This is a genomic window from Mycolicibacterium gadium, from assembly GCF_010728925.1.
GTDB classification, from domain to species: domain Bacteria; phylum Actinomycetota; class Actinomycetes; order Mycobacteriales; family Mycobacteriaceae; genus Mycobacterium; species Mycobacterium gadium.
Genome location: NZ_AP022608.1, coordinates 1,141,108 through 1,590,782, shown reverse-complemented (window position 1 = coordinate 1,590,782; position 449,675 = coordinate 1,141,108). Strand labels below are relative to the sequence as shown.

At 66.1% G+C, this 449,675-nt stretch carries 483 protein-coding genes, 4 tRNA genes and 3 pseudogenes (2 of these 490 only partly in view); 270 read left to right on the top strand and 220 right to left on the bottom strand.

Annotated features, from left to right (window positions below; all coding sequences use genetic code 11):
* The 3 genes in view from G6N36_RS07985 to G6N36_RS07975 are tightly spaced (at most 33 nt apart) and all read left to right on the top strand, a layout consistent with a single transcriptional unit that may run on beyond the window.
* A protein-coding gene (locus tag G6N36_RS07985; RefSeq protein ID WP_163686037.1) for a DHH family phosphoesterase crosses the window boundary here: on the top strand, positions 1-351 show its final stretch. Its footprint begins 654 nt before the window's first position; 351 of the gene's 1,005 nt are visible here — the last part of the coding sequence; the start codon falls outside the window, past its left edge; it ends in the stop codon at positions 349-351.
* Between the two features lie 33 nt (positions 352-384).
* Positions 385-1,749: an MATE family efflux transporter gene (locus G6N36_RS07980; protein WP_163686036.1), complete on the top strand. Its 1,365-nt coding sequence runs from the start codon at positions 385-387 to the stop codon at positions 1,747-1,749.
* A gap of 10 nt (positions 1,750-1,759) precedes the next feature.
* Positions 1,760-2,212, top strand: a complete 453-nt coding sequence (locus G6N36_RS07975; RefSeq protein ID WP_163686035.1) for a hypothetical protein — start codon at positions 1,760-1,762, stop codon at positions 2,210-2,212.
* 1 nt (position 2,213) lies between these two features.
* Here G6N36_RS07975 and G6N36_RS07970 read toward each other — a convergent pair whose 3' ends face one another.
* Both G6N36_RS07970 and G6N36_RS07965 read right to left on the bottom strand, forming a co-directional pair.
* Complete coding sequence (locus G6N36_RS07970) at positions 2,214-2,780, bottom strand: class I SAM-dependent methyltransferase (RefSeq protein ID WP_163686034.1); 567 nt, start codon at positions 2,778-2,780, stop codon at positions 2,214-2,216.
* Positions 2,777-3,544: an enoyl-CoA hydratase gene (locus G6N36_RS07965; protein WP_163686033.1), complete on the bottom strand. Its 768-nt coding sequence runs from the start codon at positions 3,542-3,544 to the stop codon at positions 2,777-2,779. Before G6N36_RS07965 ends, G6N36_RS07970 begins: the two co-directional genes overlap by 4 nt.
* Before the next feature lie 22 nt (positions 3,545-3,566).
* On the opposite strand from G6N36_RS07965, the gene G6N36_RS07960 reads away from it, so the two are divergent.
* Together G6N36_RS07960 and G6N36_RS07955 are read left to right on the top strand one after the other, a co-directional pair.
* Positions 3,567-3,848 (top strand): DUF2277 domain-containing protein, encoded by a 282-nt coding sequence (locus G6N36_RS07960; protein ID WP_163686032.1) that lies wholly within the window; start codon positions 3,567-3,569, stop codon positions 3,846-3,848.
* Positions 3,849-3,859: 11 nt separating this feature from the next.
* Positions 3,860-4,408, top strand: coding sequence for a DUF1802 family protein (locus G6N36_RS07955; RefSeq protein ID WP_163690539.1), 549 nt, complete (start codon positions 3,860-3,862; stop codon positions 4,406-4,408).
* Positions 4,409-4,938: 530 nt separating this feature from the next.
* On the opposite strand, the gene G6N36_RS07950 is transcribed toward G6N36_RS07955, so the two are convergent.
* The gene (locus G6N36_RS07950; protein WP_163686031.1) at positions 4,939-6,612 is read right to left on the bottom strand and encodes a CocE/NonD family hydrolase; all 1,674 of its coding nucleotides are present in this window, start codon (positions 6,610-6,612) and stop codon (positions 4,939-4,941) included.
* Between the two features lie 10 nt (positions 6,613-6,622).
* Entirely contained in the window at positions 6,623-7,237 is a 615-nt protein-coding gene (locus G6N36_RS07945; RefSeq protein ID WP_163686030.1) for a TetR/AcrR family transcriptional regulator, read from the bottom strand.
* A 55-nt stretch (positions 7,238-7,292) separates the two neighbouring features.
* Here G6N36_RS07945 and G6N36_RS07940 point away from each other — a divergent pair, with 55 nt between their 5' ends.
* Positions 7,293-8,426 carry a sulfotransferase family protein gene (locus G6N36_RS07940; RefSeq protein ID WP_163686029.1) on the top strand — a complete coding sequence of 378 codons (1,134 nt, stop codon included), beginning with the start codon at positions 7,293-7,295 and terminating at the stop codon, positions 8,424-8,426.
* The gene (locus G6N36_RS07935; RefSeq protein ID WP_163686028.1) at positions 8,416-9,489 is read left to right on the top strand and encodes a DUF7064 domain-containing protein; all 1,074 of its coding nucleotides are present in this window, start codon (positions 8,416-8,418) and stop codon (positions 9,487-9,489) included. Before G6N36_RS07940 ends, G6N36_RS07935 begins: the two co-directional genes overlap by 11 nt.
* Here G6N36_RS07935 and G6N36_RS07930 read toward each other — a convergent pair.
* Positions 9,479-10,066, bottom strand: a complete 588-nt coding sequence (locus tag G6N36_RS07930) for a DUF3558 domain-containing protein (RefSeq protein ID WP_163686027.1) — start codon at positions 10,064-10,066, stop codon at positions 9,479-9,481. The two genes, G6N36_RS07935 and G6N36_RS07930, sit on opposite strands and share 11 nt — an antisense overlap.
* A 156-nt stretch (positions 10,067-10,222) precedes the next feature.
* On the opposite strand from G6N36_RS07930, the gene G6N36_RS07925 reads away from it, so the two are divergent.
* From G6N36_RS07925 to truB, 3 genes are read left to right on the top strand one after another with little or no spacing between them, the layout of a single operon-like run.
* The gene (locus G6N36_RS07925) at positions 10,223-11,170 is read left to right on the top strand and encodes an ACP phosphodiesterase PptH (protein ID WP_083127555.1); all 948 of its coding nucleotides are present in this window, start codon (positions 10,223-10,225) and stop codon (positions 11,168-11,170) included.
* Positions 11,170-11,850, top strand: coding sequence for a 4'-phosphopantetheinyl transferase PptT (gene pptT, locus G6N36_RS07920; protein ID WP_163686026.1), 681 nt, complete (start codon positions 11,170-11,172; stop codon positions 11,848-11,850). The genes G6N36_RS07925 and pptT overlap by 1 nt, the downstream gene beginning before the upstream one ends.
* Positions 11,847-12,728 (top strand): tRNA pseudouridine(55) synthase TruB, encoded by an 882-nt coding sequence (gene truB, locus G6N36_RS07915; protein WP_163686025.1) that lies wholly within the window; start codon positions 11,847-11,849, stop codon positions 12,726-12,728. Before pptT ends, truB begins: the two co-directional genes overlap by 4 nt.
* A gap of 32 nt (positions 12,729-12,760) precedes the next feature.
* Here truB and mntR read toward each other — a convergent pair whose 3' ends face one another.
* Positions 12,761-13,432 (bottom strand): manganese-binding transcriptional regulator MntR, encoded by a 672-nt coding sequence (gene mntR / locus G6N36_RS07910; protein ID WP_163690538.1) that lies wholly within the window; start codon positions 13,430-13,432, stop codon positions 12,761-12,763.
* 107 nt (positions 13,433-13,539) lie between these two features.
* On the opposite strand from mntR, the gene G6N36_RS07905 reads away from it, so the two are divergent.
* From G6N36_RS07905 to G6N36_RS07875, 7 genes are all read left to right on the top strand, one after another.
* A complete protein-coding gene (locus tag G6N36_RS07905; RefSeq protein WP_083127558.1) occupies positions 13,540-14,523 on the top strand; it encodes a bifunctional riboflavin kinase/FAD synthetase in 984 nt (327 codons plus the stop codon).
* Positions 14,524-14,682: 159 nt separating this feature from the next.
* A complete protein-coding gene (rpsO, locus tag G6N36_RS07900) occupies positions 14,683-14,952 on the top strand; it encodes a 30S ribosomal protein S15 (RefSeq protein WP_083127559.1) in 270 nt (89 codons plus the stop codon).
* A 10-nt stretch (positions 14,953-14,962) separates the two neighbouring features.
* Complete coding sequence (gene lppU, locus G6N36_RS07895; RefSeq protein ID WP_163686024.1) at positions 14,963-15,454, top strand: LppU family putative lipoprotein; 492 nt, start codon at positions 14,963-14,965, stop codon at positions 15,452-15,454.
* Positions 15,455-15,761: 307 nt separating this feature from the next.
* Entirely contained in the window at positions 15,762-18,017 is a 2,256-nt protein-coding gene (locus G6N36_RS07890; RefSeq protein ID WP_163686023.1) for a polyribonucleotide nucleotidyltransferase, read from the top strand.
* Positions 17,980-19,347: a M16 family metallopeptidase gene (locus G6N36_RS07885; protein WP_163686022.1), complete on the top strand. Its 1,368-nt coding sequence runs from the start codon at positions 17,980-17,982 to the stop codon at positions 19,345-19,347. The genes G6N36_RS07890 and G6N36_RS07885 overlap by 38 nt, the downstream gene beginning before the upstream one ends.
* Positions 19,348-19,365: 18 nt before the next feature.
* The gene (gene bla / locus G6N36_RS07880) at positions 19,366-20,283 is read left to right on the top strand and encodes a class A beta-lactamase (RefSeq protein WP_276067094.1); all 918 of its coding nucleotides are present in this window, start codon (positions 19,366-19,368) and stop codon (positions 20,281-20,283) included.
* A 199-nt stretch (positions 20,284-20,482) separates the two neighbouring features.
* Positions 20,483-20,872, top strand: coding sequence for a YchJ family protein (locus G6N36_RS07875; RefSeq protein WP_163686021.1), 390 nt, complete (start codon positions 20,483-20,485; stop codon positions 20,870-20,872).
* Here the strand turns inward: G6N36_RS07875 and ald are convergent, their stop codons facing one another.
* Positions 20,873-21,988 carry an alanine dehydrogenase gene (ald, locus tag G6N36_RS07870; RefSeq protein ID WP_163686020.1) on the bottom strand — a complete coding sequence of 372 codons (1,116 nt, stop codon included), beginning with the start codon at positions 21,986-21,988 and terminating at the stop codon, positions 20,873-20,875.
* A 91-nt stretch (positions 21,989-22,079) separates the two neighbouring features.
* On the opposite strand from ald, the gene G6N36_RS07865 reads away from it, so the two are divergent.
* From G6N36_RS07865 to G6N36_RS07850, 4 genes are all read left to right on the top strand, one after another.
* Positions 22,080-22,595 (top strand): HTH-type transcriptional regulator AldR, encoded by a 516-nt coding sequence (locus G6N36_RS07865; protein ID WP_163686019.1) that lies wholly within the window; start codon positions 22,080-22,082, stop codon positions 22,593-22,595.
* Positions 22,596-22,616: 21 nt separating this feature from the next.
* Positions 22,617-23,351 carry a 4-hydroxy-tetrahydrodipicolinate reductase gene (dapB, locus tag G6N36_RS07860; RefSeq protein WP_163686018.1) on the top strand — a complete coding sequence of 245 codons (735 nt, stop codon included), beginning with the start codon at positions 22,617-22,619 and terminating at the stop codon, positions 23,349-23,351.
* Entirely contained in the window at positions 23,351-23,815 is a 465-nt protein-coding gene (locus G6N36_RS07855) for a tetratricopeptide repeat protein (RefSeq protein ID WP_163686017.1), read from the top strand. Before dapB ends, G6N36_RS07855 begins: the two co-directional genes overlap by 1 nt.
* A 62-nt stretch (positions 23,816-23,877) precedes the next feature.
* On the top strand, positions 23,878-24,279 hold the full coding sequence (locus G6N36_RS07850) for a flavodoxin family protein (protein WP_163690536.1): 402 nt from the start codon (positions 23,878-23,880) through the stop codon (positions 24,277-24,279).
* 56 nt (positions 24,280-24,335) lie between these two features.
* Here the strand turns inward: G6N36_RS07850 and G6N36_RS07845 are convergent, their stop codons facing one another.
* Positions 24,336-24,539 carry a hypothetical protein gene (locus G6N36_RS07845; protein ID WP_163686016.1) on the bottom strand — a complete coding sequence of 68 codons (204 nt, stop codon included), beginning with the start codon at positions 24,537-24,539 and terminating at the stop codon, positions 24,336-24,338.
* A 57-nt stretch (positions 24,540-24,596) separates the two neighbouring features.
* Between G6N36_RS07845 and G6N36_RS29750 the strand changes: the two are divergent.
* The 4 genes and pseudogenes from G6N36_RS29750 to G6N36_RS07825 form a co-directional block, all read left to right on the top strand.
* Positions 24,597-24,701 (top strand): annotated as a pseudogene (locus G6N36_RS29750) (flavodoxin family protein); the annotation flags it as partial.
* A gap of 125 nt (positions 24,702-24,826) precedes the next feature.
* A complete protein-coding gene (locus G6N36_RS07835) occupies positions 24,827-25,600 on the top strand; it encodes an SDR family NAD(P)-dependent oxidoreductase (protein ID WP_163686015.1) in 774 nt (257 codons plus the stop codon).
* Positions 25,601-25,689: 89 nt separating this feature from the next.
* The gene (locus tag G6N36_RS07830) at positions 25,690-26,172 is read left to right on the top strand and encodes a nitroreductase/quinone reductase family protein (RefSeq protein WP_163686014.1); all 483 of its coding nucleotides are present in this window, start codon (positions 25,690-25,692) and stop codon (positions 26,170-26,172) included.
* A gap of 118 nt (positions 26,173-26,290) precedes the next feature.
* A complete protein-coding gene (locus G6N36_RS07825) occupies positions 26,291-26,752 on the top strand; it encodes a hypothetical protein (RefSeq protein ID WP_163686013.1) in 462 nt (153 codons plus the stop codon).
* Between the two features lie 73 nt (positions 26,753-26,825).
* Here the strand turns inward: G6N36_RS07825 and G6N36_RS07820 are convergent.
* The 3 genes and pseudogenes from G6N36_RS07820 to G6N36_RS07810 all read right to left on the bottom strand — a co-directional run bounded on the left by G6N36_RS07820 (position 26,826) and on the right by G6N36_RS07810 (position 29,867).
* Positions 26,826-28,112, bottom strand: a pseudogene (locus tag G6N36_RS07820) (DUF222 domain-containing protein).
* 57 nt (positions 28,113-28,169) lie between these two features.
* Entirely contained in the window at positions 28,170-29,087 is a 918-nt protein-coding gene (locus G6N36_RS07815; RefSeq protein WP_163686012.1) for an HpcH/HpaI aldolase/citrate lyase family protein, read from the bottom strand.
* Positions 29,088-29,129: 42 nt separating this feature from the next.
* Complete coding sequence (locus G6N36_RS07810; protein ID WP_163686011.1) at positions 29,130-29,867, bottom strand: dienelactone hydrolase family protein; 738 nt, start codon at positions 29,865-29,867, stop codon at positions 29,130-29,132.
* 60 nt (positions 29,868-29,927) lie between these two features.
* Here G6N36_RS07810 and G6N36_RS07805 point away from each other — a divergent pair, with 60 nt between their 5' ends.
* Genes G6N36_RS07805 through G6N36_RS07790 form a run of 4 tightly spaced genes read left to right on the top strand, consistent with a single transcriptional unit; the run spans position 29,928 to position 33,219 of the window.
* On the top strand, positions 29,928-30,722 hold the full coding sequence (locus tag G6N36_RS07805) for a thymidylate synthase (RefSeq protein WP_179964911.1): 795 nt from the start codon (positions 29,928-29,930) through the stop codon (positions 30,720-30,722).
* Positions 30,719-31,204 carry a dihydrofolate reductase gene (locus tag G6N36_RS07800; RefSeq protein ID WP_163686009.1) on the top strand — a complete coding sequence of 162 codons (486 nt, stop codon included), beginning with the start codon at positions 30,719-30,721 and terminating at the stop codon, positions 31,202-31,204. Before G6N36_RS07805 ends, G6N36_RS07800 begins: the two co-directional genes overlap by 4 nt.
* Positions 31,201-32,415: a winged helix-turn-helix domain-containing protein gene (locus tag G6N36_RS07795; protein ID WP_163686008.1), complete on the top strand. Its 1,215-nt coding sequence runs from the start codon at positions 31,201-31,203 to the stop codon at positions 32,413-32,415. The genes G6N36_RS07800 and G6N36_RS07795 overlap by 4 nt, the downstream gene beginning before the upstream one ends.
* Positions 32,416-32,469: 54 nt before the next feature.
* Positions 32,470-33,219 carry an alpha/beta hydrolase gene (locus G6N36_RS07790; RefSeq protein ID WP_163686007.1) on the top strand — a complete coding sequence of 250 codons (750 nt, stop codon included), beginning with the start codon at positions 32,470-32,472 and terminating at the stop codon, positions 33,217-33,219.
* Here the strand turns inward: G6N36_RS07790 and G6N36_RS07785 are convergent.
* Both G6N36_RS07785 and G6N36_RS07780 read right to left on the bottom strand, forming a co-directional pair.
* Entirely contained in the window at positions 33,212-33,799 is a 588-nt protein-coding gene (locus G6N36_RS07785) for a nucleoside deaminase (RefSeq protein WP_163686006.1), read from the bottom strand. The two genes, G6N36_RS07790 and G6N36_RS07785, sit on opposite strands and share 8 nt — an antisense overlap.
* Before the next feature lie 35 nt (positions 33,800-33,834).
* Positions 33,835-34,134, bottom strand: coding sequence for a DUF4193 domain-containing protein (locus G6N36_RS07780; RefSeq protein ID WP_163686005.1), 300 nt, complete (start codon positions 34,132-34,134; stop codon positions 33,835-33,837).
* A gap of 130 nt (positions 34,135-34,264) precedes the next feature.
* Between G6N36_RS07780 and thyX the strand changes: the two genes are divergently transcribed.
* The 3 genes from thyX to G6N36_RS07765 are packed head-to-tail and all read left to right on the top strand — an operon-like array spanning position 34,265 to position 37,624.
* Complete coding sequence (thyX, locus tag G6N36_RS07775) at positions 34,265-35,017, top strand: FAD-dependent thymidylate synthase (RefSeq protein WP_163686004.1); 753 nt, start codon at positions 34,265-34,267, stop codon at positions 35,015-35,017.
* A gap of 19 nt (positions 35,018-35,036) precedes the next feature.
* Positions 35,037-35,945: a 4-hydroxy-tetrahydrodipicolinate synthase gene (gene dapA / locus G6N36_RS07770; RefSeq protein WP_179964910.1), complete on the top strand. Its 909-nt coding sequence runs from the start codon at positions 35,037-35,039 to the stop codon at positions 35,943-35,945.
* Positions 35,945-37,624: a ribonuclease J gene (locus G6N36_RS07765; RefSeq protein WP_163686002.1), complete on the top strand. Its 1,680-nt coding sequence runs from the start codon at positions 35,945-35,947 to the stop codon at positions 37,622-37,624. Before dapA ends, G6N36_RS07765 begins: the two co-directional genes overlap by 1 nt.
* Positions 37,625-37,629: 5 nt before the next feature.
* Here the strand turns inward: G6N36_RS07765 and G6N36_RS07760 are convergent, their stop codons facing one another.
* The 4 genes from G6N36_RS07760 to G6N36_RS07745 all read right to left on the bottom strand — a co-directional run bounded on the left by G6N36_RS07760 (position 37,630) and on the right by G6N36_RS07745 (position 40,153).
* On the bottom strand, positions 37,630-38,502 hold the full coding sequence (locus G6N36_RS07760) for an SAM-dependent methyltransferase (protein ID WP_163686001.1): 873 nt from the start codon (positions 38,500-38,502) through the stop codon (positions 37,630-37,632).
* Positions 38,502-39,305, bottom strand: a complete 804-nt coding sequence (locus tag G6N36_RS07755; protein ID WP_163686000.1) for a mycofactocin-coupled SDR family oxidoreductase — start codon at positions 39,303-39,305, stop codon at positions 38,502-38,504. Before G6N36_RS07755 ends, G6N36_RS07760 begins: the two co-directional genes overlap by 1 nt.
* Positions 39,305-39,619: a putative quinol monooxygenase gene (locus G6N36_RS07750; RefSeq protein ID WP_163685999.1), complete on the bottom strand. Its 315-nt coding sequence runs from the start codon at positions 39,617-39,619 to the stop codon at positions 39,305-39,307. The genes G6N36_RS07755 and G6N36_RS07750 overlap by 1 nt, the downstream gene beginning before the upstream one ends.
* Before the next feature lie 84 nt (positions 39,620-39,703).
* On the bottom strand, positions 39,704-40,153 hold the full coding sequence (locus G6N36_RS07745) for a DUF2834 domain-containing protein (protein WP_163685998.1): 450 nt from the start codon (positions 40,151-40,153) through the stop codon (positions 39,704-39,706).
* A gap of 97 nt (positions 40,154-40,250) precedes the next feature.
* Between G6N36_RS07745 and G6N36_RS07740 the strand changes: the two genes are divergently transcribed.
* Together G6N36_RS07740 and G6N36_RS07735 are read left to right on the top strand one after the other, a co-directional pair.
* A complete protein-coding gene (locus tag G6N36_RS07740) occupies positions 40,251-42,728 on the top strand; it encodes an FtsK/SpoIIIE family DNA translocase (RefSeq protein WP_163685997.1) in 2,478 nt (825 codons plus the stop codon).
* Positions 42,729-42,771: 43 nt separating this feature from the next.
* Entirely contained in the window at positions 42,772-43,299 is a 528-nt protein-coding gene (locus tag G6N36_RS07735; protein WP_163685996.1) for a peroxiredoxin-like family protein, read from the top strand.
* Here the strand turns inward: G6N36_RS07735 and G6N36_RS07730 are convergent.
* Positions 43,289-43,798: an amino-acid N-acetyltransferase gene (locus G6N36_RS07730; protein WP_372512219.1), complete on the bottom strand. Its 510-nt coding sequence runs from the start codon at positions 43,796-43,798 to the stop codon at positions 43,289-43,291. The genes G6N36_RS07735 and G6N36_RS07730 overlap by 11 nt on opposite strands.
* A 41-nt stretch (positions 43,799-43,839) precedes the next feature.
* On the opposite strand from G6N36_RS07730, the gene pgsA (G6N36_RS07725) reads away from it, so the two are divergent.
* The 4 genes from pgsA (G6N36_RS07725) (at position 43,840) to pspM (ending at position 46,652) form a co-directional block, all read left to right on the top strand.
* A complete protein-coding gene (pgsA, locus tag G6N36_RS07725) occupies positions 43,840-44,436 on the top strand; it encodes a CDP-diacylglycerol--glycerol-3-phosphate 3-phosphatidyltransferase (RefSeq protein WP_163685995.1) in 597 nt (198 codons plus the stop codon).
* 128 nt (positions 44,437-44,564) lie between these two features.
* Complete coding sequence (gene clgR, locus G6N36_RS07720; protein WP_083127587.1) at positions 44,565-44,897, top strand: transcriptional regulator ClgR; 333 nt, start codon at positions 44,565-44,567, stop codon at positions 44,895-44,897.
* A 105-nt stretch (positions 44,898-45,002) separates the two neighbouring features.
* Complete coding sequence (gene pspA, locus G6N36_RS07715; RefSeq protein WP_163685994.1) at positions 45,003-45,815, top strand: phage shock protein PspA; 813 nt, start codon at positions 45,003-45,005, stop codon at positions 45,813-45,815.
* A gap of 18 nt (positions 45,816-45,833) precedes the next feature.
* Complete coding sequence (gene pspM, locus G6N36_RS07710) at positions 45,834-46,652, top strand: phage shock envelope stress response protein PspM (RefSeq protein WP_163685993.1); 819 nt, start codon at positions 45,834-45,836, stop codon at positions 46,650-46,652.
* Here pspM and G6N36_RS07705 read toward each other — a convergent pair.
* Positions 46,649-47,065, bottom strand: coding sequence for a DUF5313 domain-containing protein (locus tag G6N36_RS07705; protein ID WP_083127590.1), 417 nt, complete (start codon positions 47,063-47,065; stop codon positions 46,649-46,651). The genes pspM and G6N36_RS07705 overlap by 4 nt on opposite strands.
* A 30-nt stretch (positions 47,066-47,095) precedes the next feature.
* Complete coding sequence (locus G6N36_RS07700; protein WP_163685992.1) at positions 47,096-47,536, bottom strand: limonene-1,2-epoxide hydrolase family protein; 441 nt, start codon at positions 47,534-47,536, stop codon at positions 47,096-47,098.
* Between the two features lie 41 nt (positions 47,537-47,577).
* Between G6N36_RS07700 and G6N36_RS07695 the strand changes: the two genes are divergently transcribed.
* Together G6N36_RS07695 and G6N36_RS07690 are read left to right on the top strand one after the other, a co-directional pair.
* Complete coding sequence (locus tag G6N36_RS07695; RefSeq protein WP_163685990.1) at positions 47,578-48,750, top strand: glycosyltransferase; 1,173 nt, start codon at positions 47,578-47,580, stop codon at positions 48,748-48,750.
* 10 nt (positions 48,751-48,760) lie between these two features.
* The gene (locus G6N36_RS07690) at positions 48,761-48,955 is read left to right on the top strand and encodes a DUF3046 domain-containing protein (RefSeq protein ID WP_163685989.1); all 195 of its coding nucleotides are present in this window, start codon (positions 48,761-48,763) and stop codon (positions 48,953-48,955) included.
* 3 nt (positions 48,956-48,958) lie between these two features.
* Here G6N36_RS07690 and G6N36_RS07685 read toward each other — a convergent pair whose 3' ends face one another.
* The 16 genes from G6N36_RS07685 to G6N36_RS07615 form a co-directional block, all read right to left on the bottom strand.
* Entirely contained in the window at positions 48,959-49,654 is a 696-nt protein-coding gene (locus tag G6N36_RS07685) for a DUF6390 family protein (protein WP_163685987.1), read from the bottom strand.
* Positions 49,655-50,695, bottom strand: coding sequence for a hydrogenase expression/formation protein HypE (gene hypE / locus G6N36_RS07680; protein WP_163690534.1), 1,041 nt, complete (start codon positions 50,693-50,695; stop codon positions 49,655-49,657). It lies immediately after the preceding gene.
* Positions 50,696-50,726: 31 nt separating this feature from the next.
* Positions 50,727-51,827 (bottom strand): hydrogenase formation protein HypD, encoded by a 1,101-nt coding sequence (hypD, locus tag G6N36_RS07675; RefSeq protein WP_163685986.1) that lies wholly within the window; start codon positions 51,825-51,827, stop codon positions 50,727-50,729.
* Positions 51,824-52,144, bottom strand: coding sequence for a HypC/HybG/HupF family hydrogenase formation chaperone (locus G6N36_RS07670; RefSeq protein WP_163685984.1), 321 nt, complete (start codon positions 52,142-52,144; stop codon positions 51,824-51,826). Before G6N36_RS07670 ends, hypD begins: the two co-directional genes overlap by 4 nt.
* Before the next feature lie 16 nt (positions 52,145-52,160).
* Positions 52,161-54,449, bottom strand: a complete 2,289-nt coding sequence (gene hypF / locus G6N36_RS07665; RefSeq protein WP_163685982.1) for a carbamoyltransferase HypF — start codon at positions 54,447-54,449, stop codon at positions 52,161-52,163.
* Positions 54,446-54,724, bottom strand: a complete 279-nt coding sequence (locus G6N36_RS07660) for a HypC/HybG/HupF family hydrogenase formation chaperone (protein ID WP_163685981.1) — start codon at positions 54,722-54,724, stop codon at positions 54,446-54,448. The genes hypF and G6N36_RS07660 overlap by 4 nt, the downstream gene beginning before the upstream one ends.
* A 4-nt stretch (positions 54,725-54,728) precedes the next feature.
* On the bottom strand, positions 54,729-55,220 hold the full coding sequence (locus G6N36_RS07655) for a hydrogenase maturation protease (RefSeq protein WP_163685979.1): 492 nt from the start codon (positions 55,218-55,220) through the stop codon (positions 54,729-54,731).
* Between the two features lie 19 nt (positions 55,221-55,239).
* Positions 55,240-55,359, bottom strand: a complete 120-nt coding sequence (locus G6N36_RS30330; RefSeq protein WP_372512220.1) for a DUF6893 family small protein — start codon at positions 55,357-55,359, stop codon at positions 55,240-55,242.
* Positions 55,359-56,750: a hypothetical protein gene (locus tag G6N36_RS07650; protein WP_163685977.1), complete on the bottom strand. Its 1,392-nt coding sequence runs from the start codon at positions 56,748-56,750 to the stop codon at positions 55,359-55,361. The genes G6N36_RS30330 and G6N36_RS07650 overlap by 1 nt, the downstream gene beginning before the upstream one ends.
* Positions 56,747-57,415 carry a DUF6084 family protein gene (locus G6N36_RS07645; protein ID WP_163685976.1) on the bottom strand — a complete coding sequence of 223 codons (669 nt, stop codon included), beginning with the start codon at positions 57,413-57,415 and terminating at the stop codon, positions 56,747-56,749. The genes G6N36_RS07650 and G6N36_RS07645 overlap by 4 nt, the downstream gene beginning before the upstream one ends.
* Positions 57,412-58,068 carry a DUF5947 family protein gene (locus G6N36_RS07640; RefSeq protein ID WP_163685973.1) on the bottom strand — a complete coding sequence of 219 codons (657 nt, stop codon included), beginning with the start codon at positions 58,066-58,068 and terminating at the stop codon, positions 57,412-57,414. The genes G6N36_RS07645 and G6N36_RS07640 overlap by 4 nt, the downstream gene beginning before the upstream one ends.
* A complete protein-coding gene (locus G6N36_RS07635; RefSeq protein ID WP_163685971.1) occupies positions 58,068-59,036 on the bottom strand; it encodes a NifU family protein in 969 nt (322 codons plus the stop codon). Before G6N36_RS07635 ends, G6N36_RS07640 begins: the two co-directional genes overlap by 1 nt.
* Positions 59,037-59,039: 3 nt before the next feature.
* Positions 59,040-60,836, bottom strand: a complete 1,797-nt coding sequence (locus G6N36_RS07630) for a nickel-dependent hydrogenase large subunit (RefSeq protein WP_163685969.1) — start codon at positions 60,834-60,836, stop codon at positions 59,040-59,042.
* A 28-nt stretch (positions 60,837-60,864) separates the two neighbouring features.
* Complete coding sequence (locus G6N36_RS07625) at positions 60,865-61,920, bottom strand: NADH-quinone oxidoreductase subunit B family protein (protein WP_083127605.1); 1,056 nt, start codon at positions 61,918-61,920, stop codon at positions 60,865-60,867.
* 116 nt (positions 61,921-62,036) lie between these two features.
* Positions 62,037-62,804, bottom strand: coding sequence for a hydrogenase nickel incorporation protein HypB (hypB, locus tag G6N36_RS07620; protein ID WP_163685967.1), 768 nt, complete (start codon positions 62,802-62,804; stop codon positions 62,037-62,039).
* 2 nt (positions 62,805-62,806) lie between these two features.
* Entirely contained in the window at positions 62,807-63,136 is a 330-nt protein-coding gene (locus tag G6N36_RS07615) for a hydrogenase maturation nickel metallochaperone HypA/HybF (protein ID WP_083127607.1), read from the bottom strand.
* A gap of 244 nt (positions 63,137-63,380) precedes the next feature.
* On the opposite strand from G6N36_RS07615, the gene recA reads away from it, so the two are divergent.
* The 3 genes from recA to G6N36_RS07600 are packed head-to-tail and all read left to right on the top strand — an operon-like array spanning position 63,381 to position 65,796.
* Positions 63,381-64,442: a recombinase RecA gene (recA, locus tag G6N36_RS07610; protein WP_163690533.1), complete on the top strand. Its 1,062-nt coding sequence runs from the start codon at positions 63,381-63,383 to the stop codon at positions 64,440-64,442.
* Complete coding sequence (gene recX, locus G6N36_RS07605) at positions 64,411-64,932, top strand: recombination regulator RecX (protein WP_163685965.1); 522 nt, start codon at positions 64,411-64,413, stop codon at positions 64,930-64,932. The genes recA and recX overlap by 32 nt, the downstream gene beginning before the upstream one ends.
* A 39-nt stretch (positions 64,933-64,971) precedes the next feature.
* Complete coding sequence (locus G6N36_RS07600; RefSeq protein ID WP_163685963.1) at positions 64,972-65,796, top strand: LLM class F420-dependent oxidoreductase; 825 nt, start codon at positions 64,972-64,974, stop codon at positions 65,794-65,796.
* Here the strand turns inward: G6N36_RS07600 and G6N36_RS07595 are convergent.
* From G6N36_RS07595 to G6N36_RS07580, 4 genes are read right to left on the bottom strand one after another with little or no spacing between them, the layout of a single operon-like run.
* Complete coding sequence (locus G6N36_RS07595; RefSeq protein WP_163685961.1) at positions 65,793-66,695, bottom strand: amino acid ABC transporter permease; 903 nt, start codon at positions 66,693-66,695, stop codon at positions 65,793-65,795. The two genes, G6N36_RS07600 and G6N36_RS07595, sit on opposite strands and share 4 nt — an antisense overlap.
* Positions 66,692-67,366: an amino acid ABC transporter permease gene (locus G6N36_RS07590; RefSeq protein ID WP_163685959.1), complete on the bottom strand. Its 675-nt coding sequence runs from the start codon at positions 67,364-67,366 to the stop codon at positions 66,692-66,694. The genes G6N36_RS07595 and G6N36_RS07590 overlap by 4 nt, the downstream gene beginning before the upstream one ends.
* A gap of 25 nt (positions 67,367-67,391) precedes the next feature.
* Entirely contained in the window at positions 67,392-68,228 is an 837-nt protein-coding gene (locus G6N36_RS07585; protein WP_163685957.1) for a glutamate ABC transporter substrate-binding protein, read from the bottom strand.
* A 17-nt stretch (positions 68,229-68,245) separates the two neighbouring features.
* Positions 68,246-68,974, bottom strand: coding sequence for an amino acid ABC transporter ATP-binding protein (locus G6N36_RS07580; RefSeq protein ID WP_163690532.1), 729 nt, complete (start codon positions 68,972-68,974; stop codon positions 68,246-68,248).
* A 176-nt stretch (positions 68,975-69,150) separates the two neighbouring features.
* Here G6N36_RS07580 and miaB point away from each other — a divergent pair, with 176 nt between their 5' ends.
* Together miaB and G6N36_RS07570 are read left to right on the top strand one after the other, a co-directional pair.
* Positions 69,151-70,707 (top strand): tRNA (N6-isopentenyl adenosine(37)-C2)-methylthiotransferase MiaB, encoded by a 1,557-nt coding sequence (gene miaB, locus G6N36_RS07575; protein WP_163690531.1) that lies wholly within the window; start codon positions 69,151-69,153, stop codon positions 70,705-70,707.
* Entirely contained in the window at positions 70,695-71,282 is a 588-nt protein-coding gene (locus tag G6N36_RS07570; protein ID WP_163685955.1) for an Rv2732c family membrane protein, read from the top strand. The genes miaB and G6N36_RS07570 overlap by 13 nt, the downstream gene beginning before the upstream one ends.
* Before the next feature lie 35 nt (positions 71,283-71,317).
* On the opposite strand, the gene G6N36_RS07565 is transcribed toward G6N36_RS07570, so the two are convergent.
* Entirely contained in the window at positions 71,318-71,944 is a 627-nt protein-coding gene (locus G6N36_RS07565) for a TetR/AcrR family transcriptional regulator (protein ID WP_235690242.1), read from the bottom strand.
* Between the two features lie 73 nt (positions 71,945-72,017).
* Here G6N36_RS07565 and G6N36_RS07560 point away from each other — a divergent pair, with 73 nt between their 5' ends.
* A complete protein-coding gene (locus G6N36_RS07560) occupies positions 72,018-72,782 on the top strand; it encodes a hypothetical protein (protein WP_163685951.1) in 765 nt (254 codons plus the stop codon).
* On the opposite strand, the gene G6N36_RS07555 is transcribed toward G6N36_RS07560, so the two are convergent.
* The gene (locus tag G6N36_RS07555) at positions 72,779-74,101 is read right to left on the bottom strand and encodes a DUF349 domain-containing protein (protein ID WP_163685949.1); all 1,323 of its coding nucleotides are present in this window, start codon (positions 74,099-74,101) and stop codon (positions 72,779-72,781) included. The two genes, G6N36_RS07560 and G6N36_RS07555, sit on opposite strands and share 4 nt — an antisense overlap.
* A 167-nt stretch (positions 74,102-74,268) precedes the next feature.
* Between G6N36_RS07555 and G6N36_RS07550 the strand changes: the two genes are divergently transcribed.
* The 6 genes from G6N36_RS07550 to G6N36_RS07525 all read left to right on the top strand — a co-directional run bounded on the left by G6N36_RS07550 (position 74,269) and on the right by G6N36_RS07525 (position 79,983).
* The gene (locus tag G6N36_RS07550; protein WP_163685948.1) at positions 74,269-75,144 is read left to right on the top strand and encodes a DMT family transporter; all 876 of its coding nucleotides are present in this window, start codon (positions 74,269-74,271) and stop codon (positions 75,142-75,144) included.
* A 9-nt stretch (positions 75,145-75,153) separates the two neighbouring features.
* Positions 75,154-75,837 carry a class III extradiol ring-cleavage dioxygenase family protein gene (locus tag G6N36_RS07545; RefSeq protein WP_163685947.1) on the top strand — a complete coding sequence of 228 codons (684 nt, stop codon included), beginning with the start codon at positions 75,154-75,156 and terminating at the stop codon, positions 75,835-75,837.
* Entirely contained in the window at positions 75,834-76,742 is a 909-nt protein-coding gene (miaA, locus tag G6N36_RS07540; RefSeq protein ID WP_163685945.1) for a tRNA (adenosine(37)-N6)-dimethylallyltransferase MiaA, read from the top strand. The genes G6N36_RS07545 and miaA overlap by 4 nt, the downstream gene beginning before the upstream one ends.
* A gap of 4 nt (positions 76,743-76,746) precedes the next feature.
* Complete coding sequence (gene dapF, locus G6N36_RS07535; RefSeq protein ID WP_163685943.1) at positions 76,747-77,619, top strand: diaminopimelate epimerase; 873 nt, start codon at positions 76,747-76,749, stop codon at positions 77,617-77,619.
* A 45-nt stretch (positions 77,620-77,664) separates the two neighbouring features.
* Positions 77,665-79,080 (top strand): GTPase HflX, encoded by a 1,416-nt coding sequence (gene hflX, locus G6N36_RS07530; protein ID WP_163690529.1) that lies wholly within the window; start codon positions 77,665-77,667, stop codon positions 79,078-79,080.
* Positions 79,081-79,236: 156 nt separating this feature from the next.
* Positions 79,237-79,983 (top strand): alpha/beta fold hydrolase, encoded by a 747-nt coding sequence (locus G6N36_RS07525; RefSeq protein ID WP_328822737.1) that lies wholly within the window; start codon positions 79,237-79,239, stop codon positions 79,981-79,983.
* Positions 79,984-80,035: 52 nt separating this feature from the next.
* Here the strand turns inward: G6N36_RS07525 and mbp1 are convergent, their stop codons facing one another.
* Positions 80,036-80,275, bottom strand: coding sequence for a microaggregate-binding protein 1 (mbp1, locus tag G6N36_RS07520; protein ID WP_163685941.1), 240 nt, complete (start codon positions 80,273-80,275; stop codon positions 80,036-80,038).
* A gap of 418 nt (positions 80,276-80,693) precedes the next feature.
* Between mbp1 and G6N36_RS07515 the strand changes: the two genes are divergently transcribed.
* Positions 80,694-82,736: an LGFP repeat-containing protein gene (locus G6N36_RS07515; protein ID WP_163685939.1), complete on the top strand. Its 2,043-nt coding sequence runs from the start codon at positions 80,694-80,696 to the stop codon at positions 82,734-82,736.
* On the opposite strand, the gene lexA is transcribed toward G6N36_RS07515, so the two are convergent.
* Positions 82,733-83,434, bottom strand: a complete 702-nt coding sequence (gene lexA, locus G6N36_RS07510; protein WP_163685937.1) for a transcriptional repressor LexA — start codon at positions 83,432-83,434, stop codon at positions 82,733-82,735. The two genes, G6N36_RS07515 and lexA, sit on opposite strands and share 4 nt — an antisense overlap.
* 230 nt (positions 83,435-83,664) lie before the next feature.
* Between lexA and G6N36_RS07505 the strand changes: the two genes are divergently transcribed.
* Positions 83,665-84,114 (top strand): LysM peptidoglycan-binding domain-containing protein, encoded by a 450-nt coding sequence (locus G6N36_RS07505; RefSeq protein ID WP_163685936.1) that lies wholly within the window; start codon positions 83,665-83,667, stop codon positions 84,112-84,114.
* Positions 84,115-84,276: 162 nt separating this feature from the next.
* Entirely contained in the window at positions 84,277-84,747 is a 471-nt protein-coding gene (gene nrdR, locus G6N36_RS07500) for a transcriptional regulator NrdR (protein ID WP_083123767.1), read from the top strand.
* A gap of 9 nt (positions 84,748-84,756) precedes the next feature.
* Here nrdR and G6N36_RS07495 read toward each other — a convergent pair whose 3' ends face one another.
* The 4 genes from G6N36_RS07495 to sthA all read right to left on the bottom strand — a co-directional run bounded on the left by G6N36_RS07495 (position 84,757) and on the right by sthA (position 89,030).
* Complete coding sequence (locus G6N36_RS07495; RefSeq protein ID WP_163685934.1) at positions 84,757-85,443, bottom strand: PhzF family protein; 687 nt, start codon at positions 85,441-85,443, stop codon at positions 84,757-84,759.
* 31 nt (positions 85,444-85,474) lie between these two features.
* On the bottom strand, positions 85,475-86,497 hold the full coding sequence (locus G6N36_RS07490) for an alpha/beta fold hydrolase (protein WP_163685932.1): 1,023 nt from the start codon (positions 86,495-86,497) through the stop codon (positions 85,475-85,477).
* A gap of 32 nt (positions 86,498-86,529) precedes the next feature.
* The gene (locus tag G6N36_RS07485; protein WP_163685931.1) at positions 86,530-87,498 is read right to left on the bottom strand and encodes a proteasome assembly chaperone family protein; all 969 of its coding nucleotides are present in this window, start codon (positions 87,496-87,498) and stop codon (positions 86,530-86,532) included.
* Between the two features lie 125 nt (positions 87,499-87,623).
* Positions 87,624-89,030 (bottom strand): Si-specific NAD(P)(+) transhydrogenase, encoded by a 1,407-nt coding sequence (gene sthA, locus G6N36_RS07480; RefSeq protein WP_179964909.1) that lies wholly within the window; start codon positions 89,028-89,030, stop codon positions 87,624-87,626.
* 151 nt (positions 89,031-89,181) lie between these two features.
* Between sthA and G6N36_RS07475 the strand changes: the two genes are divergently transcribed.
* Complete coding sequence (locus tag G6N36_RS07475) at positions 89,182-89,862, top strand: hypothetical protein (protein WP_235689989.1); 681 nt, start codon at positions 89,182-89,184, stop codon at positions 89,860-89,862.
* A gap of 97 nt (positions 89,863-89,959) precedes the next feature.
* The gene (locus tag G6N36_RS07470; protein WP_163685929.1) at positions 89,960-90,997 is read left to right on the top strand and encodes a DUF4192 domain-containing protein; all 1,038 of its coding nucleotides are present in this window, start codon (positions 89,960-89,962) and stop codon (positions 90,995-90,997) included.
* Here the strand turns inward: G6N36_RS07470 and G6N36_RS07465 are convergent.
* The 3 genes from G6N36_RS07465 to G6N36_RS07455 all read right to left on the bottom strand — a co-directional run bounded on the left by G6N36_RS07465 (position 90,994) and on the right by G6N36_RS07455 (position 93,322).
* Positions 90,994-91,689, bottom strand: coding sequence for an iron-dependent transcriptional repressor DtxR (locus tag G6N36_RS07465; protein WP_163685928.1), 696 nt, complete (start codon positions 91,687-91,689; stop codon positions 90,994-90,996). The two genes, G6N36_RS07470 and G6N36_RS07465, sit on opposite strands and share 4 nt — an antisense overlap.
* Positions 91,690-91,813: 124 nt before the next feature.
* A complete protein-coding gene (locus G6N36_RS07460; RefSeq protein ID WP_163685927.1) occupies positions 91,814-92,773 on the bottom strand; it encodes a sigma-70 family RNA polymerase sigma factor in 960 nt (319 codons plus the stop codon).
* A gap of 147 nt (positions 92,774-92,920) precedes the next feature.
* Positions 92,921-93,322 carry a DUF3099 domain-containing protein gene (locus G6N36_RS07455; RefSeq protein ID WP_179964737.1) on the bottom strand — a complete coding sequence of 134 codons (402 nt, stop codon included), beginning with the start codon at positions 93,320-93,322 and terminating at the stop codon, positions 92,921-92,923.
* Positions 93,323-93,388: 66 nt separating this feature from the next.
* Here G6N36_RS07455 and G6N36_RS07450 point away from each other — a divergent pair, with 66 nt between their 5' ends.
* Complete coding sequence (locus tag G6N36_RS07450; protein ID WP_163685926.1) at positions 93,389-93,625, top strand: DUF3039 domain-containing protein; 237 nt, start codon at positions 93,389-93,391, stop codon at positions 93,623-93,625.
* Here the strand turns inward: G6N36_RS07450 and G6N36_RS07445 are convergent.
* Together G6N36_RS07445 and G6N36_RS07440 are read right to left on the bottom strand one after the other, a co-directional pair.
* Positions 93,615-94,622 carry a YihY/virulence factor BrkB family protein gene (locus tag G6N36_RS07445; protein ID WP_235689988.1) on the bottom strand — a complete coding sequence of 336 codons (1,008 nt, stop codon included), beginning with the start codon at positions 94,620-94,622 and terminating at the stop codon, positions 93,615-93,617. The two genes, G6N36_RS07450 and G6N36_RS07445, sit on opposite strands and share 11 nt — an antisense overlap.
* Positions 94,623-94,685: 63 nt before the next feature.
* The gene (locus G6N36_RS07440) at positions 94,686-94,877 is read right to left on the bottom strand and encodes a DUF7455 domain-containing protein (RefSeq protein WP_083123673.1); all 192 of its coding nucleotides are present in this window, start codon (positions 94,875-94,877) and stop codon (positions 94,686-94,688) included.
* A gap of 130 nt (positions 94,878-95,007) precedes the next feature.
* Between G6N36_RS07440 and G6N36_RS07435 the strand changes: the two genes are divergently transcribed.
* Positions 95,008-95,367: a DUF952 domain-containing protein gene (locus G6N36_RS07435; RefSeq protein ID WP_163685925.1), complete on the top strand. Its 360-nt coding sequence runs from the start codon at positions 95,008-95,010 to the stop codon at positions 95,365-95,367.
* Positions 95,368-95,392: 25 nt separating this feature from the next.
* On the opposite strand, the gene G6N36_RS07430 is transcribed toward G6N36_RS07435, so the two are convergent.
* Positions 95,393-95,758 carry a RidA family protein gene (locus tag G6N36_RS07430; RefSeq protein WP_163685924.1) on the bottom strand — a complete coding sequence of 122 codons (366 nt, stop codon included), beginning with the start codon at positions 95,756-95,758 and terminating at the stop codon, positions 95,393-95,395.
* Between the two features lie 80 nt (positions 95,759-95,838).
* Here G6N36_RS07430 and G6N36_RS07425 point away from each other — a divergent pair, with 80 nt between their 5' ends.
* A complete protein-coding gene (locus tag G6N36_RS07425) occupies positions 95,839-96,621 on the top strand; it encodes a hypothetical protein (protein WP_163685922.1) in 783 nt (260 codons plus the stop codon).
* Between the two features lie 6 nt (positions 96,622-96,627).
* Here the strand turns inward: G6N36_RS07425 and G6N36_RS07420 are convergent, their stop codons facing one another.
* Positions 96,628-97,761 (bottom strand): methyltransferase, encoded by a 1,134-nt coding sequence (locus tag G6N36_RS07420; protein ID WP_163690526.1) that lies wholly within the window; start codon positions 97,759-97,761, stop codon positions 96,628-96,630.
* Positions 97,762-97,844: 83 nt separating this feature from the next.
* On the opposite strand from G6N36_RS07420, the gene G6N36_RS07415 reads away from it, so the two are divergent.
* The 3 genes from G6N36_RS07415 (at position 97,845) to G6N36_RS07405 (ending at position 99,588) form a co-directional block, all read left to right on the top strand.
* On the top strand, positions 97,845-98,249 hold the full coding sequence (locus G6N36_RS07415) for a TOBE domain-containing protein (RefSeq protein WP_163685921.1): 405 nt from the start codon (positions 97,845-97,847) through the stop codon (positions 98,247-98,249).
* Positions 98,249-99,007, top strand: a complete 759-nt coding sequence (gene modA / locus G6N36_RS07410) for a molybdate ABC transporter substrate-binding protein (protein ID WP_163685919.1) — start codon at positions 98,249-98,251, stop codon at positions 99,005-99,007. The genes G6N36_RS07415 and modA overlap by 1 nt, the downstream gene beginning before the upstream one ends.
* Before the next feature lie 134 nt (positions 99,008-99,141).
* Positions 99,142-99,588, top strand: coding sequence for a DUF6197 family protein (locus G6N36_RS07405; RefSeq protein WP_163685918.1), 447 nt, complete (start codon positions 99,142-99,144; stop codon positions 99,586-99,588).
* Between the two features lie 210 nt (positions 99,589-99,798).
* Here the strand turns inward: G6N36_RS07405 and G6N36_RS07400 are convergent, their stop codons facing one another.
* The 3 genes from G6N36_RS07400 to G6N36_RS07390 all read right to left on the bottom strand — a co-directional run bounded on the left by G6N36_RS07400 (position 99,799) and on the right by G6N36_RS07390 (position 101,354).
* Positions 99,799-100,440: a cation diffusion facilitator family transporter gene (locus tag G6N36_RS07400; RefSeq protein ID WP_163685916.1), complete on the bottom strand. Its 642-nt coding sequence runs from the start codon at positions 100,438-100,440 to the stop codon at positions 99,799-99,801.
* Positions 100,437-100,811, bottom strand: a complete 375-nt coding sequence (locus G6N36_RS07395) for an ArsR/SmtB family transcription factor (protein ID WP_163685914.1) — start codon at positions 100,809-100,811, stop codon at positions 100,437-100,439. The genes G6N36_RS07400 and G6N36_RS07395 overlap by 4 nt, the downstream gene beginning before the upstream one ends.
* A 75-nt stretch (positions 100,812-100,886) precedes the next feature.
* Positions 100,887-101,354, bottom strand: coding sequence for a hypothetical protein (locus G6N36_RS07390; RefSeq protein WP_163685912.1), 468 nt, complete (start codon positions 101,352-101,354; stop codon positions 100,887-100,889).
* A 204-nt stretch (positions 101,355-101,558) separates the two neighbouring features.
* On the opposite strand from G6N36_RS07390, the gene G6N36_RS07385 reads away from it, so the two are divergent.
* Complete coding sequence (locus G6N36_RS07385; RefSeq protein ID WP_163685910.1) at positions 101,559-101,852, top strand: hypothetical protein; 294 nt, start codon at positions 101,559-101,561, stop codon at positions 101,850-101,852.
* Here G6N36_RS07385 and G6N36_RS07380 read toward each other — a convergent pair.
* The 14 genes from G6N36_RS07380 to ppgK all read right to left on the bottom strand — a co-directional run bounded on the left by G6N36_RS07380 (position 101,849) and on the right by ppgK (position 111,674).
* Positions 101,849-102,148 (bottom strand): hypothetical protein, encoded by a 300-nt coding sequence (locus G6N36_RS07380; RefSeq protein WP_163685909.1) that lies wholly within the window; start codon positions 102,146-102,148, stop codon positions 101,849-101,851. The two genes, G6N36_RS07385 and G6N36_RS07380, sit on opposite strands and share 4 nt — an antisense overlap.
* A gap of 464 nt (positions 102,149-102,612) precedes the next feature.
* Positions 102,613-102,882: an alkylmercury lyase gene (locus G6N36_RS07375; protein WP_163685907.1), complete on the bottom strand. Its 270-nt coding sequence runs from the start codon at positions 102,880-102,882 to the stop codon at positions 102,613-102,615.
* Positions 102,883-102,929: 47 nt separating this feature from the next.
* Positions 102,930-103,115, bottom strand: coding sequence for a hypothetical protein (locus G6N36_RS07370; RefSeq protein ID WP_163685905.1), 186 nt, complete (start codon positions 103,113-103,115; stop codon positions 102,930-102,932).
* Entirely contained in the window at positions 103,112-103,273 is a 162-nt protein-coding gene (locus G6N36_RS07365) for a hypothetical protein (protein WP_163685903.1), read from the bottom strand. The genes G6N36_RS07370 and G6N36_RS07365 overlap by 4 nt, the downstream gene beginning before the upstream one ends.
* 2 nt (positions 103,274-103,275) lie before the next feature.
* Positions 103,276-104,448, bottom strand: a complete 1,173-nt coding sequence (locus G6N36_RS07360; protein WP_163685902.1) for a phage major capsid protein — start codon at positions 104,446-104,448, stop codon at positions 103,276-103,278.
* Positions 104,449-104,739: 291 nt separating this feature from the next.
* Positions 104,740-105,210, bottom strand: coding sequence for a hypothetical protein (locus G6N36_RS07355; protein ID WP_163685900.1), 471 nt, complete (start codon positions 105,208-105,210; stop codon positions 104,740-104,742).
* Entirely contained in the window at positions 105,203-105,484 is a 282-nt protein-coding gene (locus G6N36_RS07350) for a hypothetical protein (RefSeq protein WP_163685898.1), read from the bottom strand. The genes G6N36_RS07355 and G6N36_RS07350 overlap by 8 nt, the downstream gene beginning before the upstream one ends.
* Positions 105,484-106,158 (bottom strand): zinc finger domain-containing protein, encoded by a 675-nt coding sequence (locus tag G6N36_RS07345; protein WP_163685896.1) that lies wholly within the window; start codon positions 106,156-106,158, stop codon positions 105,484-105,486. The genes G6N36_RS07350 and G6N36_RS07345 overlap by 1 nt, the downstream gene beginning before the upstream one ends.
* Positions 106,155-106,559, bottom strand: coding sequence for a hypothetical protein (locus tag G6N36_RS07340; RefSeq protein ID WP_163685895.1), 405 nt, complete (start codon positions 106,557-106,559; stop codon positions 106,155-106,157). The genes G6N36_RS07345 and G6N36_RS07340 overlap by 4 nt, the downstream gene beginning before the upstream one ends.
* Before the next feature lie 316 nt (positions 106,560-106,875).
* Entirely contained in the window at positions 106,876-107,361 is a 486-nt protein-coding gene (locus G6N36_RS07335; RefSeq protein WP_163685893.1) for a hypothetical protein, read from the bottom strand.
* A 106-nt stretch (positions 107,362-107,467) separates the two neighbouring features.
* A complete protein-coding gene (locus G6N36_RS07330; RefSeq protein WP_163685891.1) occupies positions 107,468-107,788 on the bottom strand; it encodes a hypothetical protein in 321 nt (106 codons plus the stop codon).
* Between the two features lie 284 nt (positions 107,789-108,072).
* Positions 108,073-108,987 carry a tyrosine-type recombinase/integrase gene (locus tag G6N36_RS07325; RefSeq protein ID WP_197746604.1) on the bottom strand — a complete coding sequence of 305 codons (915 nt, stop codon included), beginning with the start codon at positions 108,985-108,987 and terminating at the stop codon, positions 108,073-108,075.
* A gap of 131 nt (positions 108,988-109,118) precedes the next feature.
* Entirely contained in the window at positions 109,119-110,729 is a 1,611-nt protein-coding gene (locus G6N36_RS07320; protein WP_264000889.1) for an RNA polymerase sigma factor, read from the bottom strand.
* A gap of 138 nt (positions 110,730-110,867) precedes the next feature.
* Entirely contained in the window at positions 110,868-111,674 is an 807-nt protein-coding gene (gene ppgK, locus G6N36_RS07315; protein ID WP_163685889.1) for a polyphosphate--glucose phosphotransferase, read from the bottom strand.
* Positions 111,675-111,832: 158 nt separating this feature from the next.
* On the opposite strand from ppgK, the gene G6N36_RS07310 reads away from it, so the two are divergent.
* The gene (locus tag G6N36_RS07310) at positions 111,833-112,681 is read left to right on the top strand and encodes an inositol monophosphatase family protein (protein ID WP_308205904.1); all 849 of its coding nucleotides are present in this window, start codon (positions 111,833-111,835) and stop codon (positions 112,679-112,681) included.
* Between the two features lie 39 nt (positions 112,682-112,720).
* Here the strand turns inward: G6N36_RS07310 and cei are convergent, their stop codons facing one another.
* Positions 112,721-113,377: an envelope integrity protein Cei gene (gene cei / locus G6N36_RS07305; protein WP_163685887.1), complete on the bottom strand. Its 657-nt coding sequence runs from the start codon at positions 113,375-113,377 to the stop codon at positions 112,721-112,723.
* A gap of 164 nt (positions 113,378-113,541) precedes the next feature.
* Here cei and G6N36_RS07300 point away from each other — a divergent pair, with 164 nt between their 5' ends.
* The gene (locus G6N36_RS07300; RefSeq protein WP_024445904.1) at positions 113,542-113,844 is read left to right on the top strand and encodes a DUF4193 domain-containing protein; all 303 of its coding nucleotides are present in this window, start codon (positions 113,542-113,544) and stop codon (positions 113,842-113,844) included.
* Positions 113,845-113,849: 5 nt separating this feature from the next.
* Here G6N36_RS07300 and G6N36_RS07295 read toward each other — a convergent pair whose 3' ends face one another.
* A complete protein-coding gene (locus tag G6N36_RS07295; RefSeq protein ID WP_163685886.1) occupies positions 113,850-114,329 on the bottom strand; it encodes a DUF3093 domain-containing protein in 480 nt (159 codons plus the stop codon).
* Positions 114,330-114,354: 25 nt separating this feature from the next.
* Here G6N36_RS07295 and dut point away from each other — a divergent pair, with 25 nt between their 5' ends.
* Positions 114,355-114,819 carry a dUTP diphosphatase gene (gene dut / locus G6N36_RS07290; protein ID WP_163685884.1) on the top strand — a complete coding sequence of 155 codons (465 nt, stop codon included), beginning with the start codon at positions 114,355-114,357 and terminating at the stop codon, positions 114,817-114,819.
* A 1-nt stretch (position 114,820) separates the two neighbouring features.
* Positions 114,821-115,567, top strand: coding sequence for a DUF3710 domain-containing protein (locus G6N36_RS07285; RefSeq protein WP_163685882.1), 747 nt, complete (start codon positions 114,821-114,823; stop codon positions 115,565-115,567).
* A 58-nt stretch (positions 115,568-115,625) separates the two neighbouring features.
* On the opposite strand, the gene G6N36_RS07280 is transcribed toward G6N36_RS07285, so the two are convergent.
* Entirely contained in the window at positions 115,626-116,324 is a 699-nt protein-coding gene (locus G6N36_RS07280; RefSeq protein ID WP_163685881.1) for an alpha/beta hydrolase, read from the bottom strand.
* Between the two features lie 136 nt (positions 116,325-116,460).
* Between G6N36_RS07280 and G6N36_RS07275 the strand changes: the two genes are divergently transcribed.
* The 3 genes from G6N36_RS07275 to G6N36_RS07265 are packed head-to-tail and all read left to right on the top strand — an operon-like array spanning position 116,461 to position 119,034.
* On the top strand, positions 116,461-116,832 hold the full coding sequence (locus G6N36_RS07275) for an OB-fold nucleic acid binding domain-containing protein (RefSeq protein WP_163685880.1): 372 nt from the start codon (positions 116,461-116,463) through the stop codon (positions 116,830-116,832).
* Entirely contained in the window at positions 116,829-117,545 is a 717-nt protein-coding gene (locus tag G6N36_RS07270) for a DUF3159 domain-containing protein (RefSeq protein WP_179964736.1), read from the top strand. The genes G6N36_RS07275 and G6N36_RS07270 overlap by 4 nt, the downstream gene beginning before the upstream one ends.
* Positions 117,535-119,034: an MFS transporter gene (locus tag G6N36_RS07265; RefSeq protein ID WP_163685879.1), complete on the top strand. Its 1,500-nt coding sequence runs from the start codon at positions 117,535-117,537 to the stop codon at positions 119,032-119,034. Before G6N36_RS07270 ends, G6N36_RS07265 begins: the two co-directional genes overlap by 11 nt.
* Here the strand turns inward: G6N36_RS07265 and G6N36_RS07260 are convergent.
* Positions 119,015-119,680, bottom strand: coding sequence for a potassium channel family protein (locus G6N36_RS07260; RefSeq protein WP_083123657.1), 666 nt, complete (start codon positions 119,678-119,680; stop codon positions 119,015-119,017). The two genes, G6N36_RS07265 and G6N36_RS07260, sit on opposite strands and share 20 nt — an antisense overlap.
* Positions 119,677-120,351, bottom strand: a complete 675-nt coding sequence (locus tag G6N36_RS07255; RefSeq protein WP_163685878.1) for a potassium channel family protein — start codon at positions 120,349-120,351, stop codon at positions 119,677-119,679. The genes G6N36_RS07260 and G6N36_RS07255 overlap by 4 nt, the downstream gene beginning before the upstream one ends.
* Positions 120,352-120,418: 67 nt before the next feature.
* Between G6N36_RS07255 and G6N36_RS07250 the strand changes: the two genes are divergently transcribed.
* Complete coding sequence (locus G6N36_RS07250) at positions 120,419-122,425, top strand: APC family permease (RefSeq protein WP_197746603.1); 2,007 nt, start codon at positions 120,419-120,421, stop codon at positions 122,423-122,425.
* Positions 122,422-123,663, top strand: coding sequence for a class I SAM-dependent RNA methyltransferase (locus G6N36_RS07245; protein WP_163685876.1), 1,242 nt, complete (start codon positions 122,422-122,424; stop codon positions 123,661-123,663). The genes G6N36_RS07250 and G6N36_RS07245 overlap by 4 nt, the downstream gene beginning before the upstream one ends.
* A 31-nt stretch (positions 123,664-123,694) precedes the next feature.
* Here the strand turns inward: G6N36_RS07245 and G6N36_RS07240 are convergent, their stop codons facing one another.
* Positions 123,695-124,156 carry an Rv1443c family protein gene (locus G6N36_RS07240; RefSeq protein WP_163685875.1) on the bottom strand — a complete coding sequence of 154 codons (462 nt, stop codon included), beginning with the start codon at positions 124,154-124,156 and terminating at the stop codon, positions 123,695-123,697.
* A 36-nt stretch (positions 124,157-124,192) separates the two neighbouring features.
* Positions 124,193-124,627, bottom strand: a complete 435-nt coding sequence (locus G6N36_RS07235) for a GbsR/MarR family transcriptional regulator (protein ID WP_163690516.1) — start codon at positions 124,625-124,627, stop codon at positions 124,193-124,195.
* Between the two features lie 128 nt (positions 124,628-124,755).
* Between G6N36_RS07235 and G6N36_RS07230 the strand changes: the two genes are divergently transcribed.
* The 3 genes from G6N36_RS07230 to G6N36_RS07220 are packed head-to-tail and all read left to right on the top strand — an operon-like array spanning position 124,756 to position 127,111.
* A complete protein-coding gene (locus G6N36_RS07230) occupies positions 124,756-125,658 on the top strand; it encodes an ABC transporter ATP-binding protein (RefSeq protein ID WP_163685874.1) in 903 nt (300 codons plus the stop codon).
* Positions 125,655-126,368: a fluoroquinolone export ABC transporter permease subunit gene (locus tag G6N36_RS07225; protein WP_163685873.1), complete on the top strand. Its 714-nt coding sequence runs from the start codon at positions 125,655-125,657 to the stop codon at positions 126,366-126,368. Before G6N36_RS07230 ends, G6N36_RS07225 begins: the two co-directional genes overlap by 4 nt.
* Positions 126,368-127,111 (top strand): Rv2686c family ABC transporter permease subunit, encoded by a 744-nt coding sequence (locus G6N36_RS07220; RefSeq protein WP_163685872.1) that lies wholly within the window; start codon positions 126,368-126,370, stop codon positions 127,109-127,111. Before G6N36_RS07225 ends, G6N36_RS07220 begins: the two co-directional genes overlap by 1 nt.
* A 21-nt stretch (positions 127,112-127,132) precedes the next feature.
* Here G6N36_RS07220 and G6N36_RS07215 read toward each other — a convergent pair whose 3' ends face one another.
* Together G6N36_RS07215 and G6N36_RS07210 are read right to left on the bottom strand one after the other, a co-directional pair.
* Positions 127,133-128,761, bottom strand: coding sequence for an efflux permease Rv1217c-related protein (locus G6N36_RS07215; RefSeq protein WP_163690514.1), 1,629 nt, complete (start codon positions 128,759-128,761; stop codon positions 127,133-127,135).
* On the bottom strand, positions 128,761-129,672 hold the full coding sequence (locus tag G6N36_RS07210) for an ABC transporter ATP-binding protein (RefSeq protein WP_179964735.1): 912 nt from the start codon (positions 129,670-129,672) through the stop codon (positions 128,761-128,763). Before G6N36_RS07210 ends, G6N36_RS07215 begins: the two co-directional genes overlap by 1 nt.
* Before the next feature lie 203 nt (positions 129,673-129,875).
* On the opposite strand from G6N36_RS07210, the gene nhaA reads away from it, so the two are divergent.
* Positions 129,876-131,177 (top strand): Na+/H+ antiporter NhaA, encoded by a 1,302-nt coding sequence (gene nhaA, locus G6N36_RS07205; protein ID WP_163685870.1) that lies wholly within the window; start codon positions 129,876-129,878, stop codon positions 131,175-131,177.
* A gap of 9 nt (positions 131,178-131,186) precedes the next feature.
* Positions 131,187-133,103: a 1-deoxy-D-xylulose-5-phosphate synthase gene (gene dxs / locus G6N36_RS07200; protein ID WP_163685869.1), complete on the top strand. Its 1,917-nt coding sequence runs from the start codon at positions 131,187-131,189 to the stop codon at positions 133,101-133,103.
* On the opposite strand, the gene G6N36_RS07195 is transcribed toward dxs, so the two are convergent.
* Entirely contained in the window at positions 133,100-134,770 is a 1,671-nt protein-coding gene (locus G6N36_RS07195) for an alkaline phosphatase D family protein (protein WP_163685868.1), read from the bottom strand. The two genes, dxs and G6N36_RS07195, sit on opposite strands and share 4 nt — an antisense overlap.
* Before the next feature lie 66 nt (positions 134,771-134,836).
* Here G6N36_RS07195 and G6N36_RS07190 point away from each other — a divergent pair, with 66 nt between their 5' ends.
* On the top strand, positions 134,837-135,745 hold the full coding sequence (locus G6N36_RS07190; RefSeq protein WP_163685867.1) for an alpha/beta fold hydrolase: 909 nt from the start codon (positions 134,837-134,839) through the stop codon (positions 135,743-135,745).
* Here G6N36_RS07190 and G6N36_RS07185 read toward each other — a convergent pair.
* Both G6N36_RS07185 and G6N36_RS07180 read right to left on the bottom strand, forming a co-directional pair.
* Positions 135,738-137,033 carry an HRDC domain-containing protein gene (locus G6N36_RS07185; protein WP_163685866.1) on the bottom strand — a complete coding sequence of 432 codons (1,296 nt, stop codon included), beginning with the start codon at positions 137,031-137,033 and terminating at the stop codon, positions 135,738-135,740. The two genes, G6N36_RS07190 and G6N36_RS07185, sit on opposite strands and share 8 nt — an antisense overlap.
* 3 nt (positions 137,034-137,036) lie before the next feature.
* A complete protein-coding gene (locus G6N36_RS07180; RefSeq protein ID WP_083123643.1) occupies positions 137,037-137,618 on the bottom strand; it encodes a DUF3000 domain-containing protein in 582 nt (193 codons plus the stop codon).
* A 190-nt stretch (positions 137,619-137,808) separates the two neighbouring features.
* On the opposite strand from G6N36_RS07180, the gene hemE reads away from it, so the two are divergent.
* The 5 genes from hemE to G6N36_RS07155 all read left to right on the top strand — a co-directional run bounded on the left by hemE (position 137,809) and on the right by G6N36_RS07155 (position 143,035).
* The gene (gene hemE, locus G6N36_RS07175; RefSeq protein ID WP_163690511.1) at positions 137,809-138,858 is read left to right on the top strand and encodes a uroporphyrinogen decarboxylase; all 1,050 of its coding nucleotides are present in this window, start codon (positions 137,809-137,811) and stop codon (positions 138,856-138,858) included.
* Complete coding sequence (locus tag G6N36_RS07170) at positions 138,855-140,231, top strand: protoporphyrinogen oxidase (RefSeq protein WP_163685865.1); 1,377 nt, start codon at positions 138,855-138,857, stop codon at positions 140,229-140,231. Before hemE ends, G6N36_RS07170 begins: the two co-directional genes overlap by 4 nt.
* Before the next feature lie 25 nt (positions 140,232-140,256).
* Positions 140,257-140,952, top strand: a complete 696-nt coding sequence (gene hemQ / locus G6N36_RS07165) for a hydrogen peroxide-dependent heme synthase (protein WP_163685864.1) — start codon at positions 140,257-140,259, stop codon at positions 140,950-140,952.
* Positions 140,953-140,975: 23 nt separating this feature from the next.
* The gene (locus G6N36_RS07160) at positions 140,976-142,631 is read left to right on the top strand and encodes an NAD-dependent malic enzyme (protein WP_163685863.1); all 1,656 of its coding nucleotides are present in this window, start codon (positions 140,976-140,978) and stop codon (positions 142,629-142,631) included.
* A 92-nt stretch (positions 142,632-142,723) separates the two neighbouring features.
* Positions 142,724-143,035 (top strand): hypothetical protein, encoded by a 312-nt coding sequence (locus tag G6N36_RS07155; RefSeq protein WP_179964734.1) that lies wholly within the window; start codon positions 142,724-142,726, stop codon positions 143,033-143,035.
* A gap of 4 nt (positions 143,036-143,039) precedes the next feature.
* On the opposite strand, the gene msrB is transcribed toward G6N36_RS07155, so the two are convergent.
* From msrB to G6N36_RS07135, 4 genes are all read right to left on the bottom strand, one after another.
* Positions 143,040-143,453 (bottom strand): peptide-methionine (R)-S-oxide reductase MsrB, encoded by a 414-nt coding sequence (msrB, locus tag G6N36_RS07150; RefSeq protein ID WP_163685862.1) that lies wholly within the window; start codon positions 143,451-143,453, stop codon positions 143,040-143,042.
* Positions 143,454-143,566: 113 nt separating this feature from the next.
* Positions 143,567-144,838, bottom strand: a complete 1,272-nt coding sequence (gene aftC, locus G6N36_RS07145) for an arabinofuranan 3-O-arabinosyltransferase (protein WP_163685861.1) — start codon at positions 144,836-144,838, stop codon at positions 143,567-143,569.
* Between the two features lie 35 nt (positions 144,839-144,873).
* Positions 144,874-146,439 (bottom strand): alpha/beta hydrolase, encoded by a 1,566-nt coding sequence (locus tag G6N36_RS07140; protein WP_163685860.1) that lies wholly within the window; start codon positions 146,437-146,439, stop codon positions 144,874-144,876.
* A 58-nt stretch (positions 146,440-146,497) separates the two neighbouring features.
* Positions 146,498-147,289 (bottom strand): pyrimidine reductase family protein, encoded by a 792-nt coding sequence (locus G6N36_RS07135; RefSeq protein ID WP_163690507.1) that lies wholly within the window; start codon positions 147,287-147,289, stop codon positions 146,498-146,500.
* A gap of 25 nt (positions 147,290-147,314) precedes the next feature.
* Here G6N36_RS07135 and zapE point away from each other — a divergent pair, with 25 nt between their 5' ends.
* Complete coding sequence (gene zapE, locus G6N36_RS07130; protein WP_163685859.1) at positions 147,315-148,352, top strand: cell division protein ZapE; 1,038 nt, start codon at positions 147,315-147,317, stop codon at positions 148,350-148,352.
* Here zapE and G6N36_RS07125 read toward each other — a convergent pair.
* From G6N36_RS07125 to G6N36_RS07095, 7 genes are read right to left on the bottom strand one after another with little or no spacing between them, the layout of a single operon-like run.
* Positions 148,328-148,807 carry a GNAT family N-acetyltransferase gene (locus G6N36_RS07125; RefSeq protein ID WP_163685858.1) on the bottom strand — a complete coding sequence of 160 codons (480 nt, stop codon included), beginning with the start codon at positions 148,805-148,807 and terminating at the stop codon, positions 148,328-148,330. The genes zapE and G6N36_RS07125 overlap by 25 nt on opposite strands.
* A 15-nt stretch (positions 148,808-148,822) precedes the next feature.
* A complete protein-coding gene (locus tag G6N36_RS07120) occupies positions 148,823-149,338 on the bottom strand; it encodes a hypothetical protein (protein ID WP_163685857.1) in 516 nt (171 codons plus the stop codon).
* Between the two features lie 40 nt (positions 149,339-149,378).
* The gene (locus G6N36_RS07115; protein WP_163685856.1) at positions 149,379-149,801 is read right to left on the bottom strand and encodes a PPOX class F420-dependent oxidoreductase; all 423 of its coding nucleotides are present in this window, start codon (positions 149,799-149,801) and stop codon (positions 149,379-149,381) included.
* A 36-nt stretch (positions 149,802-149,837) separates the two neighbouring features.
* A complete protein-coding gene (locus tag G6N36_RS07110; protein WP_163685855.1) occupies positions 149,838-150,431 on the bottom strand; it encodes a methylated-DNA--[protein]-cysteine S-methyltransferase in 594 nt (197 codons plus the stop codon).
* On the bottom strand, positions 150,428-150,910 hold the full coding sequence (locus tag G6N36_RS07105) for an RNA polymerase sigma factor (RefSeq protein WP_179964733.1): 483 nt from the start codon (positions 150,908-150,910) through the stop codon (positions 150,428-150,430). The genes G6N36_RS07110 and G6N36_RS07105 overlap by 4 nt, the downstream gene beginning before the upstream one ends.
* A gap of 35 nt (positions 150,911-150,945) precedes the next feature.
* Positions 150,946-151,671: a Clp protease N-terminal domain-containing protein gene (locus G6N36_RS07100; protein WP_163685853.1), complete on the bottom strand. Its 726-nt coding sequence runs from the start codon at positions 151,669-151,671 to the stop codon at positions 150,946-150,948.
* Positions 151,672-151,703: 32 nt separating this feature from the next.
* Positions 151,704-152,192, bottom strand: a complete 489-nt coding sequence (locus G6N36_RS07095) for an SRPBCC family protein (protein ID WP_163685852.1) — start codon at positions 152,190-152,192, stop codon at positions 151,704-151,706.
* Between the two features lie 92 nt (positions 152,193-152,284).
* Here G6N36_RS07095 and G6N36_RS07090 point away from each other — a divergent pair, with 92 nt between their 5' ends.
* Positions 152,285-152,641 carry a helix-turn-helix transcriptional regulator gene (locus G6N36_RS07090; RefSeq protein WP_163685851.1) on the top strand — a complete coding sequence of 119 codons (357 nt, stop codon included), beginning with the start codon at positions 152,285-152,287 and terminating at the stop codon, positions 152,639-152,641.
* Between the two features lie 10 nt (positions 152,642-152,651).
* On the opposite strand, the gene G6N36_RS07085 is transcribed toward G6N36_RS07090, so the two are convergent.
* From G6N36_RS07085 to G6N36_RS07055, 7 genes are all read right to left on the bottom strand, one after another.
* Positions 152,652-153,071, bottom strand: coding sequence for a hypothetical protein (locus tag G6N36_RS07085; protein ID WP_163685850.1), 420 nt, complete (start codon positions 153,069-153,071; stop codon positions 152,652-152,654).
* A 546-nt stretch (positions 153,072-153,617) separates the two neighbouring features.
* Positions 153,618-153,797, bottom strand: a complete 180-nt coding sequence (locus G6N36_RS07080; protein ID WP_163685849.1) for a hypothetical protein — start codon at positions 153,795-153,797, stop codon at positions 153,618-153,620.
* Between the two features lie 131 nt (positions 153,798-153,928).
* Complete coding sequence (locus tag G6N36_RS07075) at positions 153,929-154,225, bottom strand: hypothetical protein (RefSeq protein WP_163685848.1); 297 nt, start codon at positions 154,223-154,225, stop codon at positions 153,929-153,931.
* A 130-nt stretch (positions 154,226-154,355) separates the two neighbouring features.
* Positions 154,356-154,430: transfer RNA gene (locus G6N36_RS07070), tRNA-Val, on the bottom strand.
* 13 nt (positions 154,431-154,443) lie between these two features.
* Positions 154,444-154,517: transfer RNA gene (locus tag G6N36_RS07065), tRNA-Cys, on the bottom strand.
* A 28-nt stretch (positions 154,518-154,545) separates the two neighbouring features.
* Positions 154,546-154,618: transfer RNA gene (locus G6N36_RS07060), tRNA-Gly, on the bottom strand.
* Positions 154,619-154,890: 272 nt separating this feature from the next.
* Complete coding sequence (locus G6N36_RS07055) at positions 154,891-155,187, bottom strand: DUF6636 domain-containing protein (RefSeq protein ID WP_235689986.1); 297 nt, start codon at positions 155,185-155,187, stop codon at positions 154,891-154,893.
* On the opposite strand from G6N36_RS07055, the gene G6N36_RS07050 reads away from it, so the two are divergent.
* From G6N36_RS07050 to G6N36_RS07035, 4 genes are all read left to right on the top strand, one after another.
* Positions 155,177-155,434, top strand: a complete 258-nt coding sequence (locus G6N36_RS07050; protein ID WP_163683893.1) for a hypothetical protein — start codon at positions 155,177-155,179, stop codon at positions 155,432-155,434. The genes G6N36_RS07055 and G6N36_RS07050 overlap by 11 nt on opposite strands.
* A gap of 125 nt (positions 155,435-155,559) precedes the next feature.
* Positions 155,560-155,631 (top strand) — tRNA-Val (locus tag G6N36_RS07045).
* A 139-nt stretch (positions 155,632-155,770) separates the two neighbouring features.
* The gene (locus G6N36_RS07040; protein ID WP_163685847.1) at positions 155,771-156,016 is read left to right on the top strand and encodes a hypothetical protein; all 246 of its coding nucleotides are present in this window, start codon (positions 155,771-155,773) and stop codon (positions 156,014-156,016) included.
* Positions 156,017-156,072: 56 nt separating this feature from the next.
* Positions 156,073-156,360 (top strand): hypothetical protein, encoded by a 288-nt coding sequence (locus G6N36_RS07035; RefSeq protein WP_163685846.1) that lies wholly within the window; start codon positions 156,073-156,075, stop codon positions 156,358-156,360.
* 453 nt (positions 156,361-156,813) lie between these two features.
* Here the strand turns inward: G6N36_RS07035 and G6N36_RS07030 are convergent, their stop codons facing one another.
* The 7 genes from G6N36_RS07030 to G6N36_RS07000 all read right to left on the bottom strand — a co-directional run bounded on the left by G6N36_RS07030 (position 156,814) and on the right by G6N36_RS07000 (position 161,987).
* Entirely contained in the window at positions 156,814-157,089 is a 276-nt protein-coding gene (locus G6N36_RS07030; protein WP_163685845.1) for a hypothetical protein, read from the bottom strand.
* A complete protein-coding gene (locus G6N36_RS07025) occupies positions 157,076-157,411 on the bottom strand; it encodes a hypothetical protein (protein WP_163685844.1) in 336 nt (111 codons plus the stop codon). The genes G6N36_RS07030 and G6N36_RS07025 overlap by 14 nt, the downstream gene beginning before the upstream one ends.
* Positions 157,412-157,552: 141 nt before the next feature.
* Positions 157,553-157,855, bottom strand: a complete 303-nt coding sequence (locus tag G6N36_RS07020) for an HNH endonuclease (protein ID WP_163685843.1) — start codon at positions 157,853-157,855, stop codon at positions 157,553-157,555.
* A complete protein-coding gene (locus G6N36_RS07015; protein WP_163685842.1) occupies positions 157,852-158,121 on the bottom strand; it encodes a hypothetical protein in 270 nt (89 codons plus the stop codon). Before G6N36_RS07015 ends, G6N36_RS07020 begins: the two co-directional genes overlap by 4 nt.
* 207 nt (positions 158,122-158,328) lie before the next feature.
* A complete protein-coding gene (locus G6N36_RS30325; protein ID WP_372512221.1) occupies positions 158,329-160,851 on the bottom strand; it encodes a phage tail tape measure protein in 2,523 nt (840 codons plus the stop codon).
* A 103-nt stretch (positions 160,852-160,954) separates the two neighbouring features.
* Entirely contained in the window at positions 160,955-161,146 is a 192-nt protein-coding gene (locus G6N36_RS30320) for an NUMOD4 domain-containing protein (protein WP_163685841.1), read from the bottom strand.
* Positions 161,139-161,987, bottom strand: a complete 849-nt coding sequence (locus tag G6N36_RS07000) for a hypothetical protein (protein WP_163685840.1) — start codon at positions 161,985-161,987, stop codon at positions 161,139-161,141. The genes G6N36_RS30320 and G6N36_RS07000 overlap by 8 nt, the downstream gene beginning before the upstream one ends.
* A gap of 211 nt (positions 161,988-162,198) precedes the next feature.
* Here G6N36_RS07000 and G6N36_RS06995 point away from each other — a divergent pair, with 211 nt between their 5' ends.
* Positions 162,199-162,450 carry a hypothetical protein gene (locus G6N36_RS06995; RefSeq protein ID WP_163685839.1) on the top strand — a complete coding sequence of 84 codons (252 nt, stop codon included), beginning with the start codon at positions 162,199-162,201 and terminating at the stop codon, positions 162,448-162,450.
* A gap of 143 nt (positions 162,451-162,593) precedes the next feature.
* On the opposite strand, the gene G6N36_RS06990 is transcribed toward G6N36_RS06995, so the two are convergent.
* From G6N36_RS06990 to G6N36_RS06960, 7 genes are all read right to left on the bottom strand, one after another.
* Positions 162,594-162,941: a hypothetical protein gene (locus G6N36_RS06990; RefSeq protein WP_163685838.1), complete on the bottom strand. Its 348-nt coding sequence runs from the start codon at positions 162,939-162,941 to the stop codon at positions 162,594-162,596.
* Entirely contained in the window at positions 162,938-163,219 is a 282-nt protein-coding gene (locus G6N36_RS06985; RefSeq protein WP_163685837.1) for a hypothetical protein, read from the bottom strand. The genes G6N36_RS06990 and G6N36_RS06985 overlap by 4 nt, the downstream gene beginning before the upstream one ends.
* Before the next feature lie 282 nt (positions 163,220-163,501).
* The gene (locus tag G6N36_RS06980; RefSeq protein ID WP_163685836.1) at positions 163,502-163,795 is read right to left on the bottom strand and encodes a hypothetical protein; all 294 of its coding nucleotides are present in this window, start codon (positions 163,793-163,795) and stop codon (positions 163,502-163,504) included.
* Positions 163,796-163,998: 203 nt separating this feature from the next.
* A complete protein-coding gene (locus G6N36_RS06975) occupies positions 163,999-165,195 on the bottom strand; it encodes an AAA family ATPase (protein WP_163685835.1) in 1,197 nt (398 codons plus the stop codon).
* Positions 165,196-165,201: 6 nt separating this feature from the next.
* Positions 165,202-165,630 (bottom strand): hypothetical protein, encoded by a 429-nt coding sequence (locus G6N36_RS06970; protein WP_163685834.1) that lies wholly within the window; start codon positions 165,628-165,630, stop codon positions 165,202-165,204.
* Positions 165,631-165,779: 149 nt separating this feature from the next.
* Entirely contained in the window at positions 165,780-165,989 is a 210-nt protein-coding gene (locus G6N36_RS30315) for an excisionase family DNA-binding protein (protein WP_163685833.1), read from the bottom strand.
* A gap of 226 nt (positions 165,990-166,215) precedes the next feature.
* A complete protein-coding gene (locus tag G6N36_RS06960) occupies positions 166,216-167,376 on the bottom strand; it encodes a tyrosine-type recombinase/integrase (RefSeq protein ID WP_163685832.1) in 1,161 nt (386 codons plus the stop codon).
* 249 nt (positions 167,377-167,625) lie between these two features.
* Here G6N36_RS06960 and G6N36_RS06955 point away from each other — a divergent pair, with 249 nt between their 5' ends.
* A complete protein-coding gene (locus G6N36_RS06955) occupies positions 167,626-167,937 on the top strand; it encodes a hypothetical protein (protein ID WP_163685831.1) in 312 nt (103 codons plus the stop codon).
* Here G6N36_RS06955 and G6N36_RS06950 read toward each other — a convergent pair.
* Both G6N36_RS06950 and G6N36_RS06945 read right to left on the bottom strand, forming a co-directional pair.
* Positions 167,934-168,236: a DUF3618 domain-containing protein gene (locus tag G6N36_RS06950; protein WP_163685830.1), complete on the bottom strand. Its 303-nt coding sequence runs from the start codon at positions 168,234-168,236 to the stop codon at positions 167,934-167,936. The two genes, G6N36_RS06955 and G6N36_RS06950, sit on opposite strands and share 4 nt — an antisense overlap.
* A complete protein-coding gene (locus G6N36_RS06945) occupies positions 168,223-168,633 on the bottom strand; it encodes a phage holin family protein (RefSeq protein WP_163685829.1) in 411 nt (136 codons plus the stop codon). The genes G6N36_RS06950 and G6N36_RS06945 overlap by 14 nt, the downstream gene beginning before the upstream one ends.
* Before the next feature lie 359 nt (positions 168,634-168,992).
* Between G6N36_RS06945 and G6N36_RS06940 the strand changes: the two genes are divergently transcribed.
* Entirely contained in the window at positions 168,993-169,475 is a 483-nt protein-coding gene (locus G6N36_RS06940; protein WP_163685828.1) for a hypothetical protein, read from the top strand.
* Positions 169,476-169,734: 259 nt separating this feature from the next.
* Here G6N36_RS06940 and G6N36_RS06935 read toward each other — a convergent pair whose 3' ends face one another.
* The 3 genes from G6N36_RS06935 to G6N36_RS06925 form a co-directional block, all read right to left on the bottom strand.
* The gene (locus tag G6N36_RS06935; RefSeq protein ID WP_163685827.1) at positions 169,735-170,568 is read right to left on the bottom strand and encodes a L,D-transpeptidase; all 834 of its coding nucleotides are present in this window, start codon (positions 170,566-170,568) and stop codon (positions 169,735-169,737) included.
* Positions 170,569-170,814: 246 nt separating this feature from the next.
* Positions 170,815-171,519, bottom strand: a complete 705-nt coding sequence (locus G6N36_RS06930) for a GAF and ANTAR domain-containing protein (protein ID WP_163685826.1) — start codon at positions 171,517-171,519, stop codon at positions 170,815-170,817.
* An 83-nt stretch (positions 171,520-171,602) separates the two neighbouring features.
* Positions 171,603-172,100 carry a DUF1990 domain-containing protein gene (locus tag G6N36_RS06925; RefSeq protein WP_163685825.1) on the bottom strand — a complete coding sequence of 166 codons (498 nt, stop codon included), beginning with the start codon at positions 172,098-172,100 and terminating at the stop codon, positions 171,603-171,605.
* A 75-nt stretch (positions 172,101-172,175) separates the two neighbouring features.
* Here G6N36_RS06925 and G6N36_RS06920 point away from each other — a divergent pair, with 75 nt between their 5' ends.
* The 14 genes from G6N36_RS06920 to G6N36_RS06855 all read left to right on the top strand — a co-directional run bounded on the left by G6N36_RS06920 (position 172,176) and on the right by G6N36_RS06855 (position 184,736).
* Complete coding sequence (locus G6N36_RS06920; protein WP_163685824.1) at positions 172,176-173,024, top strand: aldo/keto reductase; 849 nt, start codon at positions 172,176-172,178, stop codon at positions 173,022-173,024.
* A gap of 47 nt (positions 173,025-173,071) precedes the next feature.
* On the top strand, positions 173,072-173,701 hold the full coding sequence (locus tag G6N36_RS06915) for a PaaI family thioesterase (protein WP_163685823.1): 630 nt from the start codon (positions 173,072-173,074) through the stop codon (positions 173,699-173,701).
* Positions 173,698-174,132: a TIGR02611 family protein gene (locus tag G6N36_RS06910; protein WP_163685822.1), complete on the top strand. Its 435-nt coding sequence runs from the start codon at positions 173,698-173,700 to the stop codon at positions 174,130-174,132. Before G6N36_RS06915 ends, G6N36_RS06910 begins: the two co-directional genes overlap by 4 nt.
* 69 nt (positions 174,133-174,201) lie before the next feature.
* Complete coding sequence (thrS, locus tag G6N36_RS06905; RefSeq protein WP_163685821.1) at positions 174,202-176,256, top strand: threonine--tRNA ligase; 2,055 nt, start codon at positions 174,202-174,204, stop codon at positions 176,254-176,256.
* Positions 176,253-176,831 carry an ATP adenylyltransferase gene (locus G6N36_RS06900; RefSeq protein WP_163685820.1) on the top strand — a complete coding sequence of 193 codons (579 nt, stop codon included), beginning with the start codon at positions 176,253-176,255 and terminating at the stop codon, positions 176,829-176,831. The genes thrS and G6N36_RS06900 overlap by 4 nt, the downstream gene beginning before the upstream one ends.
* Positions 176,831-177,535, top strand: coding sequence for a phosphatidylinositol phosphate synthase (pgsA, locus tag G6N36_RS06895; RefSeq protein WP_163685819.1), 705 nt, complete (start codon positions 176,831-176,833; stop codon positions 177,533-177,535). Before G6N36_RS06900 ends, pgsA (G6N36_RS06895) begins: the two co-directional genes overlap by 1 nt.
* Positions 177,532-178,470, top strand: a complete 939-nt coding sequence (locus G6N36_RS06890) for a phosphatidylinositol mannoside acyltransferase (RefSeq protein WP_179964732.1) — start codon at positions 177,532-177,534, stop codon at positions 178,468-178,470. Before pgsA (G6N36_RS06895) ends, G6N36_RS06890 begins: the two co-directional genes overlap by 4 nt.
* Positions 178,470-179,663, top strand: a complete 1,194-nt coding sequence (locus G6N36_RS06885) for a glycosyltransferase family 4 protein (protein ID WP_163685818.1) — start codon at positions 178,470-178,472, stop codon at positions 179,661-179,663. Before G6N36_RS06890 ends, G6N36_RS06885 begins: the two co-directional genes overlap by 1 nt.
* Positions 179,660-180,691 carry an NUDIX hydrolase gene (locus G6N36_RS06880; protein ID WP_163685817.1) on the top strand — a complete coding sequence of 344 codons (1,032 nt, stop codon included), beginning with the start codon at positions 179,660-179,662 and terminating at the stop codon, positions 180,689-180,691. The genes G6N36_RS06885 and G6N36_RS06880 overlap by 4 nt, the downstream gene beginning before the upstream one ends.
* A 67-nt stretch (positions 180,692-180,758) precedes the next feature.
* Complete coding sequence (gene pdxS / locus G6N36_RS06875) at positions 180,759-181,667, top strand: pyridoxal 5'-phosphate synthase lyase subunit PdxS (RefSeq protein WP_163685816.1); 909 nt, start codon at positions 180,759-180,761, stop codon at positions 181,665-181,667.
* A 44-nt stretch (positions 181,668-181,711) separates the two neighbouring features.
* Positions 181,712-182,548, top strand: coding sequence for an acyl-CoA thioesterase II (gene tesB, locus G6N36_RS06870; RefSeq protein WP_163685815.1), 837 nt, complete (start codon positions 181,712-181,714; stop codon positions 182,546-182,548).
* A complete protein-coding gene (pdxT, locus tag G6N36_RS06865; RefSeq protein ID WP_163685814.1) occupies positions 182,545-183,129 on the top strand; it encodes a pyridoxal 5'-phosphate synthase glutaminase subunit PdxT in 585 nt (194 codons plus the stop codon). The genes tesB and pdxT overlap by 4 nt, the downstream gene beginning before the upstream one ends.
* 87 nt (positions 183,130-183,216) lie before the next feature.
* On the top strand, positions 183,217-183,567 hold the full coding sequence (locus G6N36_RS06860; protein WP_235689985.1) for a hypothetical protein: 351 nt from the start codon (positions 183,217-183,219) through the stop codon (positions 183,565-183,567).
* A gap of 530 nt (positions 183,568-184,097) precedes the next feature.
* Entirely contained in the window at positions 184,098-184,736 is a 639-nt protein-coding gene (locus G6N36_RS06855; RefSeq protein ID WP_163685813.1) for an integrase core domain-containing protein, read from the top strand.
* Here G6N36_RS06855 and G6N36_RS06850 read toward each other — a convergent pair.
* The gene (locus G6N36_RS06850) at positions 184,688-185,899 is read right to left on the bottom strand and encodes an acyl-CoA dehydrogenase family protein (RefSeq protein ID WP_163685812.1); all 1,212 of its coding nucleotides are present in this window, start codon (positions 185,897-185,899) and stop codon (positions 184,688-184,690) included. The genes G6N36_RS06855 and G6N36_RS06850 overlap by 49 nt on opposite strands.
* 51 nt (positions 185,900-185,950) lie before the next feature.
* Positions 185,951-187,669, bottom strand: a complete 1,719-nt coding sequence (locus tag G6N36_RS06845; protein WP_163685811.1) for a CocE/NonD family hydrolase — start codon at positions 187,667-187,669, stop codon at positions 185,951-185,953.
* Positions 187,670-187,732: 63 nt separating this feature from the next.
* Between G6N36_RS06845 and G6N36_RS06840 the strand changes: the two genes are divergently transcribed.
* The 3 genes from G6N36_RS06840 (at position 187,733) to G6N36_RS06830 (ending at position 189,590) form a co-directional block, all read left to right on the top strand.
* On the top strand, positions 187,733-188,323 hold the full coding sequence (locus G6N36_RS06840; RefSeq protein WP_235689984.1) for a TetR/AcrR family transcriptional regulator: 591 nt from the start codon (positions 187,733-187,735) through the stop codon (positions 188,321-188,323).
* Position 188,324: 1 nt separating this feature from the next.
* The gene (locus G6N36_RS06835; RefSeq protein WP_163685810.1) at positions 188,325-188,762 is read left to right on the top strand and encodes a hypothetical protein; all 438 of its coding nucleotides are present in this window, start codon (positions 188,325-188,327) and stop codon (positions 188,760-188,762) included.
* Between the two features lie 69 nt (positions 188,763-188,831).
* Complete coding sequence (locus tag G6N36_RS06830; RefSeq protein WP_163685809.1) at positions 188,832-189,590, top strand: YebC/PmpR family DNA-binding transcriptional regulator; 759 nt, start codon at positions 188,832-188,834, stop codon at positions 189,588-189,590.
* On the opposite strand, the gene G6N36_RS06825 is transcribed toward G6N36_RS06830, so the two are convergent.
* A complete protein-coding gene (locus G6N36_RS06825; RefSeq protein ID WP_163685808.1) occupies positions 189,569-190,414 on the bottom strand; it encodes an alpha/beta fold hydrolase in 846 nt (281 codons plus the stop codon). The genes G6N36_RS06830 and G6N36_RS06825 overlap by 22 nt on opposite strands.
* 65 nt (positions 190,415-190,479) lie before the next feature.
* Here G6N36_RS06825 and G6N36_RS06820 point away from each other — a divergent pair, with 65 nt between their 5' ends.
* Positions 190,480-191,085, top strand: coding sequence for a TetR/AcrR family transcriptional regulator (locus G6N36_RS06820; RefSeq protein ID WP_163685807.1), 606 nt, complete (start codon positions 190,480-190,482; stop codon positions 191,083-191,085).
* On the opposite strand, the gene G6N36_RS06815 is transcribed toward G6N36_RS06820, so the two are convergent.
* Positions 191,059-192,285: a mechanosensitive ion channel family protein gene (locus G6N36_RS06815; protein ID WP_163685806.1), complete on the bottom strand. Its 1,227-nt coding sequence runs from the start codon at positions 192,283-192,285 to the stop codon at positions 191,059-191,061. The two genes, G6N36_RS06820 and G6N36_RS06815, sit on opposite strands and share 27 nt — an antisense overlap.
* A gap of 141 nt (positions 192,286-192,426) precedes the next feature.
* On the opposite strand from G6N36_RS06815, the gene G6N36_RS06810 reads away from it, so the two are divergent.
* The 5 genes from G6N36_RS06810 to G6N36_RS06790 all read left to right on the top strand — a co-directional run bounded on the left by G6N36_RS06810 (position 192,427) and on the right by G6N36_RS06790 (position 195,470).
* Positions 192,427-192,735, top strand: a complete 309-nt coding sequence (locus G6N36_RS06810; RefSeq protein WP_163685805.1) for a hypothetical protein — start codon at positions 192,427-192,429, stop codon at positions 192,733-192,735.
* A 131-nt stretch (positions 192,736-192,866) separates the two neighbouring features.
* Positions 192,867-193,433 carry a crossover junction endodeoxyribonuclease RuvC gene (ruvC, locus tag G6N36_RS06805; RefSeq protein ID WP_163685804.1) on the top strand — a complete coding sequence of 189 codons (567 nt, stop codon included), beginning with the start codon at positions 192,867-192,869 and terminating at the stop codon, positions 193,431-193,433.
* Entirely contained in the window at positions 193,430-194,017 is a 588-nt protein-coding gene (gene ruvA / locus G6N36_RS06800; protein ID WP_163685803.1) for a Holliday junction branch migration protein RuvA, read from the top strand. Before ruvC ends, ruvA begins: the two co-directional genes overlap by 4 nt.
* Positions 194,014-195,072 (top strand): Holliday junction branch migration DNA helicase RuvB, encoded by a 1,059-nt coding sequence (ruvB, locus tag G6N36_RS06795; protein ID WP_163685802.1) that lies wholly within the window; start codon positions 194,014-194,016, stop codon positions 195,070-195,072. Before ruvA ends, ruvB begins: the two co-directional genes overlap by 4 nt.
* Positions 195,073-195,083: 11 nt before the next feature.
* The gene (locus G6N36_RS06790; RefSeq protein WP_163685801.1) at positions 195,084-195,470 is read left to right on the top strand and encodes a DUF1304 domain-containing protein; all 387 of its coding nucleotides are present in this window, start codon (positions 195,084-195,086) and stop codon (positions 195,468-195,470) included.
* 14 nt (positions 195,471-195,484) lie between these two features.
* Here the strand turns inward: G6N36_RS06790 and car are convergent, their stop codons facing one another.
* A complete protein-coding gene (gene car, locus G6N36_RS06785; protein WP_163685800.1) occupies positions 195,485-198,979 on the bottom strand; it encodes a carboxylic acid reductase in 3,495 nt (1,164 codons plus the stop codon).
* Between the two features lie 239 nt (positions 198,980-199,218).
* On the opposite strand from car, the gene G6N36_RS06780 reads away from it, so the two are divergent.
* Positions 199,219-199,854, top strand: coding sequence for a hypothetical protein (locus G6N36_RS06780; RefSeq protein ID WP_163685799.1), 636 nt, complete (start codon positions 199,219-199,221; stop codon positions 199,852-199,854).
* A 224-nt stretch (positions 199,855-200,078) separates the two neighbouring features.
* On the opposite strand, the gene G6N36_RS06775 is transcribed toward G6N36_RS06780, so the two are convergent.
* A complete protein-coding gene (locus tag G6N36_RS06775) occupies positions 200,079-200,543 on the bottom strand; it encodes a MarR family winged helix-turn-helix transcriptional regulator (protein ID WP_163685798.1) in 465 nt (154 codons plus the stop codon).
* A 61-nt stretch (positions 200,544-200,604) separates the two neighbouring features.
* On the opposite strand from G6N36_RS06775, the gene G6N36_RS06770 reads away from it, so the two are divergent.
* Positions 200,605-201,450: an alpha/beta fold hydrolase gene (locus tag G6N36_RS06770; protein ID WP_163685797.1), complete on the top strand. Its 846-nt coding sequence runs from the start codon at positions 200,605-200,607 to the stop codon at positions 201,448-201,450.
* A 33-nt stretch (positions 201,451-201,483) separates the two neighbouring features.
* Here the strand turns inward: G6N36_RS06770 and G6N36_RS06765 are convergent, their stop codons facing one another.
* From G6N36_RS06765 to G6N36_RS06755, 3 genes are all read right to left on the bottom strand, one after another.
* Complete coding sequence (locus tag G6N36_RS06765; protein WP_163685796.1) at positions 201,484-202,917, bottom strand: gamma-aminobutyraldehyde dehydrogenase; 1,434 nt, start codon at positions 202,915-202,917, stop codon at positions 201,484-201,486.
* A gap of 19 nt (positions 202,918-202,936) precedes the next feature.
* Entirely contained in the window at positions 202,937-204,277 is a 1,341-nt protein-coding gene (gabT, locus tag G6N36_RS06760; protein WP_163685795.1) for a 4-aminobutyrate--2-oxoglutarate transaminase, read from the bottom strand.
* Positions 204,278-204,422: 145 nt separating this feature from the next.
* The gene (locus G6N36_RS06755; protein ID WP_163685794.1) at positions 204,423-204,836 is read right to left on the bottom strand and encodes a VOC family protein; all 414 of its coding nucleotides are present in this window, start codon (positions 204,834-204,836) and stop codon (positions 204,423-204,425) included.
* Positions 204,837-204,975: 139 nt separating this feature from the next.
* On the opposite strand from G6N36_RS06755, the gene yajC reads away from it, so the two are divergent.
* The 7 genes from yajC (at position 204,976) to G6N36_RS06720 (ending at position 213,461) form a co-directional block, all read left to right on the top strand.
* Positions 204,976-205,320: a preprotein translocase subunit YajC gene (yajC, locus tag G6N36_RS06750; protein WP_163685793.1), complete on the top strand. Its 345-nt coding sequence runs from the start codon at positions 204,976-204,978 to the stop codon at positions 205,318-205,320.
* Between the two features lie 72 nt (positions 205,321-205,392).
* Complete coding sequence (secD, locus tag G6N36_RS06745; RefSeq protein ID WP_163685792.1) at positions 205,393-207,207, top strand: protein translocase subunit SecD; 1,815 nt, start codon at positions 205,393-205,395, stop codon at positions 207,205-207,207.
* Positions 207,208-207,211: 4 nt separating this feature from the next.
* The gene (gene secF, locus G6N36_RS06740; protein ID WP_163685791.1) at positions 207,212-208,483 is read left to right on the top strand and encodes a protein translocase subunit SecF; all 1,272 of its coding nucleotides are present in this window, start codon (positions 207,212-207,214) and stop codon (positions 208,481-208,483) included.
* Positions 208,484-208,488: 5 nt separating this feature from the next.
* Positions 208,489-210,141: an ABC transporter substrate-binding protein gene (locus G6N36_RS06735; RefSeq protein ID WP_163685790.1), complete on the top strand. Its 1,653-nt coding sequence runs from the start codon at positions 208,489-208,491 to the stop codon at positions 210,139-210,141.
* Complete coding sequence (locus G6N36_RS06730; protein WP_235689983.1) at positions 210,108-210,668, top strand: adenine phosphoribosyltransferase; 561 nt, start codon at positions 210,108-210,110, stop codon at positions 210,666-210,668. Before G6N36_RS06735 ends, G6N36_RS06730 begins: the two co-directional genes overlap by 34 nt.
* A gap of 72 nt (positions 210,669-210,740) precedes the next feature.
* The gene (locus G6N36_RS06725) at positions 210,741-213,116 is read left to right on the top strand and encodes a RelA/SpoT family protein (RefSeq protein ID WP_163685788.1); all 2,376 of its coding nucleotides are present in this window, start codon (positions 210,741-210,743) and stop codon (positions 213,114-213,116) included.
* Between the two features lie 51 nt (positions 213,117-213,167).
* Positions 213,168-213,461, top strand: a complete 294-nt coding sequence (locus tag G6N36_RS06720; RefSeq protein WP_163685787.1) for a DUF4333 domain-containing protein — start codon at positions 213,168-213,170, stop codon at positions 213,459-213,461.
* A 6-nt stretch (positions 213,462-213,467) separates the two neighbouring features.
* Here G6N36_RS06720 and G6N36_RS06715 read toward each other — a convergent pair whose 3' ends face one another.
* Together G6N36_RS06715 and G6N36_RS06710 are read right to left on the bottom strand one after the other, a co-directional pair.
* Entirely contained in the window at positions 213,468-214,499 is a 1,032-nt protein-coding gene (locus tag G6N36_RS06715; RefSeq protein ID WP_163685786.1) for a peptidylprolyl isomerase, read from the bottom strand.
* Positions 214,496-215,374, bottom strand: a complete 879-nt coding sequence (locus G6N36_RS06710; RefSeq protein ID WP_163685785.1) for a peptidylprolyl isomerase — start codon at positions 215,372-215,374, stop codon at positions 214,496-214,498. Before G6N36_RS06710 ends, G6N36_RS06715 begins: the two co-directional genes overlap by 4 nt.
* A gap of 102 nt (positions 215,375-215,476) precedes the next feature.
* Between G6N36_RS06710 and G6N36_RS06705 the strand changes: the two genes are divergently transcribed.
* From G6N36_RS06705 to G6N36_RS06695, 3 genes are all read left to right on the top strand, one after another.
* Positions 215,477-216,151 (top strand): MBL fold metallo-hydrolase, encoded by a 675-nt coding sequence (locus G6N36_RS06705; RefSeq protein WP_163685784.1) that lies wholly within the window; start codon positions 215,477-215,479, stop codon positions 216,149-216,151.
* On the top strand, positions 216,151-217,416 hold the full coding sequence (gene hisS, locus G6N36_RS06700) for a histidine--tRNA ligase (protein ID WP_163685783.1): 1,266 nt from the start codon (positions 216,151-216,153) through the stop codon (positions 217,414-217,416). Before G6N36_RS06705 ends, hisS begins: the two co-directional genes overlap by 1 nt.
* Positions 217,417-217,493: 77 nt before the next feature.
* Positions 217,494-218,483, top strand: coding sequence for an amidohydrolase family protein (locus tag G6N36_RS06695; protein WP_163685782.1), 990 nt, complete (start codon positions 217,494-217,496; stop codon positions 218,481-218,483).
* Positions 218,484-218,486: 3 nt separating this feature from the next.
* Here the strand turns inward: G6N36_RS06695 and G6N36_RS06690 are convergent, their stop codons facing one another.
* The 3 genes from G6N36_RS06690 to G6N36_RS06680 all read right to left on the bottom strand — a co-directional run bounded on the left by G6N36_RS06690 (position 218,487) and on the right by G6N36_RS06680 (position 220,518).
* Positions 218,487-219,578: an MBL fold metallo-hydrolase gene (locus G6N36_RS06690; protein ID WP_163685781.1), complete on the bottom strand. Its 1,092-nt coding sequence runs from the start codon at positions 219,576-219,578 to the stop codon at positions 218,487-218,489.
* 3 nt (positions 219,579-219,581) lie between these two features.
* Positions 219,582-220,109, bottom strand: a complete 528-nt coding sequence (locus G6N36_RS29510) for a hypothetical protein (RefSeq protein ID WP_179964730.1) — start codon at positions 220,107-220,109, stop codon at positions 219,582-219,584.
* A 103-nt stretch (positions 220,110-220,212) separates the two neighbouring features.
* On the bottom strand, positions 220,213-220,518 hold the full coding sequence (locus G6N36_RS06680) for a hypothetical protein (protein WP_235689982.1): 306 nt from the start codon (positions 220,516-220,518) through the stop codon (positions 220,213-220,215).
* A 135-nt stretch (positions 220,519-220,653) separates the two neighbouring features.
* Here G6N36_RS06680 and G6N36_RS06675 point away from each other — a divergent pair, with 135 nt between their 5' ends.
* Positions 220,654-221,121: a lipoprotein LpqH gene (locus tag G6N36_RS06675; RefSeq protein ID WP_163685780.1), complete on the top strand. Its 468-nt coding sequence runs from the start codon at positions 220,654-220,656 to the stop codon at positions 221,119-221,121.
* Between the two features lie 55 nt (positions 221,122-221,176).
* Here the strand turns inward: G6N36_RS06675 and G6N36_RS06670 are convergent, their stop codons facing one another.
* Entirely contained in the window at positions 221,177-221,524 is a 348-nt protein-coding gene (locus G6N36_RS06670) for a copper chaperone PCu(A)C domain-containing protein (RefSeq protein WP_235689981.1), read from the bottom strand.
* A gap of 515 nt (positions 221,525-222,039) precedes the next feature.
* On the opposite strand from G6N36_RS06670, the gene G6N36_RS06665 reads away from it, so the two are divergent.
* From G6N36_RS06665 to G6N36_RS06645, 5 genes and pseudogenes are all read left to right on the top strand, one after another.
* Complete coding sequence (locus tag G6N36_RS06665) at positions 222,040-222,906, top strand: sigma-70 family RNA polymerase sigma factor (RefSeq protein ID WP_163685779.1); 867 nt, start codon at positions 222,040-222,042, stop codon at positions 222,904-222,906.
* Between the two features lies 1 nt (position 222,907).
* Positions 222,908-223,432, top strand: a complete 525-nt coding sequence (locus G6N36_RS06660) for a DUF421 domain-containing protein (RefSeq protein WP_163685778.1) — start codon at positions 222,908-222,910, stop codon at positions 223,430-223,432.
* 46 nt (positions 223,433-223,478) lie between these two features.
* Positions 223,479-224,534, top strand: a complete 1,056-nt coding sequence (locus G6N36_RS06655; RefSeq protein ID WP_163685777.1) for a glucose 1-dehydrogenase — start codon at positions 223,479-223,481, stop codon at positions 224,532-224,534.
* A 2-nt stretch (positions 224,535-224,536) separates the two neighbouring features.
* Positions 224,537-226,339: a glycoside hydrolase family 15 protein gene (locus G6N36_RS06650; RefSeq protein ID WP_163685776.1), complete on the top strand. Its 1,803-nt coding sequence runs from the start codon at positions 224,537-224,539 to the stop codon at positions 226,337-226,339.
* Positions 226,340-226,377: 38 nt separating this feature from the next.
* Positions 226,378-227,286, top strand: a pseudogene (locus tag G6N36_RS06645) (IS5 family transposase).
* A 12-nt stretch (positions 227,287-227,298) separates the two neighbouring features.
* On the opposite strand, the gene G6N36_RS06640 reads toward G6N36_RS06645, so the two are convergent.
* Complete coding sequence (locus G6N36_RS06640; RefSeq protein WP_163685775.1) at positions 227,299-228,699, bottom strand: DUF2254 domain-containing protein; 1,401 nt, start codon at positions 228,697-228,699, stop codon at positions 227,299-227,301.
* A 55-nt stretch (positions 228,700-228,754) separates the two neighbouring features.
* Positions 228,755-229,435 carry a hypothetical protein gene (locus G6N36_RS06635; RefSeq protein ID WP_163685774.1) on the bottom strand — a complete coding sequence of 227 codons (681 nt, stop codon included), beginning with the start codon at positions 229,433-229,435 and terminating at the stop codon, positions 228,755-228,757.
* 124 nt (positions 229,436-229,559) lie between these two features.
* On the opposite strand from G6N36_RS06635, the gene G6N36_RS06630 reads away from it, so the two are divergent.
* Entirely contained in the window at positions 229,560-230,783 is a 1,224-nt protein-coding gene (locus tag G6N36_RS06630; RefSeq protein ID WP_163685773.1) for a cation:proton antiporter domain-containing protein, read from the top strand.
* Here G6N36_RS06630 and G6N36_RS06625 read toward each other — a convergent pair.
* The 6 genes from G6N36_RS06625 to urtA form a co-directional block, all read right to left on the bottom strand.
* Positions 230,759-232,060 carry an APC family permease gene (locus G6N36_RS06625; protein WP_235689980.1) on the bottom strand — a complete coding sequence of 434 codons (1,302 nt, stop codon included), beginning with the start codon at positions 232,058-232,060 and terminating at the stop codon, positions 230,759-230,761. The two genes, G6N36_RS06630 and G6N36_RS06625, sit on opposite strands and share 25 nt — an antisense overlap.
* 296 nt (positions 232,061-232,356) lie before the next feature.
* The gene (gene urtE, locus G6N36_RS06620) at positions 232,357-233,049 is read right to left on the bottom strand and encodes an urea ABC transporter ATP-binding subunit UrtE (protein ID WP_163685772.1); all 693 of its coding nucleotides are present in this window, start codon (positions 233,047-233,049) and stop codon (positions 232,357-232,359) included.
* Positions 233,049-233,882 carry an urea ABC transporter ATP-binding protein UrtD gene (gene urtD, locus G6N36_RS06615; RefSeq protein ID WP_163685771.1) on the bottom strand — a complete coding sequence of 278 codons (834 nt, stop codon included), beginning with the start codon at positions 233,880-233,882 and terminating at the stop codon, positions 233,049-233,051. The genes urtE and urtD overlap by 1 nt, the downstream gene beginning before the upstream one ends.
* Entirely contained in the window at positions 233,879-234,988 is a 1,110-nt protein-coding gene (gene urtC / locus G6N36_RS06610) for an urea ABC transporter permease subunit UrtC (protein WP_163685770.1), read from the bottom strand. Before urtC ends, urtD begins: the two co-directional genes overlap by 4 nt.
* Positions 234,985-235,869, bottom strand: a complete 885-nt coding sequence (gene urtB, locus G6N36_RS06605) for an urea ABC transporter permease subunit UrtB (protein WP_163685769.1) — start codon at positions 235,867-235,869, stop codon at positions 234,985-234,987. Before urtB ends, urtC begins: the two co-directional genes overlap by 4 nt.
* A 35-nt stretch (positions 235,870-235,904) precedes the next feature.
* Positions 235,905-237,170 carry an urea ABC transporter substrate-binding protein gene (gene urtA, locus G6N36_RS06600; RefSeq protein WP_163685768.1) on the bottom strand — a complete coding sequence of 422 codons (1,266 nt, stop codon included), beginning with the start codon at positions 237,168-237,170 and terminating at the stop codon, positions 235,905-235,907.
* A gap of 244 nt (positions 237,171-237,414) precedes the next feature.
* Between urtA and G6N36_RS06595 the strand changes: the two genes are divergently transcribed.
* Positions 237,415-237,831 carry an Rv2576c family protein gene (locus tag G6N36_RS06595; protein ID WP_163685767.1) on the top strand — a complete coding sequence of 139 codons (417 nt, stop codon included), beginning with the start codon at positions 237,415-237,417 and terminating at the stop codon, positions 237,829-237,831.
* 66 nt (positions 237,832-237,897) lie between these two features.
* Positions 237,898-238,914 carry an Rv2578c family radical SAM protein gene (locus G6N36_RS06590; protein WP_163685766.1) on the top strand — a complete coding sequence of 339 codons (1,017 nt, stop codon included), beginning with the start codon at positions 237,898-237,900 and terminating at the stop codon, positions 238,912-238,914.
* 12 nt (positions 238,915-238,926) lie between these two features.
* Here the strand turns inward: G6N36_RS06590 and G6N36_RS06585 are convergent, their stop codons facing one another.
* From G6N36_RS06585 to G6N36_RS06570, 4 genes are all read right to left on the bottom strand, one after another.
* A complete protein-coding gene (locus G6N36_RS06585) occupies positions 238,927-240,183 on the bottom strand; it encodes an acyl-CoA dehydrogenase family protein (RefSeq protein WP_163685765.1) in 1,257 nt (418 codons plus the stop codon).
* Positions 240,180-241,316, bottom strand: coding sequence for an acyl-CoA dehydrogenase family protein (locus G6N36_RS06580; protein ID WP_163685764.1), 1,137 nt, complete (start codon positions 241,314-241,316; stop codon positions 240,180-240,182). Before G6N36_RS06580 ends, G6N36_RS06585 begins: the two co-directional genes overlap by 4 nt.
* Positions 241,317-241,395: 79 nt before the next feature.
* A complete protein-coding gene (locus tag G6N36_RS06575; RefSeq protein ID WP_163685763.1) occupies positions 241,396-242,661 on the bottom strand; it encodes an amidohydrolase family protein in 1,266 nt (421 codons plus the stop codon).
* 78 nt (positions 242,662-242,739) lie between these two features.
* Positions 242,740-243,405 (bottom strand): TetR/AcrR family transcriptional regulator, encoded by a 666-nt coding sequence (locus G6N36_RS06570; RefSeq protein ID WP_163685762.1) that lies wholly within the window; start codon positions 243,403-243,405, stop codon positions 242,740-242,742.
* A 78-nt stretch (positions 243,406-243,483) separates the two neighbouring features.
* Here G6N36_RS06570 and G6N36_RS06565 point away from each other — a divergent pair, with 78 nt between their 5' ends.
* Positions 243,484-244,368, top strand: a complete 885-nt coding sequence (locus tag G6N36_RS06565; protein WP_163685761.1) for an acyl-CoA thioesterase — start codon at positions 243,484-243,486, stop codon at positions 244,366-244,368.
* A gap of 77 nt (positions 244,369-244,445) precedes the next feature.
* On the opposite strand, the gene G6N36_RS06560 is transcribed toward G6N36_RS06565, so the two are convergent.
* From G6N36_RS06560 to ypfJ, 4 genes are read right to left on the bottom strand one after another with little or no spacing between them, the layout of a single operon-like run.
* Entirely contained in the window at positions 244,446-245,279 is an 834-nt protein-coding gene (locus G6N36_RS06560; protein WP_083123533.1) for a mycofactocin-coupled SDR family oxidoreductase, read from the bottom strand.
* Positions 245,263-245,796, bottom strand: coding sequence for a DinB family protein (locus G6N36_RS06555; RefSeq protein WP_179964729.1), 534 nt, complete (start codon positions 245,794-245,796; stop codon positions 245,263-245,265). The genes G6N36_RS06560 and G6N36_RS06555 overlap by 17 nt, the downstream gene beginning before the upstream one ends.
* Positions 245,796-246,281, bottom strand: coding sequence for an MBL fold metallo-hydrolase (locus G6N36_RS06550; protein ID WP_163685759.1), 486 nt, complete (start codon positions 246,279-246,281; stop codon positions 245,796-245,798). The genes G6N36_RS06555 and G6N36_RS06550 overlap by 1 nt, the downstream gene beginning before the upstream one ends.
* 58 nt (positions 246,282-246,339) lie before the next feature.
* Positions 246,340-247,227 (bottom strand): KPN_02809 family neutral zinc metallopeptidase, encoded by an 888-nt coding sequence (gene ypfJ / locus G6N36_RS06545; RefSeq protein ID WP_163685758.1) that lies wholly within the window; start codon positions 247,225-247,227, stop codon positions 246,340-246,342.
* A gap of 75 nt (positions 247,228-247,302) precedes the next feature.
* Between ypfJ and G6N36_RS06540 the strand changes: the two genes are divergently transcribed.
* Positions 247,303-248,817 carry a carboxylesterase/lipase family protein gene (locus G6N36_RS06540; protein ID WP_163685757.1) on the top strand — a complete coding sequence of 505 codons (1,515 nt, stop codon included), beginning with the start codon at positions 247,303-247,305 and terminating at the stop codon, positions 248,815-248,817.
* An 18-nt stretch (positions 248,818-248,835) separates the two neighbouring features.
* Here G6N36_RS06540 and G6N36_RS06535 read toward each other — a convergent pair whose 3' ends face one another.
* On the bottom strand, positions 248,836-249,339 hold the full coding sequence (locus tag G6N36_RS06535; protein ID WP_163685756.1) for an SRPBCC family protein: 504 nt from the start codon (positions 249,337-249,339) through the stop codon (positions 248,836-248,838).
* A 285-nt stretch (positions 249,340-249,624) separates the two neighbouring features.
* Entirely contained in the window at positions 249,625-250,521 is an 897-nt protein-coding gene (locus tag G6N36_RS06530; protein WP_163685755.1) for an oxidoreductase, read from the bottom strand.
* Positions 250,522-250,596: 75 nt separating this feature from the next.
* On the opposite strand from G6N36_RS06530, the gene aspS reads away from it, so the two are divergent.
* Positions 250,597-252,375, top strand: a complete 1,779-nt coding sequence (gene aspS, locus G6N36_RS06525; protein WP_163685754.1) for an aspartate--tRNA ligase — start codon at positions 250,597-250,599, stop codon at positions 252,373-252,375.
* Here aspS and G6N36_RS06520 read toward each other — a convergent pair.
* Complete coding sequence (locus G6N36_RS06520) at positions 252,372-253,163, bottom strand: SDR family NAD(P)-dependent oxidoreductase (protein ID WP_163685753.1); 792 nt, start codon at positions 253,161-253,163, stop codon at positions 252,372-252,374. The two genes, aspS and G6N36_RS06520, sit on opposite strands and share 4 nt — an antisense overlap.
* A gap of 57 nt (positions 253,164-253,220) precedes the next feature.
* On the opposite strand from G6N36_RS06520, the gene G6N36_RS06515 reads away from it, so the two are divergent.
* Positions 253,221-253,643: a nitroreductase family deazaflavin-dependent oxidoreductase gene (locus G6N36_RS06515; RefSeq protein WP_163685752.1), complete on the top strand. Its 423-nt coding sequence runs from the start codon at positions 253,221-253,223 to the stop codon at positions 253,641-253,643.
* A gap of 55 nt (positions 253,644-253,698) precedes the next feature.
* Here the strand turns inward: G6N36_RS06515 and G6N36_RS06510 are convergent, their stop codons facing one another.
* A complete protein-coding gene (locus G6N36_RS06510; protein WP_163685751.1) occupies positions 253,699-254,880 on the bottom strand; it encodes a thiolase family protein in 1,182 nt (393 codons plus the stop codon).
* A gap of 95 nt (positions 254,881-254,975) precedes the next feature.
* On the opposite strand from G6N36_RS06510, the gene G6N36_RS06505 reads away from it, so the two are divergent.
* The 5 genes from G6N36_RS06505 to G6N36_RS06485 all read left to right on the top strand — a co-directional run bounded on the left by G6N36_RS06505 (position 254,976) and on the right by G6N36_RS06485 (position 263,759).
* Positions 254,976-255,446 (top strand): winged helix-turn-helix transcriptional regulator, encoded by a 471-nt coding sequence (locus G6N36_RS06505; protein WP_163685750.1) that lies wholly within the window; start codon positions 254,976-254,978, stop codon positions 255,444-255,446.
* Between the two features lie 358 nt (positions 255,447-255,804).
* Positions 255,805-259,122 (top strand): transglutaminase family protein, encoded by a 3,318-nt coding sequence (locus G6N36_RS06500; RefSeq protein ID WP_163685749.1) that lies wholly within the window; start codon positions 255,805-255,807, stop codon positions 259,120-259,122.
* Complete coding sequence (locus G6N36_RS06495; protein WP_163690490.1) at positions 259,122-261,785, top strand: circularly permuted type 2 ATP-grasp protein; 2,664 nt, start codon at positions 259,122-259,124, stop codon at positions 261,783-261,785. Before G6N36_RS06500 ends, G6N36_RS06495 begins: the two co-directional genes overlap by 1 nt.
* Positions 261,782-262,681, top strand: coding sequence for a transglutaminase family protein (locus G6N36_RS06490; protein ID WP_163685748.1), 900 nt, complete (start codon positions 261,782-261,784; stop codon positions 262,679-262,681). Before G6N36_RS06495 ends, G6N36_RS06490 begins: the two co-directional genes overlap by 4 nt.
* Entirely contained in the window at positions 262,674-263,759 is a 1,086-nt protein-coding gene (locus G6N36_RS06485) for a zinc-binding metallopeptidase family protein (protein WP_163685747.1), read from the top strand. Before G6N36_RS06490 ends, G6N36_RS06485 begins: the two co-directional genes overlap by 8 nt.
* Here G6N36_RS06485 and G6N36_RS06480 read toward each other — a convergent pair.
* Genes G6N36_RS06480 through G6N36_RS06465 form a run of 4 tightly spaced genes read right to left on the bottom strand, consistent with a single transcriptional unit; the run spans position 263,756 to position 266,401 of the window.
* A complete protein-coding gene (locus G6N36_RS06480) occupies positions 263,756-264,532 on the bottom strand; it encodes an SDR family NAD(P)-dependent oxidoreductase (RefSeq protein ID WP_163685746.1) in 777 nt (258 codons plus the stop codon). The two genes, G6N36_RS06485 and G6N36_RS06480, sit on opposite strands and share 4 nt — an antisense overlap.
* Entirely contained in the window at positions 264,529-265,008 is a 480-nt protein-coding gene (locus tag G6N36_RS06475; protein WP_163685745.1) for a nuclear transport factor 2 family protein, read from the bottom strand. The genes G6N36_RS06480 and G6N36_RS06475 overlap by 4 nt, the downstream gene beginning before the upstream one ends.
* A 15-nt stretch (positions 265,009-265,023) precedes the next feature.
* Entirely contained in the window at positions 265,024-265,815 is a 792-nt protein-coding gene (locus G6N36_RS06470) for an SDR family NAD(P)-dependent oxidoreductase (protein WP_163685744.1), read from the bottom strand.
* A gap of 10 nt (positions 265,816-265,825) precedes the next feature.
* Positions 265,826-266,401 (bottom strand): hypothetical protein, encoded by a 576-nt coding sequence (locus G6N36_RS06465; protein WP_163685743.1) that lies wholly within the window; start codon positions 266,399-266,401, stop codon positions 265,826-265,828.
* Positions 266,402-266,424: 23 nt separating this feature from the next.
* Here G6N36_RS06465 and G6N36_RS06460 point away from each other — a divergent pair, with 23 nt between their 5' ends.
* Positions 266,425-267,264, top strand: a complete 840-nt coding sequence (locus G6N36_RS06460; protein WP_163685742.1) for a DUF3097 domain-containing protein — start codon at positions 266,425-266,427, stop codon at positions 267,262-267,264.
* Between the two features lie 36 nt (positions 267,265-267,300).
* A complete protein-coding gene (locus G6N36_RS06455; RefSeq protein ID WP_163685741.1) occupies positions 267,301-268,626 on the top strand; it encodes a replication-associated recombination protein A in 1,326 nt (441 codons plus the stop codon).
* On the opposite strand, the gene G6N36_RS06450 is transcribed toward G6N36_RS06455, so the two are convergent.
* The gene (locus G6N36_RS06450; protein ID WP_163685615.1) at positions 268,623-269,615 is read right to left on the bottom strand and encodes an IS481 family transposase; all 993 of its coding nucleotides are present in this window, start codon (positions 269,613-269,615) and stop codon (positions 268,623-268,625) included. The genes G6N36_RS06455 and G6N36_RS06450 overlap by 4 nt on opposite strands.
* A 301-nt stretch (positions 269,616-269,916) precedes the next feature.
* On the opposite strand from G6N36_RS06450, the gene G6N36_RS06445 reads away from it, so the two are divergent.
* On the top strand, positions 269,917-270,279 hold the full coding sequence (locus G6N36_RS06445; RefSeq protein ID WP_163685740.1) for an ArsR/SmtB family transcription factor: 363 nt from the start codon (positions 269,917-269,919) through the stop codon (positions 270,277-270,279).
* On the top strand, positions 270,276-270,749 hold the full coding sequence (locus G6N36_RS06440) for an SRPBCC family protein (RefSeq protein WP_163685739.1): 474 nt from the start codon (positions 270,276-270,278) through the stop codon (positions 270,747-270,749). The genes G6N36_RS06445 and G6N36_RS06440 overlap by 4 nt, the downstream gene beginning before the upstream one ends.
* 57 nt (positions 270,750-270,806) lie before the next feature.
* Here the strand turns inward: G6N36_RS06440 and G6N36_RS06435 are convergent, their stop codons facing one another.
* Entirely contained in the window at positions 270,807-271,115 is a 309-nt protein-coding gene (locus G6N36_RS06435) for a GlsB/YeaQ/YmgE family stress response membrane protein (RefSeq protein WP_163685738.1), read from the bottom strand.
* A 97-nt stretch (positions 271,116-271,212) separates the two neighbouring features.
* Here G6N36_RS06435 and G6N36_RS06430 point away from each other — a divergent pair, with 97 nt between their 5' ends.
* The 9 genes from G6N36_RS06430 to G6N36_RS06390 all read left to right on the top strand — a co-directional run bounded on the left by G6N36_RS06430 (position 271,213) and on the right by G6N36_RS06390 (position 279,068).
* Positions 271,213-271,614, top strand: a complete 402-nt coding sequence (locus tag G6N36_RS06430) for a secondary thiamine-phosphate synthase enzyme YjbQ (protein WP_163685737.1) — start codon at positions 271,213-271,215, stop codon at positions 271,612-271,614.
* Between the two features lie 138 nt (positions 271,615-271,752).
* A complete protein-coding gene (alaS, locus tag G6N36_RS06425; RefSeq protein ID WP_163685736.1) occupies positions 271,753-274,443 on the top strand; it encodes an alanine--tRNA ligase in 2,691 nt (896 codons plus the stop codon).
* Between the two features lie 4 nt (positions 274,444-274,447).
* On the top strand, positions 274,448-274,987 hold the full coding sequence (gene ruvX, locus G6N36_RS06420) for a Holliday junction resolvase RuvX (protein WP_163685735.1): 540 nt from the start codon (positions 274,448-274,450) through the stop codon (positions 274,985-274,987).
* On the top strand, positions 274,980-276,251 hold the full coding sequence (locus G6N36_RS06415) for an endolytic transglycosylase MltG (RefSeq protein ID WP_163685734.1): 1,272 nt from the start codon (positions 274,980-274,982) through the stop codon (positions 276,249-276,251). Before ruvX ends, G6N36_RS06415 begins: the two co-directional genes overlap by 8 nt.
* Positions 276,252-276,257: 6 nt before the next feature.
* Positions 276,258-277,067: a shikimate dehydrogenase gene (locus G6N36_RS06410; protein ID WP_163685733.1), complete on the top strand. Its 810-nt coding sequence runs from the start codon at positions 276,258-276,260 to the stop codon at positions 277,065-277,067.
* Between the two features lie 15 nt (positions 277,068-277,082).
* Positions 277,083-277,514: a prepilin peptidase gene (locus tag G6N36_RS06405; RefSeq protein WP_163685732.1), complete on the top strand. Its 432-nt coding sequence runs from the start codon at positions 277,083-277,085 to the stop codon at positions 277,512-277,514.
* A 52-nt stretch (positions 277,515-277,566) separates the two neighbouring features.
* On the top strand, positions 277,567-277,947 hold the full coding sequence (locus G6N36_RS06400; RefSeq protein ID WP_235689979.1) for a nuclear transport factor 2 family protein: 381 nt from the start codon (positions 277,567-277,569) through the stop codon (positions 277,945-277,947).
* Complete coding sequence (locus tag G6N36_RS06395) at positions 277,944-278,435, top strand: DUF3237 domain-containing protein (RefSeq protein WP_163685731.1); 492 nt, start codon at positions 277,944-277,946, stop codon at positions 278,433-278,435. The genes G6N36_RS06400 and G6N36_RS06395 overlap by 4 nt, the downstream gene beginning before the upstream one ends.
* 30 nt (positions 278,436-278,465) lie before the next feature.
* On the top strand, positions 278,466-279,068 hold the full coding sequence (locus G6N36_RS06390) for a TetR/AcrR family transcriptional regulator (RefSeq protein WP_163685730.1): 603 nt from the start codon (positions 278,466-278,468) through the stop codon (positions 279,066-279,068).
* On the opposite strand, the gene G6N36_RS06385 is transcribed toward G6N36_RS06390, so the two are convergent.
* Genes G6N36_RS06385 through G6N36_RS06370 form a run of 4 tightly spaced genes read right to left on the bottom strand, consistent with a single transcriptional unit; the run spans position 279,065 to position 281,212 of the window.
* Positions 279,065-279,352, bottom strand: coding sequence for a nitrile hydratase accessory protein (locus G6N36_RS06385; protein ID WP_163685729.1), 288 nt, complete (start codon positions 279,350-279,352; stop codon positions 279,065-279,067). The genes G6N36_RS06390 and G6N36_RS06385 overlap by 4 nt on opposite strands.
* The gene (gene nthA / locus G6N36_RS06380) at positions 279,349-279,969 is read right to left on the bottom strand and encodes a nitrile hydratase subunit alpha (RefSeq protein ID WP_163685728.1); all 621 of its coding nucleotides are present in this window, start codon (positions 279,967-279,969) and stop codon (positions 279,349-279,351) included. Before nthA ends, G6N36_RS06385 begins: the two co-directional genes overlap by 4 nt.
* On the bottom strand, positions 279,966-280,703 hold the full coding sequence (gene nthB / locus G6N36_RS06375) for a nitrile hydratase subunit beta (protein ID WP_163685727.1): 738 nt from the start codon (positions 280,701-280,703) through the stop codon (positions 279,966-279,968). The genes nthA and nthB overlap by 4 nt, the downstream gene beginning before the upstream one ends.
* Entirely contained in the window at positions 280,700-281,212 is a 513-nt protein-coding gene (locus G6N36_RS06370; RefSeq protein ID WP_163685726.1) for a DUF1097 domain-containing protein, read from the bottom strand. The genes nthB and G6N36_RS06370 overlap by 4 nt, the downstream gene beginning before the upstream one ends.
* A gap of 130 nt (positions 281,213-281,342) precedes the next feature.
* Between G6N36_RS06370 and aroC the strand changes: the two genes are divergently transcribed.
* The 4 genes from aroC to aroQ are packed head-to-tail and all read left to right on the top strand — an operon-like array spanning position 281,343 to position 284,743.
* A complete protein-coding gene (aroC, locus tag G6N36_RS06365; RefSeq protein WP_163685725.1) occupies positions 281,343-282,557 on the top strand; it encodes a chorismate synthase in 1,215 nt (404 codons plus the stop codon).
* On the top strand, positions 282,557-283,204 hold the full coding sequence (locus tag G6N36_RS06360; protein ID WP_163685724.1) for a shikimate kinase: 648 nt from the start codon (positions 282,557-282,559) through the stop codon (positions 283,202-283,204). The genes aroC and G6N36_RS06360 overlap by 1 nt, the downstream gene beginning before the upstream one ends.
* Positions 283,197-284,285 carry a 3-dehydroquinate synthase gene (gene aroB / locus G6N36_RS06355; RefSeq protein ID WP_163685723.1) on the top strand — a complete coding sequence of 363 codons (1,089 nt, stop codon included), beginning with the start codon at positions 283,197-283,199 and terminating at the stop codon, positions 284,283-284,285. Before G6N36_RS06360 ends, aroB begins: the two co-directional genes overlap by 8 nt.
* Positions 284,282-284,743, top strand: coding sequence for a type II 3-dehydroquinate dehydratase (aroQ, locus tag G6N36_RS06350; RefSeq protein ID WP_235689978.1), 462 nt, complete (start codon positions 284,282-284,284; stop codon positions 284,741-284,743). Before aroB ends, aroQ begins: the two co-directional genes overlap by 4 nt.
* Here aroQ and G6N36_RS06345 read toward each other — a convergent pair.
* Positions 284,730-286,553: a bifunctional sugar phosphate isomerase/epimerase/4-hydroxyphenylpyruvate dioxygenase family protein gene (locus G6N36_RS06345; RefSeq protein WP_163685722.1), complete on the bottom strand. Its 1,824-nt coding sequence runs from the start codon at positions 286,551-286,553 to the stop codon at positions 284,730-284,732. The two genes, aroQ and G6N36_RS06345, sit on opposite strands and share 14 nt — an antisense overlap.
* A 92-nt stretch (positions 286,554-286,645) precedes the next feature.
* On the opposite strand from G6N36_RS06345, the gene G6N36_RS06340 reads away from it, so the two are divergent.
* From G6N36_RS06340 to G6N36_RS06330, 3 genes are all read left to right on the top strand, one after another.
* Positions 286,646-287,287, top strand: a complete 642-nt coding sequence (locus G6N36_RS06340; RefSeq protein ID WP_163685721.1) for a TetR/AcrR family transcriptional regulator — start codon at positions 286,646-286,648, stop codon at positions 287,285-287,287.
* 98 nt (positions 287,288-287,385) lie between these two features.
* Positions 287,386-288,279, top strand: coding sequence for a shikimate dehydrogenase (locus tag G6N36_RS06335; protein WP_163685720.1), 894 nt, complete (start codon positions 287,386-287,388; stop codon positions 288,277-288,279).
* 9 nt (positions 288,280-288,288) lie between these two features.
* Entirely contained in the window at positions 288,289-289,647 is a 1,359-nt protein-coding gene (locus G6N36_RS06330; protein WP_163685719.1) for an MFS transporter, read from the top strand.
* Positions 289,648-289,675: 28 nt separating this feature from the next.
* On the opposite strand, the gene G6N36_RS06325 is transcribed toward G6N36_RS06330, so the two are convergent.
* Positions 289,676-290,425 (bottom strand): IclR family transcriptional regulator, encoded by a 750-nt coding sequence (locus G6N36_RS06325; protein WP_163690484.1) that lies wholly within the window; start codon positions 290,423-290,425, stop codon positions 289,676-289,678.
* A gap of 71 nt (positions 290,426-290,496) precedes the next feature.
* Between G6N36_RS06325 and pcaH the strand changes: the two genes are divergently transcribed.
* Genes pcaH through G6N36_RS06295 form a run of 6 tightly spaced genes read left to right on the top strand, consistent with a single transcriptional unit; the run spans position 290,497 to position 295,597 of the window.
* On the top strand, positions 290,497-291,285 hold the full coding sequence (gene pcaH / locus G6N36_RS06320) for a protocatechuate 3,4-dioxygenase subunit beta (RefSeq protein WP_163685718.1): 789 nt from the start codon (positions 290,497-290,499) through the stop codon (positions 291,283-291,285).
* Entirely contained in the window at positions 291,285-291,848 is a 564-nt protein-coding gene (pcaG, locus tag G6N36_RS06315) for a protocatechuate 3,4-dioxygenase subunit alpha (protein WP_163685717.1), read from the top strand. Before pcaH ends, pcaG begins: the two co-directional genes overlap by 1 nt.
* Positions 291,845-293,044 carry a lyase family protein gene (locus G6N36_RS06310; protein ID WP_163685716.1) on the top strand — a complete coding sequence of 400 codons (1,200 nt, stop codon included), beginning with the start codon at positions 291,845-291,847 and terminating at the stop codon, positions 293,042-293,044. Before pcaG ends, G6N36_RS06310 begins: the two co-directional genes overlap by 4 nt.
* Positions 293,041-294,222, top strand: a complete 1,182-nt coding sequence (gene pcaDC, locus G6N36_RS06305) for a bifunctional 3-oxoadipate enol-lactonase/4-carboxymuconolactone decarboxylase PcaDC (RefSeq protein WP_163685715.1) — start codon at positions 293,041-293,043, stop codon at positions 294,220-294,222. Before G6N36_RS06310 ends, pcaDC begins: the two co-directional genes overlap by 4 nt.
* Positions 294,219-294,914, top strand: a complete 696-nt coding sequence (locus tag G6N36_RS06300; RefSeq protein ID WP_163685714.1) for a 3-oxoacid CoA-transferase subunit A — start codon at positions 294,219-294,221, stop codon at positions 294,912-294,914. Before pcaDC ends, G6N36_RS06300 begins: the two co-directional genes overlap by 4 nt.
* Positions 294,911-295,597, top strand: a complete 687-nt coding sequence (locus tag G6N36_RS06295; protein ID WP_163685713.1) for a 3-oxoacid CoA-transferase subunit B — start codon at positions 294,911-294,913, stop codon at positions 295,595-295,597. Before G6N36_RS06300 ends, G6N36_RS06295 begins: the two co-directional genes overlap by 4 nt.
* Here the strand turns inward: G6N36_RS06295 and G6N36_RS06290 are convergent.
* Positions 295,594-296,493, bottom strand: a complete 900-nt coding sequence (locus G6N36_RS06290) for a hypothetical protein (RefSeq protein WP_163685712.1) — start codon at positions 296,491-296,493, stop codon at positions 295,594-295,596. The genes G6N36_RS06295 and G6N36_RS06290 overlap by 4 nt on opposite strands.
* 40 nt (positions 296,494-296,533) lie before the next feature.
* Positions 296,534-297,082 (bottom strand): B-4DMT family transporter, encoded by a 549-nt coding sequence (locus G6N36_RS06285; RefSeq protein ID WP_163685711.1) that lies wholly within the window; start codon positions 297,080-297,082, stop codon positions 296,534-296,536.
* A gap of 33 nt (positions 297,083-297,115) precedes the next feature.
* Here G6N36_RS06285 and G6N36_RS06280 point away from each other — a divergent pair, with 33 nt between their 5' ends.
* The 4 genes from G6N36_RS06280 to G6N36_RS06265 are packed head-to-tail and all read left to right on the top strand — an operon-like array spanning position 297,116 to position 299,828.
* Positions 297,116-298,210, top strand: a complete 1,095-nt coding sequence (locus G6N36_RS06280) for a M24 family metallopeptidase (protein WP_163685710.1) — start codon at positions 297,116-297,118, stop codon at positions 298,208-298,210.
* An 18-nt stretch (positions 298,211-298,228) separates the two neighbouring features.
* The gene (efp, locus tag G6N36_RS06275) at positions 298,229-298,792 is read left to right on the top strand and encodes an elongation factor P (protein WP_083123477.1); all 564 of its coding nucleotides are present in this window, start codon (positions 298,229-298,231) and stop codon (positions 298,790-298,792) included.
* The gene (gene nusB / locus G6N36_RS06270) at positions 298,785-299,273 is read left to right on the top strand and encodes a transcription antitermination factor NusB (RefSeq protein ID WP_163685709.1); all 489 of its coding nucleotides are present in this window, start codon (positions 298,785-298,787) and stop codon (positions 299,271-299,273) included. Before efp ends, nusB begins: the two co-directional genes overlap by 8 nt.
* A complete protein-coding gene (locus tag G6N36_RS06265; protein WP_163685708.1) occupies positions 299,274-299,828 on the top strand; it encodes a hypothetical protein in 555 nt (184 codons plus the stop codon). It begins immediately after the preceding gene.
* Between the two features lie 5 nt (positions 299,829-299,833).
* Here the strand turns inward: G6N36_RS06265 and G6N36_RS06260 are convergent, their stop codons facing one another.
* Entirely contained in the window at positions 299,834-301,057 is a 1,224-nt protein-coding gene (locus G6N36_RS06260; protein ID WP_163685707.1) for an FAD-dependent monooxygenase, read from the bottom strand.
* A 15-nt stretch (positions 301,058-301,072) separates the two neighbouring features.
* Positions 301,073-302,278, bottom strand: coding sequence for a serine hydrolase domain-containing protein (locus G6N36_RS06255; RefSeq protein ID WP_163685706.1), 1,206 nt, complete (start codon positions 302,276-302,278; stop codon positions 301,073-301,075).
* 136 nt (positions 302,279-302,414) lie between these two features.
* Here G6N36_RS06255 and pyrR point away from each other — a divergent pair, with 136 nt between their 5' ends.
* From pyrR to pyrF, 7 genes are read left to right on the top strand one after another with little or no spacing between them, the layout of a single operon-like run.
* Complete coding sequence (pyrR, locus tag G6N36_RS06250) at positions 302,415-302,987, top strand: bifunctional pyr operon transcriptional regulator/uracil phosphoribosyltransferase PyrR (protein WP_163685705.1); 573 nt, start codon at positions 302,415-302,417, stop codon at positions 302,985-302,987.
* The gene (locus G6N36_RS06245) at positions 302,984-303,931 is read left to right on the top strand and encodes an aspartate carbamoyltransferase catalytic subunit (RefSeq protein ID WP_083123471.1); all 948 of its coding nucleotides are present in this window, start codon (positions 302,984-302,986) and stop codon (positions 303,929-303,931) included. Before pyrR ends, G6N36_RS06245 begins: the two co-directional genes overlap by 4 nt.
* Positions 303,928-305,220 carry a dihydroorotase gene (locus tag G6N36_RS06240; protein WP_163685704.1) on the top strand — a complete coding sequence of 431 codons (1,293 nt, stop codon included), beginning with the start codon at positions 303,928-303,930 and terminating at the stop codon, positions 305,218-305,220. The genes G6N36_RS06245 and G6N36_RS06240 overlap by 4 nt, the downstream gene beginning before the upstream one ends.
* The gene (locus G6N36_RS06235) at positions 305,217-305,753 is read left to right on the top strand and encodes a PH-like domain-containing protein (protein WP_163685703.1); all 537 of its coding nucleotides are present in this window, start codon (positions 305,217-305,219) and stop codon (positions 305,751-305,753) included. The genes G6N36_RS06240 and G6N36_RS06235 overlap by 4 nt, the downstream gene beginning before the upstream one ends.
* Positions 305,750-306,874: a glutamine-hydrolyzing carbamoyl-phosphate synthase small subunit gene (gene carA, locus G6N36_RS06230; protein WP_163685702.1), complete on the top strand. Its 1,125-nt coding sequence runs from the start codon at positions 305,750-305,752 to the stop codon at positions 306,872-306,874. Before G6N36_RS06235 ends, carA begins: the two co-directional genes overlap by 4 nt.
* On the top strand, positions 306,874-310,212 hold the full coding sequence (carB, locus tag G6N36_RS06225; protein ID WP_163685701.1) for a carbamoyl-phosphate synthase large subunit: 3,339 nt from the start codon (positions 306,874-306,876) through the stop codon (positions 310,210-310,212). The genes carA and carB overlap by 1 nt, the downstream gene beginning before the upstream one ends.
* Positions 310,209-311,027 carry an orotidine-5'-phosphate decarboxylase gene (gene pyrF / locus G6N36_RS06220; RefSeq protein WP_163685700.1) on the top strand — a complete coding sequence of 273 codons (819 nt, stop codon included), beginning with the start codon at positions 310,209-310,211 and terminating at the stop codon, positions 311,025-311,027. The genes carB and pyrF overlap by 4 nt, the downstream gene beginning before the upstream one ends.
* Before the next feature lie 40 nt (positions 311,028-311,067).
* Here pyrF and G6N36_RS06215 read toward each other — a convergent pair whose 3' ends face one another.
* On the bottom strand, positions 311,068-312,132 hold the full coding sequence (locus G6N36_RS06215) for a DUF2330 domain-containing protein (RefSeq protein WP_163685699.1): 1,065 nt from the start codon (positions 312,130-312,132) through the stop codon (positions 311,068-311,070).
* A gap of 549 nt (positions 312,133-312,681) precedes the next feature.
* On the opposite strand from G6N36_RS06215, the gene mihF reads away from it, so the two are divergent.
* The 5 genes from mihF (at position 312,682) to metK (ending at position 316,573) form a co-directional block, all read left to right on the top strand.
* Complete coding sequence (gene mihF, locus G6N36_RS06210; RefSeq protein ID WP_006244838.1) at positions 312,682-312,996, top strand: integration host factor, actinobacterial type; 315 nt, start codon at positions 312,682-312,684, stop codon at positions 312,994-312,996.
* A gap of 15 nt (positions 312,997-313,011) precedes the next feature.
* Positions 313,012-313,608, top strand: coding sequence for a guanylate kinase (gene gmk, locus G6N36_RS06205; RefSeq protein ID WP_163685698.1), 597 nt, complete (start codon positions 313,012-313,014; stop codon positions 313,606-313,608).
* A 19-nt stretch (positions 313,609-313,627) separates the two neighbouring features.
* Positions 313,628-313,942 (top strand): DNA-directed RNA polymerase subunit omega, encoded by a 315-nt coding sequence (gene rpoZ, locus G6N36_RS06200; protein ID WP_163685697.1) that lies wholly within the window; start codon positions 313,628-313,630, stop codon positions 313,940-313,942.
* Positions 313,943-313,982: 40 nt separating this feature from the next.
* Positions 313,983-315,236, top strand: coding sequence for a bifunctional phosphopantothenoylcysteine decarboxylase/phosphopantothenate--cysteine ligase CoaBC (coaBC, locus tag G6N36_RS06195; protein ID WP_163685696.1), 1,254 nt, complete (start codon positions 313,983-313,985; stop codon positions 315,234-315,236).
* Positions 315,237-315,364: 128 nt separating this feature from the next.
* Positions 315,365-316,573, top strand: a complete 1,209-nt coding sequence (gene metK, locus G6N36_RS06190) for a methionine adenosyltransferase (protein WP_083123462.1) — start codon at positions 315,365-315,367, stop codon at positions 316,571-316,573.
* Here the strand turns inward: metK and G6N36_RS06185 are convergent.
* The 3 genes from G6N36_RS06185 to G6N36_RS06175 form a co-directional block, all read right to left on the bottom strand.
* The gene (locus tag G6N36_RS06185) at positions 316,570-316,926 is read right to left on the bottom strand and encodes a cupin domain-containing protein (RefSeq protein WP_163685695.1); all 357 of its coding nucleotides are present in this window, start codon (positions 316,924-316,926) and stop codon (positions 316,570-316,572) included. The two genes, metK and G6N36_RS06185, sit on opposite strands and share 4 nt — an antisense overlap.
* A 100-nt stretch (positions 316,927-317,026) precedes the next feature.
* Positions 317,027-318,508 (bottom strand): flavin-containing monooxygenase, encoded by a 1,482-nt coding sequence (locus tag G6N36_RS06180; RefSeq protein WP_163685694.1) that lies wholly within the window; start codon positions 318,506-318,508, stop codon positions 317,027-317,029.
* A 133-nt stretch (positions 318,509-318,641) separates the two neighbouring features.
* A complete protein-coding gene (locus tag G6N36_RS06175) occupies positions 318,642-319,592 on the bottom strand; it encodes an alpha/beta hydrolase (RefSeq protein ID WP_163685693.1) in 951 nt (316 codons plus the stop codon).
* Here G6N36_RS06175 and G6N36_RS06170 point away from each other — a divergent pair.
* Genes G6N36_RS06170 through ribD form a run of 8 tightly spaced genes read left to right on the top strand, consistent with a single transcriptional unit; the run spans position 319,591 to position 328,752 of the window.
* Positions 319,591-320,325, top strand: coding sequence for a lysoplasmalogenase (locus G6N36_RS06170; RefSeq protein ID WP_235689977.1), 735 nt, complete (start codon positions 319,591-319,593; stop codon positions 320,323-320,325). The genes G6N36_RS06175 and G6N36_RS06170 overlap by 2 nt on opposite strands.
* The gene (locus G6N36_RS06165; RefSeq protein WP_163685691.1) at positions 320,326-322,353 is read left to right on the top strand and encodes a primosomal protein N'; all 2,028 of its coding nucleotides are present in this window, start codon (positions 320,326-320,328) and stop codon (positions 322,351-322,353) included.
* A 37-nt stretch (positions 322,354-322,390) separates the two neighbouring features.
* Complete coding sequence (locus tag G6N36_RS06160; protein WP_372512394.1) at positions 322,391-324,208, top strand: DUF2207 domain-containing protein; 1,818 nt, start codon at positions 322,391-322,393, stop codon at positions 324,206-324,208.
* Positions 324,202-324,738: a LemA family protein gene (locus G6N36_RS06155; RefSeq protein ID WP_163685690.1), complete on the top strand. Its 537-nt coding sequence runs from the start codon at positions 324,202-324,204 to the stop codon at positions 324,736-324,738. Before G6N36_RS06160 ends, G6N36_RS06155 begins: the two co-directional genes overlap by 7 nt.
* A gap of 34 nt (positions 324,739-324,772) precedes the next feature.
* Positions 324,773-325,702 (top strand): methionyl-tRNA formyltransferase, encoded by a 930-nt coding sequence (gene fmt, locus G6N36_RS06150; RefSeq protein ID WP_163685689.1) that lies wholly within the window; start codon positions 324,773-324,775, stop codon positions 325,700-325,702.
* On the top strand, positions 325,699-327,072 hold the full coding sequence (locus tag G6N36_RS06145) for an RsmB/NOP family class I SAM-dependent RNA methyltransferase (protein ID WP_163685688.1): 1,374 nt from the start codon (positions 325,699-325,701) through the stop codon (positions 327,070-327,072). Before fmt ends, G6N36_RS06145 begins: the two co-directional genes overlap by 4 nt.
* A 4-nt stretch (positions 327,073-327,076) precedes the next feature.
* Positions 327,077-327,754: a ribulose-phosphate 3-epimerase gene (gene rpe, locus G6N36_RS06140; protein ID WP_163685687.1), complete on the top strand. Its 678-nt coding sequence runs from the start codon at positions 327,077-327,079 to the stop codon at positions 327,752-327,754.
* Entirely contained in the window at positions 327,751-328,752 is a 1,002-nt protein-coding gene (gene ribD, locus G6N36_RS06135; protein ID WP_163685686.1) for a bifunctional diaminohydroxyphosphoribosylaminopyrimidine deaminase/5-amino-6-(5-phosphoribosylamino)uracil reductase RibD, read from the top strand. The genes rpe and ribD overlap by 4 nt, the downstream gene beginning before the upstream one ends.
* Here the strand turns inward: ribD and G6N36_RS06130 are convergent.
* Genes G6N36_RS06130 through G6N36_RS06120 form a run of 3 tightly spaced genes read right to left on the bottom strand, consistent with a single transcriptional unit; the run spans position 328,749 to position 331,427 of the window.
* Positions 328,749-329,765, bottom strand: a complete 1,017-nt coding sequence (locus G6N36_RS06130; RefSeq protein WP_163685685.1) for an ABC transporter ATP-binding protein — start codon at positions 329,763-329,765, stop codon at positions 328,749-328,751. The genes ribD and G6N36_RS06130 overlap by 4 nt on opposite strands.
* 3 nt (positions 329,766-329,768) lie before the next feature.
* Positions 329,769-330,818 (bottom strand): ABC transporter permease, encoded by a 1,050-nt coding sequence (locus tag G6N36_RS06125; protein ID WP_163685684.1) that lies wholly within the window; start codon positions 330,816-330,818, stop codon positions 329,769-329,771.
* 45 nt (positions 330,819-330,863) lie between these two features.
* The gene (locus G6N36_RS06120) at positions 330,864-331,427 is read right to left on the bottom strand and encodes a type 1 glutamine amidotransferase domain-containing protein (RefSeq protein WP_179964907.1); all 564 of its coding nucleotides are present in this window, start codon (positions 331,425-331,427) and stop codon (positions 330,864-330,866) included.
* 182 nt (positions 331,428-331,609) lie between these two features.
* Here G6N36_RS06120 and G6N36_RS29380 point away from each other — a divergent pair, with 182 nt between their 5' ends.
* Positions 331,610-331,762, top strand: a complete 153-nt coding sequence (locus G6N36_RS29380; protein WP_170311108.1) for a hypothetical protein — start codon at positions 331,610-331,612, stop codon at positions 331,760-331,762.
* A gap of 7 nt (positions 331,763-331,769) precedes the next feature.
* On the opposite strand, the gene G6N36_RS06115 is transcribed toward G6N36_RS29380, so the two are convergent.
* Entirely contained in the window at positions 331,770-333,473 is a 1,704-nt protein-coding gene (locus G6N36_RS06115; RefSeq protein ID WP_163685683.1) for an MFS transporter, read from the bottom strand.
* A complete protein-coding gene (locus G6N36_RS06110; protein WP_163685682.1) occupies positions 333,473-334,165 on the bottom strand; it encodes an LppX_LprAFG lipoprotein in 693 nt (230 codons plus the stop codon). The genes G6N36_RS06115 and G6N36_RS06110 overlap by 1 nt, the downstream gene beginning before the upstream one ends.
* A gap of 110 nt (positions 334,166-334,275) precedes the next feature.
* On the opposite strand from G6N36_RS06110, the gene G6N36_RS06105 reads away from it, so the two are divergent.
* The 4 genes from G6N36_RS06105 to G6N36_RS06090 all read left to right on the top strand — a co-directional run bounded on the left by G6N36_RS06105 (position 334,276) and on the right by G6N36_RS06090 (position 337,244).
* Positions 334,276-334,896, top strand: a complete 621-nt coding sequence (locus tag G6N36_RS06105; RefSeq protein WP_163685681.1) for a riboflavin synthase — start codon at positions 334,276-334,278, stop codon at positions 334,894-334,896.
* A gap of 62 nt (positions 334,897-334,958) precedes the next feature.
* Positions 334,959-336,290: a bifunctional 3,4-dihydroxy-2-butanone-4-phosphate synthase/GTP cyclohydrolase II gene (locus G6N36_RS06100; protein WP_163685680.1), complete on the top strand. Its 1,332-nt coding sequence runs from the start codon at positions 334,959-334,961 to the stop codon at positions 336,288-336,290.
* 22 nt (positions 336,291-336,312) lie between these two features.
* Positions 336,313-336,798: a 6,7-dimethyl-8-ribityllumazine synthase gene (ribH, locus tag G6N36_RS06095; RefSeq protein WP_163685679.1), complete on the top strand. Its 486-nt coding sequence runs from the start codon at positions 336,313-336,315 to the stop codon at positions 336,796-336,798.
* On the top strand, positions 336,795-337,244 hold the full coding sequence (locus G6N36_RS06090) for a PH domain-containing protein (protein ID WP_163685678.1): 450 nt from the start codon (positions 336,795-336,797) through the stop codon (positions 337,242-337,244). Before ribH ends, G6N36_RS06090 begins: the two co-directional genes overlap by 4 nt.
* Here the strand turns inward: G6N36_RS06090 and G6N36_RS06085 are convergent.
* Both G6N36_RS06085 and G6N36_RS06080 read right to left on the bottom strand, forming a co-directional pair.
* Positions 337,231-337,701, bottom strand: a complete 471-nt coding sequence (locus G6N36_RS06085; protein ID WP_163685677.1) for a GNAT family N-acetyltransferase — start codon at positions 337,699-337,701, stop codon at positions 337,231-337,233. The two genes, G6N36_RS06090 and G6N36_RS06085, sit on opposite strands and share 14 nt — an antisense overlap.
* Entirely contained in the window at positions 337,698-339,647 is a 1,950-nt protein-coding gene (locus G6N36_RS06080; protein WP_235689976.1) for a gamma-glutamyltransferase family protein, read from the bottom strand. The genes G6N36_RS06085 and G6N36_RS06080 overlap by 4 nt, the downstream gene beginning before the upstream one ends.
* A 53-nt stretch (positions 339,648-339,700) precedes the next feature.
* Here G6N36_RS06080 and uvrC point away from each other — a divergent pair, with 53 nt between their 5' ends.
* The 5 genes from uvrC to G6N36_RS06055 all read left to right on the top strand — a co-directional run bounded on the left by uvrC (position 339,701) and on the right by G6N36_RS06055 (position 345,405).
* A complete protein-coding gene (gene uvrC, locus G6N36_RS06075; protein WP_163685675.1) occupies positions 339,701-341,713 on the top strand; it encodes an excinuclease ABC subunit UvrC in 2,013 nt (670 codons plus the stop codon).
* Between the two features lie 11 nt (positions 341,714-341,724).
* Positions 341,725-342,636 (top strand): RNase adapter RapZ, encoded by a 912-nt coding sequence (gene rapZ / locus G6N36_RS06070; protein WP_163690478.1) that lies wholly within the window; start codon positions 341,725-341,727, stop codon positions 342,634-342,636.
* Positions 342,633-343,655 (top strand): gluconeogenesis factor YvcK family protein, encoded by a 1,023-nt coding sequence (locus G6N36_RS06065; protein WP_163685674.1) that lies wholly within the window; start codon positions 342,633-342,635, stop codon positions 343,653-343,655. The genes rapZ and G6N36_RS06065 overlap by 4 nt, the downstream gene beginning before the upstream one ends.
* A complete protein-coding gene (whiA, locus tag G6N36_RS06060) occupies positions 343,652-344,629 on the top strand; it encodes a DNA-binding protein WhiA (RefSeq protein ID WP_083123731.1) in 978 nt (325 codons plus the stop codon). The genes G6N36_RS06065 and whiA overlap by 4 nt, the downstream gene beginning before the upstream one ends.
* Before the next feature lie 65 nt (positions 344,630-344,694).
* Positions 344,695-345,405 (top strand): ABC transporter substrate-binding protein, encoded by a 711-nt coding sequence (locus G6N36_RS06055; protein WP_163685673.1) that lies wholly within the window; start codon positions 344,695-344,697, stop codon positions 345,403-345,405.
* A gap of 16 nt (positions 345,406-345,421) precedes the next feature.
* Here G6N36_RS06055 and G6N36_RS06050 read toward each other — a convergent pair whose 3' ends face one another.
* Positions 345,422-345,658 (bottom strand): hypothetical protein, encoded by a 237-nt coding sequence (locus G6N36_RS06050; protein ID WP_163685672.1) that lies wholly within the window; start codon positions 345,656-345,658, stop codon positions 345,422-345,424.
* Between the two features lie 196 nt (positions 345,659-345,854).
* Between G6N36_RS06050 and gap the strand changes: the two genes are divergently transcribed.
* From gap to ppc, 5 genes are read left to right on the top strand one after another with little or no spacing between them, the layout of a single operon-like run.
* Positions 345,855-346,877, top strand: coding sequence for a type I glyceraldehyde-3-phosphate dehydrogenase (gap, locus tag G6N36_RS06045; protein ID WP_163685671.1), 1,023 nt, complete (start codon positions 345,855-345,857; stop codon positions 346,875-346,877).
* Positions 346,878-346,881: 4 nt separating this feature from the next.
* Positions 346,882-348,108: a phosphoglycerate kinase gene (locus G6N36_RS06040; RefSeq protein WP_163685670.1), complete on the top strand. Its 1,227-nt coding sequence runs from the start codon at positions 346,882-346,884 to the stop codon at positions 348,106-348,108.
* 12 nt (positions 348,109-348,120) lie between these two features.
* Positions 348,121-348,906, top strand: coding sequence for a triose-phosphate isomerase (gene tpiA / locus G6N36_RS06035; RefSeq protein ID WP_163685669.1), 786 nt, complete (start codon positions 348,121-348,123; stop codon positions 348,904-348,906).
* A 30-nt stretch (positions 348,907-348,936) separates the two neighbouring features.
* A complete protein-coding gene (gene secG / locus G6N36_RS06030; RefSeq protein WP_083123435.1) occupies positions 348,937-349,170 on the top strand; it encodes a preprotein translocase subunit SecG in 234 nt (77 codons plus the stop codon).
* Between the two features lie 59 nt (positions 349,171-349,229).
* Positions 349,230-352,019 (top strand): phosphoenolpyruvate carboxylase, encoded by a 2,790-nt coding sequence (gene ppc / locus G6N36_RS06025; RefSeq protein ID WP_163685668.1) that lies wholly within the window; start codon positions 349,230-349,232, stop codon positions 352,017-352,019.
* Here the strand turns inward: ppc and G6N36_RS06020 are convergent.
* The 3 genes from G6N36_RS06020 to G6N36_RS06010 all read right to left on the bottom strand — a co-directional run bounded on the left by G6N36_RS06020 (position 352,016) and on the right by G6N36_RS06010 (position 354,059).
* Positions 352,016-352,309 carry a hypothetical protein gene (locus G6N36_RS06020; protein WP_163685667.1) on the bottom strand — a complete coding sequence of 98 codons (294 nt, stop codon included), beginning with the start codon at positions 352,307-352,309 and terminating at the stop codon, positions 352,016-352,018. The two genes, ppc and G6N36_RS06020, sit on opposite strands and share 4 nt — an antisense overlap.
* A gap of 89 nt (positions 352,310-352,398) precedes the next feature.
* Positions 352,399-353,682, bottom strand: coding sequence for a cytochrome P450 family protein (locus G6N36_RS06015; RefSeq protein WP_163685666.1), 1,284 nt, complete (start codon positions 353,680-353,682; stop codon positions 352,399-352,401).
* Entirely contained in the window at positions 353,682-354,059 is a 378-nt protein-coding gene (locus tag G6N36_RS06010; RefSeq protein ID WP_163690475.1) for an ATPase, read from the bottom strand. The genes G6N36_RS06015 and G6N36_RS06010 overlap by 1 nt, the downstream gene beginning before the upstream one ends.
* A gap of 335 nt (positions 354,060-354,394) precedes the next feature.
* Here G6N36_RS06010 and G6N36_RS06005 point away from each other — a divergent pair, with 335 nt between their 5' ends.
* On the top strand, positions 354,395-355,774 hold the full coding sequence (locus G6N36_RS06005; RefSeq protein WP_163685665.1) for a 13E12 repeat family protein: 1,380 nt from the start codon (positions 354,395-354,397) through the stop codon (positions 355,772-355,774).
* 41 nt (positions 355,775-355,815) lie between these two features.
* Here the strand turns inward: G6N36_RS06005 and pgl are convergent, their stop codons facing one another.
* The 5 genes from pgl to tkt are packed head-to-tail and all read right to left on the bottom strand — an operon-like array spanning position 355,816 to position 362,219.
* Positions 355,816-356,553, bottom strand: a complete 738-nt coding sequence (gene pgl / locus G6N36_RS06000; RefSeq protein ID WP_163685664.1) for a 6-phosphogluconolactonase — start codon at positions 356,551-356,553, stop codon at positions 355,816-355,818.
* Positions 356,550-357,461, bottom strand: coding sequence for a glucose-6-phosphate dehydrogenase assembly protein OpcA (gene opcA, locus G6N36_RS05995; RefSeq protein ID WP_163690473.1), 912 nt, complete (start codon positions 357,459-357,461; stop codon positions 356,550-356,552). The genes pgl and opcA overlap by 4 nt, the downstream gene beginning before the upstream one ends.
* Positions 357,461-358,987 (bottom strand): glucose-6-phosphate dehydrogenase, encoded by a 1,527-nt coding sequence (zwf, locus tag G6N36_RS05990; protein WP_163685663.1) that lies wholly within the window; start codon positions 358,985-358,987, stop codon positions 357,461-357,463. The genes opcA and zwf overlap by 1 nt, the downstream gene beginning before the upstream one ends.
* On the bottom strand, positions 358,984-360,102 hold the full coding sequence (gene tal, locus G6N36_RS05985; RefSeq protein WP_163685662.1) for a transaldolase: 1,119 nt from the start codon (positions 360,100-360,102) through the stop codon (positions 358,984-358,986). Before tal ends, zwf begins: the two co-directional genes overlap by 4 nt.
* A gap of 23 nt (positions 360,103-360,125) precedes the next feature.
* Positions 360,126-362,219 (bottom strand): transketolase, encoded by a 2,094-nt coding sequence (gene tkt / locus G6N36_RS05980; RefSeq protein ID WP_163685661.1) that lies wholly within the window; start codon positions 362,217-362,219, stop codon positions 360,126-360,128.
* A 178-nt stretch (positions 362,220-362,397) separates the two neighbouring features.
* On the opposite strand from tkt, the gene G6N36_RS05975 reads away from it, so the two are divergent.
* Positions 362,398-363,330, top strand: a complete 933-nt coding sequence (locus G6N36_RS05975) for a heme o synthase (protein WP_163685660.1) — start codon at positions 362,398-362,400, stop codon at positions 363,328-363,330.
* Positions 363,331-363,340: 10 nt separating this feature from the next.
* Here G6N36_RS05975 and G6N36_RS05970 read toward each other — a convergent pair whose 3' ends face one another.
* Positions 363,341-364,312, bottom strand: coding sequence for a quinone oxidoreductase family protein (locus tag G6N36_RS05970; RefSeq protein WP_163685659.1), 972 nt, complete (start codon positions 364,310-364,312; stop codon positions 363,341-363,343).
* 19 nt (positions 364,313-364,331) lie between these two features.
* Between G6N36_RS05970 and G6N36_RS05965 the strand changes: the two genes are divergently transcribed.
* Positions 364,332-365,270: an ATP-grasp domain-containing protein gene (locus tag G6N36_RS05965; protein ID WP_163685658.1), complete on the top strand. Its 939-nt coding sequence runs from the start codon at positions 364,332-364,334 to the stop codon at positions 365,268-365,270.
* Here G6N36_RS05965 and G6N36_RS05960 read toward each other — a convergent pair.
* A complete protein-coding gene (locus G6N36_RS05960) occupies positions 365,166-366,176 on the bottom strand; it encodes a COX15/CtaA family protein (RefSeq protein WP_163685657.1) in 1,011 nt (336 codons plus the stop codon). The genes G6N36_RS05965 and G6N36_RS05960 overlap by 105 nt on opposite strands.
* A 47-nt stretch (positions 366,177-366,223) precedes the next feature.
* Positions 366,224-366,796: a TetR/AcrR family transcriptional regulator gene (locus G6N36_RS05955; protein ID WP_163685656.1), complete on the bottom strand. Its 573-nt coding sequence runs from the start codon at positions 366,794-366,796 to the stop codon at positions 366,224-366,226.
* Positions 366,797-366,884: 88 nt separating this feature from the next.
* Between G6N36_RS05955 and G6N36_RS05950 the strand changes: the two genes are divergently transcribed.
* Positions 366,885-367,568 carry a hypothetical protein gene (locus G6N36_RS05950; protein WP_163685655.1) on the top strand — a complete coding sequence of 228 codons (684 nt, stop codon included), beginning with the start codon at positions 366,885-366,887 and terminating at the stop codon, positions 367,566-367,568.
* Here the strand turns inward: G6N36_RS05950 and G6N36_RS05945 are convergent.
* Genes G6N36_RS05945 through G6N36_RS05930 form a run of 4 tightly spaced genes read right to left on the bottom strand, consistent with a single transcriptional unit; the run spans position 367,482 to position 371,926 of the window.
* The gene (locus G6N36_RS05945) at positions 367,482-368,255 is read right to left on the bottom strand and encodes an ABC transporter permease (RefSeq protein ID WP_163685654.1); all 774 of its coding nucleotides are present in this window, start codon (positions 368,253-368,255) and stop codon (positions 367,482-367,484) included. The two genes, G6N36_RS05950 and G6N36_RS05945, sit on opposite strands and share 87 nt — an antisense overlap.
* Complete coding sequence (locus tag G6N36_RS05940; protein WP_163690471.1) at positions 368,252-369,157, bottom strand: ABC transporter ATP-binding protein; 906 nt, start codon at positions 369,155-369,157, stop codon at positions 368,252-368,254. The genes G6N36_RS05945 and G6N36_RS05940 overlap by 4 nt, the downstream gene beginning before the upstream one ends.
* A 32-nt stretch (positions 369,158-369,189) precedes the next feature.
* Positions 369,190-370,902: a polyprenol phosphomannose-dependent alpha 1,6 mannosyltransferase MptB gene (mptB, locus tag G6N36_RS05935; RefSeq protein WP_163685653.1), complete on the bottom strand. Its 1,713-nt coding sequence runs from the start codon at positions 370,900-370,902 to the stop codon at positions 369,190-369,192.
* A gap of 16 nt (positions 370,903-370,918) precedes the next feature.
* On the bottom strand, positions 370,919-371,926 hold the full coding sequence (locus G6N36_RS05930) for an NADP-dependent oxidoreductase (RefSeq protein ID WP_163685652.1): 1,008 nt from the start codon (positions 371,924-371,926) through the stop codon (positions 370,919-370,921).
* Between the two features lie 76 nt (positions 371,927-372,002).
* On the opposite strand from G6N36_RS05930, the gene G6N36_RS05925 reads away from it, so the two are divergent.
* From G6N36_RS05925 to G6N36_RS05895, 7 genes are read left to right on the top strand one after another with little or no spacing between them, the layout of a single operon-like run.
* Positions 372,003-372,722 carry a helix-turn-helix transcriptional regulator gene (locus tag G6N36_RS05925; protein ID WP_308205954.1) on the top strand — a complete coding sequence of 240 codons (720 nt, stop codon included), beginning with the start codon at positions 372,003-372,005 and terminating at the stop codon, positions 372,720-372,722.
* Positions 372,719-374,146, top strand: coding sequence for a Fe-S cluster assembly protein SufB (gene sufB, locus G6N36_RS05920; protein ID WP_163685651.1), 1,428 nt, complete (start codon positions 372,719-372,721; stop codon positions 374,144-374,146). Before G6N36_RS05925 ends, sufB begins: the two co-directional genes overlap by 4 nt.
* Entirely contained in the window at positions 374,147-375,325 is a 1,179-nt protein-coding gene (sufD, locus tag G6N36_RS05915) for a Fe-S cluster assembly protein SufD (RefSeq protein ID WP_163685650.1), read from the top strand.
* On the top strand, positions 375,322-376,089 hold the full coding sequence (sufC, locus tag G6N36_RS05910; protein ID WP_163685649.1) for a Fe-S cluster assembly ATPase SufC: 768 nt from the start codon (positions 375,322-375,324) through the stop codon (positions 376,087-376,089). Before sufD ends, sufC begins: the two co-directional genes overlap by 4 nt.
* A gap of 1 nt (position 376,090) precedes the next feature.
* Positions 376,091-377,362, top strand: a complete 1,272-nt coding sequence (locus tag G6N36_RS05905) for a cysteine desulfurase (RefSeq protein ID WP_163685648.1) — start codon at positions 376,091-376,093, stop codon at positions 377,360-377,362.
* Positions 377,359-377,829, top strand: coding sequence for a Fe-S cluster assembly sulfur transfer protein SufU (gene sufU / locus G6N36_RS05900; protein WP_163685647.1), 471 nt, complete (start codon positions 377,359-377,361; stop codon positions 377,827-377,829). Before G6N36_RS05905 ends, sufU begins: the two co-directional genes overlap by 4 nt.
* Positions 377,807-378,154, top strand: coding sequence for a metal-sulfur cluster assembly factor (locus G6N36_RS05895; RefSeq protein ID WP_163685646.1), 348 nt, complete (start codon positions 377,807-377,809; stop codon positions 378,152-378,154). Before sufU ends, G6N36_RS05895 begins: the two co-directional genes overlap by 23 nt.
* Before the next feature lie 6 nt (positions 378,155-378,160).
* Here G6N36_RS05895 and G6N36_RS05890 read toward each other — a convergent pair whose 3' ends face one another.
* Both G6N36_RS05890 and G6N36_RS05885 read right to left on the bottom strand, forming a co-directional pair.
* Positions 378,161-378,862 carry a haloacid dehalogenase type II gene (locus tag G6N36_RS05890; RefSeq protein WP_163690467.1) on the bottom strand — a complete coding sequence of 234 codons (702 nt, stop codon included), beginning with the start codon at positions 378,860-378,862 and terminating at the stop codon, positions 378,161-378,163.
* A gap of 42 nt (positions 378,863-378,904) precedes the next feature.
* Positions 378,905-379,774, bottom strand: coding sequence for an alpha/beta fold hydrolase (locus G6N36_RS05885; RefSeq protein ID WP_163685645.1), 870 nt, complete (start codon positions 379,772-379,774; stop codon positions 378,905-378,907).
* A gap of 86 nt (positions 379,775-379,860) precedes the next feature.
* Here G6N36_RS05885 and G6N36_RS05880 point away from each other — a divergent pair, with 86 nt between their 5' ends.
* The 10 genes from G6N36_RS05880 (at position 379,861) to G6N36_RS29610 (ending at position 388,870) form a co-directional block, all read left to right on the top strand.
* Positions 379,861-380,373 carry a CGNR zinc finger domain-containing protein gene (locus G6N36_RS05880; RefSeq protein ID WP_163685644.1) on the top strand — a complete coding sequence of 171 codons (513 nt, stop codon included), beginning with the start codon at positions 379,861-379,863 and terminating at the stop codon, positions 380,371-380,373.
* Positions 380,370-382,085, top strand: coding sequence for an MOSC and FAD-binding oxidoreductase domain-containing protein (locus G6N36_RS05875; protein WP_163685643.1), 1,716 nt, complete (start codon positions 380,370-380,372; stop codon positions 382,083-382,085). Before G6N36_RS05880 ends, G6N36_RS05875 begins: the two co-directional genes overlap by 4 nt.
* Before the next feature lie 30 nt (positions 382,086-382,115).
* Complete coding sequence (locus tag G6N36_RS05870) at positions 382,116-382,688, top strand: hypothetical protein (RefSeq protein WP_163685642.1); 573 nt, start codon at positions 382,116-382,118, stop codon at positions 382,686-382,688.
* Between the two features lie 52 nt (positions 382,689-382,740).
* Positions 382,741-384,228: an aldehyde dehydrogenase gene (locus G6N36_RS05865; RefSeq protein ID WP_163685641.1), complete on the top strand. Its 1,488-nt coding sequence runs from the start codon at positions 382,741-382,743 to the stop codon at positions 384,226-384,228.
* Between the two features lie 57 nt (positions 384,229-384,285).
* Positions 384,286-384,927 carry a hypothetical protein gene (locus G6N36_RS05860; protein ID WP_163685640.1) on the top strand — a complete coding sequence of 214 codons (642 nt, stop codon included), beginning with the start codon at positions 384,286-384,288 and terminating at the stop codon, positions 384,925-384,927.
* Positions 384,924-385,640 carry a flavodoxin family protein gene (locus G6N36_RS05855; protein ID WP_163685639.1) on the top strand — a complete coding sequence of 239 codons (717 nt, stop codon included), beginning with the start codon at positions 384,924-384,926 and terminating at the stop codon, positions 385,638-385,640. The genes G6N36_RS05860 and G6N36_RS05855 overlap by 4 nt, the downstream gene beginning before the upstream one ends.
* 67 nt (positions 385,641-385,707) lie before the next feature.
* Positions 385,708-386,073, top strand: coding sequence for a thioredoxin (gene trxA / locus G6N36_RS05850; RefSeq protein ID WP_083123399.1), 366 nt, complete (start codon positions 385,708-385,710; stop codon positions 386,071-386,073).
* A 17-nt stretch (positions 386,074-386,090) separates the two neighbouring features.
* The gene (locus G6N36_RS05845; protein WP_163685638.1) at positions 386,091-386,927 is read left to right on the top strand and encodes an enoyl-CoA hydratase; all 837 of its coding nucleotides are present in this window, start codon (positions 386,091-386,093) and stop codon (positions 386,925-386,927) included.
* A 19-nt stretch (positions 386,928-386,946) separates the two neighbouring features.
* The gene (locus G6N36_RS05840) at positions 386,947-388,575 is read left to right on the top strand and encodes an ABC-F family ATP-binding cassette domain-containing protein (RefSeq protein ID WP_163685637.1); all 1,629 of its coding nucleotides are present in this window, start codon (positions 386,947-386,949) and stop codon (positions 388,573-388,575) included.
* A gap of 97 nt (positions 388,576-388,672) precedes the next feature.
* Entirely contained in the window at positions 388,673-388,870 is a 198-nt protein-coding gene (locus tag G6N36_RS29610; RefSeq protein WP_163685636.1) for a helix-turn-helix domain-containing protein, read from the top strand.
* Here the strand turns inward: G6N36_RS29610 and G6N36_RS05830 are convergent.
* Both G6N36_RS05830 and acnA read right to left on the bottom strand, forming a co-directional pair.
* Positions 388,861-389,442: a TetR/AcrR family transcriptional regulator gene (locus tag G6N36_RS05830; protein WP_163685635.1), complete on the bottom strand. Its 582-nt coding sequence runs from the start codon at positions 389,440-389,442 to the stop codon at positions 388,861-388,863. The two genes, G6N36_RS29610 and G6N36_RS05830, sit on opposite strands and share 10 nt — an antisense overlap.
* 2 nt (positions 389,443-389,444) lie before the next feature.
* Positions 389,445-392,249, bottom strand: a complete 2,805-nt coding sequence (acnA, locus tag G6N36_RS05825) for an aconitate hydratase AcnA (protein ID WP_163685634.1) — start codon at positions 392,247-392,249, stop codon at positions 389,445-389,447.
* Between the two features lie 172 nt (positions 392,250-392,421).
* Between acnA and G6N36_RS05820 the strand changes: the two genes are divergently transcribed.
* The 11 genes from G6N36_RS05820 (at position 392,422) to G6N36_RS05770 (ending at position 402,705) form a co-directional block, all read left to right on the top strand.
* Positions 392,422-392,973, top strand: coding sequence for an Rv1476 family membrane protein (locus tag G6N36_RS05820; protein WP_163685633.1), 552 nt, complete (start codon positions 392,422-392,424; stop codon positions 392,971-392,973).
* A 242-nt stretch (positions 392,974-393,215) separates the two neighbouring features.
* Positions 393,216-394,640 carry an NlpC/P60 family peptidoglycan endopeptidase RipA gene (gene ripA, locus G6N36_RS05815; protein ID WP_163685632.1) on the top strand — a complete coding sequence of 475 codons (1,425 nt, stop codon included), beginning with the start codon at positions 393,216-393,218 and terminating at the stop codon, positions 394,638-394,640.
* A gap of 56 nt (positions 394,641-394,696) precedes the next feature.
* Entirely contained in the window at positions 394,697-395,356 is a 660-nt protein-coding gene (ripB, locus tag G6N36_RS05810) for an NlpC/P60 family peptidoglycan endopeptidase RipB (RefSeq protein ID WP_179964905.1), read from the top strand.
* 175 nt (positions 395,357-395,531) lie between these two features.
* Positions 395,532-396,695 carry a chaperone MoxR1 gene (gene moxR1 / locus G6N36_RS05805; RefSeq protein ID WP_163685631.1) on the top strand — a complete coding sequence of 388 codons (1,164 nt, stop codon included), beginning with the start codon at positions 395,532-395,534 and terminating at the stop codon, positions 396,693-396,695.
* Complete coding sequence (locus G6N36_RS05800; protein ID WP_163685630.1) at positions 396,692-397,648, top strand: DUF58 domain-containing protein; 957 nt, start codon at positions 396,692-396,694, stop codon at positions 397,646-397,648. The genes moxR1 and G6N36_RS05800 overlap by 4 nt, the downstream gene beginning before the upstream one ends.
* A gap of 22 nt (positions 397,649-397,670) precedes the next feature.
* A complete protein-coding gene (locus G6N36_RS05795; protein ID WP_163685629.1) occupies positions 397,671-398,678 on the top strand; it encodes a VWA domain-containing protein in 1,008 nt (335 codons plus the stop codon).
* Between the two features lie 15 nt (positions 398,679-398,693).
* A complete protein-coding gene (locus G6N36_RS05790; protein WP_163685628.1) occupies positions 398,694-399,704 on the top strand; it encodes a VWA domain-containing protein in 1,011 nt (336 codons plus the stop codon).
* A gap of 43 nt (positions 399,705-399,747) precedes the next feature.
* Entirely contained in the window at positions 399,748-400,515 is a 768-nt protein-coding gene (gene fabG1, locus G6N36_RS05785; RefSeq protein WP_163685627.1) for a 3-oxoacyl-ACP reductase FabG1, read from the top strand.
* An 18-nt stretch (positions 400,516-400,533) separates the two neighbouring features.
* Entirely contained in the window at positions 400,534-401,340 is an 807-nt protein-coding gene (gene inhA, locus G6N36_RS05780; RefSeq protein WP_163685626.1) for an NADH-dependent enoyl-ACP reductase InhA, read from the top strand.
* A 3-nt stretch (positions 401,341-401,343) separates the two neighbouring features.
* Complete coding sequence (locus tag G6N36_RS05775) at positions 401,344-402,345, top strand: ferrochelatase (RefSeq protein ID WP_163685625.1); 1,002 nt, start codon at positions 401,344-401,346, stop codon at positions 402,343-402,345.
* Between the two features lie 99 nt (positions 402,346-402,444).
* Positions 402,445-402,705: a hypothetical protein gene (locus G6N36_RS05770; protein ID WP_163685624.1), complete on the top strand. Its 261-nt coding sequence runs from the start codon at positions 402,445-402,447 to the stop codon at positions 402,703-402,705.
* Positions 402,706-402,716: 11 nt separating this feature from the next.
* On the opposite strand, the gene G6N36_RS05765 is transcribed toward G6N36_RS05770, so the two are convergent.
* Positions 402,717-403,577, bottom strand: a complete 861-nt coding sequence (locus tag G6N36_RS05765; RefSeq protein ID WP_163685623.1) for an Rv1486c family protein — start codon at positions 403,575-403,577, stop codon at positions 402,717-402,719.
* Positions 403,578-403,636: 59 nt separating this feature from the next.
* On the opposite strand from G6N36_RS05765, the gene G6N36_RS05760 reads away from it, so the two are divergent.
* The gene (locus tag G6N36_RS05760; protein WP_163685622.1) at positions 403,637-404,068 is read left to right on the top strand and encodes an NfeD family protein; all 432 of its coding nucleotides are present in this window, start codon (positions 403,637-403,639) and stop codon (positions 404,066-404,068) included.
* A 32-nt stretch (positions 404,069-404,100) separates the two neighbouring features.
* A complete protein-coding gene (locus tag G6N36_RS05755) occupies positions 404,101-405,318 on the top strand; it encodes an SPFH domain-containing protein (protein WP_163685621.1) in 1,218 nt (405 codons plus the stop codon).
* Here the strand turns inward: G6N36_RS05755 and G6N36_RS05750 are convergent.
* Positions 405,306-406,049 (bottom strand): TVP38/TMEM64 family protein, encoded by a 744-nt coding sequence (locus G6N36_RS05750; protein WP_163685620.1) that lies wholly within the window; start codon positions 406,047-406,049, stop codon positions 405,306-405,308. The two genes, G6N36_RS05755 and G6N36_RS05750, sit on opposite strands and share 13 nt — an antisense overlap.
* 152 nt (positions 406,050-406,201) lie before the next feature.
* Here G6N36_RS05750 and mutA point away from each other — a divergent pair, with 152 nt between their 5' ends.
* The 5 genes from mutA to G6N36_RS05725 all read left to right on the top strand — a co-directional run bounded on the left by mutA (position 406,202) and on the right by G6N36_RS05725 (position 413,786).
* Positions 406,202-408,052 carry a methylmalonyl-CoA mutase small subunit gene (mutA, locus tag G6N36_RS05745; protein WP_163685619.1) on the top strand — a complete coding sequence of 617 codons (1,851 nt, stop codon included), beginning with the start codon at positions 406,202-406,204 and terminating at the stop codon, positions 408,050-408,052.
* Between the two features lie 2 nt (positions 408,053-408,054).
* Positions 408,055-410,349, top strand: coding sequence for a methylmalonyl-CoA mutase (gene scpA / locus G6N36_RS05740; protein ID WP_163685618.1), 2,295 nt, complete (start codon positions 408,055-408,057; stop codon positions 410,347-410,349).
* Positions 410,350-410,359: 10 nt separating this feature from the next.
* Complete coding sequence (gene meaB / locus G6N36_RS05735; RefSeq protein WP_163685617.1) at positions 410,360-411,337, top strand: methylmalonyl Co-A mutase-associated GTPase MeaB; 978 nt, start codon at positions 410,360-410,362, stop codon at positions 411,335-411,337.
* 59 nt (positions 411,338-411,396) lie between these two features.
* Entirely contained in the window at positions 411,397-412,668 is a 1,272-nt protein-coding gene (gene lipL, locus G6N36_RS05730; protein WP_163685616.1) for an esterase/beta-lactamase LipL, read from the top strand.
* A 125-nt stretch (positions 412,669-412,793) separates the two neighbouring features.
* The gene (locus G6N36_RS05725; RefSeq protein ID WP_163685615.1) at positions 412,794-413,786 is read left to right on the top strand and encodes an IS481 family transposase; all 993 of its coding nucleotides are present in this window, start codon (positions 412,794-412,796) and stop codon (positions 413,784-413,786) included.
* A 21-nt stretch (positions 413,787-413,807) separates the two neighbouring features.
* Here the strand turns inward: G6N36_RS05725 and G6N36_RS05720 are convergent, their stop codons facing one another.
* Positions 413,808-414,545, bottom strand: coding sequence for a hypothetical protein (locus tag G6N36_RS05720; protein ID WP_163685614.1), 738 nt, complete (start codon positions 414,543-414,545; stop codon positions 413,808-413,810).
* Positions 414,546-414,586: 41 nt separating this feature from the next.
* Positions 414,587-414,970, bottom strand: coding sequence for an XRE family transcriptional regulator (locus tag G6N36_RS05715; RefSeq protein ID WP_163685613.1), 384 nt, complete (start codon positions 414,968-414,970; stop codon positions 414,587-414,589).
* A 218-nt stretch (positions 414,971-415,188) separates the two neighbouring features.
* Here G6N36_RS05715 and G6N36_RS05710 point away from each other — a divergent pair, with 218 nt between their 5' ends.
* Both G6N36_RS05710 and ileS read left to right on the top strand, forming a co-directional pair.
* Complete coding sequence (locus tag G6N36_RS05710; protein ID WP_308205917.1) at positions 415,189-415,761, top strand: condensation domain-containing protein; 573 nt, start codon at positions 415,189-415,191, stop codon at positions 415,759-415,761.
* A 252-nt stretch (positions 415,762-416,013) separates the two neighbouring features.
* Positions 416,014-419,154: an isoleucine--tRNA ligase gene (gene ileS, locus G6N36_RS05705; RefSeq protein WP_163685611.1), complete on the top strand. Its 3,141-nt coding sequence runs from the start codon at positions 416,014-416,016 to the stop codon at positions 419,152-419,154.
* On the opposite strand, the gene G6N36_RS05700 is transcribed toward ileS, so the two are convergent.
* From G6N36_RS05700 to G6N36_RS05690, 3 genes are read right to left on the bottom strand one after another with little or no spacing between them, the layout of a single operon-like run.
* A complete protein-coding gene (locus G6N36_RS05700) occupies positions 419,147-419,353 on the bottom strand; it encodes an RNA-binding S4 domain-containing protein (RefSeq protein WP_179964904.1) in 207 nt (68 codons plus the stop codon). The genes ileS and G6N36_RS05700 overlap by 8 nt on opposite strands.
* A gap of 5 nt (positions 419,354-419,358) precedes the next feature.
* Positions 419,359-420,402 (bottom strand): TIGR03617 family F420-dependent LLM class oxidoreductase, encoded by a 1,044-nt coding sequence (locus tag G6N36_RS05695; protein WP_163685609.1) that lies wholly within the window; start codon positions 420,400-420,402, stop codon positions 419,359-419,361.
* Complete coding sequence (locus G6N36_RS05690) at positions 420,393-421,148, bottom strand: ferritin-like domain-containing protein (RefSeq protein WP_163685608.1); 756 nt, start codon at positions 421,146-421,148, stop codon at positions 420,393-420,395. The genes G6N36_RS05695 and G6N36_RS05690 overlap by 10 nt, the downstream gene beginning before the upstream one ends.
* A gap of 33 nt (positions 421,149-421,181) precedes the next feature.
* On the opposite strand from G6N36_RS05690, the gene G6N36_RS05685 reads away from it, so the two are divergent.
* Entirely contained in the window at positions 421,182-422,540 is a 1,359-nt protein-coding gene (locus tag G6N36_RS05685; protein WP_163685607.1) for a DNA polymerase IV, read from the top strand.
* A gap of 30 nt (positions 422,541-422,570) precedes the next feature.
* Here G6N36_RS05685 and G6N36_RS05680 read toward each other — a convergent pair whose 3' ends face one another.
* Positions 422,571-423,494 carry an asparaginase gene (locus tag G6N36_RS05680; protein ID WP_163685606.1) on the bottom strand — a complete coding sequence of 308 codons (924 nt, stop codon included), beginning with the start codon at positions 423,492-423,494 and terminating at the stop codon, positions 422,571-422,573.
* A 42-nt stretch (positions 423,495-423,536) separates the two neighbouring features.
* On the opposite strand from G6N36_RS05680, the gene lspA reads away from it, so the two are divergent.
* From lspA to G6N36_RS05650, 6 genes are all read left to right on the top strand, one after another.
* Positions 423,537-424,112, top strand: coding sequence for a signal peptidase II (gene lspA, locus G6N36_RS05675; RefSeq protein WP_163685605.1), 576 nt, complete (start codon positions 423,537-423,539; stop codon positions 424,110-424,112).
* Positions 424,109-425,038 carry an RluA family pseudouridine synthase gene (locus tag G6N36_RS05670; protein WP_163685604.1) on the top strand — a complete coding sequence of 310 codons (930 nt, stop codon included), beginning with the start codon at positions 424,109-424,111 and terminating at the stop codon, positions 425,036-425,038. Before lspA ends, G6N36_RS05670 begins: the two co-directional genes overlap by 4 nt.
* The gene (gene rarD, locus G6N36_RS05665; RefSeq protein WP_163685603.1) at positions 425,035-425,991 is read left to right on the top strand and encodes an EamA family transporter RarD; all 957 of its coding nucleotides are present in this window, start codon (positions 425,035-425,037) and stop codon (positions 425,989-425,991) included. Before G6N36_RS05670 ends, rarD begins: the two co-directional genes overlap by 4 nt.
* Before the next feature lie 9 nt (positions 425,992-426,000).
* On the top strand, positions 426,001-426,183 hold the full coding sequence (locus tag G6N36_RS05660) for a hypothetical protein (protein ID WP_163685602.1): 183 nt from the start codon (positions 426,001-426,003) through the stop codon (positions 426,181-426,183).
* A 73-nt stretch (positions 426,184-426,256) separates the two neighbouring features.
* Positions 426,257-429,799, top strand: coding sequence for a DNA polymerase III subunit alpha (gene dnaE, locus G6N36_RS05655; protein ID WP_163685601.1), 3,543 nt, complete (start codon positions 426,257-426,259; stop codon positions 429,797-429,799).
* Entirely contained in the window at positions 429,799-430,596 is a 798-nt protein-coding gene (locus G6N36_RS05650) for an isocitrate lyase/PEP mutase family protein (RefSeq protein WP_163685600.1), read from the top strand. The genes dnaE and G6N36_RS05650 overlap by 1 nt, the downstream gene beginning before the upstream one ends.
* A gap of 4 nt (positions 430,597-430,600) precedes the next feature.
* On the opposite strand, the gene G6N36_RS05645 is transcribed toward G6N36_RS05650, so the two are convergent.
* Positions 430,601-431,290, bottom strand: a complete 690-nt coding sequence (locus G6N36_RS05645; RefSeq protein WP_163685599.1) for a hypothetical protein — start codon at positions 431,288-431,290, stop codon at positions 430,601-430,603.
* A 29-nt stretch (positions 431,291-431,319) separates the two neighbouring features.
* On the opposite strand from G6N36_RS05645, the gene G6N36_RS05640 reads away from it, so the two are divergent.
* Positions 431,320-431,721 (top strand): SRPBCC family protein, encoded by a 402-nt coding sequence (locus tag G6N36_RS05640; RefSeq protein WP_163685598.1) that lies wholly within the window; start codon positions 431,320-431,322, stop codon positions 431,719-431,721.
* Positions 431,722-431,857: 136 nt separating this feature from the next.
* Entirely contained in the window at positions 431,858-432,094 is a 237-nt protein-coding gene (locus tag G6N36_RS05635; protein WP_163685597.1) for a hypothetical protein, read from the top strand.
* A 52-nt stretch (positions 432,095-432,146) separates the two neighbouring features.
* On the opposite strand, the gene G6N36_RS05630 is transcribed toward G6N36_RS05635, so the two are convergent.
* Complete coding sequence (locus G6N36_RS05630) at positions 432,147-432,341, bottom strand: hypothetical protein (RefSeq protein WP_083123357.1); 195 nt, start codon at positions 432,339-432,341, stop codon at positions 432,147-432,149.
* A 90-nt stretch (positions 432,342-432,431) separates the two neighbouring features.
* Between G6N36_RS05630 and G6N36_RS05625 the strand changes: the two genes are divergently transcribed.
* Together G6N36_RS05625 and ilvA are read left to right on the top strand one after the other, a co-directional pair.
* Complete coding sequence (locus G6N36_RS05625; RefSeq protein ID WP_163685596.1) at positions 432,432-432,869, top strand: nitroreductase family deazaflavin-dependent oxidoreductase; 438 nt, start codon at positions 432,432-432,434, stop codon at positions 432,867-432,869.
* A gap of 45 nt (positions 432,870-432,914) precedes the next feature.
* Positions 432,915-434,207, top strand: coding sequence for a threonine ammonia-lyase IlvA (gene ilvA, locus G6N36_RS05620; protein WP_163685595.1), 1,293 nt, complete (start codon positions 432,915-432,917; stop codon positions 434,205-434,207).
* Here ilvA and treZ read toward each other — a convergent pair.
* Genes treZ through G6N36_RS05600 form a run of 4 tightly spaced genes read right to left on the bottom strand, consistent with a single transcriptional unit; the run spans position 434,204 to position 442,462 of the window.
* Positions 434,204-435,931 carry a malto-oligosyltrehalose trehalohydrolase gene (gene treZ, locus G6N36_RS05615; protein ID WP_163685594.1) on the bottom strand — a complete coding sequence of 576 codons (1,728 nt, stop codon included), beginning with the start codon at positions 435,929-435,931 and terminating at the stop codon, positions 434,204-434,206. The genes ilvA and treZ overlap by 4 nt on opposite strands.
* Positions 435,924-438,131: a malto-oligosyltrehalose synthase gene (treY, locus tag G6N36_RS05610; RefSeq protein WP_163685593.1), complete on the bottom strand. Its 2,208-nt coding sequence runs from the start codon at positions 438,129-438,131 to the stop codon at positions 435,924-435,926. The genes treZ and treY overlap by 8 nt, the downstream gene beginning before the upstream one ends.
* Positions 438,132-438,134: 3 nt before the next feature.
* Positions 438,135-440,285, bottom strand: a complete 2,151-nt coding sequence (gene glgX / locus G6N36_RS05605; protein ID WP_163685592.1) for a glycogen debranching protein GlgX — start codon at positions 440,283-440,285, stop codon at positions 438,135-438,137.
* Complete coding sequence (locus tag G6N36_RS05600) at positions 440,285-442,462, bottom strand: acetyltransferase SucT (RefSeq protein WP_163685591.1); 2,178 nt, start codon at positions 442,460-442,462, stop codon at positions 440,285-440,287. The genes glgX and G6N36_RS05600 overlap by 1 nt, the downstream gene beginning before the upstream one ends.
* 23 nt (positions 442,463-442,485) lie before the next feature.
* Between G6N36_RS05600 and G6N36_RS05595 the strand changes: the two genes are divergently transcribed.
* The 4 genes from G6N36_RS05595 to G6N36_RS05580 are packed head-to-tail and all read left to right on the top strand — an operon-like array spanning position 442,486 to position 446,179.
* Positions 442,486-443,790 (top strand): adenosylmethionine--8-amino-7-oxononanoate transaminase, encoded by a 1,305-nt coding sequence (locus tag G6N36_RS05595; protein ID WP_163685590.1) that lies wholly within the window; start codon positions 442,486-442,488, stop codon positions 443,788-443,790.
* Between the two features lie 60 nt (positions 443,791-443,850).
* Positions 443,851-444,996: an 8-amino-7-oxononanoate synthase gene (locus G6N36_RS05590; RefSeq protein WP_163685589.1), complete on the top strand. Its 1,146-nt coding sequence runs from the start codon at positions 443,851-443,853 to the stop codon at positions 444,994-444,996.
* Complete coding sequence (gene bioD / locus G6N36_RS05585) at positions 444,993-445,658, top strand: dethiobiotin synthase (protein WP_163685588.1); 666 nt, start codon at positions 444,993-444,995, stop codon at positions 445,656-445,658. Before G6N36_RS05590 ends, bioD begins: the two co-directional genes overlap by 4 nt.
* A gap of 2 nt (positions 445,659-445,660) precedes the next feature.
* On the top strand, positions 445,661-446,179 hold the full coding sequence (locus G6N36_RS05580) for a 2'-5' RNA ligase family protein (RefSeq protein WP_163685587.1): 519 nt from the start codon (positions 445,661-445,663) through the stop codon (positions 446,177-446,179).
* Here G6N36_RS05580 and G6N36_RS05575 read toward each other — a convergent pair.
* Both G6N36_RS05575 and G6N36_RS05570 read right to left on the bottom strand, forming a co-directional pair.
* Entirely contained in the window at positions 446,176-446,511 is a 336-nt protein-coding gene (locus G6N36_RS05575) for an MmcQ/YjbR family DNA-binding protein (RefSeq protein WP_163685586.1), read from the bottom strand. The two genes, G6N36_RS05580 and G6N36_RS05575, sit on opposite strands and share 4 nt — an antisense overlap.
* Positions 446,508-447,083: a TetR family transcriptional regulator gene (locus G6N36_RS05570; RefSeq protein WP_163685585.1), complete on the bottom strand. Its 576-nt coding sequence runs from the start codon at positions 447,081-447,083 to the stop codon at positions 446,508-446,510. The genes G6N36_RS05575 and G6N36_RS05570 overlap by 4 nt, the downstream gene beginning before the upstream one ends.
* 70 nt (positions 447,084-447,153) lie before the next feature.
* Between G6N36_RS05570 and bioB the strand changes: the two genes are divergently transcribed.
* Genes bioB through G6N36_RS05555 form a run of 3 tightly spaced genes read left to right on the top strand, consistent with a single transcriptional unit; the run spans position 447,154 to position 448,999 of the window.
* Positions 447,154-448,149: a biotin synthase BioB gene (bioB, locus tag G6N36_RS05565; protein WP_163685584.1), complete on the top strand. Its 996-nt coding sequence runs from the start codon at positions 447,154-447,156 to the stop codon at positions 448,147-448,149.
* Positions 448,150-448,161: 12 nt separating this feature from the next.
* Positions 448,162-448,353, top strand: coding sequence for a biotin synthase auxiliary protein BsaP (bsaP, locus tag G6N36_RS05560; protein ID WP_083123343.1), 192 nt, complete (start codon positions 448,162-448,164; stop codon positions 448,351-448,353).
* A gap of 13 nt (positions 448,354-448,366) precedes the next feature.
* The gene (locus tag G6N36_RS05555) at positions 448,367-448,999 is read left to right on the top strand and encodes a DUF2567 domain-containing protein (RefSeq protein ID WP_163685583.1); all 633 of its coding nucleotides are present in this window, start codon (positions 448,367-448,369) and stop codon (positions 448,997-448,999) included.
* Here the strand turns inward: G6N36_RS05555 and G6N36_RS05550 are convergent.
* A protein-coding gene (locus G6N36_RS05550) for a lipase family protein (protein ID WP_163685582.1) crosses the window boundary here: on the bottom strand, positions 448,965-449,675 show its 3' portion. The gene runs 627 nt beyond the window's last position; the window shows 711 of its 1,338 coding nt (coding positions 628-1,338); its start codon lies beyond the right edge, outside the window; it ends in the stop codon at positions 448,965-448,967. The genes G6N36_RS05555 and G6N36_RS05550 overlap by 35 nt on opposite strands.

The following is a 449,675-nucleotide window of genomic DNA, read 5'->3' as shown; positions in this document are numbered from 1 at the left end:
TGGCTGCCGATGCTGTCGCGCGTGCTGGCGTCGGCGCAACTGCTGCCTGACGCCGCCGACGGTCGCGGCCTGGTGTATACCGTTGTGGGACACCAGGAATGGGAGAAAGCGCGGCCCGAGGAGGTCGAGAGCATCGTCGACATCGTGCGCACGACCCAACAGGCCGAGGTGGCCGCGGTCTTCAAGGAGATCGAGCCCGGGCACTGGTCGGTGTCGATGCGCTCGAAGTCCTACGACCTGGCGACGCTCGCCAGCACGTTCGGCGGCGGTGGGCATCGACAGGCGGCCGGCTATTCGGCGATCGGGTCCGCCGACGACGTCGTACGGGCGCTCCGCGAGGCCCTCCGCTGACTCTGTCTGCGCGCGCCTCCATCAGCCGGCACATTGACTGAACCGGCCGACGGCCCGGCGGTCCCGACTGGGCCCACGCGTCAGCCGGGGACGACCGGCCGCCGCATCGCCGGACTGGCGCTACCGGCTCTCGGGGTGCTGGCCGCAGAGCCGATGTATCTGCTGTTCGACATCGCCATCGTCGGCCGCCTGGGTGCCTTGCCGCTGGCCGGCCTCGCCATCGGCGGGCTGATCCTGGCGACGCTCAGCTCCCAGATGACGTTCCTGTCCTACGGCACCACCGCGCGCTCGGCGCGGTTCTTCGGCGCAGGCGATCGTCGGGCCGCGGTCGGTGAAGGCCTGCAGGCGACCTGGCTGGCACTGGGTCTGGGCATGGTGATCGTCGTCGTGGTCCAGGTCTGCGCCGTGCCGCTCGTATCAGCGCTGGCTGGGGCGTCGGAGGGCGGCGAGATCGCGGACGAGGCCCTGCCGTGGGTCCGCATCGCGATTTTCGGCGTTCCGGCGATCCTCATCTCGGCGGCGGGCAACGGGTGGATGCGCGGCGTGCAGGACACCGTGCGCCCGCTGCGCTATGTCGTAACGGGGTTCGTGTTGTCGGCCGTGCTGTGCCCACTGCTGGTGTACGGCTGGCTGGGGATGCCGAGGCTCGAACTGGAGGGCTCGGCGTTGGCCAACCTCGTCGGCCAGTGGCTCGCTGCGCTCCTCTTTTTGCGCGCCCTGTACGTCGAGCGGGTGTCCCTGCGGATCGATCCGGCGATCCTGCGGGCACAGGTCGTGCTGGGGCGTGACCTGCTGTTGCGCACCCTGGCCTTCCAGGCGTGCTTCGTCTCCGCGGGCGCTGTCGCCGCCAGGTTCGGCGCCGCCGCGGTCGCGGCGCACCAGGTGGTGCTTCAACTGTGGAATTTCCTCGCCCTGGTGCTGGACTCGCTGGCGATCGCCGCACAGTCGCTGGTCGGTGCCGCGTTGGGCGCGGGTCAGCTGGCGCACGCAAGATCGGTTGCGTGGCGGGTCACGATTTTCTCCACCCTCGCCTCCGCGCTGCTGGCAGGTGTGTTCGCCATCGGCGCCTCGGTGATCCCGAGCATTTTCACCGACGACCGTTCGGTGCTCGACGCGATCGGCGTCCCGTGGTGGTTCATGGTCGCTCAATTGCCGGTCGCCGGAATCGTTTTCGCGCTCGACGGGGTGCTGCTGGGCGCCGGTGACGCCAAATTCATGCGCAATGCCACATTGATCAGTGCGCTGGTCGGGTTCCTGCCGTTGATCTGGCTGTCGCTGGGTTACGGCTGGGGTCTGCTCGGTATCTGGGCCGGGCTGTCGACGTTCATGGTGCTGCGGCTCGTGTTCGTCGGCTGGCGGGCGTTCTCCGGACGCTGGCTGGTGCCGGGCACTGGTTAGGCTGACTGCCATGACACGGCTCGCAATCGCCCTTGCCGCCGGCGCCGCGGCAAGTCTGGTTGCGGTGCCGTCGGCGGCCGCGGAGCCGACCGTCGGCACAGCGGTCTACGTGCAGATCCGCCAGTCGTTCGCCCCGGTGGACGGCGACGACCAGTGCGTCGGCACGTCAGCGCTCGGGCCCGTTCGCCGAGGATCGTCGGTGGTCCTCTCCGAGGGCGGCATTGCGACCGACAGCCCCAAAGTGGCCGTCGGTCAGTTCTTCCGCTCTCGACTCTCCGACGGCGTCTGCGAGGCGCTGTACATCACGAGCGCGCCGACGAGGCCGGCCTTCAACGTCCAGTTCTCCGGCCCCGGCGGTGAGTTGAGTCCGACGTTCGGCCCCACCCCGTCCGAGCCCGTCACGTATCAGCCGGGAATCGAGCAGGTCGTCAAGGTCGACATCGACCTTCCCCCCGGTCCGTGAATTATTCCGCGACGCGCGCGATCACCGACCACCCGTACGGATTCGTGCGTACCTCGATACGATCGAAACCCGCTGTCTTTAAACGGGATTGCAGTGTCACCGGGTCGACCGGGTTGTACGTGTCGCCTTCGTGATGGGCCTCGAGCTCGGCGCTGCCCAGGCTGTCGCTGGCGACCAGCGCCGCGCCTGGCCGGAGGACGCGGGCGACTTCGCCGAACAGCCGGTCCTGCAACTCGATGGTCGGCACGTGATGCAGCATCGTGAAACACGCTGCACCGGTGAACCGGTCGTCCTCGTACGTCAGCGCCGTCGCATCGCCGCGCACGATTTCGACACCGGGCACGTCGGCGAAACGATCCGTCAGCATCGCTGCAAGCTGCTCGTCGATCTCCACCGACGTCAGCTTCGGCACCGACTCGCTGAGCACGTCGGTGGTAGCGCCATAGCCGGGACCGACCTCCAAAACGTCGTCTCCCAAGTCGGTTTCGCCTAACGCCCACGGCAGGATGACCTCGCGAATCATCTGACGCCATTCGTCGCTGCCGCAGCGCTCATGGGCCTCGTTCACCGGACCTGCGCCCTTCCCCGTTCGAATACCGCGGCGCGGTTGGCGGCGATGTCGTCTCCGCTGGCCGAGCGCATCCACGCGATCGCCGAGTCGGCCTCGAGCGCCAGGCCCTCGGCGGTACCGGCATCGTCGATGCGGTGATAGGACGCCAGCAGGGCCCGCACCGCCTTCTGGTTGTTGCCGACGATCGACGCCGCCACCCTGCGCGCGGCGGGCATCAGCTCGTCGTGCGGCACGACCTCGGTGACCAGACCGGCGCGCAGAGCCTCGGTGGCCGAGAGGTAGTCACCGGTCATGCTCATCCGGCGCGCCATTCCGACACCGACCTTCTGCGGTAGCCGCACGGACAAACCCCAGGTCGGAAGCAGCCCGACCCGGGCGTGGGTGTCGGCGAACCGGGCGTTCTCCGAAGCGATGAGGATGTCGCAGTACAGCGCGAGCTCCAATCCGCCCGTCACCGCCGCGCCGTTGATCGCGCCGATCACCGGCTTGGTCATCGCGGGCCACTTCGGCGAGATGTCGGGCAGCTCGGTGGTGTCGCCGAGTTCCTTGAGGTCCAGTCCCGCGCAGAACACCGGGTCGGTGCCGGTGAAGATGACGACGTCGACGTCATCGGCGGTCTCCGCATCCCGCAGCGCTTGGAAGAACTCGGTGCGCAGCGTGTAGGACAGGGCATTGCGCGCCTGCGGGCGGTTCAGCGTCAGCGTCCGCACCCGATCCTGGGTGTTGATCAGCAGGATGTCGGTGTTGTTGGGGTCTGTCATGGCTCGAACCTATCGTGGAGTCATGTGCCGAAACATCACCGAGCTACGCGGACTGGAGCCGGCAGCCACCGCGGAGGAAATCGAAGCGGCCTCACGTCAGTACGTCCGCAAAGTCAGCGGAATCACGCGGCCCTCCGGGGCGAACGTCGAAGCCTTCGAGGAGGCCGTCGCCGAGGTCACCGCGATCACCACCCGGCTGTTGGCCGGGCTGGCGCCACGGCGCCAACCGCCCAAGACGATTCCACCGCTGCGGCGTCCCGAGGTGCGGGCGCGCATCGAGGCCCGAGCCGCCGGCACCGGGTGACTGCGCAGACGCTGACCCAGCCCGCACTCAAGGAGTGGAGCGCGGCGGTGCACGGCCTGCTCGACGGCAGGCAGACGGTGCTGCTACGCAAGGGCGGCATCCACGAGAAGCGGTTCGCGCTCAGCGCATCACGCTTCTTGTTCTTTCCCACGGTCGCCCACAGCCATAGCGAGCGGGTAAGGCCCGAACACCACGACCTGCTCGACGCCGCGGCCGCCGACAGCACCGAGGCCGAGGTCGTCCTGCGGGCCGGCGCCAAAGTTGTCGCCGCCATCGAGGTCGGCCGGCCCGAAAGCCTCGACGAAATTGAGGCGCTGCACATCTGGACCGTCGCATCGGTACGGGCCGATCGGCTGGACTTCCGCCCCAAACACCGTCTCACCGTGCTGGTGGTGCAGGCCAGCCCGTTGCGGGAACCCGTGCGTCTACCGCGCACGCCCGAGTACGCCGGCTGTAAGAGCTGGGTGCCGCTGCCCGTCGATCCGGCCTGGGCACCGCCGGTGCACCCGGCGGACGCGCTCGAGGATGTTGCCGAGCAGGTTCGCCGAGCCGTCGGCTGAGTCACTTTGCTGCAAGTTGCGGACACACACCCATTATTTGAATTGGATATGAGGTACGCGACGTGCGCTTGATTGCTCCCTAAATTGAATGTTGTACAGAATAAACATCGACAAATTCGTCGATTGTCTGGCACAACAGGAATGGATGAGGGAGAAGAAAATGGACATCAAGCCGCGAACTTTCGCAACGCTGTTGGGCGCCGGGGCGGTTGCCGCCGCCATCGCGTCGGCGCCGGGCGCCGCTGGCGCAAGCGTGACGAGTACGCATGATTCCGGCGGTAGCACGACAACGCAGCGCCCCGGCCACGTGTCGATTTATTCGACGCCGCCGGTGGTCTCGCCGCCAAAGGTGTGGGGTTCGCACTCGTCGCCACTTTTTGTTTTGGGTGACTGACCGTACACGAGATGGCGGGCGAAATCGCGCATAGCTGTTCGCCTGCCGTCGTAGTTAGTGTATGCGTTTCCTATGAAATACTTGCATTTCGCGCATTCCGCAATCAGCGGTCGACAATTGTGTTTGCTCAGCGGCCTCAAGGCGCGTCTGGGCCTGCGGGCAGCACGAGCCGGGACACCCCACCCTCGCCGAGGTGCACGGTGTGCGTCGACACCATGAGCTCTCGCGCGCTGACCAGGGGATCGTTGGTTCCGAGATTGCGCACGAACCGCGGATGCGAGCCGCCGGCGACCAGCACCCGGATCCGCGAGCCGGCGCGGAACCGGTGGGCGGTCGCATCCAGCTCGATGCGGACGGTGCCGGGATCACCCGAAGCCGTTGCGCTGCGGCGGTATCCGTCGCTCACGTTGCGGGAGACGCCCTTGGCGTCGACTTCGCTGATGCGGACGAACACGTCGTGGTACGGGTTGTCGCAGGAATGCGTCAACTCGACCACCGGCGTCCCCACGACATACAGATCGGCAGGTAGCCGGTCGCCGGTGAAGCAGAGCACGTCGGGCCGCTCGGCGAGTTTCGCGTCCTTGCGGTAGCCACCCTCGGGTGCGAGCAGGCGGCCGCCGATCGTGGGGGTCGGATCCACCGGGTTGTACGTGAAACGGGTCGGGGATGCGGTGTCGGGCGGCACTGCATCGCCGAGGCGGCCGGTGGGTTGGAGGTAGAGCACTCGCTCGGGCATCGCCGGCGGCCACTCCGGCAGGTCGGTCCAGCCCTTGCCGTTCACCTCGATGCGGACCGGACTGCGCGTTGTTCCTTTGCCACCGACGTGTGCGTCGAACCAGTCCAGCGATTCGCGCGTCACCGTCGCCGCCGCTTTGTACATGACTTGTGTGTGCGTCCACGAGCCGATGGTCGCGGCGACGTCCACCCCGCGCCGTTTCAGCGCGTCGTATTGCGTGAGTGTCTGCTCCAGAAACAGGTCCTGCCAGCCGCCGATCAGCAATACCGGAATATCGTTGCGCTGCAGCGCATCCCACGCGCTCCTGTCGGCCCAGAACGGGTCGTCGGCCTCGGGATGGCTGAGCCATTCCTCCCACCACGTTGCGCCCTTGCCCAACAGCGTCCGGCCGGCATCTCCGGCCGGGAGCCCGCTCGTCGCCCGACTCAACGCACGCCGGGCGCGTAACTGCCGGACCGTCGAACGCAGTTTCGGACCCTCCTGCCGGGCGACCAGGTCGCTCCAGCCGAGGAAGTCGTTCAGTGCGAACGAGCCGGTACCCCAACGCGGTCCGCTGGGATCGTGTAGGCCCACCGTGATGACGGCGGCCTTCATCTCCGGCGGCGGGTCGGCGAGCAAGGCCCACTGGGTGAAGCCGAGATAGGAAAGGCCGATGGTGGCGAACGAACCGGTGAACCACGGCTGGAGCCTCAGCCACGCGACGGTGTCCGCGCCGTCGGCCTTCTCGTGGACCATGGGCACGAAGTCTCCACCGGAGCCGAATGTGCCACGCACGCTTTGGAACACCACGTGGTAACCGCGCGCGGCGTACACGCCGGCGTACATCGAGGAGAACGGGAACCCCCGGCCGTAAGGGCAGCGCACCAGCAGCGTGCCCGCCGGATGGGGAGTCGCGGGCTCGTAGTGGTCGGTGAGCAATTCGACACCGTCGCGCATCGGCACTCGAACGGTGTGCACCGAATATTCGGTCGTCTGCGGAGGCAGGCGAAGCAGTCGGGTCAGGGTCCGGTCGCGGAATGTCCCGAATTTGCCTCGGGACGACGTGGAGGTGGCGTTGTCGGAGACCGCGGTCATCTCACGCACGCTACGCGGGTGGCGCATCGTCGTCCTCGATAGCACTGATCACCTTGGCCATGACCCACCCGATCGCGCGCGTCGCATCGGTCCCGTCGATGCCCCATACCCCCACCAGCCGCTCATAGCTCGGCACGTTCCAGAGCACGTCGAGCAGGGCCGCTGCCATCTGCTGCTGGGCGGCCGACCATGCGGGGGCAGACGCCGACACCGCACGTACGAGCGCTTCGCGCCTCCGGGCGTCGACGCCGACGAACGTCGGATCCTGCGGCGTGTCAACGGATCTCCGTACGGAGAATCGTTGCAAGGACGCGAAGACCCTGGCCGTCACGTCGTCGATGTTGGTCAGGTTGACATCCTCGTAGGAGATGCCCGCCTCGCACTCCAGTCGCTGCATGACCGCGTCGTGCAGATGTCGTTCGGTGGGGAAGTGCCGGTAAACGGTCCGCTCGCCGACGCCCGCGCGTTCGGCCACCGCCTTGAACGTCAGATCTCGCCAGTTCCAGGAGTCGAAGGCGTGCACCAATTCGCTGCCGGCCGCGACGATGCGCTCCCGCGTCTGGGCCGCCTTCTGCTGACGCGCCCGGTTGTCGTAGGTGCGCCGCGCCATTGACGACTCGCTCATAATAGTGACAGTGTACTGTCACCAAATCGACTCCGTGCCGAAGGGGAGGTGCACCGTGCCATCGCTCGACGACCTGACCGGCGCTGCGGTGCAACGCACCGGACTCGACGATTTCGGTGACGACTCCTTCCGCGAGGGCCTGGGAATCCTCGTGCGCGCCCTGGGCGACGAATCGCGACTGAACCCCCGCGGCGAAGCGTTCGTCTACGACCGCATCGGACTGCACCTGTGCCAGCGGTTACAGGTCGAGGACTGGTATCGCCGTCATCCCGAGATCGACGACGAGCAGATCGAGGCGCCGTTGTTCGGACTCGGCCTGCCCCGCACCGGGTCGACGGCGCTGTCGTTCCTGCTGGCCCGCGATCCACACATCCGCTACCTACGCAGTTGGGAGTCCACCCGGCCGTGCCCGCCCCCCTCGACGGTGCAGGGTGACGACCCGAGAATTCCGCTTGAGGCACGGCCCGTTGTCGTCGGCAGCAGGCAACACGTGCCCAACGATGTTGCGGGGCCGATGGAATGCCTCGATCTGATGGCGCTCGACTTCAAATCGCAGATGTTCCAGGCGTTCGCGCAGATACCGTCGTACTCCGACTGGCTGCTGGACCGGGCCGACTTCACGTCCACCTACCACTACGAGCGTCGCGTGCTCAAGCTGTTGCAGTGGGGTGAGCCAACACGACCGTGGCGGTTGAAGTCACCGGCCCACGTGATCTCCCTCGGCTTCCTCGACCGGGTGTTCCCGGACGCCCGATTCGTGATGACCCACCGCGACCCGGCCGACGTGATGCTCTCGGTCGCCGATGTGTACGCCGACATCGTCTCCGGATTCAGCGACGACGTCGACCGCCGGTATCTGGGCGAGCTCAACGTCAAACAGTGGTCGACGGGCATCGACCGCGTGCTGAAGTTCCGCGCCGGCGGAGCCGATCATCGTTTCTTCGACATCGACTTTCGGGCCATGCAGGGCGACCCGATCGGCGAGGTGCGCCGACTGTACGCCTGGCTCGGGGCGCCCGTTACCACTGAGTTCGAGGACGGCATGCGCGCGTGGTGGGCCGAGAACGCCCACAACCACGATCCACACCCAAAAGCCGACCCGAAAGCATTCGGTATCGACGCCGACGCGATTCGGCCGCTGTTCGCCACCTACGTCGACGCCTACCTGGGAGGCTCGCATGGCAATTGACCTGACCGGCGGCATCGACGCCGAGCGTGAATACATGTTCGCGCAGCGACCGGACAACCCGGAGATGCGGGATTCGGTGAGTTTCTGGGTCGTCGACGACCGCGGCAGTGTGGGGTTGCCACGCATCGGTGTCGAAGCGGTCGCCGCGAACTGGGAGGCGCACGGCGTCCAGGTGAACGTCGCGTTCGCCGACGGGCGCGTGTACCGACTGCGTGACGAGGGCCCGAGCGTGTCGCCCATCGGCGCGGACGGCAAGCCGTCGGTGCTGGGCGCGGGCCCGCTCGCGTTCGCGTGCGTCAAACCGTTCGACGTGTGGACGATGACGTTCGACGGAAAGGCCGACGCGACGTCGTCGGCCGATCTGATCGCGGGCCGCAAGGACGGGCCGTCAGTCGACCTGCGATTCGAGGTCGAGGCGACCATGGCGGTGCCGCCGTGGGTGCAGGGCGCACTGCAGGCCGATGCGGATGCGCAGTTGAAGACGTCGATCGTCGGCGATCTCATGGGAGGACCCCGCTACGAGCAGCTATTCCGGGCGACGGGCTCGGTGCACGTGGCCGGCGAACAGCACGCGTTCGCGGGGAGCGGCCTCCGGATCCGTCGCCAGGGCGTACGCCGTCTTGAGGGGTTCTGGGGCCACTGCTGGCAGTCGGCGCTCTTTCCGGGAGGACGGGCTTTCGGCTACATCGCCTACCCACAGCGGCCCGACGGTGAGCCCGCGTTCAACGAGGGCTACCTGTACCTCGGTGATTCGGCTGGCGACGGTGAGCTGATCCCGGCGCGCGCCGTGCAGGCGCCGTGGCTGACGCGTCTGGAGCCCAAGGGCGAGGACGTCTCCGTCGTGCTGGAAACCGAGCGCGGCACCGTGCACATCGAGGGCGAGACCGTGGTGTCGACGCATGACATCACCGACCCCAGCGAGGTGCCCGCCGAAATGCTCGAGAAGATGGCGAATTGGACCTTTCCGGCGCTACAGCAGGCCGGGGTGCGCTATCGCTGGGACGGTGAAGAAACCATCGGAATGCTCGAACGCTCGAGTCCGATGGACAAGATCACTCGTTAGAGGGGCCCTGGAAGATGTAGTGCGGCACCAGCTCGTGGGCGCGCTGCAGGTTGGTCTGCATGCAGTCCGGTGGCGGGTTGGAGTAAATCGTCGAGAAGAAGATCGTCTGTTGGATCAAGCCGTAATCGGTGTCGAATCCGATGGCGCAGGTGATCCACCAGCGGTTGTTCCAGTCGGTCGGCTTCATGACCCACCACTGCGCGGCACGGTGGCCGTCGATGTCGAGTTGGATGGCATCCGCCGGAAGGGCCTCCTCGAACGTCTTCCACACGAAGGCCTCGACGGTCATCTGGTAGTTGCCCGCGTCGTACTTGCACCGCATCCCTTCCTCGGGGATCGGCGGCGTGAAGGTCAGACCGAGGGACCCCATCACGTCGAGCGGGAGGTCACGGCACGGGTTGAACGGATCCGGATCGGTGATGTCGATGACCGGATATTTGATGCTGGTTGTGACGTTGGTCATCGGAATGTCCGAGGCGCGCACCTGCATGGGTTCGCCGGGGTGGGACTGGCCGACCGCGATCACCGCTGCGACGAGCGCACACAGCGCTGCGAAAACGCGCAGCTTGGCGATCATTACACCCCCTGCTGTCGTGGCGGCGGGGCCGCCGGCCTCTGGTCGGATCCTGCCCGGGGAGTGTAGCGGCCCGAAGTCAGGGTCCGAAGCGGAAAAGAGAACATGTTCTAGTTGGGTTGCGAGAGCGCTCGTCGCCCGCACGTAGGCTGGAGGGCTGTGACACGCGACGGTAGGCAGCCCACCCTATGGGCGATCAGCGACCTTCACACCGGTCACACGGGCAACAAGCCCATCACCGAGTCGCTGCACCCGTCCACACCCGACGACTGGCTGATCGTGGCCGGAGATGTCGGTGAACGCACCGACGAGATCTATTGGGCCTTGGACTTGCTGCGGAAGCGCTTCGCCAAGGTGATCTGGGTGCCGGGCAATCACGAGTTGTGGACCACCAACCGCGACCCGATGCAGATCTTCGGTAAAGCCCGCTACGACTACCTGGTCGACGTGTGCGACCAGATGGGCGTCATCACCCCCGAGCACCCGTTCCCGGTGTGGACGGAAGAGGGCGGTCCGGCGACGATCGTGCCGATGTTCCTGCTCTACGACTACACGTTCCTTCCCGAGGGGGCAGCGACCAAGGCCGAGGGGCTTGCCATTGCCCGCGAGCGCAACATCGTCGGCACCGACGAGTACCTGTTGTCGGCCGAGCCCTACGCCACCCGCGACGCATGGTGTCGCGACCGGGTCGCCTCGACCCGCAAGCGGCTCGAGGACCTCGACTGGATGACTCCCAACATCCTGGTGAACCATTTCCCGTTGGTCCGCGAACCGTGCGATGCGATGTTCTATCCGGAGTTCGCGCTGTGGTGCGGCACCACGGCGACCGCCGATTGGCACACCCGCTACAACGCGCTGTGCTCGGTTTACGGCCACCTGCACATCCCGCGCACCACGTGGTACGACGGTGTTCGCCACGAGGAAGTGTCGGTCGGCTATCCGCGGGAGTGGCGGCGCCGCAAGCCATATCGCTGGCTGCGGCAGATACTTCCCGACCCGAAGTACGCGCCCGGTTATCTCAACGAATTCGGCGGGCACTTCGAGATCACGCAGGAGATGCGCGAGCACGCCCAGAAGATGCAGCAGCGCATCCAGGCCAGGTACTGATGACGGTCATGGCGACTCTGCTCTCCGGCGTGCTGCCCGAGCACGGCGATGCGCTGGCCGCGGCGGAGATGTACACGGACCCACCGGAACTCGCCCCGCTGCCTGAAGAAGAGCCGCTGATCGCGAAGTCGGTGGCCAAGCGGCGCAACGAGTTCGTCACCGTGCGTTACTGCGCACGGGAAGCGCTTGGCGAGCTCGGTATCGCGCCCGTACCGATTCTCAAGGGGGAGAAGGGCGAACCGTGCTGGCCCAACGGCGTCGTCGGCAGCCTCACGCATTGTGAGGGCTTCCGAGGCGCGGCCGTGGCGCGGCACGACGCGATCCGCTCCGTCGGTATCGACGCCGAGCCGCACGACGTCCTCCCCAAAGGCGTGCTCGACGCCATCAGCCTGCCGGGGGAGCGCGCTGAGTTACAGGCACTGCCATACGGACTGCATTGGGACCGAATCCTGTTCTGTGCCAAGGAAGCCACCTACAAAGCGTGGTTCCCTGTCACGAACCGCTGGCTGGGATTCGAGGACGCACACATCACGTTCGACGTCGACGCCACCGGCACGGCGGGCGGATTCGAATCACGGATCCTCATCGACCCGTCGGCACCGTCGGGGCCACCGTTGCAGACGCTGGCGGGCCGGTGGTCGGTACGTGACGGTCTCGCGCTCACGGCGATCGTGCTATGACCGAAGCTGGTCTTGTCATCGTGGACAAGCCGGCGGGGATGACCAGCCACGACGTGGTGGGCCGCTGCCGGCGGATCTTCGGCACCCGAAAGGTTGGTCACGCGGGCACTCTCGACCCGATGGCCACGGGGGTGCTGGTGGTCGGCATCGAACGGGCCACCAAGATCCTCGGCATGCTGACGGCGACCGACAAGGCGTATGCCGCGACGATCCGGCTGGGTCAGACGACATCGACCGAAGATGCCGAAGGCGAAGTGCTGCAGACGGTTTCGGCCACTGGAGTTGGTGAGGCGCAGATCGAGACAGCGGTGGCTGCGTTGCGCGGTGAGATCGATCAGATTCCGTCGGCAGTGAGCGCCATCAAGGTCGCTGGACAGCGGGCCTACAAGCTGGCCCGCGAGGGACAAACCGTCGAGCTCGCCCCGCGCAGGGTGCGTATCGCGCGGTTCGACGTGCTATCCGTCCGGCACGAGGGCGATCTCGTCGACATGGACGTCGAAGTGGACTGCTCCAGCGGAACCTACATCCGCGCGCTGGCGCGCGATGTCGGTGCCGCGCTCGGCGTCGGTGGACACCTGACCGCTCTGCGCCGGACCAGGGTCGGCACGTTCGAGCTGGATCAGGCCGCCGGTTTGGAGGACCTCGCCGAACGGCCGCGCCTGTCGTACACGCTCGACGAGGCGTGCCTGCTGGCGTTCCCGCGTCGCGACCTGTCGGCTGAGGAAACCGAGGACACCCGCCATGGCCGGCCGTTGAAAGTCGCTGGTGTTGAGGGCGTTTACGCGGCGACCTCGCCCGACGGACAGGTCATCGCGTTGCTGAGAGACGACGCGGTCCGCACCAAGTCGGTGGTCGTGTTGCGACCGGCCACCCTCTAGCGGTCGCGGGCACGCCGACTGATGGCGCCGATCTAGCCGACCACCCAAATAGCTTCTGCCGCAGGGCTTCCCAACTCCACGGTCGTACCCTTTTCGTGTTCACCCGCATCGGCGGACTTGACCGCCACCGAGATCATGCCCGCAAAGTCGCGGCGGGCCAGCACCAGCAGCCGCGAGTCCAGGCTGATGCCGACACTGTCGAAATACCGCAGCATCTCCGGGTCGGAGTCCGAAATCCGGGCGACGGTCCCGGTGTCACCGTCGCGGCAGACCGACAGCTGGCGGGCGTCCGGGGTGGGGACCCGGCCGTCGGAGGCGGGAATCGGATCGCCGTGCGGGTCGCGCGTCGGATAGCCGAGCTTGGCGTCGATGCGCTCGAGCATCCGCTCGGACACCGCGTGTTCGAGCACCTCGGCCTCGTCGTGCACCTCGTCCCAGCTGTATCCGAGTTCGCGGACAAGGAAGGTCTCCATGAGCCGGTGCCTGCGGACCATCGCGAGAGCGGCCGCGCGGCCGGCGTCGGTCAGTGTCACGGCGCCGTACTTCTCGTGATCGACCAGGCCCTGGTCGGCCAGCTTGCGCACCGACTCCGACGCCGTACTGGCGGATACGCCGAGCCGCTCGGCCAACATCTTGGTGCTGACCTTCTCGTGCGACCACTCCTGGGCAGTCCAGATCACCTTCAGGTAATCCTGGGCGACCATCGTCAAGTCGCGCGGATCACCGTTCACGCTTACGAAGTTTAGGCAGTTGTCACCTGATCTGGCGATCTAGCGCGGCCGTGGCGACGCGTGCGCCGTAGGCTTGCGCTGTGCAGCGCTGGCGGGGACAGGACGAGATCCCGACGGACTGGGGCCGATGTGTCGTCACCATCGGCGTGTTCGACGGTGTTCATCGAGGCCATCAGGAGCTGATCAACCACGCGGTGAAGGCGGGCCGGTCCCGCGGCGTGCCGACGGTGTTGATGACCTTCGACCCACATCCCATGGAAGTCGTTTTCCCCGGCAGTCATCCCGCCCAGCTCACGACACTCACCAGGCGCGCCGAGTTGGTCGAGGACATGGGCATCGACGTATTCCTGGTTATGCCGTTCACCTCGGATTTCATGAAGCTCACACCCGAGCGCTATGTCCACGAACTGCTGGTCGAGCGGCTGCACGTCGTCGAGGTCGTGGTCGGGGAGAACTTCACGTTCGGCAAGAAGGCGGCCGGCAACGTCGACCTGCTGCGCAAAGCGGGTGACCGGTTCGGCTTCGCGGTCGAGAGCATGTCCCTGGTATCTGAGGCCGCAGCCACCAACAGCGAGGAAACCGTCACGTTCTCGTCGACCTACATCCGGTCCTGCGTCGACGCAGGTGACATGGTCGCCGCTACCGAGGCTCTGGGACGTCCGCACCGCGTCGAGGGTGTCGTGGTCCGCGGTGACGGACGCGGCAGGGTCCTGGGCTTTCCGACGGCCAATGTGGCGCCGCCGATGTACTCGGCCATTCCCGCCGACGGCGTCTACGCGGCATGGTTCACGGTGCTCGGCCACGGCCCCATCGCGGGCGCCGTCGTCCCGGGTGAGCGCTACCAGGCAGCCGTCTCGGTCGGCACCAACCCCACATTCTCGGGGCGCACCCGCACCGTGGAGGCGTTCGTCCTCGACACGTCCGCCGATCTGTACGGCCAGCACGTGGCGGTCGATTTCGTCGCGCGCATCCGCGGGCAGGAGAAATTCGCCAAGGTCGAGGAGCTGGTCACCGCGATGGGTGCCGACACCGAACGGGCGCGCACCATCCTGGCGGCGCATTAGCCTGCGATTTCGCAGCTCAGCGACGTGCTCGATTTCGCGGCTCGGCCACCGGCGCGGTAGACTCCTGGCCGACCGAGCGTGTGCTGCAGTTCGCGGTGGCTGCGCTTATTTGGGGGCCCAGGCCTCATGTTCGCGGACTGAAATAGATGGAGTTGTTTCGTGGCGCTCACTGTCGAACAGAAAAAGACCATTCTGGGCGAGTACGGCCTGCATGACACCGACACCGGCTCGCCGGAGGCTCAGGTCGCGCTGCTGACCAAGCGCATCGCTGACCTGACCGAGCATCTGAAGATGCACAAGCACGACCACCACTCGCGACGTGGTCTGCTGCTGCTGGTCGGCCGTCGCCGCCGCCTGCTCAAGTACGTCGCGCAGGTCGACGTGGCGCGCTATCGCTCGTTGATCGAGCGCCTTGGGCTGCGTCGCTGACGCGACGCGGGTGCGGAACCTGCCCGCGATCGTCGTAGCGGCGATCGTCGTTTTGGGTGGTTTGACGGGGTGTTCTTCCTCATCCGCGACGGATCTCGCGGTAGGGGACTGCCTGAAGACGGGTGGCACCCCGGAGCGGCCGGAAGTGACCAGGGTCGAGTGCGGAACCTCGGAGTCCAACTTCAAGGTGGCCGCTACGGCCGAAGACAGCGATCATTGCCCGGCGGACGTCGACTCTTACTACTCGATGAAGGGCACGTTCTCCGATACCAGCACCACGATCTGCATGGATATCGACTGGGTGGTCGGCGACTGCATGAGCATCGATCCGAACAACGACAAGGATCCGCTGCGGGTCGACTGCGACGATTCCTCGGTGCCCAACCGGCAACGCGCCACCGAGGTGCTGGAGAACGTCGCCAACGTCGACCAGTGCGCAAGCGGCGTCGGCTATCCCTACGACGAGCGCAACTTCACCGTATGCGTGGAGGATGTGGCCTGAGGGTCCGGCGGATTTCGGGCCGTACCTGCTGCAATGTAGGATGGCTGAGTTCGACAGCCGGTTTCGGCTCGAATGTTCGGGTGCGGTGATCGCAGTTCCGCGAGCGCCGTTCCCGCGTGTCACATCGGATGTGCTGGATCAACGACATGCCCGATCGCACGGTCTTCGGTAGTGGTTGCCGGGTCCGATACCCGACAGCTTCGATCGATGGCCGTGGCCCAGTCGAGGCCGGTGATTCACCCTCTGTGGCAACGCGAAAACAGTTGAACAGTGAAGACTGTGAACCAGAGAGGCCATACGGACACCCATGTCTGTAGTTGAACTTGAAGACGGCGTGTACGAATCCACCGCCGTGATCGACAACGGGAGCTTCGGCTCCCGCACCATCCGTTTCGAGACCGGCCGGCTTGCCAAGCAGGCCGCCGGCTCTGTCGTCGCCTATCTCGACGACGAGACCATGTTGCTGTCGGCCACCACGGCCAGCAAGCAGCCCAAAGACCACTTCGACTTCTTCCCCTTGACCATCGACGTCGAGGAGCGGATGTATGCCGCGGGTCGCATCCCGGGTTCGTTCTTCCGCCGTGAGGGCCGGCCGTCGACGGACGCGATCCTTACCTGCCGCCTCATCGACCGGCCGCTGCGCCCGACCTTCGTTTCGGGTCTGCGCAACGAGATCCAGGTCGTCGTCACCGTGATGAGCCTGGATCCCAAGGATCTGTACGACGTGCTGGCGATCAACGCCGCGTCGGCGTCGACCCAGATCTCCGGTCTGCCGTTCGCCGGCCCGGTCGGTGGCGTGCGCGTCGCGCTGATCGACGGCCAGTGGGTCGCGTTCCCGACCATCGAGCAGCTCGAGGGAGCCGTGTTCGACATGGTGGTCGCCGGCCGTAAAACCGCCGATGACGTCGCGATCATGATGGTCGAGGCCGAGGCGACCGACAAGGTCATCGAGCTCGTCGCCGGTGGCGCGGGTGCCCCGACCGAGGCGGTCGTCGCCGAGGGTCTCGAAGCCGCCAAGCCGTTCATCGCTGCGCTGTGCACCGCGCAGGAGGCGCTCGCCGAGAAGGCCGCCAAGCCGACGGCCGACTACCCGGTGTTCCCCGACTACCAGGACGACGTGTTCGAGAGCGTCTCGGCGGTGGCCACTGACGAGCTGTCGAAGGCGCTGACCATCGCGGGTAAGGAAGAGCGCGACGATCGCACCAACGAGATCAAGGTCGAGGTGCTCGACCGGTTGGCCGACCAGTACGCCGGCCGCGAGAAGGAGATCGGCGCAGCATTCCGATCGCTCACCAAAAAGCTTGTGCGCCAGCGCATCCTGACAGACCACTTCCGCATCGACGGCCGCGGCATCACCGATATCCGGGCTCTGAGCGCCGAGGTGGCCGTCGTGCCGCGGGCGCATGGCAGCGCGCTGTTCGAGCGCGGCGAGACCCAGATCATGGGTGTCACGACGCTGGACATGGTCAAGATGGCTCAGCAGATCGACTCGCTGGGCCCCGAGACCAGCAAGCGGTACATGCATCACTACAACTTCCCGCCGTATTCGACCGGTGAGACCGGTCGCGTCGGTTCGCCCAAGCGTCGCGAGATCGGCCACGGCGCCCTTGCGGAGCGGGCCCTGATGCCCGTGCTGCCCAGCGTCGAGGAGTTCCCGTACGCGATCCGCCAGGTGTCGGAGGCACTGGGCTCCAACGGCTCGACGTCGATGGGTTCGGTATGTGCGTCGACCCTGTCGCTGCTGAACGCCGGTGTGCCGCTGAAGGCCCCGGTCGCCGGTATCGCGATGGGTCTCGTATCCGACGACGTCGCAGTTGACGGCGGCGGGATCGAGCGACGGTTCGTCACCCTCACCGACATCCTCGGCGCCGAGGATGCGTTCGGCGACATGGACTTCAAGTGCGCCGGTACCAAGGAGTTCGTCACCGCGCTGCAGCTGGACACCAAGCTCGACGGCATCCCGTCGCAGGTGCTGGCCGGCGCGCTGGCGCAGGCCAAGGACGCGCGCCTGACGATTCTTGAGGTGATGGCCGAGGCCATCGACGAGCCCGACGAGATGAGCCCGTATGCACCGCGGATCACCACGATCAAGGTGCCGGTCGACAAGATCGGCGAGGTCATCGGGCCCAAGGGCAAGATGATCAACTCGATCACCGAGGAGACCGGTGCGTCGATCTCGATCGAGGACGACGGCACCGTGTTCGTCGGCGCCTCCAACGGCGAAGCGGCACAGGCTGCCATCGACAAGATCAACGCGATCGCCAACCCGCAGCTGCCCAAGATTGGTGAGAGGTTCCTCGGAACGGTGGTGAAGACGACCGATTTCGGTGCGTTCGTATCGCTGCTTCCGGGCCGGGACGGCTTGGTGCACATCTCCAAGCTGGGCCGCGGCAAGCGGATCGCCAAGGTCGAGGACGTGGTGAAGGTCGGCGACAAGCTGCGCGTCGAGATCGCCGACATCGACAACCGTGGAAAGATCTCGCTGGTCCTCGTCGCCGAAGACGAAGCAGCTGAAGCATCCCCTGATGCCGCGCCAGCAGATGCCGCAGCAGCCACGAGCTAGGGCTTTGCGTCGCGGCGCAGACAACAAGGAATCATCTACTCGAGACCTTTCCAAGGTGCGGCGCACCGTATTACCCGGTGGCCTGCGCGTGGTCACCGAGTACGTCCCGTCGGTGCATTCGGCATCGGTGGGGGTGTGGGTCGACGTCGGGTCCCGTGACGAGGGACCCAGCGTGGCCGGTGCGGCGCACTTCCTGGAGCACCTGCTGTTCAAGTCGACGCCGACGCGATCCGCGGTCGATATCGCGCAGGCGGTGGACGCTGTCGGGGGCGAGCTGAACGCGTTCACCGCCCGTGAGCACACGTGCTACTACGCGCATGTGCTCGACACCGACCTCGAATTGGCCGTCGACCTGGTGGCCGACGTGGTGCTGCGGGGGCGTTGTGCCGCAGACGATGTCGAGATCGAGCGTGCCGTCGTGCTCGAGGAGATCGCGATGCGCGACGACGATCCCGAGGACACCCTCGGCGACGTCTTCCTGTCGGCGATGTTCGGCGCGCATCCTGTCGGGCGGCCGGTGATCGGCAGCGCGGAGTCCATCGCGTCCATGACCAGGACGCAACTGCATTCGTTCCACATGCGCCGCTATACGCCGGAGCGGATGGTGATGGCGGTCGCGGGAAATGTGGACCACCACGAGGTCGTGTCGCTGGTGCGTGAACACTTCGGTCCTCGCCTGGTGCGCGGCCACAAGCCGGTGGCCCCGCGCAAGGGCACCGGTCGCGTCACGGGCCGGCCGACGTTGGAGATCGTCAACAAAGACGCCGAGCAGACCCACCTGTCGCTGGGCGTCCGGACACCGGGCAGGCACTGGGAGCATCGGTGGGCATTGTCGGTGCTCAACACCGCTTTGGGTGGTGGCCTGAGTTCACGTCTATTCCAACAGATTCGGGAAACCCGTGGGCTTGCGTACTCGGTCTATTCGACGGTGGACACGTTTGCTGACAGCGGTGCGCTGTCGATCTATGCCGCGTGCCTTCCCGAGCGCTTCGCAGAAGTCGTCCGGGTGACCGTCGATGTGCTCGAGGACGTGGCCCGTGACGGCATCACCGAGACCGAGTACCGGATCGCGAAGGGCTCGATGCGTGGCGGACTGGTGCTCGGACTGGAGGATTCGGGTTCCCGAATGAACAGGATCGGCCGAAGCGAGCTGAACTATGGCGCGCATCGCACGATCGCCGACACCCTATCCAGGATCGAAGCAGTGACGCTAGACGAGGTGAACACCGTCGCGCGCAAACTGCTGACCCGGCAATACGGTGGCGCAGTTCTCGGTCCGCAAACTTCGAAAAGGATGCTGCCACAGCCGCTTCGGGCCATCACACGCTGATCGCCTAGGCTGGGGTCGATGACTCGACTGAGGCGCTCCGGCGCCGACATCCAGCAACTGTCTAGACGAAACGTTCTGCTCGGTGGGTTGACGCTCGCCGCAGTGGCCGCATCCGCGCCACGTAACGCGACGGCACAGCCGCCGTCGTCCATCGAGGCATCCCTGCAGGGTCTAGAGCAACGCCACAACGCCGCTATCGGGCTGTTCGCTTCAAACCTGTTGTCAAACAAGACCGTTGCACACCGCGCACAGGATCAATTTGCCCTGTGTTCGGTGTTCAAAGGGTATGCCTCAGCGCGCGTATTGCAGATGGCTCAGCACGGCGAGCTCTCGCTCGACGACAGGATGTTCGTCGACCCGGCTCAGATCCTGCCGAATTCACCCGTCACCGGACCGCGCGCAGGCAGCGAGATGACGCTCGCCGAGCTGTGCCAGGCCACGCTGCAGCAGAGTGACAACGCCGCGGCGAACCTGCTGCTCAGCAGGATTGGCGGGCCGCCTGCGATCACCGCGTTCGCGCGCAGCATCGGGGACCGACAGACGCGTCTGGACCGCTGGGAGACAGAGCTGAACTCTGCGACGCCGGGGGATCCGCGGGACACCAGCACACCAGAGGCGCTCGGTTGGGGTTATCGCGCGATGCTCGAGGGAGACGTCCTCGCGCCACCTCAACGCCGCCTGCTCGAGGACTGGATGCGTGCCAATCAGACGTCGAGCATGCGGGCGGGTTTGCCGCCGGACTGGACCAGTGCCGACAAGACCGGCAGCGGGGACTACGGCACCACCAACGACGTCGGTATCGCGTACGGGCCAGACGGCCAACGCGTCCTGCTCGCGATCATGACGCGGTCGCAAGCCGATGATCCCCACACGGCGAACATGCGCCCGCTCATCGGGGAGACCACGGCGCTGGTGCTGCCGACGCTGCTCGCCTAGACGCCGCTGACCAGGACACCCGGTCCCCCCCGGGTAGTCCGGGTGTGCCTGGACAGACGACTGCTTGCGGGGTGTGTGGAGCACCTGAAGCTGGACCAACGGTATCGAAGCCGCCCGCGGAAGGAATCGGGTGAAGCCCTACGATGCAGCCCTCAGGGACCCCTATATCGCAGCAAAGTCGGCTTGGCACACTGTGGGCATGGATCCGGCCGCGTTGTGTCCCTGCGGTTCGGAACTGCTGTTCGGACGCTGTTGCCTACCGCTGCACCTGGGCGAACGCCAGGCCGAAACGGCCGAACAATTGATGCGGTCACGCTATAGCGCCTTTACCGTCGACAACCTCGGCTATGTCTGGCAGACGTGGCACCCGAGGACACGCCCCTCGGAGCTGACGCCGGAGCCCGCACTGACGTGGACCGGGCTGGAGATCGTGGACACCGTCGCCGGCCGCGCCGGCGATGATTCGGGCGAGGTCGAATTCCGTGCGCACTACCGACAGAACAGACGAAGCGGGACGCTACATGAGCGGTCCCGCTTCGCCGTTCGGGCCCGTCGGTGGTTTTACCTGGACGGGGAGTTGTTCAGGTGATCAGGCCAGCAGTGCGGCCGGATCGGTGAAGGGCAGATCCAGATCAGTGGCGACCTGCTGGGAGAGCAGCGAGCCCTGGTGCGTCGACAGTCCTTTGGCCAGCGCCGGATCGGCTTCGCATGCGGCCTGCCAACCCTTGTCGGCCAGCTTCAGCACGTAGGGCATCGTGGCGTTGGTCAGCGCGTAGGTCGACGTGCGCGGAACCGCGCCCGGCATGTTGGCCACGCAGTAGAACACGGTGTCGTGGACCGCGAAGGTCGGATCGTCGTGCGTGGTGGGCCGCGAATCTTCGAAGCACCCGCCCTGATCGATCGCGATATCGACGAGCACCGCACCGGACCTCATGTGCGCCACAGTCGAATTCGTCACCAGCTTGGGCGCCTTGGCGCCGGGGACGAGCACCGCGCCGATGACCAGATCGGCCTCCTTGACCGCATCCTCCAGATCGAGTGTGGACGAGTAACGGGTCTCGATGGCGCCGCCGTACTCGGCGTCGATCTTGCGCAGGATGTTGATGTTGAGGTCGAACACGGTGACGTGCGCGCCCATGCCCCAGGCGACGGCGGCGGCGTTGTCGCCGGCCATGCCACCGCCGATGACAACAACCTTTGCCGGCGCGACGCCGGGGACGCCGCCCATCAGCACGCCGCGACCACCTCGGGTTCGCATCAGGTGATATGCGCCGACCTGGGCGGCCAGTCGTCCCGCGACCTCGCTCATCGGGGCCAGCAGCGGCAGGGACCCGTCGGTCAGCTGGACGGTTTCATAGGCGATGGACGTGGTGCCCGAGGCGAGCAGCGCGTCGGTGCACGGCTTGGAGGCGGCGAGGTGCAGGTAGGTGAACAGGGTCTGGCCCTCGCGCAGGCGCGAGTACTCGGCCTCGATCGGCTCTTTGACCTTGAGCAGCAGCTCGGCCTCGGCCCACACCTCGTCGACGCTGGGGATCATCTGCGCGCCAACGCGCTTGAAGTCGGCATCAGAGATCGCCGAGCCCTCGCCCGCGCCGGCCTGAATGAGCACCTCATGGCCCCGCCGCACCAGCTCGGCGACACCGGCCGGGGTGATGGCAACCCGGAATTCGTTGTTCTTGATCTCGGTCGGGATACCGACTCGCATGATCGCTCCTATAGTTGATTTGCTTCCTAAAGTTTGAATAACATTCGATCGAATGGCAATAACGCTGGTGATTCTTCGTTAGAGTGCCGAGATGAGTGAAGAAACATCGATCAGACCGGCGCGTCCACCGCGCTCTCCGAAGGATGTTCAGGCCGTCGACCTCGACGCCGTCGACCGGCGGATGCTGCTCACGCTCCATGGGGATGCGCGCATTTCCAACAGCGCCCTTGCCGACGTCGTCGGCGTCGCCCCGTCGACCTGTCACGCGCGGCTACGCCGGCTGCAGGACCTCGGCGTGATCCGCGGCTTCTACACCGATATCGATCCCGCGGCCATCGGTCTGACCCTGCAGGCGATGATCTCGGTGAGCCTGCAATCCAACGCCCGCGGCAAGATTCACAGTTTCATCGACCAGATCAGACGCAAGCCCCAGGTGATGGACGTCTACTTCCTGGCAGGTGCTGAGGACTTCATCCTGCACGTCGCGGCGCGTGACACCGACGACCTGCGGTCGTTCGTGGTGGAAAACCTCAACGCCGACACCGACGTGGCAGGAACGCAGACGTCGTTGATCTTCGAGCACCTGCGCGGCGCCTCCCCGCTCTGAGCGACCAACTAGGGTTGGCCCATGCGAGTGGCGGTGCTGGGGGCAAAGGGCAAAGTCGGCGCGACGATGGTGCAGGCAGTCGAAGAGGCTGCGGACCTGACGTTCACCGCGGGGGTCGATGCTGGTGATCCGCTGAGTGAACTGGTCGACTCGCGCACGGACGTCGTCATCGACTTCACGCATCCCGACGTCGTGATGGACAACCTGAAATTCGTGATCGACAACGGAATCCACGCGGTTGTCGGTACGACCGGCTTCACCGACGAGCGCATCAGCCAGGTCCAGCAGTGGCTGTCCGGCAAGCCGGATGTCGCGGTGCTCATCGCGCCGAACTTCGCGATCGGCGCGGTGCTGTCGATGCACTTCGCACAGCAGGCCGCCAAGTTCTTCGAGTCCGTCGAAGTCATCGAACTGCACCATCCGCACAAGGCCGACGCGCCGTCGGGCACGGCCGCCCGCACCGCCCGGCTGATCGCCGAGGCGCGCAAAGACCTTCCGCCCAATCCCGACGCGACGAGCACGGGCCTCGAGGGTGCCCGCGGTGCCGACGTCGACGGAATTCCCGTGCACTCGGTTCGGTTGGCGGGCCTCGTTGCGCACCAGGAAGTGCTGTTCGGCACGCAGGGTGAGACGTTGACAATCCGGCACGACAGCATCGACCGCACGTCTTTCGTACCCGGCGTGCTACTCGCGGTGCGCAAGGTCACCGAACGTCCCGGCCTCACCGTGGGTATTGAGCCGCTGCTCGACCTCTGATGAGTGAGAAATCGCGAGCGCTGCGCATCCAGCTGCTGATCGGTTTCATGTGCGTAGCGCTTATCGTCTATTTCTTTCTGCTCGGCCGGATCGCGTTGGCGTTCCTCACCTCTGGTGAACCCGCCGCAATCGGGCTCGGTGCCGCGCTGATGATCATGCCGCTGATCGGCATCTGGGTTCTGGTCAGCACGCTGCGGGCCGGGCTCGCACACCAGCGGCTGGGCCGGATCGTCAAGGACGAGGGCATGGAACTCGACGTGAGCTCACTGCCGCGGATGGCCTCGGGACGGATCGAGCGCGAGGCCGCCGACGCGCTCTTCGCCACCGTGCGCGACGAGTTGGAGCAGGACCCGGACAACTGGCGGCGTTGGTATCGGCTGGCCCGCGCCTACGACTACGCCGGCGATCGCAGCCGCGCGCGCGAAGCAATGAAGAAGGCGGTGGAGATGGAGGAGCAACGTTGAGCAATCCATCGAATAGGACATTGCTGATCGTCCATCACACGCCATCCCCGCACTGCCAGGAGATGTTTGAGGCGGTCGTGGCCGGTGCGACCGCGCCCGAGATCGAGGGCGTCGAAGTCGTGCGGCGACCGGCGCTCACGGTATCTCCGGTCGAGATGCTGGAGGCCGACGGCTACTTGCTGGGCACCCCGGCCAACCTCGGGTACCTCAGCGGTGCCATGAAGCACGCGTTCGACAGCGCGTACTACCAGCTCCTCGACTCGACGCGCGGGCGTCCGTTCGGTGTCTACCTCCATGGCAACGAGGGCACCGAGGGAGCCGAGCGGGGTCTCGCGGCCATCACGACCGGGCTCGGCTGGGTGCAGGCTGCGGAATACGTGGTGGTGATGGGCAAGCCGACGAAGGCCGACGTCGAAGCGTGCTGGAACCTCGGTGCCACGGTCGCCGCTCAGTTGATGGAATGAGCGGCTCATGGTTCATCAGGCTTGTGAGCGGCCGTGATTCGGGCGCATGAACAGGGCTATCCGCCCGAGCCGAACATTCCAGGCCAAGGGTTTTCCGAGCGCGTAGGAAGCTTCTCACGTATGTCTGTGACTGCCCGCCGGTATTGTTCCTCGGCCGATTCACGGTGGCGGGGCCGTGCACGCCACGCGAGCGCGATCACGATAGTGGTCGACATAGAGATCGCCAGCGCGAAGATCCAGAGCACCTCCGTGTCGATCATCTGTCAAATGATGGCACGGCTACGGTCGTCGCGGACGTTTGAGCGCACGTCAACAGCGGCGCGCTCCTCCACGTCAACGAGGGCACCGAGGGTGCCCAAAACGGAGTCACCGCGATCACTACCGGCCTGGGCTGGACGAAGGCCGCCGAATACGTTGTCGTCCCGGTCCTTCAACACCAATCACTCGATTGCCACGGCCAGAGCGCAGGATCACTGGCACTGTTCACGTTGACGCGAGGTTGTCCGCCGGTGGCCAACCCGTTCATGCGGCGGATTCGGAGAAAGTTGTGAACCACGGACCTGGACGTCTCCTCGGCAAGTCGGCGGTGATCACCGGGGCGGCGATGGGCATCGGGCGGGCGACCGCCGAGGTCTTTGGTCGCGAGGGCGCACGTCTGATCATGACTGATATTCAACGCGAACCGCTGCTTGGGCTAGCCGATGAATTGCGGCGTAGCGGTGTCGAAGTCGAGACGGTCGTCGGCGACGTCTCCGTCGAGGAGGACGCGCGTCGGATGATCGCGGCCGCAATCGATCGCTTTGGGCGTCTGGACGTGCTCGTCGCCAACGCCGGCATCATCCCGCTCGGCGACGCGACAGAGGTGACGGCCGCCGCGTGGGACGAAGTCATGGCGATCGATGGGCGCGGCATGTTCCTCACCTGCAAATTCGCGATCGAAGCGATGGCGTCGAACGGTGGAGGTGCCATTGTGTGCCTCTCCTCGATCTCGGGACTGGCCGGCCAGAAACGTCAGGCGGCCTACGGACCGGCCAAGTTCGTCGCTACCGGCCTGACCAAGCACCTGGCGGTCGAGTGGGCTGACCGCGGTATCAGGGTGAACGCCGTTGCGCCGGGGACGATTCGAACCGAGCGGGTCAACCGGCTTCCGGAAGAACCGGGCGGCGCGGAGTACCTCGATGACATCCAGCGCATGCACCCCATGGGCCGACTAGGTGAACCGGCGGAGGTCGCCAACGCCATCGCCTTTCTGGCCTCCGACGAAGCTTCGTTCGTCACCGGCGCGGTGTTGCCCGTCGACGGTGGATTTCTGGCGCAATAGCGGCGGGCTGGGCGAAGACCGCCGAATACGTTGTCGTGTAAGCAAGCCGAGCAAGACCCCTTGGGCCACTACGAACCGGAGGCACAGCCGTGGCGACGACTCGTGGGATATCGCGGTTTTTCAACGCCGTCAGCAACATCCTGCGCAAGCCGTCGATGCGACCCGTCACCCGATTATTCAGCGCCATGCACGCCCTGGCGTATCGCGCTTCCGCCGGCAGGGCCCAGAACGCGAAGTATCCGACCATGCTGTTGACCGTGACCGGGCGGAAGTCTGGTAAGCCACGGACCGTCCCGGTGATCTACATAAAGGACGGCGACAAATTCGTGATCGCCGCGGCCTATTCGGGCAGTGACACCGACCCCGCATGGTGGCTCAACTTGGGGGCCAACCCGCGGGCCGAGGTGCAGGTCATGGACTCAACCATGCAAGTCGAAGCGACTGAGGCGAGTTCGGACGCACGGCCGGAGCTCTGGCGTCGACTGGTTGAGATGTACCCGTATTTCGCAGACTACGAAGAACGGACGACGCGGGAGATACCGGTCATCATCCTGACCCCGGTCGCGTCTTGAAACAGTACGGTGGCCGCCGGGGCGAACTACTATTGCCCCTCGACACGGACCTGCCGCTGGCGAAAGCGCTCGCTGCAACACTTTTCACGAAGGCGCAGGAATCAGAGGAGGACGAGCGATGCCAGGGATAGCCGATCTTGCTTTGGGTGCAGCGCCGATCGCCGGCGGGGCCCTGCTGGGCGCCGCGGCGGGCAGCTTCAAGGGCCCCGATGTCCGCGGCATGATCGCCAAGGACATGGACCTGCTGGAGCGGATTCCCGACGACCAGCCGGAACTCAAAGAGCGCTTGAAGACGAGCATCACCGAGCGCATCAGCGATCTGATCGAAGGAACAGAGCGGTCGCGGGCGATACGCGAAGCCGCTGCGTCCTACAGCGGGAATTGGCGCGACATCGTGGTGTTCATCTGCGCCGTCCTGTTCACGATCGTCTGGTGGAACGTCAGCCACAGCCGTTCGAACTGGCTCGTGATGTTCATCGCGATGATCATCTTGTCTGTGGTCGCGGCCATCTATGCGGGCCGGGGGATTGCGCGCGCCATCGGCAGCTATCTACACAGAAACGACAAGAAGTATCAATAGTCGCAGTGGTCATTGCGTGCTGAACAGCAGCTACTGCATCAATTTCTCGATGCGCCAACCGGTTTGATCCACGTTAGTTGTTGCTCGGTGGTTTGGGTTGGAAGGGTGTGTACCACTTCCATTGGGCGCGTTCGCCGGTGGGTCCGCGGTAGGGCGGGACGTCGGGTGGGGGTCGATTGGGTGGTCGGGCCAGTGATCCCGGGTTCAGTGTGTTCCCGTGGTGGTCGGTGACGGTGAGGTTGTCGGCGGGTCCGGTGATGGTGATGGCGCCGCGGTGATGGGCCCGGTGATGGAAGGGGCAGACGAGCACGAGGTTGTCCAGGTCGGTGGGGCCGCCGTGTTCCCAATGGATGATGTGGTGGGCGTGCAGGCCACGGGTGGCGTGACAGCCCGGGACCGCGCAGGTGCGGTGGCGGTATTCCAGGGCGCGGCGCAGCCGGCGGCTGATGGTGCGGGTGGTGCGCCCGGCGCCCACAGGTTGGCCGTCGCGTTGGAACCACACCTCACAGGTGGCGTCGCAGGTCAGGTATTGGCGATCGGCGTCGGACAGCAATGGACCAAGATGCAGCTGGGCGATCTGGTCTTTGACGTCGAGGTGGGCCACGATCGTCGTGTGGTGGCCGTGTGGGCGGCGTGCGGCCTGGGCGTCGGCTCCGGACTGGATCAGGCTCATGAACGCCTGGCCGTGGGTGGGAAACGGTGGCCGAATGTCGGCGGGCAGGGCCTCGTCGTCGTGGTCGCGTTTTTATTGCGCGATCGCGGCATCCAGGTGCGACTGTAGGGCGGCGTCGAAGGTGGCGGCATCCAGGTGCGACAGGCCCAGTTTCCAATAGGTGTAGTGGTCGTCGCTGTGGGTTTTGGTGAGCGACGGCGGACGTTCGGGTTCAGGTTGGGGTTCGGGTTGGGTGTCGCGCCAGGGGTCGGGTTCTGGTGGTAGGGGTGGTTCTTGTTTGAGCGCGGTGTTGAGCTGGCTGACGGTCGCGGACTCGGCCAAGCTCACGTAGTGCGCATCCGATCCCGCGCCGGCCTTCTCGGCGATGATGCCGACCTGGTCGATCGACAGCCGGCCTTCGCGCAGGCCGGCCAGGCACAGCGGAAACTGTGTGGCCCGGTGCGCGATCGCGGCGATCTTCTCGGCGTTTCTCGTCGAGCTGCCGGTTTTCCACGCCACTAACGCCGAGAGCGAGCGACACCCGGTGATGCCCCACAGCCGGTCGTGATCCATCTCCGCGACGATCTCCACGATGCGCCCGTCGATGGCGTTGCGCTGACCCATCAGCTCACCCAACTCGCCGAGCAACACCTCCAGACGATCTTTAGGACGCACGACCCCCGCATCAGGTGCGGTGATCGAGGACATGACCCCATCACAACAGAACGGTCCGACAACTACAGCCGCCCAGAGACGAGGAAGAGCTCAGTAGTGGTAGGTGTCCGACGGCGCGGGGATATGCGCGGGGTCGTCGACGTCGTCGAAGTCCGATTCGTGAATGCCGTAGGACCGAGCGAGGTCCAGGATCTTGTTGGCCCGCGCGATACGCGGCAGGTCGGAGCCGTTGCGGATCTCGCCGCCGTCACGTTCGAATTCGGCGAAAAACTCCTTGGCCCAACTGATTTCCTCTGCCGACGGTGAAAGTCCCTCGTTCACCGTCGGGCACTGATCGGGTGTCAGGCAGATCTTGCCCGTCATCCCGAACTCGGCGGACACGGCCGTCGCCTCACTGAGCTTGAGCGCACTGGAACCGACCGTCGGCCCGTCGATCGCGCTCGGGAGATGCGCCGCCTTGGCCGCGATCGTGAATCGCGACCGCGCATACGCCAGCGTCGTCGGGTTGTCCCCGAAGCCGGTATCCCGTCGAAAATCCCCGATGCCGAACGCCAGCCGGAATGTGCCCTTCGTGGCGGCGATCTCGGTGATGCGCTCGAGACCGCGCGCCGTCTCCACCAGCGCCACGATCGGCACGTTCGGCAGTCGCTTGGCGGTTTCGGTCACGTGGTCGACGGACTCCACCATCGCGAGCATCACCCCGCCGGGCGACAACTTGCCCAACGCGTCGAGATCGTCGGCCCACCACGGCGTGCCGAACCCGTTGACGCGGACCCAGTCACTGTTGCCCTCGCTGAGCCACCGGATCACGTTCTCCCGGGCGCTGAGCTTGTCCTTCGGGGCGACCGCATCCTCGATGTCGAGGACGACGATGTCGGCGCGCGACGCCGCCGCGGGTGCGAAGCGGTCGTACTGCGCGCCGTTGACCAACAGCCAACTGCGGGCCAGTACCGGATCGATGCGCGATCCGTTGCCGGAATCCGAGTGCTCTGCCGTCGCCTGGGCCATGCGTTAATGGTGGCGTACGCGCACCTACCGGCGCTACGGGGGTCAGCCCAGGTGCGTGCCGAAGAACGACTCCATGGCGTCCCAGTGCCGTTTGGCCGCCGCCTCGTCATACGGCCCGTTGTCCGGTACGGCGAAGCCGTGCCCGGCCGCGTACCACTCGATCGTGTGGTCGACGTCTGCGGCGGTAAGCGCCTTGTCCAGGGTTTCAGCTGCTTCCGGGGTGAAGGACGCGTCGTTCTCCGCACCGCCGACGTAGACGGCCGCTTTGATCTGATCGGCGAGCAGGTGCGGGCTGCCGGGGTCGTCGGCCGCCAGACCGCCGCCGTGGAATGACATCGCCGCGGCGACACGCTCCGGCACACGACCCGCGACCACCAGCGACGTCCGCCCGCCCATGCAGTATCCGGTCGTGCCATACGCCTCGCCGGTGACCTCCGGCCGTGCGGACAGGTAGTCGAAGAAGGCCTCCGCGTCGGCGGCCATGATGTCCGGCGTCACCTTCGAGATCATCGAGAACAGCCGCTTGCGCTCGTTCTCGTCGCTGAACACCGACGCCATCTCGAACGGGGCCCAGCCGCCGTCGCGGTAGTACACATCGGGCACCAGGACGGCGTAGCCGTAGGCGGCCAGCTGGTCGCCCATCTCGCGGAAGGTCTGGCGCGTCCCGCCGGCGTCGGGGTACATGACGATTCCCGGCCACGGTCCGTCGCCCTCGGGAGTGTGCAACGTCACCGGGCAGGTCCCGTCGGCGGTCGTGATGGAGTCGGTGGTTGTCGGCATGCCTTCGGTTCTACTCCTGCCCTCTGGACGTAAGCTGACCGAGTGCCGGTCACTGGGTCTATAAGCACGCCGTATGAGGACCTCCTTCGCCTGGTTTTCGAGCGGGGGACAGCGAAATCGGACCGCACCGGCACCGGCACCCGCAGCCTGTTCGGCCACCAGATGCGCTACGACCTGACGGCGGGCTTCCCGCTGCTCACCACCAAGAAAGTGCACACAAAATCGATCATCTACGAGTTGTTGTGGTTCCTGCGCGGCGACTCGAACGTGCGCTGGCTACAGGAGCACGGCGTCACGATCTGGGACGAATGGGCCTCTCCGACAGGCGATCTGGGGCCCGTATACGGGGTGCAGTGGCGGTCGTGGCCCACCCCGTCTGGTGACCACATCGACCAGATCAGCGCGGCGCTCGAGCTGCTCAAGTCGGATCCGGATTCGCGCCGCAACATCGTGTCGGCCTGGAACGTCGGCGAGATCCCGCAGATGGCCCTGCCTCCATGTCACGCGTTCTTTCAGTTCTACGTGGCCGACCGCCGGCTGAGCTGTCAGCTCTACCAGCGCAGCGCCGACCTGTTCCTCGGCGTTCCCTTCAACATCGCCAGCTACGCGCTGCTCACCCACATGATGGCCGCCCAGGCCGGGCTCGAGGTGGGGGAGTTCATCTGGACCGGCGGTGACTGCCACATTTACGACAATCACGTGGAGCAGGTCACCGAACAGCTGAGCCGCGAGGCGCGGCCTTATCCGGAACTTGTTCTTGCACCGCGTGATTCGATCTTCGACTACACCTACGACGACGTCGTGATCAAGAATTACGATCCGCACCCGGCGATCAAGGCGCCCGTGGCTGTATGACGACGGTGGGGCTGATCTGGGCCCAGTCGACTTCTGGTGTCATCGGTCGCCGGGGAGGTATTCCGTGGCGGCTGCCCGAGGACCAGGCCCGCTTCAAAGAGCTCACGATGGGACGCACCGTCGTGATGGGAAGACTGACCTGGGAGTCGCTGCCCGCGAAGGTGCGGCCGCTGCCGGGCCGCAGAAATGTCGTACTGACCCGGCAAGCTGACTACATGGCCGACGGTGCGCTCGTGGTTCCCCTGCTTCAGGACGCTCTGACCGACGACATGACCTGGGTGATCGGCGGCGAACAGATCTACATGCTGGCGCTCCCGCTCGCGACGCGGTGCGAGGTCACCGAGGTGGAGATCGACCTGCCACGCGACGACGGCGATGCGGTGGCGCCCACGCTGGACGAACAGTGGATAGGCACCGAAGGGGAGTGGCTCACCAGTTCCTCGGGTCTGCGCTATCGGTTCTTCAGCTACGTTCGCCCATGAGCACGCTGACCTCGGCACAGGCGCGCAGGATCGCCGTCGCGGCCCAGGGCTTCGCCGAACCGCGACCGAGCGCGGCGGTGACGCGCGCACACCTGCGTCGGCTGATCTCACGGATCCAAGTGCTGCAACTGGATTCGGTGTCGGTGGCGGTGCGCGCGCACTACGCCCCGGTGTTCAGCAGGCTCGGGCACTACGACCGCGACGTGCTGGATCGTGCGGCGTGGGGCCAGAGCACCCGCTCGCCACGGCTGCTCGTGGAATATTGGGCGCACGAGGCCGCCCTGATGGCGGTGGACGACTGGCCGCTGATGCGCTGGCGCATGCGCGAGTACACGCATGGCCGCTGGGGCAGGGAGATCGTCAAGAAGAACGCTCGACTGGCCGACGACATCGTCGCCGCCATCGCCGAACTCGGACCGTCGACCGCCGGTCAGATCGAAGCCCACCTCGGCGCCGACCAGCGCGGCCGCAAGGGCCCGTGGTGGGACCGCAGCGACACGAAGTGGGTGACGGAGGCGTTGTGGTCGGCTGGCGTGCTGACCACCGCCACCCGCATCGGGTTCGCCCGCCACTACGACCTCACCGAGCGGGTGTTGCCGCCGGAGGTCGTGGCAAGGGAGGTTGATGACGAGGAAGCGCTGCGAGAACTGATGCGGCGGGCCGCCGGAGCGCTCGGCATCGGCACGGAAGCCGACCTCCGGGACTACTTCCGGCTGTCGCCGAAACTATCCAAACCGGCGCTCGCCAAGCTCGTCGCCGACGGGGAACTGGAGCAGGTCGAGGTCGACGGTTGGGCGGCGCCGGCGTACCTGCGTGCGGGTCAGATCGTGCCCCGGCGCGACCGTGGCACGGCGCTGCTGTGCCCGTTCGACCCGTTGATCTTCTTCCGGCCGCGCGTGGAGCGGCTGTGGCAGTTCCATTACCGCATCGAGATTTACACGCCCGCCCCCAAGCGCCAGTTCGGGTACTACGTATGGCCGTTTCTGCTCGACGGCAGGCTTGTCGGCCGCGTCGACCTGAAGGCCGATCGGGCGGAGGGGACGCTCAACGTCGTCGGTGCATTCGCCGAAGAGCGGGAGCAGCCCGCACGCCTGGCGGCGCCGTTGGCCGCGGAATTGCAGACCATGGCGGCGTGGCTGGGGCTGACCGACGTCACGGTGCGCAAGCGGGGGGACCTGGTGACGCCCCTGAAGCAAGCCCTCACCCACTGAACCATTACCTCGCGCGTAATCGATTCGACGCCGAATCCTCGCCAGTATGAAGGCATGTCCAGCCCACCGATTCTGCTCCTACACGGCATGTTCAGCACCCCGAAGCTGTTGGCGGGCTGGGTGAGCCTGCTCGAGTCAGCCGGCTACCGAGTCCACGCGCCCGCGTATCCCGGCCACGATCCGGTCGACATGGCGGTCCTGTCGCGGGTCACGTTGTCCGACTACATCGCTGCCGCTCTCGCGGCCTACGACGAGTTGGACGAAACGCCGATCGTCATCGGGCACAGCATCGGGGGTCTGGTCGCCCAGCATGTGGCAGCGGCCCGCGAGCCCAGGGCGTTGGTGCTGCTGGCGCCGGTGCCTCCGGGTGTGTTGTGGCCTCAGCTGCGCTCGTTGCCTCACCTGTTCCCGATAATGGGAAGCCTCATCAAGGGCCGGCCGGTGAAACCGTCGGAGAAAACATTTCGCGCGGTCCCGCTGTCGGGACTGCCCGCTGCAGAGCAACAGGAAGTCATCGCCGGATTCGTCCCCGATTCTGCGCACGTGTTCCGCTCGATGAGCTTGGGCAGCCGCGACACTCGCGTCGATCCGCGCGCTGTGCACTGCCCGGTGTTGTGCGTCAGCGGCGGGGCCGATCGAAACGTCGCCACGTGGATCTCACGTCGCATCGCGCGCCGGTATTCGGCTCAGCAGCACCACCACCCGGACCTGCCCCACTGGATCGTCGCGAACTCGGCGCTACCTCAGGTCGCGCCGCCGGTGATGGCATGGCTCGAGGCGCGTGTCACCGAATCCGTCAGTTGAACGGAATGTCGTTGTCGACCTTGGAGTCTTGATACTGCTGCGACAGTCCGGCATAGACATCACGGATGCACCGATCCTGCTCGAGCAGTCGGCTGCGCAGCGGTTCGGGTTCGGCCTCGATGAGGTCGCGGATCGAACGGCCGGTCCAGAACGCGTTGGTGTGCCGGTAGTTGCCGTCCTCGACACCGAAGACCTCTTGGAGGATCGTCAGGTCGTGGGGGATGCCGAATGCGTCGCGCGAATCCTGATAGGTGAAGAAGTAGTAGAAATTGTCGAACCCCGCCCATGTGATGGCCGACAGGCACAGGGGGCAGGGTTCATGGGTGGATAAAAACACCAGGTCGCGCGTGGCCGGGCGGTCGGGCAGTTCGTAGAACTGGTTAAGGGTGCTGATCTCGCCGTGCAGCAGCGGGTTGTCGGTCTCGCTGTTCGTGCCGCACAGCACCAGCGACATATCGGATTTACGGAGCAACGCGGCGCCGAACACTTTGTTGCCCGCTGCGACACCGCGCTCGGTCATCGGCAGGATGTCGCGCTCGATCACATCGAGAAGACGCGATGCCACGGTCGGCCCTGCCATGGCGTCACACTAGCGCCGATGGCGGCGCCAGAAGGTCAGACGCAGTCCGCGCACACCAGTCTGTCGCCAGACTGCAGCGCGAGCCTGTTGCGGTGCTGCACCAGGAAGCAACTGGAGCAGGTGAATTCGTTGGCCTGCTTCGGGATCACCCGAACAGTGAGCTCTTCACCCGACAGATCGATGTCGGGCAGGTCGATCGCGTCGACGGCATCACCGTCATCGACATCGAGCACCGCCACGTCGACCTCGTCGCGCCGGCGCGCGGCGATCTCCTCCAGAGACTGGTCGCCTTCGTCCGTGTTCTGCGTGCGGGGCGCGTCGTAATCAGTGGGCATTGGCCACTCTCCCTCCAAGTTCGGTGCTGCGTTAAACGCCGACCGAGGACCGCATAATTCCCCACCGATCCGCACCCCAAACGCGCACGTCAGTCCCAACCGTGACGAGGCGCTCGCGCTAGGGTGAGCCGTGGCCGAGATCGCGCCGTTGCGCGTACAGCTGATCGCCAAGACGGAGTTCGCGGCGCCGCCTGACGTGTCGTGGAGCACAGACGCCGAGGGCGGGCCTGCGCTGGTGGAGTTCGCCGGCCGTGCGTGCTATCAGAGCTGGTCAAAGCCCAATCCGCGGACCGCGACCAATGCCGCCTATCTGCGGCACATCATCGACGTCGGCCACTTCTCGGTGCTTGAACACGCGTCGGTGTCCTTCTACATCACCGGGGTCTCGCGGTCGTGCACCCACGAGCTGATTCGGCACCGCCATTTCTCCTATTCGCAACTGTCGCAGCGCTACGTCCCCGAGCACGACGCGCAGGTCGTCCTGCCACCCGGTATCGAGAACGATCCCGAACTCGAAGGGATCCTCACCGCCGCCGCCGACGCCAGCCGCGCGACGTACACCGAACTGCTGGGCAGGTTGGAGGCTCGGCTCGCGGACGAGCCGAGCGCCGTACTTCGACGTAAGCAGGCCCGACAGGCCGCCAGGGCGGTGCTGCCCAACGCCACCGAGACCCGCATCGTCGTCACCGGCAATTACCGCGCGTGGCGGCATTTCATCGCGATGCGCGCCAGCGAGCACGCCGACATCGAGATTCGCCGCCTGGCCATCGAGTGTCTGCGCCAATTGATCGAGGTCGCACCGCAGGCGTTCTCGGACTTCGAGATCTATGCGCTGGCTGACGGCACCGAGGTGGCAACCAGCCCGCTAGCCACAGAGGCGTGACCCCGAGCGGGTAATCTCACTGTTCGTGAGTACCGGCGGATTCGACGTGACAGCCCAGCTGGGCACCGTGCTGACCGCGATGGCTACCCCGTTCAAGCCCGACGGCACCCTGGACACCGACACCGCGGTCCGGCTGGCGACCCGCTTGATCGACGCGGGCTGCGATGGCCTGGTGCTGTCCGGCACCACCGGTGAGTCGCCGACGACGACGGACGGCGAGAAGCTGACGTTGCTGCGGGCAGTACTCGAGGCGGTCGGGGACCGTGCCCGCATCATCGCCGGCGCCGGAACGTACGACACCGAGCACAGCATCGAGCTCGCCAGAGCCTGCCACGGCGAGGGTGCGCAGGGCCTGCTGGTCGTGACGCCGTACTACTCGCGTCCGCCGCAGGCCGGGCTGGTCGCGCATTTCACCGCGGTCGCCGACGCCACGCCGCTGCCGATAGTGCTGTACGACATTCCGCCGCGGTCGGCCATCCCGATCGAATGGGACACCATCCGGACGCTGGCCACCCACCCCAACATCGTGGCGATCAAGGATGCCAAGGGAGATCTGCACGGCGGCGGTCAGATCATCGCCGAGACAGGGCTGGCCTACTACTCCGGTGACGACGCGCTGAACCTGCCGTGGCTGGCGATGGGCGCCGTCGGGTTCATCAGCGTATGGGGCCACGTCGCCGCGAGTCAGCTGCGGGACATGTTGTCGGCGTTCAACTCCGGCGATGTCGCGACGGCACGCAAGATCAACGTCACGCTCGGACCGCTGGCCGACGCACAGGCACGTCTGGGCGGTGTGACGCTGGCCAAGGAGGGGTTGAGACTGCAAGGTTTCGAGGCCGGCAACCCGCGGCTGCCGCAGATACCGGCGACACCGGACCAGATCGACGAACTAGCCGCAGATATGCGGGCCGCCACGGTGCTGCGCTAGTGAACGAAGAACTCGCACCGCCGGGGCCACTGGCCCCGGGGGGACTGCGGGTCACCGCGCTGGGCGGCATCAGCGAAATCGGCCGCAACATGACGGTTTTCGAGCATCTGGGCCGGCTGCTGATCGTCGACTGCGGTGTCCTGTTCCCGACGCACGACGAGCCCGGGGTCGATCTGATCCTGCCCGATCTTCGCCTGATCCAGGATCGCCTGGACGACGTTGAAGCACTGGTGCTCACCCATGCGCACGAGGACCACATCGGGGCCATCCCGTTCTTGCTCAAGCTGCGCCCCGACATACCGGTGGTCGGCTCGAAGTTCACGCTGGCGCTGGTGAACGAGAAATGCCGCGAGCACCGCATCAAGCCGGTATTCGAGGAGGTGGACGAGGGTCAGAGTTCGAGGCACGGCGTGTTCGAATGCGAGTACTTCGCCGTCAACCACTCCATCCCGGGCTGTCTGGCCATCGCGATCCACACCGGTGCGGGCACCGTGCTGCACACCGGTGACATCAAGCTCGACCAGTCACCACCCGACGGGAAGCCGACCGATCTACCTGGCATGTCACGGCTCGGCGATTCCGGAGTGGACCTGTTCCTGTGCGACTCCACCAACGCCGAGATCCCCGGAGTGGGGCCCTCGGAGAGCGAGATCGGCCCGAACATCCACCGGCTGATGCGTGGGGCACAGGGGCGCGTCATCGTGGCCTGCTTCGCGTCGAATGTCGGTCGCGTGCAACAGATCATCGATGCGGCGGTCGCGTTGGGCCGCAAGGTGTCGTTCGTGGGCCGGTCGATGGTCCGCAACATGGGAATCGCCAAGGAGCTGGGCTACCTCACGCTCGCCAACGATGACGACATCATCGACATCGGCGCCGCCGAGATGATGCCTCCTGAGCGCGTGGTGCTCGTGACCACGGGGACGCAGGGCGAAACGATGGCCGCGCTGTCGCGGATGTCGCGCGGCGAGCACCGCAGCATCACGCTGACGGCCGGGGATCTCATCATCATGTCGTCATCGCAGATACCCGGCAACGAGGAAGCGATCTTCGGCGTCCTGGATGCCCTGGCCAAGATCGGCGCTCGCGTGGTGACGAATGCCCATGTGCGAGTGCATGTCACCGGCCACGCCTACGCCGGGGAACTGCTCTTCCTCTACAACGGCGTGCGGCCGCGCAACGTGATGCCGGTGCACGGAACCTGGCGGATGCTCCGGGCGAACGCGGCGCTGGCGACCCGCACCGGGGTGCCCGAGGAGAACATCGTGCTTGCCGAGAACGGTGTGAGCGTCGATCTGGTGGCGGGCCGGGCATCGGTCTCCGGCGCGGTGTCGACGGGCAAGATGTTCGTCGACGGACTCGTCCTCGGGGACGTCGGCGAGACGGTGATCGGCGAACGGCTCACGCTGTCTTCGGGTTTCATCGGTATCACCGTCGTGCTGCGCAGCGGCACCGGTAAGTTGGCGACGGCTCCGCAACTTCACTCGCGTGGCTTCTCGGAGGACCCCAAGTCGCTGGAACCCGCCACCCGCAAGGTCGAGGAAGCGCTGGAAGCCCTTGCCGCCGAACGGGTGACCGATATCAACCGCATAGCCCAGGCGGTACGCCGGGCGGTCGGCAAGTGGGTCGGTGAGAGCTACCGCCGCCAGCCGATGATCGTGCCGACGGTCATCGAAATCTAGGGGGCTCAGGTCTTCTCGGCGTACGCCGTCCACTCCAGTTGCGACGCCGTGAGCTTGCGGCCAGACGGTTCGACGTAGCGGTGCAGAAAGTGGTCCGGCCCCGCCTGCTCGATCAGCCGCCATCCGTACTGCGCGACGAACGCCGCGACGGCGTCTGTATCCAACCCGAACTTCCACAGCTGCTGCTTCTCACGGAACCGGCGAAACGCCGACCGCGCGCCGTACAGGTTCGTGCCGTCGATGAAGTCCCGTCGCACGTAGGTGAACACCAGCCGGCTCGACGGCGCGGCGCTGCGCAGGTACTCGAACGTGGCGTGCACCGCATCTGCGGTCAGATACTGCGTCACGCCCTCCCACACGAAGAACGCCCGATCGCCCCTGCGGTGGCCCGCCCTGGTCAGTTCGTCGGCCAGATCGTCGCGCTCGAAATCCACTGGCACCAACCGAACCGAGGGAGGCGCCTCACCCAACACTCGGCGGACGGCCGCCTTCTTGCGTTCGATGTTCACCGGCAGGTCGACTTCGTACACCGGCACATCGGACCGCCGGGCGAGGCGATACGGCATGGTGTCCATACCGGCGCCCAGGATTACCACCGCATCGATATCGGGCAGCGCGTCGTCGAGCGTCTCGTCGATGAATCGCTTGCGACACGCCAGATTGGCCCACAACCCCTGGCCTGCTCGTTCCGTGGCGCCGATCATCAGCCGCCGCAGCGGAGCCAGCCGCGTCGCACTCACGAGACCGCGCAGGCCGGCGGGCAGGAACGCGCGAGCCAAGTCGTCGTCGACGAGCCGGCGTTCGGGCGCCTCGTTATGTTCGACAGCGGCCAGCACCATGGGCCCGAAAGCCGTTTGTGCGGCTGGTGGATTTGCCATTAGCGCTTGACGATCGCGCCCGCGTCCACGGGCAGCGTCACACCGGTCACATAGCGCGCGGCATCGGAAACCAGCCACGCCACCGCGTTGGCGATGTCCTCTGGCTCGACCGCGGGCACCGGCAGTGCGTTGCCCCCGGCCCGGACGCCCATGCGCTGAAGCCAGGCCTTGACGAAGTCGTTGTCGATCATCGGCGTGTTCACTCCGGTGGGGTGTACCGAATTCACGCGAATGCTATGTTCGGCAAGGATATTCGCGTACTGACGCATCAGTCCGACGATGCCGTGCTTTGCCGCTGTGTAGCCCATGGCACCAGGGTCCCCGCTGACCATGCCGACAAGGCCCGCGACGGAGCTGATGAGCACGATCGAGCCGCCGTCGCCCTGCTCGATCAGCGTGGGGATCGCGACTTCGGCGGTGTGGTACGTGCCCGTCAGATTGACATCGACGACGTCGCGCCAGCCGGCGTCACCGGTTTCCATCGGCGCGATACCCGCATTGGCGATGACGATGTCGAGGCGGCCGAACTCGTCGAGCCCGGCCTGAAGGGCGGCATTCAGCGCCGCGCGATCGCGAACATCGGCCTGCTGCGCCACGATTCGCGCGCCGGTGTCCTCGACGAGCTTCACCGTCAGCGCGAGATCGTCTGGCGTCGACAGGGGATAGGGCACCGATGCGATCTGGTCGCAGATGTCGACGGCGATGATGCTTGCGCCGTCGGCGGCCAGCCTGACCGCCTCGGCGCGGCCCTGACCTCGGGCGGCACCGGTGATGAACGCGACCTTGCCGTCGAGGGCACGCATTACGGACGCAGTGCACCCTTCGAGGGATCGCCCCCGACGACCGGCTGCAACATCTTGATGTCGGGTGCGCCGTCGAGGAGCTCGCCGACGGTGCCGAACAGTGTTGCGACGGCCGGCGCCTGGCTGTGGGCCGTCAAGGCATCGGCGTCGGCCCACTGCTCCACGAAGACGAAGGTGCCGTCGGCCTCGTGCAGTGCGTAGAGGTCACAGCCGGGTTCGGAATGCACCGCCTCGATGGCCTGCTTGCATGCGTCCCGGACGGTGTCCACCGACTCGGGTTTTGCTTTCATGGTTGCGACGACGACGACGGGCATGGGCGGTGAACTCCTCGGTGAGTGCTGGCCGGAACGGTGATCACCCTACTCAGCGAACCTAACTAAATCGCGCCTACCCGGTGCTCAGCCCACATCGACCCAGATCACGATCGCCGCGGTGGCGATTCCGAGGATTGCCAGTGGAATCGTGTCGCCGCGTCGCAACACGGTGGGGTCGGTCTGCGCGATTCGCAACTCGCGAGCGATCAGAAACAGCGGGAAGGTGACGCTGATCGCCGTGACGGCGCCGGCCAGGACGTAGGCCCAGACGTACCTGACGCGGTGTTTTCGCGCTTCCGCCACCATCAGGATCACCGCGGGGAAGGCGAGCAGAAACAGATCGACCGTCAGTGACCGGGCGGCCGGGGTCACCTTGGTGTCGTTGGCGAACGCCGCTATGAAGTTCGGGGCGTCCCAATAGGCCAGATTCTGGCTCCAGGTCGCGACGAGGGCCACGAGGGAAGTCAGCGCGTATACGGCGCAAAGCACCTTGCTCGCAGTCGGAAGTCCCGCTAGCTGCGTCTTTTCGGTCATCCCGGCACGCTACGACGTATCAGCTCAGGGATTGATACCTTTCTGTGACCCGTGTGGCTGATGGTGATTGTGGGGCCATTGCGACTAGTCTTACAGCATGCCTAGTAAGACCGCCGCGCGTTCCGGCAGCCGCTCTAGCAGGTCAAAGTCCGGCGCGCGGACCGCCCAGAAGCGCAAGCCGACGCCGCGGCGGGGTCCGTCACCGGTGTCGGCGGCCGGCGCCACCGTGGGCCGTGGGGTGCGGGCGGGGTGGCTGATGCTGGCCAAGGGAGCCGGGTCGACGGCGCGGTCCGTCGGCCGGGCCCGCGAGCTCGAGCCGGGTCACCGCCGCGACGGCATCGCGCTGGCCCTGCTCGGCATCGCCGTGGTGATCGCTGCGAGCTCATGGTTCGACGCGGCCCGGCCCGTCGGCGCGTGGATCGACACCTTCCTGCGGGTGCTGATCGGCTCCTCGGTCGCATTGGTGCCGATCGCACTGGCCGCCGCCGCCGTCGTGCTGATGCGCACCGAGCCCAACCCCGACTCCCGGCCGCGCCTGATGCTCGGCACGGCGATGATCGTGCTGCCCGTCCTGGGGCTGTGGCATCTGTGGGCGGGATCGCCTGCCGACCCCGTCGCCCGACAGCACGCCGCCGGCTTCATCGGGTTCGCCATCGGCGGCCCGTTGTCCGACGGGCTGACCGTGTGGATCGCGATGCCGCTGCTGGTGATCGGTGCACTGTTCGGTCTGCTGTTGGTGACCGGCACGACGATTCGCGAAGTGCCCGAAGCGGTTCGGAGCATGTGGTCCACGCGTTCGTTCCGCGGTGAGTACTACGACGATGACGAGTACTACGACGAAGAAACCGTCGTCGCCGGCTCCGACGATTTCTCCGACGGGTACTACGACGACCCCGCCGGCTACGGCGACGACGAGGCGACGGCCTGGCCTTCCGGAGCCGGGGGGCCGGCGACGTTCAACGGCGGCACGCCGATGGAGAACTACCCGATCGAGGACGAGACACCGACCATTCCCGAGCCCGCCGCCAGCGCACGCAAGAAGAAGACGGCCAAGCCCAAGATCGTCGACCGCGTCGTCGAGGGGCCGTACACGCTGCCGTCGCTCGACCTGTTGATCGCGGGCGATCCGCCGAAGCGGCGCAGCGCCGGCAACGACCGGATGATCGAGTCGATCACCGAGGTGCTCGAGCAGTTCAAGGTGAACGCCACGGTGACCGGCTGCACACGCGGGCCGACCGTCACCCGCTACGAGGTCGAGCTTGGCCCCGGCGTCAAGGTCGAGAAGATCACGGCGCTACAACGCAATATCGCCTACGCCGTCGCGACCGAGAGCGTCCGGATGCTCGCGCCGATCCCGGGCAAGTCCGCCGTGGGCATCGAGGTGCCCAACACCGATCGGGAGATGGTCCGGCTGGCAGACGTTTTGACCGACCCGGGTACCCGTAGTGACCACCACCCATTGGTGATCGGCCTCGGTAAGGACATCGAGGGCGAGTACATCTCGGCCAACCTCGCCAAGATGCCGCACCTGCTGGTGGCCGGCTCGACCGGCTCGGGCAAGTCGAGCTTCGTCAACTCGATGCTCGTGTCGCTGCTGGCGCGCGCGACTCCCGAGGAGGTCAGGATGATCCTGATCGACCCGAAGATGGTGGAACTGACGCCCTACGAAGGTATTCCGCATCTGATCACCCCCATCATCACGCAGCCCAAGAAGGCGGCCGCGGCGCTGGCGTGGCTGGTCGAGGAGATGGAGCAGCGCTACCAGGACATGCAGGCGTCGCGCGTGCGGCACATCGACGACTTCAACAAAAAGGTTCGGTCGGGGGAGATCACCGCGCCGCTGGGCAGCCAGCGTGAGTACAAGCCGTACCCCTACATCCTCGCGATCGTCGACGAGCTCGCGGACCTGATGATGACCGCACCACGTGATGTGGAGGACGCCATCGTGCGTATCACGCAGAAGGCCCGCGCCGCGGGCATCCACCTGGTGCTCGCCACGCAGCGGCCGTCGGTGGACGTCGTCACCGGGCTCATCAAGACCAACGTTCCGTCGCGCCTGGCGTTCGCCACGTCGTCGCTGACCGACAGCCGCGTGATCCTCGACCAGCAGGGCGCCGAGAAGCTCATCGGCATGGGTGACGGGCTGTTCCTGCCGATGGGCGCGAACAAGCCAATCCGTCTGCAGGGCGCGTTCATCACCGACGAGGAGATCCACGCCGTCGTCGAAGCCACGAAGTCCCAGGCCGAGCCGGAATACACCGAGGGCGTCACCGCGGCCAAGACCACCAGCGAGCGCACCGACGTCGACCCGGACATCGGCGACGACATGGACGTGTTCCTGCAGGCGGTCGAGCTGGTCGTGTCCAGTCAGTTCGGTTCGACGTCGATGCTCCAGCGCAAGTTGCGGGTGGGCTTCGCCAAGGCGGGCCGGCTGATGGACCTGATGGAGACCCGCAACATCGTCGGCCCCAGCGAGGGATCCAAGGCGCGCGAGGTGTTGGTCAAGCCCGACGAGCTGGCGGGCACGCTCATGTTGATCCGCGGCGGCGACGCGGGTGACGACGACGAGGAGTGAGAGTCGCGGTTAGCATGGAGTCCGGCTAAACGGAAGCGTTGGGATGTTCACCGCGGGCGACAAGGTCAAGGCTCGAACGCTGAGCACTGTCACAGACACTCACGTAAGCGTGCCTGCGCCGGAGCGGCTGGTTCACCTGCAATTCCGACGTTTCGCGGGGTGCCCGATCTGCAACCTTCATCTTCGAGACGTAGCACGTCGGCGCGATGAGATCGAGAACGCCGGGGTCACTGAGCTCGTCGTGTTCCACTCTGCCGCGGACCGGCTTCGGCAATACGTTGCTGATGTCCCGTTCGCGATGGTAGCCGATCCGGAACGCAAGCTGTACAAGGAGTTCGGCGTCGAGTCGTCACTGCGCTCCGTGTTACATCTAGGTGCGGTTAGAGCCGCCGTCCGTGGAATCAGACACTCCACCTCGGTCTTCGGTGCCCTCGCCCCGGGGGAGGATCACCTTGGCAATCCCGCGGATTTCTTGATCGAGCCGGATGGCACCATCCGCGCCTGCAAGTACGGCATCCATGCCGACGACCAATGGTCGGTCGACGAATTGCTGAAACTCGCTACAGAGTGAGCAGCATTCGGGTGTTGCCGAGGATGTTCGGCTTGACGTAGGACAGATCGAGGAACTCGGCCACGCCGGTGTCATACGAGCGGCACATCTCCTCGAAGACCTCAGCCGTGACCGGCGTGCCGTCGATCTCCTGGAAGCCGTGACGGCTGAAGAATGCGACTTCGAAGGTCAGAACGAAGATGCGCTCCAGGTGCAGATCCCTGGCCACGTCCAGCAGCCGGTCGACGATCGCGTGCCCGACCCCTTGACCCCTGACCTTCGGGTGCACCGCGACTGTGCGCACTTCGCCGAGGTCCGACCACAGGACGTGCAGGGCGCCGCACCCGATCAGTTCGCCGTCGAGCTCGGCGACCCAGAACTCCTGGACGGCCTCGTAGAGCGTCACCAGGTTCTTCTCCAGCAGGATCTTGCCGGAGTAGATGTCGACCAGAGCCTTGATCGCAGGCACATCCGAAGTTCTGGCCCGCCGGATGGCGACCGATCCGGGATCTGCGCTCACACGTGGAGAGTATCCGTCACAGCAACCGATATTCTGTTGCGGTGCCGGGCGAACCCACGACCGATCCCGTGGTGCCGCGCGCCCGGGTCGCGAACATCGCCAATGTGCTCACCGGTGTCCGGCTGGCGTTGGTCCCGGTGTTCCTGGTCGTCCTGTTCGTCGCCGACGGCCACGAAACGTTTTGGCGGATAGCCGCATTCATCGTGTTCACCGTCGCGGTGATCACGGATCGGTTCGACGGTGCACTGGCCCGCAGCTATGGAATGGTCACCGAATTCGGCACCCTGATCGACCCGATCGCCGACAAAGCCCTCATCGGTGCGGCGTTGATCGGTCTGTCGATCCTCGGCGAGATGCCGTGGTGGGTGACCGTCGTGATCATGACGCGCGAGATCGGCATCACAGTTCTGCGCTTCGCGGTGCTGCGCCACGGCGTCATTCCGGCCAGCCGGGGCGGGAAGCTGAAAACCCTCGTCCAGGGCGTGGCGATCGGCTTGTTCGTGCTGCCCCTGTCGGGCCCCTGGCTCACCGGGGCCTGGGTGGTGATGGGGGCGGCCGTCATCCTGACGGTGATCACCGGCATCGACTATGTCGTCTCGGCTATTCGCGATTCGCGCGCACGCCCCGCCGCTAACTGATTCAGTCCGTTGTACAGCGGTTTCGCCTCGAACGGCGGCTATTTGCGGTATCCGGGAACCACCCGCATGCCCGCGGCGTTGCCCTAGTACAAAGCCCCAGCGACGGACCTCTCGAAAGGGGAGCACGTATGACGGCATTGCTGCGCGAGGTGATCGGCGACGTGCTGCGCCGCGCCCGCACCGAGCAGGGCCGCACCCTGCGCGAGGTGTCCGACTCCGCCCGGGTCAGCCTTGGTTACCTCTCCGAGGTCGAGCGTGGCCGCAAGGAGGCGTCGAGCGAGTTGCTCAGCGCCATCTGCAGCGCGCTGGACGTGCCGCTGTCGCGGGTGCTGTCCGACGCGGGTGACGAGATGGGTCGCCAAGAACTTGCGGCGTTCGAGCGCGAGTCGATCGGTTCGGCCAACATCGACGCCTCGACGAAGGTCGTCATTCCGCAGGTCGTGTCGATGGCGGTCGCCTGAGCCAGTGTAGGTGCGACAACAGTCATCGACCCGATAGATTGGGCAGCACGGGAAGCCGGCGGCCCAGGGCCGAGACAACGACAGACACGAAGGCGGAATGAACCGATGGCCAATCCGTTCACCAAGGCGTGGAAGTACCTGATGGCGCTCTTCAGCTCCAAGGTCGATGAGTACGCCGATCCGAAGGTGCAGATCCAGCAGGCCATCGAGGAGGCCCAGCGCCAGCACCAGGCGCTGACTCAGCAGGCCGCCCAGGTCATCGGAAACCAGCGTCAGCTGGAGATGCGGCTCAACCGCCAGCTCGCCGATATCGAGAAGCTTCAAGTCAACGTCCGCCAGGCCCTGACGCTGGCCGACCAGGCGACCGCCGCCGGCGATGCCGCCAAAGCCACCGAGTACACCAATGCTGCCGAGGCGTTTGCCGCGCAGCTGGTGACCTCGGAGCAGAGCGTCGAGGACCTCAAGTCCCTGCACGATCAGGCGCTGCAGGCCGCCGGGCAGGCCAAGAAGGCCGTTGAGCAGAACGCGATGATGCTGCAGCAGAAGATCGCCGAGCGCACCAAGCTGCTCAGCCAACTCGAGCAGGCCAAGATGCAGGAACAGGTCAGTGCATCGCTGCGGTCGATGAGCGAGCTCGCCGCGCCGGGTAGCACGCCGAGCCTCGACGAGGTGCGCGACAAGATCGAACGGCGCTACGCCAACGCGATCGGGTCCGCCGAGCTGGCTCAGAACTCCGTGCAGGGCCGGATGATGGAGGTGCAGTCGGCCAGTGTGCAGATGGCCGGACACTCGCGGCTCGAGCAGATCCGTGCGTCCATGCGCGGTGAGCAGTTGCCGGCGGGCGGTAACGCCGCAGCCGCGCCGGCCGCGCCGGCTGTCAACCCCCAAGCGGCACCGGAAAACCCACTGTCGCAGTAACTTCCGTGAGGAACAGGTGTGAATTCGCGAGCCAGTAGACCGGAGGCGTGGCGCTCGTTGGTGCAGCGCGGTGTGGACACCGCCGCGGAGTGGTCCGATGTGGTGGCCGAAAAGCTCAACGCCGCAGCGGATCCGCGCGCCAAATTGTTGCGCAAGCGACGCTGGGCACTGCGGCTCGGCGTGTTCTTCACGGTGTCGTCGCTGTTCTGGATCGGTGTCACCGGACTGCTGTCGGCGTGGGAAACCCCGTTCTGGGCACTGTTCATCCCGGCTCCCATCGCGGTCGGCGCCGCATTCCTGGCGACGCTGTCGTTCCTCCGCTACCGCTGGCTGCGCGGTGAACCGTTGCCGCCGCAGCGTTCCCGTTCCGCTCGACGGCTGCCCGCGTGGGGTTCGGCCGCCCGCCAGCCGATGGCCGCGCTGGCCGCCTCAGAACGCGGTCTGTTCTCGCTTCTCGGGGTGATGGAGCGCGGTCGGCTGTTGCCCGCCGACGAGCTTCGTGAGCTGACGGCCGCGGCCAACCAGACAGCCGCCACGATGACCGCGACCGCGAACGAGGTGGTGTCGATGGAGCGCACGATCAGCTCCGCACCGCAGGCGCGCGCGCATTTGGCGCCGACGATTCAGGCCTTCACCGCTCAACTGCAGCAGGGTAGCCGTCAGTACAACGAAATGGTCACCGCGGCAGCGCAATTGGTGTCAGCGGCCAACACCGGATCGATGTCGAGCTCACCGATGACCCAACAGCGCTACCGCAACGAGTTGTCGAACGCGACCGATCGGCTGCTCGGATGGGCGCAGGCCTTCGACGAACTCGGCCACCTGCGCCGGGCCTAGACGTCGTGCGAGCTCGACGGTCCTGAGCGCGGCCCGTAGCGCTCGATATACGCCTCGTGGACGTGGGCGTTCTTCTGGCGGGAGAGTGCGTCGACGAGGTTCGGGTCCAGACCGTGCTTTCGCAACATGTGTCGTCGCCAGACCTTGTTGAGTGCGTGTGAGAAGAACACGAATGGGATCAGGATCGGCAGCGTCATCGACAGGTGCACGTCCAACGTGGTCGGAATGAACCAGAACGGGATCAGGATGACGAATGCCGGAATGAAGACGCGAATCATCATGCGGACGGTGGCGCCCTTGCCGGCCAGGTCGTTGCGCACCCAGTCGTGCATGGAGGCCGGCAGCGCTCTGCCGTAGCAGTAGCCGATGTATTCGACGAAGTTCGGCCGTGTGCGCGCGGGTTCGGTGCTCATATCGAGCCCGAATGATAGCAATGCGGCAGGCTACATGGTCGCGCGCAAGGACGGGAACACCGTGGCGGCGACTCCCCGGACGGTCCCCTTCAGGAAGTCCAGTGTGTCGAAATAGTCTCGCCACAGGGTAATCCGCCCCGCATGCACCTCGAAGGTTCCGCACACCCAGAACTGAATGCGCAGCGGTCCGAACACCACGGCGTCGGTACGCTCGGTCAGCACCGCGTTGCCTTCGGCGGCGATGCGATGAATCTTCACCTCGAAGCCCATGCGGCCTTCGCCCCGTCTCATCATGCCGACGATGCGTTCGCGGCCCCTGATGGTAGGGAATCCGACGTTCTGCCATTCGATGGTGTCCGCCAGCGAACGGTCGAGGGTGTCGAAGTCCTCGTCCTGAAGTGCGTAGAGGAACGTCTCTACGACACGGACGTTGTCGAGGTCGGGTCGTACTCCAGATGCCTGGTCGGTCATGCCTTCAGACTATGGGGCAGCGCTATGGCATGGTAGGCCCAATGCGCGTCGCGGTCGTTGCCGGACCCGATCCCGGGCACGCCTTTCCGGCCATTGCGCTGTGCCTTCGCTTTCTGGCCAACGGGGATTCACCGAGACTTTTGACCGGCGCACAGCGGCTGGGCGTGGCCAGATCGGCAGGCGTGGACGCGGTTGAACTCCTCGGCCTGGACGCGACCGAAGCCGACGACGACGCCGACGCAGGCGCCAAGATCAACCAACGGGCGGCTCGGATGGCGGTGCTCAACGGACCACAGCTGACCGAGCTGGCACCGGACCTGGTGGTGTCGGATGTCATCACCGTCGCCGGCGCGTTCGCCGCCGACCTTCTTGGCCTGCCCTGGGTCGAACTGAACCCCCAGCCGCTGTATCGACCGTCGAAGGGCCTTCCGCCGATCGGCAGCGGGCTGGCGCCCGGCGTCGGCATCCGCGGCAAGGTCCGCGACACGGTGTTACGGGCGATGTCCGCCCGGTCATGGCGCGAGGGACTGCGGCAGCGGCAGGCGGCGCGGGTTGAAATCGGTTTGCCCGCAGTCGACCCGGGCCCGCGGCGACGGCTGATCGCCACGCTGCCCGCCCTGGAGATGCCGCGCCCCGACTGGCCGTCCGAGGCGGTGATCGTCGGGCCCCTGCACTTCGAACCCACGTCGTCGGAACTGCCGATTCCGCCCGGCTCCGGCCCGCTGGTGGTCGTCGCGCCGTCGACGGCGGCGACCGGTGCCCACGGTCTGGCCGAACTTGCCCTGGACACCCTGATCCCCGGCGAGGCCCTTCCCGAGGGGTCGCGGGTCGTGGTGTCGCGGCTGGGCGGCCCCGCTGCGCCGGTGCCGCCGTGGGCCGCGGTCGGGCTGGGTCGCCAGGACGTACTGCTGTCGAGCGCCGACGTGGTGATCTGCGGTGGCGGGCACGGCATCGTGTCCAAGTCACTGCTCGCGGGTGTACCCCTCGTGGCGGTGCCCGGCGGTGGTGACCAATGGGAGATCGCCAATCGCGTTGTGCGCCAAGGTAGTGGGGTGCTGGTTCGCCCTTTGACCGCCGAGGGATTGTCGGCCGCGGTGCGTGAGGTGCTGTCGTCACCGTCGTATCGTGAGGCCGCGCGAGACGCAGGCGCCACCCTGGCCGACGTCGACGATCCGGTACGGGTGTGCCATGAAGCGGTCGGGCCGACGGCGTAGGTTGGGCGACGTGCGGTTGACGGAATTCAACGAACTCGTCGAGGGACAGTTCGGGTCGGTGCGCGGCGCGTCGTTGCTCGTTGACCACGTCTTGACTGGTCTCGACGGGCGCACGCCCGCGCAGGCCATCGAGGATGGCGTCGACCCGCGTGATGTCTGGCGCGCGCTGTGCGCGGATTTCGACGTCCCGCGCGACCAGTGGTGACCCTCAGGCCCGTCTGGCGGCGTTGACCAGGTCGAGTGTCACCTGTGTCGCTACGGCCAACGCGTCCGCATCAGCGTCGCTCAGCGCCCCGCACACCCAGTCCCAGTGTGCCGATACCAGGTCTCCGGGAGCCGGCGGTGGGCCCAAGGATTCGCCGTTCTTGCTCCAGCGCACCGATTCGACGCGCGGATCTGCCAGCGTCAGCTCACCGGAGTCGAATGACAAGGGGCGACAGACTATCTCGGCTTCCTCGCCCGTTACTGAGTCGACGGTGCCCCAGCGAATCCGGCAATCCTGCATGACCCGCACCGGCGTCGCCGGATCGCGATCAAGGAAACGGATCCACGGGTAGACGACGAACACGTGAAAGCTGTGGTGCGCCAATGCGTGCGCGTGCTCTCCTAGATCGCCCAGCAGTCCGGTGACCTGGCCGGCGAAGGCGCTACGCAGACGTGACAACAACTCGGCGGGGTCGACCTTGTCCAGCAAGGATCCGCCGATCCAATAGCTGCGTACGACGTCGTCATCGAGCGGATCGGCAATCCCCGCGGCATCGGCAATGGCCTGCAGATACGGCCACGCACCGTCGAATTCGCGCGCATATGAGGCCAACTCGGTATGAGCAACATCAGCGGGTCCGCAATAGCCCAGTTCGTTCGGCGGGAAGGCGTAGCAGGCAAAGGTCTCGTGCCCGCTCATTCAGCAGATCCGCGGTAGTTGTTCGCCGATGGGCAGGTCGACGACGCGGGTGCCGCCCAGTGCTGTCTTGGCGGACACCATCCCGGGGTGCTCGGCGACACAGCGACCGATCACCGTGGCATGGCCGCCGAGCGGATGTGTTTGCATGGCGGCGAGCACTCGATCGGCGTCTGCCGGTGGCACGAACGCGACCAGCTTGCCTTCGTTGGCCACGTAGAGCGGGTCGAGACCCAGCAGACCGCATGCATCGCGCACCTCGGCCGGAATCGGGAATGCCCGTTCGTCCAGCGAGATTCCGACCCGGGCCGTCTTGGCGATCTCGTTCAGCGTCGCCGCGACGCCACCCCTGGTCGGATCGCGCAGCACGTGGATGTCGGCGCCCGTGTCGATCATCGCGGCGACCAGCCCGTGCAGTGGGGCGGTGTCGCTCGCGACGGTGGTACCGAACTCCAATCCTTCTCGACAGCTCATCACCGCGACACCGTGTACTCCGATGTCCCCGCTGACGATCACGACGTCGCCCGCCGTGGCGCGCTGCGGCCGGATGTCCGCTCGCTCGTCGATCAGACCGATGCCCGCTGTGTTGATGTAGACGCCGTCCCCGTGGCCGGCATCGACCACTTTGGTATCGCCGGTGACCAACTTGACGCCTGCCGCCATCGCCGCGGTTCCCACCGCCTGGGCGACATGTGCGAGCTCATCCAGGGAAGTGCCCTCTTCGAGAATGAACGCAGTGGAGAGCACCATCGGCCGTGCTCCAGCCATCGCCAGATCGTTGACCGTGCCGTTCACTGCGAGATCACCGATCGTGCCGCCCGGGAAGGCCAGCGGTTTGACGACGAAAGAATCCGTCGAGAATGCCAGCCGCACATTGCCGACCTCCAGCACCGCGGAATCGCCCATTGCCGCATCGGCCGCGGGGCCGAACGCCGGCAGGAACAGGTGCTCGATGAGTTCGGCCGACATCGCCCCACCGCCGCCGTGTCCCATCACGATGTTGGGCGAGTTCCGCAGGGGGGCGGGACAAACCCACGATTCCATGTCGATCTTGGCGCCGGTATCCGCGGGCGTATCAGGCACTCGCCACCTCCAGCCGCCGGTACAGGTAGTAGGCGGCGCACGCCCCCTCCGACGAGACCATCGTGGCCCCAAGGGGATTACGCGGAGTGCACAGCGTGCCGAACGCCTCACACTCGTGCGGCTTGATCAGGCCCTGGAGCACCTCGCCTGACCGGCATACCGGCGATTCCTCAGTGTGAATATCGGTGACGGAGAAACGGTGCTCCGCGTCGTAGTCGCGATACGCAGACGAGAGCCGCCAACCGCTACTGGGGATCGTGCCGATGCCGCGCCATGCCCTGTCGGTCACCTTGAAGACGTCGAGGAGCATGGCTTTGGCCGCGGAATTACCGTCGGATTGAACGGCACGCGGGTAGGCGTTCTCCAGCTCGTGGCGACCCGATTCCAGCTGTAACACTGTGCGCCGAATTCCCTCGAGGATGTCCAGCGGCTCGAACCCTGTGACGACGATCGGAATGTTGTACTTGTCGCACAGCGGCGGATACTCCTCGGTTCCCATCACCGTGCAGACATGACCGGCTGCCAGGAACGCCTGCACTCGGCAGGTCGGCGACTCCATGATCGCCGAGATCGCCGGGGGCACGAGAACGTGGGATACCAGCAGTGAGAAGTTCTCGATGCCAAGCCGCTTGGCTTGATAGACCGTCATCGCGTTGGCCGGCGCTGTGGTCTCGAAGCCGATTCCGAAGAACACCACCTGTTTTGCGGGGTTCTCTTTCGCGATCTTCAGCGCGTCCAGCGGTGAGTAGACCACCCGTACGTCGCCTCCGCGGCTCTTGACCTGGAACAGGTCCTTTTCGCTGCCGGGCACGCGCAGCATGTCGCCGAACGAACAGAAGATCACATCGGGACGTGACGCGATCTCCAGCGCCTTGTCGATGATCTCCAACGGCGTCACGCAGACCGGGCATCCTGGGCCGTGGATCATCTCGATGGTATCCGGCAGCAGTTGGTCGATGCCATGTCGGATGATCGAATGTGTCTGTCCACCACATACTTCCATGATCGACCAACGCTGACTGGTAGCAGCCTTGATCTCGTCGACGAGGCGGCGGGCGAGCTGGGGGTCGCTGAACTCATCCAGGTACTTCATGGCATTACCTCAGTATTTCCGTTGGTCGAGTTGGGGTTGTCGAGGCCGGCCTGCTGGGCGGCCAGTTCGAAACCATCGGTGAACTCCTCCCTGAGCACCCCGAGGTGCTCGAATTCGGCGAGTGTCCGCATCGCTGATTCCTCGTCGAGGCGTTGAAGCGCGAAACCGACATGGACGACGACGTATTGGCCCACTTCCGCGTCGGGGATGTACTCCAGGCAGACGTCCTTCTTGATCCCGCCGAAATCGACAACGGACATCAAAGTGCCATCACGGTCGTCGATGCTGACAATTTTTCCCGGAACCGCCAAGCACATCAGCGGCCTCCCTTCCTCATGAGGAATTCCCCACCAATAGTTGGCCCAGTGCGATCCCGCCGTCGTTCGGTGGCACGAAACGGTGAGTGATCACGTCGAATCCCCTGTCCCGCAGGCCGCGCAGGGCCAGGCGTAGTAGCAATGCGTTTTGGAACACGCCCCCCGACAGTGCGACAGTGGGGTAATCGGTCACCACGGTGGTGGCCAAGCGCACGATCAAATCCGCTACGGCTCGGTGGAAGCGTGCGCCGACCACACCTGCGGTCATTCCGGATCGGACGTCGTCGACGACCGCCTTGATGACAGGTGTCGGATCGATCATCGCAGGTGATTGGGAGAGGTCGATGGAGAAGTCGTAAGTGGCTGTGCCACAGGCCGCGTCGCGGGACATCCCCTCCAGCTCGATGGCCGTCTGCGCCTCGTATGCGACAACCTGCCGCGCGTCGACCAACGACGCAACGGTGTCGAAGAGCCGTCCCATACTGGACGTCGGCGCGCAACCCAGGCCGGTCTCTAGCTGGTGGGCCAGTACGCGCCGCTCATCCGTCGGGCATGCCCGTACGGGCGCGAGGTCCTCGTCCCAGGCCATTCCCGCCGCCCACAGGTGCGCCAGAGCCATCCGGTACGGTCGCAGGACGCTGACGTCCCCCCCGGGCAACGGCACATACCGCAGGTGTGAAAGCCGCCGGTAGCCCTTGTAATCGGCAAGGAGCACCTCGCCGCCCCACACGGCATTGTCGGGCCCGTAGCCGGTTCCATCGAATGCGAATCCGAGTACCGGTCGCGAGCCGTCCAGGCCGTGTTCGGCCATGACCGAGGCGATATGAGCGTGGTGGTGCTGGACCGTCCGGACGGGCCGACCTCGAGAGTTTCGGTGCGCCCATGCGGCGGACCGGTACAGCGGATGGGCATCGGCGACAAGCACTTCCGGTTCGACGCCGGTGAGTGCCTGCAGGTGGCCTCGTGCCGAGTCGAAGGCCGCCAACGTCGACAGGTCGTCCATATCGCCGATGTGCTGGCTGAGCCACGCGTACTTCCCGTCTGCCACTGCCAGTGTGTTCTTCAGGTCGGCGCCGACCGCGAGGGTGGGCGGCAGCGCAACCGGCAGCGCGACGGGCAGCGGTGCGTATCCGCGGGAGCGCCTGATCGGCAATTCGGCTTGGTCGACGACCCGCACGACGGAGTCGTCGCACGGAACCAGGATCTCCCGGTCGTGCATCAGCCATGCATCGGCCAGCTGCGAAAGTCGTTCCAGCGCATCGCCGTCTGCGTAGCAGATCGGCTCTCCACCGAGGTTGCCCGATGTCATCACGAGTGCGACGGGGCCCGGTTCGTCACCAGGTAGGCCGAACAGCAGCGCATGCAAGGGCGTGTAGGCGAGCATGACGCCAAGGTCCGAATTGTGCGGGGCCACGGCGTCGGCGACCGCGGCATCGTCGCGGCGCGGCATCAGCACGATCGGCCGTTGCGCACCGGCCAGCAGCCGCGCCGATCCGTCATCGATCTCGGCGATGGTGCGTGCGGTCGTCATGTCCGCGACCATCAGCGCGAACGGTTTGTCGCCACGCCGCTTTCGAATGCGCAGCTCTTTCACCGCGCGCTCGTTGGCGGCATCGCAGGCGAGGTGATATCCGCCGATGCCCTTGACGGCGACGATACCGCCGTCGCTCAGCAGTCGCCGCGCCTGCCGCAGCGCGGCTTCGGATTCGGCCGACCGACCGTCGCGGGCCCGGTAGTGCAGCGTGGGTCCGCATTTCGGACAGCACACGGGTTGGGCGTGGAATCGCCGATCAGCTGGATCGTGGTATTCGGCGGCACAGTCGGCGCACATCATGAAGGGCGCCATGGTCGTGGACGCGCGGTCGTAGGGTAGCGACGCGATGATGGTGAATCGCGGGCCGCAGTTGGTGCAGTTGACGAATGCGTGCCGGTAACGCCTGTTGGTCGGATCACTCTGCTCGGCGGCGCATTCGGCACACATGGCGACGTCGGGGGAGGCCAGTGTGCGGCCCGTGGCTGATCGGGACGTATCCGCGATGGTGAAGCCGGTTCCGCCGACAACCGGGACATCGGCGGTCTCGATCGATTCGATCACCGCCAGCGGCGGCGGTCGGTCACGTAGGCGGGTGAGGAAGTCGTCGATCTGGTCGGCGCCACCCTCGATCTCTATCACGGCACCGGAACTGTCATTGCGTACGGATCCGGACAGGCCGAACGCGGCCGCGCACGCGTAGACGAACGGCCGGAACCCGACTCCCTGAACGACGCCGTGTACGCAGACACGGAGCCTGCGTCGGCCGGTCATGGGAACGCCCTGTCGATCTGGCCGGGGGTTTCTCCTGGTTCGCCGCCCCTGCCCATCATCTCCAGTCCGGCCATCGCGGCGTCGGCACCTGCTTTGTCGGTTTTCTCGACGACGAATCCCATGTGGATGATCACCCAGTCACCGGCGTCGAATGTCTCCTCGGGCAGCATGCCGATGTTCACTTTGCGGTTCTCGCCCGCGACATTCACCAGGGCCAGCTGATCACCGTAGCCCTCCAGCATCCGGACCACCTGTCCTGGGATCCCGAGACACATCGCTTCAGCCTTCCGCAGGTGCCGGCGAGCGGACGGCAAGGTCGGCCAGGACGTCGTAGACGGCCGCGACCGCCACCGGCACCGCCGCGGCGACCGGGTCCGACAGACCCATGCCCTCCTCGATGTTCTCGACTTCGCAGCCGATGACGATTGTCTTGGGTGCAGTCCCGCCCAGTGCCCTGAGTGTGGCGAACACGGCCGCCGGGTCCATGCTGTGCGCTTCGAGACCGGCGGTGGATGAGAGGGTTTCGTGGTCAGCCTCGAATATGTGGAGTGTCCCGGGTGTTCCGCGATCGGGCAGTGCATCGACGAGGACGAGCGCGTGCCACTCCTCGAGGAGGTCATAGGCGAGGTGCATACCCCTGATTCCATAATCCACCGGGTGCACATCGGCGCCTAGGTCCCGACCGACGACATGACGCATCACCTCGGGGCCGAAGCCGTCGTCTCCGAGGAAGATGTTGCCGATTCCGGCGACCAGGATGCGGGCTGTCATCTGGTTGAGGAACTCCTGACTACATGTTGCGTATCTTCATGTACCGTCGCACGTCCGGGATGGAGCGGAGTCCGATCACCACCCCGCCGACAACGACGACGGCCACGACACCGGTTGCCAACCAACCAATTACATCCATCATGAACTCCTATCTGGACTGACTACTCTTGCGTCGATCGGTTCGACCTCGTCCGGCGTGAAGTACAGGTATCGGCCGTACGAGTCGGGCATCTCGACGTCTGGATCGTCCTCCACGATGACGCCGACGTACTGCTGGCCGTCGACGTCCTCGTGGACGGAAGTGACGCGGGCGCTCTTGCCCGCGAAGAAGATGTCCTGCGCGTCGGCGCGGCGACACGGCCGCAGGCGGACTCTGCTGCCCGCGGACACCCGCACGCCGTTCACCAGGACGGCATCGACGTCGGGGCGGACGGCGGTGTCGGCTACCGGATCCCACCAATCGACGCCCTCTGGGATCTCAGGGATCAGCCCGGCAGACCTCATCTGCTCATCCAGTGCATCGAGTCGCGGCGGGAGCCCGGGTTCTTGCGCGTGCGGATTGCGCAGGATGCCGTGCAATTGCTGCAGGGCCTCCGGCGACATCGAATCGCATCTGTCGATTATCGCCGCAGCCAGTGGGTCGGTGGCGCGTGCTTGCGCCTTCTCCTCATCGGTCATCGTCATCACGCGAAGGGTGAGGATTTCGTCGATCTCGGTCGAGTCGTACAGCGCGCCCTCGCTCTGTTCGGCGATCTCCGGGTGGTCGTAGAGAATGATGGGCGAAATCAGCAGCAGGTCACGCTCCCCGGGCCGTCCGGCGAGCACTGGAAAGCAGCGGTGCTGGACCAGGCGCGAAACCGCGTCCGCCGCGGAGTCCGGCGATTCGAGCAGTGAGATGAACTCTCCGCCAACCACTTCGGCAATGATATGGGTACCGATCATCGATGTGGCGATGGCTTGTTCCTTGTTTCTTGCGGCCGCACCTGCATTGTGCACCGTCACGCTGACCCGGTAGAGGTCGGTTGCCTCGCGCTCGACGGCGACGGTCAGATCGGCCCGGACGGCGGATCTGGTGCGGACCAGTCGACCGCCGTCCACGTTCTCGGCCTCACTGCCCTCGGCGACCTCGATGGCCAGGGTGCGCGGCCGCACGAGGCCGGTCAGATCGAAGGGGCCGAACGACAGTTCGCGCTCCACCGCCTCGTCCCAGGTGACCCAGGTCTGCGAGCCACTGGTCAATTCGTCGACCGGCTCGAAGGTTCCGCCGCCGATATTGCGTTCGGCGCGGCGGTGCTGCAGCTGCAGGAAACGCACGACGAGGGTCAATTCGCTGTCACCGTCGACCAGGAATTGCCCCGACATGCTGTCTTCCTCGCCGATGCCCGCGTCCGACGCACCCGGTGGTCCGACCACGCCGAACTGCCAGCGGGATTGGTTCTTGGACGACGTCGCTCGGTACGGATAGAGCAGGTACCCCTCGTAGAGCACCGCATCGGCGATGGCACGCGCTCGATCCCAGGTGGGTTTCACCGGACCTCCTCGGGCGCAGGGGTCGGCGGGGTCAATTGCGGGGCTTGCGCGAGCAAGGAGGTGACGGCGTCCTCGAAGTCGAGCATCCCACGGGCCGACTTGTAGGCCGCCAGTGCGGATACGGTGTCGTGCCCGAGTCGTACCCACCCCGCGTTGGGATAGTGGATCCGCACGAGGTCGTTCCACACCGCGACCGGCATCTCGTGTTGGGCTTCGCATTCCCAGGACACCTGACGAACCGAGAAGCCACGTTCGCCCGGCACGAACACCGTTCCGCTGAACAGGAACAGCAGGGGAATGGCGCCGTCGCGCAATGCGTGCAGGTATTTCGACGCCGCGACCTCGAAATCGTAGGTGCACTCCAGCGGCAGGGACACCTCGGTGACGCCGGTGAAGCCTTGAACCATCGCGGTGCTGTGTTGCCAGAGGAACGTGCGTTGAGTGTTGACCCACCGCTCGCGCGGCCCGAACAGATCGATCAGGCCAGCGGCTTCTTCGTCGGAGTAGGGCCGGCGAAGCGGTTCGATGCGGATCTGGCATCGCAGGGCAATCGCCTGGATCGGCTCGGTGTCGCCGGCCGTGATGCCGATGCGCGCGGTCAGTCGTGGCGTGACCGAGAACTGTTCGGCGACCACGTCCACGACGGTGAACGTCAAATTGCTCACGCGGACGCCACCTTGCTGCGCGCCTTGACCCGCTCGAAGAACTCGTCGACGAACTCCCGGACCTCGTGGCCACCGTCGAAGCCCCGCCACAACATTCGCAGTCTGCCGACGAACTCATAGCAGGCGTCGATGGGGACCAGGTAGCACTCGGCGGGGGCATTGAGTTCGGGATCCACGTGGTCTCGATCGGGCACCCGAACCAGCAGCGCTTCGACATCGTCGGCTAGCAAGCCCAGTCGGCTGTCGGCGCCGCTGATCTCGCTCCAGGCGTCGAGGTCCAGTTCCGACTCGGTGGCTCCGGCCGGGCCCGGGTAGAAGGCCACGGTCTTGCCCATGTCGGAGTTGTGGAAGAAGAACGCCAAGCCGACGGGAATCTGGAGCGCTTCCCATGCGCGACGGTCCAACGAGAAATCGGAGAAGCTGAGATATCGATCGGGCACCGCGCGGTAGCGGAGTTTGGCGTGTGGGTCGGTGAACAACAGATAGCAGCCGCGGCACGTGCACATCAGCTGGCGCGCTGAGACATTGACGACGTGCTGGTGCTCGTCGGCGATCGGTTCGGCGCACATCTCACATCGTTCACCGGCCGGCTGCGTGGAGGGCTTGTTGGCCCGGATGCGCGTCAGCACGTCGAAAGCGCTCACATCTGCCATCACGGCACCCCGGTGGCCTCGGCGAGCACCGCGACCGACAGGACGCCATCGCGACGGAGCAGGGGAATCGGATCGAGATGCGTTCGAGCGGACGGTTCGGCAGTGTCATCCAGCCCCGCGCCTGCGTGCACCACATCGAAATGTGCGTGACAGCGCGGACAGCGCAGGACCGCCTGTCCAATGGGTGCGCCCATCGGACGGTGCAGCGCAGCGCCGGCCATCGAGTCCTCACACCGACCGCACCGGTCGTGGTACGCGAACAGATCATCGCCGATTCGGCAGGCCAGGATCGGCACGCCGGCGACCAGGAAGCCGCCGACCTCGCCGGGATCGAGATCCGCGATCTCAGGAAGGGGGCGCCAGGCGGCGCCCGCGCCGTCCACGGTGTCCTTCGTGTGGACGCGGCTCATCAACGAATCCACCGAGATCAGGCCAGACGCGCTCTCGGCCGCAGCCACGACTTCGATCGAGGCGATCTCGGGGGCGGCGGCACGCACGGCGTCCTCGACGGCGAACTCGAGGGTGACCGCCGATGACGGGCAGCTCTTGCAGCTGCCCGCGAACTGCAGGCGAACCACCGGCCCGTCTCGGCCGTCGACCACACCGAGCAGCGCGACGTCGCCGCCGTGCGAACCCAGATACGGTCGAACACTGTCCAGAGCATCCTCGATCCTGCGCTCGACGCCGTGCGGGTGCAGTCCGTGCACGAGCATGAGGCTGGCGACGAGGTCGTCGGCGGCGAACCGCTCGACCAGCTCGGGTGCCGACTCGGAAGCCATGGTGACGATCCGCTGGAGCGCTGCCCCGTAGAGGTCCGTCAGCTCGGCGGCGAGCTGCTCGGTCCGCTCCCGCACGATCGTTCCGCTGCCCGTACTGGCGTCCAGCAGGGTCTGAATCCGATCACCTGCTGAACGCCATCGCGTTTCGTCGTCGAGTGCCTCCGGGCTCTGGTGTCCAGTCGAGGCCATATATCACTCCCCAGTAACGGACTGGGTCGGTGAATGCAGCTTCTCGAGCGTCTTGCCCTCACCGAGATACATGTGCACCCCGCACGGCAGACACGGATCGAAGCTGCGCACCGTTCGCATGATGTCGATGCCCTTGAAGTTCTCCCGATCGTTCTCCTCGAAGATCGGCTGCCCTTGAACGGCGTCTTCATACGGTCCAGGGGTGCCGTAGCTGTCGCGTGGGTTGGCGTTCCACGGCGTCGGGGGATAAGGGTGGTAATTCGCGATCTTGCCGTCCCGAATCACCATGTGGTGGCTGAGCACACCACGCACCGCCTCGGTGAAGCCGCAGCCGATGGCCTCGTCCGGCACCGTGAACTTCTCCCACGTCTTCGTTCGGCCCGCCCTGATCTCGATCAGCGCCTGCTCGGCGAAGTGCAACGCGCACGCGGCCGCGTAGGCCTGGAAGTAGGTCCGCGCCCGGTTGCGTTCCAGGGTGTTGCTCCCGTGTTCGGGGATCTTCCACTCCAGCGAAACGGGGCCCTTGAGCGCCGTTTTGGGCAGATTGATCTGCACGCTGCCGCCGGTCGACTTCACGTAACCGATGTCGACGAGCCCGGCCAGCGCGGTACTCCACAACCGGGCCAGCGGACCGCCACCGGTGTCGAGCGCGAGATGATCCTTGCCGTCGAACCAGCGCGGCGACATGACCCAGCTGTACTTGTCGTCCATGTCGCGCTTCTGGGGCCGTGGGTTGGTGTGCTGATTCCACGGGTGCCTGCGATCGACCGGATTGCCCAGCGGATCGTTGCGGACGAACATCTCCTGATCGGTCCAGTCGTCGTAATACGAGCTGCCCAAAAGGATTCGGATGCCGAGATTGATGTCGACCAGCGAGTGGGTGACCAGCTTTCCGTCGACCACGACACCCGGAGTGACGAACATCGCGTTACCCCAGCGCTCCATGTCCTTGTACGCGAAGTTGCAGACCTCCGGATCCTGGAACGAGCCCCAGCATCCGAGCAGCGTGCGACGCAAGCCGACCTTCTCGTAGCCGGGAAGCGCTTCGTAGAAGAAGTCGAACAGATCGTCGTGCATCGGCACGACCTTCTTCATGAACTCGACGTAGCGCATCAGCCGGGTCATGTAGTCGGTCATCAGCTGAATCGTGGCCACGGTGCCCACGCCACCGGGATACAGCGTGGAGGGATGGACGTGCTTGCCCTCCATGAGGCAGAACATCTCTCGCGTCCAGCGGCTGACGACGAGGGCCTCGCGGTAGAACTCGCCCGTGAACGGGTTCAGCGCCCGCATGATGTCGGCGATCGTGCGGTAGCCGTGTGCGTCGGAGTTCGGCGCCAACGTGTTCTCGGCCTTGGCCAACACACCGGGGTTGGTTTCGGAGACCATCTTCTCGCAGTAGTCGACGCCTACCAGGTTCTCTTGGAAGATGTTGTGGTCGAACATGTATTCCGCGGCTTCGCCGAGGTTGACGATCCACTCGCCGAGGTTGGGCGGTTTGACGCCGTACGCCATGTTCTGCGTGTAGCACGAACAGGTGGCGTGGTTGTCGCCGCAGATGCCGCAGATGCGGCTCGTGATGAAGTGCGCGTCGCGGGGATCTTTGCCTTTCATGAATATCGAGTAGCCGCGGAAGATCGAGGACGTGCTGTGACACTCGGCGACCTCGCGATTCTCGAAGTCGATCTTGGTGTAGATGCCGAGGCTGCCGACGATGCGGGTGATCGGATCCCACGACATGTCGACGAGCGTGCTCGGATCCTTCTTGGTGTGCTGAGGGCCGGGAACTGTGGTTGTCATTGAGTTTTGCCTTTCCTGCGTTGCGCACCTACCAGGTGCGCTTCGCTCCTGTGGTCAGTTCCTTGCCCCGGTGCCGCCACTTCGGTTCTTTGTCGACGGTCTTTCCGGTGACGTGGCGCAGATTGCGAATGACCGAGCCGTACAGGCCGGACGCGGTGGTCGAGAGCTTTCCGCCAGGGGGCTCGTCCATGAAGGGCATGAACTTGTCAGGGAAGCCCGGCATCGTGCATCCGATGCATATGCCGCCGACGTTCGGGCAGCCGCCGACACCGTTGATCCAACCGCGCTTGGGCACGTTGCACTTGACGACCGGTCCCCAACAGCCAAGTTTCACAATGCATTTCGGCGAGCCGTATTCGGTCGCGAAATCGCCTTGCTCGTAATAGCCAGCGCGGTCGCACCCCTCGTGCACCGTGTTGCCGAACAGCCACTGGGGTCGCAGCGCGTCGTCGAGCGGGATCATCGGCGCCTGTCCGGTGGCCATGTACAGCAGGTAGGTCAGCGTCTCGGAGAGATTGTCACCCTGAATCGGACAACCCGGCACACACACGATGGGTATGCCCGCCTTGCTCTTCCAGTCCCAGCCGAGGTAGTCCGGCACACCCATCGCGCCGGTCGGGTTGCCAGCCATCGCGTGAATGCCGCCGTACGTCGCGCACGTACCGACGGCCACGATCGCGGTCGCCTTGGGCGCTAGTCGGTCGAGCCACTCACTGGTGGTGATCGGCTGGTCGGTTGCCGGGTCATTGCCGAAGCCGCACCAATACCCCTCCTGATGCAGGTCCTCGTTGGGGATCGACCCCTCGACAACCAGTACGAATGGTTCCAACTCGCCGCGGTCGGCCTTGAAGAACCATTCGAGGAAATCGTCCGCGCCACCCGTCGGTCCGCACTCGAAGTCGATCAACGGCCAGTGCACTGCGATTTGGGGTAAACCGGGAAGTGCTCCGAGCGCGATCTCCTCGATGCTTGGTTGGGTGGCGCCTGTCAATGCCACGGAATCGCCGTCACAACTGAGGCCGGCGTTGATCCACAGCACATGGATCAATGTGTCTTCCGCTTTTTTGGCAGCTTCACTTAGCATGCTTGCGGCTTTCCGGGACCGGGCTGGGGTCCCTGCGGCGCAGGAGTCGCCCTTCGGCCCACTTGCGCGTCGCTATACTTCGGTCTACTCCCGCGAAAGTGTGTTGTCAATCACATCTAAGCGACGGTCATACGCAGTTCATTTGCGCGCGCGTCAATCCACTGGAACCAGGCGTCCATTCCGTCTCCTTTGGTAGCGGAGAGGGGTAAGATCTCGACGTCCGGATTGACTGAACGCGCATGCTGCGCACAAAGATCGAGATCGAATTCGACGTACGGCAGCAGGTCGATCTTGTTTATGAGGACCAGTCCCGCTGCGGCGAACATGTGCGGATACTTCAGCGGTTTATCGGTTCCTTCGGTCACCGAGATGACCACGATCTTGCTGTGCTCACCGAGATCGAAGAGCGCGGGGCAGACCAGGTTTCCGACGTTCTCGATGAACAGCAACGAATCGCTGTCGGGCTCCAGGGTGTGAAGCGCTCGGTCGATCATCTCGGCGTCCAGGTGGCAACCCGCGCCGGTGTTGACCTGTACCGCGCGGGCCCCAGCGGCGGTGATGCGATCGGCGTCCAGCAGCGTCTCCTGATCACCTTCGATCACCGAGACCTGATGCTGCTCGCCCAGCCGGCGGATGGTGCGCTCGAGCAGGGTGGTCTTCCCGGCGCCCGGTGAACTGGTGATGTTGAACGCCAGGATCCTGCGGTCGGCCAGCCACTGCCGGTTGTGTTCGGCCAGCACGTCGTTCTTCGCGAGCACCTTCTGCTCCAGCGTGATGGTCTCGGTGTGCGGGTGATCGTGCTCGTGAGGGTGGTCATGGGGATGGTCGTGTCCCGGGAGCGTGATCGTCGCTCCGTCGTCGCCGCACCCACAGGTTGCACACATGCTCAACTCACTTCCATCGACAGGATCTTCAGGTCTCGGCCGGCGACGACGTCGACATCGGCACTTCCGCAGGGGCACAACAAGATCAAGTCGTTCAGTGCGAAACCGGTGTCGCAGGTGCGGCATCGTGCCTCGCCTGAACGCAGCTCGACCTCGAGGCTGGCGCCTTCGGCGGCGGTGCCCTCCGTGGCGAGTTCGAAGCAGAACATCATCGCGTCGGGGACGACGGCGCACAGCGCACCGACCTCGAGTTTGACGCTGTGCACTCGACGGCCCGCAGCGTGCTCGCACACCGCCTCGACGACGCTCTGGGTGATCGCCATTTCGTGCAAGATTGCCCCGTTTCAGCCGGGATGACCCCACCATAGGCGCGCGCGCGCCGTCCGGCGAGGAGATGCAGAATCCTCGACTCGGCACAACTGATCAGAACTCGGCGTGTCAGCTTGAATCGAACAGGTGTTCGTCTACTGTGGTGGCAGCGCGGGATGCTGGTCACGCCGACTTGTCGGTACGGACCTCTAGCGTCACGGCCAACCGATCGAAAACCGATCACGGACGAGGATGGAGACCAACCCCATGGCGCAGGCCCCTGACCGCGAGAAAGCCCTCGAACTGGCGCTCGCACAGATTGAGAAGAACCACGGTAAAGGCTCGGTGATGCGGCTCGGCGAGGAGGTCCGCCAGCCGATTTCCGTCATCCCCACCGGCTCTATCGCCCTGGATGTGGCGCTCGGCATCGGCGGGCTGCCACGCGGGCGGGTCATCGAGATCTACGGCCCGGAATCCTCGGGTAAGACCACCGTCGCGTTGCACGCGGTCGCCAACGCGCAGGCTGCAGGCGGCATCGCGGCGTTCATCGACGCCGAGCACGCGCTGGATCCCGACTACGCCAAGAAGCTGGGCGTGGACACCGATTCACTGCTGGTCTCTCAGCCGGACACCGGCGAGCAGGCGCTGGAGATCGCCGACATGCTGATCCGCTCCGGCGCGCTGGACATCCTGGTCATCGACTCGGTGGCGGCGCTGGTGCCGCGGGCCGAAATCGAAGGCGAGATGGGGGACAGCCACGTCGGCCTACAGGCCCGGCTGATGAGCCAGGCGCTGCGCAAGATCACCGGCGCCCTGAGCAATTCGGGCACCACCGCGATCTTCATCAACCAGCTCCGAGAAAAGATCGGCGTGATGTTCGGTTCGCCCGAAACGACCACGGGCGGAAAGGCGTTGAAGTTCTACGCTTCGGTCCGGCTGGACGTCAGGCGGATCGAAACCCTCAAGGACGGCACCGACGCGGTCGGCAACCGCACCCGGGTGAAGGTCGTCAAGAACAAGGTGTCGCCGCCGTTCAAGCAGGCCGAGTTCGACATCCTCTACGGCAAGGGCATCTCCAAGGAGGGCTCGCTCATCGACATGGGTGTCGAGCATGGCTTCGTCCGCAAGTCCGGTTCCTGGTTCACCTATGAGGGTGAGCAGCTGGGCCAGGGCAAGGAAAACGCGCGCAACTTCCTGCTGGAGAACCCCGACGTCGCCAACGAGATCGAGAAGAAGATCAAGGAGAAGCTCGGTATCGGTGCCGACGTGACCGCTGACTTGTCCGATGGCTCGATCGATGACGTCCTACCCGCCCCAGTCGACTTCTGAGGCGTCTCGCGAGGAGCAGGCGCGAGCACTGTGTCTGCGCCTGCTCACCGCGAGGGCACGCACACGCGCCGAGCTAGCGGGGCAGCTGACCAAGCGGGGCTACCCCGACGACGTCAGCGCCACGGTGCTGGACCGGCTGACCCGAGTCGGATTGGTCGATGACGTGGACTTCGCCGAGCAGTGGGTCCGCTCGCGACGCGTGAATGCCGGAAAAGGCAAGCGCGCCTTGGCCGCCGAGTTACGCAACAAGGGTGTGGACAACGAGGTGATCACCGCTGCGCTGGCCGACATCGACGCGGGTGCGGAACGTCAGCGCGCCGAGCAGTTGGTCCGTGACAAGCTGCGTCGCGAAAAGTTCGGCGACGATGACGACACCAAGCTCACACGCCGGCTGGTCGGGATGCTGGCCCGCCGTGGTTACCCCCAGACGATGGCGTTCGACGTGGTCAGTGTCGAGTTGGCCGGCGAGCGGGAGCGGCGACGGGTGTAGACGTCGAAGGCGGTGTGCTGCGCCGGGTACGTTGCGCACATGCTGTTATCGGCGAAGATCGCTCCGACGTTCGACTATCCCGTGCTCCAGGAGTTTTGGTCGCGGGCCGACGAGTTGGGCTTCCACTCGGTCGCCAACTACGACCACTTCTACGGGCTGTCGGATCTCTCGGATCCCACGTACGAGGGGTGGACGTCGCTGGCCGCCATGGCCGGCGTGGTGTCGCGGGCCCGCATCGGCTGCATGGTCTCCGGTGTGACCTACCGCAATCCGGCCATGCTGGCGAAGATGGCGGTCACGGTTGACCACATCAGCGGCGGCAGAATGGATTTCGGCCTCGGCGCGGGGTGGCATGAAGAAGAACACCGCGGATACGGGATCGAGTTCCCAAGTGCGGGCGTGCGTGTGGAGATGCTCGACGAGGCACTGACCATCGTCCGACGACTGTGGACCGAGGACTCGGTCACCTTCGAGGGCCGCCACTATCAGCTGACCGACGCGCTGGCCAATCCGAAACCGCTGCAGCAGCCGCACCCGCCGATCGTCGTCGGCGGCGAGAAGCCGAAGATGCTGCGCGTCATCGCCCGTCACGCGAACGAGTGGAACGTTCCAAGCCACGGCGATGTGGATGCCTGGGCCAATACCAGCGCCCTGCTCGATGAGGCGTGCGCGGACGTCGGCCGAGATCCGGCCGAGATCAGGCGCTCGATTCAACTGTTCGTCCTGCCCGCCAAGAGCGGTCACCTAGAGGAGCAACTGGCTCGGCTCCCGGAGCTGGAAAGTCTCGGGTGCGACCATGCGGTGCTGTCGTTCTATCAGCCACCCTCCGCGGCGCAGTTGGAGCGTTGCGCGGAACTGATCTAGCCGGCGCCGGGTTCTGCCACCTTCACCGTCGCGCCGGGCGCGCCCTCCTGCTCGATCGTCTCCGGGTCCAGTGGTGTCGTGCCGCGGCGGGACCGACGCAGTCGTGCCTCCAGCCACACAGCCAGCGACGACAACGCAAAGTTGACAATGATCATCAGGACCGCGACGACGACGAGGGCCGGCAAGAGGTTGGTGAACGCCGCGCCGACGTTCGTGCCCCGCGACACGAGTTCGGGGTACGTGATCGCCACACCCAACGCGGTGTCCTTCAGGACGACGACCAACTGCGAGATGAGCACCGGCAGCATGGACGTAATCGCTTGCGGCAACAGTATGGACCGCATGGTCTGGCCCCACCGCATACCGAGCGACCACGCGGCCTCCGACTGTCCACGGGGCAGCGCGTTCACTCCTGCTCGGACGATCTCGGCGATTACGGCGCCGTTGTACAACGTCAAGCCGGTGACGACTCCGGCCAGGGTCAAGTACTCGGAGAGGAAGACGTCGTACCTCGAATAGAAGAAGTACGCGAAGATCATCATGATCAGAACTGGCACGGCGCGGAAGAACTCGACGAACACCGCGCATGGCGAACTGATCCACTTGTGCGGGGACAGACGTCCGACCCCTAACGCGACGCCGAGGATTCCCGCCAGTACGATCGATAACCCGGCGGCCTTGAGCGTGCCCTCGATGCCTGGGAGCAGGTAGTTCTCCCAGACGTCCGACGTGGTGAACGGCTCCCACATCGCCCACGCCAGTTGGCCTTTGCGCCCGAGCTCGAGACCGACAAGGAGGAGCACGAGAAGGACGACCAGCACGGTGACCCCGGTGGCTATCCAGTTGCGGACCTTGGCGCGCGGGCCCGGCGCGTCGAAGAGGACGGATGATCCACTCATCTGGCCACCGCCAGTCGCTTGCCCATCCACCCGAACAGCAAGCCCAATGGCAGTGTCAGCGCGACGAATCCGGCGGCGAACAGGCTGCCCACCAGCAGGAGCGCCGACGATTTCTCCACCCACTCCGACATCAGCAGCGACGCTTCGGCCACGCCGATCACCGAGGCGATGGTCGTGTTCTTGGTCAGCGCGATGAGCACCGACCCCATGGGGATGATCGTCGCGCGGAAGGCTTGGGGCAGCAGGATGAATCTCAGGTTCTGGCTGAACGTGAGTCCCAGCGACCGGGCGGCCTCGGCCTGTCCCAGCGGAATCGTGTTGACCCCGGAGCGCAGTGTCTCGCAGACGAACGACGCCGTGTAGACGGACAAGCCCAGGACCGCCAGCCGGAAGTTGTTGTCCACCAGGAAGGTCGGCGAGTTTCGATTGGCGAAGTCGATACCGAGCGATGTGTAGAGCCCCAGCGAGGTGAACAGGATGATGAGCGTCAACGGGGTGTTGCGCACGATGTTGACGTAAGAGGTGCCGAGCCAGCGCAACACCGGCACCGGCGACAACCGCATCGCCGCCAGTGCCGTGCCGATGACCAGCGCCCACAGCGCCGAGAACAACGTCAACTGGATGGTGACCCAGAACGCGTTCAAGAACGCGTCGGCTCTGAAGACCTCCATACTCGCTCCGCTGGCAGACCGCCGGTCAGTTGGTGGCGGCGATGGCCGGCGGCGCCGGCGTCTTGACACCGGCTGGGCCGAGGTTCTTTTCGAAGGCCGCCGCCCAGGCTCCGTCGGCCTCCATCTTCTTCAGCGCGTCGTTGATCTTGTTGAGCAGTTCGGTGTCGCCCTTCTTGAGGCCGATGCCGTAGTTCTCCTCGGAGAACGTGCCGCCGACCAGCTTGAACGCGCCGGGGGACTGCGCGGCGTAACCGGCGAGGATGACCTCGTCGGTGGTCACTGCCGCAACCTTGCCCGTCTTGAGCGCCTCGATACACGCCGAGTAGTTCGGATATTCCTGCAGCTGCACCGTGGGGAACTCATCCTTGATCTTCTGCGCCGGGGTCGAGCCCTTCACGGAGCAGAGGATCTTGCCGGCGAGCGAATCCTTGCCGGTGATGTCGGTGTTGTTCGCCTGCACCAGCAGGCTCTGCCCGGTGACGAGGTAGGGACCCGCGAAGTCGACTCGCTTTTTACGCTCGTCGGTGATCGAGTAGGTGGCGACGATGTAGTCGACCTGGTTGTTGTCGATGAGGTTCTCGCGCTGGGCTGAGACCGCTTCCTTCCACTCGATCTGGTCGGGCGTGTAACCCAGCTGCTCGGCGACGAACGTCGCTACGTCGACGTCGAATCCGCTGTAGGTGCCGTCCGGGTTCTTCAGACCAAGACCCGGCTGATCGAACTTGATCCCGATGGCGATCTTCTCCTTGTCGCCCGATGCGGCGCTGCCGCCGGAATCGCCACCGCCGCAGGCGCTCAGAGAGAGGGGGATGGTGACAGCGAGCGCGATCGCCCCCAGGATTCGCTTCGAAATGGCTGGCATTCGTCGTTCCTTTCGAGTCAGTGCTTGAGGATCTTGCCGAGAAAGTCTTTGGCGCGGTCGGACTTCGGGTTGGTGAAGAACTCGATCGGCTCGGCCCCTTCGACGATCGCCCCGTCGGCCATGAACACGACGCGGTTGGCCGCGCCTCGTGCGAAACCCATCTCGTGGGTCACGACGATCATCGTCATCCCTTCTTTGGCCAGGGTGGTCATGACGTTGAGGACTTCGTTGATCATTTCGGGATCCAGCGCGCTGGTCGGCTCGTCGAACAGCATGACCTTCGGGTTCATCGCGAGCGACCGCGCGATCGCGACCCGCTGCTGTTGACCGCCCGACAGCTGCGCCGGGTACTTGTCCGCCTGATTGGCCACTCCGACGCGCTCCAGCAGCGCCATGGCGGCCTCGCGGGCCTTCGCCTTGGACGCCCCGCGCACCTTCATCGGCGCCAACGTGACGTTCTCGAGGATTGTCTTGTGCGCGAACAGGTTGAAGGACTGGAATACCATGCCCACGTCGGAACGCAGCTGCGCCAGCTTCTTGCCCTCGGCGGGCAGCACTTCGCCGTCGATCGCGATGGTTCCGGAGTCGATGGTCTCGAGCCGGTTGATCGTGCGACACAATGTCGACTTTCCAGAGCCCGACGGTCCCAGCACGACGATCACCTGTCCGCGCTCCACCGTGAGGTTGATGTCCTTGAGCACATGGAGGCTGCCGAAGTGCTTGTTGACGGCCGCCATCGAGACCATCGGCACGCTGCTCGGACCCGGATCGACCTCTTTCACCTCCGGCCCGCTGGCTTCCATGGGTGCAGACCTTACCCAGGTAAGGCCGGGCGTGCTCAGAACTCGTCAATCCGCTCAGATCGCCATGCTGACCAGTCCGTACCATGGGGCGCGTGACTTCGACGGTGACGCAACAGGCGATGGCCGACAGTGCCGTTCGCCAGACGGCCGCGCTCACCGCTACGCGTGAAGGCTCGTCGGCGCGCACGTATCAGGTCCGCACCTACGGCTGCCAGATGAACGTCCACGACTCCGAGCGGCTGGCGGGGTTGCTGGAGGCGGCCGGGTATCGCAAGGCGGCCGACGGTTCGGACGCCGACATCGTCGTGTTCAACACCTGTGCTGTGCGAGAGAACGCCGACAACAAGTTGTACGGCAACCTGAGCCACCTCGCGCCGCGCAAGAACGCCGACCCCGATATGCAGATCGCCGTGGGCGGCTGCCTGGCTCAGAAGGACCGCGACGCGGTGCTCAAGCGGGCGCCGTGGGTCGACGTCGTGTTCGGCACCCACAACATCGGATCGCTGCCCGCCTTGCTGGACCGCGCGCGGCACAACAGGGTGGCCCAGGTCGAAATCGTCGAGGCGCTGCAGGAGTTCCCGTCCGCGTTGCCCGCAGCCCGCGAGTCCGCCTATGCCGCATGGGTGTCGGTGTCCGTTGGCTGCAACAACACGTGCACGTTCTGCATCGTCCCCGCGTTGCGCGGCAAGGAGGTCGACCGCAGGCCCGGCGACGTGCTCGCCGAGGTGACCTCACTCGTCGACCAGGGAGTCCTGGAGATCACCCTGCTCGGCCAGAACGTCAACGCCTACGGCGTCTCCTTCGCCGACCCTGATCAGCCGCGCGACAGGGGAGCCTTCGCCAAACTGCTGCGCGCCTGCGGGCGTATCGACGGACTGGAACGGGTGCGGTTCACGTCGCCGCACCCCGCTGAGTTCACCGACGACGTCATCGAGGCGATGGCCGAGACGCCGAATGTCTGCCCCACACTGCACATGCCGCTGCAGTCGGGTTCCGACCGAATACTGAAGGCGATGCGCCGCTCGTATCGCGCCGAGCGCTACCTCGGCATCATCGACCGGGTGCGCGCCGCCATCCCGCACGCCGCGATCACCACCGACCTCATCGTCGGCTTCCCCGGCGAGACCGAGGAGGACTTTCAGGCCACGCTCGACGTCGTCGAGCGGGCACGGTTCGCCAGCGCGTTCACCTTCCAATACTCCAAGCGGCCCGGCACACCGGCGGCCGAACTCGACGAACAGGTACCCAAACATGTTGTGGCCGAGCGGTATCAGCGATTGATCGAACTGCAGGAGCGGATCTCACTCGAGGAGAACACCGCATTGATCGGGAGCACCGTCGAGCTGCTGGTCGCCACGGGAGAGGGACGCAAGGACGCCGCCACCGCGCGAATGTCAGGGCGGGCCCGCGACGGTCGGCTGGTGCACTTCCACCCGGACGGTCTGCCGATTCGGCCCGGAGACGTCGTCACGACGACGATCACCGGCGCGGCGCCGCATCACCTCATCGCCGACTCCGTCATCGCCGCCCATCGGCGCACCAGGGCGGGTGACGCGCACGCCGCCGGTGTGGGCCCCCCGCCTGCGTGGGGAAGTCCGCGCACCGGCGTCGGCCTCGGAATGCCCGGTATCGGAGCCCCGACCGAGCCGCAGATGTCGACCGGGTGCAGCCGGTGAGCAAGCCAGACAACGGCGAGTTCGACAGTTTCAAGGGCGACATCGAGGCGGCCGAGCGCCGGGTGGCGCGTGAAATCGATCCCGGCGCAAGGGCGTTGGTCATCGCCATCGGCGTGTTCGTGCTGCTGCTGTCGTTCGTCCTGCCGCACACCGGCGGCGCCAAGGGACTTGATGTGCTCATCAGCAGCGATGTGGCGGTCCGCGAAGGCATCACCCTGCCGTCGCGGGTGTTCACGTGGCTGGCCTTGGTGTTCGGCGTCGGGTTCTCCATGCTGGCGCTGCTGACGCGCCGATGGGCGCTGGCGTGGATCGCCCTGGCAGGATCGACGGTGGCGTCGCTGGTCGGCCTGTTGGCGGTGTGGTCCCGCCAGACTGCGCCCAGCAGCTATCCCGGTCCCGGTATCGGGCTGATCGTCGCCTGGCTGGCGGTCATCGTGGTGACGTACCACTGGGCGCGCGCGGTGTGGGTGCGCACGGCCGTTCACCTCGCCGCCGAGGAGGAGCGCCGCCGCTATGTCGCCGAACAGCAGCGCAAAGGTCTGCTCGACGGCCTCGACGACGATTCCAAGGACTGACCCGCCGAGCGGCGCATCTCTGGCCTGGACGAGCGTCAGTCGCGTGCCGGCAGGTGGCCGTCCAGCGCGGCGGACACCGCGGGCGAGTATGCGTCGATGAACTCCTCTGTCGACAGGGCGGCGACTGACGCCACCTCCAGCACGTAGCGCGCATAGATCACGCCGACCAATTGCGTGATGAGGACGGCAGAACAGCGTTGTGCCTGGGCGGTGGCCATGCCTTCCTCGGTCAACCGCGCCACGACCGGCGCATCCAGTGCCGCTTCGACGAAACCCCTTGTGAGTGCCGGGCTTTCCCCACCGCCGCCGGCGTGCGCGATGGCCACCAGAGTCGCGCGGTTCTCGGGGTCGTCCCACGTCCGCACCAGAGCGGTCAGCAGCCGACGCGCCAGATCGGTGACCGGACCGGCGATCTGCGCTTCGATGACAGTCACCGGGTTGGCCCGAAGTGCGAACGCCGCACCGAAGAGTTCTTGCTTGGACCCGAAGAAGTAACTGATCAGGGCGGGGTCCACGCCCGCGTCGGCGGCGATCATGCGCATCGTCGCCGCGCGGTAGCCGATCTCGACGAAGCGCGCCCGGGCGGCGTCGAGGATCTGCGCTCTGGTGTCGGCGCCGCCTGCGCGACGCCCGGGGCCGCGACGCACAGGCCCTTTATTCATCACGGTTGAATTATAGCCCTGGCTGATCTAGCCTCAATTCATCAGCGTTGAATAACTGATGAAGGGACTCGAAATGCCTGTTCGCACGGAAACAATGCCGGCCCGGCTGGTGCCACCGACCGATCACGGATACGTGATATTGGCGGCGACCGTGGACAGTCGGCTGCCGTTCTTGCCGAGCAGCCGACGCAAGGCCGCGCTGCTGTCCGCGCTGTCCGAGGACATCGCCCAGGTGGAGCAGGTGCACGGCGTGACGCAGGCGCTCCTCTTCGACGCGCGATTGGTCGCGCCCGGGATGGGCCATGACCTTCTTCGTGCGCGTGCGATCACGCCTGCGCGATTCGACGTGCTGGTGCTCATCGAGACCGTCGACCCTGAAACCGCGGTGACACTTAAAGGTGGTGACTCTTACCGTCGGTTGAAGGACCGGCTGGAATCGGAGGCGGCCAGGATTTATGAACTCGCCGCTTGCAACGTCCGGCGAATCGCCGATGTCGACCATGACCAGTCGTCGGTGTTCCTGTTCAACTTCTTCTACGCCGACGATCCGCGCCGGCTCCTCCGCGTATGGGAGGACACGGCGGGATGGTTCGTCGCCAAGACCGCGTTGCCCGACTCGACCGTCTTCGAGCCGCTACCCGGCGAACGCGACGATTACGGCATCATCAATCACGCGAGCTGGCCGAACTTCCGGACATTTCTTCCGCACCTGATCCTGCGGCCGTCGTTTCGACGTTTCGTACTGGCCACCTTCGAGTCGAACGGTGTTGCAGCACAACCAATTCTGTTTCGGCGGGTGATGCCGCAACAGGCGGTGGTGCGGGCCGCAGTGCGTTAGCGCTTGCCCAGGGCTTCGGCCGCGGCGTCGGCCCACTGTCGCCACTGCTCGGCGTTGGCCCGCGCCTCGGCGGCATCCTTCTCCCGCCCGGCAGCCGCAGCCTTCTCGGCCTGACGCTCGTACTGTTCTGCGCGAGCACGGAATTGATCGGCGCGCGCCTTCGCTTCGGGATCCACACCGCCGGTAGGAGCGTCGCGCACCTTCTTCTCGATCGCGCGCAGTCGGCGTTCCAGGTCGGCGCCCCGCTCGCGCGGCACCTTGCCGATGGCGTCCCACTTGTCGCCGATCGTCCGCAGCGCAGCCCTGGCCGCCTCGAGGTCGCTGGTGTCGATCTTCTCGGCTTCGGCGAGCAGCTTCTCCTTCGCCTCGGCGTTGGCGCGGAACTCGGTGTCGCGCTCGGCGTTGGCGGCGTTACGCGCCGAGAAGAACTTGTCTTGGGCCGCTTTGAGCCGTTGCCACAACGCGTCGTCGACGTCCTTGGCCGCCCGCCCTGCGGCTTTCCACTCGGTCAGCAGGTCGCGGAACGCCGCAGCCGTCGGACCCCAATCCGTGGAGTCGGCCAACGCCTCGGCGCGTTCGCAGAGCGCTTCCTTGGCCTGTCGGGCGCCGGCACGTTCGCGGTCGAGATCGGCGAAATGCGAGCCGCGCCTGCGGTTGAACGCCTCACGCGCCGTGGAATAACGCTTCCACAGCGCGTCGTCGGATTTGCGGTCCAGGCCGGTGATCGTGCGCCACTCATCGAGAATGTCGCGCAAGCGGTCGCCGGCGACCTTCCATTGGGTGGAGTTGGCCGCCAGCTCCTCGGCCTCCGCCGCCAACGCTTCCTTGCGTGCGATCTGGGCGGCACGATGCTCTTCGCGCTTGGCCTTGTCGGCCTGTGCGGTTTCGTCGGCATGTTCGATGATGGCGGCCAGCCTCGCGGCCACGGCGTCGACATCGCCCAGCACGTGGGCGTCGGCCAGCGTCTCGGCCAGCGCGGCCGCTGCCGCCTTGATCTTGCGGGCGTCGCCGGTACCAGACTCGAGCCTGCGCTCCATGAGAGCGACTTCGGTGTGCAGATCGTCGAAGCGCCTGCCGAAATGTGCGAATGCCGCTTCGGTGTCGCCGGCCTGCCACGACCCGATGATGCGTTCACCCGAACCGGTGATCAGCCATACGGTGCCGTCGGGGTCGACCCTGCCGAACCGGTGCGGGTCGCTGGTGGCGGGCACAGCGATCGTCGGTGCCGGCTTGCCGGGGCGCGGAGTGGGGCGCGGCGGCCCCGGCCTCGGGGCGGGTTTGGGGGAGGAGGCCTGGCCTCCCGGCTCGCTGATCGTCATGTTCGTTTCTCGTACCCTCCGCGCGGTGTTCCGCGCACCTGCCGCGCGACGCGGCGCCCAATAGCTGTCTCTTCCGCACGCTATTCAAACAGGTCGCCCCGCCGTTTGCGCACGGCTTTCACGATGCATCTGCCTACGCTCTGAACGACGACGACGAAAGGAGCCCGATGGTCAAGGCGGACTTCGCCGCCCTGCTGGCCCTCGGCGCTGCACTGTTCATCGCGATCGGCGACGTCATGCACCAACGTCAGGCGCACGAGGTGACCGACGAGCAGGTCAGTCACGCGGCACTGTTTCTGCAGTTGTTGCGCGATCGCCGGTGGTGGCTGGGCAGCCTGGTCGCGGCGGTCGGCTTCACGTTGCAGGCCGCGGCGCTGGGCCTCGGTTCCGTGCTGCTGGTGCAGGCGGTGCTGGTGACCTCGCTGCTGTTCGCCCTGCCGATCAACGCGCGGCTGTCACACCGCCGGGTGACGAGGTGGGAGTGGACGTGGGCGGCGCTGCTGGCCGCCTCGGTCGCGGTCATCGTCACCGTCGGCAACCCGACCGCGGGCCATTCCCGCGCCTCGTTCGAAACCTGGGGAGCGGTGGTCGCCGTGCTCGGGCCGGTGCTGGTGCTGTGCGTGATCGCCGGCAGCATGCTCGAGGGTCCGATCAGTGCCGTGCTGTTGGCGGTGGTGTCCGGCGCGTTGTGGGGCGTGTTCGCGGTACTGACAAAGGGCGTGGTTGATCGGCTCGATGACGGGCTTCTCGCGCTGCTCAGCACACCGGAGCTCTATGCGTGGGCCATTGTCGCGGTCGCGGGTACCGCGTGGCAGCAGTTTTCCTTCCGAGCGGGCTCGCTCACCGCGTCGCTGCCGACCATGACCGTCACCGAGCCGGTGGTGGCGTCGGCCCTTGGCGTGGTGATCCTCGGCGAGTCGCTGCGCCCGGGAGATGCGGGCTGGTTCACCCTGATCGCCGCCTTCGCGGTGATGGTCGTCGCGACCGGTGCGCTCGCCCGTGGCGAAGCGGCCGACGCGGGGCAGCGTGCGACGCGGCATTAGCGTGGTCACGTGCTGAGCGCCATCGCGATCGTCCCGTCGGCACCCGTCATGGTGCCCGAACTGGCCTCGGGTGGGGCAGCCGAGCTGGCCGGCTTGCGTGAGGCGCTGTTCACCGCCGCGGCGGCACTGCCCGCGCGGTGGATCGCCGTCGGAGCCGGACGCACCGACGGCGGCGTGACACCCCCGCACACCGGGACGTTCGCCGGCTACGGCGTCGACGTGCGGGTTGCGTTGTCGGCCGACGACTCCGGCGCGCCGACGGAACTGCCGTTGTGCGCGTTGGTGGCCGGCTGGCTGCGCGGGCAGGTCAACCCCGACGCGACCACCGAGGTGCGGATCTACGCCGACGACCATGGTGCCGGCGTGGCGCTGGACCTCGGTCGGCGGCTGCGCGCCGAGATCGACGCGGCCGCCGACCCCGTCGGGGTTCTCGTCGTCGCCGACGGCGCGAACACCCTGACCCAGCCCGCGCCCGGCGGCTACGACCCGGATTCGATCCCCGTACAGGCCGCCCTCGATGAGGCGCTGGCCACTGGCGATGCGACGGCGCTCGCTCGGCTGCCGGCCACGATCGTCGGCCGGGTGGCCTACCAGGTGCTGGCCGGACTCGAGCCCGAGCCGCGGTCGGTCAAGGAGCTATACCGTGGTGCGCCCTATGGTGTCGGATACTTCGTGGGCGTCTGGCGTCCATGACGCGTCCGATCGCGATCGTCGGCCCGACCGGCACAGGAAAGTCCGAGCTTGCGCTGGCGGTGGCCGAACGCCTCGGCGGCGAAATCGTGAATGCCGATGCCATGCAGCTCTACCGCGGCATGGACATCGGGACCGCGAAACTGACGGTCGCCGAGCGGCGCGGCATCCCGCATCATCAGCTCGACGTCCTCGAGGTGACCGAAACGGCGAGCGTGGCCCGCTACCAGCAGGCCGCCGCCGCGGACGTCGAGGCCATCGCCGACCGTGGCGCGGTGCCGGTCGTCGTCGGCGGATCGATGATGTACGTCCAATCACTGCTCGACGAATGGACCTTCCCCGCGACAGACCCGGCCGTGCGTGCCAAGTACGAGCAACGCCTCGCCGAGGTCGGTGTCGGCGCCCTGCACGGGGAGCTGGCAGGGGTGGACGCCGACGCCGCCGCGTCGATCCTGCCCACCGACGGACGCCGTATCGTGCGCGCGCTGGAGGTGGTCGAGTTGACGGGCCAGCCGTTCGCCGCATCCTTCCCGGCGATCGGTGCTCCTCGATGGGACACCGTGATTATCGGAATCGATTGGGAGACAACGCTTCTCGAAGAGCGTCTGGCGCAGCGCACCGACAAGATGTTCCGCGATGGACTGGTGGAGGAGGTCCGCGCACTGCTGGACCGCGGCCTGCGCAACGGTGTGACAGCCTCCAGGGCACTCGGGTACGCCCAGGTGATCGCCGACCTCGATGACGGCAACGACGGGACGGCGGCACGCGAACCGACGTTCGTCGGAACCCGGCGTTATGTGCGCAGGCAGCGGTCGTGGTTTCGTCGCGACCACCGCATCAGTTGGCTCGACGGGGCAGCGGCCGGCACCGTCGAGGAAACGCTGCGCATCTGGCGGGACGTATCCTGAGCAGGTGAAGTTCGCCAAAGGGCACGGCACCCAGAACGACTTTGTGGTGTTGCCCGACCCCGACGGCGAATTGACGCTGCCCCCCGCCGCGGTGGCCGCGCTGTGCGACCGCCGCCAGGGTCTCGGTGCCGACGGCGTCCTGCGGGTCACCAGGGCGGCCGCGGCGCATTCGGCGGGGGTCTTCGACCGGATTCCCGAGGGCGTGGCCCCGGACGACTGGTACATGGACTACCGCAACGCCGACGGGTCGATTGCGCAGATGTGCGGCAACGGGGTCCGGGTATTCGCGCACTACCTGCGCGTTTCTGGGTTGGAGAGCCGCGACGAGTTCGTCGTCGGATCGCTGGCGGGTCCGCGGCCGGTCGTGCTGCACGACTGGGACGCCACGCGCGCGGATGTCACCGTCGAGATGGGCAAGACCAACCAACTGGGTGTCGGCGAGGCGATCGTTGGCGGCAGACCGTTCGCGGGCCTGGCGATCGATGTGGGCAATCCGCATCTGGCGTGCGTCGACCCCGTCATGACGTTCGGCGAACTGGCGGCGTTGGACGTCGCGGCGCCGGTGTCGTTCGACCGCGCGCAATTCCCCGAAGGAGTCAACATCGAGGTGCTGACGGCTCCGGTGGACGGGGCCGTGTCCATGCGGGTGCACGAGCGTGGTGTCGGCGAGACGCGTTCCTGTGGCACCGGAACCGTCGCTGCTGCCGTCGCGGCGCTGGCGTACGGAGGTGCGGGCACCGGCACACTGCGGGTGCACATCCCCGGCGGCGCCGTCACCGTCACGATCACCGACGCGTCCAGCTACCTCCGCGGCCCGTCAGTCCTGGTGGCCGAGGGCGAACTATCCGAGGAATGGTGGCGTGCCGCCCAGCGTTAATTCATGTGCATCGGCAGCACCGGCCGTGCCAGTCTGTATTCGCTTATGACGTATCCCAAATTCCCAGTCAACGAGACACCCAGCGCGGGTGAGCTCGCCCTCGAAGACCGCGCGGCGCTGCGCCGCGTGGTGGGTTTGTCGACCGAACTCTCCGACGTCTCCGAGGTCGAATACCGCCAGCTTCGGCTGGAACGCGTCGTGCTGGTCGGCGTGTGGACCGAGGGCAGCGCCGCGGACGTCGACGCCAGCATGGCCGAGCTCGCCGCGCTCGCCGAGACCGCCGGCTCACAGGTGCTCGAAGGTCTCGTGCAGCGCCGCGACAAGCCGGACCCGTCGACGTACATCGGCTCGGGCAAGGCGCAGGAACTGCGTGAAGTGGTGCTTGCGACCGGGGCCGACACGGTGATCTGTGACGGAGAGCTGAGCCCTGCGCAGCTCAACGCGCTGGAGAAGGCCGTCAAGGTCAAGGTGATCGACCGGACCGCGCTGATCCTTGACATCTTCGCCCAGCACGCCACGAGCCGCGAAGGTAAAGCGCAGGTGGCGTACGCGCAGATGGAGTACATGCTGCCCAGGCTGCGCGGCTGGGGTGAGTCGATGTCCCGGCAGGCCGGGGGCCGGGCCGGCGGAGCCGGTGGCGGTGTGGGTACCCGCGGGCCGGGCGAGACGAAGATCGAGACGGACCGCAGGCGCATCCGCGAGCGAATGTCCAAGCTGCGCCGCGAAATCAAGGACATGAAGAAGATTCGCGACACCCAGCGCAGCCGCCGGCTGGCCAGCGATGTGGCGTCGATCGCGATCGTCGGCTACACCAACGCGGGCAAGTCGAGTCTTCTCAACGCACTGACCGGCGCCGGTGTCCTCGTGGAGAACGCATTGTTCGCCACGCTCGAACCGACAACGCGCCGTGGGGAATTCGCCGACGGCCGGCCCTTCGTCCTGACCGACACGGTGGGGTTCGTCCGGCACCTGCCGACCCAGTTGGTCGAGGCGTTTCGGTCTACTCTGGAGGAGGTCGTCGACGCCGACCTGCTCGTGCATGTCGTCGACGGCTCCGATGTCGGCCCGCTGGCGCAGATCAACGCGGTGCGCCAAGTGGTCAACGAGGTGGTTACCGATCATGACGGCAAACCGGTCCCAGAGCTGGTGGTGGTCAACAAGATCGACGTAGCAGACGACCTCGCGCTGGCGCAGCTTCGGCGGGCCCTGCCGGATGCGGTGTTCGTCTCCGCACACACGGGTGACGGTCTGGGGCGGCTGCAGCAGCGGATGGCCGAACTCATCGCTCCGACGGACACGGCGGTGGATGTGACGATTCCCTATGACCGCGGCGATCTGGTCAACAAGGTGCATGCCGACGGTCGCATTGATGCGACCGAGCACACCGCCGACGGCACGAGGATCAAGGCTCGCGTGCCGATTCCGTTGGCGGCCACGTTGAGCGAATACTCAACGTTCTAGGTTGGGCGCCGATACCATCGGCGGATGACGCGGCTCGACCCCTTCCGCCACCCGCGGGCGCGCGACGAGTTCATCGCCAAATACGACGCCGTCGTCGCCGACTGACCCGTCGATTGCGAAGAGCGCGACCTCACTACCGAATTCGGCGCCACGCATGTGATCGTGAGTGGTCCGGAGTCGGCGCCGCCGCTTGTTCTCCTGCACGGGGCGGCGGCCACCGCGACCATGTGGCGTCCGGTCATCGAGACGCTCAGCGCGACCTATCGGTGCTATTGCGTGGACACGATCATCGAAGGCAACAAGAGTATTGCCAGCAGACGGATCCTCGGCAAAGTCAAACTCGTGGAATGGTTGCGCCGGGTGTTCGCTGCGCTCGATATCAAGCAGGCAAGGGTGGTCGGCCTCTCCTACGGCGGCTGGCTCGCGGCCAATCTCGCGCTGCACGCGTCCGAACTTGTACATCGTCTTGTATTGCTTTGTCCAGCAGCGACATTCGCACCTATTACTCTCAAGTTCTATCAGGGGGTATTCTCGGCGAGCCTCTCGCGATCACCGGAGCGGGCCCGCCACTTCGTGCAGTGGCTGTCGAGTACGCCGAATGTGGAGGCCGACCCCATAGCGGATCTCATCGTGACGGCACTGCTGTCGAACAAGCCGGTCCCCACCGGGTTGACACCACCGACGGTACTTTCCGACGACGCACTTCAGCGGATCGCCGTGCCGACAACGGTTTTGATAGGGGATCGCGAAGTGATCTACCGCGGCGGTCCGCACGCAGCGATTGCCAGGGCGCAACGGTTGATCCCAGACGTCCGGACGGACCTCATCCCCGGTGCCAACCATATTCTGACTCTCGACTGTCCGAAAGAACTTGCGGCCGAATTGCTCACTGCACTGGCCTGATAAAGCCAAAAGATCCCCGAACCCATGAGGATTCGGGGACCTTTTCGTAAAGCTAGTTCTGCTCGGCTTCCTGGCGCTTCTCGGCGGTCTTGGCTGCGCCGCGCGCAGCCTCGGCTTCGGCTTCCTTCTGGGCGGCATTGCGCTGGGCCTCGGCCTTGTCCTGCTGAGCCTGGCCTTCGCGGTACAGGTCGTCACGTCCGGCGACCGCGCCCGCGACCTCCTTGACCTTGCCCTTCACGCCCTCGACGACGCCTTTGATGGCTTCCTCGGGTCCGCTGTTCTTGTCCGACATTCGTTGTCTCCTTGCTGAGGGGTCAGGTGGTCATCAGATCCCCGATTAGGCGGTTCGCTAAACCCATTCCGCGCCATGGTGGCTGACGTCACATCGCTGTCCGGCGTCGGTTGATAGCGGTATAGCTGCCGCGGCAACAGAACTCGCGAGCCGGGAGTCAAAAGCGATGGCTGCGTATGGTCACCGTAGATGTCGGGCGCACATAAACCCCGATTTCATTCCGATATGAGTTTCTTGTATCCGGTCGCCGGGCAATTCGATTCGGCGCTTCGCTGGGCAAGATCCGAAGATTTTGCACATAGCCGAGGTATTTTCTGTCTCAGAGTTTGCGTGTGTTCTTTGGTTATCAACGTCTTCTGACGGACAGTTGACGGGCGCGATACGTTTCATGGAATTTGCGCCGACTGTGGGAGGGTCAATGAGCGGGCAGCAGAGTCGGCGCCGCATGGTGCGTTATCGGCTCGGAATCAGTTTGCTGACATTGTCGATGGCTGTCTTGTTGGCACCGATCACGGCGGCGCAACCGGATGCCGACGCTAACGCAGCGATAACCGCGGCGTGGGAGGCCAGCGGCGGTGACGGCGGCCCACTGGGACCCAAAAACGGCGGCGTCTACCCGGCCGGCCCCGGTTTCGGCCAAAACTTCGCTGGCGGCAAGATCTTCTTCACGCCTGCGACCGGCGCACACTTCGTACAGGGTGCCATCTTGGAGAAGTACGAGTCGCTCGGTGGCCCAGCCGACAGTGATCTGGGGTTCCCCACCATCGATGAGGGGCCCGGGCGAGCGCCGGACAGTCGAAACGTCACGTTCAGCGCGACGGACAAGCCGGTCATCTTCTTCACACCTGCGACCGGCGCACGTGTGGTCCGTGGGCCGATCAACGCCGCGTGGGACAAGCTCGGTGGTTCGTCGGGCACACTCGGCGTACCAGCGGAGGACGAGGTCTACAAGGGCGACGCCGTCTCGCAGAAGTTCACCGGCGGCGAATTGTCGTATGACATTCGCAAGAAGTCCTTCACCACCGTGCCGCCGGAACTTGCAGCTCAGTTGGGCGACCTGCAGTTTCCCGATGATCCGACCGCGGCGATCAATGCCGCCCGGCGCGCCGCCGGAGGACCGCTGGGGCCGCTGGGCGCCGCCGACGGAGCGCCCTTCCCGGTCGGCAAGGACGGACTGAGGCAGAACTTCGCCGGCGGCGCGATCTTCTACACACCTGCCACCGGTGCGAACGTCGTGACCGGACAGGTGCTGGCCAAGTACGAGAGCGTCGGCGGGCCCGAAGGCGATCTCGGCTTCCCGCTCACCAGCGAGGTCGATGGCGGGCTGTCAACTGCCAGCCGCATGTCCAGCTTCGCGGCCGAGGACAAGCCGGTCATCTTCTGGACGCCGGATCACGGTGCGGTGATCGTGCGGGGTGCCATGGCGGCAGCCTGGGACCGGCTCGGCGGGGCCAAAGGCGAGCTGGGCGCGCCGATGGCCGACCAGACGGAGGCCGGCGACGTCGTCACGCAGCGCTTCACCGGTGGCGTCATTTCGTGGGACCGAACGAAGAACACCTTCAGCACCGAACCGGCCAATCTGGCCGCCGAATTGGCCGGACTCGAGGTGCCGGGTCAGCAGTCGGCGCCCGAGACGCCGGGCAGCCCGCAGGCGTCAGATTCGGACGACACCAACAAGTGGTGGAAACCGAACGTGTGGTGGCTGCTGGCGCTCGTGCCGTTGGTGGCAGTGATCGGAGCCGTCGTGCTCGCGATCGCGCTGCGGCGCCGCAACAAGACCGATCCTTTTGCGCCCGACGAATCTCTTGCGATGCAGGACGTCCGGTTCAGTGGCGACGCCGATGCCGCGTACAGCACCGCGGCCGCTCCGGATCGGGTGACCAGCGACGACGAGTACGCCGCGGCGATGTTCGGCGATCGCTACGCAGGCGAGGAATTGGGCTCACTGCCCCGCCGGGGCGAGGATATGACACCGGAGGCCGTGCCCGAGGAGGAAGACCTTTGGGGTGCGCCGTCGTCGGCATCGAGCGTTCAGGAGACCGCGCAGGATGCCGAGGACGCCAAGGATAACGACGAGCCGCCGGCCCCTGAAGGCGAGTCCGACGATGAAGACGACCCGGACGCGGTCGATACGGCCCCGACTCGTATTCAGACCGGCGAAGCGGTGATCGCGGCCGCGGCGGCGGCCGCCGCGGTCAAGCGCGACCCCCTCATCGATACCGGACGCCATGCCCGGATCGAGGTGGACGACGACCTGCCGTCGCAGCGCGTTGCTTTCATGGTGCCGCTCGACGACCCGAACGAGGCACCAGAGGGCTACCCGGTCAAGGCGAATACCAAGACTGGTGTGTATTGGACACCCAGCAGTCCGTTATATGACGACGCCCGCGCCGAAATCTGGTTCGCCAGTGAGGAACTCGCGCGCGTGAACGGTTTCGTCACCGACGATGAGGCGCGCTAGATCTTACGGATCACCGTCACGACCTTGCCAAGCACGGCGGCGTCGTTACCGGGAATCGGATCGAACGCCGGGTTGTGCGGCATCAGCCATACCTGACCGCGCGTGCGCTTGAACGTCTTCACCGTCGCCTCACCGTCGATCATCGCGGCGACGATGTCGCCGTTGTCGGCAACGTTCTGTTGACGCACGACCACCCAGTCGCCGTCACAGATCGCCGCGTCGACCATGGAGTCGCCGACCACCTTCAGCAGGAACAGCGAGCCCTCGCCGACCAATTCGCGCGGTAGCGGGAAAACATCCTCGACGGCCTCTTCGGCCAGGATCGGGCCGCCGGCGGCGATGCGGCCCAACACCGGGACGAACGTCGGCTCCGGTAACGCATCCGACCCTGCGACGTCGGTGGCGACGACCGGGGGGCCGCTGTCCGCCCCGCGCACGTCCACGGCGCGTGGCCGGTTGGGGTCGCGTCGCAGATAGCCCTTGCGCTCCAGAGTGCGCAACTGGTGGGCCACCGACGACGTCGACGTCAGCCCGACCGCGTCGCCGATCTCTCTGATGCTCGGGGGATAGCCGCGACTGGTCACCGAGGCGCGGATCACATCGAGGATGGTGCGTTGACGCTCGGTGAGCCCGGTGTCGAGCCCACCGCGCCCGCCGGTGCCGGCTGCGCCACCCGGGGTATCGCTGCTGGAGTCCATGGCGCGAATCTAGCCCGCGGCCGCCGATTAATCAAACATGTGTTCGAGGCGTGTCGGATCGCCACGTGCTGGTGAGACCTTGACGACCCGGAGACGACTCGGGCATCAGAACTTGTCGGTGGGTGCCGCTATCGTTTGGCAACAGTTCGATCACATGTTCTATTAATCGAACACCTGAGCGAGTATGTTCGAACACACAAGCGAACGACCTTGGACCGGAAGGCAGGAAGATGACGATTCTCGAGACGCGGGAAATCCAGGCAACACCTGTGGTCAGGCCGGGTGTCCGGCCCGCGGGTGCACGGCGGCGGCCGCCGTCACGGCGGCCCGGCGGCGCTCCGGTGCGGTACCGCAGCTCCGGTGTCCTCGTGTCGCGCGCTCCGCGCCGGCGCCGCCCCATCACCCCGGTCACGACGGTCCTGTTGGCAATGGTCGCCGCAGGCATCACAGTGTGGCTCGGCCTGGTGGCACAGTTCGGCGGTGTCGTCGGCGAATCGGCCCCAGTGCCCGACCGGCTCGCGGTGGTTCAGGTGCAGACGGGCGAAACGCTGCAGCAGGTGGCGGGCCGAGTGGCGCCCGATGCGCCGGTGGGAAGCGTTGTCGACCGGATCCGCGAACTCAACCAACTCGACACGGTGGCGATTCATGCCGGCCAGACACTGATCGCACCGATCAGTTGACGGTGCGCTGTGGGCGGTGAAAACATCAGCCCCGCAAGGGTATTCGGTAACACCACGATGGGATATGTGCCAATCAGCACGAACCTGGGCTCGCGAACTCCCGCGCAGGTACGCTCAGAGGCGTTCGGGTTGGTCGTTTGGTGGTGTGGCGAAGGAGCGGTGATGCACTGTCCGTTCTGTCGTCATCCCGATTCCCGAGTGGTCGACTCCCGGGAAACCGACGAAGGCCAGGCGATTCGCCGCCGCAGATCATGCCCGGAATGCGGTCGTCGCTTCACGACGGTCGAGACGGCGGTGCTCGCCGTCGTCAAACGCAGCGGTGTCACGGAGCCGTTCAGCCGGGAGAAGGTCGTCAAAGGCGTGCGCCGCGCCTGCCAGGGCCGGGCGGTCGACGACGACGCGCTGAATCTGCTTGCTCAGCAGGTCGAGGACGCGGTGCGAGCCACCGGTTCGGCTGAGGTCCCCAGCAATGAGGTGGGCCTGGCCATCCTCGGTCCGCTCCGTGACCTCGACGAAGTCGCCTACCTCCGGTTTGCCTCGGTCTACCGCGGATTCACGTCGGCAGAGGATTTCGAGCGCGAGATCAAGGAGCTGCGTGAGCATCGCGAATCTCCACAGCCGGCCCAGAGCTGACCCGCCCCCTCACTCGATCTGTTTCGTACCGTCGTTGACGACGCGCCCTGCGACCCGCACCCAGCCCTCGGGGCTCCACTCGGTGGATATTCTCGACCCCTTACCCTGCACGATCTCCAGGTCCTGGCTGAGGTAGTCGGTGATGCGGACCGCCGCGGCGCCGGTGGCCTCGTCCTCCGGGACGCCGAGATCGGCGGCGAACATCCTTGAGCGGATCACTCCGGCGGCTTTGTCGAGCCAGGTCCACAGATAGTGCTCGGCCGCATCGGTGTAGTCGGACGGATCCGCCGCCATCAGTTCGTCGACGGACGCGAGGTCATAGATCGCGAAGTCCGGAGCCCATTCCGAACGCGCACTCACGGCCGTCAGATCGCCGTCGTAGGTGACCTGCACGATGCCCGCGGGCACCTGCAAGGTGTTGATGGCGAAACCCTGCTCGCGCAGCCACCACGAGGCACCCACGGTCGGATGGCCCGCAAAGGGCAATTCGACGGCCGGGGTGAAGATCCGCGCGTGCGCCGTGCTGGAGCCGCTTTGCGGCAGATCGATGAAAATGGTTTCGCTGTAACCCAATTGGGTGGCGATCCGTTGACGGTCGGTGGGCTCGACGGTGCTGTTGTCGACAACGCCTAGCGGATTTCCGAAGTTGCCGTCGGGGTCGGTGAATACCCGCAGTACCGTTACGTCGATGGCCATGGACCGATGCTACCGAGGTGCGTCGACGTCTTCAGGTGGCGCTGCGCTCGTCGTGGTCCATCGCGTCGAGTACGGCGACCCGGGTGTCGGCCGAGCCTGAGATCGCACCCTCTTCGATGCCGGTGCGCAGCAATCCGCGCAGATAATCCTGGTCGTAGACCGCGGGTTCGGTGGAAAGAATGAACTGCTCGAGAACCTCGACGAACCGGTCTGGGTCGTCGTGGAACGGGAAGTGCCCGGAACCCTCGAAGATCTCCAGCAGTGAGCCCGGCATCGCCGCATGTGCCAGACGGGCATGACTGACCGGTATCACCGAGTCGGCACTTCCCCAAATCAATTGCACCGGAACGGATTGCGTCAAATAACATCGATCGAGCATTGTGACAACTTGGCCGCGCCAGTCCACTACCGCGCGCAGCGTGCGCGCGAAGGCCGACGAGGCCGTCGGCTCCGGCAGATCCGCGAGGATCCGAAGCACGTCGGGAATGTCACGGCCCAGACCTGTCGATCCGAACATCGCTCCGGCCACACGTCCGACGGCGTGCACCGCCGGCAGCACCAGCGGTAGACGCAGAAACGCCAACGCCTCGCTGCCCATCGGCAGTGAGGCGACCCGCAGCGCGATGTTGACGTCTTTGGTCACGCCGCCGGCTCCCACGAGGATCAGCCGCTCGACGAGCTGGGGGAACTGGTAGGCGAACTGCATCGCCACGCCGCCACCCAGGGAGTGGCCGACGACAGTGACCCGGTCGACGTCGAGCACGCTCAGCAGGTCACGCATCCCGTTGGCGTACGCGGCCACCGAGTAGTCGGCGCGGGGCTTATCGGACTTGCCGTGGCCCAGCAGATCTGGCGCGATGACGGTGAATCGCTGGGCCAATTTCGACTGAACCGTGCTCCAGGTGGTGGAGTTGTCGCCGATGCCGTGAATCAGCAGGATCGCTGGTCCAGAGCCCGCCACTCGATACGCGCGCCGGTACCCGTGGATAGTGCGGAACTCCAACTCGGGTGTGAGTTCCCGAACCGGGCGCAGGTTGGTCGGTCGCGCGGCCATTGCGACAACTTAGCTGCCCTTCCGGACGGGCGCTATTTGGCGTCGCCGTCTTTGCCCCTGTCCTGCTGCCGGAGGAACCGCTCGAACTCCGCACCGAGCTCCTCGCCGCTGGGCAGATCCTCGTCGTGGGCAAGCAGCGAGCGGTTCTCCTGGGCCGCGGCGAAAGCGTCGTACTGACGCTCCAACGCGGTCACCACCTGGGCCACCTCGGTGCTGCCCTCGACCTGCTCGTTGATCTTCTGCAGTATTTCGGCGCCCGCGGCGTCCAGCGCCTGTAGCGGGATCTGGAGCCCGCCGGTCTTGGCCACCTCGGCCAGCAGCACCTCCGCGGCGGCGGGGTAGTCGGTCTGGGCGAGGTAATGCGGCACGTGCACGGTGAATCCGACGACCTCGTACCCGTGCTGGGACATCCGGAACTCCAACAAATTCGACACACTGCCCGGCACCTGCACCTCGCCGACCCACGGCTGATGTTCGGCGATCAGTTCCTTGTCGTTGGAGTGTGCCGTCAGCGTGATGGGACGGGTGTGCGGGACGGCCATCGGGATGGCCCCCAGGCCGATCACCCGGCGCACCCCGAGCCGCTCGGCCAGCAGTCGCACGGCCGTCAGAAACCGCTCCCACCGCAGGTCCGGCTCCAGGCCGGCAAGCAGCAGAAACGGCGTGCCGACGCTGTCGTGCATCGCGTAGAGGCTGAGTTCGGGTTCCTCGTAGTGGGTGAAGTGGTCGGTCTTGAAGGTCATCAGGGGGCGCCGCGATCGGTAATCCAGCAGTTCGTCGATCGCGAAGGAGGCCACCAACTCGGTGTCGAGGGTGTTCCTGAGGTGCTGGGCGGCCAGCTTGATGGCGTGGCCGGCGTCGGAAAAGCCCTCGAGCGCATGGATCAACACCGGACCGCGGCCATCCGCCGACGTCAGCTTCGGGGCCGGAAACTCCAGCTCGTACATGCCGGTCTGGTCCGGTTGGTAACGCTGCTCGGGTTGATCTGCCTCGTCCGCCATCTTCGCGCCTCCTCGACGGTGTGAAAAGCGTGATCGCCTTTCCCAACGTGACAACCAGTGTGGCCCACGTTGCGTTACCCAAACGTACGACCCCGGCCTAATGCAGCTCGCCGAAGCGGGAATCGCTAATGGCGAAATTGATTCAGAGCACGCAGTTTGTTCATCACGTCCAGCGCGGCGACCTTGTAGGCCTCGGAGAACGTGGGGTAGTTGAAGACCGCGTCGACGAGGTATTCGATGGTTCCGCCGCAGCCCATCACGGCCTGGCCGATGTGGACCATCTCGGTCGCGCTGGTGCCGAAGATGTGGACACCGAGCAGCTTCAGGTCGTCCGTCGAGACCAGCAGCTTCAGCATTCCGTAGGAATCGCCGGCGATCTGTCCGCGCGCCAATTCCCGATAGCGCGAGACGCCGACTTCATACGGCAGGCACTTCTTGGTCAGTTCTACCTCGGTGGCACCCACATACGACACCTCCGGGATGGAGTAGATGCCGATCGGCTGGAGGTCGGTCATGCCCTTGGCCGGTTCACCGAAGGCGTGATAGGCGGCCAGTCGGCCCTGCTCCATCGAAGTGGCCGCCAATGCTGGAAATCCGATCACGTCCCCGACGGCATAGATGTGGTCGACGCGGGTCTGGAAGTTGCTATCGACGGTGATGCGCCCTCGCGCATCGGTCTGCAGGCCGGCGTTGGCCAGATCGAGGTGTTCGGTCTGGCCCTGCCTGCCCGCGGAATACATCACCGTCTCGGCCGGAATCTGCTTGCCGCTGGCCAGGGTGGTGACTGTGCCAGCGGCGCCGACGTCGACGGCGGTCACCTCCTCTCCGAACCGGAACGTCACCGCGAGGTCGCGCAGGTGGAACTTCAGTGCCTCGATGATCTCGGGGTCGCAGAAGTCGAGCATGTTGTCGCGCTTCTCCACCACGGTGACCTTGGTGCCGAGCGCGGCGAACATGGAGGCGTATTCGATGCCGATCACGCCGGCCCCCACCACGACCATGGTGGTCGGCAGCAACTTCAGGTCGAGGATGCCGTCGGAGTCCAGGACGCGGTCCTCGTCGAACTCGACGCCGGCCGGGCGCGCCGGCTTGGTACCGGTGGCGATCACGACGTGATCCCCGCTGACGGTTGTGCGCTCGCCCCGGGTGGGCTCCTCGACCAGCACGGTGTGCGCGTCGACGAACCGGCCGTGCCCCTGGACGAGATCGATGCGGTTGCGCATCAACTGCGAACGGACGACGTCCTGCTCCTTGCCGATCACGTGAGACGTGCGGGCGAGCAGGTCGGCGGGGGTTATCTTCTCCTTGACCCGGTAGCTGGCTCCGTAGAGCTCGCGCTGGTTCATGCCGGTGAGGTAGAGCACGGCTTCCCGCAGTGTTTTCGACGGGATCGTCCCTGTGGTCACGCACACCCCGCCAAGCATCCGTCCGCGTTCGATGATGGCGACCGTCTTGCCGAGCTTTGCCGCGGCTATCGCGGCCTTCTGGCCACCGGGGCCAGAACCGATGACGACGAGGTCGTATTCGAGCATGGAACCCATGGCAACAAGGTCTACGCCGGTTGCGCGGATCTTGCACGCCGACGGGCGTCGAGACCACGTGAAATTAATCGTCCGTTACCAAACCCGGATCCGTACGCGCGCCTGACTGGTCGGCGGACGCAGCGGTGAGACGATGACCCCGATGGGTGACAGGCTGTCGCGGTGCCTGCGCGGCTGCGCGCTGCTGATGGTCGCGGCGTCGCTGGCTGCATGCAGCCGTGTCGTCGTCGGGGCCTCGGAGCCGGCGTCCGGGGTAGAGGAAAAGGCCCCGGTCCCGGTTGCGCAGCTGCTCATCGAACCCAACCGTTTCCCGCCGCAGTACGCGGCTGCGGAACTCGACGACGGCGGGCTGGACCGCGTGGTGCAGGACATCGACGCTGTTTCGAGGGGCGAGGTCGTCACCCCGCCCACCTGCACGCCGCCGGTCTTGTGGCACAGCGAAACCGTTGGTGTGGAAGGGGTCGACAGCGCGACCGCGAGCAGGCTGATCCTCGTCGTGATGCGGCCGGTACCGCCCTTGAGCAGTCGGCTGGAGCAACTGCGTGCATGCCCGTCGTTCGACGTGGGCGCGGGCGAGCAGGCATCGACAGTGGACGTGACGGTGCTGCCCGCGCCGCCGGTCGACGCCGATGACGCCTACGCCGTCGAGCAGACCGTGACGACTCCGGAATCAGAGCGGACGGTGCTGACCTTCGCGGCCCAAATCGGCGACACGCGGGTGAGCGCCAGCTGGCTACAGGACCCAGCGGTGGACCAGGCCGACACCTCGTCGCTGGACGCGCTGTTCCGGGATGCGGTGGTGAAGCTGCGCCGCGACGGCTAGTGCCCGTTTCATCCCCAATCGCACTTTGATCCACATGGACGCCCTGTGCGACGTTGTGATGGCTGGGAGAGTCGCCGCCGGGAACCACGGTGGGAGCATGACACCGCATTCGCCTGACTTCAGCCTCAACCGCCCCGGCGTACTGATCGCCGCCCTGCCCGCAGTCCTGGGCTTCGTGCCCGAGAAGTCTCTCGTCTTGGTGACTGTCGATCACGGGGAGATGGGATGCGTTATGCGCGTTGATCTTTCCGGTGAGATGACGGAATCCGTGGAGCACATCGCCGAGGTGGCCGCGAGTGCTCGACCAGACGCGGCGATCGCGGTCATCGTCGATGACGACGGCGCGAACTGCCGGATGTGCAACGACGACTACCGCCACCTGGCCGCCGCTCTGTCGGCGACACTCGCCGAGCACGGTATCGAATTGCTGGCGGCTCACATCGTTGACCGCGTCGCCGCAGGCGGACACTGGCACTGTGCCGACGGCTGCGGGAATGCCGGAACCGTCGAAGACCCGTCCGCATCGCCGTTGGCCGTCGCCGCGGTCCTGGATGGACGCAGGCTCTACGCGCGGCGCGCGGAACTTCAGGAGGTCATCGCAGTGGCGGATCCGGCCCGCTGCGCCGCGCTCGAGGCGTCCATCGGTAGCTGTGATGCCGACCGGTCGGACGCCGATGTGCGACGCGATGTCGAAATGGCCATGGCCGCAGCGGTCAAAATCGCCGACGGTCAGCCGCTGTCCGATGACGCAGCCGCACGGCTGGCGTGTGCCCTGACCGACCCGCTGGTGCGTGACACGCTCTACGCGCTGGCGGTCGGTGAGGCGGCCGGACAGGCCGAAGCGCTGTGGGCGCAGTTGTCCCGCACGCTTCCGGAGCCATGGCGGGTGGAAGCGCTTGTGCTGCTGGCATTCTCGGCATATGCCCGCGGCGATGGGCCGCTGGCAGGAGTGTCGCTGGATGCGGCGCTACGGTGCGACGAGACCCATCGGATGGCGGGCATGCTCGACACGGCCCTGCAATCGGGGATGCGACCGGAGCAGATTCGTGACCTGGCCACGACCGGATACCGGTTGGCCGATCGGCTGGGCGTGCGCTTGCCGGCCCGGCGCGCGTTCGGGCGCCGCGCGGGCTAGACCTTCTCGACCTTCACGGCGTGCGCCATGTGGTGGGGCAGCTCGACCTGCTCGTGGCCTGGGATCACGATCATGACGCCACCATGGTCGTTGGCTTCGACCGTGACGCGCGCGTTAGGCACCACGCCGGCGTCCTTGAGCCGTCCGATCAGCTCGACGTCACCCTGCACGTGCTCGGTCAGTTGTCGCACCACGACAGCCACGGGCATGCCGGCGGGCAGCTCGGTGAGCCGCACCAGGTTGATCTGGTCGGCGCCCGACTCGCTCGAGGCCAGTCCGAGCTCGGCAAGGCCGGGAATCGGATTGCCGAACGGGGACGTGGTGGGGTTGTCGAGCACCCGCACCAAGCGACGCTCGACGTCCTCGCTCATCACGTGCTCCCACCGGCAGGCCTCGGCGTGCACTTCCTCCCACGGCAGCCCGATCACGTCGACCAGGAGCCGCTCGGCGAGCCGGTGCTTGCGCATCACCGCGACGGCCAGGCCGCGGCCCTTGTCGGTGAGCTGGAGATGTCGGTCACCCGCGACGTGGAGCAGCCCGTCGCGCTCCATCCTGGAGACGGTCTGGCTCACGGTCGGACCGCTCTGGTCGAGGCGCTCGGCGATACGCGCACGCAGCGGCACCACGCCCTCTTCCTCGAGGTCGTAGATGGTCCGCAGGTACATCTCGGTGGTATCGACCAGATCGTTCATTTCACAACCCTCCGTCAAGGCCGAGTCTACCGGCCGAGGGGCTTGAACTGCGCCGCTACGCACCCCGACACGTGCGACTGAGAATGCCCGCCGGCGGACCGGCGGGCATTCAGCGAAAACGTTCTCAGCTGGCGTAAGACCGCAACCGATCGGCACGTTCGCCGTTGCGGAGCTTGGCCATCACCTCGCGCTCAATCTGACGGACGCGCTCGCGCGACAGACCGAACAGCTTGCCGATCTGGTCCAGGGTGCGCGGCTGGCCGTCGTCCAGGCCGAACCGCAAGCGGATGACCTGTTGCTCACGTTCGTCGAGCGTGGCCAGCACATGGCGGATGTCGGTGTGCAGCAATTCGGAGATCACCGCGTTCTCGGCCGACATCGCCTCGGCGTCCTCGATGAAGTCGCCCAGCGGCGCTTCCTCGTCGCTACCGACCGGCATGTCCAGGCTCACCGGATCGCGGCTGTGCTCGAGCAGGTCGGTGATCTTCTCCACCGGGATGCCCGACTCTTCGGCGAGCTCCTCGTCGGTCGCCTCGCGGCCCAGATTCTGGTGCATCTCGCGCTTGATCCGGGCTAGCTTGTTGACCTGCTCGACGAGGTGGACCGGAAGCCGGATCGTGCGGCTCTGATCGGCCATGCCGCGGGTGATCGCCTGACGGATCCACCACGTCGCATAGGTCGAGAACTTGAACCCCTTGGCGTAGTCGAACTTCTCCATCGCACGGATCAGGCCGAGGTTGCCCTCCTGGATCAGGTCGAGCAGCGGCATCCCGCGACCGGTGTAGCGCTTGGCTAGCGACACCACCAGACGCAGGTTGGCTTCCAGGAGGTGGCGACGGGCGGCTTCGCCGTCCCGGACGACCGCGCCAAGATCACGTTTGCGGCTCTCGCCCAAGCGCTTACGCGTGGCGAGCAAATGCTGCGCGTAAAGGCCTGCCTCAATGCGCTTTGCGAGCTCAACCTCATCGGCGGCATTGAGCAAGGCCGTTTTGCCAATGCCGTTCAAGTAGACGCGTACGAGGTCGGCGGCTGGACTCTGGGCGTCCAGATCGCCCTCGATGCGGGTAAGGGTGGCATTTGCCATCACGGCCTCCTGATCGGGTCGAACTGTCATGAGCTATAACGCCCATCTGCCCGTAGGAGTTCCCAAGGATCGGGTGATTCACACCTTCTGATCTGCGGTTATTCGATCTTGACCTGAGAATGTGCTGAGAAATGCGCTAGAAAATCCTCAGTCCGCGAAATCGCGTTGCGGATCACCTTCACCCGATTGCCGCGTCGAGTGCGCGCGATAATCCAGTGCCGGCCGCTCCGCTGTCGGGAACAACGGAATTCGGCGCGCGGACTCGTAGCGTCGCGGTTCCTCGGCACGACGCGGCGGCCGATCGTTGGCGATCAGTACTGCGATCCACGGCAGGGGAATCGACGCCACCAGGATCGCCAGGGAGATGAGTCCGTTCTCCCAAATGCCGTACGCCACCGCGGCTGCGATGAGTGCGGGAATGCGCCAGAACATCAACGCCAGGTACTTGCGTACCCGCTCGCGGTGCTGGACTTCGTATGAGGGTGCGGCCTGGGTGATCAGGATCGGTCGGCCGTCATCATCGAAACTCAGCTCTGGGCCGTGTTTCATACCTCCACTGTTCCACACTCGTCGTCTCTTGGACGTGTCGGAATTCTTACAGGCAAAATGGTTGGCATGCAGACCCAGACGATCGAGCGCACCGACACCGACGAACGCGTCGACGACGGCACCGACGGCGACGCCCCCAAGTTCTTTCATTACGTCAAGAAGGACAAGATCGCAGAGAGCGCGGTGATGGGCACGCACGTCGTGGCGCTGTGCGGCGAAGTGTTCCCGGTGACCAAAGCCGCCAAGCCGGGGTCGCCCGTCTGCCCCGAGTGCAAGAAGATCTACGACCAGCTCAAGAAGTAGCGGCGTCGGGGGTCGGGTCCGCCGCCGGCGCTTTGTCGTCGTCCCGCGCGGGCGGTACGCCGCGACCGTTGCGCGCCTCGGCCTTCTGCTTGAGCCACAACCGAACCCGTTTGGCATGGGTTGGGGACGCGGGCCATTCCTCCTGAATCGCGGCGTTCAGTTCGGCGCCCAGCATGATCGCGAAGCCGAGGAAGAAGGCGAACAGCAGGAACGCGATCGGCGTCGCGAGCGCGCCGTAGGTGTAGCCGGTGCTGGTGATCCACGTAAGGTATACCCGCAGCCCCAATGTCGCCCCCAGGAAGACGACAGTCGCCAGGATCGACCCCAGGACAAGCCGATGTGTCGGTAGCGGTTCGGGCAGAGACACCCGATAGAGGATGTTCATCGCCACCACCAGCGTGACGAACAGCAAGGGGTAGTAGCCGAAGGCCAGTGCGTTGTCCCAGCTTTGGGGCAGCTGTTCGGCGATCTTGCGCGGCCCTAGTGCGACGAACGGCGCGGCCGCAATCGCCGCCACGAGCATCACCACGTACAGGCCCAGCGCGAAGAACCGTTGCCGCACCGGATGGCGCAGTGGTGTCTGGTCGTGAGCCTCGACGATGGAGTCGACGAACGACGAGATGGCCGACGAGCCCGCCCACAGCGAGATCACGAAGCCGATCGACACCACTTCACCCCTGGCGCCCCTGACGATGTCGCGCACCGTGGGCTCGATGATTTCGTCCACGACACTGGAGGAGAAGAACCGTTCCGCCGTGCCGACCAGCTGCTCCTGGATGGCAGGCAGCGTTTCCGGGCCGAACAGAGGCGCGATGTACGCCAGACTCCCCAGCATTCCCAACAGCAGCGGCGGCAGCGACAGCGCGCACCAGAACGCCGCCTGCGCTGACTCGGAGAAAATCGAGTCGTCCCAACTCTTCGAGAGTGTGCGCCGGACGATATGCCTGATGTGATGGCGTGATGGCGGAAGGGGTAACGGCTGGGACTGGTCTTTCATGTCCAGACCAGCATTCCTGACGACGGCCCGTCTCGCCTAACCAGGCGGGCCGTCGTGTCGGGGTTATGCCTCGAGCGGGCTCGATTCGAGAACGGCGGCAAGCTCCACCAGCTTGGCCTCGTGCTCGTTGGCGTGATGCTGGCAGAACAGCAGTTCGCCGCCCGACGGGAGCTTCGCCCGTACGCGAGCCGCGGCTCCGCAGCGATCGCAGCGGTCAGCCTTGGTCAATTCCGGGCTAATGAGCGTTGCGGTCATGGCACCTCCATCGGTTCTCGCGTATCTCTACTGTCTCAGACGCTTTCGGTTTCGGCCTTGTTCCCTAGGGCTTTACGGGTGTGTCGTGTCTCACCGTTATGCCGAGTTGCCCACGAGTCAGACCCGCGGTATGACACCCTTGCCGGCTGTGCTGGTCCACATTTGCGGCGCCGAGGATTGGCGGTCGGCTCAGGACCGCGGTGAGCTACGGCCCGACTCGCTGGCCTCACACGGTTTCGTGCATCTGTCCACGCCCGAGCAGGTGCACCTGCCGGCCAACCGGCTCTACACCGGCCGCTCAGACCTCGTACTGCTGCGCATCGACCCTGCACGCCTGTCCTCTCCGATCCGCTGGGAACCCGGTGTGCCGAGCGATCCCGATGCGATGGTGTTCCCACATTTGTACGGTCCACTACCTACCGAAGCTGTGATCAGTGTCACGCGTTACGAGCCGGGTGCCGACGGCGTTTTCGCGCCGCTCGAGCAGTAGAGGCCGAGCGCGGCGGCGGAAGGTCCTAGTCAGCCACGTAGGCGTCGACCTCGATCTCCACGAAGTGTTCGGGCGCGATCAGAGCCGACACCTCGACCATGGTCGCCACCGGCATGACGTCGCCGAATACCTCGGCATGGACTGCGCCGACGTCGTGCCAGCGCGAGATGTCCGTCACGTACATCCGTGTGCGCACCACGTCCGCCAAGGAGGCGCCGGCGTCCTGCAAAGCTATTTCTATGCGCCGCAACGCGTCCCGTGCTTGCGCCGCGACACTGTCACCGGCGCCCGTGGTGCCCGCGACGGCGACGAATGGGCCGGTCCGCACCGCCCGCGAGTATCCGACCGTGGCCTCGTACTCGGAGCCGGAGGAGACATTGCGGCGCGTCATCACACACAAAGTAGTCGCCCCGGTGGCTCAGGCAAGGGTTTACAGTCGGGCCATTGACTGACAACCTAAACTGACCCACCGTGGGCATTCTTCTGGGCTTCGCGCCGTGGATCGTCTATTGGGTCCTGGTCGGCAACGTCCCCTTCCATACCGCGGTATTGGTCGCGTTCGCGATTGCCGTGCTGTCGTTCGTGATCGGCCGGGTGAAGGGATCGGCGGGCCGCACGCTCGAGATAGGCGCCATCGCAACGTTTTTAGTGCTGACGGTGCTGACCTTCACGCTGAGCGAGCAATTCATGCAGCAGTGGATGCAGCCGCTGAGCAACGCAGGCATCTTTCTGGTGGCGCTCGGCAGCATCCTCGCGCACAGGCCGTTCGTCCGTGAATTCGCGGAGGTCGGCCAACCGAAAGAGATCATCGAGACCGACGTCTTCAAACGCATCACGGCGGTGCTGACGTGGATCTGGGTGGCCGCGTTCGCGGGGATGACAGTGTCGTCGGCCATCCCGCCGATCGTGTACGGCGAGGCGACCATCCTGGACACCAAGACACCGCTGTCCTTCGTCTGCTACTGGGTCGTCCCGTTCTCGCTGCTGGGCCTCGCGGCGCTGGCGTCACGGCTACTTCCCGAGCGGATGGCTCCGCCCGACGAGGAGATCGTGCGAAACACCACGTTCGTCGCATTCGCCGAGGCGGAGATCGACCAGTTGATTTACCTCGCGACCGAGCACGCCAACCGTGAGGTAGGTGCGGGCAAGGAGGCGTTCGATATCAGGATCGGCAGCAAGGGCGTGCCGCTCGTCGGCGACGAGACGCGGGAGTCGTGGCCCTCGACGTACAAGGTGCGCGAGAAGAAGCGCTGACGGCGATCAGACCGGAGCGGCCTCCACGATCGACATCATCGGCGTCGCGGTGTCGACGACACGGGTGAGCCGAAACCCGCATCGCGCCAACAGATTCGCGAACTCTGCGCGCGTGCGCTCCCGGCCGCCGGGGGAGACGAGCATCTCCATGTCGAGCACGGCCCCCCAGTTCGAGGTCGCACGCTCTGGCAGCACGAGTTCGAGCAGCAGCAGCCGGCCGTTCGACGCGATCGCGGTGCGGACGTTGCGCAGGATCTTCTCGGAGATCTCGTCATCCCAGTCATGGATGATCGACTTCATCACGTAGGCATCGGCCCCGTCGGGAACCAGGTCCATGAATGAACCCCCCTCGACGGCGCAACGATTCGCGACGCCGGCGGCCTCGAGCACCGGCCCCGCGCCGGCCACGACCGACGGGAGATCGAACAGTACGCCGCGGGCGGTCGGGGCCGAGCGCAGAATGGCGCTGAGCAGGTTGCCGTGACCTCCGCCGATATCGGCGATGAGCTTGAAGCCGGAGAAGTCATACGCCGGGATCACAGTTTCGTTGGCCAACCTCGCCATTGCTGACATGGCGTCGTTGAAGATCGCAGCCTGCTCGGGCGCCTCGTTGAGATGCTCGAAATACGACTTGCCGTAGAGCTTTTCAGGTGAGGGTCGACCCGTCTGCACCGAATGCAGCAGCTCGCCCCATTCAGCCCAGTGCTCCGGAGATCCGATGAACAGGACCATCGACCGCAGGGAATTGGGTGCATCGGCGCGCAATGCTTCGCCCATGGCGGCCAACTCGAACCGGCCATCGGAGAGTTGGCGGAACACATCCCGGCCGGCGAGCATGCGCATCAAGCGGAACACCGAGTCCGGGTGCCCGCCCACTTTGGCGGCGACCTCGTCGGCCGACTTGGGGCCGTTCGCGAGCTCGTCGGCGATGCCGAGTTTGGCGGCTACGTAGAGGGCCTGGGACACCCAGGCCCCCTGCGCCGTCTCGAGCAACGCGATGTAGCCGGGCACCATCGCGCGGTTGACCTTCTGCAGCGTGGTGCGGGCGGACTCGATGATGCGGACGACGCGGGCGGGTGGGACTGTTGCGGGCTTCTCAGGCACGGAGCAAAAGACTACCGGTCGATAGTGCCGCTTCATTCTTTGCCGCATGCACGGATTCATTCGCGGATTAGCTCCGTGGATACGGTTACTGGCTCGAAAAGGTTCGGTACGCTTCCGCCGTGCCGGAAATTCGCGTCCGTGAAGCAGCCGAACTCCTGGGGGTCAGCGACGACACCGTGCGCCGCTGGATCGATGACGGCGCCTTGACCGCTCACCTCGATGCGTCGGGTCGCAAAGCGATCGACGGGGCCGCGTTGGCCGCATTCGCCAGGACGAAGGCGAGTGTGGCGCCCAAGGACCCGCTGAGCGTCGCGAGTTCGGCGCGCAACCGCTTCGCCGGACTGGTGACAAAGGTCGTCACGGACACCGTCATGGCTCAGGTCGAGATGCAGTGCGGACCGTTCACCATCGTCTCGTTGATGAGCACGGACGCCGTAAGGGAACTGCAGCTCGAGCCGGGCAGTGTGGCCGTTGCGGTCGTGAAGGCAACCACCGTGGTCGTGGAGACGTCTGGGGGCCAATGATGAAGCAGTCCAAGGTGTTTGCATCGGCGGCGACTTTGGCGTTGGTGTTGTCGGCGTGCGGATCTGGCGACGAGCCGGAGGACAGCCAAACGATCATGGTGTTCGCGGCGGCCTCATTGAAGTCGGCGTTCACCGAGATCGGTGAGCAGTTCAACGCCGACAATCCGGGGACGACGGTGGAGTTCTCGTTCGCGGGCTCCTCGGATCTGGTCACCCAGCTGACACAGGGCGCACAGGCTGACGTCTTCGCGTCCGCCGACACCCAGAACATGGGCAAGGCGACTCAGGCTGGACTGCTGGACGGCGAACCGGTTAACTTCGCATCCAACACGTTGACGATCGCGGTTGCACCGGGAAATCCGAAGCGGATCATGTCATTTCGGGATCTGACGAAGCCCGGACTCGCCGTGGTGGTGTGCGCGCCGCAGGTGCCGTGCGGCTCGGCGGCCCAGCGGGTCGAGGACGCCGCCGGGGTAGATATCACACCAGTGAGCGAGGAAACGTCGGTCAGCGACGTGCTCAACAAGGTGACGACGGGCCAGGCCGATGCCGGTCTGGTGTACGTCACCGACGCGACGGGCGCGGGGGACAAGGTCACTGCCGTGCCGTTTCCAGAATCCGCCGATGCCGTGAACACCTATCCGATCGCCGCGCTCAAGTCCTCCGAACACCGGGAACTGGCCCGCAAGTTCATCGACGCCGTCACGGGTGAGGCCGGTCAGACGACGCTGACTGCTGCCGGCTTCGCCAAACCCTGACCTAGTTGCCTATGTTCCCGAGGTGCCGCCGCCGGCGTGCGGCGGCCGGAAGTAGGGCTACAGGGGGGTAAACCCCCATCAACTTGGAGGTCAGCCTCGTGTTGTCGCGTGGCGGCACTACGTACTTTGAAGGCATGGCTGACATGAATACCGACCGCGAGGTAATCGAGGGCGCCCTGGCGCTCATCGAGGCTGACGGTGGGTGGACCCAGGGCACCTACTGCCGCGACGCCGAGGGTAACCAGGTGCGCCCCTCAGTCGACTCGCCGGGCGACTGGGTGCGGGTGCGCACCCAGCACGTCGGCGCGGGAGGCTACCGGGAACGCACCGAGCCCGTCGCCGCCCCATGCAGCTTCTGCCTAGGAGGGGCGCTACGTACCGCGGCTGGCTACTGGCACAGTGGGCAGCCTTACGCGGCGCAAATGCAGGTCGATCGGCTCGAGTTACTACTGGTGCGGCTCGCCAACTCCGCCAACGCAATGGACTGGCCGAACCTGGACGCCTTCAACGATGACGTGCACACGACCGCGGCCGACGCGGTGCTCATGCTGAAGCGCGCCGCCGCCCACGTCGACGCCTAGGTGCACGAGCGGCCATAAGGCATCCACTGGCTGCGCTGTGCGTGTCCGACAAACCTGCGGTTCGCTAGTGGTACGGAGTTTCAGTCGAGGTAGTCGCGCACTAGCGCCCACTGGGCCGTGTGCTTGGGCTGGGAAAACAGCGGTGACAGGGGAGCGGTGTGCACGCCAATACCTTGGACTAGCAGCAGCGGCCCCTTCGACCCAGCCGCATCAATCGTCGTCATCGCACACCAGCTCGCCAGCCCAGGCCTCGCGGCCCTCATGAATCGCGAAAGCGGCTATGACGAACCCGGCCACCGGATCGAGCCAGGCGGCGCCTGTCAGTTCGAACAGCCCGACGCCCAGAAGCGTCGAAATGCTAAGCAAGACACATATTCTCGTCTGGGCAGCGTCCGCAAGAATTAGGTTGTCCTGCAGCCGGTTGCCCACCCGCTTCTTCGCTGCCGCCAAGATAGGCATGATGATGATCGACGCAACCAGCAGGCCAATGCTGACCAACGACCGCTCGGGCTCCTCGCCGTTGACCAAGCTGCGGATGCCCTCGACGGTCACGTAGGCAGCTAGCAGGAAGAACGTGGAGGCAACCAGCTTGAGCACCAGGCGCTCCTTGCGTTCGTCGGCGTGCCCGTGGCGCAGCCGCGCGGCCAGCCGCATGCCCACCAGCACGGCGGCGATTGACTCGATGCCGGAGTCGATGCCGAAGCCCACAACCGACACCAGTCCGGCAAGTAGTCCGGCAGTGATGGCGACAGCCCCTTCGATGACGTTGTAGCCCACGGTGAACTGCGCAAGCCGCAGGCCCCGGCGGGTAAGCCGTTCCACCTCAGCTGCGGGGAGGGTCTCGGTGCTCATTTGGCGGTGGTTCCTGTTCCGTAGTTGGGGCACAACGCCACGGCGTTGCCAGTGGCAGCGAGCAGGGTTTCGGCCGACGCCAGAAGGTCGAGCAGTTCCGGTCGGGTCAGGGAGTAGAACACCTGCCTGCCCTCTGGGCGGCCCGTGACTAACCCGCAGTTCCGCAAGCACGCGACATGCGCTGAGACCGTCGACTGGGCGAGGCCCAGTTCGGCGTTCATATCCGCAACGCGCGCTTCGCCCTGTGCCAGGCGGCGCACGATGGCTAGCCGGGCCCCGTCAGAGAGGCTGTGGAACAGGGCAACTGCTGCGTCCGTGCCCAGACCGCCGCGCTGTGGTGTGGCGGTATTGCCCTCGCGATTGATCGTCATTGGACGATGATATCTGTTAAGGGCGATGTTAGGAAGAGAGCTTCTCGTCGTTTTCGGTAGCCAGGGTGGCGTGCTTTAGCCCGTGAGATCGTCGGGACTGCCGTTGAGTTCGCGCAATGCGTCGAGCACCGCCGGGTCCTGCTTGGTGTCGCGCCGAGGCTTGCCGGTTGGTCGCGGCCGATCCGCGTGCACCGCCCGGTCCCATGCCTCCTCGGCGCTGACCTCCCGCTGCTCCTCGGCGCGCATGGCCCGCCGCAAGGCGTCGTCCTCGGCGTCGTCCTGCTCAGCGGCAGCAGCAGTGGTGGTGGGCAGCACCCCGGCGGACAGTTGCGCCGCCGCGAACGTGTCCTCATCGAACGCCTCGCACGGGCACTCGGCGTCAACGCACTTGCCGGTGTTCTCGCCGTCGTCGGTGTTCCAGTGGAAGCCCTGCACGTGGCCGCAGGTGCAGGGGTGGCTCGCGGACAGCACGATGTCGAAGACCTTGGAGTCGATCTGCCGCTGTCGCTTGTGGTAGCTCGCCCAGGGGCTGCGTTTCGGCATCTGCCTGGCTCTCGTCGCGTGGGTACCGCCCGTCGTGGGCGCGCGGTCCAACCTGGCGCTACACCGCCACCATCATCGTGCCTCGTGAGCGGGCGAAATCGGCGGTGCCGCGCCGCAACTGCCCAGCGCGCTTTGCGCTAGGAATTGAAGTGCTGCAGCAGCGCGGCTAGACAGAAAACAGCAACCACGAGTTAGGACAACTTGATGAAGCGCACCCAACCAGACCCCACCTGCAAGGACATGGTGGGGCCAGCACCGCGCCAGAGGTGGGCGAAGGCCGACACCCTGGTGGTGGCCGAGTGGCTGGCCGCCCACGACTGGCAGCCCCTCGACACGGCCACGTGCACCCGTCTGGGTCAGCAGCTGGGCCGCACCGTCAAAGCCGTGCACGCCAAGGGGCAGGCACTGCGCACCCTGCACCCCAACTACGACCGGCCGCCGATGAACACCAGCCCACTGGACGCCGAAGTCGTGGACCAGGTTCTGCACCGTCGTTAGCTGACAACCTCTGGCTGCATGCCGCTACCGGCCAGCGCCGTCACGCGACGCAGCGCCTGCGCGCCCAACAGGTCACCATCGCACGCAGCCCGGTACGCGGCAGCGAAGACAGCCGTCGCGGTGGCCGGGTCCACCCCGGCGGCCAGCTGCCGCCGCACCGCCTTCACCACACCGCGCAGAGAAAGGCCCAGGCCGGGCTGCGCCGCCATTGCGCGGTAGCTGTGGCCCGCGAGGTACAGCCGCAGCAGCTGCGCATCACGCGCCGCCCGCGCGGCGTCGTCGTAGAGCCTCGGCACCCCTGCCCTCCCTCGTACACACCCCGAACCGGCCACGCGCCGGGTGTTCACTTACGCGGTGAACGCTTCTCGCCACGACTGACCCGGTTGCCACGACGATTCGCGCAGATCACAGCTGATCTAGGCCCCGCTTGGAACCGGGTGGCGCCGTGCCGCAGCGCCATTCGCGCGTTCACTTTGCGCCGGGGGTAGAAAACCCGATCCGGGAGGCTCGGGCGCTGGGCGGCTGGCGAACTTTCGTGGGGGCTATGCCCGGGGCCGGTGCTGCGGGCCGCTGTCGTGCGGTCGCTGTGGTCACCGCTGCCGCTCGTTCGGGTGCTGCCTGGTGTGGTTGGCCGTGCTGCGCGGCCCGGTTGGCTCGGCACTGTAGGGGCCTACGGTTCGGCCAGTGTGGGCCGCACAGCACGGTGTCGGGGTGGCTGCGATGCGCGCCGTCGGCCTGGACCCTGCACCCACTCCCACGCTTACCCAGTTGGACGTGCGCTGGCGGCCCGTAATGCGTCCCGTACACGTTCGTGGGTCGGCAGGTCCAAGCGGCACGCATCCCCGCTGGGCGGGGCAGAGTCTGGCCGCATCACATCGACGCCGTTGACGAGCACGGTGGGTGACGGGTAGTGCCCCACGCGGTCGATGATGGGCGCTTGGATGCCGAGCGCGCCGAGGCAGTGTTCGATAACCGACCTGGCCTGCTCGGCGTTCGGGCAGCCTGGTGAGGTCAGCAGTTCGACGCGCATGAGTCTCATCGTCCGCCATCGCGAGTCCTACCGCCACGGCAAGCTCATTACTCGACAGCACCGCTGACGATGGCCGGTTGGACCAGCGTCACGCCCCACTGGTGGCGGGTGCGCAGCACGCGGCGCCGCACCATGTCGAGCACCTGGTCCTGGCTCACCCGCATGCGCCGGGCGCAGTCCTCGACGGTTAGCCACTCGCCGGTGCCGTCGTCGTCCCACGGGCTGGCCGTCACTGCTGTGCCCGCAGCCACTTACGCCCGGCAGCCAGGGCGGCCTGCTCCGTCTTGTTGGTGCGCTGCGCCTGGTGCACGGCGCCCCACGGTGCGCGCCACGTCCAGCGCCACCGGCCGGTACCAGTCGGCACCGCCGTCAGGCCGTCATCGGTGGGCATGGCTACGCCGTCAGGTCAACTACCGCGAACGCCGAAGGCCGCAGCACCCCGATGCCGAAGCGGCCCTCACCACGGGCGATGAACTGGTTGTGCGTGAACAGGTCGCCGGACATGTCGAGCAGCACGTTGACCTGCTCGCGCACGTACAGCTGCACCTGCTGCCAGTCGCCCAGCAGCGCCGTGCCTGCCGGGATGCTTGGGCTGATGACGCGCTGGATCTCGGGGCCGCCGAATACGTTGCCGCCGGGTGCGCCGCTGAACGCGTTGGGCAGCAGGTAGCCGCCGTTCGCTCCCCAGCGCGAAAGGTCTACAGCCTCAGCGTCGCTGGGGTGCAGCACCACCGCGTTGGGCGTCTCGCCTGCTGTCTGCATGGTGGTGAGTGCCTTGCGCAGCGTGGTGGGCGCATCGGTGGCGAAGGCGACCGGCACGGTGCCCGCGACGGACAGGACGCCGGCCACGTTCTCCCCCGTGCCGTCACCGCGGATGATCTGGCGCTCCAGCGCGTCCAGCACGCCCTCGGCCATCTCGCTGGCCAGCCACACCTGCAGGCCCTCGACGTCCTGCAGCAGCCTGATGGGTGCTGGCTCGGACAGGTGGGCGATGACGCGGGCACGGTCCTGCACCGCCTCGGTGGTGAGCACGCTGGTGGGCTTGAGTGCGTTGTCGGGCACCGGCGCGGCGTTGTTGATGCGCACTGTCTGCCGGAAGTACTCGAAGGCGTTGCCCTCCAGCTGCTTGCGGTTGACCAGCAGGTCGATGAGCCGGGTGGGCCGGGCGAGCGGCGTGACGTTGGGCTCGACCAGGCGCGGCACGTCGACCGCACCGCTGACGAGCGCGCGGCCCTCACCGCCCATGGCGTGCACCGCCTGGGCGGCGCGCTGCGCCCACGCCTGCGCCTCGGTTGCGCCAGCGCCGCCATCGGCGCCCGATGCCTGGCGCACGCGCTGCGTGTCGGGGTCGAGCTTGCCGCTGCGCTCCAGTTCGGCGCGCTGCTCAGCGATCAGGCCGTCCAGTTCGGCGATGTGGCCGGTGCGCTGCCGGAACTCGGTCGTCTCCTCGACGGTGAGTTCGTCGCGGCCTTCGGCTTCGACCTTGTCGAGGATGGCCTCCCGCTTGGCGGCGGCCTGTTCGCGCAGCTGCTCCAAGCGGGCCAGCTGCTCCTGCAATCCAGCCATGTGGCTGTCTCCTTCGGGTAAGGCGTGCGCGACCGAATCACGTTGCCGCGCAACGTATGTAGACGATGGGTCGCAGGCTGCCTTTACCCGTGCCGAGCCACTCGGGCCTGCTGCCGCCGCCTTTACCCGTGCCGAGCCACTCAGCGGCGAAGTGTCGCAGCCGCCGCTTTACCCGTGCCGAGCCACTCACGGCGAACTGCTGGTGTCGGATCGTACGCCCGCCCGCCGACAAGCGTCCAGCAGCGGCGTTGGCGCGGCGCGTCGCTGTAAGTGCCCAGCGCGCTTCACAATTCACGCATCGGGTGGGCTGCTGATCTCCTTCCAGGTAGGCAGGCCCCGCAGGTCGGGCGGCGCCTTGCCCTCGCGGTCCCGCCGGTTCTCCTCAGCCGCAATGATCTGGAAGCGCGCTTCCTCGTTGGCCCGCACCCACACGCGCCGGTCGAACTCGTCCACCAAAGCCTCGACCAGCTGGCGGCACCAGGCGGCCAGGCCGGGCGTGGGCGAGCAGCACCAGCGGGACTGCCCGAAGTGGTCACGCAACACGACTAGCTCGCCGACCCGCAACGTGTCCAGGCCGGGCGGCTGTAGGTCGGCGCGGTCGTCCAGGCCCATGGGCCGGTCGATGCGCCAGCACCAGCCGTCAGCCCACGCGGCGGCGGTGCGGGCGGTGGGCAGCTGGGCCAGCATGCTGAACTCGGCGGCCAGTTGGTGCAGCGCCTCGGCGGGCAGCTGTTGCAGGCCCGGCACCGGTTCGTCAGTCATGGTTCTCCTTGGTGGGTTGGGCCAGGGTGGTGCTCGCATAACCACCGCCGGGACTGGTAGCGATGATCGTGTGGCCGACGCTGGTGTCGTCGCGGCAGTGCGCGGCGGCGGCGCGGGCTTGGGCCTCGGTGGCGTAGAACGAGATGTCTGACCGGGTGGTGTAGCTGCGTTTGACGCTGCAGATAAGCGCTACGGGGCCGGAAGCAGCTGCCGCATACCCGCATTCGTCGTGCGTGTCCTCCGGTGGTGGCGGCGCAACGTCGTTGGTGGCCATCAGCCGTCCTGATCCTCCTGCGGCACAGCGCGCTTGGCGGCCTCGGCGCGGCGTTGGGCTGCCGCCGCCGTTTCTGGTTCCGGGGCTGCTGAGGCGCGCATGATGTGCGCGACGAGCGCGGCCCAGTCGGTGTTCGGCACCCACTGCTTGCCGGTCAGCCGTACGCTCAGGTGCAGCAGCTGGCAGGCATTGCGCAGGTACCGCGCGTCGATGCGGAAGTCGTCGTCACGGCGACCGTTGTCGCAAGCCCGGTGGACCAGCCGCCACGGCACCGGGGCCGGGCCGCGCCGTACGTCTACGCCGGGGTTGTCCCGCCGCCACGCCAGCAGGGCCTTGCCGCGCATGAAGGCCGCGCGGTGGTTGGCGGTGGCGTAACCGTCTCCCGAAATCTCCTGCCAGCACTGCTGACACAACAGCAGCAGCCCAGCCCCATCGACGGGCCACGGTGCGGGCTGCGGCTTCCTGGGCCTGGCCACCTCGATGCGGGCACGGTGGCGCGCATCGGGGCCATGATGGCGCCGGATGGTGCACGGCTGGCCCGGCTGCGCACCGCACGTCGGGACAGGGCAGGCAACCTGCAGTGCTGCTGCCACTTCCCGTCTGCGGTGACCGCCGGCCAGACCGGTGCTGCCACCCTCGGGCTGCTCCGCTGGGCCGCCAGCGTTGACGCTCACCGCTTGCCCCGCCGGGCTGCCCGCTGCTGGCGCCGCACGAACGCCCGGCCCTCCTGGCGCGCCGCCGCTTCCGTGTCGTGCGAGAACAGGCCGATCACGCTGGCAGCGTGCGGGCTGGTCCACAGGAACCGCCACTTGCCCGTGCCAGGATTTTGCTCTGTGTCCAGGCCCAGCTGGTCGTCACGTGCGGTCATCGGTGATCCCTCTCTGTCGGCGTCGATTTCGGCATCCAGTTCGGCCGTGCGGCGCGCTATGGCGGCGGTCCGCAGCAGTGCGTCACGGCGCTCGGCCATGGCCGGTGTGGTCAGCCGCTCGTTGCGGCGCACCAGGCGGCACTCCGCGCAGCGGGTGGTCTTGTTATCGCGACGCAGCCGCGTGCTGCAGTCCCGGCAGCGCCTCATGGCGTTAGCTCACAGCTGCGTGGCTCAGGCGGCAGGCCGCACCGTGTCTCCGCGCGCGCGGTCTGGCGGTTGCGTGCTCGACTTGCGTTGTGGTCAACCACCCACACGAAGCAACCACCAGGTTTACGGCCAACGTGAACTCCGACGAAGGAGGAGTTTGCGTTGGGTAGGTCTCTTACCTTGGTTTGTTTCCTTTGTTGCACCAACGGTGGTGCAGGGGGGCTGCACCACCGTTGGTGCAGGCCTCCACCCCATGACCCTGCACCCCAAGTGGTGCAGGCCGCCTGCACCACTTCGGTGCAGCCTTCGCAGCCACTCATGGGGCGTCACCCTGAACCGTTTCGGTGCAGGCGCCCTGCACCGTATTGGTGCACCCCTTGCAGTGGGCGGGCAACACAATTGGCGCCGCCCACATGGTCCATTCCTCTTCGCTGAATCGCCGCGCGTCCGCGTGGAAGATGTACTCCTGGCACAGCCGACCGCCGCCGTCGCGGCGGTGCTCGCGGATCACCAGGCGGCGCGCCTTCACCAGGCGCTCCAAGGCGGCGCGGACGCGGCGCCGGTTCTCACCCCAGCCAAGTTGGTGGCTCATCTCTACTGCCGACGTTTCCCAGCCATTGGCGTGCGACAGCAGCAGCACCATGACCGCCAGCCCCTCGGCCTTGATCTCGGGTACGCCGTGTCGGATCAATTCGTCGGGCACCAGGGTGCAGCCGCGAGTCGGCCTGCCACCTAGGCGCCGTATCGGGTTGCGCTGCAGCTGCGAGCCCGTGGACCGCCGGGCGGCAGGTGGTTGTGTCACCCGGCGCCACCGCCTGTGCGCAAGTGCGCTGGTGGCTGCTTTCGCGGCGGGCGCTCACCGACGACCACACTCAGCCAGTGCCTGGCCCAGGTGTCCGCAGCGGCGGTCACCGGGCACCGCCTGCCTTGCGCTGGCGGCGGGCTTTGGCGCTGGCGTAGGCCATGCTGATCATCTGCGCGCGGCGGGCGTTCTCCACCAGCTTGCCGCGCAACTCAGGCGACAGCTCCCGCTTGGGGTCTACCTGGTTTTCGAGCTTGCGCAGCTGCGCGCCGCGCGCCGCTGCGGTGGCCGCCGTCCGGTTGGTGGTGCGAGACCAGCGTGAGTGCGCTGCGATCTGTGCGCGGGCGCGCCGCTGTTCGGCGGGTAGCCCCGTCTTGGCCTCCAGCGGGTCGCCTGGCGGCGTCATTTCTGGTGTGCCGGTTGACACTTGGCCCTCCTAGGGGTTGGCCAAAGACAAAGGGCCAGTCAGGTCTCCCTGCTGGCCCCGTGTCGTTGACGGCCCCTTGTGGGCTGGCGTTGCGCATGACGCGGTCTTGGCGGTTGGCGGTATGTAGTTGTGCTGGCAGGCACAGGCTAGTACACGGTGCGGGCGGCGACTGGTGAGAAGCATTGCGCCACAGGCGATGCCAAGCGCGCTGGGCGTGGTTCAGCTGCGGCTTAGCGCAGCGGCACCAGCTAAAACTGGGGGTAGGTACACCGCGTGTTGAGTGGCTACAGGTCGCCCAGGCCGAGGCTGCGGGCTTCCGCTGCCGCGCGCTCGGCGGCGGTGCTGCGGGTGTACCGGTCGATCATGTCGCGGGTGGTCCACCCCGCCACGGCCATCAGACCGCCCTCGCTGCCACCGGCGGCCAGCCACCGCGATGCGGCGGTGTGGCGTAGCAGATGGGGGTGGAAGCTCACCAGGCCCGCCTTGGCCGCCCGGTCGCGCAGCGCCGCGTGCAACCCGTAGTAGCTGAACCCCTTCTGCCGCTCGCCCAGCCACAAGTCGGCGGTGTCGGCCCGCAGGTGGGCGCGGCGCAGTCGCATGTAGCGGTCGATGGCCCGCGCCGTCTGTGCGCCGAAGGGCACCAGGCGACCCTTGCCGCCCTTGCCGCGCACCACCATCGCCACCCCGCGCACCAAGTCGATGTCGTCGAGGCGCAGCGCCACCGCCTCACCGGCCCGCATGCCCGTCTCGACCATCAGCCGCACCAGCGCCTCGTCGCGCCGGTCGCGCAACTCCTTGCCCGCGCACGCCTTGACGAGGGCGCGCACCTGCTCGTCGTCCAAGCTCTGCGTCACCTTCGTGTCCAGCTTGGGTGCCTTCAACCCCAGCAGCGGGTCGCTGTCGATCTCGCCCTCCTCCTCAAGCCATGCGGAGAAGCGGCGCAGTGAGAGCTGCCGCGCTCGCGCCGTTGCCGGTTCAGCACCCTGCTCCAACAGGTGTGCCACGAAGGCGCGGACCAGCGGCTTGGTCAGCTCGGGCACCTGGCCCTCGGCATCACACCAGGCGAGGAACTGGTTGACGCCAGCCAGGTAGCTCTTGATGGTCTCGCGGCTTTTGCGGTCGCTGCGCAGTGCCAGCTCCCAGCTGGCCACCAGTGGCTGCAAGTCGGGTGGCGGCGGGGGAGTGCGCTTAGCGGCCACAGGGCACCGCCAGGCGGGTGTGGGCAGGTACGGGGCAGCTACTTGGCATGCCCAATACCTTAACTGGCAGCTGTGTGCTAAGCGGCGAACTGCGCGTTTTCGCTGGTAAAGACCCGAAACGGGCGTGTTGCCTAGTCCAGGTAGTCGCGCAGCACCTGAGAGCGGCTGGGGTGGCGCAACTTCGACATCGTCTTGGACTCGATCTGGCGGATGCGCTCACGCGTGACGCCGTAGACCTGACCGATCTCGTCGAGGGTGCGCGGCTGGCCGTCGGTCAGGCCGAACCGCAACCGAACCACACCCGCTTCGCGTTCCGACAGCGTCTCCAGCACCGACTGCAGCTGATCCTGTAGCAGCGTGAAGCTCACCGCGTCGACCGCGACCACGGCCTCGGAGTCCTCGATGAAGTCGCCCAGCTGCGAATCGCCCTCATCACCGATGGTCTGGTCCAGCGAGATCGGCTCACGCGCGTACTGCTGGATCTCCAGCACCTTCTCCGGCGTGATGTCCATTTCCTTGGCCAGCTCTTCGGGAGTGGGCTCGCGGCCCAGGTCCTGAAGCAGCTCTCGCTGGATGCGGCCGAGCTTGTTGATCACCTCGACCATGTGCACCGGGATGCGGATGGTGCGGGCCTGGTCGGCCATCGCGCGGGTGATCGCCTGCCGGATCCACCATGTCGCGTACGTCGAGAATTTGTAGCCCTTGGTGTAGTCGAACTTCTCGACCGCACGGATCAGACCGAGGTTGCCCTCCTGGATGAGGTCCAGGAACGCCATACCGCGACCGGTGTAGCGCTTGGCCAGCGACACGACCAGACGCAGGTTCGCTTTCAGCAGATGGTTTTTCGCGCGGTCGCCGTCACGGCAGATCCACGCCATGTCGCGCCGCTGCGCGGCGGGCAGCTTTTCGCCCTTGTCGGCGAGTTCAGCCATCAGCTGGGTGGCGTACAGGCCGGCCTCGATGCGCTTGGCGAGCTCGACCTCTTCCTCGGCGTTGAGCAGTGCCACCTTGCCGATCTGCTTCAGGTAGGCGCGCACCGAGTCCGCAGATGCCGTCAGCTCGGCGTCCTTGCGGGCCTGCCGCAGAGCCTCGGATTCCTCTTCGTCCCAGACGAAGTCGCCCGACGCCTTGTCCTTTTCGCTCGGCTCGGCGATCTCCTCGTCGTCGGTCGCGGGGGCTGCCACCGCGACCTTGGGTGCAGGCTTGGCGGCCGCGCCTTCCTCGGCCTCAGCCGCGACGGGCTCGTCGTCGTCGACTTCTAGGTCTTCCAGATCGACGTCCTCTACTTCGAGGTCACCGTCGGGCTCCACCTCGACGTCGTCGGTCTCGAGCTCTTCGACCTCGCCGTCGACCTTCGTCGCATCCGCCTCGGGCGACGTGGCCTTCTTGGCCCGGCCGCGGGTCGCCGGCGCGCCGTCGGTCTTGGCTTTGGCGGCCCGCTTGGCGGGCGCGGCCTTGGCCGCAGCCTTGGTGGGCTTGGTCGCGGTGGTCGCCTTGGCGGTGGTCGCCTTGGCGGCGGTCGTGGCCTTGGTCGCCTTCGCGGCCGGAGTCTTGGCGGCCCGCTTGGCTGGTGCCGAACCGTTGGCGGTCTTCGCCGCCGGGGCCTTCTTGGCCGGGGTCTTGGTAGCGGTGCGCTTCACCGGCTGATCGATTGCCGGGCTTGCCTTAGTCGCTGCCACGTCACCCTTTCGTCGTACTTCGTTCCGGTGGGCAGTGCGGATCCCAACGCAGGCTGGGGTCATGCGCCATCGAAAAATGTCGGCTGTCGAGTATCGGCGGTTTGATCTCGCCGCTATCCGGGCTACGGCCGCCGTCGTCCATTGTAACGACAGTGTGTGCCACTGCCGCCTTGAGCGGCAAATTCGATGGTTTCGGCGTGGCTACTTGCCGGTAGCTGTGACGTCGACCGCAGCGGCCATCGCGGCGCCGACGATGCCTGCGGTGTTCTGCAGCGCTGCCGCCACCACCGGCGTGCGATTCTGCAGCAGCGGAATCCATTTGTCGGCTTTCCGGCTGATGCCGCCGCCGGCGATGAACAGGTCCGGCCAGATTGCGTTTTCGATCGCTACCAGGACCTTTGTCACCTCTTGGGTCCAGCGCTCGTAGCTCCAATCCTTCTTTTCCTTGACCGAGGACGCCGCGCGATGCTCGGCCTCCTTGCCCCCGACCTCGAGGTGACCGAACTCCGTATTGGGCAGCAGTACGCCGTTGTGAATCACGGCCGAGCCGATGCCGGTGCCGAAGGTGAGCAGCACGATGACGCCGGTGTTGTCCCGGCCCGCGCCAAACCTCTCTTCGGCCAGCCCGGCCGCGTCGGCATCGTTGAGCACGGTCACCTGCTGGCCGCCGAGTGCCTTGCTGTAGAACTCGCTGGCATTGCTGCCTATCCAGCCCTTGTCCACATTGGCGGCGGTGCGCACGATGCCGTCGGTCACGACACCCGGATAGGTGACCCCGACTTTCTCGGTCCAACCGAACTCGCGGACTACGGCGGCGACGGTCTTGCTGACCGCTTCGGGGGTGGCCGGTTGCGGGGTCTCGAGCTTGAAGCGGTCTCCGATCAGCAGACCGGTGTCGAGGTCGACGATGCCGCCCTTGACGCCGCTTCCGCCGACATCGATGCCGAACCCGCGCCGTTGGCCCGCGCCGGTGGCCGCCGCTTCTGCGGCTGAATCGTTGGCTGTCATCGGCGCTCCTCTGGATCGGCCCGGCACTGCGATGCGCCACACACCTTAGTGGCTTGGTAAAACTCATGGGCGATCCCTTGATAACGCGCCGGCCCAGTCGCGCAACCGGATAGCGAACAGGGTCCCCGCGTGTTGCCGGACTGTGTTGCGATGTGCGGGTGGTCGAAAACGACACCCCGGCGGGCCGGGAATCCTTGACCGATCCCGTTCTGCTGCGCTCGGTAGCCGAGCAACTGGCCACCGAGGCGGCCGCGTTCGTGCGTGCGCGCCGCGCCGAGGTTTTCGGCGATCAGAGCACCGGTTCACCGGTGCAGGCCAAGAGCACGCCGACCGACCCGGTCACTGTTGTCGACACCGAAACCGAGGCGCTGCTGCGCGACAGGCTGGCGGTCCTGCGTCCGGGGGAACCCGTGATGGGTGAGGAGCAGGGCGGAACGAACGACGGACGGTTGACGTGGGTGCTCGACCCGATCGATGGCACCGTGAACTTCGTGTACGGCCTCGAGGCATACGCGGTCTCGGTCGGCGTCCAACGCGGCGGAGCATCGGTGGCCGGGGCGGTCGTGAATGTCGCCACCGGCGCGCTGTACTCCGCTGCCGTGGGTCACGGCGCCGGCCTGCAACACGGGGGAACGACGACGCGGCTTCGGGCCAGCGCCGCCAACGAACTGTCGATGTCGTTGGTGGGCACCGGGTTTTCGTATGCCTCTGAGAAGCGGACAAGGCAGGCCGAAGTCCTCACCGCGGTGCTGCCCGCCGTCCGCGACATCCGTCGTTTCGGGTCGTGCGCGCTCGATCTCTGCATGGTGGCGGCCGGCAGTCTGGATGCCTACTACGAAGACGGCGTGCATGTGTGGGACTGGGCCGCGGCCGCGTTGATCGCCGCAGAGGCGGGGGCGACGCTGCGGCTGCCGGCCAGCGACGGCACACCCGGCCTGATCATCGCGTGCGCACCAGGCATCTCCGACGAGCTTGCGGCTGTGCTGTACCGGGCGGGTGCGGTTTAGCTTTACCCAAACCCGTTGAGCGCCGGGAAGTTACCTGCCCTAGCAGGTGCTGGAGTGAATCTTTTCAAGCAGAGCCGTATCGGCTGTCTGCGTCGCGTCGGGGCGCAGGCTGGCCAGCACGGCGTCGATGTCGTCGCTGTGGCTCAGTTCGGTGAACTCGGTGCCGATCGCCAGGTCGACGGTGTCATCGGTGCGCTCGTCTTCGAACAGTTCGGTGCACGGCGCGACGAGCCAGACGGCGGCCGCGGCCGCCCGGCCCGAGGGCCCGAACCGAATCTGGCCCTGGCATGTCAGTCGGGCGCTCGCATACACGGCGTCGTTGGCCGCCGTCGGCTCGGCGAAGCCCTGATCGCGTAGTGCGCCGGCCACCTCGGCGGCCTGGCCGCCCTGCCCGCTGGCGTTGAGCACCCTGATCTTGGTGTCGGCGAGCTTGGCCGGGGTGACGTCGACCATCTCGCTACGGGTGATCTGCCGGCCGAGCGCCGGCGGCGGGTTGTTCGCGTCGGCCGGCGGCGGCGGGGGATTGCACGCGGCGGTCTCCTCCACCGCGACCGGCTGGTTCAGGGCGATGACCCAGATCGTCAGCGTCACGACGGACAGGGCGACGAGCGCCAGAATGCCCGGCAGGTAATTGCGCCGCCGGAACGGGCGGCCGTGCTTGTCGAATGCCGTACCCTCGGTGATTTGCGCGACCACGAGAGCACTCTAGAGGTCCCGTCGCTGCGACCTTGAGGTGGCATCCTAGTGACTGTGATGTAAATCACAGTGCAACGTGTTTCATTCCGGGCACGAATCGTTTGGTGGATGCGTTCGACGCTGGTACAAAGCACTGCTGCAAGGTTTGATGGAGGGGACAGGAAATGGCTACCGATTACGACGCCCCCCGGCGTACCGAAACCGATGACGTTTCGGAAGATTCGCTGGAGGAGCTCAAGGCGCGGCGTAACGAGGCCCAGTCCGCGGTTGTCGACGTCGACGAATCCGAATCCGCCGAATCATTCGAACTGCCCGGTGCCGACCTGTCCGGCGAGGAGTTGTCGGTTCGCGTCATCCCCAAGCAAGCTGACGAGTTCACCTGCTCGAGCTGTTTCCTGGTCCATCACCGCAGTCGGCTCGCCAGCGAGAAGAACGGCGTGATGATCTGCACCGATTGCGCCGCCTGACGGCTTCACGAACTACGCAGGGCCGCCAGCACTCGGTCGGGATGGCGCGAGCTCACCAGCCAATACGGCGTCGGATCATCCGGGTCGTCGAGAACCAACAGAACCATCGGCCCTATCCACGCCTTGTGCACGACGTAGGCGGCCGGGTCCAGCTGACGGCCCAATGCCGCCGATTTCGCGCTGCGCGGAACTTCGGCAGACCTGGAGATGACGCCGACGGGTAGATGTGCGTCACCGACCCACAGCTCGGTTTCGCCTTCGCCGGCGACCACGCGCAGTTGCGTGCTGCCCAACATCAACAGCGCCACCGCCGCGACCGGCAGCAATACGGCGTAGGGCAGCCAAACGGGAATCGCGGGCACACCCTGGTTGACCTCCAGTCCGATCAGCGCCGCCAATCCCAGGCCGGGCAGCCACCACCACCACGGCACCATCAGCCGTTCGCGATAGCGGACGGTTTGGGACGTGGCGCGCGTGTCGGACACGCGGCCAAGAGTAATCTCTGACGTCGTGTCCACCACTCTCGCGGTCGTGCGCCTGGACCCCGATCTGCCCATGCCGAGTCGCGCCCACGAGGGCGACGCGGGGGTGGATCTGTACAGCGCCATCGACGTCGAACTGGCTCCCGGTCAGCGTGCGCTCGTGCCGACCGGCATCGCCGTCGCCATCCCGCACGGAATGGTCGGACTGATCCATCCGCGCTCGGGTTTGGCTGCCCGCGTTGGACTTTCGATCGTGAACAGCCCCGGCACCGTCGACGCCGGATACCGCGGCGAGATCAAGGTGTCACTGATCAATCTCGACCCTGCCGAACCCATCGTCGTACACCGCGCAGACCGGATCGCACAGCTATTGGTCCAGCGAGTCGAACTGCCCGCCCTGGTCGAGGTGACGTCGTTCGACGAGGCTGGTTTGGCAGACACCTCCCGTGGCGACGGTGGCCACGGTTCCTCCGGCGGACATGCGAGTTTGTGAAATGGCATTCGGTAGGCAGAAAGACAGCAGTGACAGTGGCGATGAGGTCACCTCGGTGACCGAAACCGACGTCGAGCCGGACGGACCGTTCGACATCGACGACTTCGACGACCCGGCGGTCGCAGCGGAAGGACGTCTGGACCTGGGCTCGGTGCTGATTCCGCTGCCCGAGGCCGGACAGGTGCAGGTGGAGCTAACCCCGCAGGGTGTGCCCAGTGCGGTGTGGGTCGTCACGCCCAACGGCCGATTCACCGTCGCCGCCTACGCTGCCCCGAAATCCGCCGGCCTGTGGCGTGAGGTCGCCGGTGAATTGGCGGAATCGCTGCGCAAGGACTCCGCCCAGGTGTCGATCAAGGACGGCCGGTGGGGCCGCGAGGTCGTCGGTGCGGCATCGGGTCCGCAGGGGGCCGGTGTCGTGCGGTTCATCGGCATCGACGGCTATCGCTGGATGATCCGGTGCGTCGTCAACGGGCCGGAGGAGAACGCCGAGGCGCTGGCGAAGCAGGCGCGAGACGCCTTGGCCGACACGGTGGTTCGCCGCGGCGACACCCCGCTGCCGGTGCGCACCCCGCTGCCTGTCGAGTTGCCCGAACCGATGGCGAACCAGCTGCGCGCCGCCGCCGAACGGGCCGCTGCTCAGCAGGCGCAGCAGGCCGGCGGGCAACCGCCCGAGGCGCCGACGCCGGCCGCGCGTCGCAGCGAACAGGGTTCTGCCATGCAGCAGTTGCGGACCATCACCGGCGGCTAGCGAATTCGGCGCGCCAGCCGACCGTGGGGGTGCGTTTGCGCGCCCGATTCGCAGAGAGTCACGCCTCCAGCAGCGCGGACACACAAGCCGCGCCCAGCACCGCGGGGTCGGCGCCCAACTCGTCGAGCGTGACCGTGCGCAACGAAGCGCGCGGAGCCGCCGTCATCCACTCGACGCCCACCTCGACGGGGTGCACTGGATCGTCCGTCGCCGCGGCAATCCCCATGGGGACCGCCAGCTTCTCCAACTCGCTGCACGTCGGCGCGACAAAGGCTGCCGCGGCGTCCATCGCGTCGGGCAGCGCCGGCCACTGGCCGACCCACGAGCGGGTCAGCTCGTCGGCCAGCCACGGCGGGCTGCCCGCGCGCATCTGAGCGGTGGCCGAGGCCAGCCCGTCGCGCCGCAGCACACTCGCGGAATGGCGTGCAGCTATCGCCGCCGGAGCCGTGTCGGGCGCGCCCGTCCAGGCCGGCAGGGCGGCGAGGACCGCCACCGCGCGGCCGGGATGAGCAAGCGCCCACGCAGCGGCGACCGCGGCGCCGATGGACACACCGCCGACGGCGATCGGGGCCGTGCGCGCCGCGTTGTCCAATGCCTCGCGGTAACCGTCGACCAATCGCTGCGGCTGAGGTTTGGGGGTGACCACGACTGCGCCCTCGCCGTGCAGGGCATCCGAGAACGCCCGATAGACGAAGTCGTCGTCGGATCCGGTGCCGGGCAGGAGCACCGTCGTGACGCCGCGGAGAATGACGCTCATCACACGATCGTGCCCTTCGAACTGCCTGATCGGCGCGTCGACCCGCCCTGCGTGGCAGATCGGAACCAAGAGGTCTACCGTGGCGTTGTTCGGGGTATAGATCAACGGTAGATCTGCAGAACGTTCAGGAGAGGCCATGGCTACGGCCGAAGGGTACCTACGCCGACTGACCCGGCGGCTGACTGAAGCCCCGGAACAGCTCGACGTTGAAGAGTTGTCCGACGAAGCGGCCAACACCGGCGCCTCCAAGGCGATCGACTGTCAACGCGGCCAGGAAGTCACGATGATCGGCACCCTGCGCAGCGTCGAATGCAACGGCAAGGGATGCGCGGGCGGGGTCAAAGCCGAGATGTTCGACGGCACCGACACCGTGATGCTGGTCTGGCTCGGCCAGCGCCGGATCCCCGGCATCGAATCGGGTCGCACTCTCAAGGTCCACGGTCGGGTCGGCAAATTGGACAACGGCACCAAGGCGATCTACAACCCGCACTACGAGATCCAAAAGTGAGTGACCCCGGAACCGAACCGGGGAAGCGTTCCAGCAAGGCACACGCCGTCCTCGAGCAAATGGGCGGCGTCAGCGGCCTGATCTACTCCTCGCTGCCGGTCGTGGCATTCGTTCCGGTGTCGCAGTTCTTCGGGCTCACCGCGGCCGTCTACTCGGCCCTGACCATCGCCGCCGTCATCCTGGTGTGGCGGCTGGTGCGGCGCGAGTCGACCCAGCCGGCGATCTCCGGCTTCATCGGCGTTGGGGTCTGCGCCGGAATCGCCTACTTCATGGGTGAGTCCAAAGGCTATTTCCTGCTTGGTATTTGGTCATCGCTGATCTGGGCGTCCGTCTTCGCCCTGTCGGTGCTTATTCGCCGTCCCGTCGTCGGCTACGTGTGGGGCTGGGTCAACGACCACGACCGCGATTGGCGCAGCGTGCGCAAGGCGGTGCGCGCGTTCGACATCGCGACAATGGTGTGGGTGCTCGTCTTCGCGTCCCGCTTCGTCGTGCAGCACCACCTATACGACGCCGATCAGACAGGCTGGCTGGGCGTCGCCCGCATCTCGATGGGCTGGCCGCTGACCGCGGTGGCGGCGCTGGTGACCTATCTGGCCATTCGGGCGGCACAACGCGCGATCCACGCCGAGGCCCCAGACGCCGAAGCGGCCGAAGTCCTTCCGGAAGACATGCAGCGCGAGAATCCGGGCGTGACGCAGCCGGATGCCCACTGAGCCTGACGATCCGAGCCCGCGTCGCACCGACGACACCGATAGATCGCTCGTCGCGGTCGCGGTGCTGGCGTCGTTCGTCGCGTTTCTCGACGGGTCCGTGGTCAACCTGGCGCTGCCCGCCATCGCGCGTGATTTCGCGCGCACCGAATTGGCCGGCCTGGCGCTGCAGCAGTGGGTGGTGGACGGATATCTGCTCACCCTCGGCGCGCTGATCCTCGTCGCGGGAGCCATCTCCGACCAGTACGGCCGCCTGGCGGTGTTGCGAGCGGGACTCATGATTTTCGCGGTCTCCTCGGTGTTGTGTGCGTTGGCGCCCACCGGCTGGGTGCTCGTCGCCGCCCGCTGCCTGCAGGGCATCGGCGCGGCGTTCCTGGTGCCCAGTTCGCTCGCGATGATCAACGCTCGCTTCTCCGGGTCGGCGCAGGCCCGCGCGATCGGAACCTGGACCGCTTGGACCGGAACGGCTTTTGTGGTCGGCCCACTGCTCGGTGGCGTGTTGGTCGACGCGCTGAACTGGCGGTGGATCTTCGGAGTCAACCTCGTGCCGTTGGCAATCACGCTGTATCTCACGACCAGGTTGCCGTCGGGGGAGTTCACCGCATCCAGTCGGTCGACGCGCGTCGACGTCGTCGGAGCGGGGCTGAACGCGGCCGGACTGACGGGCGTGGTGTACGCCCTGATCGAAGGGCAGCGCTTGGGCTTCTCACATACTGCGGTCGTCGTCGCCTTGGCGGTCGGAATCGCCTGCCTGATGGCATTCCCGTTGTGGGAGTGGCGAACACCCGATCCGATGATGCCGCTGCACATCTTCGCTGCCCGCAATTTCGCGGTCGGAAACCTTGCCACGGTGTTCCTGTACGCCGGCGTCTCACTCGGCATGCTCGTCGTCGGGCTGTTCCTCCAGGAGACGGCAGGCCTTTCGGCGACGGAGGCAGGACTGGCCACTCTGCCGGTCCCGGTGCTGTCGTTTCTGCTCGCGCGCCGGTTCGGCACGCTGGCCGGGCTCCACGGTCCGCGACTGTTCATGGCGATCGGGCCGCTGATCGCCGCGATCGGCTATCTGCTGATGTCGCGGGCGGCTGAGCCGTTCGACTTCTGGACGCAGTTGCTGCCCGGGCTGGTGGTGTTCGGCCTTGGGTTGACGATCACCGTGTCGCCGCTCACCGCGGCGATCCTGTCCGCTGTCGACCCTGCGCAGAGCGGCATCGGCTCGGCGATCAACAACGCGGTATCGCGGATCTCGGGTCTGGTCGCGATCGCCTTCACCGGTGTAATCATCGGCGGCGCAGTCGATTTCGCTGGTTTCCGGCAGGGCATGCTGGTGACGGCGGGACTCTTTGCGCTCGCCGCGGTGATCTCGGCGGTGGGTATCCGCAATGATCAGGGCGATCTCGGCCGCGTCTCGCCGGAGTCGACGGCACCGTGTTACGACAGGGCGACCCCGCCGCCTGCCTACCCGCCGCGCTCGGTCAGCGCGCCTCGGGATTGAGCAGGAGTTCCTGCAGTCGATCCTCGACCTCGGTGACCGCGACGAACAGCAGCTCGTCGCCGCCTTCCAGCGGCTCGTCGCCCTCGGGCACGATCACCCGCGGACCACGCAAGATCGTCACCAGAGTCGCGTCGCGCGGCAGCTCGAGACGCTTGACGGGTTTACCGCCCCACGGCGTGTCGTCGGGCAGCGTGATCTCCACCAGGTTCGCCTGACCCTTGCGGAACTCCATCAGCCGCACCAGATCGCCGACGGCGACGGCTTCCTCCACCAGGGAGGCCAACATTCGCGGTGTGGACACCGCCACGTCGACGCCCCAGCTCTCGTCGAACAGCCACTCGTTGCGCGGGTCGTTGACGCGGGCAACCACCCGCGGCACGGCGAACTCGGTCTTGGCCAGCAGGCTGACCACCACGTTGACCTTGTCGTCGCCCGTGGCGGCGATCACGACGTCGAATTCGTGCAGGCTCACCGACTCCAGCACGGTCAGCTCGCAGGCGTCGCCGAGGCGCCACTGTGCGGCGGGAATCGCGTCGACGTCGATGTGGTCGGGGTTGCGTTCGAGCAGGGTGACCTCGTGGCTGTCGACGAGTTCCCTGGCGATCGAACGTCCGACCGCGCCCGCCCCCGCTATGGCGACCCTCATGGCGCCTCGACGTCCTCGCTGGGCGGCAGCGCGGCGATGGCCAGCGCCTCCGCGATGTGTCCGGCGATGGCGGCCATGAACACCTGATCGCCGGCCTGGACGACGGTCTTGGTGTCGGGCAGGTAGCCCTCGCCGAAGCGGATCAGGAACGCGACTCGGCCGCCGGTGGCCGTTTCGAGGTCGGTCAGGCGTCGCCCCACCCATTCCTCGTGCAGCGCCAGCTCGGTCACGCCGACGTTGCCCGACGGATCGCGCCACTTGGTGGTCTCGGTTTCGCGCGTCAGCACGTTGAGCAGCCGATCGGTCGTCCACGGCACGGTGGCGACGGTGGGAATGCCCAGTCGCTCGTACACGGCGGCGCGTTTGGCGTCGTAGATACGGGCGACCACGCGCTCGACGCTGAACGTCTCGCGGGCCACGCGCGCGGAGATGATGTTGGAGTTGTCGCCGGACGACACGGCGGCGAACGCACCGGCGTCCTCGATACCCGCCCGCAACAGCACGTCACGGTCGAATCCCATGCCCAGCACCCGCTCACCCGGAAACTCCGGGGACAGTCGGTGAAACGCGGTGCTGTCCCGATCGATGACCGCGACGTCATGGCCTATGCGGGCCAGACTGTCGGACAGCGAAGCGCCGACGCGGCCGCATCCCATCACCACTACTCGCACCTGTTGGTCCCTTCCGGTCGAACCTGCGCACTCGGAACGCTACAACCATTCCCCTCTGGGCTTACCCTTGGCACTCGTGTCAAAGCTTTCGACCGTCACGCGGCGGCTGGTTCTGGGCCGTCCGTTCCGCAGCGACAAGCTGTCGCACACCCTGCTGCCCAAGCGGATCGCCCTGCCGGTGTTCGCCTCCGACGCCATGTCCTCCGTCGCCTATGCGCCGGAGGAGATCTTTCTGGTGCTCTCGGTCGCGGGCCTGGCGGCCTACTCGATGGCGCCCTGGATCGGACTAGCGGTTGCGGTGGTGATGGTGATCGTGATCGCCAGCTATCGGCAGAACGTGCACGCCTACCCGTCGGGCGGTGGCGACTACGAGGTGGTCACCACAAACCTCGGCCCGACCGCGGGCCTGACGGTCGCGAGCGCGCTGCTGGTCGACTACGTACTGACGGTGGCGGTATCGATGGCCTCGGCAATGTCGAACATCGGGTCGGCCGTGCCGTTCGTCGGTCAGCACAAGGTGTTGTTCGCCGTCATCGCGATCCTGCTGTTGGCGTCGATCAACCTGCGTGGCGTTCGGGAGTCCGGCACCGCGTTCGCGATCCCCACCTATGCCTTCATGTTCGGCATATACGTCATGCTCGGCTGGGGATTCTTTCAGATCTATGTGCTCGGTCGACCACTGCAAGCGGAGTCGGCGGGCTTCGAGATGCATTCTGAGCACGGCGAGATCCTCGGTTTCGCGCTGGTTTTCCTTGTGGCGCGGGCGTTCTCCTCCGGGAGTGCCGCGTTGACCGGCGTGGAGGCGATCAGCAATGGCGTGCCGGCGTTCCGGAAACCGAAGTCGCGTAACGCGGCAACGACGCTGGCGCTGCTGGCCGCGATCGCCATCTCGATGTTCATGGGCATCATCATGCTGGCCAAGGCAACGGGTGCGCAGATCGCAGAGCGCCCCGGTGAACAACTCGTCGGTGCCCCGCCCGACTATGACCAGAAAACCCTCATCACTCAGCTCGCCGACGCGGTCTTCCACAATTTTCCGATCGGGCTCTACTTGATTGCCGGCGTCACGGCGCTGATCCTGGTGCTGGCGGCCAACACCGCATTCAACGGCTTCCCGGTTCTGGGATCGATTCTGGCGCAAGATCGTTTCCTGCCCCGACAGTTGCATACCCGCGGCGACAGGCTGGCGTTCTCCAATGGCATCCTGTTTCTCGCACTCGCCGCCATCGCATTCATCGTCGCGTTCCGGGCCGAGGTCACCGCGCTCATTCAGTTGTATATCGTCGGGGTCTTCGTATCCTTCACCCTCAGCCAGATTGGGATGGTGCGCCACTGGACGCGGCTGTTGCGCACCGAGACCGAGCCCTCCGCCCGTGCCGAGATGAAGCGTTCCCGAATCATCAACTTCATCGGGTTGCTCTGCACGGGAACGGTTCTGATCATCGTCGTGGTGACGAAGTTCCTCGTCGGTGCCTGGATCGCCATTCTTGCGATGGGTGGTTTGTTCGTGATCATGAAAGCCATTCACAAGCACTACAACACCGTGGCGCGCGAACTGGAGGCGCAAGAGGCCGAAGAGGCCGACGGCATGGTGTTGCCGAGTCGCAACCATGCGATCGTGCTGGTATCCAAGCTGCACCTGCCGACCATGCGGGCACTGGCCTATGCCAGGGCCACCCGCCCCGACGTACTCGAGGCGATCACGGTCAGCGTCGACGACGCTGAGACGCGTGCGCTGGTGCACAAATGGGAGGGCAGCGACATCAGCACGCCGTTGAAGGTGATCGCCTCGCCGTACCGAGAGATCACCCGCCCCGTGCTCGACTACGTCAAGCGGGTCAGCAAGGAGTCACCGCGCACCGTCGTGACGGTGTTCATCCCCGAGTACGTGGTCGGCCACTGGTGGGAGCAGGTGTTGCACAACCAGAGCGCGCTACGACTCAAGGGCAGGCTGTTGTTCGAGCCTAACGTGATGGTGACATCGGTTCCGTGGCAATTAAGTTCGTCGGAGCGCCTGAAAACGCTGGCGCCACAGTCCGCTCCCGGCGACGCACGCAGGGGCTTTCTGGATTGAGCGGCGACGAAAGGGTCGGCGGGCCACCCGGCTCGCCGACCGAACTCACCTTGACCGTGGGGCCGCCTGCCAACGGCGGCAGTTGTGTCGCGCGCCATGAAGGGCGGGTGGTGTTTGTGCGCTACGCGTTGCCCGGTGAGACCGTCCGCGTCCGGATCAGGGACGGCGCCTCGGATCGCGGATCATATTGGCACGCCGACGTTGTCGAGGTCATCGATCCGTCTGCCGACCGGGTCGCCTCGATCTGCCCGATCGCCGGGGTGGACGGTGCCGGATGTTGCGATCTGGCTTTTGCCGATCCGGCTGCGGCGCGGCGGCTGAAGGGTGCGGTCGTCGCCAATCAGCTGGTGCGGCTGGGCGGATATGCATGGCGCGACGAGGCCGTCGCGGTGGCCGAGCCGGTGGGTCAGGGCGGGGTCACCGGTTGGCGAACCCGCGTGCGATTGGACACCTCTGCGCGGGGCAAGGCGGGATTTCATCGCTACCACAGCGCCGAGCTGGTCACCGATCTCGATTGTGCGCAGCTGCCGGCGGGCATGCTCGACGGTGTCAACGACTGGGTCTGGCCGCACGGTGCCCATGTCCACGTCGCCGTCGACGACGATGGTGACCGCCACGTCGTGCAGTCGGGTCCGCGTGAGGGCCGCAAGTCCGCCACGCACGCCATCGAAGGCGAGTACGAGGCGGTGCAGCGCGTCGGGGACCGCGTGTGGCGGGTACCGGTGACCGCGTTCTGGCAGGCGCACCGCGACGCCCCGCGGGTCTACACCGAGCTGGTGACCGAATGGGCTCAACTGCGCCCGGGCATGACGGCATGGGATTTGTACGGCGGGGCAGGGATTTTCGCGGCGACGCTGGCGCAGGCCGTCGGCGACACCGGGAGGGTCCTGACCGTCGACACGTCGCGCGGGGCGTCACGCTCGGCGCGCGCGGCGTTGGCCGACCTGGGATGGGTCTCCGTCGTCACCGACTCCGTGAGAAGGGCGTTGACCGGTCAGCGGGGGAGAGCCGACGTCGCGGTGCTGGACCCGCCGAGAACGGGAGCCGGCCGCGAGGTGATCGACCTGCTGGCCGACGCCGAGGTGCCGAGGGTGATTCACATCGGTTGTGAGGCCGCCTCGTTCGCCCGCGACATCGGGCTGTACCGCGGCCACGGATACGCCGTCGAAGATCTGCGGGTGTTCGACTCGTTCCCCTTGACTCACCACGTCGAATGCGTCGCCGTGCTGACACGCTGACGCCGCTGCCATGCTCCGGGCCGCGAGCCGATCAGCTATCGAAATACCGCTGCAGCCGTCGCTGTCGATGTCCGAACAGCGCGCGAATCCCGGCGCCGATTACAGGTGTCAGCACCCGCAGGGGAGTGCGCAGCTCGAAGGTGAGACGATCTCGCACAACGGTTTTCGTGTCCCCATCGGGATGCAGCGTGCGTTCGTGGCGCCAGCTGCGCATGGACAGCATCGTCGACTGCTCGTCGAATCCGCGGCCCGGCCGTAGTTCAGCGATCATCAGGTTGTCGTAGTCGAATGGCAACACGCCGAACAGTCGCATCCAGCAGCGACCGATCGGGGTTCCGATGGGCACGGTCTCCACGGTGTGGTCTTTCGCGCCGCGCGGCATCGACATCGTCATCCACGGCCGCAGTTCGTCATTGATGCCCTCGGGTGTGACCACACGGGCCCACACCCGCTCGACGGGCGCATCGACGATGTTCTGCCGTTCGATGATCACGAGGCTCAAAGCTATCCGACAAATCCTCGCGGGCGCCTACTTTGCACGCCACCGTTCCAGCAGGGCCGGAATCTCGGCGAGCAAGAAGTCGTAGAAGTCACGCATCTCGGCCAGGCGTCGGCCGGCGAGACTGTCCGCCGCCGTCGCCTCGATTCCCGCCTCGGCGGCACTTCTCATCGCCGCGAGTACGGCGTTCTGGTTGGTGTACAGCACGGTCCATGCGTCGTCACGCAGGCGGTAATGTTCGCGGCGGCTGCCCGGCGCCGGTTGTCGCTCGACCAGACCCACCGAGCTCAACATCTTGATCGCGGTGGAGATCGCGCCATTGCTCGCGCGTAGCTGTTCAGCGAGTTCACTCATGGTCAAGCTCGGTTGTTCGGTGAACAGCAGCGTCGCAAGAACCCTCGCCGTCATCCGCTGCAGCCCGTGATTCGTCAACACGAGGGCAAGCTCTTCGGCTGCCCTCTGCAGGTCAGCGGGGCTGGACACGGATCTCCTCTACAGACTTCTGAATTTTCTGAAACTTCAGTATAGTGATGGCGGCGCTCCGGGAAGTCTGGTCGGAAGTTTCATATCCGTGCGTGAAAGGGAGCGACCCGATGCAGACCAGCCCGCCGACCGCCGCATGCAGTGCCACAGCTGAGGTCATTCGCGTCCGCGGACTGACCTTCGCCTATCCGAAGAGCGCCGAGCCGGCGGTCCGCGGGATCGACTTCTCGGTGGGGCGGGGAGAAATCTTCGGATTCCTGGGTCCGAGCGGAGCGGGTAAGTCCACGACACAAAAACTTCTGATCGGGCTGCTCGGCGGCCACGGGGGTGAAGCTGCGGTCTGGGGCAGGGAACCGCGGGCCTGGGGTCCCGACTACTACCAGCGCATCGGCGTGTCCTTCGAGCTGCCGAACCATTATCAGAAGCTCACCGGGCTCGAGAATTTGAAGTTTTTCGCGTCCTTGTACGACGTCGACACGCTGGACCCCTTGGAGCTATTGCATGCCGTCGGGTTGGCAGAACACGCGAAACTCCGAGTCGGCAAGTACTCCAAAGGAATGCAGATGCGTTTGACGTTTGTGCGTTCGCTACTCAACGACCCCGAGTTGTTGTTCCTCGACGAGCCCACATCGGGCCTGGACCCCGTGAACGCACGTAAGGTCAAGGACATGATCCTGGCGCTCAAGGCCAGGGGGCGCACCGTTTTTCTCACCACTCACGACATGTCGACTGCCGACGAGCTGTGCGACAGAGTCGCTTTCATTGTCGATGGGCGCATCGTCGCTCTCGATACGCCCACCGAGCTCAAGGTAGCCCGAAGCCAGCGACAAGTGCGGGTGACCTATCGCGGAGTCGACGGCACGTTCGAGGCAGCCGACTTCGATATGGATCGGCTGGCCGACGATCCCGCCTTCCATGCCCTGCTACGCGGGCGCGAGGTGGAGACCATTCACAGCAAGGAGGCCACGCTCGACGACGTGTTCGTCGAAACCACCGGAAGGCAGCTGACGTGACGCGGTTGCTGAGCACACTGCGACTCGAGGTCACACTTCAGATCAGGCAGAAGTTCCTGCATGCGGCGGTCTTCTCCGGACTCATCTGGCTGACGGTGCTGCTGCCTATGTCATATGACCTGCGGCTGATCGTCGAGCCGTACGTCCTCTTGGGCGACATCGCGATCATCGGTTTTTTCTTCATCGGCGGCTCAGTGTTCTTCGAGAAGCAGGAGCGCACACTCGGAGCCGTCATTTCGACGCCCTTACGATTTTGGGAGTACCTGAGCGCCAAACTCGCTGTGCTATCGCTTGTTTCGGTTCTTGTCGCGTTCGTGGTTGTGACGGTGGCGCACGGACTGTCCTATCGTCCGCTGCCACTGCTGGCCGGCGTGGTGCTCGGCACGCTGCTGAACCTGCTCGTCGGTTTCATCACCTCGCTGCCATTTTCGTCGGTCAGCGATTGGTTCATGTCGGCGACTGTTCCACTCGCAGTGATGACAGGACTGCCGGCGTTGTACTACTCCGGGGTGTGGGAGAACCCGGCGCTCTATGCGATTCCGACTCTCGGACCTCTGCTGCTGCTCGGCCAGGCCTTTGATCAGGTGACGTTGTCGGCGTGGCAGTTCACCTACGCGGTGCTGTATCCCGTCGTCAGCGTGGCGGTGCTGTACGTGGGCGCCAAGGCGCTGTTCGGCCGCTGCGTGATCGCCAAGGCTGGGGGCGAGTGATGACGACGTCCCGCAAAGCTTTGGCAGCCTTCGGCCGCAACGATTTTCGCGGTACCCACCGTGATCCGCTGCTGGTCATGATCGTTTTGGCGCCCGTCATCTGGACGGTCGGAGTCGTCATACTCGTCCCGTTGTTCACCGACATGCTCGCGGCTAGGTACGACTTCGATCTGGTTCCGTACTATCCGCTCGTTCTCACCGCCTTCTTACTGCTGACAAGCATCATCATCGCCGGGGGACTCGGGGCATTCCTCGTTCTCGATGAGGTCGACGCAGGCACGATGAGCGCGCTGCGAGTGACGCCGGTGCCGCTGTCGACGTACTTCACCTACCGTGCCGGCACGGTGATGGTGGTGACGACTGTCTACGTGGTGGCGACGATGTCGCTCAGCGGGATACTCCAACCCGGACTGATCCCAATCCTGATACCGATCGGCCTGCTCGCCGGATTGTCAGCGGTCGTCACACTGTTGGTGATCGTGGCCGTCGCGGGCAACAAGATCCAAGGCATCGCCATGGTTCGCGCCCTCGGCATGCTCATCGCCGGATTGCCGTGTCTGCCGTGGTTCATCGACTCTGCGTGGAACCTGGCATTCGGCGTGCTCCCGCCGTATTGGGCGGCCAAAGCGTTCTGGGTGGCCAGTGCGCATGGAACCTGGTGGCCGTACGTGCTGGCCGGCGTGATCTACAACGTGGCCATCGCGTGGCCACTTTTCCGACGATTCGTCGCCAAGAACACCTGATGACGAGATGCGAATGCCAACTCAGGAGGTCAAATCGCGCCGGCGGTAGCCCGCGATTCCCACTGCCGTAAGCGCTCCTCCGACAACCAGGAACGTGATCGTGGCCAGAACCTCGGGTGAAGCCGACGGCACCGCCGCGATATGCACATACGGCGAGATGTTCAGCACCCACGCCGGAGCCCGCATGCTTTCGGCGATGACGTTGAGCAGAAACCCCCCGACCACAGGCAGCGCACCCACGGCGCCCACCGCCGACGGGAGCCAGCCGACGGCTAGGGCCGCCGCGCCGAGTGCCAGCCACGCAACGGGGGCGGTGTTGAGGGCGCCTGCCAGTGCATCGCCGATCCGCAGTGGGGCGCCGGTGAGCGCAGCCCCACTCCATACGGCCGCTGCTGCGACGAGGTGCAACAACGCCAATCCAACTGCGGTAACTGCTATCTCAGTGCCCAGCAAGCGTTCACGAGAGCACGGCGAGGCAAACGACATGGTCCACAGCCGTGCTGTCTCGTGATTGACGAAGGCCGCAAGCCGCGCCACCGCGAACAACCCCGTCGCGATCGTCATCAGGCTGAACAATGCGGCGACAAAACCCTCCGCCGTGTTCAGGCCCGCGAAACCCGCCGCCGCGGCTAATTCAGCGAACCGCGGATTCGCTTCGAAGAAGTCGAGCATCGAGGCGATCAACGCTCCGACGATCACGAAGTAAGTGCCTATCGCCGCGGCCCACCCGGCCGTGGGACGCAGGGCGCGGCGCGCTGCGAAACCCGTCAACGACCCGAGTAGGCCCACGCGCCCCGAACGTTGCGCCGAGACAGTAACCAGCCCGGCGCCGAGATCGCGGTGACACGCGGCCGCGACTGCGCCCACCATCAGCACGACCGCATAGCCCGCCAGCACCAACAGCGGAGCGATTCGGTTCTCGGCATATGGCGCCGCCCGAGCGATGAGACCCAGCGGGCTGATCCATGCCGACCATGCCAGAGTCGATACTCCATCGGCGAGCATCCGTACCAACAGAGCTGATCCCAGAAGGCCTGCGGCGAGGCCGGCGGCCGAAGACCTGCTCGGCATCATCTGCCCCGACAGAAACCCGAGCCCGGCGAACGTCATCGTCGCACCGAACAATGCGGCGGCGTAGATGATTGCGCCGTGGGCGTCCGTGCCCGCGACGGCCATTCCGACGCCGACTCCGCAGGCGATCGTCAACGCTGCGCCGGCCAGAACCAGTTGGTAGCGCAAGAGGACGTCTGCTCTGCGAATTCGCCCGGACAGCAACAGATCCCAGCGCCCGGTATCCTCCTCGCCCCGCGTAACCCGGACAGCGGTCAGCATGATCCACACGCCGGCCAGCATGAGCACCGGTGTGCCGGTGCGCCACACTGTGAACCCTCCCGGATCATCCAGCGCCAGAGGAGTTCCGAAAAGCACTCGTATGGCTGGGTTTTCCGCCAACGCGCGCAGTGCGCCTTCATTGATCTCGCTCGAAAACGTGGTCTGATATTGGATGGCCACCACGGCGGACATTCCCGCGCAGACACCGCCCACCAGCAGTGTGCCGCGCCGCACCTGTCGGATGGCGAGGCCAATGATCGCTCGGCCGGCCGGCGCGCGGTGAATGCGGGCACGGCGGACGGCAAGGGTCGTGGTCATCACGATGTCTTCCCGTAGTAGTCCAGGAAGATTTCTTCGAGCGTCGGTTCGTGCATCGCGATGGCCGTGATGTCGACCGCGGCAAGCGCGCGGAGTGCCAATGCAGGTGACCCTGACACATTGAACCGCAGACGCTTTCCGTCAAGTCGCTCGAGGTTGCTCACATTGGGCACGCCTGTCAACTGCGGTTCTGCATCGCGATAGGTGACTTCGATGAATGTTCGGCGCAGTCGGCGCAACTCTGCGATCGAGTCGATCTCGACGAGCCGCCCGTTCCGCAGAATGGCCACCCTGTCGCAGAGTGCCTCGACTTCGGCCAATTGATGAGAGCTGAGGAACACCGTCTGGCCCCGCTCGCGGGCCTCGATGACACAACGCCGAAATTCGCGCTCCATCAACGGGTCCAAGCCACTGGTCGGCTCGTCAAGCACCAACAACGGCGCCCGGGTGGCAAAGGCGGCGACGATCGCGACCTTTTGCCGATTGCCGCTGGAGTAGGTCTTGCCCTTCTGATCCAAGTCAAGTGCGAAACGCTGGACGAGCTCCGCCCGGTACTCCGCGTCGATCTCGGGACCGATGTTGGCGCTCAACTCGAGGATCTCAGCGCCGGTCATCGTCGGCCACAGCGCGACATCGGCGGGTACGTACGCCAAGTGCCGATGGGCGATACGGACATCGTCGGCGGGGTGACCGAAGATCGTCACCGTGCCTGCGGTGGGTCGGATCAGGCCGAGCAGCAGGCGGATCGTGGTGGATTTGCCTGCACCGTTCGGGCCGAGAAAGCCGAAGACTTCCCCTGGCAAGACGGCAAGACTCAGGTCGCCGACCGCAACGATTGAACCGAAACGTTTGGTCAGTCCCTCGGTTCGAAGGGCGTCGTCGGATTTGGCGCGCGCAGACGCGGATGACATGGCATACACCGGGCCTTCCAGGGTCGGTCAACTGACAGCCGACCAGACTTCCCGGCGCACCTGGCGAGGACTGTACTCGCGCCTGCACATGGACACCAGATTGGTTGCCGCGCCGGGCATCGGGCCATGGCATAGGGTTGTCCCAAGGTGTGCCGGGAAGTCTGGTCGGCAGTCGGTGAACCGCGACCAGGAGGAGGCACCGGGTGATCAATCGACTGAGCCGGCGTCTGCTGACTCGGGGCAGCTGGCCCGAAACTCAGCGGCTCGCCGAAATCCTTCGCACGGAAACTGTCGGCGGTGTCCTGCTGCTGTTCGCGGCGGGCGCAGCGCTGGTGTGGGCGAACTCGCCGTGGTCGCAGGGCTATGACGCGCTTTCGGAATTCACGTTCGGGCCCGAATCGCTGCACCTGCAGCTGAGTTTGTCCGCCTGGGCGGCCGACGGATTACTGGCGATTTTCTTCTTCGTCGTCGGGTTGGAACTCAAACGCGAGTTCGTTGCCGGAGATCTGCGAGACCCGAGCCGAGCCGCGCTGCCGATCCTCGCCGCCGTCGGCGGCATGGCGGTGCCCGCCGCGATCTTCATCGGCGTCAACCTGGCGGCCGGACACCCGGAGAACGTCGTCGGGTGGGCGGTGCCGACGGCCACCGACATCGCGTTCGCGGTCGCAGTGCTGGCGGTGCTGTCGACCCACCTGCCGAGCGCGCTGCGCACCTTCCTGCTCACCTTGGCGGTGGTCGACGACCTGTTGGCGATCATCGTGATCGCCTTCTTCTACACCGACCACCTCTCGCCGGGGGCGCTGGCGCTGGCGCTGGTGCCGGGCGGATTGTTCGCCCTCGCCGTCCAGCGCGGGATGCGGCACTGGTGGCTGCTGGTCCCGCTCGCGGTGGCGACGTGGGCGCTGGTGCATGCCAGCGGCGTGCACGCCACCGTCGCCGGCGTGGTGCTGGGCTTCACCGTGCCGGTGCTGGGCCGCCATGCGTCCGCCGAGGACTTCGAGCATCGGCTGCGTCCAGTCTCCGCAGGTTTCGCGGTGCCCGTGTTCGCGTTCTTCGCCGCCGGTGTCACGGTCGGTGGCTGGTCCGGCTTCGGGTCGGCGCTGACGCATCCCGTCACGTACGGGGTCATCGCGGGGCTGGTGATCGGCAAGCCGCTGGGCGTGTGGGGCACCGCGTTCCTGCTGGCCAAGTTCACCCGCGCGAACCTCGACGACGACCTCGCCTGGCGCGATGTCCTCGGCGTGTCGCTGTTGGCCGGGATCGGGTTCACAGTTTCGTTATTAATCGGCGAGCTGGCGTTCGGGCACGGCACCCCGGCCGGTGACGACGTCAAGATCGGCGTCCTGGTCGGGTCTGTTGTCGCAGGTGTACTGGCATCCGCGGTGTTGTTGAGCCGCAACGCGGCGTATCGGCGCATTCATGAAATGGAGACCGCCGACCACGATCTTGACGGTGTGCCCGATGTCTACGCGTCTCGGCAGGACCGCACCGAACCCGGTGCGTAGACTGACGGGATGCTTGAACAGATCCGCGGCCCCGCTGATCTGCAGCACTTGACCCAGTCGCAGATGAGTGAGCTGGCGCAGGAAATCCGCGAATTCCTGATTCACAAGGTCGCTGCAACCGGCGGACACCTCGGCCCGAACCTCGGTGTGGTCGAGCTCACGCTTGCGCTGCATCGGGTGTTCGACTCGCCGCACGATCCGATCATCTTCGACACCGGACACCAGTCCTACGTCCACAAGATGCTGACGGGTCGCTGTCATGATTTCGACACACTGCGCAAGAAGGGCGGCCTGTCGGGCTATCCATCGCGCAGCGAGAGCGAGCACGACTGGGTCGAGTCCAGCCACGCCAGCTCGGCGTTGTCGTACGCCGACGGACTGGCCAAGGCCTTCGAGTTGTCCGGGCACCGCAACCGTCACGTGGTTGCCGTCGTCGGGGACGGCGCCCTCACCGGCGGCATGTGCTGGGAGGCGCTGAACAACATCGCCGCGTCCCGGCGCCCGGTCGTAATCATCGTCAACGACAACGGCCGCAGCTACGCGCCCACGATCGGCGGCTTCGCCGAACACCTGGCCGGGCTTCGCCTGCAGCCCGGGTACGAGCGCGTGCTCGAGGAGGGCCGCAAGGCCGTCCAGAAGGTGCCGATCATCGGCGAGATCTGCTACCAGTGCATGCACAGCATCAAGGCCGGGATCAAAGACGCGCTCTCGCCGCAGGTGATGTTCACCGACCTCGGCCTCAAGTATGTCGGCCCGATCGACGGTCATGACGAGCATGCGGTGGAGAGCGCACTGCGCCACGCGCGCGGCTTCAATGCGCCCGTTATCGTGCACGTCGTCACCCGCAAGGGCATGGGGTACGCCCCCGCCGAGAACGACGAAGCCGACCAGATGCACTCCTGCGGCGTCATCGATCCCGAGACGGGGCTGGCCACGTCGGTGCCGGGGCCCGGATGGACGTCGGCGTTCTCCGACGCACTCATCGGCTATGCCGCCCGGCGGCGCGACATCGTGGCCATCACCGCTGCGATGCCCGGCCCGACCGGTCTATCCGATTTCCGGAAACGGTTCCCCGACAGGTTCTTCGACGTCGGCATCGCCGAGCAGCATGCGATGACGTCGGCCGCGGGTCTGGCGATGGGTGGCATGCACCCGGTTGTGGCGATCTACTCGACGTTCCTCAACCGCGCGTTCGACCAGGTCATGATGGACGTCGCGCTGCACAAGCTGCCCGTCACGATGGTTCTTGATCGCTCCGGCGTCACCGGTCCTGACGGTGCCAGCCACAACGGCATCTGGGACCTGTCCATGCTGGGCATCGTCCCGGGCATGCGGGTGGCCGCCCCGCGCGACGGCGCCCGACTGCGTGAGGAACTCGGCGAAGCGCTCAACATCAAGGACGGGCCGACCGCCATTCGGTTCCCGAAAGGCGATGTCGGCGAAGATATTCCGGCGGTCGAACGCCGTGGCGGCATCGATGTGCTCGCGGCCCCGGCCGACGGCCTGTCCGACGACGTGCTGATCGTGGCCGTCGGCCCGTTCGCGGCGATGGCGTTGGCGGTCGCGGAAAGGCTTCGCAACCAGGGCATTGGGGTCACAGTCGTGGACCCGCGGTGGGTCCTTCCGGTGCCTGCCGCCCTCGGTGAGTTCGCGGCCGCGCACAAGCTGGTGGTCACCATCGAGGACAACGGCGTGCAGGGTGGAATCGGATCGGCGGTATCGGCGGCGCTGCGCCGGGCAGAGATCGACGTGCCCTGCCGCGACGCTGGATTGCCTCAGGAGTTCTTCGAACACGCATCGCGCGGTGAGGTGCTCGCCGACGTCGGACTGACCGACCGCAACATCGCGCGCCAGATCACCGGCTGGGTGGCGGCTCAGGGCTCCGCGGTGGCACCCGACCGCGAAGTCAGCGAACGTTTCGACTAGCGCCTCTTCGGGAGCGAGGTGCCCGCTATCAGTGAGACGCGGCCCACTTCTTCCAAAGACGTTGTCCTGCGCGGCTGTTCGAAAAACACCTCAGCGCTGCGACCGTCGATCTCGAGGGTCGCGATCGTATTCCCGAACAAGGGCCCACACACGTTCGTCCACGTCAACGGTGGTGACTCGACGCCGTGGCGGCGCACCCACCATCGCGTGAACGCAGCAGCGGGTCGGGTCCAGCCCAACGCGAACGCGGGTTTGACGAACAGCGGCACGTAGTTGTGCACAGGAGAGCAGACCAGCTGATGTACCGCCGACCCGCTCGGCGACAGGCCATCGAGTCGGGCGCGCGCGGCGTAGCTGTGGTGGACGTCGCCCGACAGCACGCTGATGGTCGCGGGCCGGTCAGGATGGTTGGCGATCCTCGTGATCATCTCCGCCAGCCGCACCAAGGACTTGTAGAACGCCGGCCAATGTTCGAAATCGCCTGCCCTGCGCAAAAACTCGCCGATCTTACCGCGCCTGCCCGGTCGGTCTGCCGCCTCTTCGTTGAGCGTCTCCAGATCACCTATCGCGGGCGGCATCAACCATGGCACCGACGAGGCCAGCATCAGATGGTCCAGTTGCTCGGGATGCTCCTCGGCCTTGGCCTCGACCCACCGGAATTCGTCTTCGCCGATCATCATGCGTTCACCGGATTCCAGAATGCGCCCGTTCCGTGAGTCGATCATGATCAGCCGAGTCCGTCCGAGATCCCATCGGTAGCTGAACCGAATGCCTTTGTGCGCCTCGATCTCGCGGTCGGCCCGGCCGGCAAGCTCGGCGAGATGCGACCATGTGTCGCCTTCTATGGCCAGCAGGCGTTGGTAGTCCTCGTTGCCGGCCAGCTCGTCCGGGCTCAGGTTCCCCAGATGTTGGTACACCCAGTAGGACGCGAGTCCGGCGCGGATCCGGTCCTGCCACCACGGCTCCTTGGCCATACTGACGCGCCAGGACGCCGAGGTGTTCCAATCGTCGCGGATGTCGTGGTCGTCGAAGATCATCGCCGTGGGCACGGTGGACATCAGCCACCTGATCTCCGGGTCGCCCCAGGAATGGCGGTACAGCCGTTCGTACTCCGCGAAGCTGACCACTTCGTCGGGCGGACGATTGCCGTTTCGGTGGAGCCGGGCGCGGCGCTTGTTGACACGGCGCTGCTCGTCGGGCGGGAGTTCGTCGGCGTAGAGCTGATCACCGAGCAGGATCAGGGCGTCCGGCCACTGGTCGATCGGGCGCACGGCCATCCGCGACGCGTACGAATCGAGCGCGTCGTGCTTGATCTTGGACTCGATCTTCTTCACTTCGGTTTTGGGGTAACGACACGACCCGAATATCGCGCGCAATCGGTGCGCCGTATCGGGGCCCCGGGTCCGGATGACGCTGGGTGGAAACTCGGAGAAGGCCGGGTCGGTGAGCGGCCATACCGTCTCCCCATTGAACGTCACCTGGTACTCGGTCACGCTGTCCGGCTTCAGCCCGGTGACCGTGACGAGTGCGAAGTGATGGCCCTGCACCTCGAACGTCGGCGCCGAAGAGCCCAGAACGTCGACGGTGCCCGCGTTTTCGGTCTGTACCCACACCAGGGCGGTCGTGTCCGAGACGTGGCGCAGCGTCGGCCCGAGGAGCAAGCTCACCGAGTCGACATTAGGGCACGCGGGCCGGGTCCTGAAGTCACGACAGGCTCGTGACAGAGTCTGGTCATGGATGCTGAACTCGAACGCTGGAAGGCTGCCGGCCGGTACTTCGACTATCTGGGCTTCGATATCTTCTACCGGGTCGACGGGCCGCCGATCGGCCGGGCACCCGTGCTGCTGGCGATCCACGGCTACCCGTTCAACTCGTCGGATTGGTCGCTGATCTGGCCCGCATTGATCGAGCGGTTCACCGTCGTCGCACCCGACATGATCGGCATGGGCTTCTCGGCCAAACCCGTCGCCTACGGCTATTCGGTGCTTGATCACGCGGACGTGCACGAGGCACTGCTCGACCATTTGAACGTCGAGGTCTGCCACCTGCTCGCGCACGACCTCGGCGACTCTGTCGGCCAAGAGCTGTTGGCCCGCAGCGAGTTCGGTCAGCACGCGTATGGATCGCCGCGCTACCAGTCGATCACCTGGCTCAACGGCGGAATGTTCAACGAGACCTACACACCGCGCACCATGCAGAAGCTGATGTCGGGGACACCGCTCGGCGACCTGATGAGTCCCCTGCAGGGCAACCCGCTGTCGCGACGGATCGTGGAGCCGACGATCAACGAGATGTTCGGCCCCAACACCAAGCCCTCACGCGAGTTGATGGACCGATTCCACGAGATTCTCGAATACAACGACGGCAAGCGGGTGATGCACAAGGTCGGACGGTTCCTGGCCGACCGGTACACCCACCGCAATCGTTGGGTGCGCGCCATGCGGGAGACCGCGGTGCCGATGCGGCTCATCGACGGGCCCATCGACCCCAATTCCGGTTCCCATATGGCTCGGCGGTATGCCGAGGTCATCCCCGACGCGGACGTGGTGATGCTCGCCGACGACATAGGTCACTGGCCGCAGATCGAAGCCCCCGACGCGGTGCTGAAGCACTTCCTGGCCCACGTCGACCGGGTCAGCTAGTCGCCTCGCCGTCAGAGGTGGCGGGGTCGGGGTACAGGGCGTCGGTCAGCACGGGGTCGACGAGGTCGCGCTGCCACTGCCGTGCCCCGGCCTCTCGCAGGAAACCGTCGATCGCCGCCTCCGTCGCTTCGCGTGATGACAACGGCTGCCAATCCCAACACAACCGCCGCACGATCTCCGGGGTGATGATGTTCTCGGTCGGCACCGAAATACGCTGCGACAGTTCGATGATGCCGGACCGTGCCGCCTCCAGTCGGACCGCGGCTTCGGGCTTTCGGCGCGCCCATCGCGAAGCAGGTGGGGGACCGGTGGACGGTTCCTGCGACGTCGGCGGGTCGTCGGTGGTGCGCGCACGCGCGAGCGCCTCCAGCCATACATGAGCCATTCGTCGTTGCCGTGAGCCCCCGAACACCGGTAGGGCGGTGAGCTTTTCGACCGTGTCAGGGTCGGCGGTGGCGGCATTGACGATCGCCGCGTCGGGAAGGATGCGTCCGGGCGCGATGTCACGGCGCTGCGCGATGTGATCGCGCGTCGTCCACAGTTCGCGGACCGCCGCCAGTGCGCGTCCGTCCCGGATTTTGTGGATGCCCGACGTGCGCCGCCAGCGGTCCCGGCGCGTCGGCATGGCCACGACCGTCCGCAGATACTCGAATTCCTCTGCGGCCCAGTCGGATTTGTGCTGCTCCTGGAGAACAGCGGCGACCGCGTGGCGCAGGTCGAGCAGCACTTCGACGTCCAGCGCCGCGTAGTTCAACCACTCGTGCGGCAGCGGCCGCTGCGACCAGTCCGCGGCGCCGTGGCCCTTCGTCAACTGCAGACCGAGGAGCTTCTGCACCATCGTGGCGAGGTTCACCTTGTCGTAGCCGGCGAGGCGGCCCGCGAGTTCGGTGTCGTAGAGCTTCGTCGGCCGCATCCCGATCTCGGCAAGGCAGGGCAGGTCCTGATCCGCCGCGTGCAGCACCCACTCGTCGGTGGTCAGCACCTTCGCGACCGGAGCCAGCGTGGCGACGGGATCACCGCCGTGGTTGACCGGGTCGATCAGCACCGTGCCAGCACCGGCCCGACGAATCTGGATCAGGTAGGCGCGATTCGAGTAGCGGAAGCCTGAGGCGCGTTCGGCGTCGACCGCGAAAGGTCCTTCGCCGGACGCCAACAGCTCGGCGGCCTTTTCGATATCGCGTGCGCTGACCGACAGGTCGGGCACGCCGTCGCGCGGCGCCAGCAGCGGTGTGGCTTCCGGCTCATCCTCCGAGCCCGACTCGGGGCCGGCCTCCTGGGGGTCGGCCATACGTCAGGCGCGCGTGCGGGAGCTCAAGTCGGTGACACCTGACGGCGGCAGGCCGGCGGCGTGCTCGAGCACCTCGCAGAACGCTTCGACATGTGGTCCCAACTCTAGGGTGGTCGCCGTCCACGACGCCCGCAGTTCCAGCTGGTGGGCGCGCGGGGGACCGGAGATGTCGCCGTAGCGCACCGACGTGGTCGCGGTGACGGTGCCACCCAATGCGGTGACGTGCTCGGCCCGCGATTCCAGGGCGTCGACGAGCCAGCTCCACGCGACTTCGGGCAGCAGCGGGTCGACGGCTTCACTGGAGTCCAGGTCCGCCTGGATATAGGCCACGAGACGCATCGTGCCATCCCACGCTTCGGCGCCCTCAGGGTCGTGCAGCAGGATCAGCCGTCCGAACGCGTCGCCCTCGGAGCGTTCGGGAACGATGGCCGTCTCGGGATGGCGGACCTCCGCGCCCAGCGCATAGCTGTACGGCGCCAGCCGCTGAGGCGGGCGAATCGGGCCGAGTTCGATCTCCGCCCGGACGGTGGTGGCATTCATCGCCGCCACCGCTTCGCGAAATTGAGCCGGTTCGGCGGTGGTCACCGTTCGAAGCTAGCCCCATTTGGCCAGGCGTGTGCGCAGGCGCGCCGATTTTGCCCGGTGAGGGGATCTCCCGTGGTCAGGCGTTGTTTGCTGTGCCCACCCACGGCCCCACCTGTCCAGAGAGCGAAGGCGGGGGTCGCCGCAGCGCGAATTGGGGGGTTACGGGGCGCGCATGGCAGCATTGGACACGATGACTACCCGCCGCGACCTGCCCGACTCGCCCTATCTCGCCGCCGCTTCAGGCCGCAAGCCGAGCCGCGTGCCGGTGTGGTTCATGCGGCAGGCCGGACGTTCGCTGCCCGAGTACCGGGCGCTGCGGGCGAAGAACACCATGATGCAGGCCTGCTTCGACGCGGAGCTGATCACCGAGATCACCCTGCAGCCGGTTCGCAGGCACGGCGTGGACGCCGCGATCCTGTTCTCCGACATCGTCGTGCCGCTGCGGGCCGCGGGCATCGAGCTCGACATCGTGCCCGACGTCGGACCGGTGATCGAACACCCGGTGCGCACCATCGGCGATGTCAACGCCATCAAACCGCTTGAGCCGCAGCAGGTTGCACCCGTGGCCGACGCCATCACGCAGCTGACCGCCGAGCTTGGTGATGTCCCGCTCATCGGTTTCGCGGGAGCGCCGTTCACGCTGGCGTCCTATCTCGTGGAGGGCGGCCCGAGCCGCAACCACGAGCGCACCAAGGCGATGATGCTCGGCGAATCCGACACTTGGCACGAGCTGATGACGGCGCTGACCGATGTGACCATCGCCTTCCTGCAGACGCAGGTCAGCGCCGGTGTGGATGCCATCCAGCTGTTCGATTCGTGGGCCGGCACGCTCTCGCTGGCCGATTACCGCACGTACGTGCTGCCGCACAGTTCACGGGTGTTCTCGACACTCGCGGGCGCCGGTGCGCCGATGACCCACTTCGGCGTGGGCACCGCCGAACTGCTCGGTGCGATGGGCGAGGCCGGGGCCACCGTCGTCGGCGTCGACTGGCGCACCTCGCTGGCCGACGCCGCGACACGGGTTCCGCCCAACACGGCACTGCAGGGAAACCTGGATCCGGTCGTGCTGCTGGCGGGCTGGCCGGTCGTCGAACGGGCGGCGCGAGCCGTCGTCGAGGACGCCCGTCGCGCCATCGACGCCGGCGCCGCCGGCCACATCTTCAACCTCGGCCACGGCGTGCTGCCGCCCACCGACCCCGGCGTGATCACGGACCTGGTCTCGTTGGTGCATTCGCTGTGAGCATGTCGTATTGCGTTGTCGGCGGGGGTATTTCAGGCCTTGTCGCCGCCTATCGGCTGCGGGTGGCGGCGGGGCCCGCCGCGTCGATAACGTTGTTCGACCCGGCCGACCGACTCGGCGGTGTGCTGCGGACCGAGCGGATCGGCGGCCAGCTGATGGACGTCGGCGCGGAGGCGTTCGTCGCCCGCCGACCCGAGGTGCCGGCACTGTTGGCCGAGCTGGGCCTGAGCGGAAGACAGATCGGCACCACGGGGGCGCGGCCGCTGATCTACAGCCAGGGACATCTGCATCCGTTGCCGACGGGCACACTGCAGGGCATTCCGGCGCATCCGGGAGCGCTGGCCGGCCTCGTGGACGACGCGACGCTGGCCCGGATTCGCGACGAACGAGCGCGGCCGCTGCGCTGGCGTCCCGGCGCCGACCCCTCGGTCGCCGAGCTGGTCGGGGACCGCTTCGGGGACCAGGTGGTAGCCCGCTCGGTAGATCCCCTACTGGCAGGTGTGTACGCGGGGTCGTCGGCCACCATCGGCGTCCGTTCGGCTCTGCCGGCGCTGACGGCGGCGCTGGACCGCGGAGCGCGCAGTCTGACGGACGCGGTGCGTGACGCGCTGGCGGCCTCGGGTCCCTCGGTGGCGTCGGGCTCGGTGTTCGGGGCGATCGAGGGCGGCTACGCGGTGCTGGTCGACGAGCTGGTCCGGCGCGCGGGTATCCGCTGGCTTCAGGTCACCGTCGAGCGGGTCGACCGATCTTCGCGTGGCTGGGAAATCGTCGACGACGAGGGTGTGCGCCACCACGCCGACGCGGCGGTGTTGGCCGTACCCGCACCGCGGCTCGCCCGCCTTGCCGAAGGCGTTGCCCCGCGCACCGCCGCGGCGGCACGACGCATCGGGGTGGCGTCGAGTGCGCTGGTGGCGTTGGCACTGCCTGGTGGCACGCCGGTGCCGCAACAGTCCGGGGTGTTGGTGGCCGGGGGAGAACGGTTGCGCGCCAAGGCGATTACCCTGTCGACGCAGAAGTGGGGCCGACGCGGCAACGTCGAGCTGGTGCGTTTGTCGTACGGCAGGTTCGGCGACGATCTGGCCCGAAGTGCGGGTGACGAAGACCTGCTGGCGTGGGCGGGGCAGGATCTGGCCACGGTGTTCGGGGTGACGACGGATCCCGAGGACTGTCACGTCCAGCGGTGGATCGACGCGATGCCGCAGTACGGGCCTGGGCACGGCGCACTGGTCGCCGAGCTGCGGGCCGGCCTGCCGCCGACCTTGGCCGTGGCCGGCGCCTACCTGGACGGCATCGGCGTGCCTGCGTGCGTGGCCGCAGCGACCAGGGCGGCTGCGTCGCTGGTCACCGTCGCGAGAGCGACGAATAACGCCTGAGCCCGCGCGTGGCACGATAGGTCTCATGGCCAAGCTCGACTACGACGCGCTCAACTCCACCGTCCGCTACCTGATGTTCTCGGTGTTCTCTGTGGAGCCGGGCGAATTGGGCGACGAGCGCGCCGGCATCGTCGACGAGACGGCGACCTTCCTGAAACAGCAGGAAGACAAGGGTGTCGTGGTACGCGGGATCTATGACATCGCCGGCATGCGGGCCGACGCCGACTTCATGTTCTGGACCCACGCCGAAACCGTCGAGGCGTTGCAGGCCACCTACTCGGATTTTCGCCGCACGACCACGCTGGGTCGAGCGAGCGATCCCGTGTGGAGCAGCGTCGCGTTGCACCGGCCCGCCGAATTCAACAAGAGCCACATTCCGGCATTCCTGGCCGGCGAGGATCCGGGCGCATATGTGTGTGTCTATCCGTTCGTGCGGTCGCTGGAGTGGTACCTGCTGCCCGACGACGAGCGCCGCAAGATGCTGGCCGAGCACGGGATGGCCGCCCGGGAGTACAAGGACGTTCGCGCGAACACGGTGCCCGCTTTCGCGCTGGGGGACTACGAGTGGATCCTGGCCTTCGAGGCGCCCGAGCTGTATCGCATCGTGGACCTGATGCGTGAATTGCGCGCGACCGACGCCCGGCGCCACACTCGCGAAGAGACTCCGTTCTTCACCGGTCCGCGGGTGAGCGTGGAAGAGTTGGTCACCAGACTCCCGTAACCGGCTCCGGCGGAAGGACCCCGTTGTCTGAGGCAAAAACCGGCCAGGACAGGCTTTTTGACGCGCTCACCACGAAGGGCACCGCCTTCACCCACGCCGAGCGCCGCAAGTACGGAATACTCGGCCTACTTCCGACAGCGGAGAAAACGCTCGATGAACAGGTCGAGCACAGCTGGCGCGAATTCAGCACTCGCCGTGAGGGTCTGGACCAGCACATCTATCTGCGGGCCCTGCAGGACCGTAACGAAACGCTGTTCTATCGCTTGTTGCACGACCACATCGCCGAAACCATGCCGATCGTGTACACCCCGACGGTCGGCGAGGCATGCCAGCGGTTCAGCAAGATCTATCGCAAGCCGCGCGGTCTGTTCGTGTCCTATCCGGACCGCGAATATCTGCGCGAGATACTTCGGAACCGGCCGATCGGCCGACGCGATGTCGACGTGATCGTGGTGACCGACGGTCAACGGATCCTTGGACTCGGCGATCAGGGCATCGGCGGTATGGGCATCCCGATCGGCAAGCTGTCGCTGTACACGCTCATCGGCGGCATCGACCCGGCGCGCACCCTGCCGATCGTCCTCGATGTGGGCACCGACAACGTCGAGTTGCTGGAGGACCCGCAGTATCTGGGTTGGCGGCACCGAAGGATCGGCGAGGACGAGTATTTCGATTTCATCGACGAATTCGTGACCGCGGTGCACCAGGAGATGCCCGATGTGCTGCTGCAGTGGGAGGATTTCGCGACCGCGCACGCGCAGCCGATCTTGGAGCGCTACCGCGACAAGCTGCTGACCTTCAACGACGATATTCAGGGCACCGCCGCCGTCGCACTCGGAGCGCTGCATGGTGCGGCGAACATCGCGGGCCGCCCGCTGTCGCAGCAACAGGTCGTGATGCTGGGCGCGGGTTCGGCTGGAATCGGCGTCCTGAACATGGTCAAGCGGGAGATGGTCGCGCAGGGCCTGTCCGAGCAGGAAGCGGCCTCGCGGATCTGGGTCGTCGACGTCGTGGGACTGCTCACCGACGACCGCACCGATCTTTCCGAAGGGCAGCGCGCATTTGCACAGCCGGCCGACAGCGTCGCGGCTTGGGGTTTGTCGGGACCCGCGCAGCTGGCCGACGTCGTGCACCACGTTGATTGCGGTGTGCTGCTGGGACTTTCGACTGCTGCCGGTGCCTTCACCGAAGACATCGTGCGTGAGCTGGCGGCCAAGACCAAGCGGCCGATCATCTTCCCGTTGTCCAACCCCACCAGTCGGGCCGAGGCGCATCCGGCCGAGTTGGATGCGTGGACCGACGGGCGGGCATTGATCGCGACCGGTTCACCGTTTGCACCGTTGGTGCGCGATGGCGTCGAGCGCCCGGTGGCGCAGTGCAACAACGCGTACATCTTCCCCGCGATGGGATTGGCGGTGACGGCCGCGCAGGCGACGAGGGTGACCGACGACATGATGCGGGCGGCGGCCGCGAGCCTCGGTGACGCGTCGCCCGCCCTTGCCGATCCCAGTCAGCCGCTGCTGCCCGCGTGGTCGGAAGTTCCCGACATCGCGGTGCGCATTGCGCTCGCGGTCGGGCGACAGGCCGTCGCGGATGGTGTGGCACCGAAGCGTAGCGACGAGGAACTGGCGGCGCGTATCGACGAGGTGCGCTGGATTCCCGAATACCCGTCGACATAGCCCTCTTGCGGCCGAGACTGCGGGCAGATCGCGAAATTCCTCGAAATCGCGATCTGCCAGCAGTCTCGGCGCACGCCCGTCATCATGGGTCTATGAGCATCAAAGCCCTGGTTGCCGCGACATTGCCGATCGCCGCGCTTGTGTTGGCACCTAGTGCGGTCGCTCAACCGCCGGGCGGGGAACACTGCGCGCCGTCCAACGGGCAGGCCATCGTCATCACCGCCGGTGACATCGACTGCATCACCGCGGCGGACTTTGCCGCTCAGTACGACCTGTACGGCGACAAGTTTCAGACGATCGGGCCGTTCACCTGTTATTCCGGAAATGCGATGACGGCGCCGTTGCTGTTCCAGTGTGTGGCGGACACCGCCGACGCGGCCGAGTTCGGGGTCTACCCCGCGTAGGGCGCTATTCGGCGGGTACCAGCCGCAGTGAGATCGAGTTGATGCAGTAGCGCTGATCGGTCGGCGTGGGGTAACCCTCGCCTTCGAAGACGTGGCCGAGGTGGCTGTGGCAGTTGGCGCAGATGACCTCGACGCGGTGCATGCCCAGGCTGTCGTCGGAGCGCAGGATCACCGCGTCGGAATTCGCCGGATCGAAGAATGACGGCCAGCCGCAGTGGGATTCGAACTTCTCGCTGCTGCGGAACAGTTCCGCACCGCAGGCCCGGCACTGATACACGCCTTCGGTCTTGGTGTCGGTGTATTCACCGACGAAGGGACGCTCGGTGCCGGCCTCGCGGAGGACGTGGAACTCCTCTGGGTTGAGCTTCTTGCGCCACTCGTCGTCTGAGAGCTGAAGCTTGGGGGCCGGTGTCGTCATGCCTCCACGCTAGCGCGTTCGCTTTCGCCGAAATGCAGAGGTTCACTCGTACTTTCGCTGCATTACGTTGGAAGCGATGGCTCCTGGCTGCCCGAGCGCCGAATAGTGCGACGTCATCCGCTCTGCGCGGGAGTCGGCTCTTTCGCCGGATCCTTCATCCAGACCGGGTCGATACCGTCATCCAGCCGGTTCTCGGACTTGGCGTCCAGGTAGCGGAAATACAACACGCAGAACACCACGATCAGCATCAGGCACCAGCCGTAGGTGAACTTCATGTATTCGAGGAAGCGGCCCGTGGTCGGCCAGTGTCCGAGGAGCCACCGGTCTGCGCTCATGAAGCCGTATATCGCCACCCACGCGGGCCAATTGCGCAACACCGAGTTGCGCAGCACGACGGTCATCAGGAAAGGGAACAGCATCATCGAGTAGTAGCCCTGACCCAGCGACAGCACCAGGAACGACGTGATCAGCAGGACGCCGGACGAGGTCAGCATCCAGAACAGCGGATCGCGCGTCCGGTAGTACTTGTAGAGCAGCCAGAGCGACAGCACCGCGAGCACCACGAAGGCCAACCTCAGCAGGATGATCAGCCAGAACGGCAACCCGTAATAGAGACCGTTTCCGGCGATCGAGCTGTTGAAGTAATCGCGCGTGGTGAATATGTACGCGGCGGTGCGGGTGACGAAGCTCATCGGATCTTTGACCAGCGGCCATGCAGCAACATTGAATGCAACCGGCACCAGGAAAGCGGGAATCAACGTCCGCCACTGGCGGTTCAACAGCGGAAGCAACAGTAGCGGTGCCAACAGCGGTTTCACGACCAGAGTCAAGCCGATAGCCGTACCGGCCAGCCACTCGTGATTGCGATTACCGTCGAGCAGCCATCGGAAGAACAGCACCTCGAGCAAAAGTAGGCAGCCGTTGATATTGCCGAAAACCAGTGTGTTGACGACGCTTTCGCTGATGAACATCGCCGCCAGCAGAGCGGGCAGTGCCACCGAGTCGAATTTGAATCCGAACAGGCGAATCAAGAAGTACGCGGCGAGGATGATCGCGATGGTGTTGAACGTGATGAACCAATATCGCGACGCGTCGACGGGGAGATAGCCGAACGGCGCCATGATCAGCGTGCCGCCGGGCGGGTAGAGATAGTGCGGGTCGACGTGGTTGAAGTTCTCGTTGTAGATGTCCCAGCCCATCTTGAAATTCACGACGGCTCGGTACACCGGTCCGTAGTCGTCGGTGATGTAGCCGTTGGTGGCCAGGACATAGCTGCGATGAATGATGAACAGGATGGCCAGCGGCCACAGGATCGACCGCAACACCGTCGCCAGACTCGGCGGGGAGGTGCGGGGCCGGAAGGCGGCCAGGACAAGATCACGCACCAGCGAACCGTACCCGACCCCGTTGGACCGAGGGATCAGGCGGGGCAGAACGTGTCGGTCTCGGGCAGCCTGCCGCTGTCCAGATAGCCGGTCACCGGCGTCAGTGCGCAGGGCGAGTAGACAGCCGCCCCGTGGCCGATGCCCTGCCACATCACCCGCCTGTTGGCCGCGCCGGCGTTGATCACGGTCGCCGCGACGGCGGCCACGCCCTCGTTGCCGACGATCGGATCGTGCTGGCCGCCCAACAGCAGCACGGGAGTCTTGAGATTCGTCGGCTCCTCCGGGGCCGCGCCGCTGGGCCAGTTCAGGCATTGCACCAAATCGAGCGCGCCGACCTGGCCGAACTGCGGGTAGATCTTCTCCCATGCCACTACGAGTTCGCGGACCCGGTCGGGGGTGGGCCGGTTCAGTGAGTCGCTGCAGCTGTTGACGAACTGGCCGTCGGTGCCGCGCACCGCCTCGGCCTCAGTGACCAGGGCGTTCATGGCGCTCCAATCCCCGGAGCGGGCGCCGGCGACCGCAGAGGCGAGCCTGTTGGTAGCGGCCACGCGGTCGCCACGTGGGTACGCCAGCGCGGTGGCGATCGCGTCGGCGACGGTGGCCACCGATCCGTCGTTGGAGTTGTACCCGCGCACCTGGTTCAGCACCGCCGTCACGGCAGCCTTGGGGTCAGCACCCAGCGGGCAGTTGATCGCCACGCATTGCGCGGCCCACGCATCGAGTGCGGATTGTTCGCCCTTCACGCGCTGTTCCATCGCGGCTTCGGCGGCGATGCCGAGCGGAAGTGGGGAATCGAGCACCAGCCGGGCCACCTTGTTGGGGTGGCTGCCCGCGTAGGCCAACGCCACCTGGGCGCCGTTGCCGATGCCGTACAGCGCCAACGTCGGTACGTCCCAGGTGCTTCGGAGTCGCTCGATGTCCTCGGCGGCGTGCGAGTTGTCGTAGGCCGAGTCTCCAGGGGCGATGGTGTCGGTGCAGCTCGTCGTCGCGGCCTGGGTGATCTCGCCGAGATTGGCGACGGGGTCGTCGCCCGGCTGGAACTGGGCCTGATCGAGCATCGCATTGCGTTCGTAAAGATCGCGGCAGTCCAGCGCGCCCGACATTCCGATGCCGCGCCGGTCGACCGCCACGACGGGCCGCGTCTTGAGCACGTTGACACCCGACTGTGTGAGCCAGACCGGCAGTTGCATCGACGTCGGCAGATCCGAACCCGTCGTCATCACCAGCGGTCCGGCGTCGGCGGGGGTTTGGTCGGTGGTCGCGCGGACCACACCGATGCTGATCGTGCCCGTGGCGCCCTTGATCGGGTCGAGTTCGGCGTCATAGGTCGCGCAATCGAACTTCACCCCGGCGATCGGGGGGACCGATGCGTCGGACGAGATCCGCGAGGTGCAGTCACGCCACGACAGATCGTTCTTGGGTGGCTCGATCGGTGGTGGGCCCTCGGGCGCCCTGGTGGTCTCCGGCTGACCCTGCGGTTGTGCACCGGAATCGGTGGCGAAGCGCGGATTGGCCGCCAGACCAGGGGCGCAACCAGCAAGAAAAACCGATACCACGAGCGCAGAGGTGCCCAACACCCGTATCGGACGACGCCGCTGCATGCCGACCACAGTACTGATATCCGTGGTGGATCCTCGTTGCCCAACGGCTCCTGGTGCGTCAGCGTGCCCGAACGTAGCGGGTGTAGAGGTAGCCCTCGTCGTCGGACAGCAGGTGTGCGGGCCGCATGTTGGCGTGCACCTCGCCGGCGCCCGCCGCGATGCGCCTGCCGGAGCCGCCGATCAGGATGGGCGCCAACGTCAGGCAGAGTTCGTCGAGCAGGTCATCCTCGATCAACTGGCTGAGCAGCAGCGGGCCGCCCTCGGTGAGCACGCGGAACAGCTTGCGTTCGGCGAGGAGCTTCAGGACGGTGGCGCCGTCGACGGCATCGGATCGTGGTCCGGACGCGTTGAGCACCTCGGACACCGTACCCAGCCGCCGAAGGGTGTCGTCGACGGAGTCGGCGCACGTCAGGATCAGCGGTGGCACCTCGGTGCGGGTGAAGAACAGGGCGTCGGGGTCGAGAACGCCGGTGCGCGTGACGACAGCGATGGGCGGCACTTCGTTTTGTCCGCGGCGTTGCCGTGCGTTGCGCGCGGCGAGTGGCACCTGGGCGCCGGAGTAGTTCTCGATCCGCACGGTGGCGGCACCGACCAGGATGACGTCCGCGCTGTGGCGCATGAGGGCGAACATACTGCGGTCACCGGCCCCGGCCAGACCGCCGGCCTTGCCGTCGGCGGTGGCGCCCCCGTCGAGGCTGGCGATCATGTTGCCGCGGACCCAGCACGTTTGCAGATCGTCGGGGTACGCGTAGAAGTCGGACAGCCGGCCGTCGGCGCCGTCTATCGCGGGACCGTCGGGTCCTAACGCGGTGAATTGCACGCCGGCGGTGGTATCGGCCATGAACAGCATTGCAACACGTCGATAGGGTGCGTGCATGCAGGGGTCCGTCGATGTCGGTCATTTAATCGACCGGCATCCCAAGGTCACGCCGGATCGGTTGATCGCTCAGCTGACCCCGCCGCCGACGTTCGCCGACGTCAGCTTCGACACCTATCTCCCCGATTCTGCCGAGCCGACGCAGGCCGCGGCGGTGCAGGTCTGCCGACAATTCTGCGCGCAGGCGGTCGAGCGACGGGCCGGCAAGAAGAAGTTGTTCGGCAGACGTGAGGTGCTGCCCGGCGTCGGGATTTATCTCGACGGCGGCTTCGGCGTCGGGAAGACCCACCTGTTGGCGTCGTCGTACTACGAGCTGCCTGAACCCAAGGCATTCGCGACGTTCGGCGAGTTGACGCAGTTGGCGAGCGTTTTCGGCTTCGTCGAATGCATCGAGCTGCTGGCCGGTTACGTCGTCGTGTGCATCGACGAATTCGAACTCGACGATCCGGGAAACACCACGCTGATCTCGCGGCTGCTGTCACAACTCGTCGAGCGCGGGGTGTCGGTGGCGGCCACGTCGAACACGCTGCCCGAGCAGTTGGGGGAGGGACGGTTCGCGGCACAGGACTTCCTGCGCGAGATCAACACCCTCGCAGCGATTTTCACGACGGTGCGGATCGACGGACCCGACTACCGGCACCGCGATCTGCCTGCTGCTCCGGAACCGTTGAGCGACAACGAGGTTGCGACCCGTGCGGCACGCACCCCGGGTGCGACGCTGGACGACTTCGACGCGCTGTGCGCCCATCTGGCCACCATGCACCCGTCGCGGTATCTGACGCTGATCGAAGGTGTGTCCGAGGTGTTCATCACGGGCGTGCATGGGATCGACGACCAGAACGTTGCATTGCGACTGGTTTCGCTGACCGACCGGCTCTACGACGCGGGCATTCCGGTCGTCGCGTCCGGGTCGAAAATGGACGCCGTCTTCAGCGAGGAGATGCTCGCGGGCGGGTTCCGTAAGAAGTATCTACGCGCGACATCACGACTGCTTGCCTTGACGGCAGCGGGTCAGACGGGTCGGACCATCACGTAGTCGTTTTCGACGCTCTCGCCGAGCTGAAACGTGCGGGTTCCAGTGATGGTGAACCCCTGTTTGGCGTAAAAGCGTTGGGCGCGTTCGTTTTGTTGGTTGACACCGAGCCACACCGACTCGGCGCCCAGTTCTTTGGCGGTACTCAACGCGGCCGCCATCAGCGACGCAGAGGCGCCCGCGCCGTGGCTGCCCGGCAGCACGTAGATCTTCGAGAGTTCGATGCCGTCGTCGGCGCGAACCAGCATGGCGTAGCCGACCATTCGCGCCTCCTCACGGACGACGAGCACTGCCCGATCAGGATCGGCGAGGTATCCGCGAAACCGGTCCTCGGACAGGTTCTCGTCAATGAACGCGGCGATGTTGTCGACGCTCACCGATGGAGGGCACGCCAGCGGAAACGTTCGCGCGGCGACGTCGACGAGTTCGGGAAGATCGGCCACGACGGCCGGGGTCACGTCAAAGTGCAATACCTAGGCCACATTCCACTGCGCAAGGTGTTGCCCGGTGACCTTGTCGAGCAGGATGACGTTGGAGATGAGGTCGCGATAGCAGTCCCACCAGACCCCACCGCTGACGGTAGAACCGGCCGGAGCGTTCATCAGCGCGAGTGTCAGCGAGTCTGGTGCGTCGGTGTTGCGCGGCTCGTAGGAGTCTCCCGTCGCGGTGACGCCACGGAACTGATACGTGATCGCTTGGGCGTAGGGCGTAGGCACCTTGACGGGGTTGACGGTGATCTGAGCGCGCCACACCTCATACCGGGGTGCTCGCGGCGGGTAGCCGAATCCGGGCGGGATCGGTGAGGGAGCCAGGCTGTTGACGGTGATGTTGGCAACCAGGCCCTCGAAGTTGATCTGCAGCGTCTCTCCGAGCCGGCCGATGGGCGAGGGCACGGACTCCGCCTCGTCGGGCGCAGCCTGGGCGGGCGCGGCCGCGAGGCCGGCGAGGGTCACCAACATGGCGGCAAGGAGGACGAACCAGCGACGCATGCACGCATGATTTCACAGACTGAAACGTGTTACAGCCGCTTCAGGACACCCACGGCCCCGAGCCGCCGATCTTCTCGATGCGGACCCGCGTGAGCAGTCCGGCCGGCGCGTTGGGCGGCGGGAAGTGCTCGTCGCTGCCCAACATCACCTTGGCCAGCTGCTTGAGCAGTTCCGGAGCGCCGCCTTCGACGATCCGCGCCACTCCGGTGACCGCCAGATAATCCCTGAGTTGCCCGGGCCGCTCGGGGCCCAGGATCGTGACCGCCACGCGCGGATCGCGGCGCACGTTGCGGGTCTTCCGGTATTCGTTGAGGTGGGCCGAGACGAGCTCGTCGCCGTCGGGCGTCGACTCCAGCGCCATCCAGATCGTGGAGACCTGCGGGCTGCCGTCGGGGTTGAGCGTAACCAAGATCGCGTCGGTGCCCGCCCCGATGAGCTGGCGGGCGGCGTCGTTGAGCTTCATGCGATGTCCTACGGCTGAGGGTGCCGGTTCATTCCCTCAGCCGGCTTCGAGTTCGAGCAGTGTCGATTTGGCCAGAGGCCCGCCGACGTACAGACCCGCCGACCCGTCGGAGCGCACGACGCGATGACAGGGGATGACCACCGGGAGCGGGTTATGGGCGCAGGCTGTGCCGACGGCGCGGACCGCGCGCGGACGGCCGATCGCCGCGGCGACGGTCGCATAGCTTTCCCGGCGGCCGTAACCGATGTCGCGCAAGTGCTCGACGACATCGCGCCGGAAGCCGTCGGCCAGCCGGAGATCGACCCGGACGTCGAAAGCGGTGCGGCGCTTGGCGAAATACTCATCGATCTGCCGTGCAACGTCCTCGAGTCGCAATGGAGAGCGCAGAATCCGGGGGCTCACGGCGTCGGCGAGCCGGTTGAGGACCGCGTCGTGGCCCTCGATGTCGTATGCCACGCGAACCAGGCCGACCGACGTCGCGGCCAGCAGGAGCGTGCCGACCGGGGTGTCGATCGTGCGGTAGGCGACGTCGAGCGCCCCGTCGGCTTCTGCCGCCTGTTCTAGCCGGGTGTGCAACCGGGACATCGTGTCTTCATCGGCATGCAGTTCGTCGAAGATATTGGTGCTCATGGTATTTCGTCCTTCGAGTAGATTTTTCGCAGCGTCTTGATGCCGTCGGCGGCAGCGCGCCGGGCGGCGTCGGGGGAGTTGTCGAGTAGTGGGGCGATCTCGGCGAACGGCAGGCCGGCGATGTGGTGGTAGGCGACGGCCTGGCGTTGCTTGGTCGGCAGTTGTCGTAGCGCCGCCCACAGGTCGGGGTCTCGGGTCGCCGGGTCGGCGTGCGGTGTGGGGTGCTCGGGCAGGGTGTCGGTGGGCACCGGCCGTCGGCTGCGGGCGCGTCCCACGTCGAGTGCACGGCGGTGCGCGATGGTCACCAGCCACGCCTCGACGTTCGCGTCGGCGGGGAGCTTCGGGTAGGCCCGCAGCGCCGAAAGGAAGGTTTCCGACCAGGCGTCCTCGGCGTCCAGAGGTCCGACCACGGCACGACACACCCGCAGCACCGTCGCGCCGTGTTCGGCGACTACCTCTTCGAACGGGCGCACCTTCACATTCTGTAGACGTCGCGACCCTGCGCGTTGTGAGATCAGCTTTTGGTGAACGGCTCCAGCGCGGTCGTCAGGTCGTTTTCGAAGCGCGCACGGTCAACGCCCAAGCGGTGCAGTGGGCCGTCATCGTCCTCGGCCTCGAGCAGGGCGAGCACGATGTGCTCGGTGCCAACGTAGTTGTGGCCCAGGCGAAGTGCCTGCCTGAACGTCAATTCGAGCACCTTCTTCGCCGCGCCGTCGAATGGCGTCAGCGCGGGCAACTCGCCGTCGGCGGCCGAGGGCAGCGACACCGCCGTGCTGACCTTGCTGGCATCGACGGCCTGGCCGGCGAGCAGCTTCACCGCGAGTGCGTCGGGATCGACGAACATCGCCAACAGCAGGTGGTCGGGGGTGATCTCGCTGTTGCGCGCTTCGTGGGCCTTGTTCTGGGCTTCGACGATGACGTTGCGTGCGCGCGGGGTGAACCGGCTGAAGCCGTTATTGGGATCGAGCGCGTCGGCGTCGTTGGGAGTCTTGGGGACAAACCGCTTCTGGGCGGCCTGCTTGGTCACACCCATGCACTTGCCGATCTCGGTCCATGACGCCCCCGACCGGCGGGCCTGATCGACGAAGTGGCCGATCAGGTGGTCGGCGATCTCGCCGAGGGACTCGGCGGCCAGTACTGCGTCGGTGAGTTGCTCGAGCGGTTCGTCGTGCACCTTCTTGATGACGTGGATGAGGTCGTCGAGGCGGACGGGGTTGGTGATCTTCGAAGGCTCGGTCATGGCGTCAACGCTAGGTTGACGGCTGGCTTTCGTCAACCTTTGGTTGACGCCTTGGGGTAGCCGCGTCTGACCGTGCGATCGAGGATGCCCAGGGTGCCGCGCAACGCGAGCTCCGAAACAATCGGAAAGATGTTGGCATCGCGCCAATGCTGGTCGATGTTCGACCAGTCGTAGAACGACGTCACCAACGTTCCGCCCTCGACCGGCTCCAAGCGGTAGCCGTAGACATGCCCGATATCCGGCTTGAGTTGACCGAAGATGGTCCACGCGATCAGCCGGTCCTGCTCGAACTCGGTGATGGAGACGGTGACGTCGTACTTGCCGAGCGGATAGTCATTGAGCGCCTCGCGATCCATGTGTACGACGAAGCTGTCGCCGACCGCGCGGGCGGGATCGCCGTCAGCGTCCTGCAGCATCCCGGTGGCGTCGATTGCGACGTGGCCCTGCGGGTCGCACAACACAGCGAAGATGTCGGCGGCGGGGGCGGGGATGGTGCGTGACACCTCGATACGTTCGGTCATCGCTCGATCGTCTCAGGTGTGATCTGTGTCGAGCCCGTTTTAGGGCTAAGTATGCGGGTAATAGTTCGAGCGAAATGTCCACTGAAAGCGAAATGTCCACTGAACCAGTCGACCCGACGACCACCAAGCCCGTACTACTGCGGCAGGCGATGGCATTCATCCACGAGAACGCGCATCGCGATATCACGCTGAGCGACATCGCGGCTTCAGTGAACGTCACACCGCGATCCGTCCAGTACACGTTCCGGCGCTATGTCGGCGCGACGCCGCTGGAGTATCTGCGTGGGCTGAGACTCAATAGGGCGCACCGCGAATTGCAAGCCGCCGACCCGTCGGTCGACACCGTGATGGCCATCGCGGGCCGGTGGGGGTTCGGGCATGCGGGGCGGTTCAGCAGTATGTACAAGCGTAGGTTCGGCAACTCGCCGAGCGAGACGCTGCGCGGTTGACTGCTCTCGTTTACCTCGGGAAAAAGCCCTCGCGGGTGAAGATTCCGGGCTGCCACCCCCGAGCGCCCAGGCACAGCATCGGACGTCCGTCGGGATGTTGCGCTGCCGCTTGGGGTTTGGGGCACGGCGCGCCGGTTTCCTGCACGCCGAACAGCTCATAGGTGGCGACCCAGAAGCCGGTGTAGATGGGCGGCCACTGGTTCTCGATCCAACGGCACTGCAGGACTTCGCCGCCGGGGCCGCGACCGAACGTGAACCGCTCCAGGTTGGTGCACGGCGCGGTGAGGTGCGCGTCGTAGTTCATGCCGGGCACATCAGACGGATAGCGCCCAGGGGTGTCGGGATAGGCCAGGTTGTCGGCGGCAGCCAGCGGAGCAGCGCTGATGGCAGCGCCGGCGATCGCTGCGGCGGCGATGAACTCGCGAATCAATTCCCACCCCTTGGTCGTCTTGATGGGTTGGCATTCAGAGCGTAATCGGTGCCCGAGATGCACGAGTGCTTTCGCCTCGATGACGGACGCGTCAGAGGCCGGTCACCGAGGCATCGAGTGCCGGCCCTGTGAACGATAACGGCGGATCGGCGCCGTCGTCAGAGGTGAGTCCCACAACGCTCCCGACAACATGGCGACAAACAGTCCGAAAAGACCCGCAGTCGCGAACAACGCTTCACTCGCCATGCCTGGTAGGTACCCACACCGCGGCTTGGCGACACCCAGGTGAGGAATCGGTGCCTTTGGGTGCGAAGCCCCCGACCCCAGCGCGGGGGCTTCGCTGGGCCAGCCACCTGCGCCGGGTGTGCGAATTGGATGCAAGGCGGAAGGCCCATTAAATTAGATAGCCCGAACACTGCGAGCCTAATCACCAGGGCAAACCGTATTGCCTAGCTTTACGGGCGGCGACCGGCCAAAATCCCCGTGCGGCGCAACTTTCGTTGCGCACGGAAACGGTGCGGGAATGGCTGGGCGAGTGTGCGGTGCTCAGCGGTTGATTTCATCCTGCGGGGCAGGCGCGAAAAGTTCGCCCCAGGAGTGGACGCTGGCCATCTCAGGTGTCGTACTGGTGGCGGCCGACTCGCTCGAGGTCAGAGCCGACGCGAATGCGCCGAACCCGACGAATGCGACGGCTGCGGTGGCTGCGGCGGCGTGCCTGATGCTCATGACTTGCTCCCGACGAGTTGGCTTACTGACTGCCATCAGCATCGGTCGTCGGCCTTGGATCTTTCTTGGAACATGGGCCGGCCCGCCACTCGGGGGGTAGTAGCGGGCCGGCGTCTGTTGCGCGTGGCTGTCTAACCCAGCCCCGCGGCGAGTCCCAGAAGATCCTGTGCGGGAATGATGTTGCCGATGTCGCCGAGGACCGGGATGTTGCCGAGCTCTCCGAGGCCGGCGATGCTGCCGACGTCGGCGACGTTGTCGAGCAGCGGCAGATAGGACTGCCAGTCCTCGCTGAGCCCTCCGGGAATGAGGGGTGCAATGTCATCCATGTCGGGGTCGGCATACGCCGCACCCGACCCGAATCCGACTGCGGCCAAACCCATTACGCCTGATATGGCGCCTGCGACCGCGATTCTCTTTGTTGCCTTCATAGCGCTGTGCCTCTCGTTGCAGCCCGGTATCGCCTGACACCCGTAGCGGGCTGAGTCTTCACGGTAGACCTTGGAAGTTTCTAAAAGCCCAGCACACGGGCGAAAAAATAGCCGCTGAACAGCGGCTATGTGGTGCGCGATACTGGGATTGAACCAGTGACCTCTTCCGTGTCAGGGAAGCGCTCTCCCGCTGAGCTAATCGCGCCGGGAAACCTCGTTGGAGGTGGAGACGGGAATCGAACCCGTGTGCACGGCTTTGCAGGCCGTTGCCTCACCACTCGGCCACTCCACCGCGGGGGTTGATGCCACTGCACCCTTCGAGCGGATGACGGGATTCGAACCCGCGACCCTCACCTTGGCAAGGTGATGCGCTACCAACTGCGCTACATCCGCACGCCACGAACGGCGTGCCGCCCGTCGCGAAGGACGACAATAGTCGACCCGAGCAAGACACCACAAATCCCTTGCTTCGAAACCGTTTGTGTCACCCCAGATGGTAGGCCTCGCGGGAGAGCGAGAACTCTCCGCCGTACTGAAAATCCCAGCAGGTGATGCCCGACGGGGCGCTCGAGCACTCGATTGAACCCGCAACGATCTTGTCGCCGAACGCCAAAGGGTTACCCGTCGTCATCGCGGTGTCGCCCGCACAACGAACGTGGCCTGCGTCAAAACAGCTGGTAGGCATCGAGCGCAATCGTGAAGCCGTGTCCGGTGTCGGCGTCGCGACACGTGATACCGGAGTCCGCGCTTTCGCACCGCAACGGGCCCGCGGTGATCGCATCGCCGTACGGCAGCACCTCGTCGGCGCCGAAGACGGTGTCACCGGCGCATACGAAGGAAGCTGGTTGGCCGGCGACGATCTCGATCCCGTGTCCGTAGTCGAACTCGCAATCCGCAGGGCGAGGCGGCGGTGACCAGTCCCGGTCGATGATGTCGCAGCGGGCCAGGTCCATGACGATCATGCAGGCGACATTGCCGGTCGGGGAGATGAACCCGGTGAACTCGGAAACCTCTCGGTCCACCGGCTTGGGTTTGGCTGTCGACGTCGGCGGGGCGGACTGGGGTACGGACGCCTGTGCCGCCACCGACGAGGAGCTTGTGGCCTCAGGACTGGAGGAGTTGGTGCACCCGGAAACGACGAGCAAGGCGACCGCACTGGCAACTGCGGATGTCGGAGGTCTGCCAGGTGGGGCCACGGCGCGACGATAGCCCGGCAACGCGGGAGGGGGCGACGAACGGTGAAATGCTGGGACGCCCATTGCGAAAAGGAATTCGGGCCGAAAGCCGCGACCGTGCTAATCTTCGACCTCGTTCGACCTTCGGTCGAGCTCCCCGGTCTCGTAGCTCAGGGGGAGAGCGTCCGCCTCACACGCGGAAGGTCACTGGTTCGATCCCAGTCGGGACCACAAGTATCAGCCCATTTCAGACCATGTTTTCAAGACACTGCGTGCAACGCGTGCCAAATACATGCCAAACGCGTCATTCGCCCGCATTGCCTGCGCACCGCCCCTTGCCGTGTCGGTGCGTGCTTCTACCGTTGCCCTGGTGATCGTCAAGCGCGTGACACGGGTAGCACTGACCCGGACCACCGAGCCCACCCCCGGCGACCACACGTCCCACCCAGGCACCGTGCTCTGGCGCACCGAATGGACCGAACTGCGGAGCGGGAAACCGACCGAACTGCGGCAGTCTCACTACACCGAGACCGCCGCCCGCCGCCACGTAGACGGCCTGCTGCAAATGCGGGCCTCCGGGCTAACTGTCGACGGCATCTACACCGAACACACTTGAGACAACGTCGTGACAAGGCGTGGGCCGGGCCGGGTTCACCTGTTAGCGTCGCGGACGTGGAGATTGACCTCTGGCCCCTCGACCATGTGAGCGGCATTCTCTTCTGTCTGACGAATCGCACCGGAGCCGATGCGCGCGACGTTGAAGTCAAAGCGTTCCGCGCGATGCTCGACCGCAACGGCAAGAGCTACGTTCGATGCGTGCCGTCCGTCGCGAACGGTGAATCCTTTCAGATCAGGCTCAATCGCGTCGGCCTCACGACGCAGCCGGAGTTGGAAATCACATGGCTTGACCGTGATGACGAGCGAGTCGCGTGGCGTCACCGCCTCGACCCCTATATCTGATTCCGGGTCGGCAGTAACTCGTCATCGGCAGTGAGCATCAGATCAGCGTTCAGCCCGTAGTCGGCGAGCCCAGGTCGATCCCGTTACCGTAACAACCACTCTGTTACGCTAACGGAATGAGTATCGCAACCTGCACCGAGTGCGGTGCCGAGTTCTCGTCGGCCCGGTCCACCGCCGCCTACTGCTCGTCAGCCTGCCGCCAGCGGGCCTACCGGAACCGTAACGCCCCGACCGTTACGGCAACAGGCGACGAGTTTGTACGCAGCCTCGAAGCCGTGAAGAAGCGACTCGCCGAGGATGACCGGGACCGGCCTAGCATGACGAAGTATTTGAAAGATATTCAACAGTGTTCCGCAGCCCTTGCGGAACACGGCGAAAACCTAACCGACGAAGAAGTATTGGAAGCGTTAGGTGCAGCGCAGTTTCTCTACGAACTTCTCCGTGGAGAAATAATCATCCGAGAGAGGACCCATGCAGCCGCAACTGGTCATCGCTGCCCAGCAGCAGATCAGCGCCCAGCCCGTAGTCGGCCAGCGCGGGATGGCCTTCGGGCAGTTCCCAGCCGTGCAACCGGTACGGCTCACAACCGACAAGCTGATCTATCGGCTTACTGAGTTCGGCGTAAGCCTCATCACTGAGCCGCCCGCACCGATCACGGAACGCAACCGCCCGCTCCAACAGATACTCACGCAACCCTGCCTCGGCGCTGCGGGCCTTAACCCGTGCCATGCCACCGCGACCAAGCCGCCTGCTGATGCCGCCGAGACTTCGGCTGCCTCGCCATGTCGGGGTCAAGCGCCGCGATCCACTTCTGAACGCTGGCTTCGGTCTGCCTCAGCTCCGCTGACACCTCTGTGATCCTCCGCGTGGACTGCACCGGTTTCGCGACCTCAGCCGCGAAAAGCTCCTTGAGCACTGCCAGCCGGTCGGCGGCCGCCTCGATCAGGCCCAGTGTCAGGGTTTCAGCTTCGGTCCATTCGGTGCCGTCGCGCAGCGACTTGTTCAGCACGCGGACAATGCGCTTACCGGCAGTCACTCGGGATGCTGCCATGAGTGAGCCTCCTTTCGGGTGTGGGTTTTGACGCTGCGATGCTCACTGTCTGCACCGCTATGAGACAAGGGGCATGTCGACCCTGAGGGCGGAGTCGTGTCCCAGGGGCATGTGTCGCAACGGGTTTCAGCGTCCACCGTTTCAGTCTCCGGGGTGTGGTTTCAGGTGTTGGCGGCGTTCTCGGCGACGCTGGTAGTAGGCGGCGTGGGCGGTGCGTCGTTCGTGCTCGCTCTTTGCTGCATGGCATTGGTGGCAGACGGCTTGCAGGTTGTCGTCTGGTGCATCGGCGCGTGAGACACCGGAGACAGCGGCGGGGATGATGTCGTCTATCTCGGTGGCGTCGATGAGGCAGCCGGGCAGCCTGAGTTGGCATTCGTGGTGGTCGCGGTTGAGGATGCGTCTGCGTTTGTGGCGGGGTACGCCTCGTTGTCCCCATGTGCTCATAGTTTCGGAAGGGGTTCTGACTGCTGGCGGCGTGCTTCAATCCAACTGTTGAGGCCCGCCCACGCCGCGATCAGGGTGTCGTAGAACTCGGCTGGCACAAGCACCCAGGGCTGCTGACCGGTGTCGGTGACGGTGATTGGTTCGCCGTATGCGAGCAGTTCGGGCAGCCGCGCGACTAGTTCCTCAACGTCGTACTCAGTGAGGCTGCGTCTTAACTCGGGGTAGAGCTTGGTCACGCGCATTGTCATCGCCTTCTGTCGCTGCATGATTGGCAGGCTGCGCGCTGCTGGTGGACGGGGTCGGTTGTGATGGTCGCTGATGTGGTGACTGCTCGGCCGGTGCAGCCGGTGTAGTTGAGTTCGCACTGACCGCTAGCGGATCGGATGACGCTGCGTTGTTGTGGGGTGGCTAGCTGTATCGCCCACTCATCGGGGTAGGTGTCGAATGAATCGGTCATGTGGTTTGCCTTCCGTTTAGCGCGGTAAATTCCGCAAAGGTTGCCTCATTCGCGGGTACTGGGCGGACTGTGCGGCGTCGAACCCTTCCCGGAACTGTTGCGGGCCGACAGGGTTGACGATGTTGATGCTGTTGTCGATTTGGTTGCCGGGGCCGGGTGCTCCGGCTGGTGCGAACGCGCGGCTGATGACGCCGCCCTGGTCCGATTCCGGCATCGCGGGCATGAACTGTCCGGGCGCGTTGCGCTCGGGCACCACGCCGAGAGCGCCGAAAGGCTGCGGAATGCTGGACAGCAGGCCGCTGAGCCCGCCGCCGCCGCCGTCCATCGCGGCCGCCGCGTTGCCGCCGCCACTGTCGGCGGGACGCAGCCCCATGACACCGCGAAGCAATTTCATCAACCCGAATTCGGCCGGGTTGCTGAACAGGGTGCCGTCGAGGCCGAAGATTTCGAGTAGGCCGCCCATGAAATCAGCGCCCAGTTGTTGTGCGCCGCTTGCCGATTTGGCGGGGGTGACCACCACCGGTGACTCTTGGGTGCCGTGCGGCATGCCGGGCGGGTAGGCGGCAGCGGCCGGGTTTGCGCTGCTTGTGCTGGCCGTGACGGGCAGGTAGTACTGGTTGGGGAATGTGTTCGCGCCGCGACCGCCGCGACCGCCGCGCGCCGCCGCCTCCGACGAACCCCAGTTGAAGTTGGTGCCGCCGGGGAGTGTCGCTTCCATGTGTCCGCCGTCGAATCCGACGCGGAAGTCGCCGGGGCCGCCGGTGCCCTGCACGAATCCGCGTGAGGTTAACCATTCTGCGGCGTTGGCGGTCGACATGGACCGGCCTGCTGTGGGGCGGCCCTGCAACACGTTTATCAGATCTTCGACGGCGCTTGAGCAGTCGCCGAGCCCTTGGGCCAGGTCCGCTGACCCGGTCTGCGAATACTGGCCGGAAGGAACCATCGACAGCAGAGCTTCGTCGCTGAATCCGCTGCCTGTGGTCGGCGATGCCGCCGAGTAGACCGGTGCCGCTGTCGTGGCGGTGGCTGCGCTGCTCGGTGTCACGGCCGGTGTCGGTGTCGGCACCGTGTAGCCAGAGGCCGGATAGGCCGGGACGACAGGCGCTGCGGGGGCCACGGGCGGCAGTCCCCGACGTTCCCGCTGAGCGTTCGGGCCGCCGCCCGCCTGGGGTTGCCCGGGGGCCGGGGTCGGCAGCGTCGAACCGCCGCCGCCGCCGTTCAAGTTGATGTTCGCCACGGCCGGAATGTTGCCGATGCTGATCCCGGCGAGGTTGGCAATCGACCGGATCGGTTCCAGCACCCTGTTGATCGCTGCGGTGAACGTGTTCAGTATGCCAATCGCCGAATTCACTGCGGCCTCAACCGCTCTGGGGATCACGTCGAACGCCGCCGACACCAGATCCACGGCAGCCTTGACACTCAGTGTCGCGGCCTCCCACACGCCGAACGCCGGACCCAACGCCACGGCGGCCGCGCCGATCACCGGCATGATGTCCTCAATATGGCCGAGCAGTCTCGCGATGTCAGGCAGTATCGCCGCGCCGATGGGGGCGAGCTTGAAGAACGCCGACACCAAGGTCGGCAGCAGACCGGCCAACTGGCCTACCGTGTCCAAGCCTTGTTGGAGCCACATCGCTAGTTCGCCGGTCGCCGTTTTTTGGCTCACCCAGGCAGAGAATTGTTGGGCGACAGTGGTTATCGCGCCTGCGATCTGCGGCAGGAACGTCGAACCGACCGACATGAGTTGCGCCATCGCTTGGGTGAACGGGGCCGCCGCCGGGGCCAGTGCTTGGAATGCGGTCACCACGTTCGACATGAAAGTGGTTATCGCTGTCTGCGTTTCGGGTGTCATCAACTGGGCGGCGACACCCTGAAAGGCGGTGTTGAACGCCCCGGCGATGCCCGTCGTCATCTGCTGAATCTGGGGGAGGAATTGGTTGGCCAGGTTGTTCAGGGTCGGCCCGACACCGGCGAACAAGGCGTCCTGCGTGGCGTTCTTGAGTTGGTCGAACGCTGGCAGAATCGCCTGTATCGCCAACGCTGCCTGCTGCGCGTTCGGGGCGAGGGATTGCAGCGCGGCGGCGAACTTCTCCGGATCGCGAATGGACTCCATTGCGTCGGTGAAGCCCATCATCCCCAGCTTGAGCGTGCCGAACGCGGCACCGGCGGCACCGGCTGCCGCCGGAAGCACCAGCAAGGCTTGAGAGGCGGCGGCGGCCACCCCGGCGACCTCCACCAAGGCACCAGCCAAACCGACCATCACGATAGGTCCGCCGACCTTGCCGAGTGCGCTGATCGCGGCCCCAAGCCCGGTAAACGAGTCGGTGACCCCGGAGACTTGCCCAGACATCGCGCTCATCGCCGGACCCACCCTTGAGGCGTCTACGTCGATTTCCACGGTCCGCCGCTTGTTTATGTCGCGGTCGAGGTCGGCGACCTTGCGGCGGGCTTGTGCAGTGTCAGCGTCTACGTCGATTTTGTGGCGGTCGCCGATGCCCCGGTCAATCTCGCGGCCCCACCGCTGACCAGCGCGACGCATATCATCATCGACCGAACGGAGAGCCGAACGTATGCCACTGGCAACTCTCTCAGTCGACGGCAGAATATTGACGTACACGTCGGCAATTGCGGGGATGGCTAACTCACCGCCTTAAGCTCGTACGGAGTTTGAGAATCTGGGCGGGCACTGTGCGTGTCCCTCCGCCCCTGATTCGCGCTGTGCGCTCGACTGACTGAATCCTGCCCATGTCGGACGCCTCGTAGTAGCCCTCCCACCCTGGTATCGGCCGCCACTGTTCCTCTGTGTCGTAGTCGAACGCGATCTGTTCAGGCATCGACAGCCTCGTACGGGTTGGTTCGGGGTATCGGCACCGTGTTACCCCGCTCATCGAACGTGGCGGGCGGGTTCGCGTTCAGTTCGTCCCAAGCGGTTTCGGCGAACTGGCGTAGCCGCTCTTTCGCCTGGGAGATGCTGTTTAGACGGGGTGTCAGCCTCAACCAGGGGCTTGACCGTATGTCGCTTCTCCGCGCTCGGAACGCCGCCCCGGCCTGCATGAGGTCGCTGTCGGTCGTCATCAACGCCTCATCGACCACGCCTCGCATTTCGATCACGTCGGGCTGGTCGATCACCGCCCACGAGATACTGCGCGGACCGAAAAGTGCTGCGAGGGAGGCGATCTCATCAAGGCGTTGCACGGCCGGGCGGATCGAACGGTATGCGGCCAACTCTTCGGCGGTGCCCTGATCCGCCAATTGGCGAGGATCTACGCTCGTGTCGACGGTCGCGAGGGCGTCTGTGAGTTGTGTTGCTGCCTCCGTGAATGATTCGCGCAGACTGTCGAGAATTTCATCCGCTGCACCGGCTACTAGCGCACGGTGGAAGCGGTCGAGGACTGCGGTCTCGACACGGGCACGGATCGAACCTCTGTAGTCGGCGGCGGCGGCATCCCTAGCGGCTGCGGCCAACAGTTCGGTCAGCGTCTCATCGGTGAGTTCACCGGCGGCCGCTGCGGCGACGATTGGTTTCACCGGATCGCGGGGTGCGGGATGCTCGGCGAGCAGCGTCACCGCGTCGAGCAGTTGGGTGAGCACGGGTGGGACGACGCCACCGGCGGCGGCGACTTGCTCACAGAGTTGACGGGCGGCGGGTAGGGACGCGCCAGCATTCATCGCCATGGTTATCGTCCTTCCGGTCGGGTACGTGCCCACAGGTCAGCCGCTTGGTCATCGGTAAGAGCGGCGATGTAGGACTCGACGGCCAGGACCAGCGCCCGCGCCGGAGACTCAGACTCAGGTGCGGGTTTCGCTGTGCCTCGCGGCCGCCACGCCTCCGGGTACGAATCGTCAATTGCCATGATGGTCAACCCTTCTCTCAAACTTGTTTACGGTGCGCAGCTTCGGCGACGACGAGAGCTTTGTCGAACACCCACCGGCCACCGACCCGGCGACCACCAAAGAAGCCCTGCTGGGCTCGCCGCTGCATAGTGCGCGTTCCGATACCGAGCAGGGCTGCCGCCTTGCCGGTGCCGATGGGTTCCGCGATGTCTCCATCACCCGGACAGTTTGCAGAATCGGGCTCCGAACCGGTGTCGCGTTGGCGCGTAGGCGACACGTCGGCGTCTCGTATCGCTCGACGTAAACCTTCAAATCTGCTGTCTACCTTCCCGTTCCGCGCCGCAGCGCGGACACCACTCGACACCAGAAAATACAAGTCTGCGAGTGCTGAACCCGACACGACCAGGACGCCCGGCCACACCTGCACCGGTGGCACTGGCGGACCCGTCATGCGGGGCCGCCCCCGTCCGCAGGTGTTTCGTTGATCAGCCACAAGCCTCCGGTTTCGGGGTCTAGCTCCACGTCCATTCCGAGGTCACGGTCGGCCCAATACGCGAGGGCGTCAGTGACGTTGAGGCTGCCGGTGTGGGCCTGGGCCTCGTTGGATCGGCGGCGGCCAGACTGTTGCCATCCGGCAGGGAGGTCGTGCGGTTTTGCGTCGGGATGGAGCCGCATCCAGTTCTGGACGGCGGTCGGGTGAACGTCTATCAGGATGGCGATCCCGGCGGCCGTGAGCTCCAACGATCCGTTGATGACGCGCGCCAACTCGGTCGCAGCATCGTGCGGTCGCTTCACCGCTTCTGTCCGCGACGGTCGAGAGTGTCGACGCCCGTGGTCTTCCAACGGGCGGCCTGCTTGCGCTGGACGAGTGTCAACCGGCGGCTCTGACTCGCGGCGAGGACCGGACACCAGATCGCGTGTTCGAACTTGACGCGGCCCGGCGGTGGCGGGACCGTCGCGATGGCGGGACAGTCGCGGCACGCGTTGCGCACCACGACGGGGCAGCCGAGGGCTTCTGCGAACGGCTGCGCGGCGTTCAAGCGGTCGATGTCGATCCGATCAGCCGTGGTCATCGGTCGCTCCGTTCGGCTGTGCGGTGCAGCCCGCACGGGTCGCCGGGATGACCGACGCTGATTCGGCACGGCCGCCCTGTCTGTACATGTCGTGCCAGTCGTGGGGGCATTCCGGGTAGTACTCGGTGTGAAGCGACTTGCTGCCCTCCGAGAGGACCGAGCACTTTGTGCAGAGCAGCAGGCCGCCCTCGAATAGGCCGTGGAGGCGGCGTTTACCGATAGTGCGACCGCAGCGGTGGCATGACTGAGGTGGGGCGGGACCATCACCCCAAGGGAAGCGACTCATTCGCGGCCGTCCATGTATCGACGGTGGCGGCGCTGCTCGGCCGGTGTCAGTTGTCGGCCTTGATGGTGCGCCAGGACGGGACACCAGTCCTCGTGTTCAAAGGTGACGCGGCCGGACTGTCCGGCCGGTGCCGGCGGCACCGTAGTGATCGACGGGCACTCATGGCAGACGTTATGCAGGATCACGGCAGTGCCGGTGTCACGGGCCAGCTTCCATCCGGCTTGCAGCTTCGCGTAGTCGATCCGGTCGGGGGTGTCGGTGAGGACAAGCACGTTGGTTTTCTGAGTCATGTTGGTGGTTCCCTTCTCCGCAGGTGTGGCATTTGCCCCGCTTGGGTGTCCTGTCCGCTCGACTGCTGTTGGACTGCTGTAACAGCACGCGTTGCGGACTCCGGGCACTTCGCCCACTCGCCACTCGCCACCCCCTAAGAGAGGGGGGGTGGTGGCGAGTTTGTGGCCTGGGGTGGCGAGAAAGTGGCGAGAGGTGGCGAGATTCATTTCACGACCGCCTTATAGAACGGTCGCTGATCGGTTCCATCGTTGATGAGATCGCCGGATCGCAGCAGGTCACCGACCGCGCGGTAGAAGGTGCCATCTGTCAGATCGGACACCTTCCGTAGCTCGGTTTTCGACGCTCCGGTGGTGGCGAAATGTTGGAGGAAGGTGGCGAGAAGGGTCTGTGCGCGCTCCGTACTCGCCACCCCCCAGGTGGCGAGTTTTACGGCCGAAATCGTGCCGCTCCCGGAGCCGTCAATGAGGTCGAGTTTTAGTTCGTGACGGTCTGCCTCGGGACCGTCTTTGCGCTTCTCCCGGTTGAGGGTGACCACGCCGCCGTCGCGGATCACGGAATAGACGGTGTCGACCCCGGCTTCGTAGGCCGACGATCCGCGAAGCGTCTTGCCATCCTTGCCGGTGTGATGCACACCTCCCACCACACCGCGACGGCCCGGCGTCTTGTCGAGGAGCCAATAGAGCCGGTCAATCACGATCCCGCTGTCCTTGGCGGAGTTTTCATCTCCGCCGACCGTGCAGCGCGCCAGGGTGTCGATGGTGATGAAGCTGTAGCCGCCCCATTCGATCAGCGCACCAAGATTTCTCACCTCGCGAATGTCCATGAGGTTGACCGGACGCGGCAGAAGATCGAAGTCCTCATCGCCGATGCTGGTCTGCCAGCCCCGTTCCCAGGCGTCGACACGCCCCTTGAATCCGAACGCTCCTTCGGCAGCGACGTACAGGACCCGGCGCTTCTCGGTGGTTCTGCCCTGCCACGGTCGGCCTGTGGCGACGCTGGCAGCCCAGTCGAAGGTGATGAACGATTTGAGGGTGCCACGGTGTCCGTAGAGAAGTGCGCAGGTCCCTTGGTCGAGCACATTGCCGATCAACGGTGCGGGGTCTGGCAGTGTTCGAAGCGCGGACCGGGTGAGCAACAGATCGGCTAATGCGGGTGCCTTGTCGGAGGTTTCGGACCTGCCCTGTCCGTTCCGTTCGCCTGTAGGGTGGCCGTCGTCGTCGGGTGGCGGTGGGATCGTCGCGGCCCCCTGTTCATCGTCGGGCGGCTCGTCAAGTGGCGGTAGTGGCACACCGTCGTACGGGTCGACCACTTCGACGCCGTTGCGGTGCTCATCGACGCCGGGCGGCGGCTCCGTCACGGTGCCGAACACCGGGTCATCGAACAAGTTGTTGTCACCCACGACGATTCACCCCCGCAACTCGTCTAGCCGTGCTGCGCAGTCGAGGCACGCGACGGTCACCTTCGACACCAACGGCGCTAATTCGACCTCAGCGGCATCGGTAGCCGCACTCACCAAAGCCCGCCCGGCGCTTTCGATTCGGCGTCGTAGCGACTCAGACAGCACCGCAGCGGCATACTCACGCGCCGCCATCGGCTGAGCACCACTCGTCGCCGCGTCTGCAAGGGCTTTGGCTGCGAAGTGCTTGAGTGTGCCTTCACGGCGTACCGCGTCGAGAACAAGCTGCGGGCCTGCCGGTGTACCGGCACTGACCAATCTGCGCACCGCACCGACCAGAGCCGACAGCGACGGCGTTGCCATGTCGTCGTCGTTGACGAGGTCGAGCACTGCGGCGGCGTCGACAGGTTCAGACCACAGCAGAGAACCGAGAAACATGATGCCGGTCGTCGGATGCGGTCCGACTGGGGGGAACTGTCGCCCTGATCGGTTATCGTGGGGGCATCCGTTGGCGCGGTGTTTTGGAGTGGCCCCGGTTTCCTGTCCGGGGCCTTCTCTATGCGGCGGCCCCCCGCCGTTGCGGCCGGTCACGATGACACCGCGCCGCCGACTGGCTGCTTGAGCGCTTCAAGGTCTGCGCGTCGAATCCGGATGAGACGCGAGCCTTTGATTCTGTAGGCGGGCAGCGTGAGGTCAGCGATACGACGCCGGACGAACTTCTCAGACGTGTTCAGTTCCGCAGCGGCACCGGCGATGTCAACATCTCCGGCGGGCGGCGCTTTAGAGGACGTGGGCACAGCGATTTCTCCCTGGAAACGAAAGATGGAGAACACCAGCGCAACTCACAACCCCTCAGGGGGCTATGGGTGCCGCTCGGTGTTCTCCGCCTGGGAGACTCTGCCGTTCGCTCCTATTCGCGCCGCCTGGACGCCCTATTCGGAGCTAGCTGCTGTGTTCAGTTGTCGGAGGTTGGATCGATCCTGTCCACCCTGGGGGTCAGGGTACCCGTGCCGTCCGCCGGGGTCACTCAACGCGTTGTCTTGGCGTGTCGACGGCTGCGAGCTTGGACAGCGCCGCAGCCACTTCGGCATCACGCCCCTGCGCCACATGCTGATACCGCATCGCCGCGCCCGGTGTGGAATGCCCTGCGCGGCCCATTAACTCAGCCAGTGTCGCGCCAGACAACGCCGCGAGCACGAGGCCGCTGTGCCTCATGTCGTGCCAGCGGAGATCGGGGCGGCCTGCTTCGGCGCGGGCACGGTGGAAATCTACGTAGAGGGCTTTGACCTGTAGGTAGCGGGCGGCGTCGGCTCCGGACGGGAACAGCAGCGCATTGTCGCCGGGTCTGGTGTGCATCACCAGGTGGTCGCGGAACCTGTCGATCAGGTGCGGGGGGATGGCGACGTCGCGAACCCCGGCGGCCGATTTCGGGGTGTCGGCCTGTAGGCGGCCGCCGACGCGCACCACCGCGCGGCGGATGCGGACGATACCGGCGTCGAGGTCGACATCTTTGCGGCGCAATTCAAGGATTTCGCCCTGTCGCATCGCCAGCCAAGACGCGCAAGTCACAGCCAGCGCGAGCCGGTCGGGCATTTTCGCGGTGATCGCTTCAATCTCGGAAACGCTGGCCGGGCGGATGGTGTGTGCGCGTTTCGCGGTGCCCGCGCCGGGGATGCGGCACGGACTGGCGTCGATCAGTTCGTCGTTCATGGCCGTCGCGAGGATCGTCTTCAAGAGGCTGTAGGTGTGTGAGCGCATCGTGGGGTGGTTGACGAGTGTCTTGCCGTACCAGGCGCGCACATCGGCGGGTGTGATCGCCGACAGTGGCCGGTCACCGAACGCGGGTAGCAGTTCACGATCAAGGATGGCGCGGTAGTGGGCGCGGGTGCGGGCCTTGATCGGGCGACCGCCGATCTGCCGGTCGGCGAGCCATTGCGCGGCATAGGCACCGAAAGTGATGCGGTTGGGCTTGGCGACGGCGGCCGCGCTGGCGTTCCACAGCTTGGCGTCAATCTCGCGGCGCCGGTCAGCCAAATACGCTTCGGCGTCGATGCGGGCCGCGAAGGTCGCCGGGGCCGTGACATAGCTGCCGTCCGGGGCCGTGAACCGCACCTGATACCGCTTCGACGGGAGCCGCCGGATGCTGCCGAACGAACGTTTGTCGCGTCCTGCCGCTGCTGTCATGGTTTCCTCCCAGTCGGGACGGGGGTTCGTGCCAAATACGTGCCAAATCAGCATACTCAGCGGGGGTCTGGCGTCCATTCACGTCCATGTCGGGCGTGTTGTGTATCTGCACGTGAAGCTATCTTTTTTGCTGGTCAGGCACCTGAGCGGAACGCCGGTCCTGCCTGGTTCGATCCCAGTCGGGACCACAAGCAATATGCGCATTGCCGTGACGAACCGCCACCGGGCCCGAAACCATACGATCGCCACGTGGGCGAACCGACGATCACCGACGACGGGCGCTACATCGTCATCGGCGGGCGCCGGTGGCGAGCAACCGACCCGCTGATACCGGAAGGGCGGCGGGCCGAGCTGGTGCAGATTCTGATGGCGTGGCGCCGCGAGGTGCGCCGAACCAAGGGAACGACGGAGGAGTCGGTGGCCCGGGCGGGTGTGCAGGCCGCGAAAGTTGCGTTGGGGGAGCGCGGCTCTCCGCCATGGTGGGAGCAGGATGACGAACACCGCCGCGCACGGTGGCAGGCCGAGGTGCCGGCGCCTGAGTTGCCCGACAAGCGCACCTAGTGGCGCCGCCGCCAGACCACGAATCCCACCGCCAGCACGCCGATCAAGGCGACCGCTGCGATCGGCACCGTTCGCTTCGGGTCGTCGGTGACGGTGTGCCGTACCGCGTCGGCCCTCTCGACGACCTGTTCCTTGGTCTCTGATGCTTTGTCTTTGACACGCCCCTTGACGTCAAGCTTGTCGGCCAGGGCCTCGATGGTTTCGCCGAGTTCCTTGCGTGTCTGTTCGGCATCAGCCTCGATGTCCTCGATGCCCGCGTCGGGACCTGGCTCGGGACGATTGGGGTCAGGTGCGGCCATGGCGTGCTTCCTTCACTTCCTCGATGTCGGCTTTCACGGTCTCGACCGTCTTCGGCGCTGCCGGGGTGACCTCGCCCGCCTCGCGTCGAGCCACCAGAGCCGCGACGCCTGCGACGACGAACAGCACTGCTGCGACGATGACCGCTGCGGCCCACACCGGCAAAACCAGCGCCAGCGCGGCCACAGCCGCGGCGATCAGGGTCATGAAGCCCAGAAGGGCGAGTAGACCTGCGAGGCTGAAAAGCCCGGCACCGATACCGGCGTGCTTTGCTGACTCTTGGAATTCCTTTTGCGCCAACCGCAACTCGTCGCGGACCAACCGCGAAGTCTGCGCCGACAACTGACTCAACAACTCGCCAGTCGACGCCTCCGTGGCGGGGTTGGATTCAACTGTCATGGTTTCAGCTCCTTTCTCGCTCGATCCCACAGAGATGCCCGCGCGTGCGGCTTTGAAACGCCTACCTATCGCTTGCTGGCGGCAGGACACATTTCGGGCACAGACTGATCACCACTGCATCTCGATATGTGTGGCGAAACCTCAACGGGCGCAGTAATTCCGGTGCCCAGCGACGCGGAACATCACCGTTTGGAAGTAGTACGTCACCATTTGGATACGGCACGGTGCGGCGTGTCCCGCCGGCGTCCTTCGTACAGATAATTGACGAGGTCGTCCAACGACGGCCCTGGTACGGCACGGGTTGTGCCGCACCACGTGAATGCGGAATGTCAGAGTGCGAATAAAGGAGTCGATGGGCGATGGCGATCTTTGATCGATTCGACCTCAAAGTAATTGCTGTCGGGGGGTTGTGTGGTGTCGCTATTGCATTGAGCCCCGGCATTGCGGCAGCTGGCGGCTACGAATGCCTCGAGACGTCGGCAGGTGAGGCCGGCCCGGTTCCTGCAGCTCCCGCAGCTGCCGCGGCGCCCGCGTGCGCTCCAGTCACCGAGATGGCGGGGGTACCGATGGCCCTCCCCGGGCCTCCACTGGCGCCGCCGATAGTTCCCCCACCGCTGGTTCCGCCGATTGTCCCCCCGCCGCTGGTGCCCCCTTTGGTTCCGCCGTTGGTTCCACCGGTGCCGCTCGCTCCGATCGGAGCGCCGATTGCGGCGGGTGCTCCACTTGCGCCGCTGACCACTATGGGCGGTGCGGCCGGCGGTAAGGGTGAGTCGACCGGCCCGGCGCCGGCCGGAGCGCCGGTGGCCGGTCAGCCAATCGCGCCTGGCCCCACCGGGCACTGACTCTGCTTTCCGCGACGACCCGTCCCCACCGCGTGGGGACGGGTCGTTGTTTTGCATGCTCACCTGAATGCATGGGTGCACCGCTGCTGTGCATGAATCCACGTAAGGCAGCGGTCGTCGATTGTCATGTGACGCTTCAGAATCCATCTCGCGGGTCCAGCGTGATGCGGCCCAGAGCACTACGCGCCGACAAGCCCGCGTGGTCGAGGAGTTACCCCCGGTGTTGGTGCGCCTACAACGATTCGAACGCGCAGACTCGTCAGCCCGATATCGTCCGGGGAACTTCGATGCTGTTCTCCCGCACGATGATCGGATCACCGACGTTGACAGTGTTGAAGTACCACTCGGCGTCCTCGGTACTCAGTCCGATACAGCCGTGGCTGACATTCTCGTAGCCCATTGAATTGACGGCCCACGGCGCTGAATGCACGAAGAGGCCGCGCTGGGTGAAGCGGACGGCATATTCCACGTCGAGCAGATAGCCGTCGGGGGAGTCGACGGGGATGCCGACGCTGCTCGAATCCATTTGCACATCGCGTTCCTTGCTCATGACGGCGAAGGTGCCGACCGGCGTCGGATACTTCTCCCTACCCATCGAGGCGGGGAACACGCCCGGTTCTCCCCAGCGGGGCCGGTGGTGGGGAGATGGAAGTTGAGGTGCGTCGACGCCGTCGATCGTGACGGTGAAGGTGTGGTCCGAGATGTTGGCGACGCCGATGACGGCGGGCCCGGTCCTGAAGGTCGTCGTGGCCAGACCGCCGCGCATCGTCAGCGACACGGTGCTGTGCGCCGGCCAGAATCCATCCGGAACCCACTGCACCACAGTGCTTTCCAGCCATTCATACTTGCCGGTCATGGCAGGCGTCGACTTGATGTCGAGGGTGCGCTCGGCTGCCCGCCGGTCGGCAACCGGCGTCTTGAACGTCACCACGACGGGGTGGGCGATACCCACTACCGCGTCTGTTGCGGGCTGCACCGACGCGATGGCGGGTCGATACGACTGGCTGGCCGCCGAGCTCGACGCGGTCGGCCCCGCAACCACGCTCGCAGTCGTCACGACTGCGGCAAGAAAACACCGAACAACCCCACGCATGGCTTCCGATTCCTGTTGAAATTACAACCTTGTCAATTAGTGATCGTAGGGCTGTCAAGGCAATTCGAAGCTCAGGCCCGCCTTCGCAATTCGGTCACCGGTTCGTCACGCTTGCGCAACGGCGAGCAGACCGAGCAAACTACGAGGGAAATTGATGGGCAAAGTCGCACAACGGGTTTCGATCAACCGCTGCCGATCCGGTCGACTGAGACCTTCCCGCGACGATACCGAGACGGTACTGCGACGTTACTCGGCGGCGGTTTTGTCGGCGACGAGTTCGGTGGCGACCCTGATCAGCGGCACATTGGAATCCTGAGATAACTTGCGCAGCAGCTCGAACGCCCGCACCGCGTCGACGTCGTAACGCTCCATGATCATGCCCTTCGCCTGACCGATGACGTCGCGGCTGGACAACGCCCTCTTGAACTGCTCGTCGCGGCGCGCCGAGTTCCAGGCGACCGACGAGTGCGCGGCGAAGACCAAGCCGATGTTGCGCGATTCGCTGTCGAAGACGTTCGGTGCCTCGCTGTAAACGTTGAGAGCCCCTATCGTCTCGCCGGCGATGAACAACTGGAAAGCCATGATCGACTTGATCGGGGTCTCGGCAAGCGCGTCCTGCCGGTAGAGCGGAAAACGATCGTCGGTCTCGAGGTTGGCGACATGGACGGTCTTCTCCTCCCACGCCGCGGTGAGGCAGGGGCCCTCTTGATGCCGCTGCTGGATCTTGTCTAACAACATCGGATAGATGTGTGTCGCCGCCGGGGTTTCGATGTGCTTCCCGTTGCGCGTGAGGGTGATGCCGGCGTATTGCGCGCCCGGAATCTGCACGGCGGCGTGCTCTGCCAGCTCGGCGACCACGGTGTCTGAGTCCGCATCCGAGCGGCCGTGCAGGCTCTGGACGAGCTCAGCAATACGCAGGTGGGTCGCTTCTACCTGGGTTGGATTGTTCAACGTTCACCGTCCGCAAACTTGATGGGTTTTACCAGATTACGCGTGGTGGACGCGCCGGGTGACAACGATCGCCAGGCCGGCTGTCACAGGGCATGCAAATAGCGCGTCGTGACGGCCGCCTGCACCAGCGACGTGACAGGCGATGCCAGCCGGCTCCACCACGTGGCGTGTCGGGAGAAGGCCGTGACCACGGCGAACACCGTCTCGCCGGCGGGGTCGTAGCGCACGAGGAACAGCTCCTCGCCGGATTCGGGGTGGCCGGGCAGCGTGCCGTATGCGAAACCACGGCCTTCGGGTTCGTCGACGACGTAAACGACCCGGCACGGCGCCCGCACCGGGCCCAGGCCCACGATCACCTCCGATCCCACAGCGGCGACGTCCGTCGTCGCCTGGACCCTGACGCCGGCGCCACGCAACATCCCCCACCGCATCCCGTTGGCTGCGGCGTCGTCGAACCGCCGGCGGCCCCGGCCGATCACCGCCGTCTTCTGCACGTGGTGGTATCCGGCCGGCAGTGGTCCTGCGGTGGCACCGACCTCTGAATAGGTCAACGGCAGGGCGGAAAGATCGCTCAGCTTCATTGCGGCCAGACGCTATCGCTCGGGTGGGCACACGCATGAGCCGGGGATTAACAATCTCGGCGTACCGTGCCAATCATGACCACCTTCACCATTGGCGGCGACCTCACCGTCAATCGTCTGGGATTCGGCGCGATGCGGCTGACGGGCAAGGGCGTGTGGGGTCCGCCCGATGATCGCGACGAATGCATCCGCGTGCTGCGCCGCCTTGTCGAGCTCGGCGTGAACTTCATCGATACCGCCGACTCCTACGGTCCGTACGTGTCCGAGGAGCTGATCAAGGAAGCGCTGCACCCGTACCCGGACGGCCTCGTCGTCGCGACCAAGGCCGGTCTGCTGCGCACCGGACCCGACGAATGGCCTGTACTCGGCTTCCCGGCGTACCTGCGCCAGGAATGCGAGATGAGCCTGCGCCGCCTCGGCGTAGACACCATCGACCTCTTCCAGCTGCACCGCATCGACGACAAGTTCCCCGCCGAGGACCAGGTCGGCGAATTGGTGAAGCTGCAGCAGGAGGGCAAGATCCGTCACATCGGGCTGTCCGAGGTGAATGTCGACCAGCTCGCAGCCGCCCAGAAGGTCGCGACGATCGTGTCGGTACAGAACATGTACAACCTCACGGTCCGATCCGCCGAACCCGTCCTCGAGGCGTGCGAATCCCAGAACATCGGCTTCATTCCGTGGTTCCCGCTCGCTGCCGGGCCGCTGGCCGCTGCCGACGGTCCGCTGCAGCGCATCGCGGCCGATCACGATGCGACGGCGTCGCAACTCGCCCTGGCCTGGCTGCTCAAGCGGTCGCCGGTGATGCTGCCCATCCCCGGCACGTCAAAAGTCGCCCATCTCGAGGAGAACGTTGCGGCCGCGGGTATCGAACTGTCCGGCGAGGAGTTCGAGACGCTCAGCAATGCCGGGTCTGCTTCGGCCTGACCCGGGCAATCCGGCCTGACCGTGAACCAGGCAATACGGTGGTCGGTGTGACGACCGATCATCCCTCGGGTGAGCACCCCGGCGGCGGATTCAATCCGCCGGTCCCCACCACCAAGGGTGGACCCGATTACGGCCGGTTCGTCGATGCCGTCCGCACCCTGCAGGACCACGCCCGCGCCGCCGACGCGCCCGACGACGTGATCACCGAGGCCGCTGCCCTCGTTGAGAAGGTCACCCAACTACTGGCGCCCTATTACGCCGACGAGTGGGCCTCGCCCTCGGGGCGCCGCATGGACCTGCCCAACCGTGGCAACCTGCTCGCGATTCCCCTGGACCTGCACACAACAGATGACGGACGGATCGAGGGCACGGCGAGGTTCCGCCGCTTCCACCTCGGCCGCAACGGCGCCGCCCACGGTGGCGCCGTTGCGCAGCTTTTCGACGGGCTACTGGGATACACCGCGTTCACGCTCAGCGGTAGCCGAGCCCAGCGCACCGCGTTTCTGCACGTCGACTACCGCAAGATCGCGCTCGTCGAGAAGGACTTCGGAGTCGATGCCCGCATCGACGACATCGTGGACCGCAAGATCTTCGTGTCGGGCAGGCTACTCGACGGTGATGACGTACTCGCGGAATCACACGCGCTGTTCGTGAGGCTGAAACCGGGCCAGCCGTGAAACAGGACGAACAGGAACGGCCGAGCCGCGCCAGACGATGGGCGCGCTGGCGCGACAAGCTGCGCGAGCGTCCCCGCGTCGATTTCGTCTACCGCATCGCCGTCGGGGTCGTCGGTCTGGTGGTCTTCGCCGTCGGCATCGTCGCAATCCCGTACCCGGGTCCGGGCTGGGCAATCGTCTTCATCGGGCTCGGCATCCTTGCGACCGAATTCGAATGGGCCGGACGGCTGCTGGCGTATGCCAAGGAGCGCTACGACAAAGTCATGGACTGGTTCCAGGAGCGACATTGGTCTGTCCAGGTCCTCGGCGGCATCATCACAGCACTGTTTGTCTTCGGCACCCTGTGGCTGCTCGGCGCGGCGGACTGGACCGCCGAACTCTTCGGTCGCGATTGGCCCTGGCTGAACAGTCCCATTGGCTTGGGGGATTGAGGACCCGCACCGATAGCATGGTCGCGTTCGACAGTCCACCACGTCACCCTGACCCATTTGGAGAACCTGATGAGCGCCGCCGTCAGCCCCGCCCTAGCAGCCCCTATCCGGGTCGCTGCCGGGACCACCGCGGGCGCGGCGGTGCGAGACGCGGGCCTGCCGGGTCGTGGTGATCCGGCCGCCGTGGTGGTGGTGCGCGACCCGGAGGGGCGGTTACGCGACCTGTCGTGGGCTCCCGACGCCGATGTCGACGTCGTGCCAGTGGCCGCCGACACCGAGGATGGGCGCAGCGTCATCCGCCACTCCGCCGCCCACGTGCTGGCCCAGGCCGTGCAGGAGATCTTCCCCGAGGCCAAGCTCGGCATCGGACCCCCCGTCACCGACGGCTTCTACTACGACTTCGACGTCCCACGCGCCTTCACCCCCGAGGATCTCGAAGCGCTGGAAAAGCGTATGCGCCAGATCGTCAAGGAAGGACAGCTCTTCTCACGCCGGGTCTACGAGTCCAAAGAACAAGCGCGCCAGGAACTTGCGAACGAGCCGTACAAGCTCGAGCTCATCGAGGACAAGTCCGGTGACCCCGACGTCATGGAGGTCGGCGGCGACGAGCTGACCGCGTACGACAATCTCAATCCCCGCACCCGCGAACGGGAGTGGGGCGATCTGTGCCGCGGCCCGCACATTCCGACGACGCGTTACATTCCGGCGTTCAAGCTCACCCGCAGCTCGGCGGCCTACTGGCGGGGAAACCAGAACAACGCGAGCTTGCAACGCATCTACGGCACGGCGTGGGAGTCGCAGGAAGCCCTTGACCGCCACCTGGAGTTCATCGAGGAGGCGCAGCGCCGCGATCACCGCAAGCTCGGTGCGGAGCTGGACCTGTTCAGCTTCCCCGACGAAATCGGTTCGGGGCTGGCGGTTTTCCATCCCAAGGGGGGGATCATTCGCCGCGAGCTCGAGGAATACTCACGCCGCAAGCACATCGAGGCAGGCTACGAGTTCGTCAACACCCCGCATATCACCAAGGAACAGCTCTACATCACCTCGGGACACCTCGAGTGGTACGCCGACGGCATGTATCCCCCCATGCACATGGACGCCGAGTTCGACGAGGACGGCACGCTGCGCAAGCCGGGCCAGGACTACTACCTCAAGCCGATGAACTGCCCGATGCACCACCTGATCTTCCGATCACGCGGACGGTCGTATCGGGAACTTCCGTTGCGGCTCTTCGAATTCGGCTCGGTGTACCGCTACGAGAAGTCCGGTGTGGTGCACGGTCTGACCCGAGTCCGTGGCATGACTCAGGACGACGCGCACATCTACACCACCCGTGAGCAGATGCGCGACGAGCTGGCATCGCTGCTTCGGTTCGTGCTCGACCTGCTCGCGGACTACGGGCTGAATGACTTCTATCTGGAGCTCTCCACGAAGGACCCGGAGAAGTACGTCGGCTCCGACGAGGACTGGGGCGAGGCCACCGAGACGCTGCGTGAGGTCGCTGAAGCCTCAGGCCTGCATCTGGTGCCCGACCCCGGCGGTGCCGCGTTCTACGGACCCAAGATCTCCGTCCAGGTCAAGGACGCGCTGGGCAGAAGCTGGCAGATGTCGACCATCCAGCTCGACTTCAACATGCCCGACCGCTTCGAGCTGGAGTACACCGCGGCGGACGGCACCCGCAAGCGCCCGGTGCTCATTCACCGTGCGTTGTTCGGCTCGATCGAGCGGTTCTTCGGTGTCCTCACCGAGCACTACGCCGGCGCGTTTCCGGCGTGGCTGGCCCCCGTGCAGGTGGTCGGCATCCCCGTCGCCGACGATCACATCCCGTACCTCAATGGCCTTGCGAACCAGTTGAAGATGGCCGGTGTCAGGGCCGAGGTCGACGCCAGCGACGACCGGATGGCCAAGAAGATCGTGAACCACACCAACCAGAAGGTGCCGTTCATGCTCGTGGCCGGTGACCGCGACATCGAAGCCAACGCGGTGAGCTTCCGCTTCGGTGACCGTACGCAGATCAACGGTGTGCCACGCGACGAGGCGGTGGCGGCCATCGCCAAGTGGATCGAAAGCCGGCAAAACGCTACTCCGACAGCCGAACTGGTCAAGGTGGGCGCCCAGCCGTGACACGTGACGAGCGTCAGCACGAAGAGCGGGACGACGAGCACAGAATCGTCGACCACGGCGTCGGCGAGCCGGATCACCTGCAACGGCTATGGACCCCGCACAGAATGAGCTATATCGCCGAGTCCCCGTTTCGGCGCAACAGTTCCGATCCGTCGGAGCCGTTTACCGACATCCCGAAGATGGCCGACGAAGACGGGCTGATGGTGGCACGCGGCGAGCTCGTCTACGTGGTACTGAACCTGTACCCGTACAACCCGGGGCATCTCATGGTCGTCCCGTACCGCCGGGTATCTGAGCTCGAAGATCTCACCGACGCGGAGAGCGCGGAACTGATGGCGTTCACCCAGAAGGCGATTCGTGTCATCAAGAGTGTGTCCAACCCGATGGGCTTCAATGTCGGGCTGAACCTCGGCAAGGTCTCGGGCGGGTCGCTGGCCGAGCATCTGCACATGCACGTCGTGCCGCGTTGGATCGGCGACGCGAACTTCATCACCATCATCGGCGGCGCGAAGGTGGTCCCTCAGCTGCTGAGCGAAACGCGTGAACTGCTGGCGACGGAGTGGGCGAAGCAGTAATGAGCAATCTGTATCTGATGACGCGTGCGGCATACGAGAAGCTCTCTCGGCCCGTTGCCAAGGTCGCGCTGCGCGCGGGGCTCACCCCCGACAGCATCACCATCCTCGGCACCGCGGGGACGGTGTTGGGCGCACTCACCCTGTTCCCGATCGGCCAGCTGTGGTGGGGTGCTTTCACCGTCTGGATCTTCGTGCTCGCCGACATGCTCGACGGTGCCATGGCGCGTCAGCGGGGCGGCGGAACGCGTTTCGGCGCTGTCCTCGACGCCACCTGTGACCGGATTGGCGACGGAGCGATCTTCTGTGGCCTGTTGTGGTGGGCCGCGTTCGGCATGCGGAGCACGTCCCTCGTGGTGGCTACGTTGATCTGTCTCGTCACCTCGCAGGTGATCTCGTACATCAAGGCACGCGCCGAGGCCAGCGGGTTGTCTGCCGAGGGCGGCATGATCGAGCGGCCGGAACGGCTGATCATCGTGCTGCTCGGCGCCGGGCTTTCGGGGCTGTTCGGTATTCCGTGGCTGCTGCATGTGGCGATGTGGGTGCTCGCGGTGCTGAGCCTCGTCACCCTGGGTCAGCGCGTCCACAGCGTGCGTACCTCACCTGGAGCGATGGACCGCCTGACGAAGCCCGCCAGCGCTGACGGTGACGAACCGGAGACGTCGGGGGGACACCAGCCGGCCGGTGGACCTGGGGATGAGTCATGACGGCACCCCTGTGGGAGCTGATGTCGGGCAAATCGCTGAGCGGAAGAGTCGCCGACTGGGGATACGCCGCAGGCTGGCAGGTCGTTCGTGCGATGCCGGAAATAGTGGCGCGCAACGCCTTCGGGGCCGGCGCGTACTACGCCGCACGTGGCGGCGGACCCGAACAACTGCGCAAGAACCTCGCCCGAGTGATCGGTGTACCGCCCGAGCGGGTGCCCGACGGGCTCATGCGCGCGTCACTTGCTTCCTATGCCCGGTATTGGCGCGAGGCATTCCGGCTGCCCACGCTGGAGCTGGCCGCGGTCGCCCGACGGTTGGACGAAGTGAGCCTCGGAACGCACCGGCCTCAAGCGGCGTTGGACGCCGGTCGCGGCGGGATCATGGCGCTGCCGCACAGCGGCAACTGGGATATGGCGGGCGTCTGGCTCGTCCAGAAGCACGGCGCCTTCTCGACGGTCGCCGAGCGGTTGAAGCCCGAATCGTTGTACCGCCGCTTCATCGAGTACCGGGAAAGCCTTGGCTTTGAAGTGTTTCCGGCGTCCGGCGGCGAGCGCCCACCGTTCGAGCTGCTTGCCGATCGGCTACGCGATAACAAGCTCGTCTGCCTGATGTCCGACCGCGACCTCACCCGGTCCGGAGTCGAGGTCGAGTTCTTCGGCGAAGCCACCCGCCTGCCCGCCGGACCGGCCAAGTTGGCGATCACCACCGGCGCCCACCTGATTCCGGCGCACGTCTACTACGACGGTGACGACTGCGTCATCGACCTGCAGGAGCCGCTCGACACCACCTCCAACGACGTCACCGCCGTCACCCAGGCGTTGGCGAATCGGTTCGAGCGCAACATCGCCGCGCATCCGGCCGACTGGCACATGATGCAGCCGCAGTGGCTGGCCGACCTCTCCGACGAGCGGCGCGCCAAACTCGAGGCGACCTGATGCGCATCGGCATGGTCTGCCCCTACTCGTTCGACGTGCCGGGCGGGGTGCAGTCGCATGTGTTGCAGCTGGCCGAGGTGATGCACGACCGCGGCCACGTGGTCAGCGTGCTGGCGCCGACGTCGTCTCGAGCACAGGGCTCGCTGCCCGACTACGTGGTGTCGGGCGGTAAGGCGGTGCCGATCCCGTACAACGGATCGGTGGCGCGGTTGCGTTTCGGCCCGGCGACCCACCGCATGGTCAAGAAGTGGCTCGCGCAGGGCGAATTCGACGTGTTGCATCTGCACGAGCCCAATGCGCCGAGTCTGTCGATGCTGGCACTGAACATCGCCGAGGGTCCTATCGTCGCCACCTTTCACACCTCGACCACGAAGTCGTTGACGCTCAGTGTGTTCGAGCCGTTTCTGCGGCCGATGCACGAGAAGATCGTCGGCCGCATCGCGGTGTCGGACCTGGCGCGACGCTGGCAGATGGAATCACTCGGCAGCGACGCCGTCGAGATACCGAACGGGCTGGACGTCGATTCGTTCGCGTCGGCGCCGGCGATGGACGGCTATCCGCGCGTAGGCAAGTCAGTCCTGTTCCTGGGGCGGTACGACGAGCCCCGCAAGGGCATGGCCGTGCTGCTGCGCGCCCTGCCGCACCTGGTCGAGCGGTTCGGCGACATCGAGATCCTGATCGTCGGCCGCGGCGAAGAGGAGGAGTTGCGTCGCTCGGCAGGCAAACTCGCGAAGCATCTGCGGTTCCTGGGCCAAGTCGACGACGCCGCGAAGGCTTCGGCACTGCGCAGTGCGGATGTGTACTGCGCGCCCAACACGGGGGGAGAGAGCTTCGGCATTGTGCTCGTCGAGGCGATGGCCGCGGGTACTGCCGTGGTGGCCAGCGACCTCGACGCGTTCCGCCGCGTGCTGATGGACGGGACCGCGGGCCGGCTGGTACCGGTCGACGACCCGGCCGGATTGGCGGCTGGACTGATCGAGGTACTGGAGGACGACGAGGTCCGGGCACGCTACGTCGAGACGGCGGCCGAGGTGGTACGCCGCTACGACTGGTCGGTGGTGGCGCGCCAGATCATGCGCGTCTACGAGACGGTCGCCGGGGCGGGAGCGAAGGTTCGCGTGGCAGGTACGGCGAGCACCGCCGCGGGCACCGGGCTCGCGAGTACCAGAGGAAAGGCCAGGGGATTGAGGTGATCACCTGGATCCTCGTGATCGCGCTGGCGCTGCTTCTCGCGGTGCTGCTGTTGGTGGGCGCCTGGGCGTATCAAACCGCCAACCGGCTGGACCGGTTGCACGTCCGCTGCGACCTGTCCTGGCAGGCCCTCGACGGTGCGCTGGCGCGGCGGTCCGTGGTGGCTCGTGCGGTGGCCGTCGACTCCTACGGGGGTGCGCCGGCGGGTAAGCGACTGGCAGCGCTGGCCGATGCGGCCGAGCGTGCCCCGCGGCAGCGGCGTGAGGCTGCCGAGAACGAGCTGTCCTCGGCGTTGGCGATGGTCGAGCCGTCTTCGCTCCCGCACGCGCTGGTCGCCGAGCTGGCCGACGCAGAGGCGCGGGTCCTGCTGGCTCGCCGTTTTCACAACGACGCTGTCCGCGACACCCTCACCCTGCGCGAGCGCCCTGCGGTCAGAGTGCTGCGGCTCGGTGGAACCGCGCCGCTACCAAGCTATTTCGAGATTGCCGAGCGTGCGACGGCATCCGATGAGATGGCGCCCGCGCCCAACCAGCGGGTCTCGGCCCGCGTCGTACTGCTCGATCGCGACGGTGCGGTACTGCTGTTTCGTGGATCCGATCCCGCCGTCGCCGACGCACCGATCTGGTGGTTCACGGTCGGCGGCGCGGTCGAGCCGGGGGAGGCGCTCGCCGACGCCGCCGCGCGGGAGATCGCCGAAGAGACCGGCCTGCGGGTCAGCTCCGCCGATCTGATCGGGCCGGTGTGGCGCCGGGGCGCGGTCTTCGAGTTCAACGGCGTGCTCATCCACAGCGAGGAGAAGTTCTTCGTCTACCGGACCGACCGTTTCGAACCGTCGACAAGCGGTCACAACGACCTCGAGCGGCGCACGATTCATGGTCACCGGTGGTGCGATGAGACAATGATCGCCGAGCTGGTCGCCAAGGGCGAGACCGTATATCCGTTGCAGTTGGGTGAGCTCCTCGGTGAAGCGACGAGCTTGGCCGATCACCCGGTTGAAATGGCGCGGAGGCAGTTGCAATCGATCCGTTGATCTGCGGATTCTTTTGTATTTGCGGCCCTCATTAGACTGGATCAGTAGCGATTCGGAGGAGATAGCAGTGGATACCGCACCTAACGGGTCGGTGACCCAAACCGGAACCGCCCGGGTCAAGCGCGGGATGGCGGAGATGCTCAAGGGTGGCGTCATCATGGACGTGGTCACGCCTGAGCAGGCGCGCATCGCCGAGGGAGCCGGCGCGGTGGCCGTCATGGCGCTCGAGCGCGTGCCCGCTGACATTCGGGCCCAGGGTGGTGTCGCGCGGATGAGCGATCCCGATCTGATCGAGGGGATCATCGACGCGGTGACCATCCCGGTGATGGCCAAGGTGCGTATCGGGCATTTCGTCGAGGCGCAGATCTTGCAGAGCCTGGGGGTGGACTACATCGACGAGTCCGAGGTGCTCACTCCCGCCGATTACACCCACCATGTCGACAAGTGGAAGTTCACCGTGCCGTTCGTGTGCGGCGCGACCAACCTGGGTGAGGCGTTGCGCCGGATTACCGAGGGCGCGGCGATGATCCGCTCCAAGGGTGAGGCCGGCACCGGGGATGTGTCCAACGCCACCACCCACATGCGCGCGATCGGCGGTGCGATCCGTCGCCTCACGTCGCTGTCCGAGGACGAGTTGTTCGTCGCGGCAAAGGAATTGCAGGCGCCCTACGACCTTGTCGTCGAGGTGGCGCGGGCCGGCAAGTTGCCGGTCACGCTGTTCACCGCGGGCGGTATCGCGACCCCGGCCGACGCGGCGATGATGATGCAGCTCGGTGCCGAGGGGGTGTTCGTCGGTTCGGGCATCTTCAAGTCCGGGGATCCGGCTGGTCGGGCCGCCGCGATCGTGAAGGCCACCACGTTCTATGACGACCCCGACGTGCTGGCGAAGGTGTCGCGCGGGCTCGGTGAGGCCATGGTCGGTATCAACGTGGAGGACGTCGCGGCCCCGCACCGGCTCGCCGAACGCGGCTGGTAGAAACCATCCGATGAGCCGTTTCCGCGAACAGCAACGATAACCGTATGTCGATCGAACAGATCCTTGATCTCGAGCAACTCGAGGTCAACATCTATCGCGGCACCATGTGGAGCCCGGAGTCGGGGTTTCTGCAGCGCACGTTCGGTGGCCATGTCGCCGGCCAATCGCTGGTGTCCGCCGTCCGCACGGTCAACCCCGAGTTCCAGGTGCACTCGTTGCACGGCTACTTCCTGCGGCCGGGAGACGCGACGGCGCCGACGGTGTACATCGTCGAGCGGTTGCGTGACGGCGGCTCCTTCGTGACGCGTCGCGTCAACGCGATCCAGCACGGCGAGAACATCTTTTCGATGTCGGCGTCGTTTCAGACCGATCAGAGCGGCATCGAGCATCAGGACGCGGTGCCGTCGGCCGCACCGCCTGACGATTTGCCCGCATTGTCGGATATCAAGGCATTCGACGACGCGGGGTTCAAACAGTTCGCAGAGTGGGACGTGCGAATCGTGCCGCAGGACAAGCTGACCCGTCTACCCGGCAAGGCGTCACAGCAGCAGGTGTGGTTCCGCCACCGCGATCCGCTGCCCGACGACTACGTCCTGCACATCTGCGCGCTGGCCTACATGAGCGACCTCACGCTGCTCGGGTCGGCCCAGGTGCATCACGCCGACGAGCGCGGACATCTGATGGTCGCATCGCTGGATCATGCGATGTGGTTCATGCGTCAGTTCCGCGCTGACGAATGGCTGTTGTACGACCAGTCGTCGCCCTCGGCGTCGGGCGGCCGATCGCTGTGTCAGGGCAAGATCTTCAACCAGGACGGCGAGATGGTGGCGGCGGTGATGCAGGAGGGTCTCACCCGCTACAAGCGCGACTTCACACCGTGAGCACCCCGCATGTCGGCGTGCTGGCGCTTCAAGGCGACACACGCGAACATCTTGCGGCGTTGCGTGCCGCGGGCGCCGAGGCGTCGACCGTCCGCCGGTTGCGTGAACTGGAATCCGTTGACGCGCTTGTGATCCCCGGCGGTGAGTCCACCACGATGAGCCATCTGCTGCGGGAGTTCGAGCTGCTCGAGCCGCTGCGCGCGCGGTTGGCCGACGGTATGCCTGCCTACGGATCGTGCGCGGGCATGATTTTGCTCGCCACTGAGATCCTGGACGCCGGCACCGCCGGGCGCGACGCAACGCCGCTGAAGGCGATCGATATGACGGTGCGACGCAACGCGTTTGGTCGTCAGGTGGATTCGTTCGAGGATGACATCGACTTCACGGGTCTCGACAAGCCCGTGCACGCGGTGTTCATCCGGGCCCCCTGGGTCGAGCGCGTCGGCCCGGACGTCGAGGTGCTGGGGCAGGCCGCCGGTCATATCGTCGCGGTGCGTCAGGGCAAGATGCTCGCGACGTCGTTTCACCCGGAGGTGACCGGCGACCGTCGCATCCACAAACTCTTCGTGGACTTACTCTAGGTAGCGATTTCGGTGCGCAAACGTTCGCTCACCCTCTTTGCCACGCTGGTTGTGAGTCGGTTTGGGCCAGTGTGAAGGGGTTGGGTTGTGTCGATCAGTGCGGGGTTCAGCTCTGCCGAGATTCATGAGTTCGTCATTGAGTATCACTTGTTGCCTCATGGTCAGAAGGGATCCTGGCGTGCTGCTCAGGGGGTATCGGTGCGCCAGTTGAGGCGGTGGGAAGCCACGGTGTTCGCCGGTGATCTCGACCGGGGGCTTATTCCGCGAGAAGGTAGTGGTGTGACGGTTCCCCCGGCGAAACGATCGGCGCTGGCGATGGCGCAGACGGCGAAACAGGAGCGCGACGAGGCCGAAGTGGCTCGACTACAGGCGCGGGTACGCGAGCTCGAACACGCCAACGAGGCCCTGGGAAAGCTATCGGGCTCTTGCATGCGATGAACGCCGAAGAGCCCGATGCAGCCCTGACGATGACCGATCTCGACGATTCCTCGAGCGCGAGAACGGACTCGTCGCCGAGCTGAGCGCCGCGATCAGATCCCAGCGCCAGGCGCTGACGATGATCGGGTTGTCGCGTTCGACGTGGCATTACCGCCGCAAGCCGCGGCCGCGGGTGAGTAACCCGGTGCCGCAGAAAGATCGGGCCTACCCCGCGCGCATCTGCGCGGGTGACCGCGTGGTGATCCAGGACAAGATCATCACCGGCTGGCAGGCGGGCACGTCGGTGGACCATTCGTTTGCCGCCGCTTGGGATGACGGGGTGATGCTGGCCTCACGGCGGTCCTGGTGGCGTATCGCGGCCGCGATCGTCGATCAAAGCGCTCGTCCGATCTGCCCGACCCGCTCGACGAACAAGATTCCGCGGCCGGCACCAGTACTCAAAGCGACCGGCCCGCAACAGATCTGGAGTTGGGACATCACCGACCTGCGCACCCCGTGGCGGGGCGTGGCGTTCAAGGCGTACTCGATAATTGACATCTTCTCGCAAGATCGTGGGCTGGCGCGTCGAGCAACGCGAGAGCGACGATCTCGCCACGCAGATGTTCCAGACCGCGATCACCACCCACGGGTCGCCCGCAGTCGTGCACGCCGATTCTGGGCCGGCGATGCGCTCGACGGATCTCAAAGACCTCCTCGCCGATCTCGGCATCGCTCAGACCCACAACCGGCCACGGGTCAGCAATGACAACCCGTTCTCCGAATCGGAATTCCGCACGATGAAATACCGGCCGAACTATCCCGGTATCTTCGATGATCTCGATGCCGCGCGGGCCTGGGTAAACTCCTATGTCTCCTGGTACAACCAGCACCACCGCCACAGCGGGATCGCACTGTTCACCCCGCCGAGGTCCACGACGGGCAATGGACGCAGCGGTGGCTCCAACGCGACCACGCCCTCCAGGCCTACTACGACACCCACCCCGAACGATTCCGCGCACGCCCGCACACCGAATCACCCAAGGCCACTGTGGGCATCAACCTCCCACCCGAAAACGACCCCGACCGACTCCACGCAGCTTGACAACGCCCGTCAGCGGCTGTATGCGCACCGAATTCGCAATCAGCGGATGGGCAGACCCGTCACCGCGCGACCGATGACCAGCCGCTGAATCTCGCTGGTGCCTTCGAAGATGGTGAAGATCTTGGCGTCGCGATGCATCCGCTCGACCGGATATTCACGCGTATAGCCGTTGCCACCGAGAATCTGGATCGCCTCGTCGGTGACGTAGACGGCGGTTTCGCTCGCTACGAGCTTGGCCATCGACCCCTCGGCGTTGTCAAACGGTTTGCCGTTGCGGGCCATCCAGCCCGCCCGCCACACGAGCAGGCGCGCCGCGTCGATGCGAGCTTTCATGTCGGCCAATTTGAATGCGATGGCCTGGAATTCGCCGATCTTGCGGCCGAATTGCTCGCGCTGCAATGCATAGTCCAGCGCGTACTCATACGCCGCACGGGCCACGCCGACCGCCATCGCACCGACCGTCGGGCGGGTCCGCTCGAAGGTGGCCATTGCGGCCTGGCCTTTCGAACTCTTGCCCTCGCGGACTTTCGCGATCCGTTCCTCGAATTTGTCCCTGCCACCGATGATCAGGCGGCCGGGGATGCGGACGTCGTCCAGCACGACCTCGGCGGTATGCGACGCCCTGATGCCGTGCTTGAGAAATTTCTGGCCCTGCCGGAATCCGGGGGTGTTGGGCGGGATGATGAACGACGCCTGACCGCGGCTGCCCAGCTCGGGATACACAGACGCGACGACGATGTGCACCTCGGCGATGCCGCCGTTGGTCGCCCACGTCTTCGTACCGTTGAGCACCCATTCGTCGGTGGCCTCGTCGTAGCGTGCGCGCGTCAGGATTGCACCGACATCCGAGCCGGCGCCCGGCTCCGACGAACAGAAGGAACCGACCTTGGGGTCGTCGACTGTGCCGAACATCTGTGGCAAGAACTCGGCTATCTGCTCGGGCGTTCCGCCGCCGGCCAGCGATGCGGCCGCCAGGCCAGTGCCGACGATCGACAGCGCGATTCCCGCATCGCCCCAGAACATCTCCTCGAACGCGACGAGCATGCCAAGGCCGGACGGTTCGCCCGCCTGCTCGGCGAAGAACTCCATGGAGTAGACGCCGACCTTCGCGGCCTCCTGGATGATCGGCCACGGTGTCTCTTCGCGCTCATCCCATTCGGCGGCGGCCGGCCGGATCACGTCGGTGGCAAACTCGTGGACCCAGTCGCGAATGTGGACGAGGTCGGGTGACAGTTCGAGGTCGAACGACATACCAGTATCTTACTCCGGAGTAAGATACTGCGGAAGACGTGTGTGTTCGACCTAACACTGAACGGGTAGTAGCAGTCGGGACGACGACCGGACGGTGTTCAGGCTGCTGGTGCCGACACTCGCGTGCCGGAAGTTCATGATCGCGGGTGTCTTCGGATCCTGGTCGTCGCTCGTGAGCGTGAGCCGAATGCGGTCCCCGGGAGCGAATCGGCGGGCGTTGGACACCAACGGAATCCGATACTCGACGTCTTCGCCGATGGGCACGGGCGCGAACGTGCGGCACGGCAGGACGGGCGCGCCGTCCCGGCTGGCGTCCGCGTCGATCTCGCGAAGGCTCGCCCTGAGCCATCCGGCCGTCACCTCGGTGACGGTGCCGTCCGCGGCGACATGCTCGAGTGTCGCGATCCATGCCGTATCAGACGCGGTGGCCGATGCGACGAGGCGCAGCTCCACATCGCCGACAACTTCGATGGGTTCGCTCAGCGGCGCGCTGGTCCACGAAAGCAGCGACGGCGGATCTATGGGGCTGGCCTTCACGCGGTTGAGCCCGGCGCCCAGCGTCAGGTATTCGCGACCTCCCGGGGTGCCCTCGGCGGCGTCGAGCGTGCCGTCGGCGCGCAGCGCGAATTCTCTGAGAATCGTTGCGGCGGGAGGCCACTGGTCGGCGGTGTGCCAGCCGTCGGCGCCCGGCAGCACATAGCGAATTGGGGGACCGTCCATGATGCCGGTGTCCTGGCCCTTGAGCCAGTGGTCGTACCACGCCAGCGCCTCGTGGTGCAGGCTCTCCCATGGCCACGTCAGCCCGAACCGACCTAGCAGTGCCATCCGAACATTCGGGTTGTCCGCCAACGCTTCCCATGCTGCGAACGTCGACGGCAGATGCAGGGGCACGTTCTCCCAATCGCATCCCAGATACACCGGGATGTCGACGTTCTTCAGCAGCGGCAACAGGTTTCGCGCCTCCCACCAGTCGTCGCGCATCGGATGCTTGACGACGGCGTCCAGCCAGAGGTCGTCCCAGGGATGGGTGCTGTGCGGCAGCTTGAGCAGTGCACGCATCATCGTGACCGCGGCCTCGCCGTTCATGGTCGCGAACTTGCGATGCAGGGGCGGCGTGTTGAGGACTTTGCGAGCCAGGGCGATAGCGGGGTTGCGGCGCCAGAAGGCGTCGCTGCGGTCGGACGTCAGTCCCATCATCGATAGGAACGGTGTGATGAACGACGTGCTCACCAGGCCGTGGTGAGCGGCCGCCTCGTACAGGTCCGCGGTAACCGCGACGGGAAAGATCGCCTTCAGATGCGGTGGTTTCTCCACGGCCGCCTCGAGTTGTGTCATCGCGAAGTAGCTGATGCCGATCATCCCGACATTGCCGTCGCACCAAGGCTGTGCGGCGGCCCACTCGACAAGGTCGAACATGTCCCGGCGTTCCTGCGGGTCGAAGAACCCGAAGGTGCCGCCGGAGCCGCCCGTTCCGCGGACATTGGCGATCACGTGGACGTAGCCGCGCGGCACCCAGAAGTCGGTGGCGCCGGCCTCGATGAAGCCGGCGGGCGCGCCGAAGTCCTGCATCTGACGTGGGTAGGGCGACGCCGCGATCAACGCCGGATACTTGCCGTCCGCCGCAGGGCGATGGACGTCGGCAAGAAGGGTGACGCCGTCGCGCATCGGCACGCGGACGTTGTCGTCACTGTGGATCTTGAACTGCGGCAGGCTGAGATTGCGGTAGCCGCGCCCGGTGGTCTGCGGCCCGTTCAGCTGACGTTCGATCATGAGTCTCACGCTACGTTGAAATTAGTCTCAACGCAACGTGAAACTTTTGGTAGGCTGCTGGTCGTGCCAAAGAACACACCGCCCGGACCCCGTGACGAACGGGGAGTGCTGTCCGCGCGCATCCTCGCGGCCGCCCGCGAGGAATTCGCTCACCACGGCTGGGCCGGCACGACGATCAGGGCGGTGGCGAGGGCCGCAGACGTCGACCCCGCGCTCGTCTACCACTACTTCGGTTCCAAAGAGGCGCTGCTCGACACGTCGACCAATCCGCCGCAGCGCTGGCTGGAGAGTGTCGCCCGTACGTGGACCGCGCCGGTGGGCCAGCTGGGCGAGGCGCTTCTGAGGCTGATGCTCGGTGCGTGGGCCGATGAGGAGATCGGCCCGATGCTGCGCGCGATTGTGCTCACCGCCGCCCACGACGAGGCGACGCGCGAAAAGCTGCGCCGAGTCGTCGAGAGTGGCCTGATGGGCGTGTCGCAGCTGGGCATAGACGAGCGGGATCGTCTCAAGCGAAGTGGTCTGATCTCCTCGCAGATCATGGGCTTGGCGATGATGCGGTTCGTTTGGAAGATCGAACCCGTCGCATCGATGAGCGACGACGAACTCGTCTCAACCGTCGCGCCGAACCTGCAGCGCTACATAGAGGGAGCCTGACATGACGATGGTCGAACTCGAGCCGCAGCCCAGGATCGACACGATCGTGCGCCTGCCCGCTGGCGGCGACGCGCGCCGCACCGAGTACGTCGGCACCGCGTGGTTCGACGGCAAGCCGATTATTTCGGGGCTGACGCTGCAGCGATCTCCGAACGCGCCCCGGGGCTTCCGCCGTACCTCGTTCGAGACGGCGTTCTTCGTGCCGGACAGCCTGCCGTACGACCGCGGCCAGCTCGGCGGCGCGGTGCTCAGCGCCTCGGTCACGCTTCGCGCCTCCGGAGGTGACTCGAGCGCCATCGTCGACGCGGCCGCGACTTTCGTCGACGATCCCTCGGGGACGCCGACGTGGATTCAGCTGGCGGTGCAGGCCAACATCGGCTGGCCCGCCGGCATCGGCTATCGCATCGTCGCGCTGACGCCGCTCGACGCGGTTCGGTAGCGGGCAAATGTCCACGTAGACTCGTCGGTCGAAGCTTGAGCACGACTTCAGGAAGTGAGTAGTACACGCATGAGCGGCCATTCCAAGTGGGCGACCACAAAGCACAAGAAGGCCGTCATCGACGCACGCCGCGGCAAGAACTTCGCAAAACTGATCAAGAACGTCGAAGTGGCCGCGCGAGTCGGCGGCGGTGACCCTGCCGGGAACCCGACGCTCTACGACGCGATCCAGAAGGCGAAGAAATCGTCGGTCCCGAACGACAACATCGAGCGCGCCCGCAAGCGCGGCGCCGGCGAAGAAGCCGGTGGCGCCGACTACCAGAACATCACCTACGAGGGCTACGGCCCCAACGGTGTCGCGGTGCTGGTCGAGTGCCTCACCGACAACCGCAACCGCGCCGCGGGCGAGGTGCGCGTCGCGATGACCCGCAACGGCGGCAACATGGCCGATCCCGGTTCGGTGGCGTATCTGTTCTCTCGCAAGGGCGTCGTGACCCTGGAGAAGAACGGGCAGACCGAGGATGACGTGTTGACCGCGGTGCTCGAAGCGGGCGCCGAGGAGATCAACGACCTCGACGACAGCTTCGAGATCATCTGCGAACCAACCGATCTCGTCGCCGTCCGTACCGCGCTACAGGAGGCGGGTATCGACTACGAATCCGCGGAGGCCAGCTTCCAGCCGTCGGTGACGGTACCGGTCGACCTCGACGGCGCACGCAAGGTGCTCAAGCTCGTCGACGCGCTCGAAGACAGCGACGACGTCCAGGACGTCTTCACCAACATGGACATTCCCGACGACGTCGCGGCTCAACTCGACGACGAGGGATAGCCCTCGAGGAACTCGCCGATTGCCCGCGCGGTTTCCTCGGGCTGATCGAGCATGATGAGCACCTTGGCGTCGTCGACGTAACGCAATGTGCCACCGGTCAATTCGGCCAATGCCTCGGCGTGCGCGACGGGCATCACGCGATTGCGGCTCCACAGCACCAGCACGTCGCCCGAGAAGTCGGCGAGCCGGTTGGTCGCGCGCACGAGCGAGGACTTGTCGAACCTGGTCCGTGCGTACTTGAGCAGGTCGCGGCGGATCCGCACGTCGGCGATTCCCGCATTCGTCCACGCCTCGACGATGTGTTGGGGGATGCGTTTGGCGGCCATCATGCCGAAGAGGAAGAAGCGGCGACGCAGCCAGCCGATGCGCAACTGCTGCATCGCCATCTTGACGGTCCCGGTGGTGCGGGTGCCGACCCAGGTGACCTTGCCGGGGAACCCGGGAGGGAAGTTGTCGAAGGCCTCTGACGGGCAGATCACGAGTCGGGCGATGCGTTTGTCGCGACCGACGTCGGTGAGGAACAGCGGACCGCCCCAGTCGGACACCACGAGCGTGACGTCGGTGAGATCCAGTGCGTCGAGGAAATCAGCGACGACGTCGACCATGCCCGGCATCGTCAGGTCGGCATCCTCGCGCATCGGGATGCGGTGCCCGCCGATCGGCAGCACCGGCAGCACGTAGCGGTAGCCGGCCGGCAGGTGCGGTAGGGCGAGGTCCCACTGTGTGTCGTTCATCAGCAGACCGTGCAACAGCACCACCGGCGGGCCGTCCGGGTCGCCTTCCTCGCGGTATTCGATGCTCCCGGCGGAAACGACAAGCTCCATCTTTTTCCCCTGATTAGAACGTTGATTCTAGAACGTATGCTCTAGTGTGTCGGCAGGAGACGTCAATGGCAAGATCCACGCGCGAAGCAATCCTCACCGCCGCCGCAGAGCTGATGCGGCACCGCGGGTACGCGGCGGTGGGCATGAAAGACATCGCCCACGCGTCGGGTGCGCCGATCGGCTCGCTGTACCACCACTTCCGAGGGGGCAAGGTTCAGATCGCGCGTGAAGCTCTGATCAACGCGGGAGCGGCGTACGGGCTACTCATCCCGACGCTCATCGACGAGTACAACGACCTCGGCCAGGCGATCGAGGGCGTCTTTGCACAAGCCGCCGAGGATATGGCCAGCACCGGCTTTGCCAATATGTGCCCGGTCGCGAGCGTGGCGGCCGAGGTCGCCGACACAGTGGCGGAGCTGCGCGAGACCTCGGCGTCCGTGTTCAGCGGCTGGATCGAGGGCGGCGCCGCGTACTTCGCCGCTCGCGGACTCGATGGCGCGAGGGCCCGCGACGTGACGTTGGCGATCATCGGGGCCCTCGAAGGCGCCTTCGTGGTGGCGCGCACGCTGCGCAGTACCGAGCCGTTGCTCGCGGCGGGGCGGACGCTGGCGCCGCACTACCGCGGCGTGACGCTGGCCAGGGCCTCAGCCGCGGCCGTTGGACCGCGCTAGGTCGTCCTCGTACTCGTCGGCGTGATCGTCGAAGGCGCGGGCGCGCGCTTCGGCCTCGGGGCTGCCGGAGAACATGCCCGACGCCACCCGAGGCGTCGTGCCCTCCTCATCGTCGCTGCGCACCCTGGATTCGGCGGGCGCGGCCGGCTCGATGAGCTGGATCGGCCGCACCTGCCTGTGCTGCACCCAATCGACCATGCCCTCGCGCACCGCACATCGCAGGTCGAACAGTGCACCGGCGTTCGGGGCGCTGACCACGATGCGCACGCGGACCATGCCGCCGACGGCATCGGTCACCTGGAGGACACCGCGACGGCCGTCCCACAACTCGCTCTCGGCGAGCAAGCGGTCCAGTTCGGCACGCATGTCGTTGAACGGTACGGAGAAGTCGACGTCGAACTCGACTGTGCCCATGATCTCGGTGTCGCTGCGGGTCCAGTTCTCGAACGGCTCGGTCGTGAAGTAGGTGGACGGCAGCACGAGTCGACGTTCATCCCACAGTCGCACCACGACATAGCTGAGGGTGATCTCCTCGATGCGGCCCCACCATTGGCCGTTCTCGAGCTGGACCACATCGCCGACGCGGATGGCGCCGGAGAACGCGATCTGCATCCCCGCAAAGAGTGCGCCGAGCGAGGTCTGCGCGGCGAGACCCGCGACCACGGACAGCAGGCCGGCCGAGGCGAACACCGTGGCGCCGATGTTGGAGAACGACGGAAAGGTCATCAGGATCGCCGCGCCGCCGAGGATCACGACGACGGCGATGGCGAGTCGACGCAGCACCGTCACCTGGGTGCGGACGCGTCGCCACCGGCGGTCGGCGTCGGAGATCTCCTCGCCGCCGCCGCCGTAACGGGCGATCATGCGCCGTTCTGCGACCCGCACCAGGCCGACGACCAGCCAGGTGAGGCTGACGATCAATAGGATCAGCAGGGTGTGGTCCACCCATCCGCGCCACGAGTCGGCGGGGTCCGATGTGCGTCGCACCGCGATCGCCGCGGCGAGGACCATGAGCGCGGCGCGCGCCGGGAGACGAGTGAGCACCTCGATGTCTCTGAGAAGGGCGCTGCGACGGCTGGCCCGCGTCAGCAGCCAGGTGAGGATCACCCCGACCACGTAGACGGCGGCCACGGCACCTGCCGCCCACGCCAACGTCATGGCGAGATTTGTCGCGGTCTCCAGTTTCTGGTCGTCGGGCATATGTGTGAAATCAGCTCCACGGATTGGGGGACGGTTCTCTCGCGACGCTAGCGACGGTTGCAGGACTAGTCACATCGCCGCGTCGCGACAAACGGCTTCAATCGCGCGGAATGCCCGGTCCGCCACGCAAAATAACTGTTCGTGGCAGTTCTCACAGATCCCAACGGCACCGTCTGGTCGATCAACCGGCGGCTGTGGCCGTTCCCAGGCGACGCGCTTGACCTCTCATTCGGCCTGTTCGAGGTGGTCATCGGCATTGTGTTCGCGCTGCTGTGGCCCTTCTGGCTACTGGCCAAATTCTGCGGTGTGAGGTGGGTGATCACCGTCGAACGCAACGGCCATCAGGTGGGCCGAGAGCTCGTACGCGGATGGAACGGATCCAAGCGCCGCGTCAACGAGATCGCACGCGAGGTCGCTTCCGGCGGACGTTCAGGGCACATGGTGATCTAGCCGTGAGAAACGCGTCGATTCGCCGCCGCACCGGGCGGTCCGCCCGGTGATGGGGCGTGTCGAGCCCCTGAGGTGTCCGCTGCCGGAGTTAAGCTCCTTCGAACAGGTGTTCACAGGCAAGGAGCTGCCACGTGCGGGTGATGGGTGTCGACCCTGGGTTGACGCGGTGCGGGCTGTCCGTCATCGAGGGCGGCACCGGTCGTCGGGTCATCGCGCTGGACGTCGACGTGGTCCGCACTCCGTCCGACGAGCCGCTGCATCGTCGGTTGCTCACCATCAGCGACACCGTCGAGTACTGGATGGACACCCACCGGCCCGACGTCATCGCGATCGAGCGAGTATTCGCCAACCAGAACGCGAACACGGCGATGGGCACGGCGCAGGCCGGCGGTGTCATCGCGCTTGCCGCCGCCAGGCGTGACATCGACGTGCATTTCCACACACCCAGCGAGGTGAAAGCCGCCGTCACCGGAAACGGTCGGGCCGACAAAGCGCAGGTCACCACGATGGTCACCAAAATCCTTGCCCTGCAGGCGAAACCGACGCCCGCCGATGCGGCCGACGCGCTGGCATTGGCGATCTGTCATTGCTGGCGGGCTCCGATGATCGCGCGGATGGCCGCGGCCGAGGCCATGGCGGCCGAGCAGAAACGCAAGTACCAGGCCACGATCAAGGCGAAGGCAAAGGCGGCACGATGATTGCATCCGTTCGCGGGGAGGTCCTCGACATCGCTCTCGACCATGTTGTCATCGAGGCCGCGGGCGTCGGCTACAAAGTGATGGCGACGCCGACCACGCTGGCGACGCTGCACCGCGGCGACGAGGCCCGGCTCATCACCGCGATGATCGTGCGCGAGGATTCGATGACGCTGTACGGCTTTTCGGACGCCGACGCCCGCAACCTGTTTCTGACGCTGCTCGCGGTGTCCGGTATCGGGCCCAGCATCGCGTTGGGCGCGCTGGCGATGTACGACGGGCCCACGCTGCGGCGCGCCATCGCCGACGGCGACATCACGGCGCTCACTCGCATCCCGAAGGTCGGCAAGAAGACCGCTGAGTTGATGGCGCTGAGCCTGCGCGACAAGATGGGCGCCGTCACGCCGTCGGGGGCCGTTGCGATGAACGGCCACACCGTGCGCGGACCTGTCGTGGAAGCGCTTGTCGGCCTTGGCTTTGCGCTCAAGCAGGCCGAGGAGGCCACCGACAAGGTGCTCGCCAATGAACCCGAGGCCACCCAGACGACGGCATTGCGCTCGGCCCTGTCGATGTTGGGTAAGAAATGAATCGGTTCGAGGACGAGGAATCGGACGACCGCGAGGTCACTCCGGCGCTGACAGTCGGCGAGGGGGATATCGACGCCAGCCTTCGGCCGCGTTCGCTCGGGGAGTTCATTGGTCAGCCCCGGGTCCGCGAGCAACTGCAGCTGGTTCTCGAGGGTGCCAAGAACCGCGGTGGCACACCGGATCACATCCTGCTGTCGGGCCCGCCGGGGCTGGGCAAGACTTCGCTGGCGATGATCATCGCCGCCGAGCTCGGCACCTCGCTGCGGGTCACCTCCGGACCGGCGCTGGAACGGGCGGGCGACCTGGCGGCCATGCTGTCGAACCTCGTCGAGCACGACGTGCTGTTCATCGACGAGATCCACCGCATCGCCAGGCCCGCCGAAGAAATGCTGTACCTCGCGATGGAAGACTTCCGCGTCGACGTCGTGGTCGGGAAGGGACCGGGCGCGACGTCCATTCCGCTCGAGGTAGCCCCGTTCACGCTCGTCGGCGCCACCACCCGCTCGGGTGCCCTGACGGGCCCCCTGCGTGACAGGTTCGGCTTCACCGCGCACATGGACTTCTACGAGCCAGCGGAACTCGAGCGGGTGCTGACGCGGTCGGCCGGCATCCTCGGTATCGAGCTGCAGGGCGACGCAGCCACCGAGGTCGCGCGGCGCTCGCGCGGCACACCGCGTATTGCCAACCGATTGTTGCGACGGGTTCGCGACTTCGCCGAGGTCCGGGCCGACGGTGTCATCACCCGTGACATCGCGAAGTCCGCCCTGGCGGTCTACGACGTCGACGAGCTGGGGTTGGACCGCCTCGACCGCGCCGTATTGTCCGCGCTGACACGCAGTTTCGGTGGTGGCCCCGTCGGAGTGTCGACACTGGCGGTCGCGGTGGGGGAGGAGGCCACTACGGTCGAGGAGGTGTGCGAGCCGTTCTTGGTGCGTGCCGGCATGATCGCCCGTACGCCGCGCGGCCGCGTCGCCACCGCTCAGGCCTGGACTCATCTCGGAATGACACCCCCGGCCGGAGCGACCGGTTTCGGGCAGCCGGGCCTGTTCGAATAGGAGACAGTGACATGGGATTCGCGGGACTCTTCTTCGCCGGTCTGGCCGCCTTGTTGCACGTCTACATCTGGGTGATGGAGTCACTGACGTGGACCTCGGCCAGGACCAGGGCCACCTTCGGCACCACCGAGGAGGAGGCGTTGGCCACCAAGGAACTGGCGTTCAACCAGGGTTTCTACAACCTGTTCTTGGCGATCGTCACGCTAGCGGGCATCGTCATCGGCGGACTCGGTCACAACTACGTCGGGCTTGCGCTCATCTTTGCAGGCACCGGTTCCATGCTTGCCGCTGCGCTGGTGCTGCTGGTGTCCTCGCCCGACAAAGCTCGCGCTGCCATCACGCAAGGCATCCTGCCGTTGATCGCGATCGTGCTCTTGAGCATCGGGCTGACGCTTTGAGCCCGCCGTACTACCTACAGCAGACCCAACAGCTGCAGGTCGGTGACGTACTTGACGATGATCTCGGCCGTGACGTGCGGAATGTCCTTGTCCGGGCCGATTTTCGCGTCCTGCACCGCGGCGCGGAATCGGTCGGTCGTCGCGAAGGAACCGAGAAGCGGCTTGGCGGGCTGCGCGTAGCTGTGGAGCAACGGCAACAGCGAAGCCTGACGCCGGCGGTCGGGTAGACCCCGCATGCCCATCTCGAACCGCTGCAGCCATTCTCCGTAGTCCGCGACGCGGTCGATCGGATAGCCGGCATCGACCAGCCAGTCCACGAACTCGTCGAGACCGAGGCCGTCGTCGTGCGGGTTCATCACGTGGAAGGTCTCGAACCCGTAGCTGTGGTGTGCCCCTAGCGTGGAGATCGCATCGGCGATGAAATCGACTGGTAGACCATCGTAGTGGGCTCGCTGGCGATGGCCCGCGGCGTCCAGCTCGTAGAACGAACCCGGTGCGATCCCGGTGGCCACCAGGCTGAGCATCAGCCGGGTGAACATATCGGGCACGTTGAGCTGGCCGGCGTACTTCGGCTCCGCGAGGATCATGTCGCACCGGAACACCTCGACCGGCAGACCGCTCAGATCGTGAGCTTCGCGCAGCAGCACCTCACCCGCCCACTTGCTGTTTCCGTAACCGTTGGCGTAGCTGTCGTTGACCACGCGCGTCGCGCTGATCTGGCGCACGTCGGCGTCCTCGACGAATGCCGACGGCTCGATCTGATCGCCGACACCGACGGTCGACAGGTAGACGAACGGCTTCAACTTCGAGGTCAGCGCCAGCCGGATCAGCTCCGCGGTGCCGACGACGTTGGGACCGAACAACTGGTCGTAGGGCAGGACGTGGTTGACCAGTGCGGCCGGATCCACGATCAGGTCGACGGTGTCGGCCAGCCGCTGCCAGGTCGTTTCGTCGAGCCCTAGACCGGGTTCGCCTTTGTCGCCCGCGAGCACCTCCAAATGCCCTGCAGCCAAACGCCGGTAGTGATCGAGCAGGGCGGGATCGCCGCTGTCGAAGGTTTCGTCCAGGCGCTGCCGCGCCGTGGCGTCGTCCTTGGCGCGCACCAGGCTGATCACCTTGCCGCCGACGAGGCTCATCCGTTCCAGCCAGTCCAGGGCGAGATAGCGGCCGAGGAAACCGGTCGCGCCCGTCAGCAACACGGTGCGCACCTCCTGGCTCGGGTAGGGCAGTGCAGGTGCGTTCGCCAGCGTGTGGGCATCGAGGAACTTGCCCAGCGTCAGATCGCGGGCATGGATCTCCGTGGCTGCGCGACCGTGGACGGACGCGAACGTCGGGCGGGTGCTACCGGAGCGTTCTGTTTCGATGTATTCGGCCAGCGCCCCAAGGTCGTTGGCGGGGCTGACGATCACGCCCACCGGAACCTCGACAAAGAAGATGTCATGTAGCAGGTTCGCAAACGTCAATGCCGACAACGAATCCCCGCCCAGATCGGTGAAGTGCGCATCGGGTGACAAGTCCGCCGCCGCGCTACCCAACAGCGCGGCGGCCGCCCGGGTGACCGTCTCGATCACCGGGCGAGTCGCGCCACCCTGCCGCAGCTCGCGCAGCTCGGCCGCCTGACCCTGAGCAAGATCCTCGTACAGTCCCTCCAGCTGGGGGCCGTAAATCTCCTTCAGCTTGGGTCGTGCCAGCTTGCGGATGCCGGTCAGCAGACCATTCTCGAGCGTGAACGCCGTTGTCTCCAAGATGAAGTCGCGCGGCACCTCGAACGACTGGAGATCCTCCGCCTTGGCGACATCAGCCAGCGACTCGCCGATCAGTGCGCGCAGTTCGGACGTGTCGTGCTGGGACAACGCCTCGGGCGTGGGCACGATCACGGCCAACAAGTAGGACCGGGCGCTGTTGCCGTAGATGTAGATCTGCCGCACCAGCGGGCTGGTTTCGAAGACCGCTTCCAGCTTGGAGGCGGTGACGAACTCGCCTTGAGACAGCTTGAGCACGAAGTTGCGCCGATCGACGTACTGCAATCGATCAGGCCCGAGTTCGGCCACGACGTCGCCGGTCCGGTAGAAGCCCTCCTCGTCGAACACCTCGGCGGTGACTTCGGGACGCCTGTAGTACCCGGGAAACATGTTGACGGTCTTGATCAGCAGTTCGCCTCGGGGATAAGGACGATCGGTACTGAAATAGCCGAGGTCCGGCACATCCACCAGCTTGTAATCGATGACCGGCGGACGCTGCACTTTGCCGTCGAGGAAGACCCCGCCGGCCTCGGTCGAGCCGTAGCCGTCAAGCAGTTCGAGGTCCAGGAACGACTCGACCCACATCTTCAGATCCGACGACGTGGGAGCCGATCCGGTAACCGCGGTGAGATAACGATTGCCGATCATCTGCGTCCGCACTTCGTCGATGAACTCCGCGTCCGATTTCGTGTCGGTGGCCTCGGCGGCACGACGATCGACCCGGCTGTGCACCTCGGCGGACAACATGTCCCAGACGCGAGGCACGAAAGACAGGTGCGTGGGCCGCACCAGGGCGAGGTCTTCGAGGAAGGTCGACAGGTCGCTCTTGGCCGCGAAGTAGCCTGTGCCGCCGTGGGATAGCGCACCGAAGAGACCCGATCGACCCATGACATGGCTCATCGGCATGAAGCTCAGCACGATCGACGGTTCGACGCTGTCGGCCCAACCCCAGCTCGCCGGACGCCACAATTTTCCGGTCATCTCACGGGTGTAGATGGCGCCCTTGGGCGCACCGGTGCTGCCGGACGTGTAGATCAGAAGCGCCATATCGTCGGTGTCACGATGGGCCTCAGGCCTGGCGGGCAACGTTTTTCCGCGCTCCAACGCATCCTGCAAGGTCTCCACCGCGACGGTGCTCTCGGCTTCGGCGAGCCGTGCGCGCACGGCGTCGTACGCCTCGCGGTGGTCGGTGATCGCTGGGTCGTAGTCGAAGACAACGAGGGTGGACGGCGCATGGCCGGACAGGACGAGTTCGGCTGCGTCGTCGACGTAGTCGATGCTCGACGCGATGACGGCAGGCTCGGTCTCGGTGACGATGGGTCGCAGTGCCGTCAGCGGGGCACTTGTCTGAAGCGGCACCGCGACGGCGCCCAACGGAATGGTCGCGACGTCGATGACCGTGTAGTCGATGCTGCCGAATCCTAGGATCGCCACGCGGTCACCGGGGTGCACATCGGTCAGCGCCCTGGTCAACGAGCCGATGCGGTCGTCCAGTTCGCGATACGTGATGGTGTTGTAGTGGGGCAGAAGCGTGGCGGAGGTGCGACCTCGACGGTCTTCGACGTAGTCGACGGCGCGCTCCCCGAGGGCGGGACGGTCGGCGTAGGCCGTAAGCACGGTGCGCACGACGGCATCCAGCGACAGCCCGGGATCTTCGATCGCCCGGCTGACGGCCGGATCGGGTTTGGCCGCGGCGAACTGGGGGTCGGTCGCGGTGAGGTCTGCGATGCGTCGCGCGAGGCGCTCTTCACGAGTATCAGTGGACATCGAGGAACCCTTCGATAACACAGATGATTGGGTCGGGCGCTGCGTCGAGCCCACTGATAGAAATATCGTTAGCAAAGCTAAAGCTATTCCGTCAGGCTGCTGGCAGTTGGCTGTGAGGCCGACGGTCAGCAGGTAGAACGACCGCCGGCGCGTCGTGGCTTTCGTCACAGCTCGTCGGGCTGTTTCGGGGCCACGACACTGCGGGTTACGCGGCCCACCGTTCGGGTATCCCGACCCACATGACTGACACGCGAGTTCGGACCCGCGGCGGACGCCTCCATATGCGGCGCAGTCGCGGCGCAATGAGCGGATTACTCCTGATCCTGCTGGGCGCTTTCGGTGCGCTCATCCCATTCGTCGGCCCGTACTTCGACTTCGCCTTCAGTCCGGACGCGGCGTGGGCGTGGACGGATGCCCGCGGATGGCTACAGGTATTGCCCGGCGCGGTCGCCGTCGTCGGCGGTCTGCTGCTGCTGGTGTCCCGTAACCGCGCGACGGCGATGCTCGGCGCCTGGCTTGGCGCAATCGCAGGCGTATGGTTTGTCGTCGGTCGGGCGGCGGCGAGACTCTTGGCCATCGGGGACGCCGGAGCGCCCGTGGCGGCGACGGAGACCAAGTCCGTGGCGCTGGAGTTGGCGTACTTCTACGGGCTTGGCGCGTTGATCGTTTTCGTCGGCGCGGCGGCGGTGGGCCGCATCTCCGTTCGCAGCGTGCGTGACGTCGAGTACGTCGACACCCCGGCCGCTGCGGACGTGCAGCCGCAGCCCGCGTACTCGGACACCGACGAGGTCACCGAGATTCAGCCGACGGGGACCGACACCGGTCGGCACCGCAGCTGGCGTGACACGTTCGGCAAGCGCACCGCCGTCCGCTAGTCCAGCGCGAAATAGGTTTCACATTTTGTGGGCCCTATTTTTCCGCGTCGCGAGGGACCTGAGCCGAATATGCCTTGTGCCAAGCTCTGAGCGAAATTGTCGCTCAACTACTACAGCTAAGTTCGAAGTCGCCGACATTGTCGCTCTGAGCTTGGCATCACACATGTCCCTTACCCAGCCGGTCTCGGCCTGCGCTGGGCGGCAGGCTGCGGGCCCACCGACGCCTAGCTCCGCGAGTCCTTCGGGTCGAGGTCGTCGAGCAGGCGCTGCATCGTGGTCGTCATCTGCGCGAAGTTCTTCTCGCCGACGACCTTTGACCAACGTTTCTCGATGTCGGCGACGCGACCACCCGCGTCGGCCATCAGCGACTGCCCCCGCTTGGTCAGGTCGATGAGCTTCGCGCGACCGTCGGCGGGGTCGGGCCGCCGGATCAGATAGCCCAGATCGACGAGGTCGTTCACGATTTCTGAGGTGGCCGCGAGGCTGAGTTGCGCGCGGTCGGCCAGTTCGGTGAGACGAATGCCGCCCATTCGGATATTGCCGAAGATCTGAAAATGCGTCTCGCGCACGTCGCCGTATCCGGCTTCCGCGCGTGGCGCGGCGAGGTCATTACGAAACTCTCGCAACAACCTGACCAGCAGCTGCCCGATCGCCAGACGATCGGGCGCCGGATCTCTTGACGCGGCCATGTTTGATGAGGATACTACGGATACCGAAGTTTCGGTTTCCGAAGTAAAAGAGGGCACGGCGATGAACACCTTCAGTCCGAATCTCGTCAGCACCGACCTCGGCCGGCTGCACGTCCGACGCAGCGGGACGGGCCCGCCGGTGGTGTTGTGGCACAGCCTTTTCGTCGACTCGCGATCCTGGGGTTCATTGGCGGATGACTTGGCCCGGGACCACACGGTGTACAGCATTGACGGGCCGTCACACGGGAAAAGCGAGGCCGTGCGGCGCGATTTCACGTTCGCCGAACTCGTCGTCGCCGCCGAACAGGCCCTCGACCGCCTCGGACTGACCGAACCCGTCGACTGGGTGGGCAATGCGTGGGGAGGTCACGTCGGAATTCGGCTAGCCACCGGATCGCGGCTGCGGACGTTGACCACCATCGGCACACCGGTGCAGGGGTTCAATTTGCGGGAGAAGTTCACGATGGCATGGCCACTCGTCGAGATCTACCGGTTCACCGGGCCGAGCGGATTCATCATGACGCAGCTGTTCGACTCTTTGCTCGGGAGGGAATCGATCGCTGCTCAGCCGGAACTGGCCGAGACGATCATGGCATCATTCCGCGACGCTGACCGCAAGGCCATGTTCCACGCGATGCGGTCGATGATGCTGAAGCGCACCGGCATCGAGGATCTACTGCCGAGCATCAAGGTGCCGACGCTGGTGATGTCCGTGCGCGACGACGTCACCGGATGGCGTCCTGACGAGGCGCGACGAACCTGTGCCGTCATACCGAACTGCCGTGTCGAGGAGGTTGCGGGCACCGGCCACATGTCGCCACTGCTGATCGATCGCGAACTGGTCCTGCGATCGATCACGGAATTTCTCGACCGCGAAATGGAATTCCAGCAGCGAAAGTGCGACTAGCGACCTGCTGGAATGCCATTTCGCAAAGTCCGCTTAGCCGGTGAAGGCCATCACGTGCTTGATGCGCGTGTAGTCCTCGAAGCCGTACATCGACAGGTCCTTGCCGTGGCCCGACGACTTGTACCCGCCGTGCGGCATCTCGGCGACCAGCGGGATATGCGTGTTGATCCATACGCAACCGAAGTCCAGTGCCGCGGAAACCCGCAGTGCTCGGGACACGTCCTTGGTCCACACCGATGACGCCAGGCCGTATTCGGTTCCGTTGGCCCACGCGATCGCCTCGTCCTCATCGGAGAACGACTGCACCGTGATCACCGGGCCGAAGATCTCCTGCTGAACCAGCCGGTCGTCCTGGCGAAGGCCGCCGATGACCGTTGGCGCCACGTAGAAACCCTTGTCGCCCTGACGTTCTCCACCTGCAGCCACATTCGCGTGCGACGGCACATCGGTGAAGAACGACAGCACCCGCTCCATCTGGTTGACGTTGTTGACCGGCGGCACCCACGCGTCCTCGTCGTCGGAGGCCTTGCCGAACGTCGTCGTGGCGCCGCGCGCCTGCTCGGCGAGCGCATCGGTCAGGTCCGACGCCACCTTCGACGTCGCCAGCACACGGGTTGCCGCCGTGCAGTCCTGACCCGCGTTGAAGTATCCGGCCGTCGCGATTCCCTCTGCGGCGCTGGCGATGTCGCTGTCATCGAACACGATCACCGGCGCCTTGCCGCCCAGCTCCAGGTGCGTGCGCTTCAGGTGCCCACCCGCACTCACGGCGACCGCGCGCCCCGCAGCCACCGAGCCCGTGATCGACACCATCTCCGGCGTCGGATGCGCGACCACCGCAGCGCCGGTATTCCGGTCGCCGCACACGACGTTCAGCACACCCGGCGGGAAGTGCTTGGCCGCTATCTCGGCGAGCATGACGGTTGTGACGGGCGTGGTGTCGCTGGGCTTGATGACGACTGTGTTGCCCGCGGCGATGGCCGGACAGAACTTCCAGATCGCCATCATCATGGGGTAGTTCCACGGTGATACCTGGCCGATCACACCGACCGGCTCGCGACGAATCCACGATGTGTGATTCTCCATATACTCACCGGCGGACTTGCCCTCCAACATCCTTGCCGCACCGGCGAAGAAGCGAATCTGGTCGACCATCGGCGGAATCTCTTCGGCCGTGGTGACATGGTTCGGCTTCCCCGTGTTGCGGCCCTCGGCCTCGACGAGCGCCTGGGCGTTGCGCTCCACGTCGTCGGCAAAATCGAGCAGTGCCTTCTGACGGTTGGACGGGGTCGTGCGCTTCCAGTCCTTGAATGCCTTCGACGCCGCGGCATACGCGTTGTCGATGTCGGCCTCATTGGAAATGGGTGCGGTGGCGTACTCCTCGCCGGTGCTCGGATCGACGAGCGGCATCGTGGCGCCGCTGACGGAGTCGACGGGTTCGCCGCCAATGAAATTCTGGACCTTGGTCACAGCGTGAACTTCCTTTCTTTTAAAGGTCTTTGAGGACAAGTGCCAGAACATCGAGACCTTCGACGAGAAGGTCGTCGCTGATGGTCAGCGGTGGCAAAAACCGCAGCACGTTGCCAAATGTGCCGCAGGACAACACGATCACGCCCGCGGCGTGGCAGCCGCCGCACAGCGCTTTGGTCAGGTCGGCATCGGGCTCGGTGGTGCCGGACTTCACCAGCTCCATCGCGATCATGGCGCCGCGGCCGCGTACGTCGCCGATCCGGTCATCCTCGGCCTGCAGCCGTCCGAGTCGATCCTTCATCAGAGCTTCGATCTGCTGCGCCCGCTCGACGAGCCCGTCGGCCTGGATCGTCTCGATGGTCGCCAGCGCCGCCGCGCACGCGACCGGATTGCCGCCGTAGGTACCGCCGAGCCCGCTGACATGTGGCGCGTCCATGATCTCGGCGCGCCCGGTCACCGCGGACAGCGGCATGCCGTCGGCGATGCCCTTGGCGGTGACGATCAAATCGGGTTCGATGCCCTCGTGTTCGCACGCGAACATCGCCCCGGTGCGGGCGAACCCGGTCTGTACCTCGTCGGCGATGAACACGACGTTGTTCTTGCGGCACCAGTCCAGCAGCGCGGGCAAAAAGCCGTCGGCGGGCACGATGAAGCCGCCCTCACCCTGGATGGGTTCGATGATGACCGCGGCCAGGTTGTCGGCACCGACCTGCTTGTCCATCACTGCGATGGCACGCTTGGCCGCCAGCTCACCGTCGGTGGCCATCTCCTTGCCGAATTCTGCGTCGCGGAACGGATACGACAGCGGTGCTCGGTAGATCTCCGGTGCGAACGGGCCGAAGCCGTGCTTGTAGGGCATCGACTTCGCGGTCAACGCCATGGTCAGGTTGGTCCGGCCGTGATACGCGTGGTCGAACGACACCACCGCCGATTTCCGGGTGTACGTTCGCGCGACCTTGATCGCGTTCTCCACCGCTTCGGAGCCCGAGTTGAACAGTGCCGACCTTTTGTCGTCGCTGCCGGGCGTGAGCCGGTTGAGCTGCTCGGCGACCGCGACGTAGCCCTCGTAGGGCGTGATCATGAAACATGTGTGGGTGAATCTAGCGGCCTGATCCTGCACCGCCGCCACGACGGCCGGCGACGAGTTTCCGATGGTGGTCACTGCGATGCCCGACCCCAGATCGATGAGTCGATTGCCGTCGACATCCTCGACGATGCCGCCGAATGCACGCGACGCGTACACCGGCATGGTGTTGCCCACCGCCCGGGACACCGCGGCGGTCTTCCTGTCGATCAGCGCTTGTGAAAGCGGGCCGGGTATCTCGGTGGCGAGATATCGGCTCTGCTCGACGGTGCTCAAATCCGCCTCCTGACGTAGGTTCGGCGCACGACGCGCCGCGGTTCGAGCCTAGTCGGGAGCGCACCGATCCGATTGAAAACTCTGCGAGGTTACAGCGGAATCGTCGGTCATCACAGATTGAGGCAACGGATTTCGTCGCCATCGCTCAATCCCGGTCGTGATGGCACACCGCTTCGAGCATCAGCCCCCAGGGGTCGAGCCAGAACGTCGCGAAATAGGGCGGGGGATATTGCGGAAATACCTGCGGCCGCTGCAGGACCTCGCCGCCGAATCGTGGGATCAACGTCGCGGCGACGAGTTCGTGAATCTCGCGCACGAGGGATCGGGAACGCACGATGAACGCCAGATGCTGAAGGCCGGTCCGGTGCCTGGAGTACTGCGAGGCCTCGGCCGACGGATAGAAGAACAGGTATGTCCCCGGCTTGCCGCCCGCGGGACGATAGGCGAACTCGTCGGACGCCGTGAGGAACTCGTCGAATCCCAGCAGCGGCATGAGCGTGTCGTAGTAGGTCTTGGACACACTCAGATCGGGAACATTGATGCCGAGGTGCCCGAGCACTACAGGACGCTAACACTGCGCCGGGGCGACGGGGGCCTCGGTCATCTGCGCCCGCAATGGCACACTGGTCACTGACGAAGCGCCTGACCTGCCGGTCTGCGCTGTGACACCGAGACCGAGACGAAAGACAGTTGCTGCCATGGATCTGGTCATCTTCCTGCCGCTCATCATCATCATGGGCGCGTTCATGTTCTTCGCGTCGCGCCGACAGAAGAAGGCGATGCAGGCCACCATCGATCTGCACGAATCGCTGCAGATCGGGGATCGCATCCACACCACGTCGGGTCTGGAAGGCACGATCACTGGCATCGGCGACGACACCATCGACCTGGAGATCGCGCCCGGCGTGGTCACCACGTGGATGAAGCTCGCCGTGCGCGACAAGATCGGACCGGACACCGACGACGACGAGGATTTCGAAGACGTCGACGACGAGGCATCGACGGCGACCGAAATCACCGAAAGCCCGAACACCAAGGACTGAGGGCTGACTACTCAGGCTGAGCACGTACCCTTTGCGGTGCTGACGAACTGATCTCGAGGAGACCCTAGAAACGTGGCATCGCCTTCTACGCCGGTGCACCCTGCCCGCTACCTTGCGCTGTATCTGGTACTGCTGGTCGGCGCATACCTGCTGGTTTTCCTGACGGGGGACAAGCAGGCCGAGCCGAAGCTCGGCATCGATCTGCAGGGCGGAACCCGGGTAACGCTCACCGCTCGCACGCCGGACGGCTCTCGTCCCACCCGTGACGCACTCAACCAGGCACAGACGATCATCAACGATCGCGTCAACGGTCTCGGTGTGTCGGGATCCGAAGTCATCATCGACGGCGACAACCTCGTCATCACGGTTCCGGGTAACGAGAGCAGCGAGGCCCGCAACCTCGGCCAGACGGCCCGGCTGTACATCCGACCGGTGATTCACGCGATGCCTTCCGCCGCAGCACAGCCACAACAGCCGCCCACCGAGGAACCACAGGGAGCCCCTCCGGGTGCACCCGGCGCACCAGGAGCCATCCCCGGACTACCAGGCGCCCCAGCAGCGCCAGGAGAACCCGGCGCCCAGGTGCTTCCGCCGGGCGCGGCCGAGCAGCCGGTAGCACCGCCCGCGCAGTCGCCCGCGCCGCAACCGCGTCCGTACCCGGTGGAGCCGCCGGCCCAGCCTGCACCCGAGCCGCCGGCGCCGCCGCAACCGACGCCGCCGCCGGGGCAGGAGCCGGCACCCGGGACGCAGGCACCCGGCCCACCACCTGGTGACGTTCCGCTTTCGCAGCGCATCGCCGACGAGAAGGAACTTCGCCAGAGCACCGATCAGCAGATCCAGATCCTGGCGCTGCAGTTCCAGGCGACCCGCTGCGGCGAGGACGATGTGTTGGCCGGTAACGACGACCCGAACCTGCCGCTGGTCACGTGCTCGCAAGACGGCAACGAGGTCTACCTGCTCGACAAGTCGATCATCAGCGGTGAGCAGATCGAGAACGCGAGTTCGGGCTTCGATCAGCAGCAAGGCATCTACCTCGTCGACCTCCAGTTCAAGGGCGACGCCACCAAGACCTGGGCGGATTTCACCGCGGCCAACGTCGGCACTCAGACCGCGTTCGTGCTGGACTCCCAGGTGGTCAGCGCCCCCGAGATTCGCGAGCCGATTCCCGGCGGACGTACCCAGATCAGCGGTCAGTTCACCGAGCAGACGGCGCGTGAGCTCGCCAACGTGCTGAAGTACGGTTCGCTGCCGCTGTCGTTCGAGTCGTCGGAGGCTGAAACCGTGTCGGCGACCTTGGGTTTGACGTCGCTGCGGGCCGGCTTGATCGCGGGTGCGGTCGGTCTGGCCGCGGTGCTCCTCTATTCGCTTCTCTACTACCGAATTCTGGGCGTGCTGATCGCGCTGTCGCTCGTCGCGTCGGGCGCGATGGTCTACGCGCTCCTCGTGCTCCTGGGCAGATACATCGGCTACACGCTTGACCTCGCTGGTATTGCCGGTTTGATCATCGGTATCGGTATGACCGCAGACTCCTTCGTCGTGTTCTTCGAACGCATCAAGGATGAGATTCGCGACGGTCGATCGTTCCGCTCGGCGGTGCCCCGTGGTTGGAACAGAGCGCGTAAGACGATTCTGTCCGGCAACGCGGTCACGTTCCTGGCCGCCGCCGTCCTGTATGTCCTGGCGGTCGGCCAGGTGAAGGGCTTCGCGTTTACCTTGGGCCTGACGACGATCCTCGACGTGGTGGTGGTGTTCCTCGTGACGTGGCCGATGGTCTACATCGCGTCGAAGTCGCCGACCATGGCGAAGCCCAAGCTGAACGGTCTCGGCGCGGTGCAGCAGATCGCCCGCGAGCGACGCGCGGCCGCACACGTGACGGGACGAGGGTAGCGACATGGCCGCCAGGCATAAGGACAACAAAGACGTGGACGACGTGTTGACCGAAGCCGTCGAGGCGCCCGAACTCGAGAGCGAGACGCCGCGGCACGGGTTCTTCACCCGGCTCTACACCGGCACCGGCGCGTTCGAGGTCGTCGGCAAGCGCAAGCTGTGGTTCACGATCAGCGGCTTGATCGTTGCTGTGTGCATCGCCAGCATGCTGATTCGCGGCTTCACGTTCGGCATCGACTTCGAGGGCGGCACCAAGGTGTCCATGCCTGCGCAGACCGCCAGCGGCACCGTCACCACCCAGCAGGTCGAGGACGTGTTCAGCCGGGCGCTGGGCAAAGACAGCGACAACGTTGTCATCGTCGGCAGCGGCGATTCGGCCACCGTGCAGATTCGCTCGGAAACCCTCGACAACGTTGAGATCGAAGCGCTGCGCACGGCGATGTTCGACGCGTTCCAGCCCCGCGGACCCGACGGCCAGCCCGACAAGAACGCCATCAGCGACTCCGCGGTGTCGGAGACCTGGGGCGGTCAGATCACCGAGAAGGCGCTCATCGCCCTCGTCGTGTTCCTCGCGCTGGCCGCCGTCTACATCACCGTGCGATACGAGCGCTACATGGCCATCGCCGCGTTGGCGACGCTGGTGTTCGACCTGGTCGTCACCGCCGGTGTCTATTCCATCGTCGGCTTCGAGGTCACGCCCGCGACGGTCATCGGGTTGCTGACCATCCTCGGTTTCTCCCTTTACGACACCGTGATCGTGTTCGACAAGGTCGAGGAGAACACCCACGGATTCGAGCACACCACCCGCCGGACGTTCGCGGAGCACGCCAACCTGGCGGTCAACCAGACCTTCATGCGGTCGATCAACACCAGCGTGATCTCGGTGCTGCCGATCCTGGCGCTGATGGTGATCGCGGTCTGGCTGCTGGGCGTCGGCACGCTGATGGACCTGGCGCTCGTCCAGCTGGTCGGTGTGATCGTCGGGACGTATTCGTCGATCTATTTCGCCACGCCGCTGCTCGTGACGCTGCGGGAGCGCACCACGCTGGTGCGCAACCACACCCGCCGGGTGCTGAACCGCCGCAAGGGAAGTGCCGCGAAACTTTCGGACTCCGGCGAGGACGACGGTGCGACGCCGGTGAAGGCGGCCGTCCCATCGCAGGCGACGAGCACGACTCCGCCACCGGACAAGCCGGCGCCCGGCGCGCGGCCGGTTCGGCCGACGGGCAGCCGGGCCGGACGACCGTCGGGTAAGCGCGACGCCCGGCGGCGGTAGCCCAGATGATCACATGGAGCCGGCGCGTGGCTGCTCTGGTGGCCGCATTGGCGGTCGGTGCGGCGGGCCTGTCGGCGTGTTCGCGTGGCCCGGCCGCCAGCGTCGACTTCGCGGTGGACGGCATGCTGACGACCTACAACACCAACACGGTGGCCGGTGCTGCCTCCGGTGGTCCGCAGGCCTTCGCGCGGGTTCTGACGGGTTTCAACTACCACGGTCCTGAGGGCCAGATCGTCGGTGATCACGACTTCGGCAAGATCTCGGTCGTCGGCCGCGCGCCGTTGATCCTCGACTACGAGATCAACGCCGCCGCGGTGTATTCCGACGGCAAGCCGATCACGTGTGACGACATGGTGCTCGCGTGGGCGTCACAGTCGGGACGGTTTCCCGGGTTCGACGCCGCCAGTCGTGCCGGGTACACCGACATCGCGTCCGTCGACTGCGCTCCGGGTCAGAAGAAGGCGCGGGTGTCCTTCGCACAGGACCGGGCGTTCGTCGACTACGGCCAGCTGTTCGCCGCCACATCGATGATGCCGTCGCACGTGCTTGCCGATGAGCTCGGGCTGCCCGACGGCGGCGTCACCACCGCGATCGCGAACAACGACGCGCCGGCCATCGACCGAATTGCCAAGGCGTGGAACACCACCTGGAACCTGACGCCGGATATCGACATCAAGAAGTTCCCGTCCTCGGGGCCGTACAAGCTCGACTCGGTGACCGACGAAGGTGCTGTCGCCCTCGTGGCCAACGACAAGTGGTGGGGCGCCGCGCCGGTCACTTCCAGGATCACCGTGTGGCCGCGTGGCGCTGACATCCAGGACCGCATCAACCAGGGCGCCTACGATGTCGTCGACGTGGCGGAGGGTTCGTCGGGCACGCTGAACCTGCCCGGCGATTACGTCCGGACCGACGCCCCGTCCGCAGGCATCGAACAGCTCATCTTCGCCTCTCAGGGCCCGATGTCGCAGCCACCGGAGCGGCGCGCGCTGGCGCACTGCACTCCGCGCGACATCATCGCCCGCAATGCCGAAGTTCCCGTTGCCAACGCGCGGCTGAACCCTGTCACCGAGGATGCGTACAGCGCCGCCGAAAGCGCCGCCGAGGGCGGCCGGTTCACCGTCGCCAATCCCGAGGCGGCGCGGGCCGCTGTCAATGGCAGGCCCTTGACCGTCCGCATCGGATACCAGAGCCCCAACGCCCGGCTCGCCGCAACGGTCGGCACGATCGCCAAGGCGTGCGCGCCCGCAGGCATCACGGTGCAGGATGTCGCCACCAACGAAACGGGCCCGCTCACCTTGCGCAACAACGAGATCGACGTCCTGCTCGCCAGCACGGGCGGCGCGGCGGGCAGCGGATCCTCGGGGTCCAACGCCATGGACGCCTACGATCTGCATTCGGCCAACGGCAACAATCTGTCCCGCTACTCCAACGAGCGCGTCGACGGCATCATCGCGGCACTCGCGGTGACGTCGGACCCCAAGGAACAGTCCCGGCTGCTCGGGGAAGGCGGATCGATCTTGTGGACTGACATGCCGACCATTCCGCTCTATCGTCAGCAGCGGACCGTACTCACGTCGAAAGACATGTACGCGGTAAGTAGCAGTCCGACTCGATGGGGCGCGGGATGGAACATGGATCGTTGGGCTCTGGGCGGGTGACCGATCGGGACATCTCGATGCTCGTCGCGTCGCTGATGCGCGAAGTGCCCGATTTTCCCGAGCCGGGTATCCAGTTCAAGGATCTGACTCCACTGCTGGCCGACGCGCACGGCCTGGCCAAGGTCACCGACGCTCTTGCGGAGACCGCGGAGGGTGCTGACCTGGTGGCGGGTATCGACGCGCGCGGCTTCTTGCTGGGCGCCGCGGTCGCGTTGCGGCTCGGGATCGGGGTCCTGGCGGTGCGCAAGGGCGGCAAGCTGCCGCCGCCGGTGCACAGCGAGACCTACCAGCTCGAGTACGGCTCGGCCACGCTGGAGTTGCCTGCCGACGGCATCGAACTCGACGGGCGCAGGGTCGTGATCATCGACGACGTTCTCGCCACCGGCGGGACCATGGCTGCGACGGAAAAGCTGCTACGGCGCTGCGGGGCGATGGTCCCGGCCGCCGCCGTTGTGCTCGAACTTTCGGCGTTGAGCGGCCGCGAGGTGCTCGAACCGCTGCCTGTGACGTCGCTGCTGATGATCTGAGACGTATTCTCGAAGTCTGAGCGTTTCGAAAACGCGCGATGAACGCGCGTGTCGAGCAGGCGGGAGGTGACCATGGCTTCGAACGGGGAAGCTCCCGGCCCGGGCCAGGCCGTGCAGTCGCCCCCGAATGCGCAGATGACCGAGACGCAGCCGCTGGAGATTCCCAAGGCGGATTCCGCGAAGGCGGCAACGAGTGCCTCGCGCCGGGTGCGGGCTCGGCTGGCGCGGCGGATGACGGCACAGCGCAGCACCCTGAACCCGGTGCTGGAACCGCTGGTCGCGGTCCACAAGCAGTTCTATCCCAAGGCCGACCTGACACTGCTGCAACGCGCGTACGAGGTGGCCGACGAACGGCACGCCGACCAGTTGCGCCGCTCCGGTGACCCTTACATCACCCATCCGCTGGCCGTCGCGAACATTCTGGCCGAGCTCGAAATGGACACCACGACGCTGATCGCGGCGCTGCTGCACGACACCGTCGAGGACACCGGCTACACCCTCGACCAGCTCATCGAGGAGTTCGGCACCGAGGTGGGCCACCTCGTCGACGGCGTGACCAAACTGGACAAGGTTGCACTGGGGACCGCGGCCGAGGGCGAGACCATCCGCAAGATGATCCTCGCGATGGCCCGTGATCCGCGGGTGCTGGTGATCAAGGTCGCCGACCGGCTGCACAACATGCGCACGATGCGCTTCCTACCGCCGGAGAAGCAGGCGGCCAAGTCCCGCGAGACGCTGGAAGTGATTGCGCCGCTGGCACATCGACTCGGTATGGCGAGCGTCAAGTGGGAGCTCGAGGATCTGTCGTTCGCGATCCTTCATCCGAAGAAGTACGAGGAGATCGTGCGACTGGTCGCCGACCGGGCGCCGTCGCGCGACATCTATCTGGCGAAGGTGCGGGCCGAGATCAACGCGACGCTCACCGCGTCGAAGATCAACGCGGTGGTGGAGGGCCGCCCGAAACACTATTGGTCGATCTACCAGAAGATGATCGTCAAGGGCCGCGACTTCGACGACATCCACGACCTGGTGGGTGTGCGGATCCTCTGCGACGATGTGCGTGACTGCTATGCCGCTGTGGGCGTGGTTCATTCGCTGTGGCAGCCGATCGCCGGCCGGTTCAAGGACTACATCGCCCAGCCACGGTTCGGTGTGTATCAGTCGCTGCACACCACCGTCGTCGGACCCGAGGGCAAGCCGCTGGAAGTGCAGATCCGCACCGTCGACATGCACAAGACCGCGGAGTACGGCATTGCGGCGCACTGGCGATACAAAGAAGCCAAGGGCCGCAACGGACTTCCGGCGACTTACGCCGCCGCAGAGATCGACGACATGGCCTGGATGCGTCAGCTGCTCGACTGGCAGCGGGAGGCCGCCGACCCCGGCGAGTTCCTCGAGTCGTTGCGCTACGACCTGGCTGTCCAGGAGATCTTCGTGTTCACCCCGAAGGGCGATCTGATCACGCTGCCGACTGGCTCCACTCCGGTGGACTTCGCCTACGCCGTGCACACCGAGGTCGGTCACCGCTGTATCGGATCGCGCGTCAACGGTCGCCTGGTCGCACTGGAGCGCAAGCTCGAAAACGGGGACCAGGTCGAGGTTTTCACATCCAAGGCGCCCAACGCCGGCCCGTCTCGCGACTGGCAGACGTTCGTGGTCTCGCCGCGGGCGAAGGCGAAGATCCGCCAGTGGTTCGCCAAGGAGCGGCGTGAAGAAGCGCTCGAAACCGGCAAAGACGCCATCGCCCGCGAGGTCCGCCGCGCCGGAATTCCGTTGCAGCGTTTGATGAATGCGGAACAGGTCGCGGCCCTGGCGCGTGAGTTGCGCTATGTGGATGTGTCGGCGCTGTATACCGCGGTGGGCGAAGGTCATGTATCGGCGCGGCACGTCGTGCAACGGCTCGTTGCGCAACTGGGTGGTGACGAGGACGCCGCAGACGAGATCGCCGAGCGCTCGACGCCGGCCACCATGCCGGTGCGCCAGCGCCACACCGACGACGTCGGCGTGGCCGTGCCCGGCGCCCCCGGGGTGCTGACCAAGCTCGCCAAATGCTGCACACCCGTGCCCGGTGACATCATCATGGGGTTCGTCACCCGCGGCGGCGGAGTCAGCGTGCACCGCACCGACTGCACCAACGCGTCGTCGCTGCAGGACCAGTCGGAGCGCATCATCGACGTGCAGTGGGCGCCGTCGCCGTCGTCGGTGTTCCTGGTCGCGATCCAGGTGGAAGCGCTGGACCGGCACCGGTTGCTGTCGGATGTGACCCGGGTGCTGGCCGACGAGAAGGTCAACATCCTGTCCGCATCGGTGACCACCTCCGATGATCGCGTGGCAATCAGCCGATTCACCTTCGAGATGGGCGATCCCAAGCACCTCGGTCATCTGCTCAACGTGGTCCGCAACGTGGAGGGCGTGTACGACGTCTACCGCGTGACGTCCGCGGCGTGACGGTTTTCGGCAAAGATTCGATCAAGCGTCGATTTCTGTCATAATTCGGCGATGCGCACCGCATTTGTGGCGACGATGGTCGCCCTCGCCGTGGTGATCGCCGGCTGCGGCTCGACCATCAAGCCCGACGGCGCCGCGCAATCCGTTGTTGATTTAGTAAAGAAGCAAACAGGTTTCGAGCCCAAGGACGTGAAGTGTCCCGAAGGTGTCGAAGCCAAAGTCGGCGGCACGTTCGAGTGCAAGTTCACCGGGCCCGAGGCCACGGAGTACACCGCGGATATGCGGATCACCAAGGTTGAGGGCGACGACGTCGAGTTCTATATCGAGACCCATCCGAGTTCCTGACGCATCTCAGTCGAGTCGCGCGATCTCGATGGTCACGTCCTGGTTGGGCTTGCCGTCGTCGCTCCCGTCTGACGTGCCCGCCGCGGCGATCTTGTCCAGCGCGGCCAGCCCGATCTTGTCGATGGTGCCGAAGACGGTGTAGATCGGCGGCAGCATCGAGTCGCGGTAGATGAGGTAAAACTGGCTGCCGTTGGTGCCGAGCCCCGAGTTGGCCATCGCGAGTGTGCCGCGCGGGTACAACACGGGTTGCTGCATCGTCGGGTCGGTCAGCCGGAATTGGTTGGTCGGGTATTCGTTCGGGAATCGGTAGCCGGGGCCGCCCTGTCCTGTTCCGCTCGGATCGCCGCATTGCAGCACGCCGAGCGTCGGGGTCGTGGTCAGCCGGTGGCACGGGGTGTCGTCGAAGTAGCCCTGCTGAGCGAGGCTGGCGAAGTTGTTGACGGTGCAGGGGGATTTGGCGTTGTCCAACTGCAAGCCGATGCCACCGCGGTTCGTGGTGATGCTGGCACTGACCAGTGGGGGCTGGGTCGGGACCCGTCCGGTGCGCGGCGGCTTGGCCGGATTGCTCGCCGGCTCAGTTGTGGCGGGGTATTGGCAGTTGGATCCGAGGGTGGCGGGCGGCTTGAACTCCGGCAGTGGCGGCGCGTCGATCGGCATCGTCGGAGTTGCCGTGTAGTTCGTCGTCATGCCGTCCATGTCCTCGAGGCTGCGACCCACCGCGATGATGACGATCACCGCCCACACCAGCACGAGGACCATGAATGCGGTGAACACGTAGCTGATGATCAGGCCCGCCACGGCCAGTCCGCGGCCTTCTTCACCGCTTTTCTTGATCTGCGACAGCGAGATGTGTCCGAACGCGATCCCGAGCGGCGCGAAAACGAACGCGCACACCAGCGATGCGACGGCCAGCGTGTTCGTCGGTTGGGGTCGCGGATATCCGGCGTACACCGGGGGATAGCCGCCATACGGGGACGGCGGGTGAGCCCCGTAGGGCGGTGGATATCCGCCGTACGGAGGCGGCGGGGTGTTGGTCACGGATCCAGTTGCAGCTTGGTGATCTTGACCTCGGACTTCGGCGCACCGTCGGGAGCGCCGTCGGCCGTGCCCGCCGCGGCGATCTTGTCCAGCGTCGCGAGCCCCGTTTCGTCGATGGTGCCGAACACCGTGTAGCCGGGCGGCAGCTGCGAGTCCTTGTACACCAGGAAGAACTGGCTGCCGTTCGTGCCTGGGCCGGCATTGGCCATGGCGAGCGTGCCGCGCGGGTACAGCACCGGCTCCGCCAGCTTGGGATCGTCCGGCTGGTATTGGTTCGTCGGATACTCGTTGGGGAACTGATAGCCGGGACCGCCGGTGCCCTGCCCGGTGGGATCGCCGCATTGCAGCACCGACAGCGAGTCAGAGGTGGTCAGCCGATGGCATGTGGTGTCGTTGAAGAAGCCCTGGTTCGCCAGGCTGGCGAAGCTGTTGACGGTGCACGGGGACTTGCCGTTGTCGAGCATCAGGCCGATATTTCCCTGGTTGGTCTCCATGCTCGCGCTGACCTGGGCGGGGTCGGTGGGCACCTTGCCCGTCCGCGGTGGCTTGACATCCTTGCTGGCCTTCTCCCCAGAGGCCGGGTACTGGCAGTCGTCGCCGAGGCCTGCGGGCGCCGCGAACGCCGGCAGCGTGCCCGGGCCGGTCGGTTCTGCACTCGACGTGGTCGACGTACCGGTGGCCGCGGTGGTGTCGCTGTCCGAATCGTCCCTGGTGAGGATCACGGCAGCGGCGACCCCGCCTGCGACGACGAGCACGCCCACGACCGATCCGACGATCGTGAAGATGCGACGCTGGCGATCCTTGGCCGCCCGGCGTTCCAATTGCCGCTCGAGTTTGCGCTTCGCTGTCGCCCGCCGCTGTTCGTTGGTCGGCACCGCCCGTGTCCTCCTCGTATCGATCGGTCGGCAACGAGTGTGCCAGGCGTTGCTGAGTGTGGCGTTGCGACCCACGTCATCAGGGATGGAAAACTGGAGGCCGTGTTGGTCACCGGATTCCCGGCGGGCATGTTGGCGTGCAACTGCTACGTGCTGGCCCAGCGGCCCGGCGCCGACGCGATCATCGTCGATCCGGGCCAACGGGCGATGGTGCCGTTACGGCGGATTCTGGACGAAAATCACCTGACACCTGCGGCGGTGCTGCTCACCCACGGTCACATCGACCACATCTGGTCGGCCCAGAAGGTCGCCGACATGTACGGCTGCCCGGCCTATATCCACCCGGATGACCGGTTCATGCTCACCGATCCGATCAAGGATTTCGGGCCGAAGCTGGCCCAACTGGCATTCGGGGCGCTGTTCTCAGAACCCAAGCAAGTCGTTGAGCTGGACAAGGACGGCGACAAGCTGGAACTCGGCGGCATCACCGTGGCGGTGGATCACACGCCGGGTCATACGCGCGGCTCGGTGGTGTTCCGGGTTGACCCGGACATCGGGGCGGGCACTGGGTCGATAGTCTTCACCGGCGATACGCTGTTCCGGCAATCGGTCGGGCGCACGGACCTGCCCGGTGGCAGCGGGCGCGATCTGCTTGGCTCAATCGTGACAAAACTGTTGGTGCTCGATGACGACACCGTGGTACTACCTGGACACGGCGAGAAGACCACGATCGGATTCGAGCGCCGTGGCAACCCTTTCCTCGAAGGCTTGAACTAGTGAGTGATTTTCAGGCGCCCAAGGGCGTCCCGGATTACCTGCCGCCGGACTCGGCACAGTTCGTCGGTGTTCGCGACGGTCTGCTGGACGCGGCCCGCCGCGCGGGATACGGCGATGTCGAACTGCCGATCTTCGAGGACACCGCGCTGTTCGCACGCGGCGTGGGGGAGTCCACCGACGTGGTGTCGAAGGAGATGTACACCTTCGCCGATCGCGGCGACCGCTCGGTGACGCTGCGGCCGGAAGGCACCGCCGGGGTGATGCGCGCGGTGATCGAACACGGGTTGGACCGGGGCCCGCTGCCGGTCAAACTCTGCTACGCGGGCCCGTTCTTCCGATACGAGCGGCCGCAGGCCGGCCGGTACCGCCAGCTGCAGCAGGTCGGGGTCGAGGCGATCGGCGTCGACGACCCGGCATTGGACGCCGAAGTGATCGCGATCGCCGACGCCGGCTTCCGGTCCCTTGGGCTCGACGGGTTCCGGTTGGAGATCACCTCGCTCGGCGACGACACGTGCCGTCCGCAGTACCGGGAACTGTTGCAGGACTTCCTGTTCAAGCTCGACCTCGATGAGGAGACTCGTCGGCGCGCGGAGATCAACCCGCTGCGGGTACTCGACGACAAGCGCCCGAAGGTGCGGGAGATGACCGCGGACGCCCCCGTCATGCTGGATCACCTATCCGATGTCGCGAAGCAGCACTTCGACACCGTCCTGGTACATCTCGATGCGCTGGGCGTGCCGTATGTCGTCAATCCGCGCATGGTCCGGGGGCTGGATTACTACACCAAGACCACCTTCGAGTTCGTGCACGACGGGCTCGGCGCGCAGTCGGGGATCGGTGGCGGCGGACGGTATGACGGTCTGATGCAACAGCTCGGTGGGAAAGATCTGTCCGGCATCGGTTTTGGTCTGGGTGTCGATCGGACGATGCTGGCGCTGAAGGCCGAGGGCAAGACCGTCGGCGGTACGGCCCGCGTCGACGTGTTCGCGGTGCCACTCGGCGAGCAGGCCAAGGTGACGTTGGCAGTGCTCGCGGCGCGGTTGCGCGCCGCGGGTGTACGTGTCGACCTCGCCTATGGTGACCGTGGAATCAAAGGTGCGATGCGCGCGGCGGACCGCTCCGGAGCGTCGATAGCTCTGGTCGCCGGTGACCGCGACGTCGAGGCGGGCACCGTGGGTGTGAAGAACCTCGCGACCGGCGAGCAGGTCGATGTCGTCGTCGATGAATTGCAGACCGAGATACTCTCGCGGCTGCTTCGCCTCTGACCCGAGCGGGCGTGTTTGGACACCGCCACGCCGCGATTCCATGTACAGGAGCGGTCTCACGCGGAAGAGTAGGGCACATGTCGCTGATCGCGCTTGAGGAGCATTTCGCCTGGGATCCGGCCAGTGCCGACAACGTGGTGGGCACGTGGCTGCGCACCAACAACCCCGTTGCCTACGACAGGTTGTACGACCGGGGCCCGCTTCGAATCGAGCAGATGGACGCCGCGGGGATCGATTTCCAGATCCTGTCGCTGTTCGATCCTGGAGTGCAGGACGAGACGGATATCGCGCGAGCCGTCGATCTCGCGCGCCGGGCCAACGACGACCTGGCCGAGTCGGTGCGCGCCAACCCCAGCCGCTTTGGCGGTTTCGCGACGTTGGCGACGCAGGATCCCGAGGCTGCTGCGGTCGAATTCGAGCGCGCGGTAACCGAATTGGGAATGGTAGGCGCGCTGATCAATGGGCACTGCCAGGGTCGCTACCTTGACGACCCAGCGTACGAGGTGCTGTTCGAGCGCGCCCAATCGCTGGGGGCGCCGGTCTACCTGCATCCGACGACGCCACACCCCGCGGTGATGGACGCGTGGTTCGCGCCGTACGTCGACGACGGTCTGCACCTCGCGTCGTGGGGTTTCGCCGCCGAGACGGGCACTCATGTGTTGCGGCTGATTTATTCGGGCTTGTTCGACAAGTACCCACAACTGCAGATGATCATCGGGCACCTCGGCGAGATGCTTCCGTTTGCCGCCTACCGGATCGATCGCTACTACGGGCTGGGCGGCACTGGCGATGGCCACCACTTGCAGCATCTGCCCTCGGAGTATCTGCGCAACAACTTTCACGTCACGACAAGCGGCAACTTCTGCCCGCCCGCGTTCGCATGCACGCTCGAGGTGATCGGGGCGGACCGGGTGATGTTCTCCGTCGACTACCCGATGGACGACAACCAGGCCGGTGCCGAATTCCTGGCGTCGTACCCGATGGACGAAGCGACGCGGCGGAAGGTCAGCTCCGAGAATGCGGTGAAGCTCTTCGGCTCGCGGCTTCCCTCGATACTGACCTCCTGACGGTCAGAGGGCGAAGACCTGGCCGTCGCGGGCGACGGTGAGTTCACCAGAGAAATTCTTTCCGATCGCCTCGCTCCATTCGGAGTCGGGCAGGTCGGTGGGCTCGTAGTGGCTCAGGATGACGTGTCCGGCGTTGGCCGCCGCAGCCACCTCACCGACCTGCACGGCCGAGGTATGCGAACTCTTGAGGTAGTTCGGCGGGAACCTGTTGCTGTAGTAAGCGTCGTCGAGGCTGAACTGTGCCTCGTGCACCAGGATGTCGGTGTCCTTTGCCAGCGTGATGAGGTTGTCGGATTTGGTGGTGTCGCCGGAAAACGTGACGGACACGCCGGTCTTCTTGAGATCGAAGCGCAAGCCGAACGCAGGGAAGACGTCGTAGTGGGACACCAGCGTCGCGGTTACCGTCACGTTGTCGTCCGACATCACCGGGAACGGGGTGGTCTTCGGTGATCTGTTCTGGTAGTTGGCTTCTGGTGGCACCGCGATCTCTGCGACGGTGAACAGCTTCTGGAGATCGTCGGTTCCCATGTCGCGGATGAAGATGTTGTTCGTGTAGGCGAACGCTTGCTGCAGCGACTTCGTCATCTCGGCCAGGCCCGGGGTCGGATGTGCCGGATCGATCGTCGCCGGATCGGCATTGCCGACCTGGCTGGGTGGCAGCCCACCAGCAGGGCCCGGCCCGTATACCGTCACCGGCTTCTTGCCTTTGGAGGCCGTGTAGCCGCCGGAGAACAAGAAGCTGCCGTAGTCGACCGTGTGATCGGTGTGTAGGTGCGTAATGAAGATGCTGCGTAGCTGGTCGAACTTCAGTCCGGCGTCGGTGAACGCGTTCAACGAGCCTAGGCCGCAGTCGATCTGGTAGACGTCGTCACCGATTTTCAGCGCGGACGAGATTCCGGTCCGGTTGGGCACCGGGGGCGGTCCGGCTTGGACGCCGAGGGTGATGAGCGCGTTTTCGGGCAGCGCGGCCGGGGTCGCCGACGGGGACGGCGATGGTGACGTAGGCGGGGCCGAGCGGCACCCCGCCCCCCCGAACGCCGCTCCGCCGAACGCCGTTGCGATCAGTGCCAGCGCGGAGCGCCTCGAGATGTGCATGGATCAGCCGCCGCGGACGACCGTGCTGAGGACTTCATCGACGTTGCCGAGGCCACCGTCGAAAGGGTTGCCGCGCTTGAGAACTTTAACCCCACCGGGTGTCAGCGCGACGAGTTTGGGCGAGCTGGAACCGATTTGCATCCTGCGCGCGAACTGCACCTGGTCCAGCGGGACGATGGCGCCGCCGCCGTAGCTGAACAGGCCGAGCTTGCGGTCGATCACCGCGACCGAGCGGCAACTGTGCAGCGGCTGGCTGCGTCGCCGGCGAATCTTGAGGACCACGCGGTACAGCACCGCCGCCAACGCGACTCCGACCGCTACGAAGATCGCGCCGAGCGACGTCGAGGGGACCGCGGTGATGAGTGCGACCAGGCCGAACCCACCGACGACGAGCGTCAGTATGCCGAGGACGAAGGCCAGTATCGCGAGCGCGCCCGTGCAGCGGTCGAAGATGTTGACGCGACGGCCGTCGTCAGTGACGACGAGACCGCCCGTGTCGATGAGAACCTTGGTCTCGGCGGGTGCATTCATCCTGCACAGCATGCCCAGTAATTGCCCGCGAGCGGCCGCGTTTGTACAGAAATCACCGGCGTGTTGCGTACAAACGCGCTCGCTCGCGCTTAGTGACGGGCGGTCAACGCGGTGACTTCTCTCGACGGGACAGCGCGCCGACGACGACTACGACGCCAATCGCGAGGACGCCGACGATCACCAAGGGGATGCTGCCGAGTCTTCGGTCCTCTAGTTCCATGTCACATAGCCGGGTGTAGTTCGTGTCGCCAAGTCCGCCAGGGCCTGGAACATTTGCGGGGCGCCCGTCGTCATGGGACCGCGCTTCTGACAGGTCAGGATCGATCACGCTGCCACAGCCGACGACCGCCAGCTCAGGGGACACCGAAGCAGGGACTACCAGACCGCCGATCCCCACCAGCAGAGCCACGAAACCAGCGAACGCAATTATCAGTCGCATCATCATTGGACATCGGTACCCGGCCGAAAAATGCTCATACCTGGTGCGGCGCAGACGCTATGGATTTGCGCAGTATGACGCGGTGGGCCTCGGGTACTCCTCGATATGGGTAATGAAGGACTGTCCAGGGCGCTGCGACACCGCATGGACCTCACGGTGGCCGTCGCCACGGTGACCACGACACTCGCCGCCGTGGGATGCACGAGTGGCTACGAAGCGCTCGGCACCCATACCGCACGTGTCTTGATCAACGGCAGAGAAATCGCAGATCAGCGGCCGATCAGGTGCGAGCAGGCGCAGTGGGTGTGGTTCATCGAAAGCCTGGAGCAGACGCCGGGGTTTACCGCGCAGGTGCGCACCGGCGACACCATTCAGGCCCGGCTGGTGCGGATCGACACCCTCGGCGGATTCACCGGTAGTGCCTGGGATGCCTCTGTCACCGCTCCCGCAGTCGACGTCGATGCCGACGTCATGGATGGCACCTTCATCATCACTGGAACGGCCACGGGGTTTTATCACGACGATCCCGGTCAAACCGCCACCGCCACCTTCGAGATTCGAACCGACTGCTGACTGATCGAAGGATTCGCACGATTCCGCCGATGACATTGTGACGCCAAGAGATTCGTCACGGCCCTTGAACGGGGCACGCCTCTACCGGCACCGGCAACGTCAGGTCGCCTGCACGCTCGAATTGGAATGTGACATTGGCCGTCGTAGCGGGACGCAGATCCGCATCCAATCGATCCAACCGCACGGCCGGCCCGCTTGCGTCGTGCGTGTTCGGCTGGCCAAAGCTGACTGTTGATTTGGGCGCGATTGGCACGCTCTCGATCAGGCGCGCCTGATCCGCCGCAGTCGTCGACAAGCCGAGAAGTCGCTCGGTTTCCACCGTGCGGTTGTTCGTCACCGTGAAACGAAGCTGGCCACCGGCACCCAGTTGAATCACGCACCGGCCAGGGACATAGGCCGGCACGATGTAGGCGTTCTCGACGGTGGTGCTCTGTGAGTGTGACCCGGCGCCGCGGTTGGATGAGCCCAGCACCGGATCCTCACCGCACCCGACGGCGCACATGGCTACGGCCGCCGTGCCCGCTAGAGCCGAGGCCCTGTCTCGAAACTGCACTGAAATGATCTTCTCCTTTCGGCGCGAATCGCTGATCACATCCCTCGCCGGCGACCGCTGGCGCGGATACGAGGCAGCCTCGCGTCGAAGGCATGGTTTCCCCGTGGGGCGCGGTTGATACCTCGTTGTGCGGGAATGTGTCATGCCAGCACCGGTACCACTACTTCGGCAACCTAAGAGGCGCCTGAAGGCAGCATTCAGATCGCATGAGCTTTCGGCACCTTCGCCGGTCTATCTCCGCGTCGTGATTGCGATTAGGCAACGATCAAGCCCCAGGCCGGTTTCTCGTTTTCTTCGGGGTAGGCGCTCTACAGGTAGTACGTGGGAGGACATCAGTCGCTTCTGCGCCGTCGAAGGAGGCCGACATGACCGTCGCACAGCGCGCTGAAACGAAAGCCACGGCCGCGCGCGGCCGGGACACGAACATCGAGGAACGGTTGCTGCTGATGGCCGACTGCGCCAACCGGGATGAGCGCCGACGCCGGCGGCAACAGATCATCACCGAGTGTTTGCCGATCGCCGACCACATTGCCTACCGATTTGTCGGACGTGGCGAGCCGGCTGAGGATTTAAAGCAGGCCGCCCGACTCGGATTGGTCAAGAGTGTTGACCGATTCGTGCCGGGCAAGGGCCGATTCATGGCGTTCGCGGTGCCGACGATCCGGGGAGAGGTGCGACGGCACTTCCGCGACAGCACCTGGTCGATGCGAGTCCCCCGCAAGGTTCAGGAGACGCAGCTCAGGATGCGGCGCACCGTGGAAGTGCTGTCTCAGCAGTTGAGTAGACCGCCGACGAATCAAGAAGTGGCAGGAGAACTCGGCGTCGACGTTGACGACGTATCGACATCCGAGTCCGCGCACTGGGCCTACCGGCCATTGTCGCTCGATGCTCCCCGCGGCGAACTTCAGGGAGCACACGCAACCAGTATCGGCGAATCGGTAGGAATGCATGATCCAGGCTTCGAGGCCGTCGAGGACCTCATCGTCTTGCGAGAAGTCATCGCTGAATTGGATCCCCGGCGACGAGCGATTCTTGGCATGCGTTTCTTCGACTGCCTGACGCAACGGGAAATCGCCCTACGCCTCAACGTCTCGCAGGTGCAGGTATCTCGACTCTTGAACGGCGCGTTGGCCCGGCTCCGTCAACGGATGCGTGTCGACGTCCCGACGCCGGCGCGTGAGTGTTCTGAACTGTCGGCCGGAATCAACGATTCGACGAAAGTAGTTGACTGACATGTGGTTTGATGCGGTCGGCGATATCGCCAGGGTGGTGCTGATCGGATCTGCGGCATACATCAGCCTGATCGTGATTCTGCGCATATCGGGGAAGCGCACGCTGGCCAAGCTCAACGCATTCGACTTGGTGGTCACTGTCGCGGTGGGCTCCACTCTGGCCACGATTCTGCTCAATTCCGACGTGTCATTCGCCGAGGGCGTGACGGCACTCGCGTTGCTGGCCGTGTTGCAATTCCTCGCGGCGACCATTTCGTCGAGGTTCACCGTCGGGCGAGCGGTGGTCACCGCGACACCCACTCTCCTTGTCTCGCAGGGGCGCTACCTGGACGACGCATTGAGGGGCCAGCGCGTCAGTGTCGACCAGATTCGCCAAGCCATCCGGTCCACGGGGCGGGGTGATGTCGGCCAGGTCGCCGCAGTGGTACTCGAGTCCGATGGGTCGCTCAGCGTCATCGCAAAAGACAAGGTCGGCGACTGGTCAGCGTTGGCGGGGCTGGGGAATGTTCCCGCGTCAGACCGTTGAAGGTGCCGACGCCGAATACGTTTCTAGGAAAGGAGAATTCCGAGTGATGCAGGCATTGACAGTCAAACCTGGTACCGCCGAATCGCTATGCTTGGCGGAGGTTCCCGACCCCGTCCCGAGTTCCGACGAGTTACTGGTCGACGGCGTGTCGCTCGGGGTATGCGGCACCGATAGAGAGATAGCGAGCGGACATTACGGTTGGCCGCCTCCTGGCCGGGATCGACTGGTGCTCGGGCACGAATCGCTGGGCCGTGTCGCACAGGCCGTTCCGGGCAGCGGCTTCGAGGTTGGCGACCTGGTCGCCGGCGTCGTGCGGCGCCCGGATCCGGTGCCGTGTGGTGCTTGCGCACGCGGTGAATTCGACATGTGCCGCAATGGCCGCTACGCGGAGCGAGGTATCAAGGACCTAGACGGCTACGGCAGCGAACAATGGTGTGTGGAAACAGGTTACGCAACCAAGGTCAATTCTGAGTTGAAACGCGTCGGCATGCTGATGGAGCCCACCACCGTAGTGGCCAAGGCGTGGGAACAGGTCTACCGAGTCGGCGAGCGGAGCTGGTTCGACCCGCGGCGGGTTCTGGTAACCGGGGCCGGGCCCATCGGTCTGCTCGCCGCCCTACTTGGCGTGCAGCGACGACTGGACGTCCACGTGCTGGACCGTGTGACGGATGGCCCGAAGCCAGGATTGGTCGAGTCGCTCGGCGCGACCTATCACCACGAACCCATTGAGGACGTGGCGACCCGGCTGTGCCCTGATGTGATCATCGAAGCCACCGGCGCCAGCCAGGTCGTCATCTCAGCGATGTCGACCACCGCCCACTACGGCATCGTGTGCCTGACGGGTGTGTCGCCTGCCGGTCGCACCGTGCACATCGACGCCGGCGCTCTCAACCGTGACATCGTGCTGGAGAACGATGCCGTGGTGGGCTCGGTGAACGCCAACCTCCGTCACTATCGACAGGCAGCGGACGCGTTGGCCGCGGCAGACATCGATTGGCTGGAGGGGTTGATCACCAGGCGGGTTCCGCTGAGCCGGGCGATAGACGCATTCGAGCCGCGCGACGGTGACGTCAAAGTCGTCATCGACATCGGGAGCGCCTGACGGTGGCGAAGATCGAGGATTACGCCCTGCTCGGTGATCTACAGACCGCCGCGCTCGTCGGCCGCGACGGGGCCATCGACTGGCTGTGCCTGCCGAACTTCGACTCGCCCGCCTGCTTCGCCGCGCTCCTCGGAGGGGAGGCGGCCGGACAGTGGCGACTGGGACCCGCCGCAGGTGCCGTGGCGACCCGGCGCCGTTACCGCCGGGACACCCTGATTTTGGAAACCGAGTGGGATACCTCTGACGGCACTGTCCGGCTGATCGACTTCATGCCGCCGCGTGGCGGGCAGGCCGATGTGGTGCGGATTGTCGAGGGGGTGAGCGGCCGGGTGCCGATGCGCATGGCCCTACGACTGCGCTTCGACTACGGCCACATCGTGCCCTGGGTGCGTCGTGACGGCGAGTACCTGGCGGCAGTAGCCGGGCCCGACGCTGTGTGGTTACACACGCGGGCACCGATTCACGGTGAGGATCTCGCGACCATCGCTGAGTTCGAAGTCTCTGCCGGGCAACGAGTTCCATTCGTACTGACCCACGCGCCGTCGCATCTGCCCCGCCCCGAGCCTGCGCAGCCCGAGCGCGCTTTGGCTGCTACTGAACGGTTCTGGGACGACTGGATCGGACGATGCCGCTACGAAGGCCGCTGGGCGGCCGAGGTTCGAAGGTCGCTGGTGTTACTCAAGGCGCTGACCTACGCGCCCACCGGCGGAATCGTGGCGGCTGCGACAACGTCCTTGCCCGAACACATCGGCGGTTCTCGCAACTGGGACTACCGCTACTGTTGGCTGCGCGACGCCACCTTCACCCTTCAGGCGCTACTGGGCACCGGCTACATCGCCGAGGCCACCGCATGGCGGGAATGGCTGGTGCGCGCGGTGGCCGGCGACCCGGCCGAACTGAAGATCATGTACGGCCTGGACGGAAGTCGCAGACTGCCCGAGCAAGAGTTGTCGTGGCTATCCGGCTACGAGAATTCCCAACCGGTGCGCATCGGCAACGCCGCAGCCGAACAGTTTCAGCTCGATGTGTGGGGCGAGGTGCTCGACGGCCTGCATCTGGGCAGAGAAGCGGGCCTGGAAGTCGATCACACCGCGTGGGATCTGCAGCGCGCGCTCCTCGACTACCTGGAGGGGCACTGGCGCGATCCCGACAACAGCCTGTGGGAAGTCCGCGGCCCGCGTCGGCATTTTGTGCACTCCAAGGTGATGGCGTGGGCTGGGGTGGATCGAGCGATCCACTCCGTGGTCAACCATGGGCTGCACGGTCCAGCGCAGCAATGGCGGGTACTGCGGGACGAAATCCACGCGGATGTCTGCGCGAACGGGTTTGACGCGCAACGCAATACCTTCACCCAGTACTACGGATCCCAATCGCTGGACGCGGCGCTGCTGTTGATACCACGGGTGGGTTTCCTGCCGTGGAAGGACCCACGCGTCATCGGCACCGTCGAGGCGGTGCAGCGCGAGTTGGATCACCACGGCCTGCTGCTTCGCTACCAGACCGAACACGGTGTCGACGGGTTACCGGGGGGCGAAGGGGCGTTCCTGGCGTGTACGTTCTGGCTCGCTGACGCTCTGCACGGCATCGGCCGTACGGGCGAAGCGGTGTCCCTCTTCGTGCGCTTACTTGCGCTGCGCAACGATGTCGGAATGCTCAGCGAGGAGTACGACCAGGTGTCAGGCAGACACCTGGGTAACACCCCGCAGGCCTTCAGCCTGGTGGGACTCATCAACACGGCGCGGGAGCTATCAGGTGTCCGAACAGAGACCTCCGCAGCGGCTTCCGCTCAGCACCTCCGGGATTAGGGCGTGTCTCCTTAATGTGAGGCCGGTGGTCGGTCAGTGTGTTTGGTGTGACTCGTGATGCGGTGTTGACCGATGCGCAGTGGAATGTCGTTGAGCCGTTGTTGCCGTGCTCGGATGGTGTGCGGGGGCGGCCGTTTCGGGATCATCGTCAGGTGATCGAAGGGATCATCTACCGGTATCGCTGTGGGGTCCCATGGCGTGATCTACCTGCGGATTTTGGGCCTTGGCAGACGGTGTGGAAGCGTCATCGCCGGTTCGCGGCCGACGGCACGTGGGACGTGGTGTTGACCGCGCTGTTGAGCCTGGCCGATGCCGCCGAGGTCATTGATTGGTCGGCGGTGGCGGTTGATTCGACGTCGTGTCGGGTCCATCAGCACGGCGCGACCCTGGCGCGCGACACAGGGGGCACCATCGAATTACACGAATTTGTGTGATGAACCCGCCGATCACGCTCTGGGGCGGTCGCGCGGCGGGTTGACGACGAAGATCCATCAGCTCTGCGACGGGCAGGGATTGCCGCTGGTGGTGCTCATCGGTCCTGGCCACGCACACGATTCACCGATGTTCGACCCGCTGATGGGCGAGCTGCGTGTGCCCCGTGTGGGCCCGGCCGGCCGCGTACTCGACCGGCTGCGGTGCTGGGTGATAAGGCCTACTCGTCGCGTGCACACCGGGCACGGCTGCGCGCGCGGGGTATCTGCGCGGTCATCCCCGAACCGTCCACCCAGATCGATCACCGCCGACGCCGCGGCAGCCGAGGCGGGCGCCCAGTCGGCCTCGACATCCAAAAATACAAGCGCCGCAACGTGATCGAACGATCCTTCAACATCGTCAAGAACTGGCGTGGGCTGGCCACCCGCTACGACAAACTCGCTCTGACCTACCGCGCCGCAGTCGTCCTCGCCGCGATATGTGCATGGCTACGACATTTAGGAGACACGCCCTAGTCGACGGCCTCCTCAGGTTGGCGCCCAGCGCTGCTCGAGTGCCGCGCGGACTTGCTGGGCGCATCGTTCGAGCCGGCTGCGGTCGACCGCGTCGAAACCTTGCTCTGCAGCTGTACTTTCGAGTCTCACGAGTCGATGAGCGATCGCCTCCCGGTGCGAGGGCAAGACGACAACCCAGGCAAGTTCGCGCAGCAGGGCCAGCAGTCTCTCCAGCACTGCGGAATCGCTTGCACCGTAGTGCTGCGGCTGACTGCAGACCACATCGAGCAGTTCGGGCAGGTCCGGCCGCGCCACCACCACCCGCTGGGTACCGCGGCCATCTCGCAGAGTTTGGCGCCCCAAGCGGTATCCGGCGAGTTCACACAGGGCCGCGCTGCACGAATTGAGTCCGTGCACCGCGGTGGTGGGGTCGTTGATGCCTGGGCTCAGCGCGCGCACCACCACATCCGTCAGCTGCCGGAGCCCGTAGCCGATGTCTTGGGTTGCGGTGCGCTCGATGCCGGTTCGCAGGGCGCCGGTGACATGCGCGCGCACCGATTCCAGCCGCTCTTCGTCAAGGGACCTGGCCTGCTGGTCGGTGGACCAGCAAAACGCCACCGGCATGCCCGCCACGACATCGGATCCCACCGGACGGTCGATCCATATCACGACCTCGGCATCGACTGCCGCGGCGAGCAGGCATTTCTCGTCGACCTCGACGAGAAATCCCGACGATTGAGCCGTGACTATCGACGCATGGACGGGCGGAGCCGGTGCGACGTCACCGTCGGGGGTGTCTTCGAGTCGATCGAGCAGTCGCGCAGCGGTGTCCTTGATGTCGTCACAGACGTGATCGAGCATCGACTCGATCCGAATTTGCCGCACCAGATGCCCAAGAAAAAGGACCAGGGCCAGAACGCTGGCCATCGCCATCAGGTAGGCGGCTGTAACCGCGATCTGCGGGACGAACTCCGCGCCCGCGTCGTTGTCGTTGCGGACGGTGCGCAGAACCGTTAGTGCATAAACGAATGTGGCGAGGAACAGGGCGAGGGTGCGTTGCACGAACCGATCCGCCGCGAATGTTCTCAGCAGCCTCGGCGTGTACTGGCTGCTGGCGAGTTGCAGCGTGATCAGGGTCAGCGAGAACGTCAACGACGTCACGGTGATCAGCGACGTCGCGACGGCGCCGAGGACCTCCCTAGCGGCGTCGGCCCCACCCCCGAACAAGTAGGCCGACAACGTCGGGGGAATGTGCGCGTCGAGGGCGGCGTCGAGTTCGGGAAGGACGACGCCGGCAGCGACGGCGGTCACCACGCCGATCGCAGGCACCGGCCACAGCCGGGTGCGCAGCGCGTCGAGGACCACTGTGCGCCGCTGGCTGATCGATTCGAGAATTCTCGACGTGTCGCGATTACCCCCGCCGGTCAACGCCATGGACGATCCACGCCCCGGTGACAGAATGCTCGGCCTCGAGGTGCCGCGTTGACCATCAGCGGGCCGACGTAGCGTGCCGGCGACGGAACAAGTCGCCCATGCGGCGGCGTCGCGGTGTCTTGTCGTCATGATCGTTGTCGGCAGAAGTCTCTGACTTCTCTACTGATTCAACAGATTTGGACGGTGCTGGGACTGGGTCTCGATCGGCATCGTCTTCGGCCAAAGTCACCGGCGCGTCCGCGCGTCTGATGTCACGCAGACTCCGCACCGACAACCGGCCGATGCACACCGCGGCGAGAAAGATGATCAATGCGCCCAACCCGCTGAAGTACGTCAACTCCAGCCACGCCGCCTTGGTCTCGGTCGTGGCGACTGGTGTGCCCACTGCACCGAGGTTCAACGGCGCGGCAACGGCGCGTCCCGCCACAAACCAGGCGCCGGCGAGGCCGCTCATCCATGCCCCCAGCATCGCTGTGGCACGGTTATCGGAAAGCGTGAGCAGCAGGCCACCGAGGACCGTCACCACTCCGGGAAGCACCTGGAGCCAGCCCCGCGCGGCTGTCCATGCCCACTCCTGGTCCGGCGTGAAGGCGAAGTTGAAGTAGGGCCCCACAAAGGGGATCAACGCACCCCACAGACCCAGAACGATCAAGAGCACGCCGGTGGCAGCGCCTCGACTGCGCGGCATGTGCATCTTCCCGCCGCGGCTTCGAATGCGAATGTTTACATCACTCATCAGGTCTCCTTGCGTGCCGGCCATCGAGCTACCACGTACCCAGGACGCGGGTCGGCATACGTATTGATTCGAATCCCGATGCGGACCCATGCATGCCGTGGCCGAGCAGGGGAACTCACAACGCGTGGAACGGGATATCGTGTTGGCGGTCGTCGGCCTACTCGGGGTCGTGGTGGCGACGATGTCGGCGAAGATGCGCAGCTTGCCGGTGTCAGAACCGCTGTTGGGTCTGAGTGCTGGAATTTTGTTGGGACCCCAGGTCATCGCCGCGTTGTCAATTCCCAGCCTGGCCGTGGAGCACGAATTAGTCCATGAAGCGAGCAGAATCCTGCTGGCGATCTCGGTGATGGCGGTGGCGTTGCGCTATCCGTTTGTCGCTGTCCGACGCCACGGCCGAGCGATGTTGATCCTGTTGCTGATCGTCCTGCCGGTGATGGCCTTGGTGTCGGGCGCTCTGGGGTGGGCCATCCTCGGACTCCCCATCGCTGCTGCGGCATTGTTCGGAACAGCGATCAGCCCGACCGATCCCGTGCTGGCTTCCAGCGTGGTGACCGGGGAAGCCGCCGAGCGAGATTTGCCCGCCCGCGACCGTCAGCTGTTGTCCCTCGAATCGGGCTCCAACGACGGCCTGGCGTTACCCCTAGTGCTTGTTGCGCTCGCGGTGGCCGGTCCGCACAGCGTGGGCGAAGCATTGGGCGAATCGGCGTGGCAAGTGGGCGGTGCTGTCGCTCTCGGCGCCGGAGCGGGATGGTTGGGCGGTCACGCGCTTCGGCTGGGTTCGCGGTACGGTGCGACCGAGGGTGCGCCGGTGCTCTTCTTCACCGTCGTGCTGGCTCTGGGCATCCTCGGATCGGCCGGAATATTGAGCGTAGACGGAATTCTGGCCGTCTTCGTCGGCGGTCTTGTCTTCAACATCGTCGGTACCGGCAGCGAGCGTGTGTCTGAGGTACCCATCGACGAGGCGATCAACCGGTTCGCAGTGCTGCCCTTGTTCGTATTGTTCGGCGCCGTATTACCGTGGCAGCAGTGGCACGAACTCGGCTGGCAGGGCGTGGTATTGGTGCTTGGAGTGCTGGCGCTGCGCCGCATTCCCATCCTGCTGCTCATGAAGCGACCGCTGCGGCTGGGCACCGCCGACGCGGTGTACCTGGGTTGGTTTGGACCGGTGGGAGTCTCGGCGTTGTTCTACCTGACGTTCGAGGCGCAGCGGCTGGGAGTAGATGAGACGGTGGTCGCCGCCGGGTCACTGGTGTTGGCAGTCAGCACGGTTGCCTTCGGTGTCACGGGCGTGATCGGTCGGACGCTCTACCGGCGGGCGGACGGTCAATCGTCGGCGGTCGCGCGGTGACGGACGGCCCACCACTGGGCCACGAAGATCACGACGGCCACCACGCTGGTGATGCCCAGGGTGAGAAGGTCGCTGCGGAACTTCAAGACCACGAACGGGACGAGCACCAGCAGATCGAGCACAATCGCCACCGAGGGCACCCAGACCTTGAGCTCGACCTCGTCTCTCAGGTGGCGGACGATTCCCCAATGGATGGCGATGTCCATCGACAGATACAGAATTGCTCCCATGGAGGCGATCTGGCTCAGATCGAAGGCGGTGGCGGTCGCAATGGCGAGCGCCGCCGTGATGAGCAGCGACTGACGATTCATCGTGCTCGGCAGACCGGGTACCTGGCCCATCTGCCGAAGCATGTCGTAGAGCCGGGAAACGGCGAACAAGCTGGCGACCAAACCGGACAGAGTGGCTATCACGGCGATCGCCACGGTCAGCCAGACGCCCCACGTCCCGAAGAGCGGCGTGGCGGCTTCTGCGAGTGCGTAGTCACGGGCACGGATGATCTCGGGAACCGAGAGGCTGCCGGCCACCGCCACGGCTAGCAACAGGTAGATCACGGTGCACAACGCGATGGCGATCACGATCGACCGAGCGATGTTTCGCCGGGCATCGCGGACATCGTCGCCCTGATTGGTGATTGTGGTGAATCCCTTGTAGGCGAGGATGCACAACGCGGTGCTGGCCAAGAGTCCGAGCCAGCCGTGGTCGGGCGGCGTCTGGTCGCCGCCGCTGAACAGCCGAGAGAATGCGGAAACCCCGGTCGCGGCGATCCCGGCGACGGCGAGCACGGCGATGCCGACGAGCTTGACCGCAGCGGTCGCCGTCGCCGAGGTCTCCACCAATGTGTTGCCGACCAGATTCACGACGGTGGCGCCCATGATCGCCGCTACGGCAAGGACGGCGACCCACGTCGCCGAGCCCTGCAGCCCGAAAGGCCGCAGAATATACGTGCCGAACGTCCGTGCGAGCAGACTCTCCGCGAGAACCATAGACACGTACATGAACAACGAGAACGTCCCGGCGATCACCCCGGGCCCGTAAGCGGCCTTTAGCAGCATCGCGATTCCACCGGATGAGGGATTAGTACTCGAGTAGCGAATGTATGAGTACGAGCTGAATGCCACTACCAACGCTGCAGCGAGAAAGGCCCACGGCACCCAGGAGCCGGCGAGTTCCGCTACCTGCCCGACCAGCGCGAAGATCCCGGCACCGATCATCACACCGGTGCCTAGGGCGACCGAACCGGTCAGCGAGAGCTTCTTGGTTCCGCCGCCGGTCAATTCGTGGGCCTGTTCAGCGGCTGACGGTATGAGACGCGGTCAGTTGCGGCATGCGGGGGCCCCATGACGATCGATGGCAGTCGACGATCGCTCTTGTTTCGCTCTTCCGCGCGTGTCACGGATTGACTGATCGGCAGTACCTCCTCCTCGATCGAGGTGGCGTCTCCATTGCCGCGTTACCCGGGGTCCGGACAGCACAAACCCCGTCGCCCGGCAGCGGCCGAGCGCTGACCCGCGACGATCGAGCAGAAGCACCGTGGCGTGCAGGTTGCGAGCACGCTGCCCAACACAAGCGGTCAGATAGCCATCGCGGCGCGCACGTCGGCCTCCGACGCCGAACCCCCGGTACCGCTGGACGTGACGCGCCCCGCCTCCAGCACGTAGTAGCGCTGTGCGGATTCCAATGCGAAGCCGATGTGCTGTTCGACCAGCAGCACCCCGAGACCGCCGCGCTGCGTCAGCGCGGTGATCGCCGCTTCGATCTCGGCCACAACCGAAGGCTGGATGCCCTCGGTCGGCTCGTCGAGGATCAGGCACTTGGGGGTGGTGATCAGTGCGCGCGCGATCGCCAGCTGTTGGCGCTGACCGCCGGACAGCAGACCGGCCCGTCGCGTGAGCAGTTCCTTCAACGCGGGAAACAAATCGAGCTGCTCGTCGATCAGCTGCTTACCGTTCTTACGGCCGTCGGCGACGACCTGGAGATTCTCGGCCGTCGTCAGCTGGCCGAAGGACTGCTGACCCTGCGGTACATACGCCAAGCCCCGCTTGACGCGGGCGCTCGGTCGGAGCCTGGTGAGGTCTTCACCGTCGAACAGCACCTTGCCGGAATTGCACTTCAGCAGGCCAACCGCCGCGCGCAGCAGCGTCGTCTTGCCCGCGCCGTTGTGCCCCATCACGGCGGCGACCCCGTCGGTCGGCACCTCGATGTCGACGCCGTGGATGACCTCGGAGCGGCCGTAGCCGGCGTGCACCTCGACCAGTTGCAGCATCAGGAGTTCTCCTCGACGAGTTCGATGCCGTCGGCGCCTGCCGCGGCGGTCCCCAGATAGACCTCCTGCACCTTCGGGTTGGCCTGAACCTCGGCCACCGAACCCTCGGCGATCACCTGGCCGCGTGCGAGCACGGTCACCGATGTGGCGAATGCCCGCATGAAGTCCATATCGTGTTCGACCACGACGACGGTGCGCTCGGCACCGATGCGGCGCAACAGGTTCCCGGTTTCTTCCCGCTCTTCGGCACTCATGCCGGCCACCGGTTCGTCGAGCAGCAGCACGTCGGCGTTTTGAACCAGCAGCATGCCGATCTCCAGCCACTGCTTCTGTCCGTGGGCGAGCACTCCGGCGGGCTTGTCGGCCAGGTCGGTCAACCCGATGGTGTGCATCGCCTGTTCGATCGCCGGGAGCACACCCTTGCGGCGCCGCAACAAGGTCCACGCGGATCGGGTCGCACCGGCGGCGATGTCGAGGTTCTGCAGGACGGTCAGCTGCTCGAACACGCTGGCGGTCTGGAAGGTTCGGCCCACCCCGCTCCGCGCGATCTGATGCACCTTCTTGCCGAGCAACTCCACCCCGGACTTGTTCACCGAACCGGTCGCCGACACCAGCCCGGTGATCGCGTCGATCACCGTCGTCTTACCCGCGCCGTTGGGTCCGATGAGGAACCGGAGGTCACCCTGAAACAGCGTCAGGTCGACATTGCTGACCGCTTTGAAGCCGTCGAAATCGACTGTCAGTCCTCGTACTTCGAGGTACTGGGTGCCCATACCGACGTTGCCGCCCTCGATGGGCTCCTTGTCTGCCGTGCTCGCGTCGACCTCGGTCATGAGCTGGCACCCACCTTCGCGGTGTCGGGGTCGGAGTCAGTGGACTTCTCCGGAGGTGGTTCGGCCTTGGCTTTGCGGCGCTTCAGGAACACACCCAACCCGGCCAGGCCCGCGGGGAAGAAGCCGACGACGACGATGAACAACAGGCCTTGGGCGTACGTCCACTCCGACGGAAAGCGTTCGGAGAACAGGGTTTGGGCCCAGGCCACGCCGATCGCACCCAGTACCGGACCCAGCAGCGTCGTGCGCCCGCCGATCGCGACACCGATCAGGAATGCGATCGACGGCAGGATACCGACCTGTGAGGGTGCGATGAATCCGACGATCGGCGCGAACAGTGCGCCTGCGATGCTGGCGAACAGCGCGGCGACGGTATAGGCGACAACCTTGATGTTGGCGGGGTCGTAGCCCAGGAAGCGCACCCGCTCCTCGCCGTCGCGCACAGCCACGAGCAACTCGCCGTAGCGGCTCTGCATGAGCTGCCGGACCACGGCGACCACCAGCAGCAACACCCCCGCGGCGATGAAGTACAGCATCCGGCGGTTGGCCGGGTCGTTCAGCGTGAACCCGAAGAATGTGCGAAACCGGTTGAGCCCGTTGCTGCCACCGGTGCTGGTCTGACCTACGAGGAGGATCGCCAGCGCGGCGGCCAGCGCCTGCGACAGGATCGCGAAGTACGCACCTTTGACACGCCGCTTGAAGACGCCGAAACCCAAGGCCGCGGCGATCGCCGTCGGCACGAGCACTATGGCCAGCAGGGTAAAGGCGGGGGAGGCGAACGGTTGCCAGTAGCCGGGCAGTTCGCGCACGCCCGCGATCTGCATGAAGTCGGGCACGTCGTCGCCGCGAATCTGCGCGTCGGCGATCTTGAGGTGCATGCCCATCATGTAGCCGCCGAGGCCGAAGAAGACGCCTTGGCCGAGCACCAGCATTCCGCCCCGGCCCCAGGCCAGCCCGATGCCGACCGCGACGATCGCGAAGCACAAGAACTTGCCGAGCAGCGACAGCCGGAAGTCGGACAGCACCACCGGCGCCACCCCGAACAGCACGACCGCCGCGATACCGAAACCAGCCCAGGTCTGCCAACGGCCGAGAACGGTTCTCACACCAAACTCCTTGTGCGAACGGTGAACAGACCCTGCGGGCGGGCCTGCAGGAAGATCACGATGATCACGAACACGATCACCTTGGCCAGCGACGCGGTGGTGTTGTACTCGATGAACGAGTTCAAAAAGCCCAGTGAGAACGCCGCGATCACGGTGCCCTTGATCTGACCCAGCCCGCCGACCACGACGACCAGGAACGCGTCAATCAGATAGCTTTGCCCGATCGTCGGACTGGTCGACCCGATCATCGTCAACGCGACACCGGCGACGGCCGCGAGGCCCGAACCGATGAAGAACGTGGTGATGTCGGTCTTGCGCGAGGAGATGCCGCTGGTTTCGGCGAGGTCGCGGTTCTGCACGACGGCCCGGATGCGTCTGCCCATCGGGCTGACCTTGAGGGCGGCCGCCAGTGCGGCCACACACGCGATCGCCAGTACCAGGATGAAGATCCGGGTCTTGGGCACCACCGCACCGAAGATCTCCACACCGCCGGACAGCCACGCCGGAGCGATGACGTTGACCGCAGGCGCGCCGAAGATGTCGCGGGCGACCTGCTGCAGTATCAGGCCGACGCCGAACGTCACCAGCAGCGTGTCCAGCGGCCGGTGGTACATCCGCTGGATCAAGGTGACTTCCAGCAGGGCACCCATTGCCCCGCCGACGACGAAGCCGACGACCAGCGAGATGAACAGGGACGCACCGGCACTGGAGATGATCTGCTGTACCACGTAGGCGGTGTAGCAGCCGGCCATGATGAACTCGCCATGCGCCATGTTGATGACGCCCATCTGACCGAACGTCAGCGACAGTCCGAGCGCAGCCAGCAACAGGATCGAACCGAGGCTCAATCCCGTTGCCAGCTGCCCGATTAGAACATCCACTTACACATACTTCCGTCGCTCCGCTCGCCCGGTACTCAGCCGGAGAGGCCGGCGGCCCACGGGTACGACTTGAGGTAAGGGTCCGGCTCGATCGGGCCGGGCGACTCCCAGATCGTGTAGATCAGCCCGTCGGGGCGGATCTCGCCGATACGCGCCGTCTTGGTGATGTGATTGTTCTCGCCGTCGATGGTGACCAGACCCTCCGGTGCGTCGAAGGTGACGCCACCGGCATTCTCCTGGATGGCGCTGACCTCGAAGGACTTTGCCTTCTCGACGGTGTTCTTCCACAGGTAGACGGAGACGTAGGCCGCCTCCATCGGATCCGACGTCGGCTTGCTGGCGCCGTACTTCTTCTTGTAGGCCTCGACGAAGGCCTTGTTCACCGGGGTGTCGATCGTCTGGTAGTAGTTCCACGCCGTCAGCTGTCCGGTGATGTTCTGCACACCGATGCCGCCGACCTCTTCCTCGGCGATCGACACCGAAACCACCGGCATGTCCTGCGGTGTGAGCCCCACGTTCTTGTACTCACGGAAGAACGCCACGTTCGAGTCGCCGTTCAGCGTGTTGAACACCGCGTCGGCGTCGGCGGTGCGGACCTTGTTGACGATGGTCGAGAAGTTCGTCGAGCCCAGAGGCGTGTAGTCCTCGCCCTTGATCTCGATACCGTTGGCCCCGGCGTAGGCCTTGATGATCCGGTTCGCCGTCTGGGGGAAGACGTAGTCACTGCCGACCAGATAGAGCGACTTGACGCCCTTCTCCTTGAGGTAGTCCAGGGCGGGCACGATCTGCTGGTTGGTGGTGGCGCCGGTGTAGAAGATGTTCTTCGAGGACTCCAGACCCTCGTACTGCACTGGGTAGTAGAGCAGCGAGTTCGCGCTCTCGAAGACCGGCAGCATCGCCTTGCGACTCGACGACGTCCAGCCACCGAACACTGCGGCCACGCAGTCGCTGCTGATCAACTTCTCGGCCTTCTCGGCGAACACCGTCGGCTCTGAGGCGCCGTCCTCACCCACGACCTGAATTTGCTTACCCATCACGCCGCCGGCGGCGTTGATCTCCTCGACCGCCAACGCAATCGCGTCGCGAACTGTCACCTCGGAGATCGCCATCGTTCCCGACAGCGAGTTCAGCGAGCCCACCTTGATGGTCGAGCCCGAGGTGTCCACACACGATTCGGCGTTTGCCGAGTCCGACTCGGTCGCCTTGCTTCCACAGCCCGCCAACAGCAGGCCCGCCACAGCGACGACGCTTCCCGTCGCAATCGCAGACCTTCTCAATGAAGACCGTTGTGGTAGTCGCATTGACAGCCTTTCCCTATATCAGCAGCGCACATCGGGGGATGGGCGTCGGCTGGAGTGCAGAATTTTCTGGCACCACTGGGGTGTCGAATCGGGACGTTAGAGCGGCTGTGTTTCTGCGAAATGTCTGTGTGTGACGAACAAATTAACCTGTAGGGGACTGCTGTTTATTTGCCGTTGGCGGTCCGCCGCGTAGCTGATCTGACGTGTCTGTAACAGTCGGGTACGGTGCGGCGATGTGACGAGCATGCGAAAAGCGACATCGATGGTCGGGGCGGCGCTCGTGCTTGCAGCAGGCTCACTTGCGGTCAGTCAGGCAACCGCAGCCGGGCAGGATCCCGCTCCGGCGGGACCAAACGTCAAATACGTTGTCACCGCGGACGCCCCGCTGAGCTTCGACATCAACTACGTGACCAGTTCGCCCGCGGACCTGAAGGCCTTCAACGCCGACGCGTCTGCCTACTCGACCAGAGGTAGCTTCGTCGCGCCCTGGGAAACCACCGCGACGCTCGCCGACCCGCAATGGGCCTACATCAGCGTGGCGCGTGCCGGCCATGCCATGGAGGCCCCGCCGAACGCGCACTGCGAGATCTGGGTCGACGGGCAACTCGCCGTCCAGAACACAGGTCCCACGACGGCCTTCTGCCAACTGAGTCGCTGGTAGTCATCGGCGCCGCATCACGCGCGTAATTACCTTGACATCCGATCGAACATAAGTTCGAATACGTGGGTGCGGTGGGATAGCCAGGGTGTCAGCGTCGACGACGGTGCACTGCCTGGCCTGCAGCGGATCGGCTTTGTCCGCAGCGTCCGCACGCCACAGTTCGAAGGCATCACGTTCCACGAAGTGCTGTGCAAGTCGGCGCTGAACAAGGTGCCGAACGCGGCCATAGTTCCTTTCAACTACACGGTCAACGGCTATCGCGGTTGCTCGCACGCCTGCCGCTACTGCTTCGCCCGGCCCACGCACGAGTATCTCGAATTCGACCCCGGCACTGATTTCGACTCGCAGGTCGTCGTGAAGACGAATGTCGCCGATGTGCTGCGGCGTGAGCTGTCGCGCCGTTCGTGGCAACGGGAGACGGTCGCGCTCGGCACCAACACCGATCCGTATCAGCGTGCCGAGGGTCGCTATGCACTGATGCCGGGAATCATCGGCGCGCTCACCGATTCCGGAACGCCGTTCTCGATCCTGACCAAGGGGACCCTGTTGCGGCGAGACCTGCCGTTGATCGCGGAGGCGGCGCGACGTGTCGACGTCAGCGTGGCGGTCTCATTGGCCGTCGGCGATCCCGACCTACACAAGGATGTCGAACCGGGGACGCCGACACCGCAGGCGCGTCTCGGGCTCATCTCCGCGGTCCGCGAAGCGGGTCTGGACTGCCATGTCATGGTGGCGCCGGTGCTGCCACACCTGACCGACTCCGCGGCGCATCTGGACGGATTGTTGGGTCAGATCGCTGAAGCGGGCGCGACGGGGGTGACGGCGTTCGGGCTACACCTCCGCGGCTCGACGCGCGGGTGGTTCATGGCGTGGCTGGCGCGGTCGCATCCCGAGCTGGTGTCAAAGTATCGCGAGTTGTACAGACGCGGAGCGTATCTGCCGTCGGACTATCGGAAGATGCTGCACGACAGGGTGACTCCGCTGATCGCCAAGCACGGCCTGGCGCCCGATCGTCGGTCGTTTCGGGCGGTGTCGGCTCCGGCCACCGACTGCGCCGAGGTCCTGCAGCCGACGCTGTTCTAGTCTCGGCGGACGCTATCCCTTGTTGCGCTTGACCTGATTGAACGGCACGCCCCGATCGGCGGCATGTTCACGCGGAAATCCAAGCACGCGTTCGCCGATGATATTGCGGGCGATCTCGGTGGTACCGCCGCCGAGCGCCGCCGCCTGCCGCGACAGGTAACGCTCTCCGTAGCGGATCAGGTCGTCACCGATATCCACGACGCCCGAACTGCCGGTCAGCGACAGCACGGTGTCGAACTCCAGGTGGTGTACCTCGGCGTGGGTCACCCGGATGATCGAACCCGCGGCCGGCGGCAGCGAGCCATCGAGAACACCGTGGTACACGTGATCGATCAGCTGTTCGCGTACCGCGCGGTGCACCAGCGCGCGACCCGCAACCTCCTGTGCCCGCTCACTGTCGGCCTGCCCGGTCGCTTCCAGCAGCGCGACGTAATCGATCGGCACATCCGACTTGCCTTCGGCACCAATGCCACTCGCGAACTCAGAGCCGCCTCCGACCGCCCGGCGCTCGTGGTACAGCTGCCGGGACGCCACGTGCCAGCCGCCATTGACCTCTCCGACTACGGCATCGTCACCGAGTTCGAGGTTGTCGAAGAACTCCTCACAGAACTCGACCGACCCGTTCACCTGCTTGATGCGCCGCAGTGTGATCCCGGGGCTGTTGATGGGCACCAGGAACATCGTCAGGCCTTCGTGCTTGGGCACATCCCAGTCGGTGCGCGCGAGCATCAGCCCGTAGTCCGCGGCGAACGCACTGGTGCTCCAGGTCTTGGCGCCGTTGATCACCCAATTGTCGCCTTTACGGTCGGCGCGGGTGATGACGCCGGCCAGATCGGACCCGCCGCTAGGCTCCGACAGCAGCTGCACGAGGACCTCTTCGCCCCGCAGCGCGGCCGAGATGTGTTGCTGCTTTTGCTCTTCTGATCCAGTGTCCAGGATGGTCGCGGCGCATATCGTGAACGTCGGGGTGTTCAGGATGACCGGAAGCTCGTAACAGCGCGACTCGTTGTTGAACGCCTTCTGGTAGGCGATCGGCAATCCGAGGCCGCCGTATTCGCGGGGGAAGCAGATGCCGGCGAACCCGCCCTCGTACAGCTTCTTCTGCAACTCCCGGGCGCGGTGCCAGGGTTTTTCTTCACCCCGGTCGTGCTCGGGCGGGTTGGCCGGATCGATCGCCGGCATGTTCTCCGCCAACCAGGTGCGGGCACGCGTGGCGAACTCGTCGACAGACTCGGTCGTTTCGGTCGTTGCCGATGCGGTGTCGGTCATGAGGCATTTTCCAGATTCTTGGTGAGCGCATACACGCGCAGATTGTGCTCTTCGGGCGTACCGAACAACGAGCGGTACAGCGTCGCCCGCCGCAGGAAGATGTGCAGGTCGTGCTCCCAGGTGACACCGATGCCGCCGTGCAGCTGAATGCAGTCCTGCAGCATGCCCGGAGCATGTTCGCCCACATAGGATTTCGCGACGCTGACGGCCATCTCGGCGCCCGGGGACCGCGCGGCCACCTCGGCCACTGCGGCGTTCGTCGTCGCCCGGCACGACTCGAACCAGATCTTCAGGTCGGCGTACCTGTGTTTCAGCGCCTGATACGAGCCGATCGGCCTACCGAACGAATGTCGGTCGAATCCCCATTGGATGGTGAAGTCCAGCACCGTCTCCAGGATGCCGACGATCTCGGCGCACTGAAGGATCGCCGCGATCTGGCTCTGCCGCTCGATCAGTGCCGGCGTCTGCTCGGCAGAGCCGACGACTGCGGTGGCCTCCACCTCGACATCGTCGAATTGCACTCGGGCATAGGTCTTCACCATGTCGAGCGACCGTTGCGCTTCCACGGTGACACCCGCAGCGTCGGTGGGGACCAAAAACTGTCGCACCGCGTCGTCGCAGCGGGCCACCACCAGCAGCGCCGCACTGTCGCCGGCCGCTTCGACGCGGTCCTTCACACCGTGGATGCGATATCCGGTGTCGGTGCGCGTCGCGGTCACCGCAGCATCGAGCGGCGACCACTGTTTGCCCGGCTCGTAGGCCGCCCACGAGGCGACGATCTCGCCTGAGATCAGCGATTCGATCGTCTGCTCGTGGTTCTCGGGGGCGTCGGCCAAACCGGCCAGGACGATGCTGACGGGATGCAGCGGACCCGGTGCCACGCTGCGGCCGGACAATTCCGCGACCAGGGCGAGGTCGGCGACGCCGTCCCCGGACACGTTGCCGCCGCCGAGTTCCTCGGGCACCAGCAGGCTGGTCCAGCCGAGTTCGGCGGCGCGCTGCCACCAGTCCATCTCGAACGACTTTCCGGCGGCGTGCAGTTCACGCAACCGACCCAACGACGCGCCCTTCTCGAGGAACGACTGGGTGGTCGAGGCGAACAGCAGCCGTTCTGGGTTTGCGGCGTCGGTCACGGCGCGAACTCACTTTCGCTGACGCGTGAACGTGCGTGCCGGAGCACCGACACGCACGTCACGATGGATGCCGTTGGAATCAGGCGAATTCCAATGCGGGCACACCCGGTTTGTGGACGATCTCGTTCGGGACCTTGAACAGATCGATCATGTTGCCACCCATGACCTTTCGCTGCCCTTCGGCGTCGAGGCCCTGGAGATCGTCGACCAGGTGCGTCGGCTGCGACAGGCCCTCGGGGTGCGGCCAGTCGGAACCGAAGATCACGCGGTCGATGCCCAGCAGGTCGGCCATCTGGGCGAAGTCGTCCTCCCAGAACGGTGCGACGTACACGCAACGGTGGAACGCCTCGATCGGATCCTCCAGGAAGCCCTGCGGCATCTTCGAGTAGACGTTCTTGAACTGCTTGAAGAGGTAGGGGACCCAGTCCGCGCCGTTCTCGATCGACAGGATGCGCAGATCCGGGTTACGGGTCAGCGCTCCGTGACACACGAGAGCCGCCATGGTGTCCTCGATGGGACGCTTGCCCATCGCGACCATCCGGAATGCGGTGGGCGCGAACGGCTTGAACTCGTCACCGGGTTCCCAGTCGTTGAGGTACTCGGAGTACCCGCTGTCCGAGGCGTGCATCGACACGGGGATACCGGCCTTGACGCAGGCGTCCCAGAACGGGTCGAACTCCTCGACGCCCAGGGATCGCGTGCCGCGATAGCCGGGCACCGGGGCGGGGCGCACCAAGACGGTCTTCGCGCCGCGCTCCAGGCACCAATTGAGTTCCTCGATCGCGCGATCCACGTTGCCCAGGTTGATCACCGGCGTGGAGAAGATGCGGTCCTCGTAGTTGAACTGCCAGGTCTCGTACATCCACTGGTTCAGCGCATGGACGATGTCGAGAATCAGGTCCGGGTCGTCCTTCAGTCGCTCCTCGACCAGGCTGGCCAGCGTCGGAAACATCAGGGAGTAGTCCAGGCCGAGGCTGTCCATTACCTCGAGGCGAGCCTCGGGATTGCGGAACGCCGGAATGGACTTCATCGGCTTGCCCATGACCTCGCGGAAGCTCTTGCCGCCACTGCCGTGCCGGAAGTACTCCTCCTGGGCGCCCGGGCGAGCGACCACCTCGAAGGTCGGGTTCGGGATGTAGTCGCTGACGACATTGCGGACCATGATCTTCGTTCGTCCGCGCACGTCGATGTAGTCGATGACGCCCTTGCGGTGGTCCGGCAGGAACTGGGTCAGGGCCTCTTTGGGCTCGTAGAAGTGGTTGTCGGCGTCGAACACCGGATAGGGGAGTTCGCGGGTCACAGTTGCGCCTCCTTCAGACTGACTAGGCTGTGGTGGTAATGACATTACCACGTCTGGACCAGCGTAAACACCACCCCTGATCGAGGAGTTATTGGGTCGGGCCGGCACCGCTACCGGTGCAGGTCAGGCGGGGTCGCGGTGTCCGGCGAGGCTGCTGACGCAGAAGTCGTAGATGTGATCGGCGCCGACCGGAACGCCGGTGAGTTCTGCGCCGAGCACCCGCAGCCGCATCGCCCCCAGGGCCGACTGCATGATCAGGGCCGCTGTCGCGTCGACGTCGATGTCGGCACGGAAGGCGCCCTCGTCGATGCCGCTGCGGATGATGTCCTTGATCAGCTCGTGCACCGGAGAGAGCACGCGGGCATACTCGCTCGGCAGCGCCTCGGCCAAGCGATCGTTGTAGAACGTCAGGCCGCGGTTGACTTTGTCCTGAGTGGTCGTTTCCGCGGGCGTGCAGATGCGATCGATGAGTATCCGTAAGGCGTCAGCGGCGGGCAGTCCGGCGGTGTCCTCGCGCCACTTTCGGGTCGACTCCGACATGATCTTGTCGACCAGGGCCAGCAACAACTCGTCTTTGGTGGAGAAGTGCTGGTAGAAGGATCGCAGGGAGGTTTTGGACCGTTCGACGACCTCCAGCACCGTGAAGTCCGTGCGGCCGGTCTCGCCGAGAATTGCCAACGCCGACTTCATGAATCGCTTCGGGCGCGACTCCGGGTCCAGGTCCACGACGTCGTCCGTCGCCGCCGCGCGGGCGCCTCCGCTCGGCGGCCGACTGCCACGCTTCGCCATGACACCTCCCCGGTTGTGCGCGCGAATGTCGGTAACGACGTTACCGCTTTTACCGGAGCTCGGTTAGTGTTCCCTCCCATGACCACAGACTCGGCGCAGACGCCCTGGACCGTTGAGAGCCTGCTCGAATTGTTCGACGTGCGGCCGGACGGAGAGAACAGATTCATCGCCGAAACGGGCCCAACAGGCCAGGACGACCGCCAGGTGGTCGAGGGTACGCAGGTCCTTGCGCAGGCTATTGTCGCTGTGGCCAAACGTTTTCCGGAGAAGTCCGTGCGATCGGTGTCGGCGGTGTTCGCCCGCGCGGTACTGGTCGGCGCGGGTCCGGTAGAACTGGAGCTGGACGTGGTCAACGAAGGCCGGTCGACGGCGACCGCGATCGTCGCGGCCAAGCAGAACGGCAAGCGGTGCATCACGGCGACCGTGCTGACCGACGTACCCACCCCCGATGTCATCCGCCACCACCTGCCGCGGCCCGACGTCACGGGTCCTGAAGACGCGAACGTGTCGGAGATGCCGATGACCGGACGCCAACTACGTCTGGTCGACGTCGTCGACGTGAACAGCCCCGACGAGGTCGGACCACCTGAGCTGTACGCCTGGCTGCACTACGACCCGATCCCCACCCGCGACGACCTCGCCAAGGCGCTGATCGCGTATTTCACCGGACACCTTGGCATTTCGACGACGATGCGCGCACATGAAGGCATCGGTACCGCGCAGGCGCATCTGACCGTGTCGACGGCTCCGATGACGATCACGGTCAGCTTCCACGAGCCGTTTACGTGGGACGGCTGGCTGCTCTACACGCACGAGAGCACCCAGGTGGGCGCGGGCATGTCCTATGTACGCGGGGCCGTCCACACCGAAAGTGGTGAGCTCATCGCATCGTTCGGCCAGGATGCCTTGATCCGCCCGCTGCGCACGACCGACGCGAGCATCAAGGAGCAGTCGCGGCTCTAGTTTCTGTTGCGTTTGTTGTCGCCGCGACCCGAGATTTGCGACAACAAACGCAACAAAAAAGTGGCGGTGCTTGGGCTCTAAACCTTGAGATAGCCCTTGTCCGCGGGGATCTGGGCGGCGGTCACGAGCGACGACGCGTCGCTGGCCAACCACAGCACGATGTCGGACACCAGGTCGGGTGCGGCGAGGGAATCCGTCGGCAGTGCGCCGGGCGAGAAGCTGTGGATGAAGTTCTGGTGATCGGCGAACATCTGCCACATCGAGGCGTCGTTTCCCATCGGTGTGTCGGTGCCGTAAGGATGGACGGAGTTCACGCGAATTCCGAACTCGCCCAACTCCACCGCGAGTGAGTTGGTCAGCGCGACTACACCGAACTTGCTCGCGCAGTAGTGACCGCAACCCGGAACGGCCTTGATGCCGGCCGCCGAGCTGATGTTGATGATCGACCCGCCGTTACCGGCCTCGATCATCGCAGGAACCACCGCCTTGATGGTGTTCCACACCCCCGTCAGGTTGGTGTCCACGACCTCCTGAAACTGTTGTGCCGAAATCTCCCACAAGCGGCCCCAATTCAGCACACCGGCGTTCGCGACGACGATGTCGAGTCGGCCGAACTGCTCGATCGTGTCGGCGACCACACGCTGCTGGCCTTCGAGGTCGCGCACGTCAACCTCTTCCGCGCGGATCTTGCGCCCCTCGCCCTCGACCAGGCTCACCGTCTCGGCGAGGTCCTCGGGTGACGCCGGGGGATAGCCGTTGTGCTCGGCGACCGGCCCGCAGGCATCGATCGCGACGATGTCGGCGCCCGCCCGGGCCAGTCGAATGCAGTGTGAACGTCCTTGTCCGCGCGCCGCTCCCGTGACGTAGGCGACCTTGCCCGCCAGCGGTGTGTCTTCAGCCATGCCCGACATCGTGCGCGTGATGGACGATGTCGTGCAAGTGGTAGATCGCAATTGATGCAACCGTGAACTCACTGCCGTTGCTACGCAGCCCCCGCCGCGACCACGCGTCGGCCGGTACGCCCGTGTAGGTGTCGGCGACGATGTTGGCGGCGTCGAACAACTCGGTGGCGACCGTGGCCGGGTCCTGCGCGCGGTAGTTGTCGGCCAGCGCCGTCTCGTCTTGATCCCAATTGGGGAACAACGGTTCTTCTTCGGTGAGCATCAGCCGGACTCGGTGATCGAAGATGCGGTGCACGTCGCGGATATGGCAGCCGTACTCCAGCGTCGACCACACGGTCGGTGCCGGCCGCTCCCTGACGCCGGGCTGGGCAAGTCGCGGCACCCAGTGGGCGGCGTCGGCGCGGATGCGGTCGGCGACCTCGGTGTGGTGCACGGCGTCCGGGGCAAAGCCGCAGTCGGGGCAGGATTGCGACAGCACCCAGGTCCAGTCCTTGGTGTCGGGCTCGATGGGATCGTGCTCAGGCATCACCCGGTCAGTGTGGCAGCGGTGTCGCGGATGCGGGTATGGGCGGTGTGGCCGGGAATGGCCAAGATCTCCGCGCCGCCCCCGAAGTCCAGCACATCCCCTTCGTGCAGTTCGAGCAGGCCGGATACCGGTGGTGCCGCCTCGGGCAGGCCGGCTGAAACACGTTGGTGAAGGGGCATTTCCCAGTCCTCGAACACCGGCGGTGGCATGGCGGTACCGCTCCGGATCTCGGTGGCGTCGCCGGCGCCGGCGAAAACGGTTGCACCCGTGGCGTCTTGCAGCTCGGCCGCCGAACCGCAATGGTCGACATGGCCATGGGTCAGCACGATCCGGTCGATCTGCGGCACTGCTGCCAGGATCTCGTCACTCGAACCGGGAGCACCGGTGTCGATGAGCGTGGCCGAATCGCCGTCGTGCCACACGTAGACCTGCCATCCGCGCACGACGAGCGTGGTGAGTTCGGGTGTGACGGTGACGGTGTCCATATGATCGACGCTAGATCGCCGGGCGCGGCGATCGCGCCGGATCAGCTACCGGCGAAATCTAGCCCAGATCGCTGGCGGAATACGTGTCACAGCTGTTGATGTCGCCGGTCCGATATCCCTCTGTGAACCACTTCTGGCGTTGTTCGGAGGATCCGTGGGTCCACGCCTCGGGGTTGACGCGTCCGGTGGCGGCCTGCTGGATGCGATCGTCACCGACCGATGCCGCGGCCGACAGCGCGTCGGCAATGTCTTTGTCGCTCAATGGCTCCAGGAACGGCACGCCGGTGCTTTCCTGCTTCGTGATGGTCGCGTAGTGCGCCCAGATGCCGGCATAGCAGTCGGCCTGTAATTCGGTGCGCACACCGCCGCCGGTGGCGCCCTCCGGATCCTGTTGGGCACGGACGAGCGAGCCCTCGAGGTTCTGGACATGATGGCCGTACTCATGGGCCACCACATACTCCTGAGCCAGCGGGCCGCCGCTGGAACCGAACCGGTCGCGCAGCACGTCGAAGAAGCCGACATCGAAGTACGCCGTTCGATCGCCCGGGCAGTAGAAGGGGCCGACGTCGCTGGTCGCAGGTCCGCAGGCGGTCTGGACCTGGTTGGTGAAGATTTCCATCCGCGGCCGCTCGTAGCCGGGGAGTAACTGCTGCCACACGGCGTCCACCGAGTTGCCCGTCGCGACCACGCGGCACTGGACGATGTTGTTCGCGTCCTCGCCGGTCTTGCATTGGCTGAGATCGAAGCCGGGTGTCTCGACGCCTCCGCTGTCGTACTGCTGCGGCGGCACGACGGAACTGGGATCGACTCCGAGGAACAGCGCGACGACGAGGATGAGGAGGCCGCCGACTCCGCCGCCGACGGCGATGCCTCGGCCGGGACCACGACCGCCGCCACTGGTGGACGTCGTGCTCGTGTCGATCTGCATGCCCTCGTTGAACGTCATTGCCCTACCTCATTCGCGTCCATGTCCACGCTGCCGCACGGGTTTGCGTTCACCTTTGCACACTACGATTCGGGCGTGGCAGTCGTTCTCGGACATTCGGGGCCTTCGCCGGTCGCGCACACCGACCTCGGGGACATTCGCGGAACGACCGAAGGTGGCGTCGGTGTCTGGCGCGGCGTGCCGTACGCCGAGCAACCGGTGGGGGAACGACGATTCCTGGCTCCCGGGCCGCTGCAGCCGTGGACTGGGCTGCTCGACGCACTCGAACACGGACCGTTGCCGCCGCAGAGCAAGTCGTTCGTCGGCGGTGGCCGCGACGACCCGAAGGTGCGCGACGAGGCCTGCCTGACGCTGACGGTGTGGTCGCCGGACACCAGCGCGTCGCTTCCGGTGATGGTGTGGATTCCCGGCGGCGCATTCGTCTACGGCGCCGGGCAGTTTCAGCTCTACAACGGGTCCAGGCTGGCCGCCAACGGCAATGTGGTGGTTGTCAACATCACCTACCGCATCGGAGTCTTCGGCGGGTTCGAGCTCAGCGACCTCGGAAACGAATTCGATGACAATCTCGCATTGCGTGACCAGATGGCGGCGCTGCGCTGGATCCGCGATCACATCGCCGCATTCGGCGGTGACCCCGATCGGGTGACCGTCTTCGGCGAGTCGGCAGGCGCGACGTCAGTGCTGGCACTGCTGGCAAGCCCCGCGTCCAAGGGTCTGTTCAGCCGTGCGATCGCCCAGAGTCCGGCGCTGCCCTTGATTGGCGAACGCGAGAGCCGGGCCCGACAGGCGCACGAATTCGTCAAGCGGCTGGGCGTCGAAGTCGCCGAGGTCAAGATGCTGCCGCAGCGCCGGCTGCGCCGGGCCGCGGGCATGCTTCAGCTGAAGAGCGCGGCGAGCACGCCGAACCTCGCGTACGGATTGACCTACGGAGTGGACCTGCTGCCGAGGCATCCGGTGGACGCCGCCCGCGATGGCGCACTCGAACGAATGCCGCTGATCATCGGCACCAACAGCCATGAGGCGTCGATGTTCGCGTGGACGAAACCACCGATGCTGCCGACGACGACGGCCTCGATCGACGCCTACCTCGACCGCGTCGCACCGGACGCCAAGGATGCGGTGCTGGCCGCCTATCCGGACTATCCGAGGCGACGGGCCCTGATCGCGTTCGGCTCCGACGTGATGTTCGGTGGACCGGCATGGGCGTTCGCCGACGCCTACAGCGCCGTCGCGCCCACGCACATGTACCGGTTCGACCACGTCGGCTGGAGTCTGCGGGTGCTGGGGCTCGGCGCCACCCACGGCAGCGAGATCGTGCACGTCCAGCACAGCTACGCGTCGTTCATCGGGCGCAAGCTGCATCCGCTGGGGCGGCGGCTGCAGCCGCCGGTCGGCAGGCGGATGCAGCGGGCCTGGCTGGACTTCGCGACTAAGGGATGGGATAGCGGTGAGATCGAGTGGTCGAACGGGCACGACTGGCCGGTCTACGACGCCGAGCGCCGCGTCACCCGCATCATCATGACCGCGCGCGACACCATCACCGAGGACCCCGACGCCGAGCGCCGAAAGGCGTGGGCCGAGCTCTACTGATGGCGCCGGGCCGGTGCCTCATTTCGAGTTCGACCCGAAACGCTTGTCGGAGTACTCGCGCAGGTTGTAGAGGAACTTCTGGAACGTGTGGGCCATAAACGGTTTACCCAGCGTCATGCCGATGCGACCCGATAGACCCTTGGGCTTCATCGCCATCACCCACGTCAGGTGGCAGCCTTCGGCCGTCGGCACCACGCGGTAGTCCTCGGCGAACGCCGAGATGGAACTACTCGATGCTTCGTTGAACCGAAAAGCCATGTGGGTGAACGGTTCCCACGCCAGGAACTCCTCGTAACCGACGATGCCGCCGCGCATGTGTACCGTGCGCGTCGTACCGACACCACGCGGTTGGGGGCTGGTCCAGGTGACTTTGGTGATCGCCGTCGCCCAGCGGGGCCACGACTCCGCGTCGGCGAGCACCTCGAACAGCTGCTCGGGCGTGATCTTCAGGTCCACGGTGCTGACGAACCGAAACGGCGCGCTGTCGATGAAATCCAGCTCAACCAGCTCACATGGGTGCATGGCCATACACGATAACTGACAGTGTCTAGCCGGGTTCCAGATCGAAACGCCGAACCGTCGCTCGGTGTACTTGCCCAACTTGGCCAGGAGCGTCGATGTCGGCCGGCACCCTCGCGAAAAGCCAAGTGCGCCTCCGGATACCACGCGATGATCTCATCGATCACACGCCCTCCGCTGCGCGTCCCGATGGCGCGGGTGGAGCCGACTCGCAAAGGCCCGGAACCTGTCCACGACATGCCGGTGACGTAGGACCACTGCGGCCAGGGCGCGGACACCGAACTGAGATTAGCCAGGCCCGTCGCTGGCCGCCGCCAGAAGCGGCACTAGCACGTCACTGATCGGGGCGGCGAGCCCGTATTGAGCGGCCTTGCGCCTGACCACACCGTTGCGGATGTCCCATTCCAGCGGGCGGTGCGCCTCTCGATCGGTCAGCATCGACGTGGTGATGTCGGCGGGAACCTGGCTGAACAGGTTCATGGTCTCGTCGATCACCTCGTCGCCCAGGGTCGCGCCGTCCGCGCGCGCCACCGCAAGGCATTCCGCCAAATAGCGCCGCGCGAGGGAGGCCACATCGTCGCGGCGGAACATGCCCATGCGCCGACCGGTCAGAACCATCAACCCGACCACGGCGTTCACCAGCAGCTTGCGCCATGCCGCGCTGACGAAGTCGGGGTCGAGCTCGACGGATACGCCGGCGTCGCCGAACAACCTCGCTAGCCTTTCGGCGGCCCTCGTGTCGGGGCCGGCGGGCAGCACCAGCCGAACCCCGGTACGCAGCCGTATCCAGCCCCCCGGATCCGGTTCGGCCGATATCCAAATGGCCGCGGGCACCACTGTCGACGATGGGCAGAACCGGCCGACGCGCTCCACCTGCTCGACGCCGTTCTGCAGAGCGCACACGATCGTGTCGCCGTCGCACAGCCTGGCCAGCCAGGCACCGGCCTGCTCGTTCTGGGTGTCCTTGACGGCCAGCAGCACGATGTCGGCGGCCTCGGTGATCTCCGCCGGATCGGCCAGCACCGGACCCGGCACCACGATCGGGTCCTTGTCGTCGGGCCTGACCTCGATCGACTCCCGGGCGGTACGCCCGCACAAGGTGATCGGGTGACCTGCGGCGTGCAGCAGGGCGGCGACCGTCGACCCGATCGCGCCCGGTCCGACAAGTGCAATGCTGTCACCCATGAACGCCAAGCTACCGCCCGATATGGCCCCACTACACTGTGGCAGTCGTCCATCAGGCCATTCACAGGAGAGTTCGTGCTGCGCAGTCATGCCGCCGGTTCGTTGCGGTCCACCGACGCCGGACAGCGGGTGACGCTGGCCGGCTGGGTTGCGCGCCGTCGCGACCACGGCGGTGTCATCTTCATCGACCTTCGCGATTCGTCGGGCGTGTCGCAGGTCGTGTTTCGTGAAGCGGACGTGCTCGCCAATGCGCACCGGCTGCGCGCGGAGTACTGCATCGCCGTCGAGGGCATCGTCGAAATCCGCCCAGAAGGCAACGCGAACCCCGAAATCCCCACGGGTGACATCGAAATCAACGCGACGTCGCTGAGGGTACTGAGCGAGAGCGCACCGCTGCCGTTCCAGCTCGACGAGCAGGCCGGCGAGGAAGCTCGGCTCAAGTATCGCTACCTCGACCTGCGCCGCGAAGGCCCGGGAAATGCGATTCGCCTGCGGTCCAAGGTGAATGCGGCGGCCCGCGATGTGTTAGCCCGCCACGACTTCGTCGAGATCGAGACGCCGACGCTGACGCGTTCCACGCCCGAGGGGGCGCGCGATTTCCTGGTGCCCGCTCGGCTGCAGCCGGGGAGCTTCTACGCCCTACCGCAGAGCCCGCAGCTGTTCAAGCAGCTGCTCATGGTGGCGGGTATGGAGCGCTACTACCAAATCGCGCGCTGCTACCGCGACGAGGACTTCCGCGCCGACCGCCAGCCCGAGTTCACCCAGCTCGACATGGAAATGAGCTTCGTCGACGCCGATGACGTCATCGCGGTGTCCGAGGAGGTTCTCAAGGCACTGTGGGCATTGATCGGTTATGACCTGGCGACGCCGCTCCCGCGGATCAACTACGCGGACGCGATGCGCCGGTTCGGGTCGGACAAACCCGACCTTCGGTTCGCCGTCGAGCTCGTCGAGTGCACGGAGTACTTCTCCGACACCACTTTTCGCGTGTTCCAGGCGCCGTACGTCGGTGCTGTCGTGATGCCCGGGGGCGCCTCGCAACCGCGGCGCACGCTCGACGGCTGGCAGGAGTTCGCCAAGCAACGCGGGCACAAGGGGCTGGCCTACGTTCTCGTCGCCGACGACGGCACCCTCGGCGGGCCGGTCGCCAAGAACCTCACCGATGCCGAACGTGACGGGCTCGCCGCGCATGTCGGGGCGCAGCCCGGCGACTGCATTTTCTTCTCCGCAGGTTCGACGAAGGCGGCGCGTGCGCTGCTCGGGGCGACCCGTATCGAGATCGCCAAGCGTCTCGACATGATCGACCCCGACGCCTGGGCGTTCACCTGGGTGGTGGACTGGCCGCTGTTCGAGGCGGCCGACGAGGCCACTGCCGCAGGCGATGTCGCGGTCGGGTCGGGTGCGTGGACGGCAGTGCACCACGCCTTCACGGCACCGAAGCCGGAATCGGAGGCCACCTTCGACACCGATCCGGGCACCGCGCTGGCCAACGCCTACGACATCGTGTGCAACGGGAACGAGATTGGCGGCGGGTCGATCCGTATCCACCGTCGCGACGTCCAGGAGCGGGTGTTCGCAATGATGGGCATCGACCACGACGAAGCCCAGGAGAAGTTCGGATTCCTTTTGGACGCCTTTACTTTCGGCGCTCCGCCGCACGGTGGCATCGCGTTCGGGTGGGACCGCATCACGGCACTGCTCGGGGGATTCGATTCGATCCGCGAGGTGATCGCGTTCCCCAAGTCCGGCGGTGGTGTCGATCCGTTGACTGATGCGCCCGCGCCGATCACCGCGCAGCAGCGCAAGGAATCGGGCCTTGACTTCAAGCCGGACGCCAAACCCAAGACCGACTAGGGCCAGTCGCATCCCGTCAGCTCGGCAGACAACTCCCATAGCCGCCGGGCCGTCACGGAATCGAGCGCCTTGGGCCGCGGTTTGGTGACCTTCGGCGGACCGAACTGATTGAACCGCGGCGCCAGATAGGTGCCGCTGGGCAGGTCGGTCGACACCGCTTGCAGGCTGGCCCGCGCACCTTGGGCCGGTGTGTGCAGCAGCTTACGCATGCCGCGGTGCTCGCCCAGGCCCATCGATCTGGTGATGTCGGTGTCGGTCGCACCCGGATCGGACGCGTATGCGCGGATTCCCCGCGCGGCGAGTTCGCGCACGAAGAGCAGGTTGGCCAGCTTGGATTGGCCGTAGGCGGCCCATTTCGAGTACTTGCGGGTGTGCCAGTTGAGGTCGTCCAGGTCCAGACGGGTGAACAGGTAGGTGGCGCTCGCGACCGACACCACGCGGTCTTTGATGCGGTTGCCGAGCAGACACGTCAGCGCGAAGTGCCCGAGGTGGTTCGTGCCCATGTGCGCCTCGAAACCGTCGGCGGTCCGGGTCAACGGCATGCCCATGACGCCGGCGTTGTTCACCAGTACGTCGACCGTTTCCACCGAATCCGCGAAGGCCCGCACACTGGTGAGGTCGGCAAGATCGAGGGAACCCACCTCGACGTCACCGGGCATGTCGGCGGCGACGCGACGGGCCTTGTCGATGGAGCGGCACGCGATCATGACGCGGTGGCCCGCAGCGGCGAGGGCGGACGCCGTCGCCGCGCCCACACCGCTGTTGCCGCCCGTGACGATCACCCGCATGGTTGAGAATTATGCGGACCCGGAATAGATGCGGCCAGCGGCGGGCTGTCTTGGGGCATGACAGAGATACCTGATATCAAGGCGTTCAATGCCGATATCGCCGCCGAGTTCCGCGCCAACGGCGGCAAGGTAGGTGGGCCGTTCGAGGGGGCTGACCTACTGCTTCTGACCACCACCGGCGCGAAGTCCGGCGAACCGCGGCTGTCGCCGCTCGCGTATTTCACCGTCGACGGGAAGATGATCGTCGTCGGCTCGTATGCGGGGGCCGATCTTGATCCGGCCTGGGTGCACAACCTGCGAAAGCACGCGCGGGCGCACATCGAAGTGGGAACAACCGCCTACGACGTGAACGCCCGCGAGCTGCTCTCCGCGGAGCGCGATGACCTCTACCCGAGACTTGTCGAACAGTCGCCGGTGTTCGGCGAGTACCAGCAGAAGACCAGCCGGGTCATCCCGCTGTTCGAGCTCGAACCGGTGTGATTTCGGTGCGCAAACAGTCGCTGAGCGAACGTGCGGGCACCGAAATCGCCGTCACCTAGAGTCGCTCGATGATCGTGGCGTTGGCCATGCCGCCGCCCTCACACATCGTCTGCAACGCGTAGCGCCCGCCGCGCTGCTCCAACGCATTGACCAGCGTGGTCATGATGCGCGCACCGGATGCGCCCAACGGGTGACCGATCGCGATGGCACCGCCGTTGACGTTCGTCTTCGACAGGTCGGCTCCGACGTCGTGTGCCCACGCGAGCACGACCGGCGCGAACGCCTCGTTGACCTCGAACAGGTCGATATCAGACAGCGTCAGTCCGGCCCGTTGCAACACCTTCTCGGTCGCGGGGATGACACCGGTCAACATGTAGAGCGGATCGGATCCCACCACGGTCGAGGTGTGGATTCGCGCCAGCGGACGCAGCCCCAACCGCTTGGCGGTCTCACTCGTGGTGATCAGCACCGCCGCGCTGCCGTCGGACAACGGCGACGAGTTGCCCGGCGTGATCTCCCACTTGATCTGAGGGAACCGCGCTTCGTAGGCCGGAGTGTAGAACGCAGGCTTCAGACCCGCCAGCGTCTCCACCGTGGTGCCGGGGCGAACGATCTCGTCAGTGGTGAGACCCGCGATCGGGATCAGCTCGTTGTCGAAGCGACCCTCTTTCGTTGCCTGCGCGGCCTTTTCGTGACTGCCCGCGGAGAACTCGTCGAGTTGCTGACGCGAGAAGCCCCACTTCGCCGCGATCAGTTCGGCGCTGATGCCCTGCGGCACCAACCCTTCCGGGTAGCGCTGCGCCATGGCGCCGAACGGGTCGCTGCCCGGCAGCACGCTCGAACCCATCGGTACCCGCGACATCGATTCCACGCCCGCAGCGACGACGATGTCGTACGCCCCCGCGATCACACCCTGCGCCGCGAACGCGATCGCCTGCTGGCTGCTGCCGCACTGGCGGTCCACGGTGGTGCCCGGCACGGTCTCGGGGAAGCCCGCGGCCAGCAGCGCGTTGCGTCCGATGTTGACGGCCTGATCGCCGACCTGTGAGACGGCGCCGGTGATGACGTCGTCGACCAGTGCCGGGTCGATGCTCGCGCGGTTCACCAGCGCGGTGAGGCTGTGCGCCAGCAGATCGACGGGCAGTACGTCATGCAGTGCGCCGCTGGCTTTGCCCTTTCCGATCGGGGTGCGTACCGCCTCGACGATGACCGCATCCCGGCCCGCAAATTTCGCCATTTCCAGCCTCCTGAACTCGTCACTGAGTAATGCTTCCTATACCCAGCTATAGCACCTGGGTATACTCAGAACAACTCAGAGGGAGGGTGAATTCCATGACAGTGCTGCAGGGCAAGCTGGCCGACCGCAACGCCTGGTCGGCGGTGGGCGAATGCCCGGTCGAGAAGACGATGGCGCTGCTGGGCACCAAGACCGCGATGCTGATCATGCGCGAGGCGTACTACGGCACGACCCGGTTCGACGACTTCTGGCGCCGCGTCGGCGTGACCAAGGCCGCCGCCGCCGCACGGCTGTCGGAACTCGTCGACGCCGGCCTACTCGAGCGCCGGCCGTACCAGGAGCCAGGGCAGCGCAGCCGCGATGAATACGTGCCGACCGAAGCAGGCATCGACTTCATGCCTGTGGTGTGGGCGATGTTCGAATGGGGGCGGCGCCACCTGCCCAACCGAGCCCCGCTGCGCCTGGCCCACGCCGACTGTGGCGCTGAAGCCACGGTCGAGATCCGTTGCGAAAAAGGGCATCTCGTGTCACCCGACGAGCTGGTCGTCAAGGCCGTAAGAAGCTAACGCTCCCGCGCGGGGATATGCGTTCACCAATGTCGTGGGTGCCTGGGGCAGCCACGCCTCGGTGACCGGTTCGGTGAGTTCGGGCACGCCGATCGCCGCCAACCGCAGACTTCACGCCCCCGTCCGGAACCTGCGCCCCGCCGACGATTCGGCCGACGTCCTTCCAGGTGGCCACGCCGGTGATTGTGCGCGGTTAGGGTTCACCGGTGCTGCATTTGCGGGTGATAGCGCCCGAGGAGATGCGCGACGATATCATCGGCGTGCTCCGCCGCGAGGTCGGCGCGTTCAGCCATTCCGCGCGTGGCCCAGACCTGAGCGCCACACTGCGCACCCTCTTACCTTGTGATGGGATCTTGCGATGGGCATCAAGGTGGCGCTGGAGCATCGCACCAGCTACACGTTCGACCGACTCGTGCAGGTGCATCCCCACGTCGTCCGGCTTCGCCCGGCCCCGCACTCGCGCACGCCGATCGAGGCCTACTCGCTGACCGTCGAGCCCGCCGACCATTTCGTCAACTGGCAGCAGGACGCATTCGGCAATTTCCTTGCCCGGCTGGTTTTTCCCTCCCGCGCTCGCAGCCTCACGATCACCGTCGGCCTGATCGCCGACCTGAAGGTGATCAACCCGTTCGACTTCTTCATCGAGGAATACGCCGAAAAGGTCGGGTTCACCTATCCCAAGGCTCTCGCCGAGGACCTCAAGCCCTACCTGCGACCGGTCGACGAGGGCGATGAGGGCACTGGGCCCGGCGACCTCGTCCAGGCGTGGGTGAAGAACTTCTCCGTCGCGCCGGATACCCGCACCATCGACTACCTTGTCGCGCTCAACCGCGCGGTCAACGTCGACGTCGGTTACAGCGTTCGGATGGAACCCGGCGTGCAGACGCCAGACCACACGCTGCGCACCGGCATCGGTTCGTGTCGCGACTCGGCCTGGTTGCTCGTGTCGATCCTGCGTCAGCTCGGCCTGGCCGCCCGGTTCGTCTCCGGTTACCTCGTCCAGCTCACCTCCGACGTCGAGGCCCTCGACGGCCCGTCCGGACCGGCCGCCGACTTCACCGATCTTCACGCCTGGGCCGAGGTGTACATCCCCGGTGCAGGCTGGATCGGGCTGGACCCGACCTCGGGGCTGTTCGCGGGCGAGGGCCACATCCCGCTGTCCGCGACACCGCATCCGGACTCGGCCGCGCCGATCACAGGAGCCGTCGAACCGTGTGAGTCGACGCTGGACTTCACCAACGCCGTGACGCGCGTGCACGAGGACCCGCGGGTCACGCTCCCTTACACCGATGCGGCCTGGGGGGCGATTTGCGAGCTCGGCGGCCGCGTCGACGAGCGCCTGGCCGTCGGCGACGTCCGTCTGACGATGGGCGGCGAGCCGACGTTCGTCTCGATCGACAACCAGGTCGACCCCGAATGGACGACCGAAGCTGACGGGCCGCACAAACGCCGACTGGCCTCCGACCTCGCCGCGCGGCTGAAGAGAGTGTGGGCGCCACAGGGCCTGGTCCACCGAAACCAGGGCAAGTGGTATCCGGGAGAACCGTTGCCGCGCTGGCAGATCGGGCTGTTCTGGCGCACCGACGGCGAGCCGTTGTGGCGCGATGAGGCGTTGCTCGCCGATCCGTGGCCGTCGACGCCGGAGACGATCGACGTGGCGCCCGACGCCGGACTACGCGTGCTCGGTGCTCTCGCCGCCGGACTGGGGTTGCCTGACTCCCAGATTCGGCCGGCGTACGAGGATCCCTTGAGCCGACTGGGCGCCGCGGTGCGCTTGCCGGCCGGCGAACCCGTCGATCCGACAGACGATCTGGAGGCCGACACCGCCGAGGCGCGGGCGGCGCTGGTCGCCCGGCTGGAGGAGTCGGTCACCGAACCGGCGGCCTACGTGCTGCCGCTGCACCGCGCCGACGACGGGTCCGGCTGGGCCAGTGCGGACTGGCGATTGCGGCGCGGGCGCATCGTCCTGCTCGACGGCGACTCACCCGCCGGGCTTCGGCTGCCGCTGAAGTCGATCAGCTGGCGTCCGCCTCAGCCAACCTATGCCGCAGATCCGCTGGCGCGCCACGGGGCGTTGTCCGTCGAATCCCGCTCGGACGACGCGGAAGTCGTGGATATCGACGCTACGCCGACGACTGCCGTCGTCGCCGAGATCCGCGAGGGACTGCTCTACATCTATCTCCCGCCGACCGACGAAGCGGACCACTTCGTCGACCTCATTCGCCGGGTGGAGGCCGCGGCGGCCAAGGCCGGCTGTCCGATCGTCCTCGAGGGCTACGGGCCGCCGCCGGACCCGCGGATCACCTCGATGACCGTGACCCCCGACCCTGGGGTCATCGAGGTCAATGTGGCACCCACCGCCAGTTTCGCCGAGCAGCGCGAACAGCTGCAAACGCTGTACAGCGAGGCCCGGCTGGCCCGGCTGTCGACCGAGTCATTCGAGGTCGACGGCAGCCACGGCGGCACCGGCGGGGGCAACCACATCACGCTGGGTGGCATCACCCCCGCGGACTCACCGCTGTTGCGCCGGCCCGACCTGCTGGTTTCGATGCTGACGTACTGGCAGCGGCATCCGTCGCTGTCCTACCTGTTCGCGGGACGGTTCATCGGCACGACGTCGCAGGCCCCCCGCGTGGACGAAGGGCGCGCGGAGTCGCTGTACGAACTCGAGATCGCGTTCGCCGAGATCGCGCGCCTCTCCGCCGGTAAGGGCGGACCAAGGCCGTGGATCATCGACCGGGCGTTGCGGCACCTGCTGAGCGACATCACCGGCAATACCCACCGCGCCGAGTTCTGCATCGACAAGTTGTACAGCCCCGACGGTCCACGCGGGCGACTCGGCCTGCTGGAGCTGCGTGGGTTCGAGATGCCGCCGCACTACCAGATGGCGATGGTGCAGTCCCTGCTGGTGCGGTCGCTGGTCGCATGGTTCTGGGACGAGCCGCTGCGAGCGCCGCTCATCCGACACGGCGCCAACCTGCACGGCCGATACCTGTTGCCGCACTTCCTGATTCACGACATCGCCGACGTGGCGGCAGACCTGCGCGCGCATGGCATCAACTTCGACACCAGCTGGCTCGACCCGTTTACGGAGTTCCGGTTCCCGCGTATCGGCACGGCCGTGTTCGACGGTGTGGAGATCGAGCTGCGCGGGGCCATCGAACCGTGGAATGTGCTGGGGGAGGAGTCGGCCGGAGGTGGCACGGCGCGCTACGTCGACTCATCGATCGAGCGCATCCAGATCCGGCTCATCGGCGCGGACCGCCAACGCTACATCGTCACCGCGAACGGCTACCCGGTACCGCTGCTCGCCACCGACAACCCCGATGTCCAGGTGGGTGGGTTGAGGTTCCGCGCGTGGCAGCCGCCGAGCGCGCTGCATCCGACGATCACTGTGGACGGGCCGTTGCGGTTCGAACTCGTGGACACCGCGACCGGCATGTCACGCGGCGGCTGCACCTATCACGTGTCGCATCCCGGCGGCCGGGCTTATGACCGTCCGCCGGTCAACGCCGTGGAAGCCGAGTCGCGACGCGGCCGACGGTTCGAGACCACCGGCTTCACCCCCGGCAAGGTCGACATGGCCGACATCCGGGAGAAGCAGGCGCGCCAATCCACCGATCTGGGCGCGCCGGGAATCTTGGATCTGCGCCGGGTGCGTACCGTTCTGCAGTGATGGCCCTACCCGCAACGACTCCCCACGACATCGACAACCTGCTGTCGCGTTATCGCGGTGCGAGAGCGCAGCAGGCGCTGTTCGACGTACGCGGGGGTGCGGTCGGCGGGTACGACGAATTCGTCGATCCCGCAGGCAATATCCGGCCGGCCTGGCAGGAAGTCGCCGAATGCGTCGGCGAGCGCGGCCGTATCGGCCTCGACCAGCTTCGGTCGACGGTGCGCGGCCTGGTCGACAACGACGGCATCACCTACGTCCAGGTCGACCGCAACGGTGACGCCGTCACCAACGGAAACGGGGCGGCCGACCCCGGGCCCTGGCAGCTCGACGCGTTGCCGTTGGTGATCTCGGCATCCGACTGGGACATCCTGGAAGCCGGTGTGCTGCAGCGTTCGCGGTTGCTCGACGCGATCCTGACCGATCTCTACGGCGCACGCGAGTCGGTGACCAGTGGCGTGCTGCCCCCGCAGTTACTCTTCGCTCACCCCGGCTACATCCGCGCAGCACGGGGGATCGAGGTGCCGGGCCGCCACCAGCTCTTCATGCACGGCTGCGATATCAGCCGCGGGCACGATGGCGACTTCCTGGTCAACGCGGACTGGACGCAGGCGCCGTCGGGTGCGGGATACGCGCTGGCCGACCGTCGGGTGGTGGCTCACGCATTTCCCGATCTGTACGAGCGCATCGGGCCGCGTCCCGCCTCGCCGTGGGCGCAAGCGCTGCGCCTCGCACTGATCGACGTTGCGCCCGAGTCCGCCGAAGAACCTGTTGTCGTGGTGCTCAGTCCCGGAATCCACTCCGAGACAGCCTTTGATCAGGCCTATCTGGCGAGCGTGCTCGGCTTCCCCTTGGTGGAGAGCGCCGATCTGGTGGTGCGTGACGGCAAGCTGTGGATGCGATCGATGGGCACGCTGAAGCGCGTCGACGTGGTGCTGCGCCGCGTCGACGCCGATTACGCGGATCCGCTTGACCTACGGCCGGATTCGCGCCTGGGCGTCGTCGGCCTGGTCGAGGTGTTGCGTCGCGGCGCGGTCAGCGTTGTCAACTCGCTTGGCAGCGGCATCCTGGAAAGTCCTGGACTGCTTCGCTTTCTACCTGAACTCGCCGAACGCCTGCTGGGGGAGACGCCGCTGTTACGGACGGCGGAGATGTACTGGGGCGGCATCAACACCGAGCGCTCACATTTGTTGAGTAACCTGGCGTCGCTGCTGATCCGTCCGGTCACCGGGGGCGAAGCGATTGTCGGGCCGGCCCTGTCGTCCGCGCAGCGGAGGGAACTCGGCGTGCGCATCGAAACCGCGCCGTGGCAATGGGTGGGCCAGCAGCTGCCGCAGTTTTCCTCGGCTCCCACCGACTACTACACCGGTGGACTGTCGGCCGCCAACGTGGGCATGCGGTTGTTCACGGTCTCGCAGCGAAGTGGATACGCGCCGATGGTCGGCGGACTCGGCTATCTCGTCGCACCCGGACACGCGGCGTATCAACTGAATACCATTGCAGCCAAGGATATCTGGGTCCGCACGCCGACGCGGGTGACCGCCGAGCGGACCCCGACCGCACCGCCGGTGGAGCTGCCCGCGATCATGCCCAGTCCCACTCGGTCGGTCAGCTCGCCGCGTGTGCTGTCCGATTTGTTCTGGATGGGCCGCTACGCCGAGCGCGCGGAGAACATGGCGCGGCTGCTCACCGTGACCCGCGAGCGATATCACGAATTCCGTTACCGCCGGGAGCTGGCCGGCAGCGAGTGCGTCCCGGTGCTGCTCACCGCGCTCGGCTCGATCACCGGAACCAGCATCGGTGACGGTGATTACGCCGAGATAGTGGCAACGGCACCGACGACGTTGTGGTCGCTGACAGCCGATCGGCATCGTCCCGGCTCCCTCGCGCAGTCGGTCGAACGCCTTGGTCTCGCCGCGCGTGCGGTCCGCGACCAGATGTCCAACGACACCTGGATGGTGTTGGCGGCCGTCGAGCGCGCGCTGCTGCACGCCCCGGCTCAGCCTTTCGGACGGCCCGCCGACGAGCCACCGGAGTCCAAGGCCGAGGGCGAAGCGTTCTTGTCCTCGACTACCAGTCTCACGTTGTCGGGCATGCTGGCGCTGTCGGGCGTCGCCGCCGAGTCCATGGTGCACGACGTGGGCTGGACCATGATGGACATCGGCAAACGGATCGAACGTGGGCTGGGTCTCACGGCACTGCTGCGGGCCACGCTCATCACTGTCCGCAACCCGGGTGCTGAGCAGACCATCACCGAATCCACGCTGGTGGCATGTGAGTCGTCGGTCATCTATCGGAGACGCAACCCCGGAATGGTTAGTGTTGCCGCCGTGGCCGACCTGGTCTTGATGGACGCCGAGAATCCACGCTCGCTGGTCTTCCAGCTCGAGCGGCTGCGTATCGCGCTGAAGGCGTTGCCCGGGTCGTCGGGCTCATCGCGCCCTGAGCGGCTGGTCGAGGACATCACTGCCCGGTTGCGCCGCATCGAGCCTGCCGACCTCGACGAGGTGACGCCCGAGGGTCGCCGCGCAGACCTTGCGTCGTTGCTCAACGACACCCACGCCGATCTGCGCGACCTGTCGAGCACAATCACCGCGACCCACTTGTCGCTGCCTGGCGAAATGCAGCCGCTGTGGGGACCCGATGAGCGCAGGGTGGTGCCGTGACAGGCCGGTGCTATCAGGTCTCGCACCGCACGGTGTACCGCTACTCGGATGTCGTGACCAGTAGCTATAGTCGCGGGTTCCTGACCCCGCGCGACTCCGCGCGGCAGCGGTGCCTTTCGCACGCGCTGGAGATCGAGCCGGCGGCAGCGGACAGCTCCACCAGCCGCGACGCCTACGGCAACATCAGTTCGTACTTCCACGTCACCGAACGGCACGAGACCCTGTCGATCACGAGCCGCTCTGTGGTCGAGGTGGACCCGCCGCCTGCCGACCTCTACAACGGCGGGTCGGCGCGCGCGCCGTGGGAGATCTCCAGGCCCGTCGGAACGGACGGCGCACTGGCCACGGAGTTCACCCTCGACCTGCGTTCGGCCGAGATAACCGAAGAGCTACGTGACTATGCCGCACCGAGTTTCGAGCCGGAGCGGCCGCTCATCGAGGTGCTGCGCGACCTGAATTCGCGAATCTACGCCGATTTCACCTACCGTTCCGGCTCGACGACGGTGTCGACTCGGGTGAGCGAGGTTTTGACTGCCCGGGAAGGGGTATGTCAGGACTTCGCGCGGCTTGCCATCGCCTGCCTGCGTGCCAACGGGTTGGCAGCCAGCTACGTGTCCGGTTATCTGGCCACCGACCCACCTCCGGGAAAGGAACGCATGGTGGGAATCGACGCCACGCACGCATGGGCGTCTGTATGGACGCCGCAAAACCAGTGGCTCGGTTTCGATCCCACCAACGCCCAGATGGTCGACGAGCGCTACATCACCGTCGGCTTCGGTCGCGACTATGCCGACGTTCCGCCGCTGCGCGGCATCATCTACACCGACTCCGAACGCAGCAAGATCGACGTCGCGGTCGACGTCGCGCCCTACGACGGCGGTGTGCTTCATGCGTGACTTCACCTGTCCCAATTGCGGCCAGCGGCTGGCATTCGAGAACTCGGTGTGCCTGTCCTGCCGCAGCAGGATCGGCTTCTCACTGGACGACATGGCGCTGCTGGTCATCGCGCCAGGCTCCGAGTCCGAGCATGCCGGCGCTGTGGACTCCAGCGAGTACCGGCTGTGCGCGAATATGCATCTCGCAGAATGCAACTGGCTGGTGGAGAAGGGGCCGATCGCCAAGCTGTGCGCATCGTGCGCGCTGACCCGCACGCGGCCCAACGATGCCGACGCGGTCGCGCTGGCCGCGTTCGCGACGGCAGAACGGGCCAAGCGGCGGATGATCGCCGAGCTGTACGAACTCAAGTTGCCGATCGTGGGCCGCGACGCCGATCCGGAGTACGGGCTCGCGTTCGACCTGCTGTCCAGTCAATTCGAGAAGGTCTTCACCGGTCATGCCAACGGGGTCATCACGCTGGACCTCGCCGAGGGTGACGACGTGCACCGCGAGCAGCTGCGCATCTCGATGGACGAGCCGTACCGCACTCTGCTGGGACACTTCCGCCACGAGATCGGGCACTACTACTTCTACCGTCTGATCGGGACGTCGTCGGACTACCTGCAGCGGTTCAACGAGCTGTTCGGCGATCCCGACCTGGACTATCAGGAGGCGCTGGATCGCCACTACAGCGAAGGTGCGCCGACCGGTTGGCAGCAGGACTACGTCTCGTCCTACGCCACGATGCATCCGGCCGAGGATTGGGCAGAGACCTTCGCTCATTACCTGCACATCCGCGACACCCTGGACACCGCCGCCGCCTTCGGGTTCGCACCCGCCGGTGCCACCTTCGAACGACGCACGTTGGGGCCCAGCGGTTTCGACACGATCATCGACCTTTGGCTGCCGCTGTCGTGGGCACTGAATATGGTGAACCGCTCGATGGGCAAGGACGATCTCTATCCCTTCGTACTCCGGGGCCCGGTGCTCGAGAAGATGCGGTTCATCCACACGAAGATCGACGAGATCACCTCGAATCCGGTGAAACTCGCCGAGATCGGCGCTCCGGCGGAGGGTCAGCAGACGCAGTCGGGCTAGTCGCCGAGATCAGGGGCCCACGGTGTGCCGTTGATGTGACCGCCGCCATCTACGAACAGCGTATTGCCCGTCAGGTAACGCGCGCCCTCGCCCGCCAGAAACACCGCGACAGGTGCGATGTCGTCATAGGGGTCCCCCATGCGGCCCATCGGGTTCGCCGCATCGGCCACCGCCTCCAGTTCGGGGTACTCGCCGATCGCGCGAAAGAAGGCCTGGCTCTTGGCCGCCGGGCAGGTCGCGTTGACGGTGACGCCCGTGGGTGCCCACTCGCGCGCCGCGGTACGAGTGAGGGCACGCAGCGCCTCTTTGGCAGCGTTGTACTCCAGCGAGCCCACATGGGCGTTGACGCCGTTGAGACTGCACATGTTGATGACCCGGCCCCAGCCGCGCTCCTTCATGTACGGAAACGCGGCGCGCATTGCCCAGAAGGGACCGTAGTAGCCCACGGCGATGCCCTGCGACAGTTGTTCGTCGGTCTTCTTCTCGACCCGGCCGATCCCACCGCCGCCCCAGGCGTTGTTCACCACGATGTCGATGGACCCGTACGTCGACAACGCGGCTTTCACCGCGTTCTCGACCTGATCGCGATCGGACACATCGGTGGACACGAACGTTCCGCCGGTTGATTGGGCGACGGCTTCGCCTGCTGCCGAGTCGATCTCGGCGACGACCACTTTGGCACCCTCATCAGCGAAGCGTCGGACGATACCCTCGCCGATGCCCGCACCCGCGCCGGTCACCAGCGCGACCTTGCCGTCAAGTTGCCCGCTCATGCGCCCGCGATCCCCGAGGCCAGCAGATCGCGCGCCTCCGATTTACCGTCCAGCGTCCGCGTCGTGCGTTCGACGATCTGCCAGCGGTCATCGATGAGCTGCAGCCGGAAGTGGTTGACTCCCGCGCGTGCGACGACGAACCCCTCGCCACGGTGCACCAGCAGGACCGACTCGCACACCGCCACCGCGAAGTTGCCGTCAACGGTCACCACCGCCGGGCCGAGGAAATGACTGCAGCCCCGGTGGATCAGCCCCTGATGGGCGTCGGAGCGCACCATGGCCGCCACATCCTCGCGGCTGCGCATCGACCAGCCCTCGACGTCGTAGCTCCCGTCGGTGGCCCACAGCGCTGCCGCGGCGTCGGCTTCACCAGCGTCGACCAGCGGACCGTAGGAGGCGATCACCCGCTCGATCGCGCGCTCTTCCTCGATGCGTTCGAGCCGTCGTTCCAGTTCGACAATTCGCTCGTCGTTCAACGAAATTCCTTTCAATTAACCGGATCCCATGAGCTTCTCCATGAACTTGTGGGTGCCGAGCACCACTTTCACCCGGTCGGGATCGTTTCGACGAGCGACGTCATCGCCGTTGCCGCCGGCGATGTGAATCGGGCCGTGGGGGAGTTGCTCGAGTCCCTCACGCGCGACGTCGGCCGGGTCGGCAACACGCATGCCGGGCACGTCGAAGTTCAGTCCGACGCGCTCCATCGCCGGGGTGCGGGTGACACCGAGCACCAGCTCCAGCACGTCAACGTGATGGTCGCGCAGTTCCAGCCAGAGACTCTCGGCGAAGATGCGTCCGAAGGCCTTCACGCCGCCGTACACCGTGTGCCGCATCGAGCCGAGGTAGCCGGCCATGGAGCCGACCATCAGGATGCCGCCACGCCGGCGTTCCCGCATCGGCCTGCCGAAGTGCTGCACCAGGGCCAGCATGGTGCCGATGTTCAGGTCGATCACCCGGCCGAACTCGGTGAGCTCACTGTCCAGGAAGTGCTCGCTGCAGGTGTTCGCACCCGCGGTGTAGATGAGCAGACCGACCTCGATGTCGGACGTGACATCCGCGATCCGAGTCACCGCATCGGCCGATACCAAATCCACAGCGAGTGTTCGTACTTCGACGCCCAGGGCACGACACGTTTCCGCGGTCTCGGCCAGGGGATCGGGCTTTCGGGCGATCAGCACGAGGTTGATTCCCGCGGTGGCCAACTGCCGCGCGAATTCCGCGCCGACGCCCTCGGAGCCGCCGGCCACGACGGCCCACGGCCCATACTTCGATAGCTCCGTCACGGGTTCATCTTTACCCGGACCGTCGCAGGAAGGCTCTGCCGCGTCCCGATAGGCGGTACCCCACGTCGAGGCTGATCGTCAGGCCCAGCCCCTTGAGTTGGCGGACCCGGCGTTTGAACCGCGGGACGTCCAGTCCGACGCGGTCAGCCAGATCCGGTGCGCGGACGGCCTCGTTGTCGGCGATCAACTGCAGGTACTTCCTCGTCCACGGCTCGGTCGCTGCGTCCCAGCGGTCCAGGCGCGCCGTGATCGCGGCGACTTCGTCGGCGGAGAGGCGATCATTCGCGGCAAGCGCGGGCCGCTCGTCGGGCGCCAGGAAGGAGACCGCGATCGCATAGGTGTGCCGGGCCGCCCTGCGGTCCAGGTCTTTCTGGGCGGTCGCGGCATCCGGATAACCGGCCGCCCGGGCCTGCGCAGCGGTCACCCGGTGGCGTGCGGGGAATTCGGCGACGTCGTCGATGCGAATCGTGCCCGCCATGGTGCGTTGCGTACCACCTGGCTTGACCCTCGGCGCGTCCCAGCGGCGGAGCACAAGTGTGATGCTGCCGTTAGCGATTCCCTCGGCCGTGTCGCGGTTCAGCAGCACGGTGCTGACCCTACGATCACGCGGTGGCTGATCGCTATGGCTCTGATGTGCTTGCATCCAATCCGCACCGGAAACGACCCCGTTCGGCTGAGCTGCCGATCGAGATCGGCATGGTCGTCGAGGACGCTCAAACCGGCTTCGTCGGCGCGGTGATGCGCGTCGAATACGGCCGGATGGAACTCGAGGATCGCAACGGCCGAAAGAGACCGTTTCCGGTCGGTCCCGGTTATCTCGTCGACGGCCGGCCCGTCATCCTCACCCCGCCGAGGCGCGCCGCACCGCAGGCGTCGCGGACCGCGTCGGGGTCGGTGGCCGTGGCCGGCGCGCGCGCGAAGGTCGCGTTGACGAGCCGCATCTACGTCGAGGGTCGCCATGACGCGGAGCTCGTCGAGCAGGTGTGGGGTGACGACCTTCGCGTCGAGGGGGTCGTCGTCGAATACCTGGGAGGCGTCGACGATCTCGCCGCGATCGTCGAAGAGTTCCGGCCGGCACCCGGCCGGCGGCTGGGTGTGCTCGTCGACCACCTTGTCGCCGGCTCGAAGGAAGCGCGGATCGCGGAAGCGGTCCGCCGCGGACCCGGCGGCGCGCACACCCTCGTGGTCGGCCACCCCTTCATCGACATCTGGCAGGCGGTCAAACCGAGCCGCATCGGGGTCCAGGCGTGGCCCGTCATCCCCAAGGGGATGGACTGGAAGAAGGGCGTGTGCGACAAGCTGGGCTGGCCGTGCGCCCAACAGGCCGACATCGCGAGGGCGTGGCAGCGGATCCGGGGCGGTGTGCGCGACTGGAATGACCTCGAGCCCGCGCTCATCGGCCGCGTCGAGGAGCTGATCGACTTCGTGACACACCCAGCGGAGTCGTGAACGCGTCGCGTCATCGCCTCGTGGTAAGCAGAGAGCGTGGCCGACGGTCTGTTTGACGTGCCCGGCGAAGAGCGATCGTCGGGGGTGGCACCCGTTGGCGCCTCCACGCCGTTGGCGGTGCGCATGCGGCCCGCGACGCTCGAGGAGGTCGTCGGGCAGGACCATCTGCTGCAGCCGGGCTCGCCGCTGCGCCGGATGGTCGAGGGTTCGGGAGCGGCGTCGGTCATTCTCTACGGTCCGCCGGGCACCGGTAAGACGACACTCGCATCGCTGATCTCGGGGGCGACCGGCCGCCGTTTCGAGGCGCTTTCGGCGTTGTCGGCCGGAGTGAAAGAGGTCCGCGCCGTCATCGATACCGCGCGGCGGGCGGCCGCGCACGGTGAGCAGACCGTGCTGTTCATCGATGAGGTGCACCGGTTCTCCAAGACGCAACAGGACGCGCTGCTGTCCGCTGTCGAGAACCGCGTGGTGCTGCTGGTCGCGGCCACCACCGAGAACCCGTCGTTCTCCGTCGTCGCACCGCTGCTTTCGCGGTCGCTGATCCTGCAACTGCAGCCGCTCGGCGCCGACGCGGTGCGCGAACTCGTGCGGCGCGCGATCGACGACGACCGTGGCCTCGGCGGCAAAGTCACGGTCGCCGACGATGCCGTCGAGTTGCTGGTGCAGCTCTCCGCAGGCGATGCCCGTCGCGCACTCACGGCCCTCGAGGTCGCGGCCGAGGCGGGAGACGTGACGGTCGAGGTCATCGAGCAATCGCTGGACAAGGCCGCCGTGCGCTACGACCGCGACGGCGATCAGCATTACGACGTCATCAGCGCGTTCATCAAATCGGTCCGCGGCTCCGACGTCGACGCGGCCCTGCACTACCTGTCCCGGATGCTCGTCGCGGGGGAGGACCCACGGTTCATCGCCAGACGACTCATGATTCTCGCCAGCGAGGACATCGGCATGGCCGATCCGACGGCCCTGCAAACGGCCGTCGCCGCAGCTCAGACCGTGCAACTGATCGGTATGCCGGAGGGGCAGCTCACGCTGGCCCACGCGACCGTTCACCTGGCGACCGCACCGAAGTCGAACGCCGTCACCACCGCCCTGGGCTCCGCGATGGCTGACATCAGGTCCGGCAAGGCCGGTCAGGTGCCGACCCATCTGCGCGACGGCCATTACTCCGGCGCCGAGAAGCTGGGCAACGCGATCGGCTACAAGTACGCGCACGACGATCCCGATGGTGTTGTGCCGCAACAGTATCCACCGGACGAGCTGGTCGGGGTCGACTATTACCGGCCGACCACCCACGGTGCCGAACGTGAGATCGCGACGCGTCTGGACAAGCTGCGCGCAATCATCCGCAAGAAGCGCTAGCTGTACTGCCCAGGCAGGTTGGTCAACCGGGTGATGGGTGGGACCTTGCCGATTGCCGAGTGTTGCCGGTGGTGATTGTAGGTATGTAGCCAGGCCGATAGGGCTGAGCGGCGGGTGCGTTCGTTGGGGTAGTGCCGGGCGAAGGCCCATTCGGCGGCCATGGTGCGGTGGAAGCGCTCTATTTTGCCGTTGGTCTGGGGACGGTAGGCGCGGGTGCGTTTGTGCGCGATGTGCAGGTCCGCGCAGGCGTCGCGCCATGCGTAGGACTTGTAGCAGGCTCCGTTGTCCGACAGCACCTGCTCGACATGGACGCCGCGGGTACCAAACCATCCCACCGCCCGGCGCAGCACCCCGATCGCGGTCTGAGCGGTTTCGTCGTCGTGGATCTCGGCGTAGGCGACCCGGGAATGATCATCGATCACCGTGTGCACGTAGGCATGCCCGAGGATCGGTTGGTAGCGGTGATTGCGCCGGACCTCAGAAGTCCCATGGCGATTGCGTTTGCCGCGTGCTCGACCGACGAACCGCCAACCCCCGCCGTCGGGGATGTTGCCCAGTTTCTTGACATCGACATGCAGCATCGCGCCGGGGTGGCCGTGCTCGTAGCGGCGGATCGGCTCGCCGGTACGGATATCGATGTGAGACAACCGGTTCAGCCGACACCGCACCAGCACCGCGTGCACGGTCGAAGCCGGCATCGACAGCCGCGAAGCGATCGCCATGGGTGAGAGACGATGCCGCCACCGCAACTCCACAATGCGGCGCACCACCGGCGCCGGTGTCCGATTGGGGCAGTGATGCGGCCGGCTGGATCGATCAGTCATCCCGGCAGCACCCATCGCCGCATAGCGCGATGCCCACCGCTGCGCGGTACGCCATGACACGTGGAAGTGCTCAGCGGCCCGCACGATGGGCCAGCCCTCCTCGACGACACGACGGGCCAGCATTAGACGCCCGCGAGGAGTCAAAACAGCATTAGCGTGGACCACGAAGGCCTCCTGATCGTTGCGGTGAAGTGGTAGCAGCTCCACTCCACGACGGGAGGCCTTCACCTATCAACGACCGCTACAGCGTGTCGTCACAATTCCTCAACCAACCTGCCTGGGCAGTACAGCTAGCCCGTCGATCTGTCGCCCGCGACTGACCACGCCGAAATCCGAGTTTTGTAGGCGATTACTCGCACTTCCTCTACCAAAGTCGGATTTCGGCGTGCTCGAGCCCCTTGACAGCGGCTGCGCACCGTTCTACGTTGGTATTCAACTAATACATTGATCAAATGCAAGGTTGATAATGGAGAGTGGTGGCGATGCGGATGCGCAGCTCGATCGCGCCTTCCTGGCGCTGGCAGACCCGATTCGACGTGCGATCGTCGCGCGACTGTCCAGGGGGCCGGCCACGGTCAACGAGCTGGCCGCACCGTTCGACATCACCAAACAGGCGGTGTCCAAGCACATTCAGGTGCTCGAGCATGCGGGTCTCGTCACGCGGACCCGCGACGCACAGCGACGGCCGGTTCACCTAGACGCCGCCGCGCTGGAGCGCCTGACCGCATGGATCGACCGATATCGGCTTGACGCCGAACGCAGTTACCGCCGGCTGGACGCCCTGCTGGCCGGCATGACCGACACCCAGGAGAAAGGACGCACCAAATGACGAACGCATTGGACCTCAACGCCCCGGTCGACACTCTGGCCATGGAGTTCACGCGCGAGTTCGACGCTCCGGTCGAAGCGCTGTTCCGGGCGCATGCCGAGCCCGAGCTGATGAAGCAGTGGCTCGGCCCGCATGGTCTGGAGATGGAGATCAGCGAGTGGGACTTCAAAAGCCATGGCGGGTACCGCTATACGCACTCAAACGACGAAGGGACGTTCGGCTTCAACGGCACGTTCCACACCGTGCGGGTCAACGAGTTCATCCTGCAGACCTTCGAATTCGAGGGTGCGCCGGACATGGTGAACATCGAGTACATGTGGTTCGAGGACCTCGGCAACGGCCGTTCCCGGCTGCGGGGCCGATCGATCTGCCCCAACACCGAGGCGCGAGACGCACTGCTTTCTTCCGGCATGGAAGGCGGAATGACCGAGGGCTACGAGAAGCTCGACGCCCTACTCAAGAGCCTTTGAGAAGGAGCGATCCCGGCTGCAGGGGTCCAGCCGGGATCGCTATTCGGGTGGTACGCGTCAGCGCATCAAGCCCGAGCGCCGACGGCCTGTCAGGCCGGTGCGACCGCGTCCCATGAGCGCCGACACCAGCGCGACTCCGATCACGGCCACGACGACCTGAACGAGCAGCTCCCCCCAGTCGACGCCGGGCGTTGCGGTTGAAATGCCAATCGCCTGGGCAAGCCAAGTACCGATCAACGCGGCGACGATGCCGACCAGGATCGTGACAAGCATCCCAATGGGCTGCTTACCCGGTAGCAGCAGCCTGGCCAATACGCCAATCACGATGCCGATGAGTATTGCGGTGATGATGCCGGTGACTGTCATTTTTCCTCCAAAGGCGAGTGGTGCTACGGAAATACCCCTGCCCCCGGCGTAATAAACGCTCGCGTCAATCCGACCGATTGCTCGTAGGCTCGACGACGTGGACACGGATGTACTCGATATCGACACCGCCAGGCGCCGCATCGTCGACCTCACCGATGAGGTGCGCGCGTTCTGCAGTGCGCACCAAGACGGCCTGTGCAATGTCTTCGTCCCGCACGCGACGGCCGGTGTCGCGATCATCGAGACCGGTGCCGGGTCCGATGACGACCTGCTGGACACGCTGGAACGCCTGCTGCCTCGCGATGACCGCTATCGCCACGCCCACGGCGCCCCGGGGCACGGCGCCGACCATGTGCTGCCCGCGTTGGTCTCGCCATCGGTGACGGTGCCCGTGCAGGGCGGAAAGCTGCTGCTCGGCACGTGGCAGAGCGTCGTGCTGGTGGATCTGAACAGCGACAATCCGCAGCGCAAGGTTCGGTTGAGCTTTATCGGCGCCTAGCCGGCACCTGACGCGGTGCCGGTTCGTTGGCCTTTCAGGCGCCACAACTGCGACCGGTACTGTGGTGCGGTCGAATAGTCGCAGGTAATTGCGGAAGCCACCCATACGTCCACCCATAGAACAAGGAACAGAAAGAACGTGCAGACACACGAGATCAGGAAGCGCTTCCTTGATCACTTCGTGAAGGCGGGTCATACCGAGGTCCCCAGCGCCTCGGTGATCCTCGACGACCCCAACCTGCTGTTCGTCAACGCCGGCATGGTGCAGTTCGTGCCCTACTTCCTCGGGCAGCGCACACCGCCATGGGATCGCGCGGTGAGCGTCCAGAAGTGCATCCGCACCCCGGACATCGACGAGGTCGGCATCACCACCCGTCACAACACCTTCTTCCAGATGGCGGGCAATTTCAGCTTCGGCGATTACTTCAAAAAGGGCGCCATCGAGTTCGCATGGAGCCTGCTGACGAACCCCGTCGAACAGGGCGGGTACGGCATGGACCCCGAAAGAATCTGGGCGACCGTGTATCTCGATGACGACGAAGCGATCCGGCTGTGGCAGGAAGTCGCCGGCCTGCCCCTGGAGCGCATCCAGCGCCGCGGCATGGCCGACAACTACTGGTCGATGGGCATCCCCGGACCGTGCGGGCCCTCATCGGAGATCTACTACGACCGCGGGCCGGAGTACGGCATCGAGGGTGGACCCGAGGCCAACGAGGACCGCTACATCGAGATCTGGAATCTCGTGTTCATGCAGAACGAACGCGGCGAGGGCACATCGAAGGAGAACTTCGAGATCCTCGGCCCGCTGCCGCGCAAGAACATCGACACCGGCATGGGCGTCGAAAGGGTCGCGTGCCTGCTGCAGGATGTCGACAACGTCTACGAGACCGATCTGCTGCGTCCGGTGATCGACCTGGTCGCCGCCGTCGCCCCGCGGGGGTACGGCCTGGGTAACCACGGAGACGACGTCCGCTACCGCATCATCGCCGACCACAGCCGTACCGCCGCGATCATCATCGGCGACGGTGTCAGCCCCGGAAACGAGGGCCGCGGCTACGTCCTGCGCAGGTTGCTGCGCCGGATCATCCGCGCGGCGAAGCTGCTGGGTGTGGAGCAACCGATCGTCGCCGAGTTGATGACCACGGTTCGCGACGCGATGGGCCCGTCGTATCCGGAACTGGTTACCGACTTCGAGCGCATCCAGCGCATCGCCGTCGCGGAGGAGACCGCGTTCAACCGGACGCTCGCGTCAGGGTCCCGGCTGTTCGACGAGGCGGCCGCGACGACCAAGCGTTCGGGCAAGTCAACGATCTCCGGATCCGATGCATTCACCCTGCACGACACGTACGGCTTCCCGCTCGAACTGACGCTGGAGATGGCCGCTGAAGCCGACCTGAGCGTCGACGAAGAGGGCTTCCGCGGTTTGATGGCCGAGCAGCGCCGGCGCGCCAAGGCCGACGCGGCGGCACGCAAGCAGGCGCACTCGGACCTGTCGGCGTACCGCGAACTCGTCGACACGGCTCCCACCGAGTTCACCGGTTTCGACGAGTTGACCACCGAAGCAAGGATTCTCGGCATATTCGTCGACGGCAAGCGGGTACCCGTCATCGGACACGGAGCGCACGACGCCGACCGCGTTGAACTCGTTCTCGATCGCAGCCCCTTCTACGCGGAGTCCGGCGGGCAGATCGCCGACGAGGGCACGATCACCGGCGCGGGTGCGTCCGCGGCGGCGAAAGCTGCGGTGACCGATGTCCAGAAGATCGCCAAAACCCTTTGGGCACACCGCGTCAACGTCGAGTCCGGCGAGTTCGTGGAGGGCGACACTGTGGTGGCCGCCGTTGACCCGAGGTGGCGCCATGGCGCGACCCAGGGGCATTCCGGGACCCACATGGTGCACGCAGCCCTCCGGCAGGTATTGGGGCCCAACGCCGTTCAGGCGGGATCGCTGAACCGCCCAGGCTACCTGCGGTTCGACTTCAACTGGCAGGGTGCGCTGTCCGAGGACCAGCGGACCCAGATCGAAGAAGTCACCAACGAGGCGGTTGAAGCCAACTTCGAGGTGCACAGTTTCACCACCGATCTCGAGAAGGCCAAGTCGATGGGTGCGATGGCGCTGTTCGGCGAGGCCTATCCCGACGAGGTCCGGGTCGTCGAGATCGGCGGCCCCTTCTCGCTCGAACTCTGCGGCGGCACCCACGTCAACAGTTCGGCACAGATCGGGCCCGTCACGATCCTCGGCGAATCCTCGGTCGGCTCCGGCGTGCGCCGCGTCGAGGCCTACGTCGGCTTGGACTCGTTCCGCCATCTGGCCAAGGAACGCGCCCTGATGGCGGGGCTGGCGTCATCCCTGAAGGTGCCGTCGGACGAGGTTCCGGCCCGGGTGGCCAACCTCGTCGAACGGCTACGGGCCGCCGAGAAGGAACTCGACCGGATGCGGCTGGCGAGCGCGCGCGCCGCAGCCGCGAATGCCGCCGCAGGTGCCGAACAGGTCGGTAAGGTCCACCTCGTGGCGCAGCGGATGGCCGGCGGAATGTCGGCGGCGGATCTGCGGACGCTCGTCGGCGACATCAAGGGCAAACTGGGTGCTGACCCCGCGGTCGTCGCGCTGATCGCCGAAGGCGACGGTGATTCCGTTCCCTACGTGGTGGCGGTCAATCCGGCGGCGCAGGACCTGGGACTGAGCGCCAATGATCTCGTGAAGCAGTTGGGCGCGCCGGTGAACGGTCGCGGGGGTGGCAAGGCCGATCTGGCACAGGGCTCCGGAAAAGGTGCGGCGGGGATCGACGCGGCGTTGGCCGCGTTGCGCGCCGAACTGGGCCGGAGCTGACCGCGTGGCGAGCGCCGACGACCGTCAACCCGACCGGCCGGGACCCACGCTGCAGCCGCCCGACCCAGGACCCGGCCGACGGCTGGGCATCGACGCCGGCAGCGTCCGTATCGGGGTGGCGGTCAGTGATCCGGACGGGATTCTCGCGACACCGGTCGAGACGGTGCCACGGGATAGGCGCAAGGGCAGCGACAAGCATGTGCGACGGCTGGCGACGTTGGTCGACGACTTCGACGCCGTCGAAGCGGTGGTCGGATTGCCGCGCACCCTCGCCGACCGGTCCGGTTCGGCCGCCCAGGACGCGATCGGCCTCGCAGATCAACTGGCGGCACGCATCGCACCGGTGCCGGTGCGACTGGCCGACGAGCGGCTGACCACCGTCGCGGCGCAGCGGTCATTGCGGGACGCCGGGGTCCGGGCCAAGGGGCAGCGAAAGATGATCGACCAGGCCGCCGCGGTCGGCATTTTGCAGAATTGGCTGGATCAGCGGCGCGCGGCGTTGGCGGCACACGGTGACATCAGGGACGAGGTCGGAGATGTCTGACGATTGGGGCCGCGAACGCGTCGAGCCCGGCTGGCACCGGGAACGGGTGGAGCCGATGGCGGTTGGCCCGCCACGGCGCAGAATGACCCGCGCGGACCGGTTGCGGGAAGCACGCGGGCGGCGCAAGCGGCGCCTGGCCGGTGCATTGGCGCTCGGCATCCTCATCGTCGTCGTCATCGGTGTGGTGTTCCTGGGCTCCAAGCTATGGCACAACGTGTTCGGCACCGGTAGCGATTTCACCGGCGACGGTGTCACCGATGTGGTGATCCAGGTGCACGACGGGGATTCCACGACTGCGATCGGTAACACCCTTCAGGACCAGAAAGTGGTGGCCAACTCCGCCACCTTCGTCGAGGCGGCCCAGGGGAATGCCGCGATCTCGTCGATCCAGCCCGGTTTCTACAAGGTGCGTACCGAGATCCCGGCCGCCAACGCCGTTGAGCGGCTTGCGGATCCGGCGAACAGGGTGGGCAAGCTGGTGATCCCGGAAGGGCGTCAGCTCGACGACGTCCGGGACGTCAAGACCAACGCCGTCACCGACGGCATCCTCAGCCTGATCTCCAAGGCGACGTGTGTCGACCTCGACGGTCAACGCAACTGTGTCGCCGTGGACGCGCTCGAGGAGATGGCGGGCACGGCGGAACCGTCGGCGCTTTCGGTGCCGGAATGGGCCGTCGGCCCGGTGAACGCGATGGGCACCGACCACCGCCGGCTGGAAGGATTGATCGCGCCGGGCTCGTGGAACATCGATCCGTCCGCGCAGCCCCAGGAGATCTTGTCGACGTTGATCAGCGCGAGCGCGGCGCAGTACGAGGCCGGCGGGATCCTCGACACCGCGAAAACGATGAACATGTCGCCGTATCAGATCCTCACCGTCGGCTCGCTGGTGCAACGCGAGGCCACCCCGGAGGACTTCGCGAAGGTCGCCCGGGTCATCTACAACCGGCTGGCCGAGAATCGCACGCTGGAGTTCGACTCCACGGTGAACTACCCGCTCGACAGGATCGAGGTGGCCACCACCGACGGCGACCGCGGCCAGCTGACGCCGTGGAACACCTACGTGCGGCCGGGACTTCCGGCGACGCCCATCTGTTCGCCCGGCCAGCCGGCGCTCGCGGCGGCGGAGAACCCGGAGCCGGGGGACTGGTTGTACTTCGTGACCATCGACATGCAGGGCACCACCCTGTTCACCCGGGACTACCAGCAGCACCTGGCGAACATCGAACTCGCGATGCGCAATGGTGTCCTTGACTCCAATCGGTGACCGCACATGAGGTCGGCTGGCAGCGGTCCTCGTAAGGCCGCGGTGCTCGGGTCACCCATTGCGCATTCCCGGTCGCCGCAGCTGCATCTCGCCGCGTATCGCGCGTTGGGTCTGCACGATTGGACATACGAGCGGATCGAATGCACCGCCGAGCAATTACCCTCCCTGGTGGGCGGTTTCGGCACCGAGTGGGTGGGAGTGTCGGTGACGATGCCGGGCAAGTTCGCCGCCCTCCGATTCGCCGACGAACGCACGGCACGCGCCGACTTGGTCGGCTCGGCCAACACCCTGGTGCGGACACCTACCGGCTGGCGCGCCGACAACACCGATATCGACGGTGTCACCGGCGCATTGGGTGAGGCTTCGGGCAGGGCGATGGTTTTGGGGGCCGGCGGCACGGCGCCGGCGGTGATTGTCGGCCTGGCCGCACTGGGTGTGCAACACATCACGGTGGTGGCGCGCAATGAGCAACGGGCAGCCCCGTTCATCGAACTGGCAACGAAATCAGGTGTCGGGGCGCAATGGTGCGCGATCGACGGCGCGGACCTGGCGGCACATGTGGCCGGCGTGGATGTCATGGTCAACACCGTGCCCGCGGACGCGGTGGCGCCGTATGTGCCCACCCTGGCGCCTGCGCCCGTGCTGCTCGACGCGATCTATGATCCGTGGCCCACACCGCTGGCCACTGCAGTCGAAGCTGCGGGCGGCCGCGTGATCAGCGGTCTGCAGATGCTGCTGAATCAGGCGTTCGCCCAGGTCGAGCAGTTCACCGGTCGGCCTGCGCCAAAAGATGCGATGAGGGCCGCCCTGAACTGACGCTAGCCTCGATGAATGGGGGCGGGGACGGTTGGCGTCTGCGTGCTGACCTGGTTTGCCTGGCTCAGTTGGTTCGACATTCGCGAGCGACGTCTGCCCAATTGGCTGACGGTACCCGGCGCCCTCGCGATCCTGATATGGGCTACGGCAACAGGGCGTGGCGCACCGGCGCTCGCCGGCGCAGTATCGCTTTTCGCGATCTACCTCGCCATTCATCTGGTCGCCCCGGCGGCCATAGGCGCCGGCGACGTCAAGCTAGCGATCGGGATCGGGGCGCTGACGGGTGCATTCGGTGTCGATGTGTGGTCGCTAGCCGCGGTCACGGCGCCGCTGCTGACAGCTGGTATAGCGGTCGTCGTCCGGATCGTGAGCGCGGAAAGGACTGTGCCGCATGGCCCCTCGATGTGTGCGGCCGCCGCGGCGGCCACCGCTCTCGTCCTGCTGTGACCCAAAGCTCTTGCATACTCAGGGTAGGTTAATGCATACTTCGAGTATGCAAATGATGAAGCTCGATCTCGAGGCGATCTCGCAGAGATACTTCGCCGCGTGGGCGGCCCACGATCCGGATGCGATCGTGGCCCTGCACACGGCCGACACCCAATTCTGGATGCACATGGGTGGTGGCCCCGTCGTCGGTCGCGACGCGGTGCGCCGCACGTTCGCCGAAATCTTCGCGCAATTCCCCGATCTCACGTGGGAGACCTACCGGGTGCTGTTCGGCGCGGACCATTGGATCCTCGACTGGGCACTGATATCCGGCGACGTCCGATTCGACTGCCTCGACGTCGTGAACGTGTCGCCGGAGGGGCTCGTCGTGCGCAAGGACACCTTCGTCGACGGTGCGCAGCTGCACGCCGCCCTCGAAGTGGTGGCCCCGTGACCGCCGCGACGCCGGTCGATCAGTTGCCGTTGATCGAGGCACTACCGGTTGAGCATCTTTTCGACATGCACGTTGATCTTCAACCAGCACAACCGATTACGACACATATCGGCACCAGGATGACGTTCATCACGACTGGTGGCGTCATCGACGGGCCGAAATTGCGGGGGGAGATCTTGCCAGGCGGGGGAGACTGGCTGATCGTCGGGAGCGACGGGGTCGGACGCGTCGACGTCCGCGCCACGCTCAAGACGCATGATGGCGTGCTGATCCACTACGAGGCGCGCGGAGTCATCAACGTGCCCGCGGATGGACTCGATCGGCTCGCCGCAGGTGACGTGTTGGGGTTCGACGAGACGTATGTGCGAACCACGCCGACGTTCGAGACCGCCGACGAGCGCTATGGGTGGCTGTCGGGACTGGTGACCGTGGGATACAACGTCCTATCTCCCAACCACATCGACTACCGCATCTATCGGGTGCTGTGACCCGTCTTGATGTTCGACTATGGTCGGCCCGTGGCGAGAGGGCCGGCGAGACGCACGCAGGCGCAGCGCACCGAGGCGACAACCGCCGCGCTCGTCGACGCCGCCCGCGAACTGTTCGCCCGCGACGGCTACGACGCGATATCCCTTGACGCGGTCGCGGCCCGCGCGGGTGTGACGAAAGGTGCCGTGTATCACCACTTTGCGGGCAAGCGCCAGTTGTTCGAAGCCGTGTTCAGCCGCGAAATCGAACACGTGACGGCTCCGCTCTTGGCGGCGTACTCACGCAAGAAGGATCCGTGGGACGCGTTCAGGGCGGCGAGCGCCGCGTTCCTCGAGGAGTGTCTTGACCCCGCGGTACAGCGCATCGTCCTGCTGGATGCGCCCGCGGCGATCGGCTGGGACGGCATCCGACGGCTGGAGGCCCCGCTGCTGGACTTGATGGAGCTCGCGATATCGCGTGCCGTCGATGCCGGCCGCATCGAACGGCGACCGCCGGGCCCACTCGCCCACTTCCTCTTCGGTGCCACGTGTGAGGTCGCGATGATCGTGGCGCGAGCCGAGGATCAAAAGACCGCGCAGCGTCAGGCCGTCGCCGAAATCGGTCGCGTCCTGGACAGCCTCGCTATCACCTAGTGGTCGTCTCCGTTCGCGATCATCGGATTGGTCAACAGGTGGTGGTCGTCGACCACCTTGGTCAGTGCGGTGACCCAGTGGTCGTAGTACTCCCAGTCGCCGCGTTCACTTTCCGGTGTGTTCTCCCACCGGCCGATCGTTTCGATCAGGCTCTGCTGGAAATCACTCCAATCGTAATGACCGAACTCCGAGAGCGCCAACGCCAGCCCGAAGGCGCGCCGCTGCCACTCGTGCTCGAACTGCGGGGCCGCCTGGTCGGTCGTGCACGTCTCGTGCAGCGTCATGACACCGGGCCCGCCAGCGCCACGCCCATCATGGATTCCGTGGTCACGAGGTCCATCAACATCTCATCGGTGAAATCTTCGGTGCCCGAGGGGCGTTGGGGAATGACAAACCACCGTGAGTGCCCGCTGCTGTCCCACACCTTGATCTCGGTGTCGGCGGGCAGGTCGACGCCGATCTCGCCGAGCACTTTGCGCGGCTCGCGTGCGGCCCGGGACCGGAACACCGGATCCTTGTACCAGTACGGCGGCAGCCCGAGCACCGGCCAGGGGAAGCACGAGCAGAGTGTGCAGATGATGAGGTTGTGGATTCCGGGAGTGTTCGCGACGGCCTGCAAGTGCTCACCCTCGGCGCCCGCCATGCCCTCGGGCAGGTCCAGTTCGGCGATCGCGGAGGGGGTGTCGACGACGACGCGGGCGGCGAAGTCGGGATCCGTCCAGGCCTTCACCACGATCTTGCGCCCGTTGAGCGGCGTCATCTCCGACTCGAAGTAGGAAAGCACTTTGTCGACGGTCTGCCCGGTGATCACGCCCTTCTCGATCAGAAGGGATTCCAGCGCAGCGACTTTGGCGGCGCTGGCGGCCTCGCGGTCTGGGGGGTAAGCGAACTGGTCGCTCATTGGACTCCTTCCAGGTATGCCTCGAACAGCTCCGCGTAGATGGTCAGCGCTCCGGGTTCGGCGCGTTCGCCGAAGAGTTCGTCGGGGCTGAACGCGACGATGTAGATGGGCATCGGATCACCGATGCCGTCCCCGGTGTGGACGAAATAGCCGTAGTCGCCTTCGAATATCCGCTCGATCGTGCCCTCGCGTTTCCGTAGATAGCCAGGTAAGCGGGTGTGGGCGGCGGCGGGCACATTGGTGATCCGGACGCGGTCACCGACGGCGAACTTGGGATGGGCGACGTCACGGCGCGGGCTATCGCCCTTGCGCAGATAGTCGACCACCTGATCGTCGATCGCGGCTTCCGGCTCCGGCGCGGACGGCGCCTGTTCGGCCGCCAATTCGGCTTGCCGCGAGGACAACTCGTCCTCAGTGACGTAGCCCTGGTCGATGAAGAACTGGGTGATACCGCCCAGCCACTTCTCGTAATAGCGGAACTTGAAATAATCGAACGGGTTCATCGCTTCCCCGCCGGTACGTAGGCTCGCCCACGTCCACTCGTCTTTGAACGAAGTCGGCACGTCGTCGATCGGATACTGCGGCAAAGCTGCCCCGAGATGATTGGACAACCCCATCATCGCGACGTGAATACCGAAGATCCGTTGCTCCCAGTCCTCGACGAACACGCGCTTCTCGAGATTCAGCGGTTCGGGGAGTCCTTCGAGACCGCCGAGATAGTGCTGGAGTTTCATTGCGCCGGGCTGCCTTCCTTCGCGGGTGCACGGGTGAGGACATTCGCGACGTATTCGGACAGCAGCCCGAACGATGCACCGAGTAGGCACGCCATGGCCGCGACCAGCCCCGGATGCGAGATGGATGTCACGGTGATCGTGTTGCCGGTTCCCGCGACCGTCGACACGGTGCTCGCGAACCCGACGACGACCGCCGGCGTCGTCGACAACAGGGGCACCCATGACGCTTGGACCATCACCGCGCTGCCGACGCCGACGGCAAGCGCGGTCATCCAGAGGCCGCCGCCCATCAGGTGGGCGGCGTACAGGCTGGCCGACGCGATCAGCACCCCGACGAGGTTGCTCGACAGCGATCGCACCCATCCGGTGACTCCGCCGCCGACGAAGAAGAACGACGCCCACGTCAGGAAAACCACCCAAATCGGGACGGTGATGACCTCGGCGGTCAGGGCCACCGCCAGCCCGCCGAGCACCCCGATGCTCAGCGTCAACGCGGATCTTGAATCCATGAAAAGTAGATTCGCGCGGCGCTGTTTCCCTGCCGTGACACCCGCGTTGCGATTTCGGTGCGGATACGCCCGCTCAGCGACCGTATCCGCACCGAAATCGCTAGTAGCGAGCTATGGGAAGATGGGACGCGTGTTGCGATGGACTACAGCTGGTGAATCCCACGGCCGCGCTCTGGTGGCCGTCGTCGAAGGCATGATCGCCGGCATCCACGTGACCTCCGACGACATCGCGGGCCAGCTGGCCAGGCGGCGGCTGGGCTACGGCCGCGGCGCTCGGATGAAGTTCGAAAAAGACCAGGTCACAATGCTCGCCGGGGTGCGGCACGGCGTCACGCTCGGCGGTCCGATCGCGGTCGAGATCGGCAACACCGAATGGCCCAAGTGGGAAACCGTGATGGCGGCCGATCCGGTCGACGAGTCCTTGCTTCAGCAGGACAGCGCCCGCAACGCCCCGCTGACCCGGCCGCGGCCCGGCCACGCCGACTACGCGGGCATGCTCAAGTACGGCTTCGACGACGCCCGGCCTGTCCTGGAGCGGGCCAGTGCGCGCGAGACGGCCGCCCGGGTGGCCGCCGGCACGATCGCGAGGGCACTGCTGCGCGAGACGGTCGGCGTCGAGGTGCTGTCGCACGTCATCTCGATCGGCGCCTCCAAGCCGTATGACGGGCCACCGCCGCAGTTCTCGGACCTGGCGGCCGTCGACGAGAGCCCCGTGCGTGCGTTCGACCAAGCGGCTGCGGAGTCGATGATCGCCGAGATCGAGGCGGCCAAGAAGGACGGTGACACACTCGGGGGAATCGTCGAGGTGGTCGTCCACGGGCTGCCCGTCGGCCTGGGCTCCTTCACCAGCGGTGACAACCGCCTCGACAGCCAGCTGGCCGGCGCGGTCATGGGCATCCAGGCAATCAAGGGTGTGGAGATCGGCGACGGCTTCGAGACCGCGCGTCGCCGCGGCAGTGTCGCCCACGACGAGATGTACCCCGGCGCTGACGGGGTGATGCGCTCGACCAATCGGGCCGGCGGCCTCGAAGGCGGGATGACGAACGGGCAGCCGCTGCGGGTGCGAGCCGCGATGAAGCCGATCTCGACCGTGCCGCGCGCGCTGGCCACCGTCGACATGGCCACCGGTGACGAGGCCGTCGCCATCCACCAGCGTTCCGACGTGTGCGCGGTGCCCGCGGCCGGTGTCGTCGTCGAGACGATGGTGGCGCTGGTGTTGGCACGGGCGACGCTGGAGAAGTTCGGTGGCGACTCGCTGTCGGAGACGCGCACCAACGTCGAGAGCTACCTGCGCGCCGTCGCCGAGCGGGAGCCTGCCTCGCAGCCGGTTCAGGCGTCGGGCTGATGGCTCCTAGAGCGGTGCTGGTCGGGCTGCCGGGGTCGGGCAAGTCGACAATCGGCCGTCGGCTGGCCAAGGCGCTCGGTCTCGCGCTGCTGGACACCGACGTCGCCATCGAGGAGACCACCGGCCGCACCATCGCCGACATCTTCGCCACCGACGGCGAGGCCGAGTTCCGTCGCATCGAAGAGGACGTGATTCGGTCGGCACTGCAAACCCACGACGGCGTGCTGTCCCTTGGGGGCGGCGCGGTCACCACCGCCGGGGTGCGCGACGCGCTGGCCGGTCATACGGTCATCTATCTGGAGATCAACGCCGCGGAGGGAGTGCGCCGCACCAACGGCCCCACGGTGCGGCCGCTGTTGGCCGGTGGAGACCGTGGTGAGAAGTTCAAAGCGCTTATGCAGCAGCGCGTCCCGCTCTATCGACGGGTCGCCACCATGCGGGTCAACACCAACCGTCGCAACCCGGGCGCGGTCGTGCGCTACATCGTGGAGCGGCTGGAGAATTCCGAGACGTCGCGCCAGCACCGGCGTCGGCGTCGTCCACCATGGCGTCGCAGTCCCACGACGCTGACACCGGCCCCGACAACCGAGGCGCCCCCGTCGCCCGCGGAACTGGCGGCCAAGAGAGCTGCGGGTCCCCATGAGTGAACCGGTAACCGTCGACGTGCACGTCGATCCGCCGTATCCCGTGATCATCGGGACCGGGCTGCTCGGCGAGCTGGAGCGCACCCTGGCTGGACGGCACAAGGTGGCCATCATGCACCAGCCGACACTCGCGCAGACCGCGGAGGTCATCCGAAAAACTCTGGCGGACAATGGAATCGACGCACATCGGATCGAGATTCCCGACGCTGAGAAGGGCAAGGACCTGCCGGTTCTCGGGTTCATCTGGGAAGTGCTGGGTCGCATCGGCGTCGGCCGCAAGGACGCAATCGTCAGCCTCGGTGGGGGAGCGGCCACCGACGTCGCCGGCTTCGCCGCCGCGACGTGGTTACGCGGCATCGACATCGTGCACGTGCCCACAACCCTGCTCGGCATGGTCGACGCCGCGGTCGGCGGCAAGACCGGTATCAACACCGATGCCGGCAAGAACCTCGTCGGTGCCTTCCATCAGCCCGCCGCGGTGATCGTCGACATCGCGACGCTGGAAACGTTGCCGCGCAACGAACTCGTCGCTGGAATGGCCGAGATCGTCAAAGCGGGTTTCATTGCGGACCCGGTCATTCTCGATCTGATCGAGGCCGATCCCGAGGCCGCGGTCGATCCGAGCGGCACCGTGCTGCCCGAGCTGATCCGGCGTGCGGTTGCCGTCAAGGCCGAGGTCGTCGCGGCCGACGAGAAGGAATCGCAGCTGCGCGAGATCCTCAACTACGGTCATACGCTCGCCCACGCCATCGAGCGACGCGAGCGTTACGAATGGCGCCATGGCGCAGCGGTATCGGTGGGTCTCGTGTTCGCCGCCGAGCTGGGCCGGCTGGCCGGCCGCCTGGACGACGACACCGCCGACCGGCACAAGACCGTCCTGACGGCGCTGGGTCTACCCGTCGAATATGACCCCGATGCGCTGCCTCAGCTGCTGGAATACATGGCAGGTGACAAAAAGACCCGCGCCGGTGTGTTGCGTTTCGTCGTGCTCGACGGACTTGGCAAGCCGGGTCGCCTCGAGGGGCCGGATCCGTCGCTCCTCGCGGCCGCGTACTCGGTGATCGGAAAGGGGGAGCAGCAGTGAGCGAAACACAGGCGACGCCGCCGCCGGCGAAGACCGTGCTTGTGCTCAACGGGCCCAATCTGGGTCGACTCGGCAAGCGCGAGCCAGAGAAGTACGGCAGCACGACCCACGATGAGTTGGTCGCGCTGATTCAAGGCGAAGCCGAGAATCTCGGTATGAATGCGGTTGTCCGGCAGAGCGACTCCGAGTCAGAGCTGCTCAGTTTGATCCACGCGGCGGCCGATGCCGGGGATCCGGTCATCCTCAATGCTGGCGCATTGACGCACACCTCGATCGCTCTACGCGACGCCTGCGCCGAGTTGCGGGGGCCCTTGATCGAAGTACACATCACCAACGTGCATACCCGCGAAGAGTTCCGGCACCACTCCTACATCAGCGCTGTGGCGACCGGTGTGATCGTCGGATTGGGTGTTCAGGGTTACGTGATGGCGCTTCGGTATATCGCTACCGCGAGCTGAAGCGTCCTGCCCGCTGGGCGGCGAGCCGGACGGGGGCATTGTCGCTGCCGTAACCGTCGTAGTTGCCGCGTCGCTCGACGAACTCGAAGAAGACCGAGCCGACCGTGCGCGTATAGAAGTGGATGAACTCGCCGTCGGGGCTTCGATCGTAAAGCAGGTCGAGTTCACGCAGCGCTGCGACCGCGTCGGCTGCCACGCCGAAACGGCCCGCGACATAGTCGTAGTAGTTGTCGGGAACCGACAGGAACGGCAACCCGCGCGCACGGGCGCGGCGTGCCACCGCGAAGACGTCCGAGCATGCGAAGGCGATGTGCTGAGGCATGCCGGAAGCGTCCAGCACTTGCGGGGCGACGTTGAGGGGCAATCGAACCGCGCCGTCCACGGTGCGCATGACTTGGCTGCGCACCAGCCCGGTGGGTGCGGCCACCTCGGTCGGCACCTCGGCGGTAAGCCCGAAGATGCTCGTCAAGAAGAGCACCGCCTCGTCGGCGGTCTGCCAGGGTTGTGAGAAGTTCACGTGGTCGATGGCGCGCACCGTCGTGTCGGTGTCGGGGGGCATGCCGCTCTCGAACTCGTCGACCCACGCCGGTGGCAGCCCGGTCGGCGGCGCGGTGACCCAGAAGATCTCGGACCCGTCCGGCGCGATGGCGCCGCCCATCGGTTGTTCGGCGGCATAGGTGCGGCGATAGGCCGGCGCGGCCATCAGGTCCTCGGCCCGCCGCGTGGTCGCATCGGCATCGGGCACCTGGAGGCCGATTGCGGCGACCTGCGGTTCCAGATCCCGCGCCTGCTGCTCGTTGAGGATGACGCGCGCCTCGCCTGCGACCCAGAGGGACACCGGTTTGGTCCGGTGGCGGCCACGTGGGGTGAAGCCGAGTTGCTCGAGGAGCACTTCGATCTCGGTGGTGTCCTCGGCTTTCACCTCGACGAAGTCAAAGCCATTGGGCGGCTTGGCATCTGTGACTGAACGCAATCGCGTGTGGTCCGCCGCAGTCAACTTCGTGGCCAGCTTGTCCTGCAGCCATACCAGCGAGCGGAGTGCGTGCACCGCGGTCCGGTCCGGGTCGGTCTGGCGGAACGTGTCGTTGAAGACCTCCAACGAGAGCGGTCCGTCGTATCCGGCCGCCAGCACACGCGATACGAAGGTCGTGAGGTCGAAGTCGCCCTCGCCGGGAAAAAGCCTGTGGTGCCGGCTCCAGGACAGCACGTCCATGGACAAAGCTGGAGCGTCGGCAAGCTGCAGATAGAAGATCTTGTGGCCGGGGATGGTCTCGATCGCCGAGGTGTCGTGACCGCGGGACAGGACGTGGAAGCTGTCGAGGCACAGTCCGACCGCCGGGTGATCGGCCAGTTCGACGACCCGCCAGGCACGTCGGTAGTCGTCGATGAAACGCCCCCATGCCAGCGCCTCGAACGCGACCTTGATGTCCAATGTCTGCGCCAGGTCACCCAATCGGCGAAGTTGGCCCGCGGAGCACTCGTCGGAGTCGACGGTGGCGGTGGCGACATTGCTGCACACCAGGACCGTCTGGATGCCCAACCGTCGCGCCGTGACGAAGGTGGCTTCGGCGCGACGGAGATTCTCGGCGAACGTCGTCTCGTCGACGCCCTCGATGTCGCGCAGCGGCTGGTAGAGATCGAGCGACAGGCCCAGGCGCCGGGCCAGACTCCGGATCTCTTCGGGACTGTGATCGCTGGCGATGAGGTCGGGTTCGAAGATCTCCACACCGTCGAATCCGGCCTCCGCGCAGGCATGCAATTTCTCGGTGAGCGAGCCGCTGATCGAGACCGTGGCGATGGACGTCTTCATCGTGCCTCCATTCGACCCTAATGTACCAATTAGTTAATAACCATGGAAGAGGTTCCGGTGAATCGCGCGCGAGTACAAGTAAGCTGCCGAAGGTGACCGCCGAGTCCCGCCCGGAGCTGCAGCGCGATGCCGAGCGCACGCGTGCGGAGTTGCTCGCGGTCGCGACGGAGGTGTTCGCCGAGTCCGGCTACTCGGGGGCCCGCGTGGACGACATCGCCGAGCGCACCCGCACGACCAAGCGGATGATCTACTACTACTTCGGCGGCAAAGAACAGCTCTATATGGCGGTGCTGGAGAATGCCTACCGCGGCATTCGTGAAGCCGAGCAACGTCTGCAGGTCGACCACGTGGATCCCGTCGTGGCGATGCGCAGGCTGGCTGAGCTGACGTTCGATCATCACCTCGATCACCAGGCGTTTATCCGGTTGGTGTCGATCGAGAACATTCATCGCGGCCAGTTCATCAGTCGCCTCGATTCGCTGCGCTCGCTCGCGCAGCCGGCCACCTCCCTGCTTGACCAGATCCTGGCCAGGGGCCACGCACAGGGCGTCTTCCGCGAAGACGTGGACGCCCTCGACGTCCATCTGGTCATCAGCGCGTATTGCGTCTTTCAAGTCGCCAACCGCTACACGTTCGGGTTCCTCTTCGACGTCGACTTCACCGAGGTCGCGCAGCGTGCGCATCTGCGACGCATGATCGGCGACGTCGTCGTCGGCTGGCTGACCGCTCGCTGATCCGCGCGCTGCCTCACATCTGACCCTTGACGAGACGCGCACCACGGTGCTCTACTGAGCGTACGTACTAGTTAGTACATTAATCAGGACGGTGCATTGTGAGTTCCAGCCCATATCTCGTCGGCCTCGTCGGCCAGGGCGTCGGCCCGTCGCTGACACCGGCGCTGCACATGGCCGAGGCACGCGCGAACGGCCTCGACTATGTGTACCGAACCATCGACCTGACGACCGCCGGGATCGCGCCCGAACGCATCGGCGAGGTGCTGGAATGGACACGCGCGCTCGGCTACAACGCGCTCAACATCACCCATCCCTGTAAGCGGTTGGTGATCGAACACCTCGACGCACTCGACGACGGCGCCGCCGCGCTTGGAGCGGTCAACACCGTGGTGATCGAGTCTCACCGCACGGTCGGCTACAACACCGACGCTCCTGGCTTCGGCACCGGGTTCGGTGAGGGTTTGCCCGGCGCCGCCACGGACAGCGTCACCCTCGTCGGCGCGGGCGGGGCAGGTGCCGCGGTTGGACACGCGCTTCTCGATATCGGTACTGAGCATCTGGTCGTGGTCGATCTCGACGTCGAGCGAGCCACCGCCCTGGCCCGCGAGTTGGCGGGCAGGCACCCCGGTGCACGCGTGGAGGCTTCGGAGTTCGACAAGCTGTCGGTGCTGCTGCCGGTGAGCGACGGTGTCGTGCACTGCACGCCGACGGGCATGGCCGACCATCCGGGCCTCCCGTTCGATGGGGGGCTGCTGCACCCCGGGCTGTGGGTCGCCGACATCGTCTATCGGCCGCTGAACACCGCGCTGCTCACGGCCGCGCGTGAGGTCGGTTGCCGAACACTCGATGGTGGCCACATGGCCGTGCACCAGGCCACTACCGCATTCGAGCTGATCACCGGAATCACCCCGGACGTCGCTCGCATGTCGCGACATCTCCGAAGCCTTGCCGACGAATTCCCGACGGTCAGCGCCACTTCGGAAGGAAACTAGGAGGAACCCATGAGCGTCATCGACAGCAACGCACCCGATGGGGTGCCCGCAGGTGCGCCTGAACGCACGCCGAAAAAGGCCGCGCTGGCCAGTTTCATGGGCAGCGCCGTCGAGTACTACGACTTCTTCGTCTTCGGTTTCGTTGCGGCGCTGGTCTTTCCGAAGATCTTCTTTCCCGAGGGCAACGAGACGGTTGCCCTGGCCCAGTCTTTCGCCACCCTCGGGGTCGCCTACATCGCGCGGCCGGTGGGGGCGTTCGTGATCGGGCACTTCGGCGACCGCATCGGACGCCGGAACGTGTTGATGTTCACGCTGCTCCTCATGGGCGCGTCGACCTTCGCGATCGGCTGTCTGCCCACGTACGCGTCGGTCGGAGTGCTCGCACCCATACTCCTGGTGACGTGCCGCCTGCTCCAAGGCTTCTCGGCCGCGGGCGAACAGGCCGGTGCCAGTTCGCTGACGCTCGAGCACTCGCCCGATAACCAGCGGGCGTTCTTCACCTCGTGGACTCTCACGGGCACGCAGGGCGGCCTGATTCTGGCCTCACTTGTGGTGATCCCCGTCGTGGCGCTGCCCGACGATGACCTGCTCTCGTGGGGTTGGCGCGTCCCGTTCTGGCTCAGCGCCGTCGTGGTCGTGGTCGCCTACTTCATCCGTCGCCGTCTGCACGAGACGCCGGAATTCACCGAAGCCAAAACTGCCGGCACCATCGCCCGGATGCCGCTGAAGCCGCTGCTGCGGGATCACTGGCGCGATGTTCTGCGAGTGATCTTCTGCGCCTTCATCGCCGCCGTCTCGACGGTGTTCGCCAACCTCGCCATCGCCTACGGCAAGAAGATGGGCCTGAACGCGGACGAGACGCTGTGGCTGGTCGTGGTCGCGAACGTCGTGGCGCTGGGCACCCAACCGCTGTTCGGAAAGCTTGCCGACCGGATCGGACGGAAGCCGGTGTTCATCTACGGTGCGCTGTCCTCCGCGGCGCTGATGCCCCTTTATCTGCTCTCGATGACCGGTGGCAACGACGTACTGATGTTCGCGTTGGCGATCGCCACCTTCTCGTTCGGCTATGCCGCGGCCAACGCGGTCTGGCCGGCCTTCTATGGCGAGATGTTCTCGACGAAGGTCCGTTTCTCCGGACTGGCGATCGGCACTCAATTAGGTTTCCTGGTGGCGGGTTTCGCACCGGCGATCGTCACCGCACTCGGTGGGGTGAGCGAAGGCGGCTGGGTGGCGACGAGCATCTTCACCGCGGTGGTCTGCCTCATCGCCAGTGCTGCCGCGCTGACGGCGCGGGAGACCAAGGATGTGCCGACCGCCCTGCTCGGCAACAAGGTTCCCGATTCGGCGCGGCAACTCGTCGATCACTGAGGGGATAGCTGACGTGGTGCCCTGCCGGTCACAGCAAGCGGCCGATGCCGCGCGCGGCGACCTGCAGGGCACCGAGCAGTCTTTGCCGATCACGCTTGAGGTTCGGCACGACGACGCCGATCGCCGCCGCCACGGTGCCGTCCGACGCCCGGACCACGGGAACGGCCAGCGAACACGCACCGAGCGACATTTCTTCGCTCGTCGTCGCCACGCCGTCTCGGCGGACGCGCTCGAGCTGCCCCGCGAGGACGGGCTGGGCGACGATCGTAAATGGTGTGACGCGGGTAAGGCTGGCAAACACTTGATCCTGGATCTCCTTCGGCGCATGCGCGAGCAGGACCTTGCCGACCCCGGTGCAGTGCATGGGCAGCTTGCTCCCGGCGCTGCTGACGATCGGCACGGACGCGCGGCCCATCATCCGCTCGAGGTAGAGCACCTCCGTGCCTTCGCGGATCGCCAGGTGCACCGTGGCCATGGTCGCCGCGTAGACGTCGTGCAGAAAAGGCTCGGCAACCTGGCGCAACCTGCCTTCCACGGGCGCCAGCAGACCTGCACTCCACAACATCCTGCCGACCTCGAAGCGGCCGTCGGTCCGGCGCTCGAGCGCACCGCCGGCCACCAGTTCGGCGGCGAGCCGATGCGCGGTCGGCGCCGGCAGGCCCGCACGCTGAGCAAGCTCGGAGAGGGCCAGGCTGCGGTGTTCCTCGTCAAAAGCCGCGATGATCGACAGCAAACGTGCAGCGACGGTCACTCCGGGTGTCGAGGTGTTGCCTGCCATTTCCTTGATCCTTCCGCTGAGCGAAATTCTAGTCTTCACGACCTCCATGAGAGAGGGATAGTGTGCGCACCATGACAGCTACGCCCACCGTCAACTCGGACAGTGCCTCGGCGAGTCAGGCCGAGGTGAGCAGCGAGATCGCCGCGATCGAGTCGGCCTATCAGCGGTCGGGCGTCGAGGAGACGCAGCCGCGACTCGACTACGCGCCGTACCGGAGCAGCGTCCTGCGCCACCCGACCAAGGACCTGCAGCACGTCGATCCCGAAGGCGTCGAGTTGTGGACACCATGCTTCGGTGCGCGTGACGTCCATCCGATCGAATCCGATTTGACGATCCAGCACACCGGCGCGCCCATCGGCGAACGAATCGTGGTGACAGGACGGATCGTCGACGGTGACGGGCGGGCAGTGCGCGGCCAGCTGGTGGAGATCTGGCAGGCCAACGCGGGCGGGCGCTATATCCACAAGCGCGACCAGCATCCTTCGCCGATCGACCCGAACTTCACCGGCGTAGGCCGTTGCCTCACCGACGACGACGGCAACTACCGATTCACCACCATCAAACCCGGACCGTATCCGTGGAAGAACCACCACAACGCGTGGCGGCCTGCCCACATCCACTTCTCCTTGTTCGGAACCGAATTCACGCAGCGCATGATCACCCAGATGTACTTCCCCGGTGATCCGCTGTTCGCCCTCGACCCCATCTATCAGTCCATCACCGACCAGAAGGCGCGCGATCGGTTGGTCGCCACCTACGACCACGACGTGACCACCCATGAGTGGGCCACCGGCTACCGGTGGGACATCGTGCTGACCGGGTCAAGCCAAACTCCCGTCGACGAGGGAGCCGATCGCTGATGTCGACACTGCTGACCGCGACACCGGGACAGACCGTCGGCCCGTTCTACGGCTATGCACTGCCGTTCGAACGCTGCAACGAGCTCGTGCCGCCCGGCTCGCCCGGCGCCATCCAGTTCCACGGCCTGATAACCGACGGGGCCGGCAACCCGGTTCCCGATGCGCTGCTGGAGATCTGGCAGGCCGACGCCGACGGCGAGATTCCCTCCGCCACCGGCTCACTGCGCCGCGACGGCTGGACGTTCACCGGCTGGGGCCGCGCCGCCACCGACGATGCGGGCCACTACAGCTTCTCCACCGTGCTGCCCGGTGCGTCGGCTCCGGGCTCGGCTCCCTTTATTCTCGTCACCGTGTTCGCCCGCGGACTGCTGAATCGCCTGTTCACCCGCGCATACCTGCCCGGTGATCAGCTCGCGAAAGATCCACTGCTGAATTCGCTTCCCGCGCATCGCCGTCAGACCCTCATCGCGACTCGCGACGAGACGGGACTGAAATTCGACATCAAGCTCCAAGGCGATGACGGCGAGACCGTCTTCCTCAGTTATCCGGGGCATCGGCCGTGACGGACCTGTTCTGGCCCGGCGACCACCGCGCCGGAAATCTGATGAGCGATCGCGCCTTCCTGGACGCGATGGTCGCGGTCGAACAAGCGTGGTTGGATGCGCTCATCGATGCCGAAATCGCGCCGCAGTCTGCGCGGACCGATCTCCATCGGTACGTCACCGAAGGCGACCTCGAGCCAATCGCGTGCGACGCCGATGTCGACGGCAACCCGGTCGGCGCATTGGTGGCGCTGTTGCGTGCCCGTGCGGCCCAGCCAACCGCGCAGTGGCTACATCGCGGTTTGACGAGCCAGGACGTCGTCGACACCGCGCTGATGGTTTGCCTTCGAGATGTGCTCGCCCGCATCCACGAGGAACTTGCTGATCAGCTGCGAACGCTGTCGCACCTCGCCGAGAAGCACCGTGCCACACCGATGCTCGCGAGGACGCTCACACAGGCCGCGCTGCCGAGCACCGCGGGCGTCAAGATAGCTCGGTGGTTGTGCGCGGTGCTGGAAGCGGCCGAGCCGCTGGCCGAGTTGCGGGTGCCGGTTCAGGCGGGGGGAGCCGCGGGAACCCTCGCTGCCGCCGTCGAGCTGAGCGGATCGGCGGACGATGCGATCCGACTGAGTGACTCGCTGGCACGTGCGCTGGGGCTGGCTCCGGCGCCGCCGTGGCACACCTCGCGATCTGCAATCACCCGGATCGGCGACGGGCTGGTCGGCTGTTGCGACGCGTGGGGATACATCGCCAGTGACGTCGCGACCGGCAGCCGGCCCGAGATTGGTGAGCTGGCCGAGGCGAGCGGGGGCAAGTCGTCGACCATGCCCCACAAGAACAATCCGGTGCGCTCGGTGCTGATCCGCCGTACCGCGATGACGACAGGGTCGCTGGCCGCGACGCTGCACACCGCATCGGCCATGTCCGTCGACGAACGTTCCGACGGCGCATGGCATGCCGAATGGGCGACCCTGCGGACGTTGGCGCGGCGTACCGTCGTCGCCGCCGCCCACACGAGCGAACTCCTCACCGGATTGCAGATCGACGTCGACCGCGCGACTGCGAATCTGGCCGTCGCCGACGGCGTGCTAGCCGAGCAGCAGACGATGGCGGACTTGACCGGACGTGCTCCGGCAGCGGGATACCTCGGCGCGGCCGAACAGCTCGTCGACTCCGCGCTGCAACGGGCCAGTCACTACCTCAAGGACGTGCCATGAGTACCCCGCGCATCGTCGCCACCGAGTTCGGCGGGCCGGACGCCGCGCCGCTGCTTCTTCTCGGGCCATCACTGGGCACCTCTGCCACCACCTTGTGGAGCCGGGCCGCAGCCGAATTGACTGACACATGGCGCGTCGTCGGCTGGGACCTTCCTGGGCATGGCCGCGGCGAAACCTCGGACGCCTTCACGCTTGCCGAACTCGCCGCCGGCGTCCTTGCGCTTGCCGACCAGTTCACCCGCGAATCATTCCATTACGCAGGTGATTCGGTCGGAGGCTGCGTCGGGCTGCAACTGATGTTGGATGCCCCGCACCGGGTTGCATCGGCCACCCTGTTGTGTACGGGCGCGGTGATCGGCACCCCGGACGCGTGGACCGAACGCGCCGAAACCGTCCGCGCGTCCGGAACCGAAACGCTGATCGCCGCCGCGACGCAGCGGTGGTTCCCCAGCGGCTTCGCGGAGCGCGATTCCGTCACCAGCTCGGCTTTGCTCGATGCGCTTCGTAGCGCGGACTCCGGCTCCTACGCGCAGGTGTGTGAGGCATTGGGTGGATTCGACGTCACCGACCGGCTGCAGGAGATCAGCACACCGGTCCTTGCCGTCGCGGGCAGTCACGACATTGCCACGCCGCCGGATCACCTGCAGCGCATAGCCTCCGGAGTCAAGGACGGGCGCCTGGTCGTATTGGAAAACGTGGGACATCTCGCGCCCGCCGAGGCGCCGGACCGAGTCGCGCAGCTGATCACCGAACACGCACGTGCGGCGAGCGCGCCGATACCGGCCACCACCGACGAGGTGCACGCCGGTGGGCTTGCGGTTCGGCGTGAGGTCCTCGGGGACGCGCACGTCGACCGGGCCATCGCGGCAACCACCGAATTCACCGCCGACTTTCAGCGGTTCATCACCGAGTACGCCTGGGGCGCAATCTGGACGCGGCCGGGTCTGGACCGCCGCAGCCGGTCGCTGATCACACTCACAGCGTTGGTGGCGCGCGGACACCACGAGGAACTCAAGATTCATCTGCTTGCCGCCCGGCGCAACGGGCTGTCCAACGACGAGATCAAGGAACTGCTGATGCAGACCGCGATTTACTGCGGTGTGCCGGATGCCAACACCGCCTTCCGTATTGCGGCCGACGTACTACCGGGCTTCGACAGTGAGGGGGAGAGGTCATGAGCCGCACCGAGATCTGTGAGGCCGCGCAGCACGCCGTCGCCGGCATCAATGACGGATCAAAAGTTCTCGTCGGCGGCTTCGGCATGGCGGGTATGCCGACCGCACTGATCGACGCACTGATCGACCAGGGCGCGACCGATCTCACCATCGTCAGCAACAACGCGGGCAATGGCGACACCGGCCTGGCCGCGCTGCTCGCCGCCGGTCGCGTCACCAAGGTCATCTGCTCGTTTCCCCGGCAGACGGATTCGTATGTCTTCGACGAGCTGTACCGGGCCGGCAAGGTGGCGCTCGAGGTGGTTCCGCAGGGAAACCTGGCAGAGCGGATCAGGGCGGCGGGCGCGGGGATCGGTGCGTTCTTCTGCCCGACCGGTGTCGGCACCCCCCTTGCTGAAGGGAAGGAGACCCGAACCATCGACGGTCGAGACTATGTGCTGGAGTACCCGATTCGGGGCGACGTCGCGCTCATCGGCGCCCATATCGGCGATCGGGCGGGGAATTTGTTGTACCGCAAGACTGCTCGCAATTTCGGTCCGGTGATGGCCACCGCGGCATCGCTCACCATCGCCGAGGTGGAACGGGTGGTCGACGCGGGATCCATCGATCCTGAAATCGTCGTCACACCCGGGATCTTCGTAGACCGCATCCTCGACCTTTCGGCCGACCGACGTACGAGGGAGGCGGCGTCGTGACCCTCCACGTCCCAAGTGGCACCACCACCGTCGAGCATCTGGATCGCGGCCCGCTCGACCGCCGCGAACTGGCGGCGGTCATCGCCCGTGATATTCCGCCCGGTTCATACGTCAACCTCGGGATCGGACAACCGACGACGGTCGCCGAGTACTTGACCCCGGAGGCAGGTGTGGTGTTGCACACCGAGAACGGCATGCTCGGCATGGGCGGGGAAGCGATCGGTGACGAGATCGACGCGGATCTGACGAACGCGGGCAAGGTACCCGTCACCGAAACCCCTGGCGCATCGTACTTTCACCACGCGGACTCGTTTGCGATGATGCGCGGCGGCCATCTCGACGTATGCGTCCTCGGTGCATTCCAGGTCAGCCAGCACGGTGATCTGGCGAACTGGCACACCGGTGCGGCCGACGCCATTCCGGCGGTCGGGGGCGCCATGGATTTGGCCATCGGTGCGAAAAGCGTGTTCGTCATGATGGATCTGTTCGCCAAGGACGGCGACGCGAAGCTGGTGCCGCAGTGCACGTATCCGCTCACCGGCACCAGATGTGTGAGCCGCGTCTACACCGATCACGCGGTCTTCGCGATCGACTCCGGCGATGACGGCGGCATACGCGTGCTGGAGACATTCGGATCCACCGTCGAAGCGCTGGCCGACCGAATGTCGTTGCCGCTCAACTAAGATCGCGGCGCTGCTTTACCCCGAGCTCGACGGATGGAGGCGCGCTCGTCGGTGCTGGCCACTGAGTAGCAGATCGCTGTCGACACGATCGTCGGCACTACCAACGTAAGTACCAACACGAACGTGACCAGACCGGCGTTCGGTTCTGTCAACCAGCCCTTGGGGAGTCTGGCGAGGGTGACCGCCAGCCAGGACGCCCCGATCGCCAGGACCACCGTGGTGATGGTGGCGATCTTGAGCGAACGAAGCGCCAGCCGGGTCGGCGCGGCACTGTCGGCCAACGACCTGCGCAAAGTCTTGGTCCGCACGTACACGAGCGCGAAATTCGCGAGGATCACGAGCGCGGCTGCGGTGACGATAAGGCCTGTCACAAAGATCTCGGGCCTGCGGCCGTACATGAAATGCAAGTAATCGACGGCGGTTTCGGACAGGATCAGCGTCGTCGTCATGGTCGCGGCGAACGTCAGCCAGCCACCCAGGTCAGCGAGAAAGCAGTACGCGCCGACATCGTCGGGGTCATGCTCGGACACCCTGTTGACGGCGTGGCTGGCAAGCATCCAACCCAAGCCACCGAAAAACGCTGTCGCGCCCGCCGCCAGCATCCCCGTCGACACCGCACCCTGCGTCCACGCGATCGCGCAGATGCCACGCGCATCGCCCTCGGCAGGCGTCTGGTTACCGGAGATCAAGCTGAACAGGAAACTGGACAGCATCAGAACCAGCACCGCGGAGGAGAACAGTGCGAGCGTGTGAATGCTCTCGCGGCTCTTCTTGTCCATCAGCAGAGCGATCGCGGTGATCAGGAAGCCGCCGAGCACGCCGGCGAACTGGGAGTGCGAGGCGGCAGCCGACAGCACGCTCCACTGATCGGACGTGCAGAATTCGTCCGGATTCATGATCGACTTGAGGAGCTCAGGTCGTCAGAGGACGCCGGGACTACTTGTCGCGACGGGTCTCGACCGTCTCGTACTCCTCGGTGCGCTCGCCCTCGGGCTGGTTGACGGCGGCGAACACGTCGGTGTCAGCGCGCTCGTCGTCCCCGGAACGGTGCCGGGTGACCGGGGGTGCGTTGCGGTCGACGAGCCAGCGGCCGAACGTCACGCCAAGGAGGGCCATCAGGAACACCAGCAATGCGGTGAACGCCGCGAAGGTGGTGAGCTCGTTGATCAGCCCCTCGACGTAGAGGGACTTGTAGAAGAGGTGGATGAACCATGCGACGGCGCCGCTGACGATGCCCGCGAACAGGCCGGCCAGCAGCCACGTCATGGACAGGTCGCCGCGGCGGTCCGGATCGGGATTGGAGCGGGCGTCAGCGCGGCCGTCGGCCAGGCCCCACACGAACACGGCGACGGCGAAGAGAACCACCAGAATGAGACTGATCAGCCCGGCCCTGGTCTCCCACGCGTTGATCATCGCTCCCTGTAGCAATCGAACGATCACCATCAGGGCCGCGAACACCAGTCCGCGCAGCAACCACTTACTCATGAGGCCACACCTTAGCGAGTAGGTTCAACAACCGTGACTATTTCACAGCGCCGGGACCGGCTGCGTCAGCGACTGGTCGCCGAAGATCTGGACGCCATGCTGGTATCGGACCTGGTCAACGTCCGATATCTGTCCGGCTTCACCGGGTCCAACGCGGCACTGCTGATACGCGCGGAGGACCCGACACCGGTGCTGGCCACCGACGGGCGCTACCGCACCCAGGCCGCGCAGCAGGCGCCCGACGCCGAACTCGTCATCGAACGGGCGTGCGGGCCGCATCTGGTTGCGCGCGCGTCGGCCGACGGAATGTCCCGCGTCGGCTTCGAAAGTCATGTGGTGACCGTCGATATGTTCAGTGTGCTCGCCAAGGCGGCGGGAGACAGGACCGAACTGGTCCGGGCTTCGGGAACGGTGGAGGCGTTGCGCGAGGTCAAGGACGCCGGCGAGGTCGCCTTGTTGCGGTTGGCGTGTGAGGCCGCCGATGCGGCGCTGCACGATCTCATCGAGCGGGGTGGGTTGCGGCCGGGCCGTACCGAAAAAGAGGTGGGCCGCGAACTCGAGGCGCTGATGCTGGATCACGGCGCCGACGGCAGGTCGTTCGAAACCATCGTGGCCGCCGGTCCCAACTCCGCGATTCCGCACCATCGGCCGACCGACTCGGTGCTGGCCGCGGGGGACTTGGTCAAGATCGACTTCGGGGCGCTGGTGTGCGGCTACCACTCCGATATGACGCGGACGTTCGTGTTGTCGCAGGCCGCCCAGTGGCAGCTCGACCTCTACGAACTGGTGGCGGCCGCGCAGCGGGCCGGCCGCGAGGCGCTGGCGCCGGGGGTCGCGCTCTCCGACGTCGACGCGGCGTCGCGACAGATTATCGCCGACGCAGGATATGGCGAGAACTTCGGTCACGGATTGGGGCACGGGGTCGGTTTGCAGATTCACGAAGCGCCGGGAATCAGCGCGTCATCCGCCGGTACACTGCTTGCTGGCTCCGCGGTGACCGTGGAACCCGGTGTCTATCTGCCAGACCGCGGCGGTGTCCGAATCGAGGACACGCTTGTCGTCGGCAGTGATTCACACCCGAACCCTGACTTACTCACCCGGTTCCCCAAGGAACTGGCGATCCTCTGAACAGGAGAACAATCCACCGTGGCATCGACCGCCGACTTCAAGAACGGGCTCGTCCTTCAGATTGACGGCCAACTGTGGCAGATCATCGAATTCCAGCACGTCAAGCCGGGCAAGGGCCCCGCGTTCGTGCGTACCAAGCTCAAGAACGTGCTGTCGGGCAAAGTCGTCGACAAGACCTACAACGCCGGTGTGAAGGTCGAGACCGCCACCGTCGACCGCCGCGACGCCACCTATCTGTACCGCGATGGCTCGGACTTCGTGTTCATGGACTCCCAGGACTACGAGCAGCACCCGCTGCCGGAGTCGCTCGTCGGCGATGCCGCCAAGTTCCTGCTGGAGAGCCTTCCGGTGCAGATCGCCTTCCACGACGGCGCGCCGCTGTATCTCGAACTGCCGGTCACCGTCGAACTCGAGGTCACCCACACCGAGCCGGGCCTGCAGGGCGACCGGTCCAGCGCAGGCACCAAACCCGCCACCGTCGAAACCGGTGCGGAGATCCAGGTGCCGTTGTTCATCAACACCGGCGACAAGCTGAAGGTGGATTCGCGTGACGGCAGCTACCTGGGAAGGGTGAATGCCTGAGCGCCGCGGAGACCGTGGCCGCCATCAGGCCAGAAAGCGCGCCGTCGACCTGCTCTTCGAAGCCGAGGCACGCGGGATCACGCCCGCGGAGGTAGCCGAGTCGCGTAGTGCCCTGTCTCAGACGCAATCCGACGTTTCACCGTTGAATCCGTACACGGCGACGGTGGCGCGTGGGGTGACCGATCACGCCGCGCACATCGACGATCTGATCGCCGCGCATCTGCAGGGCTGGACGCTGGACCGGCTGCCTGCCGTCGACCGGGCGATCCTGCGGGTGGCGGTGTGGGAACTGCTGCACGCCGACGACGTTCCCGAACCGGTTGCCGTCGACGAAGCCGTCGAACTGGCCAAGCAGTTGTCCACCGACGACTCACCGGGTTTCGTCAACGGTGTGCTGGGTCAGGTGATGTTGGTGACACCTCAGATCCGGGCGGCCGCAGAAGCTGTTCGGGGGACGGGCGATTCGGGCGTAGGGACATAAATGGGAGCACCGCAGGACTGGGCGCCGTACTCGAGTATGGACGAGGCGGCCAAGGTATACCTGCGTGATCCCGAACTGGCGCTGGACCAATTGCGTTCCGTCATCGACCTTCCCGCGATCAAGTCGTTCATCATGTCGCGCGGATTCAACGACGGGTCGTGGGGTGACACCGACGAAAACCCCCTGTGGCAGGAGGTGGTGCTCACCGACGGGCACCGGCTGATCATCTGGCGTGCGGACGACGAGTCGTCGATCGTCGACGATCGCGAGCGCCGGGTGCTCAACGCGTCCGTGCGCACGATCCTGCTGTCGACCATCACCGACCATGTGCTCACCACCGAGTACGAGGCGCTTGACGACGGCACCCGCAGACTCTCGGAGGTCCGACTGCGGATGTACACACAATTGGTCACTCGGTCGCGGCAGAAGTCGGTGACCGAGACCGACATCTACTGCGAGTCGTTCCGCTATTACAAGTCGGTCGACAACGGCGGTCTGGCCCAGATGCAGCGTCTGCTCCAGTTCGGCCGTGTGCTCTCGCGCTGTATCGAGTAGTACCTCTACTCGTCGGGCGATGCGGTGGCGTAGTCCGGAAGGTCGATGGAATCGGCGATCCGGAACCACAGCCTGGCGGCGATGGGGCGAAATGGCCAGCGCTGCATCCACTTCATCGCCGTCGCGTTGTCCGCGATCTCTTTCTCCGTCATAGGTGCGAACCGGTCGATGTTGTTGGGTAGGTCCTGGCAGGTGTCGACGTAGGGCCGCATCACCGACCCGTAGCGCTTCAGCGCGGACTGAAGGTGTTCGGCATCAAGCGAATCCGCCGGTCCAAGTTCGCCGGCGAGAACGTAGGCGCCGACCAGCGCCAGGCTGGTGCCCATGCCGCTGAGCGGTGAGGCGCAGTAACCTGCGTCGCCGACCAGTGTGACCCGCCCCGAAGACCACGATGGCATGTGGACCTGCGCGAGCGAGTCGAAGTAGAAGTCGTCGGCTTCCTGCGCTGCGGCCAGCAGCGCATCGCATTCCCAGCCCGCGCCGGCGAACCGCTCGACCAGGATATGTCGCTGTTCGTCGAGGTTGTGCCGGTCGTAGACGATCGGCTTCGACTGAAAGGCCAACCCCGCCTTCGCGATCGACGGATCGTGTGAAGGCCGCATCGAGGCGTTCAGACCGCCCGGCGCTTGGTACATCAGATACCAACTGTCCAGGCCGGCGCGGTCCGGAGCCGAGAACCAAGCGTTGTAGCCGCCGATCGGCTTGACGAACTGTTCCTCGGGTCCGAACACCAGGCGCCGCACCGCGGAATGCGGTCCGTCGGCACCGACTACGAGGTCCACCCTCGATGTGCTGCCGTCTGACAACGTCACGTCGACCCCGGTCGAATCCTGCGCGAGATCGGAGATCCGGGTGTTGAAGCGGTACTCCGCCGTGTCCTTCGTGGCTTGGTACAGCACATCCACCAGATCGCCGCGCAGGATCTCCAGCTTGGAGACCGGGCCGTTGCCGTCGAATGCCGTCACGGGCATCTCCGCGCGTCGGCTGCCATCGGACTTCACCCATGCGATGCCGCGCTGGAACAGCGAGCGCCGCTCCATCTCGTCCATCAGCCCCATCCGTTCGACGACGTCACCACCGGCGCCCCGGAGGTCCACCGTCTGCCCGCCGGGCCGGATCCCGGGCCCGGTCTCCACGACGACGCCCCGATATCCGTTGCGGGTCAGCCAGAATGCCAGTGCGGGCCCCGCGATTCCGGCGCCGCTGATCACCACCGTGGGCTGGGTCATGCCATTACCGTAGCGTCAGAGATCGAGCGCTTGATACGTCCGACGGACGAACTTGGGCTGTGCGCTTTGCAGCTTCGCCAACGAGGTGTTGCCCGCGACGGCCGCTGCCATGTCGGCGTTGATTTCCGGGAGATTCTGGATCAAGTAGATGAGCACCAGATCGGCGCTCGGGTCGGCTTGCCACCACGTGCCGTACGCGCCGGGCCAACTGAACGTGCCGAGGCCGCCGGGGCCGAAGAGTTGCCGTGATTTGGCGGGGTCGGTCACGACCGAGAGGTTGAGCCCGAAGCCGCGGCCGACCCAAAACGGCGACCCCAGAAACGGTTGCCGCTTCTGTTCGTCGGTCAACCGGTCGGTGCGCATCAATTCGACCGATTTCTCCGACAGCACCCGAACACCGTCCAATGTGCCGCCGCCGAGCAGCATCCGGGCAAACCGAAGGTAGTCGTCGGCGGTGGACCACAGGCCGGCACCGCCGGTGCAGAACGGCGGATCGACGATCGGCGCCGGCCCCATCACGTCGTGCTGAAGCGCCATGTCTGCGTCGAGCTTGTACATCGTCGCGGCGCGTGGGCGTCCCGCGGTGCCCACCGAGAAGCCGGTGTCGACCATCCCGAGCGGTTGAAAGATGCGCTCCGACACGACGTCAGAGAGTGGCTTGCCCTCGATCCGCGACAGCGCAATACCCAGGACGTCGGTGGCGTGACTGTAGGTGAGGCGATCGCCGGGCTGGTGCACCAGGGGCAGCGTCGCCAGCTCGGCCAGCCAGCGGTCCTGATCCTGGCGGAAGGACATCCGCCCGTATGCCTTGCTCAGCGGGCCGAGCACGGAGAACGTGTAGGCGAGCCCGCTGCGGTGGGTCATCAGATCGTCGATTGTGATCTGCCGACGGGCGGGAGTGGTCTTGTCGAGCGGGCCGCGCGGATCGACGAGCACCTGCATATCGGCCAGCTCGGGCAGCCAGGTCGAGACCGGGTCGGACAACGACAGCTTGCCCTCTTCGGCCAGGCTCATCGCGGCGGCGACGGTCACGGGTTTGGTCATCGACGCGATACGGAAGATCGTGTCCCGTTCCATCGGCTGGCCCGCGTCGACGTCGCGGTAGCCGAGCTCGTTGACTTGCAGCACTTCGCCCGCGCGGCACACCAGCGTCACGGCCCCGGCGAGCAATCCGGCGTCGATGGCCTCTTGAATAGATGTCTGGTTACCGTCGAGCTTCATCGACGTCAGCGTACTGAAGCCCCGTTGACCGATGGTGTCGTGTGCGGCGGGCCGAAATGCAGATGCTAAGCTCCCCGCAGTTTCGACATCCTTTAAAGAGCCGTCCCGAGAGGCGGAGAAGGAGGTCAGGGTTACCTTGGGCGCGCCTGGCACCGACCGGGAACTGATGTCTTCAGCGGACGTCAGCCGGACCATCTCCCGCATGGCCCATCAAATCATCGAGAAGACCGCGCTCGACGGTAAAGATGCTCCCCACGTCATCCTGCTCGGCATCCCCACCCGCGGCGTCACCTTGGCCGCGCGGCTTGTCGAGAAAATCAAGGAATTCGCCGACGTCGACGTTCCGCGCGGGGCGCTGGACATCACGCTCTACCGCGACGATCTCGACAGCAAGCCGCCCCGGCCGCTGGAGGACACCTCGATTCCCGAGGGCGGCATCGACGGCACGCTCGTGATCCTGGTCGACGACGTCCTCTACACCGGCCGCTCGGTGCGCGCGGCGTTGGATGCACTGCGCGACATCGGCCGTCCCCGCGCCGTCCAGCTCGCCGTTCTCGTCGACCGCGGGCACCGGGAGCTGCCGCTTCGGGCCGACTACGTCGGCAAGAACGTGCCGACCTCGAGGGCCGAGAACGTCAAGGTGCGGTTGACCGAAGACGATGACGTCGAGGGCATCTGGATCGCACCGCAGGGAGGGCCCCCAAGATGAAGCACCTGCTCTCAACCGGCGACCTGTCGCGGGCTGAAGCGCTCGCGATTCTCGACAACGCCGACCGGTTCAGCCAGGCCCTGCTCGGCCGCGAGGTCAAGAAACTGCCGACGCTTCGCGGCCGCACCATCATCACGATGTTCTACGAGAACTCCACCCGCACGCGGGTGTCATTCGAGGTCGCAGGCAAATGGATGAGTGCCGACGTCATCAATGTGAGCGCGTCGGGATCCTCTGTCTCCAAAGGTGAGTCGCTTCGCGACACCGCCCTGACCCTGCGTGCCGCCGGTGCCGATGCCCTGATCATCCGCCACCCCGCCTCTGGGGCGGCCCAGCAGCTTGCCGAGTGGACACTCACCGAGCAGGGTGGCCCGTCGGTGATCAACGCCGGCGACGGCACTCACGAACACCCGACGCAGGCACTGCTCGACGCGCTCACCATCCGGCAACGGCTCGGCGACATCGAAGGCAAGCGGGTCGTCATCGTCGGCGACGTGCTGCACAGCCGGGTCGCGCGGTCCAACGTGCTGCTGCTCGACACGCTCGGCGCGGAAGTGGTGCTCGTCGCCCCGCCCACGCTGCTGCCGGTCGGGGTCGCAGATTGGCCGGTCACCGTGTCGCACGACCTCGACGCCGAATTGCCCGTCGCAGATGCGGTGCTGATGCTGCGTGTGCAGGCCGAGCGGATGACCGGCGGCTTCTTCCCATCCGCGCGCGAATACTCGGTGCTGTACGGCCTCTCTGAGAAGCGCCAGGCACTGCTTCCGGGTAACGCGGTAGTCCTGCATCCCGGTCCGATGGTGCGCGGGATGGAGATCGCGTTCTCCGTCGCCGATTCTCCGCAATCAGCTGTCCTGCAGCAGGTTTCCAACGGTGTGCATATCCGAATGGCGGTGTTGTTCCACCTCCTGGTGGGCGCTGAGGTGGAAGCGATGAGCGTATGAGCGTCCTGATCCGCAGGGTGCGGCTCTACGGCGAGGGTGACCGGATCGACGTGCTCGTCTCCGACGGCCAGATCGCCGACATCGGTGCCGGGCTTGACGTTCCCGACGATGCCGATGTCGCCGACGCCACCGGTCAGATTCTGCTTCCCGGATTCGTCGACCTGCACACACATCTGCGCGAGCCCGGCCGGGAGTACACTGAGGACATCGAAACCGGCTCGGCCGCAGCGGCTTTGGGTGGCTATACCGCGGTTTTCGCGATGGCCAACACCAACCCGGTCGCAGACAGCCCGGTCGTCACCGATCACGTGTGGCACCGCGGCCAGCAGGTCGGGCTCGTCGACGTGCATCCCGTCGGTGCGGTGACGATGGGTCTGGCCGGTGCCCAGCTCACCGAGATGGGCATGATGGCCAACGGCGCTGGGCAGGTGCGGATGTTTTCCGATGACGGCGTCTGCGTTCACGATCCGCTGATCATGCGCCGCGCACTGGAATATGCGACGGGCCTGGGCGTGCTCATCGCCCAGCATGCCGAGGAGCCCCGCCTCACCGTCGGTGCCGTGGCACACGAGGGGCCCAACGCGGCGCTGCTGGGGTTGGCGGGTTGGCCGCGCGCGGCCGAAGAGTCCATTGTCGCGCGCGACGCGTTATTGGCCCGCGACGCCGGCGCACGCGTGCACATCTGCCACGCCTCCACCGCGGGCACTGTCGAGATCGTCAGATGGGCCAAGGAACAAGGCATTTCAATCACCGCCGAGGTGACCCCGCACCATCTTCTGCTCGACGATGGCCGGCTGGCCTCCTACGACGGCCGAAACCGGGTGAATCCACCGCTTCGTGAGGCGACCGACGCCGAGGCGCTGCGCCAGGCGCTTGCCGACGGGGTGATCGACTGCGTCGCCACCGACCACGCGCCGCATGCCGAGCACGAGAAAATGTGCGAGTTCGCCCACGCGCGCCCGGGCATGCTCGGCCTGCAGACCGCGCTGTCGGTGGTCGTCGAGACCATGGTGCGTCCCGGCCTGCTCACCTGGCGCGACGTAGCCCGGGTGATGAGCGAGAACCCCGCCCGCATCGTCGGATTGCCGGATCAGGGCCGGCCGCTGGAGATAGGCGAGCCCGCCAACCTGACCGTCGTCGATCCCGACGCGACGTGGACGGTTGAGGGGTCAGAGCTGGCGAGTCGCTCCGACAACACGCCGTACGAATCGATGGAGTTGCCTGCGACGGTGACGTTGACACTGTTGCGGGGCAAGGTCACCGCGCGCGACGGAAAGAGCCCGGCATGAACACCGGAACCCTCGTCGGGTCGCTGATCATGGCCGCGGTGCTGGCCGTGCTGATCGCGATCATCATCCAGGCGATGCTGCGTGGCTGGCGTCGCCGCGCTGAGCGGCAGGCCGAACTGATCGGCACGCTGCCGCCGCTGCCCGACACGGTGGGGTCGGCGATTGTTTCTGCCACCAAAGGCCTGTACGTCGGCAGCACGCTCGTCCCACACTGGAACGACCGCGTCGCCGTCGGAGATCTCGCATTCCGCCACAAGGCGGTGCTGACCCGCTACCCCGAAGGGATCATGTTGCAGCGCAGCGGCGCAGGACCGATCTGGATACCCGAAGAGTCGATCACCGCGATCCGCACTGAACGGGGAGTCGCCGGTAGGGTCATCCCTGGGGGCAGGAGCGGAGCGACCCGGGGGAAGGCACTGACCCACGAGGGCATTCTGGCGATCCGGTGGCGGTTGCCATCGGGCACCGAGATCGACACCGGGTTCCGCGCCGACAACCGTGCGGCGTACGAGCCGTGGCTGGAGACCGCATGAGCACCAACAGGGCGGTGCTGGTGCTCGAGGACGGACGCATCTTCACCGGCACCGCGTTCGGAGCCATCGGCCAGACGCTTGGTGAGGCGGTGTTCTCCACCGGCATGTCCGGATACCAGGAAACGTTGACCGACCCGAGCTATCACGGGCAGATCGTGGTGGCCACGGCCCCGCAGATCGGCAACACCGGGTGGAACCAGGAGGACGCGGAGAGCCGCGGCGACAAGATCTGGGTGGCCGGCTACGCCGTACGCGATCCGTCCCCACGGGCGTCGAACTGGCGCGCGACAGGCACTCTCGACGACGAGCTCGTCCGTCAGGGCATCGTCGGGGTTGCGGGAATCGACACCCGCGCCGTGGTACGGCACCTGCGCAGCCTCGGCTCGATGAAGGCCGGAGTGTTCTCGGGCGACGCGCTTTCGCACGCCGACGAACTACTCGCCCGTGTCCGCGATCAGCAGTCGATGCTGGGCGCCAACCTGGCCGGCGAGGTCAGCACCGACGCCACCTATGTCGTGGAACCCGAAGGACTTCCACGCTTCACCGTCGCGGCGATCGACCTCGGCATCAAGACCAACACACCGCGCAACTTTGCCGCCCGCGGCATCCGCAGCCACGTGATGCCGTCAACGGTCACGTACGACCAGATCGCCGACCTCAATCCCGATGGCGTTTTTCTGTCCAACGGGCCCGGCGACCCCGCCACCGCAGACCACATCGTCGGTGTGACACGGGAAGTCCTCGGCGCGGGGATACCGCTTTTCGGAATCTGCTTCGGCAATCAGATCCTCGGCCGCGCGCTCGGACGCTCGACGTACAAGATGGTCTTCGGTCACCGCGGCATCAACGTGCCCGTCATGGACCACGCCACCGGCCGGGTCGCGGTGACCGCGCAGAACCACGGGTTCGCACTCGAGGGGGAGGCCGGCGAGACGTTCGACACCGACTTCGGTACCGCGATCGTCAGTCACACCTGCGCCAACGACGGCGTCGTCGAGGGCATCAAACTGGTTGATGGGAGAGCCTTTTCGGTGCAGTACCACCCCGAGGCCGCTGCGGGCCCACACGATGCGAACTACCTGTTCGACCAGTTCGTCGACCTGATGGCGGAGGGCCGCTGATGCCGAAGCGCCGCGACCTGAACCACGTGCTCGTGATCGGCTCCGGACCGATCATCATCGGCCAGGCTTGTGAGTTCGACTACTCGGGAACGCAGGCCTGTCGTGTCCTGCGTGCCGAGGGCCTGGAGGTGAGCCTGGTCAACTCCAATCCTGCAACGATCATGACCGACCCCGAGTACGCCGACCACACCTATGTCGAACCGATCACCCCGGCATTCGTCGAACGGGTCATCGCCCAACAGGCCGAGCGCGGCCACAAGATCGACGCGTTGCTGGCCACCCTCGGCGGGCAGACCGCGTTGAACACCGCGGTCGCGCTCTACGAGAACGGCGCGCTCGAGCGCTACGGTGTCGAGCTCATCGGCGCCGATTTCGAGGCGATCCAGCGGGGCGAGGACCGGCAGAAGTTCAAGGACATCGTCAGCAAGGTCGGCGGCGAATCTGCCCGCTCCCGTGTGTGTTTCACGATGGACGAGGTGCGTGAGACGGTCGCCGAGCTCGGGCTGCCGGTCGTCGTGCGGCCCTCGTTCACGATGGGTGGACTGGGCTCGGGTATGGCCTACTCAGCGGAGGATGTGGACCGGATGGCCGGCGAAGGGCTGGCGGCATCGCCGAGCGCCAACGTCCTGATCGAGGAATCGATCTTCGGCTGGAAGGAATTCGAGCTCGAGCTGATGCGCGACGGCCACGACAACGTGGTGGTGGTCTGCTCGATCGAGAACTTCGACCCGATGGGTGTGCACACCGGCGATTCGGTCACGGTGGCGCCGGCGATGACGCTGACCGATCGCGAGTACCAGAAGATGCGCAGCCTCGGCATCGACATTCTGCGCGAGGTCGGTGTAGACACCGGCGGGTGCAATATCCAGTTCGCCGTCAACCCAGCCGACGGGCGCCTGATCGTCATCGAGATGAACCCCCGCGTCTCGCGTTCCAGTGCGCTGGCGTCGAAGGCGACGGGCTTCCCGATCGCGAAGATCGCCGCGAAACTGGCGATCGGCTACACCCTCGACGAGATCGTCAACGACATCACCAAGGAAACGCCGGCGTGCTTCGAGCCGACCCTGGACTATGTCGTCGTCAAGGCGCCTCGCTTCGCGTTCGAGAAGTTCCCCGGCGCAGACCCGACACTCACCACGACCATGAAATCGGTGGGCGAGGCGATGTCGTTGGGCCGCAACTTCATCGAAGCGCTCGGCAAGGTGATGCGGTCGTTGGAAACCAGTCGCGCCGGGTTCTGGACGAAGCCCGACCCCGACGTTTCCGTCGATGACCTGCTCACACGTCTGAGGACGCCGACCGATGGTCGCCTGTACGACCTCGAACTGGCGCTGCGCAAGGGTGCCACGGTCGAGCGGGTGGCCGAGGCCTCCGGCGTCGATCCGTGGTTCGTCGAACAGATCGCCGGGCTCGTCACACTGCGCGCCGAGCTGGTCGACGCCCCGGTGCTCGACGAGCACCTTCTGCGACGCGCCAAGTACCATGGCCTCTCGGATCGCCAAATCGCAGCCCTGCGACCGGAGTTGGCCGGCGAAATCGGTGTGCGGGCCCTGCGCACCCGGCTGGGCATTCATCCCGTGTACAAGACGGTCGATACCTGTGCGGCGGAGTTCGAAGCCAAGACCCCCTACCACTACAGCAGCTACGAACTCGACCCCGCAGCCGAGAGTGAGGTCGCACCCCAGACGGACAAGCCCAAGGTGCTGATCCTGGGCTCCGGGCCCAACCGCATCGGGCAGGGCATCGAGTTCGACTACAGCTGCGTCCATGCCGCCACCACGCTGAGCCAGGCCGGATTCGAGACCGTCATGGTCAACTGCAATCCCGAAACGGTCTCCACTGACTACGACACCGCCGATCGGCTGTACTTCGAACCGCTGACGTTCGAGGACGTGCTCGAGGTCTACCATGCCGAGTCTGCTTCCGGCGCAGGAGGTCCCGGCGTCGTCGGGGCCATCGTGCAACTCGGCGGCCAGACGCCGCTCGGCCTCGCGGAACGTCTGGAGAAGGCTGGTGTGCCGATCGTCGGAACCAGTCCCAAGGCGATCGACCTCGCCGAAGACCGTGGCGCGTTCGGCGAGGTGCTCAACAACGCCGGACTGCCCGCGCCTCGGTTCGGTACCGCGACCAGTTTCGAGCAGGCCCGCCGTATCGCCGCCGACATCGGTTATCCGGTGCTGGTTCGCCCGTCCTACGTCCTGGGCGGCCGGGGCATGGAGATCGTCTACGACGAGGAGACCCTGCAGGGCTACATCACCCGGGCCACCGAACTTTCACCGGAGCACCCGGTGCTCGTGGACCGCTTTCTCGAGGACGCCATCGAAATCGACGTCGACGCACTGTGTGACGGCACCGAGGTGTACATCGGCGGCATCATGGAGCACATCGAGGAGGCCGGCATCCACTCCGGTGACTCGGCCTGTGCGCTGCCGCCGGTGACCCTGGGCCGCAGTGACATCGAATCCGTGCGGCGTGCGACCGAGGCGATCGCCCACGGCATCGGTGTCGTCGGGCTGCTCAACGTGCAGTACGCGCTCAAGGACGACGTGCTCTACGTGCTCGAGGCGAATCCGCGCGCCAGCAGGACGGTGCCATTCGTGTCCAAAGCGACGGCGATTCCACTGGCGAAGGCCTGTGCACGAATCATGTTGGGCACCAGTATCGCCCAGCTGCGCGACGAAGGTGTACTTGCGGCTACCGGCGACGGTGCGGCAACCGCGCGTAACGCTCCGGTGGCGGTCAAAGAGGCGGTGCTGCCCTTCCATCGTTTCCGCAAGGCCGACGGCTCGCAGATCGATTCACTGCTCGGCCCCGAGATGAAGTCGACGGGCGAGGTGATGGGTATCGACCACGACTTCGGCAGTGCGTTCGCCAAGAGCCAGACCGCGGCCTACGGATCGTTGCCTGCCGAGGGCACGGTTTTCGTCTCGGTCGCCAACCGCGACAAACGCTCGCTGGTGTTCCCGGTGAAGCGGCTCGCCGATCTGGGATTCCGGGTGCTGGCCACCGCGGGCACCGCGGAGATGCTGCGCCGCAACGGTATTCCGTGCGACGAGGTACGCAAGCACTTCGAGCAGCCGGGGGAGGGCAGACCGGCGTCGTCGGCGGTGGATCTGATCAGAGCCGGTGAAGTGGACATGGTGATCAACACCCCCTACGGGAACTCGGGTCCGCGCATCGACGGCTACGAGATCCGCTCGGCCGCAGTGTCGATGAACATCCCGTGCGTGACCACCGTGCAGGGCGCCTCGGCTGCGGTGCAGGGCATCGAGGCGGGCATCCGCGGAGACATCGGCGTGATGTCGCTCCAGGAGCTGCACAGCGTGCTGGGGCCGTGACGGCCTTCGGGGTCCGGCTGGCCGAGGCGATCGCTGGCCGCGGCCCGTTGTGTCCCGGTATCGATCCGCATCCCGAACTCCTAGGCGCCTGGGGGCTGAGCGCCGACGCCGACGGGTTGTCCCGGTTCTGCGATATCTGTGTGGAGGCGTTCGCCGGCTTCGCGATCGTGAAACCGCAGGTGGCATTCTTCGAGGCGCACGGTGCCGCGGGATTCACCGTGCTGGAGCGCACCATTGCTGCGCTGCGCGACACCGGTGTGCTGGTGTTGGCCGACGCCAAACGCGGGGACATCGGCTCGACGATGGCCGCCTACGCGAATGCGTGGTCGGGTGATTCGCCGCTCGCCGCCGACGCCGTGACCGCATCGCCGTATCTGGGCTTCGGATCATTACAGCCGCTGCTCGACACCGCAGAGACCAACGGCCGCGGTGTCTTCGTCCTCGCCGCGACATCCAACCCCGAGGGCGCGACCGTGCAGCGCGCCGAGACCGGCGGTCGAACCGTCGCGCAGTCGATTGTGGACGCCGCGGCCGCGGTCAACCGCGAACGCTTGCCGGGCCCCGGATCCGTCGGCGTCGTCGTCGGCGCGACGCTTGCCGAACCGCCCGATGTCAGCGCATTGGGCGGTCCGGTGCTCGTGCCGGGCGTCGGCGCGCAGGGCGGACGACCGGACGCGCTGGGCGGACTCGGTGGGGCACACGCCGGCCAACTGCTTCCGGCGGTGTCGCGGGAGGTGCTGCGCGCCGGGCCCGGTGTCGCCGAGCTGCGCGCCGCGGCCGAGAAGTTCCGCGATGCCGTTGCGTATCTGGCATGAGTGCAAGTGATCTGCCAGCGCAGAGCGATTCGCTCGTGCGCTAACGCTTCGCCGGCCTTTTCGGCAGGAGCCGCGTCAACAGGACGATCGCGACGACGCCGCCGACGCCGAGCACGCCGAGCAACATCAGGTACGTCAGGTCGCCGCGGTCGCGCGTGCGATAGACGACCTGTTGGAAGGGCGTATCTGCGGGCGCCTGCTCGAAGATGTAGTCATCCTCGATGGCCGACGGATCCCAGATCGTGTTCTTCCACCTCGTCAGAAACGCGGCGTCCCCGGCGTAGTCGGCCAACGCTGGGGAGGCGCTGCGATCGATCCGACCCGCGAATTCGAGAGTCGGCTTGTCGGCGGGAACGGGAAGCGTCGACGGATCCATCCGATGCTGAGCCAGCACGTACAGGTCGATGTACTGCGACATCGACGCCGACCGGGACAGCCGCATCGGGTAGACGACCGTGTCGGCCTCGAACGAGAGTCGCAGGGGCTGAAGGGGGCCCGTCAGGGCACCGCCCGATTCGGCCGCTACCAATTGAACTGCCACGATCTCCCAACCGTCGGCGACGTACGGTGCCAGGTTGTCGTCCAGTCCGTCGGGATGTGGAAAGTCGTTGTCACCCAACCACTTTGCCAGCGCCGACGGATCGTTTGCCGCTAGCCGGGTGACGTCGAACGGGCCGAGACGCTGGCGGCCGAGCACGCTGACCGCGCCAGACGGCGCGCCCGCCGTGTCCGGCGGCGATCCCGCCCACACCAGCCAGGGAATGGTCGGCCACCACGAATCGCGGTACTCGATCCTGGGTGCAGTGAGCTCGCCGAGTGCTTCGAACACCTCGGTGTCGCCGAGGGTGATACGCGCAGCGGACGGCACCGGCATGATCCATGCGGCCCGGTCCGACGAACCGGTCACCGACAACGACATCACGATTGTCTCGGTGGTGCCGTCCCAGGCGATCAGCGCGCGCTCGTCGGCCACCGAGGAGCCGGGACTGTCGGGGACGTAGGCCCCGCAGCCACAGGCCCACGCCGGAGTCGCGACGTTCCCCAGCGCCGCCCCGGCCAGCAGAACGAGCACCATGGCAATGGATCGACAGACGCGTGCGGCCACGACGACCTCCTCTCGGCGAATCCTATTTCGTTGCCGGCCTCGGATGAGGGCGGCGGCAGCGAACAACAGTGACAACGCAGACAACATCAGCCTCACTGGCATCGCCAGCCACGCGTTAGACCGAGGTTTTGTTTTCATTCCGAATATTGACGCTCGCGTAGCCGCCCGAACCGGTGCGCCAGGGGGCGGCGACACGCCCGACATGCGGTGACCAGGCAAAATTTTCTTTACCCGCCGTGACCCGCTGGCGGGGTGTGGTCCAGGCCACAGGCCGAGCGGGTCGGTAAGGCACCCCGGGGGGACTGAAAGGCCTTGATACGCAGGCGAATCCGGCCCCTCATCGGCTTGTATCGACGTTTTCGGGCTGATTTGGGCGAATCGGCTCGCACGGCGGCCCTGCCTTACACGCTGGGCTTTTGGCGTCAGAACCAGGGGGTGGGGTTCGCTTTCGTCAGGTTGCGTGGGTACGGTCGTCGTCGCTGGCTGTTGTGGAATTTTTCATAGCGGCCGATAAAGAAACAATGATGGTGTGAGAGACGGAGGAACCCCGTGGCCCTTCCCCAGTTGACCGACGAGCAGCGCGCGGCAGCGTTGGAGAAGGCTGCTGCCGCACGACGCATACGTGCCGAGCTCAAAGACCGGCTCAAGCGCGGCGGCACCAACCTCAAGCAGGTGCTCAAGGATGCCGAGACCGATGAGGTCTTGGGCAAGATGAAGGTTTCTGCCCTTCTGGAGGCGTTGCCCAAGGTGGGCAAGGTCAAGGCGCAGGAAATCATGACCGAACTCGAGATCGCCCCGACCCGCCGCCTGCGTGGCCTGGGCGATCGCCAGCGCAAGGCGCTGCTGGAAAAGTTCGACCAGTAATTCCGGGCGCATAAGTTGAGCGCCGGCCGGGGGGCCGGGCGGGCAATCGTGTTGTCCGGCCCCTCTGCCGTCGGGAAATCGTCCGTCGTCCGCTGTCTGCGTGACCGCGTTCCCGACTTGCATTTCAGTGTCTCCGTCACCACTCGGGCCCCGCGTCCGGGCGAAGTCGACGGCATCGACTATTCGTTTGTCACAGCAGAGCGGTTCCAGGAGCTGATCGATAGCGGTGCCCTGCTGGAATGGGCCGAGATCCACGGCGGTCTGCACCGCTCGGGCACCCCCGCAGCCCCGGTTTACGAGGCCATCGAAGCCGGCCGTCCCGTGCTGATCGAAGTGGATCTGGCGGGCGCTCGAGCCGTCAAGGAATCGATGCCGGAAGTCCTCACGGTCTTCCTCGCGCCGCCCAGCTGGGAGGCACTGGAGAGCCGACTGATCGGGCGCGGCACCGAAAGCGCCGAAGTCATGGCCCGCCGACTGGCCACCGCACGCGACGAACTGGCTGCTCAGAATGACTTCGATGTGGTCGTCGTGAACAGCGAATTGGAGTCTGCCTGCTCTGAATTGGTATCCTTGCTGGTGGCCCGCGGTGAGCCACCCAAATTTCACGCATAACCGTCTGGAGATCTTCTACGTGAGCACACCCCACGCCGACGCCCAGTTGGCCGCTGCCGACGACATCGCGCCCGGCGCCGGCGCCTATGACACCCCGTTGGGTATCACCAATCCACCCATCGACGAGCTGCTCGACCGCGCGTCCAGCAAGTATGCGCTGGTGATCTACGCCGCCAAGCGCGCCCGTCAGATCAACGACTACTACAACCAGCTCGGTGACGGCATCCTCGAATACGTGGGACCGCTGGTCGAGCCCGGCCTGCAGGAGAAGCCGCTGTCGATCGCGATGCGCGAGATTCACGGCGACCTACTCGAGCACACCGAAGGCGAGTAGCGGAGGAGCCCGGCGATGAGTCCTTGGGCGAAGGGTTGAAGTGACCGAACGCAAGCGGATCATCGTCGGTGTCGCCGGTGGCATCGCCGCCTATAAGGCGGCCACCGTCGTGCGGCAGCTGACCGAGGCGGGCCACGCCGTTCGCGTCGTTCCTACCGAGTCCGCCCTGCGCTTCATCGGTGCGGCGACGTTCGAAGCGCTCTCCGGAAACCCCGTTCACACCGGCGTCTGGGACGACGTGCACGAGGTGCCCCACGTCCGGATCGGGCAGGAGGCCGACCTCGTGGTGGTCGCCCCGGCGACTGCCGATCTGTTGGCGCGAGCCGTCGCCGGCCGCGCCGACGACCTGCTGACCGCCACACTGCTCACCGCGCGATGTCCGGTGCTCTTCGCTCCCGCGATGCACACCGAGATGTGGTTGCACCCGGCCACCGTGGACAACGTGGCCACGCTGCGGCGTCGGGGCGCGGTGGTGTTGGAGCCGGCGTCCGGGCGGCTCACCGGCGCCGACAGCGGCGCGGGCCGACTGCCGGAGGCCGAGGAGATCTCCACCCTCGCCCACCTGCTGCTGGAGCGCGCAGACGCCCTGCCGTACGACATGGCCGGCGTCAAGGTCCTCGTCACCGCGGGCGGCACGCGCGAACCGATCGACCCGGTGCGATTCATCGGCAACCGGAGTTCGGGCAAGCAGGGCTATGCAATGGCGCGGGTGATGGCACAGCGCGGGGCCGACGTCACGCTCGTCGCGGGCAATACCGCGGGTCTGATCGACCCGGCGGGGGTGGAGGTGGTCCACATCGGCTCGGCTGCCCAGCTCAGGGACGCCGTCTCGAAGCACGCACCAGACGCGCACGTGTTGGTGATGGCCGCCGCGGTCGCCGATTTCCGCCCGTCTCAGGTGGAGACCAACAAGATCAAGAAGTCCGCCGACCCCGATGCGGCGGCACCGGTCATCGAGCTCACCCGCACCGACGACGTGCTCGCGGGCGCCGTCCGGGCGCGGACCGACGGCCAACTGCCCAACATGCGGGCCATCGTCGGGTTTGCCGCCGAGACCGGCGATGCGAACGGCGATGTGCTGTTCCACGCCCGAACCAAATTGCAGCGCAAGGGATGCGATCTGCTGGTGGTCAACGCCGTCGGCGAGAATCGGGCGTTCGAAGTGGACAACAACGACGGATGGCTGCTGGCAGCCGACGGCACGGAGTCCGCATTGGAGCATGGTTCGAAAACTCTGATGGCCAGCCGTATCGTGGACGCGATCGTGGCGGTGCTGCAGGACGGTAGCGGGTAACGCGAATCACGACTCCGGGGCCGTGAAAGGGTTGTGCGGAACTTCGCACCCGCTTGGGTGCAAAACGAGCAAGCATATAATTTGACTAGCTAACTACCTCAAGGGGACTTGAGCGGAAGGATCACACCGTGAGTGAAGCTCGGCTGTTTACCAGTGAGTCGGTGACCGAGGGCCACCCCGACAAGATCTGTGACGCCATCAGCGACTCGGTGCTCGACGCGTTGCTCGCGGACGATCCCAAATCACGCGTCGCGGTCGAAACGTTGGTCACCACCGGCCAGGTACACGTCGTCGGCGAGGTCACGACGACGGCCAAGGAAGCGTTCGCCGACATCACGAACACCGTCCGGGCGCGCATCCTCGACATCGGCTACGACTCCTCGGAAAAGGGTTTCGACGGCGAGACCTGCGGCGTCAACATCGGAATCGGCGCGCAGTCGCCCGATATCGCGCAGGGTGTCGACACCGCTCACGAGACGCGCGTCGAAGGCGCAGGTGACCCGCTGGACGCCCAGGGCGCCGGTGACCAGGGTCTGATGTTCGGCTACGCCATCAGGGACACCCCCGAGCTGATGCCGCTGCCGATCGCGCTGGCGCACCGGCTGTCGCGCCGGCTGACCGAGGTTCGCAAGAGCGGCGTGCTGGATTACCTCCGCCCCGACGGTAAGACCCAGGTCACCGTGCAATACGACGGCACTACTCCGGTGCGCCTCGACACAGTGGTGCTGTCGACGCAGCATGCCGCCGGTATCGACCTGGACGCCACGCTGGCGCCCGACATCCGCGAGAAGGTCGTCAACACCGTGCTGGCCGACCTCAACCACGACTCGATGGACACCTCCGACTTCCGGCTACTGGTCAACCCGACCGGCAAGTTCGTGCTCGGTGGTCCGATGGGTGATGCAGGCCTGACCGGCCGCAAGATCATCGTCGACACCTACGGCGGCTGGGCCCGTCATGGCGGCGGCGCGTTTTCCGGCAAGGATCCGTCCAAGGTGGACCGCTCCGCGGCGTATGCGATGCGCTGGGTAGCAAAAAACGTGGTCGCAGCCGGGTTGGCGGAGCGGGTCGAGGTGCAGGTCGCCTACGCGATCGGCAAGGCGGCCCCGGTGGGACTGTTCGTGGAGACCTTCGGCAGTGAGACGGTCGACCCGGCCCGTATCGAGAAGGCGATCACCTCGGTGTTCGACCTGCGGCCTGGCGCGATCGTGCGCGATCTGGATCTGCTGCGGCCGATCTATGCGCAGACCGCCGCCTACGGCCACTTCGGCCGCACCGACGTCGAGCTGCCCTGGGAACAGGTCAACAAGGTCGACGAGCTGAAGGCGGCCGTCTAGCCGCCGGTGACGTGGCGCAGGACCGTCTGTAGTTCTTCGGTCGGCGAGAAGTCGATGTACTCGCAGTCGGTGACGGCCTCCGGCGCGTGCCCGGCGGCCCAGTAGAACGCCTCACCCGCGTTGTAGGTCTGCTCACCGCTGCTCGTGTGCATGCGAAGCTGCCCGCTCAGCATGTAACCCCAGTGCGGGCACTGGCACATGTCGCCGGGCAGTCCCGCCAGCGCCGGCCGCAGGTCCGCACCGGCGCCGAGCTTCACCCACGCGATGGACATCTCGCCTACTGGTTGGCTGCGAAAGTCCACGCCCTCCCCGTTGACGGCAACCGGGATGCCTTCGAACGTCAAACTCTGCATGTCTGGCCCCCACTCGGTGATCGAATGATGTCTCGAGCGTAGGTTTGCCTGCGCGCATATCAGCCGAGAATCGACAAGTATCTGCGTGCCAGACGCGCGGCTAAGCGCTGAACTCGTAATCGGTGAGCGGGAAGCGGCGAGCGCGCCAATATGTCTGGAGTGTGCTGGCCGATCGCAGCGGCACATCACCGTTCTTGTCGAAGTAGTAGCTCCTGGCGTCCTTGCACGTGTCCTGCCAGAAGATCTGCCGGTGACGCTTGCGCATCATCTCGGCGAAGTAGCGGTCGTTGGCCTCGTGTTTGACCTCTACGCGGTTGGCGCGCTTTCTGCGAGCCTGTTTCAGGCAGCGCACGATGTGGTGTGTCTGGGTCTCGATCAGCGAGAAGTATGAGTTCCCGACATACCCGTACGGGCCGAACACCGTGAAGAAGTTCGGGAAACCGGGCACGGCGACGCCTTCATACGATTGCAGGCGCCGCTCGCTGAAATGCTCGCTCCACGAGAGGCCGCCGGCCCCGGTCACCGGGTAGGTCGGATTGTCCTCGACGTCCATCACCTTGAACCCGGTCGCCAGGATCAGCACGTCGACGTCTCGGGTCTCACCGTCGACCGTCGCCACGCCTGACCCGGTGATCTTGTCGATCGGCTCGGTCACCAGCTCGACGTTGTCCCGGTTGAACGTCGACAGATACGTGTTGTGAAAGCCCGGGCGCTTGCAGCCGACGGCGTAGCGCGGGGTGAGCTTGTCACGCACCTCCGGGTCGTGGACTTGCTTGCGCAGATACGACTTCCCGAACTGCGACATGTTCTTGGCCATCGGGTTGAGGGTGAAGTACTGCGCGGGCAACGTGAAGGTCAGCTCGACGTACGCCTGGCTGAGCAGACGCTGCACCGTCGGGCCACCGGGGAGTCGCATCAGACGCCGGGTCCTGGGCGACAGCGGCACGTCAGGCTTGGGGAGGCACCAGATCGGGGTGCGCTGAAACACCGTCAGGCGCTCCACGATTGGCGCGATCTCGGGGATGACCTGCACGGCGGACGCGCCGGTCCCGATGATGGCGACACGCTTACCGGTGAGGTTCTGCTCGTGATCCCAGCGTGCGGTGTGCATCGTCACGCCGGCGAACGAGTCGACACCGTCGATGTCGGGCATATTGGGGGTGATCAGCACGCCGCTGGCGTTGACGAGGAATCTGGCGGTCACCGACTCGCCGGTGTCGAGATGTACGCGCCACAGGTTGTCGTGGTCGTCGAAGGTCGCGCCGAGCACCTTGGTGTTGAATCGGATCTTGCGGCGTAGGCCATATTTGTCAACGCAGTGCTCGGCGTAGGCCTTCAATTCCCGTCCCGGCGCGTAGGTCCGTGTCCAGTTCGGGCTCTTCTCGAAGGAGAACTGGTAGGAGAACGATGGAATGTCCACGGCAATACCGGGATACGTGTTCCAGTACCAAGTCCCACCCGGCCCGTCACCCGCTTCGATCACCAGATAATTGCCCATCCGGGACTTGTCGAGTTTGATCGCGGTGCCGATGCCGGAGAAACCGGCGCCGACGATGACGGTGTCGTACCGGGGCACTGTCATATGGCTTCCCGTCGTTGGGCGGCGTCGCTCTAACCATGGTGGGGTCCCACGTCGAGGAGTGCAAGTGCCGCGCGATAGTGCTTGACGGGAACGTCTGCAGCGGCCAGCAATTCAGCGCAAGCCGGTCGCGAACTCACCCCACGTGTAACGCGCTCCGAAGCGAACACAGCGCGCGCTCGACGGCGTCCGTGGCGGCGGGTACCACGCCGTCGTACCCGGCGTAGCCGTGCACCAGCGTCTCCGCATTGTGCACTTCGACGGGCACCCCGGCAGCGGCCAGCAGTTCGCCATACCGCGTGCCGTCGTCGCGCAGCGGGTCGTGGCCCGCGACGGCGATGTAGGCCGGCGGAAGACCGGAGAGATCCTCCGCGCGCGCGGGCGCCAACGTCGCGGGCATATCGGAGACGTCGAGATCCCCGAGATACCAACGCGTGGACCCTTTGCACCCGTCGACATCGAGGATCGGCGCATTCGCATTCTCGGTGAACGACGGCAACGAGGTGTCGAAGGTTGTCGCCGGATACCACAACAGCTGAAACCGAATTCGTGGCCCGCCCGCGTCGCGCGCCAGCTGAGCGACCACCGCGGACAGGTTGCCGCCCGCGGAGTCGCCGGCGACAGCCAGCCGATCGGGATCGCCACCCAAAGCGGCCGCGTTGTCGGCGACCCACTGGGTGGCGGCCCACGCATCGTCGACGGCGGCGGGGTAGGGATGCTCGGGCGCCAGCCGGTAGTCGACTGAGACGACGATCGTGTCCGCACCGACGACGTGACGACGGGCGAAGCCGTCGTAGGTGTCCAGGTCGCCGACCGACCACCCGCCGCCGTGGATGAACACCACCACCGGTAGCGGGGTGGCACTGTCGGCGGCCGGCCGGTAGATGCGGATCGGGATCGGGCCTGCGGGCCCGACGATGACGCGGTCCTCGCTGCGCACCTCCGGGTAGACCTCCGCGCGGGGGATATCGCGGAAACGTTGGCGCGCTTCTTCGACACCTCCGTCGGTTGTCAACTGAAACGGCACGGATTCCATTACCTTCTGCAGGATGGCGTCGACGGCCGGTTTGTCCTCAGAGACAGACATGGGGACACGGTACGCACACCCGCGAACCAGGCTTCTGTGGGTAACGGCCGCGGTCGTCGGCGCCGGTTACGGCGTGTTTCTGATCGTGACGGCGCTTCGATTGCCGGCCGGCGCCGAGCTGACCGGACAGTTCGTGCTGCAGCCCGTGGTCAAGGCGGCGACGGCGGTGGTGCTCGCCGCCGCCGCGCTGACGCATCCCGTCGCTCGCGAACGCCGATGGCTGCTGGCCGCGCTGCTGTTCTCGGCGGCGGGCGACTTCTTCTTGGCGATGCCGTGGTGGGAGCCGTCGTTCGTGCTCGGCCTCGGCGCGTTCCTCGTCGCGCACCTGTGCTTCCTGGCCGCGCTCCTCCCGCTGGCGGCGCGGTCGGCTCCGCGGCTGGCGGCCGCGGCCGTAACGGTGTGCGCCTGCATCGCCTTGTTGGTGTGGTTCTGGCCGCGGCTGATCGCCGAGGGGATGGCCGTACCGGTGACGCTGTACATCGCCGTGCTCGGCGCCATGGTGTGCACGGCGCTGATGGCCCGGCTGCCGACGCCGTGGACCGCGCTCGGCGCGGTGTGCTTCGCGGTGTCCGACGGCATGATCGGCATCTCCAAGTTCGTGCTCGGTAACGAGGCCCTCGCTGTGCCGATCTGGTGGGCGTACGCGACCTCGCTGCTGCTCATCACCGCGGGCTTCTTCTTTGGTCGTGCGGCAGAGTCGGTGCCGTCGGCGCGGTCTGCTACCACTGCATAGGTGACGGAGCGCAACAGCCCGGCTCGGCCGGGCGCCACCCGGCAGCCGGCCGAGCACGAGCCCATTGCGCGCGTGCTCCCGATGCTGTCGGTACCGCATCTCGACCGCGAATTCGACTATCTGGTCGCCGCCGAACAGTCCGACGATGCGCAACCCGGGGTGCGTGTGCGGGTGCGCTTCCACGGCCGACTGGTCGACGCATTCGTGCTCGAAAGGCGCTCGGAGACGGACCACGTCGGGAAGCTCGGCTGGCTGGACCGGGTGGTCTCCGCCGAGCCGGTGCTGACACCCGACGTGCGCAGGCTCGCCGACGCCGTCGCCGCCCGGTATGGGGGCACCCGGGCCGACGTGTTGCGGCTCGCCGTCCCACCGCGACATGCCAATGTCGAAAAGCAGCTCCCACCGCAGCAGAAGCCTTTGGCCGTCGAGCCCGTGGACACCACAGCCTGGGCCGCGTACCGCGGCGGCCAGCAGTACCTCGCCGCCCTGTACGACGGGCGCGCCGCACGCGCGGTGTGGCAGGCGCTGCCCGGGGAAAGTTGGCCCGAACGTCTTGCCGAACTGGCCGCGGCGACCGCGAACACCGGCCGTGCCGCCCTGATCGTCCTGCCCGACCAGCGCGACGTCGACGCGATGCACGCCGCGGCCATCGCCCTCATCGACGAGGCTCATGTGGTGGCGCTGTCCGCGGGTCTTGGCCCCGCACAACGCTATCGGCGATGGCTGTCGGTGTTGCGGGGTGGGGCGCGCATCGTCATCGGTACCCGCAGCGCGGTTTTCGCGCCGGCGGCGAATCTAGGGCTGGTGATGGTGTGGGACGACGGCGACGACACACTCGCCGAGCCGCGTGCGCCCTACCCGCACGCCAGAGAAGTAGCGATGCTGCGGGCTCACCAGCTGCGCTGCGCGTCGCTCATCGGAGGTTATGCGCGTACCGCCGAGGCGCAGGCGCTGGTCCGCACCGGCTGGGCGCACGATCTGGTGGCCACCCGGCAGGAGGTGCGGTCACGGTCGCCGCATGTGATAGCGATCGAGGACAGCGGTTTCGCCCAGGAACGCGATCCGGCGGCACGGACGGCGCGCCTGCCGACAATGGCGCTGCAGGCCGCGCGTACGGCGCTGACATCCGGGCTGCCCGTACTCGTTCAGGTACCCCGCCGTGGCTACGTGCCTGCGCTGGCGTGCAATCGCTGCCGCACGATCGCCCGCTGCCGGCACTGCACGGGCCCGCTGTCGCTACCCGCACGCGACGCCGCGGGCGCGTTGTGCAAGTGGTGCGGCCGGGAGGAACCGGCACTGCGCTGCACGCGCTGCGGATCCGACGCGGTGCGGGCCGTCGTCGTCGGCGCCCGTCGAACAGCCGAGGAACTGGGCCGCGCATTTCCGGGCGTCACCGTCGTGACATCCGGTGGTGACGCCATGGTCGCCGCGGTGCCTGCGGAGCCGGCCGTGGTCGTATCGACACCCGGCGCGGAACCGCTGGCCGCGGGCCGTTACGGCGCCGCCCTGCTCCTCGACACGTGGGCGTTGCTCGGACGGCAGGATCTGCGGGCTTCCGAGGACGCGTTGCGCCGCTGGATGGCCGCCGCCGCCCTCGTCCGCAGCCGTGCCGACGGCGGCGTCGTGGCGGTGGTCGCCGAATCCGCCATCCCCACCGTGCAGGCGCTGATCCGGTGGGATCCCGTCGGCCACGCCGAATCCGAGCTCGCCTCCCGCGCGGAGGTCGGGCTGCCACCCGCGGTGCACATGGCCGCGATCGACGGGCCGCCCGACGCTGTGCGCGCGATGATCGACACCGCGGAACTGCCCGACGACGCCGACCTGCTCGGGCCCGTCGACCTGCCACCCGGCGCACGTCGACCGCCCGGCACGCCGCCGGAGAAGCCGGTCAATCGGATGCTGGTGCGGGTGCCGCGCGACGCGGGACTGCCGCTCGCTGCGGCGCTGCGGCGCGCCGCAGGGGTGCTCAGTGCGCGGCGCGAGAACGAACCGGTGCGTGTGCAAATCGACCCCTTGCACATAGGGTAATGCGGGCAGCCCGGGGTGTTGCGGACAGGAGGTTGGCGTGCGTCGCTTCTTTCTGATGCTTATTCCGTTGGCGCTCATCGCCGTTGGGGTGCTGTGGCCGGTCGTGTTCCGCCCGTCGTCGGAGGCGTCTGACGCCGACGACCCGGTGGTCTTCAGCAACTACGACGTGGATCTCATCGTCAGTGCCGGCGGGCGCCTCGACGCGGTGGAGACGATCACCGCCGAATTTCCCGGCGGTCGGCACGGGCTTTTCAAGTACTGGGCGGTCGACAACCAGAACGATCCGGGGGTGCGGCAGGTCCCGGAGATCACATCGATCCTGGTCGACGGCGAACCGGCGCCCTACCAGATGCTCTGGGAAGGCGGCGAGCGGTTCCGCGTGGCGAAGATCGGCGATCCGGACGAGTACCTCAGCTACGGCACGCATGTCTTCGAGATCCGCTACAACATCGACGGTGTCCTCGATCCGGGGACAACCGGCGCCGACATGAAGTTCGCCGACTCCACCGGCAACGACTCGATGTCACCGTCCGTGTTCTTCTGGAACGTCATCGCGCAGGCGTGGAACAACGAGATCGATCGTGCAGAGATCTCAGTGACCCTGCCCGGCGACGTCGGACGCGCCCAGTGCTCCGTCGGCTTCGGCATCGGCCGCGCCTGCGACGATCTGACCGTCAGCGGCAACAGGATCGAGTTGTCGGCGTCGAACCTGGCGCCGCGGACCCCGGTGACGCTGCGCGCCGGCGTCGACGTACCGACCCCGCCTCGCAACGAGGTGCCGTGGTCCTTCGCCTGGGATCGCGTCCTCGGCCAGTCGGTGGGCGGCGTGCTGTGGGTGCTCGCGCTCACCGTCGCGGGCGCACTCGGCGCAATCCTGTACTACCGCACCACCGTTGAGCCCTCGCCCGGGTTCCCGCTGCAATATGGGCCGCCGCCCGGACTGGGTCCGGTGCAAACCGAATACATCCGCACCGAAAGCGTGCCGAAGAGCGGCCTGACCGCCACGCTGTTCTATCTCGCCGACCGCGGTCTGATCCACATGCGGCAGGTCAACGACAAACAGTGGAACATCCGCAGCAAGGCCGCGGACTGGGACGCGTGGGCAGGCATCGATCCGGTCAGCGTCGCGGTCGCAAAGGCGCTCAACGTGCAGGGCCCCGGCCGGGAGTTCGAGGCCAAGCAGACCGCCACAGCGGGCAAGAAGCTCAGCAAGGCCAAGACGGACATGGCTGAGGAGGTTCAGAAGTGGGCCTTCGACAACGGGCTGATGGTCAAGCGCAAGAAGGAACTGTGGGTGCGCACCGCCAACGCGATCGCCTTCATTCTCATGCTGTGCGCCTTCTTCCGCTGGGGCTTTCCGACCACGATGTGGGCGCTGCCGTTCGCGGCGTTCTTCCTGTTCTCCTCGGCGTCCTGGAAGGACGGTGTGGGTACCAGGCGAACCGAGGCCGGCCGCGAACTTTGGTCGCGCGCAGGCGGATTCCACCGCATGCTGACCACCGACTCGTCCGAGGCGCGGTTCGACTTCGGGGCGCGCAAGGATCTCTACATGGCCTACGTGCCGTTCGCGGTGGCCGCCGGCGCCGCGGCGTTGTGGGCGAGGAAATACGAGACGACGACGGGTACCGTTGCACCGCAACCCGATTGGTATGACTCGCCCTCGCAGAGGAGCTCCGGCTTTGTCGGAGGCTCCGGTGGCCCGGACTTCGACAGCTTCGAGTCCGCGTTGTCGTCGTCGATCGGTGCATACACTGCGTCGCAGTCGTCGTCCTCCAGCGGGGGCAGCAGTAGCGGCAGCTTCAGCTCCGGTGGCGGCGGTGGAGGCGGCGGTGGAGGAGGAGGCGGATCATGGTGAGGTTGCTGCTCGTCGTCGTGCTGGTGCTGGCGCTGTCGGCACTGATCATCTTCGTGTTGGGCTACAACAAGATCCGCTCGGCGCACGTACGGGTGGCCGAAGCCCTCTCCGGCATCGACGTCGAGCTGACCCGGCGGGCGTCGCTCATACCGAGCCTCGTGCACACGGTGCAAACGTTCGCGGTCCACGAAAAGGGCATTCTCGACCACGTCACCAACGCTCGCGCCGCGCTGACGTCGGCGACGAGCGGCCCGTCGGTAGCCCAGCGCAGCGCCGCCGAGAAGGATCTGGATTTCGCGCTGGCGCCGCTGCTGGCGCTCGGCCAGAGCTATCCGCAGCTCAACTCGTCGAACAACTTCCTGAACCTGCAGGACAACCTGGCCGACACCGAGAACAAGCTGGCCTTCGCGCGTCAGTACTACAACGATTCGGTGGCCACCCTGAACGGGTTGATCACCACCATCCCCTGGATGTTCGTTGCGCCGCTGACCGGTGTTGGTGAGCAGGAGTACTACCAGACGCCTCGCTGATTTTTTTCCGGGTAGGCGCTTCTAGACTGGCGCGGTGCGTCTTGTCTTCGCAGGCACCCCCGAGCCCGCCGTGCCATCGTTGGCGCGGCTCGTGGAATCGCCGCGCCACGAGGTCGTCGCTGTGCTGACCCGCCCCGACGCCGCGGCCGGCAGGCGCGGCAAACCGTCACCGTCGCCGGTGGCACGATTCGCCATGGACCACGACATCCCCGTGCTGCAGCCGACCAAGCCCAACTCCGAGGAGTTCGTCGAAGAGTTGGCCGTGCTGGCACCCGAGTGCTGCGCGGTGGTCGCATACGGCGCTCTGCTGCGCGAGGGACTGCTCGCTGTGCCCAAGCATGGCTGGATCAACCTGCATTTCTCGCTGCTGCCGGCCTGGCGCGGTGCGGCCCCCGTGCAAGCAGCCATCGCCGCCGGCGACACCTTGACGGGCGCCACCACCTTTCAGATCGAACCCGCGCTCGACTCGGGACCGGTGTACGGCGTGGTCACCGAAACCGTCCGACCCACCGACACTGCGGGGGAACTGCTTGAACGGCTGTCGATCTCGGGTGCGGCGTTGTTGGCCACAACCCTGGACGGCATCGCCGACGGATCGCTGACGGCCGTGCCGCAACCGTCCGACGGCATCACCATCGCGCCCAAGATCACCGTCGAGGAGGCCCGGGTGCGATGGGACCTGCCCGCGCACGTCGTCGAGCGCCGTATCCGCGCGGTTACGCCGAACCCCGGCGCGTGGACCATGATCGGGGATCTGCGAGTGAAGGTCGGGCCCGTCAGCGTCGAGCAGTCCGCGGACACGCTGCCACCCGGGGCAATCCGAGTCGAACGTAAGGGCGTGCACATCGGCACCGGCTCGCAGCCCGTCGCGCTCGGTGTCGTCCAGGCCCCGGGAAAGAAGCCGATGAATGCCGCGGACTGGGTCCGCGGGGCACGCCTCGACGAAAACACGCGGGCCCAATGACCAGGCCTCGACATAACAAGCGCCCTACGCGCCGTAAGCCGCTCGACCCGGCCCGTCGCGCCGCGTTCGACGTTCTTCGCGCGGTGTCGGAGAAGGATGCCTACGCAAACCTTGCGCTCCCCGCTATGTTGCGCGACCGCGGAATCACGGGGCGGGACGCCGCCTTCGCGACCGAGCTCACGTACGGCACCTGTCGCACCCGCGGCCTACTCGACGCGATCATCGCTGCGGCAGCGGGACGATCCCCGGACAATATCGATCCGGTGTTGCTGGATCTGCTGCGCCTAGGCACCTACCAGCTCATGCGAACCCGCGTCGAACCGCACGCGGCGGTGTCGACCACGGTCGAACAAGCTGGTGTCGAATTCGATTCAGCACGAGCAGGTTTCGTCAACGGTGTGCTGCGCACGATCGCGGGCCGCGACGAGGCGAGCTGGGTGAGCGAGCTGGCCCCTGACGTCACCACCGATCCCATCGGTCATGCGGCATTCGTGCACGCGCATCCCCGCTGGATCGCGCAGGCCTTCGCCGACGCGCTCGGCGCCGAAGCCGGACAGCTGAACACACTGTTGAGCAGCGACGACGAACGGCCTGTTGTCCATCTGGCCGCACGCCCGGGGGTGCTGACCGCGGCGCAGCTGGCCGAGCAGGTCGACGGTACCGTCGGCCGCTACTCGCCGTATGCGGTGTACCTGTCGGGCGGCGATCCGGGCCGGCTCGCCGCGATCCGAGACGGTGCCGCGCTCGTTCAGGACGAGGGCAGCCAACTGGTCGCCCGCGCCCTGACACGTGCCGAGCTGGACGGCCCGGACACCAAACGCTGGCTGGACCTGTGTTCCGGGCCCGGCGGCAAGACGGCGCTGCTGGCGGCGCTTGCCGACGGTGGCCGGGTGACCGCGGTCGAACCGGCCGAACGCCGCGCCGAACTCGTCGAGCAGAACACCGCGGGGCTGCCGGTCGATGTGCTTCGCGTTGACGGCCGGGATCCGGGGCTGGATCCCAACTTCGATCGGGTGCTGGTCGATGCACCCTGCACCGGGCTGGGCGCGCTGCGGCGCAGGCCCGAGGCGCGCTGGCGTCGGGTGCCCGGCGACGTCCCGCAGTTGGCCAAATTGCAGCGCGAGCTGCTGGCCTCGGCGATCCGGCTCACCCGGCCGGGCGGTGTGGTGCTGTATGCGACCTGCTCGCCGCATCTCGCCGAGACAGTGGGCGTCGTCGCCGATGCGCTGCGTCGTCATCCGGTGACAGCGCTGGACACCCGGCCGCTCTTCGCGCCGGTCGACGACCTCGGTGCCGGGCCGTACGTGCAGTTGTGGCCGCACCGGCACGGCACCGATGCGATGTTCGCGGCGGCGCTCAAAGTAGGGTGAGGCCATGCCGAAGCCGCTGATCGCGCCGTCGATTCTGGCCGCCGACTTCGCCGAGCTGGGCGACGAGGCCGCCGCAGTGGCCGGTGCGGACTGGCTGCACGTCGACGTGATGGACAACCACTTCGTGCCGAACCTCACCATCGGGTTGCCGGTCGTCGAAGCCCTACTGAAGCGGACCGACATCCCGATGGACTGCCATCTGATGATCGAGAATCCCGAGCGCTGGGCGCCGCCGTACGCCGAGGCGGGCGCCTACAACGTGACGTTTCACGCCGAGGCGACTGACAACCCGGTCGGCGTGGCACGCGACATTCGCGCCGCGGGCGCGAAGGCCGGGCTATCCGTCAAACCCGGCACGCCGATCGAGCCGTATCTGGAGATCCTGCGGGAGTTCGACACCGTGCTGATCATGTCCGTCGAGCCGGGATTCGGTGGCCAGAAGTTCATCCCCGAGGTACTGCCGAAAGTCGGCACCATTCGCCGACTCGTCGACGCAGGGGAGCTGACGATCGTGGTCGAGATCGACGGCGGCATCAACGCTGACACCATCGAAGAGGCGGCGCTGGCCGGAGTGGACTGCTTCGTGGCCGGCTCGGCCGTCTACAGCGCGGCGGACCCCGCCGTCGCTGTGGAGTCGTTGCGCCGCCGGGCGGCAGACGCATCCACCCATCTTCAGCTATGAACCTCGAGGCCGCGATGCGGCTGGCGATCGAACAATCGAACCGCGTCAAGGGCGCGACATATCCCAATCCGCCGGTGGGCGCGGTGATCCTGGACAGCGACAACGACGTCGCCGGTGTCGGGGCGACCGAGCCGCCGGGAGGCCCGCACGCCGAAGTGCTCGCGCTGCGCAGGGCGGGGGAGCGCGCCGTCGGCGGCACGGCGGTGGTGACGCTGGAACCGTGTAACCACCATGGCCGCACTCCGCCCTGCGTGGATGCGCTTGTCGCGGCCGGTGTTTCGGCGGTGGCATACGCCGTCGCGGATCCGAACCCGGTAGCGGCGGGCGGGGCGTCGCGGCTGGCCGACATCGGACTCGACGTGACCGCGGGCGTGCTGGCTGATCACGTCGCCGGTGGACCGTTGCGGGAGTGGTTACACAAACAGCGCACCGGGCAGCCGCACGTGACATGGAAATTCGCCACCAGTGTCGACGGTCGAAGCGCCGCGGCGGACGGCTCCAGTCAGTGGATCACCAGCGAGGCAGCGCGCGCCGACGTGCACCGCAGACGCGCTGTGGCCGACGCGGTGCTCGTCGGCACCGGTACGGTGTTCGTGGACGACCCGCTGCTGACCGCGCGGTTGCCGGACGGCACCCTGGCGGAACGCCAGCCGTTACGCGTGGTGGTGGGGGAACGCGAAATATCCTCTGAAGCAAGGGTTCTGAATGACGACTCGCGGACGATGGTGATCAGGACCCGAGATCCGCACGAGGTCATCAAGGCGCTGTCGGACCGGACGGATGTGCTGCTGGAGGGCGGACCGACTTTGGCGGGCGCGTTTCTGCGCGCCGGCGTGATCAACCGCATCCTGGCCTACATCGGCCCCATTCTCTTGGGCGGCCCGATCACCGCCATCGATGACGTCGGCGTGCTGTCGATCGCGCACGCGCAGCGCTGGCGGTTCGACAGTGTCGAGTCGATAGGGCCCGACGTGCTACTCAGCCTGGTGCCGAATTAGTCGGCTTCAGGTTCGGAATCGGGATCGGTGTTCAGCGGTCGGTGCTCGATCAGATCGCGCACACCGCCGAGGCCAAGGCGCTCGCGGAAGGCGCGCACGGTATAGCCGATGACCGTCGCGTCGGTGCGCGCCCGCACCGTCGCCGAGCGGGGCAGGTGGAACACCGGCCCGATCTCGCCGAGGTAGTCGCCGCGCTTGGCCAGCTTCTGCAATTCCTCACCACCGCTGGCCAACTCGCGGACGATCTCGAGCTCACCCTCGGAGACGACGTAGATCAGTTCGCCCATAGTGCCCTGCTCGAAGAGCACGTCGCCGGCCTCCAACTCGATGGTGTCGGGGGCGCGGTCCGTCGACGCGAAATCCGGAACGAGTTCGACGACGCGATCGGCCAGCGGCAGAATCCGGCTGTCATGGGTCGCGACGACGACCATCCGGTCGCCGCTGGCCAGTTCGCGGATGAGCCGCAGTACCTCCTCCACCTGAATGAAGTCCAGGTGTGCGGTGGGTTCGTCAGCCAGTATCAGCGGCGGATCGAGAGCTATCGCACGTGCGACCGCCACTCGCTGCTGTTGGCCCCCGCTGAGATCACCCGGACGATGAGACATCCGCTCCTCCAGGCCGACGCGCGCAAGCAGTTGTCCGGCGCGCTTGTGGGCCACCCGGCGCGGTTGGCCCGCCGCGAGGAGCGGCACCATGACATTCTCGAGCGCGGTGAGACTGGGCACGAGGTTGAACGCCTGAAAGACGATGCCTACGGTTTCGCGTCGGTAATTCGAAAGCTCATGGCCTTCAAGCGATGTCACGTCGACGTTGCCAAACTTGATGGCGCCCGAAGTCGGCTTCAAGATGCCGCCGAGACACGACAGGAGCGTCGTCTTGCCGCACCCGCTCGGGCCCATCAGAATCACCAGCGAACCGGCGGACACATCGAGATTGAAGCCGTCGATGGGGCGGACGGTGTCGGCGCCACTGGCGTATTCGACCACCAGGTCCTGAATGCTGAGATCGCCCAAGAGTCAGGGACCTCCGAACGCGAGGGCGGGGTCCACGGCGACCGCCCGGTGCAAACCTGTTGCGCTGGCGATCAACCCGATGACTATGGCGATGACAGGCAACGCGACGAATGCCTCGCCGGGCACGATTACTTGCATAGGGAACAAGGGTCCTAGCAACATGGAGAGCCCAGCGCCGACGAGCGCAGCGAGCAGCGCAACGATGACCGCCTGCATCGCGAGCCCGGCCGCGATGGATTTGGTGGGCACCCCAATCGCCTTGAACACCGCGAAGTCTCGGAGACGCTCGAGTGCCGACAGATAGATCACCGAACCCACTACGAGCGCGGCGACCACCCACAGCAGAACGGCCACGATCGTGATCGAATTGACGGCCACCTTCAGCGGCCGAAGCAGATCTTCGACGGCGCCCTCGCGGTCGATTGCGCGGTATCCGGGGGGCGCCTCCTCGAGTGTGCCGCGCACACCGATCGATGCGACGAGGGGTTCGCCCGCGTACACCAGTTGCTGGGCGCCCTCGGTGGTGAGGAACACGTTAGGCAGATTCGCCAGCGCGGTGGAGTTCTCGACGATGCCGACGATGCGCAGCTTCCGCGAGGCGATTTCGACCTCGTCGTCGACGCCCTTGCCCAGCGTGGAAGAAACCGCCACTTCGTCCCGTGTCGACGGCGGTCGGCCCGCTGAGACCGCTGGCATGCCGGGGCCGTTCTCCGGCGCCCCGAAGATGTCCACATTTCGCGTCGAACCGTCGAGCGTGGCAGTTCCGCCTGCATAGGCGAGGGGTGCGGCTGCCTCCACGCCGGGCGCGTTAGCGATCCTGCGCAGCTCCACCGGCGCATACGGCGTCGCCCCGACGAACGGACCTGACGCACCGGCCTTGACGATGAAAAGGTCGACGCCGAGAGAATCGACGGTCTTGTCGGCCTCCACGCGGAACCCGTTGGCCAGACCGGTGAGAACGAGTGTCATCGCGAAGATGATCGCGGTCGACAGGATCGCGATGACGAATCGCCGTCGTCGCCACTGCATGTCGCGCAGCGCGGCCATCAGCATGCTGGCGACGTTACCGACGGTTGCACGTTCGCGGGTCGGGTTTGGCTACGATGTGACCTTTGAAACAGCCCCGACCAACGCCTCGCAGAAGGCGGGCAGGTCATCGGGTTTGCGACTCGAAACCAATGTGTTTGGGCCGCGCGAGCATTCGACGACTTCGTCGTCGACCCAATTTGCGCCGGCGTTGACGAGGTCCGTTTTGACGCTGGGCCATGAGGTGAGCGTGCGGCCGCGCACCACATCGGCCTCGATCAGCGTCCACGGCCCGTGGCAGATGACCGCGACGGGTTTTCCTTCGTCGAAGAAGCCCTTGGCGAAGGCGACGGCATCGCTGTTCGTGCGTAGAAAGTCGGGATTGGCGACACCGCCAGGCAGCACCAGCGCGGCGTAGTCGGACGCGGACACGCTGCCAGCAGCCTTGTCCGCCTCGAACGTGTCGGCCGGCGTCAAATGGTTGAAGCCTTGGACCTTGCCGACTTCGGTCGACACGAGTTCAGGTGTCCCGCCTGCCTCTTCAACCGCCTTCCACGGTTCGGTCAGTTCGACCTGCTCAACGCCTTCGGGCGCGACCAGGAACGCAATAGTCTTGCCATTCAGTGAAGTTGCCATGAATTGTTGTCCTTTGATCGTCGCTTTTTCACGCATACCCGGCGTGGTGAGCAACAAACAGGGCCGTTCAGGTCGGTACACTCGTACCAGAGTCGGCCAATTTGGTTCGGCTGTGATTTCTGCCGGATATCGCGCTTTCACCGACGAGCTGCGCGGGTGAGCACGAGCGAAGGACGACGAGCATGACTGCATTGCAGGACTGGCTCTGTGATCGGCCAATGGATCCCCGAAACCTCAAGACGTTGATCCGGGACGCGATCAGGGGTCTGTCGGGCGATGAGCCCCATTCACTGCCCGAGCACACCCTGATGGGCAGGGGACTCGAGCGCTGTTGACCCGGATTCACTCGGGTCGGCGATGGCCCCCGGGTTGTTCCAGGCGGGCCGTGTCATCCGCAGACTGCCTCGAAATATGGTGTGTCGGCGTCTCGATCGCCTGAGTCGGGTTGTCATCAGCTGGTGAACCGACCCGCACCCGCTGCGGACCGTCTTCGACGGGTTCGGGCTCGTCAGCGTGCTCGTCACGACCGCTGATCAGCAGGGCGATGGCGGCCCCGACGATGCACACCAGACACGTGATCTTGAAAATTTCGCCGTACTGCAGGACGTACGCCTGGCGGGATGCCTCGCTGACTCGGGCGGTCGCGGCGACGATGAGGCCACCCGGGGAGTCGGCGTCCGCGGGCGGCAACGCCGCGAGGCGCTCCTGCAGGTATTGATTGAACTTGTACAGGCCCCATGCGGACAGCGCCGCAACACCGATGAGCATGCCGATCATCCGGGCAACCACGACGGCCGCCGAGGCGATGCCGTGCTGAGCGGCGGGAACCACCCGCAGGGTCGCCGACGTCAGCGGGCCGATCACCAGACCCAACCCCAGGCCGGCGATCGCGAGATCGGTGTCCAGCATCGGCAGCGAGATGAAGCCGAGGTCATGACGGGCCGAGAGCACGTCCGCGGGCCAACCCGAGACCAGGTAGTAGCCACCCGCGGCGATCAACAGCCCGACGCACGCGACGATCCGGTCGCCGAGCTTGGTGGCGATCCAGCCGCCGAGCAGAGCCCCGATCGGCAGCGCGACAAGGAACCGCAGCAGCAGCAGGGCGGCCTCGATCTGGTCCTTGTCGAGCACTCCCTGACCGAACAACTCGACGTTGACGAGCGTCACCATCAGGGCGGCGCCCGCGACCAGCGAGGCGCCCAGCGCCGCGAGGAACGGCCGGAAGTGCACGCCTGCGGGCTCGATCAGCCGGGTTTTTGCGAACCGCTCCCACACGAAGAACGCCACGGCCGCGATGAGAGCGCCGATGAGCAAAATGACACCGTTGCGCGGCAATACCTCTTTGCCGTCCGGGGCGGGGTTGTAGAGGCCCCAGGTCGCCAGGCCCAGGGTCAACGCGAGAAGCAGACCGCCGACGACGTCGATCTTCTCGGGATTCTCGGGTTTCTGACGAGCAGGCAGGCTGAAGTGGATCATCACCATGGCGACGAGCGCGAGCGGCACATTGACCCAGAACACCGACTGCCAATGGCCGAACGCCCAGAGCAGCAGGATGCCGTAGATGGGTCCGAGCACACTGCCGAGTTCCTGGGCGGCGCCGACGCCGCCGAGCACCGCGGCACGTTTGCGGCTCGACCACAGGTCGGCGGCGAGCGCCAGCGTGACCGGGAGCAGCGCACCGCTGGCAATGCCCTGGATCAACCGCCCGATGACGAGAATGTCGAGATCCGTCGACATCGCCGTCACAACAGAGCCGACGGCGAAACCGGCAAGGCTGACCTGCAACAACATCTTTCGACCGAACCGGTCGGATGCCCGGCCCAGCAGCGGCATCGCCGCGATGTAGCCGAGCAGGTACACGGTGACGATCGGTGTCACCCGCTGGATCTGGTTCACCGCGATGCCGACATCGTTCATGATGTCGCGAATGATCGTGATCACGACATAGGTGTCGAGAGCACCGAGCAGCACCGCTAGGCTGCCCGCGCTGATCGCGATGCGCCGACCGGCGGTCACCGGCTGCGCGGTTTCGGTCGAGGCCTGCATCAGACCGTCGGCTTGTTGACGGTGACCGGCTTGCCCCAGTCAGAGATCGTGATCGTGACGGATTGGCCCTGGGCGGGCTCCATTTTGACCTGAACCAGTTCGTGGTCGCCTTCTTCGGCGATCCATGCCGTGCCGGGGATTGGCTCGGTCACCGCGAGCTGCGGCGCGATCGCGTTCACGGCGTCGACGCTGATCTTTCCGGTCACACGAACCGTCTTGACGCCGTTGATGGTCTCGCGGCCCTCGGCCTTGGGATCGGAGAAATTGGATATGACGTTGCCCACACCCTTCTCGGGAGACAGGAGCGCCGACACGTCGTATACATCGGCGGCGGGCCCGAAGTCCTGGTAGGTGCCTGCCGTGATGGCGGCATACAAGGTGCCGTCGACGACGACGAAGCCGACGCCCTCGAGGCGGGTGCCCAGGAACGAAAGGTTGGCCTTGCCCTCCGCGGCGACGGCGGGCTTGAGGGTCAGATCGCCTTCAAGCGACTCGATCGGGAGGGCCGCGATCTCGCCCTGCACGGTGAGTAGAAGATGAGCGCTCGTCTGGCTCTTGGTGGTCTCGGCGGACTGCTGCAGCAGCGTCGCGGCGTCGGGCAGGTTCGAGTTGTCCTCGGAGCTTGAGCACCCTGCGAGCAGAGCGACGGAAGTAAATAGCGCGGCGAAGATCGCCAAGAGGCGGGTCGGCATGAGTGCATCGTAGTGGGTGGGCTCACCAGCAGACGGGGGCCGGGCGCGCGCGGGAGCTCAGAAGTGGCCGATGAGCTGGACTTTCTTCAACGGGGGATTAGTCTGGCGGCGTGTTCACCGGAATCGTCGAAGAAATGGGCGAAATCGTCGGCAAGGAAGACCTGGGCGACTTCGCCAGGTTCGCCATCCGCGGGCCCATCGTGACCTCGGACGCCGGGCACGGCGACTCGATTGCGGTGAACGGCGTGTGCCTCACCGTCGTCGAGGTGCGTTCCGACGGTGCGTTCACTGCCGATGTCATGGGCGAGACGCTGGCCAGATCCAGCCTGCGCGGTGTCGGCGTGGGGAGCCGGGTGAATCTGGAGCGCGCGGCGGCGGTCAACAGCCGCCTCGGGGGTCATATCGTGCAGGGCCACGTCGACGGAACGGGTCACGTCATCGCGCGTACACCCGCGCAGCATTGGGAGGTCGTGCGGATCGCGCTGCCGATGGCCCTCAGCAGATATGTGGTCGAGAAGGGCTCCATCACCGTCGACGGTGTGTCGCTGACGGTCTCCGCCGTCGGACACGACTGGTTCGAGATCTCGCTCATTCCCACCACGCTCGAGCTGACGACGTTGGGACGGGCCGGCGTCGGCACCTCGGTCAACCTGGAGGTCGACATCATCGCCAAGTATGTCGAGCGGCTGCTGGATGCCAAAGACGGCCTGATCGACGGCTCGGGAGATTGACCGAAAACCCAGGTCAGGGGCGCGAGAATAAGACTTCGGCCTGGGTGGTTCATACTGATGTGGTGACGAGGCTTGACACCGTGGAGCGGGCGGTCGCCGACATCGCCGCGGGTAAGGCCGTGGTGGTCATCGACGACGAGGATCGCGAGAATGAAGGCGATCTGATTTTCGCCGCCGAGAAGGCGACTCCCGAGCTGGTGGCCTTCATGGTGCGCTACACCTCCGGCTATTTGTGCGTCCCGCTCGACGGCGCGGTCTGCGACAAGCTGGGCCTGCTGCCCATGTTCGCGGTCAATCAGGACAAGCACGGCACCGCGTACACCGTGACCGTCGACGCGAAAAAGGGTGTCGGAACCGGTATTTCGGCTTCGGACCGCGCGACCACCATGCGGTTGCTCGCCGACCCCACCAGCATCGCCGACGACTTCACCCGCCCCGGCCACGTCGTGCCGCTGCGCGCGAAAGACGGTGGCGTGCTGCGCCGTCCGGGTCACACCGAGGCCGCGGTCGACCTGGCCAGGCTCGCCGGTCTGCAGCCCGCCGGGGCGATCTGCGAGATCGTCAGCCAAAAGGACGAAGGTGCCATGGCGCAGACCGATGAGCTGAGGGTCTTCGCCGACGAGCACGACTTGGCGCTCATCTCGATCGCCGACCTCATCGAGTGGCGTCGCAAGCACGAGAAGCACATCGAGCGCATCGCCGAGGCGCGCATCCCGACACGGCACGGCGAGTTCCGTGCGGTCGGATACAGCAGCATCTACGAAGATGTCGAGCACGTGGCGCTGGTGCGCGGCGACATCGCGGGACCGCATGGTGACGGGCACGATGTGCTCGTTCGGGTGCACTCGGAATGTCTCACCGGTGACGTGTTCGGGTCCCGACGCTGCGATTGCGGTCCGCAGCTGGACGCCGCGCTGGCGATGGTGGCCCGCGAAGGTCGCGGCATCGTGCTGTACATGCGCGGTCACGAAGGCCGCGGCATCGGCCTGATGCACAAGCTGCAGGCCTACCAGCTGCAGGACGCCGGCGAGGACACCGTCGACGCCAACCTGAAACTCGGCCTGCCTGCCGACGCGCGCGACTACGGCATCGGTGCTCAGATCCTCGTCGATCTCGGGGTCCGGTCAATGCGGCTGCTGACCAACAACCCGGCCAAGCGTGTCGGCCTCGACGGCTACGGGCTGCACATCATCGAGCGTGTTCCGCTGCCGGTTCGCGCCAACGCGGAGAACATCCGCTATTTGATGACCAAACGCGACCGGATGGGCCACGACCTCATCGGTTTGGATGAGTACCACGAGGCCGTGACCATGGACTCGTACGAAGAGGGTGTGTACCTGCTGGGTGATCGTGACCGCACCGCACCCGAGCGCGATCTCGGCGGAGCGCTGTGAGTAGCCGGAACGGAGTCCTGAATTGAGCGGAGGCGCAGGCGTTCCCGATCTGCCTCAGCTCGACGCCTCGGGTCTGACGCTGGCCATTGTCGCCAGCACGTGGCATGGAACCATTTGCGACGCACTGCTCGACGGTGCGCGCAAGATCGCCACAGATGCCGGAATCAGCGACCCGACGGTCGTACGTGTCCTGGGTGCCATCGAAATCCCCGTCGTCGCACAGGCATTGGCGGCCACTCACGATGCCGTGGTAGCGCTGGGCGTCGTGATCCGCGGGCAAACACCGCACTTCGACTACGTCTGCGACGCAGTCACACAGGGTCTGACCCGGGTGTCGTTGGATGCTTCGACCCCCGTCGCCAACGGCGTGCTCACCACCAACACTGAGGAGCAGGCCCTGGATCGCGCCGGGCTGCCCGATTCGGCCGAGGACAAGGGTGCGCAGGCGGCAGCGGCGGCGATATCCACCGCGATGACGCTGCGTGACCTGCGGCGGCCGCGATCATGAGCGACTGGGATGTCGAGATACGGCCTCATCTGACACCATATTTCGCGTACGGCGCAGCAGCGCTCATCCTGGCGGCGCACGTCACCGTCGGAGCACTGCTGAAGATCGCGTCGACCGGTGTGATCTTCCAGACTGCCGATCAAGTGGCGATCGCTCTGCTCGGTGTCGTCATCGCTGCGCTCGTGCTGATGTTCGCGCGTCCGCGGGTCCGGGTTGGTGCACAGGGGATTGCGGTACGGAACCTGTTGACCTATCGACTGATTGGATGGGCGGACGTCGTCGGCGTGTCCTTCCATCCCGGCGCTCGCTGGGCCCGGGTGGATCTGCCAGACGATGAGTACGTTCCGGTGCTGGCGATTCAGGCGGTCGACAAAGAACGCGCAGTCGAGGCGATGGAGACCGTTCGTAAATTGCTCGCACGCTACAAGGGCATCAACTCACGCTGAGCGTCATCGCGACTTCGTCTCGGGCTGTGGCGTTGTCGGACGCGGCGACAAACCTGAAACCCAGGCTCTCGTAAACGGCGCGCGCCGCCAGATTGCCGGATGCGACCCGCAGCGTGATGGTCTGGACGCCTTCGTTGCGCGCCCAGTCCACCGCTGCGGCCACCAGCGGGCGTGCCAGGCCCCGACCACGGACGATCGGGTCCAACCACAGCGAATAGAGATACACCGAGTCCGTATTCTCCTGCTGTGCGGCGATCAACCCGACTGGGCGACCGTCGACGAGCGTCGCGAATTGCGCGTGGTTGCGTAGCCGTCGCCGCCACTGCGCTGCGGTGAACCCGGCTTCCTTTTGGTATTGCGGATCCTGCTCTCCGAGCGCGTCGGTCAGGGCCCGCAACCGGATCGCGGCGAAGACCCTCCAATCGGACTCGGCGAAACGGATGACCTTGGCGGTCATCTGGTGTCGCCCATCACCAGCCCCTCACGGCGAGGATCAGCGCCACCAATGAAACCGTCGTTGTAGCGGATGATCGCGGACAATCCGCTCGTCTGATCGGCCAGGTCGACCTGATGTCCGAGTTTGCGCAGACCGACCACGAGCGGGTCGTGGTCGCCGTTATCGGATGTGTCGATGACGGGATGCTCACCGCCGACATTGGTCTTCGGAGTATTGGCCGCGCCGAAGTCGACCATGGACACCGCCTGCTGCGGGTCCAGGCCCCAATCCACCATTCCCACAATGGTTTTCACCACAAACTGGATGATGACCGAGCCGCCCGGCGATCCGAGCGTCGCGTATAGCGGACCCCTCGTTCCGGGCTGATCTGCCGCGTCGAAGACCAACGTGGGTCCCATCGAGCTGCGCGGCCGCTTACCGGGCTGGATTCGGTTGGCGACCGGAGCGCCGTCGGGTCCGGTGGGTTCGGCCGAGAAGTCGGTGAGTTGGTTGTTGAGGATGAAGCCGTCCACCATGTGGAACGAGCCGAATGACGACTCGATCGTCGTGGTCATCGATGCGGCGTTTCCGCGCGCGTCGATGATGCTGATCTGACTTGTTCCGTGCTCCGGGGGCGGCGGCACCGGGGTCGTCGGCGGGCCGAATTCTCCCGGTTTCGCCGTGCCCATCGAACGTTGCTCGGAGATCAGTGCCGCGCGGCCCGCGAGGTAGTCAGTGTTGATCAAGGTATTGGGCGTGCCACCGGGCAGCGGAACGAAATCGGTGTCGGCCACGTACTTGTCCCGGTCGGCGTAGGCCAGCCGCTCCGCCTCGGAGATCAGGTGGACGCCCATCACGGATGGTCTGCCCCCGTTGAGGTCGATGTCCGTGGGCTTATGGCCCGCCATGGCGAAGTGTTCGAGGATGCCCAGCGTGGAGGCGACTGCGATGCCCCCGGACGAGGGAGGCGGCATGCCGCAGATCACCTTGCCGCGGTATGGCGAACACAGCGCCTCGCGCATTTTGACGGCGTATCCGGCAAGGTCTTCGCGGGTCATCATGCCTGGGGTGCGCCCGCCCGAGATGTCGGCCACCGCGTCGGCGATATCGCCGGCGATCGCACCGGTGTAAAACGATTGCGGATCAGATGCGATGACCCCCAACGTCTTTGCGTAGGCGGGATTGGTCAGGACTGTCCCTTCGGACTTCGCGCTGCCGTCAGGGTTCAGGAAGTATTCGGCCGCCTGCGGATCCAATTTCAGTTGCGAGGCAGCGCCGGCGATGGCGGCCGCCATTCGCGTGCTGATCTTGAAGCCGTCGTCGGCGAGGGTGACCGCAGGGCTGAACAAGTCGCGCCAACCGGTCTTCCCGTGCTCGGCGTGCACCTCCTGCATAAGCAGCACAATGCCAGGCACCCCGATCGAACGGCCGGATGCGCGGGTATCGGGCTTGGGTTCGGTGCGGTCGGTGTCGGAGATCCAGCGCAGGTAGTTCTCCGTTGCCGCCGCCGGTGCGACCTCTCGGCCGTCGTAGGCCTGGACCGAATCCGCCGCCGCGTCGTAGTACAGCAGGAAGCCGCCGCCGCCGAGGCCGGACGACTGCGGCTCGACCAGACCGAGCACCGCCTGCGCGGCGACCAGCGCGTCGGCGGCCGTGCCACCGTCGCGAAGAACCTCACATGCGGCTTGGGTGGAGAGCGGATTGGCGGTGGCCACGGAGTAGGTGCTGGTCCGGACGGCGGTCATGTCCTTTCGGTATCCGGTCGCGACTGCGGGATTGGTGGAGATATTTCGGGACGTGGTGACGGTCGAGCTGGCCGGGGCCTTGGGCGCCGGGGTGCCGTTGGCGACGATTGCGCACGGTCCGGCGGCGTCGGGCTCCGCGTTCTCGTCGGCCGCACATCCGGCAAGCACCACGACGACGCCGGTCAGCGGGGCAATCACCTTGGTCAGCGCCGAAAACCGCATCACCCGACGGTAGTTCATCGGACTCGTCCGGGGACGGCAGTAACCTGGAATCCGTGCCCGACCCAGCGACGTACCGACCCGCTCCCGGGTCGATCCCCATCCAGCCGGGTGTCTACCGGTTCCGGGATCCGCACGGTCGGGTGATCTACGTCGGCAAGGCCAAGAGTCTGCGGAGCCGGCTGAACTCGTACTTCGCCGATTTGTCCGGCCTGGCGCCGCGCACCCGCCAGATGGTGACGTCGGCGGCCGGCGTCGAGTGGACCGTGGTCAACACCGAAGTCGAGGCGCTGCAGCTCGAGTACAACTGGATCAAGGAGTTCGATCCGCGGTTCAACGTCCGCTACCGCGACGACAAGTCGTACCCGGTGCTCGCGGTGACGCTGAACGAGGAGTACCCGCGGCTGATGGTCTATCGCGGCGCGCGCCGCAAGGGTGTTCGCTATTTCGGGCCCTACTCGCATGCCTGGGCGATCCGCGAAACGCTCGACCTGCTGACCCGGGTCTTTCCCGCGCGCACCTGTTCAGCGGGAGTTTTCAAGCGGCACAGGCAGATCGACCGGCCCTGCCTGCTCGGGTACATCGACAAGTGCTCGGCACCGTGTGTCGGGCGGGTGACGGCCGACGAACATCGGCAGATCGTCGACAACTTCTGCGACTTCCTGGCGGGCAAGACCGACCGGTTGATCCGTGACATGGAACACCAGATGAACGAAGCCGCCGAGCTGCTGGACTTCGAACGGGCGGCCCGGTTGCGGGACAACATTTCCGCGATGAAACGGGCGATGGAAAAGCAGGCCGTGGTGTTCGGAGACGGCACCGACGCCGACGTGGTGGCCTTCGCCGATGACGATCTGGAAGCCGCAGTGCAGGTGTTCCACGTGCGGGGCGGCCGGGTGCGCGGCCAGCGCGGTTGGATCGTCGAAAAGTCCGGTGAGCCTGGCGAATCCGCCCTCGAGCACCTCGTCGAGCAGTTCCTGACCCAGTTCTACGGCGATCAGGCCGAACTCGAGGGCGCCGCCGATACGTCGTTGACGCCGGTGCCCCGGCAGGTGCTGGTCCCGTGTCTGCCGGACAACGCCGAAGAAATTGAGACGTGGTTGTCGCAGCTGCGCGGCTCCCGGGTGTCGGTGCGGGTCCCTCGACGTGGTGACAAACGCGCGCTCGCCGAGACCGTCAAACGCAACGCGCAGGATGCGCTGACACAGCACAAACTCAAGCGAGCCGGCGACTTCACCGCAAGAAGCGCTGCATTGCAGAGCATTCAGGAATCGCTGGGTCTGGCCGACGCGCCGCTTCGCATCGAATGTGTCGACATCAGCCACGTTCAGGGCACCGATGTGGTGGCCTCGCTGGTGGTGTTCGAGGACGGGCTACCGCGCAAGTCCGACTATCGCCACTATGCGATCAGGGGCGCGGCGGGCGAGGGGCGTTCCGACGACGTCGCGTCGATCGCCGAAGTGACCAGGCGGCGCTTCCACCGGCACCTGCACGACCTGCAGGGCGCGAAAGGACTTGCGGCCCAGGACAATGTCGCCGCCGGGGCGGCTCCGCCGGAAAAGCCGCGAAAGTTCGCTTACCCGCCGAACCTGTTTGTGGTCGACGGGGGCGCCCCGCAGGTCAACGCCGCGCAAGCGGTGCTCGACGATCTCGGGATCGGCGATGTCGCCGTCATCGGGCTGGCGAAACGGTTGGAAGAGGTGTGGGTGCCGGCTGAGCCTGACCCGCTGATCATGCCGCGCAACAGCGAAGGTTTGTATCTGCTGCAGCGGGTACGCGACGAGGCGCACCGGTTTGCGATCACGTATCACCGCAGCAAGCGGTCGAAGCGGATGACGGCGTCGGCTCTGGATTCGATCCGTGGGCTCGGCGAGCATCGTCGCAAGGCGCTGGTCACCCATTTCGGATCGGTCGCGCGCTTGAAGGAGGCCAGCGTCGAGGAGATCACCGCCGTGCCCGGCATCGGTGCAGCGACGGCGAAGGCCGTTCTGGACGCTCTCGGCGTCCCGCCCGATTCCGGCGCACCCGAACCGGTTATCGGCAATGATCAGAGCAGAGCATCCGGATGACAGATCAGGGCATGCACGAAGAATTGCAGGATGGCGCCGGCAACGGCGAACGTGGGGGATCCGGCATCGATGTCGTACTGGTTACCGGGCTGTCCGGCGCAGGCCGGGGCACGGCGGCCAAGGTGCTGGAGGATCTCGGCTGGTATGTGGCCGACAACCTGCCGCCGGAGTTGATTGCGCGGATGGTGGAGCTCGGACTGGCGGCGGGCTCGCGCATCACCCAGCTGGCCGTGGTCATGGACGTGCGGTCCCGCGGGTTCACCGGCGATCTCGACTGGGTCCGCAACGATCTGGCCACCCGCAACATCACCCCGCGGGTGCTGTTTCTCGAGGCCTCCGACGACATCCTGGTCCGCCGGTATGAGCAGAATCGGCGCAGCCATCCTCTGCAGGGGAATCAGACTCTTGCAGAGGGCATTGCGGCCGAGCGCACCTTGCTGGCGCCCGTCCGCGCTGCGGCTGATCTCGTCATCGACACGTCGACACTGCCGGTTCCCGCACTGCGGGAAAGCATCGAACGTGCTTTCGGCGGCGAAACCGTCGCTCACACCAGTGTCACCGTCGAGTCCTTCGGATACAAGTACGGCCTCCCCATGGACGCCGATACGGTGATGGATGTGCGCTTTTTGCCTAATCCGCACTGGGTGGACGAACTGCGACCGCACAGCGGACAGCACCCGGCCGTCCGCGACTACGTACTCGGCCAACCGGGCGCCGGAGAATTCTTGGAGACCTACCATCGTCTGCTGGACTTCGTCATCGACGGATACCGTCGCGAGGGTAAGCGCTACATGACTGTTGCTATTGGCTGTACCGGAGGCAAGCATCGCAGCGTTGCGATCGCCGAGGCGTTGGCGGCCAGACTGCAGGGCGGTGACGACCTCACGGTGCGGGTATTGCACCGGGATTTGGGGCGCGAATGAGTCCGCGGATCGTTGCCCTCGGGGGTGGGCACGGCCTCTACGCCACGCTGTCGGCGGCCCGCAGACTCACCCCGCACGTCACCGCGATCGTCACTGTCGCCGACGACGGTGGTTCCTCCGGCCGGCTACGCAGCGAACTCGATGTCTTGCCACCGGGTGATCTGCGAATGGCTTTGGCCGCGTTGGCATCCGACACACCGCATGGGCGACTCTGGGCGACGATCCTGCAGCATCGGTTTGGTGGCAACGGTGCGCTCGCGGGGCATCCGATCGGCAACCTGATGCTCGCGGGTCTCAACGAGGTGCTCGCCGATCCGGTGGCGGCACTCGACGAACTGGGCCGCGTCCTTGGCATCCACGGTCGGGTCCTGCCGATGTGCCCGATGGGGCTGAGCATCGAGGCCGACGTGGCGGGCCTGGAATCCGATCCGCGGATGAGCCGGGTGATCCAGGGGCAGGTGGCGATCGCGACCACCGTCGGGAAGGTGCGCAGGGTCCGGCTGATACCGGGCGACCCGCCGGCCACCAGGCAGGCGGTGGACGCGATCATGGCCGCCGACCTGGTCGTGCTCGGCCCGGGGTCGTGGTTCACGAGCGTCATCCCGCACGTGCTCGTTCCGCAGCTGGTGGCGGCGCTGCAGGCGACGGCCGCACGCCGGGCGCTGGTGGTGAACCTGGTGGCAGAACCCGGAGAGACCGCGGAGTTCTCGGCGGAACGTCACATCCATGTGTTGTCGCAGCACGCGCCGGGCTTCACGGTGCACGAGGTCATCGTCGACGCCAGCCGTGTTCCGACCGAGCGGGAGCGTGAGCAATTGCGCCGAACCGCGAAAATTTTGGATGCCCAAGTTGAGTTTGCTGACGTGTCCAGACCTGGTACACCTTTACATGACCCGGCGAGGTTGGCCGCGGCTCTGGAGGGTGTGCGGTTGCGTGGTGCGGCGCCGCCCGCGTCTCCAACGCCGACCGTGCCCACACCGACAGCGAACGGACCGAGAGGTGACGACTCGTGGCGATGACAGCCGAGGTCAAAGACGAGCTCAGCCGTCTTCAGGTCAATTCGGTGAGTGCGCGCCGCGCCGAGGTGGCATCGCTGCTGCGCTTCGCCGGGGGACTGCACATCGTGTCCGGCCGAGTGGTTGTCGAGGCCGAGGTCGATCTGGGGATCATCGCCCGGCGCCTGCGCAAGGACATCTACGACCTGTACGGCTACAACGCCGTGGTGCATGTGCTGTCGGCCAGCGGTATCCGCAAGAGCACCCGGTACGTACTACGGGTCGCCAAGGACGGTGAGGCGCTGGCCCGCCAGACGGGTCTGCTGGACCTGCGTGGACGGCCGGTGCGTGGCCTTCCGGCGCAAGTCGTCGGCGGCAGCGTCGCCGATGCCGAAGCTGCTTGGCGCGGCGCGTTTTTGGCGCATGGCTCCCTCACCGAGCCGGGCCGGTCCTCGGCGCTCGAGGTCAGTTGCCCGGGGCCTGAGGCGGCCCTTGCGCTCGTTGGCGCGGCGCGCCGGCTGGGGGTCAGCGCGAAGGCCCGCGAAGTCAGGGGCGCCGACCGCGTGGTGGTGCGCGACGGCGAGGCCATCGGCGCATTGCTGACGCGCATGGGTGCCCAGGACACCAGGTTGACGTGGGAGGAGCGGCGGATGCGCCGCGAGGTGCGCGCCACCGCCAACCGGCTGGCGAACTTCGACGACGCCAACTTGCGGCGGTCGGCGCGGGCGGCGGTCGCCGCGGCCGCGCGCGTGGAACGGGCGCTGGAGATCCTCGCCGACACCGTGCCGGATCATCTGGCCGCCGCGGGCAAACTACGCGTCGAGCATCGGCAGGCGTCGCTCGAAGAGCTGGGCCGCCTCGCCGATCCGCCGATGACCAAAGATGCTGTGGCGGGCCGTATTCGGCGCCTGCTGTCGATGGCAGATCGTAAGGCCAAGCAGGACGGTATTCCCGACACCGAGTCGGCCGTCACGCCGGATCTGCTCGAAGACGCCTAGCCTGTCGCGCCGCGCGTCCGATCAGTTCGCGCAAGCGCGAATCGAACTCCAACTACGGTGATCACATGGAGACGCTCAGAGTCGGTGCGGCCTTCCCCGACCCCCCGTTCAACGGCATGCCGGACGACACCGGGCTCGACATCGACCTGATGACGGCTATTGCTGAGAAGATTGGTGCGACAGTCGAATTCATCGCCTACGAGGGCGCCGACTTCAACGGCATCTTCGGCGGACTCGGCGCCAGCTACGACTGCGTCGCCGCCGGCACCACTGTCACGCCTGAGCGCGAGCGGAAGGCAAGGTTCATTCCGCCCTATCTGATCTCCGGACAGGCTCTCGCCGTCGACACCCGACGGCTGCCGCACGTCAACTCCGTCGACGACCTCGATGGCCTGACCATCGGCGTCCAGCAGGGCAACACCAGCCAACCGATCGCCGAGCGCCTGGTCGCCGATGGCAAGGCGGATGAGGTGCGCGTCTACGACTACGGCAGCATCCGCTCGGCCCTGACCGACCTGACCACCGGAGCCTGTGACGCGTTCATGAAACTCGCACCTGTGCTGAACGAACTCGTCAAGCCGATACCCGGCGTCGACGTCGTCCAACGTGGGATCTCCGTGGAGAACATCGCCATCGCCGTCGGCCTCGACGACCAGGCGCTGCTCGGCCGCCTCACCGTGGCCCAGGCTGAACTGGAGGAGGACGGCGCCCTGCAGCGGATTCGCGGCAAATGGCTGGGCAATCCGTACACCGACCAGAATCTGGCGGTGCATTGAGGACGATGCCGGCCGGCTAGGGATCCCCCGCCATCCGCTCCGCCACCTCGGCCGCGCGGAGATGGTCGTCGCGGGCGGCCTCATACACCCGCACCGCCCGGCGGTGTGTGGCGACGTCGCCGATCCCCTCTGCTGCGGCGGCGCGATGTGTCCGCACGGCCTGATCGTGTGCTTCGGCGGCGCATCGATGCCGCGCGGCGGCGACCAGGTGCGCTTGGCGCACCCTTGCGTCGGCATGCTGGATCGCGGTCATGTGCCTGCCTTCGGCGCGGTTTCGGCCTGTCGTCGTACAGGCGATAGGGCCATCATCACGGCGACCCGTGCCGAACGGCAGGGCCCTAAGTCACCAGGGTCGTTGCCCGACGTCACCAATCTGACCAGGCCGCGCGTGGCGCCAGTCACACCACTAGGCTGGCCGTTGAGTGTCGAGGCGAAAAAGGGAGATTCAGGTGACCATCCGGGTTGGCGTTAACGGGTTCGGCCGTATCGGGCGTAACTTCTATCGGGCCTTGGCGGCGCAGAAGGCCGAGGGTAAGAGCACCGACGTCGAGATCATCGCGGTCAATGACCTGACCGACAACGCGAGCCTGGCGCACCTGCTGAAGTTCGACTCGATCCTGGGTCGCTATCCCGAGGAGATCAGCCTCGAGGGTGAAGACACCATCGTGATCGGCAACAACAAGATCAAGGCCCTCGAGGTCAAGGAGGGCCCAGCCGCGCTGCCCTGGGGTGACCTCGGTGTCGATGTCGTGGTCGAGTCAACCGGAATCTTCACCGCCCGCGCCAAGGCGCAGGGCCACCTGGACGCCGGTGCGAAGAAGGTCATCATCTCCGCGCCGGCCAGCGATGAGGACATCACGATCGTGCTCGGAGTCAACGACGACAAGTACGACGGCAGCCAGAACATCATCTCCAACGCGTCGTGCACGACGAACTGCCTGGGGCCGCTGGCCAAGGTGCTCAATGACGAGTTCGGCATCGTCAAGGGCCTGATGACCACGATCCACGCCTACACCCAGGATCAGAACCTGCAGGACGGCCCGCACAAAGATCTGCGTCGCGCCCGGGCCGCCGCGCTGAACATCGTGCCCACCTCGACCGGTGCGGCCAAGGCGATCGGTCTGGTGCTGCCCGAGCTCAAGGGCAAGCTCGACGGCTACGCCCTGCGCGTGCCGATCCCCACGGGTTCGTGCACCGACCTGACCGCCGAGCTGTCCAAGTCGGCGACCGCCGAGCAGATCAATGCGGCGTTTAAGGCGGCCGCCGACGGTCCGCTCAAGGGGATCCTGAAGTACTACGACGCGCCGATCGTGTCCAGCGACATCGTCACGGATCCGCACAGTTCGATCTTCGACGCCGGCCTGACCAAGGTGATCGACAATCAGGCCAAGACCGTGTCCTGGTACGACAACGAGTGGGGATACTCCAACCGCCTTGTCGACCTGGTCGCACTGGTCGGCAAGTCGCTCTAACGCAATGGCCGTCAAGAACCTCGACGACCTACTGGCAGAAGGGGTTTCGGGCCGGGGCGTTCTCGTTCGCTCCGACCTGAACGTCCCGCTCGACGACGACGGCAACATCAGCGACCCGGGTCGGATCACCGCGTCGGTGCCCACGCTGCGGGCGCTGGCCGACGCCGGCGCCAAGGTCGTCGTCACCGCGCACCTCGGCAGGCCGAAAGACGGTCCGACGCCGGAGTTCTCGCTCGCACCCGTCGCCAAGGCGCTGGGGGAGCAGCTCGGCAGGCACGTCCAGCTGGCGGGAGATGTAGTCGGCACGGACGCGCTGGCCCGCGCGGAGGGCCTTACCGACGGCGACATCCTGTTGCTGGAGAACATTCGGTTCGACCCACGCGAGACCAGCAAGGACGACAACGAGCGGCTTGCGCTCGCACGGCAGCTCGCCGAACTCGTCAGCGGCGCAGACGGGTCGCCCGGTGCGTTCGTCTCCGACGGTTTCGGTGTCGTGCATCGCAAGCAGGCCTCGGTGTACGACGTCGCGACGCTGCTGCCGCACTACGCGGGCACGCTGGTGGCCACCGAGATCAAGGTGCTCGAACAGCTGACCACCTCGACCGAGCGGCCGTACGCGGTGGTGCTCGGCGGTTCGAAGGTGTCGGACAAACTCGCGGTCATCGAGAACCTGGCGACCAAAGCGGACAGCATCGTGATCGGCGGTGGTATGTGCTTCACATTCCTTGCCTCACAGGGTGTTTCAGTAGGTAAGTCGCTCCTCGAAGAAGGCATGATCGAAACCTGCCGCCAGCTGCTCGAGGACTACGGCGACGTGATCCACGTGCCGGTCGACATCGTCGCGGCCGACGAGTTCAAGGCGGATTCTCCGTCGGAGATCGTTACTGCCGACCAGATTCCGGACGGAAAGATGGGCCTCGACATCGGGCCCGGCTCGGTACAGCGCTTCACCACGTTGTTGTCGAACGCCAAGACCATCTTCTGGAACGGGCCGATGGGCGTCTTCGAGTTCCCGGCGTTTGCCGCGGGCACCAAGGGCGTCGCCGAGGCGATCGTCGGGGCGACGGGCAAGGGCGCGTTCAGTGTGGTGGGCGGTGGCGACTCCGCTGCTGCGGTGCGCCAGCTCGGGCTGCCTGACGACGGCTTCTCCCACATTTCGACCGGGGGCGGGGCGTCACTGGAATACCTTGAGGGCAAGACGCTCCCGGGTATCGAAGTGCTCGACGACTGAAAGGCCGTAGACATGAGCCGTACGCCGCTGATCGCCGGCAACTGGAAGATGAACCTCAACCACTTCGAGGCCATTGCGCTGGTGCAGAAGATCGCGTTCTCGCTGCCGGACAAGTATTTCGACAAGGTCGACGTCGCGGTGATTCCGCCGTTCACCGATTTGCGCAGCGTGCAGACGCTCGTCGACGGCGACAAGCTGCGCCTCACGTACGGTGCGCAGGACCTGTCCCAGCACGATTCGGGGGCTTACACCGGCGAGATCAGCGGCGCCTTCCTCGCGAAGCTGGGCTGCACCTACGTCGTCGTCGGGCACTCGGAGCGCCGGACCTATCACCATGAGGACGATGCGCTGGTCGCTGCCAAGGCAGCCGCCGCGTTCAAGCACGGCATCACCCCGATCATCTGCATCGGCGAGCAGCTCGAGGTCCGTGAGGCCGGCAACCACGTCGAATACAACACCGAATCGCTGCGCGGCTCAGTGGCGGGTCTCACATCAGAGCAGATAGGCCAGGCCGTCATCGCCTACGAGCCGGTGTGGGCGATCGGCACCGGCCGGGTGGCTAGCGCCGCCGACGCCCAGGAGGTCTGCAAGGCCATCCGCGACGAGCTGGGCAAGCTGGCGTCTCCACAGCTGGCCGCGGGTGTGCGGATCCTGTACGGCGGATCGGTGAACGCCAAGAACGTCGGTGAGATCGTCGCACAGGAGGATGTCGACGGTGCGCTGGTCGGTGGAGCGTCCCTCGATGGCGAGCAGTTCGCCACGCTTTCGGCCATCGCCGCTGGTGGGCCCTTGCCGTAGCGGCCCTTTCCGGCCTGTAGGCTGTCGGCCATGGTTTTAGCTCTGCAGATCACGCTGATCGTCACCAGCTTGCTCGTGGTGCTTCTCGTGTTGCTGCACCGCGCCAAGGGCGGCGGCCTGTCGACCCTGTTCGGCGGCGGCGTCCAGTCCAGCCTGTCCGGCTCGACGGTCGTGGAGAAGAACCTGGACCGGCTGACGTATTTCGTCGTCGGCATCTGGGTGGTGTCGATCGTCGGCGTCGCCTTGCAGATCAAGTACAGCTGACCCACCTGAGCCGATCGGCTCGTTCTGCACCTGACGCGCGCCCCGTCGATACTGGTGGAATGGCAGATGTCGGCGGACTTGAACCGATCGGCGCGGTACAGCGCACGAAAGTGGGCCGGGAGGCCACCGAGCCGATGCGCGAAGACATCCGATTGTTGGGTGCGCTTCTCGGTGAGACCATCCGTGACCAGAACGGTGAGGACGTCTTCGACCTCGTCGAACGCGCCCGCGTCGAGTCGTTCCGGGTGCGGCGCTCGGAGATCGACCGCGCTGAGCTGAGCTCCATGTTCGACGGCATCGACATTCACCAGGCCATTCCCGTCATCCGCGCGTTCACCCACTTCGCGCTGCTGGCCAACGTCGCCGAGGACATCCACCGCGAGCGTCGGCGCATCATCCACGTCGCCGCCGGAGAACCGCCGCAGGACAGCAGCCTGGCGGCGACGTACGCCAAACTGGACCTGGCCGGACTCGATTCGGCGGCGGTCACCGATGCGCTGGCCGGAGCACTCGTTTCGCCGGTGATCACGGCGCATCCCACCGAGACCCGTCGACGCACGATCTTCGACACTCAACACCGCATCACACAGTTGATGCGGCTGCGATTGAACGGCCATGAGCTCACCGACGACGGCCGCGATATCGAGCGTGAGTTGCGCCGCAACATCCTCACGCTGTGGCAGACGGCGCTGATCCGGTTGTCCCGGTTGAAGATTCAGGACGAGATAGAAACCGGGCTGCGGTATTACCCCGCGGCGTTCTTCGAGGTGGTCCCGCAGGTCAACGCCGAAGTGCGTAATGCGCTGCGGTCGCGTTGGCCCGATAGCGATATGCTGAGCCAGCCCTTTCTGCGTCCCGGATCGTGGATCGGCGGTGATCGTGACGGCAACCCGAATGTCACCGCGGAGGTCGTGCGTCTGGCGACCAGCAGTGCCGCCTATACGGCGCTGGAGCATTACTTCACCGAGATCACCGCGCTCGAAGAGGAACTGTCGATGTCGGCGCGGCTGGTCAAGATCAGCGAGTCGCTCGAGGCACTCGCCGATAAGTGCCATGAGCCCGCCCGGATGGACGAACCGTATCGCCGGGCGCTGCGGGTCATCCACGCTCGGTTGACGTCCACGGCCACTGAGATCCTCGACCGTCAGCCCGAACACGAGCTCGACCTCGGGTTGGACCCCTACGAAACTCCCGCCGAACTCTTGGCCGACCTCGACATCGTCGACGAGTCATTGCGGCACAACGGCAGCGCCGTGCTGGCCGACGATCGGTTAGCCCGACTGCGAGAAGCCGCGCACGTCTTCGGGTTTCACCTGTCCGGGCTGGACATGCGACAGAACTCCGACGTGCACGAGGATGTCATCGCCGAGCTGCTGGAGTGGGCTGGCGTTCACTCCGACTACAGTTCGCTGCCCGAACCCGAGCGCGTCGAGTTGCTCGCGGCCGAGGTCGCCACGCGGCGCCCGCTCATCGGCGACGGTGCCGAGCTCTCCGAGCTGGCTCGGAAGGAACTCGACATCGTCGCCGCGGCCGCCCGGGCCGTCAAGGTATTCGGGCCGCAGGCCGTGCCGAACTACATCATCTCGATGTGCCAGTCGGTGTCCGACATGCTCGAAGCTGCGGTCCTGCTCAAAGAGGTTGGTCTGCTCGATGTTTCGGGACCCGACGCCTATGCGCCCGTCGGGATCGTCCCGCTGTTCGAGACCATCGACGACCTTCAGCGCGGCTCGTCGATTCTCGAACAGGCGTTGGAACTTCCGGTGTACCGCGCGATTGTGTCGGTGCGTGGTGACAGCCAGGAAGTGATGCTCGGCTATTCGGACTCGAACAAGGACGGCGGATACCTCGCAGCCAACTGGGCGCTGTATCGCGCCGAGCTCGATCTGGTGGAGTCCGCACGCAAGACCGGAATGCGGTTGCGGTTGTTCCACGGACGCGGCGGCACCGTGGGGCGTGGCGGCGGACCCAGCTACGACGCCATTCGGGCGCAGCCGCCGGGCGCGGTCAACGGATCGCTGCGGATCACCGAGCAGGGTGAGGTGATCGCCGCCAAGTACGCCGAACCGCAGATTGCGCATCGCAACTTGGAGACCCTGTTGGCGGCGACACTGGAGGCCACTCTGCTCGACATCGAGGGTCTCGGCGACGCCGCCGGTCCCGCCTACGACGTGCTCGACGAACTGGCCGCCCGCGCGCAGCGGGCATACTCCGAATTGGTGCACAACACACCGGGATTCGTCGAGTACTTCAAGGAGTCGACGCCCGTCAGCGAGATCGGTGCGCTCAACATCGGGAGCAGGCCGACGTCACGCAAGCCCACCACGGCCATCTCGGATCTGCGCGCGATTCCGTGGGTGCTGGCCTGGAGTCAATCGCGGGTGATGCTGCCGGGCTGGTATGGCACCGGAACCGCGTTCGAGGGATGGATCGACGAGGGCGACGGACGGCTGGAGGTCCTGCGGGACCTGTACCGTCGCTGGCCGTTCTTCCGGACGGTGTTGTCCAATATGGCCCAGGTGCTTGCGAAGGCTGACATGGGTCTGGCGGCGCGTTACTCCGAGTTGGTGGCCGACGAGCAGTTGCGGTCGCGGGTGTTCGACAAGATCGTCGCCGAGCACACCCGCACCATTCAGATGCACAAGCTCATCACCGGTCAGGACGATCTGCTCGCCGACAACCCGGCCTTGGCGCGATCGGTGTTCAACCGGTTTCCGTACCTCGAGCCGCTGAACCACCTTCAGGTGGAACTGTTGCGCCGCTACCGTTCTGGCGACGACGACGAACTGGTCCAGCGAGGCATCCTGCTCACGATGAGTGGACTGGCGACCGCACTGCGCAACAGCGGCTAGGAACTGGCGCTGGCGCGAGCCTTCTCGAGTGCGGCGATCAGCGCGTCGACCTCGGCCCGCCGCTCGGCGGGGACCGTCAGTGAGTAGAACGTGCCCACGTTGACGATCACCTGCAGCAGTTCTTCTTTCTCGCCACCGAAGATCTTCTTGCGGCGGGTGATCTCCTTGATGTCAGTTCCGGCGTACCTGTCGGCCGGGTTGCGGCCGCGCGATGTGTTTGTCCGCAGCTTCTCGACCCAATTGCCGTCGACCACGATGCTCTCGCCGTTGATGCCGTCTATACGGAACATCCCTCCGATCCTATCGTTGACACCGGCGAGGGCTGCTGACTCCCACCGAGGCCACCGTCAACGTCGACGGTGGTTCGGATTTCGACTGATCAGCGGCTGACGTAGCGCACTGGGCAGGGATCCGCGGATCGTGCGACCCCACCGATCTGGGCCGGCACCGGACGTGGGTAGCAGGTCCACGATGGCGTCATGTCGTAGGTGCTCAATAGACGGGTCATCGCCGTCGTCATCGCCGCGAGTGAAAACGGCTGGGCGGGGCACGAGTGCTTGCCGTGTCCGAAGGCGGTGACCAACATCGGCGATGGCAACGACGCCGCGTCGACGAGGCGGTAGCGGTTCCAGCGCGCGGGGTCCCACGTGTCCAGCCCGTGCGCGGCCGAGGTGTTGAGCAGCGGCAGCAGTGTGGCGATGGTCCAGCCGGCGGGGACGCGGTAGGTCTGGTCGCCGGTGTCGAGGTCGACGGAAACCAATACGGCTCGGGACATGATGGAACGCTGTGCCAGCCGGGTGCTCTCCAGCGCGCAGCGCTGCGCGAAATCCTGGTCGCCGTCGGCGACGCGCTGAGCCAGTGCCGGGTGTCCGAGTAGGTCCACAAGCGCCCAGCCCAGTGCGGCCATCAGGTTCGACATGGAGGCGATGTGGATGAGGGCCACGTCGAGCGCGATGCCGCGCAGCCGGACGTCGTCGGGTTCCGCCGACCAGGCGCGCACGATGCGGCCGAAGAGGTCGTTGTCGTCGGGATCCGTTGACTTCGCGAGGTTTCCGATGACAGCGACGACGTCGTCGAGCGCGGCACGCTCGGCCCGCTTGCCTGACGCCGCCACGGCCGCCATCGCCTCGGGATGAACGAACGCGTCGGAACCGTCCAGGGTCTCAAAGGCGCGGACCAACCGTTCGAATGAATCCCCCTGTGCGGAGCGCGGTCCCGCCCATGAGGCCAAGCCCATTCGGTGTCCGAGGCGACGGGTGAGGCCGAACAGCTCCACGGTGCCTTCGGTTCCGAGCTCAGCCACGGTCTGGGTCAGGGCGCAGTCGAGGTTCGCGAGATACGAGGCGACGTCGTCGCGGCGGAACAACGAGGTCGGAAGCAACCGCCGTCCGTCGAAGATCTCGTCGGGAAGCTTGCGGCGCAGCATCAGGTAGTCGGCGACACCCTTGCTGGCCTTGTCTTCGGGTAGGCCGTAGAAAGATTCGACGCCGGTGGGGGAGAACGTGAACAGGTAGTTGTCGTCGCCGCTGCGCACGCTGAAGGTGTCGCCGTATCGCTCGCGCGCGGTGGCTATGGCGGCGACGGCGTCGTCGACCGACACGTCCCACGGCAGCCCGACGCCTTCGGCGAGCGGGGGCTGCGGAACCGGGTGGTTGGCCGACACTAGAGGCCGGTGGTCTTGCGCACCCTGTTGACCGCCCCGCGGACCGCCTGCTCGGTGGCGGCAAGCGGGCCTATGACGGATTCGCCGACGCCGACGATGCGCTCGACGCGCGCGACGATGCCCTCCATGCGGTCCACCACCGCGATGAGGCGCGGGGCAAGCTCGTTGATCTGGTTGATCGTGTCGTTGAAGCGTTCCAGCGTGGCATCGAGTTTGCCGGTCGAGTTGTTGAGGTCGACGAGGGTTTCACTCAGCCCCTCGAGGATCGTGTCGACCTGCTCGACCGTGACGTCGGCGTTCAGCGCGGCCTGCGCCAGTTTCTGGATACGTTCCCGGCCGGTACGTGGCGCTGGTTTGCTGCCACCCTTGTCCACCATGAAGGCCATTTGACCACACCTATGGGAACCGTCGAGGCGGACCGGTCGTCTGATCCTGTGTGACGACGCGTGGAGGGGATGCGCCTTACCGCCAATGCCCAGGTTGTTCGTGGCGCAGAACTGTCGCAACGGATTCGACGAGCCCGACCGGCGAGTATGAGGCGGGGTTTCGGGACGGTGACAGTGATCAGAAGGGTGGTGGCCGCAGGGGCCGCCCTAGCATCTTCGACTGACATCTCGGTGGGGTTATCCCAAATCGGGGATTGACCCACAGGTTTTCTGGGCCGAGCCTCGGCGCGGCCGGTTTTGGTGGTTGGTGTCGTTAGCGTTGTGGTATGGGCGAATTCATCACGGCGGAGGTGGCAAGGGAGCGTATCTGGGCCGCTCTCGACGCGGTCGACGCTGCCCATTCGGTGCTTCGGGGAACGCCCTGTGATGAGGTGGGCACCGCGTTTCGAATGGAGATGGCCGAGCGTGTGGAAGCCCAGGAGCGCATCAATCGCGGGTTGATGTACCGGGTGTTCGGGCAGTTGGCCGATCCGCCTGATGAAGCGGGTAGCACACCTGGGTGGGTGCAGAATGTGGCGGCACGGCTACGGCTGACGCCCGCGGAGGTCAAACGCCGCACCAAGGTCGCCACCCGTATCCTTTCGCGCCGCCAGCTCACCGGCGAGCAATTGCCACCGGATCTACCGCTGCTGGCCGACGCTGTTGGCGCCGGTGCTGTTGGTGAGGACCATCTGCGCGTGATCACCGCGGCGATGAGGAACCTGCCGTCGTGCGTGTCGGTCGAGGAGCGCGTCGAGGTCGAGCGCAGCCTGGTCCGTGAGGCGGCCAAGAGCGACGCCGACATCGTCAAGGCCGCGGCGAACCGGATCGACGAGATCTTCAATCCTGACGGCGATTTCAATGAGGCCGACCGAGCGCGTCGCCGCGGTGTGGTCATGGGCCCTCAGGGCCGTGATGGGATGTCCCGGATACGGGGTTACCTCGACCCCGAAGCCCGTGCCTACGTGGAGGCGGCAACCGCGGCGGTGCGGCCAGGCCGTCACTTGCCCGACGGCACCGTCGAAGAGCAACGTGACGACCGCAGCCCCGCGCAACGCTGCCATGACGGCATCAAACTCGGGCTCAAAGCCGGCCTCGCGTCCGGCGCATGGGGCTCGCATCGGGGACACCCGGTGACGGTGATCGCGCGCACCACCCTGGCCGAACTGAACCAGGCCGCCCACGCGGTCACCGATCCCGACATCCCGATGCCCTCGCCGGCGCGCACCGGCGGCAACACCGCGCTGCCGATGCGCGACCTGATACGGATGGCCGCCGAGGCCATCCACTACCTCGCGGTGTTCGACGACCACAGCGACCGACCCCTCTACCTCGGCCGCCAGAAACGGATAGCGACAACCGACCAACGCATCATCTGCTACTCACGCGACGGAGGCTGCACCCGATCCAACTGCCTAGAACCGGGCTATCACTCCGAGGTCCATCACGCTGTCGACTGGGCCGCCGGTGGACCCACCGACGCCGACATGCTGTTCTTCGCCTGCGGGCCCGACCACACGGCGGTCAGCGAGGGGCGATGGCAGACAACGGTCACCGACAGCGGACGACTGGCGTGGACCGACGGAACCCGACCGCCCGGCATCAACCACGCCCACCACCCCGAAGAACTCCTCCGCAGCGACCCCGACCCACCCGACGAGACGTAAGGCAGTGACGCCGACGATTGATACCGAGCGGCCGGCGACACCTACAGCTTCGACGCCGCGCTCTCGTCGAGCAGCCACACGGTCGCGTCGCGGCCCACAGCACCGGCGGCCGGTACATCGACAGGACTCGCGCCCCCAATTGCCGCGGCAACCGCGTCGGCCTTCGCCTCGCCGGATACCACCAGCCACACCTCACGAGAACGCTGAACAGCGGGCAGCGTCAGGGTGATTCGTCGCGGCGGCGGCTTGGGGGAGTCGGTCACGCCGATCACCAACCGCTTGGTTTCGCGCACTGCGTCGGTGTCCGGGAACAGCGAGTTGATGTGGCCTTCCGGGCCCATCCCCAGCAGGTGCACGTCAAAATCGGGTTCTGACTGGCCTTCGTCGGCGTTGTCGGCCAGCACTTGCTCATACGCCGACGCGGCGGCACCGAGGTCGTCTCCGAACGCGGCACCGCTGGGCGCCATCGCATGCACATTCGCGGCCGGGATGTCGACGTGATCGATCAGCGCCTCCCGTGCCTGCTTCTCGTTGCGCTCGTCGTCATCGGCGGGCACGAACCGATCGTCGCCCCAGAACAGATGCACCTTCGACCAGTCGATCCCGTCCGCCTGTTCGCGAACCCGCTTCAACAGCCCGGTACCGGTGCCACCGCCGGTCAACACGATCAGCGCGCGGTCCCGCCGGCTGATCGCATCGGTGATCGCACCCACCAGTCGGTCACCGGCAGCCGCCACCAAAGCGTCTGTGTCCGGGTACTTCTCGACGACAGTGCTCATGCGTACTGCACCTTCTCGATTCCCTTCAGCGCCTCGTGGTAGATCTCGTCGGCGTCGAGCCTGCGCAAGTCCTCGGCCAGGCACTCCTTGGCCTCCCTGCGGGCCAACGGGATCAGCGAGTCCGGTTTCGCGGTCCTGCTGATCGTCGCCGTCACACCGGTCTGCGGCCGGCGCAGCGTGATGGTCTCGCTGCTGCGGATCAGCTCGACCTTCAATTCGCCGATCTCTCGCTTCACGGGACCGTCGATCCTGGTGGCCAGCCAACCGGCGAGCACGTCGAGCGAGGGTTCCTCGCGAAGTCCGGACACCACCGCCGAGGTGACGGGCTCGAACGGGGGCTGATCGAGCGCCGCCGTCAGCAGCGCGCGCCAGTAGGTGATGCGGGCCCACGCCAGATCGGTGTCTCCCGAGCTGTAGCCGGCCAGGCGACCCTTGATCGCCGCCATCGGATCGGCGCAATCCGTCGCGTTGGTGATCCGTCGAATCGCCAACTGTCCCAGGGGGTCTTGCGACGGATCGTCAGGCCCTCCGGCTGGCCACCACGCCACCACCGGGGTGTCGGGCAGCAGGAACGGCAACACCACACTGCTGGCGTGGCCGGCCATCTCGCCGTGCAGATGCAGCGCGACCACTTCGCCGGCTCCCGCGTCGGCGCCGACCCGCAGCTGTGCATCCAGCCGGGGCTCGGTGGCGTCCCGATCGCCGGCCACGACCACGATCACCCGGCACGGGTGCTCACGGCTAGCGAAGTTGGCCGCCTCGATCGAATCCTCGAGCAGTTCATCGGTGTGCAGCGAGATGACGAGCGTGAGCACCCGGCTCAGCGTGATCGCGCCACCCTCTTCGCGAAGGCCGGTGATCTTCTTGTTGATGTCGTTGGTGTTCGTGTTGGGCAGGTCGACGATCATTACGGGCGCCTCCATTCCCGGCCCATGCGATGCAGCATCTCGTCGGCCGACTCCGGCCCCCAGGTGCCGGACTCATAGGAGTCCGGTTTACCGTGCGACGCCCAGTACTCCAGCACGGGATCGAGGATCTCCCAGGAGAATTCGACCTCGCGGTTGACCGGGAACAACGACGGTTCACCCAGCAGCACGTCGAGGATCAACCGCTCATAGGCCTCGGGGGAGTCCTCGGCAAATGCCGATCCGTAGGAGAAGTCCATGTTCACGTCGCGGACTTCCATGGCACTGCCGGGAACTTTGGAACCGAACCGCGTGGTGATGCCCTCGTCGGGCTGTACCCGGATCACCAACGCGTTCTGGCCGAGTTCCTCGGTCATCGTCTTGTCGAACGGCAGATGGGGTGCCCTCTTGAAGATCAATGCGATCTCGGTGACCCTGCGGCCCAAACGCTTTCCGGTGCGCAGAAAGAATGGAACACCCGCCCAACGGCGGGTGTCGATCTCCAGGGCTATCGCCGCGTAGGTCTCGGTGGTCGAGTCCTTGGAGAACCCCTCCTCCTCGAGCAACCCGACGACCTTCGAACTGCCCTGCCAACCCGCGACGTACTGGCCGCGTGCGGTGGTCTGATCCAGCGGCTGCATCACCTGGGTGGCCGAAAGCACCTTGATCTTCTCCGCCTGGAGGTCACCCGGCCCGAAGTTGACCGGCTCCTCCATGGCCGTCAGCGCCATCAGCTGCAGCAGATGATTCTGGATGACGTCGCGGGCCGCGCCGACACCGTCGTAGTAACCGCCACGGCCACCGAGACCGATGTCCTCGGCCATCGTGATCTGGACGCTGTCGACGTAGTTGTTGTTCCAGATCGGTTCGTACAATTCGTTGGCGAAGCGCAGTGCCAGGATGTTCTGCACCGTCTCCTTGCCGAGGTAATGGTCGATGCGGAACACCGACTCCTCGGGGAAGATGCTGTTCACCACGCTATTGAGCTCCCGCGCGCTCTGCAGGTCATGGCCGAACGGCTTCTCGATGACCACCCGGCTCCAGGAGCCCTCCGGCTTGTTCGCGAGCCCCGATTTCTTCAGCTGTTCGCACACCACGGGGAATGCGTTGGGCGGAATCGACAGGTAGAACGCGTGATTGCCGCCCGTCCCGCGCTCGGCATCGAGCTTGTCGAGCGACTCGGCCAAGCGCTCATAGCCCTTATCGTCATCAAAGGTGCCCTGCACGAAGCGGATTCCTTCGGCGAGCCGGTCCCAGACCTCCTGGCGAAACGGCGTGCGAGCGTGATCTTTGACGGAGTCGAAGACCAGCTTCGCGAAATCCTCGTCCGACCAATCTCGGCGCGCGAACCCCACCAGCGCGAAGTTGGCGGGCAGTAGTCCCCGGTTGGCCAGGTCGTAGATCGCCGGCATCACCTTCTTGCGCGCCAGGTCGCCCGTGACGCCGAAGATGACAACGGCGCACGGCCCCGCGATGTGGGGCATCCGCTTGTCGCGTTTGTCGCGCAGCGGATTACGCCATTGGCTCATTTCTTGGCGGAGTCGAGCTGTTCCTGCGTGGCGTCGAGCAGTTCCTGCCAGGACTTCTCGAACTTCTCGACGCCCTCGTCCTCGAGCACCTTGAACACGTCGGGCAGGTCGATGCCGACCGCGTCCAGCTTGTCGAACACCGTCTGGGCCTCGGCGCCCTTACCCGTGACGGTGTCGCCGGTGATCACACCGTGATCGGCGACGGCATCCATCGTCTTCTCCGGCATGGTGTTCACGGTGTTGGGCGCGACCAGTTCGGTGATGTAAAGGGTGTCGGAGTAGTCGGGATTCTTCACGCCCGTCGATGCCCACAATGGACGTTGCACGCGCGCACCGTCGGACTTGAGCGCCTCGTAACGGGAGCCGCCGACGAAGATCTCTTCGTAGGCCGCGTAGGCCAGGTGGGCGTTGGCGACGCCGGCCTTGCCGCGCAATCCCAGCGCTTCATCGGAACCGATCTTCTCGAGACGCTTGTCGATCTCGGTATCCACCCGGGACACGAAGAACGATGCGACCGAATGGATCTTGGAGATGTCGTGGCCGGCCTCCTTGGCCTTTTCCAGACCTGCGAGATAGGCGTCCATGACGAGGCGGTGGCGCTCGACGGAGAAGATCAGCGTGACGTTCACCGAAATGCCTTCGGCGATAACGGCGGTGATCGCGGGCAGCCCAGCCATGGTGGCGGGGATCTTGATCAACAGGTTGGGCCGGTCGACGATCTTCCACAGCTCGATCGCCTGCAGGATCGTCTTGTCCGTGTCGTGCGCGAGCCGCGGGTCCACCTCGATGGACACCCGGCCGTCGACACCGTCGGACAGCTCGTACTGCTTGGCCAGCACGTCGCAGGCGTTGCGCACGTCGTCGGTGGTGACGGTGCGGATGGTGGCGTCGACGTCGGCGCCACGCTCGGCCAACTCTTTGACCTGGTCGTCGTAGGCGTTGCCCTTCGACAGCGCCGCCTGGAAGATCGACGGGTTGGTGGTGACGCCGACGACGCTCTTGGTATCGATGAGCTCCTGCAGATTGCCGGTCTGCAGCCGGTCGCGCGATAGATCGTCGAGCCAGACCGAGACACCGGCGGCGCTCAGGGCGGCCAGATTCGGGTTCTGCGTCATGATTGTTGCCCTTCTCGTGAGGTCTAGTTGTCTATGGATCGCTCTGCGGCTGCCGCGACGGCCTCGGGGGTGAAGCCGAACTCGCGGAACAGCGTCTTGTCGTCGGCCGATTCGCCGTAGTGCTCGATCGAGACGATCTCGCCGGTGTCACCGACCAGCTTGTACCAGCTCTGCGCGACGGCCGCCTCGACCGCCACTCGCGCCGAAACCGTCGGAGGGAGTACCGAATCGCGGTACTCCTTCGGCTGCGATTCGAACCACTCGACGCACGGCATCGACACGACGTATGCCGTGATGTCCTTTTCGGCCAAGAGTTTCTTGGCTTCCACTGCGAGCTGCAGCTCCGAGCCGGTGCCGATGATGATCACGTCGGCGTCGTCGGCGGGGTTACCGCCGCCGAGCACGTAACCACCCTTCGCCACACCCTCGGCGCTGGTGCCCTCCAGTACTGGGATGCCCTGACGGGTGAGGATGAAACCGACGGGACCGCTGCCATTACCGCGAGCGATGATGCTGCGCCACGCGTACGCGGTCTCGTTGGGATCACCTGGCCGCACGACCGAGAGGTTCGGAATCGCTCGCAGCGCGGCGAGGTGCTCGATCGGCTGATGCGTCGGCCCGTCCTCGCCGAGACCGATCGAGTCATGCGTCCAGATGTAGATGGTGTCGATGTCCATCAGCGACGCCAACCGGACTGCGGGGCGCATGTAGTCGGAGAACTGCAGGAACGTTCCGCCGAATGCGCGGGTCGGGCCGTGCAGCACGATGCCCGACAGGATCGACCCCATCGCGTGCTCGCGAATGCCGAAGTGCAGCACCCGGCCGTACCAGTCCGCGGTGAAGTCCTCGGTCGAGATCGACGGCGGACCGAAGGACTTGACACCCTTGATCGTCGTATTGTTGCTGCCCGCGAGATCGGCTGAGCCGCCCCATAATTCGGGCAGCTTCGGTGCCACGTCGTTGAGCACCTGGCCGAACGCCGCGCGCGTGGCGACTGCCTTGCTCCCCGGCTCCCAGTAGGTCAGGTCGGAGTCCCAGCCCTCGGGCAGCTCCTCGGCGGTCAACCGGTCCAGTAGCTTCTTGCGCTCGGGCTCGCGCTCGGCCCAGGCATCGAACTGCGGCTGCCACTTCTCGTGGGCCTCCTTGCCGCGCTCCACCAGCTTGCGGGTGTGCTCGATGACCTCGGGGCGCACCTCGAAGGTTTTGTCGGGGTCGAAGCCCAGCACCTTCTTGGTCGCCGCGACCTCCTCGTCGCCCAGCGCCGAGCCGTGCACACCACCGGTGTTCATCTTCGTAGGCGCGGGGTAGCCGATGATCGTCCGCACCGAGATGAACGACGGCTTGTCGGTGACCTTGCGTGCGGCCTCGATAGCTTCTTCGATTCCGGTGACGTTCTCGCCGCCCTCGACCTCCTGAACATGCCAGCCGTAAGCGCGATAGCGAGCCGGAACATCTTCGGAGAGAGCGATATTCGTGTCGTGCTCGATGGAGATCTGATTGTGGTCGTAGAACACGATGAGGTTGCCGAGCTGCTGGGTGCCCGCCAGCGAGGACGCCTCGCTGGTGACGCCCTCCTCGATGTCACCATCGGAGGCGATGACATAGATGTAGTGGTCGAACGGGCTCTCACCCCATGCCGGGTCGGGGTCGAACAGGCCGCGCTCGTAGCGAGATGCCATCGCCATGCCGACCGCCGACGCCAGCCCCTGACCCAGCGGCCCAGTCGTGATCTCCACGCCCTTGGTGTGGCGGAACTCCGGATGGCCGGGCGTCTTGGATTTCCACGTCCGCAGCGACTCGATGTCGGACAGCTCCAGGCCGAACCCACCCAGATACAGCTGGATGTACAGCGTCAGGCTCGAGTGCCCGCAGGACAGTACGAAGCGGTCCCGGCCGAGCCAGTGCACGTCGCTGGGATCGTGGCGCATCTGGCGCTGGAAGAGTGTGTACGCCAGCGGAGCCAGGCTCATCGCGGTTCCGGGGTGCCCGTTGCCCACCTTCTGCACCGCGTCGGCGGCCAGCACCCGAACGGTGTCGACCGCCACCGAGTCCACGTCGGCCCAATCGTCGGGATGGTGGGGACGGGTAAGGGTAGAAATCTCTTCGAGCGTGGTCACAGGCGCCCTCTCCTGGTCGACGGGTGAGCTCGGCAAAGCTGCCTCTTCAACCACCCTAGTGCGGGAGCGTCATCCCTTGCAGGCCGCTTGGGGGACGATTAGGCGGCCGTTCAGCAGCGGTCTACCATCCTCTGTAGTAGACGCCGCGCGCGCTGCAGCCATTTCAAGGAGTTACTGCGTGGACATTCGCGAGAGCCAGCTCCCCGTCGGGACGCACGGCCGAGTGCGCACCACGCTGTTGGGCTATCTCGCGCTGACGAAACCGCGCGTCATCGAGCTGCTCCTGGTCACCACGATCCCGGCCATGCTGCTGGCCGACCGCGGCACCGTCGATCCGCTGCTGATCCTGAACACGCTGGTCGGCGGCTTGCTGGCGGCGGCGGGCGCCAACACGTTGAACTGTGTGGCCGACGCCGACATCGACAAGAAGATGAAGCGCACCGAGCGCAGGCCGCTGGCCCGCGACACCGTGCCGCGCAGCCATGCCTTCGTCTTCGGGCTCGCCCTGTCCGTCGGCTCGTTCTTCTGGCTGTGGTGGACGACGAACATGTTGTCGGCCCACCTCGCCGGTGCGACCATCGCGTTCTACGTGCTCGTCTACACGCTGCTGCTCAAGCGCCGCACGACGCAGAACGTGGTTTGGGGCGGCGCGGCCGGCTGCATGCCGGTGATGATCGGCTGGTCGGCGGTCACCGGAACCATCCAATGGCCCGCGCTGGTCATGTTCGCGATCATCTTCTTCTGGACGCCGCCGCACACCTGGGCGCTGGCGATGCGCTACAAGGAGGACTACGCGGCGGCCGGCGTGCCGATGCTGCCCGTGGTCGCCACTGAACAACAGGTGACCAAGCAGATCCTGATCTACACCTGGCTGACGGTCGCGGCGACCCTCGCGCTCGCGCTCGCCACCGGCTGGCTGTACGCGGCCGTCGCCATCCTGGCCGGCTCCTGGTTCCTGGTGATGGCTCACCAGCTCTACGGCGGCGTGCGCCGCGGTGAGCCGGTCAAGCCGCTGCGGCTGTTCCTGCAGTCGAACAATTACCTCGCTGTGGTGTTCCTCGCGCTGGCGATCGATTCGGCCCTTGCCCTGCCGACACTGTTCACCGCCTGACGGTGACGGGTTAGGGGATCAGCACGACTGAGCCGACCGTCTTGCGGCCCTGCAGGTCGCGGTGCGCCTGCTGGGCGTCCTCGAGGCGGTATCGCTCACTGACCGTGACGTTGATGGTGCCGCCGGCGATGGCATCGAGCAGTTCTCCGGCGCGCCAGGCGAACTCATCGGGTGTGCGGGTGTAGTGCACCAGCGTCGGCCGGGTCAGGAACAACGAGCCGGCCGCGTTGAGCCGCTGCGGATCGAAAGGTGGCACCGGCCCGCTGGACGCCCCGAACAGCGCCAGCGTGCCGCGGATGGCAAGGCTGGCGATGCTGGCATCGAAGGTGTCGGCGCCGACGCCGTCGTAGACCACGGCGACCCCGCCGTCGGTGAGGTCCTTGATCTTGGCGCCGAACTCCGCGGCATCCTCGGGGTAGTCGAGAACCTCGACGGCGCCCGCCTGCCGCGACAGTTCCGCCTTCTCCGGCGTGGACACCGTGGTGATCACGCGGGCGGCCATGCTGGTGGCCCACTGCGTCAGGATCAGCCCCACGCCTCCCGCGCCGGCGTGCACCAGAACAGCATCGCCCTGCTGCACGGGATACGTCGACTTGATCAGATAGTGCGCGGTCATCCCCTTGAGCAGAGCAGCCGCGGCCACGTCGGCGCCCACGCCGTCTGGCACGTAGGCGCAGAAATCGGCTGTCGCCAAAGAATATTCGGCATAGGCGCCGTTGGCCTGGGCGGTGACCACGCGGTCGCCGACCGCCAGCGCCGCGACTTCCTCGCCGACGGCTTCGACGGTGCCGCACACCTCGTTGCCGAGGATGAACGGCAGCTCGCGCGGATACAGCCCAGAACGGAAGTACGTGTCGAGGAAGTTCACTCCGATCGCTTCGGCTTTGATCAGTACCTCACCGGGCCCGGGGGTCGGCTGTGGCTTCTTGGCGTAGGTCAGCACTTCTGGTCCGCCGGTCTCGGCGACTTCGATGGCGTACATGCTTCTATCCTGCCTTGGTATGAAACTGGCCCGCCCCGATGTCTTCCATCCGCGCGTCGTGCTGGCCGGCTGCCAGGCGTTACCCGAGGGCGAAGGTGACGATGGCGAACTCGTCGCGGCGCTGCGCCGGCGAGGACTGCACGCCCACTGGTTGTCCTGGGACGATCCGGACACACTGAAGGCTGACCTGGTGATTCTGCGGGCAACGTGGGACTACATCGAGCGGCTCGACGAGTTCCTCCAGTGGACCACCAACGTCCGTAACCTCGTCAACGCCCCCGCGGTGGTCTCGTGGAACAGCGACAAGGCATATCTGGCCGACCTCGCCGAGGCCGGTGTGCCCGTTGTCCCCAGCACGTTCATAGCCCCGGGCGAGCAAATGCACCTACCCGCGGGCGAAATCGTCGTCAAACCTGCCGTGGGCGCGGGATCCTTTGGTGCACAACGGTTCCACGACAGTCAAGCGGCCCGACGCCATGTCGCGTCGCTGCACGACGACGGCCGGACGGCGCTGGTGCAGCCCTACGACCGGCGCGTCGAAGACGGCGAGACGGCCCTGGTCTTCCTGCGCGGCCGCCAGTCGCACGCATTCACCAAGGGGCCGATCCTGCCGTCGCAGGGAGGTCAGCCCGCGTTCGACGACTCGGGCACGTACGCCGAGGAGTCGCTGACCCCGGCCGAGCCGGACTTCGAGCTATGGGATGTCGGGCATGCTGCACTGTCCGCGGCGGCCGCGCACCTCGGCATCGACGCGGCCGAGCTGCTGTACGCACGGGTCGATGTGATCGGCGGCCCTGACGATCCGCAACTGCTGGAACTCGAACTCGTCGAACCGTCGCTGGGATGGCGGCAGCTAGACGCCGCTACCCGGAGCAGCAGGCAACGCGACTTCGCCGTCGGGGTCGAGGAAACCCTCGAGCGCCTCGGGCTCGGCCCGCTCTCGCATCGACGCCCATAGCGCGGCGGTGGCCGCCGTGCACGCGGCCGCGAGGGCGACGTGCAGCGCCACCAGAGCGGCGGGGACATCGAGGGCGTATTGCACGCGCCCGACAAGGGCTTGCCCCGCCACGAGAACCAGCAGCACGGCGAGTCGCCTGACGACCGGTCGTGCTGCGTTGACCGCGCGCAGCCCGAACACCAACGCCACCAACAGCGACAGGTAAACCACCAGCAACGTTGCGTGCAGCTGCACCAGGGTGACGATTTCAACTTCAAGCCGCGGCACCGGCTGGGTGATGCTCTTGTCGCCGGCGTGCGGACCCGCGCCGGTGACCAGTGTTCCGGTCACGAGCACGGCGGCCAGCGCAATCGCACTGAGAATGGTCAACTGGCGCAACGGTTTCGGAACCCGGTGCCGCACGACGCCGGTATCGGGTTCGCAGATCTTCACGTAGAGCAGCACCGACACCCAAACCATCGTCATCGACGCCAGCAGGTGGATGGCGACCGTCCACCACAGCAGGCCGGTGAGCACCGTGATCCCGCCGATCACGGCCTGAACCACGGTCGACACCGGCATCAGCCATGCGTACACGAGGACCTCGCGGCGCCTGCGCGCGCGCGTGACGGCCAGCACCGCCAGCGCGGCGGTGAGCACCACCAGGAACGTGATCATCCGGTTGCCGAACTCGACGGCCTGGTGGATTCCCGCGACTTCAGGGTGGGGGATCGGGGTGAAGCTACCGGGGAAGCACTGCGGCCAGGTCGGGCAACCGAGACCCGACGCGGTGACGCGAACGATCGCGCCGGTTACCGCGATCCCGCCCTGCGTCAGGACGACGGCGGCGGCGATGGCGCGCTGGACCCGCAGGCTCGGCAACGGCAGAAGATCGACCAGTCGCAGGAAGATTCGTCCGACGGGCACGGCCTCGATGGTAGAGCAGGATTAACTACACGATGTAGTAGGGCTGCTTATCCGCGAGGCGCGACGAATGGCACCAGGACCTCGTCGACCAACTGCACGACGAGGTCATCATCGATCGGGTCGCCGGTGACCAACAGGCGATGCCAGAGCACGCTCTGCCCGAGCTCGCGGGCGATCTCGACGGGGACGTCGGGCCGTACGTCGCCACGTTCTATACCGCGGGCCAGCAGGGCGGCCATCTCCGTCTTACGCCAGCCGATGACATCCTGCTGAAACGCCGCCGTCAGCTCTGGATCGTGGGCCGCCGCGGCGACGGCGGCACGCAGCGCGGTGGATTCCGGCCCGGTGAACAGCGCCGCCCATCCACGCAAGATCGCGAGCATGTCGCTGCGGTAGCTGCCGGTGTCCTCATGGGGAATCGCCGTGGTCGCGATGCGCAGCAAGGTGTCGCGCAACAATGCGCCGCGGTCCGGCCACCGCCGGTACAGCACCGGCTTGCTGGTCTGCGCAGCGGCGGCGACCGCCTCCATGGTCACTCCCGTGGGCCCGTGCTCAGCGAGCAGCGCCAGTACCGCACCCCGGATGGCAGTGTCCAGCTCGTCGCCGCGACGTCGCCGCATCGCACCTCCAAAAGAAACGCTTGCGTATCTTACCGCTGAAGCCTAACCTGGCGGCATAAGAAACGCTACCGTATCTTGGAGGAATATCATGGCTCGTCCGGTGCTCTATCCGCTGCGATCCGTCGAGACCGCCACGGTGCAATGCAGCGACCATCCGCATGGCCGGCGCCGCATCACGATCGATCATCAGCCGCTGACCGGAGTAACGCCGGCGATGCTGCTCGATTGGTTCACCCATCTCGACGGCACGGTCTCCTACGGCGGGGTGGTCATCGACCGCTACCTCGCATGGCATCCGATTGACCACATCAACTGGGAACTGGCACGGCGGGCGCCCGGTGGGGGTGCGGCCGAAGGCGCGCGGTTTCGCATGGTCGAGGCGTTCGGCGGCAAGCCCGAATGCCAGATCGACGAGATCGCCCGCGTCGAGAAACTCGACCAGACCGGTATCCGGCTGGTCAAGCGGATTGCCGGAATCCCGGTCTTTCAACTTGAGCACACGTGGTCGGCCGGCAGCGACGGCGCGCACTACGTCACGGTGATGGACCTCGGTGTGCGCTCTGCGCTACTGGCCGCGGTCAATCACGTCGTGCGCAGGCGTTTTCCCGACGACAAGGTGCACGCCTGGGTCAGGCACAACATCGAAGAAGTCGGGCAGTTGGAATACCTGCTGCCGCGACTGACGTCAGGTGAAACGGAACCAGCGCAGGGCGCAGAGGGCCGCAACGGCACCCCACACCGCGAGTACCGCCAGGCCGAACCAGTCAACTGACGGCGTCATCGCCTGGGTCAGCGCCTCGGTCAGCGCTCCGGACGGCGTGAGCCTCGCGATCCACGCCAGCGCGGTGGGCACCATGTCGCTCTCGACAGTCAGCGCACCCAGCCCCGCGAACACGAACCAGAGCAGGTTCGCCACCGCCAACACGATCTCGGCGCGTAGTGTCCCGCCCAGCAGCAGGCCGAGCGCGGCGAAACCCGCCGTGCCCAGCGCGATGATCACCGCACCCAAGGTCAGACCGGCGATCGGCGGACGCCAGCCGAGCGCAAAGCCTATGGCGCCCAGCACAATTGCCTGAAAGAACACCACGGCGACCACCGCGAGGGATTTGCCCGCGATGATGCCCCAGACCGGCAGCGCGGTGGCCCCGAGGCGTTTCAGGGCGCCATAGCGGCGGTCGAACGCCACGGCGATGGCCTGTCCGGTGAAGGCCGTCGAGATCACCGCAAGCGCCATGATCGCGGGAACGAACGTCGACGCGCGGTTGTCGCCGAACGATCCGAACGGCAGCAACGTTAGGCCCACGAGCAACGTGATCGGGATGAACATGGTCAACAGCAGCTGTTCGCCGTTGCGCAGCAGGAGCTTCAGCTCGAGGCGGAACTGCGCGGCCAACATCTTCTGCACCGTGGCCGAATGCGGGTCCGGCGTGAAAGTCCCTGGCGCAAAGCGATTCGTCATCGCAACTCCCGACCGGTCAAGTCGAGGAACACGTCCTCGAGGCTGCGTTGCTCCACCCGCATATCGGTGGCCAGCACGTTGACCCGTGCACACCACGCGGTCACCGTCGCCAGCACCTGTGGGTCGATGTCGCCCTCGACAAGGTATTCGCCGGGCGCCGTCTCGGTCGCCTGATAGGTCTCGGGAAGCGCCGATATCAACAGTGACAAGTCGAGCATTCGCGGTGCGCGGAAACGCAATTGGTTCTCGGCACCGCTGCGCATCAGCTCCGCGGGCGTTCCGCTGGCCACCGCGACACCGTGATCGATGATGACGATGCGGTCGGCCAGCTCCTCGGCCTCGGTCAGCTGATGGGTGGTCAGCACCACGGTGACGCCGTCGCGGCGCAGTCCATCGATCAACTCCCACACCACGATTCGGGCATGCGCATCCATACCCGCGGTCGGCTCGTCGAGGAACACCAGCTCCGGCCTGCCCACCACGGCGCACGCGAGCGCCAACCGCTGCTGCTGGCCACCCGAGAGCCTGCGGTAGGTCGTGCGCGCCGACTCCGTCAGGCCCAGCGTGTCCATCAACCATTTGGGGTCCAGCGGGTTCGAGGCGTAGGAGGCGACGAGGTCCAGCATTTCGCCCGCCCGCGCCGCGGGGTACGCGCCGCCGCCCTGCAGCATCACACCGATCCGTTCGCGGACCGCGGCGTTGTCGCCGAACGGATCCAGGCCGAGGATCTCGATCGTGCCCGAGTCGGGCTTGATGAAGCCCTCACACATCTCGACCGTCGTGGTCTTGCCCGCGCCGTTGGGGCCGAGCAGCGCGAGCACTTCGGCGGTCTCGACGTCGAGGTCGAGACCTGCCACCGCCGTCGTCGACCCGTACCGCTTGCTGACCCCGCGCAGGCGCACGGGGACCGAGGAAGCCCCTGATCCTGGGTGGGTCACGGGGATTCAGCGTAGGCGTCGGGCTTCACCGGTGGGGTCGGCGGTAGCGGGGGCTTCTCGGCGGCGGGCTGCACGCCGTCGTCAGTGGTGTTCTCGCCGGGGATCCTTCGCCACGGCAGATGGTTGTAGGTCAGCGCCATGAGCAGCAGGGCGATCACCGTGCTCGCCACGACGGCCAGCAGGATCTGGAACAAGGTGAAGCGGTCGCCGTTGGCCGTCGGGCCGAAGATGCCCACCACCAACGTGACCACGATTGTCGTCGTGCGGAACGCCGGGCGGGTGGCCCACGCGGCGAGCGGAATGACTGCCCAGAGCACGTACCAGGGCTGAACCACCGGGAACAGCAGCACGGTCAGACCGAGTGCGACACCGAGCCCGCCGACCGGATGCAGTCGCCCGCGGAGCACTGCCAGCAGCAGCCAGGTCACCAGCACGGCGATGACGCTGACACCGATGGCACGGGTCAGCCCGAGGATCGCCGTGGTGTGATCGCCGAGCCCGAGCAGAATCCCGACCTGTCCGGTGCCCAGTGCGGCCAGGGTAGGCAGGGACATCCAGCTGCGCACCACGTTCGCGGTGCCCAGGGTGAAGAGCCAGCCGAACCCGAGTCCGCTGGCCCAGCCGATCAGCGCCATCACCGCCACCGACACCGCGGTGAGCGATCCGCCGGCGAGAATGAATGCCTTGAAAGTGCCACCCCAACGGCACGCAAGGGCCATGGCCACGAAGCCCAGTGCGAGCAGCGATGGCAGCTTGACCTGAGAAGACATCGTGATGAGCACGACGCCGATGAGGAGCATCAGCGACGGTCGCCACCGCGCCCAGGCCTCCGGTCCCTGCGGCCAGGCCAATGGTTTCGGGATCAACGGCCGGGCGGCATCGATGCCCCGCAGCGCGAACTCGGTGCCCGCCAGCATCAGGCCCAGCATCAACGCCTCGTTGTGGATGCCGGCGACCAGATGCATGATCAGCAGCGGGTTGGCCGCGCCGAGCCACAGCGCGCTCACCTCAGCCACACCGCACCGCCGCGCCAAACGTGGTGTGGCCCAAACAATCAGGCCGACACCGAGCAGCACCATCAGGCGATGACAGAGCACCGCGGCGACGATGTTCTCCCCGGTGATGCGCGATATACCCTCACCGATCCACAGGAATAGCGGCCCGTACGGCGCCGGGGTGTCGCGCCACATGTTCGGCACCGACAGCGTGAAGACGTGATCCAACCCGAGCCCGGGTGCGGGGCCGACCCGATACGGGTCGAGGCCCTTGACCGCGATCTCGCTCTGTGCCAGATAGGAGTAGACGTCGCGGCTGTACATCGGCGGCGCGATGAGCAGCGGCAGCACCCACAGCAGCAGCGTGCGGTCCAGTTGGCTGCGGGACATGCGGCGATTGCCGAGGGCGAAGCGTCCGAGCATCAACCACGCGAGCGCCATCATCACCGCGCCGGTGGTCGTCATGGTCAGCGAGACCGTCTGAATCCGCGACGGCAGGTTCAGCAGCCGAACGCCGAACGTCGGGTCCTGCACCACCGGGCGGGCGCCGACGCCCAGCGCGCCGATCGCCATCAGTACCGTGCCCGTCGCACCGAACAGGCGCGTCCTGCGCATCGCGATGACTTCGGTGTCGTTGAGTGGTGAGCCGACGGCGCGCTCGTCGGCGTGCCACTTGGCAATCGACGAGCTGAGGGAGCCGGAGCGCGCGGCCATCAGTGCAGCGTAATCGTTAGAGCGCGACGATCACCTTGCCGGTGTTTCCACCGCTGAACAACAGGTTCAATGCGTCGGGTGCGTTCTCGAGGCCCTCGACGACGTGCTCGGACGACTTGATCTTGCCTTCGGCGATCCAGCCCGCCATCTCGAGCTGGGCCTCGGGGAAGCGGTCGAGATAGTCGAGGATGATGAAGCCTTCCATGCGTCCACGGCGCACAAGCAGGGTCAGGTAGTTGCTCGGACCCACCGGCGGGCCGTCGTCGTTGTAGGTGGAGATCGCGCCGCACAGCACGACGCGGCCCCGCAGCGCCAGATTCGCGAGACAGTCGTTGAGGATCGACCCGCCGACGTTGTCGAAGTACAGGTCGATGCCGTCGGGGCAGGCGTCGTGAAGACGTGCGGCGACGTTCTGGGACTTGTAGTCGATCGCCTCGTCGAAGCCGAGTTCGTCGACGATGTGGGCGCACTTCTCGGGCCCGCCCGCGATCCCGACGACCTTCTTCGCACCCTTGATCTTCGCGATCTGGCCGGCCGCCGAGCCGGTGGCGCCCGCGGCGCCGGAGACCACCACGACGTCGCCCTCTTTGATCTGACCGACGTCGGTGATGCCGAAGTAGGCGGTCATGCCGGTGACGCCAAGGATGCCGATGGCGATTCCGGGTGGCACGCCGTCCGGCAGCACGGTCATCGCCTTCTCGCCCGCATCCGCGATCACGTAGTCCTGCCACCCGGTCATGCCGAACAGCAGCTGACCTGGCTGATACGCGTCGGTCCGGCTCTCGATGACCTCACCGACGCCGCCGCTGCGGATGACCTCGCCGATCTGGATCGGCGGCAGATAGCTGGGCACGTCGTCCATCCACGTGCGAATCGTGGGGTCGATGGACAGATACCGGACCTTCACCAGAGCCACGCCGTCGACGGGTTCGGGTGCCGGTTCCGGCTCCATACGCACGGTGCTCTCATCGACGAGTCCGGAGGGACGGGCGGCCAGGACGAGTCGTCGGTTCGTTTCACTCACCCGGCGATCGTATGACGGCGCTCACGTAAGGGTGACCTTGCTAGACCGGGTTTCCGAATTCCGTCACAATGGTGTTGTGAAATTCGGCCCGGACGGAACCGATCGCCACACCCGTGGCGCCATCGTCCGGCACCTGCTGGAGTCCGGACCCGTCACCGCAGGTGAGATAGGCGAGCAGCTCGGAATCTCGGCCGCGGGCGTGCGCAGGCATCTCGACGCGCTGATGGACGCCGGAGATGCACAGTCCAGCGCGGCAGCGGCCTGGCAACACAGCGGGCGAGGACGTCCCGCCAAGCGCTACCGGTTGACCGCGGCCGGACGCGCCAAGATGGGTCACGCCTATGACGACCTCGCGGCCGCGGCCATGCGCCAGCTACGCGAGATCGGTGGCGACGACGCCGTGCGCACGTTCGCCCGCCGCCGCATCGACACCATCCTCTCGGGAGTAACCGAGGGACCCGATGACGTTGAATCAGTCGTCGAGCGTGTAGCAGGAGCACTGACCGAGGCCGGGTATGCCGCAACCGCCACAGAGGTGAGCGCCCCGTTGCACGGAATCGAGCTATGCCAGCATCACTGCCCGGTATCGCACGTCGCCGAAGAGTTCCCCGAGCTGTGCGAGACCGAGCGAGAGGCCTTCGCCGAGATCCTGGGTACGCATGTACAGAGGCTCGCCACGATCGTCAACGGTAACTGCGCGTGTACGACGCACGTGCCGCTCACCGAGAGCAACACCCTTCGGCACACAGCCCCCGCCGAAGCCACCACCACACACAAGCTAGGAGCGTCGACATGACGACCACCCCCGAGGCCCTGACCCAGGAGCAGACCATCGAGTCGCTGGGTCGATACGGCTATGGCTGGGCGGATTCCGACGTCGCGGGCGCCAGCGCTCAGCGCGGGCTGTCTGAGGCAGTGGTGCGCGACATCTCCGCCAAGAAGAGCGAGCCCGAATGGATGCTGCAGACCCGGCTGAAGGCGCTGCGCACATTCGACAAGAAGCCGATGCCGAATTGGGGTTCCAACCTCGAGGGCATCTACTTCGACAACATCAAGTACTTCGTGCGGTCCAGCGAAAAGCAGGCCGCCACGTGGGATGACCTGCCTGAGGACATCCGGAACACCTACGACAAGCTCGGCATCCCCGAGGCGGAGAAGCAGCGCCTGGTGTCCGGTGTCGCCGCGCAGTACGAGTCGGAGGTCGTCTACCACTCGATCCGCGAGGATCTGGAGGCTCAAGGCGTCATCTTCCTGGACACCGACTCCGGGCTACGTGAGCATCCCGAGCTCTTCAAGCAGTACTTCGGCACGGTGATCCCGGCCGGTGACAACAAGTTCTCCGCGCTGAACACCGCTGTCTGGTCGGGTGGTTCGTTCATCTACGTGCCAAAGGGTGTCCACGTCGACATCCCGCTGCAGGCGTACTTCCGCATCAACACCGAGAACATGGGCCAGTTCGAGCGCACGCTGATCATCGTCGACGAAGACGCCTACGTGCACTACGTCGAGGGGTGTACTGCGCCGATCTACAAGAGCGACTCGTTGCACTCGGCCGTTGTCGAGATCATCGTGAAGCCTGGTGGCCGTTGCCGTTACACGACGATTCAGAACTGGTCGAACAACGTCTACAACCTCGTCACGAAAAGAGCGCGGGCGGAAGCCGGCGCCACCATGGAGTGGGTCGACGGCAACATCGGCTCAAAGGTCACGATGAAGTACCCCGCCGTGTGGATGACCGGCGAGCACGCCAAGGGCGAGGTGCTTTCGGTGGCGTTCGCGGGCGAGGGTCAGCATCAGGACACCGGCGCGAAGATGCTTCACCTGGCGCCGAACACCTCGAGCAACATCGTGTCGAAGTCTGTCGCACGCGGCGGCGGTCGCGCGTCCTATCGCGGCCTGGTTCAGGTCAACAAGGGTGCGCACGGCTCGCGGTCCAGCGTGAAATGCGATGCGCTACTTGTCGACACCATCAGCCGCAGTGACACCTATCCCTACGTCGACATCCGCGAGGACGACGTCACTATGGGCCACGAAGCCACGGTGTCGAAGGTCAGCGAGGACCAGCTGTTCTATCTGATGAGCCGCGGGATGACCGAGGACGAGGCGATGGCGATGGTGGTGCGCGGCTTCGTCGAGCCGATCGCGAAGGAACTCCCGATGGAATACGCACTCGAACTGAACCGTCTGATCGAGCTGCAGATGGAAGGCGCGGTCGGCTAGATGACTCAGAACCTCACCAATGCGGTCGAGGGCGCCAACAAAGGGGAGTTGTTCACGTCGTTCGACGTCGACGCTTTCGAGGTGCCCGGCGGCCGCGACGAGATCTGGCGCTTCACCCCGCTCAAACGCCTGCGCGGTCTGCACGACGGATCCGCCGTAGCCACCGGCGCCGCGACCATCGAGGTATCCGAATGCGCGAGCGTCAGCGTGGAAACGGTGCGCCGCGGCGACGAGCGCCTCGGCCAGGGCGGCGTACCCGCTGATCGAGTTGCCGCCCAAGCGTTCTCGTCGTTCAACAGTGCGACCCTGGTGACCGTCCCGAGGAACGTCGTCTGCGAACAGCCCATCGAAATCGGCATCACCGGCCCGGGCGAGGGTGCGACGGCCTACGGTCACCTGCAGGTGCGCGTTGGCGAGCTCGGTGAAGCTGTGATCGTCATCGATCATCGCGGCAGCGGAACGTACGCCGACAACGTCGAATTCGTCGTCGAGGACGCGGCACGGCTGACCGTCGTGTCGATCGTCGATTGGGCCGACGACGCCGTTCACGTCAGCAGCCATCACGCTGCGCTGGGCAAGGACGCGGTGCTGCGGCACGTCGCGGTCACCCTGGGCGGTGACCTGGTGCGACTCACTGCGCGGACCACGTTCTGTGCGCCGGGCGGCGACGCCGAGCTGCTCGGCCTGTATTTCGCCGACGATGGCCAGCACTTCGAATCGCGTCTGCTCGTCGACCACGCCCAGCCCAACTGCCGCTCACATGTCACGTACAAGGGTGCGCTGCAAGGTGATCCGGACTCCGCGAAACCCGATGCGCACACCGTGTGGGTCGGCGACGTGCTGATCCGGGCGGCGGCGACGGGCACCGACACGTTCGAGACCAACCGCAACCTCGTGCTCACCGACGGCGCCCGCGCCGACTCGGTGCCGAACCTCGAAATCGAGACCGGCGAGATCGCCGGCGCCGGGCACGCCAGTGCCACCGGACGGTTCGACGACGAGCAACTGTTTTACCTGCAGGCACGCGGTATCCCCGAGGACCAGGCCAGGCGCCTTGTCGTCCGGGGCTTCTTCGGCGAGCTCATTCAGAAGATCGCCGTTCCCGCAGTGCGAGAACGCCTCACCGAGGCCATCGAACACGAACTAGAAATCACCGAATCGAGGACAGCCACCTCATGACCACACTGGAAATCAAGGACCTGCACGTCAGCGTCGTCTCCAAGGAAGACGGGACCGACATCCCGATCCTGAAAGGCGTCACGCTCACCGTGAACTCGGGGGAGACCCACGCGCTGATGGGCCCCAACGGGTCCGGCAAGTCGACCCTGTCGTACGCCGTCGCGGGTCATCCGAAGTACACCGTGACGTCCGGCTCGATCACGCTGGACGGTCAGGATGTGCTGGAAATGAGCATCGACGAACGCGCCCGCGCCGGTCTGTTTCTCGCCATGCAGTACCCCGTCGAGGTGCCCGGCGTGTCCATGTCGAACTTCCTTCGCACCGCCGCCACCGCCGTGCGCGGTGAGGCACCCAAGCTGCGGCACTGGGTCAAAGAGGTCAAGAGCGCCATGGAGGGCCTCGACATCGACCCGTCGTTCTCCGAACGCAGTGTCAACGAAGGCTTTTCCGGCGGCGAGAAGAAGCGCCACGAGATCCTGCAGCTGGAACTGCTCAAGCCCAAGATCGCGATCCTCGACGAGACCGACTCCGGTTTGGACGTCGACGCGCTGCGGGTGGTCAGCGAAGGTGTGAACCGGTACGCCGAAGCGGCCCACGGAGGGCTGCTGCTCATCACGCACTACACCCGCATCCTGCGCTACATCCAGCCGCAGTTCGTGCATGTGTTCGTGGGCGGCCGCATCGTCGAGTCCGGTGGTCCCGAGCTGGCCGAAGAACTCGACGCCAACGGATACGAGCGCTTTACCCAGGCGGTCGGAGCCTGACATGACCACGTCGGTCGAGAAGTCGGCGCAGCCCTTCGATCTCAACCTGGATGTCACGCGGATCAGGGCGGACTTCCCGATTCTTGCTCGCGTCATGCGCAGCGGAAACCAGTTGGCGTACCTCGATTCCGGCGCCACCTCGCAACGCCCGCTGCAGGTCCTCGACGCCGAGCGTGACTTCTTGACCACGTCCAACGGCGCGGTCCACCGCGGGGCGCACCAGCTGATGGAGGAGTCCACCGACGCCTACGAGAAGGGCCGTGCCGATGTCGCGGCCTTCGTCGGGGCCGACACCGACGAGCTGGTATTCACGAAGAACGCCACGGAGGCCATCAACCTGGTGTCCTATGCGGTCGGTGACGATCGATTCCCCCGAGCGATCGGCCCCGGCGATGTCATTGTCACCACCGAGCTGGAACACCACGCAAACCTCATCCCGTGGCAGGAGTTGGCGCGTCGGACCGGCGCCACGCTGAAGTGGTACGGCGTGACCGACGATGGGCGGATCGACCTCGATTCGCTCGAGCTCGACGAGCGCGTGAAACTGGTAGCGTTCAGCCATCATTCGAACGTCACGGGTGCCGTCGCCCCGGTGGCCGAACTGGTGGCGCGGGCCAACGCGGTCGGCGCGCTGACCTTGCTGGATGCCTGCCAGTCGGTGCCGCACCAGCCGGTCGACTTCCACGGACTCGGCGTCGACTTCGCAGCTTTCTCCGGTCACAAGATGCTGGGGCCCAACGGTATCGGCGTGCTCTACGGCAGGCGTGACGTGCTCGACCAGCTGCCCCCGTTCATCACCGGCGGCTCGATGATCGAGACGGTGACGATGGATACCACCACGTACGCACCCGCGCCGCAACGCTTCGAGGCCGGGACGCCGATGACCTCCCAGGTCGTCGGACTTGCCGCGGCCGCACGGTATCTCACCGAGATCGGGATGCCCGCCGTCGAGGCGCACGAGGCCGACTTGGTGGCCGCCGCGCTCGAGGGGCTATCGGCCGTCGATGGCGTGCGCATCATCGGACCGACATCCATGGAGCATCGCGGTTCGCCGGTGTCGTTCGTGCTGGACGGCGTCCACGCCCACGATGTCGGCCAGGTCCTCGACGACGAAGGTGTCGCCGTGCGCGTCGGGCACCACTGTGCGTGGCCGCTGCATCGCCGGTTCGGCATCGCGGCGACCGCGCGGGCGTCCTTCGCCGTCTACAACACTCACGACGAGGTCGACCGCCTGGTCGCCGGCGTCAAGCGAGCGGTGGAGTTCTTCGCGTGAGACTCGAGCAGATGTATCAGGAAGTGATCCTCGATCACTACAAGCACCCGCATCATCGGGGGTTGCGCGAGCCGTACAACGCGGAGTCCTATCAGGTGAACCCGACATGCGGGGACGAGGTGACGCTGCGCGTGACGTTGTCCGACGACGGTGAGCAGGTCTCCGATATCTCGTATGACGGGCAGGGTTGTTCGATCAGCCAGGCCTCGACGTCGGTGCTCACCGATCAGGTGATCGGGCAGGACATCGGTACGGCGCTGAAGACGGTAGCGGCGTTCACCGAGATGATTTCGTCGCGCGGAGCGGTCGAGGGCGACGAGGATGTGATCGGAGACGGCATCGCGTTCGCGGGTGTCTCGAAGTACCCGGCGCGGGTGAAATGCGCGCTGCTGGGTTGGATGGCCTTCAAGGATGCGCTTGTTCAGGCCAGTGAGGAGATTTCAGATGAGCGACACCGCAGTGCCTAGCGACGAAATGCTTGCCGACCTGGAAGAGGCGATGCGCGACGTCGTCGATCCGGAGCTCGGGATCAACGTCGTCGACCTCGGTCTCGTCTACGGCTTGAACGTCGAGAAGGGCGAGCAGGGCGACGTCGCGTTGATCGACATGACGCTGACGTCGGCGGCCTGCCCGCTGACCGACGTGATCGAGGACCAGTCGCGTACCGCACTGGTCGGCAGCGGTCTGGTCAAGGAGATCAAGATCAACTGGGTGTGGAATCCGCCGTGGGGACCGGACAAGATCACCGAGGATGGCCGCGAACAGCTGCGCGCGTTGGGCTTTACCGTCTGACCGACGTCAGACTTTGACCACCGATCCAGTCGGCCCCAGTCGCTGGGCGAGCTCCCGCACGTCCGCGACGATGATGTCGGGCTGAGGTAACTCCGGAATGGGCACTGGAGCGTTACCGGGGCGGGTGAGCAGCGCGCCGCTGAACCCCGCCGACTGTGCACCGACGGTGTCCCACACGTGAGCGGCGACCATCATGCAGTCCGATGGCTCCACATTGAGCTCGTCGGCCACTCCGGTGTAGAGCCCTGGAGAGGGCTTGAACACGCGCCAGGTGTCGACACTGAACTGCCGTTCGAAGAACTGGGCAAGGCCGGCGCTCGCCAAGGGTGTCGGCACACCAGGTTTCGGCGGCGAATTCGTCAGCGTGACAAGCCGATACCCCTGTGCACGTAGAGCTGCCAGCCCGTCGGCGACATCCGGGTGGGCGGGCATCGTGCGCATGCCGTAGGCCAGGTCCTCGAGGTCGCCCTCGGTGATCGACGTCTGGCGACTGCCGCCGATCATCCGCAGCACCGCTTGTCCGAGAGCGAAGAAGTCGACGTAGTTGCCGGACAGCGTGACCGCCATCGAATACATGACGAGTTGGTTGAACCACTCGCGGAGCACGCCGCGGTCGCCGAACATCCGCTCGAAGTGCGGCGCCAGCGACTCGATGTCGAGCAGCGTCTCGTTGACATCGAATACGAGGACCGCTAAGCGCTCGGTCATTTCGGTTGCCATGCCAATCCCATTGTCGTGACCTGTGGATATCTACGCGGCGATTCGCTGCAGGAACGACCGCATGAGTTCGGCGACATCTTCGGCAGCGGTCTCCAGCAGGAAGTGGCCGCCCTCGAGGAGGTGGATCTCGGCGTGGTGCGCGTCCTTGCCGAACGCGCGGGCGCCGTCAGGCCCGAAGATCGGGTCGGCCTGACCCCACACGGCGAGCACCGGGACCTTGCTGGTGCGCAGGTAGTCATGCAGCGCCGGATACATCGGCGCGTTGGTCGCGTAGTCGCGGAACAGCGTGAGCTGGATTTGGTCGTTGCCCGGCCGGCTCACCAGGGCCGCATCGTGGATCCACGTGTCGGGACTCACGAGGGATTCGTCGTCGACACCGGTGACGTACTGCCATCTGATTCCCTCGATGCTGAGCGCGCTGCGCACTCCGGCCTCGGTCTCGGGGTTCTGGTCGCGCTGGTAGTCCCAGACCGTGTTCCAGAAACTCTCGACGAAGCCCTCGTCGTAGCCGTTGCCGTTCTGCGTGACGATCGCGCTGATCGCCTGCGGGTGCCGCAGCGCCAGGCGCCATCCGATGGGCGCGCCGTAATCCTGGACGTAGATGGCATATCGTCTCACCCCCAGTTGGGCAAGAAGTCCTTCGGTGAGGTCGGTCAGCGCGTCGAAGGTGTAATCGAATTCGTCGACGGACGGCGCGTCGGAGAGTCCGAAGCCGAGGTGGTCCGGTGCGATTACGTGGTAGCGGTCGGCGAGCCGGGGGATGAGGTCGCGAAACATGAACGAACTCGTGGGGAAGCCATGCAGTAGGACGAGCGTCGGCGCATCCTGCGGGCCCGCTTCGCGGTAGAACAACCGATGGTGATCGACGGTGGCGTAGCGGTGGTGTACCTGAACTCCCATGACTAACTCCTTTTATATTCGTTACCAGTTAGTCACATGTCTACTCGCTTTGGTGTAACCTGTCAATATCAATTTGGAGGTTAGATATGGATTTGGTGGTGGCGGCCCCGCCGGACGAGGCGTTTCTGCTCGATCTGCTCAACACAACGCCTGTCATCGACGGCATCGTGCATGACGGTCTCGCTGATTCGGCAGAAGCGAAGGTCTGGATGCGTGCGCACGATGTCGCGTACACCAAGGCAGAGCTCGCAACCCTGCGCCAGGCACGCTCGACTCTGCAGAAGGTGGTGCGCGGCCAGGCCGATCCCACGGCGCTCAAGCGCTTTGTCGACGACGTCCGCGTGCGGCCGGTCGCAGGCGACGACGGCTTGGACTGGCGGGTCGACGGTGCTTCCGGCGCCGCGCGTGCGGTCCTGGCCTGGGACGCGCTGCGAATCTTCAGCCCGGGCCGGCTGCGTCCATGCGCTAACGACGAATGCCGGTTGTTCCTCATCGACCGCAGCAAGCCCAACACCGCCAGATGGTGTTCGATGGCCATCTGCGGCAACCGGCTGAAAGCCCGCAGGCACTACCGTCGCGCGCGGGCGGCCGAGGCATGACCAGGCCCGTGGTTCCCACCCTGGTATCCCCCAACATCGGGATGCCCGCCGATGTGCCGTGGCGGGGTAAGACCGTCCACACCGGCATCTACAAGAAGCCGGTGCAGGGTCCGGTGATGGTGCGACGCTTGAATATCGACGGCGACGGTCAGGGCGACCTCAACGGACACGGCGGCGAACAACGCGCCGTCATGGTTTACCAGACGGAGTCGTATGAGCACTGGCAGCGCCATTTCGGCCGTGACCACCTCGAGCCGGGCACGTTCGGCGAGAACTTCACGATCACCGGCCTCAGCGACGACGAGGTGTGCATCGGGGACAGGTATCGCATCGGGGAGGCCGAGTTCGAGGTCACTCAGCCGCGTGTGACGTGCTTTCGCGTCGGCATTCGGCTCGGCGAGCCCGAGATGCCCAATCTTCTTGTCGCCCATCACCGCCCGGGGTTCTACTTCCGCGTCATCGAAGAAGGTCATGTTGCGTCAGGCGACGAGATCGTGCGGACACGGCGCGGACGCCACGCGCTGAGCGTCGCCGACGTGGACGCGTTGCTGTATCTGCCCGACCGCGACGTCGACATGCTCCGCAAGGCGGTAGACATCCCCGCGCTGAGCCCCGGGTGGCAGCAGTCCTTCGCCGAACTGCTCGCCGCGCATGACAGTCCTTCCGGCGCAACGTCGCCGACGATCGGCGTCGAACCCGGCTGGCACGGATTCCGCGCCCTGCGGGTGGCCGAAACCCGCCGCGAAAGCCCGTCCGTCCTTTCGATCGAGCTCGAAACCACCGATGGCGCGGCGTTGCCCACCGCGCGGCCCGGACAGTTCCTGACGCTGCGTGTCCCGGCGGGCGTCCCCGCACCACTGCGCAGCTATTCGCTGTCGAGCACCGGCCACCGTTACCGGATCAGCGTTAAGCGCGAGGAGCGGGGCCGGGTGAGCACGTGGATCCACGAAAACCTCAGCCCAGGCGCCGTGGTCGAGGCGGCCGCTCCCCGTGGTGACTTCTATTTGGGCGACGAGACCGATCCGGTGGTGCTCGTGTCGGCGGGTATCGGCGTCACCCCGGTGCTCGCGATGCTGCACGCGTTGGCCGCGCAGCGCAGCGAGCGAGACGTCTGGTGGCTGCACATCACCCGTGATGCGCAGAGCCTGACATTCGGCGGCGAAGTCGACGATCTCATCGGCTCGCTGCCCAACGCGCGGCAGCGGATCTTCTACACCGCCGAGGGCGGCAGGCCGGGGATCGCGGCAGTCGAAGCGCTCGGTCTGCCCCGCGACGCGATCGCGTACCTCTGTGGGCCGGAACAGTTCATGGCCGACATGCGGGATGCGCTCGCGGACGCCGGGATCGACGAATCCCGCATCCACTCCGAACTCTTCGGCGCGCTGCCGCCGATCAACCCCGGCATCACCGACGCACCACAGCGGCCACCACACCTACCCGACGGCCCGCAAGGCACCGGGCCGGCGGTGTCGTTCGCGCGCAGCGGAATCACCGTCAACTGGTCGGACGACTACGCCAGCATTCTCGAACTCGCCGAGGCGTGCGATGTCCCGACGCGCTTCTCCTGCCGCAGCGGTGTGTGCCACATCTGCGTCACGCCGTTGGTGGACGGGACCATCGCCTACCGGCAGCCGCCGCTGGAGTTGCCCGAGCAGGGGACCGTCCTGATCTGTTCTGCGAAACCGTCGCTGGGCGTCGTATTGGACCTCTGAGCCGTCGGCTGATCGGTCAGACTGTGTCGTGTGGTCACGATTCCGGCGGTGGTGTGGCGGGGCGGGTTCGCGCTTCGCGCGCTGACGACCGGCGGCGTCGTCGGGCTCTGTGTCGGCGTGCTGGCGTGGCTCGATTCGGGGTTCTGGATTTCTGGTGTGATCGTGCTCGTCGTCGTCGGCACGTTCTACGGAGCCTGGATGGCCCGCCGCATGGCGCGCTACTGGCCGGGTGCCAAAGACCTGACGGGTAAAGAGCGGGTCGCGGTGGCGATAGCGGTGCGGCGCGGTGAGCCGATCGAGGACGCTCGACTGTCGCAGCCCGTCATCGACTACAGCAGCGGGTTGCACGACGCCGCCGAGAAGGGACGGTGGTTGCGCTGGTTGCTGGTGTTAGTCCTCGTCGTCGCGTTGGGAACGGCGGTATGGGACACCGTGTACGGCTCATGGGGCAGTCTCATCGCGTCGGCCGTCTATCTGGCGGCCCTTGCGGTCGAGGTGTTATGGGTGCCCAGGTGGCAGGAGAGGCTGCTCAACAACGCGGATCGAGCTGCGGACAAAGCGCGCCGGCCGGACCCTGCCGATCGGCCACCCGAGATCGCGTAGCTGCCTATGCTGATATCGCGGCCAGGGTCCGCGAAGGAAGGGCGCCGAGATCATGAGTATCACCGCTGAACCCGTTGTCCCGCTGAGCAATACGGATAAATTTTTCATCGGTGGCGATTGGGTCAAACCGACTTCGGATGCCGTGTTGGACGTCATCGACTCGGCGAGCGAGCAGGTGTACTACCGAGTTCCGGAGGCGCAACCCGCTGACATGGATCTCGCCATCGGTGCCGCTCACCGGGCGTTTCACACCGGCCCGTGGCCGCGGATGACCCACGCCGAGCGTGCCGGCTATTTGCGCTCCATGGCCGACGCGCTCCAATCGCGAGCCTCGGACTACAGCGCGATGTGGCCGCGAGAGTCGGGAGTGGTGCACGCGTATGCCCGGGCCAGCGAGGCGGGTAGCGCCGACACGCTGCGGTACTACGCCGGCTTGGCCGACGACTACCCATTCGAGGAACCGTTCTCCCCGAGCGCGACGTCGCTTGCGGGTGGAGGTTTCGGCCTTCTGGTCCGGGAACCCGTCGGGGTGGTGGGTGCCATCATCCCGTGGAACGCGCCGCTGCCGCTGATCCTGTACAAGGTGGCACCCGCGCTGCTGGCCGGTTGCACGGTGATCGTGAAGGTTTCCCCCGAGGCTCCGGGTGCGGGGTATCTGATCGCCGAGATTGCCGAGGAGGTGGGCCTGCCGGGCGGAGTGCTGAACGTCATCACCGCCGACCGCGAGGTGTCCGAGCTCATGGTGCGAGACCATCGCGTCGACAAGATCGCGTTCACCGGATCCACGGCGGCTGGCCGCAAGATCGGGGCGATCTGCGGCGAGCGAATCGCGCGATTTACGCTCGAGCTGGGTGGTAAGTCGGCCGCGGTGATTCTCGACGACGCCGACATCAACGTAGCGGCAATGACGTTGGCCGGCGCGGAATGCTTTCTGTCCGGCCAGGTATGCGCCTCGCTTACCCGGATCGTGGTGCCACGTCAACGGCACGACGAGTTCGCCGACGCGTTGGCCGCGGCATTTTCAGCGGTACAGGTCGGCGACCCATTCGACGCCGCTACGCAGATGGGGCCGCTTGCGATGGAACGCCAGCGCGATCGGGTGGAGCACTACATCGCCAAAGGCATCGAGCAGGGCGCAACCCTCGTAACCGGGGGAGGCCGTCCCAAACACCTCGATCGCGGCTACTACATCGAGCCAACGGTGTTCGCAGGGGTAGACAACAAGCACGTCATCGCCCAGGAGGAGATCTTCGGTCCCGTTCTCAGTGTGATCCCCGCCGACAACGACGAGCACGCGGTCGATATCGCCAACGACACCATTTATGGACTCAATGCGGCGGTCTTCACGCCCGACGCGGCGCGGGCGCGGGAGGTTGCGGGCCGACTGCGTTCGGGGACCGTCGGACACAACGGCATGAGGATCGATTTCGACTCCGCATTCGGTGGGTTCAAGCAGTCCGGAATCGGACGGGAAGGCGGCCGGGAGGGACTGCTGCCGTATCTGGAGACCAAGACGGTGCTGCTGGACACGGCGCCCTAGTTGGCATTGGCCCGAAAGTCTCTATAACGCCGAGCCCCATCTGGTACCCAAGTCAGTGTGAGCTTCGAGGCGAACTACGTCAGGACGCGGCGCCAGCTGCGCGGCGTGGCCGAAAGCCTGATCGCCGGACCGCAATACCGATCGGCGGGCACCATCCGGCTCGCGGTGCGCCCGGACGGATTCTCGGCGGTGACGATTCCGGTCGCGGTGCACGGCACCGAACTGGTCCTGCCGAATCATGCGGTCCCGTTGGAGGGCCCCATGAGTTCGATAGCCGAGGCCGCGGGCATCATCGCCGGCCCACCCGAGGGCGTCTACACGATCGTCGATGCGCTGCCGCCAGACGCCGATCTGAGGCTCGACGCGCATGCCGCCGAATGGGTCAACCGCAGCCACTATGCGGGTGGGTACGCATTGAAGACGTTTCTGCCCGAATGTCATCCGGTGCTGTGGCCCGAACACTTCGACGTGGCGGTGACCCAGGACGAAGTCAACTACGGCGTATCCGCCGGAGACGCTCAGCATCCGACGCCCTACGCGTACGTAGGCCCGCAGTCGGTGCCCACCGGCGAATTCTGGAACGCGTCGTTCGGCGCCCTCTACCCGCTGGACCCCGCAGCACATATCGACAGCCTCGCGAGCCACATCGCCGACTTCTTCGAACGTGGCCGCAGTGAATTGGACAGGAGCGCGTCATGACCGAGATCGACCTCGATTTCAGTGGCATCAGGGCACTTTTCATCAACTGCACGCTCAAGCGATCGCCCGAAGTCAGCAATACCCAGGGACTGATCGACATCAGTTCGGCGATCATGGCTAAGCACGGCGTGGAAACAGACGTGGTGCGTGCCGTCGACCACGACATCGCCACCGGGGTGTGGCCGGATATGCGTGAGCACGGGTGGTCCGCCGACGATTGGCCGGCCATCTTCGAAAAGGTGCTGGCCTCCAATATTCTGGTGCTCGCGGGTCCGATCTGGCTCGGCGACAACAGTTCGATGATGAAGCGGGTGCACGAGCGGTTGTACGGCGGCTCGCATCTGCTCAACGATGCCGGCCAATACCTCTATTACGGACGGGTCGGCGGGTGTCTGATCACCGGCAATGAGGATGGCGTCAAGCACTGCGCCCAGAATGTGCTCTACACACTGCAGCACATCGGTTACACCATTCCGCCCCAGGCCGACGCGGGGTGGATCGGAGAGGCGGGGCCGGGTCCTTCGTATCTGGATCCCGGATCGGGCGGACCTGACAACGACTTCACCAACCGCAACACGACGTTCATGACGTGGAATCTGATGCACCTGGCTCGCATGCTCGCGCGGGCCGGAGGAGTGCCGGCCTACGGCAACATCCGTGCGGGATGGGACGCGGGATGTCGCTACGACTTCGCTAATCCGGAATACCGCTGAGCCATACCCCTGGTTGCCCTGACCACATACTGGGAACAGACTGTCTGAGCCTGACGTTAGGAGAAACGTGGCTACCAAAGACATCACCGCCGAACAATTCAACGAGACCATCACGGACAACGACATCGTGTTGGTCGATTTCTGGGCGTCGTGGTGCGGGCCGTGTAAGGCATTTGCTCCGACTTTCGCCGCGTCCTCGGAGCAACACCCCGACGTCGTCTTCGCGAAGGTCGACACCGAGGCGGAGCAGGAGCTCGCCGCGGCTGCCGACATCCGCTCGATCCCGACCCTGATGGTGTTCAAGAAGGGCAAGCTGGTCTTCAACCAGGCAGGAGCGCTGCCGCCGGCCGCACTCGAAGACCTGGTTCAGAAGGTGAAGGACTTCGACGTCGACGCGGCGATGGCCGCTCAGGAGAACGGTCAGCCCGAGTAACGATTGCACGCGATAGCGTGCAGTCCGTGACCGAGCAGCCAGAGCAAAACTTCGTCCTCGTCGACCGGCCGCGCCCGCATGTGGCGTTGGTGACGCTGAACCGTCCTGAGCGAATGAATTCCATGGCGTTCGACGTCATGGTCCCGCTCAAGGCGGTCCTCGACGAGCTCACCTACGACAACTCGGTGCGGGTGATCGTGCTCACAGGTGCTGGTCGGGGATTCTCCTCGGGTGCCGATCACAAGTCGGCGGGCTCCGTACCTCACATCGACGGGCTCACCCGTCCCAGCTTCGCGCTGCGGTCCATGGAGGTGCTCGACGATGTGATCCTGGCGCTACGAAAGATGCACCAGCCGGTCATCGCCGCGGTCAACGGCGCCGCGATCGGCGGTGGACTGTGCCTGGCTCTGGCCTGCGACATCCGTGTTGCCGCAGCTGGGGCGTACTTTCGCGCCGCGGGGATCAACAACGGGCTGACGGCAAGCGAGCTCGGTCTGTCGTATCTGCTGCCCCGCGCGATCGGCACCTCTCGGGCATTCGAGCTGATGCTGACCGGCCGCGACGTGGACGCCGACGAAGCCCAGCGCATCGGACTCGTGTCGCAGGCCGTACCCGACGCGGAGCTGCTTGACGTCTGCTACGACATCGGCGAGCGCATCGCGTCGTTCTCCCGGCCGGGAATCGAGTTGACCAAGCGCACGCTTTGGAGTGGACTTGACGCCGGTAGCCTGGAGGCACACATGCAGGCCGAAGGCCTGGGACAACTCTTCGTCCGACTGCTCACCGCCAATTTCGAAGAAGCGGTTGCAGCGCGCGCGGAGAAGCGTGCCCCGGTCTTCACCGACGACAAATAAGAACCAAGGAGAGTGCAGCGTGATCACCGCAACGGACCTGGAGGTCCGCGCCGGCGCGCGCACGCTGCTCTCGGCCGAAGGTGCCGCGCTGCGGGTGCAGCCCGGAGACCGTATCGGTCTGGTCGGACGCAACGGCGCCGGCAAGACCACCACCATGCGGATTCTGGCAGGGGAGGGCGAGCCCTACGCGGGCACGATCACCCGCGCGGGTGACGTCGGTTATCTGCCGCAGGATCCCAGGGAGGGTGACCTCGACGTGCTGGCCCGCGATCGCGTGCTGTCGGCGCGCGGCCTGGATTCGCTGCTCGCGGATCTGGAGAAACAGCAGGCGTTGATGGCCGAGGTCGCCGACGACGACGCGCGCGACAAGGCGGTCCGCCGCTACGGCCAGCTCGAGGAGCGGTTCGCCGCGCTCGGCGGTTACGCCGCCGAAAGCGAGGCGGGCCGCATCTGCGCGAGTCTCGGCTTGGCGGAACGTGTTCTGACCCAGCCACTGCGGACGCTGTCCGGGGGCCAGCGCCGGCGAGTGGAACTCGCACGAATCCTGTTCGCCGCATCCGAATCCGGTGCCGGTTCGTCGACGACGCTCTTACTCGACGAGCCGACCAACCACCTCGACGCCGACTCCGTGGGCTGGCTGCGGGAATTCCTCCAGCAGCACAAGGGCGGACTCATCGTCATCAGCCACAACGTCGATCTGCTTGCCGACGTGGTCAACCGCGTCTGGTTCCTCGACGCGGTGCGGGGTGAGGCCGACGTCTACAACATGGGCTGGCAGAAGTACCTCGACGCGCGCGCCACCGACGAGCAGCGTCGCCGCCGCGAACGCGCCAATGCCGAACGCAAGGCCAGTGCGCTGCGGACGCAGGCCGCGAAGATGGGCGCCAAGGCCACCAAAGCCGTTGCGGCACAGAATATGTTGCGTCGAGCCGACCGGATGATGGCGGCGCTGGACGAGGAGCGAGTGGCCGACAAGGTGGCGCGGATCAAGTTCCCGACGCCGGCGTCGTGCGGCCGGGTGCCCCTGGTCGCCAAGGGGCTGACGAAGAATTACGGGTCGCTCGAGGTGTTCACCGGGGTGGATCTTGCGATCGACCGCGGGTCGCGCGTGGTGGTGCTCGGACTCAACGGCGCGGGCAAGACCACGCTGCTGCGGATACTCGCCGGGGCTGAAACCGCGGACGCGGGAACGCTGGAACCCGGTCATGGACTGAAGCTCGGCTACTTCGCCCAGGAACACGACACGCTCGACGACCGCGCCACGGTGTGGGAGAACATCCGCCACGCCGCCCCCGACACCGGCGAGCAGGATCTGCGGGGTCTGTTGGGCGCGTTCATGTTCAGCGGTCCGCAGCTCGAACAACCCGCGGGGACGCTGTCCGGCGGGGAGAAGACCAGGCTGGCACTGGCCGGCCTCGTCGCGTCGACGGCGAACGTGCTGTTGCTTGACGAGCCGACCAACAATCTCGATCCCGCTTCGCGTGAGCAGGTTCTGGACGCTTTGCGAAGCTATGTCGGTGCGGTGGTACTGGTTACGCACGATCCGGGGGCGGCCGAGGCACTGAATCCGCAACGCGTGGTGCTCCTGCCGGACGGCACCGAAGACTTCTGGTCGAACGACTATCGGGATCTCATCGAGCTCGCCTGAGCCGTTGGCAAACCGTTTCGCCGAAACCTCACCCGCTGGTGTAAGCCGTTCCTAGGCTGGGTACCCGTCGGGGAATCAAACGCGCGGGGAGGTGCCGATGAAGAAACCGAGCAAGGCCCGAGATGAATTACTCACCGAGCTGAAGAGCGCTTACGAAGGAGGCGCGAGCATCCGGACGCTGGTCGCGTCGACGGGTCGCTCGTACGGATCGATACATAGCATGTTGCGTGAATCGGGAACCACGATGCGCAGCCGCGGCGGTCCGAACCATCGCAGCCGCAAACACTACAGCTGACCGTCCGGCCGAGCCTGGCGCAATGAAGCTTCGACCAGGTCCAGTACGCCACTGAGCTTTTCGGGATCATCACCCGACGCGAGCCGGGCAACGAGGCCGTCGAGCACCAGATCCAGGTACGTCTGCAGCACTGCGCTCGGGACGTCATCGCGAAGCCTGCCCGCCTGTTTCTGCCGGCGTAACCGAGCGGTGGTGGCCGCCGAAAGCTCGGCGGATCGCTCCATCCACCCCCGATGAAACTCCGGGTCGTTGCGCAGCTTGCGCGCGATCTCCAGCCGCGTCGCCAACCAGTCGAACTGCTCCGGAGCCGCCAGCATGTCCCGCATCACCTGAACGAGACCCTCGCGCGACGCTACGTCGGCCATGCGCTCGGCGTCCTCGCGCGCTAACTCGAAGAACAACGTGTCCTTGTCCCGGAAGTGATGGAAGATGGCGCCGCGCGACAGCCCGATCGTCTGCTCGAGCCGTCGCACGGTCGCCTTGTCGTATCCGTACTCCGCGAAACACCGCCGGGCACCGTCGAGTATCTGACGGCGGCGCGCCGCCAAATGGTCATCGGTGACCCGGGGCATGACTACGACCGCAGCATGTTGCGCAGCACGTACTGCAGGATGCCACCGTTGCGGTAGTAGTCCGCCTCGCCGGGGGTGTCGATGCGCACCACCGCGTCGAACTCGACGGTCTTGCCGTCCTCTTTCTTGGCCGTGACCTTCACCGTTTTCGGGGTCTTGCCGTCGTTGAGTGCCTCGATACCGGTGATGTCGAAGGTCTCGGTGCCGTCGAGCTTCAACGACGCCGCCGATTCGCCTTCGGGGAACTGCAGCGGGATGACGCCCATGCCGATCAGGTTGCTGCGGTGGATGCGCTCGAACGATTCGGTGATCACCGCGCGGACGCCGAGCAGGCTGGTGCCCTTGGCGGCCCAGTCACGCGAGCTGCCCGACCCGTACTCCTTGCCGCCCAGCACAACCAGCGGGATGCCCTTCTCGGCATAGTTCTGCGCGGCGTCATAGATGAACGCCTGCTCGCCGTCATTGGTGAAATCGCGGGTGTATCCGCCGGATACGTCGTCGAGCAGCTGATTGCGCAGCCGGATGTTGGCGAAGGTGCCGCGGATCATCACCTCGTGGTTCCCGCGCCGCGAACCGTAGGAGTTGTAATCCGCCTTCTCGACGCCGTGCGAGTCCAGATACTGCGCCGCAGGCGTTCCCGGCTTGATGCTGCCGGCGGGCGAGATATGGTCGGTCGTCACCGAATCACCAAGCAGTGCCAGCACTCTGGCGCCTTGGATGTCGGTGACCGGTTCGGGCTGGGCGGGCATGCCGTCGAAGTACGGTGGTTTGCGCACGTACGTCGACTTGTCATCCCACTCGAACGTGTTGCCGCTCGGCGTGGGCAGGTTGCGCCAGCGCTCGTCACCTTTGAACACGTCGGCGTAGTTCTGAACGAACATCTCGGTGTTGATCGCGTTGGCGATCGTGTCGTCGATGTCCTTCTGCGACGGCCAGATGTCTTTGAGGAAGACGTCATTGCCGGCCTCGTCCTTGCCGAGCGCTTCGGACTCGAAGTCGAAGTCCATCGTGCCTGCCAGCGCATACGCGATGACCAGCGGCGGGGACGCCAGGTAGTTCATCTTGACGTCGGGATTGATCCGACCCTCGAAGTTGCGGTTCCCGGACAGGACTGCCGTGACGGACAGGTCGGCGTCGTTGATGGCCTTGCTGATGTCGTCCGGCAGCGGTCCGGAGTTGCCGATGCACGTCGTGCAGCCGTACCCGACGAGGAAGAAGCCGAGCTTCTCCAGATACGGCCACAGGCCGGCCTTGTCGTAGTAGTCGGTGACGACCTGTGAACCCGGCGCCATCGTGGTCTTCACCCACGGCTTGCTCGTCAGGCCCTTGTCCACCGCGTTCTTGGCCAGCAGCGCGGCGCCGAGCATGACCTCGGGGTTGGAGGTGTTGGTGCACGAGGTGATCGCCGCGATCACCACCGCGCCGTGGTCGATGATGCAGTCGCCGCGTTCGGAGTTCTTGACCTCGACGGGATTGCTCGGCCTGCCATTGGAGCCGCTTGCGGCAGAGGGGACCACCGCGTCTTCGTCGGCGAACGAGAGCGACACGGGGTCACTGGCCGGGAACGATTCCTCGACCGCCTCGTCGACGTTGGTGTGCGGCTGCTCCGCTTCACCTTCGACGTAGTTGTGAATGTCCTTGCGGAAGGCGGACTTTGCGTCGGTGAGCGCGATACGGTCCTGCGGGCGCTTGGGTCCGGCGATCGACGCGACCACATCGCCGAGGTCGAGCTCGATGTACTCCGAGAACTTGGGTTCGCGCGACGGGTCGTGCCACATGCCCTGCTCCTTGGCGTACGCCTCGACCAACGCCAGCTGCTGTTCGCTGCGCCCGGTCATCCGCAGGTAGTCGATCGTGACCTCGTCGATCGGGAAAATCGCGGCGGTGGAGCCGAATTCGGGGCTCATGTTGCCCAGCGTCGCGCGGTTGGCCAGCGGCACCTCGGCGACGCCTTCGCCGTAGAACTCGACGAACTTTCCGACCACACCGTGCTTGCGCAGCATCTCGGTGACGGTGAGCACGACGTCGGTGGCGGTGACGCCGGCCTTGCGCTCACCGGAGAGCTTGAAGCCGACGACGCGCGGGATCAGCATCGACACCGGTTGGCCGAGCATGGCCGCCTCGGCCTCGATACCGCCGACGCCCCAGCCCAGCACGCCAAGCCCGTTCTCCATCGTGGTGTGCGAGTCGGTGCCCACGCAGGTGTCCGGGTAGGCAACCCCGTTGCGTTCCATCACGACGCTGGCCAGGTATTCGATGTTGACCTGGTGCACGATGCCGGTGCCGGGCGGCACGACCTTGAAGTCGTTGAACGCGCCTTGACCCCAGCGCAGGAACTGGTAGCGCTCGCCGTTGCGCTGGTACTCGATCTCGACGTTGCGCTCGAAGGCGTTGGCGGTACCGAACAGGTCCGCGATCACGGAGTGGTCGATCACCAGGTCGGCCGGAGCGAGTGGGTTGACCTGGTCGGGGTCACCGCCGAGTTCGCCGACGGCCTCGCGCATGGTGGCGAGGTCGACGATGCAGGGCACACCCGTGAAGTCCTGCATGATCACTCGGGCGGGGGTGAACTGGATCTCCACGCTGGGATCGGCCGACGGGTCCCACTTCGCGATCGCCTCGATGTGGTCTTTGGTGATGTTGGCGCCGTCCTCGGTGCGCAGCAGATTCTCGGCGAGCACCTTCAGGCTGTAGGGAAGTTTCTCGGTGCCCGGCACGGCGTCCAGGCGGTAGATCTCGTAGCTCTGGTCTCCGACCTTCAGCGTGTCGCGGGCCCCAAACGAATTGACCGAATCTTTGCTGCTCACATCAACTCCCGGCTAGATATCGCCGCGACGGGCTGTGTCGGCGGCGCTGTCGATTCTAACAGTACGCTTGTCCTGTAAACCACCCCATGGTGGTTTCAATTCTGTCTTCACGTTCTCTTCACCTAGCGCGTGCTGCCACCCGGTCGGATACCCATCACGTACGGTTTCACCTGTGATCGGACCGCAAGTCTTGCCGTTGTTGCCGGCCTACATCCCGACCGACATCTGTGGGCCGGTCGGAAAGGATCCCGCGACCACGCTCGTCGACGAGTGTATGAACCTCGTGATCGCCGACATCAAGGACACCGGTGTGAGCGCCGCGCCGACGCCGGAGAACGAAGGCCTGGCCGACGTCGTCGCCGAGGCCAAGCAACAGGGGATCGACCTCAAGATCGTCGTGGTCGATCGCAACCCGCCGATCGACACGCCGTTGCGCGATATCGCCACCGAGGTGGGGGAGGCATACCCGGGTTCGACGGTATTGGTGCTCAGCCCGACGGAGTCGGGTTCGTTCAGCACGACCTACGACCGGATGACGCTGGAGGCGGGCCAGGACGTCGCCGAAGGCCGCGGTTCGGTGCAGGGTTCGAAGAATTTCGTCAGCGAACTGACCAATCAACATTTCCCTTGGACGACATTCACGATCGTGGTGGTACTAGCAGTGATCGCCGCCGTCGTGGCAACGCGAATGTTGCAAAATCGCGCCAAACGCCAGAACACGTAAGTAGTCGCGAAAAGCGGCCTGGCGCTGGGGTTTTGCGAAACACCGCGCGACAAAATGTCACAGCCGGATAACGCTATCCGCAATTACAAACTTGTAGTTTGTGACTAAAGTTTCTTTGGCGTCAGATGTGACGTACGGTGCAGTCTGTAGCTGATGTTGCAGATGTGACTCACGTGGCTTCTGCGCATCAGTGATCGACGAATGTGTCGGCACGTTCGCGTAAGCCATAGGAGACGTTGTCCATGAGACGCACGCCTAGCGCCTCTGCTTCGCGCCTTTGCACACGGTTCTGTGCGATACCGCTCACCGTCGGGATGCTGCTTGTCACACCGGGTTTGGCCGTTTCGCAGCCCGCCGGCCCGGATAGCGTGGGCTCGCTCGTCGCTGCCGTCGCCAACGTCAACCAGAAGCTGCAGGATCTCGGGGCGGCGATCCAGGAGAAGCAGGAAAGCGTCAACAAGGCGATCCTCGACGTGCAGACCGCACGTGATGCGGCCGCGGCCGCGAAGGTCGAACTCGACACCAGCGCGCAGCGCGTCAGGGACGCCAACGCCGCGATTGAAGCGGCGCAGGCTCGCTTCGACACCTTCGCCGTCGCAACGTATGTCAACGGGCCGTCGAGTTCGTACCTGACCGCGAAAGACCCCGGCGACATCCTCAATACCGCCACCACCGGCGAGACGTTGGCGGTGAGCACTCAGCGGGTGATCAGCGATCTGCAGCGCGCGCGCACAGAGCAGGTGAACAAGGAGTCGGCCGCGCGGCTGGCGAAGCAGAACGCGGATCAGGCGCTCGTGGACGCGGAGGCCAGCCAGCAGACCGCGGTGTCCGCACTCACCGAAGCCCAGCAGACCTTCCGGACCCAGCAGGCCGAGCTCGACAAGCTGGCGGCCGAACGCGACGCCGCGCAAGCCAAGCTCGAACAGGCGCGCCGGTATTCGGCGCCCGCCGCAGAAGCTCCGGCCCGCCCGGTTGCCGCGCAGACGGGGCCGTCGTCGAACCCCGCCGGAAACTGGGACAGCGCACCACAGCAGGCGGACACGGCCACCGGCAAGTGGGCCACGGGGTGGGATCCGACCCTGCCCGCGATTCCCAGCGCTTTCGTCAGCGGTGATCCGATCGCGATCATCAACACGATCCTCGGTTATGCGTCGACCTCGGCGCAGGTCACCCAGCAGATGGGGCGGAACTTCCTGCAGAAGCTGGGTCTGCTGCCCACGCCGACCGGCTACACCAACGGGGGCGCGATACCCCGGGTGTACGGCCGGCAGGCCACCGAGTACGTGATCCAGCGCGCCATGTCACAGCGCGGGGTGCCCTACTCGTGGGGCGGCGGAAACGCCGCAGGCAAGAGCCTTGGCATCGATTCCGGCGCAGGAACAGTCGGATTCGACTGTTCGGGCCTCATGCTCTACGCATTCGCCGGCGTCGGCATCAAGCTCGATCACTACTCGGGTTCGCAGTACAACGCGGGCCGCAAGATCCCGTCGTCACAGGCCCGGCGCGGCGACATGCTCTTCTGGGGCCCCAACGCCAGCCAACACGTCGCCCTCTACCTCGGCGACGGTCAGATGCTCGAGGCGCCCTACACCGGCTCGGTCGTGAAGGTCTCGCCGGTCCGCACGAGCGGAATGACCCCGTACGCAACCCGTCTCATCGAGTGGTGACGAGAAGGATTACTTTGCACCCCAGGCGTTTTCGGTTCCTGAGCGGCATTCTGACGATGGTCGCGGCACTTGCCGTGGCCGTTGGCGCGGCGATGCCCGCCACCGCAGCCCCCGACGACGGCCAATGGGATCCCACCCTGCCCAAGATCCTCAGCGCGGGCGCACCGGGCGATCCGCTGTCCATCGCCAACGCATCGCTGGCGGCGACCGCCCAGGCCACCGAGGCCACGATGGACCTCGGCCGCAAGTTCCTGGCCACGCTCGGGTTCGGCCCGCCGCCCACGGCGGGCGTGGCCCCCGGCCGGGTACGCGGACCGCAAGCCATCGAGTACGTCATCCGGCGCGGCGGCTCGCAGATCGGAACCCCGTACTCCTGGGGCGGCGGAAAGCCGACCGGCCCGAGCACCGGCGTCGACTCCGGTGCCAACATCGTCGGCTACGACTGCTCGGGTTTCACCCAGTTCTCGTTCGCCGGCGTCGGTGTGCTCATCCCGAAGTATTCGGGCGATCAGTACAACACCGGCCGCAAGGTCCCCACGAGCCAGGCCAAGCGCGGCGATCTGCTGTTCTGGGGGCCTGGCGGCAGCCAGCACGTCGCGATCTACCTCGGCGGCGGCAAGATGCTGGAGTCCGGGGGCACCGCGGGCGGGGTTGGCGTGAGCCAAGTGCGTACCGCAGGCCTGCAGCCGTACGTCGCGCGAATTATCGAAAGCTGAGCTGGGGCTGAGCAAACCCTGAGCTCCTGCTAGCAATGCTGGTCATGTCGGCGGCACGGGGCCGGGCAACGTCGACGGATTCCGGAGTGCCTGGAATAGTTGACGACGAGCGTGCGGCGGACAAGGTGTCGCAGAGGCCGGAAGACCGGCGAATACAGATGTGGGAGGACCGTTGATGACGTCACCGAGTGGGTCGCCGCAGGGCGCTGGAGGGTTCCCTGGACAGGGCCCGGCCGGGCAGGGCCCCGCGCAGGGTTACCCCCCTCCTCAGGCTGGATCGCACGCGGCGCCGACCAACAACGGGGGCCTCCAACAAGAGGTACACACCCTCGAGCGAGCCATCTTCGAGGTCAAGCGGATCATCGTGGGCCAGGACCAGCTCGTCGAGCGCATGCTGGTCGGTCTGCTCGCCAAGGGTCACGTACTGCTCGAAGGCGTGCCGGGTGTCGCGAAGACGCTGGCAGTCGAGACCTTCGCCAAGGTCGTGGGCGGCACCTTCGCACGCATCCAGTTCACCCCTGACCTAGTGCCCACCGACATCGTCGGTACTCGCATCTACCGCCAGGGCAAGGAGGAGTTCGACATCGAGCTCGGCCCGGTGGTCGTCAACTTCCTGCTCGCCGACGAGATCAACCGCGCACCCGCCAAGGTGCAGTCCGCGTTGCTCGAGGTCATGGCCGAGCGCAAGATTTCGATCGGCGGCAAGACCTTCCCGCTACCCGCACCGTTCCTGGTGATGGCCACGCAGAACCCGATCGAGCAGGAGGGCGTGTACGCGCTCCCGGAGGCGCAGCGCGACCGCTTCCTGTTCAAGCTCAACATCGACTACCCGACGCCCGAGGAAGAGCGCGAGATCATCTACCGGATGGGTGTGAAGCCGCCGGAGCCCAAGCAGGTGCTCGGCCCCGGCGACCTGCTCCGTCTGCAGGATGTCGCGGCGAACAACTTCGTGCATCACGCCCTCGTGGACTATGTGGTGCGCGTCGTCACCGCGACCCGCGAGCCGGAGAAGTTCGGCATGCCCGACGCGAAGGCGTGGATCGCCTACGGAGCGTCACCGCGTGCCTCGCTCGGCATCATCGCGGCGTCCCGCGCGCTCGCGCTGGTGCGTGGGCGTGACTACGTCGTTCCACAGGACGTCGTCGAGGTCATCCCGGATGTGCTGCGGCACCGCCTCGTGCTGACGTACGACGCACTGGCCGACGAGATCTCCTCCGAGACGGTGATCAACCGAATTCTGCAGACCGTCGGCCTGCCGCAGGTGAATGCCATTCCGCAGCAAGGTCATTCGGTGCCGCCCGTCATGCCCGCCGCCGCGGCTGCGGCCAGCGGTCGGTGACTTCAACACCGGGCGGCCCCACGAGGCGAGTCGATCTGCCGTCGCTCAAGCGGGGGGAGATCCGTGATCCCGCGCTGACGGCCGCGCTGCGCAAGCTCGAATTGACCGTGCGCCGCAAACTCGACGGCGTGCTGCACGGCGATCACCTCGGCCTGCTGCCCGGGCCGGGTTCCGAACCCGGCGAGTCGCGGCTGTACCAACCCGGTGACGACGTGCGCCGGATGGACTGGTCGGTCACGGCCCGCACCACGCATCCGCACGTCCGCCAGATGATCGCCGACCGCGAGCTAGAGACCTGGCTGGTCGTCGACGTCTCGGCGAGCCTGGACTTCGGCACCGTCGGATGCGAGAAACGCGACCTGGCGGTCGCCGCGGCCGCCGCGATCACGTTCCTCAACAGCGGTGGCGGCAACCGGATCGGGGCCATCATCGCCAACGGCGACACCGTGCGACGCGTGCCCGCGCTGTCGGGTCGCATGCACGAGCAGGAGATGCTGCGCGCCATCGCCACGATGCCGAAGGCGCCCGCGGGGGTCCGCGGTGATCTGGCCGCCGCCATCGACGCGCTGCGCAGGCCCGAACGCCGGCGCGGCATGGCGGTCATCATCAGCGACTTCCTCGGTCCCATCAATTGGATGCGCCCATTGCGGGCCATCGCGGGTCGACACGAGGTGCTCGGCATCGAGGTGCTCGACCCGCGCGACGTGGAACTGCCGCCCGTCGGCGACGTCATCCTGCAGGACACCGAGACCGGCCGGACCCGCGAGTTCACCATCGACGAGCAGCTGCGCGAGGACTTCGCGAAGGCTGCGGCGGCGCACCGCGCCGAGGTGGCGCGCACGCTGCGACGCTGTGATGCACCGCTGCTGTCGCTGCGTACCGACCGGGACTGGATCGCCGACGTGGTTCGGTTCGTCGCAACCCGCCGCTTGGCCCTGGCAGGCCGCGCCTAAGAGTCGAATTGACAAGTCGTACATGACATTACCGATACTTGGACCGATCACGCTTTCGGGGTTCGAGCACGCGTGGTTCTTTCTTTTCCTGCTCGTCGTGCTGGGCATCGTCGCGCTGTACATCTTCGTGCAGCTGGCCCGGCACCGCCGCATGCTGCGGTTCGCCAATATGGAATTGCTGGAAAGCGTTGCACCTCAACGGCCTACGCGTAAGCGGCACCTGCCCGCGATTCTGCTCGTCATCGCCCTCGTCTTGCTCACGGTCGCGATGGCCGGCCCCACACACGATGTCCGCATTCCGCGCAACCGCGCGGTGGTGATGCTGGTGATGGACGTATCGCAGTCGATGCGCGCCACCGACGTGTCGCCGAACCGCATGGCGGCCGCGCAGGAGGCGTCCAAGCAGTTCGCCGAAGAGCTCACTCCCGGAATCAATCTCGGGCTTATCGCGTACGCCGGCACGGCGACCGTGCTGGTCTCACCGACGACCGGCCGCGAGGCCACCAAGGCCGCGATCGACAAGCTGCAGTTCGCCGACCGCACCGCCACCGGCGAAGGTATCTTCACCGCTTTGCAGGCGATCGCCACCGTCGGCGCGGTGATCGGCGGCGGCGACGAACCACCGCCCGCGCGCATCGTGCTGTTCTCCGACGGCAAGGAGACGGTGCCGTCGAACCCGGACAACCCCAAGGGCGCCTTCACCGCGGCCCGCACCGCCAAGGACCAGGGCGTGCCGATCTCGACCATTTCGTTCGGCACGCCGTACGGCTACGTCGAGATCAACGACCAGCGGCAGCCGGTGCCCGTGGACGACGACATGCTCAAGGAGATCGCCGATCTGTCCGGCGGTGAGGCGTTCACCGCGTCCAGCCTCGAACAGCTGCGCCAGGTGTACGCGAACCTGCAGCAGCAGATCGGCTACGAAACGATCAAGGGCGATGCGAGTGTGGGCTGGCTGCGTCTGGGTGCGCTGGCGCTGGCGCTGGCCGCATTGTCGGCGCTGCTCATCAACCGTCGTCTGCCGAATTAGGGATGACGAGCTGATATGAACGTTCCACTGCTGGGGCCGGTTTCCCTCACAGGCTTTTCCCACATCTGGTGGCTGCTGTTCTTCGCTCTCGTCGTGCTGGGCCTGGCCGGGCTGTACTTCTATGCCCAACGCGCAAGGCGCAGGCGCCTGCAGCAGTTCGCCAACACCGAGCTGCTGGACAGCGTGGCGCCCAAACGGCCGAGCGTGTGGCGTCACGTGCCCGCGGCGCTGCTCGGTGTCGCGTTGTTGTTCTGCACGATCGCGCTGGCCGGGCCGACATTCGACCAGCGACTGCCACGCAACCGCGCGGTCGTGATGCTGGCCATCGACGTATCGCAGTCGATGCTGGCCACCGATGTCGAGCCCGACCGGCTGACTGCCGCCAAAGAGGCGTCCAAACGGTTCGTCGACGAGCTCACTCCGGGCATCAACCTCGGCGTGATCGCGTACGCCGGCACCGCCACAGTGCTGGTTTCGCCGACCACGAACCGCGACGCCAGCCGGCGCGCCATCGACAACCTGCAGGTGTCCGATCGCACCGCCACCGGCGAAGCGATCTTCACCGCACTGTCGTCGATCTCCACGGTGGGCGCCGTGATCGGCGGCGGCGACACGCCGCCGCCCGCGCGCATCGTGCTGTTCTCCGACGGCAAGGAGACCGTGCCGTCGAACCCCGACAACCCGAAGGGCGCATTCACCGCGGCCCGCACCGCCAAGGACCAGGGTGTGCCCATCTCGACGATCTCCTTCGGCACCGAGCACGGCGAGGTGGAGGTCAACGACGAGAAGGTTCCGGTACCCGTCGACGACGAGATGATGAAGAAGATCGCTCAACTCTCCGGCGGTGAGTCCTACACCGCGGCCAACATCGAGGAACTGAACAAGGTCTACGGGACGCTGCAGGATCAGATCGGCTACGAGACGGTCCGCGGTGAGGCCACCACCGGCTGGCTGCGGCTTGCCGCGCTGGCGGCCGCCGCCGCGGCGGTCGCGAGCTTGTTGATCAACCGCAGGCTGCCACTCTGAGGCGATTTCTTAGAAATGGCGTTCAGACGATAGGTTGGCGGGCATGACTGTGACCGATGACTCGGCCGACACCGCCGGCCAAACGGCTGGTGGCCGTCCGCCTTTCGTGTCGCGTTCGGTGCTGGTGACCGGAGGGAACCGCGGTATCGGTCTCGCGATCGCTCGGCGCCTCGCGGCAGACGGCCACAAAGTGGCCGTCACGCACCGCGGATCGGGAGCACCAGAGGGTCTGTTCGGTGTCGTGTGCGACGTCACCGACAACGAAGCCGTCGACCGCGCCTTCAAGGAGGTCGAGGAGCATCAGGGTCCGGTCGAAGTACTGGTGTCCAACGCCGGAATCTCCAAGGACGCATTCCTCATCCGCATGACTGAGGAGCGCTTCGAAGAGGTCATCAACGCCAACCTGACCGGCGCGTTCCGGGTTGCGCAACGGGCGTCGCGCAGTATGCAGCGCAAACGCTTCGGACGGATCATCTTCATCGGCTCGGTGTCCGGCAGCTGGGGCATCGGCAACCAGGCCAATTACGCCGCGGCCAAGGCCGGTCTGATCGGCATGGCCCGCTCCATTTCGCGGGAGCTGTCGAAAGCCGGCGTTACCGCCAACGTGGTGGCCCCCGGCTACATCGACACCGAGATGACCCGCTCGCTCGACGAGCGGATCCAGGAGGGCGCGCTCGATTTCATTCCGGCCAAGCGGGTCGGGACGGCCGAGGAGGTCGCCGGGGCGGTCAGCTTCCTGGCGTCCGAGGACGCGAGCTATATCGCCGGCGCGGTGATCCCGGTCGACGGCGGCATGGGCATGGGCCACTAGGAAGACAAAGGACTTCACATGACACTTCTGCAAGGCAAGCGAATCCTCGTCACGGGGATCATCACCGACTCTTCGATCGCGTTCCACATCGCCAAGGTCGCCCAGGAGGCGGGCGCCGAGCTGGTGCTCACCGGCTTCGACCGGATGAAGCTGATCCAGCGCATCGCCGACCGACTTCCGGCGAAGGCGCCGCTGCTCGAGCTCGACGTGCAGAACGAGCAGCATCTGGACACCTTGGCCGACCGGGTGACCGAGGCGCTCGGCGACGGCAACAAGCTCGACGGCGTCGTGCACTCGATCGGCTACATGCCGCAGACCGGCATGGGCATCAACCCGTTCTTCGACGCGCCGTACGAGGACGTCGCCAAGGGCATTCACATCTCCGCCTACTCGTACGCGTCGCTGGCGAAAGCGGTGCTGCCGATCATGAATCCGGGTGGCGCGATCGTGGGCATGGACTTCGACCCGACCCGCGCGATGCCCGCCTACAACTGGATGACGGTCGCCAAGAGCGCGCTGGAGTCCGTCAACCGATTCGTCGCACGCGAGGCCGGCCCGCACGGCGTCCGTTCCAATCTCGTTGCCGCCGGCCCGATCCGCACGCTGGCGATGAGCGCCATCGTCGGCGGCGCGCTCGGTGAGGAAGCCGGTGCGCAGATGAAGCTGCTCGAGGAGGGCTGGGACCAGCGCGCACCCATCGGGTGGAACATGAAGGATCCGACCCCCGTCGCCAAGACCGTCTGCGCTCTGCTGTCGGACTGGCTGCCCGCGACCACCGGCACGATCGTCTACGCCGACGGCGGCGCCAGCACACAATTGCTGTAAGGCATGGACAACTCGGGTTTCGACGCCGTCCTGCTGCTGTCGTTCGGTGGGCCGGAGGGGCCGGACCAGGTGATGCCGTTCCTCGAGAACGTCACCAGGGGCCGGGGGATACCACCCGAGCGGCTGGCTTCCGTTGCCGAGCACTACCAGCATTTCGGTGGCGTGTCACCGATCAACGGCATCAACCGCGCACTGATCGACGAGTTGCGCGGTCTGATCGACCTGCCGGTCTACTTCGGCAACCGGAACTGGGAGCCCTACGTCGAAGACGCCGTTGCGGTGATGGCGTCCGACGGCGTGCGCAACGCCGCCGTCTTCGCGACCTCGGCCTGGGGCGGCTACTCGGGTTGCACCCAGTACGTCGAGGACATCGCGAGGGCCAGGCAGGCCGCGGGTGTGAATGCGCCGCGGCTGGTGAAACTGCGTCAGTATTACGACCATCCGCTGTTCGTGAAGATGTTCAGCGACGCGATCACCGCCGCTGCGCAGACGGTGCCCGACCATGCGCGGTTGGTGTTCACCGCCCATTCCATTCCACTGGCCAGCAGTTCTCGTTGTGGCACAGACCTTTACGCGCGACAGGTCGCGCACGCCGCCAAGCTCGTCGCGGCCGCGGCGGGATACGACGACTACGACCAGGTCTGGCAGTCGCGCTCGGGGCCACCACAGGTACCCTGGCTGGAACCCGACATCGGCGATCACCTCGCCGCGCTCGTCGAGGCCGGGACGGATGCGGTGATCGTATGCCCGATCGGCTTCGTCGCGGATCACATCGAGGTGGTGTGGGATCTGGACCACGAACTCAGGCTGCAGGCGCAAGACTCGCGCATCGCGTTCGCCAGGGCTTCGACGCCGAACGCGCACCTCGCGCATGTGGTGGCCGATCTCCTCGACGAACTGCGCAACGACCGCGATCCCGTTCGGGTGCCGGATCCGGAATCCCCGCCGCTACAGGGCTTCTCGATTGACGGGGTGGTTTGCACACCTCAGTGCGTTAGCAGGTAGCCGGAGTCCAGTATTGGGTGTCTCCCGCAAGGACACGGGACGGTCGGCGCGCAACCCTGGAAGAGCAAGAGAAACATAGATGCTCGAAGGAGTTTCGCGATGCGATCAGTGTGCACACGAATGGTGGCCGGTGTCGTCGCGGGCGCTGCGGCGTTGACCATCGCGGCCGCCCCCGTCGCCGCGGCGGCACCGGCGTCCGCCTCGCCCGCCGTGACGATTCCGGCCGCCTACGGCCACGGTGGCCACGGATACGGCGGACATGGATACGGCGGACCCGGTTACGGCCGCGGATTCGACGGTTACCGCGGTCCGGTGTTCGGGTACGGCTACCCCCGGCACTGGTGGCCGTGGCGGTGGTGAGTGCGGCGCGCTCAGCGTTGCCAGGCGGCGTGCAGTATCGCGCTGACGGCAGCCAAGCGTGCCGACCGCACGACGCCGTTCAGCGGTCGCAGCGCTGCGCTGGCCGTCTGCACGTCCGCGGAGCTGTTGAGCCCGATCGGGATCAAGCCTGAGCTCACGGTGATGATCGCGTCGATATATGCCGCGTTCTCCAGCACCCGCAGCGCCCGAGTGGGTGCATGATCCGGAATACTGTGCCGCCGTTCAGATTCCACGACCTGCTCAACGAGACTGCGCGGGTCCTCGATCTCGGCGCCCGCCGCTTCGGCGTGCAGTGCGCCGAGTGCGTCGGCTGCGGAGCGGACCGCGGAGCGCATGGTGTATTCCGCCTCGCCGAGGTCGCTCCCCTCGAGGGGCACCGCACCGGGCACCGAATACACCGTCCACGACAGCGCAGACGGATCGGCTTCGAGATCGGGTTGGTCTTCGTCTTCGGCGACATCGGGGTATTCGAAGTCGGGCACGAGGCCGATGGCCTGGGCTGGGTCACCCGCCACGATGAGCGCCTCGCCCGCGGCCACGGCGTCGCGCTGAAATTGCGTGCCCGCAGGGAGTCCGCGGACATCGCCGGGGACCGGCAGGGCAACACCCAGCGCCGGTGTTCCGCTGGTTCGGCCCACCGAGGTGCGCAGCGTCTGCAACAGTGAGACCGCGCCCGCGTCGGTCAGATCCGGCCAGGGCAGGCCGGTACGCCCGGCCGCCACCGAGTCATAGGCGGTGACGGAATGTCTTGGCGCCCATTGAGATAGCGCATCCAGGACATCGTCGGGCGCAGCGGCTCCGGCAAGCCACGCATTCGCCCACACCGACAACGAAACACTGGGACACCACATGATTCCCGCAGTGTAGTTGTTAGCCGCTCATCGGGTCGGCTACGCGCTAGGCTGGCTGTATGCCTGCTGCGTTGATCTGGCTAATCGCCGCGCTGGCCCTCGCCGGGGCCGAGGCGCTGACCGGCGACCTGTTCCTGCTCATGCTCGGCGGCGGCGCGCTCGCAGCCGCGGGATCCAGCCTCATCTTCGACGACCTGTGGGTCCACGGCGCGGTGTTCGCGGTCGTATCCGTGCTGCTCCTGGTGCTGGTACGGCCTGCGCTGCGCAGGCACTTCAATTCGGGCAAGGGGCTGCCCGAGCCCGCGAAGGCATTGGAGGGCAAGAGCGCGCTGGTGCTCGACCGGGTCGGCCGCCACGAGGGACAGGTGAAGCTCGACGGCGAGATCTGGACGGCGCGCCCGCTGAACGAGAACGAGGTCTACGAACCCGGCGACCACGTGACTGTCGTCGAAATCGACGGCGCTACCGCCGTCGTCCAGAAAGTCGTCTAGAGAACACTGGACAACTAGGGAAGGAATTTTTCATGGATGGTGCCGTCGCCGGCCTGATTCTGGTGGCTGTGCTGGTGGTGTTCGCCGCCATCATCGTCGCCAAGTCCATCGCATTGATCCCGCAGGCAGAGGCCGCGGTCATCGAGCGGCTCGGCCGCTACAGCAAGACAGTGTCGGGACAGCTGACGCTGCTGCTGCCGTTCATCGACAGGATCCGCGCGCGCGTGGACCTGCGTGAGCGAGTGGTGTCTTTCCCGCCCCAGCCGGTGATCACCGAGGACAACCTGACGGTGAACATCGACACCGTCGTCTACTTTCAGGTCACCAATCCACAAGCCGCCGTCTACCAGATCAGCAACTACATCGTCGGCGTCGAGCAGCTGACCACCACCACCCTGCGCAACGTCGTCGGTGGGATGACGCTCGAGCAGACGCTCACCTCCCGCGACTCGATCAACGGCCAGCTGCGCGGCGTGCTCGACGAAGCCACCGGTCGATGGGGGCTGCGTGTCGCGCGTGTCGAGCTGCGCAGCATCGATCCGCCGCCATCGATCCAGGACTCGATGGAAAAGCAGATGCGCGCCGACCGCGAGAAGCGCGCGATGATCCTGACCGCAGAGGGCAACCGCGAAGCGTCGATCAAGCAGGCCGAGGGTCAGAAACAGGCCCAGATCCTGGCGGCCGAGGGTGCCAAGCAGGCCGCCATCCTGGCCGCCGAGGCCGACCGGCAGTCCCGGATGCTGCGTGCCCAGGGTGAACGTGCCGCGTCGTATCTGCAGGCGCAAGGCCAGGCCAAGGCCATCGAGAAGACGTTCGCGGCGATCAAGCGCGGACGTCCGACCCCGGAGATGCTCGCCTACCAGTACCTGCAGACCCTGCCGCAGATGGCCAAGGGTGAAGCCAACAAGGTCTGGCTGGTTCCTAGCGACTTCGGCTCGGCGCTGGAGGGCTTCACGAAGATGCTGGGCGCACCCGGCTCCGACGGGGTGTTCCGTTACACGCCGTCTCCGGTCGAGGAGGATCTGCCTGCACCTGAGGACGATTCCGCCGAGGTGGCCGCCTGGTTCAACACCCAGACCGATCCGGAGATCGCGCAGGCCGTTGCGAAGGCCGAAGCCGAGGCGCGCAAGCCGGTCGCCGGGGCGATCGATCCGCCGCCGCAATACCCGCCGCTGTCGCAGCAGCAGCAACCGCCCTCGCAATACAACGTGTCGACGCAGGGCCCCGGCGGCGGCGCTCACTCCCGGTAGGAGACCTCGGTCTGAGGGCGGGTGGTCTGATCGTGAGTGCGATCGCGGCGGTGCGCGCGGACCTCGTAGGCGAGCCCGGCCACACCGACGCATGCGGTGCAGAACGAGATCAGGACCAGTAGTGGGTTGACGCTGCCGGTGAGCGCGTCACCGAGGATCACCACGGCCGCGGTGCCCGGTATCAGCCCGGCCAGCGTGGCGAAGGCGTAAGGGAGGGCCCGAACCCCCGACGCCCCCGCCGCATAGTTCAGCACCGAGAACGGCACCGCGGGGATCAGCCGCATCGACACGACGGCAGGCCACCCGCGTTCCCGCAACCGGGCGTCCAGCGCGTCGACCTTCGGATGGGGCACCAGCCTGTTGAGTTGCCAGCCGGCCGCGCGCACCAGCAGCAGCGCGATGACTGCGCTGACGGTAGCCGCCGACACCGCGAGCGGGATACCGAGGACCGGTCCGAACAACAGGCCGGCGGCCAGCGTGAACGCCGTACGCGGGAACGGAAAGACCGTCACCACGATGTGCGCGCCCAGAAACGCCAGCGGGAACCAGGGGCCGACGGAGTTGGCCCAATCTCTCAGCTGAAGGGCGCTCGGCATAGGGACCAGCAGCGCGACTGCGACAAGAATCACAATCGCGGTCAGGATCGCGAACACCCGTCGCCGCGGCACCGCGGCCGCCGTGGCGACCACCGAGGCGCGCAGCGCGCGCAGGGTGCTGACGACGGTATTCACGTCCGCCAAGCCTACTTTGCATGGCCTGCGGCCACCGGTCAGCACGCCGTGAGTCCGCCGACCGGTGGTCAACCGCGTGACCGGGATCATTTAGCCTGGTGAGCGGTCGTGTTAGACACAGAGGTCACACGTCGCGACAACAGGAGAAGCCGGTGTCGGTAGATACATCTGCGGGGTCTGAATCGGATCGCGAGCAATGGCGCGCCGCGGTGGCCGGAGTGCTTGCCAAGAGCAGCCGCCGCGATCCTGCCGACCTCGGCGAGGCGCCTGAGCAACTCCTCGACTCACCGACCTACGAAGGCTTTTCGATTCGGCCGCTGTACACGATTCTCGACTCCCAGCCCGAGGCGCCGCTGCCCGGCAGCTGGCCCTTCATTCGCGGGTCCGATGGTCTACGTGACGTCAAATCCGGTTGGAAGGTCGCCGAGGCGTTTCCGGTGCCGGGCCAGGTCTCGGTCGTCGACGGAAACGGCGCGGTGCTGGCCGCGCTCACCGAGGGCACCAGCGCACTCATCCTCGATGTCGGGCCCACCGGCGTGAGCGCCGATGAGCTCGACCGGCTCCTCGAGGGCGTATTTCTCGAACTCGTTCCCGTGGTGCTGGACGCGGGCACCGACTTCACCGCCGCCGCGGATGCGGTGCTGGCATTGGTGACCGATCTGGATGACGAACGGCGAGCGCGACTTTCGGTCGATCTCGGTGCCGACCCGCTGACCGCGGCACTCAGCGGCCGTGCGGCGCCGTCAACCGACGAGGTGGTTGCCACCGTCGAGAAGACGATCGCCTACGGCGGGGGCGTCCGGGCCATCACGATCGACGGTCCGGCATTCCACGATCTCGGTGCCAGCGCTTCGTGGGAACTCACGGGCGCCATCGCCGCGGGGGTCACCTATCTGCGTCTGCTGGTCCAGAGCGGAGTCTCGGCGCCGGATGCGTTGCGCCAGATCAGTTTCAGGTTCGCCGCCGACGATGACCAGTTCATGACGATCGCCAAACTGCGTGCCGCACGACAGCTGTGGGCCCGGGTGGCCGAGGTGGTCGGCGCGGCCGACGCCGGCGCGGCGACCGTGCACGCAGTGACCTCGCAACCGATGATGGCTCAACGTGATCCGTGGGTGAACATGTTGCGCACGACAGTCGCCGCCTTCGCGGCAGGCGTCGGGGGAGCCGACACTGTCCGGGTCCATGCCTTCGATAGCGCCATCCCCGGTGGATGGCCCGGCACCGCAGCAAGTTTCGCGCGGCGGATGGCCCGCAACACCCAGCTGTTGCTGTTGGAGGAGTCGCATATCGGGCGTGTTCTGGACCCCGCCGGCGGGTCGTGGTTCGTCGAAGATCTCACCCGCGCGCTCGCCGAGGAGGCGTGGAAGCACTTCCGCGACATCGAATCCCGCGGCGGTTTCACTGCCTCGGTCGATTATCTGGCCGCACAGATCGCGGAGGTGAGCGAGAAACGCCGCGACGACATCGCGCACCGTCGTACGGCGATCACCGGTGTCAACGAGTATCCAAACCTCTCGGAGATGCCGTTGCCACCGTCCGACCCGGTTCCCGGTGTGCAACGCTACGCGGCGAGCTTCGAAGCACTGCGGGATCGATCCGACGCCTATCTCGCCGAGCACGGTTCGCGGCCCGCCGCGTTGCTGCTGCCGATCGGCCCCCTGTCCGAACACAACATCCGCACGACGTTCGCGGCGAATCTGCTGGCATCCGGCGGTGTCGAGGCCGTCAACCCTGGGCCGCTGGACGCCGCGGGTGTCGCACAAGCGGTTTCCGATGCCGGTGGAGCGGTCGCCGCCGTGATCTGCGGCACCGACGCCCGCTATGCGCAGGAGGCGTCGGGCGTGGTGGAAGCCGCCCGCGGGGCCGGAGTTTCGCACATCTACCTTGCCGGTCCGGCAAAAGCGGTCGCCGAAGCCGCCAACAAGCCGGATGAATACCTAACCGCCAAGATCGACGCGATCGCCGCGCTGTCGGCACTTCTCACCCGATTGGGGGCGTGACCATGACGATGTCCAATGTCGCCGGCCAGCCGGTTCCCGGCGTTGAACCGGGCGCGATCACCAACTTCGCCGACGTACCCCTGCACGGGGCGAAAACGGCCGAGCCTGCCACGGAGGCCGCGGTCGCCGAGCACATCGCCGCGGCCGCCGCCGCGCACGGTTACACCGCCGAGCAGCTCGACTGGGCCACCCCCGAGGGCATCGACGTCAAGCCGTTCTACATCGCCGCCGACCGTGACGCCGTAGTCGATGCCGGATATCCGCTGGACACCTTCCCCGGCGCGCCGCCGTTCGTCCGCGGCCCGTACCCGACCATGTACGTCAACCAGCCGTGGACCATCCGGCAGTACGCGGGATTCTCGACCGCTGCCGAGTCGAACGCGTTCTACCGGCGCAATCTCGCGGCCGGGCAGAAGGGGCTGTCGGTGGCCTTCGATCTGGCCACCCACCGCGGCTACGACTCCGATCATCCGCGTGTCCAGGGGGACGTCGGAATGGCCGGGGTGGCAATCGATTCCATTCTCGACATGCGACAGCTGTTCGACGGCATCGACCTGTCCACCGTCTCGGTGTCGATGACGATGAACGGTGCCGTGCTGCCGATCCTCGCGCTCTACGTGGTGGCCGCCGAGGAACAGGGCGTACCCCCGGAGAAGCTGGCGGGGACCATCCAGAACGACATCCTCAAAGAGTTCATGGTCCGCAACACCTACATCTATCCGCCCAAGCCGTCGATGCGGGTGATCTCTGACATCTTCGGCTACACGAGTGTGAAGATGCCGAAGTTCAACTCGATCTCGATCTCCGGGTACCACATTCAAGAGGCGGGTGCCACAGCCGATCTCGAGCTCGCCTACACGCTGGCCGACGGCGTCGAGTACATCAAGGCGGGCCTGGACGCCGGCCTGGACATCGACAAGTTCGCACCGCGGCTGTCGTTCTTCTGGGGCATCGGCATGAACTTCTTCATGGAGGTCGCCAAGCTGCGCGCCGGTCGGCTGCTGTGGAGCGAGTTGGTTGCCGAGTTCAATCCGAAGAGTCCGAAATCGCTGTCCCTGCGTACGCATTCGCAGACCTCGGGATGGTCGCTGACGGCGCAGGACGCGTTCAACAACGTCGCGCGCACCTGTATCGAGGCGATGGCAGCCACTCAAGGCCACACGCAGTCCCTGCACACCAATGCGCTCGACGAGGCGCTGGCGCTACCGACCGACTTCTCGGCTCGTATCGCGCGCAACACTCAACTGCTGCTGCAGCAGGAGTCCGGAACGACCCGTCCGATCGACCCGTGGGGTGGTTCGTACTACGTCGAATGGCTGACCCACCAGCTCGCCACCGCGGCGCGCATGCACATCGGAGAGGTCGTCGCCCACGGCGGAATGGCGCAGGCGATCAGCGAGGGCATCCCGAAGATGCGCATCGAAGAGGCGGCCGCCCGGACGCAGGCCCGCATCGACTCCGGTGCCCAGACGGTGATCGGCGTGAACAAGTACCAGGTCGACGAGGACCAGGAGGTGGAAGTCCTCAAGGTCGAGAACAGTCGGGTCCGCGCCGAGCAGATCGCGAAACTGGAGAAGCTGCGCGCCGAGCGAGACGAGGCGGCAACTCAGGCCGCGCTGGCCGAATTGACCAGGGCCGCAGGTGAATCCGGGGCAGCAGGGGAGGACGGCCTGGGCAACAACCTGCTGGCGCTGGCCGTCAATGCAGCCCGCGCCCACGCGACGGTCGGCGAGATCTCAGATGCGCTCGAGAAGGTGTACGGCAGGCACGTTGCCGAGATCCGCACCATCGCCGGCGTCTACCGTGACGAGGTGGGGAGCAGTGGCAACGTGACTGGAATCGGCAAAGCAACCGAATTCGTGGAGAAGTTCGCCGAGGCTGACGGTCGTCGGCCACGGATCCTGATCGCCAAGATGGGCCAGGACGGCCACGACCGTGGGCAGAAGGTCATCGCGACGGCGTTCGCCGACATCGGATTCGACGTGGATGTCGGCTCCCTGTTCTCCACGCCGGAGGAGGTCGCGCGTCAGGCGGCCGACAATGACGTGCACGTGGTCGGGGTGTCGTCGCTCGCGGCGGGCCACCTGACATTGGTGCCCGCCCTGCGCGAGGCGCTCGCCCAGGCGGGGAGGCCGGACATCATGATCGTGGTCGGCGGGGTGATCCCGCCCGGCGACTTCGACGAGTTGTACGCGGCGGGAGCGACCGCGATCTTCCCGCCCGGCACCGTGATCGCTGACGCCGCGATCGGCCTGCTGCAGAAGCTTGCCGAGCAGCTGGGCTACGAGTTGTCATAGCCCTGAGTAGATGAACGCCATCCAGGACCTGGCCACTGCAGTGAAAAACCGCGACCGAGCGGCGCTCCCGAAGGCCATCACGCTCGTCGAGTCCACCCGCACCGACCACCGCGAGCAGGCGCAGCAATTGCTGCTTCAGCTGATGGCCGAGTCCGGTGATGCCATGCGTGTCGGGATCACCGGCGTGCCGGGTGTCGGCAAGTCGACGACCATCGAAGCGCTCGGTATGCACCTGATCGAGCAGGGGCACCGCGTCGCGGTGCTGGCGGTCGACCCGTCGTCGACGCGGACCGGTGGCTCCATCCTCGGGGACAAGACCCGTATGGCGAAATTGGCGGTGCACCCCGACGCGTACATTCGCCCCTCGCCGACGTCCGGCACGCTGGGCGGGGTCGCCAGGGCCACCCGCGAAACGATCGTGCTGCTCGAGGCCGCCGGGTTCGACGTCATCCTGGTGGAGACGGTGGGTGTCGGGCAGTCGGAGGTGACCGTCGCCAACATGGTGGACACCTTCGTGTTTCTGACTTTGGCGCGCACCGGCGACCAGCTCCAGGGCATCAAGAAGGGCGTGCTGGAGCTCGCCGACATCGTGGTGGTGAACAAGGCCGACGGCGAGCATGCCTTGGAGGCGAAGGCGGCCGCGCGCGAACTGACCGGTGCGATCAGGCTGATCTACCCACGCGAAACATTATGGCGCCCACCGGTTCTCACCATGAGCGCACTGACCGGCGACGGCCTGGTCGAGCTGTGGGACACGGTGCTGAAGCACCGCGAGGTGTTGACCGCGGCCGGTGAGTTCGAGGCCCGCAGGCGCACCCAGCAGGTCGAGTGGACGTGGTCGATGGTCCGCGACGCCGTGCTGGACCGTGTGCTGTCGCATCCCGCGGTTAAGGAGATCCGGGCCGAAGTCGAGCGCAAGGTCCGCGATGGAGAGCTGACGCCCGCGCTTGCTGCGCAACAGATCCTGGACGCGTCTGACGTGCGCTAACCTAACTTTTCGGTAACACCCGGTTTATTTGCCGGGGCTACAGGTAAATTGTATGCATTGTGACGGGTGTCAAATCCGCGGGGCGCAGCGCAGCGCTTCCGCACAGGGTTCAGGGCGCGGCGGATTCGAACTTTGCTTGCACTCTGCGGGCCTTCTCGAAGCTGTTCCCCGGTAAGCGATTCGGCGGTGGTGCCCTCTCCGTCTACTTGCACGGCGAGCCCGTGGTCGATGTGTGGACCGGCTACTCGGACCGACGCGGCACTGAGTACTGGACAGCCGACACCGGCACCATGGTCTTCTCGGTCACCAAGGGTCTGGCGTCGACGGTGATCCATCGGCTCGCCGACCGCGGCCTGATCGACTACGACATGCCCGTCAGCGAATACTGGCCCGAGTTCGGCCAGAACGGCAAGGCCGACATCACGGTGCGCGACGTCATGCGACACCGCGCGGGCTTGTCGCATCTCAACGGGGTCAGCAAGGCCGAACTGCTCGACCACCACGCGATGGAGCGGCGGATCGCCGCCGCGCCGGTGAACAAGCTGCTGTACGGCCATCAGGCGTATCACGCGCTCACCTACGGCTGGCTGATGTCGGGGCTCGGCCGCGCCATCACCGGCAAGGGCATGCGGGACCTGATCCGTGAGGAACTGGCCGAACCCCTGAACACCGACGGGCTGCACCTGGGCCGGCCGCCGGCCACCGCGCCGACTCGTGCCGCGCAAATCCTGGCGCCCCAGGGCACTTTGAGCAATCCGGTGTTCAACTTCGTGGCGCCCCGGATCGCCGCCATGGGGGTCTCCGGCGTGTTCGGATCGATGTACTTCCCGGGTATGAAGGCCGTCGTCCAGGGGGACACACCGTTCCTGGACGCCGAGATCCCTGCCGCGAACGGCGTGGCCACCGCGCGCGCCCTGGCCAAGTTGTACGCCGCCATCGCCAACGGCGGCCGTGTCGACGGCACGCAACTGCTGTCGCGCGAGCGTGCCGAGGGCCTTGCCGGCGAGCCGAGCTTCGCGCCGGACCGCAACATCTGGGTGCCGCTGTCGTTCCACCTCGGTTACCACTCGGTGCCGATCCCCGGTGTGATGCCGGGCTTCGGGCATGCGGGGCTGGCCGGATCGGTGGGTTGGGCGGACCCGGAGACGGGGATGTCGTTCGGGTTCGTGCACAACCGCCTGCTGACACGGATGGTGCTCGATCAGGCGACGTTCGCGGGGCTGCAGACGCTGATCCGCCGGGATGCCGCCCGCGCCCGTAAACGTGGATACGAGACGATGCCCGCGCTCGGCGCGCCGTACAAGAAGGTCACCCGGTCCGTCGCGGGCTAGTTGTACTGCCCAGGCAGGTTGGTTGAGGAATTGTGACGACACGCTGTAGCGGTCGTTGATAGGTGAAGGCCTCCCGTCGTGGAGTGGAGCTGCTACCACTTCACCGCAACGATCAGGAGGCCTTCGTGGTCCACGCTAATGCTGTTTTGACTCCTCGCGGGCGTCTAATGCTGGCCCGTCGTGTCGTCGAGGAGGGCTGGCCCATCGTGCGGGCCGCTGAGCACTTCCACGTGTCATGGCGTACCGCGCAGCGGTGGGCATCGCGCTATGCGGCGATGGGTGCTGCCGGGATGACTGATCGATCCAGCCGGCCGCATCACTGCCCCAATCGGACACCGGCGCCGGTGGTGCGCCGCATTGTGGAGTTGCGGTGGCGGCATCGTCTCTCACCCATGGCGATCGCTTCGCGGCTGTCGATGCCGGCTTCGACCGTGCACGCGGTGCTGGTGCGGTGTCGGCTGAACCGGTTGTCTCACATCGATATCCGTACCGGCGAGCCGATCCGCCGCTACGAGCACGGCCACCCCGGCGCGATGCTGCATGTCGATGTCAAGAAACTGGGCAACATCCCCGACGGCGGGGGTTGGCGGTTCGTCGGTCGAGCACGCGGCAAACGCAATCGCCATGGGACTTCTGAGGTCCGGCGCAATCACCGCTACCAACCGATCCTCGGGCATGCCTACGTGCACACGGTGATCGATGATCATTCCCGGGTCGCCTACGCCGAGATCCACGACGACGAAACCGCTCAGACCGCGATCGGGGTGCTGCGCCGGGCGGTGGGATGGTTTGGTACCCGCGGCGTCCATGTCGAGCAGGTGCTGTCGGACAACGGAGCCTGCTACAAGTCCTACGCATGGCGCGACGCCTGCGCGGACCTGCACATCGCGCACAAACGCACCCGCGCCTACCGTCCCCAGACCAACGGCAAAATAGAGCGCTTCCACCGCACCATGGCCGCCGAATGGGCCTTCGCCCGGCACTACCCCAACGAACGCACCCGCCGCTCAGCCCTATCGGCCTGGCTACATACCTACAATCACCACCGGCAACACTCGGCAATCGGCAAGGTCCCACCCATCACCCGGTTGACCAACCTGCCTGGGCAGTACAGCTAGTGCTACCGACCCGAAACGACCTCAGCGCTCGGCGGTCGAGAACCACCTGGTCTTCTTGCGCCAGGACTCCGCAGAAGTGATCGCGAAACCCGCGCCGCACATGCAGGCGAATATCCACGTCAGCGCGGTGCCGGCGTTGACCGCCTGCAGCTGGGGGATGAACGCGGTCGCCAGGCGGACCAGGCAGGCGGCAATGCCGGCGGCCGACGACACGAGGTAGATGTTGGCGACCGTGCGTGAGCGCGGGTCCTTGCGCAAGACGAGCAGCGCCCGGGCGCCGTACCCCAGCAGGTAGATGAGCGTGCCGCACAAAAGCAGCCAGTACATGTTCAGCCAGAAGTCCGTCGGCACCTGGAAGAAGTCGGCCTTGTAGATCTTCGCGCCGTTGCCCAGGGTGAACGCCACCAGCAGCAGGGGGATGCACAGCGTCGCGGGGTATTCCACGTATTGCTTGAACGACCGCTGCAGTTCGTGATCCTGCTGCAGCCGGCCCAGCGCGTTGTACACGACCGCCGACGCGGCGACGATGTACAGATCGTGGCCGATGTAGTCCTCGAGGTTCCACTTACCTGTCAGCGAGTAGAGAAAGGCGCCGAGGGTTTCCGACGCCCACGGTGACATAAGCAGTACCGCGCCGCCCTGCAAAGCGATGTTCAGCGTTGCGGCGAACTCCCAACGGGACGACCATGTAACGCGGCGAATCCACAAACTCCACGCGATACAGCAAAGCGTGATCGCAATAAGAGTTGTCAGACCCATGCATGTCGCTTTCGAGCCGCGGTGTACTCAGCAAAGTATAGCTATAGCGGGGGCGCGTCACTGCGCGGTTTCAGCTCGGAGAGCTTTGGTGCGCGGGTTCGATCGCTGGTTCGGATGGCCGTCCGGGTGTCCAAAGCCTCCCGCAGAGCGGTTCTGCCGAACGGCGCGGACTCGATGTAGCTCCACACCTCTTGTTCGCTCATCAGGCCGAACCTGATCTGCAGGTCTGGGTAGCTGACGCCGAATCTGTCCGACACTCGGCGCAATTCCTCGGCGTCCGGGTAGTCGGCTTCCTTGATGCGCCGATAGTACGTGCTGCTCGAGATCCCGAGCGCGTCGTAAATGTCTTTGGCGTCAACGTCGCCGTCAAGTAGGTAATCAAGCAGGGCTTTTAGTTGTCTGCCGTTCTCGTCGGTGCGTGGCACCCTTCCTACAATAAAGCAATCTTCATAAAATGGGCAGCGCGAACCGCAAACCGGAAAGCTTTGCCTTAATTGACACTGCCGTCACAGTTTCGGGAGGCCTATCCCATATTTGGGACACTTGGGCTATCGTTGTGGCCATGGTTGCTTCTCAGTTGCGAATGACGGCTAAAGAGGCCTCTAACTCCTTTACTGAAATTGCATTAGCAACGATCCACGTGGTGGATCATGACGTCCCGGACGCTTCTCGTGCCGCGGACATGGTGCGGCTGTCGACGCTCGACAACGAGGAACTCACCGCCGAACTCGACGGAGCCTCCGATTGGCTGGGTGCGCCAACCGACGAACTCCTCCTCGCGGCGCTCGCTCGCACGATCGCCAGGACACTCGGTGAGGGCATCGTCCCCATCGACGTGGCCAGCGAACGTGGCAGCCTGCTGGACGCGGTCCCGGTGATGTGCGTGACGGCTGCACAGGCCAGCGCCACCGACGTCCTGCGCGGCGTTCACAACGCCCTGGCCTCGGCATCGGAGCGCACCGACGACGCGATGTCGGAGGTGTACTTCAACTATTTGGGCCAGGTGCCCGAGAGCTCGGTGCCGGTGCCGGTGCAGGAGACGCCTCCGGGGCTGGGCCACGCGCTGGAGCTGAGGGTGTACCGCACCCAGGGTCTGGTTCACGTGGACTGGTGGTATGACACGAGCTATTTCGAGCCGTACACCATCGAAGAGCTCGCCGAGCAGTTCCCCCGCGCGCTCTACGAGATGACCACGGACGCGCTGCCTGCCGTCTGAGAGCCGCTTCGTGCGGCGCATATGATTTGCGCTTGTCATTAGACTTGGCGAGAACGGCGTCGATCCGGCCATCACCGGGGAGCCTTCGGAAGAACGGCTGATTCCAGCTCAGTAGAACCGAACGGGTGGGTCCGTCATCGCCCTAAGTGAGCGGCGTACATCGTCGAAAGGTGATGCACGCAAGCGGGGTGGTACCGCGGCGCTCGCGCACCGCGCGACGTCGTCCCCGTGCCAATCAGGCACAGGAGACACGTGACCGCCTATCCGAAGCCGGCCGCCGGAGCGCCCAATTTCCCGGCGCTGGAAAGCGACGTCCTGGACTACTGGAACTCCGACGACACGTTCCGTGCCAGCATCGCGCGCCGGGACGGATCGCCGGATTATGTGTTCTACGACGGTCCGCCGTTCGCCAATGGTCTTCCCCATTACGGCCACCTGCTGACCGGCTACGTCAAGGACATCGTGCCGCGCTACCGCACCATGCGCGGCTACAAAGTGGATCGCCGCTTCGGCTGGGATACTCACGGCCTGCCCGCCGAACTAGAGGTGCAGCGTCAGCTGGGCATCGCCGACAAGGCGCAGATCGAAGAGATGGGCATCGAGAAGTTCAACGAAGCGTGCCGCGCGTCGGTGCTCAAGTACACCGACGAATGGCAGGCCTACGTCACCCGTCAGGCCCGGTGGGTCGACTTCGACAACGACTACAAAACGCTGGATCTCGGCTTTATGGAATCGGTGATCTGGGCGTTCAAGCAGCTGTGGGACAAGGGCCTGGCCTACGAGGGCAACCGGGTGCTGCCGTACTGCTGGAACGACGAGACGCCGCTGTCCAACCATGAACTGCGGATGGATGACGACGTCTATCAAATGCGCCAGGACCCGGCGCTGACCGTCGGATTCAAGGTGGTCGACAGCGATGACAAGGGGCTAGCCGGTGCCTTCCTTCTGATCTGGACCACGACGCCCTGGACGCTGCCGTCGAACCAGGCGGTCGCGGTGGGCCCCGACATCCCCTACGTCTGCGTGCAAGCACCCGATGGCCGCCGCTACGTGCTGGCACAGGCGCGGCTGACGGCCTACGCCCGCGAGCTGGGAGACGAGCCCGAGGTGGTGGCCACCTACAGCGGACGCGAGCTGCTCGGCACGCGGTACCTTCCGCCGTTTCCGTACTTCATGGACAGCGAGGGGGCGCGCAACGCCTTTCAGGTGTTGCCTGCGGACTTCGTCAGCACCGAGGACGGCACCGGCATCGTCCACATGTCGCCGGCGTACGGCGAGGACGACATGGCGACGGCACAGGCGGCCGACATCGTCGCCGTCACACCGGTTGACACCAAGGGCAGGTTCGACGCCACGGTGCCCGAATACGCCGGCCAGCACGTGTTCGACGCGAATCCGCAGATCATCCGCGATCTGAAGAACCAGGCGCGCTCGGCGGGCGTCAACGGCGCGGTGCTGTTGCGCCACGAGACATACGACCACTCTTATCCGCACTGTTGGCGCTGCCGGAACCCGTTGATCTACCGCGCCGTGTCGTCGTGGTTCATCAAGGTGACCGACTTCCGCGACCGCATGGTCGAGCTGAACCAAGAGATCACCTGGTACCCCGAGCACGTCAAGGACGGCCAGTTCGGAAAGTGGCTGCAGGGTGCCCGCGACTGGTCGATCTCGCGAAACCGATACTGGGGCAGCCCGATTCCGGTGTGGAAGTCCGACGATCCGGCGTACCCGCGTCTGGACGTGTACGGCAGTCTCGACGATCTCGAGCGCGACTTCGGCGTACGTCCGGACAACCTGCACCGACCGTATATCGACGAGCTCACCCGCCCGAATCCCGATGACCCGACCGGAAAGTCCACGATGCGCCGCATCGAGGACGTATTCGACGTGTGGTTCGACTCGGGGTCGATGCCCTACGGTCAGGTGCACTACCCGTTCGAGAACGCCGACTGGTTCGACACTCATTTTCCCGGCGATTTCATCGTCGAGTACATCGGCCAGACTCGCGGCTGGTTCTACACCATGCACATACTGGCCACTGCGCTATTCGACCGTCCAGCGTTCAAGACGTGTGTGGCGCACGGCATCGTGCTGGGCAACGACGGCCAGAAGATGAGCAAGTCGTTGCGCAACTACCCCGACGTCACCGAGGTTTTCGACCGCGACGGCTCCGACGCCATGCGCTGGTTCCTGATGGCGTCGCCAATCCTGCGCGGCGGCAACCTGATCGTCACCGAACAGGGCATCCGCGAGGGTGTCCGGCAGGTGCTGCTGCCACTGTGGAACGCCTACACCTTCCTGACGCTTTATGCGCCGAAGAAGGGCGCGTGGCGGACCGATTCGGCGAACGTGTTGGACCGCTACATCCTGGCCAAGCTCGCCGTGCTGCGCGACGACCTCACCGATTCCATGGATGTCTGCGACATCTCGGGAGCCTGCGATCAGTTGCGCCAATTCACCGATGCGTTGACGAACTGGTATGTCCGACGGTCGCGTTCGCGGTTCTGGGAAGAGGATCCCGAGGCCATCGACACGCTGCACACCGTGCTGGAAGTGACCGGCAGGCTCGCCGCGCCGCTGCTGCCGCTCGTCACCGAGGTGATCTGGCGCGGCGTGACCGGGGAGCGCTCGGTGCACCTAACCGACTGGCCGGAAGCCGACCTGCTGCCCAAGGATCCCCAGCTGGTGGCCGACATGGACCTCGTTCGCGTGGTCGCCTCGGCCGGCTCGTCGCTGCGCAAGGCCAAGAAGCTGCGAGTGCGGCTGCCGCTGCCGAAACTCACCGTGGCCTTGAAAGGCTCCGACGATCCGCAGCGGCTCGAGGCGTTCCGCGACCTCATCGCCGATGAGCTCAACGTCAAGGAGGTCGAGCTCACCGACGACATCGCCACCTACGGTCGATTCGAGCTGACCGTCAACGCGAAGGTGGCCGGACCCCGGCTAGGCCGTGACGTTCAGGCCGCCATCAAGGCAGTCAAGGCCGGCGAAGCCGTCGCGAATGCCGATGGCACCCTGAATGCTGGGCCCGCGGTCCTTCTCCCCGAGGAGTACAGCTCGCGGCTGGTGGCGGCCGACCCCGGATACACCGCCGCGTTGCCCGATGGCGCAGGGTTGGTGGTGCTGGACGGCACCGTCACCGAAGAGCTCGAGGCCGAGGGTTGGGCCAAGGACCGCATCCGCGAACTGCAGGAACTGCGAAAGTCGACGGGGCTCGACGTGTCCGACCGCATCTCGGTGGTCATGTCGGTGCCGGCCGCCCACCAGAGCTGGGCGCACACACACAGCGAGCTCATCGCGCGTGAAATCCTGGCCACCAGCTTCGAATTCGGTGACCTCACGGACGGTAGCGAGATCGGTGACGGTGTCCGGGTGGAGATCGCGAAGGTCAACTGACCCGGGCGCGACGGCCGTCGAACTCCACGGTGTCACCCGACCGCAGCTGTCGGCCCCTGCGGCGCTCGACAGTGTCGTTGACGATGACCAGCCCGTCGGCGATGACCGCCTTCGCGTCCGCTCCGCTGTCGATCAGCCCCGCCAGTTTCAGGAACTGACCCAAGCGGATCGTCTCGTCGCGAATCGGCACCTCGTCCACGTCGGTCACACCGGCGAGACCCGGGACGGGATCGCCTTGACGCGACCAAGCATCGAGGTGAACTCGTCGTCATCGGCCGGATCAGCCGGCACGTCAAGCGAGATCCCGTCGCACACCCCGGCGTACCAGGACGCGAGAACACCGGGCAGCTCCTCGTAGGTCCCCTGCGGAACGAGTTGACTCACAACGTCATCGGTGAGTACGTCGGCGAGCGCCGACCATTCCTTGCGACGGGCGTGCTCGCTGAGGCGGGCAGCGACGTCGCTCAGTCCGAACAGCTCGAGTGTGCGCTGATATGCCGGCGTGGAGTACAGGAAGGCGAGTTCGGTCCGCAGCTCGTCACGCACGGCGGCGACCGCCGCGTCGTCACGTCCCGAGATGACCCGCGGCACGACGACCAGCCGTGGTCCGCCGTCGGTACGCCCCTCCTTCGCCGCACCGTCGGCGAGCGCGGGCAGGACGTACTCGCGCAGCACCGCCGGGTGCGAGCTGGTGGGGTGCGCGACGAAGCCGTCGGCGACGGCGCCGGCGAGCTGGCACATCCTGCGGTTGACGCCGCCGGTCCAGATCGGCGGGGGAGCCGTCTCGATGGGACCCGGATTGAAGTAGGGCTGCAGCCGGGAAAATGTGTAGTGGCTGCCGTGGTGGTCCACGCCCTGGCCGTTCGCGAAGGCGGCGAAAATCGCGCGCAAGGATGCGACGTAGTCACGCAGCTGCGCGGCGGGGTCGGTCCACGGCATCGAAAACCGTCCGACAATGTTGCCCCTCACCTGCGTGGCGACGCCGAGCTCGAAGCGACCACCGGAGTAGCGGGCCAGTTCCCACGCCGCGTAGGCGGTGACCATCGGGCTGCGGGCGAAAGCGACCACCATGCTGGTCCGGACCACCAGCGTCGTGGTGTGCTCCAGCGCGAGGGTGCAGACGGCGAATGGATCGCGAACGGTCTCGGAAACGTGGACGGCGTCGAAGCCCATCTCCTCGATGCGTTGCGCCTCGTCGGCCACTTCGCTCAGCTCGGCGCTCGCTGGGAGCGATGTGATCACGTCCACGTCAAGGACTTTCGGTCGAACATGACGGCCGCCGCCAGGCCCGAGAAATCGGCAAGGACGTCGCGGATGAACTTGGTGCGTCGATAGCCGATCGCGTCGAGCACGTCCCGGTGATCTACCGCGACGACCACCGTCGCACCGATTGCGACCACCCACCACAGGCCCAGGGCGAGTGCGCGCATCCATGCCCGCGAACCCGCGAAACCGGCACGCAGGCGGTCGCGCTGAAACCGCACGTGGGCGTTCTCGTCGTCGACGATCCGCGCGGCGACGGCGCGCGTCACCGGATCCGGACCCGCCGCAGCCAGGCCCCCGTAATAGGACAGGGCGACGACCTCGGCGACGGTCAGCACCATCAACTCGGTGCGCAGGCCCAGCAGACGGCGTAAGCGGACGAAGATCGCGTCTGACCAGTGTCTGCTCATCGGGGCGCCACCGAGGTGTCCGAGCAGCCGCAATAGCAGCGCGGCGTGTTGCTGCTCTTCGGCGACGAAAAGATTTATCGCACACACGTATTCGGAGTCGCCCGCTCGCTCGGCGTTGCGGATGAGCTGCCGGCCGTCGCCGCTCTCGCCCAGCTGGAATCGGCGTACCGAGGCGATCAGCGGCCGACGCACGGCCTCGGGCACGGTGCAGTCGGCGTCGAAGTCGATCGCGGCGTCCACCCGGCGGTGCACGTCTTCGTTGGCTTCGAAGTGGTCGACCCACCGGCCGAAGCCGCTCCGCTGACCGACACGTTGCGCCATGGACGTCAGGCTAACGAAATAGCATCGGCGGATGTGGAAGGTCGGTGGGTGCTGCATCTCGATATGGATGCGTTCTTCGCGTCGGTCGAGCAGCTGACCCGACCCACCCTGCGTGGCAGGCCGGTGCTGGTTGGTGGGCTGGGCGGCCGCGGGGTTGTCGCCGGCGCGAGCTACGAGTCCCGGGTGTTCGGCGCCCGCTCCGCCATGCCCATGCACATGGCCAGGCGAATGGTGGGCGCCACCGCCGTGGTCCTGCCGCCGCGTGGTGTCGTCTACGGCGTCGCCAGCCGGCGCGTGTTCGACACCGTGCGCGGCCTCGTCCCGGTGCTCGAGCAGCTCTCCTTCGACGAGGCATTCGGTGAGCCCGCCGAACTCGCGGGCGCCTCGGCCGACGACGTCGAAACGTTCTGCCGGACGCTGAAGTCCAGGGTGCTCGACGAGACGGGGCTGGTCGCGTCCGTCGGCGCCGGATCGGGCAAGCAGGTCGCCAAGATCGCCTCGGACCTCGCGAAGCCCAACGGCATCCGGGTGGTCTCGCGCAGCCAGGAGCGGGTGCTGCTCGACGCGTTGCCCGTGCGCCGGTTGTGGGGCATCGGACCGGTCGCCGAGGAAAAGCTGCACCGACTCGGGATCGACACCATCGCTGCATTCGCCGCGCTGAGCGATGCCGAAGTCGCCGACATTCTCGGCGGCACCGTCGGCGCGGCGCTGCACCGGCTCGCGCGCGGTATCGACGACCGGCCCGTCGCCGAGAATTCCCCCGCCAAGCAGATCAGCGCCGAATCGACGTTCCCCGAGGACCTCACGACCCTCGACCAGCTGCGGGAAGCCGTGGCGCGCATCGGCGAGCACGCGCACACCCGGCTCCAGAAGGACGGTCGCGGTGCTCGCACGATCACCGTCAAGCTGAAGAAGTCCGACATGGGAGTCCTCACCCGGTCGGCCACGCTGCCGTACGCCACCACCGATGCCGCCACCCTGATTGCGACCGCTCGACGGTTGCTGCTCGACCCGATCGAGGTGGGGCCCATCCGCCTTGTCGGCGTTGGCTTTTCAGGACTGTCGGAGGTTCAGCAGGAGTCGCTGTTCCCCGATCTCGAGGTGCTGGCGGAGGAGGTGTCCGGCTCGCAGTTGCCCCCGACACTGACTGAAGCCGCAGCCACGCCGCCGGCCTGGCGGATCGGAGACGACGTCGTGCACACCACCCACGGGCATGGGTGGATCCAGGGCGCCGGTCACGGCGTGATGACGGTGCGTTTCGAGACCCGCGGAACCGGACCGGGCCCGGTGCACACGCTGCGCGCGGACGATCCGGAGATCGCCCGGGCCAACCCAGTCGACAGCCTGGATTGGGCGGACTACCTCGACGAGCTCAGCCGCCACCAGAGTTAGCCGAACCGGAACGCTCGCGATACATCCACATCAGCCCCAGCGCGCGAACACGTCCGCGACGGGCGAACCGGCCGCCAGCGCGGCCATCAGCAGGACGCGGGCCTGAGGCGGACGCAGCCGCGGCACCATGACCGCGCCGGCATCGGCGAGTTCACGGCCCGGGCCGTACCCGGGGCTGACCCGTCCATCGGGCACGCGCGTCGACACCGCGACGGCGACGCCGTCGCGGTGGTGCCGTCGCACGGCTTCGATCACGGCGGCGCCCGCATTGCCCGAACCCAGTGCCGCCAGTACCAGACCCCGCGCCCCCGCGGCGACGCACGCGTCCATCGCCACAGCGTCGGCGCCCGGATACACCGCGATGGTGTCCACCCTCGGGGCAGCCGCTGCCGAGGCGGCCGCAAGGAACGGGCGGTCCTTGGTGGCCTGTACCGCGAACGTCGCATCCGACACCGAGCCGATCGCCACCCCTGCGAAACCCCGCAGACCCGCCGTCGCGACCTTCTGCAGGCCGAGCGGTTGCCACACCGTGCCCGCGAAACTCACCAGTGCACCCAGCCCCTGCGCGGATGGGCTCGCGGCGACCGTCAGCGCATCGCGCAGATTGGCCGGACCGTCGGCGTCGGGGGCGTCGGCACTGCGCTGTGCCCCGGTGAGCACGACCGGTGCCCGCCCGTCATACGTCAGCTCCAGCCACAGCGCGGTTTCCTCCATGGTGTCGGTGCCGTGGGTGATCACGACACCGTCGGCGTCTGACGCAGAACGCACCGCCGCGCTGATCCGGTCCCAGTCAGGGAGCGTGAGCATCGAGCTGTCCACCGCCATCAGGTCGACGACCTGCACGTCGAGCCCGGAAGTCAGGTCGGCGCCGGTTCGTGTCGGGCGCTTCACGCCGCGGTCGTCGGCGCTGGTGGCGATCGTGCCGCCGGTGGTGATGACGACGAGGCGAGCCATGGGTGGAATTCTTACGCATTCCGGCCCTGGAATGATGGGGGAGTGACTGATGAATCCCCGGCGTCGGACGAGGCCACGACTGGGCCCGAGGCACCCACGCAGGAGGAGCAGCCCGCGCCGCGGCGCCGACTTCGGCTGCTGCTGACAGTCGCGGGAATCGTGTTGATCGCCGACATCGTCACCAAGGTGCTCGCCGTCAGGCTGCTCACCCCCGGCCAGCCTGTCTCGATCATCGGTGACACCGTCACGTGGACCCTCGTCCGAAATTCGGGTGCCGCGTTCTCGATGGCCACCGGCTACACCTGGGTGCTGACACTGATCGCTACCGCGGTCGTCATCGGGATCATCTGGATGGGCCGTCGCCTGGTTTCGCCGTGGTGGGCACTTGGCCTCGGGATGATCCTCGGCGGGGCGATGGGCAACCTGGTCGATCGGTTCTTCCGGTCGCCCGGACCGCTGCGGGGCCACGTCGTCGACTTCTTCTCCGTCGGGTGGTGGCCGGTGTTCAACGTCGCCGACCCGTCGGTGGTCGGCGGGGCGATTCTGCTCGTCGCGCTATCGCTGTTCGGTTTCGACTTCGACACCGTCGGGCGCCGTACGGGCGACTCGTCAGAGTGACCACCCGCTCGATGCCGGTCCCGGAAGGGCTGGCAGGCATGCGCGTCGACGCGGGTCTGGCGCGGCTTCTCGGGCTGTCACGGACGGCCGCGGCGGCACTGGCCGAAGACGGCGGCGTCGACGTCGACGGTGCGCCCGCGGGGAAATCCGACAAGTTGGTCGCCGGGGCCTGGCTGGAAGTTCGCCTGCCGGAAGCGCCTGCGCCAGTGGAGAATACGCCGGTCGAGATCGAAGGCATGTCGATCCTGTACTCCGATTCGGACATCGTCGCGGTCGACAAGCCGCCCGGCGTCGCGGCGCATGCCACGGTCGGCTGGAGCGGGCCGACGGTGCTCGGCGGCCTGGCCGCGGCGGGGTTTCGCATCAGCACATCTGGAATCCATGAGCGCCAGGGCATTGTGCATCGACTCGATGTCGGTACCTCCGGCGTGATGGTGGTGGCCTTGTCGGAACGCGCCTACACGGTGCTCAAGCGCGCGTTCAAACAGCGCACCGTCGAAAAGCGTTATCACGCACTGGTGCAGGGACATCCCGATCCGTCCAGCGGAACGATCGACGCGCCGATCGGGCGCCACCGCTCGAATGACTGGAAGTTCGCGGTCACCGAAGGCGGCAGGCACAGCATCACCCACTACGACACGCTGGAGGCACATCAAGCCGCCAGCCTGCTCGAGATCGAGCTGGAAACCGGCCGCACCCATCAGATCCGGGTACATTTCGCGGCGCTGCACCATCCGTGCGCCGGCGACCTCACCTATGGCGCGGACCCGACACTGGCCCGCAAGCTCGGGCTGGAACGCCAGTGGCTGCACGCCTGCTCCTTGGCGTTCGCGCATCCCGCCGACGGGCGCCGCGTCGAGATCACGAGTCCGTATCCACCTGATCTGCAGCACGCGCTCGAGGTGTTGCGACACCACGAACTGTGAGAACGACCGGACTTCTCTACGGCATCGGCGCCTACGCGATGTGGGGTGTGTTCCCCGCGTTCTTTCCGCTTCTGAAACCGGCGAGTGCGCTCGAAGTGCTGTCGCACCGCGTCGTCTGGACGTGCGTGCTGATGGTCTTCGTCATCGCGGCGGCGCGCCGACTTCGCGACCTCCGCGCCATCACCGCTCGGGTCTGGCTGCTGCTGATTTGCGCATCGGCGCTCATCTCCATCAACTGGGGCATCTACATCTACGCCGTCAACAACGGCCACGTCGTCGACGCCGCGCTGGGCTACTTCATCAACCCGTTGGTCACTGTCGCGTTGGGGCTGTTCATCTTTCGCGAGAAACTCAACCGCGCTCAGCTCGGCGCGTTGGCGATCGCCGTGGTCGCCGTCGTGGTGCTCACCGTGGAGGTCGGCGCACCCCCGGTCATCGGACTCGGGCTGGCGCTGTCGTTCGGACTCTACGGCGCGGTGAAGAAGGTGGTACCGACCGATCCGCGGGTCAGCGTCGGCATCGAAGCTGCAGTAGCCGCGCCCTTCGCCCTGGCTTACATCACCGTGCTGGAGGGCACAGGAGCGGGTACCTTCACCGACTTCGGCGCCGGCCACATCGCCCTTCTCGTTCTTTCAGGTGCGGTGACGGCGCTGCCGCTGCTGCTGTTCGCCGCGGCGGCTCACCGGCTGCCGCTGGTGACGATGGGGTTGCTGTTCTACCTGACCCCGGCGATGCAACTGACCTGGGGCATATTCGTCGGCCACGAACCGATGCCGCCCGCGCGCTGGCTGGGATTCGCGCTCATCTGGCTCGCCCTGTTGGTGTTCAGCGCCGACGCGCTGTGTCGGGCGCGCACCACGTCGCCGAAGGGTCCCCGCAGCCCGGAACGCGAACCAGAGCATGAACCAGAACATAGGGAAACACCCGATTCCTCGGCGCCTCCTGCGCCCTAGCGTTGGGGCATGCCCGGCTTCTGGTTCACCGCGATGGTTGCAGGCCTTGTCGCGGCTGGTGTCGTCGCCCAACTCGGCTGGCAACTGCCGCCGAAAGCCGAGGTCAAGCGGTTGCTCAGGCTGGATCGGCTGCGGTCGGGCCAGCTGCGGACCCGTCGGCCGGCGCCGGCGGTCTTCGCCGAGCGGCACTGAGCGACATCGAGGTAAAGACACGCACCGCGACACGCCGAGATCTGTCGTAGCGCGGTCATAGACTGGCCACCCTATGAGCGGTTCCTCCTCGCAGTCCTTCGTGCACCTGCATAACCACACCGAGTATTCGATGCTGGACGGTGCCGCGAAGGTCACGCCGATGCTGGCCGAGGCGCAACGGCTCGAAATGTCCGCGATCGGCATGACGGATCACGGAAACATGTTCGGCGCCAGCGAGTTCTACAACGCCGCGACCGACGTGGACATCAAGCCGATCATCGGCGTCGAGGCCTACATCGCACCGGGTTCACGTTTCGACACCAAACGCGTCCTCTGGGGCGACCCGTCGCAGAAGTCCGACGACGTGTCGGGCAGCGGCGCCTATACCCACATGACGATGGTCGCCGAGAATGCGACCGGTTTGCGCAACCTGTTCAAGCTGTCGTCGCTGGCGTCGTTCGAGGGCCAGCTCGGCAAGTGGTCGCGCATGGACGCCGAGATCATCGCCGAGCACGCCGACGGCATCATCGCGACCACCGGCTGCCCGTCGGGCGAGGTGCAGACGCGGCTGCGGCTCGGGCACGAACGGGAGGCGCTCGAGGCGGCCGCCAGGTGGCGGGAGATCTTCGGACCCGACAACTTCTTCCTCGAGTTGATGGACCACGGTCTGGACATCGAGCGCCGGGTCCGCGAGGGCCTGCTGGAGATCGGCCAGAAGCTCGGCATCCTGCCGCTGGCCACCAACGACTGCCATTACGTCACCCGCGACGCCTCCCGCAACCACGAGGCGCTGCTCTGTGTGCAGACCGGCAAAACGCTGTCGGACCCCAATCGATTCAAGTTCGACGGCGACGGCTACTACCTGAAATCGGCCGCCGAGATGCGCGCGCTGTGGGACGGCGAGGTCGCCGGCGCATGCGATTCCACACTGTTGATCGCCGAACGGGTGCAGAGCTACGCCGACGTCTGGACACCGAAAGACCGGATGCCGATCTTCCCGGTGCCCGAGGGCCACGACCAGGCGAGCTGGCTGCAGCATGAGGTCGACGCCGGTCTGCAGCGCCGCTTCCCCGGGGCGGCGGTACCCACCGAGTACATCGAGCGGGCCGCCTTTGAGATCAAGGTCATCTGCGAAAAGGGGTACCCGTCGTACTTCCTCATCGTCGCCGACCTCATCAACTACGCGCGCTCGGTCGAGATCCGGGTCGGGCCGGGACGAGGTTCGGCCGCGGGATCGCTGGTCGCCTACGCGCTGGGTATCACCAACATCGACCCCATCCCGTACGGCCTGCTGTTCGAGCGATTCCTGAACCCCGAACGTGTGTCGATGCCCGACATCGACATCGACTTCGACGACCGTCGTCGCGGCGAGATGCTGCGCTACGCGGCCAACAAGTGGGGCAGCGACCGGGTGGCCCAGGTCATCACCTTCGGCACCATCAAAACCAAAGCGGCACTCAAGGATTCGGCCCGTGTCAACTACGGCCAGCCCGGCTTCGCGATCGCCGACCGGATCACCAAGGCGCTGCCGCCGCCGATCATGGCCAAGGACATCCCGCTGTCGGGCATCACCGACCCGAACCACGAGCGGTACAAGGAGGCCGCCGAGGTTCGCGGGCTGATCGACACCGACCCCGACGTGCGCACCATCTACGAAACGGCCCGCGGCCTGGAGGGCCTGGTCCGTAACGCCGGCGTGCACGCGTGCGCGGTGATCATGAGCAGCGAGCCGCTGGTCGACGCGATTCCGCTGTGGAAGCGGCCGCAGGACGGCGCCATCATCACCGGCTGGGACTACCCCTCGTGCGAGGCCATCGGTCTGCTGAAGATGGACTTCCTCGGCCTGCGGAACCTCACGATCATCGGCGACTGCCTGGAGAACATCCGCGCAAACCGCGGAATCGATCTCGACCTCGAAAGTGTGCCGCTCGATGACCCGGCCGCGTATGCGCTGCTGGGCCGCGGTGACACCCTGGGGGTGTTCCAGCTCGACGGCGGCCCGATGCGCGATCTGCTGCGCCGCATGCAGCCCACCGGATTCGAGGACGTCGTCGCGGTCATCGCGCTGTACCGGCCAGGACCCATGGGCATGAACGCCCACAACGACTACGCCGATCGTAAGAACAACCGCCAGGCGATCAAGCCCATCCATCCTGAGTTGGAAGAACCGCTGCGCGAGATCCTCGCCGAGACCTACGGCCTGATCGTCTACCAAGAGCAGATCATGCGCATCGCGCAGAAGGTCGCCGGCTACTCGCTCGCCCGAGCAGACATTCTGCGAAAAGCCATGGGCAAGAAGAAGCGCGAAGTCCTCGAGAAGGAATTCGAGGGCTTCTCCGACGGCATGAGGGCGAATGGATTCTCAGCGGCGGCCATCAAGGCGCTGTGGGACACGGTGCTGCCATTCGCCGACTACGCCTTCAACAAATCGCACGCCGCCGGCTATGGCTTGGTGTCGTACTGGACCGCCTACCTGAAGGCCAATTTCCCGGCCGAGTACATGGCCGGGCTGCTGACGTCGGTCGGCGACGACAAGGACAAGGCGGCGGTCTACCTCGCCGACTGCCGCAGACTCGGCATCACCGTGCTGCCGCCCGATGTCAACGAGTCGAGCCTCAACTTCGCCTCGGTGGGCGAGGACATCCGGTACGGGCTGGGCGCGGTGCGCAACGTCGGCGCGAATGTCGTTGCCTCGCTTATCGGTTCGCGCACCGATAAGGGTAAGTTCATCGACTTCTCGGACTACCTCAACAAGATCGATATCGCCGCCTGCAACAAGAAGGTCACCGAATCGCTGATCAAGGCCGGCGCGTTCGACTCGCTGGGGCATCCGCGTAAGGGGCTGTTCCTGATCCATACCGATGCGGTCGATTCGGTGCTCGGGACGAAGAAGGCTGAGGCGATGGGTCAGTTCGACCTGTTCGGCGGTGCGGATACGGCCACCGACGCGGTGTTCACCATCAAGGTGCCCGACGAGGAGTGGGAGGACAAGCACAAGCTGGCGCTGGAGCGCGAAATGCTTGGTCTCTACGTATCCGGGCATCCGCTCAACGGCATCGCCCATCTGCTGTCGGCGCAGGTCGACACGGCGATTCCGGCGATTCTCGACGGCGACGTCGCCAACGACACTCAGGTGCGGATCGGCGGCATTCTGGCGTCGGTCAACCGGCGGGTCAACAAGAACGGGTTGCCCTGGGCGTCAGCGCAAGTGGAAGACCTCACCGGCGGTATCGAGGTGTTGTTCTTCCCGCAGACGTACTCGACGTTCGGTGCCGAGATCGCCGACGACGCGGTGGTCCTGGTGGGGGCCAAGGTGGCGATCCGTGACGACCGGATCTCGCTGATCGCCAACGACCTTGTCGTGCCTGATTTTTCGAGTGCGCAGGTCAATCGTCCAGTGGCCGTCACACTGCCGACCCGCCAGTGCACGGTCGACAAGGTCACCGCGCTCAAGCAGGTGCTGGCCCGTCATCCCGGAACCGCACAGGTGCACTTGCGGCTGATCAGCGGCGAGCGCATCACCACACTGGAACTCGACGCATCCCTGCGGGTGACGGCGTCATCGGCGTTGATGGGTGATCTGAAGGCGCTGCTGGGGCCCGGTTGCCTGGGCTGATGTCGTTTCGCGAACTGCACGAACGCGGCTGCTTCGTCATTCCGAATCCGTGGGACCGCGGGACGGCGATCGCGCTGGCGGCCATGGGCTTTCCCGCGCTGGCCACGACGAGTGCCGGTGCCTGCTTTGCACGTGGGTTACCCGATACGCCGACCGCGCTGGGTGTGGAGGGCGCGCTGCGCAACATCGCCGAGATCGTCGACGCGGTCGAGTTGCCGGTGAACGCCGACTTTCAGGCGGGATACGCCCATGATCTGGACGGGTTGGCCGCCAACGTCCGGCGATGTGTGGCAACCGGTGTCGCCGGCTTGTCCATCGAGGACACGCGGGGCGGCGCCGAGGAGCCACTGTATTCGTTGCCGGAGGCCGTTGAACGGGTACGCGTCGGGTACGCCGCAATCGACGGCGCCGATGTACTCCTCACCGCACGCGCGGAGTGCTTTCTCTACGATCACCCCGATCCGCTGCGCGAGGCGATCACGAGGTTACAGGCTTTCTCGGAGGCGGGAGCAGATGTGCTCTATGCACCGGGAGTGCGGACGCGAGAAGACATCTCCGCCCTCGTCGACGCGCTGCGTCCCGCGCCCGTCAACGTGCTGATGTCATCGGATACGGGGCTGACGGTGAACGATCTGGCGGAACTCGGGGTGCGGCGGGTCAGCGTCGGATCCGCGTTGACGCGTGTCGCGTGGGGCGCGTTCCTCTCGGCCGCCCGCCGCATCGCCGAGGACGGGTCGTTCGCGGGGCTGGCAGAATCGGCGAGCTTCGACGAGCTCAACGGCCTGTTCACGAACTGAACACTCAGCCCAAAACATTCACCGCCCGTGCGATCACGAGTCCAGCGACGGACAACGCAACCATCGCCTGCACGGTCATCAGCAGCTTGGCCCACCGAGCCAATGGCATGGTGTCAGTCGGCGAGAACGCCAACACGTTGGTGAAGCTCAGGTACAGATAGTCGACGAATGTCGGGCGCCAATTCGGTTTGGCCACATCCGGACTCGCCATCTGCGGGAACATGAAATCTGGGTAGGGGCGCTCACCGGCGTGTCGGGCGAACGGCCCGCCACGGTCGAGTTCCCAGTAGAGGATGCCGAACACGATGATGTTCGTGACGAAGATGGCCGCTCCACTGCCAAGGAGAACCGCCGCGTCGTTGCTGACTCTGCCGGTGATGATGCTGATGTCGAGCACAATTGCCGACAGCGTGTTGTCGATGGCGATCGCCGTCAACAGCATCCACGCTGAGCACCTTCCGAGCAGCGTCCGACGGCGCATCACAAACGGATTGATGCCCAGGAGCACGACCAGTAGCAGAACTTCTAGCACCAACAGCGGCCAACGCGGCAGCAGGGTATAGCCCTTCGGAATCCACAGTTGCAGTGCCATGGCTGTCAGAATTGCGACGACGACGGGCAGCACGCTTTCGGGGTTCGTTGGACCCGACCAGGATGGGAATTGGTGCTTCGGGGGTTCGGGGGTGGTGTCCATCAGGCAAGTGTGTGCGCCACGATGGAGGTATGGAATCGCGACACGTCAGTACTTGGATCGGCGTTGGGCCCGAGGCCGTCTACGAATTCGCGGCGGACCCGCAGACCTGGCCGCGGTGGGCGGCGGGGCTGGCCGCCGGCGAGCTCCGGCAGAGCCCGCAGGGCTGGGTCGCCGATTCGCCGATGGGCACCGTGACAGTCGAGTTCGCCCCGCCGAATCCGTTCGGGGTGCTGGACCACGTGGTACGGATGCCGTCGGGGGAGCAGGTGTACAACCCGTTTCGGGTCGTCCCCGCCGGGGTGGGTGAGGCGGCATGTGAGGTGGTGTTCTCTGTGCGGCGGCGCCCGGGCATGACCGATGAAGACTTCGCAGGTGATGTCGCCGCGGTCGCAGCGGACCTGGCCACCCTGAAGAGTCTGGTTGAGGCGTAGTCGGTTCCCCCGACCGGGGGACACGTGAATTCCCCCGGTGTGGCGGCCGATCGGCGGACAGACCGGACAGCCTGGCCACGGCATTCTTTAGTCACGCCGGCAAACCGGCACGAAGCCCTAAAGCAGGAGCACGGAAATGACCACCAACATCAACTCCCGGATCGCCCGATTCATCGCACTGCCGATCATGTCGGCCGGCATCATCGGCGCAGCCGGCCTGGGTATGGCGGGGATGGCCAACGCGGCCACCTCGACCGCACCGAGCGGCCCGGGCTACTCGTACGCGCCCGTCGTCAAGGCCCACCCCGCGCCTGCGCACCACCTGCACGGTGTGGCGCGCGTCGAGGCCAAGGTCCCGGGCTATCACCGCTGATCCAGATACGAGTCAGACCCTCCCTTCGGGGAGGGCCTGATTTGTCAGCAGGTCAGTCAGTCGATTGGAAGGCACCGAGGCCCAGCCACACCACGGTGCCTGCGGCCGCTGCGGCCAGCACCGCCGGTGCAGCGCTTGCCGTTGCGACGGCAACGATGACGAGCACTATTGCCGCCACAGCCAGGGCGAGCACCTTGTACACCGGCCAGGGGACTCCGGCGATGCTCACTTGGTCGCGCACGGTCATAGTTTGACGATAGCTCGTAAGCGAGTTTTCGGGCAACCGAAACGCCGGATGAGGTGACTCACTTTTTCTAGTCGGCCTAAGCTGTCTGACATGCCACTTTCCGGAGAATACGAGGCCAGTCCGTGGGATTGGGTCCGCGACCACGCCGACAAGATCATGCAAACAGGCAGCACCGAGGGCATCGAGATGAAGGACAAGCCCCTCATCCTGCTGACCACGGTCGGCGCGAAGACCGGCAAGATCCGGAAAACCCCGCTCATGCGGGTCGAACACGATGGCCAGTACGCGGTTGTCGCATCGTTGGGCGGTGCGCCGAAGAACCCGGTCTGGTACTTCAACGTCAAGGCGCACCCACGCGTCGAACTGCAGGACGGCGCCGTGACGAGGGATTACGAGGCTCGCGAGGTCTTCGGCGACGAAAAGGCGCTCTGGTGGGAGCGCGCGGTCGAGGCGTGGCCCGACTATGCGGAGTACCAAACCAAGACCGACCGGCAGATCCCGGTGTTCGTGTTGACGCCGGTTGGCTAACGGGTCCATTTCGGAGAACGGCTAGGTAGGTGGCACCATTGATCGGTGTCCGCCGAACTGAGTCAGGATTCCCGAAGGACGCCGCTGATCAATCCGATTTCGGCGGCCGACATCGATGCGGCCGCTCAGCGCATCTCCGATGTGGTCCTGCGGAGCCCGCTGCAGTTCAGCGAGCGACTGTCGGAGGCCACCGGCGCGAACGTCTACCTGAAGCGCGAAGATCAGCAGGCGGTGCGGTCGTACAAGTTGCGTGGCGCCCACAACCTTCTCATGCAGCTGTCGGCCGAGGAGATCGCTGCCGGTGTCGTGTGCTCGTCGGCGGGCAACCACGCGCAGGGCTTCGCGATGGCCTGCCGCTCGATGGGTATCCGCGGCCGGGTCTATGTGCCGGGTAACACGCCCAAGCAGAAGCGAGATCGCATCCGATATCACGGGCGCGAGTTCATCGAGCTGATCGTGACGGGCCATACCTACGACGAGGCCGCGGCAGCGGCGCTGGACGACATCGCGCGCTCCGGAGCAACGCTGGTCCCGCCGTACGACGATCTGCGCACGATGGCGGGGCAAGGCACGATCGCCACCGAGATTCTCGACCAGCTCGACGACGAACCGGATCTGGTCATCGTTCCGGTCGGCGGCGGCGGCTGCATCGCCGGCATCACCACCTATCTGGCCGAACGCACCAGGAACACGTCGGTGCTCGGCGTCGAGCCGGCAGGTGCGGCGTCGATGATCGCCGCCCTGGCCGCCGGGCAGCCGGTGACCCTCGAGCATGTCGACCAGTTCGTGGACGGCGCGGCGGTGAACCGGGCGGGCACGCTGACCTACGCGGTCCTGGCCGCGGCGGGAGACATGGTTTCGATCACCACCGCCGACGAGGGCGCAATCTGCACCGCAATGCTCGACCTCTATCAGAACGAGGGCATCATCGTCGAGCCCGCGGGCGCGCTGTCCGTGGCCGCCCTGCTCGAGGCGCGGCTGGAGCCCGGATCGACTGTGGTGTGCGTGATCTCGGGAGGCAACAACGACGTGTCCCGCTACGGCGAGGTGCTGGAACGCTCGCTGGTGCACCTCGGGCTCAAGCACTACTTCCTGGTCGACTTCCCGCAGGAGCCGGGTGCGTTGCGGCGGTTCCTCGACACGGTGCTCGGCCCCAACGACGACATCACGCTATTCGAATACGTCAAGCGCAACAACCGCGAAACCGGTGAGGCGCTGGTGGGTATCGAACTCGGTTCGGCCACCGACTTCGACGGTCTCCTCGAGCGGATGAAGGCGTCCGATATTCACGTCGAAACGTTGGAGCCCGGCTCGCCTGCGTATCGCTACCTGCTCTAGGAACGACGAAGGATCGCGAACGATCGAGCGGGCAACCACGTCGAATTCGCGTCGACGGCCGCCGGCTCATCCCACGCCAGCACCACCTCGCCGGCGATGGGAACTTCGACGGCCTCGGCCCCGAGGTTGCACGCTATGGCCAGCGACCCGCGCTGCATCACGATCCACCGCCGATCCTCGTCGTAGTCGACCTGCATGTTGTCCAACCACGGATCGGCAAGGTCGGGTTCGTTGTGCCGCAACGAGATCAGCTGCCGGTACACGTGACGCAGCCGGCCGTGTTCGCCCTCGTCGATCTCTTGCCACTTCAGCTTGGAACGTTCGTAGGTGGCGAGGTCCTGAGGATCGGGGATCTCATCTGCATCCCACCCGTGCTCGGCGAACTCGCGTTTGCGACCCTCGGCGGTGGCTCTGGCCAATTCCGGCTCGGGGTGTGAGGTGAAGAATTGGAAAGGCGACGACGAGCCCCATTCCTCACCCATGAAAAGCATTCCGGTGTAGGGAGATCCGAGTACAAGCGCAGCCTTGACCGCCAGCTGGCCGAAGGTGAGGTTCTGCGAGGGGCGATCGCCGCACGCCCGATTACCCACCTGATCATGGGTCAGCGTGTAGGCGAGCAGCCGGGTCGCCGGAATCGTCGCCGTATCCAGCGGGCGGCCATGTCGCCGGTGCCGGAACGACGAGTACGTGCCTGCGTGGAAGTACCCGTGCCGCAACGTCTGCGCCAGCGTTTCCACCGAACCGAAATCCGAGTAGTAGCCCTGCTGTTCGCCCGAGACGGCGGCGTGGATGGCGTGGTGGATGTCGTCGTCCCACTGTGCGGTCATGCCCAAGCCACCGTGGTCGCGCGGGGTGATCAGTCGAGGATCGTTGAGGTCGCTTTCGGCGATCAGTGACAGTGGCCGGCCCAACTCCTCAGCCAGCGCGTCGGTTTCGGCGGACAGCTCCTCGAGAATGTGAATGGCCGTGGTGTCGACGAGGGCGTGTACGGCGTCGAGGCGCAGACCGTCGGCGTGGAAGTCGCGCATCCAGCGCAATGCGCAGTCCAGGATGTAGGTCCGCACTTCGTCGGCGTCCGGCCCGCTGATGTTGATCGACTCGCCCCACGGGTTGCTGCCTGAGGAAAGGTAGGGACCGAACCGCGGCAGGTAATTCCCCGACGGCCCGAGGTGGTTGAACACCGCGTCGATCAGCACACCGAGTCCGCGCCCGTGGCATGCGTCGATGAAGCGAACCAGCGCGTCGGGCCCGCCGTACGGTTCGTGCACCGCGTACCACAGCACGCCGTCGTAGCCCCAGCCGTGCGTTCCGCCGAAGGCGTTCACGGGCATGACTTCGACGAACTCGACGCCGAGATCCACCAGATAGTCCAGCTTCTCGATCGCCGAATCGAACGTCGCGCCCGGCGTGAACGTCCCGATGTGGAGTTCGTAAATCACCCTGCCTTCGATCGATGCGCCGGCCCAGTCACCGTCGGTCCATGCGCTGGGGTCGGGCTGCCAGAGCGCCGATCGGGCATGTACACCATCGGGCTGACGTGGGGACCGCGGATCCGGCAGGACTGTCGGGTCGTCGTCGAGGACGAAACCGTAGCGTGCCCCGGTGCCGGCGTCGACGTCAGCACGCCACCACCCGTCGGCCGATCCGGTCATCTCGTGCAGGGTGCCGTCCACGTCGACCCGAACCCGCTCGGGAATGGGCGCCCACACCGTGAATTCAGCCATCGCTGCGCTCCAGCAGGGCAACGGGCAGTTCCGCGAACAACTCGACGGCGAGCACCCTGCCGCTGAATCGCGCTCCCGAGATGCGATCGGTCCACTGCCCGCCGGGCAACTCCAATGCGGTGTCGTCCCAACCGGTTTCCGACAGCTGCACCGTGTGCCGGCTGACGGCGGTCAGCACGTCGTCGCCGCGAAGAAATCCCACCAGATGGTCGGCTGCTGGGCCGTCGGCCCGCACCGGTGTGTAGCCACCGTCGCTGAAGCTGGCGGCGCGCTGCCGCCGCAGCTGCAACGCCGCGGCCACGACCCGAATCTTCGGATGCCGCAACACCTGCAGTGCGTGCGCACGCGTTGTGTAGTCCACCGGCCGGCGATTGTCGGGGTCGACGAGGCTGTCCTCCCACAACTCGGTGCCCTGATAGATGTCCGGAACGCCGGGCGCGGTGAGTGCGATCAGCTTCTGGCCAAGGGCGTCGCTGCGCGCATGCAGGTCAATGCGTGCCACCAGCGACGTCATCTCGGCACCGACGGGGCCGTCCAGTACGGCGTCGATCCAGGTGTGAACCGCGGACTCGAAATCGTCGTTCGGCTCGTTCCAGGTGGTGTGCGTCCCGGCCTCCCTGATGGCCTTCTCTGCGTAGGCGTGCAGCCGTTCGCGTAACTCGGCGCCGATGGTGCCGTCGACGGGCCACACTCCGAACATGTTCTGCAGCAAGAACAGTCCCGTCGCGGCATCCGGTGGTGGGGTGGCCAGCGCCCACTTCCCGGCCAGCTCCGCCCACAGCGCCGGTACCTGCGACAGCACTCCGATGCGCGCGCGCACATCCTCGCCGCGCTTGGTGTCGTGGGTCGTCAAGGCGACCATGGCGTGCGGCCACATCTGCGCGCGCACCGCGGCACGCTGATGGAACTCGGCGACGCTGACACCGAAGCGCTGCGGTTCGCCACCGACCTCGTTCAGCGAGACCAGCCGCGCGTCGCGATAGAACAGGCAGTCCTCCATCGACTTCGCCGTCGCCGCACCACACAGTTGCTGCAGCCGCACGTCGGTCTCGGTGCTGAGGGCCAGGGCGGACGCGATGATAGCGAAAGCGGGTGCAAGCTCGGGCCGTTCGGCGGCGGCATCGGCGAAGGCGATCGGCAGTACCAGCGACAGCCCGCGATAGTCGGAGCGGTAGACCTCGATGTGACTGAGCAGCGTCGCCACGGCGATGGGTACATCGGGGTGGTCGGCGCCGGTCGCGGCCGTGATCGTGCGGCACAGCCGCGCCAGTTCGCTCTTGAGCGTGTCGGTGACGGCCTGGACCTTGAGCTCGGCGGCCAGTGCGGGGATCGAGCGGTAGGCCTGCCCAGCGGAGTCGAAGAGACCGGTCAGGGCGCCCGCTCCGGCGGGGTCGACGAATATGCCGCCGATTTCGCGCAGCGCGTCGTAGCCGGTGGTGCCGTCGACAGGCAACGTGGGTTCCAGCGGTTCGTCGACGGCGAGGATCTTCTCGACGACGATCCATGCCTGCGGTCCGACGAGTTCGCGCAGCCATCCGAGATAACCTGCGGGATTGGATAATCCGTCGGGGTGGTCGATCCGGATACCGTCGACAAGCCCTTCGTCGAACCAGCGCTTGACCTCGGCGTGCGTCGCGTCGAAGACGGCGCGGTCCTCCTGACGCAGGCCGGCCAGCGACGTGATGGAGAAGAAGCGCCGATACCCGCAGATGCCGTTGCGCCAGCCGATCGCTCGGTAGTGCGTGCTGTCGGCGGGGAAGCCCGGCGGCGGGTCGTCGCCGTCCTCGCCCAGCACCGGCAGCACGATGCGGCCCTCGGGATCCAGGTCCCAGTCGATGTCGAAGTAGGAGGAGTACGGCGAATCACGGCCGCGCGTCAGCACATCCAGCCACCACTGGTTCTGCTGCGGATCGTCCACGCCGACGTGATTGGGGACGATGTCGATGACGAGCCCGATGCCGCGCGACCGTGCCGCCGCCGACAATCGGGCCAAACCGTCAGCACCACCGAGCGCGGCCGAGACGGTCAGTGGGTCGGTGACGTCGTAGCCGTGTGTCGAACCTTCGGCGGCGGTGAGGATCGGCGACAGATAGAGGTGGGAAACGCCGAGCGCCTCGAAGTAGTCGAGGTGATTCTCCGCATCGGCGAATGTGAAACAGTCACCGCGCATTTGGAGTCGGTACGTAGAGAGTGGATGCATGAGCTACGCGGTCTTACGGAGCACCAGCAGCGACCGCGCGGCGAGTGTCAGTCGCTCGCCTGCAGCAACGACGAGGTCGGTGTCGCCCTTGGGGTCGGCGGTGTCGATGTCCGCGGTCCACTCGGCGGCATAGCCGAGATCGGGCGCGACGAACTCCACCGGCTTGCTGTGTGCGTTGAAGCAGAGCAGGAACGAGTCGTCGACCACGCGTTCGCCCCGTTCGCTGGGCGCCGTGATCGCTTCACCGTTGAGGAACACGGCCACGCACTTGTCCAGGCCCGAACCCCAGTCCTGCGGTGTCATCTCGCTGCCCGCCGGAGTCAGCCATGCGATGTCGCGAACCTGGTCGCCGCTGCGGATCGGCGTGCCCTCGAAGAAGCGTCGCCGCCGGAACACCGGGTGCCGCTTGCGCAGCTTGCTCACCCTGCGGGTGAAGGTGAGCAGGTCGGCGTTCTTCTCGCAGAGCGACCAGTCCATCCACGAGATCTCCGAGTCCTGGCAATAGGCGTTGTTGTTGCCTCGCTGTGTGCGTCCGATCTCGTCGCCGTGGGAGATCATCGGGGTGCCCTGCGACAGCATCAACGTGCCCATGATGTTGCGCATCTGCTTACCCCGCAGCGCGAGGATCTCGGGATCGTCGGTGGGGCCCTCCACACCGCAGTTCCACGACCTGTTGTGGCTTTCGCCGTCGCGGTTGTCCTCGCCGTTGGCCTCGTTGTGTTTCTCGTTATAGGACACCAGGTCCGCGAGCGGGAAACCGTCGTGGCAGGTGACGAAGTTGATGCTCGCGCCGGGACGCCGACCGGTCGCCTCATAGAGGTCCGACGACCCGGTCAGCCGCGAAGCGAATTCGCCGAGGGTTGCGGGCTCGCCCCGCCAGTAATCGCGCACAGTGTCGCGATACTTCCCATTCCACTCGGTCCACAAACCAGGAAAATTGCCGACCTGGTAGCCGCCCTCGCCGACATCCCACGGTTCGGCGATCAGCTTGACCTGACTGATCACCGGGTCCTGCTGGATGATGTCGAAGAACGCACTCAGCCTGTCGACTTCGAAAAATTCCCGGGCCAGCGCGGATGCCAGGTCGAACCGGAATCCGTCGACGTGCATCTCCAGCACCCAGTACCGCAGCGAGTCCATGATCAACTGCAGGGTGTGCGGATGCCGTGGGTTGAGGCTGTTACCGGTGCCCGTGAAGTCGCGGTACAGCCGCTTGTCGTCGTCCATCAGCCGGTAGTACGCGGCGTTGTCGATCCCTCGGAAGTTGACCGTCGGCCCGAGGTGGTTTCCCTCGGCGGTGTGGTTGTAGACGACGTCGAGGATCACCTCGATGCCGGCCTCGTGGAAGGTCCGCACCATCGCCTTGAACTCTGCAACGGCACCACCGGCGTGCTTGTTGGCCGCGTATTCATAATGTGGCGCGAGAAATCCGAAGGTGTTGTAGCCCCAGTAATTTCGTAGTCCGAGGTCGAGCAGCCGATGGTCGTGCATGAACTGGTGTACCGGCATGAGTTCGATCGCCGTGACGTTGAGCGACTTGAGGTGGTCGATGATCACCGGGTGCGCGAGTCCCGCGTACGTCCCCCGCATCTCCTCGGGGACGCCGGGATGGGTTTGCGTCATGCCTTTGACGTGCGCCTCGTAGATGACCGTCTGGTGGTACGGCGTTCGCGGCGCGCGGTCGGATGCCCAGTCGAAGTAGGGGTTGATCACGACACTGGTCATGGTGTGGCCCAGCGAGTCGACCATCGGCGGCGTCCCGCCGCTCGCCGGGTCGTCGGCGTTCAAGTCATAGGAGAACAGCGCCTGGCTGAAATCGAAGGCACCGTGGAACGACTTTCCGTACGGATCGAGTAGCAGCTTGCTCGGGTCACAGCGATGCCCCGACGCCGGCTCCCATGGTCCGTACACCCGGAACCCGTAACGCTGCCCGGGGGTCACGGTGGGCAGGTAGCAGTGCCAAACGTAGCCGTCTACCTCTTCGAGGTCGATGCGCTCCTCACTGCCGTCCTTGCCGATCAGGCACAACTCGACCCTTTCGGCGATTTCCGAGAACAGCGAGAAGTTCGTCCCCGCACCGTCGTAGGTGGCGCCGAGGGGGTACGTGGTACCCGGCCAGACGGTTGGTACCGAGGCCGGAGCGCCGGATGTCATCAGTCGACCCACCAACCGGTGGCGGCCGCGATCTGGCGTCCGAGTTCGGTGGTCATCGTGCGCATGTAGGTCGTCGAGATGTGGTGGGCATCGTGATACAGCAACACATTTCCCTCGACTGCGCGACAGATGTCCTCACGGCACACGGCGTCGCTCATGTCCAGCGGCTTGAGCAATGGGAACCGCGCGACGAAGTCGAGGGTGGGGTTGTGGGGCGACAGAACGTCGGACCGTTTGACGCCGCAGGAGATGGCGTTACCGCCGTCGGCCAGGCAGTCGGCGGGGAAGTACGGCTGGCCGTTGCGTACCAGCCAGGGGGTATCGCGCATCCCCAGAATCGGAATGTTGTTGTCGGACAGCGTCTGCCAGATTCCAAGGTATGTGGCAGGCATCACGTCGCCCGGTTTGATGTTCCACGGTCGCGTCGCGGTGGTGAACACGTAGTCCGGGCGGTCGGCGATAATCTTGTCCATCACCCGCTCGTTCCACTGGTGACACTTGGGGTACGGACGGTTGTCTCCCATGACCAGCGGGACTTCCTCCGTGGTCAGCGGGCAGCCCATCTTCAGGTAGGTGACAACCTTGAAATTGTGCATCCGACCGAGCAGGTCGAGGGCGGTGATCCAGTGTTCGGCGTGGGAACCGCCCGCAAGTGCGATCGTGCGGGTCGCGGAGTCATCGCCGTAGTTGCAGGTGATGACACCGACGTTGTCGAAGTCGCTGATGCAACCGTCCTCGGTGGTGCGGGGCAGGTCGTTTCTGGCCTCGAGCACCGTCGGGCGCATCGGCAGCTTCGGGACCTTGGCGTTGTTGATGAGTGCGCGGGCACCGGGATAGTCGCGCGACGAAAGTCCGGTCAGCTCTTTGCCTGTCGAGCGTTCGATGGTGACGTGCTCGCGCCAGGTGAACGACGTCGCGGTCAACGCCACCGCCAACAGGACGACCACCGACCCGAGGGCCATCGTCGGCCTCCGCAGCCGGGCGCGCAGCGGGACCGTTGGAGCTGACGCGGCCGGTGCGCGATAGCGCAGCGGGTTCTCGACGTACTTCGTCGTCAGCCACGCCAGCACACCGGACACCACCAGGATGACCGCGCCCTCGACGAAGTTGACGCGCGTATGTCCGAGGTAGGACAGATAGAAGATCAGCAGCGGCCAGTGCCACAGGTAGAGCGAGTACGCCATCGCACCCAGCGCGACGAACGGCGCGGTGGCCAGCAGGCGGTTGGGGGCGGGCATGCGACCGTCGGTGTGCGGGTCGGCCACCCGGTTCGCCGCGGACAGGATGAACAGCATGGTCGCGCCGACCGGCACGAGCGCCCAGGGACCGGGGAACTCGTGCACTCCGTCGATCAGGGCGCCGCACGCGAGGATCGCGGCCAGCGCGATCACCGCAGCCGTCGTGCGCAGCCACATCGGCCAGCGGAGGTTCGTCACCAGTGCACCGACCAATGCGCCCAGCAGCAGCTCCCACGCGCGGGCGAAGCTGTTGTAGTACGCGGTGGCCTGATCGGCGTTGTGGGCGAAGATCGCGTACACGAACGACGCGATGGTCAAGGCGCTCAGCAACGCGATGAACGCGATCCGCATATGGCGGCCGAAGATGCGGCGAAACAACAAGGCGCAGCCGAAGATCAGCGCGAGGAAGGCAATGTAGAACTGGCCTTGCACCGACATCGACCAGATGTGCTGCAGCGGACTCACGGCTTCACCGGCACGGAGGTAATCCGATGCGGTGCTCGCCAATTCCCAGTTCTGGTAGTAACCCAGGCTTGCCAGACTCTGGTCTGCGAAGGTCTCCCAACGGGTTTCGGGCTGAATGAGAATTGTCAGGACCGCGGCGGCAGCAAGGACAACCACGAGTGCGGGCAGCAGCCTGCGAACCAGTCGGGTGACTTCGGGCATCGGCCACAACGACGCGCCGGGCGTCATGGCGGTGCGCAGCAGGCGTCCACCGAAGAAGAAGCCCGACAGCGCCAGGAAGACGTCGACACCACCGGAGACGCGGCCGAACCATACGTGGAAAACCGCGACGAGCAGGATCGCGACGCCGCGGAGGCCGTCGAGGTCGTGCCGGTAGCTTTCCGACGCGCGCGCCGGCCTTGTCGCGGTGGCTTCGCGTGACGGTGGTCCCGGGTCGGTGGCGGGCGCCGGCCGGGCAGGGGCGAGGGTCATCATGGTCGACGGATAATCTACCGAAGGTGGCAGCACTGACGCCCGCCGAGATCAGCGCGATCGACGCCGCCCACGTCTGGCATCCGTACAGCACGATCGGCGCCTCGGCTGATCCGAAGGCGCCGCCCCCGCTGGTCGCGGTGAGTGCCCGCGGGGCCTGGCTGACCCTGCACCGCGACGGGCAGGAGCTGCGGGTCCTCGACGCGATGGCGTCCTGGTGGACCGCGATCCACGGACACGGACACCCGACGCTGGACGCGGCGATCACCAGGCAGTTGGCGACCATGAACCACGTCATGTTCGGCGGTCTGACCCACGAGCCCGCGGCGCGGCTTGCGCAGCTGCTGGTCCAACTGACACCCGACGGGCTGGACGCCGTGTTCTTCAGCGACTCCGGGTCCGTCTCGGTGGAGGTCGCCGTCAAGATGGCGCTGCAGTACTGGCGCAGCACCGGACGCTGGGACAAACACCGGTTGATGACGTGGCGTGGCGGCTATCACGGCGACACGTTCACCCCGATGAGCGTGTGCGATCCCGATGGCGGCATGCATGAGCTGTGGAGCGACGTGCTCGCCCCACAGGTGTTCGCACCGCCGGTACCCACCGGGTACGACGCGGCCTACATTGCGGACTTCGAAGAACTACTGGCCGAGCACGCGCACGAGCTCGCCGCGGTGATCGTGGAACCGGTAGTGCAGGGTGCCGGCGGAATGCGGTTTCACGATCCGCGCTATCTGGCCGACCTGCGCGAGATCTGCACCCGCCATGAGGTGCTGCTGATCTTCGACGAGATCGCAACCGGATTCGGGCGCACCGGCGAGCTTTTCGCCGCGGACCACGCCGCGGTGACCCCCGACATCATGTGCGTGGGTAAGGCGCTCACGGGCGGCTATCTGACGCTGGCCGCGACGCTGTGCACGAATGACATCGCGCAGACCATCAGCGCCAGCGCCGCGGGCGCGTTGATGCACGGCCCGACGTTCATGGCCAACGCGCTGGCGTGCGCGGTCTCGGTGGCCTCGGTCGAGTTGTTGCTCGCCGGGGACTGGCGTGCGTCGGTGCGCGCTATCGAATCCGGCCTGCGCGACGGCCTGTCGGCCGCGGAGTCGATGCCGGGAGTGGCAGACGTGCGGGTGCTGGGCGCCATCGGCGTCATCGAGATGGAACAGACCGTCGACCTGCGGATCGCGACACCGGCCGCGCTGGACCACGGGGTGTGGCTGCGGCCGTTCCGCAATCTGGTCTACGTGATGCCGCCCTACATCTGTACGCCCGAGGAGATCGCACAGATCACCTCGGCGATGGTCGGCGTCGCGCGTGCACTAACCTGAACGGTGTTCAATTGCCGGCACCGCCGGCGTGTTCAATTGCCGGCTCTAGGAGACCCTTCAGTGACCCGCACAGGTCTTTCACCGCTGGCGTGGCTCGACGAGGTCGAGCAGCAGCGCCGTGCCGCGGGTTTGCGCCGATCGCTGCGCACGCGTCCACCTGTCGGAGCCGAACTGGACCTGGCCTCCAACGACTACCTCGGCCTTTCACAGCATCCCGATGTCATCGACGGTAGCGTGACCGCGCTGCGGACCTGGGGTGCCGGATCGACCGGATCACGCCTGGTCACCGGCAACACCCAGATCCACGAGGGCTTCGAGTCGGCGCTCGCCGAATTCGTCGGCGCCGAAGCCGCGCTGGTGTTCTCGTCGGGGTACACCGCGAACCTGGGCGCCGTGGTGTCACTGTCCGGGGCCGGGTCGCTACTGGTCTCGGACGCCCTGACGCACGCGTCCCTGGTCGACGCGTGCCGGCTGTCGCGCGCCCGGGTCGTGGTGACCCCGCACCGTGACGTCGCGGCCGTCGAGGCGGCACTGGCTGCCCGTGACGAGGAACGCGCGGTCGTGGTGACCGATGCGGTGTTCTCTGCGGACGGCGTGGTCGCCCCTTTGCGGGCGCTGCACGACGTATGCCGTCGGCACGGCGCACTCCTGGTCGTCGACGAGGCCCACGCACTGGGGGTGCGGGGGACCGGGGGTCGCGGTCTGGTGCACGAGATCGGTTTGGCCGGTGCGCCGGACGTGGTGCTGACGACGACGATGTCCAAGGCGCTGGGAAGTCAGGGCGGCGTGGTGCTGGGCCCCGCCGCGGTGCGCGACCACCTGATCGACGCCGCACGGCCGTTCATCTTCGACACCGGGTTGGCGCCCGCGGCGGTGGGAGCGGCGTGGGCGGCGCTAGACGTCCTGATCGCCGAGCCCTGGCGCGCGCAGGCGGTACTGGATCACGCGGCGGCACTTGCCGCGGTGAGCGGTGTCGCCGAACCGCCCGAGTCGGCGGTGGTGTCGGTGATCCTCGGTGAGCCCGAGGTGGCGCTGGCCGCCGCTGTCGCGTGTCTGGACCGCGGTGTCCGGGTGGGCTGCTTCCGGCCGCCCACCGTCGCACCGGGCACCTCGCGGCTGCGGCTGACGGCCCGCGCGTCGCTCTCCGGTGACGAGATGGCTCTGGCGCGTGAGGTTCTCACCGACGTTCTCTCTGCGGGCGCGTGAGCACTCTCGTCGTCACCGGGACCGATACCGGCGTCGGCAAGACGATCGCAACGGCCGCCCTGGCGTGTTGCGCGCGGCTGGCGGGCATCGAAGTCGCGGTGTGCAAACCCGTACAGACCGGCAGCCCCGCTGATGACGACCTCGCTGATGTCGCGCGGCTTTCCGGTGTGACCGATCTGCGTGGCTCGTGGCGATACCCGGAGCCGCTCGCCCCGGTCGCGGCCGCACAACGAGCGGGCCTGGCGTTGCCGACGCGCAGCGAACTGGTCGGGTCGGTGCGCGAGGCGGACGCGAAGCTGGTGTTGTTGGAGGGGGCCGGCGGTCTGCTCGTCGAGCTGGGCCAGGACGGGGTGACGCTGCGTGACGTGGCGGCGGACCTGGCCGCGCCGGTGCTCGTCGTGGTCGCCGCGGGTCTTGGCACGTTGAACCACACCGCGTTGACATTGGAAGCTCTTGCTTCCCAACGGGTTTCGTGCGCCGGACTGGTGATCGGCGCGTGGCCGTCTGACCCGGGTACGGCCGAGCAGGGCAATCGCGAGGCGCTGAGCAGGCTGGCGCCGCTCCGTGCGGTACTGCCCGCGGGCCTCGGTGCCGCGAGTCCCGCCGAGTTCGAGGCGGTCTGCTCGTCGGTGTTCGATCCCGACTGGATCGCGAGTCTCTAGGGATGGTGCATTCCGTCGAGATGCTGTTCGACCCGGACACCGATGCGGCGATCCGGAGGAGCTGGGACGACCTCACCGCGGCGGGTGTGCGCAGTCAGGCCGCGCACACGGCGCCCAGCAACAGACCGCACGTCACCCTGGCGGTGGCCGAAAGCATGGACGGATCGGTGCATGACGCGCTGCGGCCGCTGTTGCGGCGGTTGCCGCTTCGGTGCACCGTCGGCGCGCCCATGCTGTTCGGTCGACGGGATTTCACGCTGGTGCGGCTGATCGTTCCGTCAGCTGAGCTGCTGTCCCTGCACGCCGAGGTGCTCGATGCCTGTCTGCCGCACATGCCGAACGGTCCGCTTCCGCACTCGGATCCCGGCCAGTGGACGCCGCACGTGACGTTGGCGCGCCGGGTGCCGGCCGAGCAACTGCAAGCGGCGCTGACAGTGCCGGGTCTGGGACGCGACCTGTCCGCGACAATCGTCCGCATCAGGCACTGGGACGGCAACGCCAAACGCGAGAATCCAATCTAAGAGACTTCTGCACCAACACTTTTCGGTACGCACATCCGCCAGCCGTCGATCAGGAGCTCGCGTAGCTCGTCGAGTTCGATCGCGTCGAGCCGTACCAGAATCCAGTTGTATCGCATCTCCGATTTGCGCGGCAGTATGAACTTGTCGGGTTCAGCGGCGACCATCGCCGCACGCTCCTCCTTGGGAAAGGCGACGCCCATCACCGTCTCGTCGCGTGAGAACGCCGCGTACACGAGCCGTCCCGCGCGGAACCGGATCTCGTCGCGGACGACGGCTTCGTACGACCTCGGCAGCGTCGAGGCGATACTGCGCACATCGTCGACGCTGATCACGGCCCGAATGCCAGCGGTGACCTCTGAGAGACGTTGATGCCGTCGACGAACAGCCGCAGGCCGAACGCGAATCGGGCGCTGGCGTCGTCGGCCAGGACCGACTGCCACTCGGGCAGCTCGGCGCCGGCGGCATCCCATTGCAGCCGCGACTGCTCGTCCACCGTGAACCCGAGCACGTAGTAGACGACCGTGCGGGCGGCCAGCTCGGCATGCGCGGCGTCCACGCCGACCTCGGCAACCGCCTCGGTCAGGACGGCCAGAATCTGTTTCATCGCCGACGACTGGCCCGCCGCGAAGCTGGCCGACACCAGCTCGGCGCCATCGGTGTGCGACAGCAGCGCGTCACGAAGCCGGTTACACACCTCGACGACGCCGCGGGCGGACGGGACGCCGTCCAGAATGCGGTCGGCGATGGCGCCGAGGAGTTCCTGCTTGTTGGCGAAATGCCAATACAGGGCGCCCGGGGACACGCTGAGCTCACGCGCGAGCCGTCGCATCGTGAGGTCGGCGATGCCGTACTCGTCCAGTAGGGCCGCCGCCGCCTCGACCACGTCGCGTTTGTGGAGCTGCACCCCGGTAGCCTAACCTGAACGGTGTTCAAGTGTCGGCTCGCCGACGTGTTCAAGACGAGAGGACTCACGGGTGAGCGACATTCTGGCGAAGGCACGCGACCAGGTTTTGGAGCGCGGCGAAGGCCTCGACCAGGATCAGACGCTCCAGGTGCTGCGCCTGCCCGACGAGAACCTCGACGACCTGCTCGCACTGGCCCACGAGGTCCGCATGCGCTGGTGCGGACCCGATGTCGAGGTCGAGGGCATCATCAGCCTGAAGACCGGTGGCTGCCCCGAAGACTGCCACTTCTGTTCGCAGTCGGGCCTTTTCGCCTCGCCGGTGCGCAGTGCGTGGCTCGACATCCCGAGCCTGGTCGAGGCCGCGAAGCAGACAGCGAAGACCGGGGCCACCGAGTTCTGCATCGTCGCCGCGGTGCGCGGCCCCGATGAGCGACTGCTGGCGCAGGTGGCGGCGGGCATCGAGGCGATCCGCAACGAGGTCGACATCCAGATCGCCTGCTCGCTCGGCATGCTCACCGCCGACCAAGTCGAGCGCCTCTCCGAGATGGGCGTCCACCGCTACAACCACAATCTGGAGACAGCGCGGTCGTTCTTCACCAACGTCGTGACCACCCACAGCTGGGAAGAGCGGTGGGACACCCTGCAGATGGTCCGCGAGGCGGGCATGGAGGTCTGCTGCGGCGGCATCCTCGGCATGGGTGAAACCCTGGAGCAGCGCGCGGAATTCGCCGCCAACCTCGCCGAACTCGATCCTCACGAGGTACCGCTGAACTTCCTCAACCCGCGACCGGGCACGCCGTTCGGTGACCTCGAGGTGCTGCCCGCCACCGAGGCCCTCAAGGCGGTGGCGGCCTTCCGGCTGGCGTTGCCGCGCACGATGCTCCGGTTCGCCGGCGGTCGCGAGATCACGCTCGGTGATCTCGGTGCCAAGCAGGGCATTCTCGGTGGTATCAACGCCGTGATCGTCGGCAATTATCTGACGACGCTGGGCCGGCCGGCCGAGTCCGACCTGCAGCTGCTCGATGATCTGCAGATGCCCATCAAGGCGCTCAACGCCACCCTCTGAGACCGTTCAGTGATGGCGTTCAACGTCTATACGGGCGAGCCTGACGGCACGCCGCTGCCGGCGGCGGCACAACTGGGTCTCGAGCCACCCCGCTTTTGCGCGGAGTGCGGCCGCCGGATGATTGTGCAGGTGCGTCCTGACGGGTGGTCGGCGAAATGTTCGCGGCACGGCCTGACGGACTCGAAGGATCTGGAGCAGCGATGAGCGTGGGTTCACGATGAGTGAGCTTGTCCCGCCGCGTGTTTCGCGCGGACGCGCAGCCCTGATCGTCGTCGCCGGACTAGCGCTCACCGGCGTCGTCATCGGTGCGTTGTGGGCGGCGGTGGCCCCGGCTGTGCACGGCGTGGTGGCGTTGACGAAGAGCGGCGAACGGGTCAGGGCGTATCTCGGCAACGAAGCCGACCACTTCTTCGTCGCTGCCTTCCTGGTGGTCGGCATGTTGTGTGTGATGGCGGTCGTGGCGGCCGTCCTGGTGTGGCAATGGCGTGCACACCGCGGCCCGTTGATGGTCGCGGCACTCGGTCTCGGATCCGCGGCCGCAGCCGGTGTGGCATCGGGAGTCGGTGCGGCCCTGGCGCATTGGCGGTACGGGACCATCGATGTTGCCAGCGCACCGATTTCGCCCGACCATCGCGTGCACTACGTGGTCGAGGCGCCTCCGGTGTTCTTCGGGCACTCACCTCTGCTGATCGCCCTGACCATCCTGTTTCCCGCGGCCACGGCGGCGCTGGTCTACGCGCTCATCGCGGTGTCGATCCCGCGCGACGATCTGGGCGCCTGGCCGCCTGTCGAGCCCGAGATCGACGATGCGATCGCTAGAGCGGGGACCGCTCTACCGTCCGACCCGTGACCACCTTGGCGACGATCTTCGCCAGTCGCGCCATGCCGACATAGGTCATCGGATTCAGCAGCGTCGGCCACTTCGTCCGAACCATGTGCTCGGACAACGGCTTTCCGGCGAACCGATCGATGAGCCAGCGCAATGCCATCGGTGCGGACATGGGGTGCAGCAACATGTGCTCACTGAACATGTCCCGGTGGTAGGTCACCGACGCGCCACCCGATCTGTACATCTCCGCGAGCTCGTCGATGTTCTCGACCGAGATCAGCTGATCGTGGACCGCCTGCACGATCAATACCGGCGGAGCGGGTGCCGCGACGCCGAGCTTGATGTCGGCGAAGACGTGCTGGACCGCGGGGCTGTCGAGGATCTCCTCCAGCGGCCTGTCGAGCATGTCGGCCATGTCCTTTTTGGCCATCCGGACCATCGCCTCGGCGGTCGTCATCGTGTGCAGTCGCTCCAGCAGCACCTTGCCCTCTTCGGTGACGTGCTCCTGGATGAGCCGGTCGAGATCGGGATAGATGTGCGACAGCGCGGCGACGACGAGTGCGGGGAGCCCGGACGCGAATGTGCCGTTGAGTCGGCGGAACGTATGACCGAGATCGCCGACCGGCGATCCGAGTACCGCGCCGACGACGTTCAGGTCTGGCGCGTAGGTGCCGCTCATCTCGGCGGCCCAGGCGGT

Excerpts from the sequence above, each read along its gene's own strand:
- G6N36_RS07975 (WP_163686035.1), top strand. The coding sequence starts at position 1,760 with ATGACACGGCTCGCAATCGCCCTTGCCGCCGGCGCCGCGGCAAGTCTG.
- G6N36_RS07965 (WP_163686033.1), bottom strand. The coding sequence starts at position 3,544 with ATGACAGACCCCAACAACACCGACATCCTGCTGATCAACACCCAGGAT.
- G6N36_RS07960 (WP_163686032.1), top strand. The coding sequence starts at position 3,567 with ATGTGCCGAAACATCACCGAGCTACGCGGACTGGAGCCGGCAGCCACC.
- G6N36_RS07950 (WP_163686031.1), bottom strand. The coding sequence starts at position 6,612 with ATGACCGCGGTCTCCGACAACGCCACCTCCACGTCGTCCCGAGGCAAA.
- G6N36_RS07945 (WP_163686030.1), bottom strand. The coding sequence starts at position 7,237 with ATGAGCGAGTCGTCAATGGCGCGGCGCACCTACGACAACCGGGCGCGT.
- G6N36_RS07935 (WP_163686028.1), top strand. The coding sequence starts at position 8,416 with ATGGCAATTGACCTGACCGGCGGCATCGACGCCGAGCGTGAATACATG.
- G6N36_RS07930 (WP_163686027.1), bottom strand. The coding sequence starts at position 10,066 with ATGATCGCCAAGCTGCGCGTTTTCGCAGCGCTGTGTGCGCTCGTCGCA.
- pptT (WP_163686026.1), top strand. The coding sequence starts at position 11,170 with ATGACGGTCATGGCGACTCTGCTCTCCGGCGTGCTGCCCGAGCACGGC.
- truB (WP_163686025.1), top strand. The coding sequence starts at position 11,847 with ATGACCGAAGCTGGTCTTGTCATCGTGGACAAGCCGGCGGGGATGACC.
- mntR (WP_163690538.1), bottom strand. The coding sequence starts at position 13,432 with ATGGTCGCCCAGGATTACCTGAAGGTGATCTGGACTGCCCAGGAGTGG.
- G6N36_RS07890 (WP_163686023.1), top strand. The coding sequence starts at position 15,762 with ATGTCTGTAGTTGAACTTGAAGACGGCGTGTACGAATCCACCGCCGTG.
- G6N36_RS07885 (WP_163686022.1), top strand. The coding sequence starts at position 17,980 with ATGCCGCGCCAGCAGATGCCGCAGCAGCCACGAGCTAGGGCTTTGCGT.
- bla (WP_276067094.1), top strand. The coding sequence starts at position 19,366 with ATGACTCGACTGAGGCGCTCCGGCGCCGACATCCAGCAACTGTCTAGA.
- G6N36_RS07875 (WP_163686021.1), top strand. The coding sequence starts at position 20,483 with ATGGATCCGGCCGCGTTGTGTCCCTGCGGTTCGGAACTGCTGTTCGGA.
- ald (WP_163686020.1), bottom strand. The coding sequence starts at position 21,988 with ATGCGAGTCGGTATCCCGACCGAGATCAAGAACAACGAATTCCGGGTT.
- G6N36_RS07865 (WP_163686019.1), top strand. The coding sequence starts at position 22,080 with ATGAGTGAAGAAACATCGATCAGACCGGCGCGTCCACCGCGCTCTCCG.
- dapB (WP_163686018.1), top strand. The coding sequence starts at position 22,617 with ATGCGAGTGGCGGTGCTGGGGGCAAAGGGCAAAGTCGGCGCGACGATG.
- G6N36_RS07855 (WP_163686017.1), top strand. The coding sequence starts at position 23,351 with ATGAGTGAGAAATCGCGAGCGCTGCGCATCCAGCTGCTGATCGGTTTC.
- G6N36_RS07850 (WP_163690536.1), top strand. The coding sequence starts at position 23,878 with ATGTTTGAGGCGGTCGTGGCCGGTGCGACCGCGCCCGAGATCGAGGGC.
- G6N36_RS07845 (WP_163686016.1), bottom strand. The coding sequence starts at position 24,539 with ATGATCGACACGGAGGTGCTCTGGATCTTCGCGCTGGCGATCTCTATG.
- G6N36_RS07825 (WP_163686013.1), top strand. The coding sequence starts at position 26,291 with ATGCCAGGGATAGCCGATCTTGCTTTGGGTGCAGCGCCGATCGCCGGC.
- G6N36_RS07815 (WP_163686012.1), bottom strand. The coding sequence starts at position 29,087 with ATGGCCCAGGCGACGGCAGAGCACTCGGATTCCGGCAACGGATCGCGC.
- G6N36_RS07810 (WP_163686011.1), bottom strand. The coding sequence starts at position 29,867 with ATGCCGACAACCACCGACTCCATCACGACCGCCGACGGGACCTGCCCG.
- G6N36_RS07800 (WP_163686009.1), top strand. The coding sequence starts at position 30,719 with ATGACGACGGTGGGGCTGATCTGGGCCCAGTCGACTTCTGGTGTCATC.
- G6N36_RS07795 (WP_163686008.1), top strand. The coding sequence starts at position 31,201 with ATGAGCACGCTGACCTCGGCACAGGCGCGCAGGATCGCCGTCGCGGCC.
- G6N36_RS07790 (WP_163686007.1), top strand. The coding sequence starts at position 32,470 with ATGTCCAGCCCACCGATTCTGCTCCTACACGGCATGTTCAGCACCCCG.
- G6N36_RS07785 (WP_163686006.1), bottom strand. The coding sequence starts at position 33,799 with ATGGCAGGGCCGACCGTGGCATCGCGTCTTCTCGATGTGATCGAGCGC.
- G6N36_RS07780 (WP_163686005.1), bottom strand. The coding sequence starts at position 34,134 with ATGCCCACTGATTACGACGCGCCCCGCACGCAGAACACGGACGAAGGC.
- G6N36_RS07760 (WP_163686001.1), bottom strand. The coding sequence starts at position 38,502 with ATGGCAAATCCACCAGCCGCACAAACGGCTTTCGGGCCCATGGTGCTG.
- G6N36_RS07755 (WP_163686000.1), bottom strand. The coding sequence starts at position 39,305 with ATGCGTGCCCTCGACGGCAAGGTCGCGTTCATCACCGGTGCCGCCCGA.
- G6N36_RS07750 (WP_163685999.1), bottom strand. The coding sequence starts at position 39,619 with ATGCCCGTCGTCGTCGTCGCAACCATGAAAGCAAAACCCGAGTCGGTG.
- G6N36_RS07745 (WP_163685998.1), bottom strand. The coding sequence starts at position 40,153 with ATGACCGAAAAGACGCAGCTAGCGGGACTTCCGACTGCGAGCAAGGTG.
- G6N36_RS07740 (WP_163685997.1), top strand. The coding sequence starts at position 40,251 with ATGCCTAGTAAGACCGCCGCGCGTTCCGGCAGCCGCTCTAGCAGGTCA.
- G6N36_RS07735 (WP_163685996.1), top strand. The coding sequence starts at position 42,772 with ATGTTCACCGCGGGCGACAAGGTCAAGGCTCGAACGCTGAGCACTGTC.
- clgR (WP_083127587.1), top strand. The coding sequence starts at position 44,565 with ATGACGGCATTGCTGCGCGAGGTGATCGGCGACGTGCTGCGCCGCGCC.
- pspA (WP_163685994.1), top strand. The coding sequence starts at position 45,003 with ATGGCCAATCCGTTCACCAAGGCGTGGAAGTACCTGATGGCGCTCTTC.
- G6N36_RS07705 (WP_083127590.1), bottom strand. The coding sequence starts at position 47,065 with ATGAGCACCGAACCCGCGCGCACACGGCCGAACTTCGTCGAATACATC.
- G6N36_RS07700 (WP_163685992.1), bottom strand. The coding sequence starts at position 47,536 with ATGACCGACCAGGCATCTGGAGTACGACCCGACCTCGACAACGTCCGT.
- G6N36_RS07695 (WP_163685990.1), top strand. The coding sequence starts at position 47,578 with ATGCGCGTCGCGGTCGTTGCCGGACCCGATCCCGGGCACGCCTTTCCG.
- G6N36_RS07685 (WP_163685987.1), bottom strand. The coding sequence starts at position 49,654 with ATGAGCGGGCACGAGACCTTTGCCTGCTACGCCTTCCCGCCGAACGAA.
- hypE (WP_163690534.1), bottom strand. The coding sequence starts at position 50,695 with ATGGAATCGTGGGTTTGTCCCGCCCCCCTGCGGAACTCGCCCAACATC.
- hypD (WP_163685986.1), bottom strand. The coding sequence starts at position 51,827 with ATGAAGTACCTGGATGAGTTCAGCGACCCCCAGCTCGCCCGCCGCCTC.
- G6N36_RS07670 (WP_163685984.1), bottom strand. The coding sequence starts at position 52,144 with ATGTGCTTGGCGGTTCCGGGAAAAATTGTCAGCATCGACGACCGTGAT.
- hypF (WP_163685982.1), bottom strand. The coding sequence starts at position 54,449 with ATGACCGGCCGACGCAGGCTCCGTGTCTGCGTACACGGCGTCGTTCAG.
- G6N36_RS07660 (WP_163685981.1), bottom strand. The coding sequence starts at position 54,724 with ATGTGTCTCGGGATCCCAGGACAGGTGGTCCGGATGCTGGAGGGCTAC.
- G6N36_RS07655 (WP_163685979.1), bottom strand. The coding sequence starts at position 55,220 with ATGACAGCCCGCATCCTGGTCGCCGGAATCGGCAACATCTTCCTCGGA.
- G6N36_RS30330 (WP_372512220.1), bottom strand. The coding sequence starts at position 55,359 with ATGGATGTAATTGGTTGGTTGGCAACCGGTGTCGTGGCCGTCGTCGTT.
- G6N36_RS07640 (WP_163685973.1), bottom strand. The coding sequence starts at position 58,068 with ATGGCAGATGTGAGCGCTTTCGACGTGCTGACGCGCATCCGGGCCAAC.
- G6N36_RS07635 (WP_163685971.1), bottom strand. The coding sequence starts at position 59,036 with ATGGCCTCGACTGGACACCAGAGCCCGGAGGCACTCGACGACGAAACG.
- G6N36_RS07630 (WP_163685969.1), bottom strand. The coding sequence starts at position 60,836 with ATGACAACCACAGTTCCCGGCCCTCAGCACACCAAGAAGGATCCGAGC.
- G6N36_RS07625 (WP_083127605.1), bottom strand. The coding sequence starts at position 61,920 with ATGCTAAGTGAAGCTGCCAAAAAAGCGGAAGACACATTGATCCATGTG.
- hypB (WP_163685967.1), bottom strand. The coding sequence starts at position 62,804 with ATGTGTGCAACCTGTGGGTGCGGCGACGACGGAGCGACGATCACGCTC.
- recA (WP_163690533.1), top strand. The coding sequence starts at position 63,381 with ATGGCGCAGGCCCCTGACCGCGAGAAAGCCCTCGAACTGGCGCTCGCA.
- recX (WP_163685965.1), top strand. The coding sequence starts at position 64,411 with ATGACGTCCTACCCGCCCCAGTCGACTTCTGAGGCGTCTCGCGAGGAG.
- G6N36_RS07600 (WP_163685963.1), top strand. The coding sequence starts at position 64,972 with ATGCTGTTATCGGCGAAGATCGCTCCGACGTTCGACTATCCCGTGCTC.
- G6N36_RS07595 (WP_163685961.1), bottom strand. The coding sequence starts at position 66,695 with ATGAGTGGATCATCCGTCCTCTTCGACGCGCCGGGCCCGCGCGCCAAG.
- G6N36_RS07590 (WP_163685959.1), bottom strand. The coding sequence starts at position 67,366 with ATGGAGGTCTTCAGAGCCGACGCGTTCTTGAACGCGTTCTGGGTCACC.
- G6N36_RS07585 (WP_163685957.1), bottom strand. The coding sequence starts at position 68,228 with ATGCCAGCCATTTCGAAGCGAATCCTGGGGGCGATCGCGCTCGCTGTC.
- G6N36_RS07580 (WP_163690532.1), bottom strand. The coding sequence starts at position 68,974 with ATGGTCTCGATGGCGGCCGTCAACAAGCACTTCGGCAGCCTCCATGTG.
- miaB (WP_163690531.1), top strand. The coding sequence starts at position 69,151 with ATGGCCGACAGTGCCGTTCGCCAGACGGCCGCGCTCACCGCTACGCGT.
- G6N36_RS07565 (WP_235690242.1), bottom strand. The coding sequence starts at position 71,944 with ATGAATAAAGGGCCTGTGCGTCGCGGCCCCGGGCGTCGCGCAGGCGGC.
- G6N36_RS07560 (WP_163685951.1), top strand. The coding sequence starts at position 72,018 with ATGCCTGTTCGCACGGAAACAATGCCGGCCCGGCTGGTGCCACCGACC.
- G6N36_RS07555 (WP_163685949.1), bottom strand. The coding sequence starts at position 74,101 with ATGACGATCAGCGAGCCGGGAGGCCAGGCCTCCTCCCCCAAACCCGCC.
- G6N36_RS07550 (WP_163685948.1), top strand. The coding sequence starts at position 74,269 with ATGGTCAAGGCGGACTTCGCCGCCCTGCTGGCCCTCGGCGCTGCACTG.
- miaA (WP_163685945.1), top strand. The coding sequence starts at position 75,834 with ATGACGCGTCCGATCGCGATCGTCGGCCCGACCGGCACAGGAAAGTCC.
- hflX (WP_163690529.1), top strand. The coding sequence starts at position 77,665 with ATGACGTATCCCAAATTCCCAGTCAACGAGACACCCAGCGCGGGTGAG.
- mbp1 (WP_163685941.1), bottom strand. The coding sequence starts at position 80,275 with ATGTCGGACAAGAACAGCGGACCCGAGGAAGCCATCAAAGGCGTCGTC.
- G6N36_RS07515 (WP_163685939.1), top strand. The coding sequence starts at position 80,694 with ATGAGCGGGCAGCAGAGTCGGCGCCGCATGGTGCGTTATCGGCTCGGA.
- lexA (WP_163685937.1), bottom strand. The coding sequence starts at position 83,434 with ATGGACTCCAGCAGCGATACCCCGGGTGGCGCAGCCGGCACCGGCGGG.
- G6N36_RS07505 (WP_163685936.1), top strand. The coding sequence starts at position 83,665 with ATGACGATTCTCGAGACGCGGGAAATCCAGGCAACACCTGTGGTCAGG.
- nrdR (WP_083123767.1), top strand. The coding sequence starts at position 84,277 with ATGCACTGTCCGTTCTGTCGTCATCCCGATTCCCGAGTGGTCGACTCC.
- G6N36_RS07495 (WP_163685934.1), bottom strand. The coding sequence starts at position 85,443 with ATGGCCATCGACGTAACGGTACTGCGGGTATTCACCGACCCCGACGGC.
- G6N36_RS07490 (WP_163685932.1), bottom strand. The coding sequence starts at position 86,497 with ATGGCCGCGCGACCGACCAACCTGCGCCCGGTTCGGGAACTCACACCC.
- G6N36_RS07485 (WP_163685931.1), bottom strand. The coding sequence starts at position 87,498 with ATGGCGGACGAGGCAGATCAACCCGAGCAGCGTTACCAACCGGACCAG.
- sthA (WP_179964909.1), bottom strand. The coding sequence starts at position 89,030 with ATGCTCGAATACGACCTCGTCGTCATCGGTTCTGGCCCCGGTGGCCAG.
- G6N36_RS07475 (WP_235689989.1), top strand. The coding sequence starts at position 89,182 with ATGGGTGACAGGCTGTCGCGGTGCCTGCGCGGCTGCGCGCTGCTGATG.
- G6N36_RS07470 (WP_163685929.1), top strand. The coding sequence starts at position 89,960 with ATGACACCGCATTCGCCTGACTTCAGCCTCAACCGCCCCGGCGTACTG.
- G6N36_RS07465 (WP_163685928.1), bottom strand. The coding sequence starts at position 91,689 with ATGAACGATCTGGTCGATACCACCGAGATGTACCTGCGGACCATCTAC.
- G6N36_RS07460 (WP_163685927.1), bottom strand. The coding sequence starts at position 92,773 with ATGGCAAATGCCACCCTTACCCGCATCGAGGGCGATCTGGACGCCCAG.
- G6N36_RS07455 (WP_179964737.1), bottom strand. The coding sequence starts at position 93,322 with ATGAAACACGGCCCAGAGCTGAGTTTCGATGATGACGGCCGACCGATC.
- G6N36_RS07450 (WP_163685926.1), top strand. The coding sequence starts at position 93,389 with ATGCAGACCCAGACGATCGAGCGCACCGACACCGACGAACGCGTCGAC.
- G6N36_RS07445 (WP_235689988.1), bottom strand. The coding sequence starts at position 94,622 with ATGAAAGACCAGTCCCAGCCGTTACCCCTTCCGCCATCACGCCATCAC.
- G6N36_RS07440 (WP_083123673.1), bottom strand. The coding sequence starts at position 94,877 with ATGACCGCAACGCTCATTAGCCCGGAATTGACCAAGGCTGACCGCTGC.
- G6N36_RS07435 (WP_163685925.1), top strand. The coding sequence starts at position 95,008 with ATGACACCCTTGCCGGCTGTGCTGGTCCACATTTGCGGCGCCGAGGAT.
- G6N36_RS07430 (WP_163685924.1), bottom strand. The coding sequence starts at position 95,758 with ATGACGCGCCGCAATGTCTCCTCCGGCTCCGAGTACGAGGCCACGGTC.
- G6N36_RS07420 (WP_163690526.1), bottom strand. The coding sequence starts at position 97,761 with ATGAAGCGGCACTATCGACCGGTAGTCTTTTGCTCCGTGCCTGAGAAG.
- modA (WP_163685919.1), top strand. The coding sequence starts at position 98,249 with ATGAAGCAGTCCAAGGTGTTTGCATCGGCGGCGACTTTGGCGTTGGTG.
- G6N36_RS07405 (WP_163685918.1), top strand. The coding sequence starts at position 99,142 with ATGGCTGACATGAATACCGACCGCGAGGTAATCGAGGGCGCCCTGGCG.
- G6N36_RS07400 (WP_163685916.1), bottom strand. The coding sequence starts at position 100,440 with ATGAGCACCGAGACCCTCCCCGCAGCTGAGGTGGAACGGCTTACCCGC.
- G6N36_RS07395 (WP_163685914.1), bottom strand. The coding sequence starts at position 100,811 with ATGACGATCAATCGCGAGGGCAATACCGCCACACCACAGCGCGGCGGT.
- G6N36_RS07390 (WP_163685912.1), bottom strand. The coding sequence starts at position 101,354 with ATGCCGAAACGCAGCCCCTGGGCGAGCTACCACAAGCGACAGCGGCAG.
- G6N36_RS07385 (WP_163685910.1), top strand. The coding sequence starts at position 101,559 with ATGAAGCGCACCCAACCAGACCCCACCTGCAAGGACATGGTGGGGCCA.
- G6N36_RS07375 (WP_163685907.1), bottom strand. The coding sequence starts at position 102,882 with ATGCGCGTCGAACTGCTGACCTCACCAGGCTGCCCGAACGCCGAGCAG.
- G6N36_RS07365 (WP_163685903.1), bottom strand. The coding sequence starts at position 103,273 with ATGCCCACCGATGACGGCCTGACGGCGGTGCCGACTGGTACCGGCCGG.
- G6N36_RS07360 (WP_163685902.1), bottom strand. The coding sequence starts at position 104,448 with ATGGCTGGATTGCAGGAGCAGCTGGCCCGCTTGGAGCAGCTGCGCGAA.
- G6N36_RS07355 (WP_163685900.1), bottom strand. The coding sequence starts at position 105,210 with ATGACTGACGAACCGGTGCCGGGCCTGCAACAGCTGCCCGCCGAGGCG.
- G6N36_RS07350 (WP_163685898.1), bottom strand. The coding sequence starts at position 105,484 with ATGGCCACCAACGACGTTGCGCCGCCACCACCGGAGGACACGCACGAC.
- G6N36_RS07340 (WP_163685895.1), bottom strand. The coding sequence starts at position 106,559 with ATGAGGCGCTGCCGGGACTGCAGCACGCGGCTGCGTCGCGATAACAAG.
- G6N36_RS07320 (WP_264000889.1), bottom strand. The coding sequence starts at position 110,729 with ATGACCCCAGCCTGCGTTGGGATCCGCACTGCCCACCGGAACGAAGTA.
- ppgK (WP_163685889.1), bottom strand. The coding sequence starts at position 111,674 with ATGACAGCCAACGATTCAGCCGCAGAAGCGGCGGCCACCGGCGCGGGC.
- G6N36_RS07300 (WP_024445904.1), top strand. The coding sequence starts at position 113,542 with ATGGCTACCGATTACGACGCCCCCCGGCGTACCGAAACCGATGACGTT.
- G6N36_RS07285 (WP_163685882.1), top strand. The coding sequence starts at position 114,821 with ATGGCATTCGGTAGGCAGAAAGACAGCAGTGACAGTGGCGATGAGGTC.
- G6N36_RS07280 (WP_163685881.1), bottom strand. The coding sequence starts at position 116,324 with ATGAGCGTCATTCTCCGCGGCGTCACGACGGTGCTCCTGCCCGGCACC.
- G6N36_RS07275 (WP_163685880.1), top strand. The coding sequence starts at position 116,461 with ATGGCTACGGCCGAAGGGTACCTACGCCGACTGACCCGGCGGCTGACT.
- G6N36_RS07265 (WP_163685879.1), top strand. The coding sequence starts at position 117,535 with ATGCCCACTGAGCCTGACGATCCGAGCCCGCGTCGCACCGACGACACC.
- G6N36_RS07260 (WP_083123657.1), bottom strand. The coding sequence starts at position 119,680 with ATGAGGGTCGCCATAGCGGGGGCGGGCGCGGTCGGACGTTCGATCGCC.
- G6N36_RS07230 (WP_163685874.1), top strand. The coding sequence starts at position 124,756 with ATGCAGACCAGCCCGCCGACCGCCGCATGCAGTGCCACAGCTGAGGTC.
- G6N36_RS07220 (WP_163685872.1), top strand. The coding sequence starts at position 126,368 with ATGACGACGTCCCGCAAAGCTTTGGCAGCCTTCGGCCGCAACGATTTT.
- G6N36_RS07215 (WP_163690514.1), bottom strand. The coding sequence starts at position 128,761 with ATGACCACGACCCTTGCCGTCCGCCGTGCCCGCATTCACCGCGCGCCG.
- G6N36_RS07210 (WP_179964735.1), bottom strand. The coding sequence starts at position 129,672 with ATGTCATCCGCGTCTGCGCGCGCCAAATCCGACGACGCCCTTCGAACC.
- dxs (WP_163685869.1), top strand. The coding sequence starts at position 131,187 with ATGCTTGAACAGATCCGCGGCCCCGCTGATCTGCAGCACTTGACCCAG.
- G6N36_RS07190 (WP_163685867.1), top strand. The coding sequence starts at position 134,837 with ATGGATGCTGAACTCGAACGCTGGAAGGCTGCCGGCCGGTACTTCGAC.
- G6N36_RS07185 (WP_163685866.1), bottom strand. The coding sequence starts at position 137,033 with ATGGCCGACCCCCAGGAGGCCGGCCCCGAGTCGGGCTCGGAGGATGAG.
- hemE (WP_163690511.1), top strand. The coding sequence starts at position 137,809 with ATGACTACCCGCCGCGACCTGCCCGACTCGCCCTATCTCGCCGCCGCT.
- hemQ (WP_163685864.1), top strand. The coding sequence starts at position 140,257 with ATGGCCAAGCTCGACTACGACGCGCTCAACTCCACCGTCCGCTACCTG.
- G6N36_RS07155 (WP_179964734.1), top strand. The coding sequence starts at position 142,724 with ATGAGCATCAAAGCCCTGGTTGCCGCGACATTGCCGATCGCCGCGCTT.
- msrB (WP_163685862.1), bottom strand. The coding sequence starts at position 143,453 with ATGACGACACCGGCCCCCAAGCTTCAGCTCTCAGACGACGAGTGGCGC.
- G6N36_RS07140 (WP_163685860.1), bottom strand. The coding sequence starts at position 146,439 with ATGCAGCGGCGTCGTCCGATACGGGTGTTGGGCACCTCTGCGCTCGTG.
- G6N36_RS07135 (WP_163690507.1), bottom strand. The coding sequence starts at position 147,289 with ATGCTGTTCATGGCCGATACCACCGCCGGCGTGCAATTCACCGCGTTA.
- zapE (WP_163685859.1), top strand. The coding sequence starts at position 147,315 with ATGCAGGGGTCCGTCGATGTCGGTCATTTAATCGACCGGCATCCCAAG.
- G6N36_RS07120 (WP_163685857.1), bottom strand. The coding sequence starts at position 149,338 with ATGCGTCGCTGGTTCGTCCTCCTTGCCGCCATGTTGGTGACCCTCGCC.
- G6N36_RS07115 (WP_163685856.1), bottom strand. The coding sequence starts at position 149,801 with ATGAAGCTCAACGACGCCGCCCGCCAGCTCATCGGGGCGGGCACCGAC.
- G6N36_RS07110 (WP_163685855.1), bottom strand. The coding sequence starts at position 150,431 with ATGAGCACCAATATCTTCGACGAACTGCATGCCGATGAAGACACGATG.
- G6N36_RS07100 (WP_163685853.1), bottom strand. The coding sequence starts at position 151,671 with ATGACCGAGCCTTCGAAGATCACCAACCCCGTCCGCCTCGACGACCTC.
- G6N36_RS07095 (WP_163685852.1), bottom strand. The coding sequence starts at position 152,192 with ATGACCGAACGTATCGAGGTGTCACGCACCATCCCCGCCCCCGCCGCC.
- G6N36_RS07090 (WP_163685851.1), top strand. The coding sequence starts at position 152,285 with ATGTCCACTGAACCAGTCGACCCGACGACCACCAAGCCCGTACTACTG.
- G6N36_RS07080 (WP_163685849.1), bottom strand. The coding sequence starts at position 153,797 with ATGAGCATCAGGCACGCCGCCGCAGCCACCGCAGCCGTCGCATTCGTC.
- G6N36_RS07075 (WP_163685848.1), bottom strand. The coding sequence starts at position 154,225 with ATGAAGGCAACAAAGAGAATCGCGGTCGCAGGCGCCATATCAGGCGTA.
- G6N36_RS07050 (WP_163683893.1), top strand. The coding sequence starts at position 155,177 with ATGACGATCATGCAGGCGACATTGCCGGTCGGGGAGATGAACCCGGTG.
- G6N36_RS07055 (WP_235689986.1), bottom strand. The coding sequence starts at position 155,187 with ATGATCGTCATGGACCTGGCCCGCTGCGACATCATCGACCGGGACTGG.
- G6N36_RS07030 (WP_163685845.1), bottom strand. The coding sequence starts at position 157,089 with ATGGCACGGGTTAAGGCCCGCAGCGCCGAGGCAGGGTTGCGTGAGTAT.
- G6N36_RS07025 (WP_163685844.1), bottom strand. The coding sequence starts at position 157,411 with ATGGCAGCATCCCGAGTGACTGCCGGTAAGCGCATTGTCCGCGTGCTG.
- G6N36_RS07020 (WP_163685843.1), bottom strand. The coding sequence starts at position 157,855 with ATGAGCACATGGGGACAACGAGGCGTACCCCGCCACAAACGCAGACGC.
- G6N36_RS07015 (WP_163685842.1), bottom strand. The coding sequence starts at position 158,121 with ATGCAGCGACAGAAGGCGATGACAATGCGCGTGACCAAGCTCTACCCC.
- G6N36_RS30325 (WP_372512221.1), bottom strand. The coding sequence starts at position 160,851 with ATGCGTCGCGCTGGTCAGCGGTGGGGCCGCGAGATTGACCGGGGCATC.
- G6N36_RS30320 (WP_163685841.1), bottom strand. The coding sequence starts at position 161,146 with ATGCCTGAACAGATCGCGTTCGACTACGACACAGAGGAACAGTGGCGG.
- G6N36_RS07000 (WP_163685840.1), bottom strand. The coding sequence starts at position 161,987 with ATGGCGATGAATGCTGGCGCGTCCCTACCCGCCGCCCGTCAACTCTGT.
- G6N36_RS06985 (WP_163685837.1), bottom strand. The coding sequence starts at position 163,219 with ATGACCACGGCTGATCGGATCGACATCGACCGCTTGAACGCCGCGCAG.
- G6N36_RS06980 (WP_163685836.1), bottom strand. The coding sequence starts at position 163,795 with ATGACTCAGAAAACCAACGTGCTTGTCCTCACCGACACCCCCGACCGG.
- G6N36_RS06970 (WP_163685834.1), bottom strand. The coding sequence starts at position 165,630 with ATGTTTCTCGGTTCTCTGCTGTGGTCTGAACCTGTCGACGCCGCCGCA.
- G6N36_RS06960 (WP_163685832.1), bottom strand. The coding sequence starts at position 167,376 with ATGACAGCAGCGGCAGGACGCGACAAACGTTCGTTCGGCAGCATCCGG.
- G6N36_RS06950 (WP_163685830.1), bottom strand. The coding sequence starts at position 168,236 with ATGGCCGCACCTGACCCCAATCGTCCCGAGCCAGGTCCCGACGCGGGC.
- G6N36_RS06945 (WP_163685829.1), bottom strand. The coding sequence starts at position 168,633 with ATGACAGTTGAATCCAACCCCGCCACGGAGGCGTCGACTGGCGAGTTG.
- G6N36_RS06940 (WP_163685828.1), top strand. The coding sequence starts at position 168,993 with ATGGCGATCTTTGATCGATTCGACCTCAAAGTAATTGCTGTCGGGGGG.
- G6N36_RS06935 (WP_163685827.1), bottom strand. The coding sequence starts at position 170,568 with ATGCGTGGGGTTGTTCGGTGTTTTCTTGCCGCAGTCGTGACGACTGCG.
- G6N36_RS06925 (WP_163685825.1), bottom strand. The coding sequence starts at position 172,100 with ATGAAGCTGAGCGATCTTTCCGCCCTGCCGTTGACCTATTCAGAGGTC.
- G6N36_RS06920 (WP_163685824.1), top strand. The coding sequence starts at position 172,176 with ATGACCACCTTCACCATTGGCGGCGACCTCACCGTCAATCGTCTGGGA.
- thrS (WP_163685821.1), top strand. The coding sequence starts at position 174,202 with ATGAGCGCCGCCGTCAGCCCCGCCCTAGCAGCCCCTATCCGGGTCGCT.
- pgsA (WP_163685819.1), top strand. The coding sequence starts at position 176,831 with ATGAGCAATCTGTATCTGATGACGCGTGCGGCATACGAGAAGCTCTCT.
- G6N36_RS06890 (WP_179964732.1), top strand. The coding sequence starts at position 177,532 with ATGACGGCACCCCTGTGGGAGCTGATGTCGGGCAAATCGCTGAGCGGA.
- G6N36_RS06885 (WP_163685818.1), top strand. The coding sequence starts at position 178,470 with ATGCGCATCGGCATGGTCTGCCCCTACTCGTTCGACGTGCCGGGCGGG.
- tesB (WP_163685815.1), top strand. The coding sequence starts at position 181,712 with ATGTCGATCGAACAGATCCTTGATCTCGAGCAACTCGAGGTCAACATC.
- G6N36_RS06850 (WP_163685812.1), bottom strand. The coding sequence starts at position 185,899 with ATGTCGTTCGACCTCGAACTGTCACCCGACCTCGTCCACATTCGCGAC.
- G6N36_RS06845 (WP_163685811.1), bottom strand. The coding sequence starts at position 187,669 with ATGATCGAACGTCAGCTGAACGGGCCGCAGACCACCGGGCGCGGCTAC.
- G6N36_RS06835 (WP_163685810.1), top strand. The coding sequence starts at position 188,325 with ATGACGATGGTCGAACTCGAGCCGCAGCCCAGGATCGACACGATCGTG.
- G6N36_RS06830 (WP_163685809.1), top strand. The coding sequence starts at position 188,832 with ATGAGCGGCCATTCCAAGTGGGCGACCACAAAGCACAAGAAGGCCGTC.
- G6N36_RS06825 (WP_163685808.1), bottom strand. The coding sequence starts at position 190,414 with ATGGAGCTTGTCGTTTCCGCCGGGAGCATCGAATACCGCGAGGAAGGC.
- G6N36_RS06820 (WP_163685807.1), top strand. The coding sequence starts at position 190,480 with ATGGCAAGATCCACGCGCGAAGCAATCCTCACCGCCGCCGCAGAGCTG.
- G6N36_RS06815 (WP_163685806.1), bottom strand. The coding sequence starts at position 192,285 with ATGCCCGACGACCAGAAACTGGAGACCGCGACAAATCTCGCCATGACG.
- ruvA (WP_163685803.1), top strand. The coding sequence starts at position 193,430 with ATGATTGCATCCGTTCGCGGGGAGGTCCTCGACATCGCTCTCGACCAT.
- ruvB (WP_163685802.1), top strand. The coding sequence starts at position 194,014 with ATGAATCGGTTCGAGGACGAGGAATCGGACGACCGCGAGGTCACTCCG.
- G6N36_RS06790 (WP_163685801.1), top strand. The coding sequence starts at position 195,084 with ATGGGATTCGCGGGACTCTTCTTCGCCGGTCTGGCCGCCTTGTTGCAC.
- car (WP_163685800.1), bottom strand. The coding sequence starts at position 198,979 with ATGTCCACTGATACTCGTGAAGAGCGCCTCGCGCGACGCATCGCAGAC.
- G6N36_RS06780 (WP_163685799.1), top strand. The coding sequence starts at position 199,219 with ATGACTGACACGCGAGTTCGGACCCGCGGCGGACGCCTCCATATGCGG.
- G6N36_RS06775 (WP_163685798.1), bottom strand. The coding sequence starts at position 200,543 with ATGGCCGCGTCAAGAGATCCGGCGCCCGATCGTCTGGCGATCGGGCAG.
- G6N36_RS06770 (WP_163685797.1), top strand. The coding sequence starts at position 200,605 with ATGAACACCTTCAGTCCGAATCTCGTCAGCACCGACCTCGGCCGGCTG.
- yajC (WP_163685793.1), top strand. The coding sequence starts at position 204,976 with ATGGATCTGGTCATCTTCCTGCCGCTCATCATCATCATGGGCGCGTTC.
- secF (WP_163685791.1), top strand. The coding sequence starts at position 207,212 with ATGGCCGCCAGGCATAAGGACAACAAAGACGTGGACGACGTGTTGACC.
- G6N36_RS06735 (WP_163685790.1), top strand. The coding sequence starts at position 208,489 with ATGATCACATGGAGCCGGCGCGTGGCTGCTCTGGTGGCCGCATTGGCG.
- G6N36_RS06730 (WP_235689983.1), top strand. The coding sequence starts at position 210,108 with ATGGAACATGGATCGTTGGGCTCTGGGCGGGTGACCGATCGGGACATC.
- G6N36_RS06725 (WP_163685788.1), top strand. The coding sequence starts at position 210,741 with ATGGCTTCGAACGGGGAAGCTCCCGGCCCGGGCCAGGCCGTGCAGTCG.
- G6N36_RS06720 (WP_163685787.1), top strand. The coding sequence starts at position 213,168 with ATGCGCACCGCATTTGTGGCGACGATGGTCGCCCTCGCCGTGGTGATC.
- G6N36_RS06695 (WP_163685782.1), top strand. The coding sequence starts at position 217,494 with ATGTCGCTGATCGCGCTTGAGGAGCATTTCGCCTGGGATCCGGCCAGT.
- G6N36_RS06690 (WP_163685781.1), bottom strand. The coding sequence starts at position 219,578 with ATGCACATCTCGAGGCGCTCCGCGCTGGCACTGATCGCAACGGCGTTC.
- G6N36_RS29510 (WP_179964730.1), bottom strand. The coding sequence starts at position 220,109 with ATGAATGCACCCGCCGAGACCAAGGTTCTCATCGACACGGGCGGTCTC.
- G6N36_RS06675 (WP_163685780.1), top strand. The coding sequence starts at position 220,654 with ATGGGTAATGAAGGACTGTCCAGGGCGCTGCGACACCGCATGGACCTC.
- G6N36_RS06665 (WP_163685779.1), top strand. The coding sequence starts at position 222,040 with ATGACCGTCGCACAGCGCGCTGAAACGAAAGCCACGGCCGCGCGCGGC.
- G6N36_RS06660 (WP_163685778.1), top strand. The coding sequence starts at position 222,908 with ATGTGGTTTGATGCGGTCGGCGATATCGCCAGGGTGGTGCTGATCGGA.
- G6N36_RS06655 (WP_163685777.1), top strand. The coding sequence starts at position 223,479 with ATGCAGGCATTGACAGTCAAACCTGGTACCGCCGAATCGCTATGCTTG.
- G6N36_RS06640 (WP_163685775.1), bottom strand. The coding sequence starts at position 228,699 with ATGGCGTTGACCGGCGGGGGTAATCGCGACACGTCGAGAATTCTCGAA.
- G6N36_RS06635 (WP_163685774.1), bottom strand. The coding sequence starts at position 229,435 with ATGAGTGATGTAAACATTCGCATTCGAAGCCGCGGCGGGAAGATGCAC.
- urtE (WP_163685772.1), bottom strand. The coding sequence starts at position 233,049 with ATGCTGCAACTGGTCGAGGTGCACGCCGGCTACGGCCGCTCCGAGGTC.
- urtD (WP_163685771.1), bottom strand. The coding sequence starts at position 233,882 with ATGACCGAGGTCGACGCGAGCACGGCAGACAAGGAGCCCATCGAGGGC.
- urtA (WP_163685768.1), bottom strand. The coding sequence starts at position 237,170 with ATGCGACTACCACAACGGTCTTCATTGAGAAGGTCTGCGATTGCGACG.
- G6N36_RS06595 (WP_163685767.1), top strand. The coding sequence starts at position 237,415 with ATGCGAAAAGCGACATCGATGGTCGGGGCGGCGCTCGTGCTTGCAGCA.
- G6N36_RS06585 (WP_163685765.1), bottom strand. The coding sequence starts at position 240,183 with ATGACCGACACCGCATCGGCAACGACCGAAACGACCGAGTCTGTCGAC.
- G6N36_RS06575 (WP_163685763.1), bottom strand. The coding sequence starts at position 242,661 with ATGTCATTACCACCACAGCCTAGTCAGTCTGAAGGAGGCGCAACTGTG.
- G6N36_RS06570 (WP_163685762.1), bottom strand. The coding sequence starts at position 243,405 with ATGGCGAAGCGTGGCAGTCGGCCGCCGAGCGGAGGCGCCCGCGCGGCG.
- G6N36_RS06565 (WP_163685761.1), top strand. The coding sequence starts at position 243,484 with ATGACCACAGACTCGGCGCAGACGCCCTGGACCGTTGAGAGCCTGCTC.
- G6N36_RS06560 (WP_083123533.1), bottom strand. The coding sequence starts at position 245,279 with ATGTCGGGCATGGCTGAAGACACACCGCTGGCGGGCAAGGTCGCCTAC.
- G6N36_RS06555 (WP_179964729.1), bottom strand. The coding sequence starts at position 245,796 with ATGCCTGAGCACGATCCCATCGAGCCCGACACCAAGGACTGGACCTGG.
- G6N36_RS06550 (WP_163685759.1), bottom strand. The coding sequence starts at position 246,281 with ATGGACACCGTCACCGTCACACCCGAACTCACCACGCTCGTCGTGCGC.
- ypfJ (WP_163685758.1), bottom strand. The coding sequence starts at position 247,227 with ATGACGTTCAACGAGGGCATGCAGATCGACACGAGCACGACGTCCACC.
- G6N36_RS06535 (WP_163685756.1), bottom strand. The coding sequence starts at position 249,339 with ATGCACCCATGTGAGCTGGTTGAGCTGGATTTCATCGACAGCGCGCCG.
- G6N36_RS06530 (WP_163685755.1), bottom strand. The coding sequence starts at position 250,521 with ATGGGTGACAGCATTGCACTTGTCGGACCGGGCGCGATCGGGTCGACG.
- G6N36_RS06520 (WP_163685753.1), bottom strand. The coding sequence starts at position 253,163 with ATGCGGGTGATCGTCACGGGCGGCAACAGCGGTGTGGGCGCGGCGACG.
- G6N36_RS06515 (WP_163685752.1), top strand. The coding sequence starts at position 253,221 with ATGACAGAGATACCTGATATCAAGGCGTTCAATGCCGATATCGCCGCC.
- G6N36_RS06510 (WP_163685751.1), bottom strand. The coding sequence starts at position 254,880 with ATGGCGAAATTTGCGGGCCGGGATGCGGTCATCGTCGAGGCGGTACGC.
- G6N36_RS06505 (WP_163685750.1), top strand. The coding sequence starts at position 254,976 with ATGACAGTGCTGCAGGGCAAGCTGGCCGACCGCAACGCCTGGTCGGCG.
- G6N36_RS06500 (WP_163685749.1), top strand. The coding sequence starts at position 255,805 with ATGGGCATCAAGGTGGCGCTGGAGCATCGCACCAGCTACACGTTCGAC.
- G6N36_RS06495 (WP_163690490.1), top strand. The coding sequence starts at position 259,122 with ATGGCCCTACCCGCAACGACTCCCCACGACATCGACAACCTGCTGTCG.
- G6N36_RS06485 (WP_163685747.1), top strand. The coding sequence starts at position 262,674 with ATGCGTGACTTCACCTGTCCCAATTGCGGCCAGCGGCTGGCATTCGAG.
- G6N36_RS06480 (WP_163685746.1), bottom strand. The coding sequence starts at position 264,532 with ATGAGCGGGCAACTTGACGGCAAGGTCGCGCTGGTGACCGGCGCGGGT.
- G6N36_RS06445 (WP_163685740.1), top strand. The coding sequence starts at position 269,917 with ATGGAGAGTGGTGGCGATGCGGATGCGCAGCTCGATCGCGCCTTCCTG.
- G6N36_RS06440 (WP_163685739.1), top strand. The coding sequence starts at position 270,276 with ATGACGAACGCATTGGACCTCAACGCCCCGGTCGACACTCTGGCCATG.
- G6N36_RS06435 (WP_163685738.1), bottom strand. The coding sequence starts at position 271,115 with ATGACAGTCACCGGCATCATCACCGCAATACTCATCGGCATCGTGATT.
- G6N36_RS06415 (WP_163685734.1), top strand. The coding sequence starts at position 274,980 with ATGTCTGACGATTGGGGCCGCGAACGCGTCGAGCCCGGCTGGCACCGG.
- G6N36_RS06410 (WP_163685733.1), top strand. The coding sequence starts at position 276,258 with ATGAGGTCGGCTGGCAGCGGTCCTCGTAAGGCCGCGGTGCTCGGGTCA.
- G6N36_RS06405 (WP_163685732.1), top strand. The coding sequence starts at position 277,083 with ATGGGGGCGGGGACGGTTGGCGTCTGCGTGCTGACCTGGTTTGCCTGG.
- G6N36_RS06400 (WP_235689979.1), top strand. The coding sequence starts at position 277,567 with ATGATGAAGCTCGATCTCGAGGCGATCTCGCAGAGATACTTCGCCGCG.
- G6N36_RS06385 (WP_163685729.1), bottom strand. The coding sequence starts at position 279,352 with ATGACGCTGCACGAGACGTGCACGACCGACCAGGCGGCCCCGCAGTTC.
- nthA (WP_163685728.1), bottom strand. The coding sequence starts at position 279,969 with ATGAGCGACCAGTTCGCTTACCCCCCAGACCGCGAGGCCGCCAGCGCC.
- nthB (WP_163685727.1), bottom strand. The coding sequence starts at position 280,703 with ATGAAACTCCAGCACTATCTCGGCGGTCTCGAAGGACTCCCCGAACCG.
- G6N36_RS06370 (WP_163685726.1), bottom strand. The coding sequence starts at position 281,212 with ATGGATTCAAGATCCGCGTTGACGCTGAGCATCGGGGTGCTCGGCGGG.
- G6N36_RS06360 (WP_163685724.1), top strand. The coding sequence starts at position 282,557 with ATGGCTCCTAGAGCGGTGCTGGTCGGGCTGCCGGGGTCGGGCAAGTCG.
- aroB (WP_163685723.1), top strand. The coding sequence starts at position 283,197 with ATGAGTGAACCGGTAACCGTCGACGTGCACGTCGATCCGCCGTATCCC.
- G6N36_RS06345 (WP_163685722.1), bottom strand. The coding sequence starts at position 286,553 with ATGAAGACGTCCATCGCCACGGTCTCGATCAGCGGCTCGCTCACCGAG.
- G6N36_RS06330 (WP_163685719.1), top strand. The coding sequence starts at position 288,289 with ATGAGCGTCATCGACAGCAACGCACCCGATGGGGTGCCCGCAGGTGCG.
- G6N36_RS06325 (WP_163690484.1), bottom strand. The coding sequence starts at position 290,425 with ATGGCAGGCAACACCTCGACACCCGGAGTGACCGTCGCTGCACGTTTG.
- pcaH (WP_163685718.1), top strand. The coding sequence starts at position 290,497 with ATGACAGCTACGCCCACCGTCAACTCGGACAGTGCCTCGGCGAGTCAG.
- pcaG (WP_163685717.1), top strand. The coding sequence starts at position 291,285 with ATGTCGACACTGCTGACCGCGACACCGGGACAGACCGTCGGCCCGTTC.
- pcaDC (WP_163685715.1), top strand. The coding sequence starts at position 293,041 with ATGAGTACCCCGCGCATCGTCGCCACCGAGTTCGGCGGGCCGGACGCC.
- G6N36_RS06300 (WP_163685714.1), top strand. The coding sequence starts at position 294,219 with ATGAGCCGCACCGAGATCTGTGAGGCCGCGCAGCACGCCGTCGCCGGC.
- G6N36_RS06290 (WP_163685712.1), bottom strand. The coding sequence starts at position 296,493 with ATGAATCCGGACGAATTCTGCACGTCCGATCAGTGGAGCGTGCTGTCG.
- G6N36_RS06285 (WP_163685711.1), bottom strand. The coding sequence starts at position 297,082 with ATGAGTAAGTGGTTGCTGCGCGGACTGGTGTTCGCGGCCCTGATGGTG.
- nusB (WP_163685709.1), top strand. The coding sequence starts at position 298,785 with ATGCCTGAGCGCCGCGGAGACCGTGGCCGCCATCAGGCCAGAAAGCGC.
- G6N36_RS06265 (WP_163685708.1), top strand. The coding sequence starts at position 299,274 with ATGGGAGCACCGCAGGACTGGGCGCCGTACTCGAGTATGGACGAGGCG.
- G6N36_RS06260 (WP_163685707.1), bottom strand. The coding sequence starts at position 301,057 with ATGACCCAGCCCACGGTGGTGATCAGCGGCGCCGGAATCGCGGGGCCC.
- G6N36_RS06255 (WP_163685706.1), bottom strand. The coding sequence starts at position 302,278 with ATGAAGCTCGACGGTAACCAGACATCTATTCAAGAGGCCATCGACGCC.
- G6N36_RS06245 (WP_083123471.1), top strand. The coding sequence starts at position 302,984 with ATGAAGCACCTGCTCTCAACCGGCGACCTGTCGCGGGCTGAAGCGCTC.
- G6N36_RS06240 (WP_163685704.1), top strand. The coding sequence starts at position 303,928 with ATGAGCGTCCTGATCCGCAGGGTGCGGCTCTACGGCGAGGGTGACCGG.
- G6N36_RS06235 (WP_163685703.1), top strand. The coding sequence starts at position 305,217 with ATGAACACCGGAACCCTCGTCGGGTCGCTGATCATGGCCGCGGTGCTG.
- carA (WP_163685702.1), top strand. The coding sequence starts at position 305,750 with ATGAGCACCAACAGGGCGGTGCTGGTGCTCGAGGACGGACGCATCTTC.
- carB (WP_163685701.1), top strand. The coding sequence starts at position 306,874 with ATGCCGAAGCGCCGCGACCTGAACCACGTGCTCGTGATCGGCTCCGGA.
- G6N36_RS06185 (WP_163685695.1), bottom strand. The coding sequence starts at position 316,926 with ATGCAGAGTTTGACGTTCGAAGGCATCCCGGTTGCCGTCAACGGGGAG.
- G6N36_RS06180 (WP_163685694.1), bottom strand. The coding sequence starts at position 318,508 with ATGACAGTGCCCCGGTACGACACCGTCATCGTCGGCGCCGGTTTCTCC.
- G6N36_RS06170 (WP_235689977.1), top strand. The coding sequence starts at position 319,591 with ATGGGGACACGGTACGCACACCCGCGAACCAGGCTTCTGTGGGTAACG.
- G6N36_RS06175 (WP_163685693.1), bottom strand. The coding sequence starts at position 319,592 with ATGTCTGTCTCTGAGGACAAACCGGCCGTCGACGCCATCCTGCAGAAG.
- G6N36_RS06155 (WP_163685690.1), top strand. The coding sequence starts at position 324,202 with ATGGTGAGGTTGCTGCTCGTCGTCGTGCTGGTGCTGGCGCTGTCGGCA.
- G6N36_RS06145 (WP_163685688.1), top strand. The coding sequence starts at position 325,699 with ATGACCAGGCCTCGACATAACAAGCGCCCTACGCGCCGTAAGCCGCTC.
- rpe (WP_163685687.1), top strand. The coding sequence starts at position 327,077 with ATGCCGAAGCCGCTGATCGCGCCGTCGATTCTGGCCGCCGACTTCGCC.
- ribD (WP_163685686.1), top strand. The coding sequence starts at position 327,751 with ATGAACCTCGAGGCCGCGATGCGGCTGGCGATCGAACAATCGAACCGC.
- G6N36_RS06125 (WP_163685684.1), bottom strand. The coding sequence starts at position 330,818 with ATGCTGATGGCCGCGCTGCGCGACATGCAGTGGCGACGACGGCGATTC.
- G6N36_RS06120 (WP_179964907.1), bottom strand. The coding sequence starts at position 331,427 with ATGGCAACTTCACTGAATGGCAAGACTATTGCGTTCCTGGTCGCGCCC.
- G6N36_RS29380 (WP_170311108.1), top strand. The coding sequence starts at position 331,610 with ATGACTGCATTGCAGGACTGGCTCTGTGATCGGCCAATGGATCCCCGA.
- G6N36_RS06115 (WP_163685683.1), bottom strand. The coding sequence starts at position 333,473 with ATGCAGGCCTCGACCGAAACCGCGCAGCCGGTGACCGCCGGTCGGCGC.
- G6N36_RS06110 (WP_163685682.1), bottom strand. The coding sequence starts at position 334,165 with ATGCCGACCCGCCTCTTGGCGATCTTCGCCGCGCTATTTACTTCCGTC.
- G6N36_RS06090 (WP_163685678.1), top strand. The coding sequence starts at position 336,795 with ATGAGCGACTGGGATGTCGAGATACGGCCTCATCTGACACCATATTTC.
- G6N36_RS06085 (WP_163685677.1), bottom strand. The coding sequence starts at position 337,701 with ATGACCGCCAAGGTCATCCGTTTCGCCGAGTCCGATTGGAGGGTCTTC.
- G6N36_RS06080 (WP_235689976.1), bottom strand. The coding sequence starts at position 339,647 with ATGCGGTTTTCGGCGCTGACCAAGGTGATTGCCCCGCTGACCGGCGTC.
- rapZ (WP_163690478.1), top strand. The coding sequence starts at position 341,725 with ATGCACGAAGAATTGCAGGATGGCGCCGGCAACGGCGAACGTGGGGGA.
- G6N36_RS06065 (WP_163685674.1), top strand. The coding sequence starts at position 342,633 with ATGAGTCCGCGGATCGTTGCCCTCGGGGGTGGGCACGGCCTCTACGCC.
- whiA (WP_083123731.1), top strand. The coding sequence starts at position 343,652 with ATGACAGCCGAGGTCAAAGACGAGCTCAGCCGTCTTCAGGTCAATTCG.
- G6N36_RS06055 (WP_163685673.1), top strand. The coding sequence starts at position 344,695 with ATGGAGACGCTCAGAGTCGGTGCGGCCTTCCCCGACCCCCCGTTCAAC.
- G6N36_RS06050 (WP_163685672.1), bottom strand. The coding sequence starts at position 345,658 with ATGACCGCGATCCAGCATGCCGACGCAAGGGTGCGCCAAGCGCACCTG.
- G6N36_RS06040 (WP_163685670.1), top strand. The coding sequence starts at position 346,882 with ATGGCCGTCAAGAACCTCGACGACCTACTGGCAGAAGGGGTTTCGGGC.
- tpiA (WP_163685669.1), top strand. The coding sequence starts at position 348,121 with ATGAGCCGTACGCCGCTGATCGCCGGCAACTGGAAGATGAACCTCAAC.
- secG (WP_083123435.1), top strand. The coding sequence starts at position 348,937 with ATGGTTTTAGCTCTGCAGATCACGCTGATCGTCACCAGCTTGCTCGTG.
- ppc (WP_163685668.1), top strand. The coding sequence starts at position 349,230 with ATGGCAGATGTCGGCGGACTTGAACCGATCGGCGCGGTACAGCGCACG.
- G6N36_RS06020 (WP_163685667.1), bottom strand. The coding sequence starts at position 352,309 with ATGTTCCGTATAGACGGCATCAACGGCGAGAGCATCGTGGTCGACGGC.
- G6N36_RS06010 (WP_163690475.1), bottom strand. The coding sequence starts at position 354,059 with ATGGTGGACAAGGGTGGCAGCAAACCAGCGCCACGTACCGGCCGGGAA.
- G6N36_RS06005 (WP_163685665.1), top strand. The coding sequence starts at position 354,395 with ATGGGCGAATTCATCACGGCGGAGGTGGCAAGGGAGCGTATCTGGGCC.
- pgl (WP_163685664.1), bottom strand. The coding sequence starts at position 356,553 with ATGAGCACTGTCGTCGAGAAGTACCCGGACACAGACGCTTTGGTGGCG.
- opcA (WP_163690473.1), bottom strand. The coding sequence starts at position 357,461 with ATGATCGTCGACCTGCCCAACACGAACACCAACGACATCAACAAGAAG.
- zwf (WP_163685663.1), bottom strand. The coding sequence starts at position 358,987 with ATGAGCCAATGGCGTAATCCGCTGCGCGACAAACGCGACAAGCGGATG.
- tal (WP_163685662.1), bottom strand. The coding sequence starts at position 360,102 with ATGACGCAGAACCCGAATCTGGCCGCCCTGAGCGCCGCCGGTGTCTCG.
- G6N36_RS05970 (WP_163685659.1), bottom strand. The coding sequence starts at position 364,312 with ATGTACGCCATCGAAGTCGCCGAGACCGGCGGACCAGAAGTGCTGACC.
- G6N36_RS05965 (WP_163685658.1), top strand. The coding sequence starts at position 364,332 with ATGAAACTGGCCCGCCCCGATGTCTTCCATCCGCGCGTCGTGCTGGCC.
- G6N36_RS05955 (WP_163685656.1), bottom strand. The coding sequence starts at position 366,796 with ATGCGGCGACGTCGCGGCGACGAGCTGGACACTGCCATCCGGGGTGCG.
- G6N36_RS05950 (WP_163685655.1), top strand. The coding sequence starts at position 366,885 with ATGGCTCGTCCGGTGCTCTATCCGCTGCGATCCGTCGAGACCGCCACG.
- G6N36_RS05945 (WP_163685654.1), bottom strand. The coding sequence starts at position 368,255 with ATGACGAATCGCTTTGCGCCAGGGACTTTCACGCCGGACCCGCATTCG.
- mptB (WP_163685653.1), bottom strand. The coding sequence starts at position 370,902 with ATGGCCGCGCGCTCCGGCTCCCTCAGCTCGTCGATTGCCAAGTGGCAC.
- sufB (WP_163685651.1), top strand. The coding sequence starts at position 372,719 with ATGACGACCACCCCCGAGGCCCTGACCCAGGAGCAGACCATCGAGTCG.
- sufD (WP_163685650.1), top strand. The coding sequence starts at position 374,147 with ATGACTCAGAACCTCACCAATGCGGTCGAGGGCGCCAACAAAGGGGAG.
- sufC (WP_163685649.1), top strand. The coding sequence starts at position 375,322 with ATGACCACACTGGAAATCAAGGACCTGCACGTCAGCGTCGTCTCCAAG.
- G6N36_RS05905 (WP_163685648.1), top strand. The coding sequence starts at position 376,091 with ATGACCACGTCGGTCGAGAAGTCGGCGCAGCCCTTCGATCTCAACCTG.
- G6N36_RS05895 (WP_163685646.1), top strand. The coding sequence starts at position 377,807 with ATGAGCGACACCGCAGTGCCTAGCGACGAAATGCTTGCCGACCTGGAA.
- G6N36_RS05890 (WP_163690467.1), bottom strand. The coding sequence starts at position 378,862 with ATGACCGAGCGCTTAGCGGTCCTCGTATTCGATGTCAACGAGACGCTG.
- G6N36_RS05885 (WP_163685645.1), bottom strand. The coding sequence starts at position 379,774 with ATGGGAGTTCAGGTACACCACCGCTACGCCACCGTCGATCACCATCGG.
- G6N36_RS05880 (WP_163685644.1), top strand. The coding sequence starts at position 379,861 with ATGGATTTGGTGGTGGCGGCCCCGCCGGACGAGGCGTTTCTGCTCGAT.
- G6N36_RS05875 (WP_163685643.1), top strand. The coding sequence starts at position 380,370 with ATGACCAGGCCCGTGGTTCCCACCCTGGTATCCCCCAACATCGGGATG.
- G6N36_RS05865 (WP_163685641.1), top strand. The coding sequence starts at position 382,741 with ATGAGTATCACCGCTGAACCCGTTGTCCCGCTGAGCAATACGGATAAA.
- G6N36_RS05855 (WP_163685639.1), top strand. The coding sequence starts at position 384,924 with ATGACCGAGATCGACCTCGATTTCAGTGGCATCAGGGCACTTTTCATC.
- G6N36_RS29610 (WP_163685636.1), top strand. The coding sequence starts at position 388,673 with ATGAAGAAACCGAGCAAGGCCCGAGATGAATTACTCACCGAGCTGAAG.
- G6N36_RS05830 (WP_163685635.1), bottom strand. The coding sequence starts at position 389,442 with ATGCCCCGGGTCACCGATGACCATTTGGCGGCGCGCCGCCGTCAGATA.
- ripA (WP_163685632.1), top strand. The coding sequence starts at position 393,216 with ATGAGACGCACGCCTAGCGCCTCTGCTTCGCGCCTTTGCACACGGTTC.
- ripB (WP_179964905.1), top strand. The coding sequence starts at position 394,697 with ATGGTCGCGGCACTTGCCGTGGCCGTTGGCGCGGCGATGCCCGCCACC.
- moxR1 (WP_163685631.1), top strand. The coding sequence starts at position 395,532 with ATGACGTCACCGAGTGGGTCGCCGCAGGGCGCTGGAGGGTTCCCTGGA.
- G6N36_RS05795 (WP_163685629.1), top strand. The coding sequence starts at position 397,671 with ATGACATTACCGATACTTGGACCGATCACGCTTTCGGGGTTCGAGCAC.
- G6N36_RS05790 (WP_163685628.1), top strand. The coding sequence starts at position 398,694 with ATGAACGTTCCACTGCTGGGGCCGGTTTCCCTCACAGGCTTTTCCCAC.
- fabG1 (WP_163685627.1), top strand. The coding sequence starts at position 399,748 with ATGACTGTGACCGATGACTCGGCCGACACCGCCGGCCAAACGGCTGGT.
- inhA (WP_163685626.1), top strand. The coding sequence starts at position 400,534 with ATGACACTTCTGCAAGGCAAGCGAATCCTCGTCACGGGGATCATCACC.
- G6N36_RS05775 (WP_163685625.1), top strand. The coding sequence starts at position 401,344 with ATGGACAACTCGGGTTTCGACGCCGTCCTGCTGCTGTCGTTCGGTGGG.
- G6N36_RS05770 (WP_163685624.1), top strand. The coding sequence starts at position 402,445 with ATGCGATCAGTGTGCACACGAATGGTGGCCGGTGTCGTCGCGGGCGCT.
- G6N36_RS05765 (WP_163685623.1), bottom strand. The coding sequence starts at position 403,577 with ATGTGGTGTCCCAGTGTTTCGTTGTCGGTGTGGGCGAATGCGTGGCTT.
- G6N36_RS05760 (WP_163685622.1), top strand. The coding sequence starts at position 403,637 with ATGCCTGCTGCGTTGATCTGGCTAATCGCCGCGCTGGCCCTCGCCGGG.
- G6N36_RS05755 (WP_163685621.1), top strand. The coding sequence starts at position 404,101 with ATGGATGGTGCCGTCGCCGGCCTGATTCTGGTGGCTGTGCTGGTGGTG.
- scpA (WP_163685618.1), top strand. The coding sequence starts at position 408,055 with ATGACGATGTCCAATGTCGCCGGCCAGCCGGTTCCCGGCGTTGAACCG.
- meaB (WP_163685617.1), top strand. The coding sequence starts at position 410,360 with ATGAACGCCATCCAGGACCTGGCCACTGCAGTGAAAAACCGCGACCGA.
- G6N36_RS05720 (WP_163685614.1), bottom strand. The coding sequence starts at position 414,545 with ATGGGTCTGACAACTCTTATTGCGATCACGCTTTGCTGTATCGCGTGG.
- G6N36_RS05690 (WP_163685608.1), bottom strand. The coding sequence starts at position 421,148 with ATGGCGCAACGTGTCGGTCAGCGGAGCGGCTTCGGCCGGTGGGTCGAC.
- G6N36_RS05680 (WP_163685606.1), bottom strand. The coding sequence starts at position 423,494 with ATGGCTCGCCTCGTCGTCATCACCACCGGCGGCACGATCGCCACCAGC.
- G6N36_RS05660 (WP_163685602.1), top strand. The coding sequence starts at position 426,001 with ATGCCCGGCTTCTGGTTCACCGCGATGGTTGCAGGCCTTGTCGCGGCT.
- dnaE (WP_163685601.1), top strand. The coding sequence starts at position 426,257 with ATGAGCGGTTCCTCCTCGCAGTCCTTCGTGCACCTGCATAACCACACC.
- G6N36_RS05650 (WP_163685600.1), top strand. The coding sequence starts at position 429,799 with ATGTCGTTTCGCGAACTGCACGAACGCGGCTGCTTCGTCATTCCGAAT.
- G6N36_RS05645 (WP_163685599.1), bottom strand. The coding sequence starts at position 431,290 with ATGGACACCACCCCCGAACCCCCGAAGCACCAATTCCCATCCTGGTCG.
- G6N36_RS05640 (WP_163685598.1), top strand. The coding sequence starts at position 431,320 with ATGGAATCGCGACACGTCAGTACTTGGATCGGCGTTGGGCCCGAGGCC.
- G6N36_RS05635 (WP_163685597.1), top strand. The coding sequence starts at position 431,858 with ATGACCACCAACATCAACTCCCGGATCGCCCGATTCATCGCACTGCCG.
- G6N36_RS05630 (WP_083123357.1), bottom strand. The coding sequence starts at position 432,341 with ATGACCGTGCGCGACCAAGTGAGCATCGCCGGAGTCCCCTGGCCGGTG.
- G6N36_RS05625 (WP_163685596.1), top strand. The coding sequence starts at position 432,432 with ATGCCACTTTCCGGAGAATACGAGGCCAGTCCGTGGGATTGGGTCCGC.
- treZ (WP_163685594.1), bottom strand. The coding sequence starts at position 435,931 with ATGGCTGAATTCACGGTGTGGGCGCCCATTCCCGAGCGGGTTCGGGTC.
- treY (WP_163685593.1), bottom strand. The coding sequence starts at position 438,131 with ATGCATCCACTCTCTACGTACCGACTCCAAATGCGCGGTGACTGTTTC.
- glgX (WP_163685592.1), bottom strand. The coding sequence starts at position 440,285 with ATGACATCCGGCGCTCCGGCCTCGGTACCAACCGTCTGGCCGGGTACC.
- G6N36_RS05600 (WP_163685591.1), bottom strand. The coding sequence starts at position 442,462 with ATGATGACCCTCGCCCCTGCCCGGCCGGCGCCCGCCACCGACCCGGGA.
- G6N36_RS05580 (WP_163685587.1), top strand. The coding sequence starts at position 445,661 with ATGGTGCATTCCGTCGAGATGCTGTTCGACCCGGACACCGATGCGGCG.
- bsaP (WP_083123343.1), top strand. The coding sequence starts at position 448,162 with ATGGCGTTCAACGTCTATACGGGCGAGCCTGACGGCACGCCGCTGCCG.
- G6N36_RS05555 (WP_163685583.1), top strand. The coding sequence starts at position 448,367 with ATGAGTGAGCTTGTCCCGCCGCGTGTTTCGCGCGGACGCGCAGCCCTG.